Annotated in this window: 411 protein-coding genes, 5 tRNA genes and 1 pseudogene (2 of these 417 running past the window's edge); 267 read left to right on the top strand and 150 right to left on the bottom strand. The window is 41.7% G+C overall.

All coding sequences use genetic code 11. The features are described 5' to 3' along the window. A protein-coding gene (locus C8D94_RS01520) for an SDR family oxidoreductase (protein WP_115122143.1) crosses the window boundary here: on the top strand, nucleotides 1-384 show its 3' portion. Its footprint begins 363 nt before the window's first position; only the last 384 of its 747 coding nucleotides appear in the window; the start codon falls outside the window, past its left edge; it ends in the stop codon at nucleotides 382-384. Between the two features lie 66 nt (nucleotides 385-450). Here C8D94_RS01520 and C8D94_RS01525 read toward each other — a convergent pair whose 3' ends face one another. Next, on the bottom strand, nucleotides 451-1446 hold the full coding sequence (locus tag C8D94_RS01525; RefSeq protein ID WP_115122144.1) for an NADP-dependent oxidoreductase: 996 nt from the start codon (nucleotides 1444-1446) through the stop codon (nucleotides 451-453). 192 nt (nucleotides 1447-1638) lie between these two features. On the opposite strand from C8D94_RS01525, the gene C8D94_RS01530 reads away from it, so the two are divergent. From C8D94_RS01530 to C8D94_RS01545, 4 genes are all read left to right on the top strand, one after another. Continuing rightward, the gene (locus C8D94_RS01530; RefSeq protein ID WP_115122145.1) at nucleotides 1639-1836 is read left to right on the top strand and encodes a hypothetical protein; all 198 of its coding nucleotides are present in this window, start codon (nucleotides 1639-1641) and stop codon (nucleotides 1834-1836) included. A gap of 85 nt (nucleotides 1837-1921) precedes the next feature. After that, nucleotides 1922-2107: a hypothetical protein gene (locus C8D94_RS01535; protein WP_147278475.1), complete on the top strand. Its 186-nt coding sequence runs from the start codon at nucleotides 1922-1924 to the stop codon at nucleotides 2105-2107. Beyond that, nucleotides 2097-2408 (top strand): DUF1499 domain-containing protein, encoded by a 312-nt coding sequence (locus C8D94_RS01540; RefSeq protein WP_115122147.1) that lies wholly within the window; start codon nucleotides 2097-2099, stop codon nucleotides 2406-2408. The genes C8D94_RS01535 and C8D94_RS01540 overlap by 11 nt, the downstream gene beginning before the upstream one ends. Then, complete coding sequence (locus C8D94_RS01545; RefSeq protein WP_115122148.1) at nucleotides 2398-2868, top strand: hypothetical protein; 471 nt, start codon at nucleotides 2398-2400, stop codon at nucleotides 2866-2868. Before C8D94_RS01540 ends, C8D94_RS01545 begins: the two co-directional genes overlap by 11 nt. Nucleotides 2869-2907: 39 nt before the next feature. On the opposite strand, the gene C8D94_RS01550 is transcribed toward C8D94_RS01545, so the two are convergent. The 10 genes from C8D94_RS01550 to pdxA all read right to left on the bottom strand — a co-directional run bounded on the left by C8D94_RS01550 (nucleotide 2908) and on the right by pdxA (nucleotide 10921). Continuing rightward, a complete protein-coding gene (locus C8D94_RS01550) occupies nucleotides 2908-3366 on the bottom strand; it encodes a 3-oxoacyl-ACP synthase (protein WP_115122149.1) in 459 nt (152 codons plus the stop codon). Beyond that, on the bottom strand, nucleotides 3356-4051 hold the full coding sequence (gene mtgA / locus C8D94_RS01555; protein ID WP_115122150.1) for a monofunctional biosynthetic peptidoglycan transglycosylase: 696 nt from the start codon (nucleotides 4049-4051) through the stop codon (nucleotides 3356-3358). The genes C8D94_RS01550 and mtgA overlap by 11 nt, the downstream gene beginning before the upstream one ends. An 8-nt stretch (nucleotides 4052-4059) precedes the next feature. Beyond that, nucleotides 4060-5262, bottom strand: a complete 1203-nt coding sequence (locus tag C8D94_RS01560; protein ID WP_115122151.1) for an NAD(P)/FAD-dependent oxidoreductase — start codon at nucleotides 5260-5262, stop codon at nucleotides 4060-4062. Between the two features lie 90 nt (nucleotides 5263-5352). Next, complete coding sequence (locus C8D94_RS01565; protein ID WP_147278476.1) at nucleotides 5353-5655, bottom strand: hypothetical protein; 303 nt, start codon at nucleotides 5653-5655, stop codon at nucleotides 5353-5355. Between the two features lie 258 nt (nucleotides 5656-5913). Beyond that, nucleotides 5914-7266, bottom strand: a complete 1353-nt coding sequence (gene accC / locus C8D94_RS01570) for an acetyl-CoA carboxylase biotin carboxylase subunit (protein WP_115122153.1) — start codon at nucleotides 7264-7266, stop codon at nucleotides 5914-5916. Nucleotides 7267-7342: 76 nt separating this feature from the next. Next, nucleotides 7343-7834, bottom strand: a complete 492-nt coding sequence (accB, locus tag C8D94_RS01575) for an acetyl-CoA carboxylase biotin carboxyl carrier protein (RefSeq protein ID WP_115122154.1) — start codon at nucleotides 7832-7834, stop codon at nucleotides 7343-7345. Between the two features lie 24 nt (nucleotides 7835-7858). Next, the gene (locus C8D94_RS01580; RefSeq protein WP_115122155.1) at nucleotides 7859-8854 is read right to left on the bottom strand and encodes a beta-ketoacyl-ACP synthase III; all 996 of its coding nucleotides are present in this window, start codon (nucleotides 8852-8854) and stop codon (nucleotides 7859-7861) included. 174 nt (nucleotides 8855-9028) lie between these two features. Beyond that, nucleotides 9029-9226 (bottom strand): 50S ribosomal protein L32, encoded by a 198-nt coding sequence (gene rpmF / locus C8D94_RS01585; protein WP_115122156.1) that lies wholly within the window; start codon nucleotides 9224-9226, stop codon nucleotides 9029-9031. An 8-nt stretch (nucleotides 9227-9234) separates the two neighbouring features. Beyond that, nucleotides 9235-9777 (bottom strand): YceD family protein, encoded by a 543-nt coding sequence (locus C8D94_RS01590; RefSeq protein WP_115122984.1) that lies wholly within the window; start codon nucleotides 9775-9777, stop codon nucleotides 9235-9237. An 82-nt stretch (nucleotides 9778-9859) separates the two neighbouring features. Continuing rightward, entirely contained in the window at nucleotides 9860-10921 is a 1062-nt protein-coding gene (gene pdxA, locus C8D94_RS01595; RefSeq protein ID WP_115122985.1) for a 4-hydroxythreonine-4-phosphate dehydrogenase PdxA, read from the bottom strand. 53 nt (nucleotides 10922-10974) lie between these two features. On the opposite strand from pdxA, the gene C8D94_RS01600 reads away from it, so the two are divergent. Next, entirely contained in the window at nucleotides 10975-11565 is a 591-nt protein-coding gene (locus C8D94_RS01600) for a riboflavin synthase (protein ID WP_115122157.1), read from the top strand. Here the strand turns inward: C8D94_RS01600 and C8D94_RS15160 are convergent. The 3 genes from C8D94_RS15160 to mce all read right to left on the bottom strand — a co-directional run bounded on the left by C8D94_RS15160 (nucleotide 11546) and on the right by mce (nucleotide 12591). Further along, nucleotides 11546-11779, bottom strand: coding sequence for a hypothetical protein (locus C8D94_RS15160; protein WP_147278477.1), 234 nt, complete (start codon nucleotides 11777-11779; stop codon nucleotides 11546-11548). The two genes, C8D94_RS01600 and C8D94_RS15160, sit on opposite strands and share 20 nt — an antisense overlap. A gap of 229 nt (nucleotides 11780-12008) precedes the next feature. Next, a tRNA-Ile gene (locus tag C8D94_RS01605) sits at nucleotides 12009-12082 on the bottom strand. A 104-nt stretch (nucleotides 12083-12186) separates the two neighbouring features. Continuing rightward, nucleotides 12187-12591: a methylmalonyl-CoA epimerase gene (gene mce / locus C8D94_RS01610; RefSeq protein ID WP_115122158.1), complete on the bottom strand. Its 405-nt coding sequence runs from the start codon at nucleotides 12589-12591 to the stop codon at nucleotides 12187-12189. Nucleotides 12592-12649: 58 nt separating this feature from the next. On the opposite strand from mce, the gene rbfA reads away from it, so the two are divergent. Then, a complete protein-coding gene (gene rbfA, locus C8D94_RS01615) occupies nucleotides 12650-13045 on the top strand; it encodes a 30S ribosome-binding factor RbfA (protein ID WP_115122159.1) in 396 nt (131 codons plus the stop codon). Between the two features lies 1 nt (nucleotide 13046). Beyond that, entirely contained in the window at nucleotides 13047-14255 is a 1209-nt protein-coding gene (locus tag C8D94_RS01620; RefSeq protein WP_115122160.1) for an ABC transporter permease, read from the top strand. 1 nt (nucleotide 14256) lies between these two features. On the opposite strand, the gene dusB is transcribed toward C8D94_RS01620, so the two are convergent. Beyond that, a complete protein-coding gene (gene dusB / locus C8D94_RS01625) occupies nucleotides 14257-15252 on the bottom strand; it encodes a tRNA dihydrouridine synthase DusB (protein ID WP_115122986.1) in 996 nt (331 codons plus the stop codon). A gap of 276 nt (nucleotides 15253-15528) precedes the next feature. Between dusB and lepA the strand changes: the two genes are divergently transcribed. Continuing rightward, entirely contained in the window at nucleotides 15529-17325 is a 1797-nt protein-coding gene (lepA, locus tag C8D94_RS01630; RefSeq protein WP_115122161.1) for a translation elongation factor 4, read from the top strand. Nucleotides 17326-17449: 124 nt separating this feature from the next. Here lepA and C8D94_RS15165 read toward each other — a convergent pair whose 3' ends face one another. Together C8D94_RS15165 and C8D94_RS01635 are read right to left on the bottom strand one after the other, a co-directional pair. Further along, the gene (locus tag C8D94_RS15165) at nucleotides 17450-17677 is read right to left on the bottom strand and encodes a hypothetical protein (RefSeq protein ID WP_147278478.1); all 228 of its coding nucleotides are present in this window, start codon (nucleotides 17675-17677) and stop codon (nucleotides 17450-17452) included. A gap of 45 nt (nucleotides 17678-17722) precedes the next feature. Then, the gene (locus C8D94_RS01635) at nucleotides 17723-19675 is read right to left on the bottom strand and encodes a cation:proton antiporter (protein WP_115122162.1); all 1953 of its coding nucleotides are present in this window, start codon (nucleotides 19673-19675) and stop codon (nucleotides 17723-17725) included. 291 nt (nucleotides 19676-19966) lie between these two features. On the opposite strand from C8D94_RS01635, the gene C8D94_RS01640 reads away from it, so the two are divergent. The 9 genes from C8D94_RS01640 to C8D94_RS01680 all read left to right on the top strand — a co-directional run bounded on the left by C8D94_RS01640 (nucleotide 19967) and on the right by C8D94_RS01680 (nucleotide 29071). Next, on the top strand, nucleotides 19967-20827 hold the full coding sequence (locus tag C8D94_RS01640) for an MBL fold metallo-hydrolase (RefSeq protein WP_115122163.1): 861 nt from the start codon (nucleotides 19967-19969) through the stop codon (nucleotides 20825-20827). An 11-nt stretch (nucleotides 20828-20838) separates the two neighbouring features. Beyond that, on the top strand, nucleotides 20839-22506 hold the full coding sequence (locus C8D94_RS01645) for a S8 family peptidase (protein ID WP_115122164.1): 1668 nt from the start codon (nucleotides 20839-20841) through the stop codon (nucleotides 22504-22506). Nucleotides 22507-22563: 57 nt separating this feature from the next. Next, nucleotides 22564-24390: a M1 family metallopeptidase gene (locus C8D94_RS01650; protein ID WP_115122165.1), complete on the top strand. Its 1827-nt coding sequence runs from the start codon at nucleotides 22564-22566 to the stop codon at nucleotides 24388-24390. Between the two features lie 74 nt (nucleotides 24391-24464). Then, nucleotides 24465-24815: a ribonuclease P protein component gene (gene rnpA, locus C8D94_RS01655; protein WP_115122166.1), complete on the top strand. Its 351-nt coding sequence runs from the start codon at nucleotides 24465-24467 to the stop codon at nucleotides 24813-24815. A 1-nt stretch (nucleotide 24816) separates the two neighbouring features. After that, the gene (locus tag C8D94_RS01660) at nucleotides 24817-25290 is read left to right on the top strand and encodes a DinB family protein (RefSeq protein WP_115122167.1); all 474 of its coding nucleotides are present in this window, start codon (nucleotides 24817-24819) and stop codon (nucleotides 25288-25290) included. A gap of 150 nt (nucleotides 25291-25440) precedes the next feature. Beyond that, nucleotides 25441-27066 (top strand): S41 family peptidase, encoded by a 1626-nt coding sequence (locus C8D94_RS01665; RefSeq protein WP_115122987.1) that lies wholly within the window; start codon nucleotides 25441-25443, stop codon nucleotides 27064-27066. 176 nt (nucleotides 27067-27242) lie between these two features. Continuing rightward, nucleotides 27243-28061 carry a sterol desaturase family protein gene (locus tag C8D94_RS01670; RefSeq protein ID WP_115122168.1) on the top strand — a complete coding sequence of 273 codons (819 nt, stop codon included), beginning with the start codon at nucleotides 27243-27245 and terminating at the stop codon, nucleotides 28059-28061. Nucleotides 28062-28067: 6 nt separating this feature from the next. Next, nucleotides 28068-28631 carry a hypothetical protein gene (locus tag C8D94_RS01675; RefSeq protein WP_115122169.1) on the top strand — a complete coding sequence of 188 codons (564 nt, stop codon included), beginning with the start codon at nucleotides 28068-28070 and terminating at the stop codon, nucleotides 28629-28631. A gap of 68 nt (nucleotides 28632-28699) precedes the next feature. Continuing rightward, on the top strand, nucleotides 28700-29071 hold the full coding sequence (locus C8D94_RS01680) for a hypothetical protein (RefSeq protein WP_115122170.1): 372 nt from the start codon (nucleotides 28700-28702) through the stop codon (nucleotides 29069-29071). On the opposite strand, the gene C8D94_RS01685 is transcribed toward C8D94_RS01680, so the two are convergent. The 3 genes from C8D94_RS01685 to rpiB all read right to left on the bottom strand — a co-directional run bounded on the left by C8D94_RS01685 (nucleotide 29061) and on the right by rpiB (nucleotide 31019). Continuing rightward, complete coding sequence (locus C8D94_RS01685) at nucleotides 29061-29501, bottom strand: GNAT family N-acetyltransferase (protein WP_115122988.1); 441 nt, start codon at nucleotides 29499-29501, stop codon at nucleotides 29061-29063. The genes C8D94_RS01680 and C8D94_RS01685 overlap by 11 nt on opposite strands. Before the next feature lie 115 nt (nucleotides 29502-29616). Continuing rightward, nucleotides 29617-30531: a cation diffusion facilitator family transporter gene (locus C8D94_RS01690; RefSeq protein WP_115122171.1), complete on the bottom strand. Its 915-nt coding sequence runs from the start codon at nucleotides 30529-30531 to the stop codon at nucleotides 29617-29619. Between the two features lie 56 nt (nucleotides 30532-30587). Continuing rightward, entirely contained in the window at nucleotides 30588-31019 is a 432-nt protein-coding gene (gene rpiB / locus C8D94_RS01695; RefSeq protein ID WP_115122172.1) for a ribose 5-phosphate isomerase B, read from the bottom strand. A 197-nt stretch (nucleotides 31020-31216) separates the two neighbouring features. On the opposite strand from rpiB, the gene C8D94_RS01700 reads away from it, so the two are divergent. Beyond that, a complete protein-coding gene (locus tag C8D94_RS01700; RefSeq protein WP_115122173.1) occupies nucleotides 31217-32974 on the top strand; it encodes an FG-GAP repeat protein in 1758 nt (585 codons plus the stop codon). Nucleotides 32975-33461: 487 nt separating this feature from the next. Here the strand turns inward: C8D94_RS01700 and C8D94_RS01705 are convergent, their stop codons facing one another. Further along, the gene (locus C8D94_RS01705) at nucleotides 33462-33701 is read right to left on the bottom strand and encodes a putative signal transducing protein (protein ID WP_115122174.1); all 240 of its coding nucleotides are present in this window, start codon (nucleotides 33699-33701) and stop codon (nucleotides 33462-33464) included. 110 nt (nucleotides 33702-33811) lie between these two features. On the opposite strand from C8D94_RS01705, the gene C8D94_RS01710 reads away from it, so the two are divergent. From C8D94_RS01710 to C8D94_RS01720, 3 genes are all read left to right on the top strand, one after another. Further along, complete coding sequence (locus tag C8D94_RS01710) at nucleotides 33812-36046, top strand: ribonuclease R family protein (RefSeq protein WP_115122175.1); 2235 nt, start codon at nucleotides 33812-33814, stop codon at nucleotides 36044-36046. A gap of 78 nt (nucleotides 36047-36124) precedes the next feature. Then, entirely contained in the window at nucleotides 36125-36808 is a 684-nt protein-coding gene (locus C8D94_RS01715; protein WP_115122176.1) for a head GIN domain-containing protein, read from the top strand. 33 nt (nucleotides 36809-36841) lie between these two features. Then, nucleotides 36842-37573, top strand: a complete 732-nt coding sequence (locus C8D94_RS01720; RefSeq protein ID WP_115122177.1) for a LysE family translocator — start codon at nucleotides 36842-36844, stop codon at nucleotides 37571-37573. A 44-nt stretch (nucleotides 37574-37617) separates the two neighbouring features. Here the strand turns inward: C8D94_RS01720 and C8D94_RS01725 are convergent. Next, nucleotides 37618-37688 (bottom strand) — tRNA-Cys (locus C8D94_RS01725). A 45-nt stretch (nucleotides 37689-37733) separates the two neighbouring features. Then, the gene (folB, locus tag C8D94_RS01730) at nucleotides 37734-38090 is read right to left on the bottom strand and encodes a dihydroneopterin aldolase (protein ID WP_115122178.1); all 357 of its coding nucleotides are present in this window, start codon (nucleotides 38088-38090) and stop codon (nucleotides 37734-37736) included. A 203-nt stretch (nucleotides 38091-38293) separates the two neighbouring features. Between folB and C8D94_RS01735 the strand changes: the two genes are divergently transcribed. The 4 genes from C8D94_RS01735 (at nucleotide 38294) to C8D94_RS01750 (ending at nucleotide 41246) form a co-directional block, all read left to right on the top strand. After that, complete coding sequence (locus C8D94_RS01735) at nucleotides 38294-39973, top strand: glutamine--tRNA ligase/YqeY domain fusion protein (RefSeq protein ID WP_115122179.1); 1680 nt, start codon at nucleotides 38294-38296, stop codon at nucleotides 39971-39973. A 231-nt stretch (nucleotides 39974-40204) separates the two neighbouring features. After that, on the top strand, nucleotides 40205-40582 hold the full coding sequence (locus C8D94_RS01740; RefSeq protein WP_115122180.1) for a YtxH domain-containing protein: 378 nt from the start codon (nucleotides 40205-40207) through the stop codon (nucleotides 40580-40582). 2 nt (nucleotides 40583-40584) lie between these two features. After that, nucleotides 40585-41004, top strand: coding sequence for a phage holin family protein (locus C8D94_RS01745; RefSeq protein ID WP_115122181.1), 420 nt, complete (start codon nucleotides 40585-40587; stop codon nucleotides 41002-41004). Further along, nucleotides 41001-41246 carry a DUF6327 family protein gene (locus tag C8D94_RS01750; protein WP_115122182.1) on the top strand — a complete coding sequence of 82 codons (246 nt, stop codon included), beginning with the start codon at nucleotides 41001-41003 and terminating at the stop codon, nucleotides 41244-41246. Before C8D94_RS01745 ends, C8D94_RS01750 begins: the two co-directional genes overlap by 4 nt. A gap of 87 nt (nucleotides 41247-41333) precedes the next feature. On the opposite strand, the gene C8D94_RS01755 is transcribed toward C8D94_RS01750, so the two are convergent. Continuing rightward, entirely contained in the window at nucleotides 41334-42326 is a 993-nt protein-coding gene (locus C8D94_RS01755) for an SPFH domain-containing protein (RefSeq protein ID WP_115122183.1), read from the bottom strand. Nucleotides 42327-42408: 82 nt separating this feature from the next. Between C8D94_RS01755 and C8D94_RS01760 the strand changes: the two genes are divergently transcribed. Beyond that, a complete protein-coding gene (locus C8D94_RS01760) occupies nucleotides 42409-43086 on the top strand; it encodes a porin family protein (RefSeq protein WP_115122184.1) in 678 nt (225 codons plus the stop codon). Nucleotides 43087-43126: 40 nt separating this feature from the next. On the opposite strand, the gene gltX is transcribed toward C8D94_RS01760, so the two are convergent. After that, on the bottom strand, nucleotides 43127-44638 hold the full coding sequence (gene gltX, locus C8D94_RS01765; RefSeq protein WP_115122185.1) for a glutamate--tRNA ligase: 1512 nt from the start codon (nucleotides 44636-44638) through the stop codon (nucleotides 43127-43129). Nucleotides 44639-44727: 89 nt separating this feature from the next. Between gltX and C8D94_RS01770 the strand changes: the two genes are divergently transcribed. Further along, a complete protein-coding gene (locus C8D94_RS01770; RefSeq protein WP_115122186.1) occupies nucleotides 44728-46191 on the top strand; it encodes a T9SS type A sorting domain-containing protein in 1464 nt (487 codons plus the stop codon). A 14-nt stretch (nucleotides 46192-46205) separates the two neighbouring features. On the opposite strand, the gene C8D94_RS01775 is transcribed toward C8D94_RS01770, so the two are convergent. Continuing rightward, nucleotides 46206-47252, bottom strand: a complete 1047-nt coding sequence (locus C8D94_RS01775; RefSeq protein ID WP_115122187.1) for an alkane 1-monooxygenase — start codon at nucleotides 47250-47252, stop codon at nucleotides 46206-46208. A gap of 107 nt (nucleotides 47253-47359) precedes the next feature. Between C8D94_RS01775 and C8D94_RS01780 the strand changes: the two genes are divergently transcribed. The 4 genes from C8D94_RS01780 (at nucleotide 47360) to C8D94_RS01795 (ending at nucleotide 54130) form a co-directional block, all read left to right on the top strand. Further along, complete coding sequence (locus C8D94_RS01780; RefSeq protein WP_115122188.1) at nucleotides 47360-50842, top strand: DUF4175 family protein; 3483 nt, start codon at nucleotides 47360-47362, stop codon at nucleotides 50840-50842. Further along, nucleotides 50835-51251: an rRNA maturation RNase YbeY gene (gene ybeY / locus C8D94_RS01785; protein WP_115122189.1), complete on the top strand. Its 417-nt coding sequence runs from the start codon at nucleotides 50835-50837 to the stop codon at nucleotides 51249-51251. The genes C8D94_RS01780 and ybeY overlap by 8 nt, the downstream gene beginning before the upstream one ends. 111 nt (nucleotides 51252-51362) lie before the next feature. Further along, nucleotides 51363-53234 (top strand): tRNA uridine-5-carboxymethylaminomethyl(34) synthesis enzyme MnmG, encoded by a 1872-nt coding sequence (gene mnmG / locus C8D94_RS01790; protein WP_115122190.1) that lies wholly within the window; start codon nucleotides 51363-51365, stop codon nucleotides 53232-53234. 53 nt (nucleotides 53235-53287) lie between these two features. Further along, nucleotides 53288-54130, top strand: coding sequence for a class I SAM-dependent methyltransferase (locus C8D94_RS01795; protein WP_317047684.1), 843 nt, complete (start codon nucleotides 53288-53290; stop codon nucleotides 54128-54130). A gap of 144 nt (nucleotides 54131-54274) precedes the next feature. Here C8D94_RS01795 and C8D94_RS01800 read toward each other — a convergent pair whose 3' ends face one another. Beyond that, nucleotides 54275-55429 (bottom strand): DNA polymerase III subunit, encoded by a 1155-nt coding sequence (locus C8D94_RS01800; RefSeq protein WP_115122191.1) that lies wholly within the window; start codon nucleotides 55427-55429, stop codon nucleotides 54275-54277. Between the two features lie 83 nt (nucleotides 55430-55512). On the opposite strand from C8D94_RS01800, the gene C8D94_RS01805 reads away from it, so the two are divergent. The 3 genes from C8D94_RS01805 to C8D94_RS01815 all read left to right on the top strand — a co-directional run bounded on the left by C8D94_RS01805 (nucleotide 55513) and on the right by C8D94_RS01815 (nucleotide 59358). Next, entirely contained in the window at nucleotides 55513-56700 is a 1188-nt protein-coding gene (locus C8D94_RS01805; protein WP_115122192.1) for a phosphoglycerate kinase, read from the top strand. A 97-nt stretch (nucleotides 56701-56797) separates the two neighbouring features. Further along, nucleotides 56798-58360 (top strand): LysM peptidoglycan-binding domain-containing protein, encoded by a 1563-nt coding sequence (locus C8D94_RS01810; RefSeq protein ID WP_115122193.1) that lies wholly within the window; start codon nucleotides 56798-56800, stop codon nucleotides 58358-58360. A gap of 23 nt (nucleotides 58361-58383) precedes the next feature. Then, nucleotides 58384-59358: a DUF4837 family protein gene (locus tag C8D94_RS01815; protein ID WP_115122194.1), complete on the top strand. Its 975-nt coding sequence runs from the start codon at nucleotides 58384-58386 to the stop codon at nucleotides 59356-59358. Between the two features lie 121 nt (nucleotides 59359-59479). Here C8D94_RS01815 and tatA read toward each other — a convergent pair whose 3' ends face one another. Then, the gene (gene tatA / locus C8D94_RS01820; RefSeq protein ID WP_115122195.1) at nucleotides 59480-59665 is read right to left on the bottom strand and encodes a twin-arginine translocase TatA/TatE family subunit; all 186 of its coding nucleotides are present in this window, start codon (nucleotides 59663-59665) and stop codon (nucleotides 59480-59482) included. A gap of 110 nt (nucleotides 59666-59775) precedes the next feature. On the opposite strand from tatA, the gene C8D94_RS01825 reads away from it, so the two are divergent. The 32 genes and pseudogenes from C8D94_RS01825 to C8D94_RS01980 all read left to right on the top strand — a co-directional run bounded on the left by C8D94_RS01825 (nucleotide 59776) and on the right by C8D94_RS01980 (nucleotide 96579). Next, complete coding sequence (locus tag C8D94_RS01825) at nucleotides 59776-60642, top strand: M23 family metallopeptidase (protein WP_115122196.1); 867 nt, start codon at nucleotides 59776-59778, stop codon at nucleotides 60640-60642. Nucleotides 60643-60645: 3 nt separating this feature from the next. Then, on the top strand, nucleotides 60646-62127 hold the full coding sequence (locus tag C8D94_RS01830; protein WP_115122197.1) for a GH3 auxin-responsive promoter family protein: 1482 nt from the start codon (nucleotides 60646-60648) through the stop codon (nucleotides 62125-62127). A 327-nt stretch (nucleotides 62128-62454) separates the two neighbouring features. Beyond that, nucleotides 62455-64137 (top strand): DUF6909 family protein, encoded by a 1683-nt coding sequence (locus C8D94_RS01835; RefSeq protein WP_115122198.1) that lies wholly within the window; start codon nucleotides 62455-62457, stop codon nucleotides 64135-64137. 14 nt (nucleotides 64138-64151) lie between these two features. Beyond that, complete coding sequence (rfbB, locus tag C8D94_RS01840) at nucleotides 64152-65177, top strand: dTDP-glucose 4,6-dehydratase (protein WP_115122199.1); 1026 nt, start codon at nucleotides 64152-64154, stop codon at nucleotides 65175-65177. 85 nt (nucleotides 65178-65262) lie between these two features. Further along, nucleotides 65263-66117: a glucose-1-phosphate thymidylyltransferase RfbA gene (gene rfbA / locus C8D94_RS01845; protein ID WP_115122200.1), complete on the top strand. Its 855-nt coding sequence runs from the start codon at nucleotides 65263-65265 to the stop codon at nucleotides 66115-66117. A gap of 5 nt (nucleotides 66118-66122) precedes the next feature. Continuing rightward, a complete protein-coding gene (gene rfbC, locus C8D94_RS01850) occupies nucleotides 66123-66668 on the top strand; it encodes a dTDP-4-dehydrorhamnose 3,5-epimerase (RefSeq protein ID WP_115122201.1) in 546 nt (181 codons plus the stop codon). Next, nucleotides 66665-67525, top strand: a complete 861-nt coding sequence (rfbD, locus tag C8D94_RS01855; RefSeq protein WP_115122202.1) for a dTDP-4-dehydrorhamnose reductase — start codon at nucleotides 66665-66667, stop codon at nucleotides 67523-67525. The genes rfbC and rfbD overlap by 4 nt, the downstream gene beginning before the upstream one ends. 9 nt (nucleotides 67526-67534) lie before the next feature. Then, on the top strand, nucleotides 67535-68506 hold the full coding sequence (locus C8D94_RS01860) for a hypothetical protein (protein WP_115122203.1): 972 nt from the start codon (nucleotides 67535-67537) through the stop codon (nucleotides 68504-68506). A gap of 4 nt (nucleotides 68507-68510) precedes the next feature. Continuing rightward, a complete protein-coding gene (gene wecB, locus C8D94_RS01865; RefSeq protein WP_115122204.1) occupies nucleotides 68511-69641 on the top strand; it encodes a non-hydrolyzing UDP-N-acetylglucosamine 2-epimerase in 1131 nt (376 codons plus the stop codon). A 77-nt stretch (nucleotides 69642-69718) separates the two neighbouring features. Next, the gene (gene wecC, locus C8D94_RS01870) at nucleotides 69719-70927 is read left to right on the top strand and encodes a UDP-N-acetyl-D-mannosamine dehydrogenase (RefSeq protein ID WP_245946163.1); all 1209 of its coding nucleotides are present in this window, start codon (nucleotides 69719-69721) and stop codon (nucleotides 70925-70927) included. A 20-nt stretch (nucleotides 70928-70947) separates the two neighbouring features. Next, nucleotides 70948-71808, top strand: a complete 861-nt coding sequence (locus C8D94_RS01875) for a heparin lyase I family protein (protein WP_115122205.1) — start codon at nucleotides 70948-70950, stop codon at nucleotides 71806-71808. 168 nt (nucleotides 71809-71976) lie between these two features. Next, complete coding sequence (locus tag C8D94_RS01880) at nucleotides 71977-73449, top strand: glycosyltransferase family 39 protein (protein WP_115122206.1); 1473 nt, start codon at nucleotides 71977-71979, stop codon at nucleotides 73447-73449. Continuing rightward, a complete protein-coding gene (locus tag C8D94_RS01885; RefSeq protein WP_115122207.1) occupies nucleotides 73446-74309 on the top strand; it encodes a UbiA prenyltransferase family protein in 864 nt (287 codons plus the stop codon). Before C8D94_RS01880 ends, C8D94_RS01885 begins: the two co-directional genes overlap by 4 nt. 5 nt (nucleotides 74310-74314) lie before the next feature. Beyond that, on the top strand, nucleotides 74315-75625 hold the full coding sequence (locus C8D94_RS01890) for an FAD-binding oxidoreductase (protein ID WP_115122208.1): 1311 nt from the start codon (nucleotides 74315-74317) through the stop codon (nucleotides 75623-75625). Then, on the top strand, nucleotides 75622-76341 hold the full coding sequence (locus C8D94_RS01895; RefSeq protein WP_115122209.1) for an SDR family NAD(P)-dependent oxidoreductase: 720 nt from the start codon (nucleotides 75622-75624) through the stop codon (nucleotides 76339-76341). Before C8D94_RS01890 ends, C8D94_RS01895 begins: the two co-directional genes overlap by 4 nt. Beyond that, complete coding sequence (locus tag C8D94_RS01900; RefSeq protein ID WP_115122210.1) at nucleotides 76338-76928, top strand: HAD-IB family phosphatase; 591 nt, start codon at nucleotides 76338-76340, stop codon at nucleotides 76926-76928. Before C8D94_RS01895 ends, C8D94_RS01900 begins: the two co-directional genes overlap by 4 nt. A gap of 67 nt (nucleotides 76929-76995) precedes the next feature. Further along, on the top strand, nucleotides 76996-78660 hold the full coding sequence (locus C8D94_RS01905) for an N-acetylneuraminate synthase family protein (RefSeq protein WP_115122211.1): 1665 nt from the start codon (nucleotides 76996-76998) through the stop codon (nucleotides 78658-78660). A 1-nt stretch (nucleotide 78661) separates the two neighbouring features. Then, nucleotides 78662-80485 (top strand): right-handed parallel beta-helix repeat-containing protein, encoded by a 1824-nt coding sequence (locus C8D94_RS01910; RefSeq protein WP_115122212.1) that lies wholly within the window; start codon nucleotides 78662-78664, stop codon nucleotides 80483-80485. A gap of 3 nt (nucleotides 80486-80488) precedes the next feature. Continuing rightward, nucleotides 80489-81523, top strand: coding sequence for an N-acetylneuraminate synthase family protein (locus C8D94_RS01915; protein ID WP_115122213.1), 1035 nt, complete (start codon nucleotides 80489-80491; stop codon nucleotides 81521-81523). Next, a complete protein-coding gene (locus C8D94_RS01920) occupies nucleotides 81523-82044 on the top strand; it encodes a KdsC family phosphatase (protein WP_115122214.1) in 522 nt (173 codons plus the stop codon). The genes C8D94_RS01915 and C8D94_RS01920 overlap by 1 nt, the downstream gene beginning before the upstream one ends. A gap of 18 nt (nucleotides 82045-82062) precedes the next feature. After that, the gene (locus C8D94_RS01925; protein ID WP_115122215.1) at nucleotides 82063-83517 is read left to right on the top strand and encodes a lipopolysaccharide biosynthesis protein; all 1455 of its coding nucleotides are present in this window, start codon (nucleotides 82063-82065) and stop codon (nucleotides 83515-83517) included. Beyond that, nucleotides 83507-84844 (top strand): hypothetical protein, encoded by a 1338-nt coding sequence (locus C8D94_RS01930; RefSeq protein ID WP_115122216.1) that lies wholly within the window; start codon nucleotides 83507-83509, stop codon nucleotides 84842-84844. The genes C8D94_RS01925 and C8D94_RS01930 overlap by 11 nt, the downstream gene beginning before the upstream one ends. Further along, nucleotides 84835-86073 carry a hypothetical protein gene (locus C8D94_RS01935; protein WP_115122217.1) on the top strand — a complete coding sequence of 413 codons (1239 nt, stop codon included), beginning with the start codon at nucleotides 84835-84837 and terminating at the stop codon, nucleotides 86071-86073. The genes C8D94_RS01930 and C8D94_RS01935 overlap by 10 nt, the downstream gene beginning before the upstream one ends. A gap of 313 nt (nucleotides 86074-86386) precedes the next feature. Further along, nucleotides 86387-86581, top strand: a pseudogene (locus tag C8D94_RS15545) (DapH/DapD/GlmU-related protein); the annotation flags it as partial. Between the two features lie 8 nt (nucleotides 86582-86589). After that, the gene (locus C8D94_RS01945) at nucleotides 86590-88338 is read left to right on the top strand and encodes an O-antigen ligase family protein (RefSeq protein WP_115122219.1); all 1749 of its coding nucleotides are present in this window, start codon (nucleotides 86590-86592) and stop codon (nucleotides 88336-88338) included. A gap of 13 nt (nucleotides 88339-88351) precedes the next feature. Further along, nucleotides 88352-89506: a hypothetical protein gene (locus C8D94_RS01950; RefSeq protein WP_147278479.1), complete on the top strand. Its 1155-nt coding sequence runs from the start codon at nucleotides 88352-88354 to the stop codon at nucleotides 89504-89506. A 59-nt stretch (nucleotides 89507-89565) separates the two neighbouring features. After that, nucleotides 89566-90699 (top strand): hypothetical protein, encoded by a 1134-nt coding sequence (locus C8D94_RS01955; protein WP_115122221.1) that lies wholly within the window; start codon nucleotides 89566-89568, stop codon nucleotides 90697-90699. Nucleotides 90700-90726: 27 nt separating this feature from the next. Further along, entirely contained in the window at nucleotides 90727-91473 is a 747-nt protein-coding gene (locus C8D94_RS01960) for a WecB/TagA/CpsF family glycosyltransferase (protein WP_245946164.1), read from the top strand. A gap of 156 nt (nucleotides 91474-91629) precedes the next feature. Continuing rightward, entirely contained in the window at nucleotides 91630-92853 is a 1224-nt protein-coding gene (locus C8D94_RS01965; RefSeq protein ID WP_115122222.1) for an O-antigen ligase family protein, read from the top strand. Between the two features lie 62 nt (nucleotides 92854-92915). Then, entirely contained in the window at nucleotides 92916-94226 is a 1311-nt protein-coding gene (locus tag C8D94_RS01970; RefSeq protein ID WP_115122223.1) for a UDP-glucose dehydrogenase family protein, read from the top strand. Between the two features lie 14 nt (nucleotides 94227-94240). Next, the gene (locus C8D94_RS01975) at nucleotides 94241-95227 is read left to right on the top strand and encodes a UDP-glucuronic acid decarboxylase family protein (RefSeq protein ID WP_115122224.1); all 987 of its coding nucleotides are present in this window, start codon (nucleotides 94241-94243) and stop codon (nucleotides 95225-95227) included. Further along, nucleotides 95227-96579: an exopolysaccharide biosynthesis polyprenyl glycosylphosphotransferase gene (locus C8D94_RS01980; protein ID WP_115122225.1), complete on the top strand. Its 1353-nt coding sequence runs from the start codon at nucleotides 95227-95229 to the stop codon at nucleotides 96577-96579. The genes C8D94_RS01975 and C8D94_RS01980 overlap by 1 nt, the downstream gene beginning before the upstream one ends. Here the strand turns inward: C8D94_RS01980 and C8D94_RS01985 are convergent. Then, entirely contained in the window at nucleotides 96576-97742 is a 1167-nt protein-coding gene (locus C8D94_RS01985; protein WP_115122226.1) for a glycosyltransferase family 4 protein, read from the bottom strand. The genes C8D94_RS01980 and C8D94_RS01985 overlap by 4 nt on opposite strands. Then, nucleotides 97742-99049 carry a phenylacetate--CoA ligase family protein gene (locus C8D94_RS01990; RefSeq protein WP_115122227.1) on the bottom strand — a complete coding sequence of 436 codons (1308 nt, stop codon included), beginning with the start codon at nucleotides 99047-99049 and terminating at the stop codon, nucleotides 97742-97744. The genes C8D94_RS01985 and C8D94_RS01990 overlap by 1 nt, the downstream gene beginning before the upstream one ends. A 92-nt stretch (nucleotides 99050-99141) precedes the next feature. Between C8D94_RS01990 and purD the strand changes: the two genes are divergently transcribed. Next, nucleotides 99142-100410 (top strand): phosphoribosylamine--glycine ligase, encoded by a 1269-nt coding sequence (purD, locus tag C8D94_RS01995; protein WP_115122228.1) that lies wholly within the window; start codon nucleotides 99142-99144, stop codon nucleotides 100408-100410. Nucleotides 100411-100420: 10 nt separating this feature from the next. On the opposite strand, the gene C8D94_RS02000 is transcribed toward purD, so the two are convergent. Beyond that, entirely contained in the window at nucleotides 100421-100678 is a 258-nt protein-coding gene (locus C8D94_RS02000; RefSeq protein WP_115122229.1) for a DUF6341 family protein, read from the bottom strand. A 39-nt stretch (nucleotides 100679-100717) separates the two neighbouring features. Between C8D94_RS02000 and C8D94_RS02005 the strand changes: the two genes are divergently transcribed. The 6 genes from C8D94_RS02005 to C8D94_RS02030 all read left to right on the top strand — a co-directional run bounded on the left by C8D94_RS02005 (nucleotide 100718) and on the right by C8D94_RS02030 (nucleotide 105536). Beyond that, nucleotides 100718-101641, top strand: a complete 924-nt coding sequence (locus C8D94_RS02005) for a DUF6427 family protein (RefSeq protein ID WP_115122230.1) — start codon at nucleotides 100718-100720, stop codon at nucleotides 101639-101641. Then, nucleotides 101638-102282, top strand: a complete 645-nt coding sequence (locus C8D94_RS02010; RefSeq protein WP_115122231.1) for a hypothetical protein — start codon at nucleotides 101638-101640, stop codon at nucleotides 102280-102282. The genes C8D94_RS02005 and C8D94_RS02010 overlap by 4 nt, the downstream gene beginning before the upstream one ends. Continuing rightward, complete coding sequence (locus tag C8D94_RS02015) at nucleotides 102279-103274, top strand: DNA adenine methylase (RefSeq protein ID WP_115122232.1); 996 nt, start codon at nucleotides 102279-102281, stop codon at nucleotides 103272-103274. Before C8D94_RS02010 ends, C8D94_RS02015 begins: the two co-directional genes overlap by 4 nt. A gap of 99 nt (nucleotides 103275-103373) precedes the next feature. Next, entirely contained in the window at nucleotides 103374-103790 is a 417-nt protein-coding gene (locus C8D94_RS02020; protein WP_115122233.1) for an endonuclease domain-containing protein, read from the top strand. Between the two features lie 44 nt (nucleotides 103791-103834). Continuing rightward, complete coding sequence (locus C8D94_RS02025) at nucleotides 103835-104440, top strand: DUF4254 domain-containing protein (protein WP_115122992.1); 606 nt, start codon at nucleotides 103835-103837, stop codon at nucleotides 104438-104440. Between the two features lie 67 nt (nucleotides 104441-104507). Then, entirely contained in the window at nucleotides 104508-105536 is a 1029-nt protein-coding gene (locus C8D94_RS02030) for a glycosyltransferase family 9 protein (RefSeq protein ID WP_245946165.1), read from the top strand. A gap of 205 nt (nucleotides 105537-105741) precedes the next feature. On the opposite strand, the gene C8D94_RS02035 is transcribed toward C8D94_RS02030, so the two are convergent. After that, on the bottom strand, nucleotides 105742-106791 hold the full coding sequence (locus C8D94_RS02035; RefSeq protein WP_115122235.1) for a ferredoxin--NADP reductase: 1050 nt from the start codon (nucleotides 106789-106791) through the stop codon (nucleotides 105742-105744). A gap of 195 nt (nucleotides 106792-106986) precedes the next feature. Between C8D94_RS02035 and porW the strand changes: the two genes are divergently transcribed. The 17 genes from porW to C8D94_RS02120 all read left to right on the top strand — a co-directional run bounded on the left by porW (nucleotide 106987) and on the right by C8D94_RS02120 (nucleotide 123195). Beyond that, complete coding sequence (porW, locus tag C8D94_RS02040) at nucleotides 106987-109539, top strand: type IX secretion system periplasmic lipoprotein PorW/SprE (protein ID WP_115122236.1); 2553 nt, start codon at nucleotides 106987-106989, stop codon at nucleotides 109537-109539. Nucleotides 109540-109567: 28 nt separating this feature from the next. After that, nucleotides 109568-110026 carry a bactofilin family protein gene (locus C8D94_RS02045; protein WP_115122237.1) on the top strand — a complete coding sequence of 153 codons (459 nt, stop codon included), beginning with the start codon at nucleotides 109568-109570 and terminating at the stop codon, nucleotides 110024-110026. Next, a complete protein-coding gene (locus C8D94_RS02050; RefSeq protein WP_115122238.1) occupies nucleotides 110026-110250 on the top strand; it encodes an AtpZ/AtpI family protein in 225 nt (74 codons plus the stop codon). The genes C8D94_RS02045 and C8D94_RS02050 overlap by 1 nt, the downstream gene beginning before the upstream one ends. A gap of 94 nt (nucleotides 110251-110344) precedes the next feature. Next, a complete protein-coding gene (locus C8D94_RS02055; protein ID WP_115122239.1) occupies nucleotides 110345-110701 on the top strand; it encodes a hypothetical protein in 357 nt (118 codons plus the stop codon). A gap of 73 nt (nucleotides 110702-110774) precedes the next feature. Continuing rightward, nucleotides 110775-111917: a F0F1 ATP synthase subunit A gene (gene atpB / locus C8D94_RS02060; RefSeq protein ID WP_115122240.1), complete on the top strand. Its 1143-nt coding sequence runs from the start codon at nucleotides 110775-110777 to the stop codon at nucleotides 111915-111917. 122 nt (nucleotides 111918-112039) lie between these two features. After that, entirely contained in the window at nucleotides 112040-112231 is a 192-nt protein-coding gene (gene atpE, locus C8D94_RS02065) for an ATP synthase F0 subunit C (protein WP_109648393.1), read from the top strand. A 109-nt stretch (nucleotides 112232-112340) separates the two neighbouring features. After that, nucleotides 112341-112844: a F0F1 ATP synthase subunit B gene (locus tag C8D94_RS02070; protein WP_115122993.1), complete on the top strand. Its 504-nt coding sequence runs from the start codon at nucleotides 112341-112343 to the stop codon at nucleotides 112842-112844. A 5-nt stretch (nucleotides 112845-112849) separates the two neighbouring features. Then, nucleotides 112850-113389, top strand: coding sequence for an ATP synthase F1 subunit delta (gene atpH, locus C8D94_RS02075; RefSeq protein ID WP_115122241.1), 540 nt, complete (start codon nucleotides 112850-112852; stop codon nucleotides 113387-113389). A 79-nt stretch (nucleotides 113390-113468) separates the two neighbouring features. Beyond that, complete coding sequence (gene atpA / locus C8D94_RS02080) at nucleotides 113469-115049, top strand: F0F1 ATP synthase subunit alpha (protein ID WP_115122242.1); 1581 nt, start codon at nucleotides 113469-113471, stop codon at nucleotides 115047-115049. Between the two features lie 86 nt (nucleotides 115050-115135). Further along, nucleotides 115136-116008: an ATP synthase F1 subunit gamma gene (gene atpG / locus C8D94_RS02085; RefSeq protein WP_115122243.1), complete on the top strand. Its 873-nt coding sequence runs from the start codon at nucleotides 115136-115138 to the stop codon at nucleotides 116006-116008. A 113-nt stretch (nucleotides 116009-116121) separates the two neighbouring features. Next, complete coding sequence (locus tag C8D94_RS02090; protein ID WP_115122244.1) at nucleotides 116122-116637, top strand: hypothetical protein; 516 nt, start codon at nucleotides 116122-116124, stop codon at nucleotides 116635-116637. 31 nt (nucleotides 116638-116668) lie between these two features. Next, nucleotides 116669-118129, top strand: coding sequence for a lipopolysaccharide biosynthesis protein (locus C8D94_RS02095; RefSeq protein ID WP_115122245.1), 1461 nt, complete (start codon nucleotides 116669-116671; stop codon nucleotides 118127-118129). Nucleotides 118130-118258: 129 nt separating this feature from the next. Continuing rightward, nucleotides 118259-118696: a dUTP diphosphatase gene (gene dut, locus C8D94_RS02100; protein ID WP_115122246.1), complete on the top strand. Its 438-nt coding sequence runs from the start codon at nucleotides 118259-118261 to the stop codon at nucleotides 118694-118696. 33 nt (nucleotides 118697-118729) lie between these two features. Beyond that, nucleotides 118730-119746 (top strand): sugar nucleotidyltransferase, encoded by a 1017-nt coding sequence (locus C8D94_RS02105; protein WP_115122247.1) that lies wholly within the window; start codon nucleotides 118730-118732, stop codon nucleotides 119744-119746. A 44-nt stretch (nucleotides 119747-119790) separates the two neighbouring features. After that, nucleotides 119791-121179, top strand: a complete 1389-nt coding sequence (locus tag C8D94_RS02110; protein WP_115122248.1) for a tetratricopeptide repeat protein — start codon at nucleotides 119791-119793, stop codon at nucleotides 121177-121179. Nucleotide 121180: 1 nt separating this feature from the next. Continuing rightward, nucleotides 121181-121945 (top strand): DUF4292 domain-containing protein, encoded by a 765-nt coding sequence (locus C8D94_RS02115; RefSeq protein ID WP_115122249.1) that lies wholly within the window; start codon nucleotides 121181-121183, stop codon nucleotides 121943-121945. Next, nucleotides 121945-123195 carry a murein hydrolase activator EnvC family protein gene (locus tag C8D94_RS02120; protein ID WP_115122250.1) on the top strand — a complete coding sequence of 417 codons (1251 nt, stop codon included), beginning with the start codon at nucleotides 121945-121947 and terminating at the stop codon, nucleotides 123193-123195. The genes C8D94_RS02115 and C8D94_RS02120 overlap by 1 nt, the downstream gene beginning before the upstream one ends. 87 nt (nucleotides 123196-123282) lie before the next feature. On the opposite strand, the gene C8D94_RS02125 is transcribed toward C8D94_RS02120, so the two are convergent. The 3 genes from C8D94_RS02125 to C8D94_RS02135 all read right to left on the bottom strand — a co-directional run bounded on the left by C8D94_RS02125 (nucleotide 123283) and on the right by C8D94_RS02135 (nucleotide 127740). Beyond that, nucleotides 123283-126027, bottom strand: a complete 2745-nt coding sequence (locus tag C8D94_RS02125) for a S8 family serine peptidase (protein ID WP_245946166.1) — start codon at nucleotides 126025-126027, stop codon at nucleotides 123283-123285. 168 nt (nucleotides 126028-126195) lie between these two features. Beyond that, nucleotides 126196-126705, bottom strand: coding sequence for an acyl-CoA thioesterase (locus C8D94_RS02130; protein WP_115122251.1), 510 nt, complete (start codon nucleotides 126703-126705; stop codon nucleotides 126196-126198). Between the two features lie 81 nt (nucleotides 126706-126786). Next, the gene (locus tag C8D94_RS02135; protein ID WP_245946167.1) at nucleotides 126787-127740 is read right to left on the bottom strand and encodes an HU domain-containing protein; all 954 of its coding nucleotides are present in this window, start codon (nucleotides 127738-127740) and stop codon (nucleotides 126787-126789) included. A 96-nt stretch (nucleotides 127741-127836) separates the two neighbouring features. Between C8D94_RS02135 and dprA the strand changes: the two genes are divergently transcribed. Then, entirely contained in the window at nucleotides 127837-128943 is a 1107-nt protein-coding gene (dprA, locus tag C8D94_RS02140; protein WP_115122252.1) for a DNA-processing protein DprA, read from the top strand. Here dprA and trpS read toward each other — a convergent pair. After that, complete coding sequence (gene trpS, locus C8D94_RS02145) at nucleotides 128940-129908, bottom strand: tryptophan--tRNA ligase (RefSeq protein WP_115122253.1); 969 nt, start codon at nucleotides 129906-129908, stop codon at nucleotides 128940-128942. The two genes, dprA and trpS, sit on opposite strands and share 4 nt — an antisense overlap. A gap of 105 nt (nucleotides 129909-130013) precedes the next feature. Here trpS and C8D94_RS02150 point away from each other — a divergent pair, with 105 nt between their 5' ends. After that, nucleotides 130014-130754 (top strand): lysophospholipid acyltransferase family protein, encoded by a 741-nt coding sequence (locus C8D94_RS02150; protein WP_115122254.1) that lies wholly within the window; start codon nucleotides 130014-130016, stop codon nucleotides 130752-130754. A gap of 75 nt (nucleotides 130755-130829) precedes the next feature. Here the strand turns inward: C8D94_RS02150 and C8D94_RS02155 are convergent, their stop codons facing one another. The 5 genes from C8D94_RS02155 to C8D94_RS02175 form a co-directional block, all read right to left on the bottom strand. Beyond that, on the bottom strand, nucleotides 130830-132449 hold the full coding sequence (locus tag C8D94_RS02155; protein ID WP_115122255.1) for an outer membrane beta-barrel protein: 1620 nt from the start codon (nucleotides 132447-132449) through the stop codon (nucleotides 130830-130832). A 180-nt stretch (nucleotides 132450-132629) separates the two neighbouring features. Continuing rightward, nucleotides 132630-133163, bottom strand: coding sequence for an RNA polymerase sigma factor (locus C8D94_RS02160; protein ID WP_115122256.1), 534 nt, complete (start codon nucleotides 133161-133163; stop codon nucleotides 132630-132632). Nucleotides 133164-133274: 111 nt separating this feature from the next. After that, nucleotides 133275-134288, bottom strand: coding sequence for a recombinase RecA (gene recA, locus C8D94_RS02165; RefSeq protein WP_115122257.1), 1014 nt, complete (start codon nucleotides 134286-134288; stop codon nucleotides 133275-133277). 181 nt (nucleotides 134289-134469) lie between these two features. After that, nucleotides 134470-135180: a T9SS type A sorting domain-containing protein gene (locus C8D94_RS02170; protein ID WP_115122258.1), complete on the bottom strand. Its 711-nt coding sequence runs from the start codon at nucleotides 135178-135180 to the stop codon at nucleotides 134470-134472. A gap of 12 nt (nucleotides 135181-135192) precedes the next feature. After that, complete coding sequence (locus C8D94_RS02175) at nucleotides 135193-135906, bottom strand: T9SS type A sorting domain-containing protein (protein WP_115122259.1); 714 nt, start codon at nucleotides 135904-135906, stop codon at nucleotides 135193-135195. Nucleotides 135907-136049: 143 nt separating this feature from the next. On the opposite strand from C8D94_RS02175, the gene trhO reads away from it, so the two are divergent. From trhO to C8D94_RS02205, 6 genes are all read left to right on the top strand, one after another. Continuing rightward, nucleotides 136050-137081: an oxygen-dependent tRNA uridine(34) hydroxylase TrhO gene (trhO, locus tag C8D94_RS02180; RefSeq protein ID WP_115122260.1), complete on the top strand. Its 1032-nt coding sequence runs from the start codon at nucleotides 136050-136052 to the stop codon at nucleotides 137079-137081. Between the two features lie 579 nt (nucleotides 137082-137660). After that, the gene (locus C8D94_RS02185) at nucleotides 137661-138914 is read left to right on the top strand and encodes a PSP1 domain-containing protein (protein WP_115122261.1); all 1254 of its coding nucleotides are present in this window, start codon (nucleotides 137661-137663) and stop codon (nucleotides 138912-138914) included. Then, on the top strand, nucleotides 138907-139395 hold the full coding sequence (locus C8D94_RS02190) for a gliding motility lipoprotein GldH (RefSeq protein WP_115122996.1): 489 nt from the start codon (nucleotides 138907-138909) through the stop codon (nucleotides 139393-139395). Before C8D94_RS02185 ends, C8D94_RS02190 begins: the two co-directional genes overlap by 8 nt. A 3-nt stretch (nucleotides 139396-139398) precedes the next feature. Beyond that, nucleotides 139399-141714 (top strand): penicillin-binding protein 1A, encoded by a 2316-nt coding sequence (locus C8D94_RS02195; RefSeq protein ID WP_115122262.1) that lies wholly within the window; start codon nucleotides 139399-139401, stop codon nucleotides 141712-141714. A 14-nt stretch (nucleotides 141715-141728) separates the two neighbouring features. Next, entirely contained in the window at nucleotides 141729-142427 is a 699-nt protein-coding gene (locus tag C8D94_RS02200) for a CoA transferase subunit A (RefSeq protein ID WP_115122263.1), read from the top strand. A 103-nt stretch (nucleotides 142428-142530) separates the two neighbouring features. Then, a complete protein-coding gene (locus tag C8D94_RS02205; protein ID WP_115122264.1) occupies nucleotides 142531-143187 on the top strand; it encodes a CoA transferase subunit B in 657 nt (218 codons plus the stop codon). A 544-nt stretch (nucleotides 143188-143731) separates the two neighbouring features. On the opposite strand, the gene C8D94_RS02210 is transcribed toward C8D94_RS02205, so the two are convergent. Further along, a complete protein-coding gene (locus C8D94_RS02210; protein ID WP_115122265.1) occupies nucleotides 143732-145420 on the bottom strand; it encodes an ABC transporter ATP-binding protein in 1689 nt (562 codons plus the stop codon). 455 nt (nucleotides 145421-145875) lie between these two features. Between C8D94_RS02210 and C8D94_RS02215 the strand changes: the two genes are divergently transcribed. Next, nucleotides 145876-149598, top strand: a complete 3723-nt coding sequence (locus tag C8D94_RS02215; protein ID WP_115122266.1) for a S8 family serine peptidase — start codon at nucleotides 145876-145878, stop codon at nucleotides 149596-149598. A 69-nt stretch (nucleotides 149599-149667) separates the two neighbouring features. On the opposite strand, the gene C8D94_RS02220 is transcribed toward C8D94_RS02215, so the two are convergent. The 8 genes from C8D94_RS02220 to C8D94_RS02255 all read right to left on the bottom strand — a co-directional run bounded on the left by C8D94_RS02220 (nucleotide 149668) and on the right by C8D94_RS02255 (nucleotide 160584). Next, complete coding sequence (locus tag C8D94_RS02220; RefSeq protein WP_115122267.1) at nucleotides 149668-150381, bottom strand: 3'-5' exonuclease; 714 nt, start codon at nucleotides 150379-150381, stop codon at nucleotides 149668-149670. 92 nt (nucleotides 150382-150473) lie between these two features. Then, on the bottom strand, nucleotides 150474-151217 hold the full coding sequence (locus tag C8D94_RS02225) for a LytR/AlgR family response regulator transcription factor (protein ID WP_115122268.1): 744 nt from the start codon (nucleotides 151215-151217) through the stop codon (nucleotides 150474-150476). After that, nucleotides 151207-154062: a sensor histidine kinase gene (locus tag C8D94_RS02230; protein ID WP_115122269.1), complete on the bottom strand. Its 2856-nt coding sequence runs from the start codon at nucleotides 154060-154062 to the stop codon at nucleotides 151207-151209. Before C8D94_RS02230 ends, C8D94_RS02225 begins: the two co-directional genes overlap by 11 nt. Before the next feature lie 36 nt (nucleotides 154063-154098). After that, on the bottom strand, nucleotides 154099-154602 hold the full coding sequence (locus tag C8D94_RS02235) for a hypothetical protein (protein ID WP_115122270.1): 504 nt from the start codon (nucleotides 154600-154602) through the stop codon (nucleotides 154099-154101). Next, nucleotides 154599-156344, bottom strand: a complete 1746-nt coding sequence (locus C8D94_RS02240; RefSeq protein ID WP_115122271.1) for a T9SS type A sorting domain-containing protein — start codon at nucleotides 156342-156344, stop codon at nucleotides 154599-154601. Before C8D94_RS02240 ends, C8D94_RS02235 begins: the two co-directional genes overlap by 4 nt. 18 nt (nucleotides 156345-156362) lie before the next feature. Then, nucleotides 156363-158765 carry a T9SS type A sorting domain-containing protein gene (locus C8D94_RS02245; RefSeq protein ID WP_170134705.1) on the bottom strand — a complete coding sequence of 801 codons (2403 nt, stop codon included), beginning with the start codon at nucleotides 158763-158765 and terminating at the stop codon, nucleotides 156363-156365. Between the two features lie 187 nt (nucleotides 158766-158952). Beyond that, a complete protein-coding gene (locus tag C8D94_RS02250) occupies nucleotides 158953-160101 on the bottom strand; it encodes a serine hydrolase domain-containing protein (RefSeq protein WP_115122273.1) in 1149 nt (382 codons plus the stop codon). A gap of 9 nt (nucleotides 160102-160110) precedes the next feature. After that, complete coding sequence (locus C8D94_RS02255) at nucleotides 160111-160584, bottom strand: methylated-DNA--[protein]-cysteine S-methyltransferase (RefSeq protein WP_115122274.1); 474 nt, start codon at nucleotides 160582-160584, stop codon at nucleotides 160111-160113. Nucleotides 160585-160700: 116 nt separating this feature from the next. On the opposite strand from C8D94_RS02255, the gene C8D94_RS02260 reads away from it, so the two are divergent. After that, nucleotides 160701-162938: a response regulator gene (locus C8D94_RS02260; RefSeq protein WP_115122275.1), complete on the top strand. Its 2238-nt coding sequence runs from the start codon at nucleotides 160701-160703 to the stop codon at nucleotides 162936-162938. On the opposite strand, the gene C8D94_RS02265 is transcribed toward C8D94_RS02260, so the two are convergent. The 3 genes from C8D94_RS02265 to hemB all read right to left on the bottom strand — a co-directional run bounded on the left by C8D94_RS02265 (nucleotide 162935) and on the right by hemB (nucleotide 165674). Then, a complete protein-coding gene (locus C8D94_RS02265; RefSeq protein ID WP_115122276.1) occupies nucleotides 162935-164032 on the bottom strand; it encodes a CNNM domain-containing protein in 1098 nt (365 codons plus the stop codon). The genes C8D94_RS02260 and C8D94_RS02265 overlap by 4 nt on opposite strands. 98 nt (nucleotides 164033-164130) lie before the next feature. Further along, nucleotides 164131-164643: a DinB family protein gene (locus tag C8D94_RS02270; RefSeq protein ID WP_115122277.1), complete on the bottom strand. Its 513-nt coding sequence runs from the start codon at nucleotides 164641-164643 to the stop codon at nucleotides 164131-164133. 41 nt (nucleotides 164644-164684) lie between these two features. Further along, complete coding sequence (gene hemB, locus C8D94_RS02275; protein ID WP_115122278.1) at nucleotides 164685-165674, bottom strand: porphobilinogen synthase; 990 nt, start codon at nucleotides 165672-165674, stop codon at nucleotides 164685-164687. Nucleotides 165675-165762: 88 nt separating this feature from the next. Here hemB and C8D94_RS02280 point away from each other — a divergent pair, with 88 nt between their 5' ends. After that, complete coding sequence (locus tag C8D94_RS02280) at nucleotides 165763-168420, top strand: DEAD/DEAH box helicase family protein (RefSeq protein ID WP_115122279.1); 2658 nt, start codon at nucleotides 165763-165765, stop codon at nucleotides 168418-168420. A gap of 49 nt (nucleotides 168421-168469) precedes the next feature. On the opposite strand, the gene C8D94_RS02285 is transcribed toward C8D94_RS02280, so the two are convergent. The 9 genes from C8D94_RS02285 to hemA all read right to left on the bottom strand — a co-directional run bounded on the left by C8D94_RS02285 (nucleotide 168470) and on the right by hemA (nucleotide 175440). After that, nucleotides 168470-168850: a hypothetical protein gene (locus C8D94_RS02285; protein ID WP_115122280.1), complete on the bottom strand. Its 381-nt coding sequence runs from the start codon at nucleotides 168848-168850 to the stop codon at nucleotides 168470-168472. Between the two features lie 303 nt (nucleotides 168851-169153). Further along, nucleotides 169154-169225 (bottom strand) — tRNA-Arg (locus C8D94_RS02290). A gap of 35 nt (nucleotides 169226-169260) precedes the next feature. After that, nucleotides 169261-170163: an oxygen-dependent coproporphyrinogen oxidase gene (gene hemF, locus C8D94_RS02295; protein WP_115122997.1), complete on the bottom strand. Its 903-nt coding sequence runs from the start codon at nucleotides 170161-170163 to the stop codon at nucleotides 169261-169263. 1 nt (nucleotide 170164) lies between these two features. After that, the gene (locus C8D94_RS02300; RefSeq protein WP_115122281.1) at nucleotides 170165-170938 is read right to left on the bottom strand and encodes an EI24 domain-containing protein; all 774 of its coding nucleotides are present in this window, start codon (nucleotides 170936-170938) and stop codon (nucleotides 170165-170167) included. Beyond that, complete coding sequence (locus C8D94_RS15550) at nucleotides 170939-171427, bottom strand: DUF6973 domain-containing protein (protein ID WP_115122282.1); 489 nt, start codon at nucleotides 171425-171427, stop codon at nucleotides 170939-170941. Next, entirely contained in the window at nucleotides 171424-172464 is a 1041-nt protein-coding gene (gene hemE / locus C8D94_RS02310) for a uroporphyrinogen decarboxylase (protein ID WP_115122283.1), read from the bottom strand. The genes C8D94_RS15550 and hemE overlap by 4 nt, the downstream gene beginning before the upstream one ends. 92 nt (nucleotides 172465-172556) lie before the next feature. Next, entirely contained in the window at nucleotides 172557-173228 is a 672-nt protein-coding gene (locus C8D94_RS02315) for a uroporphyrinogen-III synthase (protein WP_115122284.1), read from the bottom strand. Next, the gene (hemC, locus tag C8D94_RS02320; protein ID WP_115122285.1) at nucleotides 173225-174172 is read right to left on the bottom strand and encodes a hydroxymethylbilane synthase; all 948 of its coding nucleotides are present in this window, start codon (nucleotides 174170-174172) and stop codon (nucleotides 173225-173227) included. The genes C8D94_RS02315 and hemC overlap by 4 nt, the downstream gene beginning before the upstream one ends. Continuing rightward, nucleotides 174169-175440, bottom strand: coding sequence for a glutamyl-tRNA reductase (gene hemA / locus C8D94_RS02325; protein ID WP_115122286.1), 1272 nt, complete (start codon nucleotides 175438-175440; stop codon nucleotides 174169-174171). Before hemA ends, hemC begins: the two co-directional genes overlap by 4 nt. A 169-nt stretch (nucleotides 175441-175609) precedes the next feature. On the opposite strand from hemA, the gene C8D94_RS02330 reads away from it, so the two are divergent. The 8 genes from C8D94_RS02330 (at nucleotide 175610) to C8D94_RS02365 (ending at nucleotide 186613) form a co-directional block, all read left to right on the top strand. Next, entirely contained in the window at nucleotides 175610-176518 is a 909-nt protein-coding gene (locus C8D94_RS02330) for an AraC family transcriptional regulator (RefSeq protein ID WP_115122287.1), read from the top strand. A gap of 178 nt (nucleotides 176519-176696) precedes the next feature. Then, nucleotides 176697-177743, top strand: coding sequence for a ferrochelatase (gene hemH, locus C8D94_RS02335; RefSeq protein WP_115122288.1), 1047 nt, complete (start codon nucleotides 176697-176699; stop codon nucleotides 177741-177743). A gap of 91 nt (nucleotides 177744-177834) precedes the next feature. Further along, the gene (locus tag C8D94_RS02340) at nucleotides 177835-179208 is read left to right on the top strand and encodes an MATE family efflux transporter (protein WP_115122289.1); all 1374 of its coding nucleotides are present in this window, start codon (nucleotides 177835-177837) and stop codon (nucleotides 179206-179208) included. 59 nt (nucleotides 179209-179267) lie between these two features. Then, nucleotides 179268-182381 (top strand): VPS10 domain-containing protein, encoded by a 3114-nt coding sequence (locus C8D94_RS02345; protein ID WP_115122290.1) that lies wholly within the window; start codon nucleotides 179268-179270, stop codon nucleotides 182379-182381. Nucleotides 182382-182452: 71 nt separating this feature from the next. After that, nucleotides 182453-182986: a CopD family protein gene (locus tag C8D94_RS02350; RefSeq protein WP_115122291.1), complete on the top strand. Its 534-nt coding sequence runs from the start codon at nucleotides 182453-182455 to the stop codon at nucleotides 182984-182986. A gap of 184 nt (nucleotides 182987-183170) precedes the next feature. Beyond that, on the top strand, nucleotides 183171-184586 hold the full coding sequence (locus C8D94_RS02355; protein WP_115122292.1) for a sensor histidine kinase: 1416 nt from the start codon (nucleotides 183171-183173) through the stop codon (nucleotides 184584-184586). 83 nt (nucleotides 184587-184669) lie between these two features. Further along, nucleotides 184670-185452: an enoyl-CoA hydratase/isomerase family protein gene (locus C8D94_RS02360; RefSeq protein WP_115122293.1), complete on the top strand. Its 783-nt coding sequence runs from the start codon at nucleotides 184670-184672 to the stop codon at nucleotides 185450-185452. An 84-nt stretch (nucleotides 185453-185536) separates the two neighbouring features. Then, on the top strand, nucleotides 185537-186613 hold the full coding sequence (locus C8D94_RS02365; protein WP_115122294.1) for a PA0069 family radical SAM protein: 1077 nt from the start codon (nucleotides 185537-185539) through the stop codon (nucleotides 186611-186613). Here the strand turns inward: C8D94_RS02365 and C8D94_RS02370 are convergent. The 3 genes from C8D94_RS02370 to C8D94_RS02380 all read right to left on the bottom strand — a co-directional run bounded on the left by C8D94_RS02370 (nucleotide 186610) and on the right by C8D94_RS02380 (nucleotide 188528). Then, a complete protein-coding gene (locus C8D94_RS02370) occupies nucleotides 186610-187272 on the bottom strand; it encodes an HD domain-containing protein (RefSeq protein ID WP_115122295.1) in 663 nt (220 codons plus the stop codon). The genes C8D94_RS02365 and C8D94_RS02370 overlap by 4 nt on opposite strands. Beyond that, nucleotides 187265-188011 carry a lysophospholipid acyltransferase family protein gene (locus C8D94_RS02375; RefSeq protein WP_115122296.1) on the bottom strand — a complete coding sequence of 249 codons (747 nt, stop codon included), beginning with the start codon at nucleotides 188009-188011 and terminating at the stop codon, nucleotides 187265-187267. Before C8D94_RS02375 ends, C8D94_RS02370 begins: the two co-directional genes overlap by 8 nt. Before the next feature lie 106 nt (nucleotides 188012-188117). Then, on the bottom strand, nucleotides 188118-188528 hold the full coding sequence (locus C8D94_RS02380) for a BrxA/BrxB family bacilliredoxin (RefSeq protein WP_115122297.1): 411 nt from the start codon (nucleotides 188526-188528) through the stop codon (nucleotides 188118-188120). A gap of 161 nt (nucleotides 188529-188689) precedes the next feature. Between C8D94_RS02380 and C8D94_RS02385 the strand changes: the two genes are divergently transcribed. Continuing rightward, nucleotides 188690-189436 (top strand): TerB family tellurite resistance protein, encoded by a 747-nt coding sequence (locus C8D94_RS02385; RefSeq protein WP_115122298.1) that lies wholly within the window; start codon nucleotides 188690-188692, stop codon nucleotides 189434-189436. On the opposite strand, the gene pbpC is transcribed toward C8D94_RS02385, so the two are convergent. From pbpC to C8D94_RS02405, 4 genes are all read right to left on the bottom strand, one after another. Beyond that, on the bottom strand, nucleotides 189433-191790 hold the full coding sequence (gene pbpC, locus C8D94_RS02390; RefSeq protein WP_115122299.1) for a penicillin-binding protein 1C: 2358 nt from the start codon (nucleotides 191788-191790) through the stop codon (nucleotides 189433-189435). The genes C8D94_RS02385 and pbpC overlap by 4 nt on opposite strands. Before the next feature lie 48 nt (nucleotides 191791-191838). Beyond that, complete coding sequence (locus C8D94_RS02395) at nucleotides 191839-197421, bottom strand: alpha-2-macroglobulin family protein (RefSeq protein WP_115122300.1); 5583 nt, start codon at nucleotides 197419-197421, stop codon at nucleotides 191839-191841. A gap of 273 nt (nucleotides 197422-197694) precedes the next feature. Beyond that, nucleotides 197695-198120: a hypothetical protein gene (locus tag C8D94_RS02400; protein WP_147278481.1), complete on the bottom strand. Its 426-nt coding sequence runs from the start codon at nucleotides 198118-198120 to the stop codon at nucleotides 197695-197697. Nucleotides 198121-198138: 18 nt separating this feature from the next. Then, the gene (locus C8D94_RS02405) at nucleotides 198139-199212 is read right to left on the bottom strand and encodes an isoaspartyl peptidase/L-asparaginase family protein (RefSeq protein WP_115122302.1); all 1074 of its coding nucleotides are present in this window, start codon (nucleotides 199210-199212) and stop codon (nucleotides 198139-198141) included. A 206-nt stretch (nucleotides 199213-199418) separates the two neighbouring features. Between C8D94_RS02405 and C8D94_RS02410 the strand changes: the two genes are divergently transcribed. From C8D94_RS02410 to C8D94_RS02435, 6 genes are all read left to right on the top strand, one after another. Beyond that, nucleotides 199419-199922 carry a CAP domain-containing protein gene (locus C8D94_RS02410; protein ID WP_115122303.1) on the top strand — a complete coding sequence of 168 codons (504 nt, stop codon included), beginning with the start codon at nucleotides 199419-199421 and terminating at the stop codon, nucleotides 199920-199922. Nucleotides 199923-199989: 67 nt separating this feature from the next. Then, entirely contained in the window at nucleotides 199990-200526 is a 537-nt protein-coding gene (locus C8D94_RS02415) for a 3-hydroxyanthranilate 3,4-dioxygenase (RefSeq protein WP_115122998.1), read from the top strand. A 3-nt stretch (nucleotides 200527-200529) separates the two neighbouring features. Then, a complete protein-coding gene (locus C8D94_RS02420) occupies nucleotides 200530-200985 on the top strand; it encodes a hypothetical protein (protein ID WP_115122304.1) in 456 nt (151 codons plus the stop codon). Between the two features lie 258 nt (nucleotides 200986-201243). Continuing rightward, complete coding sequence (gene amaB, locus C8D94_RS02425; RefSeq protein ID WP_115122999.1) at nucleotides 201244-202797, top strand: L-piperidine-6-carboxylate dehydrogenase; 1554 nt, start codon at nucleotides 201244-201246, stop codon at nucleotides 202795-202797. A gap of 128 nt (nucleotides 202798-202925) precedes the next feature. Continuing rightward, entirely contained in the window at nucleotides 202926-203303 is a 378-nt protein-coding gene (locus C8D94_RS02430) for a carboxypeptidase-like regulatory domain-containing protein (protein WP_115122305.1), read from the top strand. Between the two features lie 674 nt (nucleotides 203304-203977). Beyond that, nucleotides 203978-205306, top strand: a complete 1329-nt coding sequence (locus C8D94_RS02435; protein WP_115122306.1) for a hypothetical protein — start codon at nucleotides 203978-203980, stop codon at nucleotides 205304-205306. Between the two features lie 78 nt (nucleotides 205307-205384). Here the strand turns inward: C8D94_RS02435 and C8D94_RS02440 are convergent, their stop codons facing one another. The 6 genes from C8D94_RS02440 to C8D94_RS02465 form a co-directional block, all read right to left on the bottom strand. Then, nucleotides 205385-206113 (bottom strand): metallophosphoesterase family protein, encoded by a 729-nt coding sequence (locus tag C8D94_RS02440; RefSeq protein WP_115122307.1) that lies wholly within the window; start codon nucleotides 206111-206113, stop codon nucleotides 205385-205387. Then, a complete protein-coding gene (locus tag C8D94_RS02445) occupies nucleotides 206113-207144 on the bottom strand; it encodes a T9SS type A sorting domain-containing protein (RefSeq protein WP_115122308.1) in 1032 nt (343 codons plus the stop codon). Before C8D94_RS02445 ends, C8D94_RS02440 begins: the two co-directional genes overlap by 1 nt. 40 nt (nucleotides 207145-207184) lie before the next feature. Continuing rightward, on the bottom strand, nucleotides 207185-208279 hold the full coding sequence (locus C8D94_RS02450) for a DNA helicase PriA (protein WP_115122309.1): 1095 nt from the start codon (nucleotides 208277-208279) through the stop codon (nucleotides 207185-207187). Between the two features lie 96 nt (nucleotides 208280-208375). Further along, nucleotides 208376-209515, bottom strand: a complete 1140-nt coding sequence (locus tag C8D94_RS02455; RefSeq protein ID WP_115122310.1) for an SPFH domain-containing protein — start codon at nucleotides 209513-209515, stop codon at nucleotides 208376-208378. 74 nt (nucleotides 209516-209589) lie between these two features. Continuing rightward, complete coding sequence (locus C8D94_RS02460) at nucleotides 209590-210726, bottom strand: ATP-binding protein (RefSeq protein WP_115122311.1); 1137 nt, start codon at nucleotides 210724-210726, stop codon at nucleotides 209590-209592. Nucleotides 210727-210807: 81 nt separating this feature from the next. After that, nucleotides 210808-211569: an SDR family NAD(P)-dependent oxidoreductase gene (locus C8D94_RS02465; RefSeq protein ID WP_115122312.1), complete on the bottom strand. Its 762-nt coding sequence runs from the start codon at nucleotides 211567-211569 to the stop codon at nucleotides 210808-210810. Between the two features lie 146 nt (nucleotides 211570-211715). Here C8D94_RS02465 and C8D94_RS02470 point away from each other — a divergent pair, with 146 nt between their 5' ends. From C8D94_RS02470 to C8D94_RS02540, 15 genes are all read left to right on the top strand, one after another. Next, nucleotides 211716-212507 (top strand): DUF4382 domain-containing protein, encoded by a 792-nt coding sequence (locus C8D94_RS02470; RefSeq protein WP_245946171.1) that lies wholly within the window; start codon nucleotides 211716-211718, stop codon nucleotides 212505-212507. Nucleotides 212508-212672: 165 nt separating this feature from the next. Next, nucleotides 212673-213083, top strand: a complete 411-nt coding sequence (locus C8D94_RS02475; protein WP_147278482.1) for a carboxypeptidase-like regulatory domain-containing protein — start codon at nucleotides 212673-212675, stop codon at nucleotides 213081-213083. Nucleotides 213084-213326: 243 nt separating this feature from the next. After that, complete coding sequence (locus C8D94_RS02480) at nucleotides 213327-214331, top strand: AAA family ATPase (RefSeq protein WP_115122314.1); 1005 nt, start codon at nucleotides 213327-213329, stop codon at nucleotides 214329-214331. Nucleotides 214332-214415: 84 nt separating this feature from the next. Beyond that, a complete protein-coding gene (locus C8D94_RS02485; protein ID WP_115123001.1) occupies nucleotides 214416-215279 on the top strand; it encodes a DUF58 domain-containing protein in 864 nt (287 codons plus the stop codon). A 70-nt stretch (nucleotides 215280-215349) separates the two neighbouring features. Then, on the top strand, nucleotides 215350-217050 hold the full coding sequence (locus tag C8D94_RS02490; protein WP_147278483.1) for a hypothetical protein: 1701 nt from the start codon (nucleotides 215350-215352) through the stop codon (nucleotides 217048-217050). Continuing rightward, nucleotides 217050-218051, top strand: a complete 1002-nt coding sequence (locus tag C8D94_RS02495; protein ID WP_115122316.1) for a vWA domain-containing protein — start codon at nucleotides 217050-217052, stop codon at nucleotides 218049-218051. The genes C8D94_RS02490 and C8D94_RS02495 overlap by 1 nt, the downstream gene beginning before the upstream one ends. Before the next feature lie 150 nt (nucleotides 218052-218201). Beyond that, entirely contained in the window at nucleotides 218202-219239 is a 1038-nt protein-coding gene (locus C8D94_RS02500; RefSeq protein WP_115122317.1) for a vWA domain-containing protein, read from the top strand. Continuing rightward, the gene (locus C8D94_RS02505) at nucleotides 219223-220128 is read left to right on the top strand and encodes a tetratricopeptide repeat protein (RefSeq protein WP_245946172.1); all 906 of its coding nucleotides are present in this window, start codon (nucleotides 219223-219225) and stop codon (nucleotides 220126-220128) included. The genes C8D94_RS02500 and C8D94_RS02505 overlap by 17 nt, the downstream gene beginning before the upstream one ends. A gap of 106 nt (nucleotides 220129-220234) precedes the next feature. Further along, a complete protein-coding gene (locus tag C8D94_RS02510) occupies nucleotides 220235-222004 on the top strand; it encodes a BatD family protein (RefSeq protein ID WP_115122318.1) in 1770 nt (589 codons plus the stop codon). A 1-nt stretch (nucleotide 222005) separates the two neighbouring features. Next, entirely contained in the window at nucleotides 222006-222755 is a 750-nt protein-coding gene (locus tag C8D94_RS02515) for a tetratricopeptide repeat protein (protein ID WP_115122319.1), read from the top strand. A gap of 70 nt (nucleotides 222756-222825) precedes the next feature. Beyond that, a complete protein-coding gene (locus C8D94_RS02520; protein WP_115122320.1) occupies nucleotides 222826-223119 on the top strand; it encodes a hypothetical protein in 294 nt (97 codons plus the stop codon). A gap of 79 nt (nucleotides 223120-223198) precedes the next feature. After that, nucleotides 223199-224791, top strand: coding sequence for a SulP family inorganic anion transporter (locus C8D94_RS02525; RefSeq protein ID WP_115122321.1), 1593 nt, complete (start codon nucleotides 223199-223201; stop codon nucleotides 224789-224791). 11 nt (nucleotides 224792-224802) lie between these two features. Next, nucleotides 224803-225612: a universal stress protein gene (locus C8D94_RS02530; protein WP_115122322.1), complete on the top strand. Its 810-nt coding sequence runs from the start codon at nucleotides 224803-224805 to the stop codon at nucleotides 225610-225612. A gap of 46 nt (nucleotides 225613-225658) precedes the next feature. Further along, nucleotides 225659-226285, top strand: coding sequence for a carbonic anhydrase family protein (locus tag C8D94_RS02535; RefSeq protein ID WP_115122323.1), 627 nt, complete (start codon nucleotides 225659-225661; stop codon nucleotides 226283-226285). Nucleotides 226286-226440: 155 nt separating this feature from the next. Next, nucleotides 226441-228288, top strand: a complete 1848-nt coding sequence (locus C8D94_RS02540) for a SulP family inorganic anion transporter (RefSeq protein WP_115123003.1) — start codon at nucleotides 226441-226443, stop codon at nucleotides 228286-228288. Between the two features lie 144 nt (nucleotides 228289-228432). Here C8D94_RS02540 and C8D94_RS02545 read toward each other — a convergent pair whose 3' ends face one another. Further along, nucleotides 228433-228978 carry a CvpA family protein gene (locus tag C8D94_RS02545; protein WP_115122324.1) on the bottom strand — a complete coding sequence of 182 codons (546 nt, stop codon included), beginning with the start codon at nucleotides 228976-228978 and terminating at the stop codon, nucleotides 228433-228435. A 206-nt stretch (nucleotides 228979-229184) separates the two neighbouring features. On the opposite strand from C8D94_RS02545, the gene C8D94_RS02550 reads away from it, so the two are divergent. The 3 genes from C8D94_RS02550 to C8D94_RS02560 all read left to right on the top strand — a co-directional run bounded on the left by C8D94_RS02550 (nucleotide 229185) and on the right by C8D94_RS02560 (nucleotide 231157). Next, nucleotides 229185-229541: a hypothetical protein gene (locus C8D94_RS02550; protein WP_115122325.1), complete on the top strand. Its 357-nt coding sequence runs from the start codon at nucleotides 229185-229187 to the stop codon at nucleotides 229539-229541. Nucleotides 229542-229649: 108 nt separating this feature from the next. Continuing rightward, the gene (gene pheS, locus C8D94_RS02555) at nucleotides 229650-230669 is read left to right on the top strand and encodes a phenylalanine--tRNA ligase subunit alpha (RefSeq protein WP_115122326.1); all 1020 of its coding nucleotides are present in this window, start codon (nucleotides 229650-229652) and stop codon (nucleotides 230667-230669) included. A 92-nt stretch (nucleotides 230670-230761) separates the two neighbouring features. Continuing rightward, nucleotides 230762-231157 carry a hypothetical protein gene (locus C8D94_RS02560; RefSeq protein ID WP_115122327.1) on the top strand — a complete coding sequence of 132 codons (396 nt, stop codon included), beginning with the start codon at nucleotides 230762-230764 and terminating at the stop codon, nucleotides 231155-231157. 1 nt (nucleotide 231158) lies between these two features. On the opposite strand, the gene C8D94_RS02565 is transcribed toward C8D94_RS02560, so the two are convergent. Next, nucleotides 231159-232163 carry an NAD(P)H-dependent glycerol-3-phosphate dehydrogenase gene (locus C8D94_RS02565; protein WP_115122328.1) on the bottom strand — a complete coding sequence of 335 codons (1005 nt, stop codon included), beginning with the start codon at nucleotides 232161-232163 and terminating at the stop codon, nucleotides 231159-231161. A gap of 211 nt (nucleotides 232164-232374) precedes the next feature. On the opposite strand from C8D94_RS02565, the gene C8D94_RS02570 reads away from it, so the two are divergent. Continuing rightward, complete coding sequence (locus C8D94_RS02570) at nucleotides 232375-233295, top strand: nicotinic acid mononucleotide adenyltransferase (protein WP_115122329.1); 921 nt, start codon at nucleotides 232375-232377, stop codon at nucleotides 233293-233295. 176 nt (nucleotides 233296-233471) lie between these two features. Here C8D94_RS02570 and nadD read toward each other — a convergent pair whose 3' ends face one another. From nadD to C8D94_RS02595, 5 genes are all read right to left on the bottom strand, one after another. Beyond that, nucleotides 233472-234113 (bottom strand): nicotinate (nicotinamide) nucleotide adenylyltransferase, encoded by a 642-nt coding sequence (gene nadD, locus C8D94_RS02575; RefSeq protein WP_115122330.1) that lies wholly within the window; start codon nucleotides 234111-234113, stop codon nucleotides 233472-233474. Next, the gene (gene gmk, locus C8D94_RS02580) at nucleotides 234094-234708 is read right to left on the bottom strand and encodes a guanylate kinase (RefSeq protein WP_115122331.1); all 615 of its coding nucleotides are present in this window, start codon (nucleotides 234706-234708) and stop codon (nucleotides 234094-234096) included. The genes nadD and gmk overlap by 20 nt, the downstream gene beginning before the upstream one ends. 116 nt (nucleotides 234709-234824) lie before the next feature. After that, nucleotides 234825-235682, bottom strand: coding sequence for a YicC/YloC family endoribonuclease (locus C8D94_RS02585; RefSeq protein ID WP_115122332.1), 858 nt, complete (start codon nucleotides 235680-235682; stop codon nucleotides 234825-234827). Nucleotides 235683-235729: 47 nt separating this feature from the next. After that, nucleotides 235730-236083, bottom strand: a complete 354-nt coding sequence (locus C8D94_RS02590) for an SdpI family protein (RefSeq protein ID WP_115122333.1) — start codon at nucleotides 236081-236083, stop codon at nucleotides 235730-235732. Continuing rightward, nucleotides 236073-237032 (bottom strand): YheT family hydrolase, encoded by a 960-nt coding sequence (locus tag C8D94_RS02595; RefSeq protein ID WP_115122334.1) that lies wholly within the window; start codon nucleotides 237030-237032, stop codon nucleotides 236073-236075. Before C8D94_RS02595 ends, C8D94_RS02590 begins: the two co-directional genes overlap by 11 nt. Before the next feature lie 213 nt (nucleotides 237033-237245). On the opposite strand from C8D94_RS02595, the gene C8D94_RS02600 reads away from it, so the two are divergent. The 4 genes from C8D94_RS02600 (at nucleotide 237246) to C8D94_RS02615 (ending at nucleotide 240115) form a co-directional block, all read left to right on the top strand. Further along, the gene (locus tag C8D94_RS02600) at nucleotides 237246-237995 is read left to right on the top strand and encodes an SDR family oxidoreductase (protein WP_115122335.1); all 750 of its coding nucleotides are present in this window, start codon (nucleotides 237246-237248) and stop codon (nucleotides 237993-237995) included. 101 nt (nucleotides 237996-238096) lie between these two features. Then, nucleotides 238097-238687: a TetR/AcrR family transcriptional regulator gene (locus tag C8D94_RS02605; protein ID WP_115122336.1), complete on the top strand. Its 591-nt coding sequence runs from the start codon at nucleotides 238097-238099 to the stop codon at nucleotides 238685-238687. A gap of 45 nt (nucleotides 238688-238732) precedes the next feature. Continuing rightward, nucleotides 238733-239596, top strand: coding sequence for an alpha/beta hydrolase (locus C8D94_RS02610; protein ID WP_115122337.1), 864 nt, complete (start codon nucleotides 238733-238735; stop codon nucleotides 239594-239596). A 42-nt stretch (nucleotides 239597-239638) separates the two neighbouring features. Continuing rightward, nucleotides 239639-240115 carry an acyl-CoA thioesterase gene (locus C8D94_RS02615; protein ID WP_115122338.1) on the top strand — a complete coding sequence of 159 codons (477 nt, stop codon included), beginning with the start codon at nucleotides 239639-239641 and terminating at the stop codon, nucleotides 240113-240115. On the opposite strand, the gene C8D94_RS02620 is transcribed toward C8D94_RS02615, so the two are convergent. The 4 genes from C8D94_RS02620 to C8D94_RS02635 form a co-directional block, all read right to left on the bottom strand. Further along, nucleotides 240116-240481, bottom strand: a complete 366-nt coding sequence (locus C8D94_RS02620) for a nuclear transport factor 2 family protein (RefSeq protein ID WP_115122339.1) — start codon at nucleotides 240479-240481, stop codon at nucleotides 240116-240118. 47 nt (nucleotides 240482-240528) lie between these two features. Continuing rightward, a complete protein-coding gene (locus C8D94_RS02625) occupies nucleotides 240529-241443 on the bottom strand; it encodes a DMT family transporter (protein ID WP_115122340.1) in 915 nt (304 codons plus the stop codon). Nucleotides 241444-241507: 64 nt separating this feature from the next. Continuing rightward, on the bottom strand, nucleotides 241508-241864 hold the full coding sequence (locus tag C8D94_RS02630; protein ID WP_115122341.1) for an arsenate reductase family protein: 357 nt from the start codon (nucleotides 241862-241864) through the stop codon (nucleotides 241508-241510). 123 nt (nucleotides 241865-241987) lie between these two features. Next, nucleotides 241988-242752 (bottom strand): DUF3298 and DUF4163 domain-containing protein, encoded by a 765-nt coding sequence (locus tag C8D94_RS02635; RefSeq protein ID WP_115122342.1) that lies wholly within the window; start codon nucleotides 242750-242752, stop codon nucleotides 241988-241990. 81 nt (nucleotides 242753-242833) lie between these two features. On the opposite strand from C8D94_RS02635, the gene C8D94_RS02640 reads away from it, so the two are divergent. After that, nucleotides 242834-243976, top strand: a complete 1143-nt coding sequence (locus tag C8D94_RS02640) for a cystathionine gamma-synthase (protein ID WP_115122343.1) — start codon at nucleotides 242834-242836, stop codon at nucleotides 243974-243976. An 89-nt stretch (nucleotides 243977-244065) separates the two neighbouring features. On the opposite strand, the gene C8D94_RS02645 is transcribed toward C8D94_RS02640, so the two are convergent. Then, a complete protein-coding gene (locus C8D94_RS02645; protein WP_170134706.1) occupies nucleotides 244066-244878 on the bottom strand; it encodes a THC0290_0291 family protein in 813 nt (270 codons plus the stop codon). Between the two features lie 164 nt (nucleotides 244879-245042). Here C8D94_RS02645 and gdhA point away from each other — a divergent pair, with 164 nt between their 5' ends. The 11 genes from gdhA to C8D94_RS02700 all read left to right on the top strand — a co-directional run bounded on the left by gdhA (nucleotide 245043) and on the right by C8D94_RS02700 (nucleotide 264715). Continuing rightward, the gene (gene gdhA, locus C8D94_RS02650) at nucleotides 245043-246386 is read left to right on the top strand and encodes an NADP-specific glutamate dehydrogenase (protein WP_115122344.1); all 1344 of its coding nucleotides are present in this window, start codon (nucleotides 245043-245045) and stop codon (nucleotides 246384-246386) included. Between the two features lie 119 nt (nucleotides 246387-246505). After that, nucleotides 246506-248827: a type IX secretion system anionic LPS delivery protein PorZ gene (gene porZ, locus C8D94_RS02655; RefSeq protein WP_115122345.1), complete on the top strand. Its 2322-nt coding sequence runs from the start codon at nucleotides 246506-246508 to the stop codon at nucleotides 248825-248827. Beyond that, nucleotides 248827-249546, top strand: a complete 720-nt coding sequence (recO, locus tag C8D94_RS02660; RefSeq protein WP_115122346.1) for a DNA repair protein RecO — start codon at nucleotides 248827-248829, stop codon at nucleotides 249544-249546. The genes porZ and recO overlap by 1 nt, the downstream gene beginning before the upstream one ends. Next, the gene (locus tag C8D94_RS02665; RefSeq protein ID WP_115122347.1) at nucleotides 249543-251942 is read left to right on the top strand and encodes a TonB-dependent receptor; all 2400 of its coding nucleotides are present in this window, start codon (nucleotides 249543-249545) and stop codon (nucleotides 251940-251942) included. The genes recO and C8D94_RS02665 overlap by 4 nt, the downstream gene beginning before the upstream one ends. A 118-nt stretch (nucleotides 251943-252060) precedes the next feature. After that, nucleotides 252061-252134: transfer RNA gene (locus tag C8D94_RS02670), tRNA-Asn, on the top strand. Nucleotides 252135-252553: 419 nt separating this feature from the next. Continuing rightward, nucleotides 252554-255823 carry a hypothetical protein gene (locus C8D94_RS02675; RefSeq protein WP_115122348.1) on the top strand — a complete coding sequence of 1090 codons (3270 nt, stop codon included), beginning with the start codon at nucleotides 252554-252556 and terminating at the stop codon, nucleotides 255821-255823. Then, nucleotides 255820-257748 (top strand): DUF3857 domain-containing protein, encoded by a 1929-nt coding sequence (locus C8D94_RS02680; protein ID WP_115122349.1) that lies wholly within the window; start codon nucleotides 255820-255822, stop codon nucleotides 257746-257748. The genes C8D94_RS02675 and C8D94_RS02680 overlap by 4 nt, the downstream gene beginning before the upstream one ends. Then, a complete protein-coding gene (locus C8D94_RS02685) occupies nucleotides 257745-259709 on the top strand; it encodes a DUF3857 domain-containing protein (protein WP_245946173.1) in 1965 nt (654 codons plus the stop codon). The genes C8D94_RS02680 and C8D94_RS02685 overlap by 4 nt, the downstream gene beginning before the upstream one ends. Nucleotides 259710-259987: 278 nt before the next feature. Next, nucleotides 259988-261859 (top strand): tetratricopeptide repeat protein, encoded by a 1872-nt coding sequence (locus C8D94_RS02690; protein ID WP_170134707.1) that lies wholly within the window; start codon nucleotides 259988-259990, stop codon nucleotides 261857-261859. A 20-nt stretch (nucleotides 261860-261879) separates the two neighbouring features. Next, nucleotides 261880-262641 carry a LytR/AlgR family response regulator transcription factor gene (locus C8D94_RS02695; protein ID WP_115122351.1) on the top strand — a complete coding sequence of 254 codons (762 nt, stop codon included), beginning with the start codon at nucleotides 261880-261882 and terminating at the stop codon, nucleotides 262639-262641. Nucleotides 262642-262726: 85 nt separating this feature from the next. Further along, a complete protein-coding gene (locus C8D94_RS02700; protein WP_115122352.1) occupies nucleotides 262727-264715 on the top strand; it encodes a T9SS type A sorting domain-containing protein in 1989 nt (662 codons plus the stop codon). 72 nt (nucleotides 264716-264787) lie between these two features. Here C8D94_RS02700 and C8D94_RS02705 read toward each other — a convergent pair whose 3' ends face one another. Further along, complete coding sequence (locus C8D94_RS02705; protein WP_115122353.1) at nucleotides 264788-265726, bottom strand: NAD-dependent epimerase/dehydratase family protein; 939 nt, start codon at nucleotides 265724-265726, stop codon at nucleotides 264788-264790. A 133-nt stretch (nucleotides 265727-265859) separates the two neighbouring features. On the opposite strand from C8D94_RS02705, the gene C8D94_RS02710 reads away from it, so the two are divergent. Both C8D94_RS02710 and C8D94_RS02715 read left to right on the top strand, forming a co-directional pair. Then, complete coding sequence (locus C8D94_RS02710; RefSeq protein ID WP_147278484.1) at nucleotides 265860-266453, top strand: hypothetical protein; 594 nt, start codon at nucleotides 265860-265862, stop codon at nucleotides 266451-266453. A 58-nt stretch (nucleotides 266454-266511) separates the two neighbouring features. Then, the gene (locus tag C8D94_RS02715) at nucleotides 266512-268587 is read left to right on the top strand and encodes a M13 family metallopeptidase (RefSeq protein WP_115122355.1); all 2076 of its coding nucleotides are present in this window, start codon (nucleotides 266512-266514) and stop codon (nucleotides 268585-268587) included. Nucleotides 268588-268733: 146 nt separating this feature from the next. On the opposite strand, the gene C8D94_RS02720 is transcribed toward C8D94_RS02715, so the two are convergent. After that, nucleotides 268734-269528 (bottom strand): NAD(P)-binding domain-containing protein, encoded by a 795-nt coding sequence (locus tag C8D94_RS02720; protein ID WP_115122356.1) that lies wholly within the window; start codon nucleotides 269526-269528, stop codon nucleotides 268734-268736. 54 nt (nucleotides 269529-269582) lie between these two features. After that, nucleotides 269583-271952: a M20/M25/M40 family metallo-hydrolase gene (locus C8D94_RS02725; protein ID WP_115122357.1), complete on the bottom strand. Its 2370-nt coding sequence runs from the start codon at nucleotides 271950-271952 to the stop codon at nucleotides 269583-269585. A gap of 116 nt (nucleotides 271953-272068) precedes the next feature. On the opposite strand from C8D94_RS02725, the gene C8D94_RS02730 reads away from it, so the two are divergent. Then, nucleotides 272069-272533 (top strand): CBS domain-containing protein, encoded by a 465-nt coding sequence (locus tag C8D94_RS02730; protein ID WP_115122358.1) that lies wholly within the window; start codon nucleotides 272069-272071, stop codon nucleotides 272531-272533. A 32-nt stretch (nucleotides 272534-272565) separates the two neighbouring features. On the opposite strand, the gene C8D94_RS02735 is transcribed toward C8D94_RS02730, so the two are convergent. Together C8D94_RS02735 and C8D94_RS02740 are read right to left on the bottom strand one after the other, a co-directional pair. Continuing rightward, entirely contained in the window at nucleotides 272566-272922 is a 357-nt protein-coding gene (locus C8D94_RS02735; RefSeq protein WP_115122359.1) for a hypothetical protein, read from the bottom strand. An 89-nt stretch (nucleotides 272923-273011) separates the two neighbouring features. Next, a complete protein-coding gene (locus C8D94_RS02740) occupies nucleotides 273012-273938 on the bottom strand; it encodes a hypothetical protein (protein WP_115122360.1) in 927 nt (308 codons plus the stop codon). A 124-nt stretch (nucleotides 273939-274062) separates the two neighbouring features. On the opposite strand from C8D94_RS02740, the gene C8D94_RS02745 reads away from it, so the two are divergent. The 6 genes from C8D94_RS02745 to ccsA all read left to right on the top strand — a co-directional run bounded on the left by C8D94_RS02745 (nucleotide 274063) and on the right by ccsA (nucleotide 287231). Beyond that, nucleotides 274063-274635, top strand: coding sequence for a hypothetical protein (locus tag C8D94_RS02745; protein WP_115122361.1), 573 nt, complete (start codon nucleotides 274063-274065; stop codon nucleotides 274633-274635). 157 nt (nucleotides 274636-274792) lie between these two features. Then, entirely contained in the window at nucleotides 274793-278230 is a 3438-nt protein-coding gene (gene ileS / locus C8D94_RS02750) for an isoleucine--tRNA ligase (protein ID WP_115122362.1), read from the top strand. Between the two features lie 3 nt (nucleotides 278231-278233). Then, a complete protein-coding gene (locus tag C8D94_RS02755; RefSeq protein WP_115122363.1) occupies nucleotides 278234-278617 on the top strand; it encodes a TraR/DksA family transcriptional regulator in 384 nt (127 codons plus the stop codon). Between the two features lie 368 nt (nucleotides 278618-278985). After that, nucleotides 278986-281382: a DUF7619 domain-containing protein gene (locus C8D94_RS02760; protein ID WP_115122364.1), complete on the top strand. Its 2397-nt coding sequence runs from the start codon at nucleotides 278986-278988 to the stop codon at nucleotides 281380-281382. 33 nt (nucleotides 281383-281415) lie between these two features. Continuing rightward, nucleotides 281416-284016 carry a DUF7619 domain-containing protein gene (locus tag C8D94_RS02765; RefSeq protein WP_115122365.1) on the top strand — a complete coding sequence of 867 codons (2601 nt, stop codon included), beginning with the start codon at nucleotides 281416-281418 and terminating at the stop codon, nucleotides 284014-284016. 119 nt (nucleotides 284017-284135) lie between these two features. Beyond that, a complete protein-coding gene (gene ccsA, locus C8D94_RS02770) occupies nucleotides 284136-287231 on the top strand; it encodes a cytochrome c biogenesis protein (RefSeq protein ID WP_245946174.1) in 3096 nt (1031 codons plus the stop codon). Between the two features lie 6 nt (nucleotides 287232-287237). On the opposite strand, the gene C8D94_RS02775 is transcribed toward ccsA, so the two are convergent. Genes C8D94_RS02775 through C8D94_RS02805 form a run of 6 tightly spaced genes read right to left on the bottom strand, consistent with a single transcriptional unit; the run spans nucleotide 287238 to nucleotide 295095 of the window. Beyond that, nucleotides 287238-288062 (bottom strand): hypothetical protein, encoded by an 825-nt coding sequence (locus C8D94_RS02775; protein WP_115122367.1) that lies wholly within the window; start codon nucleotides 288060-288062, stop codon nucleotides 287238-287240. Continuing rightward, nucleotides 288059-289669, bottom strand: a complete 1611-nt coding sequence (locus tag C8D94_RS02780) for a hypothetical protein (RefSeq protein ID WP_147278485.1) — start codon at nucleotides 289667-289669, stop codon at nucleotides 288059-288061. The genes C8D94_RS02775 and C8D94_RS02780 overlap by 4 nt, the downstream gene beginning before the upstream one ends. 7 nt (nucleotides 289670-289676) lie before the next feature. Further along, nucleotides 289677-291041, bottom strand: a complete 1365-nt coding sequence (locus tag C8D94_RS02785) for a hypothetical protein (RefSeq protein ID WP_115122369.1) — start codon at nucleotides 291039-291041, stop codon at nucleotides 289677-289679. A 56-nt stretch (nucleotides 291042-291097) separates the two neighbouring features. Continuing rightward, nucleotides 291098-292930: a cytochrome c family protein gene (locus C8D94_RS02790; protein ID WP_147278486.1), complete on the bottom strand. Its 1833-nt coding sequence runs from the start codon at nucleotides 292928-292930 to the stop codon at nucleotides 291098-291100. A gap of 2 nt (nucleotides 292931-292932) precedes the next feature. Next, complete coding sequence (locus C8D94_RS02800) at nucleotides 292933-294270, bottom strand: NAD(P)-binding domain-containing protein (RefSeq protein ID WP_115122372.1); 1338 nt, start codon at nucleotides 294268-294270, stop codon at nucleotides 292933-292935. Between the two features lie 3 nt (nucleotides 294271-294273). Beyond that, the gene (locus tag C8D94_RS02805) at nucleotides 294274-295095 is read right to left on the bottom strand and encodes a hypothetical protein (RefSeq protein ID WP_170134708.1); all 822 of its coding nucleotides are present in this window, start codon (nucleotides 295093-295095) and stop codon (nucleotides 294274-294276) included. A 125-nt stretch (nucleotides 295096-295220) separates the two neighbouring features. Between C8D94_RS02805 and C8D94_RS02810 the strand changes: the two genes are divergently transcribed. Both C8D94_RS02810 and C8D94_RS02815 read left to right on the top strand, forming a co-directional pair. After that, nucleotides 295221-295823 (top strand): DUF4097 family beta strand repeat-containing protein, encoded by a 603-nt coding sequence (locus C8D94_RS02810; RefSeq protein ID WP_115122373.1) that lies wholly within the window; start codon nucleotides 295221-295223, stop codon nucleotides 295821-295823. Nucleotides 295824-295857: 34 nt separating this feature from the next. After that, nucleotides 295858-296481 carry a lipoprotein signal peptidase gene (locus C8D94_RS02815; RefSeq protein WP_115122374.1) on the top strand — a complete coding sequence of 208 codons (624 nt, stop codon included), beginning with the start codon at nucleotides 295858-295860 and terminating at the stop codon, nucleotides 296479-296481. Here C8D94_RS02815 and C8D94_RS02820 read toward each other — a convergent pair. The 9 genes from C8D94_RS02820 to C8D94_RS02860 all read right to left on the bottom strand — a co-directional run bounded on the left by C8D94_RS02820 (nucleotide 296478) and on the right by C8D94_RS02860 (nucleotide 302588). Beyond that, on the bottom strand, nucleotides 296478-297614 hold the full coding sequence (locus C8D94_RS02820; RefSeq protein ID WP_115122375.1) for a sensor histidine kinase: 1137 nt from the start codon (nucleotides 297612-297614) through the stop codon (nucleotides 296478-296480). The two genes, C8D94_RS02815 and C8D94_RS02820, sit on opposite strands and share 4 nt — an antisense overlap. A gap of 70 nt (nucleotides 297615-297684) precedes the next feature. Beyond that, nucleotides 297685-298107 (bottom strand): DUF2752 domain-containing protein, encoded by a 423-nt coding sequence (locus C8D94_RS15555; RefSeq protein WP_394340206.1) that lies wholly within the window; start codon nucleotides 298105-298107, stop codon nucleotides 297685-297687. Beyond that, on the bottom strand, nucleotides 298091-298366 hold the full coding sequence (locus tag C8D94_RS02830; protein WP_115123007.1) for a CD225/dispanin family protein: 276 nt from the start codon (nucleotides 298364-298366) through the stop codon (nucleotides 298091-298093). The genes C8D94_RS15555 and C8D94_RS02830 overlap by 17 nt, the downstream gene beginning before the upstream one ends. Before the next feature lie 73 nt (nucleotides 298367-298439). Beyond that, nucleotides 298440-298712 carry a CD225/dispanin family protein gene (locus C8D94_RS02835; protein ID WP_115122377.1) on the bottom strand — a complete coding sequence of 91 codons (273 nt, stop codon included), beginning with the start codon at nucleotides 298710-298712 and terminating at the stop codon, nucleotides 298440-298442. A gap of 46 nt (nucleotides 298713-298758) precedes the next feature. Then, nucleotides 298759-299319, bottom strand: a complete 561-nt coding sequence (locus tag C8D94_RS02840; protein WP_115123008.1) for a 5-formyltetrahydrofolate cyclo-ligase — start codon at nucleotides 299317-299319, stop codon at nucleotides 298759-298761. Nucleotides 299320-299337: 18 nt separating this feature from the next. Next, nucleotides 299338-300339, bottom strand: coding sequence for a succinylglutamate desuccinylase/aspartoacylase family protein (locus tag C8D94_RS02845; RefSeq protein WP_115122378.1), 1002 nt, complete (start codon nucleotides 300337-300339; stop codon nucleotides 299338-299340). Between the two features lie 3 nt (nucleotides 300340-300342). Then, nucleotides 300343-301215 carry a 30S ribosomal protein S6--L-glutamate ligase gene (rimK, locus tag C8D94_RS02850; protein ID WP_115122379.1) on the bottom strand — a complete coding sequence of 291 codons (873 nt, stop codon included), beginning with the start codon at nucleotides 301213-301215 and terminating at the stop codon, nucleotides 300343-300345. Continuing rightward, on the bottom strand, nucleotides 301205-301636 hold the full coding sequence (locus C8D94_RS02855) for an ATP-dependent zinc protease family protein (protein WP_115122380.1): 432 nt from the start codon (nucleotides 301634-301636) through the stop codon (nucleotides 301205-301207). Before C8D94_RS02855 ends, rimK begins: the two co-directional genes overlap by 11 nt. A gap of 79 nt (nucleotides 301637-301715) precedes the next feature. Then, nucleotides 301716-302588 carry an ATP-grasp domain-containing protein gene (locus tag C8D94_RS02860; RefSeq protein ID WP_115122381.1) on the bottom strand — a complete coding sequence of 291 codons (873 nt, stop codon included), beginning with the start codon at nucleotides 302586-302588 and terminating at the stop codon, nucleotides 301716-301718. Nucleotides 302589-302932: 344 nt separating this feature from the next. Between C8D94_RS02860 and C8D94_RS02870 the strand changes: the two genes are divergently transcribed. The 10 genes from C8D94_RS02870 (at nucleotide 302933) to C8D94_RS02915 (ending at nucleotide 319509) form a co-directional block, all read left to right on the top strand. After that, nucleotides 302933-305608 (top strand): T9SS type A sorting domain-containing protein, encoded by a 2676-nt coding sequence (locus C8D94_RS02870; RefSeq protein ID WP_115122383.1) that lies wholly within the window; start codon nucleotides 302933-302935, stop codon nucleotides 305606-305608. Between the two features lie 246 nt (nucleotides 305609-305854). Beyond that, on the top strand, nucleotides 305855-307648 hold the full coding sequence (uvrC, locus tag C8D94_RS02875; protein WP_115122384.1) for an excinuclease ABC subunit UvrC: 1794 nt from the start codon (nucleotides 305855-305857) through the stop codon (nucleotides 307646-307648). Nucleotides 307649-307670: 22 nt separating this feature from the next. Further along, on the top strand, nucleotides 307671-309914 hold the full coding sequence (locus C8D94_RS02880; RefSeq protein WP_115122385.1) for a patatin-like phospholipase family protein: 2244 nt from the start codon (nucleotides 307671-307673) through the stop codon (nucleotides 309912-309914). Nucleotides 309915-309974: 60 nt separating this feature from the next. Further along, on the top strand, nucleotides 309975-311144 hold the full coding sequence (locus tag C8D94_RS02885; RefSeq protein WP_115122386.1) for a homogentisate 1,2-dioxygenase: 1170 nt from the start codon (nucleotides 309975-309977) through the stop codon (nucleotides 311142-311144). A gap of 120 nt (nucleotides 311145-311264) precedes the next feature. Further along, entirely contained in the window at nucleotides 311265-312428 is a 1164-nt protein-coding gene (gene hppD, locus C8D94_RS02890; protein ID WP_115122387.1) for a 4-hydroxyphenylpyruvate dioxygenase, read from the top strand. Between the two features lie 100 nt (nucleotides 312429-312528). Further along, on the top strand, nucleotides 312529-313299 hold the full coding sequence (locus tag C8D94_RS02895) for a DUF3108 domain-containing protein (protein ID WP_115122388.1): 771 nt from the start codon (nucleotides 312529-312531) through the stop codon (nucleotides 313297-313299). Nucleotides 313300-313303: 4 nt separating this feature from the next. Beyond that, nucleotides 313304-314239: a tryptophan 2,3-dioxygenase family protein gene (locus C8D94_RS02900; RefSeq protein WP_115122389.1), complete on the top strand. Its 936-nt coding sequence runs from the start codon at nucleotides 313304-313306 to the stop codon at nucleotides 314237-314239. Nucleotides 314240-314252: 13 nt separating this feature from the next. Then, nucleotides 314253-315497, top strand: a complete 1245-nt coding sequence (locus tag C8D94_RS02905) for a M23 family metallopeptidase (protein ID WP_245946175.1) — start codon at nucleotides 314253-314255, stop codon at nucleotides 315495-315497. Nucleotides 315498-315677: 180 nt separating this feature from the next. After that, nucleotides 315678-318968 (top strand): TonB-dependent receptor, encoded by a 3291-nt coding sequence (locus tag C8D94_RS02910; RefSeq protein ID WP_115122390.1) that lies wholly within the window; start codon nucleotides 315678-315680, stop codon nucleotides 318966-318968. A 94-nt stretch (nucleotides 318969-319062) separates the two neighbouring features. Next, complete coding sequence (locus C8D94_RS02915) at nucleotides 319063-319509, top strand: hypothetical protein (protein ID WP_115122391.1); 447 nt, start codon at nucleotides 319063-319065, stop codon at nucleotides 319507-319509. A 73-nt stretch (nucleotides 319510-319582) separates the two neighbouring features. Here C8D94_RS02915 and C8D94_RS02920 read toward each other — a convergent pair whose 3' ends face one another. Beyond that, the gene (locus C8D94_RS02920) at nucleotides 319583-320635 is read right to left on the bottom strand and encodes an endonuclease/exonuclease/phosphatase family protein (RefSeq protein WP_115122392.1); all 1053 of its coding nucleotides are present in this window, start codon (nucleotides 320633-320635) and stop codon (nucleotides 319583-319585) included. A 129-nt stretch (nucleotides 320636-320764) separates the two neighbouring features. Here C8D94_RS02920 and C8D94_RS02925 point away from each other — a divergent pair, with 129 nt between their 5' ends. Then, nucleotides 320765-323617 (top strand): carboxypeptidase-like regulatory domain-containing protein, encoded by a 2853-nt coding sequence (locus C8D94_RS02925; protein ID WP_115122393.1) that lies wholly within the window; start codon nucleotides 320765-320767, stop codon nucleotides 323615-323617. A 30-nt stretch (nucleotides 323618-323647) separates the two neighbouring features. Next, on the top strand, nucleotides 323648-325825 hold the full coding sequence (locus C8D94_RS02930; RefSeq protein WP_115122394.1) for a DUF5689 domain-containing protein: 2178 nt from the start codon (nucleotides 323648-323650) through the stop codon (nucleotides 325823-325825). Between the two features lie 310 nt (nucleotides 325826-326135). Here C8D94_RS02930 and C8D94_RS02935 read toward each other — a convergent pair whose 3' ends face one another. Next, entirely contained in the window at nucleotides 326136-327152 is a 1017-nt protein-coding gene (locus tag C8D94_RS02935; protein WP_245946176.1) for a N(4)-(beta-N-acetylglucosaminyl)-L-asparaginase, read from the bottom strand. Between the two features lie 273 nt (nucleotides 327153-327425). Between C8D94_RS02935 and C8D94_RS02940 the strand changes: the two genes are divergently transcribed. Beyond that, nucleotides 327426-328646: a metallophosphoesterase gene (locus tag C8D94_RS02940; protein WP_115122395.1), complete on the top strand. Its 1221-nt coding sequence runs from the start codon at nucleotides 327426-327428 to the stop codon at nucleotides 328644-328646. Nucleotides 328647-328700: 54 nt separating this feature from the next. Next, nucleotides 328701-328997, top strand: coding sequence for a thioredoxin family protein (locus tag C8D94_RS02945; protein ID WP_115122396.1), 297 nt, complete (start codon nucleotides 328701-328703; stop codon nucleotides 328995-328997). A gap of 117 nt (nucleotides 328998-329114) precedes the next feature. On the opposite strand, the gene C8D94_RS02950 is transcribed toward C8D94_RS02945, so the two are convergent. Both C8D94_RS02950 and C8D94_RS02955 read right to left on the bottom strand, forming a co-directional pair. Beyond that, nucleotides 329115-329759 (bottom strand): polysaccharide deacetylase family protein, encoded by a 645-nt coding sequence (locus C8D94_RS02950; protein ID WP_115122397.1) that lies wholly within the window; start codon nucleotides 329757-329759, stop codon nucleotides 329115-329117. Beyond that, entirely contained in the window at nucleotides 329759-333085 is a 3327-nt protein-coding gene (locus C8D94_RS02955) for a DUF2723 domain-containing protein (protein WP_115122398.1), read from the bottom strand. The genes C8D94_RS02950 and C8D94_RS02955 overlap by 1 nt, the downstream gene beginning before the upstream one ends. Nucleotides 333086-333323: 238 nt before the next feature. Between C8D94_RS02955 and C8D94_RS02960 the strand changes: the two genes are divergently transcribed. The 3 genes from C8D94_RS02960 (at nucleotide 333324) to C8D94_RS02970 (ending at nucleotide 335139) form a co-directional block, all read left to right on the top strand. Further along, a tRNA-Gln gene (locus tag C8D94_RS02960) sits at nucleotides 333324-333396 on the top strand. 414 nt (nucleotides 333397-333810) lie between these two features. After that, nucleotides 333811-334380 (top strand): hypothetical protein, encoded by a 570-nt coding sequence (locus tag C8D94_RS02965; RefSeq protein WP_147278487.1) that lies wholly within the window; start codon nucleotides 333811-333813, stop codon nucleotides 334378-334380. Between the two features lie 138 nt (nucleotides 334381-334518). Next, nucleotides 334519-335139, top strand: coding sequence for a hypothetical protein (locus tag C8D94_RS02970; RefSeq protein WP_115122400.1), 621 nt, complete (start codon nucleotides 334519-334521; stop codon nucleotides 335137-335139). 62 nt (nucleotides 335140-335201) lie between these two features. Here the strand turns inward: C8D94_RS02970 and C8D94_RS02975 are convergent, their stop codons facing one another. Continuing rightward, nucleotides 335202-336452 (bottom strand): NAD(P)/FAD-dependent oxidoreductase, encoded by a 1251-nt coding sequence (locus C8D94_RS02975; protein ID WP_115122401.1) that lies wholly within the window; start codon nucleotides 336450-336452, stop codon nucleotides 335202-335204. A gap of 121 nt (nucleotides 336453-336573) precedes the next feature. Between C8D94_RS02975 and C8D94_RS02980 the strand changes: the two genes are divergently transcribed. The 32 genes from C8D94_RS02980 (at nucleotide 336574) to C8D94_RS03135 (ending at nucleotide 367458) form a co-directional block, all read left to right on the top strand. Continuing rightward, nucleotides 336574-338100 (top strand): HAL/PAL/TAL family ammonia-lyase, encoded by a 1527-nt coding sequence (locus C8D94_RS02980; RefSeq protein WP_115122402.1) that lies wholly within the window; start codon nucleotides 336574-336576, stop codon nucleotides 338098-338100. Nucleotides 338101-338105: 5 nt separating this feature from the next. Next, nucleotides 338106-339236, top strand: coding sequence for a WG repeat-containing protein (locus tag C8D94_RS02985; RefSeq protein ID WP_115122403.1), 1131 nt, complete (start codon nucleotides 338106-338108; stop codon nucleotides 339234-339236). 39 nt (nucleotides 339237-339275) lie between these two features. Then, nucleotides 339276-340007, top strand: a complete 732-nt coding sequence (gene fabG, locus C8D94_RS02990; RefSeq protein ID WP_115123011.1) for a 3-oxoacyl-ACP reductase FabG — start codon at nucleotides 339276-339278, stop codon at nucleotides 340005-340007. An 18-nt stretch (nucleotides 340008-340025) separates the two neighbouring features. Next, complete coding sequence (locus C8D94_RS02995) at nucleotides 340026-341243, top strand: beta-ketoacyl-[acyl-carrier-protein] synthase family protein (protein ID WP_115122404.1); 1218 nt, start codon at nucleotides 340026-340028, stop codon at nucleotides 341241-341243. A 4-nt stretch (nucleotides 341244-341247) separates the two neighbouring features. Continuing rightward, nucleotides 341248-341502, top strand: a complete 255-nt coding sequence (locus C8D94_RS03000) for an acyl carrier protein (RefSeq protein WP_115122405.1) — start codon at nucleotides 341248-341250, stop codon at nucleotides 341500-341502. Between the two features lie 6 nt (nucleotides 341503-341508). Continuing rightward, nucleotides 341509-342396 (top strand): LpxL/LpxP family acyltransferase, encoded by an 888-nt coding sequence (locus tag C8D94_RS03005; RefSeq protein ID WP_115122406.1) that lies wholly within the window; start codon nucleotides 341509-341511, stop codon nucleotides 342394-342396. Further along, complete coding sequence (locus C8D94_RS03010) at nucleotides 342393-343322, top strand: hypothetical protein (RefSeq protein WP_115122407.1); 930 nt, start codon at nucleotides 342393-342395, stop codon at nucleotides 343320-343322. The genes C8D94_RS03005 and C8D94_RS03010 overlap by 4 nt, the downstream gene beginning before the upstream one ends. After that, nucleotides 343319-344452 (top strand): beta-ketoacyl-ACP synthase III, encoded by a 1134-nt coding sequence (locus C8D94_RS03015; protein WP_115122408.1) that lies wholly within the window; start codon nucleotides 343319-343321, stop codon nucleotides 344450-344452. The genes C8D94_RS03010 and C8D94_RS03015 overlap by 4 nt, the downstream gene beginning before the upstream one ends. Nucleotides 344453-344458: 6 nt before the next feature. After that, complete coding sequence (locus C8D94_RS03020) at nucleotides 344459-344893, top strand: hypothetical protein (RefSeq protein ID WP_115123012.1); 435 nt, start codon at nucleotides 344459-344461, stop codon at nucleotides 344891-344893. Then, the gene (locus tag C8D94_RS03025; RefSeq protein ID WP_245946177.1) at nucleotides 344890-345348 is read left to right on the top strand and encodes an ABC transporter permease; all 459 of its coding nucleotides are present in this window, start codon (nucleotides 344890-344892) and stop codon (nucleotides 345346-345348) included. The genes C8D94_RS03020 and C8D94_RS03025 overlap by 4 nt, the downstream gene beginning before the upstream one ends. Beyond that, nucleotides 345348-345749 carry a hypothetical protein gene (locus C8D94_RS03030; protein ID WP_115122409.1) on the top strand — a complete coding sequence of 134 codons (402 nt, stop codon included), beginning with the start codon at nucleotides 345348-345350 and terminating at the stop codon, nucleotides 345747-345749. Before C8D94_RS03025 ends, C8D94_RS03030 begins: the two co-directional genes overlap by 1 nt. A 3-nt stretch (nucleotides 345750-345752) precedes the next feature. Next, nucleotides 345753-346754 (top strand): BtrH N-terminal domain-containing protein, encoded by a 1002-nt coding sequence (locus tag C8D94_RS03035; RefSeq protein ID WP_115122410.1) that lies wholly within the window; start codon nucleotides 345753-345755, stop codon nucleotides 346752-346754. A gap of 43 nt (nucleotides 346755-346797) precedes the next feature. Then, nucleotides 346798-347541 (top strand): ABC transporter ATP-binding protein, encoded by a 744-nt coding sequence (locus C8D94_RS03040; protein WP_115122411.1) that lies wholly within the window; start codon nucleotides 346798-346800, stop codon nucleotides 347539-347541. Continuing rightward, nucleotides 347534-348799, top strand: coding sequence for an ABC transporter permease (locus C8D94_RS03045; protein ID WP_115122412.1), 1266 nt, complete (start codon nucleotides 347534-347536; stop codon nucleotides 348797-348799). The genes C8D94_RS03040 and C8D94_RS03045 overlap by 8 nt, the downstream gene beginning before the upstream one ends. Continuing rightward, entirely contained in the window at nucleotides 348777-349229 is a 453-nt protein-coding gene (locus C8D94_RS03050; RefSeq protein ID WP_115122413.1) for an acyl-CoA thioesterase, read from the top strand. The genes C8D94_RS03045 and C8D94_RS03050 overlap by 23 nt, the downstream gene beginning before the upstream one ends. Continuing rightward, nucleotides 349222-350379: a beta-ketoacyl-[acyl-carrier-protein] synthase family protein gene (locus C8D94_RS03055; RefSeq protein WP_115122414.1), complete on the top strand. Its 1158-nt coding sequence runs from the start codon at nucleotides 349222-349224 to the stop codon at nucleotides 350377-350379. The genes C8D94_RS03050 and C8D94_RS03055 overlap by 8 nt, the downstream gene beginning before the upstream one ends. A 15-nt stretch (nucleotides 350380-350394) precedes the next feature. Then, nucleotides 350395-351003 (top strand): 3-oxoacyl-ACP synthase, encoded by a 609-nt coding sequence (locus C8D94_RS03060; protein WP_115122415.1) that lies wholly within the window; start codon nucleotides 350395-350397, stop codon nucleotides 351001-351003. Continuing rightward, on the top strand, nucleotides 351000-351257 hold the full coding sequence (locus tag C8D94_RS03065) for a phosphopantetheine-binding protein (RefSeq protein WP_115122416.1): 258 nt from the start codon (nucleotides 351000-351002) through the stop codon (nucleotides 351255-351257). Before C8D94_RS03060 ends, C8D94_RS03065 begins: the two co-directional genes overlap by 4 nt. A 9-nt stretch (nucleotides 351258-351266) precedes the next feature. Continuing rightward, nucleotides 351267-352469 carry a beta-ketoacyl-[acyl-carrier-protein] synthase family protein gene (locus C8D94_RS03070; protein ID WP_115122417.1) on the top strand — a complete coding sequence of 401 codons (1203 nt, stop codon included), beginning with the start codon at nucleotides 351267-351269 and terminating at the stop codon, nucleotides 352467-352469. Continuing rightward, on the top strand, nucleotides 352469-353533 hold the full coding sequence (locus tag C8D94_RS03075) for a beta-ketoacyl synthase N-terminal-like domain-containing protein (RefSeq protein ID WP_115122418.1): 1065 nt from the start codon (nucleotides 352469-352471) through the stop codon (nucleotides 353531-353533). The genes C8D94_RS03070 and C8D94_RS03075 overlap by 1 nt, the downstream gene beginning before the upstream one ends. Continuing rightward, nucleotides 353527-354303, top strand: a complete 777-nt coding sequence (locus tag C8D94_RS03080; protein ID WP_115122419.1) for a polysaccharide deacetylase family protein — start codon at nucleotides 353527-353529, stop codon at nucleotides 354301-354303. Before C8D94_RS03075 ends, C8D94_RS03080 begins: the two co-directional genes overlap by 7 nt. Continuing rightward, a complete protein-coding gene (locus tag C8D94_RS03085; RefSeq protein ID WP_115122420.1) occupies nucleotides 354296-354925 on the top strand; it encodes an outer membrane lipoprotein carrier protein LolA in 630 nt (209 codons plus the stop codon). Before C8D94_RS03080 ends, C8D94_RS03085 begins: the two co-directional genes overlap by 8 nt. Beyond that, nucleotides 354906-355550: a hypothetical protein gene (locus C8D94_RS03090; RefSeq protein WP_147278488.1), complete on the top strand. Its 645-nt coding sequence runs from the start codon at nucleotides 354906-354908 to the stop codon at nucleotides 355548-355550. The genes C8D94_RS03085 and C8D94_RS03090 overlap by 20 nt, the downstream gene beginning before the upstream one ends. Beyond that, nucleotides 355551-355919, top strand: coding sequence for a hotdog family protein (locus C8D94_RS03095; RefSeq protein WP_115122422.1), 369 nt, complete (start codon nucleotides 355551-355553; stop codon nucleotides 355917-355919). It begins immediately after the preceding gene. Next, nucleotides 355920-356411, top strand: a complete 492-nt coding sequence (locus C8D94_RS03100) for a hypothetical protein (protein ID WP_115122423.1) — start codon at nucleotides 355920-355922, stop codon at nucleotides 356409-356411. It begins immediately after the preceding gene. A 137-nt stretch (nucleotides 356412-356548) separates the two neighbouring features. After that, on the top strand, nucleotides 356549-357745 hold the full coding sequence (locus tag C8D94_RS03105) for a DUF2062 domain-containing protein (RefSeq protein WP_115122424.1): 1197 nt from the start codon (nucleotides 356549-356551) through the stop codon (nucleotides 357743-357745). After that, a complete protein-coding gene (locus C8D94_RS03110; RefSeq protein ID WP_115122425.1) occupies nucleotides 357738-361370 on the top strand; it encodes a 1-acyl-sn-glycerol-3-phosphate acyltransferase in 3633 nt (1210 codons plus the stop codon). Before C8D94_RS03105 ends, C8D94_RS03110 begins: the two co-directional genes overlap by 8 nt. A gap of 2 nt (nucleotides 361371-361372) precedes the next feature. Next, on the top strand, nucleotides 361373-362914 hold the full coding sequence (locus C8D94_RS03115) for a phytoene desaturase family protein (RefSeq protein WP_115123014.1): 1542 nt from the start codon (nucleotides 361373-361375) through the stop codon (nucleotides 362912-362914). Nucleotides 362915-362919: 5 nt separating this feature from the next. Beyond that, entirely contained in the window at nucleotides 362920-363786 is an 867-nt protein-coding gene (locus tag C8D94_RS03120; protein ID WP_115122426.1) for a cupin-like domain-containing protein, read from the top strand. 14 nt (nucleotides 363787-363800) lie between these two features. Next, on the top strand, nucleotides 363801-365465 hold the full coding sequence (locus C8D94_RS03125; RefSeq protein ID WP_115122427.1) for a C45 family peptidase: 1665 nt from the start codon (nucleotides 363801-363803) through the stop codon (nucleotides 365463-365465). A gap of 68 nt (nucleotides 365466-365533) precedes the next feature. Next, complete coding sequence (locus C8D94_RS03130; protein WP_115122428.1) at nucleotides 365534-366832, top strand: phenylacetate--CoA ligase family protein; 1299 nt, start codon at nucleotides 365534-365536, stop codon at nucleotides 366830-366832. 113 nt (nucleotides 366833-366945) lie between these two features. Further along, a complete protein-coding gene (locus tag C8D94_RS03135; protein ID WP_115122429.1) occupies nucleotides 366946-367458 on the top strand; it encodes a hypothetical protein in 513 nt (170 codons plus the stop codon). On the opposite strand, the gene C8D94_RS03140 is transcribed toward C8D94_RS03135, so the two are convergent. Further along, nucleotides 367442-368092, bottom strand: coding sequence for a hypothetical protein (locus C8D94_RS03140; protein ID WP_115122430.1), 651 nt, complete (start codon nucleotides 368090-368092; stop codon nucleotides 367442-367444). The two genes, C8D94_RS03135 and C8D94_RS03140, sit on opposite strands and share 17 nt — an antisense overlap. A gap of 7 nt (nucleotides 368093-368099) precedes the next feature. Next, nucleotides 368100-368921: a universal stress protein gene (locus tag C8D94_RS03145; protein ID WP_115122431.1), complete on the bottom strand. Its 822-nt coding sequence runs from the start codon at nucleotides 368919-368921 to the stop codon at nucleotides 368100-368102. Between the two features lie 159 nt (nucleotides 368922-369080). Here C8D94_RS03145 and rimP point away from each other — a divergent pair, with 159 nt between their 5' ends. The 3 genes from rimP to infB all read left to right on the top strand — a co-directional run bounded on the left by rimP (nucleotide 369081) and on the right by infB (nucleotide 373566). Beyond that, on the top strand, nucleotides 369081-369542 hold the full coding sequence (rimP, locus tag C8D94_RS03150; RefSeq protein ID WP_115122432.1) for a ribosome assembly cofactor RimP: 462 nt from the start codon (nucleotides 369081-369083) through the stop codon (nucleotides 369540-369542). 8 nt (nucleotides 369543-369550) lie between these two features. Continuing rightward, a complete protein-coding gene (gene nusA / locus C8D94_RS03155; protein ID WP_115122433.1) occupies nucleotides 369551-370783 on the top strand; it encodes a transcription termination factor NusA in 1233 nt (410 codons plus the stop codon). Between the two features lie 62 nt (nucleotides 370784-370845). Beyond that, entirely contained in the window at nucleotides 370846-373566 is a 2721-nt protein-coding gene (gene infB, locus C8D94_RS03160) for a translation initiation factor IF-2 (RefSeq protein ID WP_115122434.1), read from the top strand. A 197-nt stretch (nucleotides 373567-373763) separates the two neighbouring features. On the opposite strand, the gene C8D94_RS03165 is transcribed toward infB, so the two are convergent. The 8 genes from C8D94_RS03165 to panC all read right to left on the bottom strand — a co-directional run bounded on the left by C8D94_RS03165 (nucleotide 373764) and on the right by panC (nucleotide 381550). Continuing rightward, nucleotides 373764-375128 (bottom strand): acyl-CoA dehydrogenase family protein, encoded by a 1365-nt coding sequence (locus C8D94_RS03165; RefSeq protein ID WP_115122435.1) that lies wholly within the window; start codon nucleotides 375126-375128, stop codon nucleotides 373764-373766. 123 nt (nucleotides 375129-375251) lie between these two features. After that, nucleotides 375252-376388, bottom strand: coding sequence for a M23 family metallopeptidase (locus C8D94_RS03170; protein WP_115122436.1), 1137 nt, complete (start codon nucleotides 376386-376388; stop codon nucleotides 375252-375254). A gap of 31 nt (nucleotides 376389-376419) precedes the next feature. Beyond that, a complete protein-coding gene (gene radA, locus C8D94_RS03175; RefSeq protein ID WP_115122437.1) occupies nucleotides 376420-377793 on the bottom strand; it encodes a DNA repair protein RadA in 1374 nt (457 codons plus the stop codon). 43 nt (nucleotides 377794-377836) lie between these two features. Further along, nucleotides 377837-377995, bottom strand: coding sequence for a lmo0937 family membrane protein (locus C8D94_RS03180; protein ID WP_115122438.1), 159 nt, complete (start codon nucleotides 377993-377995; stop codon nucleotides 377837-377839). Between the two features lie 87 nt (nucleotides 377996-378082). Then, nucleotides 378083-379237, bottom strand: a complete 1155-nt coding sequence (locus C8D94_RS03185; protein ID WP_115122439.1) for an alpha/beta hydrolase — start codon at nucleotides 379235-379237, stop codon at nucleotides 378083-378085. Between the two features lie 82 nt (nucleotides 379238-379319). Beyond that, the gene (locus C8D94_RS03190) at nucleotides 379320-380291 is read right to left on the bottom strand and encodes a lysylphosphatidylglycerol synthase transmembrane domain-containing protein (RefSeq protein WP_115122440.1); all 972 of its coding nucleotides are present in this window, start codon (nucleotides 380289-380291) and stop codon (nucleotides 379320-379322) included. 1 nt (nucleotide 380292) lies between these two features. Next, entirely contained in the window at nucleotides 380293-380643 is a 351-nt protein-coding gene (panD, locus tag C8D94_RS03195) for an aspartate 1-decarboxylase (RefSeq protein ID WP_115122441.1), read from the bottom strand. 61 nt (nucleotides 380644-380704) lie between these two features. Further along, nucleotides 380705-381550, bottom strand: coding sequence for a pantoate--beta-alanine ligase (gene panC / locus C8D94_RS03200; protein ID WP_115122442.1), 846 nt, complete (start codon nucleotides 381548-381550; stop codon nucleotides 380705-380707). 265 nt (nucleotides 381551-381815) lie between these two features. Here panC and C8D94_RS03205 point away from each other — a divergent pair, with 265 nt between their 5' ends. The 10 genes from C8D94_RS03205 to C8D94_RS03255 all read left to right on the top strand — a co-directional run bounded on the left by C8D94_RS03205 (nucleotide 381816) and on the right by C8D94_RS03255 (nucleotide 394022). After that, nucleotides 381816-382625, top strand: a complete 810-nt coding sequence (locus tag C8D94_RS03205) for a glycogen/starch synthase (protein WP_115122443.1) — start codon at nucleotides 381816-381818, stop codon at nucleotides 382623-382625. Between the two features lie 25 nt (nucleotides 382626-382650). After that, a complete protein-coding gene (locus tag C8D94_RS03210; RefSeq protein WP_115122444.1) occupies nucleotides 382651-384222 on the top strand; it encodes a DUF4270 domain-containing protein in 1572 nt (523 codons plus the stop codon). A gap of 12 nt (nucleotides 384223-384234) precedes the next feature. After that, nucleotides 384235-386082 (top strand): glutamine--fructose-6-phosphate transaminase (isomerizing), encoded by a 1848-nt coding sequence (gene glmS / locus C8D94_RS03215; RefSeq protein ID WP_115122445.1) that lies wholly within the window; start codon nucleotides 384235-384237, stop codon nucleotides 386080-386082. A gap of 65 nt (nucleotides 386083-386147) precedes the next feature. Beyond that, a complete protein-coding gene (locus tag C8D94_RS03220) occupies nucleotides 386148-387410 on the top strand; it encodes an APC family permease (RefSeq protein WP_115122446.1) in 1263 nt (420 codons plus the stop codon). Between the two features lie 35 nt (nucleotides 387411-387445). Beyond that, on the top strand, nucleotides 387446-388168 hold the full coding sequence (locus C8D94_RS03225) for a sulfotransferase-like domain-containing protein (protein ID WP_147278489.1): 723 nt from the start codon (nucleotides 387446-387448) through the stop codon (nucleotides 388166-388168). Between the two features lie 32 nt (nucleotides 388169-388200). Further along, nucleotides 388201-389097 (top strand): aminotransferase class IV, encoded by an 897-nt coding sequence (locus C8D94_RS03230; RefSeq protein WP_115122448.1) that lies wholly within the window; start codon nucleotides 388201-388203, stop codon nucleotides 389095-389097. A gap of 34 nt (nucleotides 389098-389131) precedes the next feature. Beyond that, nucleotides 389132-390571 (top strand): choice-of-anchor B family protein, encoded by a 1440-nt coding sequence (locus C8D94_RS03235; protein WP_115122449.1) that lies wholly within the window; start codon nucleotides 389132-389134, stop codon nucleotides 390569-390571. Between the two features lie 326 nt (nucleotides 390572-390897). Next, nucleotides 390898-392403, top strand: a complete 1506-nt coding sequence (gene atpD / locus C8D94_RS03240) for a F0F1 ATP synthase subunit beta (protein ID WP_115122450.1) — start codon at nucleotides 390898-390900, stop codon at nucleotides 392401-392403. Between the two features lie 69 nt (nucleotides 392404-392472). Then, nucleotides 392473-392748 carry a F0F1 ATP synthase subunit epsilon gene (locus tag C8D94_RS03245; protein WP_115122451.1) on the top strand — a complete coding sequence of 92 codons (276 nt, stop codon included), beginning with the start codon at nucleotides 392473-392475 and terminating at the stop codon, nucleotides 392746-392748. Between the two features lie 236 nt (nucleotides 392749-392984). Next, nucleotides 392985-394022: a hypothetical protein gene (locus C8D94_RS03255; RefSeq protein ID WP_115122453.1), complete on the top strand. Its 1038-nt coding sequence runs from the start codon at nucleotides 392985-392987 to the stop codon at nucleotides 394020-394022. A 27-nt stretch (nucleotides 394023-394049) separates the two neighbouring features. Here C8D94_RS03255 and C8D94_RS03260 read toward each other — a convergent pair whose 3' ends face one another. Both C8D94_RS03260 and C8D94_RS03265 read right to left on the bottom strand, forming a co-directional pair. Next, complete coding sequence (locus C8D94_RS03260) at nucleotides 394050-394484, bottom strand: MgtC/SapB family protein (RefSeq protein ID WP_115122454.1); 435 nt, start codon at nucleotides 394482-394484, stop codon at nucleotides 394050-394052. 79 nt (nucleotides 394485-394563) lie between these two features. Continuing rightward, entirely contained in the window at nucleotides 394564-395118 is a 555-nt protein-coding gene (locus C8D94_RS03265; protein WP_115122455.1) for a GNAT family N-acetyltransferase, read from the bottom strand. A 633-nt stretch (nucleotides 395119-395751) separates the two neighbouring features. Here C8D94_RS03265 and C8D94_RS03275 point away from each other — a divergent pair. From C8D94_RS03275 to C8D94_RS03310, 8 genes are all read left to right on the top strand, one after another. Next, a complete protein-coding gene (locus C8D94_RS03275; protein ID WP_115122457.1) occupies nucleotides 395752-396555 on the top strand; it encodes a helix-turn-helix domain-containing protein in 804 nt (267 codons plus the stop codon). Between the two features lie 93 nt (nucleotides 396556-396648). Further along, nucleotides 396649-397200 carry a cupin domain-containing protein gene (locus tag C8D94_RS03280; protein WP_115122458.1) on the top strand — a complete coding sequence of 184 codons (552 nt, stop codon included), beginning with the start codon at nucleotides 396649-396651 and terminating at the stop codon, nucleotides 397198-397200. Between the two features lie 80 nt (nucleotides 397201-397280). Further along, complete coding sequence (locus C8D94_RS03285; RefSeq protein WP_115122459.1) at nucleotides 397281-398477, top strand: aminotransferase class I/II-fold pyridoxal phosphate-dependent enzyme; 1197 nt, start codon at nucleotides 397281-397283, stop codon at nucleotides 398475-398477. 27 nt (nucleotides 398478-398504) lie between these two features. Then, entirely contained in the window at nucleotides 398505-399137 is a 633-nt protein-coding gene (bioD, locus tag C8D94_RS03290) for a dethiobiotin synthase (RefSeq protein WP_115122460.1), read from the top strand. A 130-nt stretch (nucleotides 399138-399267) separates the two neighbouring features. Beyond that, entirely contained in the window at nucleotides 399268-400533 is a 1266-nt protein-coding gene (gene bioA, locus C8D94_RS03295) for an adenosylmethionine--8-amino-7-oxononanoate transaminase (RefSeq protein WP_115123015.1), read from the top strand. A 42-nt stretch (nucleotides 400534-400575) separates the two neighbouring features. Then, nucleotides 400576-401703: a beta-ketoacyl synthase N-terminal-like domain-containing protein gene (locus tag C8D94_RS03300; RefSeq protein ID WP_317047700.1), complete on the top strand. Its 1128-nt coding sequence runs from the start codon at nucleotides 400576-400578 to the stop codon at nucleotides 401701-401703. 141 nt (nucleotides 401704-401844) lie between these two features. After that, a complete protein-coding gene (bioB, locus tag C8D94_RS03305; protein ID WP_115122462.1) occupies nucleotides 401845-402933 on the top strand; it encodes a biotin synthase BioB in 1089 nt (362 codons plus the stop codon). A gap of 98 nt (nucleotides 402934-403031) precedes the next feature. Next, nucleotides 403032-403895 carry a cupin-like domain-containing protein gene (locus C8D94_RS03310; RefSeq protein ID WP_115122463.1) on the top strand — a complete coding sequence of 288 codons (864 nt, stop codon included), beginning with the start codon at nucleotides 403032-403034 and terminating at the stop codon, nucleotides 403893-403895. An 8-nt stretch (nucleotides 403896-403903) separates the two neighbouring features. Here the strand turns inward: C8D94_RS03310 and C8D94_RS03315 are convergent, their stop codons facing one another. From C8D94_RS03315 to C8D94_RS03325, 3 genes are all read right to left on the bottom strand, one after another. Then, nucleotides 403904-404392: a regulatory protein RecX gene (locus tag C8D94_RS03315; protein WP_115122464.1), complete on the bottom strand. Its 489-nt coding sequence runs from the start codon at nucleotides 404390-404392 to the stop codon at nucleotides 403904-403906. 320 nt (nucleotides 404393-404712) lie between these two features. Continuing rightward, nucleotides 404713-406254: an Rne/Rng family ribonuclease gene (locus tag C8D94_RS03320; RefSeq protein WP_115123016.1), complete on the bottom strand. Its 1542-nt coding sequence runs from the start codon at nucleotides 406252-406254 to the stop codon at nucleotides 404713-404715. Between the two features lie 323 nt (nucleotides 406255-406577). After that, a complete protein-coding gene (locus C8D94_RS03325) occupies nucleotides 406578-406874 on the bottom strand; it encodes an HU family DNA-binding protein (RefSeq protein WP_262510539.1) in 297 nt (98 codons plus the stop codon). Nucleotides 406875-406995: 121 nt separating this feature from the next. Here C8D94_RS03325 and mutY point away from each other — a divergent pair, with 121 nt between their 5' ends. From mutY to C8D94_RS03375, 10 genes are all read left to right on the top strand, one after another. Beyond that, nucleotides 406996-408063: an A/G-specific adenine glycosylase gene (gene mutY / locus C8D94_RS03330; protein ID WP_115122466.1), complete on the top strand. Its 1068-nt coding sequence runs from the start codon at nucleotides 406996-406998 to the stop codon at nucleotides 408061-408063. A 109-nt stretch (nucleotides 408064-408172) separates the two neighbouring features. After that, on the top strand, nucleotides 408173-408637 hold the full coding sequence (locus C8D94_RS03335) for a single-stranded DNA-binding protein (RefSeq protein ID WP_115122467.1): 465 nt from the start codon (nucleotides 408173-408175) through the stop codon (nucleotides 408635-408637). Between the two features lie 20 nt (nucleotides 408638-408657). Continuing rightward, on the top strand, nucleotides 408658-409977 hold the full coding sequence (locus tag C8D94_RS03340; RefSeq protein WP_115122468.1) for a gliding motility-associated protein GldE: 1320 nt from the start codon (nucleotides 408658-408660) through the stop codon (nucleotides 409975-409977). A gap of 1 nt (nucleotide 409978) precedes the next feature. Beyond that, nucleotides 409979-410533, top strand: coding sequence for a gliding motility lipoprotein GldD (gene gldD, locus C8D94_RS03345; RefSeq protein ID WP_115122469.1), 555 nt, complete (start codon nucleotides 409979-409981; stop codon nucleotides 410531-410533). Between the two features lie 70 nt (nucleotides 410534-410603). Then, entirely contained in the window at nucleotides 410604-410864 is a 261-nt protein-coding gene (locus C8D94_RS03350; protein ID WP_115122470.1) for a thiamine-binding protein, read from the top strand. After that, on the top strand, nucleotides 410848-411480 hold the full coding sequence (gene pnuC / locus C8D94_RS03355; protein WP_115122471.1) for a nicotinamide riboside transporter PnuC: 633 nt from the start codon (nucleotides 410848-410850) through the stop codon (nucleotides 411478-411480). The genes C8D94_RS03350 and pnuC overlap by 17 nt, the downstream gene beginning before the upstream one ends. Then, nucleotides 411441-411998: an AAA family ATPase gene (locus C8D94_RS03360; RefSeq protein WP_115122472.1), complete on the top strand. Its 558-nt coding sequence runs from the start codon at nucleotides 411441-411443 to the stop codon at nucleotides 411996-411998. The genes pnuC and C8D94_RS03360 overlap by 40 nt, the downstream gene beginning before the upstream one ends. A gap of 8 nt (nucleotides 411999-412006) precedes the next feature. Beyond that, a complete protein-coding gene (locus tag C8D94_RS03365) occupies nucleotides 412007-413536 on the top strand; it encodes a DUF4301 family protein (RefSeq protein ID WP_115122473.1) in 1530 nt (509 codons plus the stop codon). Further along, nucleotides 413536-413937, top strand: coding sequence for an alternative ribosome rescue aminoacyl-tRNA hydrolase ArfB (gene arfB, locus C8D94_RS03370; protein WP_115122474.1), 402 nt, complete (start codon nucleotides 413536-413538; stop codon nucleotides 413935-413937). Before C8D94_RS03365 ends, arfB begins: the two co-directional genes overlap by 1 nt. A 644-nt stretch (nucleotides 413938-414581) precedes the next feature. Next, nucleotides 414582-415931 carry a sigma-54-dependent transcriptional regulator gene (locus C8D94_RS03375; RefSeq protein WP_115122475.1) on the top strand — a complete coding sequence of 450 codons (1350 nt, stop codon included), beginning with the start codon at nucleotides 414582-414584 and terminating at the stop codon, nucleotides 415929-415931. Here C8D94_RS03375 and C8D94_RS03380 read toward each other — a convergent pair. Next, the gene (locus C8D94_RS03380) at nucleotides 415928-418378 is read right to left on the bottom strand and encodes a hybrid sensor histidine kinase/response regulator (protein WP_115122476.1); all 2451 of its coding nucleotides are present in this window, start codon (nucleotides 418376-418378) and stop codon (nucleotides 415928-415930) included. The genes C8D94_RS03375 and C8D94_RS03380 overlap by 4 nt on opposite strands. A gap of 352 nt (nucleotides 418379-418730) precedes the next feature. Between C8D94_RS03380 and C8D94_RS03385 the strand changes: the two genes are divergently transcribed. After that, nucleotides 418731-420944: a TonB-dependent receptor gene (locus C8D94_RS03385; protein ID WP_115122477.1), complete on the top strand. Its 2214-nt coding sequence runs from the start codon at nucleotides 418731-418733 to the stop codon at nucleotides 420942-420944. Nucleotides 420945-421018: 74 nt separating this feature from the next. On the opposite strand, the gene C8D94_RS03390 is transcribed toward C8D94_RS03385, so the two are convergent. Next, the gene (locus C8D94_RS03390; protein ID WP_115122478.1) at nucleotides 421019-421471 is read right to left on the bottom strand and encodes a hypothetical protein; all 453 of its coding nucleotides are present in this window, start codon (nucleotides 421469-421471) and stop codon (nucleotides 421019-421021) included. A 211-nt stretch (nucleotides 421472-421682) separates the two neighbouring features. On the opposite strand from C8D94_RS03390, the gene greA reads away from it, so the two are divergent. Together greA and C8D94_RS03400 are read left to right on the top strand one after the other, a co-directional pair. After that, on the top strand, nucleotides 421683-422159 hold the full coding sequence (greA, locus tag C8D94_RS03395; RefSeq protein WP_115123017.1) for a transcription elongation factor GreA: 477 nt from the start codon (nucleotides 421683-421685) through the stop codon (nucleotides 422157-422159). Between the two features lie 2 nt (nucleotides 422160-422161). Beyond that, a complete protein-coding gene (locus C8D94_RS03400) occupies nucleotides 422162-422551 on the top strand; it encodes an HIT family protein (protein ID WP_115122479.1) in 390 nt (129 codons plus the stop codon). On the opposite strand, the gene C8D94_RS03405 is transcribed toward C8D94_RS03400, so the two are convergent. Next, on the bottom strand, nucleotides 422548-422883 hold the full coding sequence (locus tag C8D94_RS03405) for a hypothetical protein (protein WP_115122480.1): 336 nt from the start codon (nucleotides 422881-422883) through the stop codon (nucleotides 422548-422550). The two genes, C8D94_RS03400 and C8D94_RS03405, sit on opposite strands and share 4 nt — an antisense overlap. 4 nt (nucleotides 422884-422887) lie before the next feature. Continuing rightward, nucleotides 422888-424048, bottom strand: coding sequence for a sensor histidine kinase (locus tag C8D94_RS03410; RefSeq protein WP_115122481.1), 1161 nt, complete (start codon nucleotides 424046-424048; stop codon nucleotides 422888-422890). Nucleotides 424049-424143: 95 nt separating this feature from the next. Here C8D94_RS03410 and C8D94_RS03415 point away from each other — a divergent pair, with 95 nt between their 5' ends. The 6 genes from C8D94_RS03415 to C8D94_RS03440 all read left to right on the top strand — a co-directional run bounded on the left by C8D94_RS03415 (nucleotide 424144) and on the right by C8D94_RS03440 (nucleotide 429853). Next, entirely contained in the window at nucleotides 424144-425022 is an 879-nt protein-coding gene (locus tag C8D94_RS03415) for a flavin reductase family protein (RefSeq protein WP_115122482.1), read from the top strand. 41 nt (nucleotides 425023-425063) lie between these two features. Next, entirely contained in the window at nucleotides 425064-425438 is a 375-nt protein-coding gene (locus C8D94_RS03420; RefSeq protein ID WP_115122483.1) for a DUF3127 domain-containing protein, read from the top strand. 62 nt (nucleotides 425439-425500) lie between these two features. Beyond that, nucleotides 425501-426880, top strand: coding sequence for a short-chain fatty acid transporter (locus C8D94_RS03425; protein WP_115122484.1), 1380 nt, complete (start codon nucleotides 425501-425503; stop codon nucleotides 426878-426880). A 23-nt stretch (nucleotides 426881-426903) separates the two neighbouring features. After that, nucleotides 426904-427548: a leucyl/phenylalanyl-tRNA--protein transferase gene (gene aat, locus C8D94_RS03430; RefSeq protein WP_115122485.1), complete on the top strand. Its 645-nt coding sequence runs from the start codon at nucleotides 426904-426906 to the stop codon at nucleotides 427546-427548. Between the two features lie 61 nt (nucleotides 427549-427609). Beyond that, complete coding sequence (locus tag C8D94_RS03435; protein WP_115122486.1) at nucleotides 427610-429349, top strand: agmatine deiminase family protein; 1740 nt, start codon at nucleotides 427610-427612, stop codon at nucleotides 429347-429349. A 153-nt stretch (nucleotides 429350-429502) separates the two neighbouring features. Then, entirely contained in the window at nucleotides 429503-429853 is a 351-nt protein-coding gene (locus C8D94_RS03440) for a hypothetical protein (protein WP_147278490.1), read from the top strand. Here the strand turns inward: C8D94_RS03440 and C8D94_RS03445 are convergent. The 3 genes from C8D94_RS03445 to C8D94_RS03455 form a co-directional block, all read right to left on the bottom strand. Continuing rightward, nucleotides 429850-430458: a DUF2490 domain-containing protein gene (locus C8D94_RS03445; protein WP_170134709.1), complete on the bottom strand. Its 609-nt coding sequence runs from the start codon at nucleotides 430456-430458 to the stop codon at nucleotides 429850-429852. The genes C8D94_RS03440 and C8D94_RS03445 overlap by 4 nt on opposite strands. 67 nt (nucleotides 430459-430525) lie before the next feature. Further along, nucleotides 430526-431098 (bottom strand): hypothetical protein, encoded by a 573-nt coding sequence (locus C8D94_RS03450; RefSeq protein WP_115122489.1) that lies wholly within the window; start codon nucleotides 431096-431098, stop codon nucleotides 430526-430528. Beyond that, entirely contained in the window at nucleotides 431095-431670 is a 576-nt protein-coding gene (locus C8D94_RS03455) for a DNA-3-methyladenine glycosylase I (protein WP_115122490.1), read from the bottom strand. The genes C8D94_RS03450 and C8D94_RS03455 overlap by 4 nt, the downstream gene beginning before the upstream one ends. Before the next feature lie 58 nt (nucleotides 431671-431728). Between C8D94_RS03455 and C8D94_RS03460 the strand changes: the two genes are divergently transcribed. Then, a complete protein-coding gene (locus tag C8D94_RS03460; RefSeq protein WP_115123018.1) occupies nucleotides 431729-432364 on the top strand; it encodes a thioredoxin family protein in 636 nt (211 codons plus the stop codon). Here C8D94_RS03460 and C8D94_RS03465 read toward each other — a convergent pair. The 6 genes from C8D94_RS03465 to C8D94_RS03490 all read right to left on the bottom strand — a co-directional run bounded on the left by C8D94_RS03465 (nucleotide 432361) and on the right by C8D94_RS03490 (nucleotide 436223). Further along, nucleotides 432361-433020: a hypothetical protein gene (locus C8D94_RS03465; RefSeq protein WP_115122491.1), complete on the bottom strand. Its 660-nt coding sequence runs from the start codon at nucleotides 433018-433020 to the stop codon at nucleotides 432361-432363. The two genes, C8D94_RS03460 and C8D94_RS03465, sit on opposite strands and share 4 nt — an antisense overlap. Before the next feature lie 114 nt (nucleotides 433021-433134). After that, nucleotides 433135-433833: a tRNA pseudouridine(55) synthase TruB gene (gene truB, locus C8D94_RS03470; protein ID WP_115122492.1), complete on the bottom strand. Its 699-nt coding sequence runs from the start codon at nucleotides 433831-433833 to the stop codon at nucleotides 433135-433137. A gap of 1 nt (nucleotide 433834) precedes the next feature. Then, nucleotides 433835-434626 carry an undecaprenyl-diphosphate phosphatase gene (locus C8D94_RS03475; RefSeq protein WP_115122493.1) on the bottom strand — a complete coding sequence of 264 codons (792 nt, stop codon included), beginning with the start codon at nucleotides 434624-434626 and terminating at the stop codon, nucleotides 433835-433837. A gap of 3 nt (nucleotides 434627-434629) precedes the next feature. Then, a complete protein-coding gene (locus C8D94_RS03480; protein ID WP_115122494.1) occupies nucleotides 434630-434893 on the bottom strand; it encodes a DUF3098 domain-containing protein in 264 nt (87 codons plus the stop codon). 10 nt (nucleotides 434894-434903) lie between these two features. Then, the gene (locus C8D94_RS03485; RefSeq protein WP_115122495.1) at nucleotides 434904-435266 is read right to left on the bottom strand and encodes a hypothetical protein; all 363 of its coding nucleotides are present in this window, start codon (nucleotides 435264-435266) and stop codon (nucleotides 434904-434906) included. A 78-nt stretch (nucleotides 435267-435344) separates the two neighbouring features. Continuing rightward, complete coding sequence (locus tag C8D94_RS03490) at nucleotides 435345-436223, bottom strand: cell division protein FtsX (RefSeq protein WP_115122496.1); 879 nt, start codon at nucleotides 436221-436223, stop codon at nucleotides 435345-435347. 172 nt (nucleotides 436224-436395) lie between these two features. Between C8D94_RS03490 and C8D94_RS03495 the strand changes: the two genes are divergently transcribed. Beyond that, entirely contained in the window at nucleotides 436396-439479 is a 3084-nt protein-coding gene (locus C8D94_RS03495) for a leucine--tRNA ligase (RefSeq protein WP_115123019.1), read from the top strand. 205 nt (nucleotides 439480-439684) lie between these two features. Next, complete coding sequence (locus C8D94_RS03500) at nucleotides 439685-440374, top strand: zinc metallopeptidase (RefSeq protein WP_115122497.1); 690 nt, start codon at nucleotides 439685-439687, stop codon at nucleotides 440372-440374. Nucleotides 440375-440450: 76 nt separating this feature from the next. On the opposite strand, the gene C8D94_RS03505 is transcribed toward C8D94_RS03500, so the two are convergent. Further along, on the bottom strand, nucleotides 440451-441821 hold the full coding sequence (locus tag C8D94_RS03505) for a saccharopine dehydrogenase family protein (RefSeq protein WP_115123020.1): 1371 nt from the start codon (nucleotides 441819-441821) through the stop codon (nucleotides 440451-440453). A 69-nt stretch (nucleotides 441822-441890) separates the two neighbouring features. On the opposite strand from C8D94_RS03505, the gene C8D94_RS03510 reads away from it, so the two are divergent. Both C8D94_RS03510 and pckA read left to right on the top strand, forming a co-directional pair. Next, entirely contained in the window at nucleotides 441891-442289 is a 399-nt protein-coding gene (locus C8D94_RS03510; RefSeq protein ID WP_245946178.1) for a DUF423 domain-containing protein, read from the top strand. A gap of 70 nt (nucleotides 442290-442359) precedes the next feature. Continuing rightward, nucleotides 442360-443973: a phosphoenolpyruvate carboxykinase (ATP) gene (pckA, locus tag C8D94_RS03515; RefSeq protein WP_115122498.1), complete on the top strand. Its 1614-nt coding sequence runs from the start codon at nucleotides 442360-442362 to the stop codon at nucleotides 443971-443973. Nucleotides 443974-444048: 75 nt separating this feature from the next. Here the strand turns inward: pckA and C8D94_RS03520 are convergent, their stop codons facing one another. Both C8D94_RS03520 and C8D94_RS03525 read right to left on the bottom strand, forming a co-directional pair. Further along, nucleotides 444049-444795, bottom strand: a complete 747-nt coding sequence (locus C8D94_RS03520) for a uroporphyrinogen-III synthase (protein ID WP_115122499.1) — start codon at nucleotides 444793-444795, stop codon at nucleotides 444049-444051. Nucleotides 444796-444822: 27 nt separating this feature from the next. Then, the gene (locus C8D94_RS03525) at nucleotides 444823-445476 is read right to left on the bottom strand and encodes a DUF4271 domain-containing protein (protein ID WP_115122500.1); all 654 of its coding nucleotides are present in this window, start codon (nucleotides 445474-445476) and stop codon (nucleotides 444823-444825) included. A 103-nt stretch (nucleotides 445477-445579) separates the two neighbouring features. Between C8D94_RS03525 and C8D94_RS03530 the strand changes: the two genes are divergently transcribed. From C8D94_RS03530 to C8D94_RS03540, 3 genes are read left to right on the top strand one after another with little or no spacing between them, the layout of a single operon-like run. Next, nucleotides 445580-446320: a polyprenol monophosphomannose synthase gene (locus C8D94_RS03530; protein ID WP_115122501.1), complete on the top strand. Its 741-nt coding sequence runs from the start codon at nucleotides 445580-445582 to the stop codon at nucleotides 446318-446320. Then, nucleotides 446320-447657, top strand: a complete 1338-nt coding sequence (locus C8D94_RS03535; protein WP_115122502.1) for a dihydroorotase — start codon at nucleotides 446320-446322, stop codon at nucleotides 447655-447657. The genes C8D94_RS03530 and C8D94_RS03535 overlap by 1 nt, the downstream gene beginning before the upstream one ends. Next, on the top strand, nucleotides 447657-448127 hold the full coding sequence (locus tag C8D94_RS03540; RefSeq protein ID WP_115122503.1) for a DUF4296 domain-containing protein: 471 nt from the start codon (nucleotides 447657-447659) through the stop codon (nucleotides 448125-448127). The genes C8D94_RS03535 and C8D94_RS03540 overlap by 1 nt, the downstream gene beginning before the upstream one ends. Here C8D94_RS03540 and C8D94_RS03545 read toward each other — a convergent pair whose 3' ends face one another. Next, nucleotides 448128-449135, bottom strand: coding sequence for an NAD-dependent epimerase/dehydratase family protein (locus C8D94_RS03545; protein WP_115122504.1), 1008 nt, complete (start codon nucleotides 449133-449135; stop codon nucleotides 448128-448130). 76 nt (nucleotides 449136-449211) lie between these two features. On the opposite strand from C8D94_RS03545, the gene tyrS reads away from it, so the two are divergent. Further along, nucleotides 449212-450510: a tyrosine--tRNA ligase gene (tyrS, locus tag C8D94_RS03550; RefSeq protein ID WP_115122505.1), complete on the top strand. Its 1299-nt coding sequence runs from the start codon at nucleotides 449212-449214 to the stop codon at nucleotides 450508-450510. 122 nt (nucleotides 450511-450632) lie between these two features. Here tyrS and C8D94_RS03555 read toward each other — a convergent pair whose 3' ends face one another. The 5 genes from C8D94_RS03555 to C8D94_RS03575 form a co-directional block, all read right to left on the bottom strand. Beyond that, nucleotides 450633-451073: a YHS domain-containing (seleno)protein gene (locus C8D94_RS03555; protein WP_115122506.1), complete on the bottom strand. Its 441-nt coding sequence runs from the start codon at nucleotides 451071-451073 to the stop codon at nucleotides 450633-450635. 44 nt (nucleotides 451074-451117) lie between these two features. Beyond that, nucleotides 451118-451633 (bottom strand): DUF350 domain-containing protein, encoded by a 516-nt coding sequence (locus C8D94_RS03560; RefSeq protein WP_115122507.1) that lies wholly within the window; start codon nucleotides 451631-451633, stop codon nucleotides 451118-451120. Between the two features lie 6 nt (nucleotides 451634-451639). After that, nucleotides 451640-452665: a YrzE family protein gene (locus C8D94_RS03565; protein ID WP_115122508.1), complete on the bottom strand. Its 1026-nt coding sequence runs from the start codon at nucleotides 452663-452665 to the stop codon at nucleotides 451640-451642. Beyond that, nucleotides 452665-453642, bottom strand: a complete 978-nt coding sequence (locus C8D94_RS03570; protein WP_115122509.1) for a LuxE/PaaK family acyltransferase — start codon at nucleotides 453640-453642, stop codon at nucleotides 452665-452667. Before C8D94_RS03570 ends, C8D94_RS03565 begins: the two co-directional genes overlap by 1 nt. A 91-nt stretch (nucleotides 453643-453733) precedes the next feature. After that, nucleotides 453734-455455, bottom strand: a complete 1722-nt coding sequence (locus C8D94_RS03575) for a T9SS type A sorting domain-containing protein (RefSeq protein ID WP_115122510.1) — start codon at nucleotides 455453-455455, stop codon at nucleotides 453734-453736. Between the two features lie 218 nt (nucleotides 455456-455673). Here C8D94_RS03575 and C8D94_RS03580 point away from each other — a divergent pair, with 218 nt between their 5' ends. Both C8D94_RS03580 and C8D94_RS03585 read left to right on the top strand, forming a co-directional pair. Further along, the gene (locus tag C8D94_RS03580) at nucleotides 455674-456357 is read left to right on the top strand and encodes a response regulator transcription factor (protein WP_115122511.1); all 684 of its coding nucleotides are present in this window, start codon (nucleotides 455674-455676) and stop codon (nucleotides 456355-456357) included. Beyond that, nucleotides 456357-457400, top strand: a complete 1044-nt coding sequence (locus C8D94_RS03585; RefSeq protein WP_115122512.1) for a sensor histidine kinase — start codon at nucleotides 456357-456359, stop codon at nucleotides 457398-457400. Before C8D94_RS03580 ends, C8D94_RS03585 begins: the two co-directional genes overlap by 1 nt. On the opposite strand, the gene C8D94_RS03590 is transcribed toward C8D94_RS03585, so the two are convergent. After that, nucleotides 457374-458330 (bottom strand): glycosyltransferase, encoded by a 957-nt coding sequence (locus tag C8D94_RS03590; RefSeq protein WP_317047689.1) that lies wholly within the window; start codon nucleotides 458328-458330, stop codon nucleotides 457374-457376. The genes C8D94_RS03585 and C8D94_RS03590 overlap by 27 nt on opposite strands. 222 nt (nucleotides 458331-458552) lie before the next feature. On the opposite strand from C8D94_RS03590, the gene trmB reads away from it, so the two are divergent. The 4 genes from trmB to C8D94_RS03610 form a co-directional block, all read left to right on the top strand. Continuing rightward, entirely contained in the window at nucleotides 458553-459233 is a 681-nt protein-coding gene (gene trmB, locus C8D94_RS03595) for a tRNA (guanosine(46)-N7)-methyltransferase TrmB (protein WP_115122514.1), read from the top strand. Between the two features lie 30 nt (nucleotides 459234-459263). After that, a complete protein-coding gene (locus tag C8D94_RS03600) occupies nucleotides 459264-459893 on the top strand; it encodes a LysE family transporter (protein ID WP_115123022.1) in 630 nt (209 codons plus the stop codon). A 1-nt stretch (nucleotide 459894) separates the two neighbouring features. Then, nucleotides 459895-460221: an MGMT family protein gene (locus C8D94_RS03605; protein ID WP_115122515.1), complete on the top strand. Its 327-nt coding sequence runs from the start codon at nucleotides 459895-459897 to the stop codon at nucleotides 460219-460221. A gap of 247 nt (nucleotides 460222-460468) precedes the next feature. Beyond that, a protein-coding gene (locus C8D94_RS03610; RefSeq protein WP_115122516.1) for an Mrp/NBP35 family ATP-binding protein crosses the window boundary here: on the top strand, nucleotides 460469-461373 show its 5' portion. It continues 232 nt past the right edge of the window; only the first 905 of its 1137 coding nucleotides appear in the window; it begins with the start codon at nucleotides 460469-460471; the stop codon falls past the right edge of the window.

The raw sequence follows: 461373 nt of genomic DNA on the forward strand, positions 1-461373 counted from the left end.
TCGGCGGTATTACCCACCATGATGGAACAAAAAGAAGGACATATTATTAATATTTCTTCAGTAGCCGCCTATAAATATTTCCCTGGGGGAGCAATCTATTGTGCTACAAAATCGGCTGTAAAAATGTTTTCTGAAGGCTTACGACAAGAATTGGCGCCTACTTATGGAATAAACGTCACTTCCATAGAGCCAGGAGCTGTAGATACCGAATTGACCGAAACCATTACCGATAAAGAATTGATGAAAGATATGCAAGATGTAATGGGCGACGTGGAGCCATTAGCCCCAAACGATATTGCAGATGCTATCTTTTATGCGTTGTCACAACCTGGACGCACCAATGTAAACGATGTGTATATCATGCCAACAACACAAAAGCAATAATAACCGCTTAAAATTATAAACTATCCATCGGAACGAATACCGATGGATTGTTTTAGGACCAAATGATTAAACCTTTACCACCATTTTTCCCTTGTTTTTTCCATCAAACAAGTCTATAAATGCCTGTGGAATATTTTCAAATCTATCTACAATAGTTTCCTCATAGGTTAATTTATCTTTTTGAAGCCAGCTAGCCAGTTGCGGGACGATTTTATTGAAATCATCTTGATAATCCCGCGCTATAAATCCTTGCATTTTTAGGCTCTTTTTTACCAAAGAAGTCTCCAGTCTGGGTCCTGTGGGCTGTTCGGTTTCGTTGTATAACGAAATTGCCCCGCAATTAACTACGCGGCCAAAACGATTCATGTTGGCTATGGCTGCATCCAGAATCTCTCCGCCTACATTATCAAAATAAATGTCTACTCCATTGGGACAAGCTTCTTTTATTGCCTTTTGCATAGTGTTAGTTTTATTATAGTTTATACCTTCGTCAAAACCGAAAGTATCTTGCAACAGGTTTATTTTTTCATCACTTCCTGCAATACCTACAACCTTACAGCCTTTAATCTTGGCAATTTGTCCAACCACGCTTCCCACTGCCCCGGAGGCACCAGAAACCAAGACCGTTTCACCTTCTTTCGGTTCCCCAATTTTAAGCAAGCCAACGTAGGCGGTTATTCCTGTGAGTCCCAAGATTCCCAGATACGCACTCAGTGGCGCTTTACTTTGATCTACTTTTTGAAGTCCCTTCCCGTTATGGGTTTGTATTTTTTTCCAGTCCAGCATCCCGTTTATGTAGTCCCCCGTTTTAAAATCGGGGTTTTCCGATGCTACAACTTCTGCAATAATGCCACTTTGTATGGGTTCATCAAGTTGAAAAGGTTCAATATAGGATTTTTCATCCCGCATTCTGCCTCGTAAATAGGGATCTACAGAAACATATTTTGTTTTTAATAGCACCTGTCCTTCTGAAACTGTTGGTTTGTCTATTTCAGCAAACTCAAAATTATCCAGGGTTGGGGTTCCTTCTGGTCGGCTTTTTAATAATATGGTCTTGTTCATTTTTTTTCTTTTTTATAAAGTTAGGTAGTCGCTGGACAATTTCAAAAGCTATTAAGAGTGCATTACATCAATTTTGAGAAAAGGTTAACGTCTTTTTAAAACAGTAATATATCTACAAAAGTGAGCGCTGCTGAAACCAATTAAATTGAAGTCTATCTTGTATTGCATATTTTATAATACGGAAGAAAAACTATGGCAAATAAATATAGGAAATCGTTCCAGTTAAAGGTTCCTATAAAAGAGGCGAAGGCAAAGGCTCCCGAGGTGTTATTGCTGGACGAGCCCTTTAGCAGTATTTACACCTTCCGTAAAAACAGTTTGCGTCGCAATTTGTTTGCCTATCTAAAAAAGCACGATATAAGTTGTATCACAGCGACCCCACGATGCTAGAACTGCTTCGGTATATGAGAAAGGTTTTTTTGGTGAGGTTCCTGTGATCCGACCAAGTGTTCTTTCAAAAAAAGAACTGGTGTTGTTGCCCCACAAAATAAAAGTTTCAGTAGATAAAACGGCACTTTTTGTTACCGTTGCCCAACACTATTTTAAAGGAAATCATTATCTTGTGGAAGCAGATTTCAGCGAAGATAAAATATTTTTTAACCATCCTGAAATTGTACAAACAAAGCAAGTATATCTAAAACTGAGAAGCTATGGCAAATAGCCATACCGCAAATGTACAGCTTGGAATCCCTAAGGAAAAAGCCAAGGAAAAAACACAAGAAGCCCTAATGAAAGCTGGATTTAGGATGGCGAAATGGGTGGGGGCAAACCAAGCTTTTTATGCTGAAGCTCCCACAACGTTGTGGTCATGGGGTGAAGATATCTTAGTTCGTTTTCAGGAAAATGAGCAGGGTACTTTGGTAACCTTCACTTCCTCCTGCAAGCTCTCTACACAAATTATAGATTGGGGAAAAAACAAAAAGAATGCTAAAAAATTTTTCCAACACCTAGATGCATCCTAAACTACATTACCTAAAACATATTTCCAAAGTAAAGATAGCTTTCTCCATAATCCTTGGACTGCTATCTATATACCTGCTTTATTCTGGAACGTTGTTCGGGCTAATATTACTAGGGGCTGCCTTAAAACTATCGCTTAGAGAAGGCATAGAAATAGCTTTGGAAGGAAAGGCATATAGAAAGATATATTCGGTAATGGGATTAAAGGTTGGTGTTTGGAAGCCTCTTCCAGAAATAGAATATGTCTCTATATTCGAAACCAAGAAAAAGTCCAGAGCTAGGGTTATCGCAGCTCAGGCAGACCTTGCTTTTACTATATTTAGGGTAAATTTATTCTACGAACAAAACAAACACATAACCGCATATGAGAGTGAAGATAAAGTTGAGGGGTTTAAGGTGGCTGAACACTTAGCGATGGTTCTGGATAGCAAAATCCATGATGCCACCAATGCTGCTAGGTGATTTTCTGGGAGTTGGGTGGATTTGACACTTGAAATGAAACTATGAAATACTCTTCACCACAAGATCCCGCCCATTAAAACTGAAACCGTCCCCCTTTACGGCTCCACTTAACAATTGCCCAATGGGAGATTGCAACGCCACACAAAAATAATTGGTTTTTCCAACTGTAACTTGCCCTATAGAAATGCTCATAAAATAGGTGCCGTTGTTAGTATATACCAAGCTTCCCAAGCGCACATAATCTGAAGCTTTTGTTATATCTATCTTCTTCACCAAAGCTTGCAGGTTTTCAATTTCCTGTAATTGTTTTCCTGCGTTTTCACGATCTATCTGTAACATGGCACGACCGGTTTCATGCTTGTCCCCTGCGCTGCTCTTGGATTCTTCCACTAGGGACTCTTCAATACCCGCAATGGTTTGTTTGATTTTCTCAAACCGTTTCATTACTGTATTTTGGCAGTGTTCCAGTAATGCTATCTTCAGTTCTTTATCGGTCATTTCCCTTTGGTTTTTTCAGCGTAAATGTACCATAAAAACGCATCTGTCCAACAATCCACTCTTTTCTTTCTTGAATGTACTTAGAGGGCGGGTTAGCCTTAAAATTTCTTGGATTGGGCAAGATGGCAGCGATGGCGGCGGCCTCATATTTTTGAAGATTTTTTGCCGATTTGTTGAACCAATACCCCGAAGCTGCCTCTGCTCCATAAATGCCCTCTCCCATCTCTATACTGTTAAGATATACTTCCAAGATTCGTTCTTTGTCCCACAACAGTTCAATCAAAAAAGTGAAATAGGCTTCCAGCCCTTTACGCAACCAGCTCCTATCTGGCCACAGAAAAACATTCTTTGCGGTTTGTTGGGAAATGGTACTGGCCCCACGCAGTTTTTTGCCTTTCTTGTTGTTTTTGTATGCTCTTTCGATGTTTTCTACATCAAAACCGTTGTGTTTTATAAATTTTTGGTCTTCGGCACAAATTACGGCCAGTTGTAACTCTGCTGAAATTTCTGAAATAGGGACCCATTTGTGCTTCGTCTCGAAATCGCCTTCAGATTGATAGCTGCGTATAGCCATTAATGGGGTGTAGTAAACAGGAACATATTTATAGAGCAGCACCCAAAGTACCGTAAGCACGATGAACCACAACAATACTTTAAAAAGGAATTTAAAGAGTTTTTTAACCATGGTACTCCCTAGCCCCCCTCAAGGGGAGAATAAATTGTAACTAAATTTGCCAACTGTTGTCCAACGGAGCTCCCAATGGCAACGCCCATTCCGCCAAGCCGCACCCCGCAGTACACATTGGGTTCAATTTGTTTTACAATAGGCTTTTTCTGTGTACCAACCCCCATAATGCCACTCCAACGTTGGTCTATGGTAAACGGTGTATTGGGGAGGATTGTTGTTTGTAACAGCCGTTCCAGTTCCTCTTGTACAAGAGCCGTTAGGCCTAAATCTGATGTTTCTTCTGCTTTAAAATCCAGATTTCTTCCGCCTCCAAAAAGAATTCGGTTATGTATATTTCTGAAATAGTAGTAGCCTTTGTCCAGATGAAAGGTGCCTTTAATATGCAAATTAGGGATGGGATGGGTAATCAAAACTTGTGCGCGAGCAGGCTGTAACGGGAGCTCCAAAAACTGTTTGGCAAAGCCGTTTGTGGCAATGCATAGCTTTTTTGCTGAAAATTTCACTGAATTGTCCATTTCTAGAGAAATTTTATTGTTTTTTGCTGAAAATGAAGTAATTTCTGCGTTATTCAGCACTAAAATTCCTTTTTTTGAACATTTTTGAAGCAGCCCTAATATCATTTTTCCCGCATCAAGCTGTCCTTCAAATTTGTTGAAAACAAGCTTATTCTGAACATTTTTAAAAGAAAATGAATCCTTTTTAACCGAAAACACCTCTTTTTCGCCAAAAAACACATTTTCTAATAGTTTATTGATGTACGAAAGATTTTCAATACAATTTTCAAACAAGTCAGTATCATTTTCAGTGAAAACTTCGTGACCTCCCAATTGTTGATAGTCCAATTGAAGATCGCCAAGATTTCTCCTAAGCAATTGCAAGCCTACTACTCTGTTTTTAATGAGTTGGACAACCTCATCTTCGGAATGTGTTTTTAAATCCTCTAAAATTTCAGAAATACTTCCAAAACAGGCAAACCCGGCATTTTTGGTACTTGCCCCACTGGGCAGCATTCCTTTTTCAAAGACGACTATTTTTTTTTGTGGATATCGTTGGCGTAACGCTAAAGCACAGCTTAGTCCAACAATGCCACTACCAATAATCGCAACATCTATGTTGGAGAGCCATGTATTTTGTTCCCAATAGGACAGGTTATGTTTCTCCCTCGATGGGGGTTGAGAGGTGTTCTCACTGGGATTGTTTCTTCTCATTGTATTTAAAAGTAGGGAAAACGTGGCTAAAACTGACTCGAGAGGTCAAAAAAACGAGACTGTAAGAGTGCCGATTTTATGCTAAGATTCTTACAATACCGGCTTTGTATCGCTTTTATTTTTGCATTTGTGAAGCAGCTTCAAGATATAAATACTATTGACTATGCTACGGTTTTCTTTGAATATTTGCTTGTATGTTTCTTCACTGGGTGGCACCAAATCCAGTTCATCCAAAAGATTGTCTATTAAATTTTCAGCTTGGAGCGTATCAATTTTAAACAGGTTTAAAAGGTCGTCTTCAGGATATAGATCAAAATTTTCGACTTTAATTCGCATTTGTATAGCGTCGTATACTTCATCGGTTATTTTATATGAAAAGTCTTGGGCCTCCATTTTTTTAATATACTCAAACTTATGTAAGCTTGGTCTGTTTTTCGCTATTCTTTTCAGCTTCTGGGAAACGTAATACCTATATAATCCCACGAAAAGAAGTAGGATTGTTCCTGCGACATATAAAATTGCTTTTCCCTCTGACAAAATTCTTATAAATTATAAAAAGCTAAAGTGTAAATATATTTTTCTAAAACAAAAAACCCCAAATTCCAAAGGTGCTCTTTGGGATTTGAGGTTGAGTGCTCAATACTTTAACCACTATTCCTCTTCTGGAGGCGCCATTTTCCAATCGTTCATAAAAGCAGTGGTGTAATTTCCTGCCACATAATCTGGATGGTCCATTAACTGTCTATGGAATGGGATTGTGGTTTTTATACCTTCAATTACAAACTCGTCCAATGCGCGTTTCATTTTATTGATGGCTTCATCTCTTGTCTGCGCAGTCGTGATTAACTTAGCAATCATAGAGTCATAGTTGGGCGGTATCGTGTAGCCTGCATATACGTGTGTGTCCAGTCTAACCCCATGGCCTCCTGGGGCGTGAAGTGTTGTGATTCTTCCTGGTGAAGGCCTAAAATCGTTATAGGGATCTTCAGCATTGATACGACATTCTATGGAGTGCAAGTTTGGCGTATAGTGCTTTCCAGAAATGGGTACTCCCGCCGCAACCAAAATCTGCTCACGTATTAAATCGAAATCTATTACCTGTTCGGTAATGGGGTGTTCTACTTGGATACGGGTGTTCATTTCCATAAAGTAGAAGTTTCTGTGTTTATCAACCAAAAACTCTACCGTTCCGGCACCTTCATATTTTATAAATTCGGCTGCTTTTACAGCTGCCATCCCCATGTCGTTACGCAATTTCTTGGTCATAAAGGGGCTTGGGGTTTCTTCGGTCAACTTCTGGTGGCGGCGCTGTATGGAGCAGTCACGCTCGCTCAAATGGCACGCTTTGCCCGTACTATCGCCTACGACCTGTATTTCAATATGTCGTGGTTCTTCAATGAGCTTTTCCATATACATATCGTCATTTCCGAAAGCAGCTTTACTTTCCTGTCGTGCAGATTCCCATGCTGCTTGTAGGTTTTCTTCTTTCCATACAGCTCGCATCCCTTTTCCTCCACCTCCAGCACTTGCTTTTAGCATCACTGGATAGCCGGTTTCTTTTGCCACTTTTTTACAGGTTTCAAAATCTTCTATCACTCCATCACTTCCCGGTACGCACGGTACGCCTGCAGCTTTCATGGTAGCTTTGGCCATGGCCTTATCTCCCATTTTTTCGATCATTTCTGGAGAAGCCCCAATAAATTTGATATTGTGTTCTTGGCAGATACGTGAAAATTTTGCGTTTTCTGAAAGAAACCCATATCCTGGGTGTATAGCATCGGCATTGGTAATTTCTGCAGCTGCGATAATGTTACTCATCTTTAGGTAACTTTCGCTACTAGGTGCAGGACCAATACAAACGGCTTCGTCGGCAAACTTAACATGTAGGCTTTCTTCATCAGCTTTGGAGTATACCGCAACCGATTTAATGCCCATCTCTCTACAGGTTCTGATTACACGTAATGCAATCTCTCCCCTATTTGCTATTAATATCTTTTTAAACATAATTCTCTGAAATTAACAAATCCCAAATCCCAAATCCCACAAAAGGGATGTGCAATTCAAAACTTTGGTGTTTAAATTACGACGGGTCTACTAAGAAAAGTGGCTGGTCGAACTCTACTGGAGAAGCATCGTCCACTAAAATTTTCACGATTTTTCCAGAAACTTCACTTTCTATCTCATTAAAGAGTTTCATCGCTTCAATAACACATAGAACATCCCCGGTGTTTATGGTAGAGCCTACTTCAACAAACATAGGTTTGTCTGGTGCCGGCTTACGATAGAAAGTTCCGATGATGGGTGACTTTACCGTAATGTATTTTGAATCTTCCGATGCAGCTGGTGTGGCCGGAGCTGCTGGTGCTGCGTCTGCAGGTGCCGCAGCTGGTGCTGGTGCTGCCGCAGGAGCTGCTGCTACAGCAGGTACTTGCTGGATGTATGTGGTTTCACCCTTTCCTCCAGCTTCACCTGTACGTATGGTAATTTTCACATCTTCCATCTCTAGTTTTACTTCGCTGGCTCCAGATTTTGCCACGAACTTAATCAAGCTTTGTATTTCTTTTAACTCCATGTTGGTTAATTTTAATCGTTATTATTAGGAATTATACGCCCAGGTTAAATATATAGATCCCCAGGTAAATCCGCCTCCAAAGGATGCGAACACTAATTTATCTCCTTTTTTAAGTTGTTTTTCGTAGTCCACCAAGCATAATGGCAGTGTTGCCGAAGTGGTGTTTCCATATTTGTGTATGTTTTTCATCACCTTCTCACTGGGAAGGTTCATTCTTTTTGCGGTTGCGTCAATAATTCTCAAATTGGCTTGATGTGGTACCAGCCAGTTTACATCATCATCGGTAAGATTATTACGCTCCATGATTTTGGCACTTACATCTGCCATATTGGAAACAGCAAATTTAAAAACCGTTTTTCCATCTTGGAATACATAGTGTTGCTTGTTTGCCACTGTTTCCGCAGAGGGAGGAAGCAACGATCCACCAGCATCTATCTTTAGGCTTTGTCTCCCTATCCCATCGGTCCGTAAGAATTCGTCTTGCAAGCCATAGCCTTCGGTATTGGGTTCGAATAGCACGGCACCTCCGCCATCACCAAAAATGATGCAGGTAGCCCTATCTTCATAATCAATAATAGAGGACATTTTGTCTGCGCCCAAAAGAAGTATTTTTTTATAGCGGCCAGATTCGATATATTTTGCTGCGGTGGACATCCCAAAAAGAAAGCTGGAACATGCCGCAACAAGGTCAAAAGAAAAAGCGTTTACGGCTCCAATCTGGGTGGCTACGTAAACGCCTGTGGCTGCGACGGGCATATCTGGCGTGGCTGTTGCCATAATGACCATGTCTATATCTTCTGGGTTTGTATTGCTTTTTTTCAGCAAATCTTTTGCGGCTTCAATGGCCAGAAAGGATGTGCCTTTGTCTTTGTCTTTTAAAATTCTACGTTCTTTAATACCTGTCCTGGTGGTGATCCACTCGTCATTGGTATCCACCATGGTTTCCAGGATTTGGTTGGTGAGTACGTAGTCTGGCACATAGCCTCCTACAGCTGTGATTGCTGCTGATATTTTGCTCATAGAGTTATCTTACTTTCACGCAAAAAGACCAATAAGGTCCTTAAAAGTTGTGAAAATTACTAAAAAAACATCAAAATAAGATGGTAAACAGCTTTTTTTGAATAAAAATAACAGGTAACAAAAAAACTCTCACAAGGGGGTGTGAGAGTTAGTGTATGCTATAAATGGTTGTGTTTAAGCCTCTACCTCTTCAGTAGCGTCAATCACAACTTGACCGCGGTAATATAATTTACCTTCGTGCCAGTGTGCTCTGTGGAACAAGTGAGTTTCCCCAGTTGTTGGATCCTGTGCTAATGTTGGCTTTACCGCTTTGTAATGAGTTCTTCTTTTATCTCTTCTGGTTTTTGAGATTTTTCTTTTAGGATGTGCCATTACTTATATTATTTATCCGTTAATAGTTTTTTTAATTCGTCCCATCTTGGGTCTACTTGGTCGCCCTCTTCAACTTTTTCTTTAGGCTGCTTTGGGCTCAATTCTTCAAGTTTATCGAGTATGTCGCTTTCCAATGTTCCATCCTCTACCCCTGGATGTATCAACCTTGTGGGTAGCGAAAGTACAATAGATTCGTAAACGTATTGCTGAATGTTCACCTCGTGGCTTCCGTGCGGGATTATCAAAAGGTCTTCGTTTTCATCGTTGTACTCGTCTCCAAATTTTACGACGAAGTGATAGTTTCCTGAAATTTCCTGGTCGAAAGGTTCGTTGGTGATGTCACATTGGACGTTCACGGTACCTTTAAAATTCAATGTGAACTCTAAAAGTGTTGTTTTTTTGTCCAACAATACGTCAAGTTTAATGTCTGTCCCATTAAACTCTTCATACTCAAAATGCTCAAAGAACGTATTTGTAATCTCAAAATGAAACGGGTGTTTACCTAATTTCAGCCCTATAAAAGGGATGGTAAAATCTTTCAATTCTTTCATATCCACGCCTGTTATCATTCCCCACCTTCGTCAAAAGGCGGGTGCAAAGATAAAAAATTATTTCAATTGCGCCGCCCTTGTACTATTTCTTTTTTGAAAAAGGTTTTCGCTTATTTGTTTGCAGGGGGTTCTCTGAAATCTCCTCATATTCATTGCGTTTCTGAAAGATGTCTATCGCCGTATACACTGCCTGTTTAAAACTTTCGTGATCCGCAACGCCTTTTCCTGCCACGTCGAATGCAGTCCCATGGTCTGGCGAGGTACGAACCTTGGACAATCCTGCGGTAAAATTAACGCCCGTACCAAAGGCGAGTGTTTTAAAAGGGATCAATCCTTGGTCATGGTAGGAGGCAATAATAACATCAAAATTCTTGTAGTTTGAGGAGCCAAAGAAGCTGTCTGCCGCATAGGGACCAAATACCAACTTCCCGTTATTGCGCAAATTGGTAAGGGTTGGTATTAACACCTCATCGTCTTCTTTTCCTATAACCCCATTATCTCCAATGTGGGGGTTTATTCCCAAAACGGCTATTTTTGGTCTTGGGATTCCGAAATCCTGAATAAGTGTTTTATGTATGGTGTTGATTTTCTTTTCAATAAGCTCTCTGGTAATGGTTGCCGAAATATCCTTAACCGCAACATGGTCGGTTAAAAGCCCCACACGCAGATTGTTGGAAACCATGAGCATTAAACTCTCGCCCTCCAACTCCCTCGCAAGATAGTCTGTATGGCCAGGAAAGTTAAAACTTTCGGACTGTACGTTACTTTTATTGATGGGCGCGGTTACCAGAACGTCTATCTGTCCTTCTTTTAAAGCCTGCACCGAAGCCTCCAATGATTTAATAGCATAGGCCCCAATATGTTTTTCCTCTTTCCCAAAGTTAATGTCTACTTGTTCTTTCCACACATTGAATACATTTACTTTTTTGTGTGCGATTTTGTCCAGACTATCAATCCCATACACAGGCACGTCCAGCGAAAATGTCTTTTTGAAGAACGACATCAGTTTTACCGAAGCAAAGATCACTGGGGTGCAAAATTCCAGCATTCGTGCATCCTGAAACGTCTTTAACACAGTTTCACTACCTATACCATTTAGGTCCCCTATAGAAATACCTACTATAATTTTATCGCTTTTGCCCATCTTGAGATTGTAATCGTTGTATTTTTGTGGTACAAATGTAACCAATTGCAACTATGTTTACAGGAATTATAGAAACCCTTGGCAAAATTACCTCCCTACAACCTGAGGAGGATAATCTCCACATCAGCATAGAGGCTGATATTGCAAATGAGCTAAAGATCGATCAAAGTGTAGCACATAACGGGGTGTGCCTAACTGTAGTTGCAATAAATGGTAATACCTACACCGTGACAGCAATAAAGGAAACAATGGAGAAAACTAATCTTGGCCACTGGAGAGTTGGCGATCTTGTTAATTTAGAGCGCGCCATGAAACTTGGCGCTAGGCTTGACGGCCATATAGTTCAGGGGCACGTAGATGAAGTTGGGGAATGTGTTGCTATATCTGAAGCTGGCGGAAGTTGGTACTTTACATTTTCCTATGGGAGGCACAACAAAAATGTTACTATTGAAAAAGGCTCCATCACGATTAACGGCGTGAGTTTGACTGTGGTAGATTCGAAAGAATTTGAATTTAGCGTAGCAATTATCCCCTATACCTACGAGCACACAAATTTTTCAACTTTTGAGATAGGCACAAAAGTAAACCTAGAGTTTGATGTAATTGGAAAATACGTAAAGCGCCTTATTGGGCTTTCTGGATAGCTTTATGTCTTTTGTAAGCTACATAGACACCTAAAATAATCGCTAAGGCCACTAAAATATAGATATTCTCGTCAATAGGTAATTCTGGGCCGGGGGTTCTTTGTGAAGTAGGTGGGGGTGGTTCGTTGATCGTCTGTAGGGACGCTCCGAAAACACTGGTACTAGCAATAAAGCATAGCACGTAGGGGAATATTTTTACGATTTGGGGTCGCATATTTAGGGTCTAAATGTAATGAAATTTTTGAAACAGACAATACTTTTCAACATTATTGAAAAGTTATTAACCGCTTCCTTTTCTTTTTAACTCCTAATTTCAAAAAAAATTGTGGTCCCACCTGGGCTCACTTCAACAGGCTCAGCATAAACTTCTCACCCAAGTTTTAAAGATTAATAATCTTATGTAAACGGTTTTCGGTTTAAAATTTCAGCTTGTCAAAAAAATGTGGTCCCACTTGGGCTCGAACCAAGGACCACCTGATTATGAGTCAGGTGCTCTAACCAACTGAGCTATGGGACCGGTTTTAAAGATTTTAGGGTTGCCTCAACCTTTAAAATAGTTTGCAAAGATAATAACTTTATGAGTTTTGCAAACTTTTTGGCGCAAATATTAGCTGAAATCCTTTATTCAACAATATCTTGACATAGCTCCACCAACACACCGTTGCTGCTTTTGGGATGCAAGAATGCGACCAACTTGTTGTCTGCGCCTCTTTTAGGTTCTTGGTTTAGCAAAACAAAACCCTCTTTTTCAAGTCGTTTCATTTCAGTTTCGATATTATCTACGGAAAAAGCAACGTGATGGATTCCCTCTCCACGTTTTTCAATAAACTTGGCAATGGGGCTATCTGGGTTTGTAGCTTCCAGCAATTCCACCTTGCTCTCCCCACATTTAAAAAATGACGTGTTTACACCCTCACTGGTAACACCTTCGGTTTTATAGGGCTGATATCCCAAGAGTTTAGTATAAATCTCATTGGCGGCTTTAAGGTCTTTTACCGCAATTCCTAAGTGCTCTATCTTGTTCATGGCTTTAATACTAAGTGTATTTCAAAAATAACAAATCTTATTGTGCTATTTTTGTACTATGGAAGAAAGTAACAGACAGAAAAAAATAGCAGGTGTACTGCAAAGCGATATTGCCCAAGTGCTACAGGAACTATTACGTGAAGCGGGACAGACGGGAATTATCGTGGCCGTATCCAAAGTGAGCGTGACTACAGATCTTTCTATCGCAAAGGTGTATGTAAGTATATTCCCTTCAGAAAAAGCCGCATCGCTACTGGAAGAAATAAAAAAGACAACACCTCAGATAAAGCACCAGATTGCACAACGTACCAAAAACCAGTTGCGCAAAATGCCAGACCTCCTCTTTTTCAATGACGACTCGCTGGACTATATCGAAGGTATAGAAAAAGCCGTAAAGGGGACAGATAACCCTATTGAAAACCCAGAACTGCTCGCTAAAAGAAAAAAGAAATAACTTGAAATTCCCGCTCTACATCGCAAAGCGGTATTTGTTTTCAAAAAGCAGCAGCAATGCTATAAACATTATAACCATTATTGCGGCAATAGGCATCGTGGTGGGGGCTATGGCACTCTTTATAGTACTCTCGGGATTTTCCGGACTCAAGGATTTCAGCCTTCAGTTTACAAATGTGTTTGATAGCGACATGCTCGTAATCCCAGAAAAGGGAAAAACCATCACTTTTCCTGAAGCCACCGAAAACCAACTCCAAAAAATTGAAGGAATTGAAGCATTTTCGAAAGTAATCGAGGAGCGTGTCTTTATACGTTTTGAGGGGAAAAATCATATTGCCTATATCAAAGGGGTAGACACAAACTACGGCAAAGTAACCGTTACAGATAGTATTATGTTCATAGGCCGCTGGTTTCAAGAGCGCCAGCAAGAAGCGGTAATTGGATATAATATTGCGCACAAACTATCCTTGGGCACTATGGATTTTAGCAGTCTCCCCGAGGTTTTTGTGCCCAAGCCCGGTACGGGACAAATTTTGAACACAGACCTAGCAAATGCTTTCACCAAGCGTGATTTTATAGCATCAGGAATTTATGATGTAAATGAAGACGTTAACGGAAAATACATTTTTACCGATCTTGGTTTTGCGCGGGATCTCCTCCAACTGGACAGCACCAAAGTAACGGCCATCGCGATAAAACTGAGGCCAGAGGTTTCAGAAAAGGAAGTGCGTACACAACTTGCTGAAATTTTTACTGCCGAAAACGTGGTGATAAAGAACAGGATCCAGCAAAACGACGCCCTCTACAAAATGCTGAATACCGAACAGGTTGCCGTGTACCTTATTTTTACGCTGGTACTTATCATTGCACTTTTTAACGTCATTGGCTCCATTATTATGATGATATTGGACAAACGAAAGAATATTAAGACCCTCTACAATCTAGGGGCTACTATAAAAGAAATACGGCGTATTTTCTTTTTACAGGGAGCCTTGATGACGGTTCTGGGGGGAATATTGGGGATTGTTCTAGGCGTACTTATAGTCTGGGCGCAGTTACAGTTTAAGTTAGTGTACATCACGGCCTCGCTCCCCTATCCCGTTAAATTAAATGTACTGAATGTAGTGGTTGTTTTTGTGACCATAACACTGTTGGGGCTTATCGCTTCGAAGATCGCAGCTAGCAGGGTTCGCAAAAGGTTGCTTAGCTGATTCAATGGCTAAACTCAAAATCGCCAAACTTTTCCAGCACCTCATCAAAAGCGGCAAACACATCCTTACTGTCGTCGCTGGTCACCATCTTCATGCGATACTCCTTAAAATGAGGGATGCCCCTAAAGTAGTTGGTATAATGGCGGCGGGTTTCAAAAACACCCAGTTTTTCGCCTTTCCAGTCAATGGACATTTGTAGGTGACGACGAGCAGCTTCCACCCTTTCTTGCATAGTGGGCGGTGCGCAATGGGTTCCTGTCTTAATGTAGTGTTTTACTTCTTTAAAAAACCAGGGGTAACCTATGCTGGCACGCCCAATCATGGCCCCATCCAAGCCATATTTGTCGCGCATCTCAACCGCACGTTCTGGAGTATTTACATCGCCATTTCCAAAAACCGGGATGTGCATCCTAGGGTTGTTCTTCACTTCGGCAATGGGTTTCCAGTCGGCATCGCCCTTGTACATTTGGGCCCGTGTACGGCCGTGGATGGCAATGGCCTTGCAGCCTACATCCTGCAAACGCTCGGCAACCTCAACAATTTTTATGCTGTCGTGGTCCCAGCCCAAACGGGTCTTTACGGTCACGGGTAATTTGGTATGCTCGACCATGGCCTTGGTCAAAGAAACCATGAGGTCAATATCTTTTAGGATTCCTGCTCCAGCACCTTTGCTCACCACTTTTTTTACGGGACAACCAAAGTTGATATCGATAATGTTGGGGCCACTGGCTTCCACGATTTCAACACTTTTCAGCATTGAGTCAAGGTTTGCGCCAAAAATCTGAATTCCAACAGGGCGTTCCTTTTCGTAAATGTCCAACTTCATCACGCTCTTGGCGGCATCCCGAATCAACCCTTCCGAAGAGATAAATTCGGTATATACCACGTCGGCTCCCTGCTCTTTGCAGAGCGCACGAAAGGGCGGGTCGCTCACATCTTCCATGGGAGCGAGCAACAGCGGAAATTCGCCTACGTCTATGTTTCCTATTTTTGCCACACTTCGGCTCCGCTCAGCAAGCGGAGAGTTTATAATTACATTAATATAAAGTGCAAAAATAATCAATATGTTAGTATTGTAGCTTTCAGGGAGCAAAAACTAGCTTTTTAAAGTATATTTGCGTACTTTTTAAGCAAGCTCTTAAAAAGCTAAGAAACTAATTGGATTGCTGAAATTTCAGCAGAAAATATATAGCACCTAAGATTCTTAGAGTTTATTTTGAATCGTTGGCACTAAAAATATTACCCGCAGCAATATATTGAGCGGAGTCGAAATATGAAGAACATCCGAAACTTTTGCATCATTGCACATATCGACCACGGGAAAAGTACCTTGGCAGACAGATTGTTGAGCGCTACGGGATCTGTTACGGCGCGTGAGGAACAAGCGCAGCTGTTGGACAACATGGATTTGGAGCGTGAACGTGGTATTACCATTAAGAGCCACGCCATACAAATGGAATACACCTATAAAGGTGAAAACTATATCCTGAATTTAATAGACACGCCTGGCCACGTAGATTTTAGCTACGAAGTATCCCGAAGTATAGCCGCCTGTGAAGGGGCGCTACTGGTTGTTGATGCCGCCCAGAGTATCCAGGCACAAACCATTTCAAATTTATATCTAGCATTGGAGAATGATCTGGAAATCATCCCAGTTCTCAATAAGATAGATTTACCTTCTGCAAATCCTGAAGAAGTAACCGACGATATCGTGGATCTCCTGGGCTGTGACGCCGAAGAGATAATCCCTGCCAGTGCCAAAACAGGTCTGGGAATTGACGATATCCTGGCTGCCATTATTGAGAGAGTGCCAGCCCCTAAGGGCAATGCAGACGAAAGTTTACAAGCGTTGATATTCGATTCGGTTTATAACCCTTTCCGTGGTGTTGAAACCTATTTTAGGGTGTTGAACGGCGAAATAAGAAAAGGACAGCACATAAAATTCATGGCAACGGGCAAAACCTATTATGCCGATGAAGTTGGGACACTCAAGTTGAAACAGCTTCCAAAACAAGTTATTAAAACTGGTGATGTGGGGTACCTGATTACCGGGATTAAAGAAGCTGTTGAAGTAAAAGTGGGAGACACCATTACCGATGCCAAAAACCCAACTACCAATATGATTGAAGGGTTCGAGGACGTAAAACCTATGGTTTTTGCAGGAATCTATCCCGTAGATACCGAAGATTACGAAGAGCTTCGAGCCTCGATGGAAAAGCTACAGTTGAACGATGCTTCCCTGGTGTTCCAGCCCGAGAGCTCGGCAGCATTGGGCTTTGGGTTCCGTTGTGGGTTTTTGGGAATGCTACATTTGGAGATTATCCAGGAACGCTTGGAGCGTGAATTTGACATGACGGTGATAACCACCGTGCCCAACGTTTCCTACCACGCCTATACCAACAGGGAGCCGGACGAAGTTATCTTGGTGAACAACCCTAGCGACCTTCCTGAACCTTCTACCCTTAACCGTGTGGAAGAACCTTTTATAAAAGCTACTATTATCACCAAGTCTGACTTTGTAGGTCCCGTGATGTCGCTTTGTATTGAAAAACGAGGCCAGATCACAAACCAGACCTACTTGACCACAGAAAGGGTTGAATTGTCCTTCGACATGCCACTGGCCGAAATAGTCTTCGATTTTTATGACCGGCTAAAAACCGTTTCAAAGGGTTATGCCTCTTTTGACTATGCGCCCATTGGAATGCGCGAGTCCAAATTGGTAAAAGTGGATGTGCTGTTGAATGGAAATACGGTAGATGCGCTCTCGGCATTATTGCACCAAGACAATGCATACGACATTGGGAAGAAAATGTGTGAGAAACTACGCCAGCTCATCCCGCGCCAACAGTTTGATATTCCTATACAGGCAGCCATTGGAGCCAAGATTATTGCCCGTGAGACGGTAAAGGCCCTGCGTAAAGACGTAACCGCCAAATGTTACGGGGGTGATATCTCACGTAAACGTAAACTGCTGGAAAAGCAGAAAAAAGGTAAAAAACGTATGCGCGCTGTGGGTAATGTTGAAATTCCGCAGGAAGCGTTTATGGCGGTGTTGAAATTGAACGACTAGTTTCGGTACAATTTTTAATTTTGAACCATGGCTTTCAAATTAAAAAACCAATCAGCTACCTTGGTTCATGAGCTCCATGTCAATATTAACTAAAAACTAATTTGAAATTTGGAACTTACCCCGCTTATCCTCCACAGGAGGCCCCAGCCTCAACAAGTCCATCTAGGTATATTTCGTAATTAGTACCCGTATCTTCACCGTTTACCGATGCATTACCATTGGGCTCACGGCACAATTGGAACTCTGGGGTCTGGTCGCTACTGCAAAACTGGCATGTGCGCTCATCATCGTCGCCACAAGACAATAAGAGCATTGCACTACATATAAGTAAGGGTATTTGGAATTGTTTCATGGAAAGAAGTTTCAGTAGGTAAACGCTTGCCCTTTCGGTTTTATTTTAAACGTTTTGGTTTTCGGCGGTGGGTAACTTTCCATCTTCGTTGGTGGCAATTACAACATCTTCAAAATCTATAGGTTTTCCAAGATAGGCAATGGCACTTCCTTTTTCTATGTCAAATTCGGTAAGGGTGTCTATAAGCTCTAGGTTGCCGTTGGAGTTCTTTATAAACAATGGGATGGCATCATCGTTGTCCCTAATGGTCTCCAATACTTTCAAGAACCTTGTGTGGTCGTCCACTTCAATTTCTTGTATGGAAGGATAATCGCGAGCTACTTCGGTAAAGCGTATATAATCGTGTGTGTTGCTGAAAACGTCCTCTTTGTTCGATTCATCATTATTGAGCAGCTCTTCCGAGGTCATCAACCTAAAGGTTCCATTTTCGCCAAATTGTTTCCCAAAACGGTTCATGGCCTGACGGTTGATCTCGTCATTGCCCGTCATTGCCAAAAGATAACCCACATCGTTCAGTTCAATATTATCGGTAAGATCGTCACTATATATGTTTGCGTTTATAGCATCTATCCCAAGCTCTTTTGCTTTTTGTACGTTGGTTCGGTTAGAGTCTACCAGTACCACGTGGCGGTCGTTCTTCTGTAAATACGAGGCAATCAATCTTGACACTCTTGAACCCCCTACTATCATAACTCCTTCCGATTTTTTGAGGAATACCCCCAAAAGCGATGCAACCATTCTTGCTGTTGTAGCATTAAGCAGTACGGTTACCAAGACCAGCCCAAACACCAGTGGGGTGATATACTCGGCGCCGGGAACGCCCAGTTCAACCAGCTTGGTCCCAAAAAGTGAGGCAATACCTGCCGCCACGATACCGCGCGGACCCACCCAGCTTATAAAAACCTTTTCGTTTGTTTTTAAATTAGAGCCCAGCGTGCTCAAGAAAACCCCAATAGGCCTTATAATAAAAATCACCACTGCAAAAAGAACGGCCGTCTTCCAGTTGTAAATAAGCATAAGGTCGTCTATGCTAATATTTGCCGCAAGTAGTATGAATAAGATAGAAATTAGCAATACGCTTAGGGACTCCTTAAAATACAATAGCTCTTTTAGGTTGGGTAAATCTGTATTTCCCAGATACATCCCCATAACCACTACGGACAAAAGCCCGCTCTCGTGCGCAAAAAGATCGCTCAATACAAAAATTAGTAGCACCAAGGAGAGAGAGGCTACATTCAATAAATAGTGTGGAATTACTTTTCTCTTCACGGCGTGGTACATCGCAAAACCACCGGCAAGACCAAATGCAAACCCAACCACTACGATTTTTCCAAACTCGATTAAAGCGTGCTTGGTATAACTACCCCCACCAGCTTGGCCCTCATGGCTGTTTGCTGCTGCGGACATACTCTCGGTAGCTACCTCTTCCATTCCTACGGGTATGTTCACGCTTATAAAACCGAATACCAAAACCGCAACAAGCGCACCAATGGGATCTATCAATATTCCTTCCCACTTCAGTACTGCCGAGACATCTTTCTTTAGAGGGATGTTTCGGAGAATAGGCGTAATAACCGTAGGTCCCGTTACAATTACCAGGGCCGCAAAAAGAAACGAAATTTTCCAGCTAAGCCCAAAAGCGTAGTGTGCTGCGGCACCTGCGCCAAAAAATGTTATGGCAGAACCCAAACTAATGAGTTTCCCGATAACGCCCCCCACTTTTTTTATCTCACCCAATTTAAGGGTGAGTCCCCCTTCAAAAAGAATGATTCCTATGGCAAGCGACACGAAGTAAAATAGGCTCTCGCCTGGGAAAAAACCTTTTTCGGTGTTCCAGATGGGTTGTATCCACTGGGTGCCGTCTTCAGAGATTAATGTAGAAATGGGCCCTACAAAAAGTCCTATGAGTATGAGTGGCAAGATGGCTGGGATTTTAAATCGCCAGGCGATCCATTGTGCAAAGATTCCTAAAATTATAATTCCGGCTAGTTCTAACATTGAGGTGTTTTGTTTTCGGCTATGAAAATATAAATATAGCAGAACCTGCCGAAATATTTAATAAAACATTAGTAAGAACTGAAAAAGCCATAGCTTCAAAGCATAAACTTCATTGTTTTCAAAGCTGGGATTATATATAGACCCAAGTTAAAATTTATGTGCTTATATTGAAGTTTCAGATCAAATAGTTACACAACAAAATAGTTTTCATTTATGTAATCCGCTTTCAACTTCTTAATAAAACCTTAACGCCAAGACAGTTTCGGCAACCTTTTTGTATTTTGCGTGCGCATGAAAATTTACCCTATAGAGGCTGGAAATTTCAAGTTGGACGGCGGCGCCATGTTTGGTGTTGTACCCAAATCCCTTTGGACCCGAACCAACCCAGCAGACGGCAACAATATGATAGATATTGCCGCCCGCTGCATGCTCATTGAAGATGGCGACAGGCTCATATTGATAGATACCGGAATGGGCAATAAGCAGTCCGAAAAGTTCTTTGGCTACTATTATCGCTGGGGGGATCACAACTTGGACGATTCGCTTAAAAAGGCTGGTTTCCACCGTGATGATGTAACCGATGTTTTTATGACCCATCTCCACTTTGACCATTGTGGTGGCAGTGTACAATGGAACAAAGACCGAACCGGTTACGAACCCGCTTTTAAGAATGCCAAGTTTTGGAGCAACGAAGACCATTGGCAATGGGCCACACAGCCCAACAGGCGCGAAAAGGCTTCATTTTTAAAAGAGAATATCCTTCCCATGCAGGAGAGCGGGCAATTGCATTTTGTTGAAAAGCCTGCTTCAGACTATGCTAAAACCTCAGCGCTCGATTTCGGCATTTTTTTTGCAGATGGGCATACCGATAAGCAAATGATTCCGCACATTCAATACAAAGGAAAAACCCTCGTCTTTATGGCAGATTTGCTGCCAACGGCAGGCCATTTACCGCTTCCCTTCGTGATGGGGTACGACACAAGACCGTTGTTAACACTTCCCGAGAAAGAAAAATTCCTGAATGCGGCGGCAGACAATAACTATTACCTCTGGCTGGAGCACGATGCCCATAACCAGATAATTACAGTAAAACATACTGAAAAAGGCGTCCGTTTGGACCAAACATATACATTTAACGAACTCTTTAATTAAACGAAAAACAAATGAACATTCTTAAATCTTCACTATTGGCTCTCTCTGGAGCGGCTTTGTTGGCAGGTTGCGGAACCTCCGTAGCACCCGTAATATCTACTCCTATAGAAAATATAGACAGTATACCGCTTAAAACTGCGCCCCTAAATGATGTGCAGTACAAAAACTGGGCGGCGGCAGACCTAGTAGCAGATACCATCCCCGGGATGAGTGTTGACAGGGCTTATGACGAAATTATTAAAAATCAAAAAGGCGAAACCGTAATTGTGGGTGTGATAGACAGTGGGATTGACATTGAACACGAGGACCTTACAAATGTAATCTGGACCAACGAGGATGAAATTCCCAACAACGGAAAAGACGATGATAAAAATGGTTATGTAGATGATGTTCACGGTTGGAATTTCCTTGGCAATATTGTTGCCGAAAACATGGAATACGTTCGTATTATCAAAAAATTGAAGCCCAAGTATGAAGGTAAGACCGAAGCTTCCATTAGTGCTGCAGACCGTGCTGAGTTTGATCTCTATAAAAAAGCACTGGCTGAATACGAAAAAGAAAGGCAACAGGCCATGGCACAAGCCACACAATACACTCAAATTTTGGCACAAGTTAAGCCTGCACATAATGCCATGACCCAAAAATTTGGCAAGGAAGATTATACCAAAGAAGATCTGGCCGGGATCTCAAACCCTACACCGCCCGAGCAACAACAAATCGCAATGCTTACCCAAATGCTAAGCTTTGGCGACAGCGTCCCGGCGGTAATGAAAGAACTAAAAGGCGGTATCGAATATTTTGAAGGAAGATTGGACTCACATTTTAACATGGATAAAAATTTCCGTGCAGAAAATCTGGGTGATGATCCTGATGATAACAGCACCAAATATTACGGTAACAATGATGTTGACGGTCCAGACCCTGACGAAGAAGATGCTAGACACGGAACCCACGTAGCGGGAATCATTGCTGGTGAACGCAACAACGAGATTGGTCTAGACGGAGTTGCAAATAATGTAAAGATAATGGTGTTGCGTGCTGTGCCAGATGGCGACGAGTACGACAAGGATATCGCAAACGCTATTCGATACGCTGCAGATAATGGAGCAAAAGTAATCAACACCAGCTTCGGAAAATACTACTCCACGCATCCTGAATGGGTAATGGATGCCATTAAATATGCCGAAAAGAAAGATGTGCTAATTGTGAACGCAGCAGGTAACGAAGGATTGAACCTTGACGAAACCATGGTATATCCCAATGACCAAAACAAAACAGGCCCAGAATATGCAAACAACGTTTTAACCGTAGGCGCCTTGAATTATGACTATGGCGAAGGATTGGTAGCCAATTTCTCAAACTATGGAAAATCAAACGTAGATGTGTTTGCACCAGGTGTGAAAATCTGGTCCACTGTACAAAAAGATAATTACGAATATTTACAAGGAACCTCTATGGCCGCTCCCGCCGTCGCTGGAGTAGCTGCAGTTATCCGTTCTATGTATCCTAAACTTTCAGCATCGCAGGTAAAGCAAGTGATCATGGATAGCGGCTTGGCTTCAAAAAGTAACGTAATCTTAGGTGGCGATGCCTCCAATACCGACAATTTCCAGAATATTTCAAAATCTGGGAAAATGGTAAACTTGTACAACGCCTTGATTATGGCGAGCAAGATGTAGGTCCCTCCATACCTCCCCCACTGGGGGAGGGTATAATTATCTTAAAATCAAATTTTTATGAAAAAAATATTCTTTAATACCTTTTGGGCAGCTTTGCTTGTAGTTTCGGTAACGGCACAGAACAATACGGACTACTGGCAGCAAAAGGTAGACTACACCATGGATATTGATGTGGATGCCGATAAATTTCAGTACAAAGGAAAACAAACCTTAAAGTACACAAACAACTCACCCGATGTTTTGGATCGTGTGTTCTACCATTTGTATTTCAATGCGTTCCAGCCCGGAAGCGAAATGGATGTACGCTCACGTACCATTGCAGATCCGGACGGAAGGGTGAAGGATAGAATTTCTAAGCTATCCCCCGAAGAGATAGGGTACATAAAGCCTACAATGCTAGCCCAAGACGGGAAAAAACTCAATTACGAGGTAGTGGGGACCATCTTGGAGGTTGAACTGAACCAACCTATACAACCGGGCCAGACCACGACCTTCAACATGGAATGGGACGCCCAAGTACCCCTACAGGTTAGAAGAAGCGGCCGCACCAACAAAGAGGGTGTTGCGTTCTCCATGACCCAGTGGTACCCAAAGATGGCAGAATACGATTTTCAGGGCTGGCATGCCGATCCCTACATAGGCCGTGAGTTCCATAGCCCGTGGGGAGATTTTGACGTGACCATTCATATTGATGAGGATTACATTGTTGGAGGAACTGGATATAGCGCCTCCAATGTAAAAGGTGGCAATTACCCAAAAGTGAAAAAAGGAAAGAAGGGCAAAAAAACATGGCAGTTTATTGCACCACGGGTACACGATTTTACTTGGGCAGCAGATCCCGAATACATCCATGACCAGTACGATGGACCTAACGGTGTCACACTCAATTTTTATTACAAGAACAATCCCGACATCCTTGATAACTGGAAAAAACTGCAACCGCTCACTGCAGATTTGCTGAACTATTTTAACGAGAACATAGGCGAATACCCCTACAAACAATACTCCGTGATACAGGGTGGCGATGGCGGTATGGAATATGCCATGAGCACATTGATTACGGGTGAGCGAAAATTCGGAAGTCTTTTTGGTGTAACGGCACACGAGCTGGCACACACATGGTTCCAGTTTTTGCTGGCTACCAACGAAGGAAAGCACGAGTGGATGGACGAAGGATTTACAGTGTATATTTCCTCTCTGGCTGAAAACGAGGTGATGGACGAGAAAAACCCCAACCCAGTCTCTGGAGCGTATCGTGGTTACCAATTTTTGGCCACCAGCGGTACCGAAGAGCCTGCCACCACACACGCAGACCGTTATAACCTAAACCGCTCCTACTCTATCACCGCTTACAGTAAGGGTGCGGTGTTCTTGGCGCAGTTGGGCTATGTCATTGGGAAAGAAAATCTGGATAAGACCATCAAGCAGTATTTCAAGGACTGGGCATTTAAGCACCCAACTCCAAACGATTTTATCCGTGTAGCCGAAAAAGTCTCTGGGTTCGAGCTGGACTGGTACCTTATGGACTTTATGCAAACCACCAAAACCATAGATTATGGTATTAAGGGAATTGAAGCAAATACAAACGGAGGTACAACCGTTACTTTAGAGCGTATCGGCTTTATGCCAATGCCCATAGATTTAAGTGTGACGTATGAGGACGGAAGCCAAGAAACCTTCCATATTCCTTTGCAAATGGCACGCGCCGAAAAGGAAAACCCTTATAGCGATGTACCCTGGACCGTACTGGACGACTGGGCCTGGGCATACCCCACCTATAGTTTTGAAATCCCTTCCGGTAAAAAAGTGCAAAGCATGGTGATAGACGCCAGTATGCTCATGGCCGATGTAAACCGCGAAAACAATAGCTACGGAATAGAGTAGTTTTAGTAAACAAGTAAACCGAAACTGGCCTATCACATAGTACTATGTGATGGGTCTTTTTATATCTTTACCCCGTGGTAAACGCTTTTCCAAAAAAAGAAAAATTAAAGTCCCGAAAGATCATCGGGCAATTGTTCGATGTGGGAAACACTACTTCAAAATATCCTGTAAAGCTATTTTTTCTGAAAATGGAAACCTTTGAAAACCATCAGGCAGCTTTTGCGGTCCCTAAACGAAACTTTAAGAGTGCCGTGACCCGAAACCGCATCAAGCGCCAACTGCGGGAAGCCTACCGTTTGCAAAAATCACGATTGCCCAAAAAAGAAAAAGACCATTACGCTCTGTTGTTCTTATATATTGGAAAGGAAAAAACCAGCTATGGGCAGTTGGAAAAAGCTATGATTACTTTGCTTAATAAATTATAAGATGACCACCCCACAACATATTTCAAAACTCTACAAAGATCTTATCCACGGTGGAAATTACACTGGGGTAAGCTTCAAAAAGGTGCTGGAAGATATTTCTTTAGAGGAAGCTGTTGCAAAAGTGGGATCCTGCAATACCATCGCTACGTTGGTGTACCACATCCAGTACTATTGCAAAGCTGTAATGGGGGTTTTGGAAGGCGGGCCATTGGAAGCACACGATAGCCTGAGTTTTTACCATCCGCCGGTTACTTCTGAAAAGGATTGGGAACAACTAAAAAACGAAACCTGGAAAGAAGCGGCACGTTTTGGAGAACTGGTTGCAAATCTTTCAGAAGAAAAACTCTACGAAAGTTTCATAAAGGAAGCTTACGGAACCTACTATCGAAATATCCACGGCGTCATAGAGCACACCCACTACCATTTGGGACAGATTTCGTTGCTAAAAAAGCTGCTCCGTGAACAAAACCGCTAACACTTCCATTTCCGAAGAAATTTTATACCTTTAAAACATACGGGAACAGCCGTTTTTTCGTTGTATTGTAGTGTGGTTTAGACCTAAAATAAAAGGGTTTGCCATCTTTTATAAGTTACCCATAACATGTATTCAATCAAAATAAAAACTATGAAAAAGAAGCTCCTATTTTCCGCACTGGCCGGCATTATATTCTTCACCACAGTAAGTTTTAAGAACGATTTTTTCGAGATTGCCAAACAGATCGAGATCTTCACCACCATGTACAAGGAACTGAACATGAACTACGTGGACGAAGTAACCCCCGCGACCCTTATGGACAAAGCCATTAAGGGAATGCTGGAAGATCTGGATCCTTATACGGTGTATTGGAACGAACAAGAAGTGGAGGATGCCCGCATCCGTAATTCAGGAACCTACACAGGTATTGGTGCCTCGGTAAAAACACTTAAGGATAAAATTATCATTATGGAGCCTTTTAAGGGGTATCCCGCAGACGAGGCCGGTCTCAAAGCAGGCGACGAGATAATAAAAGTGGGCAACACCACCCTGGCCGATTTTGACGACGACGCCGGTGAGTTGTTGAAAGGTGCCGCAGGGTCATCCGTATCGCTCACCTACAACCGCCAAGGAAAAACCCAAACTACAACCCTTAACAGACGAAAGGTAGATGTTAAGGCGGTGCCGTATTACAAATTATTGGATGATAATATAGGTTACATAGTATTGCAAAAATTTAACCGAAAAACCACTTTAGAGACCAAAGCTGCACTACTGGATTTAAAAGAGCAGGGAGCCAATAAAATTATTCTCGATCTACGGGGTAATCCGGGCGGATTGCTCAACGAGGCCATAAGCATAGTAAACCTCTTTGTGCCCAAGGGGGAAGTAATTACCACTACAAAATCATCTATCGAAAAATACAATAAGGTGTATAAAACCAAGAATGAACCTGTAGATACCGAGATACCTCTAGTGGTATTGGTAAACGGCCGCAGTGCCTCCGCCAGCGAGATTGTTTCGGGTGGTTTGCAGGACCTGGACCGTGCCGTGGTGGTTGGTGCCCGAAGTTTTGGGAAAGGGCTTGTCCAGCGCCCCAAAAAACTCACGTATGGCACACAGTTAAAAGTGACCATTTCCCGCTATTATACCCCCAGTGGTCGTTGTATCCAAGCACTGGACTACTGGAACCGTGACGAAAACGGGGATCCCGTTCGGGTAGATGCCAAGGAGTACAACAAATACACTACCAAGGGTGGGAGAACCGTGTATGATGGTGGTGGTATCCTCCCGGATATTGAGGTGGAAACAGCTGTTTTTAGTCCTATCACGACTGCATTGCTGAAAGATCAGGCAATTTTTGATTATGCTACTGAATACCATTACAACAATCAAATGGCCGACTGGAAAGGGTTTGAGTTCAAGGATTCCGACTTTAGAAATTTTCTTGATTTTCTGAAGCGAAAGGGATTCAGTTATGAAACCGAAACCGAAAAAGAGTTTGCAGAGGCCCTTAGAAGTGCCGAAGATGAAGACATCGCAAAAGAAATTTCTGGAGATTATGAAGCATTGATGCAATCGATTGATGCAGCAAAGGAGAAGAAATTGGTTGCCAAAAAAGCCGAGATAAAATCGTTGTTGAGCGATGAAATCCTGAAACGCTACTTCTACAAAGAAGGCCTGTACGATTACCAAGTGGTGAACAACCCCGAAATTTTAGCAGGGATTGATGTGCTTACTAATGAAAATAAATATAAAAAGATATTGAAGAAATAGGCTCTCGATAGTATTATTTTCAGCTTTAGGGCTGAAAATAACCACTCAAGCACTTGAGATAATTTGAGCCAACAACCAAGTATTTTAAATTATATGAAGCGATCGTTCTGGATATAAGTTTTGAATAAAGATTAAGGTCCTAATCAAAATCCTCTCGAACTGACGATACACACATCATGGAAAATTTCCTTCTTTTTTTTGAGACCATGCCCACTTGGATGAAAGCACTTTGGGTGTTTTTTACCTTAGGGTTGTTTTGGATCTTGGAGGGATATTACAGCTTGGTCGTACTTAAATACAAAAAGTGGAAGCACGCTAAAGTAAACCTCGTCCTTTTACTTTTTGTAATGATCATTAATGCAATATTTGGTATTGCCACTGTGGGGATTTTTGAATGGTTGGACGCTACACAATTTGGGTTGCTACACTTATTTGAAGCTCCCATTTGGCTAGAGCTGCTTATTGCAATTGCCATATTAGATTTAATTGCACAGTATTTTGTACACTATTGCTTGCACAAAGTGCCTGCGATGTGGCGTTTGCATTTGGTACACCACAGCGACAAAAACGTGGACGTAACGACGGGCACACGCCACCACCCCATAGATTTTATCATTCGTGAAAGCTTTGCTCTTGTAGCGGTGGTGATCACTGGGATGCCCATTGCATTTTATCTTTTCTATAGAATCTTGAGTGTTGCCTTTACATACTTTACCCACGCAAATATTTCGTTACCAAGAGGACTGGACAAGACGTTGAGTTATGTGATCGTTACCCCAAACATGCACAAATTCCATCATCACTTCCAGTTGCCATGGACCGATAGTAACTATGGCAACATGCTTTCTATTTGGGATAGGTTGTTCGGGACGTTTGTATATGGTGATACTTCACAAATCCAGTATGGAGTGGACATTGCAGACCATACCGATGACGAGAGTATTGCCGTGCAATTGGGTATTCCCTTTAACAGAAATGTGAAAAGTAAAACATAAGTAGTTATGGGAAAAAGATATTATATTAGAGAATTTGTATTTCAGATTATTCCCGTGGCTATTGGGGTGTTTTTGGGATTCCTGGTTTCAAATTGGACAGAAAGTAGAAAAGAAAATGAACGTTCCAAAAACCTAAAAGAAAGTTTGATTGCGGAACTGACTGAAAACAAAGCTCTAATAAAGCAAGTTCAAAAATATCATGTAATGTTGCGCGACACGACCAGGTATTTCGCTTCAAACAATAAAGGAATAACAAATCCTTCTTTTTTTAAAGGTGTAAACTTATGGTCCTTGACGGATAGTGCTTATGAAACCAGCATCCAGACAGGTATTATTAATACGTTGCCCCTTCAAGAGATTCAGGAAATAAACAAAGCATACACCCTCCAGGATAGATACAATGAGTTTTCAACGCTGGTTATAACAGGTTTGATGTCCATAGATATTGGAGGTCCCAATAAAGAAGAAAAGTCGAAAGCTGCTCGTTTTCTATCTATAACAATGACAGATGTAGTAATCAAAGAAAGAGAGCTAATTGAACAATACAATAAGCTATTGAGAATGCTATAATTGTGAGAATAGGCACCTTAACAAAACTTTAATTGCTTCGTATATCTATTTTTCGTATACTATGGGTTATGGTACAAGTAGACAAACAGGAAAATACAGAGACGCTCGAGGAGTCCGTAGCGTATTTAGAGAACAAAGGATTTGAAAACATCAAAGCAGATCTTGAGGGTTACGAAACCCCAAAATCGTACAAAAAGGCAGGTAGCGATATTAGCATTACGCCAGATATTGTAGCCGAGCGCGCTGGCATTAAGCACTATTTTGAAGTAAGCCTGAAAAGTGAAAAACCAAGTTTGCTCAAGTCGAAATGGAGGTTTTTGGATGTGTTGACACGTATGAAAAATCACCGTTTTAAGATCATTACCCGTAGAGGGCACTATAAGTTTACCAACGAAATGTTGAAGGATCTTAACTTAGAGAAAAATCTCATCAAGCTGTAACCATGGCAATGTGCGGGATACCGTCTTCTAGGTAGCCCTCGCCGGTAGTTACAAATCCGTGTGATTCGTAAAACTGAATTAAATAGGTCTGCGCCGAAAGTTTTATTTTTTTGGTGCGGAACTTTTTTTCTATGGCCGTAACCGAAGCTTCCATAATTTCATGGCCATAGCCAAATTTCCGTTCTTTTTCGGGAACCACTACCCTTCCTATCGCAGCCTCCTCAAAATAAATCCCAGGTGGGAAACAACGTGTATACGCTACAATGGTATCATTTTTCTTCCCGATTACATGTAATGCGTTGGCATCTTTTCCATCAATGTCTTGGTATACGCAATCTTGCTCCACTACAAACACTTCACTTCGTAACTGAAGGATATCGTAAAGTTCATAAATAGTAAGCTCTTCAAATTTTTTAACCGTGATTTCCATACTTGGTCCTTTCGTTTCTCCTGAGCGTTTCATAGGGCTCAAGAAGCGGAAATTATATCATTTTCAAATGTAGGTTTAATTTCTGTAATTAATGGTGGGTTAATTACTGCCAGAGCTAATCCTGTACAATTACATCCTTGGCATCATCTTTTTTGTACTCGGGCTGGATGTTCACATGGTTTATCCCGAAGTCCTTATACAGTCTTTTTTCAACTTGATCTAATATTGTATCGAACCGTGATAAGGTAATGTCTTCGTGAAAATCAATATGCGCCTCTAGATGGGTTTCGTTTTCGTTGAGCTGCCAGATGTGCATATGGTGTACGTTTTTTATTTCGGGTGCTTCGGAAATGGCTTCGCGAAGTTCCTCCAAACGTATATCGTCTGGGGTGAAGAGCATTAAAATCTTAAAGCTGCTTTTCAGCAAATCGTAGCCCATGAATAACAGGTATATTGCTATAAGGACCGTAAGAACACTATCTACCCAAAACCATCCAAAATATTTCATTAGCAACCCCCCGATCAAAACCGCAACACTGGCAGACATATCGGTTAACAAGTGTAAATATGCAGAACGCATATTCATATTCTCCTTACTGTCCTTTTTCAGTAATAACACACTGAAACCGTTTGCAGCAATCCCTAAAATGGCCAACCAAATTACCAATCCGCTCTCAATCTCCTGCGGATTCATAAACCGAAGCACCGCTTCATAGATTAGATACACCGCAACAATGAGCAAGGTAGCCGCATTGACAAACGCTGCAATAATTTCGGCACGTTTGTAACCAAATGTTTTATCGAAGGAGGCCGCTTTTTTTGAAAATTTATCAGCTATATAGCTCACAATGAGCGAGAGTACATCGCTAAAATTGTGCAAGGCATCACTCAATAAAGAAAGACTCCCAGAAATGAGGCCACCAATAATTTGGGCAACGGTTATAATAATATTCAACCCAATGGAAAGGAGGAGGTTGCGCCCTTTTAGGTCTTGGTGGGAATGCTCGTGATGGGAATGGTTTTGAGCCACTTTTTTTGGAGTAATTAACCCAAAGTTACTCAATAACTTGATAACTCAATACCTTTTTAAGAGCAAGCTATTTTTTCTACACGGCGTAAATGGCGACCACCTTCAAAATCGGTGTTCAGGAACGTTTTTACCATTTCCAGTGCTTGGGGTTCACTTGTAAATCGAGCGGGGATACTCAACACATTCGCGTCGTTATGTTCTCTTGCCAGAGCAGTGATCTCTTTGGTCCAACACAGTGCCGAACGTACTTTCTGATGTTTATTGGCCGTCATGTTCGCCCCATTACCGCTTCCGCAGATTATGATTCCGTAATCAACGTTTCCAGCTTCAACAGCTGCCGCCACGGGATGCACAAAATCTGGATAGTCTACACTCTCATCACTATCGGTGCCGTAATTGGTCACTTTATGACCTTCACTTTCTAGATAGGCAGTAATGGTGTTTTTGTAATCGGTTCCTGCGTGGTCGTTTCCTATGGCTATTTTCATGTGTAAAGTCTGAGATGTCGGGTTAGGTTTTAATTTTATTAATACAAAGATAGTTAAGAATCTGTTATTAAATAGTTTAATTCCTGTGCTATTATATAATAAAATACCCATTAAAGGGTATTTCAGTAAGCTAATAATAGACCTACTTTTGGCATGTCCCAAATTTACCGGTTCTACCTGTTTTTAAATTTAAAATCATGATGAATCGTTTTTACTTTTTTTTGTTGTTTGTAACAACAGCAACAACATTTGCCCAAGTGGGTATTAATACTACGAACCCACAGGGAACATTAGATGTTACCTCTGTTGATAATACTGGTCTCGTACTACCAAGAGTAACTTCTGTAGAAGATGTTACAGATGGCCAGGGTAATACTCCTGTTGAAGGAACCACTGTTTTCGACATATCCAGAAGCAGCACCTGTTTTTACCAGAATGGAGGTTGGGTATGTATTGGGACCGATGGTAGTGGAAATCCTGTGCTCACAGAAGTTGGACCACCCGTTTTTGATGCGAGTAGTACCATTGATTATGTAAAAGCCTCTAATACAGATTCAGATGATTTGTTTGGTTATAGTGTTTCAATATCAGATAATAATGAAACACTTGCTGTGAGTGCAGCAACTGAAAATAGTGGTGCTACAGGTATAAACGGCAATCAAGCTGATAATAGTGCAACAAGTAGTGGGGCGGTATATATTTTTACTCGTAGTGGAAATATATGGTCACAACAAGCATATATTAAAGCATCCAATACTGAGGCAAATGATCTTTTTGGTTTTAACCTTACCCTATCTGGAGATGGAAATACGCTTGCTGTAAGTGCGCTTAATGAAGATAGTAACGCAGTTGGTATTAACGGGGATGAAACTGATAATAGCGCAACAAATAGTGGGGCGGTATATATTTTTACTCGTAGTGGAACTGTATGGGAACAACAAGCATATATTAAAGCGTCCAACACAGATGCAAATGATCAATTTGGAAGAACTGTTTCTATTTCGGGCGATGGAAATACTCTCGCTGTTGGAACATTTGGCGAAGACAGTAGCGCAGTTGGAATTAATGGGGATGAAACCGATAATAGTGCAGGTCAAAGTGGAGCAGTATATATTTATATACGTAGCGGAAATGTATGGGCACAACAGGCTTATATTAAGGCTTCTAATACAGATATAAGCGACTATTTTGGTTATAGAGTCTCTCTTTCAGATAACGGAAATATATTAGGGGTTAGTGCAAGTCTGGAAAATAGTAATGCGGTTGGAATTGATGGAGATCAAAATAATAATAGTGCAACAAATAGTGGGGCGGTATATATTTTTACTCGTAGTGGAACTGTATGGGAACAACAAACTTATATTAAAGCGTCCAATACTGAGGCAAATGATCAATTTGGGAGGTATTTATGTATTTCAGGAGATGGGAATACACTACTGGTGAGTGCACCCTATGAGGATAGTAATAGTACCGGAATTAATGGAAATCAATCGGATAATTCATCAATAGAAAGTGGAGCTGTATATGTGTTTACGTTTAGTGGAGTTGTATGGACACAACAAGCGTATATAAAAGCATCCAACACAGACTCTGATGATTTATTTGGGTGGAATATTTCTTCTTCAGATAATGGAAACAGAATTGCAATAGGTGCCACCAATGAAGACAGTAATGCTACAGGAATAAATGGTAACCAACTAGATAATTCTTCTATTAATTCTGGCTCCATATATGTTTTTTCAAGAAATGAAAATGTATGGACACAACAAGCGTATATAAAAGCATCCAACACAGAACCAAATGAACGTTTAGAGAGTACTACTGTTTCTAGCAATGGAAATTTAATAATATCAGGTGCCGTTTACGAGGACAGCAATGCAACAGGTATAAACGGAGACCAAACCAATAACGCGGCTAGCAATAGTGGTGCGGTATATATTTACACTGCCAATTAATATAATATCCTAGTCTTCAATCATAACCATTTCTTAACCGTAGCTTTATATTTTAGTTAACAAGATTGTTGATATTTGTTTACTGAAAATGCACAAAAACATTTGGTACTTTCACTTGAGAAATCAATATGCACTTTCTTTTCAGTATTCCTAAAAATAACGCTGTAATTTTTTGGCGAGTTATCAGCATCAAACTGTAGTTTTCAAACATAAAATTTCAGAAATCTTATTAAAAATTGATTGTCAACTCACGTTATCAACAACTGTTTATAGTACTTTGTAATTGCTTCATTTTAAAAGGAAATAGTTTCTTAAAAGTATGTTAACAACCTGTATGGAAAAGGTGATAATTTGAAATACAAACAAACCCTCAAAAAGTTATACCCCTTGTTAACACCCTATCATCATCATCATTTTATTTTTAAAATTTAGAAAAAAAGAAAAGATGATTATATAGTTGTTGAAAAGTATGATAACTTGAAAAAAATCAGACGATTTTAAGTTGCGAGGGGTTGTTTAGATCGCTCAGAATTTTTGAAGCCTCTGTGACATCTTCCCGATGTACCAAAAGACGGATGCCACCAAAGGCATTACTGTGGAAAGGAAGCACACTCACCATGGTCTCGTTCTGGAATAAAAAACGCAATCCAGCCTGTTGCAACAAATGTTGCAGTACCGTATATTCACTGGGATAGGTGAAAATTGCTATAACTTGGTAATCTTTCATAACAACATACTGGTTACTGAGCGTAGTAGAAGTGAAGGTACTAAATCTTTCACAATGCAAACGTAAGGTTGTGTTAATAATAGTACTTTTACGAATTATAAGAAAAAACCATGCCGAAACGTAAGAAAAGAAGAAGAAACAATAATAAAATACAGGGACTCACCAATAGCATCCTGACCATACTCCGCAAGAGCAACGGAACTCCCATTAACCATAAACAAATCGCAGCAAAGTTAGGCGTGGACGATCCCAGCAGTCGCAACCAGATCGTAAAAAAACTAAAGGAGTTACAAGTAAAAGGAGATATACAGGAAGTAGATCGCGGTAAGTACATAGTTGCACCCTCTAAGAACTATTATACCGGAACCATGGATATTACAGGTCGCGGTCGCGGTTTTGTGATCGTGGAAGATCTTGAGGACGATATAAAAGTATCCAACAAAAACCTGAACAAAGCCCTTAATGGTGACACCGTTGAAGTGTATGTATTTAAGCGAAAACGCGGTGGAAGAATGGAGGGAGAAGTTACCAACATCATCAAACGTAAACGCACCGAATTTGTGGGTACCATCCAAGTCTCCGATAAATTTGCCTTCGTAGAATGTATGGGCTACAATATGTACACTGATATCTTTGTACCAAAAAGTAAGATAAACAAAGCCGAAGATGGTGATAAAGTGTTAGTAAAAATGGAGGGGTGGGAACAAAATTCTGAATCTCCATTAGGAAGTGTACTTAAAGTGTTGGGTAAACCAGGCGAACACAATACCGAAATACATGCCATCCTGGCACAGTACGGATTGCCGTATGAGTTTCCCTACGAAGTTGAAAAATATGCCAATGAGCTGGATACCCGCATCCATGACGACGAAATAAAAAAACGTCGCGATATGCGAAAAACACTCACATTTACAATAGATCCAAAAGATGCAAAAGATTTTGACGATGCCCTGAGTTTTGAAGTCTTGGATAACGGAAACTACGAAATTGGCATCCACATTGCCGATGTTTCCCATTACGTAAAACCAGGAAGTATATTGGACGACGAAGCTTACGAGCGTGCCACATCAGTTTATCTGGTGGATAGAGTAGTGCCCATGTTGCCAGAGATTCTTTCCAACAACGCATGCTCGCTACGTCCCAATGAGGAAAAATACACCTTCTCTGCAGTGTTTGAAGTCAATAACAAAGCTGAAGTGGTAAAAAAATGGTTTGGAAGAACCGTAACCTATAGTGATGCCCGTTTTGCATACGAAGAGGCCCAACAGATTATTGAGGCTTCAGAATCAAATAACTTTAAGATGGGTGATACTATTTCAGAAAAAATAAGAACTATCCCAGCCAATATTTCCCTTACAGGAAAAGAATATACCGTTGCTCAACCCATTGCTGCAGCCATTGTAGAAATGGACCGCTTGGCTAAAATCCTACGTAAACAACGCATGCACGCCGGGGCGATAAGTTTTGATAAAGTAGAGGTAAAATTTATTTTGGATGAAAACGCCAATCCCGAAGGTGTCTATTTCAAGGAAAGCAAAGATGCCAACAAGCTCATTGAAGAATTTATGCTCTTGGCCAACCGCAGTGTAGCCGAATTTATTGGCAAACAGAACCCAAAGAAAACATTTGTGTACCGTGTACACGACGAACCCGATGACCAAAAGATTGCAGCGTTGCAGAATATCATCAAACAATTTGGGTACAAAATGGATACCCGGGACCGAAAGCGAACTGCAGCTTCTATGAACAAGCTCTTAAAAGATGTACAAGGAAAAAAAGAGCAGAATATGATAGATACCATTGCTATACGCACCATGAGCAAGGCCCAATATACCATCCATAACATTGGGCACTATGGGCTGGCGTTCGATTATTATACACACTTCACCTCACCCATACGTCGCTATCCAGATGTGATGGTGCATCGCTTGTTACAGCGGTATTTAGACAATAAACCAAGTGCCAAGGAAGAGAAATACGAAGACCGCTGCGGCCACAGTACCGAAATGGAAATACTCGCCACCAACGCAGAGCGTGATAGTATAAAATACATGCAGGTAAAATACATGCAAGACCATAAAGATGAAGAATTTGTGGGTGTCATCTCAGGTGTGACAGAGTGGGGAATCTATGTAGAGATCATTGAGAATAAATGCGAAGGCATGGTGCGCCTACAGGACCTGGACGACGATCATTACGATTTGGACAAAGAGAATTTTGCCGTTGTGGGCCAACATAGTAAAAATGCTTATGTTCTTGGCGATACGGTAAAGGTTAAAGTAAAAAATGCCGACCTGGTACAAAAGCATTTGGACTTTACGATGCTAGGGCATGTGGAGCAGTAAAAATTTAGATATAAAGTAGATTTTTTTAAATTCATTAATTGGATTCCAAGATGCCTGCTAAACCATAAAATTCCTGTCATGAAAACCTACCTTTCTATCCTTCTTGTATTGATAAGTGTTTCCCTATTGGCACAAGACTCTGTAGAACAAAACATTGGCGATTTTAGTGAGTTGAAAGTCTATGACTTGATCTATGTAAACCTGATCCCCTCCACAGAAAATAAAGTACTGCTCACTGGCGAGGACAAAGATGAAATTTCATTGGTTAACAAAGATGGTACTTTAAAAATTAGAATGAAAACTACCAAACCGTTTAGTGGTAGTGCCAATGCTGTAGTAGTGTATTATAAAGACCTAGCGGTGATAGATGCCAATGAAGGTGTTACCATTACCAGCGACCAAGTTTTGGAACGTGAGAGCCTGGAACTGCGCGTACAGGAAGGTGGCGAAATAAAACTAACCTTGGCTGTTACGCAATTAATCTCAAAAGCAGTAACGGGAGGAAAGCTCTGGCTACAAGGGACCGCAACATCCCAAGACCTATCCATCAACACAGGCGGTATCTCCAACGGTAAAGACCTAAAAACCGAAACCACTAGTGTTACTATCAAGGCTGGAGGAGAAGCAGATATCAACGCATCGCAGCTAGCCAAAATTGACATTAAAGCCGGTGGTAGCGTCTATGTATATGGCAATCCAAAGGAAATTGATAAAAAGAAATTGTTTGGCGGGCGTATCAAAGTTATTAAAGAAGCCCCATAGCAAACGCCCAAAACTTCGTACTTTTACGATACTATGTTCGACGGTATTGGTTATGCGGCTTTTTATGGTTTCCTACTTGCTTTTGCAGTAGGCCCTGTATTCTTTACCCTTATCGAGACCAGTATTACCAAAGGTTTTCGTGCTGGTGTTGCCTTCGATCTGGGTGCCATTTTTGCCGATATTATCTTTATCATCATTGCCTATTTTAGTACCAGTAAGATATTGGAACGGGTAAAGGACGACCCGGGATTGCTCATTTTTGGAGGGGTTGTATTGATTGCCTATGGCGTGATATCGTATATCCGAACCTCAAGAAATTTAATTAAGATCGTTAGGGAACATTATGCGGTTTCCATCAAAAAAAATCTGGGAGGTCTTTTCTTAAAGGGGTTCCTGCTCAACTTCGTGAACTTTGGGGTGCTTGCTGGTTGGATAGGTACTATTATTATGGCCAATGCACTTACCTCTTCAGAGAGAGGAGTACTGTTGTTTTTAAGTACGGTCCTCATTGTTTTCTTTGCAACAGATTTGCTGAAAATCCTGCTCGCAAAAAAGCTGAAGAGTAAAATGACTCCACGGGTTATCTTCAAGACCAAAAAGTGGATAAGTATCCTCATCACAATTTTTGGACTCTTTTTATTGGTAGAGGGAATCTTTCCGGAACAGGTTCAAAGAGGGCTAGAGAAAATACCACAGCAACAATCCCCTATTGATAAGCCCATCCCACCCGTAGAGGAAGAAGTGATGGAAGTACAGCAGCCTTAAGTAAATAATAAAAAAATCCAGCCGAAAAGGCTGGATTTATGTTGAGGCATCTAGCGGATTCGAACCGCTGTAAAAGGTTTTGCAGACCTCTGCCTAGCCACTCGGCCAAGATGCCGTTATGAATTGGCAAATATAGAAATATAAAACAAATTTCAACACCTTAGCGCTTGCTTTTCATGGTCACTACCACTTCGGCCACATCACCGCCAATAGGTGGGTTCAATTTTGAAATAGAAACCTTCGCTTTTGTCACCAAAGAAATTTCAGCAAAAATTCTATCGATAATGCGTTGGCCCACTTGTTCCAAAAGTTTGCTTCGTTGTGCCATTTCGGTTTTGATGATGTGCTGTAAATGGACGTAATCTACCGTATCGTTCAAGCTATCGGTTTTTGCAGCCTCACTCAAATCTGCTTTGACTTTTAGGTTTACCAAGTAATCACTCCCTATCTTTTCTTCTTCAATCAAACAACCGTGGTTGGTAAAAATGCGCACATTTTTTAAGCGAATGGTACTCATAATTTTTTTTTGTAAAGATATTAATTTCCCCCCTTGCCCGCCCCCAACAAGCTTTTTTTTGGGAGAGGAACGCACTATGGGGTGTGTTTTTCATTAACTTTGTGCTTGTTGTAACGATGTCCGTTCGAGCGCAGTCGAGAACTATTTCTTGTTTAGGGCATACCATTCAACCTCTCGACTGCGCTCGGGAAGACACAAATACCATGACAGAAGAAAAAGAACCACTCAATTTTATAGAGCATATAATAGAAGAAGACCTAAAAGGAAGCTACTCGAAAGAAGACCTCCAATTCCGTTTTCCGCCCGAGCCCAATGGCTATTTGCATATTGGGCACGCATCATCCATCTGTTTGAATTTTGGTCTGGGACTGCGCTACAAGGCTCCCGTAAACCTGCGTTTTGACGACACCAACCCAGCAAAGGAAGAACAGGAATTTGTAGATGCCATAAAAAAAGATGTCTCTTGGTTGGGCTTTGAGTGGGCGAACGAATGTTATGCTTCAGATTATTTCCAACAACTGTACGACTGGGCCGTACAAATGATAAAAGATGGCAAGGCGTATGTAGACTCTCAAGCTTCTGAAGCCATTGCACAACAAAAAGGAACCCCCAGCGAGCCGGGTGTGGAAAGTCCGTATAGAAACCGTCCGGTTTCAGAAAGTTTGGAGCTTTTTGAACAAATGAAAAATGGAGAAGCTCCCGAAGGCTCTCATGTGCTTCGCGCCAAAATAGATATGGCCTCTAGCAATATGCTCATGCGGGATCCTGTAATGTATCGGATTTTGCACAAGAGCCACCACCGTACAGGTACAGATTGGAAGATTTTCCCTATGTACGATTGGACACATGGAGAGAGTGATTATATAGAGCAGGTCTCCCATAGCTTCTGTACACTTGAGTTTTTGCCCCATAGAGAGCTTTACGATTGGTTCTTGGACCAAGTGCACGAAAAGGACAAGTTACGCCCTAAGCAGCGAGAATTTGCCCGTAGAAACTTGAGCCATACCGTTGTAAGTAAGCGTAAATTAGCAAAACTGGTTGAAGAAGGTGTTGTAAACGGTTGGGACGACCCGCGTATGCCCACTATTTCGGGACTGCGCAGAAGGGGATACACCCCAGATTCCATCAAAAACTTTGCTGATAGCATTGGTGTGGGAAAACGTGAAAACTTGATCGATGTATCGCACCTAGAATTTAACGTACGGGAAGACCTCAATAAAAAAGCAGACCGTGTCATGGCCGTTCTGGATCCCTTAAAGGTGGTTATAACCAACTATCCCGAAGGTGAAGAAGAATGGTTGGAAGCCGAAAACAATCCTGGGGACGATACGGCGGGAAGTAGGGAAGTACCCTTTAGCAGAGAAATCTATATTGAACAAAACGATTTTAAGGAAGAAGCCAACCGGAAATTCTTCAGACTCAAATTAGGGGGCGAAGTGCGTTTAAAGAACGCATACATCATAAAGGCCGAAAAAGCCATAAAGGACGATGCCGGAAATATAGTTGAAGTACATTGCTCTTACGATACCGATAGTAAAAGCGGTAGCGGTACCGAAGCGTCGCTAAGAAAGGTGAAGGGAACGCTGCATTGGGTATCCGTAAATCACGCATTGCCAGTTGAGGTACGCTTGTACGATCGCTTGTTTACCGATGCCTCACCAGACACCCACAAGGATAAGGACTTTATGGAATTTATCAACCCGAACTCCCTAGAGGTTATTACGGGCTATGCAGAGCCAAGCCTAGAAAAACTACAACCAGAAGATACGGTGCAGTTCCAGCGACTGGGCTACTTTACGGTAGATAGGGATTCAACCTCGGCTAAAAAGGTGTTTAACAGAACAGTTGCCCTGAGAGACTCCTGGGCAAAATTGAAAGAATAACATTTCAACAACTAGAGATTGTTCAAAAATAATAATCTTGCCAAATAATAATCTTTTAAGATTTAGACACCCATAATTCTGAAATATTTAAGATAAATTGGCAGTAACCCGTTCATTTTAAGAAACCTTTACCATTTGTAATTTCGGTATTAACCGGTTGTTAACACGCCTTGGAGCTATGTTGGAGTATCTTTGTTACAAACAACATTTAATAACATTAAAACAACAAACATGGCATCAAACACAGGACAAACACTACTCGCATTATTAACTGGAGCAGCCATAGGTGCTGGAATAGGGATTTTATATGCACCAGATAAGGGGTCTAAGACCAGAGATAAAATAGGCAAGGAGACCAAGAAAGCGCAAAAGAGGCTTAACAAGCAAATCAAGGAAACCACGAGCAACCTTAATGAGAAAGCTCAAAAAGCACGATTGAGCTTTGAACAAAAATTGGAAGACACGTTATCTTCAGCCAGCTACAAAGCAGATGATATACTACTTGCTATGGAGGACAAACTGGAATCCCTTAGAAAGCAAAACGCAAAGCTTCAAAAAGAAGCAATAGTAGAAAAAACAAAAACTAAAGCCAAAAAAGCAACTGCATAAGAATGGCATTTGAAACCCTATCGCAACACCTGAACGACTCAGGAAAAAAAGTACAGGAATATCTTAAAAATTCGGCGGACTATTACAAGCTCCGCCTTTTTAAGCATGCCATGAAACTATCCACCTCGCTCATCAATATGTTGGCACTGGGTGGTATTTTTATGCTGTTTCTAATGTTCTTTTCTTTTGGGATTGCAATGTGGTTGGGCCGCATTCTGGAAAGCATGTTGTTCGGTTTCTTTATTGTTGGAGGGTTTTACCTTGTTGTGTTTTTGCTTCTCCTTTTCTTCGGAAAAAAACATATTGACAAAGCCATACTTTCAAAATTTTCAGAATTGGTGACAGAAGATATGGAGGAAGAAAAGCATATGTTCGAGGACGATGTTTCCCTAGAAGAGTTTAACGAAACAAAGTTACCATGAAGAAAAAGTACTATACATTTGATGAGTTGGACCAGGATATAAAGCGAGCCAAGCTACAGTCTGAAATAGACAGGGAAGAGCTAAAATTGAGCTTGCACCAAACCAAAGAGAGCGTTACCCCAGGAAAGATAGCAACTGCCATAATAGGGGGTATGGCCACAAGCGCAGTGCTTATTAAACTATTAACACCCGTGGCGTCTTTTGCTATTGGGAGATTGCTACAAAAGTATAAGGAGAACTAGAAAAACGAACCTATTCACTATTTTAACACAAAGCCCGATTTAAAAAAAAATCGGGCTTTGTGTTTTTGGGTTAAAACAGCAACGTATTTAAAACTGCACATCCTCGTCTGCTGGAGGTGGAGGTGGCTTTCTACGTGTTTTCTTATTGGTAATCCCCTTGGCAGCATTGGTCTTTTTCATCTGTTCGCCAATCTGGTTGCTGGCCACAAAACTGGCGATCATATCATTCAGCATATTGCTTCCGGCTTGTGGGGAGTTGGGCAATAAAATAAGGTTGGTGTTGGTTTCTTCACCTATGCTCTGTAATGTGTCATAATGCTGTGTTACCACAATAAGGGCACTGGCCTCTTGGGAGTTTATGCCCACGTTGTTCAGCACATCTACACTTTCTTCCAGTCCGCGCGCGATCTCACGTCGTTGGTCTGCAATACCCTGTCCTTGTAAACGCTTGCTCTCCGCCTCTGCACGGGCCTTTGCCACTATTTTGATACGCTCGGCTTCTGCTTCGTACTCAGCGGCCACTTTTTCACGTTCAGCAGCGTTAATACGGTTCATGGCTGCTTTTACCTGTACGTCCGGGTCAATATCGGTCACCAGGGTTTTTATGATGTCGTACCCGTAATCGCTCATGGCTTCGTTGAGTTCGGCTTTTACAGCAATGGCAATATCGTCCTTACGCTCAAACACATCGTCCAGTTTCATCTTGGGAACCTCGGCACGAACCACGTCGAACACGTAAGAGGTAATCTGGTCGTGTGGGTTCTGAAGTTTATAAAAAGCATCGTACACCTTATCACGTATCACTTGGAACTGTACCGAAATCTTCAACCTTACAAATACGTCATCTTTTGTTTTGGTTTCGACAAGAACATCCAATTGCTGAATTTTTAGGTTAACCCTCCCCGCTATACGTTGTACCACAGGTATTTTAAACTGAAGTCCAGAATTGCGGATGCTGCTAAAGCGCCCAAAATTTTCAATAAGGGCTGCAGTTTGTTGCTTTACCACAAAAAACGAAGAAAGCAACAAGAAGAAAATGATAATTCCAAGAGGAACCAATAAAATAAGGAATGCGCTCATAATGCTGAAATATTAGTTGAATAATTCCGTTGAAGATACGAAAATAAAGCTATTTTTAGCCCCCTTAATCCGTAACCTCACTATGAGTCACAAAAAAGCAGTTTTTGTTACCCTTGCATTGGTAATTTGTACCGGCGTAGTTGCCCAACGAAATTATGACGAATACAACCGTTTGGGTGTCCAGGCAGGAATTTCTTTTTTCGATATTAATACATCCCATTTTGTGACCGAGCAACAAACGGGTTTTGCCGGTGGTTTTACAACGAGGGGCTCTTTTCGAGGGGGTTTCGATTTGATTTACGGACTTACATTTTTTAGCAATAAGGTGGGTATTTTAGGCTCTAATCTAGCTCATTCGCCTTCGGAAAGGCAATTCATAACCTACACCATTCCCAATGTACAGCTCAACTTTTTGGGTAGCTATAATATCGTAAAGCACCATTTCAGCTTAGAGTTTGGCCCCATCCTGAATGTAAACGGAAAAATGAAAGTAGATAGTGAACGTTTAGAAAATTATGTGCTGGATGGCTATACCACACTGCGCGCACAGGACATTGAGGACATTAACCCCATTAACTTTCATGTAATGGGCGGAGCAACGGTGGGACTGGAAAATTTCAGGCTTTCTGCACAATACCAATACGGGGTTACCAACATTTTTGGGAGGCTGAACGATAACGATATTGAAAAACCCAACGGTGGAGAGGACTTTGAGGGCAACAGCTCGACCATTGTATTAATGGCGGTTGTTTATTTTTAGAGTTATTCGCAGTATACATACTGGCCGGGGACAAGTCCCACTATTTCATATACCCAACAGCTGCCTCGATCCTTCTAACAGATTCTTCTTTCCCCAATATCGAAATAATCTCGAACACATCGGGACCTTTCATTTCACCCACAAGTGCAAGGCGCAACGGCATCATCACCTTTCCGAAGCCTATCTCATTGGTGGTAATCCATCCTTTTACATTTTCTGAAATATTTGAAGCTGTAAAGTCTTCGGTTCCGTGTAATAGCCCTACCACCTTGTTGAGGATTTGCGGGGTCTCTTCCTTGAATGCTTTCTTGGCAGCTTTTTCGTCATAACTCTTTGGTGCTTCAAAAAAGAAACTTCCCTGTTCCCACAGGTCTGAAATAAAGGTGGCACGCTCTTTTAGCAAAGGCACCACCACCGAAACATTCACTGTTGGACGCATCCCTTTGTTTTCTAAAAACTTGTTGAATTGGGCAGTTAAAACCCCTTCATCCATTTGTTGTAAATAATGATTCTGGAACCACTTGGTCTTCTCCGGATCGAACTTGGCACCAGCCTTGTTCACGCGCCCCAACTCAAAAGTCTCCACCAACGCTTCCAAACTAAAGATTTCTTGCTCTGTACCTGGATTCCAGCCCAAAAAGGCGAGCATATTTACCACAGCTTCTGGGAGGTAGCCATCTTCTCTATAACCAGAAAAAATATCGCCATCGGCAGTCTTCCATTGTAGCGGGAATACGGGAAAGCCCATTTTATCACCATCGCGCTTGCTCAACTTTCCTTTGCCCACGGGTTTCATTAATAATGGCAAGTGGGCAAATTGCGGGGCCTCCCAGCCAAGGGCACGATACAGCAACACGTGCAACGCTAGAGAGGGCAACCACTCCTCACCACGGATAACGTGGGAGATCTGCATTAAATGGTCGTCCACGATATTGGCCAAGTGGTAAGTTGGCATCCCATCGCTCTTAAAAAGCACCTTATCGTCCAAGACGTTGGTATCAATCTTCATATTGCCTCGAACAATATCGGTCAAGGGTAGGGTCTCATCCTGTGGGCTTTTAAACCGAATTACGTAGTCCTGGCCGGCATCCAACCTTGCTTTTGTTTCAGCTTCGGAAAGAGCAAGTGAATTGTCCAGTTTTAGGCGGTTGTGCCAATTGTAGATAAAGGTTTTTCCGTTCGATTCATGTTCTTTTCGCTGTGCATCCAATGCTTCAGCAGTATCAAATGCGTAGTAGGCATTTCCGCTTTCAATGAGTTGGTCTGCATATTTTCGGTACAAATCTTTACGCTCGCTCTGGCGGTATGGGCCATGCTCACCACCAGCCACTGGACCTTCGTCTGTTGGGATGTTGAGCCAGTTTAGAGCTTCGATTATATATTCTTCGGCACCTTCAACATATCGGGTCTGGTCTGTATCTTCAATTCGCAATATAAAATCGCCATTGTGCTTTTTGGCAAACAGGTAATTGAACAAAGCCGTCCGTACCCCACCAATATGAAGGGGTCCTGTAGGACTGGGAGCAAAACGTACGCGCACTTTTGGAGTCATAGTTCTATCAATTTATGTGAGTGCAAAGGTACAGAATCTATGAGAGGTGTTCAATTATGGTTTAGTATCTTCGCTTAAAATTTATTGTTATGATAAGAGAAATTCTATTGTGTAGCTGTTTGTTGTTTTCAACTGTTTCTTTTAGTCAATGGGAATTTTATGGAAATACTATTACTGAACAAAACATCAATAATTCTATTGGCTATTCTTTAGCGACAAATGACACAGGAGATAAAATAGCGTATTTGCGATTTGCTGAAGGTTTTGAAAAAAAAGTAAGTGTTGTAGGTTATGAAAATGGGGGGTGGACAAATATTGGAGATATAGTGCCTTTTTACGTTGGGAACAATTCTTCTGCTAGCATAGCAATGAACAGTGATGGATCAAGATTTGTTGTTGGTATAGGCCCTACAAATGACCTTGGAATTTTGAAAGTATTTGAATTCCAAAACAATTCTTGGGTACAATTGGGACAGGATATTACAGGGGATACCATTGGAGATGGCTTTGGGGCATCTGTAGCTATGGATGGTAGCGGAAACAATATTATAGCCGGTGCGGGAAAAATTACTAGCGGATACATTAAGGTATTTGAACTTAGTAATGATGTGTGGCTTCAGAAAGGAGAAACAATTGAAGAGGATGTCTCAGGAGAACAGTTTGGTTCATCAGTCGCAATCAACCAAACAGGAAATACGATAGTGGCTTCTGCCCCCTCCAGCGATGAAAGCTTTATTGATGCTGGAAAAATCAAAGTTTATCAATATCAAGCAAATGACTGGCAACAAAAGGGTGGTGCTATAGTAGGAGCTAAAGCCAATGACAAAATTGGCCTGGCAAACAAACCGGGAAATAGCGCTGTAAAATTAAATTTTGATGGAACTGTAGTGGCGTATGGAACTTGGGCCCATTTAAACGATAACTCCCAACAGGTTGGACTTGTAGAAGTACTTGAATATGTGAATAATGATTGGGAAACAAAAGGGAGCCGATTTGAAGGGAGCACAGCGAATAGTTTTCTTGGCGGGTCAATAGATCTAGATAGGTTAGGTGGTATAGTAACCATGACAGATTTTCAGGCCTCGGGCGGATCACAAGTTTTAACCTACAAATTTGAAGATTTCGAGTGGCAACAAATAAATGAAACGATTATTGACCCAGATTTTAGTGACACAAATTTCTTTGGATTTAGTGTTGCAATAAATGCAGAAGGAAACATTTTAGCAATAGGTGACCCAAATGACGGTAACGGAGATGAAAGTAATATATGGGTTTATCAAAATCAATCATCTTTAAGCGCTCCAGATATTGTTTCTTATCAATTTAAATTATATCCAAATCCAAACCGAAGCAAATTTAATATTGAATTTTCTGATAATCAAGCTAGAATTACAGTAAAGATCTTAGATGTTTTGGGCAAGGACATCTTAACTCGTGATTTTTATAATGCAAAAACGGTTGAGATTGAAGAAAACTTAGACCCGGGTGTATATTTGGCAAAAGTTTCTACTGAAAAAATTTCAGAGACCATTAGAATAGTCGTAAAACGATAGTTCCGTTGTTTGATCTAAACAGCGGGCCTCATCTGCTCAGGAATCCTTTTGTTCATAATAGCAAACCATAAAGGAGGTATCAATGAGAGCAACATGGAAGTGGGATAGCCAAAGGGCATTTGCGGACTTATGTCGTGGTAATCAAGTATTTGATATTTCTTGGACGATTTGTAATGGTGGTCACTATGGCGGGTAAGCTCATACAAGATAACCCGCCCCATCACGTGGTTGCTGTTCCAAGAGTGTATTTCGCTCACACGTTCGTAACGACCGCTCTTGGTCTTCTTACGGCTTAAGCCATAATGTTCAATATAGTTAATCGTTTCCAAAAGCACGGCACTGGTAATCCCTATGGCCAGTGCTATCCCGGCAATTGGTATTCCAAGAAAAAAAGCAATAGCACCCAGATATATAAGTTGGGACAGGGAGTAAAAAAGCATATCGTTCTTGAAGCTGAAAAAGGACACGTTTCCACGTTTTAGTAAGTTTAGCTGTATCCTCCAGGCGTTTATATGTTGCCTAACCATGGAGGTAACCCAAAACGAATAGACCGTTTGGTTGTACCGTGCGCTCGCTGGGTCTTCTTTGGTGGCTGCGTGCAAGTGGTGACCATAGTTATGCTCAATATAAAAATGTTGGTAGAGTGCCGGGAGCAGTAAAACTTTTGCCATAGTCTTTTCCCACTGTGTCTTTCGGTGTCCCAGTTCGTGGGCAACATTTATACCGTTACTGCCCACAGCAATCCCAACAGAGATCGTAAGTCCAATACGTTCTGCCGTGCTGTAATCGTGCTGGGTAATGCTCCATAGAAACCAACCCACGATACCAAAGACCAATGGAAGGTTGAGGTATAGCAGAATATCGAACAAAGGGTTCTTCAGTTTTTCTGAAATTTCTTCGGCTTTAAGGTTTTCCGTCTTAACGGGCAACAATAGCTCAAGAATAGGAATGATAACAAAAGCAAAAACAGGCGTAAAAAACACCCAATTCCCTTTAAGGTAAAGTCCAAGAATGGCGGCTAATGGTATGGAATAGGCAGCAAGATATTTTAAGTCTTTCATAATCTTATATTTTGGACTTATTTTTGATAAGTTTACAAAGCATTGCGTTGAATTCCGTTTCAACGAAATAAAATGGTACATTACAAGTTAAAGGTTATACCGAACCTATGAGCACATTCAAGATCATCCAGCAAAAGCTGGAACAATTTATAAAAAAATACTACACCAATGAGTTGATCAAGGGTGCTATCCTATTTTTTTCGATAGGGTTGCTGTATTTCTTGATTACGTTGTTGGTTGAATATTTTTTGTGGCTAAGCCCATTGGGCCGTACCGTGCTGTTTTGGATGTTCGTAACCGTAGAACTGGGGCTCTTTGTACGCTTCATTGCGTTTCCGCTTGCGAAACTCTTTAAGTTACAAAGCGGGATCACACAGGAGGAAGCTGCCAAGATCATTGGAAACCACTTCCCAAACGTGAACGACAAGTTGCTCAACGTTATACAATTGAACCAAAACTACCGCGAAAGCGAACTCCTTGCCGCCAGTATAGACCAAAAGGCAGATGAGCTGCAACCCGTCCCTTTTACCACCGCGGTCAACTTTAAGAAAAACGTTAAGTATCTCAAATATGCTGTTATACCAGTGGTTGTTTTTCTTTTGTTCAATTTTTTTGGGGAGGAGGATACCTTCAGCAGCAGCTATGAGCGTGTTGTAAACTATGAAACGGCTTACGAACCGCCTGCGCCATTTGCTTTTTACATTGTGAACGACGATTTAACAGCAGTTGAGAACAAGCCTTTTACACTTCAGATCAGAACCGAAGGCAAAGCAATTCCAGAAAACGCCAGCATTGAATATAATAACGAAACTTATTACCTAAAACAGAATGCCCCTGGGGTGTTCGAGTACACTTTTGCGCAGCCAGTGGAGCCTATCGATTTTAAGCTGGCAGCCAATAAGGTAACAAGCAAAACATATAATTTAGATGTTCTCAAGACCCCGTCCCTGGTCTCTTTTGAAATGGTGCTGGATTATCCTGCGTATACAGGAAAGCGAGACGAAACCCTTAAAAGTACGGGTAATGCAACCATTCCCGAAGGCACACGCGTAACTTGGAGGGTACATACCAAAAATACAGAACAAGTAAACCTGAAAACAAAAGATAGCGCCTATTCCTTTACAGAAGAAGACCAAAAGTTTACTTACAACAAAGGGGTGTACCGAAAGCTTGATTACGCCATTACCACATCCAATAATTTTTTGAAGGAATACGAAAACCTTTCCTTCACATTGGGTGTTGTGAGAGATGCTTATCCAGAAATTGAGGTGGAGTCCAAGCAGGACAGTACAGATAGCCAACTAACCTACTTTTTGGGCCGTGTGAGCGACGATTACGGCTTGAGCAAACTACGCCTTGTCTATTTCCCTATAGGCGAAGAGAAGGCAAGGAGAACAGAAATACTGCCTGTAAATAAAACAACGGTAGACCAGTTTGTGTACACCTTTCCTGGCGATTTCCCGCTGGAAGAGGGTGTTGCGTACGAGTACTATTTTGAAGTGTTTGATAACGACGCCATCCACAACTATAAATCCAGCAAGTCTGGCGTTTATTCTTTCAGGAAATTAACAAAGGACGAAGAGGAGAAAGAGCAACTTCAAAATCAGGACAAATCCATTAAGGGAATGGACAAGACGCTCCAGGATATGAAAGAGCAGGAAAAAACACTTGAGGAGCTTTCAAAACTTCAGAAAGAGAAAAAGGAACTCAACTGGAACGACAAGAAAAAACTCGAGAACTTCATCAAACGCCAAAAGCAGCAAGAAGAGATGATGAAGAAGTTTTCAGAAGAACTGAAAGAGAACCTCGAGAATTTTCAACCCGAAAAAGAAGAAAAAGACCCTTTTAAGGAACAACTTGAAAAGCGGTTGGAAGAAAATGAAGAGCGCATCCAGGAAAACGAAAAACTGTTGGAAGAACTGGAAAAGCTCCAAGAGAAAATAAACAAAGAGGAACTTACTGAAAAACTGGAAAATCTTTCCAAGCAAAACAAAAACCAAGAAAAGAACCTCGAGCAACTATTAGAGCTTACCAAGCGGTACTACGTAACAAAAAAAGCTGAAAAGCTTGCCGAAGAAATCTATAAGCTGGGTGAAGAGCAAGAAAAAGTTGCCGATGCTCCCGAAGATGAGAACACAAAGGAAAAACAGGAAGAACTCAACAAGAAGTTTGAGGAATACCAAAAGGAAATGGACGAGCTCCAAAAAGAAAACCAAGGTTTAAAAGAACCCATGGAAATCCCCAATGACGAAAAGAAGGAGGAAGAAGTAAAGCAGGAGCAACAAAAAGCAACCGATAACCTTGGGCAACAGAACAAGCAGGATGCTAAGAAAAACCAAAAGAATGCAGGCGAAAAGATGAAACAAATGGGCCAGCAAATGCAGGCACAGATGCAGGCTATGGCAGGTGAAACCATACAAGAAGATGCCGAGATGCTCCGGCAGATACTCGACAATCTAGTAGTATTCTCTTTTGAACAAGAGGATCTCTTGGAACAGTTCAAGATCACTGATTACGGTAACCCTGTCTTCGGAAAAAAACTGAATATCCAGAACGATTTAAAACTTAATTTTCAACACATTGACGACAGTATCTTTGCACTTTCGTTACGCAACCCAATGATAAGCGAAAAAATAAATTCTTCATTAACGGATATTCAGTTCAACCTAGATAAATCCCTGGAACGTCTTGCCGAAAACCAAATGCGGCAAGGCTTGAGTAGCCAACAATATACTGTTACCGGCGCCAATGAACTTGCCATTATGTTGAGTGAGGCACTTAACAATATGCAAAACCAAATGCAGGCTATGGGCCAAGGTAAAGGCCAGGGCCAGGGCCAGGGACAAGGGCAGGGACAGGGACAGGGACAAGGGTTCCAGTTGCCAGACATCATTAAAAAACAAGAAAGTCTCACCCAACAGATGAAAGAGGGGATGGGCAAGCAAAAAGGAAAAAGCGAAGGAGGTAATGAGGGTGAGAGCGGTCAAGGCCAGAGCGGCGAGGGACAATCCGGAGAGTCTAGTGGGTCACAAGGAGAAAACGGTCGTTCCGGACAATCTGGCGATGGAAAGGGACAGGGCCAAGGAGAAGGTGATGGTGAGGGCGGCGACGGCAACAACGGAAAAGGAAACAAAGATGGCGACGGAGAGAATGGTGACGGTGAGGGGTATAACGAGGATTTAAATGGTGAGCTGTACGAAATTTACAAACAACAACAGCAACTACGCCAGCAATTGCAGGATAGGTTGAGCAAAGAAGGCCTAAACGGCAGGGGGGGAGAATTGCTGAAACAAATGGAAGGCGTAGAACAGCAATTGTTGGACAAAGGTTTTAACGAGCGTACCTTGGAGAAAATGCTTAACCTACAATACGAGTTGTTGAAACTGGACAAAGCAGATTTCGAACAAGGCCAAGAGAGCCGTAGGGAATCTACCACAAACCATACTGAATTTCAAAACACACTTCGTACAACCCAAGAAGAGATTAAAAAGTATTTCAACACCACTGAAATTTTAAATCGAGAAGCACTACCGTTAAAGCCAAAATATAAAGAGCGTGTAAAGGAATATTTTAAACAAGACAATGATTGAGTTTTATTCTGAGAACAATTTTAAATTAAACAATACGGCAGAAGTCTCCAATTGGATCTCTTCACAAATTTCCCAACGTGGTTTTGAGGAAGGAGAGCTTGTTTTCATATTTTGTGACGATGACTATCTCCACAAATTAAATGTTCAGTTTTTGGACCACGACACCCTTACCGATATTATTACATTCGATAATTCGCTAGGAAAATTAATCAACGGTGAAATATATATTTCTACCGAACGTGTCTCTGAAAATGCTACTGAATTTGATACTGACTTTACAACCGAACTCCACAGAGTTCTCATCCACGGAATTCTCCACCTTTGTGGATTCAAGGATAAAACTACAGGAGAAAGCAAAGCAATGCGTAATGCAGAAAATGAAGCACTAAACAATAGAAACTTTGTATAGTATGCTGATTGTCAATAAATTATGTTTTTAACTGCTTGGTTTACAGTTATTTACGTATCTTTGCAAACTTAAATTTAACGTGAATGTTTCACGTGGAACAATTTTAAATATATGTTCGAAAAAGAATATGACGTTGTAGTTGTAGGCGGTGGTCATGCGGGCTCTGAAGCTGCTGCTGCTGCTGCTAATATGGGTTCTAAAACTTTGCTTATTACCATGAATTTGCAGAATATTGCGCAAATGTCATGCAATCCTGCTATGGGTGGTATTGCAAAGGGTCAGATAGTACGCGAGATCGATGCGCTTGGAGGTTATAGCGGGATAGTTTCAGATACTTCTGCGATACAGTTCAAGATGCTCAACATGTCCAAGGGCCCTGCCATGTGGAGCCCCAGGGTACAAAGTGATCGTATGCGGTTTGCTGAAGATTGGCGAAACATGCTCGAAAGAACGGAAAACCTAGATTTTTATCAAGAAATGGTTTCGGGCATTGTTACTGAAAAAGGAAAAGTAGTTGGCGTTAAGACTTCCCTAGGTCTTGAGGTACGATCTAAAACCGTAGTGCTTACCAACGGAACCTTTTTAAACGGACTTATTCATATAGGCGAAAAACAATTTGGTGGTGGCCGTGCTGGCGAAAGAGCCGCTACAGGAATCACCAAGGATCTTGTCGAGCTAGGTTTTGAGTCTGGCCGAATGAAAACTGGAACCCCACCGCGCGTAGATGGGAGGTCCCTTGATTTTTCAAAAATGATCCTACAGCCTGGTGACGAAAATCCTCAGAAATTTTCCTTCCTGGATTGTACCAAACCACTCACCAAACAGCGTCCTTGCCATATGTCCTACACTAGCGAACGAGTGCATGATTTGCTCCGTGAAGGTTTTGACAGGTCGCCCATGTTCAACGGTGCCATTAAAAGTGTTGGCCCTAGGTATTGTCCTTCGATTGAGGACAAGATCAATAGATTTGCAGATAAGGACAGGCATCAACTTTTTGTTGAACCAGAAGGATGGAACACGGTTGAGTATTATATAAATGGTTTTTCTACCTCTCTACCAGAGGATGTACAATTTAAAGCCCTTCGTGAATGTGATGGTTTTGAGAATGTAAAATTCTTTCGTCCTGGCTATGCTATAGAATATGACTATTTCCCACCCACTCAATTACTACATACATTAGAGACTAAATTGGTAGATGGCTTGTATTTTGCAGGCCAAATCAATGGGACTACAGGATATGAAGAAGCAGCTTCTCAGGGTCTAATGGCAGGAATCAACGCTAGCTTAAAGGTGCAAGAAAAAGAGCCTTTTATCTTGAACAGAGATGAAGCATACATAGGTGTCTTGATAGATGATTTAATCACGAAGGGAACAGAAGAACCGTATAGGATGTTTACTTCTCGTGCAGAATATAGAACTCTTTTGCGTCAAGATAATGCAGATTTCAGGCTAACTCCTAAGGGGTACAAATTAGGGTTGGCATCTGAAGAACGTCTCAAGAAAATGGAGAAGAAGAAAGAAAACGCGGGAGCGTTTGTCCAATTTTTTAAGAACACAAGCGTTTCGCATACCGAAGCAAATCCTATCCTGGAGTCTAAAAACTCAGCTACAGTGAGCCAAAGCGATAAAATGTTCAAGTTATTTTCACGTCCTGAAATTACCATGGAAGATATGCGAAAGATTGATGCAGTTGAAGACTATGTGCAAGACAAAGATCTCACGTTCGAAGAACTGCAGCAAACCGAAATACAGGTAAAATATGCTGGATATATCGCTAAGGAAAAAAACAATGCCGATAAACTTAATAGGCTAGAGGGAATTAAAATCCCGAAGAATTTCGATTACTCAAAACTTAAGTCACTTTCTTATGAAGCTCGTGAAAAACTAAAGGCAATACAGCCTGCAACAATATCCCAAGCAAGCCGAATTAGCGGAGTTTCTCCAAATGATATTTCTGTGATGTTAGTGTATATGGGGCGCTAGAGAGTTGTTTCACGTGGAACGATGTAAAACCTTATAAATTTCAACTTATTCCTGTGGTTTCAAAATCTGTTTATATTTCTATAAAGGATCACCTGGTTTCTGGTGAAGAATTTAAGCTTTTGTTTGATCCGGAGCTAGAGATGCTCATCACAAGCCCACAACCTTTAGAGGAAACCCTACATTCATATTACGAAAGCGAAAACTATATTTCCCATACTGACGACAAGAAGGGAGTAATTTCATTTCTGTACCAAACTGTAAAAGAATTCGCTCTTAAGAGAAAGGTAAAACTCGTTACAAAACTGAATAATGGAAATGGTAAGTTGTTGGATATTGGAGCAGGAACCGGCGATTTTTTAGTTGTAGCAAAAAATAGGGGTTGGGAGGTTTCTGGAGTAGAAGTTAGCGCAAAAGCTAGAAGTCTAGCTGCAGAAAAAAATCTTGATTTAAAACAAGACATACAAGAAGTTCTTTCCCAAAAGTTCGATGTGATTACCTTATGGCATGTGTTGGAACATATTCCCAACTACAAAGAAATGTTACAAACCTACCATTCACTTTTACATGAAAATGGAATCCTGATAATCGCTGTGCCCAACTTTAAGAGTTACGATGCCAATTATTATAAAAAACATTGGGCTGCTTACGATGTTCCTAGACACCTTTGGCACTTTTCAAGAGTATCTATCCCAAAAATCCTGAAAGATACTTTTAAGCTGGTTACTATGAAGCCTATGCTTTTCGATTCTTACTATGTTAGCTTACTTTCAGAAAAGTATAAAACAGGAAATAATTTTTCAATTAGGGCTTTTTGGGTCGGGTTGGTTTCAAATTTGAAAGCGATGCGCACCAAAGAGTATTCTTCCCTGATTTATTGCTTTAAAAAGCATATATAGGGTATTTTATGGCTTTTAAGCCCCCTTTTAGGCACAGGACAGCACTACTTTGGCACAAAACACAAAATGTGCTTAGAACAGCTAAAAATAAGCTAATTATTGATAGATAAAGTTTATTTAAAAGCGTCTTGCAATAAGGAGGGGTTATGTCAACTCTTTTTTGTGGATGAGTCTGGTTAGTTTAATGCTCAAGTCTGAAAATATAAGTTTCGCATTACCATTTCTCTCAATATGGTAAGAAGCATCTTCGAGCGCCTCACATATTTCAAAAATGTTGTTTTGATGTACAAAAGGAGCAAATTTTGAAATATCAAAAGAACCATCAGAACTCTCAAAAAACAATAGAGAATCTGCTTTGTAATTTTTTAATAAGGCTTGCCGGAATGTTTCTATGCAATAACCCAAAAACTTTTTTTGTGTCTCTCGACCAACACCAGCAAGGTTGTCGCTCCATTTGAGCAATTCGTGTATGGCTTTCTTATTTCCTTTTGCTTTAAAAGCGGTGCGTACCCAGGTTACAAACCATTTGTTGAATATTGAGGCCTCACCATCTTCTTCCAACAATTGTAATGCGCGCTGAAGATCGCCTCCAGCCCTATGGGAAACTTGTAAGGCATTTTTGGCGTCCAAGCCTCGCTTTTCAACAAGATATGTTGCTATATCTTCTTCAGAGAGAAGCGGGAAATGTAATATTTGACACCTGGACCGGATCGTGCCTATGAGCTGTTCTTCCTGCTCTGTAAGTAACAGCAATACCGTTCTTTCGGGGGGTTCTTCCAGCAGTTTTAATATTTTATTTGCGCATTGTGTGTTCATATTATCTGCCATCCACGCAATAACCACCTTGAAACCGCCCTCAAAAGATTTTAGGGATAGCGTTTTCAGCAAATCTGCTGCTTCATCTACATTAATATTACCCTGCTTGTTCTCTATACCCAAGGATTTAAGCCAAGAGAATAGGGAAGCATAGGGAGTTTCTTGTACAAATTGCCGCCATTCTTCCATGAACAGCGAGGAGACGGGATGCTTTCTTACTTTATCATTGGTGTTCACAGGAAAGACAAAATGTAGGTCGGGATGCGATAACTGTGCCACTCTCTTACGGGAAAGTTGTTCCTCATCACTTCCTTTTTTCAGTCCTTCACATAAAATTTCAGAAGCATACGCAAGCGCCATGGGCAACAAGCCAGTGCCCAAAGGCCCTACAAATAGCTGTGCGTGGGGAATTCGCCCATTTTCCAAGCTAGTGGTTAAGTGCGATTTAAGGTGTTTGTGACCTACTACTTCAGAAAAATCCATACGCAAAACTAAGCAATTAACAGCTATTGGCAAGGTGTTTCCTATTGGTCAAAAACAGTATCTTTGTTCGATAAAATTTCAGCATGAAAACAGTAAAAGATATAAATTTCAACAATAAGAAGGTCTTGGTACGGGTAGACTTCAATGTTCCGTTAAATGACGACCTTGAAGTAACCGATACTACACGAATTGAAGCCGCCAAACCCACAATTCACAATATTTTAGAAGATGAAGGGAGCTGTATCCTACTTTCCCACCTGGGAAGGCCAAAAAACAGGGAAGATAAATTTTCATTGCGTCATATTGTAAATACTGCGACCGAAATCTTGGGTGTTCAGGTTAAATTTGTGGAGGACTGTATTGGCCCAGCCGCGCAAGAAGCGGTGGATAATTTAAACCCTGGAGAAATTTTACTGTTGGAAAATGTCCGGTATTACCCAGAAGAAACCCAGGGAGATAGGGGGTTTGCTGAAAAATTGGCTTCTTTAGGGGATTATTATGTGAACGATGCATTTGGTACTGCCCATAGGGAACACGCTTCTACGGCAGTAATAGCAGATTTTTTCCCTAACGATAAATGCTTTGGGCTACTATTGGCTTCTGAAATTGAAAATGTAAAAAAAGTGCTTTCTGATGGTAAATCCCCCGTCACTGCAATTATTGGCGGGGCTAAGGTTTCGTCTAAGATCACTGTTATAGAAAACATATTGGATACCATAGACCATTTGATTATTGGAGGAGGAATGGCCTTCACCTTTATCAAGGCAATGGGCGGAAACATAGGCGGTTCCTTGGTTGAAGAAGACAAGCAGGATACTGCAATGGAAATTATGAGAAAGGCAAAGGAGAAGAGCGTACAGGTGCACTTGCCGGTAGATGTTGTTGCGGGCGATAGCTTTTCGGAATATGCCAATACCACCAATGAACCAGCGGACAATATCCCAGAGGGTTGGTTGGGGCTCGATTCAGGGCCTCGTAGCAACGAACAATTTGCCGAAATCATCGCAAAATCCAACACCATCTTGTGGAACGGCCCTGTTGGTGTTTTTGAAATGGAACAATTTGCTGAGGGCACCAAAAAACTTGGCGACGCCATTGCAAATGCAACAAAAAACGGGGCATTCTCATTAGTGGGCGGAGGAGATTCTGTAGCAGCTGTAAAGCAATTTGGGCTTACCCATAAGGTTAGCTATGTTTCAACAGGTGGCGGCGCAATGCTGGAGATGCTAGAGGGAAAAACCTTGCCGGGTATAAAAGCTATCCTAGAATAGGCGTGGCTCCATATCAAACAATGTTAAAAATTTGTGCAAACCATTCATTTCATTACTTTTAACCATAATTTACCTTAAAAAGTTGCGTTTCCTTTCTATGAAAACAGTTTCCCTTAGCTTACTGACCTTTTTTGCAATTACAACCTTGTTGGCACAAGATGAAAACGCCATAGACTCCCTTCAACGCAAGCAATTGCAAATGGTAGATTCTATAATGGTAACCCCTTTTTCAAGTGAATTACCAAAAACCGTGGTTGCAACCGAAATCAAGGACACACTGGTCTATACTTTGGAAGATATGAAAGAGGCCAGAAAAATAGACAGCCTCTGGCTTAAGGAGCTGTTTGGCACCGGACGTTTTGAAGAAATGTATGGCAGCGTTGTAAATGAAGTTTACGAACCTGTTGAATATGAAGAATTACCTACAGAGGTTTTGAAACAACGATTGGAAGAACTAAACGCCAGAACCCCTTTTAATGTAGAGTATAACCCATCCCTTGAAAGTGTAATAAAAGGCTATTTAAAAAACCGTCGCACCACAATGGCTAGGCTCATGGCGCTTAGCGACTATTATTTTCCCATGTTCGAAGAGCAATTGGACAAGCACGGGCTGCCCTTGGAAATGAAATACTTAGCCATTGTAGAATCTGCATTGGACCCAAGAGCAACTTCTCGTGTAGGCGCACAGGGCCTGTGGCAGTTTATGTTCGCTACGGGGAAGATATTCGGATTGGAAGTTAATAGCTACGTTGATGAACGGTCGGACCCCATTATGGCAACCGAAGCTGCCTGCAAATACCTTAAAAGCCTTGAAAAGAGCCTGGGAGACTGGGATCTGGCGCTTGCAGCATACAATTCGGGTCCTGGTAACGTTTCCAAGGCATTGCGCAGGTCAGGCGGATATAAAAATTACTGGAATATTCGGCAGCATCTTCCACGTGAAACAGCAGGGTATCTCCCCGCATTTCTGGCAACGATGTATATTTTTGAATATGCCGAAGAACATGGCTTTAGGAGTAATGGGCCAAAGTTTCCATTCATCGCTACAGATACTCTGAAGGTCAAAAAAATGATCACCCTACAACAGGTTGCTGAAGTAACAAACCTGGATATTGAAGAGGTGCGGTTTTTAAACCCTTCCTATAAAAAAGATGTTATACCGGTTATAGAGGACGAAAACTATGTACTTAGGCTCCCTATAGATGCTGTGGGCAAATTTGTTGCAAACGAAAATGCAGTATATGCCTTTGCTGAAAAAGAGCTTGCCGAGCGGGAAAAGCCACTCCCACAGTTTTTTGAGCAGAGCGACAAGATTAGATACCGTGTACGTAGTGGCGACTATCTAGGTAAAATAGCCGAAAAATATGGAGTGTCAATTTCCAGTATCAAACGGTGGAACGGTCTTAGGAGCAATAGATTGCGTATAGGACAAAGACTTACAATTTATCCAAGAAAACCTTCAGGAGCTACGGCTAGTGGCCAAAGCAAAAAAGATAGTGACCATAACTCTGCAAGAACATATACTGTGAAAAATGGAGATTCTCTTTGGAGCATTTCAAGAAAATTTCCTGGGGTTACAGTGGACAATCTTAAAAAATGGAACGGTATTGGCGGTACTAAACTTAAACCAGGAATGAAGCTAAAGATTAAAAAGAGCTAGAAATTCCATAGAACACATTTTCCATGAAATCAATATACATAGCATTTCTCTGCTTATTATTTGTTGCAACTTCCTGTAACGATGGCTCCAAGAGCAAAAGTACCTACAGGCCAGATTCAGTAGGTAATATAAATTCCCTTCAAATTGTAACCCCTGAAGAACTGTGGAATGGTGAGGTAGGTGAGACCATAAGAGAATATTTCGCTGCTCCAGCCGATGGGTTACCACAAGACGAACCTTTGTACTCTATGGTGCAAATGAAGCCTAGTAGCTTTACAGATTTTGCACAACGGTACCGCATATTTTTACACGCCACACTTAGCGATTCTACCAATTTCAGCTTAAAGAAAAACAGCTTTGCCAAGCCCCAAACAGGTGCTTTCCTTACGGCACCAACAACAGGTGAGCTTATAGCGTTGATAAAAGAGAACCAAGAGCAAATAAAGGCTGCATTCTATGCTTCCGAAATAAAGGAAAAACAAAAGCGTATCAGGCTCTCCCTACGAAAACTGGATACCCTACAAAAAGAATTTGGAGTCAACCTAAAAGTACCCACCGCATATCGTGTTGCTAAATCTGGGGGCGACTACTACTGGTTGCGAAAAAATATCGAAGCCGGCACTACCAATATTTTTATTTATGAAGCACCCCTAAGCGCCATAAGCAAGGATAGTACCATGGCCGATATCATAAACGTGAGGAATACCATTGGCGCAGCATTATTGCCAGTGGAGGACGGCAGTAAATTTATTACCGAAGCAGCATATTCCCCATTCCTCTTCAATGCCGAATTGGACGGAAAACAAACCTACATCACCAAGGGAACCTGGGAAATTACCGATGCGTATATGGCAGGCCCCTTTGTTAACTACGCGGTTAGGGACGAGGTCAACGACCGCTGGCTCATCATAGAAGGGTTTACCTATGCACCTTCCGAAGAAAAAAGAGATCTTCAGTTTGAGTTGGAGGCTATTATCAAGTCCGCCAAGATTAATTAGCAATCTTGTTCCCTTGAGGAAAGGAGGGGTGTCTTTTCTGGGATTATAAAAAATACCCAAACACAAAAAACCCGCTAGAGAAAGTTCCTAGCGGGTTTTATTGTGTTGCTTACAAGAGAGATTATTTCTTTTCCTCCAGTTTCTCATCTTTATCTTCTTTGGAGGCATCTTTAAATTCCTTAATTCCGCTTCCAAGCCCGCGCATCATTTCGGGGATTTTACGACCACCAAACAATAGCAGGACCACCACAACAATTAAGACAATTTGCGGCCAACCAATAACCATAGGGATAAAAAGTGCTTCCATAGTATTCAAAATTTAATATGGCAAAGGTAACAAGTTTTTATAAGAAACAACGTTTTTGCTCATAAGATAGCTACAAAACCGCTTTCAATTATTTTATATTTGTACACGCTATGGCAAAGAGTGAGAAACGTTCCAAAAAAATAAAGAAAAAGCTACTACACAAGTATCGCTTGGTTGTGCTCAATGAAGACACTTTCGAGGAGCGCTTTTCCTTTAAACTGAATAGGCTTAATGTATTTGTGTTCAGCACCATATTTGCGCTCGTGCTTATTATAGCCACTATCATCCTAATTGCTTTTACCCCATTACGGGAATATATCCCAGGGTATTCCTCCACCAGCTTAAAACAAAAAGCAACCAATCTTGCCTATAAAACAGACTCGCTACAGCAAGAACTCGTCGTGAACGAGCAATACCTTGCCTCGATACGTAAAGTGCTCACAGGGGACGTTAAAACAGTCGACTTCAATAAAGATTCTATCATTGAAGCTGCCAATATCGATGCATCGCAGGTAAATCTGGAACCTTCTAAACAAGATTCACTGTTGCGGGAAAAAGTTGCGCGGGAAGATAAATATAACCCTTTAGCTGAAGCCGGTGATATTAATATGGCGCTATTTGCACCCGTGAAAGGAACCATATCATCTCCATACGATCCAGAAGAGAAGCATTTTGCGGTGGATGTGGTTACTGTTAAAGATGCCCCGGTAAAAGCAGTGGCAGATGGAACCGTAATCTTTGCAGAGTGGACCGCTGAGACAGGCTATGTAATGATTATTGAGCACAGGAACAATATTATCTCAGCTTACAAACACAATGCCTCCCTAAATAAAGAGCAGGGCGAACTGGTAACGGCCGGTGAGGTAATTGCCAAAGTGGGAAACACGGGAGATCTCACCACTGGTCCACACCTCCATTTTGAACTTTGGAGCGATGGTTACCCCATAGACCCCACAAACTTTATAGATTTTGAATAGCCTATGTCTTTAAAATCTTTTGCCGCCAAAATATTTGCCAAGACCACGGTACGAAAAATCAGTCGTTGGTCTTCTAACCCTGTAAAAACCCAGCAAAAGGTTTTTAAAAAACTTATTGAAACAGCCGCAAACACTAGCTTCGGGAAAGACCATGGTTTTTCTGAAATTTCTTCATACCATGATTTTGCAAAGCAGGTGCCCATTAGGGATTACGAAGCATTAAAGCCTTATGTTGAAGAAGTTGTAAAGGGCCAGGAAAATATTCTCTGGCCAGGAAAACCACTCTATTTTGCCAAGACCTCTGGCACTACTTCTGGTGCAAAATATATCCCGTTGACCAAGGACTCCATGCCATCCCATCTACAAGGGGCGCGTAATGCCATGCTATGTTACATTAATGAAACTGGCAATGCAGACTTTGTGGATGGAAAAATGATTTTCTTGCAAGGTAGCCCAGAGATGACCGAAAAAAACGGCATACAGGTAGGCAGATTGTCCGGTATCGTGGCGCATTATGTCCCTAACTACCTTCAAAAAAACAGGCTCCCTAGTTGGGAAACAAATTGTATTGAGGACTGGGAAAAAAAGGTAGATGCCATTGTTGAAGAGACCAGAAACCAAGATATGCGCATGATAAGCGGTATCCCATCGTGGGTACAGATGTATTTTGAAAAACTGAAGGTAAAAACCGGGAAGCCCGTAGGCGAACTATTCCCTAATTTTGAATTGTTCATTTACGGGGGGGTTAACTACGAACCCTATCGTGCAAAGTTTGAAGCGTTGATAGGTCGAAAAGTCCCAAGTATTGAGCTTTTCCCAGCTTCGGAAGGTTTCTTTGCCTTTCAGGATAGCCAGAAAGAAAAAGGCATGTTACTACAATTGAACAGCGGAATGTTCTTCGAGTTTGTGGAAGCAGACCAATTTTTTGAAGAAAACCCTAAGCGTCTTACCATTGGTGACGTACAGCTGGGCGTAAACTATGTACTACTGGTCTCAACCAACGCGGGATTATGGGCATATAATGTGGGAGACACTGTTCAGTTTACTTCGGTGAAACCCTACAGGGTAATTGTTTCGGGGCGTATAAAACACTTTATTTCGGCATTTGGGGAACATGTGATAGGCAAGGAGGTAGAACAAGCTATAAACGAAGCCATGGAGACCTTTGGTTTCAGTATTTCAGAATTTACCGTAGCCCCTCAAACCAGTCCTCCCGAAGGCGAACTTCCCTACCACGAATGGCTCATCGAATTCGAGGACGAGCCCAAGCACCTTGACCAAATAGCCAAAAAGCTGGACGCATCAATGCAAGAACAAAACAGCTACTATTTCGATTTAATTGAAGGCAAAATCCTGCAGCCACTTAAAATCAAGGCATTGCCCAAAGATAGTTTTCAGAAATACATGAAATCGCAAGGGAAGCTGGGCGGCCAGAACAAAGTGCCCAGATTGTCCAACGACAGGAAGATTGCGGATAGGTTGTAGAGGGTAGTATACTAGCTATTTCGCTCGTTCTTTTCAATAAGCGATGAGCGAGGGAGAGTCCTTGCGGGTTTCTTGGGATGGTGCGTTGGCAACCCGAAAGGTCTTAGCTCGGGTGCACTCCAGGACGGTACGAAAACAAAAGTTATTCCCGAAACCCTATCAGACAGACTTAGCTACCTTTGCTATTCTGCTGTTATATTTTCATAGCTCGCCCCAGCCCTAAAGGGTGCTTGTGCTCCCTTTTTTATCATTATTTAACCGCTACCAACAAAAATTTACCAACTCACCAATTCACCAATTCACCAAACCCCTATCTTTGCAACCAATATGAGTTTGATAAACACACACAAAAGAACACGTGCACAGGAAAGTACGGGAGCTATAGAGCGTTTGTACATCACCATGCGTCATTTGTTCAATCGTGGGTTCTATAAGCCCATGGGGGTTTCTGGAGAGACGCTGCGAGAGTCCTTGCTTATCTTGCGTCCAGAGATATACGGCAGCATTGCCGAAGATAAAATAGAACTCCAGGGCTTATTGTATGTGATGGACCGTCTGCCCTTTGGTATTGAGGAATGTACCTACATAAACCTTACCAGTGACGAGGGCTATGCCAATTCACATTTTGAACCCATTATCCCAGCAAAACGACGTCGTAATTGCTATCGCATAGACGAAGAACAGATGAATATTGAGGTTACCCGTGGCCGTTCGGAGATTTATGATGTGTTAACGCACCTTACCTTCTTGTACATAGAGTCCCATAAAATAATGAGGCAAGTGGTGATCAATGAAGAGGGACATGTAATACGCGACTGGAAAAAACTGGAGGCAGCTGTTACAAAAAAAGGAAAACTTACACAGGAAGAGAAAGAAGTAGCCCTTACCCATACCGCTAGTTTCTTGGGCCGCACCTTTGATGAGGTAAAAAGTGTTTTTCCTTTGTTTGCAAGTGATGAAAACCCCAATAGGTTTTTCAACATTATTTATTACCTGGGAAAACTGGCTATTGAAGAGGCGTTAAAGGACCAAAAACGCATTATTACCTTTAGCCCAGTACTCCGTGAGCGATTGGGGCACCACATCCACGGTGAAAAATGGGCCAGGAACATTAAGCAAACACTGGCAGATAAAGGCCTGTTGAAACGTCCCATCCACGTGATAAGCGCTAATATGCACAGCGTGATGAACACGCTGTTCGCCAACACAGCACTGTCCACCGAGGCAAAAAAACTGAAGGGACTACAGCTTTTTGAAGCCCTTAGCAGCAGTAAGAACAAGAAGCTGCGGGACAAGGTTTTCAAAAGAGCTTCAGAAAACGGGATGGTGTATCTAGAAGATTCCAGCGGGACAAATATTAATGTACAAGTGTTCGACACAGCACAATTTCCACAGGAGATTTACAAGCATTCAGAAAAAGAAATAGAGGAAAAACCCGTAATTATTGTCATGGACTATGCTTTTGGTGAACAAGCCTATGAAACCATGGACGAGTTGCTGAAGCCTTTTAGAGACGAAAAAGGAAGCCAACATTTTATGAACGTTGTTTCGGTGAGCATAATGGGAAAAGCTGGTATCTTGGAAGGGGGGAAGGGAGATGTTATGATACCTTCGGCCCATGTGTTTGAGGGCACGGCAGATAATTACCCTTTTAAAAACAAATTGAAAAAGTCTCATTTTGCTGAAGACGACCTTAACGTTTGCACGGGCACGATGATTACCGTTTTGGGAACATCGTTACAGAATAGGGACATCCTGAAATTTTTCCACGAAAGTACCTGGAATGTCATAGGGCTTGAAATGGAAGGTGCACATTACCAAAAGGCCATCCAGGCCGCTGCAAAAATCAGGGGAAGTATTAGTGCCAAGACCAAAGTACGTTATGCGTATTACGCAAGTGATAATCCATTGGAAACAGGTAGCACTTTAGCGAGTGGTGGTTTGGGTACCAGTGGCGTAAAACCCACCTATAAAATCACCGAAAAAATGTTAAATCAAATTTTAGAATAACCTAAATATATATTTTGAAAAACAATAAAGTATTACTCACAGGGGGCGCAGGGTTTATAGGCTCCAATTATGTACAACATGCAATGGAAAACACCCAAGACGAAATTTTTGTCTTGGACAAGCTTACATATGCAGGAAGTTTACAAAATTTAGAGGGCTGTTTGGGAGAGAACGGAGCTTTTTTTATCAAAGGGGATATTTGTGATGATGCCTTTGTAAAATCACTTTTTGAGACGCATCAATTTAATCGCGTGATACATTTTGCAGCCGAAAGCCATGTAGATAATTCCATTACCGGTCCAGCAGCTTTTATTGAGACCAATATTGTGGGCACGTTCAATTTGCTTCAAAATGCCTACAAACTTTGGATGGATGGTCCCAATAGACTTAAAGATGAGTTTAATGACGCCAGATTCCTTCACGTTTCAACAGACGAGGTATATGGAACCCTTGGCGAAACGGGTCTTTTTACCGAGGAGACCCCGTATGCGCCCAACAGTCCGTACAGTGCGTCCAAGGCCTCTTCAGACTTTATAGTACGCAGTTATTTCCACACGTACGGAATGCCGGTTGTTACAACCAACTGCTCCAACAATTATGGCCCTAACCAACATAAAGAAAAATTGATACCAACCATTATCCGTAAAGCAATTTCTGGCGAGGACATCCCTATTTACGGCGATGGAAAGAACATACGTGATTGGTTGTACGTGATGGATCACTGCAAAGGGATACAATTGGCATTGGACAAGGGTAAACTGGGTGAAACCTACAACATTGGTGGTCGTAACGAGCGACAAAACCTTTATATTGCACATACTATTTGCGATTTATTGGATGAAATGCAGCCCAAAGGAGAAACTGAAAGTTACCGTGACCAAATTCGTTTCGTGACCGATAGACCCGGCCATGACTTTAGATATGCTATCGACGCTTCAAAAATTGAAGGCGAATTGGGATGGGAAGCCGAAGAAAATTTTGAGAGCGGCATAAAGAAAACCATTGCGTGGTATTTGAACAACAAAGAGCGACTTTTATGAAATGCCCACTAAAAAATTTTGCAAATCTATCCGGGATGGACAAAGAAGGCGTCCCATCTTCCGGTCTATCAAATATTAAATACATATGAAAGGAATAATTTTAGCCGGAGGATCTGGCACAAGGCTCCACCCACTCACCCTTGCCGTGAGTAAGCAATTGATGCCCGTGTACGATAAGCCTATGATTTATTATCCCCTATCAACACTCATGTATGCTGGGATTAATGAAATATTGATTATTTCTACTCCCCAGGATCTCCCACTGTTCAAAAAGTTATTGGGTGATGGTAAACAGTTGGGCTGTAATTTTCAATACGCAGAACAGGCCCACCCTAATGGTTTGGCAGAAGCTTTTATTATAGGTCGTGATTTTATTGGGAACGATAAAGTTGCTTTAATCTTGGGAGACAACATTTTTTACGGTTCTGGTTTAAAAGAACTGTTGCAGCAAAACAATAATCCGGATGGCGGTATAATCTACGCCTATCACGTACATGACCCAGAGCGATATGGTGTGGTAGATTTTGACGATGAAGGCAAAGCCCTTTCTATAGAAGAAAAACCCAAGAATCCAAAATCTAACTATGCAGTGCCCGGCATCTATTTTTACGACAATACAGTCGTAGCGATTGCACAAAATATACAGCCCAGCGCAAGGGGAGAGCTTGAAATAACCGATGTTAACAACGAATACCTAAAACAAGGAAAACTTAATGTAAGCATCCTGGACAAGGGAATCGCTTGGCTGGATACCGGTACTTTTGCCTCCCTGATGCAAGCCGCCCAATTTGTTGAGGTTATTGAAGAGCGCCAAGGCTTAAAGATTGGTGCTATAGAAGAGGCTGCCTACGAAATGGGCTATATTAACAAAAAACAATTACAAAAACTGGCCGAGCCCTTATTAAAGAGTGGCTACGGAAAACCACTGTTAGACCTATAAATATTTTGGAACTACGACCCACCCCCCTAAAAGACTGTTTTATAGTAATACCCAGGGCCTTTAAGGACCCGCGAGGTACTTTTTGTGAAACCTACAACCAACAAGCCTTTAAAAAAGTTACGGGGTTGGACATACATTTTGTACAGGACAACCAGAGTACCTCAAGGAGAGGGGTGCTGCGGGGGTTACATTTTCAAAAAGGGAATATGGCACAGGCCAAATTGGTCAGGGCCATCCAGGGAAGGGTGCTGGATATTGTGGTAGACATCAGGAATGAATCTGAAACCTTTGGGCAATCCTTCTCCATAGAATTGACTGCCGAGAACCGAAAACAGCTCTTTGTCCCCCGTGGTTTTGCACATGGGTTCATCACGTTATCTGAAACTTCGGTTTTTGGGTATAAATGTGATAATTTTTATGATGCTTCCAGCGAGAGCGGAATTATCTATAACGACGCAACCTTGGCACTGGATTGGCATCTTCCCGATGAAGAATTTATAGTTTCAGAAAAAGACCTTCTACTTCCTAGCTTTAAGGAAGCTATTGTATGAAAAAGATTTTGGTAACAGGCGCAAATGGGCAATTGGGGAGGTGCATACAAGACGCTTCAAAAAACCAAGCGGGGTTGCAGTTTGTGTTTGCCACCAAAGAAGGGCTGGATATCACTGAAGTAGATTCGATTAAAGCCTATTTCAGTAAACAAGGTTTTGATTATTGCATCAACACCGCTGCATACACCAATGTAGATCAAGCTGAAAAGGAAACCGAAGCAGCGTTCCAGATAAATGCTGAAGGGGCTAAAAACCTAGCCGACATTTGTGCTGAGAACGATACAACCCTTATACACATTTCAACAGATTATGTGTTTGATGGTGAAAAAGAAAGTCCTTATGTGGAGACGGACGCCACCAACCCCATAAACGTATATGGGGCCTCAAAACTGAAAGGGGAGCAGTTTATCCGGGGTATATGTAAAAAGTATTACGTACTAAGGACTTCGTGGCTGTATAGCCAATACGGGCACAATTTTTTAAAGACAATACAAAAGCACGCGATAGCTGGAAACCCATTGACCATTACCACGGAACAAACAGGCACGCCAACCAATGCCAACGACCTGGCACGGATAATCCTAAAGATTATCCACAAGGATCCTAAAAAATATGGTGTATATCATGCCAGTAATGGCGGAAGCACTACTTGGTTCGGGTTTGCAAAAGAGATAGTGGCACAGTTGGGCTTAACAGCAAAAACAACCCTTGCAGAAACCGACTATTATCCTACATTTGCAAAACGGCCCAAGAACAGTGTGTTGACCACCAAAAAGGTCACAGAAACATTTAATGTTTTCGTTAAAGACTGGGAAAAGAGTTTGCAATCGGTTATTTCAATACAAGAAACAACATAATATAAAGTTATGGCAAAAGAACATCACGACGAAGTAGATTTGGTGTACGTCATCAAAAAAATCAAAGAAATTATTAAGGGATGGATAGTCCTTTTGTTCAAGGCAATCGATTTTGCCCTGAAATTTTGGTTCATAATTCTCGCTTTGATTTTGATAGGCTTTGGGTTGGGTTGGTATAAGGTTAAAGATCAGAAACCCTCCCGTAAGGCAACAGTAGTTGCCAAACTTAACTATGAGCTGTTCCCTTATGTTGAAAACGCAACCTTATTGTATAACTCTAAAGCAAAGAAATACGACTCATTATTCTTAAAGCCATTGGGAATGAACCACTGGAACCCCCAAGTGAAGGAAGTAATGATTGAGCCCATCGTTGATTTTAAGGACATTACGGATGATTATCAAATAAACGAGCGTAGTCTTGACATGTTGTTGAACAGGATGGAGTTTGACGAAGAAACACCCCTGAATGATATCCTCGCTAAAAAATACGATTATTTCAAATTTGATATCTCTCTTTCTGGATACGCAACACCTGAGGACGTCCAACGCTTTTTTGATTTCTTGAACAACGACCCAGAACTGGCCGAATACAAAAAAGTAGCCCAACAAAGTATGCGAGAGCAAATTGAGCATAATAAAAAGAGCCTCTCATTAATAGATGGTGTTTTTGAAAGTTATCTCAGCACCGAAAATGGAGGAACAGACATAGGCCCAAGAGACAAAGGGTTTGACCTCAACGAACTTATGGATGCAAAGCTGCTGGTTCAAGATAGAAATCAAATCTTAAAAGATGAAATTGTTCTATCACAGGACATCGTGGTTCCACTTCACGAGATCAGGACTCGAGATGCAGATGGCAGATTACTGAACAAAAAACATATAATATACCCTATACTTTTTGTATTTGTATTCTTCCTCTTGGCATACACACGCTATGTATACCTGTACTTAAGAGACGTAGCGAAAGAAAACCAAGGGTAGTTCTATGAAAAAGAAAAACCTAATTGTTTTTGGCACTCGTCCAGAAGCCATAAAAATGGCGCCCTTGGTCAAGGCATTTATCAAAGATGAAAGTTTTGACACCAAAGTGTGTGTAACAGCACAACATCGCGAAATGTTGGATCAGGTACTGGAGTTTTTTGAAATCACCCCAGAGTATGACCTCGACGTGATGAAACCCAACCAGAACCTGTATAGCCTTACCGCTACGATTATAGAGGGGATGAAGCCTGTTTTGGAAGAGGTTGATCCAGACTTTGTATATGTGCATGGAGATACCACAACCTCAATGGCGGTTGGCATTGCTGGGTTTTATGCAGGCGCCAAGGTGTGCCACGTAGAAGCCGGTTTACGTACTTTTAACAGGCAATATCCATTTCCAGAAGAATTCAACAGGCAGCTAACGGGCCGTATTGCCGATTACCACTTTGCACCTACAAAAAGAGCAAAAGAAAACTTGCTGAAAGAGAACACAAAAGACGATTTAATTCTCGTAACAGGGAACACGGTAATCGATGCACTACTTTTTGGAATTGACAAGGTAAACGCTTCAGATTATAACGATGCTGAAATTGAAATGCTTTCCGAAAAGCTAGACATTTCAAAAGAAATTATTCTCGTTACAGGACATCGTAGAGAGAACCATGGGGAAGGTTTGCTGAATATTTGCTCTGCATTGAAGACGATAGCCCAAGAACATCCAGAGACACAAATTATCTATCCTGTTCATTTAAATCCAAACGTAAAAGGCCCTGTACACGAACTATTGGCGGGTATTGACAATATATTCTTGGTAGCACCACTGGCCTATCCCGCATTTATCTGGTTGATGGAAAAAAGCTATTTGATCATTACCGATAGCGGTGGCATCCAGGAAGAAGCGCCAAGTTTAGGGAAGCCTGTCTTGGTTACAAGAACCACGACCGAGCGACCCGAAGCTGTAGAAGAGGGAACAGTACTGCTGGTTGGCACGGATACTCAAGAAATCATCTCAAAAACAAAAAAATTACTGGAAGACAGCTCATATTATGCAACGATGAGCCAGTTACACAACCCTTATGGCGATGGAAAATCTTCATCAAGGATTGTCAATTTTATTAAAAGCTTAGATTATTAATCCCTCCTAGAGGGGGCTAGGGGGTGTTTAGCCAAATGTTAAATATAAAACCCCTCCTATTAAAGTAGTAAATAGTAATGGAACACAAACCAACGGTAGTGATGATGGGGCTAGGCTACATAGGCCTTCCCACTGCGGCATTGATTTCAAGCAGGGGTTTAAAGGTAACCGGCGTGGATATTCGGGAAGAAGTAGTAGATACCATCAACCAAGGGAAAATACACATTGTAGAACCAGATCTCGATGGACTGGTACACCACGTAGTAAACAAAGGGCTTTTACAAGCTAGCACCTCCCCAATTGAGGCTGAGGTCTATCTTATAGCAGTGCCCACACCCTTTAAGGGAGATCACGTGCCAGATATATCCTACGTGCTTTCAGCCGTAGATAAAATTATCCCTACACTTTCCGAAAATGCCCTGATTATCCTGGAATCTACCAGCCCTGTAGGAACAACCGAAAAAATTCAACAACGCATTTTTGAAACACGTCCGGAATTAAAGGACAAGATTTACATTGCCTACTGTCCAGAGCGGGTATTGCCAGGCAATATTTTACATGAGTTGAAACATAACGACCGTGCTATTGGTGGGATTGATGAAACTTCTACACAGAAAGCCATTTCGTTCTACAAACATTTCGTGGTGGGTGAGCTACACCCCACCAATGCCAAGACTGCCGAAATGGTAAAGCTAGTAGAAAATGCTTCCCGTGATAACCAAATAGCTTTTGCCAATGAACTGAGTATGATTTGCGATAAGGCAGGTATCAACGTTTGGGAAATGATCGCCTTGGCCAACAAGCATCCACGAGTTAACATTCTTAGACCCGGGACGGGAGTGGGTGGGCACTGTATCGCTGTGGATCCGTGGTTTATAGTTTCAGAATTTCCAGAAGAAAGCCAAGTAATAAAAAAGGCACGTGAGGTAAACAACTACAAGACCGAGTGGGCTATTGAAAAAGTAAAGAACGCTGCGCTTCAATTTAAGGTAGATAGGGGTAGAGATGCCGTTATTGCCTGTATGGGGTTGGCCTTTAAGCCCGATATCGATGATTTGAGGGAGTCCCCAGCCTTGTATCTCACCGAAAGCTTAGAAACAGCAGACTTTAATGTGCTAGGTGTAGAACCCAATATCGAAAGTGATTCTACTATGACCCTTCACGCCATTTCCGATGCTATTGAGAAGGCAGACATTATTGCCTTTTTGGTAGCGCACAATGAATTTAAAAACATACAAATTCCCGAAAATAAAATTGTGATAGATTTTGTGGGGTTGGAAAATTAATAACTTATAAATAAACAAGTATGAAAATTATTTACGTATTCCTAGTACCCCTAGTATTGTTTAGTTGCAAGCAAAATGAAAATCGAGATATTGTTATAAGCAATCACGGTGAAAAGAGAGAGTACAATGATAAATTTCAAGATTCGTTTAACTCTTTTTGGTATACCCACCAAGTTGCTAGTCCAGATAGATTACAATTTGTAAAAGACCCAAGTGATGATAGTAATGATTTATTAAAGGTTTCTTTAACTAAGACCGACACCGTGGCTAAAGGTTTTAGGAGTGAAATAATAATTAAGCCAAAAGATTCTTTTGGGTATCTAAATAAACATTCCTTTAAATTCAAGTTCCCTAAATCTTTTTTTGAAAAGGAAGAAAAAAAAGGGGTCATTCTATTGAATCAATGGCACAATGTCCCGTATCCTGGATACAATTACCGAAATCAAATTGTTAAGGTGAGGGTTCCATTTGCTATGATGGTAGAGCATACACCTAATGGTGACTTTTATATGAAATTACACTATGGACTAAATGTGGGTACACTGAATGAAATGGAATATGCTATTTGGCCAGGGGAACTAAAACCTGATGTCTGGTACACCTTTGAGAACGAGATATTTTGGAGTTTATACGAGGACGGTTATTCCAAACCAAAAATTGATGGAATTTGTTTTGAAAGTGGCGATGAAGAGGTGTGTTCTTTTGAAGGAGCAAATATGTACCATATTTTGCCTCACGATTATAAAATGGGGCTTTATTGGTCTCCGGGTCATGTTCATGATAGACATATTTACTATGATGACTTTAAAATGACTACAGAACGTGTGGGATATTTTCCACCTGTGATTGAAACAGATAGTATTAGGTTTAAAAAGAAATAACTGAAAATCTATTTTTGAGTTAGTATAGGAAGTTCAAGAGTTTTAGGTGACAATGATTTTTATCCTGCGTTAATTTTATTTGGAGCATTTCCTAAAAAATTTATAGTATTTTTTATGACAAGCTTTTTACTTTGATTCGCCGCCACTAAGAAATTTTAAGTTAATAATATGTTTAAAAATATTAAAGTGACTCATAGTTTTAAGGTTTATTTAGGCCTCATAGTAGCATTCTTTCTCAGGATTTTTAACCTGAATTATGAGGGGCTGTGGAATGATGAGCTCTTTACAGCGTTTTCGGCAAGTAACAGACAATCTCTGGGTTTTACTATTAAGACTGTAGCGGCAGATGTGCACCCACCTTTACATAATATTTTAACAAAACTATGGACAATTAACTTTGGTTTTAATGATACTTCGCTTCGAATGTTTAATGTAATGCTGGGAGTTTTGGGAGTACTCTCCGTATATCATCTGGCAAAACTTCTTTTTAATAAAAAAACAGCAGTTTTTGCTCTATGGTTGGCAGTGTTAAACTCTTTTCTCATTTTATACAGTCAAGAAGTTCGATCCTATATGTTGCTTTTCGTGCTAGCTAATTACTCTTATTATTATTTTGTAAGACTGCTGGACAATCCCAATAAGACTAGCAACTTAGTTTATTATGTCCTTTTTAGTGCAGCAGCACTTTATACACATTATTTTGCTTTATTCATTACCATAAGCCAAGGTGTTACCCTACTAATATTAATGGATTATTCTAAACTCAAAAATAGTTGGAAGAGTTATTTGTTGATGTTTCTAGGTCCAATTTTACTTTTTGTTCCTTGGATGCCTATTTTTCTAAAGCACTTACAATATCCTTTCAGCTATATAAATGAAGCAAAAATGCATATGCTGTATAGGTTTCCTCAAGAATTCTTTAATGATAAACTTATAGGACTTTTAGTACTTGTAATAATATCTTTACTTCTTATTTATTTCGTACTACGTAAATTTTCTAAATCAACACGCTTTACAGCATATTTCACTTCTTCTCATAAATCATTAGCGATACTATTTCTTTGGATTGTTGTTTATTTTTCAATTCCTTTTGTCAAATCGTACTTATCTGATAATAATAGCAATATGAACCATAGGTATTTTATTGCTATTGTTGGTCCCATGGTATTGCTTTTAGCTTTTAGTATAGCTAAGATTAAATCCCAAAAGATTAGAACTGGAATTTTTATTGGTATTATAGTTTACAGCACCATTATATTAGCGACAAGTGAAAAGCCTTATTTTGAAAAAAAAGGTATGTATCGTGAAATTGTTCAGTCAGCAGATGTAGATAATGGAACACCAATACTTTTCTTAACCTCAAAAGCAAGAAATTTTGACTATTACTTGAGACAAAATGGTTATAGGCAGTTACGGGCTAGGCAAAAAGATTTTGACGTATATATGAACGAGAATGACCCTGAAGAATATGTAGTTTTTATAGACTTACACCATAAAATTTATCAATTAGATAAAATATTAAAAGAGAAACAAATAGAATATGAGGGATATAGCTTATTTGAGATGAAAGAAGCTAGAAATATGCATAAGGCAACAACTATGAGAATGTTGCATTACAAGAAGTCTAACGATTCGTTATGATGAAAATCTTCAACTTATTAAGAGTACATCAATGGGTAAAAAACCTCTTTGTATTCTTGCCAGCTTTTTTTTCGGGTAGATTACTTGAGGTTTCCTTTTTTACTGAGTCCCTTATTGCTTTTTTTCTATTTTCCTTTACAGCCAGTATTATTTATATAATTAATGACTATAAAGACATTGAAAAAGATAAGTTACACCCTGTAAAAAAGCATAGACCTTTGGCATCGGGTGCAATTTCAAAACAGCTAGCGCTGTTACTTCTAATTCCTTTTGCAGCATTTGTGGTCATTGGCGCCTTTTATTTTTTAAGCATACAAGCGATATTAGTATTAGTGGCATATTTTTTAATGAATCTTGCCTATACTTTTTACCTGAAAAATATTCCTATAGTAGATGTTACGATTATAGCTTTAGGATTTGTGTTTAGAGTATTGTTCGGGGGTTTTGTAGCTGTAATACTAGTGTCTAAATGGGCGCTGTTACTTACATTTTCACTAGCCTTGATTCTCGCTTTAGGAAAACGAAGAGGAGAGTTGGTTTTAATGCCAACCAATACACGTAAAGCTCTTCAGGGTTATACGGTAGAGTTTTTAAACATTGCGCTCACCATCGCTATTTCTATTACGCTTGTTTCGTATATTATGTATAGCGTGTCTGCCGAAGTAATTAAAAATTTTGGTTCGGACTATTTATATGTCACAACTTTGTTTGTTTTAATGGGTTTACTTCGCTATTTACAGCAAAGCGTGGTCTTTAACAAAACAGAATCTCCTACTAAATTTTTATATAAAGATCATTTTGTACAACTTATGGTTTTTCTTTGGATTGTGTCTTTTTTCGTAATTATCTATTTTAAATAAATAAGATGAAAATTGAAAAAACTATTAGCAATTGGGGTAACTTTCCTAAGTTAAAAGCTTCAGAATATCTTTTTGAAAACCTTCATAAAACGCAGGGCATTTTGGAAGCTGAAGAAAGTGTTTTAGCAAGAGGAAATGGCCGCTGTTATGGAGATGCAGCATTAAACAATGCTGTGGTTTCCACTCTTTCACTAAAGCATTTTTTAAGCTTTGATGAAACTGAAGGCACTCTAACTTGTGAGGCTGGTGTGTTGTTTTCAGATATTTTGAACTTAGTGGTGCCAAAAGGATTTTTCTTGCCCGTAACTCCCGGCACAAAATTTATAACTGTTGGGGGCGCTATTGCAGCCGACGTACATGGAAAGAATCATCATAAAGATGGCTGTTTTTCAGAATTTGTCACGCAATTAAAATTGGTTATTGATACAGGCGAAACAATTATTTGTTCAAGAACCGAAAATACAACGCTCTTTTGGGAGACCATTGGAGGAATGGGTCTTACGGGTATTATTGTTGAAGCGACTTTCCAATTAAAAAGAATAGCCAATTCCTATATTTATGTAGAAAGTATCAAAGCAAAAAACCTTACCGAAATCATGGCCCTCTTTGAGGCCTCTGAAGATTGGACTTACACAGTGGCTTGGATAGATTGTTTACAAAAAGGCAAACACATAGGTCGCTCTATTTTGATGCGTGGTGAACATGCTCGACCCGAACAACTTTCTAATAAGCAACAAAAAGAACCGTTTAAACTTTCGCCTACAAAGGCTATCAAAATTCCTTTTAACTTTCCACGTTTTGTGCTCAATACGCTAAGCGTGAAGGCGTTTAATTGGCTGTATTACAACAAACAAACTCCTAAAACCATTAAAAAAGTAACTCATTTTGAACCATTTTTTTATCCGTTGGACTCCCTATTGGAGTGGAATAGAATTTATGGAAAGTCTGGATTTATTCAATATCAATTTGTGATTCCAAAGGGTGTGGGCAAAGAGGCGCTACAAGATATATTACAAACTATAGCCAAGAGTAATCAAGGGTCTTTTTTGGCTGTGCTAAAGCTCTTCGGAAAAAACAATCCAAAGGCCTACAATTCCTTCCCAATAGAAGGTTACACCTTGGCGCTAGATTTTAAAGTGAATAAAAAATTATACAAATTAGTACCCGAATTAGATGCAATTGTCCTAAAATATAAAGGTAGAATTTATAGGGCAAAAGACAGTCTCTCTAATGCTAGGCTGTTAGATTATGTAAAAGTGCACAACACAAAATTCAACTCAGTTCAAAATCGAAGAATAAACAAAGCAACCCCATGATCATACTAGGCGCCAATTCTGAAATAGCAAGAGAGTTCACAGAGCTTATGCTTCAAAAACAATCTTTTGTAACTGTGTATTTGCTTTCTTCAAATGCTGAGCAACTTGTTACTTTTAAGAAGCACTTAGAAGTAAAATACAAGACTGAGGTCAAAATCATTCCGTTTGATTTGATGGGGCAAATAAAGTTAGATTTTTCTGCGATGGAATATAATTTGGTTTTTAGCGCTGCGGGTTATTTGGGTGACACAGAAGCGGGTGTTATTGCAAAAACAGAAGACATGTCACGCATTATGGCAATTAATTATTCTGGATTGGTTCATTTCCTTAATGCTGTTGCCAATGATTTGTTGGAGAAGGAAAACGGCACCATTATTTGCATAAGCTCGGTAGCTGGTGAACGGGGACGACAGAGCAATTTTATTTATGGCAGTGCAAAGGCTGGAATAACTGCCTATTTAAGCGGGTTGCGAAATTTTCTGTATAAGAAAAACATACACGTAATGACCGTAAAACCAGGATTTATGGATACCAAGATGACCCGTGGAATGGATCTGCCTGGCCCGTTGACTATCAATCCAAAAAAAGCAGCACACCTTATTTATTCAGGCTATAAAAAGAAGAAAAACACCATTTACATCTCGGGAATTTGGAGGCTCATTATGTTTGTGATACGCAACATACCAGAAATTATCTTTAAGAAGCTTTCTTTATGAGCGCACTCTATCTATACGATTTTGATGGCACCCTAACCACAAAAGACTCTTTGTTTGCGTTTTTAAAGTTTGCAACACCTAGAGGAAAATATATTTTGGCTGTGGTTAGCCTTGCTCCGTTACTTGTCTTAGCAAAATTAGGGTTGATTTCCAAAGCTGAAACTAAGCGAAAGTTAATATCAGCCTGCTTAATGGGAAAATCGAAGACTGAACTAAGCTCACTTGCAATCCGTTTTTTTAAAAAAATTAAAGACACCCCCTTTTTTAGGGAAAAAGCGCTCGTCTCTATTGAAAACAATAAAGGTAAAGGGAAAATTTACATCGTTTCAGCATCAGTAGATATATGGATGGAAGCTATTGCAAAGAATTTAGGAGTAGGCCTTATCTGTACTCAAGCCGACTTTAAGAATGATATTTTCAGCGGAAATTTTAAAACCCCCAATTGTAATTATGAAGAAAAACCCAAAAGAGTGCTGGCAGAAATAGATCTTAATAATTTTTCTGAAATCAATTATTTTGGAGATTCCAAAGGGGATATGGCAATGAAGTCCTTAGCAACAGCGTTCTATTTAAACCATTTTAAGTAATCATATTCCTAAAGCACAACCTTTCTAAAATGTGTACATTTGAAGACTAAAATTAAACCTCATACCATTGAAAACAATAGCTGAAAGTGCCTTTAACCACAATGGCGACCTAGAATATACATTAGAGCTTGCCAGAGCAGCCAAAGAGGCGGGAGCCGATTATTTTACCGTACAGGTAATGGATGTCGCCGCGTTTTGTGTTGAAGATTATAGCAAGTACGAGATTTATGAAAACAACACGCTGTCTTTTAAGGAATGGAGCCAAGTGTTTGCATATTGTAAAAAATTAGACCTACCCGTGATCCCCTGTGTGCTGGACATTCCCTCATTCGATTTTTGTTATGGGGAAGGCTATCGGTTTTTAAAACTTCATGCTACAGACATTACCAACAAAACGATGTTGGACAAGATGGCAACTTACAAGGATGTAACGTTCATACTGGAAACCCAATGCGCTACAAATTTGGAGATAAAATTTGCATTGGACATCATTGGCGATCAGGTGGAGTGCCTTATGCACGGTTTCAGTAATTATCCTACCGAGGTGGAAGACCTGAACCTGAATGCGCTGGATTATTTCAAGAATGAATACCCACAATACAGTACAGGATTAGCAGACCATTCCCTGGACACGGCAAATATACCTTTAATGGCGCTGGCAAAAGGCTGTGAATATCTGGAAAAGCACATCACCCTAACCCGAAACAACCGTAAGTTCGATTATCAAGTATCGTTATATCCCCACGAATTTGCTGTAATGGTACAACAACTAAAGCATTATCAACAAGCGTTGGGCGATTACAAAAAACACCCTACAAAAACAGAACTTCCCTACCGGGATGTAATGTATAAAAAAGTACTGGGTGGTGGTGATTTCAAAAGAGCAGATGCTGGGGTAGATTATATCACACACCAATTCAACAATTTTAAAAGGGCAGATGTTGGCATTGCGCTCATAGCCCGCTTAAAGTCTAAAAGATTGCCGTTAAAGGTGCTTAAACCATTTGGCGGGACCAATATTATAGACTTTCTATACAAACGCCTGCAAACAGCAAAGAAGGTCAAAGACGTGTTTCTCTCAACATCGACCCTTGCCGAAGATACGTCCTTGGCAGAGGTGGGACAACAGAACGGGCACAAGGTGTACCGTGGCCACGCCGTTTCGGTACTAGACAGAATGTTGGAGCTTTCTTTGCAGGAACAGTGGGGCGCTGTTTTTAGAGTAACGGGCGACAACCCGTTTACAGATCCGGAGTTGGTGGACGAAATGATAATGCTTATGGTTGAGAACGATCTGGATTATGTACGGGCCAACAATGTTCCCTTTGGTGTCTCTGCTGAACTGTTCAGCACCAAATACCTTTGGAACCTCTATCTACATATGGACAATCCTATGCATTCAGAATACCTCACGCTCTTTATTTTGAACGACAAAGAAGCCCAGAAAGGATGTATCGATATTGTTTCTGAAGTTGAAGACCTTAAATACATCAACCTTTCGGTAGATTACCAAGAAGATTATGATAGAGCCCTGAAACTTGCAACTGCATTGGACGCAACCCAATTAAAAACCTGTACGTTGAAGGACATAACGGGTGTCATAGATTCCTTTAAAAGAGAAGACAAAACCAAGCTCATTAAACTTCCCGAGGGAGAAGATGTGCCATTTTCAGAGTTTTTGGAAAGGCTAGAGGAACAAGACTACATAATCAGAAAAAAAATTACGCTTTAAAATGAAGTATTTCCTAACCGTTTTATTGTGTGTAGTGAGCATAACCAGCCTTTTATCCCAAGAACATATCTGGGATACCAATATGGACTTTACTACTGAAAATATAATGAAGGTTGTTGGGAATACACCTAAAACTATATATATATCACAAACAGTTCTTGTAAGGGACAGTGTTATAGTCCCAAAAAACATTACCCTTCAATTTACAAGAGAAGGCAAATTCCGTATTGCCAATGAGGCGACACGTCTCATTGTAAACGGCCCGATAAAAGCAGGAATACAGCATATTTTTGATGTGGGGGCCCAGGCAGTAACCTCTTACAGGTTTGAGTCGGTATCGAATATTAAAATGTCTCAGACAAACATATTCTATCCAGAATGGTGGGGTATATTTCCCGATATTATTCCTGGTCAAAATGGAGATACAGGATCAAACATAAGACACCACCTATTTATGAAAGAAATGATGCTGGATATTGCCGCATCTGGAGGCGGAACATTGCAATTTTCTGAAGGTGCTTATTATATTAGGGACATTGTTATAGACTCAAACAATATTACCGTACTCGGCAAGGGCAAAAAGACAATACTGCGTCACGATAGAACAAATTTTGGCACTTCTACAAGGCGGGGCGGAATTTTCACGATACAAGGTCCAACATTAGAAAAATACTATAGTAAGGTCTTTCCGGAAGGAGCAGTACTTGCAGGCAATTTTTTATATGATAAAGAACAATATCCCATAAGGAACATAGTAGTTAAAAACTTGGCAATTGAGTGGCACCCTGAATCTTCTAGAGAAGACCCAACAATGAATGGCCTTACTGTAGTGAACTCTATTAACGTAAAAGTAGAAAATGTTCACGTAGATCTTGCTGGGGCAAATAGAGCATTTTATGTAGGGAGTATCTTTGATGGTGATGTAACTGAAAATGTTACTATTAAAAATTCAACAGGGATCAATTGCAGGACAGGTGTGTTTATTGTCCACGGATATGACAATAAAGATTTTATAAGAAATAAGATGTCTTTAGGAAACATTGTAATTGAAAACAATACATTTGATCTGGTTGACCTCCCTGACCTAAATCTTAAAAATGATCATATAGTCCTAAAATATGTAGACACATACAAAACGGGAATCTATTTTATTGGTAATGAATTCACAGAAAGTTTTATGTTAGGAAACAGTTTTATTGAGCGCAACATGGGTCCAGTGAAAATAGTGAACAATACTTTTAATAATGTGGATATGGGCATACGTTCTTGGCTTCCTGGCAAAGACAAAAGAAAAAATTATAACCAAAAAGTTACTATAGACAACAATACGTTCAACAATTTTCGATATTTTGGGATTATAGTGCCATTTTCTGAAGCAGTTATAAAAAATAACATCTTCCGTGTAAATCAAATAACACCAGTACCCCAAGAATTTACCGATGCAAATGAAGAAGCTTTTATCGCTAGTGCTATACATATTGCAAAATCGCCTTGGAGGATATTCAAATCTAGACAAGGACCAATGGATGTTGTAATAGAAAACAATAAAATTGAAGGGTGTTATCTTGGTGTAACGCCAATTGTAGTTCAACCCAATAACGATGGTACTGTGAAATTAATCAACAATGAAATTAGTTATGACGGTAGTTGTTCCACCCCCCAAAATGATATTGTAGTGACAACAAGCCGAAGAAAATTTCGCACAAAAAAAGCCACCATTTTTTTAGAAAATAATACAAGGGACACCAGCAACCAAAATAAAGAGAAGGCATCTATTTTTTTAGATGTCAAAAGAGAAAAGCACATTACACTTATAGAACGATAAAATATGACCTACGTAATAGGAGAAATAGGACAAAACCATAACGGCTCGGTAGATATTGCCAAAGCAATCATTGATGTAGTGGCAAGGCCCGTGTATGACAAACTGTTCGGTAAGGAGCTAAAGCGTATGGACGCTGTAAAGCTTACCAAACGCGATTTAGCACAGGAACTATCGGCCTCACAAATGGCTAGGCCATACGATACACCCAACAGTTTTGGAAAAACATATGGAGCCCATCGGGAATACCTGGAACTGGATGATGTACAACATTACGATTGTTACCAATACGCTAAGGAAAAAGGGCTGGACTTTGTAGAAACGCTCTGCGCCGTAGGTTGCTTGAGCATTCTGAACCATTTTACACCAGACAGACTTAAAGTGGCATCCAGGGACCTAACCAACCTCCCACTATTGGATGCCTTGGCCCAAACCAAGATCCCCATCATTGTTTCTACGGGTATGGCAGGAGAACGGGAACTGAACGAGGCATTAGAGACACTCACGAGACATCACGAAGAGATATCTATATTACACTGTGTCTCGCAGTATCCCACAGAGTACGAGAACGTAAACCTGAATACCATTCCTTACTTACAAGAAAAATACCCGCAATACACCATTGGGTATTCAGACCATACGGTAGGTATAGCCACACCTGTTGCGGCAGTGGCCATGGGCGCAAAAATTCTGGAAAAACACATCACCCTGGACCGTCAGATGAAAGGAACGGACCAAGCAGGATCGTTAGAGATTGATGGTATCTACCGTATGATGCGCGACATAAGAAACCTAGAGCTTTCCTTTGGTACCAAAGAAATTAAAATTGAAGACTCTGTTAAAGCAGCGCGCGAAAAACTAGAGCGGTCTATAGCCACATTACGAGCCTTGCCAGAAGGTCATATCATTACCTTAGATGATATCCATCTATTAAGCCCTGGAGATGGTATAAAATGGATGGATAAAGCTGAGGTGTTAGGAAAGAAATTAAAAAATGCCATGCCCAAGGATGAGATTATTTACAAAAGCAAACTGCACTAATGGCATTACCCAAACTTGTGATAACCGATATTGATGGCGTCTGGACAGACGGCAGTATGTATTACGATGATATCAACCAAGAATTTAAACGCTTTAACACAAGCGACAGTGTTGGAGTGCTGTTTTTAAAATATCTTGAAGTACCCTTGGTTATTATGACGGGGGAAAACACACAAATTGTACAACGAAGAGCAGAAAAATTAAAAATTTCTGAAGTGCATTTAGGTGTAAAAAACAAGTTAAAACTTGCCAAAGAAGTTTGTAGGCAATATAAGATTACCTTAGCTGAAGTAGGTTTTATTGGCGACGACATTAATGATTTAGAATTACTTCAACAAGTAGGGTTTAGTGCAGTGCCCAGCAATGCCCCACAGTACGTAAAAGACAAAGTAGATTTAGTACTACAAACTAAAGGTGGTGATGGTGCTTTCCGGGAATTCGTGGAGCATTTGGTTTTTAAATACAGCAGTATCGAAACAATGCTTCAGCTCTATTATAAAGAAAAAAACTTGAGACAATAAGACCTCTTGTAAAAAACTATGGAAAAAAAGCAAGGCAAACTCGCTAGAAACGCCGCTATTTATAGCATTTTTAGCTTGTTACAACGTGGTCTGGGCTTTTTTTTGCTTCCGGTATATACCACGGTCTTAGCTACCGAACAGTTGGGTATCATAAGTACAGCTACTGCGGTAATCTCTTTTTTGGTATTGTTGTTTGGGCTTTCTTTTAGGGGGTCTACTGCCTATTATTATTACGAGTATAAAGATGAAAACCTGCCATATCTCAAGAAGTTGTACGGTACGAGCGTTGTTTTTGTTATACTGTGTTCCCTCGGGGGAATCGTGCTGTTGCTGCTTACCAAACACTGGGTTTTAAATACCCTGTTTGAAAACATCCCTTTCTATCCCTACGTGCTCTTGGCACTGGCCAGTATTTTTTTACAACCGCTCTATTTTTACTACCAATCTATCTTAAAAGCCAAACAAAAAGCCAAAAGGGCCTCGTTTTTGGATTTTGTGTATTTCGCCGTAATGATTGGTCTTACCTTAGTGCTCATTCTAGGGTTTAATTTTCGGGCAGAGGGTGCCCTATTAGCCAATGCCGTGGCAAGCCTGCTCGTTTTTTGTATAAGTGTAGTAGGGCTATGGGAAGAAATCACACTTTGCTTTGTTCCCGCAATTTTAAAGAAAGTACTCAAATACTCATTGCCACTATTGCCCCACAACCTATCGGGTTGGGCTATGAACATGGTAGACCGTGTTATGTTAAATGCCATAAACTCACTGAGCGTTGTTGCTCTGTTCGATGTAGGTTCGCAAATAGGAAAGGTAGTAAACATGATTTCCCTTGGGGTAAACTCTGCTTATGCCCCTTGGTTTTTTGACCAAGTAAAGAACAATGCCAACAGCAAAAAGAATATTGTTTCTGTAACCGAGAAAATAGTTATCCTCTATACGGTGGTAGCTGTGTGTGTAAGTTGGATCGCTCCAGAATTATTGCAACTCATAAGTAAACCTGCCTATCATGAATCGTGGACAGTTACCCCGCTCATCGCTATGGCATTTGTGATAAATGGCTTTTATTTTACCTTCAGCAGTGTGTTTTTTTTGGAGAAAACCAAATACCTTCCTTTTTTGACCCTAAGCGGCGCAGCGGTAAACATTGCCCTCAATTATTTTTTGATCCAGGAATACGGCTTTATGGGCGCTGCTATCGCAAGCTTATGCACAAAGATTTTCTTTACTGCGCTTACCTATTACTTTAGCCAGAGTATATTTTACATCCCTTATAATCTCAAGGTTATTTTACTGGTTATTGCCACAGGGGGAGCCCTTTCTTCCCTGCCTTATATAATCCAACCCTATATTATTGGATACAATCTATTGCTGGTGACAGGTATAAAGTTGTTAATTCTAGCTATTTTTGGGGGGTATTTTGCATTTAAAAACCTACAAACCATAAAAAGTTATCTAAAACCGAACAATGGTCCTTAAGAATGTCCTGCAAGAAATTGAAAGTGAATATGCGGTTGAGAGCATTATTTTAAGTGACGGTACTCCTGTTTGGCCGTTATTAAGGCAGGCGATTTATTTCAAAATACAGCAAAAGAAGGTTCAGTATAGCAACAAGCTTCGAACACGGAACAAAAAACAGTTGCTCAAGAATTTTTTTTATGGATTTCCCCATGTCTTTCAACTTAAAAAGTTTCAATTTATATTTTTTAACAATACAGATAAGCGCGTTCTTATAAACAATACATATTTTGATATCTTTCAAGATGCTTGGGCAGATAAGGTAGGCCAAAGGAAAAGTTTTTTTATAGAGTGGGCCAAACAAGCACACTTGCCTAAAGACAGAGTGCATTCCGAAAATGTAACATCAGACCTTCCTTTTAAACTGGTGGTGGGGATTGTGAGTAAATTCAAAACAATCTCAATCAAAAACGAACATCTTCTCAAGGAAATTTTAACACAACAAGGAATTTCCTTTGACTATTCAAAAGAACTAAAATCAAAACTGGCCGAGATTTCTGTTTTTTCCAGACTCTTTAAAATAATGGAGCCCAAAGCTATTTTTGTGTTGAGTAGTTTTACCAAAATAGGAGTGGTGAGAGCTGCAAAACAATTGGCTATTCCCGTATTTGAACCTCAGCATGGTTTTATTGGCGATACCCATCCCTTTTACCATGCCCTTAAAAAATTTCCAGATTTCTATCCAGATGTTTTATTAAGCTTTGGTGCTTCTGAAAAGATTATAAATAAGAGAACACTTGTTTTTTCTTCTGAAAATATAATTCCAACAGGCAGTTTACAGCTAGATTTGGTACAAGAAAGAGCACTCCCTGATAAACTGAAAGAGCTTAAGGCAAAATATAGACTATTGTTTTGTGTAACACTTCAGGCAATAAAAGATAAAGAAATACTCTCTTGGGTAGAAGGCCAAGCAAAATCCAATAAGGATTGGCTCTTTATTGTTAAGCCCAAGCAACCAAACTTTACTCTTTCCCTCTATACTTCAACAGCAAATGTTATTACTTTGTCAGAGATCTCCACCTACGATGTGTTGAAAGCGAGTGATTATAATATTACAATCTTCTCAACCACTGTGATTGAAGGAATATTTTTGAAGGCAAAGCCCTTGCTGTATAATGTTGATGATTTACCAAAGAAATATTTTGACTTGTCCACAAGCACTATTGCCCTTATCAACAACGGGGAACCAATAACAGAAAAACACCTAGACAAAAAAGGGAATTTTACAACCCCTTATTTTGTGAGTGGATATTTTAAAAATGTTGAAAGCGCATCGCTATGTTTTTAAGAAACCTCCTCTTTATACTCTTAATTCTTCAGCCTTTTATTGATAAATTGGCTCGCAAGGCCGGGTGGAGCATCAATATCTTTAATGAATTGTTGAGTATTGGGGTGTTCTTGGCCTTTATGGTAGTGCTCATCCACCGGAAAAAACTGAACAGCCTCGCCCTGTTAATGTTTGCTTTTATTGGGTATTGTTGTTTGTTGGTACTGTACAGGGGGGTGTACCCTTTGGGGTTCTTCCAGGTGGTTATCTATAGCCAGTTTTTCTTTTATTTCTTTTATTTCTTAACACTTTCACGAGAAGAAAAAAATAGGACCATACTATCTTTTAAAAAAATCATGGCGGTCTTTGTGTACGTAATTGCTATTATTGCAATTTTTGAGGCCAAGGACCACACCACCTTCAGGAACTGGATGGGTGTGCATAGTGTAAAACGGGGCATCAACTATTTTTACTTGATTTCTTTTTTTGGTTCAGGTCCTAGTTTGGCAATATTTATCACAATATTCGTCGCTTTATGGCATTACTGCCATTATGCCCTGAAACAAACCATTAAGAAAAAACATATTTTCAACTTGGTGCTGGCCATTATTTTGGGAGTACTCAGTTTTTCAAGAAAAGAGGTGTTTTTTATATTTATTTTCTTGGTGTTCTTCCCTTACCCTTCTAGAAACCAGTTGAACAAATGGCTAAAACGGCTTATATTTTTTACCACGTTGTTCACGGGACTTATTGTATATTATCTTGCATTCTTTACTTCGGCCAATACGGTTGCTTTAGACAAGGATTATGTGCGTTACAAGATTGTTGACAAATCAGCCGAGATTTATGCTGACCATTTCCCCTGGGGATCAGGTCCGGGAACTTGGGGCTCTAGAGTATCTCTTTGGACCCAGCATATATATGAACAGTATAATATTGGGCCAGACCTATTAGGTTGGAAACCTGGATCTCAAGGCCCTATTTACGATGCTTTTCTGTTTACATTGTTTACTGAAATAGGAATTGGGATTTTTATTCTATTCCTCTTTACCTACAAAATTTTTGAAGCAAAAACAATCACAAAAGATAGTTACGGAAGATTTACCAAGAACTTTCTGATATTATTTTTGTTGGTTTTGGGAATGTTTGCCCCTATGTTTACCAATAACTTTGGGTTTGTTATCATGGCGTTAACGGCATTAATGATTTCAAACGTATCTTTATTCAAATTCAAAAGATGGTATGCGTAAATTGAAGTTAATATTTTACTACTTAATTATATCCAAATTGCCTCATTCAAGACTGTGGAGCGGGTTCAATGGTTTACGTAGATGGTATGTTGCTTCCGTCCTGAAGATCATGCCAAATGATAAAAATTCCAAATTTGAAAACGGAATCTATATTTCCAACGGCAAAAAAATAAAAATAGGTAGTTACGTGCGAATCAATGAACATGTTTTTCTGCAAGGGGAAATAGATATTGGTAACCACGTGATGATTGCCCCTTATACGGCTATTTATACCAAGGCACACCAGCATTCGCAAGTGGAGGTGCCTATGGTGTTACAAGGTGATTCAAAAACAAAAAAAGTTACGATAGCAAATAACGCCTGGTTGGGGAGAAACGTGGTGGTGTTGCCGGGAATCACCATTGGCGAAGGGGCTATCGTGGGAGCAAACTCTGTGGTGACCAAAGATGTAGCCCCATTCTCGATTGTAGGAGGTGTTCCCGCTAAGTTTATCAGGGAAAGAACATAACCAAACGTATGCTTCAACAAAAATGGTTTCGTGCTATACTTTTATCGATAGGAATATTGCTATTGCTGAACGTACTCCATGCTTTTTTCCTCCATCAAAAAAAATACGATCCTGTAACGGTTCAATTTGATGCTATCTCAAATTTTGACACGTTTGTATGGCTTACACAACAAGATAAATTTTCTGATTCTATTAATAGATTACCGGAAACGCTTTTAAAAAGCAATACTTCTGAAACTATCTCTCAAACCATTTCAGCGACAAACGGAATTAAATTTTTGGGAATATATTGGTCCAATAGCGAGCAGGGTCTTTTAAGGATTAAAAACGCAAGTTTTAGTGTAAACGGTAAAACCATACCTTTAGAGAACCTCCATAAATTTATAGACTATACCAGTGCCAATGTTACTTCAGCAATTGAGGGTGAAACTATAGTGCTTAGTTCTAATAAAGCCGGGAATGGCTGGCTTATGGTAGACCAATCCCAGCTTGAAGACAGAAGCAAGCAAAAACAGTTCTTACCATTTAATTGGTGGGTAAACCTACTACTGTTTCCTATTATGTTTTTTCTGCTTTTTTGGAAGTTCCCTCAACTAAAAAACAAGGCGGAACTGTTAAGGGTTCCGGGCTTTTTACTATATAGGATAAGGATTTGGATATTTTATCTTTGGTTCTTCCTGTTTCCTTTTTGGTTGCAAAGTTCGCACATATTTTTAGCGGTTTCACTGGCCTTGACCATTGCTCGTTTTATAACGAGGAAAGAAGCTTTTAACTTTAAGAAAATAAAACTATTTATCCCGCTTATCATCCTTTTTTTAGCAGTTTGTACAATAGATGTGCTGTTCCATCCAACCGACTTAGGAAACGATTTTGGCGATTACATTTATTTTTTATTGGTGCCTTTTTTGTTCTTGGGTATAAAACGTGAAGATTTGCGCAAAGCCTTTTGGGTATTCCAGGTCTCGGTTTCAGTCTTTGTAGTGCTTTTATCAATAGCATGTGTAGCACGCTATATGGAATTGGACAGCTCCTATATGCTCACGTCATTTATGTTTGAAACAGTAGACCAATATTGGCATACAAGTTATTTGGCTGGATTGGTGCTAATAGCCTTGTTCTTTCAGTTGTTTAATCAAAGACTCACATTTTGGTACTTGCTGGTATCTTTTGCAGCATTCGTGTTTATTTACGGCACCCAGGCAAGACTCCCTCTATTAATTGGGCTTGTTATGATCTTGTTCCTGACGGTTTTACAACTACCAAGAAGATTTCAGAAAGTATATGCAATGGGTGTTTTTATTTTGGTAGTGATTGGGGGTGTTGTGGTGTTTTCTTCCGACAGGGTTCAAAATAAACTTGCAAAGACCTTTTTGGTAAACGACTTCAATAAAGCCGATGCACGTCCACAACTCTGGCAAGCAGGAATCTCAATTTTTAAAGAACACCCTGTTGCGGGTATTGGTCGCAGCAATATACGAGCAGAACTCTCCAATAATCTAGGGGTATCATCAGATATAAAACACAGGCGGTACAATGCACACAACCAGTATATTGAATTTTTGCTGGCCTATGGTATAGTAGTGCCTATATTATTTTTAGTAGTATTGTTTGTGCCAATTGTTGCACAATATAAGACAGCGACTATATTCTTGGCCTATTTTATAATTGCCATGATGGTGGAGTCCTACCTTTCCCGCCAGGCTGGTGTTGTTTTTTTCAGTTTATTTTATAGCTTCTTTATTTATTATGATCGCTAGGTTTACTCACAGTTTGAAAAAGATTGGTGCCAACCCTCTGGCACTCATCTTCTTGTTGTTGGTGCTCAGCGAGTTTATCTATAAAATATGTATTAAGGAACATTGGCACGAGTTTAAAATTTCCGCAGGGTTAAAGACACTGTTACAACTGTTTTTTGTAGTTCAGATTGCTAGGTCGAATTATAAGAAATTAATACCAATTGTCCTTCTGGTCATTATCTTTATGTTGGGACAAGTTGGATGGGTGCCCTTGGGACAATTTATTAAGAATACTTGGTTTCTGGACAAATACTTGTTCGTATTATTGGTGTTGACATACGTTTCCACAATTTCGGGCGTGAAGCAATACTATCCTCTGCTGTTTCAGATCTTTGAGATATTCATGGTGCTGAACTCAATTTTCATAGTTATCGGTTTTGTTTTCGATCTTGATTATTTCAGCACTTATTATGGGCACGGCAAGCGGTTTGGGTTAAATGGTATGATACTAAGGTCTGGGGCATCAACATATATTTATTGGATAGCACTTTTCTATTTTTTTACAGCATGCTTTGTAAAGCGACGAAAGAAATATTGGCAATTGATTATTGTGTTGCTGGCTTCACTACTCATTGGCACGAAAGCCATGTTCATTGCCTATTTTTTTCTGGGGGTATTGCTTCTGCTTCTTTTCAGAAAACATAAAAACAAATGGTGGTTGTTAGCTATAGCCCTGGCCGGAATAGTGGGGGCTTATTTTTTCAAAGATGCCCTGGAGTGGGTCATGTTGCAGTCACCGTCGTTACGGCAAGTGTATAATGAACGCGGTTTGTTTTCTGCCGTAGTTTCGTTGCGCGACCAGCACTTATTTGAAGAGATGCTGCCATTGATAAGAGAAAAATGGACGTGGCGTAACTACCTTTTTGGAGGTGGGTACAATATGCATTATCGTAGCCAGTTTGGAATGCTCGATCTGTTCTATTTCTTCGGGATCGTTGGCACCATGGCGTATCTTTTTATTTTTGGGAAGTTATTTTGTACCTTTAAGAAAAACCTTGTTACAGTAACTTTTATTATAGGCACATTTGTGTTGATGGCCTTTAGCGCTAACTTTTTTTATGAAACTATACTGGCGTTTTATTTGGTGGTGGTGAAGGGGTATTTTGAAAATGAAAAAAATAAAACTTGAGACTAATTGCTTTGTTAATTACAACACTATTATTCGTTGGTTGTTCTAGTTCTGACGATATGAACGAACAAGTACAAAATTCATCCAATTTCTCTGTTATAGATTACAATCCAAAAGAAACATATACAGCGGAAGAAGTAACAATACAAACAGAAGGACTAGACCCTACCGCAACCATTGAAGTTCATTTTTCTGGTGTTAAATCCGACAAAGTTAGTATTAATGGCAATGCTATTGTAGCTAGGGTTCCACGTAACAGTAGTTCTGGGGATCTAACCATCACAATGAATGGTAACGAGAACATAGCAGGAACCATTTCGATAACTGAAGAAACGGATGATTTCTATATTGCCTATGAAGATAGCCCAGACGAGCCTTTTAGCCTTATTTCTTTTAGACCCTATGATATAGGAAACGACATGGTAGGGGACCCATTATTCAATATGACCCAGATTGGTCCTTTCGTATCTAATATAGAAGTATCAAAATCCAAAAATCTATTATACTTTGCCAATTCTGTAGATTGTGGTCAAACTGGTGGTTGCTTCGGCGAAGGGTATCTCTATGACTTATCTAATAATGAAAAGATAGAAACGTTCCCAATTTTCAGTGACGCTGTTTCGTTTAGCAGATCCATTATCTCTACGTTTGAGGATGCTTTCTTTTGGATTTCTAGAAATAATGATCCTATTGATATGTCAAGGACCTTTGTAAAATACAATCTAGATACCGGATTAGTGGAACAAACGATAGACCTTATAGCGCAAGGGGATCCAAAAATGCCATTACAGGTTTTTTTACCTGAGACAAACGAGATAGTAGGCTTTTGGTTTGGTAATAATAAATACGGTAGAACAAGCTTGGATACGTTTCAGTATGTGGAGTACACAAAAGACCATTACATAAAAAACCTAAATATTACATCCGAAGGCAAACTTATAGGTAACTCTTATTTAGATAGTCAGCTTGTTGAAATTGATAAAATCAATGGGGATGTTTTAGACATTATTTATGCTACAGGATATACCATCCAATCTTGGGAATATTCTTCATCTACTGGTCGATACTTTATATTAGAAAAATGTTGTGCGAATGAACCACGATCAAGATTAAATATTTATAATCCAACTAATGGTGTAACCACCTTGCTGTCTGATAATTTGGAAATTTTAGGGATATTTTCAAACAACTAAGCTACCTTTGTCCAAAATTATTCGGGCTTGCAAAACTACCCCAAAATACGCATCCTCAACTCTACCATCCATAATCTTTCTATGAAAGAGACATTGGCATTGGTGTCCCAGGCAATTTCAGAAAAAAACCAACTACACCACGTCGTGGTAAACGCTGGTAAGATCGTCGCCATGCAAAAGGACGAAGCCCTTCGCAAGAGTGTAAACGAGAGTGACATCATCAATGCAGATGGGCAAGCCGTGGTCTGGGCAGCCAAGATCTTGGGAAAACCACTTAAAGAAAGGGTGGCAGGTATCGACCTCTTCGAGAACTTGGTTCACATGGCACATGAGCAGGGCCATTCCATTTTTTTATTGGGCGCTAAGGAAGAGGTGGTCACCAAGGTGGCACAAGAATACCAAGAAAAATACAACCCAAACATTATCGCTGGTTACCGCAACGGCTATTTTACAAGGGAACAAGAGGCCGAGATAGCACAGCAAATAGCACAAAGTGGCGCACAAATGCTCTTTGTGGCAATCACTTCACCTATAAAAGAAAACTTCTTGTACAACCATCGGGAGTTGCTTAAAGACGTTCCCTTTGTCATGGGCGTGGGTGGTAGTTTCGACGTAGTTTCAGGACTCACGAAACGTGCCCCCGTCTGGATGCAAGATGCTGGCCTGGAATGGTTTTACCGCTTCCTGCAAGAACCCAAACGTATGTGGAAACGTTATCTCGTGGGCAACAGCAAATTCATCTGGCTGGTCTTAAAAGAAAAGTTAAAGAAATAAGCAACAAAAAAATGTCCTTTAAAAGGGTGCCGAAGATAAAACCTACTTTGAGCAGGGCCACAGAACTATTCAAAAATCTTCAATCAACAATCGGCAATCGTAAATCGTTTTCACTATCTTTCCACTCCCAAAACAGCAAAGCCGTAATCCACTATAATGAGAATACTCCTTCAGTCCATATATCCCTATATATTCCTGTTGCTGTACTTCACCATACCTTTCGATAATTACGTGCGCGCCCTGCCCAATATTTTGCTCATAACGCTGGCAATAGCATTTCCTTTTGTGGTCCAAAAAAACGATTTTAAAAAACTAAAAAAGCTCCCAACACTTATCTTTATAGGTTTTGTGATTTTTGTATTGGTACAGGCACTGGCCTTGGGAAGGCTGCGAATAGATAGTCCTGTACTGGAAAAAATAAATCTCGCCATTGGCTTGGTTGTACTGTACATCCCCATCCAAGGCTTCAAAAAAATTAAAAAGGCTATTATTTTTTCTTCGGTAGCCGCTATCGTGTTTTCGGTCACTAGTATTATTGTGAGTGTGTATAAAGGGGCAGACTTTCAGTTTATGGACTCTGGAAATATCATTGAAGCCATGCTTGTGGATAGGCTATATCTGGGGCTTTTATGTGTTTTCAGTATCGTAGCTTCCTATAGTCTTCTTAAAAAAACATACCATCCCAATAATGGGTACTACGTAGTGGCCATAATCTTGAATGTACTTTTCATATTACTTATTGTATCCCGCATTGCCATCATAGCACTTATCGTGCTCTTTATTTTAGGGTTTTTCTACAAACGTAGCAAGGGCACCCAGTTGGTATTTGTAGTGGCAACTTTATTTTTGGGACTGGTCCTCGTGTTTATACTGAATAACGATTTCAGAAAAAAAATCTTTTACACCCCAACAAATACTGAAAGTAAGGGCCTTGTGGCAAACACCCTGGAAATGGAACCACGTACCATTATCTGGAATTGCGCACTAACAGTTTCTGAAGTAAATAATGAACTATGGAAAGGGCTGGGCTTTGCAAGCACAAATGAAGAACTTATAAACTGCTACCAGGACAGTATTGAAGATGAAGAAAAAAGAGCGTGGCTGGTATCCAAAAAGTACAATACCCACAACCAATTTTTGGACATTCGCTTGGCAACAGGAATAGTGGGAACACTCTTATTTGTAGGTTTTATACTATTGGTGTTTTTAAGGAACAAAAGGGAGTTTTTCCCAACCGCCCTGTTGCTCACGATAGTATTGTTCTTACTGGTAGAAAACTTATTCCACAGGCAAATAGGGGCGTATTACGTAGGATTTGTACTTATCCTGTTATTGATTAAACAGGACAAACCACAAAATGAAACCATAGAAGCCGCATAAAAGCACAACAAATCGTACTTTTGCCGCTTGAACAGAAATAGTAGTTCTGAAAAATTAGTTAGATGAAAATTACAGTAATAGGAACAGGATACGTAGGCTTGGTTACAGGCACCTGCTTGGCCGAAACCGGTAACGAAGTAGTGTGCGTAGATATTGATGCCGAAAAAGTTGAAAAAATGAAAAATGGTGTCGTTCCCATTTATGAACCCCATTTGGACGTCCTCTTCGAGCGTAACATAGAAGCAGGAAGGCTCACCTTTACCACTTCACTGGATGAAGGCCTAGAGCACGGGCAACTTGTATTTCTCGCCCTTCCTACCCCTGAAGATGAGGATGGCTCTGCAGACCTTAGTTACGTATTGAACGTTTCCGAAGAAATTGGCCAGAAAATAAAAGAATACAAAGTAATCATTGACAAAAGTACCGTACCCGTGGGCACCGCTGAAAAGGTTTACGCCACCATCGCCAAAAATGCCCAGTGCGAGTTCGATGTGGTTTCCAACCCAGAATTCCTTCGGGAGGGTTTTGCCGTGGACGATTTTCTGAAACCAGAGCGTATCGTGGTAGGTTCCAGCAGTGAGCGAGCTACAGCACTTATGCAAAAACTGTACGCTCCTTTCGTGCGCTCCGGTAACCCTATTATCATCATGGACGAAAAAAGTGCAGAGCTCACCAAATATGCAGCAAACTCTTTCCTTGCCGCTAAGATTACCTTTATGAACGAGATTGCCAACTACTGTGAAAAAGTAGGTGCAGATGTAGATAAGGTGCGTGTAGGGATGGGTACCGATAGCCGCATTGGGAAACGTTTTCTGTTCCCAGGGATTGGATATGGAGGATCATGCTTTCCAAAAGATGTTAAGGCATTACAAAAAGCAGGAAGGGACGAGGATTTTGAGTTCAAGATTTTGGATTCAGTGATTGAAGTGAACAAAAGGCAGAAAACCATCTTGCTCCCAAAAATTGAAGGGTATTTTAACAATGACCTCAAAGGGAAAAAAATCGCTATTTGGGGATTGGCCTTTAAACCTGAAACCGACGATATTCGCGAAGCACCCTCTATTGATGTAATGAACGCCCTGTTGGAAAAAGGCGCAACACTCACTGTGTTCGATCCAGAAGCAATGCCCAATATTAAAAAGCAATTTGGCAACAAGCTCAACTATGCCAACGCCATGTATGATGCACTGCAAGGAGCTGATGCCCTTGTAATCTGTACCGAATGGAGCATATTCCGTACCCCGAATTATCAAAAACTAAAGCAACTTTTATCCCAGCCAGTCATCTTTGACGGTAGAAACCTCTACAATGTTGAAGATATGCAGGCTGAAGGATTTACGTACTATTCCATAGGAAGAAAAACAGCAAAATAATAAAACAGCAAATTTTGAAAAGAGTTCTCATTACTGGCGCAGCAGGCTTTTTAGGTTCACACCTTTGCGATAAATTTATGGCAGAAGGGTATCGTGTAGTGGGAATGGACAACCTTATTACGGGCGACCTGAAGAACATAGAGCATCTATTTGAAGAAGAACATTTTGAGTTTTACCACCACGATGTTACCAAGTTTGTACACGTGCCCGGACAGGTGGATTATATCCTTCATTTTGCATCACCCGCAAGCCCAATAGATTATCTAAAGATTCCCATTCAAACCTTAAAAGTAGGTTCGTTGGGAACACACAACCTCTTGGGTTTGGCAAAGGAAAAGGGGGCAAGGATACTTATCGCTTCTACTTCCGAAGTATATGGAGATCCTTTGGTGCATCCACAGAGTGAAGAATACTACGGAAATGTAAATACCATTGGCCCAAGAGGCGTCTATGACGAAGCAAAACGCTTTCAGGAAAGCATTACCATGGCGTATCACAGGTTCCATGGTCTGGAAACCCGTATCGCAAGGATTTTTAATACCTACGGCCCACGGATGCGATTGAACGATGGTAGGGTAATACCTGCATTTATTGGTCAAGCGCTTAGAGGTGAGGATTTAACTGTTTTTGGTGATGGCCAGCAAACACGTTCCTTTTGTTATGTAGACGACCAAGTAAATGGTCTTTACAAATTACTGTTAAGCGATTACGCGTATCCCGTGAATATTGGAAACCCCGATGAGATCACCATTCTAGATTTTGCCGAAGAAATTATTAAACTCACCGGCACACAGCAAAAGGTTATTTTTAAAGAGCTGCCCAAGGACGATCCTTTACAGCGCCAGCCCAACATAGACAAAGCAAGGGAGATTCTGGGTTGGGAACCAAAGGTGTCCAGGAGCGAAGGAATGAGAAAAACCTTCGAATATTTCAAGGGACTCTCCAAGGAAGAACTCTTTAAGAGCGAGCACAAGGACTTCACCAAACACAATAGGGTGTAATGATATTTAGAAGCGGCAGATATTCTGGGTTCTTGAGACCACTTTCCTATGCAATGGATCTCACCATTATCTTTGCATGGGCCTTCTATTTCTTTCAGGATAAGCTTTTATATTTTCAGTATATCGTGTATGTGTTGCTGGGGTGGATCATTCTTTCATTGAAATCCAATTTCTATGAAATCTATAGGTTTACCCACGTTTCAAAAATCATGTCACTCATAGGGAAACAGAGCATTGTGTTTTTCTTGATTGTGTTTTCCTTTTTTGGTTTTTACAACGATCTGCAGATAGGTTACCTGTTGGTGATTAAGTATATCCTTACTGTTTTTGCGTGCATCACCGCTTTAAAATTCACCATCTTTTTTATCCTTAAAAAATACCGCTCCCGTTTTGGGGGGAACTCTAGGAAAGTGGTAATTATAGGTCTCAATAAAAAGACAGACCAGCTCCGTATGTTTTTTAACCAAAATCCAGAATACGGCTACAAGCTCCAAGAAATCTTCGACATTAAAAATCCAGAACAAAATCTGGACAGTTGTTTCGATTATATTAATGAGAACGGCGTGGATGAAATTTACAGCTCCATAGGTCAATTGAGCAACAAGCAACTCACAAAGCTAATAGATTTTGCAGATAACAACCTGAAAGTACTTAAATTTCTACCGGACAATAAAGAGATTTACAGCAAGAAGCTGGATTTTGATTACTATGGCGTTTTGCCTATACTCTCTATGCGCAAGATCCCTATTGATGAGCCCTTCAATCAATTTATCAAACGGTCTTTCGATGTACTATTATCCGTATTCGTTATAGTGGGGATACTTTCTTGGCTCACCCCTATCTTGGCGGTACTAATCAAGTTAGAATCCAAAGGCCCCGTGTTCTTTAAGCAGAAACGCAACGGCTTGGATTATAAAGAATTCAACTGTTATAAATATCGTTCTATGCGCCCTAATCCTATGGCAGATTTGCACCAAATTAGAAAAAACGATCCGCGAGTGACCAAGATTGGGCGTATTATACGCAAGACCAGCATCGACGAGCTGCCACAGTTTATCAACGTGCTAAAAGGCGACATGAGTGTAGTAGGACCGCGTCCACATATGGTGAGTCACACACATATGTATGCCGAACGTATAGATAAGTTTATGGTGCGCCATTTTATCAAGCCGGGCATTACAGGCCTAGCACAAGTAAGTGGCTACAGGGGCGAGGTAGAAGATGATAACCACATAATTAACCGTGTGAAGTACGATATCTTTTATCTTGAAAATTGGTCCCTGTTCTTAGATATAAAGATTGTATTCCAGACCATTTTCAATGCCATTCGTGGCGAAGAAAAAGCGTATTAAAGTCTCTCTATCTCTTTTTTGAAGGCTTTAAACTGAAGTTTGAAATCGAATGCTTCAACAGCATTTTTCTGGATGGTTTTTTTCTGAAACTTTTCAATCTTAGTAACAGATAAGTTATTGAGAAATTGCTGTAAAGCATTGTAGTCACAGGCAGGGATTGTCCAACCCAAGCGATGCTGCTGCACCAAATTACTTCCTTCGCCTCCAGCCATATATAATAATGGGAGCCCCAGCCGGGCATATTCAAACACCTTTGAAGGTACCGAACCGTAAATACGCTGTACCAATGGGATAAATGCTACGTCATAGAGCCGTAGTTCTTTATGAAGCTCCTCTCTCGTGAGCGAACCGTGATAGACCAACTTTAAATTGTCAGGAGATATAAGTGTTTCAGCATCTGGACCGTCTCCGTAAATATGAAATTCCACTTGCTCTGGGATGTTAATATTCTTGAGTATGGTTGAAAGTCCTTGCGCCACACCCAATAAGCCCGCATACACAATCTTTATAGGGGTCGAAGGAGGCTTTGACATAATTTCAGGTGGTGGGAAATCTGGAAAATTTCGGTATAAAAAAAGGTTGGAATCCTGGATTTTATGGTTAATGTGGTGCACTATTTCTTCAGATTGCCCCAAAATCATATCAGACTTTCGGTAACAGAATTGCTCCATTTTCTCGAGGAGCGAGTAGTACCCCCCCTTTTTTAACAAACCCATTTCCAATCCCGCCAAGGGCCAAAGATCAGATACGTTCAAAATAGTTTTCTTGCCGAACAACCAACTCCAAAAAACTCCTGTGAAGCCTACAAATACAGGAGAATATTGTACAAAAACCAATCTCGGGATACGTTTTAGTATAAAAAATAGCGCAAGGCTTTTAGCAAAGGAGAGCATGCTCAACAAGCGTATAAATTTATTGGCACTTTTACTGGGCCATAGCCATAGCCTATGTACTGTAATACTATCCTCTACGGTTTTGTGGTATAACTTCCCTTTAAAAGACGGGAACACCTTGCCCGAGGGATAATTGGGCAACGGGCAAACCACCTGTACTGCATATCCGCTTTGTTGCAATGCACGTGCCAATACCTGTATCCTATTGGGTGCTGCACCTTGCTCCGGAGGATAATAATTGCTAACCAGCAAAATAGATTTTGGCTTCATTATAGGTGCGATATAAATTGTTTTAATTTGCCCCGGTGGCTCCTGTCCAACATCTCCACACGCTTGCAGGAAAGTTTTACACTTACGCCCAAATAGGTGTCCAAAGCTTTTTGTAGCATATCTATTTCTGTGGTATCCAGATCGCGTTCGGCAACATAGGTAAGGCTAAAGTTCTCTAAGGTTTGTTGTTCCATCACAAATTCCTGCACAATACTGTTTTCGCCCATAGCGCTCTTGGCTACGTAGTAAAATGTATGCCCAGGTACAGTGGTTCCGTTGGTAAGTATTGCATTATCATTCGCACGCCCCAATAATTGCTTTAAGATAGGTTTTTTGGGAGTTGAGGTTTTATCCAGCACCCCCAGATCACCTACCTCGTACCTAATAAAAGGATGTGCTTTATTGTACAGCATGGTCACTAAAATGGTTCCGGGAACTCCATAGGGAACGGACTTCCCATCTTCATCTACAATTTCAAAAAAAACAGACTCGCTATTGCATTGAAATTGCCCTTTAGTGTTTGTAAACGCCAATAGATCCAGTTCACTGGCACCATACTCATTTACAACGGAGACCCCTAATTGTTTTTCAAGTAATTTTTTGTCGTCCGGGAACAGCATCTCGCTAGTAACGATGCAGGTTTTTAAGGAGGGACATACTTGGCTCAGGACTAGGTTTTTTCGCTGGAGGAATTTTGCAAAAAGTACAATAGAGCTGGTGTGACCGTTTATGTAATCGAACTTTTTTCTTCTGAAAACCCTAAGGAACGATTCCAGTTTTTCTTCAGAAAGATCGAAAATAGGAAAACGATATCTATTGCTGAAACGATCCTTCAACCGTTCTTTTTGATAGCCTTTAAACTCTAGCGGGATACCATAAAACCGCGCTTGGAAAGACGTGTTGAAATCTATCCCATACCACCCAAACCTATCCATGATGCCCGCCCAGGTGAGCGCATGGCAAAAATGATCCTTTGCATAGTGCAGTGGCGTACCGCTACTTCCCGAGGTTTTACCTGTATATACTTTTTTTAAGCTGAAATCTTTGGATAGCCGATCACTCAAAGGAATTTGAAGGTCTTTTTTCCGAAGTATGGGAATACGCTCCCACGCTGAAACATCGGTACTATCTAAAAATTGTTTGTAGAAAGGAGTATTGGTAAGGTGGTGCTGTACAATTTCGGCTTTGGCATTTTCAATATAATCTGTAAAAGAGGCTTCAGGAATTTGCTGGATTTCTTTCAAACGTTTTCTAGCTTCCGCTATGGGAAACCCTTTGATGCGCAACGTAAAATCGAACAAATTCAAATTGAAAATTTAGGTGTTTTGTCTTACAAATGTAGCGAAACTGTATGGTGAAATCCCTATTTTTACAGTTCAAAAAACCAACATTCAGTACTATGAACATCCTTATCTTAGGCTCCGGTGGCCGCGAACATACATTTGCCTACAAAATTGCACAGAGCGAGCAGTGCAACAAACTATTTGTAGCTCCGGGAAATGCAGGAACAGCGGCTATAGCTACCAATCTCCAGATACAAGTAACCGACTTTGAAGCCATCCAAGCGGCTGTGGTTGCCAACCAGATACAGATGGTGGTAGTAGGGCCCGAAGACCCATTGGTAAATGGTATTGCCAATTATTTTGCTGAAGAGGAAGCCTTGCAGGGGGTTATGCTAATAGGCCCATCAAAGAGAGGGGCTTTATTGGAAGGCAGTAAGGAACGTGCCAAGGAGTTTATGCTACAGCACAATATCCCAACAGCAGCCTATGCAAGCTTTACTTCCGAAAGCGTAGCGGCCGGAAAAGAATTTTTAGAAACCCTACAACCACCTTATGTGTTGAAGGCGGATGGACTCGCGGCTGGAAAAGGAGTGTTGATCATAAACGATTTAGAAGAGGCCAAAACCGAACTGGAAGCTATGTTGAGCGGTAAGTTTGGTGATGCGAGTACAACCGTAGTAATAGAGGAATTTCTTGACGGGATAGAACTGAGCGTTTTTGTGTTGACAGACGGAAAAAATTATAAAATACTACCTACAGCAAAAGATTACAAGCGTATAGGCGAAGGGGATAAAGGATTGAATACAGGAGGGATGGGCGCTATTTCCCCAGTTCCCTTCGCCAATGAAACCTTGATGGAAAAGATCGAAGAGCGAATCGTAAAACCTACGGTAAAAGGGCTTACAGAAGAACAAATAGATTATAAAGGCTTCATTTTTATTGGGTTGATTAAGGTTGGGGACGAGCCTTACGTAATAGAATACAATGTACGCATGGGCGATCCAGAGACCGAAGTGGTCCTACCTAGAATAAAAACAGATTTAGTAAGCTTGCTGGAGGCTACATTTCAGCAAAGATTAGATAGCATTTCGCTGGAACTAGATAAAAGAGCGGCTACAACTGTTATGGCTGTGTCCGGCGGCTATCCAGAAGCGTACGAAAAAGGAAAGGAAATCAAAGGTGTAGAGACTATAAAAGACGCTATTGTTTTTCACGCAGGAACAGCACAAAGAGAAGGTAAATTGGTTACTAACGGCGGAAGGGTAATGGCCATTACTGCCCTTGGGGAAGATTACAAAAAGGCACTAAAAAAATCTTACCAAAACATAGCAAAACTACATTTTGATAAGATCTATTTTAGGACCGATATAGGGTTTGACCTATAATTAAAAATGCTTAATCCCGAGGAGCATTTGGAATGTCGCCCAAATACCCGTGTGAGGTCTGGCTGCGGTCTTCTTCGTTGTTCTCGTTGTATTTTTTTAGTTGTCCCATCCAGTAGATAAAGGCTACAAAGCCAATAACCATCAATAGCCAGTTCACAATATTGCTAAGGGTCCAGCTATCGGTTCCCAATCGTAGGAATTCCAGGGGTGCAAAAAGCACGTTTTCGGTAAATGCTTGTATCCCTTCAAAAACTTCTTTAAAAGTCATAATTGTATATTTATCTTGCAAAAGTAGAAAACAGCAACCATGCTCACAAACTTTTTTGGTAAATCTAGCCCTATCAATTTCATAATTTGTGGTGTTTATCTCTTATTTGCAGTTTTTCCCTCCTTTTTTATAGAAATACCAGATGTTTTAACATTTCAGGAAATACTTACAAAAGGAGGATTTTGGCTAGTGTTGGTGTTTGCTATGTTGCTATTGGATTTCATCATTAGAAAAAACAATCTTACGGGCCACAATACTTTTGGGGTCTTTATCTTTAGTGGTCTTGTTGCTATGTTGCCCGTCGTTTTTACCAGCGCTAATATCATATTTGCCAATGTGTTCCTATTGTTGGCGCTTCGCAGGATGGCTAGCCTAACTTCTGAAAAAAACATAGAGAAAAAGATTTTCGACGCCTCATTTTATATCACCATTGCAATGCTATTCCAGTTTTGGAGCGTTCTTTTTTTTGCACCGTTGTATTGGGTTATCTCGCGAAGTAACGTCGCCAGTTTTAGGATGCTGTTTATTCCATTAGCAGGGGTTTTTGCAGTACTTATATTGTGGGTTACAGCACACTTGTTGATGTTTGACAGTGTCACTTGGTTCTTGGACTGGATACCGCCACTGCAATTTGATTTTGGCACTTACAACAAGGCCAATGTGTTGCTGCCCGTGGCATTTATTGCAACGTTACTGGTCTGGACGATGGTATTAAGGGTGTTAAAATTTTCTTCAATGCCCAAAAAACTCCAGCAAAACTATAGGCTGATTACTTTCGTGGTAATCACCTCAATGGCAATGCTGTTTTTAGGTCCTATAAAAACAGGTGCCGAGTTACTTTTTCTATACGCACCTCTTTCAATAGTAGCCACCAATTATATTGAGAGATTAAAAGATATTTTGTTCAAGGAAATGCTGTTATGGGCGTTTGTGCTCCTACCCATAGCCCTATTGTTTGTATGATGGAATATACCTTGGGCCAAATACAATCCGAATTACAAAAAAGGTTGCCGTACCGCTACAGGTGGGGGCAAAAGCAGAACGATATTTGGGATGCCCACACGGCATTTATCTATGAAATATTGCGTTGGGAAACATTGCTGGAGCGTATGCAACAAGTAATAGTTGCCGAAAATTTAGACAAAGGAAAATTGTTCGATTATGCTGCAAACCGCTGGTTTAACTTTTGGAGTGCTGTGGGGGTAGAACAGATATTCGCCCAAAAGGAAGGAGTTAAGAAAGTAAGTGACAGGAGAGATTCCGAAAAGGATTTTTACATACAGAACATTCCCTTCGACCATAAAACATCGGTCTTTCCAAAAATGTTCCCTCAGGACCTCCAGTATGCCAAGCAACATAAAAAGGAGTTGCTGTACTGGCTTTACAAACACCAGAGTGCACAAAAAAGGTTTCATTTAAAGAACAGGCTCTTTGTAGTGGTGCACGCCAAGGACGGGGCCCATTGGAGATTAAAGGCCAACCTTTTAGGATTCAACAAAGAGATTTCAAAATACATACACAACTTCTCGCAGGCACAATTACAAACCCTTACTTTTGCAAACGATGAGACGGCGTTGAGTGATATTATTTGGGTACACGAATGAACTACATAGGCTCCAAAAACAAACTTTCCAATTTTTTGTTCCAGACCATTACTTCGGTGACGGGGGATTTGGAGTACGTCACCTTTTGCGATCTCTTTGCGGGTACGGGCATCGTGGGCAGGACGTTTAAGCCATATGTGAAAAAAGTAATTGCCAACGATGTAGAATTTTATAGCTACGTACTAAACCGTAATTATATCGAGAACACCCAACATTTTGAGTCCCAAAAATACATTGGCGCACTCAATGACCTGCCTGGAAAAAAAGGGTTTATCTTTCAGAATTATGCACAGGGAGGAAATGCAGGAAGAATGTATTTTTCTGCTGAAAACGGACAAAAGATAGACGCCATCCGTCAACAGATTGCAACTTGGAAAAGCAAAAAGGAAATTTCAGAAAACATCTATTATTTCCTGTTGGCATCGCTACTGGAAAGTGCCGATAAGGTTGCCAACACCGCTTCGGTATATGGTGCGTATCTCAAAAAGATTAAAAAATCTGCAACAAAGCCCCTTATATTAATGCCTGCCATTTTTACTGAAACGGAAACCCATCATGAGGTATTTCAGCAAGATGCCAATAAACTCATACATACTATTGAAGGAGACATACTATATATGGATCCACCCTACAACGCACGTCAATACGGTGCAAATTACCACCTGCTCAATACCATTGCAAAATACGACACCTTTCAGCCCAAGGGAAAAACAGGCCTGCGCGAATACTATAGAAGCGATTACTGTAAAAAAGGAGAAGTGTTAAAGAGCTTTACAGAATTGTTGGAAAATGCTAACTTTAAATACATTTTCTTGAGCTATAATAACGAGGGGCTAATGAGCCAAAAAGAAGTTGAGAAAGCTATGCTAAAGTTTGGCCACTACAGTTTAAAAACAACCAACTACCAGCGTTTTAAAGCGGACAAGACAGAAAACAGAAACCACAAAGCCACAGAAACTACAGAGTTTTTGCATATATTGGAAAAAAGGTAATGAGAGATCTCCCCTCAAGAAAGAGGGGGGCTTTTAGCTTCCCAGAAGTTAAAAGACGGAGTGTGTAAAAACAATTTAAAATGAATAAACGGGTAATCAATGAAAATCTACTACAACCCCAAACTTAAAGAATTGGCCCGACAGCACCGAAACAATTCCACGAAGGCTGAAATAAAAATATGGAAATACTTGAAGAGCAAACGAATGAGGGGTTACGATTTTCATAGACAAAAGCCAATTGATGAATATATTGTGGATTTTTTCTGTAACAAATTGAAACTGGCCATTGAATGCGATGGTTACTCCCACCAAATTGCTGAAACGTGGGAAAAAGACCAGGTAAAAACAAAACGGCGTAAAGACCTGGGAGTTTCAGTATTGAGATTTTCGGATAACCAGATTTGGAACGACATTGATAATGTAATTCGGGTTATTGAGGATTATATTCATAATTTTGAAGAAAAATTTAAAAGCATAAATACACACCCCGAATTTAGAAATACTTCGTATTCCTAAATCCACCCCTCTTTTTAGAGGGGAAGAAAAAATGAAAAACTATGATTTTTAGCCAAAAAGCAAACAAGATATTTTTAGAGGCCATTGTAAAATATCACGAGAAAGACGATGTAAACCAACCGTTTAGCAATCCATATAGTAAAGAAGACGAACTTCTAGAGCACCTACTATATAGAAAGTGCTGGATAGACACAGTGCAATGGCACTACGAAGATATTATCCGTGACCCAAATATAGATCCCGTTGCTGCACTAGCATTGAAAAGAAAAATTGATGCCAGCAACCAGGATAGGACAGATATGGTGGAGTACATAGACAGTTACTTCCTTAAAAAGTACGAAGATGTTGTGCCTAACAACGATGCAACCATCAACACCGAAAGCCCTGCTTGGGGTGTGGATAGGCTTTCCATTTTAGCTTTGAAGATTTACCACATGAACGAGGAAGCCACTCGTGAAGACGCCACTCTGGAACACAGGGAGGCCTGCCAGAAGAAATTAAATGTACTCTTGGAACAACGTACAGATTTGAGTACCGCTATAGACCAACTCTTGGACGATATTGCGCACGGACGCAAGTACATGAAGGTTTATAAACAAATGAAGATGTACAATGACGATGAGCTGAACCCTGTTCTAAGAAAAAAATAACCTAACCTCCCCTCTAGAAAGAGGGGATTGAGGGGTGTGTATTTCCCAATAGTTATAAAATTTCAATTTGAAAACCCCCAGACACATCCTCGTCGTCCGTCTCTCCGCTTTAGGAGATGTGGCGATGACCGTCCCTGTACTTCGCGTTTTTTCACAAACCTATCCAGAAGTTAAGCTCACGGTGGTTTCGAGAGCGTTTTATAAGCCGTTGTTCAGGGATATTAAAAACCTTCAGTTTTTAGAGGCAGATGTGTACGGCACACATAAAGGTTTCGGTTTGTTGAAGTTGGCAAAAGAAGCTAAAACCCTGGGTGTTGATGCTGTGGCCGACCTACATAATGTAATCCGTTCAAAAATACTTACTGGTTATTTTTCCTTGAGAGGGATTAAGACCGAAACTATAGACAAGGGAAGGGCAGAAAAGAAAGCCCTCACCAAAAATCCTGAACAATTAAAAAGGCTAAAAAGCACCCATCAACGGTACGCTGATGTTTTTGAAGCCCTAGGTTTTCCGTTGTATTTAACTACTCACGTGTATCCTCCAAAAAAAGAACTCACCCCACAACTGCACGACCTCATTGGCAAGCACACAAAAAAAATGATAGGGATCGCTCCGTTTGCGGCCTATAAAAGTAAAATGTATCCATTAGAGCTGATGAAGGAAGTGGTGTACAATTTAAACGAAGACAATCTGTATAAAATATTCCTATTTGGCGGTGGAAAAAAAGAAGAACAGTTCTTGGACACGTGGGAAAACCAGTTTGAGAATGTAACCAATGTAGCAGGTAAATTCAATTTTGAAACAGAACTCACGCTTTTATCCAACCTAGACCTAATGCTTTCTATGGACAGTGGTAACGGACATTTAGCGGCATTGTACAACGTGCCTGTGGTTACATTATGGGGCGTGACGCACCCGTATGCTGGATTCACCCCCTTTAATCAGCCCAACGAGCACCAATTGGTTGCCAATAGAGGACAATATCCACTTATCCCAACCTCGGTTTATGGTAATAAATTCCCAGAGGGTTATGAGGACTCCATGCAAAGTATCCCAGTGGAAACGGTGCTTCATAAAATTAAAGAGGTAATTTAAGGTTATTGTGGACAGCTTGTTCTTTAACAAATAAGTACAACCACAGAGCAATAGCAACCATTCAGATCTCACGGGTTGCAGTCGCGCCACCAAAAAAATGCATCAGGTCATTCCACCACTCAAGCCTCAAAGCCAAAAAGGGCGAGCGAAGCAGCCAGTGCACTACCAGCAATTTTAGTCGCACCCTTCCAACTAATTACTAAAATTATACATCATCATAATCTACCGCCAGAGTGGGCGTAGTAGGGTGTGCTTGGCAGGTCAGGACCAGACCTTCGGCAATCTCGCTATCGGTCAATATTTGGTTTTTGCGCATTTCGGCCTTTCCTTCGGTGATTCGTGCTATACAAGTACTGCAAATCCCACCTTGACAGCTGTAGGGCGCATCCAGCCCTTTATCCAGCACAGCCTCTAAAACCGAAGTGTCCTTGGGCATAGCAAAGGATTCGGTTTCATCATCTACCGTAACGGTCAAGGTGGTTTCCCCTTCATGGGGTTCGACCAAGAGGCCTTCTTCGGCAGTGGTAAAAAGTTCAAAATGGATCAATTTTTCGTTGATACCGTTCTCCTTTAATGTTGAGGATACCTCGTCTATCATAGGTTCTGGTCCGCAGATGTAAAAAGCATCAAAAGAGGTAAATTCAAACTTATTCTTTAGGTAATAGTTCACAATGCTTCGGTCTATCCTCCCAAAGCGGGCATTGTCCTCACGGGAGCGACTATAGATAAACTCCAGTTCAAGCCTTTCTGGATAGTTGCGCTTCAGTTCCATCAAACTACTGTGGAACATGGCCTCAAGTTGTGATTTATTTCCGTACACCAATAAAAACTTGCTGTTGGGTTCATCACGCAGGACAGTTTCAATAATGGATAGTACGGGCGTGATACCGCTACCCGCAACAAAGGCCGCATAATAATTTTTGGCCTTTTCATTAGTGTCCAAAACAAATTTTCCTTCTGGCGGCATCACCTCCAGCGTGTCTCCCTCCTTGAGTTGTGTGTTTGCATAGACCGAAAAAGTCCCCCCTTCCACCTTTTTTATCCCCACTTTTAACAGCTCGCTACTGGGGTGGCTGTGTATGGAATAGGCGCGACGTATCTCGTTACCTTCAGTAATGTGTTTTATGGTGATATATTGTCCGGGCTTATGGGCAAAGGAGCTTTTTATATCTGCTGGAATCTCGAAAGCAACCGAAACTGAATTTGGAGTTTCTTTTTCAATTTTTGAAACGCGTAGGGTATGGAATTCGCTCATAGAGGATTATATGATTTCAGCAAAAATAAGGAATAAGAATCGTAAAAAAGATAGAAACAACCATAGGAAAAACCAATTTTGAAAGCCAAAACGGCCTATTTCTAAAAAAGAAGCGTATTTTTACGCTTCCTTTAGTCCGTACATACTAAAATCGAAGTATTTAAGTTAGAATACGTATAAAAAAGAAACTACATTTTGAACGGTATTTATAAAACTACAATAGCACTACTGGCAGTATTGATGCTAGTAGCTTGTTCCCGAAAAAAGAACACCTTTTTGAGCCGAAACTTCCACGCGGTAACGGCCGAATATAACACGCTTTACAACGGTGGTCTGGCCTTTGAAGATGGTAAGGAAGAGCTGGCGTTGACCTATCAGGACAATTATTGGGAAATCCTTCCCGTGGAGCGTGTTACCCTGCAGGACGAAATAGACACCCCGGGAGAGAAAAAAGACCCTAATTTTGAAAGAGCCGAAGAAAAAGCTGTAAAAGCAATACAAAAACATTCTATTTATCTCGATGGGAAGGAATACAACCCACAGATAGACGAAGCATACATGCTCCTGGGGAAGTCTCGTTATTTTGACCAACGTTATATCCCTGCGCAGGATGCTTTCAACTTTATTTTAAATCGTTATCCCACCAGCAACAACATTAACCGCGCAAAGGTGTGGAAAGCAAAGACCAACATACGCTTGAACAACGAAGATGTTGCCCTGGAGAACCTTCAGAAAATGATGGATGAAGCAGAACTGGAAGAAGAAGAACTGGCCGAGGCCTCTGCGATCATGGCGCAAGCCTATATTAATTTAGACTCCCTTCCAGAAGCATTGCCGTACATCAAGCTGGCTTCAGAATACGAAAAAAAGAACGAGCTTAAAGGTCGCTATGCCTATATAAAAGGGCAAGTGTACGACAGGCTGGAGATGAAGGACAGTGCCAATCTAGCCTACGATGAGGTAATCGAGATGAACCGAAAGTCGCCACGGGTGTATATGATAAACGCATACATAGCAAAGGCGAGAAATTTCGATTACGACAAGGAAGACAAGGTAGCTTTCCTCGAATTGTTGACCGATCTGGAAGAGAACCGTGAAAACCGCCCATTTCTTGATAAAATTTATAACCAAATAGGCGAATATTACCGAAACTATGATAGTATTGGCCTTGCCATAGATTATTACAACAAGTCCATACAAGATTTCAAGGGCGACAAGTATTTACAATCTATGAACTACCGCACGCTGGCAGAAATAAATTTTGATGCTGCAAACTATAAAGTGGCAGGCGCCTATTACGACAGTACCATTACCAATTTAGCTATAAATACCCGTGAATGGAGACGCTTTAAGAAGAAGCGTGAAAACTTGGATGATGTTATTAAATATGAGGACATTGCCACCCAAAACGATAGTATTCTTTCGCTGGTCGCAATGAACGAGGGAGAACGCCTGGCCTATTTTACTGAGTACACAAACCAACTAAGAGAAAAAGCGCGACAGGACAGTATTGCACAAGCCAAAGCCGAAGATAGGATTACAAACAAAGAATTTTACAAGAAGAACACCGGTGGCACGAGCAAAGCAGGAGAAGGTAACAGCACCTTTTATTTTTACAACCCTACAACCGTTTCCTACGGAAGACAGGAATTTAAAAACATTTGGGGAAGCCGAAAGCTAGAGGATTATTGGAGACTCTCGAGCAAGCAAACAGTTTCCATCGAAAAAGAAGGCCCCATTGTTGAAACCGTAAAAATTAACGAAAGCGAGCTCTACGACCCGCAGAGTTATATTGTAAATATCCCTTCGGACCAAAAAGTGATAGATAGCATCGCCAAGGACCGAAACTTCGCATACTATCAATTGGGGCTCATCTACAAAGAAAAGTTCAGGGAGTACGGCCTTGCCACTAACAGGTTGGAAAAACTCCTTACACTCAACCCAGAGGAGCGCCTAATACTGCCCACCAAATACAACCTCTACAAAATTTACAACCAAGAGGAAAACATAGCACTGGCAGAAAAGTATAAAAACGATATTATAAACAACCACCCGGATTCCCGCTATGCTGAAATTTTACTCAATCCCAACACCCAGTTGGCAACAGACGAGAGCAGCCCGGAATATAAATACAAGGAACTTTACAAAGAGTTTGAAAAATCTCGCTATGGATATGTAATTGATACCGCCGATGAGTATATAACCCTATACAACGGAAACGATATTGTTCCCAAACTTGAAATGCTCAAGGCAACAGCACTGGCACGCCAAGACGGTTTCGAAGCGTATAAAAAAGCGCTGAATTACATAGCATTGAACTATCCAAACTCCGAAGAAGGAAAAGAAGCTGAAACGCTCTATAAAACCACTGTCCCAAAACTGGCACAAAAAGATTTCAGCACAGACGAGGAGAGTGACAAGTGGAAGCTGGTATACCAATTCCCAGTAACCGAAAGAGAGGCGGCCACTGCCTTACAAGACAAACTGAATGAGGGCATAAAGGAATACAACTATTTCAATATGAGTACCTCGGTAGATTATTACGACCCAAACACTATATTTGTGATAGTCCACGGCCTTAATACCCGAATGGGCGGAAGAGGCTTTGCCGAAGTTCTGAAAGAGAACAAGAAGTATAAGATTAAAAGAGAATCTTTCGAGATATCATCGCCAAACTATAAGATAATCCAGATCCATAAAAACCTAGACAGCTACTTACGAGAAACAACACTAGAGGCAGAAAAATAGAAAACAACAATCCCCAAAAACAAACACTATGTTTTCAGATAAAAATAAACAAACCAAGAGTATGGAACCATCAGCAAGTCAAAACAGGATCAATGAAGGAACCGAGTTAAAGGGAGACATCATCTCCAGCGGTTTTTTCAGGATAGACGGAACAGTAAGTGGAAACATTAGCAAGCCGTCCAAGGTTGTCATAGGTAAAAACGGTAGCGTGAACGGAAAACTTATTTGCGAGGATGCCGATATTGAAGGCAAATTTGAAGGTAATCTAGACGTCTCCGGCACACTCACCTTAAAATCTACTGCCCATATCGAAGGCGAAGTGATTGTAGGTAAACTGGCCGTAGAGCCCGGAGCCACCTTTAACGCTTCGTGCAGTATGCAAGGGGCCAAAAAAGCCAAGCCAGAAAACAGCACGAACACCGAAGAAAAAGCACACCCTTACGACCGTCAACAGCGCTTAAAGAAGCAATCTGAGCCACTCAAATAGTGGCAAACAACACTCCATCGGGTTTAAAACGCTGGCTCGTCCTCACCGCCATTGGGCTGGAAATGGGAGTCGTTATATATCTATTTGTACAGTTGGGCAAATGGTTGGACACCACCTATGGGGCTGTAGATAGCAAGACCTACCTTATTATATGTACCCTGGCGGGAGTGGCCATTTCCTTATTTTTAGTACTGAAACAAACCAATAGGTTGAATAGAGATTAAGCTTACTGAAATGTTCCAAGCCACAAAATTTTTAACGATTCTTCTCTTAATACTGGCTGTAACCTTGGGGTTACATATAGGAGTACTTTATCTAATGGATCTGCCACTTTTTTCAGATAAAATTGTACTCAGTTATGGCGTTAATTTTTTACTGGCGGCATTCATTTATATCATTATTCAACAAATCCTGAAAAATAACGGTACCTACGCAGGCTTTGTTTTTATGGCCGGTAGTGCTCTCAAATTTGTAATTTTCTTTACGGTTTTTTACCCGTCTTACAATCAGGACGATGTGATGCAAAAGACCGAATTTACTGCCTTTTTCATTCCCTACGCCGTCTGTCTCATTCTTGAAGTTACCTACCTTTCCAAACAGCTTAACAATCAGCCCTATTCCCCAAAAAATAGCCAAGATCCAGCAACATCAAATTCAGAAGAAAAAAAGAGTTGAATTTGTTTTTTGTTTTTGTAAAAGTACCCTATTTTTGCACCGATTTTAAGGACACCGAATAATTGGTTCAAAAATGCGAAAAAACACATTGGTTAGAGTATTGAGCGTTCTCATCTTAGCGGTAGGCTTTTCTGCCACTGCAGCACCCCAAAAAGATGATGGTGATTCCCCAAAGGACACCAAAACCGAAATCAAGGAATATATAGCGCATCACCTTCAGGATTCCCACGATTTTAACATAATGGCCTCTACCGATGAAGAGACCGGTGAGGTACACCACTACGGTTTCCCACTTCCAGTGATCTTTTGGGACGATGGAAAACTACACACGTTTATGTCTTCCAAATTCCACCACGGTGAAACTGCGGTTGAATCCCAAGGAAATCATTACAAATTATACCACAGCAAAATATATAGAGTAGATGCCGATGGAAATTTGAACTATGACGAAGCCCATGGCGACCATCCCACAGGAAGGGTTCATTTAGATCTTTCCATTACGAAAAGCGTGGTGATGATGTTGGTAACGGGATTGTTGTTAATATGGTTGTTCCGCAGCTTGGCAAAGAGCTATGGCAAGAACGGAAGCATTCCCAAAGGGATTGGCCGCTTCTTCGAGCCTATCGTACTTTATATCCGTGATGATATTGCTAAAGCGAACATCGGAGAGCATAAATACAAAAGGTATATGCCTTTCTTGTTGACCGTGTTCTTCTTTATATGGTTTTTGAATATGTTCGGTCTCACACCTCTTGGGGTAAACGTAACAGGAAATATTGCAGTAACCGCCGCATTGGCAATCTTGGTGTTCTTGTTAACAAACTTTACTGGGACCAAAGATTACTGGAAGCACATTTTCGATCCGCTAGGCGATGGTATGCCTTGGATTGGTAAAGCAATAATATACATCATCCTAATTCCTATTGAAATTTTAGGACTGTTCATCAAGCCGTTTGCGCTTATGATTCGTTTGTATGCGAACATGACAGCGGGACACGTAGTATTGATGAGCTTGATAGGTTTGATATTTATTTTTAAGAGCTGGGTAGGCGGACCGTTAAGTTTCGGACTGTCCTTCGCCATCTCATTGATAGAATTATTTGTAGCACTCTTGCAGGCGTACATCTTTACGATGTTGGCTGCCTTGTATTTCGGGTTCGCCTCCGAAACACACGAACATGCCGAAGAGCATGATGGAGAAGTGGCTCACCTATAATTTTCGACTCCGCTCAGCTTACTGGTGAGCGTTTCGGAATTATAGTAATAATCGCCCGTATCCTGAGCGTAGTTGAAGGAAAGGGTTTTAAGCAGAATGTTTAATTTTTAATTATATATATTATGGAAATCCCAAGTGTAGTAGGTGCAGGTTTAGCGGTAATCGGTGCAGGTATCGGTATCGGTATGATCGGTGGTAAAGCAATGGAAGCAATTGCTCGCCAGCCAGAAGCTTACGGAAAAATTCAAACAGCGATGTTGATTGCAGCGGCGCTTATTGAAGGAATTGGTTTCGCCGCGATTTTCGCAGGGTAATCAAACAAGATAACATATCGCCGCAACGGTTGGTTGCGGGGATGTGTTTCTATTTTAAATTAGACTTTAGTATAAACCAAAAAGATTCCCGTTTTTTCGGGAAATGAATATGGAAAAATTAATAAACGACTTTTCATTCGGGCTTTTTATCTGGCAGATCATCTTGTTCCTGCTACTGTTGTTTCTATTGCGCAAGTTTGCATGGAAACCTATTCTTAAAGCGGTAGAAGACCGTGAAACAGGAATCAAGGAGGCGTTGGATTCTGCTGAAAAAGCAAAACTGGAAATGGCCAACTTGCAGGCAGACAACGAAAAATTGTTGCAAGAGGCTCGTGCCGAACGCGATACAATGTTAAAAGAGGCGCGTGAGATGAAGGCAAAGATGATTGCAGATGCCAAGGAAGAAGCCCAAGCTGAAGCCAACAAGACTATCGCAAACGCACAAACGGCTATTGAAGGTGAAAAGAAAGCCGCCATTGCCGAGTTGAAAGAAACCGTTGCAAATCTTTCGGTAGAAATTGCCGAGAAGGTAGTGAAGAGCGAGTTGTCCAATAAAGACAAACAACTAGAACTGGTTGACTCCATGTTGAAAGACGCCAACTTAAACAACTAAAACAAATGAGCAGCAGAGCAGCCATACGATACGCAAAAGCAGTCTTGGACCAAGCAAACGATGCCCAATTAGGTAATGTTGTTTTTGGCGATATGAAGTCTGTTGCGGCTACTATCGAGAACAGTAAGGAATTACGAACGGTGTTGAGCAGCCCTGTAATTAAAGGGGAAGACAAAAAGCAAGCCCTACATAAGATATTTGAGGGAAACAGTGATGTGACCAAAGGCTTGATCGATATCTTGACGAACAACAACAGGATCAATTTGTTGGCTGGCGTGGCACAGAGTTACGTAACACTCTACAACGAAGCGCAAGGCGTAAAAGTTGCCGAGGTTACCACAGCAGTACCAATTTCTTCAGAACTGGAGACAAAAGTACTCGCAAAAGTTAAAGAAATGACGGGGAGCGACAGCGTGACCTTGAATAATATCATAGATGAAGCAATCATTGGCGGATTTATCCTCCGTGTGGGCGACCTGCAATACAACGCAAGCATTGCCAACCAATTGGATAGTATAAAAAGAGAATTTACTAAATCATTATAAGTAACTGCACTAGATAGATATCCGGTGTCACCCTGAGCGTAGTCGAAGCACAGTCGAAGGGTACTAAACTTAAAACAAAATGGCAGAAGTTAAACCAGCTGAAGTTTCAGCAATCTTAAAACAACAACTTACGGGCTTTGAAGCAACCGCTTCATTGGACGAAGTAGGAACTGTATTAACCGTAGGAGATGGTATTGCACGTGTATATGGGCTTGCCAATGCAGAATACGGAGAATTGGTAGCGTTCGAGAACGGTATGGAAGGTATCGTTTTGAACCTGGAAGAAGATAATGTAGGGGTTGTATTGTTAGGACCCTCTAGAGGTATTGCCGAAGGAGCAACCGTAAAGCGCACCCAACGTATCGCATCTATCAACGTAGGTGAAGGTATCGTAGGTCGTGTGGTAAACACCTTGGGACAACCTATAGATGGTAAAGGAGCGATAGAAGGTGAGTTATACGAAATGCCATTAGAGCGTAAGGCACCAGGGGTAATTTACCGTCAACCGGTAAACGAGCCGTTACAAACAGGAATTAAGAGTATTGACGCAATGATCCCAGTAGGTCGTGGCCAGCGTGAGTTGGTTATTGGTGACCGTCAAACAGGGAAATCTACCGTATGTATCGATACCATCCTGAACCAAAAAGAATTTTACGATGCTGGTGAGCCAGTATATTGTATCTATGTTGCGATTGGGCAAAAAGCTTCAACAGTAGCAAATATTGCAAAGGTATTGGAAGATGCTGGAGCACTTGCCTATACTACCATTGTAGCCGCAAACGCATCGGACCCCGCACCAATGCAGGTATATGCGCCGTTTGCAGGAGCTGCCATTGGGGAGTACTTTAGAGATACAGGGCGTCCAGCCTTGATCGTGTACGATGATTTGTCAAAACAAGCGGTAGCATACCGTGAGGTGTCCTTGTTGCTTCGTCGTCCACCAGGGCGTGAGGCATATCCTGGAGACGTATTTTACCTTCACTCAAGATTGTTGGAGCGTTCCGCAAAAGTAATTGCCGATGATGCCATTGCTGCTGAAATGAACGACCTTCCAGCTTCGTTAAAGGAGAAAGTAAAAGGAGGCGGATCCTTAACGGCACTTCCTATTATTGAAACACAAGCGGGTGACGTTTCGGCATATATCCCAACCAACGTAATTTCGATTACCGATGGACAGATCTTCCTAGATGGTGACTTGTTCAACTCTGGGGTACGTCCAGCGATTAATGTTGGTATCTCGGTATCTCGTGTGGGAGGTAGTGCACAGATCAAGTCAATGAAGAAAGTATCCGGTACGTTGAAACTGGACCAAGCAGCCTTCCGTGAATTGGAAGCCTTTGCAAAGTTTGGTTCCGATCTGGATGCAGCTACCCTCAACGTTATTGAAAAAGGAAAGCGTAATGTAGAGATCTTGAAGCAACCAGAGAACACTCCTTATACGGTGGAAGACCAGATTGCGATCATCTATGCAGGTTCAAAGAACTTGTTGCGTAATGTTCCTGTTGAAAAAGTAAAGGAATTTGAAAGAGACTATCTAGAATTATTGAACGCAAAGCACAGAGATATTTTAGATACACTGAAAGCAGGTAAATTGACTGACGAGGTAACAGATACCTTAACAGCTGTTGCCGCAGACCTTTCAGCTCGTTACAAGTCTTAAAACAAGTATAGCAATGTCACCCTTAGCGCAGTCGAAGGGTCTTTTATAACGAAACCAGTGCAATTCTGGTTCGATAACACAAAAGAATGGCAAACTTAAAAGAAATAAGAAACAGAATAGCATCGGTTAGTTCAACCATGCAGATAACCAGTGCCATGAAAATGGTATCTGCTGCCAAGTTGAAAAAAGCCCAGGATGCCATCACAGCGATGCGTCCCTATTCTGAAAAATTGACCGAGTTATTGCAAAACCTGAGTGCTACCCTGGATGCCGATAGTGGAAGCACCTTTTCGGAGCAGCGTGAGGTAAATAAAGTGTTGGTCGTGGCAATTACCTCCAACCGTGGTTTGGCCGGTGCCTTTAATACCAACGTTATCAAGGCAACAACCGCTTTGATGAACGAAACCTACGCAGGTAAACAAGTAGATTTTGTGACCCTAGGAAAGAAAGGGAACGATATCCTCAAGAAAAAAGGGAACGTTACTACGTTCAACTCTGAAATTTTTGATGACCTTACCTACGATAATGTTGCCGAAATCGCAGATGCCCTGATGACCAGTTTTGCGGAAGGTACGTACGACAAAATCGTATTGGTATACAACCACTTTAAGAATGCTGCCACTCAAGAAGTAAAGCGAGAACAATTCTTGCCTATTTTGCCACGCAAACAGGAAGAAGGTGTGGAAAATACTTCAATCCCTAATTATATCTTCGAGCCCAGCAAAGAAGAAATTGTAGAAGGATTGATCCCAAAGAGCTTAAAGACACAATTATTCAAGGCTATTAGGGATAGTGTTGCCAGTGAGCATGGAGCCCGTATGACGGCGATGCACAAAGCAACCGACAATGCCGGTGAGCTGAAGGACTCACTCACCTTGGAATACAACAAGGCACGTCAAGCAGCCATTACCGCAGAGATCTTGGAGATTGTTGGTGGTGCTGAGGCATTGGCAGGATAACTTCGATTCAAAATACGAATATAAAACCCCAAAGGTCCCTAGGCTCTTTGGGGTTTTTTAATTCCCTATCTTTATGGCAGGCGTTTTGTAGCGTCTTAAACAAAAACAATAGTATGTTCGGTCGATTTTTAAAAATTTCAAGTTTGGTGGTATTGTTTAGCTTATATAACTGCGGAAACACAAAAAAAACCGTTTCAGAAATAGAGCTAGTCCAAAACCCACCTTTTTCTATTGTGGAGAGTTATTCCCAAGATTGGGTTGCAGGAACGCCAGAAGGAGGCTCTGGTACCAAGGTATATGTTAAACTGGAATCTATCCCAAGCGAGGTTGATTTGTTGGAAGTTTATTTTAAGGACCGCGTTGCCCAACTAAAGATACGGCCCGTAAATTCCAGCCAATACGTTGGCTATTTTATGAACCAAACCATACGTCCGGATATCATAATGGACAGTGACCCCATAAAAGAAGCTGCCAACAACCCGCCTAAAAAGTTGCCCTTTAACCTACAAGAAGGGGAAGCAGTGATACGGTATTTGAACAAGGGTACTATTCAATACTATAAAATTGAAAACCTAGAAAGCAAAGAAATATTGGCATATCCATCCTCCAACCCTAAGGGTGATAATTAATTTCAATACTTTTACGCTTTAAATTTCGGTATTGGGCGTTTTTAAAAAACTCTTTCAGCAAACATTTATCTATGGTCTGGCAACAGTGCTACCACGTGCCTTGGCCATTGTGTTGGTTCCACTTTATACAGCTGTTTTAGCACCTTCGGCCTTTGGTATTTATGCCACATTGATGTCTTATATCATTTTGGGCAATGTATTGCTATCCTATGGGATGGAAACGGCCTTTTTCCGCTTTATCAACAAGCACGCAGCCCAAAAAAAAACGGTTGAGGCAACCGCACTAACATCTCTCACGGCAACGGCAATTAGCTTCTTGATATGTACACTGCTATTTCGGGAACAAATTGCAAATACCATAGCGTTTAAAGTTGAATACGTAACCTATGCACTCCTTATTTTAGTTCTTGATGCGCTGGTAATCTTGCCCTTTGCTTGGTTTAGAGCAAATGAGCGGCCTAGGCGTTACGCCATCATCAAAATCCTAAATGTTTGTATCAATCTAGGCTGTAATCTCTTTTTCTTTTTAGTGTTACCAAGACTCGTTACAAATACTTCAGAAAATTTTTGGAGCACGATCTACACCCAAGAGAACAAAGTGGTATATGTGTTCATTTCGAATGTAATCGCCAGTGGGGCAACCCTGTTAATGCTCCTTCCTCTATATGTTAAAATAGGTTTTGGTTTCAACAAGAAACTATGGAAACAAATGCTTAAATATGCCTTCCCGGTGCTCGTTGCGGGAGTCGCTTTCAGTATCAATGAAGCCTTCGATAAAATCATGCTGAAATACCTTCTCCCCGAAAATGTCGCTGAGGCCGAAGTAGGGGTATACGCTGCCTGCTACAAGTTAGGCGTGTTTATGACGCTTTTTGCTACTGCATTTAGGCTAGGGATTGAACCTTTTTTCTTTAATCATGCGAAAGAGGCCAATGCCAAGACCACCTATGCTACAATCACAAAGTATTTCTCCATTTTTGGGAGTGTGATATTGCTGGTGGTGATTGTGTATATAGATATCTTTAAAAAAATACTCATTTCGGATTCCGAGTATTGGGTGGCGCTCTCCATAGTGCCCATTATTCTATTGGCAAATCTATGTTTGGGGATTTATCACAACCTATCGGTATGGTACAAGGTGACAGATAGAACCAGATTTGGGGCCTATATTTCCATCGTGGGTGCCCTCTTAACGCTAGGGCTCAATTTTACACTTATCCCACTGATGAGTTATATGGGTTCTGCGATCGCTACCTTGGCGGCTTATGGGACTATGATGGTTCTCTCGTATTTCTTCGGAAGAAAATACTATCCCGTTCCTTACGATCTCAAAAAAATTGGCGGGTATTTAGTACTTTCCGTAACGTTTTCCGCTATCGCATTTTATGGTTTTGACGGTAATCTCATCATAGGAACTGCATTATTATTGGTATTTTTGTTACTCGTGTTCCTTTTAGAAAAAAAGGACTTGAAACGAATTATGAATAGGTGACTTCGATACAATTCTTTAAAACCAATTAGATTTTAAAAAATTACTCAGCCACCTTAAATTGTGAAGTATAATTAATTATTCCGCATATTGAGTCCTTCAACAAGCTCAGGATGAACTTAAAGCCGAAGTATGACCAACATTAAAATAATAAACAAGTCCAACCATCCGTTGCCAAGCTATGAAACCATTGCAAGTGCTGGGATGGATTTACGGGCCAATGTTGCTGAGCCGTCAACGTTAAAACCGTTGCAACGCGCCATCGTAAAAACAGGTCTTTTTATTGAATTGCCCATAGGTTTCGAGGCCCAGGTACGTCCACGAAGCGGATTGGCCGCCAAAAAAGGAATTACCGTGCTCAACGCCCCAGGAACGATAGATGCCGATTACAGAGGCGAAATCGGGGTGATCTTGGTGAATCTGAGCAACGAGGAGTTTACCATTGAAAATGGCGAGCGCATCGCACAATTGGTCATTGCAAAGCACGAAAGAGCCGTGTTTGAGGAAGTTGAAGAACTTTCGAAAACAGACCGCGGTGCTGGGGGATTTGGGAGTACCGGAACAAAATAAACGAATTTAAATCTTAAGACATATCATCAAAAAATGAAAATAATAGTCCCCATGGCAGGACGCGGTAGCCGCCTTCGCCCACATACCTTAACCGTTCCAAAACCTCTTATCCCCGTAGCGGGTAAACCTATTGTACACCGTCTGGTGGCCGATATCGCTGGGGTGTTAAATGAAGAAATTGACGAAATTGCTTTTATTCTGGGCGACCCAGCATTCTTTGGAGAGGATGTAGTCGAAAGCTTAAAAGAACTGGCAAAAAGTCTTGGTGCAAAACCCAGTATTTACCGCCAGTTAGATCCCAAGGGAACCGGCCACGCCATTATGTGTGCCGAACCTTCCTTGAGCGGCCCCACTGTGATTGCCTATGCCGATACCTTGATTCGAGCCGATTTTGACCTGGACAAACAGGCAGATGCCGTTATCTGGACCAAAAAAGTAGAAAATCCTGAAGCGTATGGTGTGGTCAATTTGAACGAGAACAATGAAATCATCGAACTGGTTGAAAAACCCGAAACCTTTGTGAGCGACCAAGCCGTCATTGGGATCTATTATTTCAAAGATGTTTCAGCGTTGAAAAAGGAACTCCAGTACGTGCTTGATAACGATATTATAAATGGGGGAGAGTACCAGATTAATGACGGCATTAAAAGAATGATGGCCAACGGAAAAGTCTTCAAGACCGGAACCGTGAGTGAGTGGATGGATTGTGGCAATAAAGAGGTTACCGTTGAGACCAACCAGCGTATGTTGGGCTTTTTGGCCGAAGCAGGCGAAGACCTTATTTCAGAAAACATAAGCAAAGAAAATTCAAAAATCATTGAGCCTTGTTGTATTGCCGAAGGTGTGGTTCTTAAAAATAGCACCGTAGGTCCTTATGTTTCCATAGGGCAAGGCACAATAATTGAGGATAGTACCGTTAAAAATAGTATAATCCAGAGCCATTCAGTAGTTAAAAATGCTACCTTGGACAATGCAATGATAGGCAACCACGCAACGTTCGACGGTAATTTTACCAACGTGAGCATAGGTGATTATTCACAGTTGAGATAAAAAGAAGCCCTTTCAGTAGGCAGAGGGTGTAAAGAAAACAATACATGAGAATAGCGAAAAAAATTTCTCTTACATTCATCGGAACCTTTTTTTCCGCTATTTCCCTCATTGCCCAAGAAAACGAAATAAAGGGTGAGGACAGCGCTACGGTAAACGAAGATCTGGGTACGGTGACCGATGCGTTTCAGGAAAATTTTTTTGAGGCGCTTAAACAAAAAGGAATTGAGAACCACGAGCTGGCACTGGATGCCCTTGTCAAAGCCGAAAGAGCCGCCAATGGCAACAAGGAGAACCTTTCAGTAATAAGTTTTGAAAGAGGGAAGAACCTAGCAGCCCTTAACCGATACGATGAAGCCGAAGCGAGTTTCAATTCTGTATTAGCAGTACAACCCGAAAATATAGATGTACAAGAAGCGTTGTATGACGTTTATTACAAGACACGAAACTACGATAAGGCTATCCCACTGGTTCAAAAACTCATAAAAGAAGATGAAGACTACAAAGAAGATCTAGTAAGCCTTTACAACCGAACTAAACAGTACGATAAAGCGTTGGAACTGCTGGACGAGTTGGACGAGTCTTGGGGCGAGAGCACCTACCGTAATGCCCTTAGAAGGAATATTTACAAGGTTACGGGCAATAGCGAAGGCGCCATAAGCAACCTGCAGGAAAAAATTGACGAAAACCCCAAGAACGAACAGGACTACCTAAACTTGATATTCCTTTATAGCGAGCAGGGCGATACCCAAAAAGCTTTCAGCACGGCTAAGGAATTGTTGAAAAACCAACCAAAGAGCGAGTTGGTGCACTTGGCTTTGTATAAATTTTATCTGGACGAAGGGGAAAAGGAGAAAGCATTTGAGTCTATGAATATCGTGTTCAATTCCTCTAAAATTGAAAAGGAAAGCAAGTATAAGGTTTTGGCAGATTTTATTGGTTTCGTGAACGAAAACCCTTCGTACGAGGAAAATGTTGAAAAGGTGGTGACCTCTTTTAACAATGACGGCTCTGGAGAGGTATATGAAACCCTTGGTAAATATTACACTTCCAAAGGACAACAGGATGTAGCCCTTAGCTTTTACGAAAAAGGAGTGGCACTGGACAACGATAATTACAGTCTGCTAAAAAACACCTTGTTGCTACAAATAGAGCTACAAAAAAACACCGAAGCTGCCATTTTAAGCGAAGAAGCCCTAGCAACATTCCCAGCACAAGCTTTCTTGTATTTGCTCAATGGGGTGGCGAACAACCGTTTGGGTGAGCACGATACCGCTATTGAAAGCCTTGAGACAGGTCTGGATTTTTTACTGGACGATCCACAAGTAGAGCGTGATTTTTATGACCAGCTGCGGGTAGCATTCGATGCCAAGGGCGACGCCAACAAAGCAGCATCCTACAAATTAAAAGCAGCACAAATAAAGCTGGACAATTAATATGAACAAAGCACTAATAGTTGCAACCTTTACATTCCTCCTCTTTTCCTGTAAAGGGACCAAAACCACAACCAGCAACGCCGAAGATCTTGCCTTAAAGAACATAGTCTCATCCCACGATGCTGCTATGCCAGATTTCAATACACTTGCGGCGCGTATGTATGTTGTTTATGAGGACGATAAAAAGCAACAAGGCATTACAGTGAGCTTGCGTATGGAAAAGGATAAAATAATATGGATGAAAGCATCTATATTAGGTATTACCCTTGCAAAAGCTAAAATAACACCAACACGTGTTAGCTACTACGAAACTGTAGGAAATACCTATTTCGATGGAGATTTCAGCTTGTTGAGCGATTGGCTGGGAACCGAGATAGATTTCAAAAAAGCACAAGCCATTTTATTGGGACAAAGTATTTTTCCTATTGAAAACGGGCAATACACTTCAAATGTCCAGGGTGACAAGTACAAACTGCAACCCAAGACACAGCCCTACAACTTTATACACTCCTTATTGATGCTCTCCAATAACTTCAGGATAGCTTCAGAAACACTCTCGCAGCCTTCAGATGAAAGAATTTTGACTATCATGTATGACGATTACCAAACAATAGAAGGGAGTTTGTACCCTACCCAGATTAACGTAATGGCTTCAGAAAAAGATAGTAAGACAACCATAAACCTCACCTATCGCAAGATAGAACCCAATGTTTCCATCAATTTTCCGTTTACCATACCAGACGGCTATTCTGAAATTCAATTGTAATGCAAAAAAAACTGCCCTTTTTATTGGCCCTGGCTTGTTTTCTTCTTTTTACTGCTGAAGGGTTCTCGCAATCTGAGAAACAGAAGGAACTGGAAGCACAACGCCAAGCACTGTTACAGGAAATCAAGCAAATAAACTCGCTCTTATTCAAGACACGTGGCGAGAAAAAGTCGGTCCTCACGCAGGTAGAGGATCTGGATCAGCGCATTGCCACTACAGAAAACCTGATTAAGATTACAAATCGCCAGGCCAATTTGCTCACCCGGGAAATCAATGACAATCTCTCAAAAATAGACAACCTACGTAGCGAACTCACCGCGTTAAAAGAAGATTATGCTGCGATGATAAAAAAATCCTACAAAAGCAAGAGCGAACAGAGCAGGGTAATGTTTTTATTGTCTTCAGAAAGTTTCTTGCAGGCCTATAAGCGGCTCCAGTATATGAAACAGTACACTAAGTTCCGTAAGCAACAAGGCGAATCCATAAAGGAAAAAACGGAATTATTGAAGATACTGAATACCGATCTGTTGTCCCAAAAGGAAAAGAAAAACCAACTCATTGCTGAAAATAAAAAAACAAAGGCACAACTCACAAAAGAGCGTCGTAACCAGCAGCAATTAATCGCTTCACTAAAAAAGGACGAAGGTACATTTGCCAAACAAATTAGAGCCAAACAAAAAGCCGCCGATGCCATAGACAGGAAAATTGAAAAGATTATTGCCGATGCCATAGCAGCTTCCAATAAAGCAGCCGGAAATGAAACAGTAACCGGCAATACTGTAACCAAGCGTAACTCGACATTTGCCATGAATGCAGAGGCTAAGACCCTAGCGGCCAATTTTACCTCAAACAAAGGAAAATTACCTTGGCCCATTAATAAAGGCGGTATTGTTGTAAAGCGTTATGGAAAGCAACAGCATCCACAACTGCCCAACGTAACTACCTTTAACAGTGGTGTAGAGATAGCAACAGAGGACGGGGCAAAGGCGCGTGCGGTTTTCAACGGAACTGTGTTGAGCATTATACAAATTCCTGGAGCCAATAAGGTTGTGATGGTACAGCACGGAAACTATATTTCGGCGTATAAAAACCTTACTGATATCTTGGTACAAAAGGGAGATAAGGTTACCACTAAACAAGAGTTGGGTACTGTGTATAAAAACCCAACACTGGGCAAGACTATTTTAAAGTTCGCCATTTACCAAAACAGTAAACGTCTAAATCCTGCAGATTGGATTTATAGAATGTAAATCTTAAGGAAGCTGTTGTACAATTAAAAAGCCCCGAGCAGAAATGCTGCTCGGGGCTTTTACTTTTCAATTAAAATTGAAGTTCTTTTACTTTACAAGCAACTTCTTGGTTGTTGTTTGTCCATCTGCGGTGATGGTTACAAAGTAAAGTCCAGTTCTATAACTTGAAACGTTGATAGCCGTCTGGTTTGTGGTTTCAACATCTGTTTGGGTAAATATTGTTTGTCCCAAACTGTTGCTCAATTTAATGTCAACATTGTTGAATGCTGAAGTTCCAAAGTCTATGAATACTTGATCGTTAGACGGGTTTGGATAGAGAGAGATAGTACTTGAAAGGAAATCGTCTACACCTAACTCACATTCCAGACCGTCTCCTTCGTACTGAGTTGCAATACGTCTTTGACTAACCCATCCATCTGTATCATTTCTAGCAGCAACTGAATACCAGAAGTCGTAATCTCCATTACCATCCTCTTCAACAGCTACAATAGCTTCAGTAGTCGTTACGTTAGCCACTATTTCCATATACTTTTCTCCTAAGAGGTATACGTCATAAGATTCCGCCTCGGCCACGGCTGGCCAGGATATAGTAGCCTCACCATCACAAACCCTTTCCAAGTTTGTTGTCACTGGGTGGTCTGCAACAGTAAAGTTTGCATCACTTACATCAGAGAATGCTCCACTCGTAACTCTAATAAGAGCTTCTCCAGTGTATAGATTTGCAGGAGGAGCCCAGTCTAAATAATCAGTATCAGAATCAACAGTATCTATAGTGGTCCAGCTTGTACCGTTATCAGTAGAAAACTCTACTACAAAATCGGCAGTTGTATTTACTGCATCCCAGTGGATAGTAGTCTCTAGGTTATCTCGTAGCTTCTCTCCGCCATTAGGAAAAGTAACCGTAAGGTTGTTCTCTATAATTTCATACACCACAAAATATTCCTGTGGTCCTTGAGGTACATTAAATCCAGTAATCTCTACATCGTAGTCTCCAGCATCAGGATTATTAATAAGTACTTGTTCAACATTATTCAATCTATCAATTCCGTTTGTGGCAGGCGTATCAAGTGCCGTTGGGTTTGGAGTTGAATCTAACACCCAAGGTTGAAATGTTGTACTTGATGGGTCTACAACCTCCATATCAAGATCGTTTACCAAGGCTGGCGATGCACCAGGCGCAGCGGCAGGGTCGTTCCAATAAACCATTACTTTAAGCTGGGTTGTTCCAGCAGGCACATTAATAGTGTGCGTATTTGTATTACCTTGACTAACGTTATCAGATAAATGACGTCCATCTTCAATAAGGATACCTGCTCTTAAGCCATTTACGATACCCCAACCAAATTTAAAATCGGGACCAACATTACCTGCATCGTTAGCGGTATTCATTAAGATAGCCTTAATTAGCCCAGAATTTGGCATTGTACCACCATTGGTTTCCATATATGCTTGGTATAATTGTGCTGAAACACCTGCTATACCGGGAGCAGCACCTGAAGTTCCTCCAAAAGGAAAATAAGCATTGTTTGGTCCTGTTGAGATTTGGTTTTGCCCGTTAGCAGCTATGTCTGGCTTAATCCTACCATCATGTGCTGGACCTCTACTACTTGAATTAACAAGCGAGCCATCGTAAAATGTATTTGCTGTTGCAATAACATTTTTCCCTTGCTTGTGTCCTCCAGTAATATTACCCCATTGGTTTCCAGCTCCATATCCACAATCTAGGTTGTTAGAATTTCCAGCAGAGAATACGTGCAATAACTCAGGGGTGTCTATACTTTGTTCGTCAACAGTTACCGTAATAGTTGTATAACCAGCATTACAACCATTACTGTAAGATGAGTTGGTAATTTGAACAGAACCATCATCTATAAGGTCGTTTGTTGCATTGTCCAAAAAGCTAGGGTTGTAATTCACAACGTGTAGGTCTGAACCAGCAGCCATACCTCTATATCTTGGGTCTTTGTTTCCAGCTCCGGCCATAATTCCAGACACACCATCTCCGTGTGTGTTATTATTTCCATTGTTTCCTACTAGTCCAAAAATTCTTCCTTGAAAATCTATATGTCTACCTACGGCTCCATCGTCTCGGCAAAGTACGCCAACTCCAGTTCCATCGTAGTTGCGGCCAGCTGTAGTTTGTGTGTCAAGTCCACTAGCCCTGTGCAAAGCTCTTCCTCTTTGATCGTCTGGCACAGATGGTGCAACAATCAATTCTACCCACTTCACGTACGAAAGATTAGAGAGGTCCTCTAAACAGTTGTTTGGAATAGTAAGGTCAATATTGTTATATCCATCGTAACGCTGTACTACACCAATTTGTTCTTCGGCAAGTTGAGCAACTACAAAGTCTGTAGAAACATTGTCGTGGTGTTGCAATGTTACAAGAATGTTGTTGCCATCTACTGCCCAAGCACCAATGTTTCCATTTTTAAGGTTTTGGGATAGCTTAAACCTCCCTTCAACAGGGACAATAGACCTAACACCATTGTTTCTTAGCAAATCTATAGATGTAGTTGCAGGGAAATGGAATAGATACGTGTGATGTGGTATGTAATCAATTAATTCTAGCCTGTTTGCTTCAAACAAATCTTGAACATTTTGGGTAGGGGTTTCATAAAATTGAACCCATCCCACATAACCATTTGCCAGTTCAGCAGATTCAGGCATGTCTGTCCACTGAAACGTATTAATGTTCTCTGGCATTTCAATGCTCTCGTCCTGGAATGTGATGGTGTAGTTTTGGGCAGTAGTAGTCATAGCCGAGACCAGAAACAACAAACCAAAAGCCACACTCTTAATTCCTGTAGAGCGTAAAATAAAACTTTTCATAGGTATAGTTTTTTAAATTAAAAAAAGATGAAATTGCCTTAACTTTCCATTTATAGAAAGAAAAGGGTTTCAAATATATTCAATACTTGTCAGATTTTTAAGTAAATAGTTATAAAAAGCAGGGGCAAACCAGTAAAAATCCCAGTTTTTTTGCCGAAGAGACAATAATTAAGTAAACAATGCCTTTAGTTCGGTAGCATTTTCTGGTTTCATCTTTCCCGCAAGTACCAAGCTTAGCTGTCTTCTGCGCAGGGCGGCATCATAACGCTCTTTTTCAGTTTTGGTTTCGGGTTTCAAGGGGGGTACTGGCACGGGATTCCCCATTTCGTCCACTGCTACAAAAGTATAGATACCTTCGTTGGCAAGGCTTTTCATCCCATTTTCCCTATCCTCGATCCATACATCCATAAAAACTTCCATAGAACTCTTAAAGGAACGAGATACATTTGCTTCTACAGTGACAACGCTTCCAGAGGGGATCATCTTGTTAAACGCTACGTGGTTAACCGATGCTGTTACAACAACTCTCCTGCTGTGCCTGCGAGCTGCAATACTAGCAGCCCTGTCCATACGTGCCAGCAGTTCCCCACCAAACATATTGCCTATGGGGTTGGTTTCTCCTGGGAGTACCAAATCTGTAATTACAGTACGAGATTCTTTAGGGGTTTTAGGTTCCATTGCAAAGTTTTCAGCAAAGGTAGTAAATAGGCTTTGGGAGGGCTATTTTTATATAATAAAATTATGAGGGAGGTGGATTGATTACTGGTCCAACTTTTTGACCAATAACCAAGCATCTTTGTTTTCAGTATTCTTAATATTTCTCAACGCTCGCAGGGCTTCCAACCTGTCTTCGTGGCTACTGTAAATAACTTGGTGCAGGCCATATTTGTTCACCCCTATTGTTTTTGGGGAGAAACCTCTACTAGTTAATTGGTCAATCTTTTTTTGTGCATTGGCCTCAATACGATAGGCACCAGCAACTATGTGATATTTGCCCTGCTCTTTTGGAATGGTAACATGTACCGTAGGTAACGGGTTGTCTATAATGAAAGTAGCCTCCTGTATTTGTGACTCTACAAGACTCTCGGCTTTTTCCTTTTCGGCAAAGTTATGGTCTTGTACACTATTCTCGTAGAGTTTCATCCCTCCAAAACCAGCCAACGCAATAGCTACCAACCCAATTGCTGCATATTTTAAATAGGCAGGTGCTTTTCTCCTCTCGGGAGTAATATGTATTGGGGTTTTTTTCTCTAGTGCTGTAATGTCCTCTTTATAGGTTTCCCTAGAGATTTGTTGTGCTTCAAAAGGAGCCAGGCCAAACGAGGCGGTGTTAAAATTGTTTTTTTCAGAAGGAGAGAACTGTACAGCTCGCTCATCGCTCAGGTAAAATTCCCCCACACCGGCAATGGTCACTTTTTTCCCCTCACTAAGTTGAAGTGAAAGCGCTCCCGTAAAATTCCTGATTTTTTGTAGCGCAACCGTATAACTGCAATTTTCAACACTTGCAACATAGTTGGCCAATATGCCATCATTGGTCTGCAGCTGCCTGTTGAACATGAGCGCCTTGCCCGGAGGGATAAAGGTGTGGGATGCCTGGTCTATTTGTGCGGACTGGTACTGGGTTAAGAACGCACCAAAGCCAGGAATAATAACACACTCGTAACGGTACAGGAGATCACTTATGTAAGTTGCCAATTGCATAAAAACAAACATAGATTTTTTTTTAATTGAAATCAACACAATGCCCTCTAATTTATCAACAACCTAAAAAATTTGTATTTTTAACGGCTCCCCGGCAAGTAAACTTCTATGCTTTCAGAAACCGAATTGCTATACACCCTAGCTTTACAGCGTGTAAAAAACCTTGGGGATATCTCAGCTAAAAAATTGTTGCGTACCGTGGGTTCTGCCGAAGGAATCTTCAAGGAAAAGAAGCACAGTCTTTTAAAAATTGACGGTATAGGCAGTTTAAAGTTGAAGGGACTCTCTATTGAAGAACAACTACCAGCGGCACAAGCAGAACTACAGTTTATTAAGCAGAATAACATTGTGTACACTTACTTTCTTGACCCCAAGTATCCCGAAAAACTAAAACATTGTTTGGACGGTCCCATTATACTCTTCGAGAACGGAAATATAGATTTAAAAAACCGAAAGATAATAAGCATCGTGGGCACCCGAAAAGTCACCACCTACGGGACTTCTTTCTGCCAAAAACTTATTGAAACCCTAGCGCCATTAAATCCCGTGATCGTATCGGGCTTTGCCTATGGGGTGGATATAACGGCACATAAGGCCGCAATGGATTGCGGTTTGCAAACTGTAGCATGTCTTGCCCACGGGCTTAACCAGATCTATCCCAAGTCCCATAAAAAACATGTAACTAGTGTTGAGGAAAACGGGGGGTTTTTAACCGAATTTTGGAGCGATGACCCTTTCGACAGGAATAATTTTTTAAAGAGAAACCGTATTATCGCTGGCGTGAGCGAGGCAACCATCGTGATAGAATCTGCCGAAAAAGGGGGAAGTCTCGTCACGGCCGATATTGCCAACAGTTACAATCGAGATGTGTTTGCCGTACCAGGTAGAGCTACCGATACACAGAGCCAAGGTTGCAATAACCTTATAAAGTCCAATCAGGCCCATTTGTTGAACAGCGCAGAAGACCTTATCTATATGTTGGGATGGGAGCTAGAGGAACCCCAACCTCTCTCCCAACAAAAACAATTGTTCGTTGAGTTCACGCCCGAAGAGCAAAAAGTATTCGACTACCTGAACACAAAACAAAAAGAATTATTGGACACCATTGCTTTGGAATGTGGCCTCCCAACCTTTAAAGTTGCCACCCTCTTATTGAATCTCGAACTAAAAGGAGTTGTAAGACCGTTACCCGGGAAATTGTTTGAGGTTATTTAATAGCCTACTTTTTTTCGAACACGTTGTAATACTTCATTGGCGACTACAGTTGCTTTTTCGGTACCAATTTTTAGTGCGTTATCAATTTCAGAGAGGTTGCTCATATAGTGGTTATACCGCTCGCGGGGCGTTTCAAATTTTTTCAGTATCAATTCGTACAAAGCCTGTTTCGCGTGGCCATAGCCATAATTACCTCCTGCGTAATTGGCTTCCATTTGTGCTATTGCTTCTTTGGTAGCCATGAGCTTATAAAGGGCAAACACATTACAACCTTCGGTTTCCTTTGGTTCCTCCATGGGGGTACTATCGGTTTTAATTCCCATGATTTGTTTGCGCAGTTTTTTCTCGGGCAAGAAAATATTGATGATGTTGTTCTTGCTCTTGCTCATTTTGGCACCATCGGTTCCTGGGATAAGCTGGGTGTTTTTCTGTACCTTGGCCTCGGGCAATATAAAAGTCTCCCCCAACTGTGCGTGGAATCGAGAAGCTACGTCGCGTGTCATTTCCAAATGTTGTAATTGGTCTTTTCCTACGGGAACAATCTCTGCATCGTACAACAAAATATCTGCCGCCATGAGCATAGGGTAGGTAAAAAGTCCCGAGTTTACATCTTCCAAACGGCCCGCCTTGTCCTTAAAGCTATGTGCCAATGTTAATCGCTGGTATGGGAAGAAACAGCTTAAATACCAAGAAAGTTCGGTTACTTGGGGAATGTCACTCTGGCGGTAAAAAACGGTTTTTTCTATATCCAGCCCAAACGCCAACCAAACTGCTGCGGTGCTATAGGTGTTGTTTTTTAGGGTTTCGGCGTTTTTTATTTGGGTGAGGGAGTGCATATCTGCAATAAATAAGAACGACTCGTTCTTTGGGTCGTTAGCCATTTCTATTGCAGGTAATATGGCTCCTAAAATATTTCCCAAATGGGGCGTGCCGGTACTTTGTATGCCTGTAAGTATTCTTGCCATAATATTGCCCGCAAAGGCGGGTAGCTTTTTGTTATACCATAAATTCCTGCAAAGTTACTTTTTTTAGACTTTTAGTAGTACAGTATTCGCTATTTTTGGGGCTTTATGGGATTCTTGAAAAAAATAGCGCTCACCTTGTACCGTATTTGGTTCTATATACTCTTGGCAGTACCTATTGTGGTACTGTCTCCTTTTTTGATTGTGAGCATCTCCCGCCAACAGTGGTACCCCTTTTTCTTTAGGCTGGCACGAATTTGGGCAAAGATAATTTTGTTCGGGATGGGTTTTTATCCCATCATTAAACGCGAGGAGCTCTACAAAAAAGGGCAGAGCTATATGTTCGTGGCCAACCATACGTCCATGACAGATATTATGTTGATGCTCTACGTTAGCCGAAACCCTTTTGTTTTTGTAGGGAAAGCAGAACTGGCCAAAATTCCCATCTTCGGATTTTTCTATAAACGAACATGTATCCTGGTGGACAGAAAGAACCCTAAGAGTAGAAGGGATGTTTTTATACGGGCACAAAAAAAATTGAATCAAGGCCTTGGCGTGTGTATTTTCCCTGAAGGTGGAGTTCCGGACGATGAAAATGTATTGTTGGATATATTCAAAGACGGCGCCTTTAGGCTTGCCATTGAGCACAAGATTCCCATAGCGCCTATGACGTTCCACGATAACAAGAAACGTTTTTCCTATACGTTTTTTAGCGGTGGTCCCGGTAAGATGCGGGTAAAGGTGCACAAAACAATTCCCACAGGCATCCTGGAACTTGAGGACAAGCGGATGTTGAACAACCAAGTGCGAAATGTAATCTTGAAAGAACTGGAAAGTCCTACCATATAAAAAAACCATCGCTATGGCGGGCGACGGTTTTCTTACTTTAATCTCAGGGTTGTACCTGATTAACTAAAAACTAACCTAAAACTTAAAACTCAACCCACTATACACACCCAAGTAATAGGGTCTAAAGTCTACACTGCTGTCTGTATAGGGGTTGAGTTGATACTTAAACATCGGTTCAATATTAAACCTAAATTTCTTGCTCAGTTGGTAATTAAATCCAAGCCCGATGTTTGAAGTAAAACTAATGCTGTTCAAATTATTTGCTTCCCCGAGCACGGTCCTAAAGGTACCGTCACTTACCACAATCTCGTTATTGCCAAGGAAAAGTGTGCTCAAACCGCCAATAACATTAATACCAATTTTTTTGTTGAGTACCGCATACTTAAGTTCTAAGGGTACTTCGTAGTATTGCAATTGCTGGCTTATCTCTGCGTTGCCTCCGGTAGATTTTGAAACAATATTGTTAAGCCCTCCATTCTCGGGGTTCGGTGGGATGGAACCTTTGTCAAAAACAGTGGTGATTGCACTCCTGTTGGTGCCGTAATCCACATTTTCCAACCCAAACGCGGTTGGAGCTGTGGCCACTTCAACATCACCGGTAGCGTAACTTAAATTCACATTGTTCACCCCGGAGCGTATACTCAGCTTTTCGCTAATATTGTAATCTACCGCCACACCGTAGCTTAGGTTTACGTTTCCGTTTTGGGAGTTGTCCGCAAACATAGGGTCTATGGACGATCCTCCGGAAAGGGAGCTATAATATACAGGACCTACATTGGGGGAAACCGCCCAACGGTTTGCAGGACCTTCTTTTACGGCAACTGCATCTTCCAGTTTTTTGTTTTCTTCAATAGCATCGAAGATAGATTTTTTGTTTTGCGTGTCTTCATCTTGGGATGATTCGCTTACAGCAGTCTTGCTGTCCATCTTTTGGTCAACTACGTTGCCGTTGTTTTTGGTAGTGGTTGCTTTACCTTCAACTTTTTCTTCTTGTATGTTTTTTGCAATAGCCTCATTGCCCGAAACTACCGTCTTGGGATCCCTCACCAAAGGATTTTGGGTAGTTTCAGGGGATTTTTTAGTAGCATTTTTAGGTTTGTTTGAGGTTGCTACGGCTTCAGTAGTCGTGTTATAGGTAGCTGAAGCATTCTTTGGTTGGTTATTGTTCTGGTCGGTTTTTTTGTTGAATGTTGTATTACTTTCAGAAGTGGTGACAGCAGTTCCGGTTGTTTGTGCCGAAGGGTTCAACGTATTGTCCTGGGTTCCGGCAACTGTAGTATTTTCCTTTTCAGTTGAAATGGTTTTTTCAGAATTCTGGACAGTGGTTCCAGTTTTGTTTTCAGAAGCATCCATATTGTCTTCCTCTGAAGCTATCTCGGTACCGTTGGAAATGGTTTTCTTGTTGAAGATTTCGTCCTCGTCCGAAGTATTTTCAGCATCTTGGGTCGTGTTCTCGTTCACGATTTCATTGGAAGGAGCATTGGGCGAATTGAACAAAGAAATACCCACTGTGAGCAACAGCGCAAGCAATGCCGCCACACCTGCCACGCGCCACCAAAGCGGAATGATACGACGCTCTTTTTTCTTCTCCTGCAGCCTGGCCTCGATACGGTCCCAAACGGCAGGGGGGGGAGTAGCCTCAAAATCCTGAAACTGCTCTTTGAAGAGTTGGTCTATGTTCTTTTTTTCTTTCATTGTAAGTCCACTATGGGGGAATGACTTGGTTTTTAGTTAATCGGTTATCGGTTATCGGTTATCGGTTGTCGGTTGTCGGTTGTTGGTTGTTTAGAAAAGGACTTTAGGGTGAAAAAAACCATTTCTTAACTAAATGCAGCTGGGTGATTTGGCGAAATTTTTTTAATTGCGAATCACCAGCTATCGACTTTTTTTATACGCCTCCACCTTCTTCTTTAAAATTCCTCTTGCACGTGCTAGATTACTCTTAGACGTACCATCGCTAATTCCTAACATTTCGGCTATCTCTTTATGTGCATACCCGTCCAGAACGTACATAGAGAATACCAATCGATATCGATCCGGCAATTCCTGTATGATTTGGAGCAGATAGTCCAGTGGCACTTCGCTCTCGATCACAACGTCATCATCATCCGGCTGTTCTATATTGGCTTCTTCCTTAATATTGAAAACTTTTTGCTTTCTATATTTTTGAAGTACCGTATTAACGGTAATGCGCTTCATCCAACCTTCAAAAGAGCCCTTGTCCTTAAACTGCCCAATTTTTTCAAAAATGGTGATAAATGCATCTTGCAGGTTGTCTTCGGCCTCTGTATAGTTAGGCGAATACCGCAAGCAGATGGAAAACAAAACTCCAGAATACTGCTGGAACAAGCTGCCTTGCGCTTTTACATCTTGCTGCTTACATTTTTGTATGAGCTCATCTAATGCCAAATGTAGTTGCTATGGTTAGTGATGGTTTTGATTAGTACACGCAACTGTTTTTAGGCCTCTACATTGCGTAGATACCCAAAAAAAGGGAGGGTTGCGTTAAAAAAAGCTAAATTATTCGTTTAACGCGGCAATGGAATCCTTTATTTTGGTCTCAAGCTCCTCCATAAGCTCTGGGTTGTCCAGTAACAAGGCTTTTACGGCATCCCGTCCCTGCCCAAGCTTGGTGTCGTCGTAACTGAACCACGAACCAGCTTTCTTAACAATCTCAAAGTCAACCCCCAAATCTATGATCTCTCCAACCTTGGAGATACCCTTTCCGTACATAATGTCGAACTCGGCTGTTTTAAAAGGTGGTGCTACTTTGTTCTTGACCACTTTTACCCGTGTCTTATTTCCCTGTACGGCACTGTTGCTATCCTTTATCTGGGTAGAACGACGAATGTCCAAACGAACCGAACAATAGAACTTTAGTGCGTTACCACCCGTAGTGGTTTCAGGATTCCCGAACATAACGCCTATCTTTTCGCGTAACTGGTTAATAAAGATTACGGTACAGTTGGTTTTGCTTATGGAGCCTGTAAGTTTTCTAAGTGCTTGTGACATCAATCGTGCGTGGAGGCCCATTTTACTGTCGCCCATCTCACCCTCTATTTCACTTTTTGGGGTCAATGCAGCTACTGAGTCTACCACGATAATATCTATCGCCCCACTGCGTATTAGGTTATCGGCAATTTCAAGCGCTTGCTCGCCATTGTCGGGTTGGGAAATGATGAGGTTCTCAATGTCCACGCCCAGTTTTTCGGCATAGTAGCGATCAAATGCGTGTTCTGCATCGATAAAGGCGGCAATGCCTCCTTTTTTCTGTGCTTCGGCAATGGCGTGTAAGGTTAAGGTGGTCTTACCCGAAGATTCCGGACCATAAATTTCAATGACCCTTCCGCGGGGATACCCTCCAACGCCCAAGGCAACGTCCAGTCCCAGGGAACCCGTGGGGATTACGTCCACCTCCTGTACGGCACTATCGCCCATTTTCATTACGGTTCCTTTTCCGTAGGTTTTGTCCAGTTTATCTAAGGTAAGCTTTAGTGCCTTTAGTTTTGCGTCTTTTTCTTTATCTGTGCTCATTGTATGTGTTTGTTTATTGGGGAGTCTAAGGAGTAAAAATACTATTTCTTTAGCGGTACGGCAACTGGAAGTTAGGTGTAATTGAAGTTTTTGTTAACATGGCCAGAAATGTGGTAAAAACACCAAAACCCTTCCTGTTTTGGCAAAGGAAGGGTTTGGGCAATTGTTTGGAGCGATATGGTTATTCCTTCACAAATTTTTGGGTAAGCGTATGGCCAGCACCACTCTCAGCTTTTAAAAAATAAATGCCTGATTTTAAAGAGCCAACATCAATTGTTTGGTGTTTTTGCTGAAATTTTACGGTCATTACTTCCTGTCCTTGTATATTAAAAATGGAGATTTCTTTAACCATGGTTTTATTAGCTGAAACTGTCAACACTTCTTGTACAGGGTTCGGAAATACCAAAACCGACGCTGCCATTACGTCCTTGATAGCTAAAACTTCATCACCGTATAAAGCGGTGTCACCGTTTGCGTTGGTGATCAACAATGTTTTTGTAGTTCCCGAAGTTGTTGTTTCATAAGTAAAAGCATTTACAGCATAATCCTCAAAAAAATCGAAATAAGCATTTTCGAAAGGCTTGTTTATAGGATTTTGACAATCTGCGGTTGTACCACCCGGTCCGCTCGAAAAAGAAAACGTGGGGTTAGGGTTGTCAAAAACCACTTCACCGAACAATAGGTTGCAAACAGTAGTCTCAATTAAAAAAACCGACCCAGACTCGCTAAATACCAAAGGAGCATTTTGCGCCTCATCTGTGGAAGGCGGGATTACAGTTTCGCTGTTTATTACCAACTCATCGAGATACCAAGTGTTCTCAAAGAGCTGTGGGTCTTGGGCAAATAATGCTTGTGTTGCAACAAGTAATAGCGCTATTAAATATTTCTTCAAGATATGATGTCTTTATTTCTTAATAAATCTACGTATAATAAATTGTCCAGCATCATTTTCAGCCTTTAAAAAATAGATGCCCGAGGGCAATCCACTAACATCTATCGTATAATGATCTTGATGAAATTGTTGCTCGAGTACTTGATGTCCTTGCAGATTGAAGATTGAAATATGCTTAATCGTGGTAGTTGTGGTGTGCAAATTCAACTTGTCTGTTACTGGGTTGGGATAGATGGGGACAGAAGCTTCTTCAAAATCCTCCATTGCCAATAGCCTATCTCCATACATCGCTTGGTCACCATCTTGGGCGGTAAGGACCAACGTCTTGTTAGTGCCAGCCGTAAGTATCTCGTATGCAAATGGACTGGTCCCATTGTCGAAAAAGAAGTCCTGGAAGTAGAGCATTTCAAAGTTGAAATTTACGGCTAGATCACATTCTATTAGAGTAATTCCCAAGCCATCGGGAAATGAAAGGTTGGCATTCTCATATACTATATTGCTTCCAGAAGCTGTATTGCATATAGAGGTGTTAAATTCCTCACCTTCATTAGGCACATAGAAATTTGCTGGTATTTCAGAAATCTCATTGTTGCTGGGTGCTAGATATGTAATATTATCAACCGTTAATTCCTGGAGATACCAAGTGTTCTCAAAGAGCTGTGGGTCTTGGGCCATTAAAACCTTAGAAAAGAGGGTGATAATTATAATTAGAATAAATTTCTTCATTTATAAGTCGATCAGGTGGTTGGTTGAGTTATAAAGTTAAAGAATTATCTTTTCATACATTTCATAAATTTTCTATTCTATACAGTTGTGGTATCTTTGCCCCTTTCAAAACCAATTCTTGTAACACACAAAATTAGTATAGCATGCAACTGTACAATACCATGAGTGCGAAAGAAAGGGCCGCCATGCTGGAAGAAGCTGGTGAGGAACGCCTTACTCTTTCTTTTTATCAATATGCCAAGATTGGCAATCCGCAATTGTTTAGAAACCACCTTTTTGTAGCTTGGGACGAGCTTGCTGTGTTGGGCCGTATCTATGTGGCCCATGAGGGCATCAATGCGCAGCTTTCGGTGCCTGCAAACAATTTTAAGGCTTTCAAAAACTTTCTTGATGGCATCTATTTTCTTGAAAATGTACGTTTGAATATCGCCATAGAACACGACCTGAAATCTTTCTTAAAGCTGAAAGTAAAGGTGCGTGACAAAATTGTTGCCGATGGATTAAACGACGAAACGTTCGACGTGACCAACAAAGGCGTACACGTAGGTGCGGAGAAATTCAACGAACTTATCGAAGACCCCGACACCGTACTGGTAGATATGCGCAACCATTACGAGAGCGAGATAGGACATTTTAAAAACGCGGTGACTCCAGATGTGGATACTTTTCGCGACAGCCTGGATATTATTGAAGAAGACCTAAAAGACCACAAAGAGGACAAAAAGCTCGTGATGTACTGTACGGGCGGCATCCGTTGCGAAAAAGCCAGCGCCTACTACAAGCACAAAGGCTTTAAAAACGTGTTTCAGCTGGAGGGCGGAATTATTGAATATGCCCGCCAAGTAGAAAACAAAGGACTGGAAAACAAGTTCCGCGGTAAAAATTTCGTGTTCGACCACCGTCGGGGCGAGCGCATTTCAGAAGATATTATCTCCAATTGCCACCAGTGCGGAGAACCTTGCGACACCCATGTAAACTGTGCCAACGAGGCCTGCCACTTGTTGTTCATCCAGTGTAAGAGTTGTGCCGAAAAAATGGAACGATGTTGTAGCAGCGAGTGCCAAGAAATTATCCAGTTACCCTACGAGGAACAAAAAAAACTGCGGCAAGGCAAGCACAATAGCAACAAGATATTTAAAAAAGGACGTAGCGAAAAACTGAAGTTTAAGAAGTAGCCCGTTAGCAGTTAGGTGGTAGCGGGCAGGACGCTTCGCTGGTAGTGTTTTTGGTCTTTAGTCCTTAGAAAAAAATCAAAAAGCCACAATCGTTATTCCAAACCTCAAAAGGTTTCCAGCGCAATACCAATCAGAAACCTTTCAGGTTAGTTTCCGCCTCGTTTCCCCTTGAAATCCGTCAGGTCTTCCAGCCTCCTTGAAGAACCTGTCCCCCGTTCTTTTTAATACTTCTTAAATTTACAATAAGGAATCATCAATCTTTAACCAAATCCGTCGGGTTTCTAGCATTGGGCAAAGCAATTGGCTTTTATCGTACCGCTCCAGGCTTTCTTCAAAATTCGTCCTCCGTTATTCGTCCCTCGTGCTTTTATTTAATATCTTTACCTATTAAATTTTTGTTTAATTTTTCGAGAGGTTTTGTTGAATAAACCGAAGAACGATGTCTGGTTGAGCACTATTTGAAACATTACGAGCAGTAATTTTGAAGATATGCAACGCAGTTGCTGAAACCTTAATGCAACTGCACGCTTACAAATGCTAGAACGGTATTCATCACCTCCATACTATATATAAAAAAATATGGGCTGTACCAGCTGTGCCACGGGCGCCAACGGACAGCCAAAGGGTTGCAAGAACAATGGTACTTGCGGCACCGATGGCTGTAACAAACTCACGGTGTTCGATTGGCTTTCAAATATGTCGCTCCCTGGCAACCAAGAACCCTTTAGTGCGGTAGAGGTTCGCTTTAAGAACGGGCGCAAGCACTTTTACCAAAACCCGGATAAACTCTCTTTATCCATTGGCGATACGGTTGCCACCGAAGCTTCTCCAGGCCATGATATTGGCATGGTCACCCTTACGGGCGAATTGGTGCGCGTGCAGATGAAAAAGAAGAAAGAGCCCATAAACATTGAGGCACTTCCCAAAATTTACCGAAAAGCTACCCAAAAGGATATCGACGTTTGGCAAAAATGCCGCGATAGAGAAGCCGATATCCAAAAAAGATCACGTGAGATAGCCATCCGGCTCGGTTTAAAGATGAAACTTAGCGATATTGAATTTCAAGGGGACGGCTCCAAGGCGATTTTTTACTACACAGCAGACGAGCGGGTAGATTTCCGGCAGCTCATCAAGGAATTTGCGCGTACCTTTAATACGCGTATAGAGATGAAACAAATTGGCCTACGCCAAGAAGCCGCCCGTTTGGGCGGGATTGGTTCCTGTGGGCGTGAATTGTGCTGCTCAACGTGGTTAACAGATTTCAGATCAGTAAATACCTCTGCGGCACGCTACCAACAATTGAGTTTAAATCCGCAGAAGCTGGCCGGACAATGTGGTAAGCTGAAATGCTGTCTCAATTATGAGCTGGACACCTATCTAGAAGCGCTTGAGGAATTTCCAAAAACCGACGTAAAGTTAAAAACCGAAAAAGGAAATGCCTATTGCCAAAAAACCGATATTTTTAAAGGGCTCATGTGGTTTGTGTATGAAAAGGACGGCATGAACTGGCATACACTAAAAGTGGAAAAGGTAAACGAGATCATTGCCCTTAACAAAAAAGGAAAGACCGTAGCAAGTCTCGAAGAGTTCATTGAAGATGTTTCGGTAAGTAATGAAAAATTATTCAGTGATGCGGTAGGGCAGGATAGTCTCACTAGATTTGACAAGCCAAAGCGTAGCAAGAGCAGCCGAAGAAAGAAAAGCAAGAGAAGCCGAAACAAACAAGGAAATAAATCCAACACCAAGAATACAGCAAAAAAAAGTAGTAATTCAAAGGGTGGAAATTCAAACAAGAAAAGAAGACCTAAACAAAAACCAAAGAACAATGCGTAACCTGTTTGCAGCCATATTACTGGTGTTGTTTTTTGTGGCCTGCGATAGTACAACCGTGTGGAGTGATACCCAAAGCCTGCCAGAAGGGTGGGATAAGGATCGTAACGTGGTGTTTACGGTGCCACAGTTGGACTCGTTAAAAACATATGATGTGTTCATTAATGTACGCAATACAAACGAGTATCCCTACAACAATCTTTTTTTGATAGCTGCTATAGAGTTTCCCCATGGGAAGACCATTACAGATACGTTGGAATACCGCATGGCGTATCCCAATGGTGAATGGATGGGCGAGGGACTGGGCAGCGTTAAAGAGAATAAACTGTGGTTTAGAGAAGGTATCCAGTTTTCTGAAAAAGGAAATTATAACATAATTCTAACACAGGCCGTACGCAATAACGGCGAAACACAGGGCGTTAGCCAATTACCAGGCATAACCGATGTAGGTATAAGTATTGAAGAAGCGACACAATCTCCTTAATCCATGGCAAGTACAAAAAGAACCAAAAAGAAAAAAACGCAAGATTCAAATAAAAAGCACGCAAAGACGGTGTGGATGATTTTGGGCGGGGGAGTCCTCTTGGTCGTGCTCATATTTCTATTCGCTTCGTGGGGGCTGTTCGGGAGTCTCCCAGATGAGACCAGCCTTGAAAACCCTGAGAAAGATCTGGCAACCCAAATAGTTTCTACCGATGGCAAAGTGATCGGGAAATTTTTTAAGGACAACCGTACACCGGTTCAATATGAGGACTTACCAGACCATTTGGTAAATGCCTTGATCGCCACTGAAGACGTGCGCTTTTACGACCACGCCGGGATAGACGCCAAGGGGTCAGTACGTGCGCTGGCGTTTTTGGGCACCAAAGGCGGGGCCAGTACCATTACCCAGCAATTGGCAAAGCAGTTTTTTACAGATCAAGTTTCAAAAAATAAATTTCAGCGTGGGATCCAGAAAATAAAGGAATGGGTTATTGCTACCCGTTTAGAACGTCGCTACACCAAGGAGGAAATCATTACCATGTATTTCAACACATACGATTTCCTGAACCTCGCCATTGGTATCGAGAGCGCCGCAAACATCTATTTCGACAAACCCCCTTCAGAATTGACCACAGTAGAGAGCGCTATGCTGGTTGGGATGTTCAAGAACTCTTCTCTATACAACCCGGTGCGAAACCCTGTAGGCGTTAAAAACCGAAGAAACGTGGTACTGGCACAAATGGCGAAATACGATTTTATTACTGAAGAAGTGAAAGATTCTTTACAAGCCCTTCCGTTGAACGTAAAATTCACCCCGCAGGATCACGACGAAGGTATCGCAACCTACTTCCGTGAATATGTTAGAAACTATATGAAAGAATGGGCCAAGGAAAACCCAAAACCCGATGGCTCATTGTATAATATTGATAGTGACGGAATGAAGGTATTTGTGACCATAGATTCAAAAATGCAGGAATATGCCGAGGAGGCCGTGACAGCGCATATGATCAACCTTCAAAAAGAATTCGATGCACAAAATGAAAAGAATAAGATAGCGCCCTTCCGTGATATCACTGAAGAAGAAATAGACGGTATTATGAACTCTGCCATGCGCCGTACAGATCGTTGGAGGGAGATGGAGAAACAAGGTAAGTCTAAAGAAGACATTATAGGAAGTTTCAAGAAAAAAACCAAAATGCGCATCTTTACTTGGGCCAATAAAGATCGCTATATCGATACCATCATGACACCCATGGATTCCTTGCGTTACTACAAAAGTATTTTGCGTGCCGCCCTTATGTCCATGGATCCCACGACGGGTGAGGTAAAAGCCTGGGTAGGCGGAGCAGATTACAAGAATTTTAAGTATGATATGGTAAAGACAGGGCAACGACAAATTGGTTCTACCTTTAAACCATTTGTATATGCCACGGCCATAGACCAAATGCATATGTCCCCTTGCGATACCCTGCCCAACACACCCTACACCATAGAACAAGGGAAATATGGGTTGCTGAAACCCTGGACCCCCAAAAACTCGGGAGGGAAATATGGCGACATGATGAATTTAAAGGAAGCCTTGGCACAATCTGTAAACACTATTACGGCACGTCTTATCGATAGGGTAGGCCCTAAACCTGTAATAGACCTTATTGAAAAAATGGGCGTAGATATTAGCGATGTACCGGAAGCCCCCTCAATTGCCCTGGGAACACCAGACGTAACCCTTTACGAAATGGTAGGAGCGTACAGTACCTTTGCCAACGAGGGAGTATACATTAAACCTACGTTGATTACAAGGATTGAGGACAAAAACGGGACGGTACTGTTTCAAAACGTACCAGAGACACGCGATGTGATTAGTGCCGAAACAGCTTATGTTACCTTAAGCTTGATGGAAGGGGTTACCCAATCTGGTTCTGGCTCGCGTTTACGAGGTACTTGGCGTGGAGGAAAACTGTACAAAGAAATAGTAACAGGCTATCCATACGATTTTAAAAACCCAATAGCAGGAAAAACAGGTACAACACAAAACAATAGTGATGGCTGGTTTATGGGTATTGTTCCCAACCTGGTTACCGGTGTTTGGGTAGGAGGAGAGGATCGTGCCACACACTTTGGGAGTACACGCTATGGACAGGGAGCTACTATGGCTTTGCCTATTTGGGGAAGCTATATGAAAAGCTGTTATAAAAACGAAGAGCTCAATATTTCTACAGATCGGTTCAAAAGGCCAAAAAACCTTTCCATTATCACAGACTGTAGTGAGTATAAGAACAACGGGGATGGCGATGAAATTCCAGATGAATTCGATTATTAAAAAGAAACAAAACTATGATAACCAAAACTGTAAAAAATGTAACCGAAGCCTGTAAAGGTGTAAAGGATGGAATGACTTTCATGTTGGGAGGTTTCGGTTTGAGTGGAATACCCGAAAATGCCATTGCCGAGTTGGTACGGTTGAACGTGAAGGACGTAACCTGTATTTCCAACAATGCAGGGGTAGACGATTTTGGACTGGGTCTTTTGCTTCAAAAAAAGCAGATTAAAAAAATGATATCGTCCTACGTAGGCGAAAATGCCGAATTTGAACGCCAAATGTTAAGTGGGGAACTGGAAGTGGAGCTTATCCCACAAGGAACCTTGGCGCAACGTGCGAGAGCCGCGCAAAGTGGTATCCCTGCATTTTATACCCCAGCAGGGTACGGTACCGAAGTGGCCGAAGGAAAGGAGAGTAGGGAGTTCAATGGTAAGATGCACATTTTGGAACACGCTTTTAAGGCAGATTTCGCTTTCGTAAAAGCTTGGAAAGGTGACACCGCAGGAAATCTTATATTTAAGGGAACCGCCCGAAACTTTAACCCTAATATGTGTGGGGCTGCGAATATTACCGTAGCAGAAGTGGAAGAATTGGTGCCCGCTGGCAGTTTAGACCCCAATCAAATCCACATACCAGGGATACTGGTACAACGAATCTTTGAAGGAGAGAAATACGAAAAACGTATCGAACAACGAACGGTACGTAAACGGTAATTTTTTCTATATTAAAAGCTATCTGCTGTGCCCGGTTGAGCACAGTCGAAACCTCCATAACAATAGAGCATTTCAACCAAATGGATTTTCAATACAGTAATTTATGGCCTTAACAAAAGAACAAATAGCACAACGCATCGCAAAAGAAGTAAAGGATGGCTACTACGTAAACCTTGGGATAGGAATCCCCACCCTGGTAGCAAATTTTGTGCGTGACGACATAGAAGTAGAATTCCAGAGTGAAAACGGAATTTTGGGAATGGGCCCTTTCCCTTTTGAGGGTGAAGAAGACCCAGACCTAATCAATGCGGGAAAACAGACCATTACCGCCTTGCCAGGAGCCTCTTTTTTCGATTCGGCGCTCAGCTTTTCCATGATTCGCGGTCAGCATGTAGATTTAACTATTCTGGGCGCCATGGAAGTAGCGCAGAACGGCGATATCGCCAACTGGAAGATTCCCGGTAAAATGGTAAAGGGAATGGGAGGCGCGATGGACCTGGTAGCCAGTGCCGAAAATATTATTGTGGCTATGATGCACACCAATCGTGCAGGAGCATCAAAATTACTGAAACAATGTTCCTTACCGCTTACAGGCGTAAATTGTGTAAAAAAGATTGTGACCAACCTCGCCGTGCTTGAAATCAAGGAAGACAAGTTCCATTTACTGGAACGCGCCCCAGGAGTTACTGTAGAGGAAATTAAAAAGGCGACCGAGGGTGATCTTATAATTCCTACTGAAGTTCCCGAAATGTCTTTATAAAGTCACCTATTTGCTTTAAGCGACCTCATCATAAGATGAGGTTTTTTTGTTTAAAAATGTAAGAAAACACCTATACTTTATTTGAAATAGTTAAAAAATTATGTATTTCATCGAAAATAACTACATTTAAACGTGATTTAATAATTTTCAGCGCATATTAGCAATCCCAAAAATAATGAACCATAACCTACTTATGTTTTCAATTGTAAAAAGTTTAAAAAGTACATTCCAGTTATTGAAGAGCATGGTGTACTTAGCTAAAAAAGTTTTTTTATTGATGTAGTTTTTCCCCCTACCGTTAGGTAGTCTTAATCTTATTACCCCCGAATCTACTATTAGATTCATATATTAGTCCCGTTCTTTGTGAGGTTAGAACGGGATTTTTTTAGTCCCATTCCGAATTTCAGCAACAAAATTTTATTTTATTGTTTTTACAAGATTAGGCTGAAACCCACCTCCCTCCAAATTGCGGGATATATCTATAAGTTTCTTTAAACATTGGTAACCCCTGGGGAAGAAACCGGATTGTTGATTTTCAACTTCGTTAAATGCCTTTCGGTATCGCATCTATCAATTTCTGGGTGTACTCTTTTGTGGGGTTGGCATAAATTTCATCCGCATCTCCCAGTTCTTCTATCTTTCCTTGGTTCATAACCAATAGCTGGTCTGCCATAAACTTAACAACGGCAAGATCGTGGGAGATGAATATATAGGTAAAGCCGAAATCTTCTTTCAGTTCATTCAGCAAATTGAGCACCTGCGCCTGTACTGAAATATCCAATGCAGAAACAGATTCATCGCAAATCACCAATTTAGGCTCCATGGCAATGGTTCGGGCAATTCCCACACGCTGTCGCTGGCCTCCGGAAAGTTCATGGGGATACCGGTTAAAATAGGTTTTGTCCAAACCTACCCGTATTAAAAGTTCCTGTACCCGCTTCTTCCGCTTTCTAGCAGATGTTTCAATAGAGTGTACCTCCATAGGTTCCATAAGCGCTTCGCCTATGGGCGTTCGCGGATTGAGAGACGAATAGGGATCCTGAAATATAAGTTGGATTTCTTTTCGTAACCGCCTGATTTCAGCTTTTGAGAGCTTCGTTAAGTCCTTTCCACGGTAATAGATGGCTCCCGCAGTTGCTTTTTCCAACTGTAAAATGGTCTTGCCCAAAGTAGATTTCCCGCAGCCAGATTCGCCCACCAGACCCAGAGTCTCCCCTTCAAAAACCGAAAAACTTACATCGTTTACCGCATGTACTGTATGTTTTTTAGTGAACAGTCCCCCTTTGGAGTAATATTCCTTGGAGACGTTCATCACCTTCAATAGTGGTTCTTGGGTGTATATCTTTTTGTGCTGAAAGGCCCGCTGGCTAGGCGTCACCACATTTTTGGTAAAAGTGCCATCGGCCAATGATGCAATCGTGGGCAATTGCTCCAAACGTTCGTCCAAAGTGGGTCGTGAGGCCAACAGGGCTCTGGTATAATCGGCTTTTGGGTGTTTAAAAATTTGTGAGACTGTTCCTTCTTCCACCACTTCGCCTTTGTACATAACGAGCACACGGTCTACAATTTCTGAAACAAGACTCAAGTCGTGCGAAATAAAAATAAGGCTCATCCCCGTTTCTTGTTGCAATTCTTTTAGCAGTTGCAAGATCTCCTTTTGTACCGTCACATCCAGGGCTGTCGTGGGTTCATCGGCAATGAGCAGTTTTGGTTTGCAAGCAATGGCCATTGCTATCATGACCCGTTGCATTTGCCCACCACTAATTTGGTGCGGGTAGCTCTTGTAAATTTCCTTGGGTCGCGGCAACTTCACTTTTTCAAAGAGCTGGAGGGTTTCTTTTTTTGCTTCGGAAGCAGCTAAAGAGGTGTGGTTCCTTAAAATTTCAGCAACCTGAAAACCACAGCTTAAGGAAGGGTTCAGTGCGCTCATGGGCTCTTGGAAGATCATAGATATCTCGTTTCCCCTTATTTTCTGAAATTCTTTCTCCTTGAGTGTAAGGATATTTTTCTCCTGAAAAGTAAGCCTTCCTTCTATAAAGGAAGTTTTTTTGGGCAGCAATCCCATAATGGCCAGGGAGGTGACAGATTTGCCCGAACCCGATTCCCCCACAATCCCTACAATCTCATTTTCTGAAATTTTAAAGGAAATGTCATGGATCACTTCCACCTTTTGTTTCTTGTTTCCGAAGGAAATTGAGAGGTCTTTTACCGTAAGCAGATTTTCTTTGGCCATATCCCAAAGGTACAATTAAAATTAAAGAGGACTTTGCGATTAAAATTTCTGTGTTTTCTTGAAGAGCACTTTTAAAAACTGAAAAAGTGTGTAAGTTTTACACGGTTTCGGGTCCTTTTGTAAGAAATTCTTTGTAGGAAATCTATTGTTAATAAAATCACAATGTATTTAGTCGAATAAAATTTTATAAATCGTAAAATTTTGTTTTATTTGATACGCTTTATTCAAAAATAGACTCATTTTATTGCCAATTAAGCAATAAAATGAGAATACTTTTAAGTGTTTTAATTTTTTTAGAACCAATAAAATAGCAATCAATTAATGAAAATTAAACCCCAAAAAATGATTCAACTTCAGTTTTTCTGACAAATCTAACTTAAGTATTCAAGATCCTTTACCGTTGTTTCTAACACGGAAGACAAACTTTGTTATTACACTAATCCAAAACGAAAAAAATGAAAAAAATTTATTACTTAGCCTTGGCGTTATGCACGAGTGGCGGGTTGTTATTTGCACAAACCCCTCAAGAGCAGCAAACCATAGCGTCCAGTTATAACCTTGGCCAATTGAATAGCTTGGCCACCGATTTTGCGAACACTTACCAACAACAAAAAGATGCAGCCGTACAAAGGGCATTGATAGATAATATTCCGGTACGGGTAACACTCCCCAATGGCGGCTTTGCGGAGTTACAATATTTTGCGGCAGATGGAAGCCCTATTTATTATAGAACACTTAATACCGATGCGGCACGATCTACCCGTACAGATCACCTTAACATAGGAGGAAGTCTTGGTTTGAGTTTGGACGGCCAGAACATGACTGCGTATGTTTGGGATGGTGGTCACGCAAGAGTTACGCACCAGGAATACGATGGTCCTGGAGGCTCCAATAGAGTTTCAGTAGAAGATGCTGCCTCTGAAGGGGGTACACAACTTAATTTCCACGCAGCTCACGTGACGGGAACGATTACCGCTTCCGGAGTTCAGGCAAGCGCAAAAGGAATGGCCCCTCGCTCAAGAGTACGTGGCTATATGTGGAACAACGATAAGTCCGAAGCTACTACCGCTGCAGCAAACGGAATGTTGCTCTCCAACCATAGTTATGGGTTTCGGTCAGATTTGGTGCCAGACTATTATTTTGGTGCCTACATTACCGAATCGCGTGATTGGGACAACATTATGTATAATGCGCCCTACTATTTAATGGTAGTGGCAGCAGGTAATGATGGTAATACAAACTACAACGGCAGCCCTCTTAACGGAAATTCCGCTTACGATAAACTCACGGGGCATTCTACTTCAAAAAATAACATGGTGGTTGCCAATGCGCAGGATGCCAATGTGGCCAACAATGGCGATTTGATAAGCGTAAGCATCAACAGTTCCAGTAGTGAAGGCCCTACAGATGATTTAAGGATTAAGCCTGATATTACAGGTAATGGTACCTCATTGTATTCTACCTACCACAATAGTAATACGGCCTATAATAGTATTACAGGAACCTCTATGGCTTCTCCCAATGTAACAGGTTCTCTATTGTTGCTCCAACAACATTACAACAATGTGAATGGAAGCTTTATGAGAGCAGCTTCACTTAAGGGATTGGCGCTACATACGGCCGATGATGCTGGGCCAAATGGACCCGATGCAGTATATGGCTGGGGCCTTATGAACAGCAAAAGAGCTGCAGAAACGATTACTGAAAATGGAACCAATGCTATTATCGACGAAAGAACACTGTCTTCAGGGCAATCGTACTCTGTAACGGTTCAAGCAGATGGGATAAACGATCTTTTAGCGTCCATTAGTTGGACAGACCTGGCTGGAACAGCAACAACGGCGACAAATTCGCCAAATGCCGTATTGGTAAACGATCTGGATATCCGAATTACCCAAGGCGGTAATACCTTCAGCCCATGGCGTTTGACCGGTGTTACCACTAATGGTAAAGGAGACAATAACAAAGACCCTTACGAGCGTGTAGATGTTGCCAACGCTTCAGGAAGTTACACTATTACGGTAACCCACAAAGGGTCCTTAAGTAGTGGTAGCCAGGCATTTACTTTAATAGTAACAGGGGTTACCACTGGAGGTGGTGGAGACACACAAGCACCCACAGCACCTACCAACCTGGCGGCTAGCAACATAACACAAACCACGGTAGATCTTTCTTGGAATGCTTCAACCGATAATGTGGGCGTAACCGGGTACGATGTATATCAAGGAAACACCCTCCTTAGTTCGGTTGCTGGTACTACAGCAAACGTAACAGGGTTAACTGCAAATACAGCGTATACTTTTAAAGTTGCTGCAAAAGACGCGGCTGGAAATGTATCTGGTTTCAGTAATATTGTTTCGGTCACTACCGCAGGTGGCGGTGGAGGTTCTGGATGTACCAACGGGATTACATCGTATCCCTATTCTGAAAGTTTTGAATCTGGTTTTGGTGCTTGGACGCAAAGTACAGCAGATGATATTAACTGGACGCGAGATTCCAACGGAACACCTAGTAGCAATACAGGTCCTTCCAGCGGAAGCAGTGGGGCATTCTACGTATATGTGGAAGCTTCAGGAAATGGCACGGGATACCCTAACAAACAAGCTATTTTAAATTCGCCATGTTTCGATTTGGGCGCGGCTTCTTCAGCTAGCTTCAATTTCGACTACCATATGTACGGGGCTTCAGATATGGGGACCATCCTTTTGGAGGCCAGTACCAATAATGGAGGATCGTGGACTACTCTATGGAGCCAAACCGGAAACCAAGGCAATTCTTGGCAATCGGTTAGCATCAATATGGCGGCTTATACCGGAAGTTCGGTTCAATTACGTTTCAACAGAACAACAGGAAGCACATGGCAAGCAGACATCGCTTTGGACAATGTTGAAATGACCACTTCTGGCGGCGGTGGAGGAAATAGCTGCGCAGGAGGTGTTTCTCTTCCTTATGCTGAAAGTTTCGAGTCGTCTATAGGTGCTTGGACACAGAGTACCGCAGATGATATCAACTGGACACGTGATTCCAACGGGACCCCAAGTTCCAACACAGGACCGTCAAGCGGTGCAGAAGGAGCTTTTTATATGTATGTGGAAGCTTCGGGCAACGGAACGGGCTACCCCAACAAACGTGCTATATTGAACTCTCCTTGCGTGGACCTTTCTTCGGAAAGTGCTGCAAACTTCAATTTTGCATACCATATGTACGGTGCTTCGGATATGGGTAGTATCGCCCTAGAAGCCAGTGACGATAATGGTGCAACCTGGATATCGCTCTGGAGCCGAACGGGTAACCAAGGAAACGCCTGGTTAACCGAAAGCATAGACCTTTCAGCCTATCTTGGAGGCAGTGTTCAATTGCGCTTTAACAGGGTGACAGGAAGTACTTGGCAAGCAGATATAGCTGTTGATGATATTTCCATTACTTCTGGCGGTGGTACTAATCCACCTCCAACAGGGTATTGCTCTTCTAATGGTAACAATACCAACGACGAGTATATCCAGCGAGTACAGATAGGAAGTATCGACAACCCAAGTGGAGCTTCTACGGGAGGATATGGGGATTATACCAACCTATCTACAAACCTTTCAAGTAGTAACTCTATTACAATTACTCCAGCTTGGACAGGCACTGTATATCCAGAAGCGTATGCAGTTTGGGTAGACTGGAACCGTGATGGTGATTTTGACGATAGTGGCGAACTGGCTTATTCCAGAGCAGCTACCACGGCTACATCGGTAACGGGATCTTTTGGAATCCCAGCTGGTGCCTCGGTGGGAGCAACCCGTATGCGTGTTTCTATGAAGTATAACGCTATTCCTACACAGTGTGAGTCTTTCACCTATGGAGAGGTAGAAGATTATATTGTAGTGATTGGTGCAGGAACCAATGGTACGACCAATGATCCGAACACAGGAACCAATATTCAGGCTCCAGTATTGGGCAATGATGTAACCGTAAGTTTATATCCCAACCCAGTATCCTCTAGAGGGATCCTGAACATAGAGGTACTTGGCACAACCGCTACCCAAATAACCATATTCAATATGTTGGGGCAGGCTGTGCTGCAGAGTAACTTTGTAGAAAGTATAGATGTAAGCAATTTACAGAGTGGCTCCTATCTCGTTGAGATTGAAACTGGTAATGGAGTCATTACAGAGCGATTTATTAGAGAGTAGTTATAAAATTATTCCAAAAGCAAAAGCCCGTTTCAAATTACTGAAACGGGCTTTTTTGTGTATTATCTTTTACACAGAAATCACTTCATCCTCCACCAAAAGCGCTTCATTCCGAAGTTTTAGAACTATTTGCGCCACGGTTACCGTGTCTTTTTCGCAGTAGGTAATAATACGGTCTATGTCGTTTTCTTCATAAAAAACATCCCTAACTTGGCTGCCGTCAATATCGTCCTTGGGCGAAGGGATGCCTAATACGTGCGCCAATAGTTTCAGTGAAGTAAAGGTTTTATAGTCGCCAAACTTCCAGAGCTCCAAAGTATCCAGATGCGGCACTTCCCAGGGTTTTTTCCCCAAAAGGTTCAGTTTAAAGGGAAGTGTGATACCGCGGATGATCATCCGTCGGGCAATGTAAGGAAAATCAAACTCCTTGCCGTTGTGAGCGCAGAGCACATGCTGAGGTCTGTTGAAATGTGACTCGAGCATCCTTTTAAATTCTTTTAAAAGCGAAATCTCTTCTCCGTGAAAGCTTGTGACCCGAAATTTACGGACATCGCCCTGCATCTTGAAGAATCCCACCGAAATACAGATGATCTTCCCGAACTCTGCCCAAATACCCGCACGGTCGTAAAACTCTTCTGCGGTGTATTCGCCTTTGCGCTGGTAATTGGTTTTTTGGTCGTATAGGATTTGTGTAGTCTCCTCCAGTTCATCGAAAGTGGCAAACTCCGGCACGGTCTCAATATCCAAGAACAGGATATGTTCCAAGTTAATTCGCTTCAGCATAATAGGTCGTTAAAATGAAGGGGAGTTGGTTAAAACTACAAAAATTATTTTGAAGTGGGTCAAAAAATCAATTTTCATAGGTTTTCCTAGCACTATAGATTTTTTATCATTTCCAGAAAATCATTTCTTCGGTAGCGGGAAACAGGGATTTGGTGTTCGGCCAGCAGGACATAGCCTTCTTTAAGGTATTTTGTGATATAGTTGAGGTTTATCAAGTGCGATTTATGTACTTGAAAGAAATCCTTGTCCTCTAACATTTTAACAAAATGCCCAATGTTCTGGGAACTCAGGATTGGTTTTTTTCCGTTGCGATAGATCCTTGTGTATCCATCCTCGCCTTCGCAACGTATTATCTGGCTTATTTCTAGAAACTCGAGTCCATCTTGGGTTGGGATAATCACTTTACGGTCCTGGAATCGTTTTACACCCAAATTTTCAATGAGTTGTTGGTTTTTGATAAGCGCATTCTTTTCGGCAATGTTCTCTTTGGCTTTGTTAACGGCCTCAACCAGTTCATCGTTGTCAATGGGCTTTACCAAATAGCCAATGGCGCAATGCTTTATGGCCTCTATGGCATATTCGTCGAAACCCGTGGCAAATACAATCTCGAAATTAGGGTTTTTAAGTTGTTTTAAAATGTCAAAACCGCTCATTTCGGGCATGGCTACATCCAGAAAAACCAAATCGGGCTTTTCTTCTTCTAGGCATTCTAAAGCTTCCTTCGGTTTTTGAAACGTTGCAACTACGCTCACATCTTTACAAAGTCTTTTAAGCTTGTGTTCTAAAATGGCCAATGCCTTGGGCTCGTCGTCAATGAGTATAGTTTTAAGTATCATACGGAGGAGTTAGTTTTAAAGTTACCAGCGTTCCGGTTATGGCTTTGTTGCCTGCTTTATCTTTTATGGAATACTCAATTTTCCAGTCTTTATTTTGTGAAAGCAACTCAAGACGTTCTTTAAGTACAAGGGTACTGTTGGAGCGATAGTTACGGTCGCTATTTTTATAAATCTCCTTTGCTCTTTCAATACCCACACCATCGTCTTCGATTTCGATTTTCAGGGTATGACCATCGACTTTATGAAACCTAAGTTGGATAGTTCCTTTTCCTTCTTTATGAAAAACACCGTGGTTAATGGCGTTTTCTACGATGGGCTGAAGGATCATCGATGGGATTACAACGTTTTCAGTATCGATGGTTTTATCAACTTCAAGGGTATAGTCCAGTTTGTCTTCAAAACGCATTTTTTCTATTTCCAAATAATTGGTGAGCAGATCTATCTCTTCGGAAAGAGGTAGCGTTTGTTTTCGTGAAAACTCAAAGAACTGCCGGATGAGCTTGGAGAATTTAGAAAGGTATTTTTCCGAAAGGGTCACCTCATTCCGCTGTACAAAATACTGGATTGCATTCAAGGAGTTGTGTACAAAATGCGGGTTCATCTGGGAGCGTAGCGCCTGTAATTCCAACCCTGCCAATTTCTTTTCGCGTTCGGTTTTTTGGGACGCTCTTTTTTTTGCGATTCTGTAAAGCATCCAGCCAAGTAGCCCTAAGACCAATAGCCCAATGAGCATGGCGGCTATCTTAAAATAGGTGGTTTGCCACCAGGCAGGTAGCACTTTAATGGTCAGTGATTTTGTGGCACTGTTACGATGCTGGTCCGTGGCGGTTACCTCAAGGGAATAATCCCCAGGGGTCAGGCTGGCAAAGGTAATACTTTGCGAGGTACTAACTTGCCAATCTTTTTGCTCGGGGAGTAAGCGATAGGAGTATTGAATGTTCTCTTGATTAGTATAATCGAGCGTCCCAAACGCAATTGAGATGTTTTTTGCATTTTCAAATGGAAATTGAAGTGTATCGCTCTTGGTATCAAAATATACCACAGGTTTTTGTGAAAATTCCTTGCTCTTTAGGTTGAGGGTGGATAATCCCAAATCTGTTGCTACAAATAAGAGCGAGTCCTGAATGGCAATATCGTTTACATTTTTGTCCAATATCCCATCGGCCGTATAAAACGAATTGATGATTTCTGATTTTTTTAGGACTGGATTTAATTTTAGGACTTGCACTCCTCTTTGGGTGGCCAGCCATAGGAGGCTATCTTTCTGGATGATTCGGTTCACCGAAAGGCCTTTGGTTTCCGGGATTTCGGTAAAGGTGCCATTTTCCAAAACTTGTACGCCGAAGCCATCGGTGCCGAGAAACAACCTGTCTTTTTTAGAAACCGCAATTAGGTAGGAGATAGTTCGGTTGGTATCTTGTGTACCGTATGGTAGCAAGGTGTCTTGTGCCAAAACGTGCAATCCATCGCTACCATAAACCAAAAGAGTGTCTCGATGACTTGCAAATCCATTTTTTCCTTGAACAGACTGTAAAACATCAAAATATTCGTTGCTTCTGCTTTTGGCAATAAGGTTGTGAAACAATACATAGGTGTCATTGCCGTGCAGTGTGATGTCTCTTAATCCAAATAAATTAACATCCTGCTTTAGTGCGTGTACTTCACCTTTGTAAAGCTGCTGCCGTTGTATGGTTTTGTGGTCGCTTTTACTATGGGTAGCAGCAGCAATATATTTTCCAAAAGGTGGTAATTTTTTGATTTTATAGATATTCCCGATAGGATGCAACTTAGTTTTTCTGAACATCCCTTCTTTATAAAATGCTATGGATTGGTTATAAATACCTGCAAATAAAGTATCCTCCAACACTTGCAGTCTTTGAACTTTTTGGTCTATAAAATGGGTTTTTGCGGCCAAGGCTGTTGCTGGAATCATTTTTAGGCCTTTGGAGAGGCTGCACATCCATAGGTTGCCATCGTTATCTACAATGGCGCGTGTATGGTCTTTTAAGTCTGGGTGCTCTATGGTTTTGAGCTTGTTGAAATTATAGTCAAAGATTTGTACTTCGGTTTTGGTCTTCCACTGCAAATTATATTCATTGTTCCATACGAACATTAAATTGTCTTGTTGATTTTCGTCCAAGGAAATTGTCCTTACCTTACCAGTAGTTAAGTTTACTAAGACCAAGCCTTCAGCATAAACCTGCCAAAGGATTTCATTATAGATGCCATAGGGCTCGTTTGCAGAACCATTTAAGCTTAGTTTATAAGGAACAGGGATATATAATTTTATTTCAAAACCAGATGTTCGTTTAGCAAAAATTTTGAAGTTTGAAATATTTCGGGCGATGTTTATACTATCGTTTACTTGGTAATCATTATTGCCGTCTCCATCAATATCTGAAGTATTAAGCCCCAATTTCCATTCGTTGTTTTCAAAAAAATAGCTGTCGTGATAAAAAAAACCAACTTTATTTTTATTCAATGCAAAATATGCAGGGCTAATGGTTTTATTATTTTCAACAGGAAAGCTATACACACTATCGTTAACAATATAGCCTTGGCGGTTGCTTTTGGAAGCATACCAAACCTTGCCGTCTGGCGTTACCTCTAGCTTCCAGGTGTCATTATTGGGCAGGCCGTCCTGTACGGTAAAGGTCTTGAATGTCTTGCCATTGTATTTTACCACGCCCTTGTTGGTAGCAATCCAGATAAATCCTTTCGCGTCCTGCACCACATCGTACACCGTGTTGGAGGGGAGGCCGTTAGCTGTGGTAAATACATACACCTGTTGCCCCCAGAGAACTAGAGGGAACAGTAGCAGGAGTTTGGTTAGTTGCCTAAGCATAGGGGAAGGTAGCTTAAAATATAATGGATTACAATTTTAAGGATTGGTAAAGGGGTCTCTCTCAACATCTATGGCAATCGCTATGCTATGCTGCGCGTTACTGCTATCAAAGTAGGTTCCGTTCACATCTAGCACGACCTGCTGGCCCACATTGCCGTATTGTTGTAGTTGTAGGGTAACCGTATTGGTGGTGTTGGCATAGTCTATATCAACTCCCTCAATGGTAAGAACCGAGTTTATCAGAACGGGATTGGTTATGGTCACCGTATAGGGTGCGGTATAATCGCTCTGGATGGTGCGCGGTAGCTCCAAATGAAAAGCATCTGTCCCGTTGCTGGAGTCTATAACAAAATAGCCCATAAAACCCGATGTGGGCGGAAGCGGGATAAAGCGCGCTTCAATGTTCATTTTATAAGGTTGTGGCGTACCTCCGTCTATGCTTACCTCTATGTTTTCACTGCTTCGGTTGGGGGTGTTATCATCATCGCTATCGCAGGCTATCAATGTTGCTGAAAGTAATAAAAGAAGTAATTTTTTCATTGTTTGATGAATTTAAAGGTCTCGGTTTTGTTGTCTTCTGAAATGAACTTTATAAAATACACACCGTTTTGCAGGCTAGTCAGGTTGATTCCCCTATCTGGAACGCTATCATCTTGCATTATTTGCTTTCCGCTTACATCAAAAATTCTATAACCTAGCTTTATGGTCGTATTCACGTTCAAGACGCTATTTGTTGGATTGGGAAAAAGTTGGGGACGTTTGTTGTGTGGGGTGGTAACGGACAAGACAGTTCCTTGTTCACAATTCGTTTTTTCCAAAGCAATATTTTGACTGCTGTATGAGATGGCTTGAGCCACAATGGTTTTATTGTTTATAGTCGTGGGCACCAATTGGAGGTTTATAAGGTTTTCGGTTGCTGTAAAAGAGGTGGTATCACAAGTGTTTTGGAGGCTGGGAGTGAGTGCTATCATTTCTATGGCTGAACGGTTTGGGCCATAGGATCTATTGGCTACCATAAAAGAACAAGAACCACCTTGTGATACAAAACCCATATCTGGGTGAAATATCAATGGGCTCTGTCCCTCCCAAAAACGGAAATAATCTTGATAGTCTGGGTTATCCTTATAAGGAACAGGATAGCTTTTGGCATAGCTTATCCTTCCGGTGGTTTTATTGACACTTACTGTAAACGGCACGGTGTTGGCGCTCACAGTAGGCCCCGTAGGATCCTGTATAATTGCATCCCGCTCATAGCCAAAGATCACCAAATCGTTCGGAAAACTAGGGTCTGTGTTTTTTGAAATTTTGAAGCCGGTACGGTTTAGCTCGCTTCCATTCACATAACTCCAGGAGTGGTTTAACAGGATGGATCCTGTACTACTGTCTATCGTTGTCAAACCAAAATAATGTGTATCTGAATAGTACACTAATACATATATATAGCCAGTCGCACTTTCAAAGTAAGCGTCCACTCCTACATCTCTGAAATTTCCTCGTACATAGGAATTGGTCCAGAGGGTGTTGCCATCCCCATCAAATTTTGATAATAGTATGCTTTGCCGTGTTCCACTGGGTTCATTCACACTGCCTGTTACAAAGAATCCAACGGAGGTTTCGGTTACACGGTTCATCATATCATAATCTACCAAGCCAGTTGTGGATGATTCTGAACTTCGAGTCCAAAGAGGTGCTAAATTTATGTCTGTTCGCATTAAGAAGCCAGAACCATTGTCATCTACATTTACAGTATAGATGAAATTATAGAAGCCTGCAACGACAAAGCCAGGTTCAGGGGCTCCGTTATAATTTTTTTCAGTGTAGATAATATGCAGGCCTTGGGAATGGAATCCAGGCTCTATCTCGAATGCATTTTCACGTACTATGGTACCGTTTGTAGCATCTACCACAGCAATATAAGCTTCGTTTAAATTCCCATTGTTTGTATAGCCGGTTACCGCTATATACTCTTGTCCATTTTCATCATATCGAACAGCATCGAACCCTCTGGATGCATGGGTTTGGTCAAATTCCTTTTTCCAAACGATGCTTCCATTTGATCCGTTTATCCTGACCAGAAAAAGGGTTTCTTGCGTAAAACTCTCGGTGAATTTTGTACCGACTATCACAAAATCATGGCTGTTGTCTTCTAGCTCAATTGTGTTGAGATCTTTATAGTGAGAACTGGATATGAACTCTACCAAATTATCTTGGTACTGAGGGCACTGGGCCTGTGCCGCCCAGAGGCTCAGCATTAGTATGGTATAAAAGTAGAATATTCTCATATCGCTATATTCGATTAATTACTCTACAATTAGGCGTAGGGTTTGTATGCCTCCAAAAGCATTTACTTTCACAAAGTACATTCCCTGTGATAATCTATCAATTTGCACGGGTTTACCAGTGTAAGTGTGTTGCATTACTTCACGCCCTTGCATATCGTAGATCATAAACCCTGTTATGGTCGCCTCGCTCTCTATCTTGAAATGACTCGATGCTGGATTGGGGTATAGTGCAATTTCTGTTCGAGGGTTTTGCAACTCTTCTGTATCCAGAACAACTACATTGGTTCCAGTACCTTCGCAACCGCAATCTTGATCATAATAAAAGAACTCTTCATCGCACAAATTATAACTTATTGCAATGGGACAGTTTGGGTTTATATAAGGTATGATGCGGGTAATAATCCAATCACAAGCTAGATCTGAGCTAGTTCCAGGGTCATCGTTAAAACCAAACTGATTGATAACTCCAGTAAGGTTTACATCGGGAAGTGTCCCAGTGGTAACAGCACCATTATTTTCGTGAAAGTACATTCTAGCCCCTCCAAATGTTGGGGAGGGAAGTAAGGGGTCGCTAATAAATACATCCAAATCCCCATCGCAGTCTGCATCGTAGATTTCTGGGGTGTGATAGCTACCACTGTTGTCGGGTATAAAAGGATTGTTTATTGTTCCACCAACATACATTTGCGAGCCCGTTAGTCCAAAATATGGAGGTGGCCCGCCACTTACCCCCAAATTTTCAAAATAAGCCGTCCCATTCAATGTTCCAGACTGATTACTTATGAGGATATCGTGGAGCCCATCATTGTTGAGGTCGCCTACGGCAATTAAATCCTGATCGCTAAAACCATATTGGTCTGGGCCGGGAAGTCCGGCATTTATAAAGGGCAGTCCAGAAGCGGGAAACCCTCCGCTTCCGTTGTTTAGGAACAACCAAATTCCTGCGTCGCCAGAAGCGTCTATTCCAGAGACCAAAATGTCGTTAAAGCTATCTCCGTTCCAATCTATAAAACGATAACTGTACGACAGGAAATTTGGGCCAAAGGCACTAGTGCCAGGAACTGAATAAACCGGTGTGACTCCGGGACCCGCTGTATTTTCCAATATAAAGAGCTCATCGCCTGTTTTGGTGTAAAGAATATCCATATCACCATCGTTGTCTACATCGCCGTATTCCTTGTCTTTTCCAAAAAATGGATTGGTGTTCAATTCATCTTTTACAACCGTTGAAAATAGAGTGGGGACGGCATTGGTAAAAGGGTCTAGGTTGAGACAGAAGGGGCTAGAGCTGAACATTCCGGAGGCAAAAGTAGGTAGCCCAAGCCTTGACAGGGTGCCTCCAGCGAGTGTTATCGAATTATTGCTAAAGGTGGCTGGGAAAGATGTGATATTGGTTATTTGAGCCAAGTTATTTGTGTTCATTTGAGCGGCGTAGATGCTCATACCGTCCGGTGCAAGTTGCAATGCACCTCCCCGGGTTCCAATATTTGAGCCTAGTTGCACGGGCGTTGGTATTGAAGTAATATTCGAAATATCATATTGCCAAACACTACGCAGGAAATAATCGGTTGCGAATAAATAATTGTCGTCGGGCGAAAATTCCAAACCATATGCACCACCCGTCGTATCTGTTAGTGCTGTGACAAATGAGGTTACATTTCCCGTAACATTGTCAAATGAATAGACGTCTATTTCTCTACTACAGTATAACTGTGCAACTGCAAGAACATCACCAGAATTATTGAATTTTATTTGGCCAGGGTCATTACCATCGGTATTACATTGCGTTCCGTTTGTGGCAGAAGTATTTGCTTGTGAAGAAACATAGACGTTAGGAGTAAGAGATACTCCCGCACAGGTCACTCCCCAGGTATATATTTCGGCAAAACTGATCGATGAGTTTTCTTTTGTAGATGAAACCCAAATGTCTTGACCGTTGGCGTTAAGCGTTGCGGCAATTTTTTCGGAAGCATCTGCCAACAACAACGTTTCCGACCCTACTACCACATCCCCAAGTCCGCCGTTAAGGCACATGTCAACCTCATAGTAATGTAATCCGGGCATTATGGTTCTGGCACCTGCAGTAAAAATGTAGTATAGATCAGGATTACAGGGGTTGGCCACTACAAGTGAGGAATGGGTGCTACTAGGATCTCCTTTGAGATTGGTGCCATTGGGCATCGTGGTATTTGTGCTATCATATACATTTCTTCCATCTGTATAAAACAATAGATTTCCACTCGCATCGGCCACCGATGAGCAGCCTTCTCCTGTATTAAGGTTTCCCGTAGTAACAGTAGGTGTTGCCGTATTAAAATCTATGTAAGCATTCTGTCCAAAAAACCAATGGTTTTTTTCATTCTGCCCAAATGAAATGGATATGGCCAGTATTAAACTTAAAGTGAGGTAAAAATGTTTCATGATTGAAATTATTTTGGTTATCGTTGCCACAAATATGGACAACATGCTAAAAGACCACAATGGAGAATACAGTAAATCACAGGGTTATGCGATTACTGGCAGTTTTCAATCGAGAAACGGTACAAAAGGGAAAAACCCCTGTTCATAAGGGGCGAAAGCTTGTTAATAGTGCTTTTTGATTGTTGCTCTAATGGCTAAGTTTCAACGTTTTATACACCTCTTCCACATAGGTATAGAAATCTGAAGAAAAAGGAAGATCACTACGTGACCCACGTTGATGGCCCAACCGGACAATGATTAGATCATCCTCGGGGATGGTAATAACGTATTGGCCCAAGATGCCACGCATTACAAAAATCTCTTTGCCCAAATGGTCGCTCAACCAAAACCCATAGCCATATTCGGGACTATCTTCAAAGCGGGGTTGTACACTTTTTGCCACAAAGTTCGAATCCAATAATTGTCTCCCATTCCAGTTTCCGAAGTCTTTGTACAGCTTCCCGAAGCGTGCAAAATCACGTGCATTACTCGCCAAGCAGCAGTAGGCCTTTACCAAGCGGTTTTCATCATCGTCTACCTGCCACAGTGCGGGCTGTTCAAACCCCATGGGCTGCCAGAAGCTTTCATAAAGGTAGGTTTCAAGCTGCTTGCCCGTAGCGTTTTCCAACACCATTGCCAACAATTGGGTGTTTCCGCTAAGATATTTGAACGATTCTCCAGGTGTTTCGGTCACCTCCAAACCTAGAATGGTTTCTGCAAGATCGTCATCATAATAAGAACGTGCTGTCACGCTAAACGGACTGGTATAGCTCTCGTCCCAATTGAGGCCGCTGGACATGGAAGAGAGGTCTCCTACGGTCATATTTGTTCCTTTAAATTTTGGGATAAAATCACCCACGGGTTGCTGCAGGTTTTCAATAAACCCATCTTGGATGGCTTTTCCTAAAAGCGCTGAGGTAACACTCTTGGCCATGGAAAAAGAGTTGGTTTGGGAGGTTTCACCATACCCCTCGTTGTAGTATTCATGCACAATACTATCATTTTTAATGATTATAAAAGCAATGGTGCGAAAGTCTTCGTGGGTTTCCAGCAATGTCTCAGTTGGACTAATGGTATTAAAATCTTTATGCACTGGCCAAGGTTGTGGTTGTGTGCTGGCTGGGATGGTTTCATTTTTAAAATAGCTGTGGTCATCTATAAAGGCAGTGGTGTGCCCGGTAAAATACACAACCCGTACTCCTTTTAAAATGTAGTCGTGATCGGTTATATAAGCCAAGGCTATGAGTAGTAGCGCAATGCCAAGGAACCAGCTTAAAATTTTTTTCAACTTCTTCATTGTATAAAATTAAAACAATTTCCCCTGTTTTATTGGACTCTCGTGTTCCAACAACCATTTTTTGCGGTGCAGTCCACCAGCATACCCAGTTAAGGAACCATCACTACCAATCACCCTGTGACAGGGGACTACAATGGCAATAGGGTTTTTGCCATTGGCGCTCGCTGCGGCGCGAATCACTTTTGGATCGCCCAGTTGGTTTGCCATCTCTTGGTAGGATGTGGTTTTTCCGTAAGGGATATCTTGTAGCTTTTTCCATACTTTTTGCTGAAAAACAGTGCCCTTGGGAGCCAATTGTAAACTGAATTCCCTGCGCTGTTTATTGAAATATTCATTCAATTGTATCACAGCTTGCTGAAGCACAGGCGGAACTTCAATTGTTTCTGAGATTGGGGTATCCACAAAACTAATAGATGAGATACCGTCCCTGGAACCTTCGATAAAAAGAGGGCCAAGAGGGGTATTGATAGAGATGTTTACCATTTGTACCAAGATACGTGTTTACACGTAATTTTAAAACAGAAGCAGACTATTTTCTGTAAATGTTTTGATACTTAGGGGGTTATATGTAGATTAGCAATCCCTAAAATCCATTAAAAATGAAACTACCTACCCCTGCAACTTTCATTTTGCTATGCTTTATTTTGCCGTTCTCGGTCTTCTCGCAGGTTGCTAAAGATAGTCTTGAAGTACTATTAGAAACGGGTAGGGACTACTACCATAAGCACGATTACGCAAAATCTATTGAGTTCAATACTCTTTTAATTGAAGAAGCTGCCAAAATCCAAGACCACTATTATGCATTTAGGGGATATGATGGGTTGGGAAATCTTTATAGCTGGGTGCTCAAGGATACCTTAAAAGGAAATTACAACGGCCATAAAGCATTGGAGTATGCGCTGTTATCGCAAGAAGATAGCTTAATTGCATGGGCATATACTTCCTTGGGCAACAAAATTGGAGAGAGTGGCGTGCATATGGAAAAAGCGATTCCTTATTACGAAAAGGCTATTGACATTCGAAAAAAACAAGAGGGCGGTGATGTAAAGAATATTATCGAATACATGAACATTGGATGGACCTACATAGACCTTGGCCAGACAGACAAAGCCCTGCCCTATCTAGTTAGTACACGGGAACTTACCAAAGTTGAAAAACAAAGCCCGTTACTGGAGCTCAATCTGGATATTTTGTTTGCAAGGCATCATCTCTTAAAAGATAATTATCCAAAATCAAAGGCCATTGAAATTTTACGTAACGTTGTGGCAACTGCAAAGGAAAAAGATTACATAATCCAAGCAGCCGAGGGTAATAAATTCCTGGCACAGGCATATGAAATGACGGGCCAGTACAAACTTGCCAATCAAGCTATAAAGGATGAGCGCAGTTTTACCGACAGGATTTTTGCTTCAGAAAAAGTAGTGGCTATTGAAGAGGCCAGTGCCAATTTCCAATTAAAAGAATACCAGCAGGATGCAGAAATTGCAAAGGCCGAAAAAGAACTTTCGGCAACTTTGGTAAACAGTACCCGTACCATTATGGTAATCTTAGGGGTTTTTGCTATAATTCTATGTGTGGTTTTCTTTGTTATCTATAATCTGGCCAAAGCTCGAAAATCCAATATCACAAAGCTTAAGGAAACCAATCTGGCTTTGGTACAGGCCAAAGATGAGGCCGAAAAGTTGAGCAAGCTAAAGACCCAGTTTTTCTCTACAGTAAGCCACGAGTTGCGCACACCACTCTACGGTGTTATTGGGCTGTCCTCACTTCTCCTTGAAGACAAAAAACTAAGGTCGCACAGAGGAGACTTGGAGTCCCTTAAATTTTCGGCAGACTATCTATTGGCGCTCATAAACGATGTGCTCACCCTCAATAAAATGGATGCCAACGGCCTGGAGCTAGAAAAAACACCATTTCAGCTTACAGCGCTTTTAAACAATATTGTGCGTTCGTTTGCCTTCAGCTTGCAACAACACAATAATAAGCTTCACCTGTCCGTAGATGAAAATTTACCCAACCAATTTTTAGGAGACTCGGTACGGGTATCCCAAATCTTGATGAACTTAGTAGGTAATGCCGTGAAATTTACAGAAAATGGAAACATCTGGCTCACGATCCATCAAGTTGAAATTTTAGAAGACGATACCCATACGGTTCAATTTACAGTGAAAGACGATGGTATTGGCATCCCGAAGGAAAAACAACGGGAAATCTTTGAGGAGTTCACCCAGGTGGAAAACCGGAACTATAACTACCAAGGGACAGGTTTAGGACTTCCCATTGTTATGAAGTTGTTACAGCTGTTTGGAAGCAAGATCAATCTGGAAAGCGATACCGGAAAGGGTGCCACTTTCTCTTTTTCATTAGCGCTAAAGGAAATACAAACCGAAAGCAGGCCAGAAATTAGCAGCATTACCAGTGATGAATTGGTTTTAGAAGATCACTTGTTTGAAAACTTACACATCTTGGTGGTAGACGACAATAAAATAAACCAAAAGATCACACAGAAAATCCTTGAGAGCAAGCACTTTGGTTGTAGTCTGGCCAACGATGGTCTAGAGGCCGTACAAATGGTTAAGGACAACCGTTACGATCTGGTTTTAATGGATATCCATATGCCAAGAATGAACGGTATGGAAGCTACAGAGGCCATTAGAAAGTTTGACCAAACCGTACCCATTATTGCCCTAACAGCAGTTGAGGTAGATGAAATACGAAAAAAGATTTTTGAATGTGGCATGAACGATATCATACTGAAGCCGTACGACGCATCACGATTTATTAATACCATTTTGCGCAACCTGAGTATTTTGCCAGAGAATATAAAAGCAAGCTAATTAGTACTTTCATCGGGACTTTCCTCTTGCAACTGTATCCCCATGCGCTTGGCACGGCGTTCCCAGTTTTTTCGTGCAGCAACTTGCATATCCTCTACCGTGTCACTCTCGTCCATGATCTCTAGACCCAAGAGGGTTTCAATAATATCTTCCATAGTAACTACGCCTATGGTGTTACCAAATTCGTCAACCACAAGGGCAATATGTGTGCGTTGTTTCAAGAAGGTGTCAAAAAGTTCAGGGATAGGCTTTTGGGCATCCACTACCGAAATTTCACGTTTTATATCGCTCAATGTTTTGTTGCCCCGCTCTTCAACAATTTCTTCAAGGACATCGTCTTTCAGTACAAAACCCGTAACATTGTGGCTTTTATCTTTGAACACGGGTATTCTTGAAAAGCGCAGGTTTTTATGGTCGTTGTGAAATTTGGATAAGGTGGTATCCTCGTCTTCCATTTCAACAACGGGAAAAGGTGTCATGACATCTTTGGCCAATACCGATTTGAATACCAATAGGTTTTTTATAACGGCACCTTCGTTTTCCTCAAAAACCCCTTCCTGTTCGGCAGCATCGGTAAGGGCAATAAACTCTTCGCGGCTCATCGTGCTTACGTGGGCACTTTTACCAATGAGTTTTGTGGTGAGGGTTAAGATCCAAAGAATACCCGTGTATTTCAACGGAAACATCATTGCTTTAAGGGATACAGCAGTAAAGGATCCCAATTTTTTCCAGTACGTAGCACCAATGGTCTTGGGGATGATTTCTGAAACAATCAAAATAAGCAAGGTCATGATCGCCGAAACAATACCCACAATGTTAAAGCCCCAGATTTCAACTTTATAAGGAAGCTTTTCTGCCTGGACACCTACCAAGATCGCACCTACTGTGTGGGCAATGGTATTTACGGTGAGTATGGCAATAAGGGGTTGGTCTATGTCCTTTTTTATATTGGCCAGGGTTTTAGCATAACCCTTGCCCTCTGCTGTTTTCATTTTTATGAATGAAGGTGTAAAACTGAGCAATGCGGCCTCTAAAATAGAACACATAAACGAGAAAAAAATGGAAAGTACTGCGTAGAGTATCAATAAGCCCATAAATGGTGGTTTTTTGGCAAGTTAGTGTATTTGCCCTCTTTTAGCTATTAAAGATATTTTAAATTTTTGTTTTTTCGCCATAGATCCACAGGCTTTGGTCACCATCCCGAATACTTGGGAGGTTCTACATTTTTTAGATTTAAGTATACAATCAACTGTCCGCGGTGGTGCGTAACGTGGTCTTGTAAAAGAGTAAGGATTTGCAACTTGCTTTTTTGCCCAGCAAAGAAATTCACAGTATTTGCTAGACTTGCTTCTGGGGCTTTTTCAATAATTTTCAATGCATTGTCAAAAGCTTCGGAAAGTAGCGCAATGGTCTCGGCTTTTGATGAAGGGATTTCGGTTTCGCCTCTTTTGTAGGCTACTTCAGTAAAATAGGTATTGCTCAACCAGTCCATATTTCCTTTTATGTGAATGAGCTGTTCTTTAAAGGTCATCTGTCTTTCTGTAGGTTTAAAATCGAAATAATCCTCGGGCATAGCTTCGGCAATCCCAACAAGGTAATTCTTACTGTTCTCCCACTTTTCCAACCACGCTTTTTTGGGGGTGGTTTGTTGGGCGTAAGTAATTGTTGAAAGTATTAAAATGAAATATAAAACGATCTTTTTCATACTGTTAGTTTTGTTGTTGGAGCGAAATAGGTGTTCCGCAGTTATTGGAGTACTCTCACAACATCCTTTGCGAAATAACTTGCAATGATATTAGCACCGGCACGTTTAATGGCCGTAACCTGTTCTAGCATAACCGTATCGTGGTCCAACCAGCCTTTTTCGGCAGCAGCTTTAAGCATGGCATATTCGCCACTCACTTGATAAACGGCAACCGGCACATGTACAGTATTTTTAATATCACGAACAATATCCAAATAGCACAGCCCGGGTTTTACCATCACGATATCGGCACCCTCTTCAATATCCATAAGGGTTTCCTTGATGGCCTCGTCACGATTGGCAGGGTCCATTTGGTAGGTCTGTTTGTCCTTTGGGACATGTTGTTGGTCCACGGGCGCACTGTCCAGTGCATCACGGAATGGTCCATAAAAAGCACTTGCATATTTAGCACTATAGCTCATGATTCCCGTATCGTGAAAGCCTTCGTCCTCCAACAGGCTGCGGATTTCAAAAATGCGACCGTCCATCATATCGCTGGGTGCTACAAAATCTGCACCTGCGTTGGCATGGCTTAGGGACATCTCGGCCAGGATGGCGTTGGTGTCGTCATTAACTATAATGCCGTCGCTCACAATCCCGTCATGACCATAGCTGGAATAGGGATCCATTGCTACATCGGTCATCACCAGCATTTCTGGGCACACATCTTTCACCGTTTTTATAGCGCGTTGCATCAAACCGTCTTTGTTGAGGGCTTCGGTGCCGTTGTTGTCTTTTAACTTGTCAGGAACTTTTACGAATAGCAGAACACTTTTTAACCCTAACGACCACAATTCCTTAACTTCGGCTTTTAACAAATCCAAGCTATAGCGATAGTAATTGGGCATGGAGGCAATTTCTTCCTTTACACCATTACCCTCTACGACAAACAGTGGTACTAAAAAATCGTTTGGAGAAATAAAGGTTTCCCTAACCAAGCTTCGTATGGCATCGTTTTGGCGTAATCGTCGGTTTCTGCGTAGTGGATACATGCTTTAGTTTTTTAAGAGGAAGGGTCTCGTCCCAATTCCCTATTTTTACCCTGCAAATGTACTAATTATTCATACAGCCCTGCGCCCTTTGAGCTTACTATCACAGCACTTCTCGTTTATCTATCCATGGCGGACGTATCAAAATCGATTCTTGGAAGAATTTGATACCCATTTGGAGGACGACCATTTACACGTAGTGGCACCACCTGGATCTGGAAAAACCGTTTTGGGACTGGAAATGGTGCAGCGGCTGGACAAGAAAACGCTCATTCTTGCCCCCACGCTCACCATACGCAACCAATGGTACGAGCGCATGCTGGAGTGTTTTGTTAAGGACAGGAACTGTATTGAAACTTCCTTCAGCATCAAAAAACCAGCGACGCTCACATTTTCCACCTATCAATCCTTGCACTCGTTATTTAAGAATGATCTTGAATATTCTTCGGAAAAACTATTGAAATTCTTTCAGGAAGCGGAAATTGGCACTTTGGTCTTGGATGAAGCCCACCATTTAAAAAACGAATGGTGGAAGCCGCTTTTCAATTTAAAAAAATTACAGGACTGCACCCTCATTGCGCTTACGGCAACCCCTCCGTACGATAGCGAAAAAAATGAACTGAAGAAATACTTCGACCTTTGCGGTCCCATAGATATGGAAATAGGCGTTCCAGAGCTGGTACGTGAGGGCAATTTGTGTCCGCACCAAGACTATATCCATTTTTCTGAACCCGATGCCGAACAGATACAATACATTATCACCTATCGTGAAAACTTGATGCGATTTGTGGAGACATTAAAAGCCAATAAAGATTTTATAGCGTTTATACAAAAGCACCCTTTTTATGCAGAAACAGAAGCACATCTGGAAGAAATTTATAAAAATCCCGAGCGGTTTTCGGCCCTGCTCATTTATTTAAATGCCGCTGGGGCTACTATTCCCAAAACCAAGGTTGAATTTTTAGGAATAAAGGCAGAGAAAGTCCAGTTCCCATCATTAAGTTACGAGTGGGTTGAAGCGCTGTTAACCCCCTTTTTAATTGAAGAACGGGAGTATTACGAGGCAGACGAAGCTTTGCTTTTACATATTGAAAAACAACTACGTAAGATTGGCGCGTTCGATTTAAAGCGCATCAACCTTACTGGTGAAAAGAGCCTTTACCGAAAGCTCGCCCAAAGCCCCTCAAAACTTAAAAGTATCGTTGAGATCGTAAAGGCGGAAAGCCAAAACTTACAACGTGGCTTGCGAATGGTAGTACTTTCAGATTATATACGGAAGGAGTTTCTCGAGGTACAGCACAACCAATCGGTTTCTGAGATCAACAAACTGGGCGTGGTGCCCATATTCCAGTTTGTGCGAAATGCTATAAAGAACGATGTTGATTTTCCATTGCGACGTGAGAAACTGGGAGTACTAACGGGGTCTTTGATTATCCTGCACAATTCGGTAATAGATGAACTTTCAACATTAATTTCAGCAGAAAACTTTATACAAGAGATACTGTGGGAAACCGAGTTCGTGATCATAAAACCCAATGTACAGGGCAGTAAAAAAATGGTCGCCGCAATGACCCAGCTTTTTGAGACGGGACATATTGAAGTACTTATTGGTACCAAATCGCTTTTGGGAGAGGGGTGGGATGCACCAGCGATAAACACCCTCGTTTTGGCGAGCTTTGTGGGCTCTTTTGTGATGTCCAACCAAATGCGTGGGCGGGCCATACGGGTACATTCTTTACAACCCAGCAAGGTGGCAAATATTTGGCATATTGCCTGTGTGGACCCCACGAGCGAAACAGGCGGTGCAGACCTAGAATTATTATATAGAAGGTTTGGGGCTTTCTGTGGAATTTCACTACAAGGCGAACCCTATATTGAAAACGGTGCTGACAGACTGAAGTTGTTGCCTGAGACAAAGAAAGATGTTCCTCTATTGAACCAAAAAATGATGGCACTGGCAACCAAACGTGGTGAGGTAATGCAACGGTGGAAAAAAGCTATTGGCGATGGCGATGTCTTAGTACGGGAGTTAAAGGTAAACTACGAAAAACCGCAAACCCACGGCCAGCTGAAAAAACTTTATTTTAAAGATGCCCTACGTTTTTTAATATTAGAACTTTCTGCAATTTTTACGGTGCTGTTGCCAGAATTGTTCTTCAAGAATTTAACAACCCTATTGGCAAAGGGGGTATTGTTTTTTATATATGCGCTGGTGCTTGGCTTTGCAATGATTTTATTGCCAAAAACGGTAAAAGTGGTTACACTGTACTTAAAATACGGCCGCCGTGATAAAGAATTGATAAAGATAGCCCATGCCTTAAAGACTGCTATGGTTGCCAAAGGAATGATATTGGAAGCCGAACAAAAAGTTTCTATAAAAGTTGATGCTTTTGAGGATGGGTCCCTGTCGTGCTATTTATTGGGCGCCAGTGCCAAGGAAGGGATTTTATTCGTTACTTATTTGCAGGAAATAATAAACCCTATTGAAAACCCACGTTATATTATTGCACAGAGCAATTGGGTGCGCAAGAAGCTTGGCTTTTCAAATTATTACTCGGTTCCAAAGGTGTTTGGAGAACGCAAGGCAGATGCAATGGTGTTCTACAAAGCTTGGAAGCGTTATAATGGTGTGGCACAATTTATCTTTACCCGAAATACCAAAGGAAGGAAATTACTGTTAAAAGCTCGTTTCCATTCGTATCAAGATACCGAAAAAGTAACCTCGAGAGGAGCACTTATCTGGAAATAAAAAAGGTGCCCAGTTATGGAACACCCTTTTCATCAATTGCGAATTTAACCTATTGTTTCATCTTCGCTTGTGGTGTTTTGAGCCATTTACCTTCTTTAGTGGCAAACACTGTTTTTGTTCCAGCTTTAAGGCCCTTTGCATTGGTTGAAAGAACCAATTTATATTGCTCTTTTTCGTTCACATATGCTTTTTGCACGGTTGCTCCCTTAAAGTCAGTAGCCACTGCTTCTGCTACAGCTGCAGGAAGTTCATCTCTGGTTACTTCTTTAAAATCCTGAGATGTTGCTTCAACTTTTGCGATCATTTTATCCTCTTGTTCCTGAGATACGGTGGCTTCAACCTTGGTTGGGTTTTGATCCTCGGTCTCCTGTGCTTGTATAGCTGTTAAAGTTCCCAAAGCGAATACGGTGGTTAACAATACTTTTTTCATAAGTTTTTTAAATTTAAAATTATTTATTTTACGCTAGTACATTGAAAAATTTGTGCCAGTAAAGGTACGTTAACAAGGCTAATTGTAATGTACTGAAAACTCGTTAGTTATAAATAGTTCAAAAAAAGGAGTTGTAAATTTTACGAGATATTTAAGAAACGGGTGTGTACTAATTACACTATTTGCGTATTGTCTTGTAGCCCCGCCAAGAATCTCTTCGACTGGCTAGGGTGACCTCCCTCCTGTGCTAAGGGTAAACTTCTTCTCTTGGCGGATTGAAGTCTTGTCAAATTCATTAAAAAGTAGCCCCGCCAAGAATCGAACTTGGATCTAAAGTTTAGGAAACTCTTATTCTATCCATTGAACTACGGGGCCTCTTTTTTTCAAAGATAAAAAAGCATTTGTTTGGTTTATGTCCAAGCTTTCGGGTTTTTCAAGACCTCAACAAGTTTTTCCTCTTCGCTACCGGCTTCCGGCTGGTGGTCGTACACCCATTGCACTTTGGGAGGCAGGCTCATTAAAATACTTTCAATACGTCCGTTGGTTTTTAACCCGAACAAAGTGCCTTTATCATGAACCAAATTAAACTCCACATATCGTCCACGACGTATCTCCTGCCAGGCTCTGTTTGTTTCGGAATAAGGTGCATCTTTTCTTTTTTCAACTATGGGAACGTAGGCATTTAGGAAGCTATCGCCAACTTCGGTCACAAAATTATACCAATCTTCCATCGACATTTCTTCTGAAACTTTGCAGTAATCAAAAAAGAGACCGCCAATTCCCCGGCCTTCCCCCCGGTGGGCGTTGTAAAAATATTCGTCACATCGTTTTTTATAGTTGGGGTAAAACGTTGGGTTGTGTTTGTCACAAGCTTTTTTACATACGCGATGGAAGTGTTTTGCATCTTCTTCAAACAAATAATAAGGTGTGAGATCCTGCCCACCGCCAAACCATTGGTCAACAATTTCACCTTGTGCATTGTACATCTCGAAATACCGCCAGTTTGCGTGTACCGTGGGCACCATTGGGTTTTTGGGATGTAGTACGAGGCTTAAACCGCAGGCAAAGAAATTGGCATCTTTCACTCCAAAATACTGTTGCATGGTCTCGGGGAGTTTTCCGTGTACTTTGGAGATATTAACACCTCCTTTTTCAAAAACATCCCCGTTTTCTATCACTCGTGTCCGTCCGCCCCCGCCTTCGGGACGTTTCCAAAGGTCTTGTTGAAAGGTGGCCTTACCGTCAATCTCTTCCAGTTTTGAAGTGATGGTGTCTTGGAGGCTTTGGATATAATTTACAAATTGCTCTTTCATATTATTTTGCATCTGAAGTTTTAGTCCAAAGGTTCAACTTATTATTCTCTTTCAGCAACCGTACGGTTTCAGTGGTAGATGCCGTTACCGAAAGTGGTAACACCAAAATTATCCCTATCACGGGTATAAATAGCATCGCCATAAAAACAATACCGTTACCAATGGCGATTCCGCTATTGTTTCGTACAAATTTGGTGCTTTCGCTATAATCAAAATGGCGTTCCAGTGTGTAATCCATATTCCCGAAACCTGCATAATATGCCTGGATTAAAAAGATGAGTACGGAGGTAATGATATTCACACCCGGAATAAAGCTTAAGATGAGCAGTGGGATGGTGAACATAAGTTCCAGCAACAAATTTCGAACATTAATACGTACACCGCGCCAAAGTTGGGAGGCGTTAGATGTATTGCGATGCTGATGGGTTTCGCCCAAAAGATGTGCTTCAATTTTCTCTGAAACAGGACTCATAAACGGAGCACTCAATGCCAAGATAATGTGTTTGTAGGCAATAAGGCCAAGGGCTATAATAGTAAGTGCTCCCAATACATCGCTAATTTTTCTGAAGGTCTCCGAACCCCATTCCCAAAACCATATTTTCGAGATCAAGCCACCAAAGGAGCCGCTCAAACCCCAAGCCAACAGCCCAATTAATAGGGCCGAAACAACACTTATTAAAATAGGAACACCAAAATATTTCCACAGCCCCAATTGGCGCATGAGTTTAAATGTACCTGTATAAGCCTTTATTCCCTTAAAGATATTTTTAATCATCTATCCTGAAATATAAACCAGTTCTTTCTGAAGTTTTTTCATTTCGTCAATTGTAACTACTTTTTGAGCATTTTCTGCCTTTTTTTGAAGAAAATTGATGGTTTCCTCTTCATTTTTGTCCAAATTGTTCAAAAAACAGATTCTGCCCACTGCATTATTATGCAAATCCATAGCTTCGTCCATAGGTTCGTTTTGGGTCACTTTTTCGTATAAATCGGTCATTTTTTGCGCAAAAAAGACACTTTTCTGTTTGTTTTTTGTCTCTTTGAACACCTTTTGGCAGATTAGCACATTCCAAAGTGCATGACGAAAAGCATTAGCAGGGTTGCTTTTATGGTGCTCATTTCCAAATAACCCATTACAAATCTTAAAAGTTGTATTCGTGGCTTTTAGCGTTGGAAAAATATACAAAGGATGTTTTAAGAATAGAACCGAAAGTTGCCACAATTGGGCAATACTTAATTTTCGTATTCGTGACCAGATTTTCAAGATTCAGCTTTGTATTCTTTTACCGCTTCAATAAAGGCTCCTGCGTTTTCTATTGGGATATTGGGTAAAATACCGTGTCCTAAATTGACAATGTATTTATCTTTTCCGAAGGCGTCGATCATTTTGGTAACCATTTTCTTGATTTCCTTTGGAGGCGAAAACAGTCGTGTTGGGTCAAAATTGCCCTGGAGCGTGATTTGACCACCTGTTAATTTACGAGCGTTTTCTGGCGAGCAGGTCCAATCTACCCCCAAGGCACTCGCTCCACTCTTTGCCATGGTGTCCAGCGCAAACCAACACCCTTTTCCGAAGGCAATTACTGGCGCATCTTCCTTTAGCGCATCAATGATTTGCTGAATGTATTTCCAAGAAAATTCCTGATAATCTGTTGGAGATAACATGCCGCCCCAACTGTCGAATACCTGCACGGCATTTACGCCAGCTTTCACTTTTTCCTTCAGGTAAAGGATAGTGGTATCGGTTATTTTTTGAAGTAATTCATGCGCCGCAACGGGTTGTGTAAAACAAAATTCTTTCGCCTTATCAAAGTTTTTACTTCCCTGCCCTTGCACACAATAGCACAAAATGGTCCAAGGTGATCCTGCGAAACCAATAAGCGGTATTTCGTCGTTCAATTTTTCCTTGGTCATTTTTATAGCGTCCATCACATATCCAAGAGTTTCATGTATGTCGGGCACAATTACACTGTTCAAATCCTTTGGGGAGCGAATAGGATAGGGCAGCCAAGGGCCTAGGCCGGGCTTCATTTCCACCTCGATGTTCATAGCCTGCGGAATCACCAAAATATCACTGAACAAAATCGCGGCATCCATCCCGTAACGACTAATAGGCTGTACAGTGATTTCGCTGGCCAGTTCGGGTGTTTGGCAACGGGTAAAGAAATCGTACTTGGCCTTTATTTCCATAAACTCTGGAAGGTAACGGCCAGCCTGCCGCATCATCCAAACGGGTGGGCGTTCAACGGTTTCGCCTTTTAAGGCTCTAAGGAATAGGTCGTTTTTAATGGTATTGCTCATAAACTATCGTGCTGTCCATTCGAGCGCAGTCGAGAACTTTATTAGGGTTCTGAGATTTAACACCTCTCGACTGCGCTCGAGGGGACATATTTTTACTTCAAAGTTTTTACTGTCTTTGCGATTACGCTTTCAACCGAAGTTGAATTTGCGATTACTACATTTTTAAAATATTTTTTTGCGGCATCTGCGGTAGTGGGACCTATGCAAATTGCTATAGCATTTGAAACTGAGTTTTTAGAAACATAACTTTTCAAACCACTCGGGCTAAAAAACAGGATTCCATCCCATTTTTGATCAAATTTTCGTGGATTTAGAGTTGTTTTGTATGTTTTTGTTTCAAAAAAATTGATTTTCGCCTCTTTTAGTATATTAGGTAATTCATCTCTTCTTTCGCTTCCGCAGAAATAATGAAACGTTTCATTTTGATGGTTTTTAACAATAAACTGAGCTAATTCTGCTGAATTTTTAGCTTTTTTCGTCACTTTTAGGCCATTTTCCTCTAAAAGTGTTTTTGTTTTTTGGCCAACACAGAGCACCTTCATCCCCAACACCTCTTTGTTCAGGGAGAGGGAATCGGTCTTTAAATTCTTCAAAAAACTTTTTACCCCGTTTTGGCTCGTAAAAATTGCGTTTTTTACTTCCGAAGGTATTTTAGAATCTAAAAACCGAATCGATATGGCATCATAATCTACCACACTAAGGCCAGCACCCAGCAGCAGGTCTCGTTGGTTGGGTTTTAGTTTTTTTGTGGAGAGGATTTTCATTGTTTCATTTCCCTTTTTATAATCTCCATCAACTCTTTTCCTCCATTCTCCAACAGTTTGTTGGCAGAATCGTTGCCAAGGTCAATACCCTGTGGTCCATGAGGAACCGACGTTGCAACTTCAAGTTTTTTCTTACCACCTAAAGAAAATAAACACCCCTTAAACTGAATTTTATCGCTTACAACTTCAGCGAGTGCACCAATTGGGGCTGTACAACCACCCTCCAACGTTCTTAAAAAGTCACGTTCTATTTTCGTGCATTTTTCTGTTTCTGTGTGATTAATTTTTGCCAATGCCTCTTGGCAAAAAGTATCTTTTTCCATTGCCACCACAACCATTGCGCCCTGTGCAGGAGCTGGAAGCATCCAGGGAAGTTCCTCCCCAAACCCATTAAAGTCAGGGCTTTTAATCCCACTCTTGTGAAGATATCCTAGTCGTTCCAACCCTGCTTTTGCAAAAATGGCTCCATCCCAATTGTTGTCAAGTAATTTTTGCAATCGTGTTTGTACGTTGCCCCGTAAATCAACTGCGGTATGGTGCGGATACCTGTTGAGCCACTGCGCTTTCCTACGTAGGCTACCCGTAGCGATGGTGCAGGGTTTTGTATAGTCTATATACTGGGCTGAAACAAGCATGTCTTCCGTTTCGGCGCGGGCTAAAACCGCTGCCTGTATAATACCCTTGGGCAATGCGGTAGGGACATCCTTCATACTGTGCACTGCGACATCTACTGTACCCTTGAGCATGGCGATATCGAGTGTCTTTGTAAAAATCCCGGTGATGCCCATTTCGTACAACGGTTTATCGAGTACTAAGTCCCCCGTTGATTTTACGGGAACCAATTGTGTTTTATATCCTAAATTTTTGAGCTGTGATTGTACGGTTTTCGCCTGCCATAGTGCTAGTTCGCTGTCCCGCGTGCCTATACGGATTACCTTATTCATTCTTTTGAACTGTTTAGCTGAAACACCTCACGGATAAGTGCGGCTTTCTCTTGTGCCGAACCATTTGCATCTTTTAGATGGTTGGCAAATTGGGTAGTGATTTTTTGGATAATGCGATTGCTCAGGATTTCGGCATGTTCTTCGTTAAAATCCGGGAGTTTACGACGCTGGTTGTCTATTTCGCCTTCTTTTATTTCAGAAAGTTTGTTCTTAAGGGCTCTAAGGGTTGGAGCAAAGCTTCGGTGTTTTGCCCAGGTGTTGAATTCTGCTGAAATTTCAGCAATTATTTTTTTGGCTCTTGGGATTTGCGATTGTCGATGTGACAGTGTAGCATCGGTCACTTTCGAGAGCTCGTCCAAATGAATAAGCGTTACGTTCTCGTTCTCCTTTACATTTTCTGAAACATTCTTTGGGATGGAAAGGTCCAAGATGAGTAATGGTTTTTTTAAATACAGTAATTCCTTTGAAATAGTAGGCTGTTGGGCTCCCGTTGCGACAATCAAAATGTCGGCTTGGGCAATTTCACTCTGTATATTGGCGTAATCTCTCACCACGAGATTAAACTTTCCTGCAATTTCTTCGGCCTTTACTTTTGTGCGGTTAATGAGCGTGATATGTTCGTTTTTGGTATGTTTTATTAGATTTTCGCACGTATTTCGACCAATTTTTCCAATCCCGAAGAGCAAAATGTTCTTTTCTGAAACATAGGGGACACGAGCCATAATATATTGCACTGCCGCAAAACTAACCGAGGTAGCCCCTGTTGAAATCTCTGTCTCATTCTTTATACGTTTGCTTGCCTGTATCACAGCATTTACGAGACGTTCCATGTACGCATTGAGCAAGCCCATTTTTTTAGACCGCTTAAAGCCAATGCGTAACTGACTTATGATTTCAAAATCACCCAAAATTTGGCTGTCCAATCCTGTTCCAACTTTAAAAAGGTGGGCTACGGCGTCCTCGTTTATGTGGATATATGCTACTTTTTCGAATTCTTCCACCGTTCCGTGGGTGTGCTCGCACAGTAGTTTTATGAGTTGTTGTGGTGATGAGGCAAAACCATACAGTTCGGTACGGTTGCAGGTGGAAAGAACACTTAGGCTTTCCATGTCTTGATCTTTTGCGGCCTTTAAAATTGTTTCTTGGGCAGTTTCTGAAATACTGAAATGCCCACGTATTTCGGCATCGGCCTTTTTGTAGTTAAGACCAATGGCGTAGAAATTACCTTCTTGAGAAGAAAAATGTCGTTTGCCGTTCAATGCTTTCATCAACGTGGCAAAAATAATTAGTTCATATTCCAAAAAATAACGCCCTCCGTATCAATTGTGTCGTTAGCAGTAGAAATTTGTGTTAAATTACTCAATTTTCGTGTTATATCAATAATAACGTATCTTTGCGGAATATTTGATTGTTGTTATTTAAATTAATTCTAAATAAATGAGGCCAATAGAAAATACAATTTCAGAAAAAAATATCGCTGAAGGTATTTACAGGGAAACTAAAATAGAGGAGGGTTTTTTTGTGCTGAAATTTAATAATGAATCTACTGAAAACCAATTGTATAGGCGCGAGGTAAGCAGTGATTACATACAGTTTCATTTTTGTGTAAAAGGGTCCGGCGCATTCAGTTTCAATAATGGAAATTACCGCTTGCCCATTTTGGAGGACACCTCGTTGTTATTGTACAATCCAGAACGCGATTTACCAATTGAAGTTGCTGTTGCACCCAACTCTTGGGTAATTTCGGTATTGCTCCCCATTAAAAAATTCCATACGCTCTTTTCTTCGGAAGCTAATTATATCAGTTTTTTGAGCGATGAAAATAAAGGCCGGAAATATTATAAAGATGCCCGTATTTCACCTTCAATGGCCATAGTGCTCAACCAGTTGATGAACTATAACTTGCATCCCTCCATTAAACAGCTTTATTTTAAAGGAAAAGCGTACGAATTGTTGAGCCTATATTTCAACAGGGAAGAAGATGTAGATGTGGAGCAATGCCCGTTTTTGGTGGATGAGGCTAATGTTTCAAAATTAAAAAAAGCAAAGGAAATTATCATTGCCCGAATGTCCGAACCGCCCACGCTGCAAGAACTGGCAGATGAAATACAGTTGCCACTCAATAAATTAAAGGAAGGATTTAAACAAATTTATGGGGATAGTGTGTTTAGCTTTTTGTTCGATTATAAAATGGAAGTTGCACGACAATTGCTCGCCACGGGTGCGCATAACGTTAATGAAGTAGGATTAAAAGTTGGGTATAGCACTGCAAGTCACTTTATAGCTGCCTTCAAGAAAAAATTTGGTACCACACCTAAAAAGTTTGTGATGGGACTTTCTAAATGATTGTAGATTAACCATTGGAGAATGTTGATTTGAGAATAATATCAATTATTTTTGTGCCTTTATAACCCAATTGAGATGTCCGTTCGAGCGCCCGCCTGCACAACGGGCAGGCAGGCGATAATTTTTTAAAGAATGCTCAAGGAGGCAAACAACTTAGCCGTCTTAGCGAACAATAAACATGAACAAAAAAGGAGTTCTTTTAGTAAACCTAGGGTCACCCGATAGCCCAACACCCAGAGATGTAAAAAAATACCTTGACGAGTTCTTGATGGACCCGCGAGTTATTGATGTACCTCGTTGGGCGCGTATTTTATTGGTGCGTGGCATTATATTAAATACCCGTCCAAAACAAAGCGCCAAGGCGTATGCAAAGATTTGGTGGGAAGAGGGGTCACCGCTTATTGTACTCTCGGAACGACTTCAGAAAAAAGTGCAGGAAAAACTGAATGTTCCCGTTGCGCTCGCTATGCGGTACGGAAGTATGACCCTAAAAAAAGGATTACAGGAATTAGTGGACCAAGGCTGTACCGAAATTAAAACCATCCCGCTCTATCCTCAATTTGCTATGGCCACTACCGAAACTATTGATGTAAAAGTGGACGAATTGGTCGCAGCCCATTTTCCGCAGGTTAAAATTACCCGAACCCCTGCCTTTTACCATCGTGAAGACTATAAGGAAGCCCTCGCAAACAGTATTGCTGAAAGCTTGGCAAATGCAGATTATGAGCACATACTTTTTAGTTACCACGGCGTTCCGGAACGACATATCCGAAAAAGCGATATTACCAACGGAAACTGTAAAATGAACGGTAAATGTTGCTTTAAAATGGGCAGTCCGCAGCACGAATTTTGCTACCGTCACCAGTGTGAAATCACTACCGTGAACATGGCTAAAAAATTAGGCCTCAAAAACGGGACGTATTCCACTACATTCCAGTCAAGATTGGGTTTCGATCCATGGCTACAACCCTATACAGATAGAACCATTGAACGCATGGGCAAAGCGGGTATTAAAAAAATGGCGATCGTTACCCCTGCATTTGTAAGCGATTGCTTAGAGACCTTGGAAGAAATTGCGATGGAAGGTGAAGAAATTTTCCAGGAAGTGGGCGGAGAAGAATTCACCGTAGTTCCTTGCCTGAATGACCGTGATGATTTTGCACAAGTACTCGTAAATATGGTAGAGGAATGGCGCATCGTGAATGTGGATAAAGCAATTGCATAAAACATCCTCACTATATAAGGAGAGGGTGCCAACTCCCCTTTGAAGGGGTTAGGGAGATGTTAAGCCCTTACTTATAAAATGTAAAAAACCTTTGAAACAAAGTAAATCCTCCACTCTTGGCACTGCCTCTATTAGCAGTTTGCTTGTAAAACAAGCCGTACCTGCCTCCATAGGGATTTTGGTGATGTCGCTCAATATGATCGTCGACACCATTTTTGTGGGGCGATGGATTGGGCCGCTGGCCATTTCGGCAATTACGGTGGTGATTCCTGTTACTTTTTTCATCGGGGCGATTGGCTTGGCCGTTGGGATTGGTGGGAGTTCGGTATTGTCCCGTGCCCTGGGGTCGGGAAGTCATGAAAAAGCACTTCGGGTTTTTGGGAATCAGGTTACCCTTACGTTTTTAACCTCCGGAATGCTGGCTATTCTCGGACTTGTTTTTCAAGATAGGTTGATTGAACTGTTTGGTGCCGATGAGAGTTTTAAGGACCTTGCCCTTATCTATTACCGCATCGTGATGTACGGTATCGTAATGCTCGCCATGTGTATGATGGGGAACAATGTGATACGTGCCGAAGGAAAACCAAAATTTGCCATGTATGCCATGATGCTGCCCGCCATTGGCAACATTTTTATGGATTATATCCTTATCAATGTGTTCGATTTTGGAATGTACGGAGCAGCTTGGGCAACATTTATAAGTTATTTTATTTGCTTTGCGTTTATTGTTTGGTTCTTCATTTTTAAAAGTGAATTAAGGCTCAGTCTGGATTCGTTTAAGCTAAAACGAAAAATAGTTTCTGAGATAAGCGCGCTCAGTTCAGTAACACTGGCGCGGCAAGGGGTGATAAGTGTATTTACCGTATTGGTAAACAATGTACTCATCTCCACGGGTGATGCACTAGATGTTGCCAGTTATGGGATTATCTCCCGTGCTTTGATGTTTGCGCTCTTTCCTGTAATTGGCGTAAACCAAGGGTTTTTGCCCATTGCGGGCTATAATTATGGAGCCGAAAAGTTTCAGCGTGTGCGGGAATCTATAAATAAATCCATTTTATACAGTGGCGGATTGGCACTCGTGATATTTGCGGTTATAATGGTTTTTGCCCCAGATTTGGTCTCTATTTTTATCAGCAATAAAGAAGGACAGGATGCCGAGACACTGCGTAACAACGCCGAAATTTTAGCAAGAACACCAAATGCGCTGCGGTGGGTGTTTGCCGCCACACCAGTAATAGCGGTACAGCTTATAGGTTCTTCTTATTTCCAGGCCATTGGCAAGGCCTGGCCAGCGTTATTGCTCAGTTTGACAAAACAAGGCTTCTTTTTGATTCCGTTGATATTGATCTTACCGAAATATTACGGGGTGTTTGGGGTATGGATTGCGTTCCCCATAGCCGATGTGCTCTCTACAATTGTTACGGGTTATTATTTGAATAGCGAGGTGCGTAGAACGTTGAAATAACCCCTTTCATATTTTATTCTGAAAGGTTATCTTTAAACAAACTTTTCAATTCAGCATTTATGAAACACTTTCAACTCCTCCTTTCATTTCTTTTCACAACCATATTCTTCAGCATTTTTACTGAAAATACCCAAGCCCAAACCTATGATGAATCACTTTACGGAGCCTTGGAGTATCGCCTTGTCGGGCCCTTTCGTGGCGGACGAAGTGCAGCCGTAACGGGCGTGCCAGGCAAACCCAATCTCTATTATTTTGGAAGTACCGGCGGGGGTATCTGGGAAACCAAGAATGGAGGGAGAACGTGGGAAAACATTTCCGATGGCTTCTTCGGGGGAAGCATTGGTGCCATTGAGGTGGCCGAAAGTGATCCCAATGTTATCTACGTGGGCGGTGGCGAAAAAACAGTACGTGGAAATGTTTCCTCAGGCTATGGGATTTGGAAAAGTGAGGATGCAGGGAAGACGTGGAAACAGGCCGGACTGGAAAAAAGTCGCCACGTTCCAAGAATTGCCATACACCCAACCGACTATAACACAGTGTATGCCGCCGTGATGGGAAATATCTACAAACCTACCCAGGAACGTGGTGTTTATAAAAGTACCGATGGTGGAAAGACATGGGCCAAAAAATTGTTTGTAAATGAAAACGCGGGTGCGGTCGATTTGATTATGGACCCCAACAACCCTCGTATTCTCTACGCCTCTACGTGGAATGTTCGCCGGACCCCATACAGCCTTAGTAGTGGAGGAGAGGGTTCCGCACTTTGGAAAAGTACCGATAGTGGCGAAACCTGGAAAGAAATATCAACCCAGAAAGGTTTTGCCAAAGGAACGTTAGGCATCATTGGTGTAACCGTTTCACCAGCCAATAGCGAACGTGTATGGGCCATAGTTGAAAATAAAGACGAAGGCGGCGTATACCGTAGCGATGATGGTGGCGAGACTTGGAAACTCATTAATAGCGAACGCAAATTGCGCCAACGTGCCTGGTATTACACCCGTATCTATGCCGATACCAAAGATGAAGATGTGATGTACGTGCTAAACGTGCGCTACCATAAAAGTACCGATGGTGGAAAGACCTACGAAACCTACAATGCCCCCCATGGAGACCATCATGATTTGTGGATCGCTCCGGAAGATCCCAATCGTATGATCATTGGTGACGATGGCGGTGCACAGGTGACTTACGATGGGGGTGAAACGTGGAGTACCTATCACAACCAGCCCACCTCGCAATTTTACAGAGTGACTACAGATACTAGTTTCCCTTATAAAATATATGCCGCACAACAGGACAACAGTACGGTACGTATTCCACATAGAACTGAAGGTTGGAGTATCGATGAGGACGATTGGGAAGCAACAGCGGGTGGCGAAAGCGCCCATATAGCCGTCGATCCTACAAATCCAGATATTGTGTACGGCGGAAGCTACGACGGATTTTTGACCCGTTACAACCATGATAAAAATACGGTACGGAGTATTAGTGTGTGGCCGGACAATCCCATGGGCCATGGTGTGGAGGATATGAAATACAGGTTCCAATGGAATTTCCCTATTTTCTTTTCCCCTCACAATCCAGAAAAATTATATACCGCATCCAACCATTTACACGTAACCACCAACGAAGGCGAAAGCTGGGAAGTAATCAGTCCCGATCTTACCCGTGACGACCCTGAAAAGCAGAAATCATCTGGAGGGCCCATTACGCAGGACAATACCTCGGTGGAATACTATTGTACCATTTTTGCTGCAGCCGAAAGCCCTGTAAAAGAAGGGGTGTTGTGGACGGGAAGCGATGATGGATTGGTACACGTAAGTAAAGACGGAGGAAAGAATTGGGAGGATGTAACCCCAAAGGGAATGCCTGAATGGATGATGGTAAACAGCGTAGAACCTTCGGTTTTTGATGCGGGAACCATGTACTTTGCGGGAACGAAATACAAAACAGGCGATTTTGCACCCTATCTCTATAAAACTTCAGATTACGGAAAAACGTGGAAAAAAATCACCAATGGAATCCCGGCAGAACATTTTACAAGAGTAGTTCGAGAAGATCCAAAAAGAAGGGGCTTGCTCTACGCTGGTACCGAAACAGGTATGTATATTTCGTTTGACGATGGTGCTAACTGGAAACCGTTTCAGCTTAATTTGCCTATTGTTCCTATTACCGATTTAGCATTGAAGGACAACAACCTCATTGTGGCCACACAAGGAAGAAGCCTCTGGATCATAGATGATTTGGGAGTAATCCATCAATTGGCTGATGCCAAAGGGAAAGGAAACTTTTTGTTCAAACCAAAGGACACCTATAGGATGGGGGGAGCCTCAAGAAGTGGCTCTCTTACTGCAGGTACCAATCACCCGAGTGGGGTGATGACCTATTTTAACCTAAAGGATCCTACTGATAAAAAAGTGACCTTGAGTTATTTGGATATGATGAACGATACCATTCAGAAATTCAGCACAAAAAAAGATGCCGAAAAAAATATAAAAGAATTAAAAGTAGAGAAGGGAGCCAACTATCACACGTGGAATATGCGGGGTAAGGGAGCAGAGCGTTTAGACGGGATGATTCTTTGGTGGGCCAGTACCGAAGCACCCCAAGCAGTGCCTGGACAGTACAAGGCAGTACTGGAAATTGAGGGGGAAGCTCCTTTGGTGCAGATTTTCAATATTGTGCCGGATAAAAATGCAGAGGCCGATGTGGCAGGAATGCAAAAACAATACGATTTTATAACCGATGTAAATGAAACAGTGGATAAAGCACACCAGTCCATAAAGAACATCCGGAACATAAATGCACAGCTGGGTGCTTTCAAAAAACAGTACAAAGAGGATGAAAGTGTAAAAGATTTGGTTGAAAAAGCTGATACCTTGAGCAAACAATTTACCGAAATTGAAGAGGCCCTCTACCAGACCAAAAACCGAAGTGGACAGGACCCTTTAAATTTTCCGATACGTTTAACCAACAAATTGGCACATTTGAACAGCTTGGTAAGCATGGACGATTTTCCGCCCACGCAACAAGATATCGCTGTAAAAAACGAATTGACACAACAAGTAAATGCCGAATTGGTAAAGTTTGATACGTTGGTTTCGGAAGAGGTACAAGCATTCAACGATGCTTTTAACCAAAAGAATTTGAATTATCTTATTGTAGAGGAATAATCCCAACCCTGGTAGACCCAAAGGATTTTCAAAAGCCTTTGGGTCTCTGAGGCTTTTCGTAACTTCGCAAAGTGGAATACAACTACATAAAATCCCTCCATCTTATTTTCGTGATCACTTGGTTTGCGGGATTGTTTTACATGGTCCGCCTGTTTGTATATCAAATAGAAGCCCAAGCAAAGGAAGAACCTGCACGGCAGATATTGAGCGACCAATTTAAAATCATGACCAAGCGGTTGTGGTACATCATTACATGGCCTTCCATGCTACTTGCTATTGGTTTTGCCGTGTGGTTGTTGGTGTTGCGTCCCTTCTGGATTACCGATGCTTGGATGCAGGTAAAACTGGGATTTGTGGTAGCGCTGATTATTTACCATATAAAATGTCACCTCATCTTCGAAAATCATCAAAACGGGGTGTACAAATACTCTTCCAATTGGATGCGCATTTTCAACGAGGGTGCTACTATCATACTATTTTCGGTGGTTTTTTTGGTAATCCTGAAAAATGCGGTGGACTGGATCTACGGTACTTTGGGGATTATTGTTTTTGCTATCCTCTTAATGTTAGGCTTCAAGATCTATAAAAGAATTAGAGAGAAATAGACCAAAACTTTAGAGCTTATACTTGAGTCTTTATGTATTATCCTTTTGGTTCGATATTTGCTCTGTGAACCTACAAAATCTTGATAGCGCATTGGGCGTAGCCGAAATGTTGCTATCTTCCCATAAAATTTTATAAAAGTTGGCATTTTACAAACGCTCCTTACGAAACCGTATCTTCTTTTCGATGATCGTGCTTATTTTGTTGGCATCGGTATTAATTGCAGTGGTTACTATATTCCAGTATCGTGAAGAGGCCGAAGATTACCACAGAGAGCGTTTGGAACGGAAAGAGGCCAATATAAGAAAGCATCTGGACTATGTGCTGGAAGAAACCACCTTTGCGCTGGAAACCGACCAGATTCCTCTTATTTACAAAGACAAGATCTATGACATCAAGAAAATTCACGGTCTGGAAATTTTCTTGTATGATCTGGATGGAAACCTGCTCAAATCTTCCCAAGCCCGAATCCTAAAAGACCCTAGCCACCAAAAAATGCCTTTTGGGGTATTGGACAAACTTCGTGCTTCACCAGACAAACAATATGTAGTGGAGTTTGAAGAGAACGGGCAGCAGTACCAATCTTCCTACACCTATTTAACAGACCTATCCTTTAAGCCCTTGGCAATCATAAATCTACCTTATATTGAGGATGACGGGTTCATCAACAAAGAACTAAAAGAGAGCCTGTTTAGGTTGGGAATCGCCTACTTTTTTATGTTGCTCATTGCAATAGCACTTGCTTATTTCCTTTCAAAATACATTACCCGTTCCCTAAATACGGTAAGCCAAAAAATTATTGAGACAAGGTTGGACAAACGCAACAAACGTATTATGATAGAGGGTTCTACCGAGGAAATAGCAAATCTGGTGAATGCTTACAATGGAATGATAGACGAGCTGGAAAATAGTGCTGCCAAGCTGGCCTCTAGCGAGCGGGAAGCGGCCTGGCGCGAAATGGCCAAACAAGTAGCCCATGAGATTAAAAATCCGTTGACGCCCATGCGGTTAACGGTACAAAGTTTCCAACGGAAATTTGACCCAAAAGACCCCAACATTGTAGAAAGAATTGAAGAGTACAGTAATACGCTCATCCAGCAAATTGATATCATGAGCAATATCGCTTCAGCCTTCAGCAGTTATGCAGAAATGCCCGCTCAAAAGGATGAAACCCTTAACGTGGTTAAAATAACCAAATTGGCGCTGGATATTTTTAACGAAAGCTACATCTACTTTTTTGCTGAAGAGGAAGAGATCATTTCAAAATTGGACCGCACCCAATTAATACGTATCGTAACGAACCTGGTAAAGAACAGCATCCACGCCATTTCCCAAAAAGCTCCGGAAACACCTATGGTCGAAGTAAACGTATTTAAAAAAGGAACTTCGGCATGTATCACCGTCAAGGATAACGGTATAGGAATTTCAGAAGAAAATAAGGACAAAGTTTTTGAGCCCAAGTTTACCACCAAGAGCAGCGGGATGGGACTGGGCCTGGCCATGGTAAAGAATATAGTGGAAACCTATAAAGGGGAAATTTCGTTTGTTTCTGCCGAAAATGAAGGAACCACCTTCACCGTCTGTTTTCCTGCTATACAGTAAGTTTATAGTGCTCCACTACAGTTTGTTTCAGGCTATTTTGTAGTTTTGTACCACTAACAAATCTACTTTAAACTACAGATATTATGGCGTACGAAAACATTACTTTCAATACTTCTGGAAACATTACTACCATAACCATTAACAGGCCATCCAAGCTAAATGCGCTCAACAAAGCAACCATTAACGAGCTGCACGATGCCTTCAAAAAAGCCGATGAGGACGCAACAACCAAAGTTATTATCCTCACCGGAAGCGGGGAGAAAGCCTTTGTCGCTGGAGCAGATATTAGCGAGTTTGCCGATTTCTCGGTTGCCCAAGGCGGAAAATTAGCTGCAGAGGGACAAGCAAAGCTGTTCGATTTTGTTGCACACCTCTCTACACCCGTACTAGCAGCCATTAACGGTTTTGCACTGGGCGGAGGACTGGAACTGGCCATGGCGGCTCACATTCGTATTGCGAGCGACAATGCCAAAATGGGACTGCCCGAAGTATCTCTAGGAGTAATCCCTGGATATGGAGGAACACAGCGGCTTCCGCAATTGGTAGGCAAAGGACGTGCTTTTGAAATGATCATGACCGCTGGGATGATAGATGCCAACCAAGCACTACAGTACGGTTTGGTAAATCACGTAACCACCTTGGAAGAATTGCTACCGTTGGCAGAAAATCTTGCCTCAAAAATCCTGAAGAATTCCCCTGTTGCCATTGAAGCTGCCATAACAGCCGTTAACGCTGGGTTTGAAGATGGCGAAAACGGTTATGAGGCCGAAATTACCCAATTCGGAAAATGTTTTGGTACAGCAGATTTCCAAGAGGGCACCCAAGCATTTTTACAGAAACGCAAAGCTAATTTTCCTGGAAAATAACGTATTGGAATAAATCCAATTTATCTAGGAAATATTCCTAAATATAAATAACTTTGAAGAAAATATTCTTTTTAAGGTTATTGTATGTCCAAACTCCCCGAACACAAGAAAGGTCGCGGCGCGCAAAAGCGTGTACACAATCGGTTTTTTGAACTTAGCCACGAACTTCGGGACGATTTCCTGAACTATTGCGAAACCGAAGGCGAGCTGGCAGACAAAAACCAAACAAGGCATATCGAAGTATTTCCCAAAACGTTTGTTAACAAAGTAAACAGTCCGGATGTTGGGATGGGTTTTTCCGCCAATCCCTACCAGGGTTGTGAGCATGGCTGCGTATATTGCTATGCCCGCAACAGCCACGAATACTGGGGTTATGGTGCAGGTCTGGATTTTGAAAGGAATATCCTCTATAAAACTTCAGCACCACAATTGCTTGAAAAACACATTGCCAAAAAGTCTTGGGAAGGACACCCCATTGTATTTTCAGGGAATACAGATTGTTACCAGCCGCTGGAGCGTAAACTTGAAATCACTAGAAAGTGCTTAGAGGTTATGCTGAAATGGAAACACCCCACAGGTATTATCACCAAAAACAGTTTGCTATTGCGGGATCTGGATATTTTGAAAGAATTGGCAAAACTGAACTGCATTTCCGTAAATATTTCCATCACTTCACTTTCTGAAAAAACGAGACGATTACTGGAGCCAAGAACGGCAAGTATCAAACAACGCTTAAAAGTGGTTAAGGTACTTAGTGAACACAACATTCCTGTGCGGGTGATGATGGCTCCTATAATTCCGTCATTGAACAGTCACGAAATACTTCCCTTGGTAAAAAAAGTTTCAGAACTTGGAGCAAAAGATGTAGCCTACACCGTGGTACGATTAAACGGACAGATAGCCGAAATTTTTACTGACTGGATCCATAAAGCATTACCGGACAGAGCCGAGAGAATTTTAAACCAGATAGCACATTGCCACGGCGGTACACTTAACGACAGCCGTTTTGGAACCCGAATGCGGGGCGAGGGAGAATTTGCACTTCAGATAAAGGAAACCATGGCACTGGCGAAGCGAAAATATCTTCCGCAGGAAAAAATGCAACCATTGGATGCATCTCATTTTCTTCAGCTTAAAAATCCGCAGACACGATTGTTTTAAACCTTCCCTTCCCACTCGGCATAAAATTGCTCAAGAAAGGCTACCATAAAAAGGTGCCGTTGTTGGGCAATTTTTTTACCGGTCTCGGTGTGCATCCTGTCCTTCAACAACAATAATTTTTCGTAAAAATGATTGATGGTAGGAGCGGTAGATGCTTTGTATTCCGCAGGTGACATATCTAGTTTTGGTGGTATTTCGGGATCGTAGATCTTTCGGTTTTTATAGCCACCGTAATTAAACGTGCGGGCAATGCCAATGGCACCCAGAGCATCCAACCTATCTGCATCCTGAACCACCTCCAGTTCTTTTGAGTGGAATGTTTTTACACTGTTTCCACCTTTAAACGAAACATTTTCAATGATAGAAACAACGTGTTGTATATCCTTTTCTGGAAGTTGCTGGCTCCTTAAAAATTCGTTGGCTTTTTTTGGCCCTACACTATCATCGCCACCGTGGAACTTACTATCGGCTATATCGTGTAACAATGCTGAAAGTTGCACCACCATTCCATTCACCTGTTCCCCGTTGGCTATAAGCATCGCATTTTTATGGACCCGCTCTATATGGAACCAATCATGGCCACCTTCGGTACCCTCTAGCTCCTTTTTTACAAAGTTGATGGTGTTTTCCAGCAGTCGTCTGTTTTTGGTTTTAGTCATGCACAATGTTCTTTAACACTGTTTGTTCAACCAGGTGTATAAGTGCCTCGGGCTCGTGATCCTTTACTGAAATAGGTAGATGTACCTTCATCTTAAAGTGAACCCCAAGCGGCATAGGGAACATCCCATAGCGTTGCAACTTCCAGGAATTACTGATGCTTACAGGAAGCACAACAGCATCTGGAGCATTCAAGAATAATGTTGTGAGCCCTTTTTTTCGGAAAGGTTTGGGATGCCCGTCACGGCTTCGGGTTCCTTCGGGAAATATCACTACGGCACGATTGTTTTCAGAAATGTAACCGGCTATCTTTTTTATCTGTAACGTAGCTTGGTCTGGGTTTTTTCGGTCTATCAATACCGAGCCACCATGTTTTAGGTTATATGAAATAGCGGGAATTCCTTTTCCCAGTTCAATCTTGGAAATAAACTTAACGTGTAATTTCCGTAAGAACCAAATAAGAGGCGGTATGTCCCACATACTTTGGTGGTTGGAAGCAACTATTACAGGCTTGTTTATGGGTAGTTCTTCGGGAAGCTCAATAATAAAACGGGTGCCTAAAACATGAAGACTCCTTACTATGGTTGCATTAAAAAGATCTACACTGGCTTTATGTATTTGGTATCCAAAAAGATTGAGTGCAATACGCTGCACGATATCATAAAACAATAATCCCAGCCCAAAAAACAGGTAAAAAAGCACCGAAAGCGGATAACTGAAGATTTTGGCAAGCAGTTTCATACATTTCAAAAATAAAAAAACTGTCTCCTTTATAGTAAAGAAAACAGTTTGTTTTTTCAGCCCATTGTTCCTTCCTCTCTTGGGAGGTCAGGTTGGGTATAGGTCACTAACAGTGTTCGTTGTATGCGCCCTTTAAGTTTTCTGAAATCATATCGGCTGGGCGTCCCTCGATATGGTGGCGCTCCAACATGTGTACTAATTCTCCGTCCTTGAACAGTGCCATAGAAGGAGAGCTGGGTGGGAAAGGAACCATTTGTGCTCTTGCAGCATCCACTGCTTCTCGGTCCACACCTGCAAATACGGTTACGAGATGATCTGGCGTTTTTGCATTCTGTAAGCTCATTCTAGCTCCTGGGCGCGCATTTGCGGCTGCACAACCACACACCGAATTCACTACCACTAGTGTAGTTCCTTCCTTTGCTAGGGCTTCGGTTACGTCTTGTTCGGTATATAATTCGGTAAAGCCTATACTGGTTAGGTCTTCACGCATTGGCTTTACTAATTCTGCTGGATACATAATCGTTTCTTTTAAGTCATTAAATTTCAGTGCAAAGATAGTCAATTTGCTTCGGATAAAGGGGCTACATCGGGACTTGTCAATTTGAAACTTTTGTAACAAACGGGCCCCATACTTTACCTATATTTGCATTTCTTGTAATTCAGAAAAGAAAAGAGTAGATGATTCGTTGGTTGTTGGCCGTTTTGGGCTACACATTTTATAGATTTCCGGGAGCCATTATCGGTTTTTTAATAGGTAGTTTATTGGATAATTTTATGGGCTCCAAGTCAAAATCCCGTGGTGGATTCCAACAGGTGTTCCAGCAGCAGCGAAGTGAAGACGTTTCCCCAGCCGATTTTGAGCTCAACCTTCTCTCCCTTGCTTCCTTGGTTATTAAAGCAGACGGTCGTGTAAACCAGGCCGAGTTGGACTACGTACGCCAATATTTTGTGCAGGCCTATGGGAAAGAACGTGCCAATGCCACTTTTAAGGTGTTCAATGAGGTTATCAAGAACAGGGAGATTTCAGCTGCAAAAATCTGTGCATTGCTTCGAAGCCGCACAAGGTACGAGTCCCGATTGCAAATTTTACATTTCCTCTTCAGTATTGCCAATGCAGATGGCCATGTGACCCAGGCGGAGGTAAACGAGATCAACAACATAGCACGATATATGGCCATCCATTCACGCGATTTTGAAAGTATCAAGGCTATGTTCTTCAAAAATCCGGACAGTGCGTATAAAATTCTAGAAATAGACCGCACTGCTACTGACACCGAGATTAAAAAAGCCTATCGTACCATGGCCAAGAAATACCACCCAGACAAGCTACAGCACATGGATGAGGCCTATCAAAAAGGGGCACAGGAAAAATTCCAAAAGGTACAAGAGGCGTACGAACAATTACAGAAGGAGCGGGGGTTTTAGCTCGATGCCCTCTCCACCATAAACCGTTCTTGTATCTCATTCCCGTCTTGGTCAATAGCCGTAAGGGTGTATGCGCCGGGAAGCGGTTGCAACGAAATTTCGTGGAATGTTTCAGTTGTGGTTATAAAGCTTCCATCTAGATACCAATACACAGTGGTGTCCGGGTTTCTGTGGGCAATCTTAAAGATTACGTCTTGGGTCTGCTCCTCAAAATTTTTGGCGAGGAGGATAGTTTCGTTCTTCTTCGGAAATATAAACTCCAGCAATTGTTCTCCTTCTTTCAAACAACCATTTCTAAAAGGCGGGAGTACCTTGTACTCAGGGTGCAATGGCGCATAGTAATATTCCAACATGGGGGGAAGGGAAAACCATGATTTTTGTTTCATTTCGGCCAGCTCATAACAAGAGGAATTAACCCTATACTGTTCACTTTTAGATAAAAATACTTGTTGATGATATGGACAAGGCTCAGTTCGCACACCGTTTTTCGGGATATATTCTGAAACCGTTTTACCACAAAACACCCCAGCCAAATGACCACTTTTTGAACAAACTGAAACTTCAGTAAGTTCATCAAAAGGAGTAGCAAACCATTCACTTTTGGGGAGAACATCCAGCACATCGAACAATACTGGGGCAGCTGCCTGGAGCCCTGTAAGGCCTGGGCGTCCCTCACCATCGGCATTGCCCACCCATACGCCAATAGCGTATTTTTTGGTTACTCCAACGGCCCAAGCATCCTTAAAGCCAAAACTGGTTCCCGTTTTCCAGGCTATGGGTTGCGAATTGCTAAAAAAGCTCCAGTTTTCTTCTCCCAGGGGTCTGTTTATCTGCTGCAACGCTTCAAAGGTTTTGTAAATAGCGCCTGCATCAAAGACTGTTGGGTTTGCCAGTTTTTTTGAAGGTTTTTCTTCCGCAAAAATATAAGTAGGTTGTTTATAATCTGTTGCACGATATTCGCTAGAAGTCTTATTGAAAAAATTGAGCGTGGAGGCCATTCCTGCATACGCATTGGTGACTTCCCATAAAGAGCTCTCCCCACCTCCCAAAATCAACGAAAGCCCATAGTGATTGGGGTCGCGGTTTATACCGTGGAGTTGCAGTTCGTCCAATTTCCTGTGGAAGCGTTCCAGTCCATAGGAGCGTAGCATGCGTACTGCGGGAATGTTCAGCGAACGGGAGAGTGCAATGCTCGCTGGTACCACACCATTGAATTCCTTATTGAAATTTTCGGGTACATAACCGTTTATAACGGTTGGGACATCGGCCACCAAGGTATTGGGTAGTAGTTCGCCACTATCCAAAAGCGCGGTGTATAAAAATGGTTTCAGGATGCTGCCCGTGCTTCGGGGTTTTTCAATAACATCCACAAATTTATTGTTTTCAACTGTGGTGGGAGCATTACCAATATAGGCGAGTATCTCACGGGTTTCCACATCCAGTACAAGCACAGCGAGGTTATGGATTTCGTTTTGCTGCAGCTTAAAATGATGTTCTTTAGCAATGCGGTTCAATGTTCGCTGTAGGTTGAGATCCACTGTAGTTTGTATTCGTTTTCCGAAATGCTCTTTTCTTATCTTCTCCGTTAAATGAAGTGCTGTTTCAGGCAGGGGATAAGGTTTTCCGGGAAGGGCCTCCTCCAAAGCCAATTCATAAGTGGTCTTGTCTATAATATTTTTCTGAAATAGTTTCAGCAATAATCTGTTGCGCTTTGTTTTCAGAATGGCTTCATTTTTTCCTGGGAAAATTAGTGAAGGAGCATTGGGCAATACCGCGAGGGCAGCAGATTGCCCCCAGCTCAACTCACTGGCAGGAATACCAAAATAGCGCCATGCGGCTGTTTCCAACCCTACCACGTTACCCCCAAAGGGAGCGTGGGTAGCATAGAGGTTCAGGATTTCTTTTTTGGAATATCCTACTTCCAATCGGGTGGCTTGGACAAGTTCGATAGCTTTTTCGGCATAATTGCGTTGCTTGTTCTTTCGGGATAACCGGATTACTTGTTGGGTGAGTGTGCTTCCGCCTCGTCGTGTACTGGTCGTGAGGTTTCCCCACAGTGCTTTTGAAATGGATACAGGGTTGAATCCAGGATGCTGGTAGAAATATTCGTCTTCAAAATGAAGGATGGACTGCTCAAATCTGTAAGGAACCGAGTCCAATGCTGGGAATCGCCATTGACCGTCTTCAGCAATGCGGGCGCCCATCAACACACCTTCCCTGCTTTCCACCACGGTTGAGGTAGGGTTTTGAAATAAAGGTTTTGGCAAACAAAACAACCAACATACCACCCCCGCCAAGCACAAACTGAGCTTGATTTTGTGTTTTTTGATGGTATGGATGAATTTTTTGTTCATATGTATTACCGTAGGGTATAAATTTTTTGAATTATGTTCGAGGTCTCCCTACTGCCTCACCTCTACCCACATCCCTTGGTTTCTCGCATAATAATTATTGTCGTACATAGCTTCTACTTGTGTTCCTGGCAAATAGTAGGTACCCAAGTATGAAGCGTTCAATTGTACCGTAAACGTTTTGGTCTTTCCAGCGTTTAGTTCGAAATAAAAATTTACCCTATCGTCACGAATATCCTTATACCTTGCGGCTCCGGAAGTACCGCCGCCCAAATCAGTAAAACTGGTATTCACGATTTCCCAACCACTTGGGAATATTTTGGTGAGTGCTAGATTATCAATATAATCGTTGGATGTGTTGGTGATGGCCACGACGGCATTGATTTCAGTTCCTTGCCGAAGGGTTTTTATATCTAGCGGCTTCCCTTCACCATCCAGATAGGAAGCTTTCACGGCCAAATTTTTACGTTCGGCCAGTTCGTTACCCAACGGTAGTTTCCCTTTTTGGGCAAGGGTTACATATACTACATTTCCCTTTTTGTTGGTTACTGTAACTGTGTTACTGCCCATTTTAACACCTAGTTCTCGTAGTACGATCGCTCTATCGGTTTTTACGGTTTTGGTTGTGCCGTTGTTGGTGTAAGCTACTTCAAGTGCCTTGCCGCCGTTTTTTTCAAGCATTTTTGCCATAGCGAGTAAGGCATAACTGGTTTCCTGTGTGCTGAACCAACGTTGCGAAGACAGTTCCTTGGCCACCGAAACAGCCATCTGTCGTTGTTGTGGATTGCCCGTGGCCACCATGGTCTCCAGTGCCATTGCTTTATTTCTAAAGGGAGAGCCGTAGGTGTAATAGTCGTATCGCTGCGGCACAAAGTTAATGTTGGCTGTTGCGGTTATCTGTTCGGCCACATTTTTCTTCCCTGCCAAGGCATAGGCTGCAGCCAAGCGCCATTTGGCATCGTTACTCAAATGTTGGGATTCCCGTAGGCGATTCATAGCGGCCAATTCTGGTTGTCCTGCGAGCGCCAAGGTGTACAAACGGTAGGCCTGGGTTAAGCTGGAATTGTAGCGAGTATCATTGTTGCGCCATTGTCGTGCTGCATTTTTTTGATAGCGCAGCCAATTACTCATAAATGTGATGGGCAGTGCATAGCCCTTTGCTTTAGCCTCCAACATAAAATGCCCCACATAATTGGTGCTCCAATCGTCTGCTTGTCGCTCTGCCGGCCAGTAGGCCATTCCACCATTGGCAATCTGGTAGCGTCCTAATTTCTTGATGGCAGCATTCACATTGTTCTCTATATTCTTCTTTTTATCGAAAGTGATATCGAACACATCGGCCAAATACAATTGTGGGAACGCCGCAGAGGTAGTTTGCTCCACGCAGCCATGCGGGTAGCGGATGAGGTATTCCATACGTTTGCTGAAATCCATTGGAGGCAAGGAGGAAAACTCCAAGGTAGCATCATTGGTTCCAGACACCCCGAACGTTTTAAAAGTGATATTTTTATTAGCGCTTTCTGAAAGTGTGTACTGCGTGGTTTTTTGGGTTATGGGATTGGGATTTTCTACATCCACTTCCAATTGATAACTCGCCGTTTCCCCATTCCCAGAAGCTGAAACTTCAATAGTTTGAAAGGTATTGGCAGGTAAAACTTCAAATTCAAAATTCACAATTTGTTCTCCAATTTCTGGAAAGGATACGGTTTTGGAGGTTCCGTTTAAGGGTTTTAAAGCATCACTGACTTTCATCTGTATGGAAGCTTTTTTCACCTTTTTTTCCATTGCGAACACGGTTACGGGAATCGTTACTCTCTCGCCGGGACTGAGTACTCGTGGTACCGAAGCCAACACCATCAGCGGTTTGCGAACGGGGGTGGTTTGATCCGTTTTTCCGTAGGCGCTCTTGTCGTTATTACCAGCTACCACCATTGTTCTTACCGAGCCTACATAGTTGGGCATAGTGATTTGGTGTGTCGCGGTTTCTCCTTTCTGTAAGCTGAAAGGGCCCAAATATTTTACCACAGGTTTAAAGCGGTCCGCCTTTCGGTTTTTGGCACCAGCTGCGGCATCACCACCACCTATTTCATAAATGTTGTTCACGCTTCCCGAATAGGCGCCAATTACATAATCGTACATATCGAACGTCTTTACCCCTAAGGCTTCACGGCTGTAAAACGCTTCGTGGATTTTTGGGGTGACGTAACGGGTCAAGTCCAGCAAACCTTCATCTACCACCGCCACGGTATAGGTCATTTCTCGGTTATTTTTTTCTGAAACTTGAATATTGAAAGTCTCTTCAGGTTTCAACACATCGGGCATTTTTAATGTTGGTTCCAGAACCGTGTTGGGGTCTTCCACTACAATAGGGATCACACCGTACAACCTAATGGGAAGGTCGTTCTTAGTGTTTTTATGGGGTTGCAATAGCGAAATATTGGCATATACATTCGGTGCCATTTCCTTGGTGATATTTACTTTCACCTGGGTTTCGCCCTTTTGGGTATCAATCCATTGTGTGGAGAGAACTTCAGTGCCGTTTTCAATACTTACCAAGGCACGTCCTTCACTACCTGAAGGAAAGGTGAGCATGGCTTCTTCGCCCACAGTATAGTTGTCTTTATTAGCTGAAAAAACCAACATTTTTGAACTTTCGGCACCTCCATCGGTAGGGCGTTTCCACCAGTTTCGGTAAAAATATGTGACCCTTCCCGTGCTGTGACCGGACTGCTTATCGATCACGCGTATTAAAAAACGGCCACCTTCATCTTCAGGAATATCAATGCTGAAATTTCCTTTTCCGTTACTTCCCGTGGTTACACTCATTTCCTTGTAGGGGCGATACACACTGGCATCCTCATAACGGGATAGGTTATCATGACCGCGGTTCCACCACCAGCGCCATTCAATTTTAAAGATTTTTATGTCCAATTCTCTATTGCCACTGGCTTTTCCTTGTGCATTTACCGAGACAACATCGAACGTAGTTTTTTGGTCTGTATAATACGAACCATAGCGATGTGGCTCTGGCGACTGTAAGCCCACAAAGTGGGAATAGGGCGCCAATTTTTTACTGAAAACGTCTATGGAAAAATCACCACCCCCTTCATAAATCTTGGTTAAGAATGTGGCTTGTAGCATACCAGGGGCTTTGTTTGAAATATCAAATTTCTTTGAAAAAGAAGTAGTTCCTTCCGCAGAGAGATTTTTGGAAAGCAATGGAATTTCAACTTCATCAAACCGCCGAACAGGATCGTTAAATTGATAGTTTTTAAAATTATTAAAAGCTGTGGATGTACTTCGTAGGGTAGCATCCATTTCAACCTTAAGATTTCTTGCGGGAGCGCCGTGAAGCCACAATCCTTCCACATTTCCCTTCACGGGGTTGCTGGCGTCTAAAATTTCATCCTTAAAATCAAGTTTTATTTTGAGTCGGTTGGGCTTTACAGTGGCGACCTTTAAGGTCTTACTGAATTTTACGCCTCCCACGCTTATATTGGCGTTCCAGTTTCCGGTTGGGGCGGTGGGTTCGGTTTTTATGGGGAAGTAGTAAAAATTGTCCAGACCTATGCCCGACACTCTGCTTACACCCCTTACAACAGGGGAATTGGAACCATTTATAACGGTTCTTTGAACCAGTTTTCCTCTTGCGTCGGTTACTTCTAATTTTACGGGATGGTTTTTGGGCAGGGGGTTTGCTTTGTCGTTGAACACAAAAGTAAGGTGAATGCTGTCGCCAGGGCGGTGTACACCACGTTCGGTATATAGAAATCCCTTAAGCCCCTTTTGTAGTTGTTTTCCAGACACATCAAATTTACTTAGGCTCAGGGCGTTTCCATCGGCCAGCTTGGCGTAGGCGTAGTTTTTTCCTTTTCTCGCTACGGCGAAAGCGATGGTTTTTTCGCTGTCGTAAATTACAAGTCCATTGCTTTCCGTGGTCACGGTTTCAATAAGTTGCTGTTGGTAGTTGAACAGGTCTATTTTCACACCACTTTCGGGTTTGGCGGTCAATAAGTTGGTAGTAGCAAAATGGTAGCTACGGTTATTCCCTTTTTTTACGATGATCCCCAAATCGCTACCCAGTACATTGGTTGTCACGATACGGTCGCCGTGATAATATGCGGGATGGCAAGGATTGTCGCGTTGTTCCCAATTATAGGTATAGTTTCTCCAGCGATAGATCTCGTTATCCCAGTATAGCTCCTCGCGTTCTTCTTCGGCAAGATTTGAGGTTTCTTGATTGTTGCTGTAATATTGGTCGGCTTCGGTAAGTTGTGTGTCTTGCCCGTTGCAATCGTAGGTAATATAGTCTTTGGTGAAACCGAACTCCACTTGGTACAACGAGCCAGGCTGTGCTTCAAAAAAGTCGGAAAGATTTACGGCATACGCTTTCCACATGCCCTCTTCACCCACACCATTTTCCAATGTAATGGTTTTTTTTGCCACCCTGCGCCCCACGGTTTTTATATTGTAACTGTTTGCGTTGTCCAGATTGGATTGCTGTAAAAATTGCAGCATATTGTCCTCAAAAATCTGGATTACACGCACGTCTACTTGGTTTAGGTTTACGGCCTCAAAATAAATGGGGGTGCTCTGGGCATTGGGCAGGATTGCCCCTTTTGACAGTAGGCGAACGGCAGGCTTCAACGCTTCGAACGATACCAGCTCACCGAATTCTTTCTTTAAGCCGAAATTTTCGGTATTTTTAATACCGTTAAAAACGGTGACCCGTACGTCGCCCACGATACGGTTGTTGGGATACACATACAACACGTTTCCATCTACCTCGAACCGAAGGTCTGTAGCATTTTCAATGGTTACCAAGCCCGCAAAATCCTGATTTTCTTTCAGCGGATCTGAAAAGTTGATGGCCAGTGAAGCTTGTGGGGCGTGGCTGGCATCGAGGTCCACCACTGTGAAGTTGTTCTGTCCCGGGATGGCAAAGGTATTGCTACCCTTGCTCTCCGCACCTATGGGTTTGCCGTCCCAAGCGATGTTTATTTCAGAGTCTTCCACCTTTCGAGAAATACTATCTATGGTGAAGTTGAAGTACTTTGCTTGCTCCGTATCGCCAACCCAGGTTATGGTTAGGTCCTTGTTGTCTTGTTGTGCTGAAATCAACTTTTTGGCCTCTTCCAGTTTCAGAATATCTGCTGCTTCCAAGGTTCCATTTACGTATTGCCATTTCTTGCTGTACGATTGCAAATTTTCTAGATTGATACTGAAGTTGGGTGTGATGGTCTTAAAGCTGAATGTGTAGTTTTTATACTCTTTGTCAATATCTTCGTATAATTTGTGAAGCTGCACTGTTACGGTGTATTCGGTTTTTGGCCGTAAGTTTTCTTTGGGCTGAAAGAGGAGTGAGCTGTTGTTTTCAACCAAGAGGGTTCCTTCGGTTTTTGGTGAGATCTTTATATATTCTGAAGGGATTTCCTGTGTGATTTCAAACTGGTCCAAGGGCTTGGTTAGGTTTATGCGAATTGGCGAGCCTATACTTTGGTTCCCATAGGTATGGTTACTGATGTAGTCTTTAAATTTAAAGAGATTGTCGGTTGGTGAAGTTTCGGTTTTGTCGCCACAAGAGGCTAGGGATAGCAGGGCAACACAGGCAAGAAGACGAAGCAATGTGTTCATGGTGATGGTTTTAGAGAGTTAAAATTACAATAAATAGTGGGCGTGCCCGAAGGAAATTTCAGCAGAAATTTTGCACGGCAAGGGTAACTCAATAGTATGGAGGAGGGAGGTATTTGTATGGGTAACGTACAATTTTGGGCGGATAGTACCTCGTGAGTTTGTTTTGTGAATTATTTAACGTGAAAGTGGGTAGCGAATAGGTAAATGAAGGCCTGACGATTTTATAGCATGATATAATTCCCGCCGAGAAGGTTGATGACGATTCGAAATGACCTATGTCCTCTTTTTGAAAAAGATGGAGTGCAACTTCCCCACTACCAAATTCCCAATTGGGAAATAGAGCGCAAAGAATAAAGCCATTCCCAAGGCGAAGTTGCGTGTGCCAAAGGTTTCTTCAATACTGTTATTAGGGTAGGCGTAAGAGGTTTCAAAATAATAACCACCAAATTCCAGCAGCCCCATAGCGATAAGTCCGTAGGCGTACTGTTCCAAAAACGGTCTGTCTTTCAGTAGTACTGAGATGGGTATCATATACAGCCCGTATGTTGTAAAAACCTGCCACCAATTGTTAAATTTGGCAATCTCAGCCCACGTGCCAAAAATGTCCATCCCAAAACCCCAAGGGATATATACCAAGATATACATGAGGTAGAGCGAAAGAGGGGTTTCTCGTAAGGTATTTAGGGCACTTTGTAACATACTTAATTATTTTTTGAGCTAGTCCTTATAGATACCAATTACCAACTCGCCCTCAGCATTCATGTGTGCACGGTACATTCCCGCGGTATTGAACTCCATAGTAACATTACCGTCCTTGTCAATGGCCACGATACCTCCGTTACCCCCTAAATTGGGAACTTTCTCCTGTATCACTTCTTTTGCGGCCTCTTTTAGTGAAACACCTTTATACTCCATCATAGCCGAAATATCGTGTGCTACCATAGCTCGAATAAAATATTCGCCCCAACCCGTAGAGGACACGGCGCAGGTAGCATTGTTTGCATAGGTGCCTGCACCAATGATGGGAGCATCGCCAATTCGGTTCCAGCGTTTATTGGTCATCCCACCCGTTGAGGTCCCAGCGGCGAGATTTCCGTTCTTGTCCAGAGCGGCACAACCAACCGTGCCGAATTTTGAATCTTTTATGTACGGGTCAAATGTACTCGAAGATGAAGATGAAATTGAATTCGATTCTTTTTGTTTAACACGTTGTAGCGATTGAAACCTGTTTTCAGTATAAAAATAGTAGGGATCCACCAATTCGAACCCCTTTTCTTGGGCAAATATCTCGGCACCTTCACCGGCAAGCATCACATGGGGTGAGTTGTTCATTACCTCCAGGGCCAAGTCTATAGGGTTTTTAATACGGGTAACCCCTGTAACCGCTCCTGCATTGAGTGTTGCTCCGTCCATGACAGAAGCATCCAGCTCGTTGGTTTCCTCGTGGGTAAATACGGCGCCTTTTCCAGCATTGAATAAGGGAGAATCCTCCATGATGTTTATGGTTTTGGTCACAGCTTCCATGGCGGTACCTCCGTTTTTCAGAATTTCATGTCCAACACGAATGGCTTCTTCTAGTTTTTGCTTGTACGCATTTTCTAGGGAGTCGCTCATGTTTTTCTTCAGGATAGTTCCCGCCCCACCATGGATTACCAATCCAAATGTAGGTTCTTCCGTATCGGATTTTTCAGTTTTATGCTCTGAAATGGATCCCTCTGAAGTAGTTTTTTTAACATTATCACAGCTAAAAAGAACAAAAAACACGATTAAAAGTGTTAAAATTCGGTTCATGTGTAATTTTTTATATTGAATTTTAAATATACCACAAATTCCGCATATATAAAGGGCTAAGAGTGTTTGAACTTGTAGGAATTTCAGATGATATATGTTAAAAACATCGATGAAATGCACTATAAATTCGTTCAAATGCATTTTTGTAGGAATATTTTTCTATATTTACATCAGCATCATGCCCCAAATTTGATGTCCCCCGTATTATGAAACTTATTAAAACCAGCCTACTGGCTATGGTACTTATGTTGTCCATGGCTTCCTGCTCTAAAGAAGAAGCAGTTGTAACCGAAGAAGTTAACTATTCTATCGATCTTAACCTAGCCAACGAAACCGATTGGGCTATGGCAGACGAAATCCTAAAATTGGTAAATACACACCGAGAGTCTATGGGTCTCAACCGTATCCATCGAGACCAAACGTATGCCTCGGCCTATGCAGTAGACCATACACAATACATGATAGACCAATCTGAAATTAGCCACGATAATTTTGAGGTACGTTCCAGCGCATTGAAGGACCAGGGCGCAGTGGTCGTAGGCGAAAACGTTGCTTATGGCTATGATACCGCTGAAAAAGTGGTAAATGCCTGGTTAAATAGCTCTGGCCACCGCGCTACCATAGAAGGGCATTACACCCATTCAGGATTTGGTATTGTAAAAAATGCACAAGGACAGTATTACTTCACACAGTTGTTCTATAAAAAGTAAACTGCGTTTCCCCTTTCAGTTTTAATGCTTTTGCCGTATTTTTATGCAAACACATAATATTACGGCAATGGCTATTTTAAAACCTTTCAATTTAAATAAATGGGTGGAAGACAATCGAGAACTGCTTAAACCACCCGTGGGCAATAAAAACCTCTATAAAGAATCCGGTGATTACATTGTTATGATCGTGGGGGGTCCCAATGCCCGTAAAGATTACCACTACAACGAGACCGAAGAGTTGTTCTACCAATTGGAGGGTAATATACAAGTACACATACAAGAGGACGGAAAAAAACGCACTATGGAACTGGGTCCCGGTGATATGTACCTACACCCAGCCAAAGTGCCCCATTCTCCCGTTCGCGAGGCAGGCTCCATAGGATTGGTAGTAGAGCGCAAACGCCAGGATTTAGAAGGAAAAGACGGCCTCCTTTGGTTTTGCGATAATTGCAACAACAAGCTCCACGAGGTATATTTTCCATTGAACGATGTGGAAACAGATTTTCTACAACATTTTAAGGATTTCTACGGAAGCAAGGAACTCCGTACCTGCGATAATTGTGGGCACGTTATGGAAGTGGATGAGCGGTTTGTGGGGGATTGATTTATGATTGCGATTTTATTTAGGAAAATTTATTTCAAAGTACCAAAATGGCTCATGGTTCAATTCTTCAAAAGAGAATCGACCAAAGTTTTACAGTTTATCTCTAAGAATGGACACTATAAAAACCGAATACACATTTCTGAAAATATTTCAGAACTCTCTATTCCTGCTCAAATTAAAATTGTCGACATCTTACTAGATGACCCCATTCAAATAATTTCAATGAATGCAATAAAAATAGGTAAGTATCTGCTTCAATCAAAAACCATAAGAGAAAAAGCATTTGATAAGGAAATTTTTTGGGAAACCAGAGATGCAGAGCTATTAATAAAACAAAAAAGAATTGCACATATTTTAAAAGGGTCTACCAACCATAAAAGAAAATTTGGGGATGGTGAGTCTCTAAAAAATGTAAAGCAAATGTTGAAGCGAAACCTTCACGGGGGCAAGTGGTTTTAAAAAGTTTCAAAATGAGATTACAACGTATAACTTTTCTAAATATGATATAAATGAAGGGGTAATATTCTTTTCAGTTTAAAACACATTAATTAGATTCATATTTTGAATCAAAGCATATTAAAAATTTGACTATACTTTTTCCCCACCTCCAAAACCCGTACCTTCGCACCTGAAAAATAAGGAGTTAAAATTCCTCAAGATTTAGTAAAAACACGAATGGATTCCGTCCTTGGCGGAAGTAATAAAAAAACAATAACTATGTCAACAGTAGCCACCGATTACGGAATGGACAAAGCACTACAACAACTAGGATTAAAAGACGTAAACCACGGTACTTCAACGGGAAGTACTTGGTATCCTGGCGGAGAGGAAATCGCTTCCTACTCGCCCGTAGATGGAGCATTAATAGGTAAAGTGACCACTACTACAAAGGAAGAATACGACACCGTTATAAAAACCGCACAAGAAGCTTTCAAAACCTTTAGAGCCATGCCAGCGCCACAGCGCGGGGAAATTGTTCGCCAGTTCGGGAACAAGTTGCGCGAGTTAAAAGAGCCACTTGGGAAATTGGTTTCCTACGAGATGGGAAAATCTTTACAAGAAGGCTACGGCGAGGTTCAGGAAATGATAGATATCTGTGATTTTGCCGTAGGGCTGTCACGCCAATTGAACGGACAGGTAATCCCAAGTGAGCGGCCAGGTCACGTGATGCGTGAGCAGTGGCACTCTTTGGGGATTGTTGGGATAATTTCAGCATTCAACTTCCCCGTGGCCGTTTGGTCTTGGAACACAGCACTGGCTTGGGTTTGTGGTGATGTTTGTGTGTGGAAAGCGAGCGAAAAAGCACCTTTGTGTTCGGTAGCCTGCCAAAATATTATTGCTGAAATTTTAAAAGAAAACGATCTTCCAGAAGGTATTTCGTGCATCATCAATGGCGATTATACAGTAGGCGAGTGGATGACAAAAGACACAAGGATTCCATTGATCTCTGCCACAGGATCTACCCGTATGGGTCGCATTGTAGGAAAGACCGTTGCAGAACGTTTCGGAAAATCCCTATTGGAATTGGGTGGAAACAACGCTATTATCATTACCCCAACTGCCGACCTCAAAGTAGTAGTGCCAGGTGCCGTGTTTGGAGCCGTAGGGACATGTGGGCAGCGCTGTACTTCTACCAGAAGGTTGATTATTCACGAAAGTGTATACGATAAAGTACGCGATGCCATCGTTGGAGCATACGACCAGATCGTGATAGGAAACCCATTGGACGAGAAGAACCACGTAGGACCGTTAATCGACAAAGATGCGGTAGATATGTATTTGAACGCTATTGAAAAAGCTAAAGAAGAAGGAGGAAACGTATTGGTTGAAGGAGGCGTTCTGGAAGGTGAGGGCTACGAAAGTGGATGCTACGTAAAGCCTGCCATCATCGAAGCTGAGAATACCTACGAAATCGTACAGCACGAAACCTTTGCGCCAATTTTATACTTGATGAAATACAGTGGCGATGTAGAAAACGCCATCGAAATCCAAAACGGCGTAGCACAAGGTCTCTCCAGTGCTATTATGACCAACGAGATGAAGGAAGCCGAGAGATTCCTTTCCTTTGCAGGGAGCGATTGTGGAATTGCCAATGTAAATATAGGTACATCCGGTGCCGAGATTGGTGGTGCCTTTGGAGGTGAAAAGGAAACCGGTGGTGGCCGTGAGTCTGGAAGCGATGCCTGGAAAGTATATATGAGAAGACAGACCAATACAGTGAACTATAGCGATGAATTGCCGCTTGCTCAAGGTATTAAGTTTGATTTGTAGATAATACCCATCAGTTAAAAATTAAACCTGTAAGGTTTCCATGGTAGTAACAATGGTAACCTTGCAGGTTTTTCTTTGCTTAAAAAAAATCATACGTACTTTATGGAACTTTTGAGCGTTTCAGTTATATGAAAAAACTTGTTTCGTTACTTTTTGTCATTCTAATTCTGGGCTGTAGCAATGACGACGATAAGGCAACCGAAGAACCCGTAAGCTGTACCGAAGAATTCGTTTATGGTCTTAGCGCTCAGGTTCATGATGCTGCAACGGGAGGAATCATTCCCAATGGCGTTACGGTAGTAGCACAGGACGGGGACTATACCGAAACCTTGGATTTTGTGTTCGATACCCATATTGGAGCGGGAGAGCGCCCCGGCACGTACACGTTGACTGCTTCCAAAGAGGGTTACGAAACCAAAATGGCGGGTCCCATTACTGTTTCCATGGACGAGGATATGTGCCATGTAATTACCCAGAGTGTTACCATTGCACTAGAGGCCAATTGAATTTTCACTGCATTGCTGCCATCTTGCATCCCTTCTCAAATTTCATTTTCAGGACATTACAACGTTATTGTTCAGTATTTCAAGTAGATTCTTTTTCTAAAGCATACCCAATGGCAGGTAGTTTTTGGTAGTGTTTTCTCATAAATTTTCGGATTATTTGTTAAAAGCAAATTTCTTAAGTTTTCAGAATCTTATTTCAAAGTACTGTTTTATAGGTGGTTATGGTATTTTTGTGAGTTGGACATTTTTTAATTGCGTAATGCGCTCTTCAAAAAGGGTTTATCCAGTTCCAAAAGTTTTTATTCTGAAAAACAGATGTTTATGCTCCTTTTTTAAGTTCAGTAACCACTATTGTGTAAGAAATAAGCTATTAACAAAATGTTAAAACCTGTTAATTCTTCGCTCAAAATCAAGGGAGTTGTTAATTCTTCGGTGCAAATAACTGTTTCTCAGAGTACTATTCAATAAGGTTCCCGCAATTGATCGAAAAGTGAAATAGAGCATTAAAATTTTTCAACGACTTATATAATTTTGGCGTGAGTTAGATTGCGATGCAGATGCAATTACTCGACTTTCCCCCACTGTTCTAATGTTTGTTTGGTTGGCATCCTCGAAAACAACGACATTGAGAATTAATTACAATTTTATTTCTAACCCTTAAATTATTTTTCAACATGAAAAAGATGATCTTATGTGCTGCGGCACTAACCTTTGGTGCAACAGTTTTTGCCCAATCAAATGAAAGCGAAGTGATTTCAACCGGAAACAACAACACTTCAACAGTAACGCAAACAGGTTCTATTAACAACTCTGAAGTAGAGCAAAGAGGAGATGACAATACAAGTACAGTTACCTCTCTTGGAAGAAACAACAACTCTAAGGTAGCACAGGTGGACGACCGCAACACTAGTACTGTTTTACAGGACGGTGGGGACAACAACACCTCAAGAGTGAGCCAAGGACAAATAGATAGTAATGGTAACGTGCCACGTACTGGTAGAGACAACATAAGTGAGGTTACCCAGTTCGGTAACGCTAACAAGTCTGTCGTAACACAGTGGGACTCTAACGTGAGCCTAGGGGAATTTAATGAATCTTATGTAGTACAAACAGGAGACGGCAACGAAAGTACGGTTGCTCAAATAGGAGATTTCAACATCTCTAACATGGACCAGGTAGGAGACGATAACCTTTCTGATGTGGACCAAACTGGAAACACGAATATTTCAGATGTTGACCAGGACGGGATGCTGAACGACTCTGATGTTGACCAATTAGGAGACAACAATAGTGCACAAGTGGACCAAAGTGGAGATGCTAACATTGCTGTATCCTATTCTGGAGGAAACGGAAACTTATCTAGAATTAGAGAGAGCGGTAATGACAATAACCAGAATACATACCAGTTAGGAGACGATAACCGTTCCATCGTACGTATCAACGGTGATTTGAATATTGGTGATATAGACCAAGTAGGAGACCGTAACAATGTAGTTATGGAGCTTGGTGGAGATACAAACAACGGTTTGGTAAACCAGCTGGGAGATGACAACAGCGCACTTGTAGACGTATTGGGAGACAACAACGATGTAGATGTTGTGCAAACAGGAAACTCTAACAATGCTGGTGACGACTTCCTTCCTGGAGACGGAGCTAATATTATTGGTGACGATAACCAAATTGAAATCACTCAAACAGGAGACTTTAACGACGGTTTTGCAAGAACTACTGGAAATGATAACGCTTCCTTTACAACGCAAACTGGAGATAGCAATATATCTTTCACTACACAAACGGGAGATGACAACACCTCTATCGTAACCCAACTTGGAGATGACAACACAAGTTTTGTTACTCAGGATGTAAGCTTTAACAGCACGAGTACTGTATTACAAGATGGAAACTTGAACATGAGTACTGTAAACCAGTCTGGAGATTTCCAAACTAGTACGGTAACTCAAACTGGAAACATGAATACATCTACTGTTACACAAGGAAACTAAGATAAAATGCATGTAGCTTTTTAATTAAAGGCTACATGTATTGGTAGTGAGAGCCGCAATCTTCTGGTTGCGGTTTTCTTATGCGTTACGCCCAGCTTCTTCTGGGTACAATTGCCATACAGGATCGCTTTGCCATACTTGCTTGGTGTCTGCATCGATGATGGAAAGTCTGCCCTTAAAAGCCGCTCCCGTATCTACATTCCACACATTGGCGAAGTTGGCCGGTATCTCCTTTCCAATCCGGAAAACAGGCGTATGGCCAATATAGATTTCACGGAACAACTTCAACCGTTTGGGATAGATATCGTCTTCTTCTGAAATGGTTGGGTCTAAACCACAAACCATTTCCCAAAGCGTACGGTCCCAATAGACAACGTTAGGGAAATATTCATACTTTGGCCCTTTCTGGTTGGTAAAACCTGCGTGGAGATAGCATCGGTTCTTAGCGTCTATATGAAAATTTTCAAGGGCTTCAAAAAACTGAATGTGGACCTCAATTTCTGCTTCTGAAAGCTTCGCGTAACTCTTAATACTGGATTTACCGCCGTGGTCCAACCACATAGGAGCACTTTCTTTCCCCTTTAAGTAATTGTACAGCAGTTCGTCGTGGTTGCCACGTAGGAAAATACAATTATACGTTTCAGCAAAATCGATTAAATACTGAACGGTCTCGGCATTCTCGCTCCACCCGTCCACATAATCTCCCAAAAAGACAAAGGTATCGTTTGTGGTGGGGATCACACGTTCCAGCACCTGTTCCAACCCGCGCAGACCGCCGTGTATATCGCCAACTACGAGGGTTCTCATTATTTCTTCAAGAATTTTTTAATTTGACTTATACCTTCATCAGATATAAATTCGATAAAATATATGCCTGTAGGTAAGGATGAAATATTTATTTGAGTAGAATTCGTGCTATTTTTCAATAGAATGCCTTGCAAAGAAATTATGTTTATTTCATAATTTGATATGGCTTCAGTTTCAATATAAAGATACTCTTCAGCAGGATTGGGATATATTCTTAGCGTATTTTCTGTTGCATGTTCAATCCCTAGGATTTCCATTTCTTCAATAGAAATTTTAGTGCAATCCTCTGAAATAGTTACCTCCCAGCCTTTCGATATTGGACAACCAAAAAAGCAATCACCTGTATGAAGAGAAAACAATAGACCATCATTTGTCGATACTATGTTAGAGGCCTGTACCTCTTCACCATCTATCTCATAGGAGATACCATTATAATTATTTGAGTTTACGTAACCAGGCATTACCAATGAAATTCCTTCGATGGAGTCAAAGTCATCCAAAAGTGCAAAGTGATTAAGATATGGGATAGAAGAATTAATAGTAAACAGATAGAATGGAGGAGGCTCTACAATTCCTACGTTAGTAATCGTGAATTGATAGTCTGCCATAAGTTGATCCAATTCCGGCACACCTGAAATCCCTGTGTCTATAAAATCAGATACCCAAGGAATATCCTCGGAAATTTCAAAGTAAATTTCTCCAAACGCGATGTGGTTCTCAAATCCATTGTTGCTGGCAAAAGCTTGATTTGAATGAATATTGAATTTATTAAATAAAGAATCTGCAACTATATTGGTATCTATTAAATTATAAACTGCAGAAAGTTTTTCTAGATATGGAACTATTTTATTGGAATTCAGGATAGGTGTATCGTAATCTGGATGGGTAGGATCATTCGCAAATTCTCTGAAAAAAAGCGTCCAAGCATCGGTTTCATAGTTGTCTTGGATATAAGGATCAATTGTGCATTGAGAAAGTGCCGGAAAAAAACTAAATAAGGATACAAAGAAGGTTAGAATAAAGGTTCTCATAAATGTATGATTGAAGTAACTCAAGGTACAAAATATTTAATCAGTTCCTATTCATAAAATAAATTATAACTCCCAAAACCGCCAAAACACCCATAACAGCGAAGAAAATCTTCCAAAATGAATAGGGTCGTTCTCCAGAGATTTTTCCTGATTCACCATTCACAAAAAAATTGTAGCGTTTGCCCTTAAACCTGTAGGCGCTTATATATACGGGCAGCAAAATATGCTTAAAGGTTTCTTTAGAAAGTTTCATATCTATGGACGAAACTATCTGTGTGTCACCGCCAATGTCTCTACGGGCCCAACGATCGGCAATATTTCGGGCTTCTTTTTTGGCTTCCAAATGCCCGTCTTTTAACGGGATAGTATATTTTTCGGTCACAAAACCTGCCAAAAATTCGCTGCGGAAGGTCTCCAGTTTCCTAAGGTCCCAATGCGCTACTTTTTTTGGGATGACCCCTTTTTTCTGTTTAGAAGCTTTAATGAGCGTATCGTCTATAAATCCTGAAATACTACCGCTAGCGGGATACCAACGGGTGCGGCGCTCCCGTACGGTACGTCTATTTTTACCACTTCCCACGGTTTTGGTAACGTAGTAATATTCGCCTCGCTTGCCTGTGTAGTTAGCATACAATTGCGCATCGAATGTCCAAAACGGGGCATACAATCCTTTGGTATATTGTGGATCCAGTGAGGCTTTTTTCAGTTTGTTGGGAGCCCACCAAAGTCCATCCACCCATTTCTTGAAAATTTGATGAGCCTTTTGTTGATCCAATTGAAAAGGAAGTACCGCTCCTGGCAGGATCCAGTCGTCTTTGTAGGCATCTTCTACCACCAAGGGCATGCTACAATACACACAGTGCAACGACTTGTAATTTTCTTCCACGTGCTGGTTGGCACCACAGTTCTTGCAATGTAACATGGTAATTTGCTCACTATGTGACTGCGCTCCAAGCTGATTCAGGTAATTGCTCAGTTCTAACTCCTGAAAATCATCCAGCGCGGGCGGGATCTCTTGCTTGTAATTGCAGTACTCACATTGTAATTCGGTTGTTCCCGGTGCATACCGAAGCTCTGCCCCGCAATTAATGCAGGCTTTTTTGAGTTCGGATGTTTGTTGGGGGGTTGATTGCATGTAACGTCTGTTCGAGCGCAGTCCAGAACTTCAGGTTTTTTTACGATTAATTTAGGTTTCGACTGCGCTCAACCTGTTACCGTAAATGGAATGTTGTTATTGAGGTAATGGCGGTGGTGTGTTACCTCCAAGGAAGGCTTTTAATTCTTCCACTTGGTTGAGTGCAGTCCAGTTTTGCATGCCTTGTTTCCATATTAGGGTGTCCTTGTTAATGGTCCGGTTGGCGAAAAGTGCTCGTAATTGCTCAAAACCTACAGGACCTGCCTGTTGGCCGTTGGCAGCATAAAAATACTGTACAGCTGCTGGCATAGGAGGTGGCATAGCACCTGTAGCTTGCTGTTGTGGTTGTGCTTGTTGCTGTCCTCCCATTTGGGGGCTCATCATCCCTCCCATTTGTTGTGCGAGTACAAAGCCCATCCCCATGCCCATTCCGGCACCAGCTGTTCCACCTTCGTTGGTAGCAGCCGCTTCAATGGCCTTGGCGGTTTTGAATTTAGTAAGTTTATCCAGGTCCAACTTGTCGATACGGCTGTATTCAAAAATTTCTTTTTTGAGGTCCTCTGGCATCGATACGTTTTCGATATAGAACTTTTCCAAAGAAATTCCAACGCTCTCAAATTCAGGTTCCATAACCGTTTGGCAGGTCTCTGAAAGCTCTGTGGTGTTGGCTGCGTATAGTTCTATGGGGAGATTTGCTTCGCCCACGGTATCGGTAAAGCGGGTGGCGATAAGGCTCTTTAGGTGCTCGTTTATTTCGAAATTGGTGAAGTTATTGTCGGTCCCCACAATGTCGATGATGAATTTTCCGGGGTCGCTAATCTTAAAAGCATAGGTTCCAAAGGCTCTAATTTCAACCAGACCGAAGCGTTCATCGTTCAGTGTAATTGGGTTTTTGGTGCCCCATTTTTCATCGGTGAATAGATGGGTGTTCACAAAATACACTTCAGCTTTAAACGGGCTGTCAAAACCGTACTTCCAACCTTTTAAAGTAGTAAGGATGGGAAGGTTTTTGGTGTTAAGGGTATAGGTGCCAGGGGTAAATACGTCGGCCAATTGACCTTCATTTATAAATACTGCTGTTTGCCCTTCGCGTACAATGAGCTTGGCGTTGTTCTTTATTTCGTTCTGGTAGCGCTCAAAACGATGACAAATCGTATCATCCGTATAATCCAGCCACTCGATGATGTCTATAAATTCGTGGCTCAGTTTTTCTTTAATCTTGTCGAAGATGCCCATAAGGTTAGTTTTAAAAATTAGGATTCTAAAGATAAGTAATTTTTTTGGCGCGTTTGTTACGCTGGGCTTAAGGATTAGTTATACTTCACCTTCCTTAAAATCCGAACACTTTCCTTGAAAGCTTGATAGGTTTTCCCACCTATATTCTTTAAATACGGCTTCGCAGCGTATAATTTTTCTTTTGCTTCGGCAAAATCGTTGAGGTAGCAGATGAGGTAGGTTTCAGCAAGATTCTGAATATCCTTTTCTTCGGAAGGGTGCAAGGGGATTTTTTTCTGGAGCTTTTTCAATAATGCATTGTTCGCATTAAAAATATGGTACAAGGTTTTTTTGTTGAAACGCGGCGGTTCAAAAATAAGCTGGCTCTCCATATTGTAAAAACCGTTCTCCCTAAAATTGATTTTTACCTCCTCCAGCGGATAGTATTGAAATTGGTTATTAAGGCCTAAAAGGACATATTCTGTAATCTTGAAAAAATCTTCGGAATACTCAATACTCACTTCGTCCAAGGCTGAATAAAACAACTTTACCTGTTCGTTGATAAGCTCGATATCCACCCGCGAATAATAGGTCTTGCCCTTTACCTGTTTGGTGTTGCCCGCCCAGCAAAGCACAAAAATTTCTTTAAATACCTTATAGTGTGATTCCAGCTCGCTATGACGGTTGTTTATAAAATCCATCACGCCATCCAGTGTCAATTCAATATTGTTTTTTGCCTTGGTCTCGATGGCCTGGACAATTTCAGAATTCACATCCTTAATCTCAATATCAAAGTCTTTGGGCATGGAAATACTTCCGTCCCGCAAGAAGATAGAGCCTCCCCAATACTTCCAGATGTTCTTCCGTAACGAGGTGATCTCGCCGGTAGGTCTAATGGTTACCAAACCCACTACCTTGTCTTCGGGTAGATGGGGGAACATTACATTCTCGTAACTAATATTGGGGGCATTGGTCAAATACGCATTAATTAGGTTTTGCAGTTTGCTATCGTCAAAAAAATCTACGCCCCGTATCTCGTTGCCCTCATCTTCAACCCCCACAATGATAAAGCTGTTGTTCTTGGGGTTGCTATTGCTAAGGGCACAAATGTGTTTTAAGAATTTTGCCTTTCCTTCTTTGGATCCCAGATCTATCTTTCGTTTTTTATCATAAAAACTGCTCTCATCGTGGTGAGCTAGTAGGTTTTTGATTAAAAGGCGTTTGTTTATCATCGTGTCCGGTCGAGCGCAGTCGAGATCTTATTTAATTTGCAACAATATAAAGCCTCTCGACTTCGCTCGAGGTTACATGGTTCAATTTTTATTCACAATAGTTGAAGAAGCCTGATCCAGGCACATTACTGTAAGGTCTGCAATATTTACGTGCTTGGGTCTGGTCACGGCAAATAAGATAATTTCGGCAACATCCTCGGGTTGTAGTGGGGTATAGTTCTGGTAAACGGTCTCTGCACGTTCGGTGTCACCCTTAAAACGTACTTCACTAAACTCAGTCTCGACCAAGCCAGGGTTTATGGCGCCAACTTTAATGCCCTTTCCGTTTAAATCCAGACGCATACCTTGGTTTATGGCATCTACGGCGTGTTTACTGGCGCAGTACACATTCCCCTTGGGGTACACTTCCTTTCCGGCTGTGGACCCTATGTTGATGATGTGGCCGGATTGGTTTTCTAGCATTACTGGCAATACAGCCTTGCTTACATACAATAACCCCTTAACGTTTATGTCCAGCATTGCGTCCCAATCGTCTGTACTTCCATTTTGTATAGCGTCTAGACCGTGTGCGTTGCCCGCATTATTTATAAGAATATCTATGTTTGAAAAAGTATTAGGTAAAGATTCGAGAGCGTTAAAAACGGAAGTTTTGTCCCGCACGTCAAACTGCAGGATATGGACTTGCGTTTTTTGGGTTAATTCCCTTGCAATGGTTTCCAAGCGTTCTGTTCTTCTTCCACAGAGAATGAGTTTCGCACCCTTTTCAGCAAAAAGATAAGCAGTGGCACGGCCTATCCCACTTGTGGCTCCTGTGATGAGGGCGGTTTTGTCTTGTAGTTTCATAGGTGTTTAAATTCAGTTTAAAAATAGCAAATCCAATACTTTTACAATCGTTAAGTAGCCGTTAATTGTGCTGTTAATTATCCTTAAGTATACACTTTCAATAGAAAAGCGTATTTATAATTGTACCACAAACCTTAAATAAAAAAATGATGAAAAAATTTGTATTAGGAATCGTAAGTATGTTTTTACTTACAATCCTTGGTGCTTGTAGTAGTGATGACGACACTACAACACCCGAAGAGGAAACTGCGAGAATGTCTATTAAACTTACAGATGCACCTGGTGATTATGATGCTGTTTTTATAGATGTACAGGATGTTGTTGTAAAGTATAATGGTGAAGACAATGAGGTAAACATTGGTGAGGTAAACGCTGGGGTTTATGACCTATTGGAACTAACTGGCGGGGTGTCCGTTTTGTTAGTAGACGATGAGCTCCCAGCTGGAGATATAAGCCAAATAAGATTAATCTTGGGTAGCAACAATACCATTGTAGTAAACGGGGAAACATTCCCATTACAAACTCCTAGTTCACAACAGTCGGGTTTAAAAATAAATGTGAATGAGACTCTCGAGGGAGGTGTTTTCTACGAATTTATTCTAGATTTTGACGTAGACAAGTCCATCGTGGAACAAGGTAACGGAGGTTATTTGTTAAAACCGGTTATAAGAGCTTCAACCGAGGCTGAGACAGGAGCCATGACAGGAGCTGTATTGCCGCTTGGAATACAAACATTAGTAACTGCGGAAAACGCCACGACTGAAATCTCGGCTTTTACCAACGAAGCAGGTGTTTTTGTACTTAGTGGTGTTCCAGCTGGAACATATACCGTTACGTATGAAGCAGATGTGGCATTAGGGTTCCCACCAGTAGTTGTGACGAACGTTGGTGTGGAGATAGGTGCCGTTACCGAATTGGATACCGTCGTCTTTGAATAGACCCACGTGATAATTGCATAATGAAAGGATACTCTTTGGGAGTATCCTTTTTTGTTTAACATTTTGTATAGTTAATTAGGGGTTAAACTTCACGTTAATCATTGTTAAGGAGGGCTTTAAAGATACTGTCAGTAAGTATTTTTAAACTATAAAATTAACGATACCATGGAACGCAAGAATTTATTGATACAACGAACGCTACAATCCCTAATTAAATATGGATCATTTTTAGTGATTATCATGACAGTGGTCTTTGCGTGCAGTGACACTACAGAAGCAGAAGAAACCACGATTGACGATCCCGTAGCAAATTTGACCTTTAAAACAGACGGTGCCATTATGGGAAGCGTGATTGCTCCCAATGCCGAAGTTGAGATAATCGCGGCAAATTCTGAAGATATGATTATAGGAACTACCAACGAGAACGGAGAGTTTTTTATCACAGGCTTCGAAGCTGGCACCTATACTATTAAAATCTCAACAGAAAATTCAGAAAAAGAAGAAATCTTTAATGATGTTGAAGTAAACATTGGTGAGGTTACAGCACTTGGAACCGTAGATCTGGCCGCACAATAAGATTTAAGTTTTTTTTAATATTCAGGGATGCAACAGCATCCCTTTTTTTATGTCCTTTTCACAGCCTTGCCTATTTTGAAAAATTTATTCGGTTTTCTATTTTTGAGAACTCCAAAAAATGATGAAATGTTTAGGTTTGGGCTTCGTCTTTTTAACCAATCATTAACAACAATTGCCATAATAAATAGGCAATTTGCGTGGTTAATAGTCACATAGCTTACAACAGAAAAAGAATCTAGTATTATGGAAGAGAACACTACCGCCCTAGACATTGGCGCATTGAACGAAAAAATTGAAAAAGAGAGTGCCTTTGTAGATATTCTTACCTTAGAGATAAACAAAGTGATCGTAGGCCAAAAACACATGGTAGAGCGCTTGCTCATAGGCCTTTTGGGCCAGGGACATATTCTTTTGGAAGGGGTGCCTGGACTGGCAAAGACCCTTGCGATAAACACCCTCTCTAAAGCGGTTCACGGAAGTTTTAGCCGCATCCAGTTCACACCAGATTTACTGCCGGCCGATGTTATAGGTACCCTAATCTATAATATGAAGTTGAACGATTTTAGCATCAAAAAAGGACCCATTTTTGCCAACTTTGTCTTGGCAGACGAGATTAACCGTGCGCCTGCAAAGGTACAATCGGCATTATTGGAGGCCATGCAGGAAAAGCAGGTGACCATTGGCGAGGAAACCTTTATTTTGGATAAGCCCTTTTTGGTAATGGCTACCCAAAACCCTGTGGAGCAGGAAGGAACCTACCCTTTGCCAGAAGCACAAGTAGATCGTTTTATGCTTAAGACCGTAATTAAATATCCATTGCTACAGGATGAGCAACTTATTATGCGCCAAAATCTCAAAGGTGGTTTTGAAGAGGTGAACCCGGTTGTATCGCTGGACCAGATCAAGCGTGCGCAAGCTGCCGTTAGAGAGGTGTACATGGACGAAAAGATTGAAAAATATATCCTCGACATTATTTTTGCTACGAGAACTCCTGAAAAATATGGTCTGGCAGATCTCAACCCACTTATTAGTTTTGGTGCCTCTCCGCGTGGAAGCATCAATTTGGCGATGGCTGCAAAATGCTATGCGTTTATTCGCCGAAGGGGTTATGTGATCCCAGAAGACGTTCGTGCAGTGGTGGAGGATGTACTACGCCACCGTATCGGTATCACGTACGAGGCCGAAGCCGAAAACATCACTTCTGAAGATATCATTCAGAAAATAGTTAACGTAATCGAAGTGCCCTAACCATTTTAGATTTCAGAAGTACGAATTACAAATGTGAACAACACAACGATCGTAATTCTAAAATTGCAAATCGTAAATCAAAAAATGGACACCAAGGAACTCTTAAAAAAAGTACGGAAAATCGAAATCAAGACACGTCGCTTGAGCGATCACGTGTTTGGTGGCGAGTATCACAGTACGTTCAAGGGGCGTGGGATGACCTTTTCTGAAGTGCGCCAGTACCAATTTGGGGACGATGTGCGGAATATAGACTGGAACGTGACAGCACGTTACAACGAGCCTTTTGTAAAGGTATTTGAAGAAGAACGGGAACTTACCTTGATGTTGATGGCAGATATATCGGGTTCGGAATTTTTCGGGACCGATAGTCAATTTAAAAATGAAATCATTACCGAAATCGCTGCAACCCTTGCGTTTTCGGCCATGCAGAACAACGACAAAACGGGCTTGATACTTTTTTCAGATGAAATTGAACTGTTCATTCCACCAAAAAAAGGAAAGAGCCACGTATTGCGCATCATACGGGAGCTGTTGGAATTTCAGCCCAAGAGCAAAGAAACAGATATAAGCCAAGCCCTTAAATATTTCACCAACGTTATGAAGAAGAAAGCTATTGTTTTTGTGCTTTCAGATTTTATTACAGAGGGTTACAAAGACACTTTAAAAATTGTTGCCGGTAAGCACGATGTCACGGGCATACGCGTGTACGATCGTCGTGAGGAAGAAATCCCCAATCTGGGAATGGTACAAATGCAGGACGAGGAAACCGGCGAGCTGCTACTAGTGAACACCAGTTCCAAAGGCGTCCGCACGCAGTACAATACCTATTACCGCGAGCGGGTGGATTATTTCCAAGAAGCCTTTACCAAGAGTGGAGCAGGAGCCATAAGCTGCCGAACGGACGAGAGCTATGTAAAAAAATTGTTAGGATATTTTAAAAGAAGATAATTTGTCTCCGACGAGAGAGGCGCGAACGAGAGGAAGACACAGCGAGTGTTCACCCTTGCTTAAATCTAATATGACAAAGTACGAGTTTCATAAAATAAAGTTGAAGAAACAAGGGGTTTCACCTCGAGTGTTTTTTGACAGCATGCCAAGAAAGGTATCGAGAGGCTTCTTTCTTCTTTTCTTTTTCTTCCTTGCCCTTACATCAACTGCCCAAGTGACCTCCTCTATAGACACTGCTCAAATTCGTATTGGTGAGGAAATCAAGTACAATGTATATGTAGAGGCAGACACAACAGATCTGGTAGTTTTTCCAGAAGGACAAACATTTCTGCCGCTGGAAGTGATTGAGAGCTATAAAGTTGATACAACCTTCGAGGAGCGCAAGATGCGCCTCCTCAAAAAATATGGGTTAACGCAGTTCGATTCGGGTTCCTATACCATCCCGCCACAAAAAATTGTAGTTAATGAACGGGTATTCAACCTGGATTCCATGCGGGTGGAGGTTAGGGACGTTGCCGTGGATACCACCAAACAAAAAATGTTCGAGATAAAACCAGCGATCGAGGTGGAAAAACCGCCTTTCGATTTTTGGAAGTTGTTACCGTGGCTCGTTGGCTTGTTGCTCGTTGCGGGGATTATTGGTTTTATCCTGTTCCGAAGAAAAAAAATACGCGATGCCAAGGAAGAGCAATTGCCTCCCTATGAGGAAGCATTGGTAGCCCTGCAAAGCCTGGATAATTCTACATTTCTGAAAGAAAACAAAAGCAAGGAGTACTATTCACAACTAACGGAAATCGTAAAGCGCTATCTGGATCGTGAAGTGGACGAAACTGCGCTGGAAAGTACAACGGACGAGCTCATCGCAAGAATGAGATTACTGAAAGATGGTGGTAATTTCGATTTTGAAGCCGAGGACATACAACGTTTGGACGCTATCCTAAAAAGGGCAGATTTGGTAAAATTTGCCCGTATGCAACAGGTGGAGCATCAAGCAAAAGAGGATAGGGTGGTCGTGGAAGAAATCATAAACCACACTCACGAAGCCGTACCCGAACCTACTGAGGAAGAGTTGCTGGAAAACGAACGCTACTTGGAAGCACAGCGCAAAAAGAAACAACGCAAAAAATTTATCTATGCGGGTGTCGGTATTCTGGCAGCATCAATAATAACTGGAGCGATTTACGGAAGCATCAATGGGTTCGACACCTTAAAAGACGATGTGTTGGGTAATGAATATCGAGATTTAGCGGAAGGGCGCTGGTATAAAAGTGAATATGGGAGCCCAGAAGTTATTCTGGAAACCCCAGAAATTTTAGTGCGTACCGAAATAGAAATACCCGAGGGGGAGAACATTGCGGCGCAAACCGCAAATGTATTTAGTGCGGGGAGTTTGACTGATCCCTTATACGTCATGGTTACCAGTACACAGACCAAAAATGCCCAGGAGGAGGTTAACCTAGAGCCCTTAATGGATGCGAAGCTTTCAGAATTGGAACGTCGAGGTGCTTTGAACATGATAGTTAAAAGGGAAGAGTTCAATACTGAAAAAGGTATAAAAGGCCTAAAAGCCTATGGGCAGTTTAATGTTTCAGTAGGAAACAATAAAGTGCAGAAAGACCAGAGTTACTATGAACTACTTTTGTTTGCCCAACAAAACGGGGTACAGACTGTGTTGGTGGTATACCAGAATGATGGTCGTTTTTCAGTAGGGATTAAGGATAGAATCATCAATTCGGTAGAACTGGAACTACAAGAAACCAAAGACAACTAATGCAACAATTTGAATTTGTACATCCACAATTGTTCTGGCTGCTGTTACTGCTGCCACTGCTTGTTGTTTGGTATCTCTGGAAACGCAAGCAACAAACCGCCGCGTTGCAAATTTCCAGTATTAAGGGTTTTAAGACCGGAAAGAACTGGTTGGCGAGGGTACGGCCATTGTTATTTGTGCTTAGGTTGTTGGCACTGGCTGCTATTATCGTGGCCATGGCACGCCCCAGGACCGTAGATGAAAGCACACGTATAAAAACTACTAAAGGAATAGATATTGTAATTGCGGTAGATGTTTCGGCAAGTATGCTGGCACGCGATTTAAAACCTAATAGATTGGAGGCCTTAAAATCGGTTGCTGCTCGCTTTATCAACAATCGTCCCAACGACAGGATAGGTGTGGTGGAATATGCAGGTGAGAGTTATACCAAAACACCCTTGACGAGCGACAAAACCATTGTGCTTTCAGCAATGAAGGATATTAATTACAACACCATCATTGAAGGCGGAACAGCCATCGGGATGGGATTGGCAACGGCTGTAAATAGGCTAAAGGAAAGCACCGCGAAGAGCAAAGTGATAATTTTAATGACCGATGGTGAGAACAATAGCGGGTTTATAGACCCGAAGATTGCAAGTGAGCTGGCAGTAGAATTCGGTATTAAAGTTTATACCATTGGCCTGGGAACTAAGGGGAATGCACTTTCGCCCATTGGCATTCGTCCGGACGGTTCCTTCCAATATGGAATGCAGCAAGTAGATATAGACGAAGAACTGCTGAAAGAAATAGCCGAGGTGACCAGCGGCCAATATTTTAGGGCCACGAGCACCACAAAGCTCAATGAGATTTACGAAGAGATAAACAAATTGGAAAAAACCGATATTGAGGAACTAAAGTTTAAGAGTTATGATGAAAAATACCGTCCGCTCATATTTCTGGCCCTTGCCTTGCTGGGGTTAGAATGGTTGTTGCGCTATACGGTATTTAGAAGTTTTGTGTAAACCAGCAACCTCACTCAATGGGCAATGTAGCATTCTCTCCTTAAAGGAAACCTTCCGGCAGGAAGGTTAGGAGCGTAACTAGGATTAACAATGAAATAGACACAAACCAATTATAGATAGTAAAATTTACCCAAGCAAATTAATAGCAATATGCAACTAGAACAACCCATTTACTTTTACCTTCTGCTCGCAATCCCTGTGATTGTGCTGCTGTTTGTGGGTGTTCTTATTTGGAAACGTCAGGCCCAAAAGAAATTTGCAGACGCAGAACTGCTTAAAAGACTGAGCCCAAACCGCTCCATTTTCAAGCCCGTGTTAAAGGTTTTTATTTTTTGTTTGGCTATTGCCTGTTTGGCTATTGGTTTGGTAAACCCAAAAATAGGCACCAAGATTGAAGACGTTAAACGTGAAGGGGTAGATGTTGTCTTTGCTCTGGACGTCTCCAAAAGTATGCTGGCCGAAGACATTGCCCCCAACCGTATCGAAAAATCAAAACAACTCGTCACTCAAATATTGAATAGCCTAGCGGGCGATAGGATTGGGATTATTGGCTATGCGGGGAGTGCATTTCCGCAGGTGCCCATTACGACCGATTTCTCTTCGGCAAAATTATTTCTCAACAATATGAATACCGATATGGTATCCAGCCAAGGAACCGCAATTAACGAGGCGATTGAAATGGCAAAGACTTATTATAATGACGAAGAACAGACCAACAGGGTGCTGTTCATAATTTCAGATGGCGAGGACCACGAGGGTAACATTGAAAGTATTGCTGCAGAAGCGGCTGCACAGGGCATAAAAATATATACCATTGGGGTAGGTACCGAAAAAGGTGGCCCCATCCCAATTAAGCGAAACGGAATTTTACAATATTACAAACGCGACCAAAACAACGAGCAGGTAATCACCCGTTTGGGAGAAGAAACCCTAAAACAGATTGCCGAAGAAGGTAACGGAAGCTACATTCCAGGAAACAACACTAAGGAAGTGGTCTCAACTGTGACAGCTATCCTTAACGGAATGGACAAAAAGACATTCGAGGCCAAGCAATTTACCGATTTTAAGGACCAATTCCAGTGGTTTCTCGCCGGGGCATTGTTTTTGTTGATATTGGATGTGCTATTGCTGGAAAGAAAAACAGCATGGCTCAAAAAACTGAATTTATTTAATGAAGCTGAAAGATAAGATGAGGAATCATAAGAACATATTTTCAATACTTGTAATGGTTACATTGCTGGTATTCTCTTCGGAAATTTCCGCACAAGAGAAAGAGGACAAGACCTTACAAAAAGAGCAGAAACAACTGCTTCGGGAGACCAAACAATTAAATAGTGAAGCAAGTGTAGCATTGGCTGAAGACAAGTTTGTTGAGGGGGAGGCAGATTACCGAAAGGCCATCGCAATTAACCCAAAGAGCGAAACCGCAAAGTATAATTTGGGAAATGCCTATTACAATAAAGCGAAGAACGATGAGGCTATGAGCCGTTTTCAACAAGCTGCAGATGTGGCAACTTCAAAAAATGATAAACACAGTGCCTATCACAATTTGGGAAACACCTATATGAATGCCAAGCAATACCAAGATGCCGTAGACGCCTATAAAAATGCCCTTCGCAACAATCCAAATGACGATGAAACACGATACAATCTAGCTTTGGCAAAGGATTTGTTGGAGAAAAACCCTCCAAAAGGTGGTGAGGGTGACAACAAGGACCAGGATAAAAACCAGGATAAGAACGATCAAAACGAAGACAACCAAGATAAAAAAGACGAAGAAGGAAAGGACAAAGAGGGAAGTGAGGGCGACGAAGAAGAGGATAAGGACAAAGGCGATGAACAGAACGATGAAAAGAAAGGCGAAAATGAAGAGGATAAAGGTAAACCAGACCAACCCAACGAGGGAGAACAGGACAAAGCCGACAAAAAACAACCCCAACCCCAACCTGGCCAAATGTCTCCCCAGCAAATTAAAAACTTGTTAGAGGCCATGAACAACGAAGAACAAAAGGTACAGGAAAAGATAAACGCCAAAAAGCAAAAAGGAGCCAAGGTAAAATCTGAAAAGGATTGGTAAAGCACTACAAAGTTGAAAAAACCATATACACGTTGAAACCTCTGTGTCCTCAGTGCCTCTGTGGTGAGATTACATGTTATGAATAGAGAAAACAATACAAATTAGAATGAAAAAACTTCATTTTTTATTCCTAGTAATTTTTGTGCTGGTAGCAAACATCACCAGCGCACAGGTTACTTTTGAGGCGAAAGTGAGCAAGAAAAAGCTTGGGCTCAACGAGCGCCTTCGGGTAGATTTTGAGATGAACCAAGATGGCGACAACTTTAATCCGCCAAGTTTTGAGGGTTTCCGCGTTGTGGGAGGTCCCAACCAGGCCATCAGTAACTCCTACTTCAACGGAAAACGCAGTTATTCAAAAACATACTCCTATTTCCTTTCACCACTCCGGAAGGGTAGTGCAACCATTGGGCAGGCCACTATCGAAATAGATGGAGAAACCTATAAAACCACGCCTGTCTCGGTTACCATTACCGATGCCGTTAAGCTATCAAAAGACGGTAGCAATGCCGAATATCTAGCAGAGGAAAACGTGCACCTTGTAGCCGAAGTCTCTAAAACCAGCCCGTATTTAAGCGAGGCCATTACGGTTACCTACAAATTGTATGTCTCGCATGATGTAAGCATTACCAGTAATTGGCGAGAAGTAAACACTCCAAAGTATGCCGATTTCTGGAGCCAGAACATCAATACAAGGGGGAACTATAAGATTTACGAGGGTAAATATAATGGCGAGGAATACCGTTATGTAATTCTCCGCTCTACCGTACTCTATCCACAAAAAACAGGTGAGCTGGATATTGAACCATTAACGTTAGACATACCTATTGATGTACGTACCAACAAGCGCGATATTTTTGGCCGCCAGCGCATGGCACGGGTAAACAAAACCGTTTCGGCAGGGAGCCGGACCATAAATGTAAAGCCGTTGCCCGTTGAGGGAAAACCAGATAATTTTACTGGAGCCGTGGGCGATTTTCAGTTTCAGGTACATACCAACAAGAATACGCTGGACGCTAATGAATCGTTGGAACTCACCACAAAAATTTCAGGAAAAGGGAATTTGAAACTTTTTGATCTTCCAAATTTAAAACTGCCCAGCGCCTTGGAAGTGTATACACCCGAACGTGACAACCAAGTAACGGTGAAAAGTGACGGGATGCGTGGGACTATTTCAGAAAAATATACCGTAGTACCGCAGTTTAAGGGGAATTACCCAATTCGCCCTATTACATTCTCCTATTTTAACCCAAAGACCGAACGGTACGAAACGCTTTCCAGCGAGGAGATTGTGATCAATGTTGAAAACGGTCCAGTAGCAAGTGAAAAACCAGCTGAAGACACTGCTATTACTGCTACTGAAGATTTGGACGATGCACAATTTAAATTTATTAAACTGGATGCAAACTTGGAGCCTATTGCTACAGCACCTTTTTTTAAATCTACTTTGTTCTGGTCGTTGTTGGGCGGGCCTATGTTGTTGATTCCGTTGTTCATCGTGGCAGGAAAGAAACGCCGTGAGCGCCTGGCCGATGTGGAGGGAATGAGACTTCGGAAAGCAGACCGATTGGCAAAAAAATATTTGGGGGAAGCCAAGAAAAACATGAACGACCGCGTGGTATTCTATGAGGCCTTGGAGCGAGCCTTCCATAACTACTTGAAAGCAAAGCTGAATATCGAGACGAGTGATTTCAGCAAAGAAAAAATATCGGCACTATTAACTGAAAGACAAGTACAGCCCGAAGTAGTTTCAGAATTCATACAATTGTTGAAGAGCTGCGAATATGCCCGCTACACTCCTACCAGCCAAGTGGCAATGCAACAGGATTACGAAAAAGCGGCACGGGTGATTTCAACCATAGACAAACAAATTCGATAAGATGAAAAAGATATTCTTCATACTGTTGGCATTGGTTTCGAGCGTGGTTTGGTGCCAAAACAACGCCTTGTTCGAGCAAGGGAAGGAGCATTACAAAAACGGAAAGTTTCAAGAAGCCATCAATGCCTGGGAAAAGGTCTTGGACAACGGGAAGCACTCGGCTTCGTTGTATTTCAACCTGGGCAATGCAAACTATAAACTGAACAATATTGGCCCCAGTATTTACTATTACGAAAAGGCATTACAGTTGGCCCCGGCAGATAGCGATATAAAGACCAACCTAAAGTTTGCCGAGAACACCAGAATAGACGCTATTGAACCGCTCCCCAAGACCATTCTTAAACGTTGGTACGAGCAACTGGCAGGAGCTTTAACCTACGATGGGTGGGCCGTCACATCAGTAGTGGGGGCAATACTTTTTGTGCTCTTGTTCTTGAGCTATTGGTTTTCCGCTTCAGAAACTAAGAAGCGATTGTTTTTTATAACTTCGGTGGTATCGATCTTGGTGTTGCTGGTGGGATTGGTAATGGCGTATCAAACGTATGGAGATGTATTGCAGGATACACCTGCTATTGTGTTTTCAGAAAGCACCCAGGTAAAAAGCGAACCAAACATGGGCAGTGAAACAGCTTTTATCCTACATGAAGGTACAAAGGTGCAAATCACGGCGACGGAAGACAAGTGGATACGTGTACTTCTTGCCAACGGAAAAGACGGATGGATTCCCGCTAGCGATGTAAAAAGATTATAGATTTAATAATTGCTTAACAAAAAATTGTAGGACAATTACTATTTTTGTTCCTTCAAAAAATTAACCAACGGTGCAGTTTAAAAGTATATTTTTCTTATTGGCTTTTACGTGGTGTATTCTTACACCTGCTGTAGTCACGCTCTGTGATATCAAGACCGATGTGGCTGCATTGTTTTCTATGAACGAAGAAGAAACTGCAGATGCATTTAAGCTTGGGCCAAAAGAATATAACGCCCCGGACTCTATAACAGATGGATTCCTTTCAGAAGAATTACTGAAAAAAAGAACCTCCATTGCCTATAAAGCTCAGTTTTGGGAAACCGTTTCGCAAGAAACCATCTCTCCCCCTCCCGAACGCAGCTAGATTTTTTTCGGTTTTTTAACAGCGCGATATGCGCTACATTATAATATTCCCGAGACTCTTCGGGTTAAAAATCTATGTTATGTTTTCAAATTTAAAGAACGATCTCCCAGCGAGTATCGTAGTATTTTTTGTTGCCCTTCCACTGTGTTTAGGTATTGCTTTGGCTAGTGGCGCCCCACTTTTTTCAGGTTTAATTGCCGGTATTGTGGGTGGAATTGTTGTAGGAGCCTTAAGTGGTTCGCAAATTGGGGTTAGTGGCCCCGCAGCGGGACTTGCCGCTATTGTATTAACTGCCATTGGCACGCTTGGTGGCTGGGAAAATTTCTTGGTTGCCGTTGTGTTGGGGGGTGCCATTCAAATTTTGTTTGGGATACTCAAGGCCGGAGTCATTGGATATTATTTCCCGTCTTCGGTAATCAAGGGTATGTTAACGGGTATAGGGATCATTATTATCCTAAAGCAAATCCCGTATTTTTTCGGTTTGGACAAAAATCCAGAGGGCGATTTTGCATTCCTTCAAGTAGATGGAGAGAACACCCTTACAGAACTATTAAAGACCATAAATGCTATTATTAGTGGAAACTTAGATATGGGTGCTACCATCATTGCATTTATTGCTATTGCAATCTTAATTTTGTGGAGCAATGTATTGAGCAAGAAAGGGAAATTCTTTCAACTGGTGCAAGGACCTTTAGTTGCTGTAGTGGTAGGGATTGTTTACTTTTTCTTGACAAGGGATTCAAATTTGAACTTGGCTAGCGAACACTTGGTTTCTGTTCCTGTTCCTGAAAGTATTTCAGACTTTAGAGATCAATTTGCGTTTCCTAATTTCAGTGTAATCGGGAATCCAGAAGTCTGGATCACTGCATTTACCATAGCATTGGTAGCTAGTTTGGAAACATTGCTTTGCGTGGAAGCAACAGATAAGTTGGACCCACAAAAAAGAGTAACACCTACCAACAGAGAACTACTTGCTCAAGGTACAGGTAACATGATTTCTGGATTTATAGGGGGGCTGCCTATTACTCAGGTAATCGTTAGGAGTTCTGCGAACATACAATCTGGAGGCCGTACCAAGGCGAGTGCTATTATACACGGATTCTTTTTGTTGATCTCGGTAATGACCATACCTCACATCCTTAACTATATCCCACTTTCGGTACTGGCAGCCATTCTGTTCATTGTAGGATACAAATTGGCCAAGCCTTCAACCTTTAAGGCACTGTACAACGCGGGTTGGAAGCAGTTTGTTCCATTTATAGTTACCGTAGTAGGGATTGTATTTACAGATCTGCTCATAGGTATTGCACTAGGACTTGCAGTAGGAATAATAGTAGTACTACTGAAAAGCTATCAAAACTCTCACTTCTTACATATTGAGGACAAGAGCAACGGACAGCACAAAATAAATATGACCCTTGCCGAGGAGGTAACCTTTTTTAACAAAGGGGCCATATTGAAAGAGCTGGATAGCCTGCCTAGAGATACCTATTTAGAACTTGATGTAAGAAAGACAAGATATCTAGACAATGATATTATTGAAATATTGGACGATTTTGCTTTCAAGGCAAAAGAGCGTAATATAGATATCAAGATAATTTCAGAAAGAGGCGTGGCCGAAAACCCAGAGAGCTTTATTGAATTTTTTAGACTAAGACCTAAATCTGCTTAAAACCAAGAACTATGAAAAATGACAAAACAAAAAAGTTACTGGTATTGGTAGATTTTAGCGATAACAGTGAAAAAGTGATAAAGAGCGCAATAAAAATGGCGCAGGTTGTAAACGGTGAAATTGAATTATTTCACGTACGTAAACCAACCAGTATCGTGAAGAAAGAAAATACACTCTCGGCAGTACGTGTCATAAAGGACCATTACGTACAACTGGAGCAACAAATGAAATCTTTGATCAACAAGGTACAGGAAATAAAACAGGTTAAAACGAGACATTCCTTTGCCTTTGGAAACGTAAAGAACGAAATCAGTAATCATATAGAAGCTACAAAGCCCGATATAGTGGTTTTAGGCAAAAACAGTTCTAGGACACCCGATTTTATGGGAGATAATGTCCTACCTATTGTCCTTAAAAAATACAAGGGGCTTGTAATGATAGCAGATAGTGATGAAGTACTGGACATCCAGTCCAAACTTAATCTGGGACTTTACAACGCAAAATTCTTTGAGGCCAAAAGTTATTGGGATGCATTGCTTTCAAATACCGAAAGCCCGATGTACACGTATGAAATTGGAGCGTCTATTGCTACCTCAAACAGTGTGGAAAGTACCCATAGAGAGGGTGCAATTTCCTATATTTTTGAGAAAAAAGACCAGATGGTAGAGACAATGTCCAGTTATATGGATAAGAATAAAGTAAACCTTTTGTTGGTAAACAGAAAATCTAATCCTGACACCAACAAGACGGAACTGAAAATTTCAGAATTAAAATCATTATCACAAAAATTAAAAGTCCCCATGTTATTGGCAAATAGCTAAACAACAATGGAATTTTTTGTATATTAAAAAACATAAATAAAAAACTATGAAAGCACAAACAAAAGAGACACAAAGCGCATATACCCCACATTCTGCTGTAGAAGCACTAAAAGAGGGGAACCAGAGGTTTTTGAACAAACAACAAGTTACTAGGGATTTATTAGGACAGGTAAAAGACACAACAGGCGGGCAATACCCATTTGCTGTTGTATTGAGCTGTATAGACTCCCGTGTACCTGTTGAGTTGGTTTTTGACCAAGGGATTGGCGATATTTTCAGTGCCCGTGTTGCAGGAAATATTGTAAACGAAGACCTGTTGGGAAGTATAGAATACGGTTGCAAGGTGGCTGGAAGTAAAGCAGTTGTTGTTTTGGGACACACAGGGTGTGGAGCCGTAAAAGGAGCCTGCGACGATGTACAATTGGGTAATATCACGCCACTATTGGCAAAGATAAAACCATCAGTAGAAGCTGTAAAGAGCCCAGAAGAAAGTGATCTAAGAACCAGCTCCAATGCAGCCTTTGTACACGATGTGGTATACAAGAACGTAGAGCTCACTTTGAACAACTTACGTAATGATAGTCCGTTGTTGCGTGACATGGAAAACGATGGTGACATTGCCGTTATAGGAGCTGTATACGATGTAGCCTCTGGTAAAGTAGATTTTCTCTAGTACACTATAAACGAAACAGATTATTTTTTGAAGAAAAGGGTCGTGCCCGCAAGGGTTGACCCTTTTTTTATTATTTTTAAACAATTACATGCAGTGATAAACGTGGTAGCATGACCCAAAACGGCAAAATAAAGCCAACTAAAATTTCAATATTTATGAAAAATATTTTTACTAACCTTCGAGGAAATATTTTTGGAGGAGTTACCGCAGGAATCGTTGCATTACCCTTGGCCTTGGCATTTGGGGTTCAATCTGGACTAGGACCCGATGCAGGCTTATACGGAGCTATATTCATAGGCTTTTTTGCATCGCTCTTTGGAGGGACAAACACCCAGATCTCTGGACCTACTGCGCCTATGACAGCGGTGTCCATGGTAATCATCGCAGGTATTATAGCTGCAAACGATGGAGATGTGGAAAAAGCACTTCCTTATATACTTTTGGTGTTTTTGCTGGCGGGTCTCATGCAAGTGGGGCTTGGGGTATTGGGATTGGGAAAATATATTAAATACATCCCATACCCCGTGGTTTCTGGCTTTATGACAGCAATTGGAGTTATAATATTGATTACCCAGCTGTTGCCTATGATGGGGTATTATGCCAACGCAGATGATGATTTTATTGAACAATTTAAACCCGAAGCGGAAGAAGTCCTGCTGGATAAAATCCTAAAAGAAGAAGCCGCAGAAGATATTTTGGTGCTGGAGGACTTTAGAGAAACCGTACGCCGAGCCGAGCGTATCACGGAAAACGATATCCAGATGGAATCAAAAACCTTGGCAAAATCGGCAAGCTCTGGGGTGTTGGGCTCTATAAAAACACTGCCAAGAGCCATTAAGAACATTAACTGGTTGGAATTTATACTAGCCTCGTTGACCATCTTCATAATCTACGGCTTCAAGAAAATAACAACAGCAGTACCCTCCACCTTGGTAGCTTTGTTAGTGGTCTCGGCAGGCGCTTATTTTTTAAAGTTAGACTACCAGCCTATTGAACAGATCCCAGGAGGTTTCCCTATGCCTAATCTAGATATGTTTGCCAATTTTAGCTTTGGTCAAATTTCACCTTACATCTTTACAGCATTAACCCTTGCGTTCCTGGGTGCCATCGACTCTTTGTTGACCTCGGTGGTGGCAGACAATATGACCAAGACAAAACACAAACCCAATCAAGAATTGATTGGACAAGGTATTGGGAATAGTGTTGCTTCTATTTTTGGGGGAATTCCTGGTGCAGGAGCAACTATTAGAACAGTTGTAAATATCAGTTCTGGAGGAACCACTAAGCTCTCGGGAATGATTGCAGCTCTATTACTATTGGTTATATTATTGGCATTAGGACCTGTTGCTTCACAAATCCCAGCGGCAGTACTGGCAGGAATTTTAATCACCGTAGGTATTGGGGTGATGGACTATAAAGGATTAAAGGCGATCCCTAATATGCCTTTGAGCGAGATAGTAGTGATGATGGTGGTATTGGTACTTTCGGTTTTCTGGAATTTGGTATACGCCGTTGGGATTGGCCTGGTTCTGGCATCATTGATCTTCATGAAAAAAATTGGAGATGCTTCAGCAAAACGATCTAAATTGGTGCCATTGGGCAATGCAGACGAGCTAAAAATGAAATGGAGCGATGAGGTAGGTTTCCCTGAAAATCTCAAAGAAGAGGTTTTTATAAAGCGCCTGGATGGGCCATTGTTCTTCGGTAATACAAGCGATTTCCAAGAATTGGCAAAGGGTATTCCTGCAACAGCCACACACCTTATAATCAGGATGGGAAAAGTACCATATATAGATCAATCTGGGCTATATGCCCTGGAAGATACACTTCTGCGTCTTAGACGTGGTGGAGTAAAAATAATTTTGATCAACCTACAAAAGCAACCTCAAGTCATGATGGAATCTATAGATATAATTCCAGACCTCGTGCCGGAAAAGCGAATCGTAAAATCATTTAGGGAAGCTATGATCTACATTAAGGAGAATGTTGAAGATGTAGTGTAACTATCATAACCTTAAAAGGGAAAGAAGATAACTAAAAGTCTCAAACTCGTTTTGTCAGGTTGAGCGTAGTCGAAACCTTTGTGAAATAGCAACATGTCATAGTCCTTGGCTAAGCCTATACAGAGATCACGAGATACCTTTTGGTTATCTTTTTTTCTCTTCCGAAATCTCCTCTGGTTGGGATGTTTCTTCTTCAGTTTCAAAACCGTCAACTCCCTTCAGTATGTAAGGCACAATCAATGGGGCCAAACTTGCAACGGGGGTATATAAAACCGAATCCTCTCTTTTTTCTTCTGAAAGGATTGAAAAGGAAGGTGATGCATTCACGAACATAAACACTACACTTATGATTAAGGCAAATTTCAGCACATTAAAAACAGCACCCAAGAGCTTGTTCACGATGCCCAGTGCAGCAAAATCGGCTATTTTGGTGAGTGCTTTTCCCGCGAGCGATATTAGCAGTACAACAATTAAAAACGTGGCCGCAAAGGCTGTGAGGTTCACTGTTTGCTCGTTCCAGTCTGTCCATCCAGCAATGTAACCTGCGGCAAAACCAGAAAAATATACGGCACAATAAACACCAAGAATTACCCCTATCAAACTTGCCAGGGCGACAAAAAGTCCTTTTCTAAACCCTACTACAAGAGCAATAAGGAGGATGATACCCAATACAACATCTATGGTGTTCATAAATTTTCAGTTTAAGTGAACTACCTCAGGGCATGCCCACAAGGTATCCGTTGGAAATTAATTATTTTTAGAGACAACCCTAGGAGTATTAAACCCCGATTATCGAGTAAAGATAACAAATGCTTAGAATAGTAGTTTGAAGCGTTTAATTTTCAGCAAGAGGGCGTACCTTTGTAGTATAGAAAAAAACAAGTTAGGCATACACTATGGCAAGGGACCAAATTTTGAAAGAACGCTGGGAGGCACTGGTATCGCAGTTGAGCAACCGCTTTGCCGATGGGGAGCCTCTGGATCTGGATGCCATTATCTACTTGGTTGGGGTACAAGAGCTGGGGCAGTTGCACCGTAAGTTCAAAAAAGATGAAAAAATAAACCTCATGCATATTGCCATTTGCCGCTTACTGGAGCCATTTGGGTATTATGAGTTCGATTTTTATGATGAACAGGGCTGGCCACATTACAAAGTGCTGGAACAATTACCGCCATTAAAAGCTGGAGAACAAGCTGTTTTGATGAAAGAAGCCATTGTTCAGTATTTTATTGAGAATGAAGTGATATCCTAACCCAAGTATATAATTCCCAACACCGCAATGCGGTAAGTTTTGTGGAGTTTCCGTAATTTTGCCCATTCATAAATTAAAACGTTCATAAATTGTGTGCGTAACCGAAATATGATAGAGAAGATTAAAGAACATATTGCCCAAGTTGAAGCGTTCAACACGACCAATCCAGACGAGATAGAGCAGTTTCGTATTAAATATTTGGGGCAAAAAGGATTGCTGAAAGATTTTTTTGCTGAATTCAAGAACGTTCCCAACGAACAAAAAAAGGAATTTGGACAAACTATAAACACGCTTAAAAGTAAAGCCCAGGATAAAGTAAACACCCTAAAGGAAGCCCTAGAGAATACCGAAGAAACCAAAGGGGTTTATGGAGACCTTTCCCGCCCTGGAGAACCTTTCCAGTTAGGGTCCCGCCATCCTATCTCTATTGTGAAGAACAAAATCGTGAACATCTTTTCACGAATAGGTTTTAATGTTTCTGAAGGTCCTGAAATTGAAGATGACTGGCACAATTTTACAGCCCTTAATTTACCCGAATATCACCCAGCACGTGACATGCAGGACACGTTTTTTATACAGACCAACCCTGACGTACTGCTGCGTACGCACACCTCTTCGGTACAGGTGCGTTATATGGAAAACAACAAACCTCCCATACGTACCATTTCCCCGGGGCGCGTGTATAGAAACGAAGCTATCTCTGCTAGGTCGCATTGTTTTTTCCATCAAGTAGAAGGTTTGTACGTGGACAAGGGTGTGAGCTTTGCAGATTTAAAGCAAACCTTACAATATTTTACTACTGAGCTCTTCGGAAAGTCAAAAATTAGATTGCGCCCTTCGTATTTTCCCTTCACCGAACCAAGTGCCGAAGTAGATGTTTACTGGGGACTTGAAACCGAAACCGATTATAAAATGACCAAGGGGACGGGCTGGCTGGAAATCATGGGTTGCGGTATGGTAGATCCCAATGTGCTGGAAAATTGCGGCATTGACAGTAGTGAATATTCAGGTTTTGCCTTCGGAATGGGGATAGACCGTATTGCACTTTTGTTGCACCAAATTCCAGACATTAGGATGTTGAGCGAGAACGATATTCGTTTCTTGGAGCAGTTCAAAAGTGCAGATTAGCCTTGTTTACTTAGGTGCAATTGTAATATAAACCCATACTTTCGTTAAAGATCACTGAGCAACCTTTATGGTTGGATTTTCAAAAAAATAATATGAAGAGGGATATTGAAATACCTGTGGTTAAGGATGTTTACGTAGCAGCGGTTTACGAATTTAATGAAGAATACAATACCCACGACTGGAACATATACCTAATCAATAACGGGAATGCACCTATAGACACCGTTTTGGTGGTGATGCAGGGATATGATGAAAAGGATATGACGGCTCCCATGCGAAAATCCATTGCCGTGGTTCCCGCCAAAGGATTTGCCAAGCTGGAATATATAGATGAGAGTGTTTTTAAACTGGACAACTTTTTTACCATCACCTACTTTTTGGATAACAAAATGTACGACAAACGCTTTGAGTTACCACGGTTTTCAATTACCCGAGACAATGCTGTGGACCTTCCTGTTTTAGGGGAAAAAGGGGTATTGGCTAGGTGATTTAATTTAACTTTTCCGTTAATTTTTCCATCACTTTTTTAGGATCTTTTCCTTCATATAAAATGCTGTAGACTGCATTTATAATAGGAGTTTTGGCTTTCTTTTTCTTTTTGGCCTGGTTTAGCTCGTAGGCACTTTTGGTGGCATAATAGCCTTCGGCCACCATGTTCATTTCCATCTGTGCACTTTTTACGGTATAGCCTTTCCCGATCATGTTTCCGAAGAGACGGTTTCGGCTAAAGGTGGAGTAACCCGTTACCAACAAATCTCCTAAATAAGCAGAACCGTTAATGTCCCGTTTCATTTTATGAACCCTTTTTACATAGCGCTTCATCTCCCGTATGGCATTGCTCATCAACACACTCTGAAAGTTGTCACCGTACCCCAACCCATGGGCAATCCCCGCAGCAAGTGCATAAATGTTCTTGAGCATAGCAGCATATTCGGCACCAATAATGTCGTCGCTAGTGGTACATTTTATGTAATCGCACCGTAGGGCATTTGCCACGATTTCGGCTTTTTCATTATCTGCACAGGCAATGGTGAGATAGGAGAGACGTTCCAGTGCAACTTCTTCTGCATGACAGGGACCGGTGATCACACCAATATTTTTGAAAGGTATCTTGTAATGTGTGTAAAAATGGTCCCCTACGATCAAGCTACTTTCAGGGACTATCCCCTTTATGGCCGAAAAAATAACCTTACCCTCAAGGGATTCGGTCAATTTTCCTAGTTCGGAATGTATAAATGCTGAAGGAATCACGAATACAAGATAATCGGCATAAGCGACCATCTCGTTAATATCGTTGCTCAATTTCAGCTTTTCGGGATGAAACTCTACCGAAGACAGATAGTTGGGATTGTGCTGTTCTTTTTTTATATGCTCCAGTGCATACACACTACGCATGTACCAACCCACTTCTTCAAGGTTTTCACAGAGCATCTTTACAATGGCCGTGGCCCAGCTCCCGCCTCCAATTACAGCAAATTTTGGTTGGTTGGTCATAGTGTATTGTTTTAATTACATTTCAGCAATCATATATTCATTTAAGCCTTACTGCCCATGTGCAGGGCATTAAGGGATGACTAAAATACGGAAAATAAAAGGCTAGGTAAAACGCTGAAATTCAATTTAATAAAACTTTGGCACGTTTTTAGATTTTCTGTAACCATCAATCGCCTTCAGTATTTAGTTCTGAAGCATAAAACGAACGGTTATGAGAGTCTTGAAAATTTTATTTGGTTTTGCCCTTTTGGCAACAGTATTTGTTTCCTGTCACGTAGAAGAGGTGGTGGTAGTGGAAGATCCCTATATAGATCCAGCCCCATCCATTACATTAAACCAGCTGCTCAATACCTACGAGCTATGGTATGTGGACATAAACCGCTCCAATGCTTCTGGACAAATTCCTTTTATGCAAATAGCCTTTACGCTTTCCTTTAGGAATGGCGATGTGTTGGCAAACAACAACTTGGTGGGCATAGGTGACCAAGGGTACGGCTTTGGGATACCGGTAGGATTTTACGATGCGTACGATTTTGTATTGGATATTTCGCACGATATAGACGGATTTGTAACCTTTGATGTTACCCAATTGAACGATACCGAAATAGAACTCTACAACCCAGATCTAGGGCTCCGCTATGTTTTGGTCGGGTACCAAAGAAGCAATTTTGACTACGACCTCTTGTTCTACGAGAACATACATTATTTTGTCCAGGAATATACTGCTTGGGAAAAATTTTCGACCATGGGCGGCGCTCCTAACGAATTTGATTACGAGCATTTCCTTCAGTTCTTGCCCGGTGGAGGTGATGGGAATTTCCAGAGCTCTCAGGATCCTGTGGGAAGCAACGTGTATAACCTATACTGGTATTACACAGGGGTTTATAATGTAGACGATGTGCCCGGAAATGCTTATTTGAAATATTTAACACTCGATTACGATTATCTGGGCAATGAATACTTTGAATTGAACGTTATAAATGACAACACCATAGAATTGTTCCATGAAACATCGGGAACAGTCTACACCTTTAAGGGCAGAGGGTATATTGAATACAAGAGTGGAAGGGGCAAATTAAGAATTCCCAAAGCTACAATAGAAAAGAAAATGAAGAAAATCTCTTCCATATAGACCCACAAGCGGGTTTAGAGAACTATAAAATATTGAAAACTTTTTTGGTTGGTTATGACCGCCCCGAAATTCGATCTTGAATGTAGGGGCGGTTTTTTATTTGGACGTTCCCGAGCGGTCGCTCGGTCGGGCTTTCAGCAGTACACGGTACTTTGCTTCAATCCCTAACGCAAGGACTACCTATAGAAATTCATCTCATCCAGATATTCCCAAACATTCTGTGGGAGCATGGGACGGATGTTCTTGTCTTCTTTGATTGCTTTCCTGATAAATGTAGAAGAAAGCTCCATAATGGGGGCTTTTACCAAACGTATAGTTGGATGTTCAGCAGACACTCCCTTGGCTCCTTCAGGGTGGGATTTACCAGTAGTTTCCCCCTTGAGGGGGGCTAGGGGGGTGTTCACCCTTGGGTACACAAAGATTTCATACCGATCCAGGATAACCTCGTAGTTTTTCCATTTGTGAAGGTTCTTTAAATTGTCCTCACCCATAATGAGGCAGAATTGCTGCCGGGGATACTTTTCATCCAGCACAGCAAGTGTGTTTACGGTATAGTTTGGTTGCGGAAGGTCGAACTCTACTTTACTGGATTTGATTTTGGGATATTCTTCCAGCGCAATATCTACCATAGCAATGCGGTGGTGATTGTCCAACAAGGTACTTTTCTTCTTATGTGGGTTGTGTGGGGTAACCACCATCCACACCTCGTCAAGACCACCAAACTCTACCATATGGTTTGCAATGGTAAGGTGCCCTACATGGATTGGGTTAAAAGTACCAAAATAGAGGCCTATCTTTTTATTCTTCTTCGGTGACATCGTTAAAAATGGGTTTTGCGATGTGCTCTGCCACTAAGTCTTCAGCTTCTTCAAGCGCGTGCTGCAAATCGTCGTTCTCGATTATAAAATCGAAGCGTGGTGCCGTGGCCATCTCTACACTCGCTTTAGCTATGCGTATGTTTATCTTTTCCTCACTTTCGGTAGAGCGTTTTTTTAAGCGTATCTTCAGCTCTTCTACACTAGGGGGTTTTATGAAAACTGCTAGTGTACGTTCGGGATATTTCTTTTTAATGCGAAGGCCCCCCACTACATCAATATCAAAAATAACGTTCTTTCCTTTTGCCCAAATACGTTCTACTTCGCTATAAAGGGTCCCGTAGAAGTTGTCGCGGTACACTTCTTCCCACTCCAGGAATTCATCATTTTTCATCTTTTGCTTAAAATCCTCTATGGATAAGAAATAGTAGTCTTTCCCGTGCTCTTCTTCTCCTCGTGGAGCTCTTGAGGTTGCAGAGACGGAGAATTCCAGATTAAGTTCCTCTACACTCAGCAAATGGCGTACAATGGTAGTTTTGCCACTTCCCGAAGGTGCTGAGAATACTATAAGTTTTCCTCCTTTTTGTGATGTTGTCATATTTTCAATTCTGTAAAATTGAGCGTTCTATTTTTTTAAACATTTATATTAACCAAGAGACTGAGTGTACAAGTAAAGGCACTCAACTCAGTAACCTAAAAACTCAATCAACTTTTTTACAGTACATTGAGTGCCTGTTCTTTTATTTTTTCGAGTTCGTCCTTCATTTGTACCACGAGTTGCTGCATTGGGGCAAAATTGCTCTTGGAGCCTATGGTGTTGATCTCCCGACCTATTTCTTGAGAGATGAAGCCTAATTTCTTTCCGTTACTATCCTTAGAGTTTATGGCTTCCCGAAAATAATTCAAGTGGTTTTGAAGTCTTACTTTTTCTTCGGTGATGTCGTATTTTTCAAGATAATAGATAAGTTCTTGCTCAAAGCGGTTTTCGTCCACTTTTTCTTCCAATTCGCTCACGGCATTGCGCAATCGTTCTTTTACATTTTCTATTCTGGTGGCGTCTATCGCAATCACTTCATTGAGCAACCTTTCAATAGCGTCTATTCGCTCCAAAAAGTCTTTATTCAATACTTCGCCTTCATCAGTTCGGTAAGTATTTATTTCTTTCAGCGCAGTTTGGACTGCTTTTAAAATTTCAGCAAACTCACCTTCGTCAATCTCTTCGCGTTCAGTCTTTAGGGCATCGGGCATGCGTACGGCCATTTTGAGGAGCTCGGTCTCATCGCCATTTACCACTGCTTTTAATTGGTTAATATATTCGTTCACTACGGCTTGGTTCACCTTGGTAGTGGTTTCTTCTCCCGTCATCTCAATATAAAGGTTAAAATCTACCTTTCCTCGTTTTAGGGAGTTTGCCAACAAATTCCGAATCTCTAGCTCCTTTTCACGATATGACGAAGGCACCCGGGCATTTATGTCCAGATTTTTACTGTTGAGCGATTTTATCTCTACTGTTATTTTTTTGGTGGCAAGCTGGATGATATGCTTCCCGTAACCGGTCATGGATTGGATCATACGTCAAGATTTGGTGCAAAGATACGCATTTGTAACCCTTTGCTACTTTACTTAGGGTTTCCCTTTTTGTCGAAATATTTGTTGAGGTACACTTCGGTAGCTGGGATTATGGCAACGATAACTATGGTATGTATAATAATACTTACTAAAAGATTATGCTTCGGGTATAGAAAATACCCAAAGAGAGGAAGCCCCAAGCAATACAGCTGCCAAATGAACATAGTGGATAAGCTATAGTCATTTGCGGCCCGCCATACTTTTTCGTTGGCCATAGATCGTTTTGTGCGGTAGCCATATAACCAATTTATTTTCTTGGGCGGATTTTTCTTGAAAATATAGGCCAGCAGTACCATAAAAGCTATATAGCCAAGGCCAACCCAAAGTTGCGATTCATTGTCCATTTATAAACTCTACTGTTCTTTTTTCTGAATAATATACCCTATTGGTTTCATGAAATCCAACATGTCCCCCATGTTTGGGAGTTTCAAGATAAATATTCTTATGGTTATTTGCAATTCCATAGGGATAGCATTCTTGCGATAAAAAACTGTCATTCTTAGCATTTAAAATAAGCACGGGCACCATTATCTTGGGTAAATACTGTAGGCTACTACTTTGTTCATAATAATCATACGCATCCTTGAAACCATGTGCTTTGGCCGTGTACAGGTTATCAAAATCCAACAAGTTTTGAATCTTGCTCAATTCTCCGGCATTCATCGCATCCGGAAAATTGGGCATTTTCCTTTTGTATTTTTTTCGGAGGTCTTTAATAAAGGTCTTACTATACACTAGGTTTTCAAATTTAATGAGTTGTTCCAAAGCACCTCGCAGGTAAAGGGGAGCAGAAATGGCGACTCCACTTTTTACCTGTGCAGGTAAGTTGTCCCGTTCACCCAGGTATTTTAGCAGCACGTTGCCTCCCAAGCTAAACCCAATTAATGTAATTTCTTTATAATCGTAACATTGCAATATGTGGTCTATAAGTTCGGTGAGATCATCTGTCCTTCCAGAATTATAAGATAGGTACAGTCTGTTATCTTCGCCGCTACAGCCCCGGTGGTTCATTGCTGCAATATCCCAGCCATTCTCTGTCAAAACCTTTGCTTGTCCTTTTATATAGACCCTTTGGGCGTTGCCCTCCAGCCCGTGCAAGAGGATGGCTACTTTATGGCTCTTATCTCTAGAATAGGACCAATCTACATCTATAAAATCACCATCGCTCAATTCTAGCCGTTCCCTTTTTTGCAATACCCTTGGCACAGGCCGTAGCTTGGCCGAATAGATCGTTGCAAAATGGCCATTTTTAAAAAGACCTTTTGCTTTATATGGTGAAAATACATTGGGCATAAATGTGCTGTAAAACAGAACAGCTAAAATACAAGTTTACTATTGTATAGAACAACCCTTTATTAGCTTCAAGATGGCACCTTTTTTAGGACTATTGTAACACATGCTCACAATCTTTTCTAAATTATTTTTTTTGATGCCCTAGTTTCGATATTATCATACATAACAACAAATAGTTGTATTAGGATATAATAACAAACAAAAAAAGAAGCTATGAATAAATTTGAAGGAAAAACAATATTCATCACGGGAGGAACCAGTGGGATAGGTAAGGCCACCGCCAAGGAATTCTTGGACCAAGGTGCAAAGGTGATCTTTACCAGCCGCAAACAAGAAAATGTAGAAAAAACCGAAAAAGAATTGGGCGAAAATGCCAAAGGCTTTGTGAGTGATGCAGGAAAGTGGCAGGATATAGAGAACCTCACCAGTAAGCTTACTAACCACACAGACCAAGTTGATGTATTGTTTGTTAATGCAGGATTTGCTGGATTTAGCCCCGTAACGGAAACTACCCAGGAAGAATGGGATAACCAATTCAATACCTTGGCAAAGGGAGGCTTCTTTACGGCTCAGAAAACGTTGCCATTAATGAAGGAGGGAAGTAATATAATCTTTAATGCAAGTATTGTAACCGATATGGCAATGGACGGTGGAGCCGTATATAGTGCTGCAAAAAGTGCAGTAAAACACATCTCAAAAAGTTACGCCAATGAATTAAAAGGAAATAAAATTCGCGTAAACTCTATAAGCCCAGGCCCAATTGGGACCAATTTTTACAATGAGGCAGGGTTGCCAGACGAACAAAAAGAGAACATGAAGGAGCAAATCAAGCAACAAGTACCTATGAGGCGTTTTGGAGAGGCCAAGGAAATTGCCAAAACCGTAGCATTTTTGGCGAGTGACGATGCCAGTTATATCACGGGACACGATATCCAAGTGGATGGTGGTATGGTTCAATTATAGAATATTGTAATTTTTCACTAAACCTCAAAGGTCTGGAAGATCCTTGAGGTTTTTATATTCAGGATATTTTGATATTTAGATACCAATCGGTATCTTTGCGTATGCGAAATGCAGAAACCACAAAACAATTAATACTGAAGGAGAGTGCCAACCTGTTCAATACCCAAGGATACAAGGCAACTTCCATAAGCGATATCACCAAGGCAACCGGTTTGACCAAAGGGGCTATTTACCGTCATTTTGAAAGTAAAGGCCATCTGGAAAAACAGGCGTTACGCAGTCTGGGAAAATTGATGTTTACCGAACTTGGCGAAAAAATTAAACTAGCTCCTAATTTTCAATCTAAGATGGAAGCTACCTTTGCTTTCTTTGAAGAGTATATGCACACACCTCTCTACAAGGGAGGATGCCCCTTAATGAATGCTGCCGTTGAAGCAGACGATACCAACTCACCCCTGCGCCAGCAAACCTATAATATGCTGGCACAGCTTAAGGCATCGTTACAAAAAATCACCGAAAATGGTATTAAAAACGGGCAGGTGAGACCAGAGACGGATTCAGTATTTTACGCTACCATCTTTATTGCAACTCTTGAAGGAGGCATTATGATGAGCAAACTGGAACGCAATGATGACGCAATCACAAAAACCATTCAGCATTTAAAGAAATTGGTTGAGGAAATTTCAATCTAAAAAAAATTTAACACTATAGATACCGATTGGTATCAAACTATACTTATGAAAAAATTAGCCACAAAAGCCCTGGGCAAGTTTATTAACAGTACAGCAATACTATTCCCAAAATGGAACGCTAAGTTTACCTTTAATCTGCTTTCCAAGGTGCAGCGTGTAGGTATTTCAGAAAATGGTAAAGCATTCTTGGAAACGGCTACCCAGCAATATCTGGAAGTAGGTAACGAGTCAGCAGTGTTACACAAATGGGGCACTGGTCCAGAAAGCATTTTGTTACTGCATGGCTGGATGAGCAATAGCCAGCGTTGGAAACCGTATGTAGATTTATTGGATCTGGACCGTTTTACCGTATATGCATTGGATGCTCCGGGACATGGTTATGCAAAGGGGAACCGTCTCCATATTGAGATGTACCGCAAGGCCGTGGCTGCTGCCCTGCAAGAAATAGGGGCTGTAAACACGCTGGTGTGCCACAGTTTGGGAAGTTTGGCGGTGAGCTACTTGTTTTTGGAGAATCCCAGTGTGTCCATCCGTAAATATGTGATCATGGGAGCACCCTCAGGAATGGATGCTATTTTCGATTATCTCATAAAAATGTTGGGTCTTTCTAAGAGAGCCATGGCAAATTTGGACACTAAGGTTGTTACGGTGCTGAAGGTGCCACACCAAGAGATAACACTGGCAAATTTTTTCAGAAACGTAGATAATCCTGTACTGGTGGTCCATGACAGGACCGATGCTGTTACCCCATTCAAACCTATTGAAGAAGCGCTTTCAAACAATCAAGAAATAGAAACTTTTATTACTGAAGGATTACAGCACGACCTAAAAAGCGAAGCCGTGTACGAGCGTGTGATCTCATTTGTTCAAGACGCCAAAAGTTTCGTACTGCATAGTCATTCAGCTTAAATTTCTAAAATAAAAATTAAACAACCCCACAAACTATAATGTATGTATACAAAAGAATTTGAAGTCCGTTGGAACGATATAGATGCCAACCGTCACTTGGCCAACAGTGCCTATATAAACTATATGAGCCATACCCGTCTCAGCTTTATGTTGGAAAATGGTTTTGGCCAGACTGAAATGGTACAACACAACATTGGCCCCGTGGTTTTTTACGAACATATGTTCTATTTCAAGGAAGTGTTCCCGGGCAAACCCATAAAGGTCTCATTGCAACTGAAGGGGATTAGCGAAGATGGGATGTACTTTTCGTTTCTCCACAATTTTTATGATGAAAGAGGACGAAATGTGGCCCGTTGCGAAATGATGGGTGGTTGGATAGACCTCACCGAGCGAAAACTTAGAGCCTTGCCCGAAGTTTTGCTCAATAACCTGAACACATTGGAAAAGACGGAAGATTTTTATACCATCACAAAAGAAGACACCCGCCGTCATGGGCAGGTGCCCGAAAATCTAGAATAGTTATTCACCAGGATTGTCGTAAAAGAACTCTTCCTGTACAATTTTCCCGTCTTGTACTTGATACACCCCAACCTCGCTCATCGTACTGCGCTGGCCGCTGGGTTTATGGGTGGTGTCCATGGTGTGGCGTACGGCAAACCAGTTATCGGCCACGATGGGATCACTGGTCTCACTGCTGTGTACCTCAAAGTTTTCCTGCCACCATTGGCCTTTTTTCTGTACTTCTTCCATTCCTTTGGCTACGGGGAACTCTCCACCTTGCTCTTTGCTCACGATATTTGGACTGTACAATTGTTCATAGCATTTGCGCTCTTCTCCAGCATTGCACCATTTCACAAGATTATTGGCTATTTCTTCGGTTTTCATGATTGTAAGGTTTTAAAAATTAGAACCTTAAAGGTACGCTTTTAAATTCATTTTTTTGTTGCTGAAATGTTATGGGGAGGTTTCTTTTTTCGTGTCGTGAGAAATACACCCGCAAAAATTAAAATCGCTGCTACCACCCGAATGGGCGAAAGCGAATCTGCCCCCACCACAATAGCAAAGGCAACGGCAATAAGGGGTTGTAAATACATAAAGACCCCTATTACTGAAGGACTCAATTGCTTCAGCGCAAAAATGTTGAAAAGATACGTAAGTACGGTAGTTCCCACTACTACAAAGCCAAGCTTCCAAATAGCCGAAAATTCCAGGGTAGCCCAGCTTACTTCAGAAAATTGTGAAAATCCTATGGGCAGGTTTATAAAAAAGGCGATCAAAAACAGATATTTCATCAAGGTAATGGAGTTGTATTTTGCTACTAACGGCTTTACCAAGATGAGATAAAAAGCATAGGAGGCTGCATTTACAATAAACAGCAAATTACCCATCGGGATGTTTGGGGCATTAGGTTGTGTCTTGGCACCAAACAGAATAAGGGTGAGCGCTCCAGCCAAGCCCAGGGTTATCCCAACGGCCTTGAGCCAAGTAACTCGCTCTTTGAGAATGAAAGCAGAGAGAATGAGCAATAAAACTGGCGAAATTGTAATAACAACACTACTATTTATAGGGGTTGAAAGCTCCAGCCCCTTAAAGAACATATTCATGTTCAGTACCATTCCAAAACCGGCACAAGCTATAAAACGAAGCCAGTCTCGCTTGTCAATTTTTTCAGAAGGATAAAAGAAGCTAAGGACAAGGAACACCAAAGCGGCACCGCTCACCCGTAGCAATATGAAGCCATAAGGGCCAATAACCCCTGGCATTAAACCCTTGGCAATAGTGTGATTAATACCATAAATGGTACTGGCAGCCGTGGCAGCGAGCAATGCGAGTAGTCGTGGGTTCAAATAAAACGGTTTTTAACCTGTCAGGGTTTGGTTGGATAACAGTCAGGCAAGCTGTGTGTTTGTTTTAGCTACCGTGAATCGATTTCTTGGCCGCCTCAACGGTTTTTTTGCTATTACCTATAAAAATTTCGTCGTTATTTACAATTACGGGTCTTTTTAAAAATGTGTAATGTTCCAAGATCAGGTTGAGATAATCCTCATCCAACAATTTTTTGTCCTTTAGTTTTCGCTCTTTGTACAGGCGGGCTCTTTTGTTGAAAAGGGCTTCATAACTATCGGTCATATTGTACAGCTCTTCCACTTCATCTTCGGTAATTCCTTGGGTTTTTATGTCCTGGGTAATAAAGGACTGGGGAATATTTATCTCGTCCATAATGCGCTTACAAGTGTCGCAAGTACTTAAATAATATACTTTTTTCATGATGTGGGCTTTAGGGTTGTTCAGTACAAAATAAATTCATTTTAAATATCTATTCACCTTTTTAAAGTAATATTAACGTAGCTGAAATTTGTAAGCATGGAAATGTCTTCGACACCATGTAGATCATTTAAGTGAAACCTTCAGCAAATCTTCTATTTTGGAGATAGGGATTTCTAGCACGATGGGTCCTGCTGCGTATGGTGCGATCTCGTACTGGTTGTACTGAAGGGTGACGAACTCCTTGGAAATACCAAAGGTTTCAGGAAGGTAAAAAGTGTCATCCTCAAACCAGAACCCTGTAGCATTGATACTGTTTTGCTGCGGAATGTCGTGGTCTTTTCTGAAACGTGTTTCAGCAATCTCACTAAATGTTGAAACATCTTGAAAAACATCCTCATAGCCAAGCAATGCGCCGGATTTCGGGTCAAAATTCTCAAAGACCACCATGCCATACCCATGGGCCCCTCCCGTATACAAGTAGTTTCGGCAACTCACGGAAAGTAATTCTTTATTGTTGAAGGATTCCAGCACGGTAATTTCAGCAAAATATTCGGCAGAGAGGCCCGGGAATTCGGCACTGTGGGTACGGTACAACGCTATAAAATCTTCCATGGCCTTTTCAATCGTAGGGGCTGTGCTTCCGCTCTCGTCCTCGCCAACATATAGCGACTGGATGACAAAATCTTCAATTTCGGTATTGATTTTTTCTGAAGCTTCTGTCTTGCCATTCACTTTGAGGTATTCAATGGTTATTTCTGGACAGCTAACTTCTTGGCAACCGGACAGTTCTTTTTGGGTTATCTCCTTAGCGGTGGTTTCTAAGGGTTTTCGGCAACCGCCCAACAGTAAAAGTAATAGCGTTAGGCCGAGGTATATTTTGTTATTCATTTCACAAAATTACGACAGTTTTTCGAGTACGAAAGTAAACCTTTACTTTTGATACACTTATAAAGAAAAGACAATTTGTATATGAAATTCAATACAAAAACAATCCACGGAGGACAGCACGAGGTAGATCCAGCGTATGGGTCGGTCATGCCGCCCATTTACCAAACATCAACCTATTCGCAATCTACGCCGGGAGGTCACAAAGGTTTTGAATATTCCCGAAGCGGAAACCCCACACGGTCTGCCCTCGAACGCTCATTGGCAAGTTTAGAAAACGGAAAATTTGGTTTGGCATTTGCTAGTGGTCTTGCTGCAATAGATGCAGTTATAAAATTGTTGAAACCAGGAGATGAGGTAGTTTCCACAAGCGATCTTTATGGAGGGAGTTACCGCCTCTTTACCAAGATTTTTGAAGACCTTGGGATCAAGTTCCATTTCATTGGAATGGAAAATGCAGCAACGATCGAAAATTACATAAACGATAAAACCAAACTCATTTGGGTTGAGACACCAACCAACCCCATGATGAATATAATTGACATAAAGGCCACTGCCGCAATCGCCAAGAAACACAATGTGTTGTTGGCAGTAGACAGCACGTTTGCAACACCATATCTGCAGAAACCACTGGATTTAGGGGCAGATATCGTGATGCACAGTGCAACAAAATATTTAGGTGGCCATAGCGATGTGGTAATGGGTGCCTTGGTTGTTAAGGAAGAAAAATTGGCCGAAAAACTTTATTTTATCCAAAATGCAAGTGGAGCTGTTTGTGGCCCACAGGACAGCTTTTTGGTTCTTCGCGGAATTAAGACGCTGCACATTCGTATGCAGCGCCATTGCGAAAATGGAAAAGCTATTGCGAACTTCTTAAAAAACCACCCAAAGATTGAAAAGGTGTATTGGCCAGGGTTTGAAGACCATGCCAATCATGAAATAGCTAAATCACAGATGGAGGATTTTGGAGGAATGATCTCGTTTGTCACAAAGGGAAACGATTACGATCAAGCAATCAAGATTGTTGAAAACCTGAAAGTGTTCACCCTAGCGGAAAGTTTGGGAGGGGTAGAGTCATTGGCTGGGCATCCAGCATCTATGACCCACGCTAGTATTCCTAAGGAAGAACGTGAGAAAACAGGAGTTGTGGATAGCCTTATAAGACTCTCAGTAGGTATTGAAGATATAGACGACCTTATTGCAGACCTGGAACAGGCCATAGGCTAAATACAGTACCGTTAAACATAAAAAAGTGCGAAACCTATGTTCGCACTTTTTTACATTATTTTCTCTGGCAGGTTGAGCGGAGCCGAAACCTAATCTAAGTAATAAATATACCCAATATTCAGCCAATAGGTCCACTCGTTTGCCTTGTTTTCTGGCACAGGCCTAGTTCCGTTGTTGTCTAGGGAAGGATTAAGGCCATCAAGATAGTCTGTAAAATAGTAAGTCCACCTTCCGTCTAACATTAAATCACTAAGGGGTGTAAGCTTATATCGTACCCCTATACTGGTAACAATTGCCCATGTAGAACCTGCTTCTTGCTGAAATGCGTTTCTATATTTTTCAGGCGTTGTGGCTAAGGGCCCTCCTACAATGTTGAGTTCACCAAGATCTGAGGTCACCTCAGGATCGTATGAAACATAGTGTGCCCCCAAGCTAATGAATGGTGCTATTTTATAGGAACCAGCTGCAAAGTCACGGATACTCAACGGGAAATATTCAAGCTGCGAACCAATTTCAAAAACACTGGTCTTGCCTTTCATGGCACGCAATTGGTCTGCAAATTGCCCTTGTTGGTCCGGGTCTACCCAACGACCAAAATGCTCTAGATTTGTTACGTGATAGTCAATCTCGTTACGTAGCTTAAAGTGGTCGTTAAAATACGTATCCCTAGTATAACAGTTACAGTCTGCACGATACGAAAAATTAAGATAGTGAATGAGTCCTACACCAATCCCAATGTTCCCAGAGTTGGTTTCAAAGTCATTACGCTGCCCAAAGTCGGAATACAGGGCTACAGGGCCGGTAATTATCCCTACTTCGTGGGAAAAACCAAATTGGCTATAAACTCCTTGACATAAAGTGGTTAAGAAGAGAAATACCAATGCAAATTTCTTGGCATTCATGTTTTTTAGGTTTAGATTGAGACGTAACAAATATATAAAAACATATCTAACACGAAAATATATAGTGCACATTTGCCTTAAAGCTGAAAAAGTGTAGCAAATTTTACGATATACCTTATATTTGCACCTTATAAACGAAATCACTTTCATTAAAGTATATACAGATGAAACAAAGCATAAAAGATTTCATTTCTGAAGTAGAAAAAAGAAATCCTAACGAACCTGAATTTATTCAAGCAGTGACCGAGGTTGCAGAAACAGTAATCCCGTTTATTGAAAAAAATGAGGCTTACCAGGGCAAGAAGCTCTTGGAGCGCATGGTAGAGCCTGAGCGCACCATTATGTTCAGGGTCCCTTGGACCGACGATGCTGGAGAAGTCCAGGTTAACAGAGGTTATAGGGTAGAGTTCAACTCTGCCATTGGGCCATACAAGGGGGGGCTGCGTTTCCATCCTTCGGTAAACTTGAGTATTCTTAAATTCCTTGGGTTCGAGCAGGTCTTCAAAAATAGCTTGACCACATTGCCTATGGGTGGTGGAAAAGGAGGGAGCGATTTCAACCCGAAAGGGAAAAGCGATGCAGAAGTAATGCGTTTTTGCCAAAGTTTTATGACCGAACTAGCCCGCCACATAGGGCCAGATACCGATGTGCCAGCTGGAGACATAGGTGTGGGAGCCCGTGAGATAGGGTATATGTTTGGACAGTACAAACGATTGCGGAATGAGTTTACCGGTGTCCTTACAGGAAAAGGAAGATCCTACGGTGGTTCCTTGATACGTCCCGAAGCAACAGGGTACGGTAATGTGTACTTTGCAAAGAACATGCTGGCAACACAGGGTGAGAGCTTTAGGGGGAAAACAGTGGTGATTTCAGGTTCTGGAAATGTAGCGCAATATGCTGCAGAAAAAGCACTGGAATTTGGAGGAAAAGTGGTAACACTTTCAGATTCTGGAGGATATATCTATGATGCTGAAGGAATCAGTACCGAAAAGCTTGCCTTTGTAATGGAGCTTAAAAATGTAAAAAGGGGAAGGATAAGTGAGTATGTAGACAAATACCCTTCAGCAAAATACCACGAAGGAAAACGTCCTTGGGGAGAGACTTGCGATATCGCATTACCTTGTGCGACCCAAAACGAATTGAACAAAGAAGAAGCGCAAACTTTGGTAGATAATGGTTGTATGTGTGTGAGCGAAGGTGCAAATATGCCTTCTACCCCAGAGGCCATTGAGGTCTTCCAGAAAGCAAAAATCTTGTTCGCGCCAGGAAAAGCTTCCAATGCTGGAGGTGTGGCCACCTCAGGACTGGAAATGAGCCAAAACTCACTTCGCCTAAACTGGACAGCCCAAGAAGTAGATGAGAAACTCCATAACATCATGAACGATATTCACGCAGCCTGCGTAAAATACGGTAAGGATGGTGATGGTTACGTAGATTATGTAAAAGGAGCAAACGTAGCAGGTTTTGTGAAAGTTGCAGATGCCATGTTGGCTCAAGGTGTAGTATAATCTTGTCTGAAATTTTTTTTAAAAGGCTATCCCTTAAAAGATGGCCTTTTTTTGTAACCCGTTTCTTGCAATAAATACTATTTTAGCGTGTTATTGTTTTGGAACACTTTTCATACTGTATGAAATATCTTTTCACTCTTTTTGCCGTAGTAACGGTATTGCTACATACAAAAGCCCAGAATTTTGAAAACGAATGGACCGGGCATTTCTCTTATGTTTCCATACAGGCAATCTCCCAAGGAAACGATAGAATCTATGTAGCTGCCGAAAACGCCGTGTTTTCCTATGACCTTTCTACACAGGAACTTGAAACCATTTCAACAATAAATGGACTTTCAGGAGAACAAATATCTGCTCTTTATTATAGCGAAAACTTCAACCTTCTGGTAATAGGATACGAGAATGGATTGATGGAGATAGTGCTGGATGGAGAAGAGAATATCCTAACAGTGGTAGATATTTTGAACAAACCTACAATCCCTCCCAACCAAAAACAGATCAACCAATTCAATGAATATGAAGGGAATTTGTATATAGCTGCCGCATTTGGGATTTCCGTGTTCGATCTCGCATTGCTGGAGTTTGGCGATACCTATTTTATTGGCGATGGCGGCGAACAGATAGACATTACAGCTACAGCTGTTTTGCCACCATACATTTATGCGTCTACCACAGATAATGGGATACGTAGAGCCTTGGTGGAAAGTGACAACCTGATAGATTTTGAACAATGGGACCAAATTGCTGGCGGAGGCTATTTAGGGATAGTACGAGCCGGCAACCAAGTGTTTGCGGCAAATTCAAATCAACTCTATTCCGTGGTTGGGGGTCTGCAGGTGGTAGAAACTATCAACGGGACTATCTTGGAAATCAATGGGCAAAACGGTGTTATAAATATTGTTACGGCTGCTGGGGTTAGGGTTTACGATGAAAATATCTCCTTGCTGGCGTCGATATTCAATGTTAATGGTGTTGATGGATTTTTGTTGCAAACAGGTTTTTCGCATAATAACTTCGTGTATCTTGGAACTACAGAGCAAGGTGTATTCCAAGTCCCTTTTGGAACCAATGAAGGAGAACAACTATTGCCTGATGGCCCTCTTTTTAACAGTAGTTTTTCTATAGACGCCTCACCAGGACAATTGTGGTTGAATTTTGGAGATGTTACGGTAAATTTTAACCCATACCCTCTTACAAAGAAAGGAATAAGTAATCTACGGGAAGGTGCCTGGACCAATATTTCCTACGACGAACTCACTGAAACACTGGGGAAGGAAGCGAACGATCTTGTGAGGATAAAGATAAACCCAAACAATCCCAACGAGGTGTTTATGAGCTCTTTTCAAAAAGGGATACTACAGATTGATGACCAGACCCCTATTAAGATGTTCGATGAATCTAATTCATCTCTCGAAATTACAGCTACTGAAACGAATGGCCCCCCAAACCCTAACTTCGGTATCCGCATCTTCGGGTTGGATTACGACAATCAAGGGAATCTCTGGGCGGTACAGGCAAAAGACGAAAACGGCCTCATACGTATTTCACCCCAAGGACAGTTGCAGCAATTGGATATCTCGGATATTTTCAACTTTTCAGACCTGAATTCCTCTCCTCTTGCCCTTACTGAAGTTAAAACTACAAGAGAGAACCACGTGTTCTTTGGATCTGTTAGTGAGGGATTGGTAGGTTATAATTCCAGTACCGGGAGCTTTGTAAAAATTTCTGAAGACCCAGGAAACGGGAACCTTCCCAATAAAACAATACGATCGTTGGCCATAGACAATAACAATAGATTGTGGATAGGAACCTTGGAAGGTTTAAGGGTTCTCTTTAATCCAGGGGGTGTTTTTGGTGAAAATGGCAATATTGAGACGCAACCTATCATCATCCTTGAAGACGGGGTGCCACAAGAGCTTCTTTTTGAGCTTACCATAACCGATATTGAAGTAGATGGCGCAAACAATAAATGGATTTCCACAGCTGCTTCAGGTGTGTTCTATCTCTCTTCGGATGGGCAGGAAACGCTTTTGCAGTTTAATAAAGACAACTCTCCATTGCCCTCAAACAATGTGCAAGATATAGCCATAGACAGTTTTTCAGGAGTTGTGTACTTTGCCACAGTAAATGGGCTCGTAGCCTACAATGGTACCTCTACTGCGCCACGTGATAACTTAGAAGACGTGTATGCCTTTCCAAATCCTGTAAGACCACAATATAAGGGCAATGTTACCATAGATGGGCTTACCGCAAATGCCAACGTTAAAATAACCGATATTACCGGAAACCTGGTTTTCGAAACCACAAGCGAAGGAGGTAGCGTACAATGGGACACCACGGCCTTTGGCGAATATAAGGTGGCCTCTGGGGTATATCTGGTTATCATTACTGCTGCAGATGCCATCGAGAAGAAAGTGACCAAAATTATGGTAGTACGCTAATGGTAGTTGCTACACGGGCCATAGTGCTCTCCTCCCTAAAATATGCCGAAGCAGATCTCATTGCCCATTGCTATACACTAAGTGATGGTAGGAAAAGCTACCTTTTGCGGCGTATCCTCAAATCGAAGAAAGGCGCATTAAAACCATCGTTGTTTCAGCCCTTGACCCAGCTGGAACTAATTGCCAAGCATAAAAACAAAGGCACCCTGGAAACTATAAAAGAGGCCAAAATCTATTATCCTTATAAAACCTTGCATACCGATGTTGTTAAAACCTCGGTTGTTATGTTTTTATCTGAAGTTTTAAGGGACGCCATACAAGAAGAGGAAGCTAACCCAAATTTGTACGGTTATTTGTCCCAATCACTCAATTTTTTGGATGGCGCTGAGGATTTTGCCAACTTTCATATTTATTTTTTACTGAATCTCACACAGTATCTAGGCTTTTTTCCTGATGCTTCCGAAAGTAAAGCGCTTTACTTCAATTTATTGGAGGGTAATTTTCAGCATACAGCTACAAACAACTATTGTGAAGAGGGGGAACATGTTACTGCTCTAAAAAGGTTCTTCGGCATAAATTTTGAGGCATTGTCTCAAATTAAATTGAACAAAAAAACAAGATTGGAGGTCTTGCATTTGTTGATACGCTATTATCAATTACATTTGCAGGGCTTCAAAAAACCGAAATCCTTAGCTGTACTTAACCAACTTTTCCAATGATCGTACGATTATCCTTGAGCATAATTGCTTGCCTCTTTTTTGTATCACTTACCGCACAAACCATAACCGTAAAAGATAAAGCATCTAATTTGCCCGTTGCTGGAGTTGCAGTTTTTAATGATAGCAAATCCAAGAGCGGCGTTACCGATTTTGATGGTAAAGTGGATATTTCGGCCTTTGGAGCATCAGAAAAAATTACCTTCAAGCATATTTCCCATCTGGAATTCACGATTTTAAAAAGCCAGATAGAGGGCAACACTGTGTACTTGGAAGAAGATGCCAGCAAGTTGGACGAGGTGGTTCTGTCCGTTTCAAAATTTGGACAAAAGAAGCGCGAAGTGCCTCAACAGGTTTTGAGTGTTACAAGTGAGGATGTACTGTTTGGTAATCCGCAAACGGCTGCAGACCTGTTGGAGAGTAGTGGGCAGGTGTATGTGCAAAAGAGCCAGTTGGGTGGAGGAAGTCCCTTGATTCGGGGATTCTCTACCAATAGACTGCTCATCGCCGTGGATGGGGTTCGTTTTAATACTGCAATTTTTCGTGGTGGAAATGTACAGAACGTTATCTCCATAGATCCATTTGCGATAGAGCGCACCGAAGTGATCCTAGGACCTGGCTCAGTTCCCTACGGGAGCGATGCCGTGGGAGGAGTAATGAATTTTTATACCAAAAAACCTAAATTTTCTTTTGAGGAAGGGATGGCAATCTCAGGAAACGGAACGGCCCGCTATGCTACCGCAAATAATGAAAAAACGGGGCATTTCGATATTAATCTAGGGATGAAGGAGTGGGCTTTCCTAACAAGTGTTACCTATAGCGACTTTGACGATCTAAGAATGGGGAGCAACGGTCCCGATGATTATTTGCGCAATGGATATGTAGAAACCATAGGGGGTGTGGATACTGTCTTGCAAAATGAAGATCCACTGGTGCAAACACCCACAGGGTACAGCCAGATCAATGCTATGCAAAAGGTGCGGTATATGCCCTCGAACAATTGGGATTTCAATCTCGGGCTTTTTTATACAACTACCAGCGATTATCCAAGGTACGATAGGCTCATTAGAAAAAGCGATGGTCAATTTCGCTCTGCAGAATGGTATTACGGTCCCCAAGAATGGTTGAGCGGAAATCTGCAGATAACCAACAAAGCCAAAGGATTGTACGATGAGAGTAAGCTCACGCTTTCCTATCAAAATTTTAAGGAAAGCCGAAACGATCGTGACTTTGAAGGTGAACTATTGTTTGAGACAGACGAAAGTGTGCACGCTTACACAGCGGGTTGGGACTTTAGCAAAAAAATGGGCAACAACACACTGTTTTATGGCTTGGAATATGTTTTCAATAAAGTGAACAGTGTTGGCCAACAAACCAATATAAACACATCTGAAACTGCCCAGACGGCTTCAAGATATCCAGATGGGAGTACTTGGCAATCCCTTGCGGGATATGCAAGTTTACAGTCCAAGTTAAGCGAATCGCTATCGTTCCAGGGAGGATTGCGCTATAACCATATCTTGGTAGATGCTACGTTTGATGATAGTTTTTTTAATTTCCCTTTTTCCGAAGCGAACATAAGCACGGGTGCGTTAACGGGAAGCGCAGGATTGGCTTGGCAGGCCAGTGAAATTCTGGGGTGGAAACTGAACTTTGGAACCGCCTTTAGGGCTCCCAATATTGACGATGTAGGAAAGATTTTTGATAGTGAACCCGGGAGCGTAGTAGTGCCCAATCCAGATTTAAAACCAGAATATGCTTACAACGGAGAGTTGGGAGCCAACCTTAACTTTAGCGATATCGTAAAAGTTGAAATGGCCACCTTCTACACCATCTTGGAAGATGCACTTGTGCGTCGTGATTTCAACCTGAACGGGCAAACCCAAGTGGAATACCAAGGTGAATTGAGCAACGTACAGGCAATTCAAAACGCTGCAAAAGCCGAAGTTTATGGTTTCGAGGTTGGTCTGGAAGTGAATTTTACAGAAACATTGCAGCTCACCTCACAATACAACATCACCGATGGTTTCGCCGAAGAGGACGATGGTACCAAGGCCCCTAGCCGTCACGTGGCGCCACAGTTTGGTAACAGTCATTTAAAGTATGCATGGAATAAATTTAAACTGGATGCTTTTGTAGAGTACAATGGCCAGTTCGATTTTGAGGATTTGGCGCCCAGCCAGCAAAGCAACGATTTTTTATATGCAAAGGATGCCAACGGAGACCCTTTTTCGCCAAACTGGTACACACTTAATTTTGGAGCGCAATATAAGGTGACCGAGGCCTTGCAGCTAAATGCAGTTTTAGAAAATATTACGGACCAACGTTACAGGCCCTACTCAAGTGGTATTAGCGCCCCAGGGAGAAACTTAATTGTAGCGGCCAGTTATGCGTTTTAAAGCAAGTTTTTTTTGAAATTTTCACAAAAAAACACAAGTTCTATTTTTTCAGAATAATTAAATGATTTATATTTGCGACCGCTAAAAGGGTAATACCTTTTAATTTTCTATAAGAAATTCTCCCTTAGCTCAGTTGGTTAGAGCATCTGACTGTTAATCAGAGGGTCCTTGGTTCGAGCCCAAGAGGGAGAGCAAATTTTTGAAACCCTACTTTCGAGTAGGGTTTTTTTTATGGAATATACCTTGGGGTTTTGACGAGAACCTGCCTGCCGCAGGTAAGGTTTATCCTGAGTAAGCAAGGCGCGAGCTTATCGAAGGGAGCCCCTGAATGAGCATCTCACTCGTACCAAAAAAGCAAACGCTAAGACTTTACTCTCCAGTAAGGTCTTTTTTTATGACCATAGGTACCCCATTAATTTTTTTCAAAGATATTTCGGTTTTGGTGTAGCATTTTTCCGAGGGCTTAAGTTTTTAAAAATCAGATTGATATATAGGCTTTAAAATCTATAACGAAAAGTATTGTAGAGATTTTCCTCTTAGCGGCACGCAGATTAATTTTATTTATAACGTATTTTTATATATACTTGTTTCTTATTCACCTCTTTTATCTTATGCCCAAAATATTTTTGCTAGGAGCTGCATTACTTTTTGCCAGCACCCTATACTCTCAGGAAAAAATTACGTACACACCCTATCAGGATCTTTTAGAAGAAATAAAAACTTCCTTACAAAAAGATGACTTTAAAGGCGTCCTTCTCTCGTTAGATAAAGTTAACAAAAACGATTCAACCTATTGTGGAGCCCTCTCTACAAAATCGTACTATCATCTTCAGTTAAAAAACTATGAAGATGTAATAAAGATCGCCAACCAAGGTATTGAGTTGGGGTGCCACGATGTGCAGGAAATTTTCCATATAAACAAGTTGGCGGCCTTGGTAGATTCCGAGAATTATACAGAAGCCTTGGAAGCAGCAAAGAATTCCCTCGAGATATATCCCATGAATAGTCTGCTGTGGTATAATAAGGCGTATGCGCTCGAGGAACTTGGCCGTAAGAAAGAAGCAGTTTCTGCCTATATGGAAAGTATGGCAAGAAATCCCTTCGATCCTGCTCCACACTTGAGGATAGGGAACCTGTACTACAAGCAGGATAAAAAGGCACAAGCATTAATGGCACTAAATATGTTCTTGATCCTTCAACCTAATTTGCAAGAGACATTCCCAATCCTTAAACAGCTCAATAGCATTGCCGCGACTCCAATTTCTGAAACCGAAGAAGAACAGGTGCTCACAGAAGAAGATTCTAAATTCAAGGAGATAGATTTGATATTGAACCAAAGAGTAGCTCTTTCTAAAGGCTATGACGCGGGCAACCGAATAGATATTGCAGTGATAAAACAGAACCATGCGCTATTCACCAAGTTAAAGGACATGAAGGAAGGCGATGGGTTTTGGAGCACCAAGTACGTGCCACTCTATAAATGGGTCATGGAGAATGATCTTTTTGACGATTTCAGCTACACATTGGCGTACAGTGCAGAAAACGAATCACTCCAAAGAATCGTCTCCAGAAAAAGCGATGAGGTGGAAGCCTTCTTGGGGGCTTTCTCTACGAAGTGGTTAGAGTTGTTGGGAAACAACAACGGAAAATATTACGAATATGAAGGGGAGATTGTAAGGGCAATGGGTGAAGTTGAAGATGAGGCCCCCGTAGGAGAATGGGTGTTTTATGAGGATAACGGGCAACCATTATTAAAAGGTGCCTTCACAAAAAAAGGGGAAAGAAATGGTAAATGGGTATGGAACTATACTAACGGAAAGGTAAAAGAAGAAGCTACTTACAATAAAGATAAAAAAGAAGGTGAGTACAAAATGTATTATCCCAATGGGAAAGTAAGCCTAGAGGCCTTTTATAAAAACGACGAGCTTCACGGCCCCTATAGGAGCTATACCAATAAAGGGGCACTCACACACGAAATACAATACAAAAACGGAAAAATTGATGGTGACTACCGCTCTTATTTTTCGGTTGGAAAACCTGTGATAGAATACAGCACTACCTATAAAAATGGTGAAGTTGCTGGAGATTTGTTGGAATATCATCTTAATGGAGAGGTATATCTAAAAAGTACTTTTTCAAACGGAAAGAGAAACGGTGCCGAAACACAATATTTCAGCAATGGAAATATTGCCGGGGAAGCGCATTATAAGAACAATGAGTTGCACGGGAAATACAGCACCAACTTTAAAAATGGACAAACACAAGATGAGGGGACTTATAAAGAGGGCAAAAGAGATGGCTTGTGGAAAACCTATTATATCGACGGAACCTTAGAGTCAGAGTCTTTGTACGACGACGGCGAAATTGAAGGAATATCGAAATTTTATAATACCAAAGGATCCTTACATATAGAGTATGAGTATAGGCGAGGTAACATTATTGCCTATAAATTTTATGACGATGAAGGAAAACTCATTAAGGAAGATAAAAGAAGAGGAGGAAAATTTAACTATGAATCCTATACACCCTACGGGGTTAAGATTATAGAAGGTCTTTACGATGTAGATGGAGGTAAATCTGGGCTTTGGACCTATTATAACGATTATGGGGTTTTGGCATCCAAAATCACCTACAAACAAAACACCTTGGACGGCCCTTACACAACCTATCACGAAAACGGCCAGATAGAAGTAGAGAGCTCCTATAAAAACGATAAGCTGGATGGATATTATGCAGCTTACTATCCTAGCGGGCAATTACAGGCTCAGGGCTGGTATGTAGATGGTCTGGAACAAGGAGAATGGGGCTACTATTATCCCAACGGTGAGTTGAGCTTACGTCCCTATTACCACAACGGAAAAAACCATGGAGAACAAATAAGCTATGGGGTAGATGGTACAAAGGAGAGTATAACCCATTTCGAGTATGGAGATATTATTGCGGAAGTACTTTTAGATGAAAACGGGAAACCATACCAAGAAGTAGATTATGTAAACAACAAAGACACCTATACAATAACCTATAATTTCCCCAATGGAAAGCCACGTAATGTGTACAACTACAAGAACGGATACAAACACGGTGCGTACGTAGGCAAAAATTTTGACGGAACAACCACTTCCCAAGGAAACTTTTTACAAGGCTTCCAAAATGGAACCTGGAAATTTTATTTCGACGACGGCGCTTTGCAAACCACCAGTAATTACGATACAGATTTATTGGATGGATCCTACAAAAGATTTTTTGAAACGGGAGAGTTAAGCGTCAAGGCCAATTATGTAGCAGGAAAGCTCAATGGGCCCTATGAGTCGTATTACGAAAGTGGGACTTTGGACACAAAGGATTTTGACGTAATGGGCGAAACCCACGGAAGAAAAGAGAGCTACAGTCCAGAGGGCAAGTTACAGATTATACGGTACTACGACCACGGTAGGATAATAGGATATAGCTACCTGGACGAGAATGGAAACGAAAAACCCACAATCCCAATAGAAAATGGAACCGCTAAAGTAATTTCTTATTATGATAATGGAGTAAGATCCAGAGAGTTCGAGTATATAAAAGGAAACTTAGTGGGTAGCTACAAAACTTACCACTACAACGGGAAGCCTGAGTACGATGCCAACTACAAAGATGGTGAATTCCATGGCCAAGAAACGAAATATTTCATGGACGGTACCCAAAAGCAAATCAGGAACTATAAGGACGGTCTCCTACACGGAGTGCAAAAAAGGTTCTTCAAAGACGGAAAAGTAAAAGAAGAGATTACCTACGTGTACGATGTTAGAAATGGTATTGCCAACTATTACAACGAGCAAGGTTCCCTCATAAAAAAGGACACATACCGTAACGGGATCGTAATTAACTCTGAAAAAATATGATTACAAGAATCCTAACAACACTGTGCTTGTGCATTTCCGTAGGCACCTTTGGCCAAGAGTCCCAAGATTTTCTGAAATATAAAAACCTATATCCAGAGGATAGGTACGTAAGGCTCCAGCAGGCACAAAATGTAGAGATTGACCTATCGAGGGATAAAATAACCATTGTCCAGAATTTTATTGAAGAAGATCTTTACCTGGACGATGGCGCCAATCTCAACTCCAAGGAGTCTCTCAATTTTTCTTCCTTTTATGAGTTGGAATCCATAGAGGCCAGCTCTTTTAGTTTCGATGGCGGCAAGTACCGTAAGGAAACAGTAGAGAATTTTACCGAACGGGACGACCAGAGCAGATCTTTTTACGATGATACCAAGACCATAAACTTTGTGTATAAAAACCTCAGGAAAGGCTCCAAAACAAGGCTCGAGTATAAAGAGAACGTTAAGGACCCACGCTTTCTTAGCCCATTCTTTTTCGGAAATTATTACCCTATAGAAAACAGTAGTCTAGAGATTGAAGTCCACAAAGATATAGACATACGGTTCCTCGAATTCAATACCGAAGGGATCGACGTTCAATATGAAAAAGAGGAAAAAAGAAACAAGAACATTTATAGATGGCGAATAAAAAACATAGACAAGTTTGAATATGAACCTAATGCACCAACTTTTAAGAGCGTAGTCCCGCATATTATACCCGTGATAAACTCCTATAAGGTTGATGGAAAAAAGATTTCGGTACTCAACGATGTTTCAGACTTGTACAACTGGTACGCCTCACTGGTAAAAAATGTAAATACCAAGGAAAGCAGTAAAGACCTTAAAAATACAGTAAACACCCTAGTATCGGGCCTGGAAACAGACCTCGAAAAGGTAAGGGCTATTTACTATTGGACACAGGAAAACATAAAGTACATTGCTTTCGAGTATGCCCTAGGTGGGTTTATTCCTAGGGAAGCCAACGATGTTTTCAACAAAAAATATGGCGACTGTAAGGACAATTCCAGCATCTTAAAAGAAATGCTAAAAATAGCAGGTATCCAGGGAAGTTTAACCTGGGTGGGCACTAGGGAAATACCCTATACGTACAAACAAGTTCCCACGCCCTTGGTGGATAACCACATGATTTTGTCCTACACAGAAAATGGGGAGACCTATTACCTAGACGCAACGGGAAGGTATACCCCTTTGGATATGCCAACTTCTTTTATTCAAGGAAAAGAGGCGCTGGTAGAAAATGGCCCCGATGCCTTTTCTATAAAGCAAATTCCTATTGTTCCAGCTTCAAGAAATTCGATAACCGAGAGTACAACCTTGCGCTTGGAAGGGGATAGGTTGGTGGGTGCTTCAAAAGCAAGTTTGACGGGCTACCCGAAAAGTCGGTTTTTCTCCAATCTGGAAAACATGGACAGCAAGTCCCAAATAGATATTTTATATAAAGACTTCTTTGAAAAAGGCAACAACAAATTCCTCATACAAACCTATACCGAAAACAATAAGTATAGCTACGAACTTCCTTTCTTGGTAGATTACGAATTTTCCATCGAAGATTACGCAAGAAAATTGGGCGACGAAATATACATAAACCTCAATTTAAACAAGTTGGCGTCAATGTATAAAACCGAAGAAGATAGAGAGCTCCCTGTTGAATATGACTTTAAGCAAAAATTTTCGCATACCACAACATTCCAAATTCCTGCTGGGTACAAGGTTACCTATTTGCCAGAGAATGTAGTAGCCTCTAACGAGCTTATGGATATTAAGGTAAGCTATCAAGACAAAGGAGACAGTATTGTTTACAACCAAGAAATACTGGTAAAATTCATTATTCTGGATACCGCCCAACAGCAACAACTCAATAAATTAATAGAACAGGCCGAAAAAGCCTACAAAGAAGTTTTAGTCCTAAAAAAATCAGCACCATGATAAAGAATGTTTTTGTTTGTATTGTACTTTTCATTACGGCAACCGCTTTAGCACAAAAGCCAATCTACAAATCCTACAACTGGGAAAAGGAGCCAAGCTTTAAGGTGCCAGAAGCCAAAGACGAAAAAATAGCGACCCTAAAGCACGCTGTAGTTGCCGAATTGTATATGGACAGAAAAGAAGAGCTCACCGAGTACTTCCTTGAGCACGAGGTGCTATGGCTAAACAGTAACGAAAAGATTGAAGAGTACAACAAGATTTACCTTCCCTATTCCAACACATCAAAAATTGTGGTCAACAAAGCAAGGGTAATATCGAAAGATGGGAAAATCACGGAGATAGACCCTTCAAAGATATTCGAGTCCAAGAATGAGGAAACCGGTGCCTTGGTACAGTATTTTGCGCTGGAAGGAATAGAAAAGGGTAGCATTGTAGAACATATTTATGTTTACGAACGTTCGCCCAAGATCAATGGAAATCGCATTAGTCTACAAAACTACATGCCCAAGAACAATGTAACCTTCGACCTATATGCCCCCTCACATTTGGACTACAAATTTAAGAGCTACAATGGTGCACCAGAAGTAACAAAGATGGAAGATATAGAAGACAGGAACCATTGGGGTATCACCGCTACAGACTTTACGGGCGTAGCCGAAGAAGAAGTCTCTGCATATTGGGCATCTACCGCCTTTTTGGTGTACGTGCTGGACGGGAACACTGCGGCGGGCACCGTTGGGATAACGTCCTATAGCACACTTGTAAAAAGGTTGTTTCCATATTATTATCCAGAACACTCAAAACGAACACAACGAAATATTGAAAAGTTTGCAAAAGATGCCATTGGTAATAGCAAGGAAACAGAAGAGAAAATAAGAAGCTTGGATCGCTACATAAAATCCAACGTATACCTTTCTGATTCGGGAAGCGATGATGCAAAGGATATTGATGAAATCCTCAAAAACAAGGTCGCAAACGAAACGGGAGTGCTTAGATTGTACATAACCCTGCTTACCTCTCTTGGTATAGAGCACGAGATGGTCATTACCAGCGATCGTCAACATATAAAATTCGACAAAAATTTTGAGGCCTATAACTTCTTGTCAGATTTTCTAATCTATTTCCCAGAATTCAACACCTACCTTTCTCCTACAGAATATGAAACTAGGTATGGTTTTCCACCACCTTTCCTAACCGATAACTACGGGCTCTTCATTAAAAAAGTTAAACTTGGAGACTATACCTCCGGAGTAGGTGAAATAAAATACATCCAGCCCAACACGGCAGACCAGACGGTGGATAATATGTTAATTGACATTTCTTTTGAAAAGGATAATATTTCAAAAATCATCGTGGATTATACACGTGAAATGGGTGGCTATTACAGTAGTTTTATACAGCCCTTTATCCACTTGGTTAAAAAGGAGGACAAAGACGAGCTCATGGAGAGCTTCATTAAGAATATAAACGAGAACGTAACCATAAACAGTAAAGAGATAGTAAACGGAAAACCAGAACTTTTTGGGATAAAACCATTTACCATTGTGCTTAATTACGATAGTGAAGCTTTTGTGGAAAAAGCAGGTAACAAGTATTTGTTCAAGATAGGCGAACTAATAAGCAAACAAATTGAAATGTACCAAGAAAGCGAGAGGGTCCTGGATGTAGAAGAAAGGCACACACGTACCTATTTGCGTACCATAACCATGGAAATTCCCGAGGGATACGAGATTGCCAATCCAGACGATATCAACATAAAACACGAGTACAGCAGTAACGGTGAGCCCTTCTTTTCGTTCCACTCCCATTACAAAATAGAGGACAACCTACTCACCATAACTGCAGATGAGTACTACCATAAAAATAAGGTAGATGTCTCTTTATACGAAGAATACAGAAAAGTAGTGAATAGCGCAGCAGACTTCAATAAAATTACACTGGTACTGCAACCTGTTCAATAACAGCAATTCTATATCTGTTTACTACCCTTTCGAGCACTGGGGTGCCAGAATATGGGTAATGATTGCATAAAAGCTATAGTTTTCAACCCTTTAAAGATTCTTCAAATTCTAACTCAAACCTCTCAAATTCTAATCCAAACAACATAAAATGGGTCCTTTGTGATATTTTCGTCTTTTAATTTATGTGTATGAGGCTATTTACGTTTCTAGTTGCTTTTTTATTTTGTGTTTCATGGGTGTTTGCTCAGGACACAATAATCGATAGCCTTCAAAACAAAGTGGCTCAAACCTCCAGCCCTCTTGAAAAAGCAAAGGGATACAACGCTATTGCAAACCTCTACAAGTACAGCGATCCCAATAAAATGTTGGAGTTCGGCAAGAAAGCCCTTTCCATTTCAGAAGACAACAACCTAAACATCCAAACGGGAAATGCATACCTAAATTTAGGGACTGCAAATATTATTTTGGGAGATTATAAAACGGCTATGGATCAGTTTGTCTGGGCAAAGTCAATTTTTGAAGAAGTACCAGAGACCACCCAAAACCGTGAAGAAACCAAAATGGGAACCGCAAAAGCTATTGGCTATATGGGAGTTGTTTTTTCAGAGCAGAGCAATTATACCAAGGCATTAGAGTGCTACCTCAAGGCTGCTAAAATGTATGAAGACCTACAGGATATGGGCCAAGCTTCAAAAATATTCAACAATATAGGAGTAGCATACAAATCACAGGGAGCCACAGAAAAGGCATTGGAGTATTTTTTAAAGGCTTTGGAGATACAGGTAGAGCTAGCAGATGTGAACAAGGGAATTACACAAACCAACATTGCCAATATCTATTTTAACCAGGACAGGTTAGAAAAAGCTTTTCAATACTATACCGCAGCCAAAAGCAGTATCGATGAAAACCCTAACCCAAGAGCTCTGGGAGAATGGTACAACAATATAGGACGATATTACAGTGCCCAAAATTATCCTGATAAAACATTGGATAGTTGGGAAAGAGCAATCAAATCCTTTAAAAGCATTGGAGATAAGTTTGGTCTGGCAGATACGTATTTACTCATTGCTGAATTCCAAAAAGAAAATAATAATGCAACACAAGCTGTAGCAACTGCCAATACGGCATTGCAATTAGCCTCCGAGACCAATGTGCTGGAACAGATCGCAGTAGCAGAAAAACTGCTAAGTGATAGTTATGCGCAAATAGGGAATACTTCCAAAGCCTTACAACACTATAAAGCATATAGCACGGCAAGAGATAGCCTCTATAAAAGGAACGATGTAAGAAAAGCGGTAGAAGCAGCCATGAACTATGAGTTTGAAAAGAAGGAACTATTGCGAAAGGAAGAAAACCAAAAGCGGGAGCTTTTGCTTAAAGAAGAAGCCAAGAGTAATACTATGAAACTGCTGTTCGGGGCGTTGATCGCCTTACTGCTATTTGGGATAGGGTTTTTGATCTACAATCGCCAACAGCTTAAGAAAACACTTACGCTCCAAAAAGAACTGGCAGAATACGAGCAAAAAGCATTGCACCTGCAAATGAACCCACACTTTGTCTTTAACTGTTTGGGGTCTATTTCCAGTTTTATTGTGCAGAATGGGACCGATAGCGCTATAAAATACCTCTCAAAATTCTCAAAATTGATGCGATTGACGCTGGAATATTCAAAGGAATCGCTTATTCCTATAGACAAGGAGATAGAAAGCCTTCAGAATTATCTGGAACTGGAGCAGCTACGATTCAACAACAAGTTCAATTTCAGTATAACCAAGGATCCTGCCATAGAGGACGACGTGGCCTTGCCCCCATTGTTGATCCAGCCATTTATTGAAAATTCCATCATTCACGGTGTAGTACCCAAACAGGAAAAAGGGGAAATCTCCATTTCCTTTTCGGTTTCTGAAACTTCCCTACAGTGTATTATAATAGACAATGGAGTGGGGATAGAACAATCCAGAAAAAATAAACAAAACTTGGTACTGGCCCATAAATCGATGGCATTGGGAATTATACAAAAACGACTGGAGATGATTACCGAAGCTACCCAAAAGCAGGCCAATATAAGCATTGAAGAGTTAGCCCAAAATGGGGAGGTGACGGGCACCAAAGTGGTTCTACAACTCCCTTTACAATATGAAAACGGCTAAATTTACCAGAAACACACTTTATGATAAGCGCAGTTTTAGTAGACGACGATAAAAACCTCCGTAACGGGATGAAAAAACTATTGGCTCGTTTTGCACCATCGATTTCAATTGTTGGAGAGGCAGACAGTGTTGCCACTGGAGTTGCTGTGATACAAAGATCACAACCGCAGGTAGTATTCCTGGACATTCAGTTGAACGATGGGACGGGGTTCGATATTTTGGAAAAAGTTGCAGCGGCAAACCAAACGATATCCTCAAACATCGTATTTATAACTGCCCACGAACAATATGCTATCAAGGCGTTCAGGTTCAGTGCGCTGGATTTTTTACTGAAGCCGGTAGATCCCGAGGAGCTTCAGAAGGTAATCGAGAAAATTAAGAGCGTGGTACAAAAAAAGAGTGACTTTTCGCACATAGACCTGTTGCTGGAGAATATAAGAAAGAACGTGGACAACTTTAAGCGCATTGCATTGTCAACCTCGGATGGGATTCATCTTTTTGATATCAGCAATATTATACGCTGTGAGAGTGAAGATAATTATACCAAGTTCTATATAGAGGACCATAAGCCCGTGCTTATTTCAAAAACCCTCAAGGAATATGAGGAATTACTGGGCGAGCATAATTTTGAGCGCATCCACCAGTCGCACTTAATAAATTTGAATTACTTGAAATCTTATATAAAAAAGGATGGTGGCTATGTGGTGATGGCAGATGGGAGCAGGTTGCCCATTTCACAGAGAAAACGAGAACGATTGCAAACTATCTTAAAGACGATGTAGCGAATTCTAAATGAAACCATCTATTTGCTCATTGAGCTGCTGCATACTTAAAGGACATACGTACATTTATTGAAAATTAACTATTATGAAAAAATTACTTCTTCTCCTGCTACTAGTCACGGGTGCTGCCAGTGCTCAAATCGTAAACATTCCGGATCCAGCTTTTAAAGCTGAATTGATCGCCGATGGTGTGGACACCAATATGGATGGTGAAATACAGGTGACAGAAGCAATGGCGACAATAGCGATTGATTTGGAAACGCTGGAGATTACAGATCTTACGGGGATTGAAGCTTTTGTAAACCTGGAAACTTTTCAATCTATACATATATCGCCAACAGTTGTGGACCTCACAAGCAACATAAACTTAACCCAAGTAGAAATAGTTGATTCAGCAATTAGTCCTATAGCTTCTATTGACATTTCATCATGTACCGCACTTGAAGAACTTATCATATCCGGAACTTCAATTACTAGCTTGGATTGTACTACCAACGTAAATTTAACGGCATTATATATAGCTGGAAACTCTTTGCTCGAAACAGTTTTTATAAAGAACGGAAGTGATGAGAGTTCAAATATGGGTCCAGGAAGTTGGTTGGAAAATTGGTTGTTCGGAAACAATCCTAGCTTGCTGTATGTATGCGCAGATGAGTTTCAAGTTCAAGAAATACAGGGCTTCGCAGGGACAAACTATAATGTAAACAGCTACTGCAACTTCCCTCCTGGAGGCGATTATAATACCATTACAGGTGTTTCTAGGTTTGATGAAGAGAATGATGGATGTGACCTTACCGATCTTGCCATTCCCTATCAAAAATATAATGTTGACCTCAATGGAGGTGCCAATTCCACCGTATATGCAGATAGCCTGGGTGTCTACAATTTGTATGTGGCCGAAACTGGAACCTATAATATTACCCCGGACCTGGAGAACCCGAGTTACTTTTCCATAACACCTTCGCCAGCGAGCGTAGTAGTTCCGGCTATAGACAACAGTATTGTGCAACAGGATTTTTGTATAACAGCAAATGGGGTCAATCCAGATCTGGAAGTGGTTTTTGCTCCATTGGTACCTGCGAGTCCGGGCTTTCAAGCCTTTTACTTGCTCAGTTACAAAAACAAAGGAAACCAAGCCATGGACGGTGATGTAACTTTTAATTTTGATGACAACGTTATAGATTTTATTGGAGCCTCTGCACAGCCGGACATAGAAGCGTTTGGAGAACTTACTTTTAATTTTACAGATCTTGAGCCTCTGCAAACTGTGAACATCTATATGTATTTGTATATAAACAGTCCAACGGACACACCGCCAGTTAACATAGATGACGTGCTAGAGTTCACTGCTACCATTAACCCTATTGCTGGGGACGAGTTTCCAAATGATAATATTTTTGATTTTGATCAAATAGTCGTTGGCTCTTACGACCCAAACAATATAATTTGTATAGAGGGGGAAAGCGTAGCTACTACCTACATTGGAGAGTACCTGCACTATATAATCAATTTTGAAAACACGGGCAATGCCCCTGCCCAGAACATAGTGGTTACTATGGAGGTAGACCCAGAAGATTTTGACCAAGAAAGTTTGCGGGTACTTACAGCCTCTGATGACATGTACGTAAATGTGGTGGGCAATTTGGTCGAGTTTAATTTCCCTGAAATTTTCTTGGATACAGGTGGCCACGGTAACATACTCCTTAAAATGAAAACCAAGGAAACGTTAACCACAGCGGACGAAGTAGCACTTCAGGCCAATATTTACTTTGACTATAATTTCCCGGTACTCACAAACGAAGCAGTTACATCTTTTAGAATATTGGGGGTAGATGGGTTTGATGTGTCACATATTTCGGTATTCCCTAATCCTACCAATAATATTGTAAACATCCAATCTCTTTCAACAATCAAAAATATTGAAGTGTACGATGTACAAGGCAGAAAGATACAAGCGGTAGAAGCCACCCAGCAAAACACCCAAGTAGATATTTCAGCTTTAAGAACAGGGGTTTATTTCTTCTCGATCAAAACCGAAAAAGGAAGTACCGTGAAAAAGATAGTGAAACGTTAATTGAGTAGGTGCGTTTATTTTAAACTCCCAATCATGTGAACATGGTTGGGAGTTATATATTTCGGGAGCTTTTCAGTCCAAATTTTTAAGCATTATACTCGTCATCTCATCGAGCTCTACCTCGTGTTCCCATCCCCAGTCTTCCCTAGCGTGGGAGTCGTCTATACTTTCGGGCCAAGAGTCGGCTATGGCTTGTCTAAAGTCGGGTTCGTAAGTTATGGTAAAATCTTGCTTTTGCTTTTTAATGCTCGTTGCAATTTCTTCGGGATTAAAACTCATAGCGGCTAGGTTATAAGAGTTCCTAATCTTTATATTTCCTGAAGGCGCCTCCATAATACCAATGGTAGCCTTAATGGCATCGTCCATATACATCATAGGTAGTGTGGTTTCGGCATTCAGAAAGCAAATATATTGGTTGTGCTTAATTGCCTTGTGGTAAATATCCACGGCATAGTCTGTAGTGCCGCCCCCTGGCATGGTCTTATAGCTTATAAGCCCGGGGTAACGTATGCTTCGTACATCTATTCCGTGTTTTTTATAATAATATTCGCACCAGCGTTCTCCTGTTTGCTTGCTTATCCCGTATACCGTACTTGGTTCCATAACGGTACGTTGTGGGGTATTGATTTTTGGGGTAGTGGGGCCAAAGACCGCAATGCTAGAGGGCCAAAAAATCTTATCGATCTTTCCGTCCTTTGCCAGGTTTAGCACGTTAAAGAGAGAGTTCATGTTCAAATTCCAGGCTCGCATAGGGAATTTCTCTGCAGTGGCAGAGAGCATTGCGGCCATCAAGTATACATCGGTAATTTCATATTTAATAACAATGTCCTGTACCGCCTCATAATCTGTAGCATCCAATATTTCAAAGGGGCCGCTTTTCATCATTTCATCGTCTCCCTCCCGTATGTCACTGGCAATTACTTTGTGGGGAGCGTACATATTTCGTAGCGCCATAGTAAGCTCTGTACCTATTTGCCCGCAAGCACCAATAATGAGGATACGTTTTTTCATAGTTACTTTGTGTAGTTATCAGGGTTAAAATTTTCAATCGTAAAGATACACATTCTACACTGTATCAATTTTACATAGCTTTAACTTTTGGGAGTACTATAACACTTATATTTGCGCCATACAGCCTTTTACGATGAAATGTAAGATCTCTTTACCTATATGGGCTTTCGCAATACTTTATGTGATGGTAGCGTGTGCAAACTCTTCAGAAGAACAACTACCCGTTACCAATACTGAAGAAAAGAACATAGTTTATGGAAGCCATCTGCCTGAATTGCCAAGCCTTTCGGAAGCCGCAAGAACACAGGCCATTGCGTGGTCGGTTTTTGAAGATTTCGAAACAAACACAAAGAGACTCAAGGGGAAGACCAAGCCAGCCATTGGCAATATAGCTGAGCAATTGATCCAGCAAACCGACTCCCTGTTGCTCAACATCCCAGATTCTATAGATACACGTCCCGTCCACGCTCGTTTAATACTCGTTAACACAAGGGCAAAGCTTTTAGGGCAATTGGCAAAGGAGCATAATGCAGATTCGCTAAGGCTGGAGACCAACTTACAGGAAATGAATACCGCGGTGCAAAACCTTTTTATCGAGATGAACCGAAAGTTCAGAAAAGGAAAAATCGACGAACAACTCAAGGAAACCGAAAAAAAGGAACTGGAAAAACAACAGAAATTTCTGGACTCGGTCTACAAAGCCGAATTAGAAGATAATAATAATTAACTGTAACATTTATAGCAGTTTCAATACCTATATCCAAACTATTAAATAAACCAATAAAATGAAAAAAAACATCATAACCTCCTTTGCTGCTGTTGCTGCCTTGGCCCTAGTGGTTACTTCTTGCGACGATAAGGACAAAGGGAAAGACATGGCCCAGGCCGATACCGAGGAAAGAGGTATTATCCTTTCCAATATGGATACCACCGTGAGTCCCAAAAAAGATTTCTACAATTACGTAAACGGAAACTGGATGAAAAACACCGAAATTCCAGACGACCAAGTACGTTGGGGAGGTTTTGGGGTGTTACGTAAATCAACCGATAAGGACGTATTGAAAATATTAAACGATGCTAAGGAAAGTGGAAAGTACGGTCCAGAGACAGACCAAGCCAAAGCCTTGGCCATATTCTCTTCAGAATTGGATACTGTGGCTAGGAACGAAGCGGGAATCAAACCGTTACAACCAGCCTTGGACGCCATTGCCGGCATTGAAACCGTAGAAGATTTCCAAAAGGTAATGACCACCCGTGCAACCGAAATTTCACAACCTTTCTTTGGGATTGCAGCATTTAGCAACCCTAGCAATAGTGCAATGAATTCGGCCTACCTAACTCCAGGTGGTTTAGGGCTTCCAGATCGTGATTACTATACCAATACAGATCCAAAGTCTATCGAGATTCGCGACAAATACGTAGACCATATTACAAGAATGCTACAGTACTTGGGCGATACCGAAGAAGAAGCTCGCAAACAAGCTGAAACTATCTTGGCTTTTGAAACCAAGCTGGCAGAGCCAAGACTGGACAAAGTGGCAAGCCGTGACTTCAGAAACTTTAACAACCCAAGGAGTATGGAGCAGGTGCAAAACATGGTACCCGCCATACAATGGCAAGAAGCATTAAAAGATTTGGGAGTTACCAAGACGGTAGATACGCTTATCGTAATGCAACCCAAGTATATGGAAACGGTTCAAAATACCTTATCCCAGAAAAACATCGATACCTGGAAAACAGTAATGCGCTGGCAAACATTGAACAGTGCCGCAGGAGCCCTTTCTACCGAAATTGAGCGCGCTAACTGGGAGTTCTACAGCCAGTATTTAAGTGGTGCCAAGAAACAGAAACCAGCAGACGAGCGTGCTCTTAGAACAGTTAACGGAAGCGTAGGAGAAGCTGTGGGACAATTGTACGTAGATGAAAAATTTCCTCCAGAAGCAAAGGAAAAAGCTGAAACAATGATTGCTAACGTAATCGAAGCATACCAAGATAGAATCATGAACCTAGATTGGATGAGTGAGGAAACCAAGAACAAAGCAGTAGAAAAACTGAACAAATTTACAGTTAAGATTGGCTATCCGGACAAGTGGGAAGACTACTCATCTATGGATGTAAAGGCAGAAAATTCGTATTACGAAAACATGATGGCCGTAAGCGAATGGCAATTCAAGGACAACTTGGATAAGATAAACGAGCCTGTGGATAGGACGGAGTGGGGTATGTCGCCCCAAACGGTGAACGCATATTTCAATCCTTTCAATAACGAAATTGTATTCCCAGCTGCAATACTACAACCACCTTTCTACGATTACAAAGCAGACGAAGCGGTGAACTACGGTGGAATAGGAGCCGTTATCGGTCACGAAATCTCACACGCTTTTGATGATAGCGGTGCCCGTTTTGACGGTGACGGAAACTTGGTAAACTGGTGGACCGATGAGGACCTTGAAAAATTCACCCAGCGAGGAAATGCCTTGGCTGAGCAGTATGACAAGGTAGAGGTGCTTGACAGTGTGTTCATTAACGGTAAATTTACATTAGGAGAAAACATTGGTGATCTTGGTGGATTGTTAGGTGCTTATGACGGCCTTCAGAAATTTTATGAAGAAAACGGCCGCCCTGGAAAAATCGATGGATTTACTCCAGAGCAGCGCTTCTTTATGAGCTGGGCAACAGTTTGGAGAACCAAGCAACGTGATGAAGCATTGCGCACACAAATTAAAACAGACCCACACTCTCCAGGTATGTACCGTGCCACGGAACCGTTAAAGAATATTGATGCTTTTTACGAAGCTTTTGATATTAAGGAAGGCGATCCTATGTACGTAGCCCCAGAAGACAGGGTGCGTATTTGGTAATACCGAAAAATAAAAAAATAAAAAGGAGTCCATCTTGGGCTCCTTTTTTTATAAGAAATAGTATAATTCCCACCTTGAGTTGGAAGGGGGTTGTAATCCAAGTGCTCATTAAATCTAAGCACATCAAATCATCAACTAATTCGTTTTCAAATATCCTCTAGAAACGTATAATTCAAAATCTTTTCTAAAGTAACCGAACCCACTTGTTTGAAACCCCTGTCCTCATTTTTGGCATATTGTGGGGGGTCCAATCCCAATTCTTTGGCTTTTTTGGTATAGTAGTCCTTTTTCAAGGGGTGGTTGGGATGTACTGCATTAAAGATATGGCCGAAGGCTTGTTGCTTTAATATTTCAACCAAAATGGCAATGCAATCGGTACGGTGTATCAGGTTCACAGGGGCGTTACCTCCACTTAAATCGGTTCTTCCGGCCAAGTAGCGTGCGGGCTGTCTAGAGCCACCTATAAGGCCTCCAAACCTTACTATACTGGTAGCTGGGCTTGCGGTAAAAAATAATTGCTCCACTTGTTTCAGTTGACGGCCTGCTTCATTTTCGGGTTTTGGAACATCGGTCTCGGTTACGGTACCCTGCTCGTCACCATACACAGAGGTACTACTTATAAAGATACACTTGGGAACCTTCGCCATTTCAATTTCAGCCAAAAAACGGGTCATCTTCAGCACATAATCGGCCCCGGTATTTCTACGTAACCCTGGGGGTATCATAATAATGAGCACCTCTAGATTTTCAAGAAAGGCTTGAGGCTCTCCGTTTACGCCAGTTTCAGTAATTTCTAGAGGAAAAGCGTTGTATCCTTTTTGTTGGAGGGACGTAGCTTTTTGTAACGATGTTGCCGTGCCCTTTACGGTATGTCCCAGTGTTTTTAGTTTGGCGGCCAAGGGTTTCCCCAACCAGCCCAATCCGGCTATGCCTATTATCATAAATTGAAATTTTCTAGTTTCAAGCTTGGTTTTTTAAAGAATTGAAGATATACCTTATTCAACCGAAATTGGGGATACCATCGATGAATCTGTAGCTTTTTCAACCTCAAGCATCAAGTCGTCCACCACGAAGCTACGGTGTATCACCACTGCATCGGTATTAACAAAGGGCTTTGGCATAGTATGCTTAGGTCTTTTGTTGATAGAAAACTGAGGGTGCGCAAGCAGGTCGTAAGAATACTCCAACACCTGAAAGTTGAGCGGTATATCTTTTTGAACCGAAAAAGAAACTTCCAGCGAATCTTCATCTGCCACAAAATAACGCAATAGCATATTGCTTTTACGGTTGTGGAAAGCATTATCCGTTGTGTCTTTGGGAACAATCTTTCCATTAAATGAAAGGGTTTCAAATTGTGTTTCAGCGTTTGTATACAGCCCTATTTCGTGGACATCTCTCTTTGGAATAATAGTAAATGTTACCTTCCTTGTATTTTGCAGGGTGGTATCCTGTTCCAGTCTTAGCTCCAAGGGTGCGATGTTCTTGGAAGGTGCCTTGGCTGCAAAACTATAACCTGTATTGTATTTACTTCCTGCGGCACTGGTTACGTATTTACTGGCTTTTTCGGGGTTTTCACCCAAGTATCCTTGGGTCCAGGGGTCTAGAACCTTGTCGTAAGTAAGCCAAAAGCTCTCGTTGGTATCTGTATTTTGATAGTATACCAAGCTATTGGGCTTTTGGCGGGTTTCGGTAAAGTCACTTTTGGCGTGGGCCACAAAGAATAATACGACCGTAAAAAGGAAACTTCCCAAAGCAATCATGTTTTTCCAACGATAAAACCCAAAAACGGGAACCAACAACCCAAACAGCAATACGACAAATACACAACTAATCACCAACATCTTCAAACCTAATCCCACAGGAAAAAACTGAATGAGCGGCGCAAAAAACGAAAGTGCGGGAACAGCCAATAATGTTAAGAAAATCAGACTCGGCTTTTCCTGTTTCAGCAGCACAAAAAGGGATAACAACCCAAAAAATATAGGAATGATCCAATACGCAGCACCCTTTAAGAATATTGCAACGGCTGCGTTCACAATGAGCCACAGGGTTAGCGGTGCCACGTAAAAGCTAGCAACTGCTTTTTTGGAATTAAACTTTCGGTATATTTTAAAAGTGATGGCAGTTGAGAGTAGTACAAAAAATGCTATGTACCAATGGCCATTGTATGTGAAACCGTGCTGTATTTCGGTATATTGGGGATAGATAGCTTTTAATAGCATCCAGCCCAAATAGCCTAGAGCACCGCAAATAACCAGTGATAGTAGCAGTGCTCCAAAACCTCTGCCCACTGCTTTCCCTTGTAGTCTTCTTTTTGAAAACCCATAAAAAAGCAACACTAAAAATAGTGCCACCGCAACCACGAGCATAGGAATGACCCATGAAAAAGAGTAGGTGACCATCTTTACAAAAGGAGCGTTTACGTACACGTGATCTTGTTCGGCCTTTAGGGTGGAAAGATCTGCCTCTGCAAAATAATGAAGCAATGGCAATAGGTAACTTCCTTGGTGCTGTAGTGTTTCTCGGTCTAATCGTTCATAGGTGTCGTTGGCGGTATGGTAGTCGTAATGGTCGTCTATAAACGCGAAGAAAAAACTATCTATATCGCCGTCTTTACGAAATATGGTAGAGTCTGTATCATTGGGCAACATTTTATAGATACTGTACATCAAGGATGAAGCAACGGGGTACTCAGGATTAGCGGCTACAAACGCTTTTATGAGATTGGCATTCCCGCCGTTGGTCTCCAAGATCATATTACTGGGGCCACCACTTCCACGGGCTTCAAAATTAAGCACGAGACCTGCGTTTTTGGCCAGTGGGTGCTCGTTTACGAACAGCTGGGCACCATCTAGCCCAATTTCCTCAGCATCGGTAAAAAGGACTACAATATCGTTTTTGGGCTGTTTGCCAGCGGCTTTGTATGCCCGCAAGCTTTCTAGGATTGTAACAATGCCACTTCCTGCATCGCTGGCACCAAAACTGGGAACTTTGGCACTATCGTAATGCGAAAGTAACACAAGCGATTTTCCGTTTCCTGTTCCTTTCCAAACGCCAATAATATTCTTGGGGCGGTCCAAACCTCGCCAGCCTTTGTTTAGCACAAAGCCTTCCTGTACCTCGGTCTCAAGCCCCAGGGCCTGTAATTCCTTTAATAAAAACGCACGTACTCGAGTATGTTCCTCGCTACCGTGGTAATGTGGCGCTTTGGAAATTTCCTTTAGGGGGGTGAGGGCACGTTGGGTTGAAAATTCGGTTGGTGGAGCGCTGGCATCTACGCCCTCGTTCGGCATTAAACTAAAAAAGCTATACCAAATAAAGAACAGAACGAGTAAAAAAGAGAGGATGCCGGAGAGGAATTTCATAGGGTTGGTTTTGGTGTTTTAAAAGTACAACATTTCAGTAAAAATGAATTCAGTTGAAATTTCCTTAACACAAAGCAATGGTTTTTTTACGTATCTTACCCTAAAGAAATGAAGTTATGGCAATTAAAAGTTATATAGGCAAACGTGCCAAGGCAACAAAAGGTTCTTCTGAAAATATTAAGGTCTCAGACTATATGAGCACCAACTTGACCACCTTTAGGCCCGAACAGACCGTGCTGGAAGTGATGAACACGTTTATAAAGAAAAAGATATCCGGAGGTCCTGTTGTGAACGAAAAAAATGAACTGGTGGGTATTATTTCTGAAGGTGATTGTATGAAACAGATAAGCACCAGTCGCTACCACAATCACCCCATGCAGGATGCAAAAGTAGAGGACCATATGGTGAAAGAGGTAGAGACCATAGATGGTGAAATGAACGTCTTTGATGCCGCTGATAAATTCCTGAATGCCAAACGCCGCCGTTTTCCCATCGTGCGAGAAGGAAAGTTGGTAGGCCTCATTAGCCAAAAAGATGTCTTAAAAGCTGCATTGGAATTGAAAGGCAATACGTGGAAGTAAACCTTGACAGTTGAGCGGTTCAATATCCGTTCTTAAAGGATCACTTCCGTCTTTACCAGCAAGTACCAATCGTTGTCCAAGGGCAAATAGCCTTGGTCATACACATAATTATATACACTGCCGGTTTTGGTAACGTACTGGCTGGTATAGAACTTAAAATTGAAACCGTGCTTTAGCATGGTTTCTTTTTTTACCTTGGTTTTGCCCTTTGTGTTCAACGCTTCCAAGATGCGGTAGTTTTTACGAAGCCTGTTGTTTATGTTCCGCAACAGATTTTTACCGTCTTTGTTCAACGAATTGTTATATGCGTTGCGGCAGGCATCGCTACAAAACCGCTTGTCTGCACGCCCTATCAATTTATCGCCACATTCTACACACTTTCGCTCCATAGTTTAAAGATAAAGAAGTTTTTGAAAATGCAACACCATTACCTTTAGCCTTTGTAGCTTTACTTTGTTGTGCAGGTAGGGGGAGCATTTTATTCATCCCCGTCCAATACAGGTGTGGCAGGCGATTTGTCTGAAATATTAAAACGATAAATAGCTTCAAATTTAAGATAGAGTCCGCCACTAATTTCAGGATTTAGCGGCTCACGATCGTCCCCAAAACTGAATGCCGAAAGCCCCAGATCAATGGTTTCGCCATTGCGGTACAGTTCATAATTGCTACTGGAGTACCCAAACTTAGCCCGTAGCAGCACGCTTTTTTGCAACGCGTTGAATTGTAGGTAGGTAGCAAAGTTCAGTTCGGTCACGTCGGCATACACATTGGCGTCGTTTTCGGTAATTCGGAAACTTCGGCCAATTCCTACATAGTCCATCCCTAATGTTATAATGTCCATAGTGTAGTTTATGTCTACGGCAATGGGGAGCGATACGTCCATTTCAAATTTATTGTTGGGGCTCAAATAGTACCACCCCACGATGGGTGTGGTAAACACACCAAAGGCTTCGGTAGAAGCGTAGAGCCCAAAGCGGTATTTCAAGTGTTCGGTTTTTTGGTATTTCAGCAATCCTACCCCTCCAAAATAGAAATCCTCGCCCGTACTGTTCACATAATCTGATGCTACTTTGGGCAAAAACACCACGGTACTGCTCCAGCGGTCGTTATAGGTAGAGGCCAGCCCCACTTTTATTATTGTGCTGTGAAGGGAAGTGAACGGGCCTTCAGGCTGTAGCTGGAGGTTGCTACGGTTGTAGACTGCTCCCGTGATAACGGCGTGATCGTCGTTCAAGACAATGGGTACAGTAAGGTCGGCATCAAAAGATTTCACAAAAGTACTGTTTGCAGTACCTTCAAAATCGTTGTTAAAGGTTTGCCCGTAGCCTATCCGTAATAGGTCTACATAATCTTGGGCAAATAATGTTGGAGCTACAAGGCAAAACAGCAAATAGATTTTTTTCAAGATAAATGGTATTTGGTAGGTTGCTAAAGATAGAAAAAATAGTGAATTACTTGTTCAAACAATATTTTGGGCTTTTGGAAAGTTTAGTATAAATAAGCATATATTTGCCCAAAATAAATCAATTATGAAAAACTTAAAAACAATTGTAATCGCTTTTATGGCCGTGGCAACTTTAGTGGCCTGTAAAAGTGACGACGATAATAACGAACAAGAGGCTTTTTTATTCAGTAACACGAACCTAGCAGGTAATCACGACCTTACTTTTTTTACTATGAATGCGGAAATTATGGGTGAGGTAGCTGGGTTCCCTACAACTGTTATTATAGATGGTGTAGGGGATACCTTTCAGACAGTGGTGGATTTTACTGAAAATGGCACTATGTTATTGGATGGACAGTTTCGTATAGTAACAGAGGTTACAGTTGCAGGGGCACCCGTTCCTTCAGACCCTGTGATAATTGACTTGGAGAACGAACAGGGAACTTACAGCATAGGCACTAATGCACAAACCATTACATTCGCCAATGTAAACAGTGACATACAGGTGATACAAGAGTTCCCTATAGATATAGTAAATGGTACCTGGGATGTGGCCTTGTTCAACGAAAATGAATTGCGTTTAACAAAGATGGAAACCACTACCACAGCAGATGGTGATGCAGATATTATTGCAGAAATGAGATTTTTGAGACAATAAAACGAGACAATCCTGAAATTTTAAAAAGCCGCTCGTTTTCGAGTGGCTTTTTTTATAAACAAAAAGTAACCTAACCCTAACATAGATAAGGCAATAACCGAATATTATTTACCGAAAAAATTAGTAAATTCGCACCCTTATTAAAACACACCGAAGCATGAGCAACACATTCAAAGAATACAAAGGCTTGGACCTCCCAAAACTGGGCGAGGACATACTCGATTTTTGGAAAAAGGAACAAATTTTCGAAAAGAGTATTGCCATTCGTGAGGGAGCCACACCATTCGTGTTTTTTGAAGGCCCGCCAAGTGCCAACGGCCTTCCGGGGATTCACCATGTCATGGCACGCGCCATAAAAGATATCTTTTGTCGTTACAAGACCCAAAAAGGCTTTAAGGTAGATCGAAAAGCAGGCTGGGACACACACGGGTTGCCCATTGAGTTGGGTGTAGAAAAAGAACTGGGCATCACCAAGGAGGATATCGGCAAGAAAATCTCCGTCGAAGCCTATAACGAAGCCTGCCGAAAGGCCGTAATGCGCTATACCGATGTTTGGAACCAAGTAACCGAAAGCTACGGCTATTGGGTAGATATGGAAGACCCATATATTACCTACAAGCCTAAATATATGGAAACGGTCTGGTGGTTGCTCAAACAGATTTACAATAAAGAGCTGCTCTATAAGGGCTATACCATACAACCCTATTCGCCAAAAGCGGGAACGGGTCTCAGCTCACACGAGCTGAACCAACCGGGAACCTACCAAGACGTAACCGATACTACGGTGGTGGCTCAGTTTAAAAGTCCGCGTACCCCAAAAGAGGGGCATTCTATATGGGACGCCTTTAAGGTTTCCCCTCCCGCCGAAGGCTCGGGGGAGGCATCTTTCCTGGCTTGGACTACTACGCCGTGGACATTGCCAAGTAATACGGCACTCACCGTTGGACCCAAGATAGAATATGTGTTGGTGGAAAGCTATAACCAATATACATTCCGGCCCATTTACGTGGTGCTGGCCAAGAATTTGGTAGGGAAGCAATTTGGCGGAAAGTACGAAGAGACCGATAATGAAGAAGTAGTAAAAGCATACAAACAAGGCGATAAAAAAATCCCTTTTAGGATTGTGGGCGAATGCAAAGGAACAGACTTGGTAGACATTCACTACGAGCAACTGCTAGATTATGCGAAACCACACAACAACCCAGAAAATGCATTTCGTGTCATCGCTGGTGATTTTGTAACTACTGAAGACGGTACAGGTATTGTGCACACGGCCCCAACGTTTGGGCAGGATGATGCGCAGGTAGCTAAGCAGGCTACGCCAGAAGTCCCGCCTATGTTGGTGGAGGATGAAGATGGAAACTTGGTGCCACTGGTAGATCTGCAAGGAAAGTTCCGTCCAGAGTTGGGCGATTTGGGAGGCAAATATGTAAAGAATGAATATTATGCCGATGGGGAAGCCCCCGAAAAAAGTGTGGATGTTGAAATAGCCATTAAGCTGAAAACCGAGAACAAAGCCTTCCACGTTGAAAAGTACGTGCACAGCTACCCAAACTGCTGGCGAACCGATAAACCTATCCTGTACTATCCGCTAGACTCTTGGTTCATCAAGGTGACCGAGTTTAGGGACCGCATGCACGAGCTGAACGAAACCATAAACTGGAAACCCAAAGCTACGGGTGAGGGCCGTTTTGGCAACTGGCTCGCCAATGCTAACGATTGGAACCTGAGCCGCTCCCGCTATTGGGGTATCCCACTTCCTTTGTGGCGTACCGAAGATGGAAAGGAAGAAATAGTCATAGGTTCCATAGAAGAATTAAAGGCTGAAATGGCGAAAGCTGTTGAAGCTGGAGTGATGCCAAAAGCTCTTTTTGAAGACTTTACTGTGGGCGATTATTCCGAAGAAAACTATGACAAGGTAGACCTGCACAAAAACATCGTGGACGATATCGTCTTGGTTTCTAAAAGTGGAAAGCCTATGAAGCGTGAGGCAGATTTGATCGATGTGTGGTTCGATAGCGGCTCTATGCCCTATGCACAATGGCATTATCCTTTTGAAAACAAGGAGAAAGTTGAAGCAACCTGGCGCAAAGCCGATTTTATAGCTGAAGGTGTGGACCAGACCCGTGGTTGGTTTTACACCCTGCACGCCATAGCTACCATGATTTTTGACGATGTAGCCTATAAAAACGTAGTGAGCAACGGTTTGGTGCTGGACAAGAACGGCCATAAAATGTCCAAGCGTTTGGGCAATGCCGTAGACCCTTTCGATGTGTTAAAAACATACGGTCCAGATGCCACACGTTGGTATATGATAAGCAACGCCAATCCATGGGATAACCTAAAGTTCGATATCGATGGGATTGCCGAGGTACGCAACAAATTCTTCGGAACGCTTTACAATACCTATGGTTTCTTCAGTCTATATGCTAATTTAGATAATTTTGAATATGCCGAAGCCGATGTTCCTTCAGAAAAAAGACCCGAGATAGACCGTTGGGTCCTTTCAGAATTGAACACCTTGATACTAGAAGTTGACCAAGCCTATGGCGACTATGAACCTACAAGGGCAGCGCGTGCTATTTCAAAATTTGTACAGGAAAACCTAAGTAACTGGTTTGTGCGCTTGAGCCGAAGACGTTACTGGAAAGGCGATTATGCCGAAGATAAAATTTCAGCATACCAGACACTCTATACGTGTTTGGTTACTGTGGCACAGTTGGGAGCACCCATAGCCCCATTCTTTATGGACAGACTGTATAGGGATTTAACTAGCGGTGTCACGTTGAGCGCTGTAGAAGCGTCTGTTCACCTTAGCGATTTCCCAAAAGCCGATACTTCGTTGATAGACAAGGTGCTGGAACGAAAAATGCAACGTGCCCAAACAATATCTTCCTTGGTATTGTCGTTACGTCAACGTGAGAAGATAAAGGTGAGACAACCTTTGCAAAAGGTGATGGTACCTGTTTTGGATGAAATAACGAAACAAGAGATTGAAGCAGTTTCAGACCTCATAAAGAGCGAGGTAAACGTAAAGGAAGTAGAATTGATAGATGAAGGTTCAGGAATTTTGGTGAAGCAGATCAAGCCAGATTTCAAAAAATTGGGCCCTCGTTTCGGGAAGGAAATGAAAGCGGTAGCCGCTGTAATTCAGCAATTTGGGCAAGATGAAATCGCTAAACTGGAAAAAGAAGGCGAGATCACGGTGACCGTTAATGAAAAAAACACTACCTTAACAGTGGATGATGTGGTAATAAGCTCCCAGGATATTGAGGGCTGGCTCGTTGCCAATGCCGATGGAATTACCGTAGCTTTAGACGTAACCATTTCTCCCGAACTTAAAAATGAAGGGATAGCCCGTGAGTTGGTAAACCGTATCCAGAACCTTAGAAAGGACTCTGGTTTTGAAGTAACCGACAAAATAGGTGTAACGTTACAGGAAGACAGCACACTTATACCGGCAGTAGAACAGAATATTGATTATATAAAACAAGAAACCCTAACCAATGAGTTGCAGTTTGTGCCACAAGTAGATAAAGGCACCGAAATATCGTTTGACGATGTTGTAACCCGATTGGAAATTAAAAAGAACTGAATTATGGCAGAAGATGTAAAAAACAGATATAACGACTCGCAACTTGAAGAGTTTAGAGCGTTGATCAACGAAAAAATAAAGAAGGCACAAGAGCAACTGGAATTGATTGAAAGCGCTTATAAGAACGATTCCAATAACGGTACCGATGATACCTCACCAACTTTTAAAGCCTTTGACGAGGGTAGCGAGGTGATGAGCAAGGAAACCGCTTCACAACTTGCCATTCGCCAAGAGAAGTTTATTCGCGACCTCAAAAACGCGCTTATCCGTATAGAGAACAAAACATACGGAGTATGTCGTGTAACGGGGAAACTTATAAATCCAGAGCGCTTAAAACTGGTGCCACACGCCACCCTGAGCATTGAAGCCAAGAACATGCAGAAGTGAATAAGCTAATATTTTTCTCAAAAATTTAGCCCATTCATCCCGCTGCATAGCGGGATCCCAACACTTGTTTTTCACAGAAAATACGTAAGCGAATCTGGCCGTGCTGGAAGATTTATCTCGCTTTATATAGAGATATCATCATCAAAGCCATGTTACAATAATAGATGTGTAAAGGGTCATTTGTGCTATTTTTTGTATTAAAAAAACACTAAAAATTAATTAAATAGCTGTAAATTAAAGTCTTTCGATTTTCGGAAGGCTTTTTTTATGGAGATTTCTTCGTATTAATCTGAAATCTTTTGCAGCAAGCTTTCAGGAGTTTTCACTGTTGGATTGTTATATTTTTAGAACACATAAAATCACTATTGATGAAACAAATGTACCTCGCAGCTTTTTTAACGGTATTCTTCTTTTCAGCCTTTTCGGCAAGTGGGCAGATCATAAATTTTCCGGATAGTCACTTCAAGAACGCATTGGTAGTGTCCAGTCCTGGCAACGGTATTGCTAAAGACATAGACGGAAATGCCATAGCGATAGATGCTAACGGGGATGGTGAAATCGAGGTTTCTGAAGCATTGACAGTGTATCAATTGGACATAAATACCCAGCTCATTACAAGTGTAGCAGGGATTGAAAATTTTTCGAACCTCACGCTCTTAGATTGTACTTCGAACATTATTAACGACATGGATCTTACTGCGTTGGGTAATCTACAAGTCTTGAAATGTTCCAATAACGAGATGGAAACGATCAATATCACGGGTCTTACAAATTTAGACACTGTTAGGGCCTTTAGTAACGATTTAACCACTGTAGACCTGTCGGGTCTCACTAGTCTTACCGAACTCTCCCTTAGTAGCAACCAGATTACTTCCCTAGATGCCAGCCCTGCTGTAAACTTAGAAAGCCTTATTGTTGCTTATGGACCCCTAAACAGCTTAACCCTTGGCTCGTTGCCCAATCTTACCTATTTGGAATGTGTTACTTCCAACCTTACTTCCCTGGACGTAACGGGGTGTCCCAATCTTGAATCGCTTTTGTGTTTCGACAATGAAATTACAGCATTGGACCTTTCTGGTATGGCAAGTCTTGAGATAGTTAATGCTACAGATAATGCCTTCGATTCTATCACCCTTGCCAATAACACAAATCTGCAAATTTTAAACGTGGCCCAAAGTAATTTAACGACCCTCGATATTTCTGAATGCCCCAACCTTACCCAGCTATCTTGTTACGATAACGCACTGGAAACTTTATTTCTGAAAAACGGTACAGATGAATTTGTAGATATAAGTGGAAATCCAGATCTGGAATATATTTGTTGTGACGAAGAACAGTTTAACAATATCCTTGATTTAATCATGCTCTTCGAGTACGATACAAACCTGAACACATACTGTTCCTTTACTCCAGGAGGAACATTTTATACAGTAGCTGGAAATTCAAATTACGATTTTAATGCAAACGGTTGTGATGCCACAGATCCTCCGGTTTCCTATCTTCAATTTGACATTACCGACGGTACAACCAGCGGTAGTTTTATAGCTAATAATAGTGGAGCCTATTCTATTGAAGTCCCCGAAGGCAGTTATACTATCACCCCACAAGTGGAAGTTCCAGAATATTTTACCATAACACCTTCAAACTTAGTAGTGAACTTCCCCACAGATCCAAGTCCTTTCGCCCAGGATTTCTGTGTGGTCGCGGACGGTGTCCACCCAGACCTTGACGTGACCATCATCCCGCTGGAGCCTGCGAGGCCCGGCTTCGATGCCTCCTACCGCATCTCCTACAGCAACAAGGGGAACCAGGTACAGTCCGGTGACGTCACCATTACCTATCTGGAGCCTTTGATGGCGTACGTGTCCTCCGACCCCGTTTTCGATTCGGAGACCCTGAACAGCTACACCTGGGACTTTGTGGACCTGCTTCCCTTCGAGACCCGTACCATAGATATCGTGTTCACCATAAACGCACCCACTGCCACCCCGCCCGTGGACATAGACGACGTACTGGTGTTCACTGCGGACATTGCGCCCCTTTCCGGCGATGAGACGCCACTGGACAACCAGTTCGTCCTGGACCAGGTGGTCGTGGGCTCTTTCGACCCCAATGATATAAGGTGCCTGCAGGGGGAGTCGATCTCCCCGGAGGCCGTTGGCGGTTATGTGCACTATCTCATCCGCTTTGAGAACACGGGGACCTTCCCCGCGGAGAACATCGTTGTGGTCGATGAGATAGATCCCGAGTTCTTTGATGTGGAGACGATGCGCCCGCTGAATGGGAGCCACGATTTTGTGACGAGGGTGACGGGCCAGAAGGTCGAGTTCATCTTCGAGGGAATAGACCTTCCCTTCAATGATGAAGATAACGACGGGTTCGTGCTCTTCAAGATAGAGACGGTTCCCGGCCTTGGGTTGGGCGACAGTTTCAGCAACAGTGCGGAGATATTCTTCGACTTCAATTTCCCCATCGTTACCAATACCTATACCACTACCATAGAGGAGTCGTTGGGAACAGCTGAAAATAATTTTTCTGAAACTATTTCGGTCTATCCAAACCCTTCAAAAGATATTTTGTACATAGCACATAACAACCAAGTTGAAATTGCTTCCATTGAAATACTGGACCTTGTAGGTAAATCGGTATTTATGGAAACAAAGAACACTTCTGAGCTAGATATTTCCAGTTTGCAGTCTGGAGCTTATTTTCTAAGAGTAGCTTCTGAAAAGGGTGTAGAGGTATTACAGTTTATAAAAGAATAAAAGAATTTTTGCTAACCAGATAATACGCATATTATGAAAAAATATTTAATTGCAGTTTTGTGTCTATGGATGTCTGCTACTTCGATAGCGCAGATCATAAATTTTACAGATGTAGAACTTAAAAACAAACTCTTAACAGCAGATGCCAATAATTTTGTTGCTTCAGACATTAATGGAGATTCTGTGGCCATAGATACCAATGCCGATGGTGAAATAGATGTAGCCGAAGCCCTAGCTATTTATGAATTGGACATCAAATCCAGTAACATTAGCGACCTAACGGGGTTGGAAAATTTCAGCAATCTCACACGTCTGGAAGTAAACCTAAACAATATTACGGTCTTTGACGGGACGGCCTTTACTAATCTAGAATACCTGGATTTTAGCAACAACGATCTCACAACAGTAAATGTTGCAGGCCTTTCAAGTTTAGAGATATTTTGGGCTTTTGGAAACCCTTTTACTACTATAGATGTAAGCACATTAAGCTCTTTACAGTTATTGGATATTAGCTACAGTGATAATTTAACAGGGCTGGATGTAAGTAATTTGACCAGTCTTACGGATCTTTCCTGCACAAGTAACGACGCAATGGCTACACTTACTGTTCAAGGATGTACGGCGCTAGAGGATTTGCACTGTGCACACAGTGCGATTACCAGCTTAGATTTAAGTGGCTTAGCAAATTTGAGCTCTGTTTTTGCAGATAATAATAATATTACTACCGTAGATGTAACAGGAGCGGTAAGTCTTAGCAATTTAAATGTTGAGTTTAACCAGATTACATCGCTCTCTGTCCAGGACTTGCCCTTGTTACAATCTATTAATGCCGAGAGTAATGCAATTAGTAGTTTTAATATGTCCAACTGCCCATTTTTCTTCACGTTGTTATTAAGCAACAATCAATTGCAAACTCTTGATTTATCACAGGTGCCCAATACAACCATTGTGTACGCCCAAAATAATGTGCTGGAAGATTTAATACTCGCTCAAGATAATGAGATAGTAAATATCCACCTTTCCAACAATTTACTTACCGCAATAGATTTGAATGAGTGCATGAACCTTAACTGGGGTACGTTTAACGACAACCCAAACCTGGAATATTTATTTCTTAAGAACGGAAGTATAGAGTCACTTTTCAATATTAACATAGATAACCTGCCCAACTTGCAGTTTGTATGTGCCGATGAAGTTCAACTCACAGATGTGCAAACTTGGCTAGTAAATAACGGCTATAATAATGTAAACGTAAGCAGCTCTTGCCCCGATCTCGGCGGTGATATTTTTGAAATACAAGGAATGTCGCGTTTCGATTTTGATATGGATGGCTGTGCAGGCACAGACCCCGTGGTACCTTTTATGAACTACAGTATTACCAACGGCACAGATACAAGCACGGGCATAGCCAATGGTAGCGGAATGTATTATATTCCCGTTGAAGAAGGCACGTACACCGTAACCCCTTCTTCGGTAGATCCAGCTCTTTTCGATGTTGACCCTGCAAGCTTCACTGTTTCATTTCCAACCGATCCTAGTCCGTTTGAGCAGGATATATGTTTTGTTGCAAATTCGGTAACCAATGATCTTGAAGTACTAATAAGCCCCATAACACCAGCACGCCCTGGATTTGATGCTACCTACCAACTTATCGTAAATAACGTTGGTAACCAGGTTCTTAGCGGTGATGTAACAATTATCTATCTTGAAAACTTAATGACCTTTTTAGAGTCTGATATTCCTTTTGATGCTTCTACAAGCAATAGCTTTACCTGGAATTTTAGTGATTTAATGCCTTTCCAAAGTTTTACGGTAAACCTTACATTTACTATAAACACGCCCACAGACCCCAATTTTCCCGTAAACATTGATGATGTTTTGGTTTTTACAGCAACCGTAAACCCTATAACGGGTGATGCAAACCCTGTGGATAATATATTCACGCTAGACCAAATTGTTGTAGGCTCTTTTGATCCCAATGATATTACCTGTTTGCAGGGTGAGACCATCACTCCCCAAGAAGTAGACAGCTATATGTATTACCTTATACGGTTTGAAAATACAGGAAACTTCCCCGCAGAAGATGTTGTTGTTGTGGATGAAATAGATACAGACTTATTCCAGCTAGAGAGCTTGAAACCGGTTAACGCTAGCCACGATTTTGTAACCCAAATTACAGATAATACAGTAGAGTTTATATTTGAGGATATCAACCTCCCTTTCAACGATGCGGATAATGATGGTTTTGTTCTTTTTAAAATCAAGACAGTTCCCACATTGGAACTTGGCGATTCATTTAGCAATTCAGCCGAAATTTTCTTCGACTTCAATGAGGCTATAGTTACCAATACCTATGTCACGACCATAGAAAAACCTCTTGGAACTGCTGAAAATACTTTTTCTGAAACTATTTCGATCTACCCAAACCCTTCAGAAGATATGTTGTATATAAATGACCCAAAAGAGACTGTTCAGGCATACAAGATATATTCTATTTTAGGACAAACTGTTTTAGAAAGTGGAACTAAAAAGGTACAGTATGATGTAGATATCTCAATATTAAAAGCGGGAAACTATTTTATTGAGTTTGAGACACTTTCTGGTCCTGTGTTTAAGAGATTTTTGAAAAAGTAATAAAACTCTATTAGCCTTTAAAATTATTTGAGCCAAATTGTAGGAGTACTTGTAATGGTTCTGCACTACAATTAGTATCTTACCGTTTTACTTAGTGAAAACATAAAAAGTTTATATTCTTGAAACTTAAAAAAATAATTAGGAAGTTTTTGGGCACCCGTGCGGCCGGACTTTATTTTATTCTTTTCGCAGCAGCCATAGGCGTCGCCACTTTTATTGAGAATGACTTTGGAACCAGCGCTGCTCAAAAAGTGGTATATAGGGCCAGGTGGTTCGAGTTGCTGCTTTTCTTGTTTGGCGCAACGATTATATTCAATATTTATCAATACCGAATGATCCAGCAGAAAAAATGGGCCTTGCTGCTTTTCCACGCATCGATCATCGTTATTTTGATTGGGGCAGGGGTGACACGTTACTTTGGTTTTGAAGGGGTCATGCACATACGGGAAAACAATACGGCCAGCTCTTTCCTTTCGGCGGAGACCTTTCTCAAGTTTGAAGTGCAAAAAGATGGGACAACCTATACATTTGATGAGCCCGTGCTATTCGCTTCTTTGGGAACCAATACTTTTGAGGAATCGTATTTAATTGGGAATGATCTTATTGAGGTTCAACTTAAAGAATTTGTCCCAAACCCTAAGCAAACTTTCACTACGAGTGAAGACGGACAACCAGCCCTTAAGCTGGTTGTCGCTGGAACGCAAGGACGGGAGGAATATTTTGTTGAAAAAGGGCAAACACGTCGTATAGGGAACTTGACCTACAATTTTAAGGAAAGTACAATGCCAGGGGCTATTAACTTGAAATATGAGGACGAAGCTCTTTTCATAAATTCAGAAAGGACCCTCACCCAAACCGTTATGGCTACCCAACAAAAAGACACCATTGGCGGCTCTAGTGGGTATGTACCCCTAAAATTACGTTCGTTGTATTCGGATGGTGCCAATAATTTTGTGTTTTCTGAATTTCAGCCCAATGCTTCAGTAGCCATTACCTCTGAAGATCCCAAAGTTAAAGGAGATAGTATGGTTGCACTGTTTCTTACTATTTCAGTAAACGGAAATACCCAAGAAAATTATGTGTACGGAATGAAAGGGCTGCCAGGAAGAACCACTCCCTTTTCTTTTGAAAGCCTGCAAATGAAGGTCTCGTATGGAGCCAGGGAAGTTACCGTTCCCTTTGCAATACAATTAAAAGATTTTCAGTTGGAGAAATATCCCGGGACCAATAGTGCATCCTCCTATGCCAGCGAAGTAACTGTTTTGGATCCCAATGAAAACGTGAATATGGACTACCGTATTTATATGAACAACATCTTGGATTACGATGGATACAGGTTCTTCCAATCGTCCTTTGATAAAGACGAAAAAGGAACGTATCTGAGTGTGAACAGCGATTGGTGGGGCACAATAATTTCCTATTTGGGCTATGCTTTGCTCACCTTGGGAATGATTTGGACGCTCTTCAGCAAAAGAACCCGTTTTTATGAAGTCCGAAAAAAAATAAAGAAGATAAGAGCCAAGAGCGGAACGTTCGTGTTTATATTGTTCTGTATGCTTTCTGCATCTAGTATGGCACAGGGCAACCACGTAAATTCGGCAGTTTCTGAAGCGCACGCCGAAACCTTTAGTACTGTGGTAGTACAGGATTTTAAAGGGCGAATGAAACCCGTGCACACCCTCTCCCGCGAGTTGCTCCGTAAAATCTCCAGAAAAGAAAGTTGGGATGGCCTCACGGCGGACCAAGTGTTGCTAAGTATGTTTGTGAACAAGCAGGATTGGTATGGGGTCAAGCTTGTGAAATTGGGTAAAAACCAAGAGATCCAAAAATTGTTGAATGTTTCGGGAGATTATGCATCGTACAAAGATTTTTTCGATACCGAAGGACAATACAAACTGCGTGATGAGGTGCGGCGCATCTATGCCATGGAACAGAAGGACCGTGGTACCTATGCCAAGGAACTCATTAAAATAGATGAACGTCTCAATATTTTGAGCATGGTTTTTTCGGGTAGTTTGCTGAAAATTATTCCCAACCCAAACAATCCCAACAATACTTGGGAAGGATATACCAATCATGGCCATGATGATGGCCATAACCACAGTGCTGTGGCCAGTAAGTTTTTTAATGCCTATGGAACCGAACTGAAAAAAGCAACCCAAACCAACAATTATACTCATGTAGGACACCTGTTGGAAGAATTGAAAGCCTATCAAAAAAATAGCGGTGGTGCCGTGATGCCTTCTGAGGCAAAGATCAATACCGAAATAGCCCTGAATAAAATGAACGTGTTCTCACGATTGGCAGGTTGGTATATGCTATTGGCACTTGCTTTATTGTTCTTTCTGTTTGTTTCGGTGTTTAAACCCAATTGGAAACTGAAGAAGATATACTATGTACTCTTTGGATTGGTAGTCCTTGGTTTTGTATTGCATACCATCGGGCTAGGAATGCGCTGGTATGTTTCCGGTAGGGCACCCTGGAGCAATGGTTATGAATCTATGATCTATATCGCTTGGACCTCAACACTTGCCGGAATTTTATTTACCCGTAAATCTTTTGGAGGTCTAGCGGCAACCATGGTATTGGCAGGCACTATTTTATTTGTGTCTATGCTCAGTTTCTTGGATCCGGAAATCACACCACTGGTTCCCGTCTTAAAATCGTATTGGCTTACCATCCACGTGTCTTTGGAAGCCGGAAGCTATGGATTCTTGATGTTGGGTGCTATTATAGGGCTCATCAATTTAATATTGCTGATGTTCATTTCAGAAAAGAACAAGACCCGAGTAAAACGTATTGTACAAGAAATGTCATATATAAGTGAACTTACCTTAATAGGTGGGTTGTTTATGGTAAGTGTAGGTACTTATTTAGGCGGTGTTTGGGCCAATGAGTCCTGGGGTCGTTATTGGGGATGGGATGCCAAGGAAACGTGGGCATTGGTTACTATTTTAGTCTATGCGTTTATCCTACATATGCGCTTGATTCCAAAATTACGCGGATTGTTTGCCTATAACGTAGCGACCATTTTTGGATTGGCTTCAGTAATTATGACGTACTATGGTGTAAACTACTACCTTTCTGGTTTGCACAGCTATGCCACAGGAGATCCGGTGCCTATACCTAACTGGGTGTACGTTGCAGTAGCTGTGATTATTTGTATTTGTATTATAGCATTCATTAGAAAGCGCAAATACCCCATTATATCATAAAAGGATCTATTCAACTAAAACAGCATCCTCTACTATAAGATTGTATTTGTAGCCTGCGCCAAAATCCCTGTTCAAACTTACTTTACCTCGTACGGTAACGGTTTGGCCTTCGGGAATAAATGTGTTGGATGTTGCTACAAGATCAAAGTCGTTTTTGGTGCCATCCTGTAAGTGCAACCAATTACGGTTCATAATGTTTGGGTTCACTTTTACTACTTTTCCGGATAGCTGGACTGTTTTACCCTCGTATTGCTTTGGGTTGGCGACCAATTCGGCAATCTTTATAGAGCCTTTGTGCTCAATCACCTTTTTGGTATGTGTCTCAATAGTTTGTTTTTGGGATGTTTCAGCCGGGGGGGAGCTTGTGTTGTTTTCGGTAAAGTCTGCTTTTATATTTCCTGCACCGTGGTTGTGCGAAACAAGGTTGGATACCAAATAGATAGTATCGAACACACGGTTATGTTCCCTGCTTTCAAAATTGGTTTTCAATAACGGGTCTCGGTAATAATAGGTCTTGCCAACGTCTATGGGCTGCTTTGCAGTAGCGATCCAGAAAGACTTGCCTCCCTCGGTAACATTTATGTAAACATACTTTTTGGTGTCCAGTGTTTTTTGTGCGACAACGCTATGCAAATTATCGGTAAAGGAACCACCTGTGTTGGAATCGGGAATTAAATTAGGAGTTTCGGTAGAGGGTTCTTCAGTAAAAATCCCACTGGTATTTACAGGTGTTTCATTGGAAGAGGCAGTAATAACCTTGGGACCATTGTTGCAGGATGCCATAGTGGCCAGTACTAGACTAGCCCATAAAATGTTCAGCTTTATATTCATCTTTTTTTCTTTTTGCTATAAAATCTTTTTGTGAGCCGCGTGTAAAAGCGGTAGTTTTTTTCATCGTTGGAATCTAGGGTGGAAAGTTCTCCGTTTATTGAAAACTGCCAAGAACGGGATATACTCCAGTTAAGGCCACCTCCAAAATAATTTTGAGTAAAGGTTTCATCACGGTTTTCATACTCATATTTTGCATTTCTAAAATACGCATCTGCTTGTAACTTCCCTTTTACAACATCCCTAGAATAGCGTACCGAGGCAATATTGCTGGAAAGATATCGTGAGGTGTTACTGTTATAAGAAACGTTAAATCTACCTCCAACCCCGGGGATTTTAGAAAGCGTAGCATACCCGTATACGTTATTGGATTCGTTTTGGCTATCGCTCTGTGAACGATTACTGTAACTTGCTCCCAACCATACAATTTTTGCAGGACGCACATTTAAACGTAGCCGAATTCCTTGACGTGCAAGGTCGTCATCCAAAAATCGTTCGAGTTCTGTTTGGAATGTTTGGTAATAAATAATCTGCTTTCGGCTATCGTACGAAATCATCGCATTTACGGCTCTGCTGAAGCGGTACCGTGCAGAAAGATAGAGATTTGTTAATCGGGAACCACCTTCCTCTCCCCCAAAAATATCCAACTCCATAGAGCTGAAAAGATTGAGGTTTGAAGCTATGGTGCTATTATGCTGAAAATAGATATATCGTCTATCGGTCGCCCCGGCATTGGTCTGCTCCATGGCCCCTAGTGTGGTCTGGCTGTAAAAATCTTTGCTATCGGTTTCAATGCCGAAATATCCTCCATATTGTAGCAGATCGGTATTGAATCCGTAGTCGAAAATGTCGGGTCTAAAACCTCCAATGGCTCCTACATAAAACTTTCCGAAGTATTTTTCAACCATTACCCCGTCGTTTGCTCCCAACGAGCTTGCCTTAGGGTTTATTTTTCTTCCGGCAGTAATTGAAAGGTCCGGTAAGGCATCGTAGCGAAGATTAAGATTATAAATGTTGAAAATACTTGTACGGGATGCGTAATTTTCGGGTGGGGAGAGAATGCTGCGATAGGCGATATAACTCTCTACTGAAAATTTTGAATCGCCAATGTGGTTTGCCGTTAACGAAAATCTTCCTTGTAACCTATTCCTGCTTTCTCTAACATTTGAAGAGAGATTATAACTGGCCACCGAAACACGCCCACGGATATTCTCTTTGTACAGCGATTCTTTTTCTGAATATTCTGGCGCTACATCAACAGTCGTCTTTGGGGCTTCCTCAGTTGTGTCTGTCGTTTCAATAGGAACGTCGTCGGTTGTTGTTTCTGTAGTTGAAACGGTTGCTGTAACCGTATCATCTTTGCTTACCTCACAATTGTTAATGCTAGTACAAACTGCTGATGTTGAGGAAAGGCTGGTGATTTTTAAACAATTTGTTCCATTAAATGTAAGGACGTCGCCAACGTTCAAATTTTCAGTACCATCAAACCGTACATACACATTGTTTGAGGTAACAAACGTAACTGCACCCTGTAACGTTTTGCCTGCATCTTGGGCAAATACGCCTAATGCAACACCAAAAATAAGTATGCAGCTAACAAGTTTTTTCATTACATATTTATTCTTCTCCAGTTGGATGGCACTGGAAGCAGGCATTACTCTCGTACACGTATCCATTTACATCTTCATGTTCATCTGCCATTTCACCTGCTGGGTGGCAATTCAAGCAATCGAATATGGAAAAATTATTGGTTACCATGTGACAATCTGTACAAGAAGTCCATACATCATCATGTTTCCCGCTGTAAATGGGGAAATACATATTGTCATGATCAAAAGTGGCGGGCATCCAGCCTGGATTGGTCGTATGGCAGGAAGCACAATCTGTAGGAAAACCTGCCGCTTGATGGTTCGGGTTGGTTGTTCCGGCATAATCGTCCATATGGCACGCAAAGCAATCGGTTGGGGTGTTGTTAAAATTCCCGTTCTCGTGACATGCATTACAATCCTGAATGTCATGGCCAAGTGTAAGAGGGAAAAAATCGTGGTTCAAGACCGCAGGCATCCACCCTGGGTTGGTAGAGTGACAAGAAGCACAATCTGTTGGGAAGCCAGCTGCTTGGTGGTTCGGGTTGGTTGTTCCGGCATAATCGTCCATATGGCATGCAAAACAGTCCGTTGGGGTATTGTTGAAGTTTCCGTTTTGGTGGCAAGCGTTACAATCTTGAATATCGTGGCCAAGTGTTAGGGGGAAAAAATCGTGGTTTATGGTTGCTGGCATCCAGCCTATGTCTGTGGTGTGGCACTGTGCACAGTCCGTAGGGAAATTTCCGCTTTGGTGGTTGGGGTTTTGAGCCATGGCATAGTCCTCCATATGGCAGGCAAAACAATCTGATGATATATTGCCAAAGTTGCTTACGTCATGACAAGCGCTACAATCTTGGATATCATGTCCTTTGGTCAAAGGGAAAAAATCGTGCAGTATGCCTGCACCGTCCCAACCAAATCCAAGTGGATCGTGACATTCAATACAATCTGTTGAAAAGCCAGCGATTGCGTGATTAGGGCTCTGTGTGGCAAAATAATCGTCACGGTGACATTCAATACATTCGTTTCCTAATCTATTGAATATTAAGCTACTTTCAAGGGTGTGGCATTCTACACAACTTAAATTGCTGTGTGCACCAATAAGGGGAAAACCGTTTTGTTCGTGGATTTCTGGAATTTCAAAAACCAACCAATTGTCTGTGGTATGGCAGCGTACACAATCATTTCCAACGCTTTGGGCGTGTACATCGGTATGGCAGGAAAAACAATCGGTAGGAGCTTGGTCGAACACCAAATCTGTATGGCAGGATTTACAGTCAACAAGTTCGTGTGTACCTTCCAATTCAAAATTGGTAGTGCTATGGTCAAATTTTAAAGTTTCAAAATCAATCTCCCAGCCCCCCGGGTTATGGCAAGAGGCACAATCTATCTTCAAATTTGAGCCATGTGGAGACTGTCCCCACAAAAAGCTTGTAAAGCATAGAAATAACGCTATAAATGACAGTCTTTGCAATCTAGTTTTTCTAATTTATATATAACGGTTGTTTCACCAGTTTCAGTACGCACTTCATGGCAGGCCCTACAATCCAGAGAGGCGTGCTTGCCTTGTAGCGGGAAACGTGTATTACTGTGATCAAATTTTTCTGGCAACCAACTTGTTGTGACGTGACAACGGGTACATTGTGTAACCCCGTTTATGGCAAATTCATCTCCGTGGACATTATCATGACAAGAAGCGCAGTTAGTGTCTAAATTACTGAAATTTTGTGAGAATTGGGTGCTGTTTTCTACATTTTCAAAGTGACAAGCACGGCAGGATACATTATTGTGGGCTCCTGTAAGTGGCCATTCAGTTTGTGAATGGTTAAATGTAACTGAAGTCCAAGCATCACTCACGTGGCAGGCGGTACAATCGTTCTCAGGGTAGTATGTTGAAGCAATAAATCCTTCATGGATGTTGTTATGGCAATCTATACAATTTGTACCTAGATTGGCAAACTCCCATTTAGGGTCGTCTTCGCTCACATGGCAGGCAAAACATGGAGTAGCAACATGGGCACCCTCGAGGGGGAAATCAGATGTGTTGTGATCTTCAATGGTGAAGAGGGTAAACTCAAACCCTTTTTCCAAGCTGTGACATTCTCTACAGTCGGGGGTAACGCCATTTTCGGTGAAATCGCCTTCGTGGTAATCTGCATGACAATTCTTACATTCAGAAAAATCTATGGGGGTTGAAAAGCTTTCTTCGTGACATGCCCTACAGTCTACGCCTTGGTGTTTTCCTTCCAATGGATAGTCGGTCACAGAATGGTCAAAGAAGCCCATGTCGTTAAGCGCTAGAAAACTTTCTTCATTGTGACATTTTGCGCAATCCTGTCCAAACTTGTTATCGTGAGGATCGGTGTGGCAAGCAACACAATTGTTTTCTTCCACATTTTTTCTATCCTGAAAAACAGTAGCTGCATTATTTGTATTGGTATGGCAGGTAAAACAATCTATAGCTTTATGGCTCCCATTGAGGTCAAAATTGGTTACCGTATGGTTAAAGTTGCCCTTACCCATAAAGATATCAAACCCATTTTCTACGTGGCATTGTTTACACTGCCCAGGCAAACTGCCGTTGTGAACGTCCTGATGGCAAGCTTTACAATCGTTAAATGCCAAGCCCGTAAACTGCTGAAATTCATTACCATTTTTTGTGGTAGTTTGGTGGCATTCCTTGCAATCTACCACTAGGTGTTGTCCCCGCAATTTATAGTCGGCTGTTTCATGGTTAAACTTGGTAACCGGTGTGAAGCCCTCCATACTATGGCACTGTAGGCAATCTGTAGGTAAGGTGCCTTGGTGAAAATCTTCGTGGCAGGAGAGGCATTTTTGGTTTAGTCCCAACCACGTATCGCTGTCGCTACGTAGTTTAGGGTCCGGAATATTTGTTGGGTTGTGGCAATCTCTACAATCTACTTTTGCGTGGGCACCCTCTAGGGTGTACCCAGTTCGATTATGGTTGAAATTATTGGTATCGAACCGAATCATATCAAAATTGCGCCCGTGGTGTTCGCTATGGCACTCAAAACAGTTTTGCGCCTTTACGCGACTATTGGCATGCAAACCCCTATCTTGATTGAGGAGGGATTGTATTTCGTTATGGCAATCCAAGCATTTGGAGTCAGACACCTTAGCCCCAAGCTCGTGGCACAAGGTACAATTGCCCATGCCTTCCAGCTCACTGTGTGCCTTGGTAAGGTCTCCAGGTGAGATTTGGGCAAAAAGAGAGTGACTTCCCAGAAGGAAGCACAGTACAATATATGTTACACTTACTCGCAAACCTATTTGTGTTTTTTTACGGTATAGCCAAATCGTTTGGTCACCTCAACTCCGGCTCTTTCCAAAAAAGCGGTAGGCAGTAACCCTCCAGCAAATATATATACCAAATCATTAGGTACTTTTTTATCTCCTTCGGTTTCCACATTAAAAATACAATTTTCTTCCGTTATTTCTGTAAGATTGGAATTAAAGACAACGTCCAGTTTTTTTTCATCAATGGCAGTTTTTATCTTCTCCCTGTTCTTGGGCTTCGACCTAGTAAAAGAGTCACTTCTGCACAGCAGGTGCACGTTGTTTTCCTCCATAAGTAGCATGGCGGCTTCCATGGCAGAATCACCCCCACCCACTACAACTATGTTTTTACCTGAAATGAGTTCGGGCTCCAACAACCTGTAGGCTACCTTCTCAGTATCTTCACCAGGAATTCCTAATTTACGTGGGCTACCACGCCTCCCTATGGCAATTATTACATTATTGGCTAAATGTTCTTCTCCACTCGCGGTCACCACTTTAAATGTATTGTCTTTGAGTGGCGTAATGTTTTCCACTTTTGTGTTTTCTTGAATTGAAATGTTGTTTTCGGAAATTACCTTGTTCCATAGATCCAATAACTCCTTTTTGGAAGTGTCGTGAAGTTTCACCTTACCATGCAGGGGAAGGTGCATGGGGGAGGTCATTACTACTTTGGAACGTGGAAAGGTAAATACAGCGCCTCCCAAGGAGTCCTGCTCCAGTGTAATGCTGGAAAGCTCGTGCTTTTTTGCCGCTAGTGTAGCCGAGATACCAGCAGGTCCTGCTCCAATTACAGCGACATCCAGCACGTTTTGGGGGTTGGATTTATTGCTTTTTACAATACTATCCACGGCTTGTTGTCCTTGCTCCACACTATTTTTTATAAGTCCCATTCCTCCAAGTTCTCCTGCAATATAGATACCTGGGATGTTGGTTTCAAAATTTTGATTAACGTGCGGGAGCTCGACACCGCGCTCTTCTGTACCTATTCTAAGGGTTATCGCTTCCACAGGACAGGCGTGAAAACAAGCTCCGTGTCCAACGCAGTTGGAAGCATTAACAGCCTGCGCTTGGCCGTTTACCATCCCCAATATATCTTTTTCGGGACAGGCCTTAATACATGCACCACTACCAATGCAGGCGTTGGGGTCTATATAGGGATGTAAGGAAACCGGCTCGTACAAGCCTTCTTCTTTGGCAATAGCCACCTTTTTGAGGGTTTGTTTGGTGGTTTTGTTTTTCTTCCGTAGATATATAAAGAATATAACAGCACAGAAAAGGAACACCGTCCCATACGTAACTAACTGTTCTAAAAAGACTGAATCCATAACTTAAAATATCCAACGGTATCCAAAGGTGAATGCCACTACTACGTGCACCACTACAATGACCAACATGATGATAGCAAAAGGCATGTGCGCTACATGCCAGTACCTAAAGAGTTTTTTCATTTGTTCCAAACGCTCTATTTTTTTTGAAAGGGAACGCTCCTTTTTCACTATGCTGAAGATGTTGCGCTGTTCGGTTTTAGGAACGCTATGTTCTTCGAGGGTGGTTTTCAAATCGCTTTTGGTGACGGCTTCTCCTTTGTTCTTATCAATAAAATTCAAGAAAAGAATGGCACTCTTTTCATCTAGATTATATTTTTCTGAAAGCACCGTTTGTATATCGGTCTGCGAATTTTTTACTTCCTGTAGGCTCAGTTCCCGTCCTTCGATAGTCCGTGGGATCTGTAGGTATAAAAACCTGCCAATAACACCACTGGCAACCACTGCAACCATACTCCAAAAGGCTACGGAAACGATACCCCCAAACTTGAAAGCTGTATGGTACAGGATGAGTACAGGACCTAGACTGCATAAAAAAATATGGAATTCCAGTAAATACTTTAATCGAACCCACTTTCCCAAAATCGTGTAGCGTTTGTGCAAAATATAGATGAACACCCCAAAAAATATAAGGAAGGTCCCTATTACACCCAAACCTTGCCCGAATAGGCCACTGGGTTTGAACCAGCTGTGCCTTGGATGGTAAAAACGCTCTTCTAGGGGGGTACTGTAGTAGGAGTAGCCAGTATAGCCAAGATACACTGCAACGGCAACTACGATGAGTGCCATGGTCCAAATATAAATAGTGTGTACGGTTTTGTTCACAATTTTAGAGGTTTATGTAATAAACTAATGTACAATTTAATTATTATTGAAATATATCAATAAAACAACTTAAGCCCTTGAAATCCTCAAGAAAATCATACAAAATATATGTCCAAGTATTTTTTTTGCTTTTTTGTATCACCATTGTAAATGCCCAAAAAACACTTTCCAGAAGTTACTCCGCTTCAGGCATTGAAAACATCCTTATAGACGGCAATGGGGTTCATTTACTGAAAGTACGGGCTGCCAAGGTGAAGGCTATCTCGGTACGGGTACGATTGGAAGGCGAAACTTCAGAAGAAATTGGTATAAAGGAACAGCTCAAGGGCGATAGATTGCAATTGGGTTTTGGGTCTTGGCCATTTGCCAAAATGTATAACGATAAACTTTCGGCACATAAAGTTGTGAGTGTGGAAGTGGTTATCACAATTCCAGAAAATATGTTCGTTTCGCTCACTTCAAATACAACCGCCGTGGTAGCACAAGGAAAATTTAGGTTTTTGTACGTAGATATTGAGGATGAAGACTGCTTGCTCAAAAACTTTTTGGGAGGTGCCTCCCTAAAGACCAACAGAGGCCGTATAACCATAAAAACCCAACAACCACAGGTCACAGTAAAGGCAGCTTCAACCTATGGTACAGTTATAAATAGTGTGAAAACGGGAGGGAAATATCGTATTACCGCAAAAAGTGTGCACGGTGATATTACACTACAACAAACCCAATAATATTCTTTATTTTTGCAACTTCAATTTGTAGCGAATGTCCCTAAAAAAAGCCATTGCAATCATCATACTGGTCTTACTTATAGACCAAGTTTCAAAAATATACATTAAGACCACTTTTATTCTTGGGGATGGTTTTGATGTGTTCTCGTGGTTCAAGATCCATTTTGTGGAGAACAAGGGAATGGCTTGGGGAGCTCAAATTCCAGGTGAATACGGAAAATTGATCCTAACACTGTTTAGGCTTGTTGCCATTGTAGGTATTGGGTACTGGTTGTGGGATTCGGTACGTAAAAATGCTTCGCGGGTGCTCATAGTATCCATAGCTCTTATTTTTGCGGGTGCTATGGGAAATATTATAGACTCTGTATTCTACGGCCTTATTTTCAGTGATAGCGCCACACAGGTTGCTACCTTTATGCCTCCTGAAGGGGGTTACGGTACCTTGTTTCACGGTAAAGTGGTAGATATGCTATACTTCCCGTTATGGGAGGGCGTCTTACCAGAGTGGATACCTATCTGGGGTGGGAGTTACTTTACTTTTTTCGATCCAGTATTCAACATTGCAGATTCTGCGATAAGCATAGGCTTGGTGTTGTTGGTAATCTTTAACAAAAAGGCTTTTCCCAAGAAAAAGAAACTAGACGATACAGTGTCCTAAAATACAATTGTAAAGGTAGATCCACGCTCTGGGCTACTATCCAACTGTACACTGCCCCCTAAAGCCTCAATCTTGTTTTTAAGCTGAAAGAGCTCTATGTTTTTACATGTGGTATAGGCAGTATTGGTCTTGGTAATGTCGAAAACCTTTTGCAGATCTTCTTCTCTGGAGTGTCCAATCCCGTTATCCTTAAACAATAGAGAGGAGCCTCTTTCACTTTCAAGACTAAAGATTTGAATGTTCAGGCTCCTTTCAGGATGTTTTCTTTCCATTGCCTGTAGTAGTAGCGTATCGAATATGTACTCCAAAAAGGAAGGGATGTATTGAATGGAAGGTGCTTCAGAGAAATCTGTATAGAGTTGGATTGGCTGCTCCGATATTTTAGATGCAAGACGTTGCTTGGAAGCTATAATTGCATCTTCAAAACTTATTTCGGTCTTTGAAATTTTGGCAGTTTCGGTAACGCTAACTGTTTCACAAAGATCGTTAATGGTCTCGCATAGCTCGTTAGAGATCCCTTTCAATAGGGAAAAAAGTTCTTTTGCTTCGGAAGTGTCTTTCGTATCTCCCAAAAGTTCTAGGGACATATTCAGGTTACTAGCGTGCGATTTAAGGTTGTGGGAGATAAGGTTGGCATATTCAAAAAGTCGAGAATTTTGTGATGCAATGGTCCTCATGGACTCTTGTAGCTGTGTCTCGCGCTCTTTTTCCTTTGTTATATCCTGAAAAACACCGTGTATCCCTACTATGTTACCTTTGTTGTCGTACTTTGGTTTTCCCATGACCCTGGCCCAAAATAGTTCTCCAGTTGTCTTTTTCATTTTCACGATTGTTGTGAAGGGAGTGCCTTGCGAACATTTAGTAAACGTAGCCATAACCCGCTCTTTTTCTTCTTCTGCATAGAATTCCAGCAGCATGTTCGTAGGGTTAAAGTCGCCAGTAATGTTCAGTATTTTCTTTCCCTCTGGGTCTATATAACTGGTCTTGTTTATTGAGTCCACGCCGTAACCACCGGCACCTGTTAAAAGGGCTATTTCCTTGTAGTAAAAATTGTCGAAAGTTCTTGCTTTACTTGTAGTAGGGGAAATATCCTGCTGTAAAATTTTCTTTCTCTTTTGAGCTAAAAAATTCACTTAATTAGTTGATTTTGGAGGGGCTAATATATATAAAATATTTTATTTGTGAGTATTTTCCTATAAAATATTATTCCCCATAAGGAGCCAGATAATGAAATGGAGCAACCGGAATATTGCGCAACACCCAGTAAATTAAGGCAACGGCAAAGTAACCATAGATAAACCAAGGTTTATAGAAAAGTTGGACCCTATGCGATTGTTGAAAGATGTAATTATAGATTTTGGTGCCCAAACCGTACATAACTAATGGTAACGACAACACCATAAAAGGGTTGAGCCTAAACGCTGTATATAAGTTGAGATGAAGCAAATGGTGTATAGCTCTTTGCGAGCCACATCCCGCACAGTGATACCCTGTAAGAGATTTAAAGGGGCAACTCAAAAAAAAAGAATATTGCGTTGGATTAAAAGAAAAATACACCAGCAGCAATAAAAAAAACACAAAGCTGCTTGCTATAACAATGGTGATACGTTTAGAAATTGGCCGCACCCTGAATTCCAAAAATGATTAAGGCAACCAATATATAGAGCACAACCAACACACCGATAGAAACCGCACTGTATATAGACCATTTTTTGGCATCGTCCGCAGCTTTATGGGCCTCGGCGTGAAAGCCTTGATACCATAACTGCTCCACTTTGGAGGCCTTTATTATAGCTACTATGCCTAGAGGCAAGCAACACAGTACAGTGCTTAAAATTGCCCATACCATATTATTGTCTGGTGGGGGTTGTTGGGTTGGGTTCATACAGCAAATATAGGTTTTAATAAAAATACCCCCAAACACGATGCTTGGGGGTTTAATAGTATCCTTAAAGGTTTTAGAATCCTCCCGCAGCAACTCCTGCAAAAATTAGGATGATATATAATACCCAGAAAATAGCTGAGATTGCAATTCCCCAAATAGCCCATTTTTTTGCATCGTCGGCACTTTTTTGGGCGCCAGCGTGGTCACCTTGTAGCCATAACGATTTTACCTTGGTAGACTTAATGATTGAAACTATGCCCAAAGGCCAGCAAAAAATGATACAAATAATGGCCCATACCAAGTTGTTGTCTGGTGGGCTGCCCGCAGGCATGTTTTGATTTTCCATATTGGTTGGTTTTTTAAGATTTGGTTAACAATATACAATGGAATTTTTAGAATGCATAAATTTTATGCGGTGTAACACAGTAATTTAGCGGAAAATCTATGTTTTCATTGAGTATTTTTTCTTCGGCTTCAAAGAATGAGACTCCTATTTTGAGACATTCAGGCTTGCATTGGGCCAAAAACCTATCGTAAAAACCTTTTCCGTAGCCAACCCTGTTCCCATTAATGTCAAAAGCCAAGAGGGGCACAAAAACTACCTCGAATTGTTGAGGTGGAATTGCGATGCCTCTAACAGGTTCGGGGATGTCGTATGCTGAAACCTTAATGGGGGTGTTTTCCTGTAGTAAGATATGCTCCATTTCAAAAGACTTGAAATCTGCTTTGGGGATACCAATGCTTTTGTCCTTGCCCTGGAGTATATGTAATAGAAACTCGGTATTGACTTCTTTTTTTTCTGAAATTGATAAAAAAACGTGATAGTACGTCTTTTCCCAAATGGGCAACTTTAGTGCTTGGTTGGCAATGGCAATGCTCCATTCTTCAACAGCTTCAGGAGAAAGGGTGTTGCGTAGCCGTTTGTATTTTTTCCGAAGTTCTTTTTTGTCCATGGCTTTCAACTAGTGGTATCAATCTTCGTTTTCTTCATCTTCTGAAACTATAGCATCTTCAGTAGAAATATGAAAAATAGCATCTCCCTGGTGTACAATAGGTGCGTGGTTCACATTAATAATGTACCCTGCGTTGGGAGCTTTTACCTTAAAACGCATGGCTCCGTAGGGGTCGGTTATGGTAGCCAAAAACTCATCTTTTTCCACATATTTGCCACAGGGTATCTTAACGTGTAGCAGTCCGCTTCTTTGGGCACGTACCCACCTGCTCTTTTCAATAAGCACACTTTTTTCACCAATTTCAGCAACATTGAATTTACTACCTAACATTTCTAAGTGTGCCAATATCCTCACGGTTCCTTCTACACCGTGTTTTACAATGTGCTTGTCACTCTCCAAACTTTTACCACCCTCAAACAGCAAACTGGGAATGCCCATCTTGGCGCAGGTAGCCCTGTACGATTTTGAGAGGTTTGATGAGTATACCGTAAATGGGGCGTTAAAAATTTCAGCTAATTTCAGAAGATTTTCATTGTCCGGTACTACACGTATTTGTGGTGCATTAAAGCGTTGTGCGCCTCCCGTATGGAAATCCAGACAATAATCTGCCAACGGAACGATCTCTTTCGTAAAATGGTATGCCACCCTACTGGCCAAGGATCCCGTTTTGGTGCCTGGGAACACACGGTTTAGGTCGCGACCATCGGGAAAGCTGCGATCTGCATTCAAAAAGCCAAAAATATTCAGGATAGGGATGCAGATTATAGTTCCTTTTTTTGGTTTGTTTATCCCCTTGGCAATAATTTGCCGTACTACTTCCACGCCATTTATCTCATCTCCGTGTATGCCTCCCGTTAGCAGTACGGTAGGTCCGGGTTCTTGTGCCCTGGAGACAATAACGGGAATCTCCACTTTGGTAGAGGTGTATAGTTTGGCAAAACTAAAATTGATGGTCTTGGTCTCGCCCGGGGCTACATTTTTCCCCAAGATGATAAAATGTGAAGTATCTTGTTCGCTCATGGCCTAGATGCTTCGTTCAATATACTTAATTATTTCACGTGCAATATCTTTTCCAGTGGCTTTTTCAATGCCTTCCAGACCTGGGGAAGAGTTTACTTCCAAGATCAAAGGGCCGCGGGAAGATTGCAACATATCTACCCCTGCAATACCCAGTCCCATGGCTTTGGCCGCTTTTATGGCGGCAGTTTCTTCTTCGTCGGTAAGGTCAATAATTTCGGCACTTCCACCGCGGTGCAGGTTGCTCCTAAATTCGCCTTCCTTTCCTTGCCGTTTCATGGCACCTACCACGCGACCATCTATAACAATTGCACGAATATCTGCTCCGCCTGCCTCTTTTATAAACTCTTGTACAATCACTCGGGCCTGTAGGTTATTAAAAGCTTCAATAACACTTTCTGCAGCTTTTTTTGTTTCAGCAAGGATTACACCTATTCCTTGTGTACCCTCTAAAAGTTTTATGATTACAGGTGCACCACCTACTTGGTCCACAATACCTGCGACGTTTTTGGAGTAGTTGGTAAAAATGGTTTTGGGCAATCCCAAACCAGCCCTGGAAAGTATTTGAAGGCTCCTCAATTTGTCACGGGAGCGTACCAATGCCATAGACTCGGTAGTTGTGAAACAGCGCATCATCTCGAACTGGCGCACAACCGCAGTACCGTAAAAGGTAACCGAAGCACCTATCCTAGGGATAACGGCATCTACGTCCTCAATTTTTTTGCCTTTGTAATATACACAGGGATTTTTCTTTTCAATTACTATATCGCACTTGGTATGGTTTATTATTTCGACCGTGTGCTTTCGTTTTTCAGCAGCCTGTACAATTCGTTGGGTAGAATAGAGATTGGGTGCTGCAGAGAGTATCTTAATGTTCATGTTTCAGTTTTAGTTTGTGGGACAGGTTTGTTTTGGTAATATCTACCACGAAGCGCTTGGTCAAAAATTTTCGTCCCAACAATACGGGATATTTCATCTCTTCTCTATCGCTCAAGGTTAAGAATATGGGATATCGTTTCCCAAATAGTTCAATTTCAGTAAGTATTCTATAGCGTGCTTGGGATTTTCCGTTGCTGCTTTTTACCACACGTACATCATATTTGTCAAACTTGAATTCTTTTTCATGGTACGATGGGTGCTCGGGATCTAAAAAAACGCATTTTAGGTAATTGTCTTCAATAGTCACGTTCTTACAATGGATGCTGGATGTGTATGCTCCCGTATCTATCTTTACCTCAATATCGTGTAAATGTAATAATGGAAAATCTGCTTTGTCTATCCGTCCTATCTTTCGTTTCAAAAAATCTAATTTTTATGATTGTTGAAAGGTACTAAAACCACGAAGAACAGAGGAATATTGGCACTGTTTTAAGCAAGATTTAACGCTTAGTGCGTTCCAGATACCCAATGATGCTTTTGGAAATATTCTTGCCAGTGGTGTTCTCTATACCCTCCAGCCCTGGGGTGCTGTTTATTTCAAGTACCAAAGGCCCTCTGTCCGACTGTAATATATCCACCCCGCACACCCCCAACCGTAATGCCTTTGCAGCCTTTAGCGCAACACGTTCTTCCTCGTAGGAAAGCTGAATGGGCTGTGCACTCCCGCCACGATGTAGATTGGACCTAAAATCGCCCGCCTTGCAGCTGCGTTTCATGGCGGCCACCACTACGCCATCTACCACAATGGCACGTAGGTCCTCTCCTTTAGATTCGGCTATGTATTCCTGTAGGATAAAGCGTACTTTGCTGGTCTGTAGCGTCTCTATGGTTGCCAAGGCGTTCTGTGGACTCTCGGAAAGGATTACCCCATTGCCGTGCGTGCCTTCCAGTATTTTTATAATAACGGGTTTTTCCTTAAAATTTTCCAGCAAAAAAGAAGCGTCGTAATAATCGCCCAGCACGGTATTGGGGATAGGGATATCCGCTTTTGCCAAGATTTGGAAGCAGGTCCATTTGTCCCGGGAATTCAGGATACCCTCGGCAGAAACTGCACAAGTAACACCCGCTCCCTCAAAATGGCGCACGAGCGATGACCCTTGCAATGTGTTGCTCGCCCCTATGCGAGGGATCACGGCATGAAGATCGTCCACTACCTCGTCGTGATAGTATAGGACGGGCTTGCCAGCCTCTACAGTAAGGTTGAAATATAAGGGGTTGAGCACTTCCATCGTATGGTTTCGTGCCTCCCCTGCCTTGAGCAGACTTTTCGTAGAGTATAGGTTTTCGCCCCGCGAAAGGATAGCAATGTTCATGGTTGAAAGATACGGATAGAATTTGAAATCGGGCTTCGATACATTTTGAATGTTGCTCTCGCACATTCAGAACACTCAGCCACCAGTTGAAGACGATACCAAAAACAACAACAAACCCATAATAGAACTTAATTCCCCATTGAGAGCCGGTCCCGAGCTCGCTTCGGGAGGGGTAGGGGGGTGTTTTTTAAAATTTAATCAAAACCCAACTCCTGACCTGGCAGGTCTGAAAGATGATAGAATTTAAAACCTAGAATCAAAAACTCAAAAAAAGCCCCCATTTTCTTGCCCCTATTTCGTTTTTTTTTTTTCTTTAGGCAAATTTTACTGAAACCCTACTACTTATGTGCAAAATACTACTAGTTTGTCTGTCCCTTTTTATAAGCGTAACCACCTATTCACAAATCGTAAACATTCCTGATGCTAATTTTAAAGCGCATCTGGTAAATTATACAAACCCCGTTATTGATACCAACGGCGACGGGGAGATACAAGTGAGCGAGGCGGAGGCTGTAAATAGTCAAATAAATATTACTAATGTAGGTGTAAGTGATTTGACTGGTTTGGAAGCTTTTGTAAATATTACTAGTTTTAATTCATCGGGAAACTTATTTACAGAAATTGATTTTACTGGATTAAATGAACTTGAAGTATTGAGTTTATCAGAAGAGCAATTGGAGTTAATTAATTTTTCAAATATTTCAAATTTAGAAAACGTTTTAATTCAATCTTCATCTTTGTCTGTTTTAGATATTTCGAGTCTTATTAATTTAGAAAACTTCCGCTATAGATTATTAAATTCAACTATACCCGTTTTAAATACGTTAATTTTACCTAATACTCAGACCTTAATAGACTTCGATGTTAGTGATACATTAATTGAAAATATCGATTTTACAAATTTTATTAACCTTCAATCTTTAAGATTTGTTCGAGGAGAAATTAGCACTATAGATACTAGCAATTTAATTAATCTAAACTTTTTATCACTTACAGGAAATAATCTTTCAACAATTGATGTTTCACAGAATATCAATTTAAACTTTCTCTCTATTTCTGATCAAAATATTACTTCTGTAGATATTTCTAACTTACCTCAATTGAAAGAGTTGTGGTTTAACAGAAGTAATGTATCTGAAATTGACTTAAGTAATAATCCTTTGTTAGAACAAATTTTAATTTATGAAACTAATATTGATGAACTAGATTTATCTATTCATAATCAATTAAAATCTTTAGATATTTCTTCTACAATGATTGAAGAAATTGATTTATCAAATACACCTCTTATTGAACTTTTAAAAATAAATTTTTTAGAGTTGGATACTATAGATATTACTCCATTATCATTTTTATCAGGATTAGAAGCGGTTTATACTTCATTAACTGAAATTGATTTTTCATCCAATGTAAATTTACAATCTGCAATTTTATTTGGGAACCAATTTGAAAACTTAGATTTTTCCAATTCAAATAATTTAGGTTTACTAGATACTACAAATTCTCTAGAACTACGCTCCATTAACATTAAAAACATTTCGCTACCAGACTTAATCTTTTTTGCAATTAACAATCCTAACTTAGATTTTATCTGCGTAGACGACATTCCACTTGCCATCGCCCAAAATTATAATGTGCCGCCTTTTACTACATACGTAGACGATTGCGCCCTTGCCGGTGGCGATTTAAATTTTATAGAGGGAACGCTAACCTACGACGTAAACGGTAACAATTGTGGCGCAGGAGCGCAACCACTTAACAATTACCTTATTAATGCGAATAACGGTGCCAGCAACTTTGCCAATACTACAAATATAGACGGGGAATACAGCGTAAAAGTAAGTGAGGGAACGTACACCACACAGGTATTAGGCTTACCGCCTTATTACGATACAACACCAACTACGGCAACTAGTACTTTTGCTGGCTTTAACCAAACAGACACTGCAGATTTTTGCGTACAACCCAACACCACCGCAGACGACCTTACGGTAAGTATCATCCCATTAACAGAAGCAAGACCCGGTTTTGAGGCAGACTATGAAGTTGTTTATGAAAATGTAGGAACCACTTCCCTCACAGGTGAAGTAACCGTTACCTTTAGCGATGTGCAGGTAGATTTTGTAACCTCAACCCCAGCGCCAGACAACCAAACCAATAGTACCCTTACTTTTAATGTGGGAACTATCGAGCCATTAACACAAGGAAGTATAATGGCAACTTTTTTATTGGAGCAACCTCCTACCAACCAGAGCGGTCAATTACTACCCTATACGGTAACAATTTTACCCACTGCCAGTGATGCTACACCAGAGGACAACGAGTTTTATCTTCCACAAATCATCGTAAATTCTTATGACCCTAATGACAAAACCTGTTTACAGGGCACGCAAGTGCTTTTTGAAGATGCAGATAAGTATTTGCACTATATCATAAGGTTTCAAAATTTAGGAACGGCAGATGCTATCAATGTTCGTGTTGTAGATGTACTGGATGAGCTGTTGGATGTTTCAACTTTTAGGGTTCTGGATGCAAGTCACAATATGGAAACCACAATTGTGGATGGACAAGTAGATTTTATTTTCGACGATATTAACCTACCTCCTGAAACCGTGGACCCTGAAGGCAGTAATGGGTATGTGACCTTTAAGATAAAGCCAGTTACTACCGTTGCCTTAAACGACGAAGTAGCGAACAGTGCCGATATCTATTTCGATTTTAATGCGCCCATCGTTACTAACACCACGGTTACAAGGTTTGTAGATGTGTTACATGTTGAAGAAGTTTCAGCAATGGATGTTTCAATTTTTCCAAACCCTGCTAAAGACGTTTTAAACATCTCAACCATTTCAAAAATTGAAAATGTAACCTTTGTGAATACTCTAGGGCAAGAGGTTAAAAACATTTCAGTTTCAGAAAACAATAGCAAAGTGGATGTGTCTACCTTAGTTTCGGGACTTTATTTTGTGAAAGTTACTACTATGGATGGGTCTGTAGTGAAAAGGATTGTAAAGGAGTAAGAAATTAGTAAAACGTTGCTCTTCGACAAGCTCAGGGTGACACCTAATGGTTACAAAAGTGGTCTACTTGTTTATCATGCTGAGCCTTTCGACAAGTTCAGGACAAGACTTTCATACCATAGTTTGAAATTACAGAACCCAAGACCAAATTAAAAATCGAAACCGAAACAGAATTGAAAAACCTTAACAAAAATTTGACCCTCTAAAATTTCAGCAAAAAAGGAAATTGCCACTATCTTTACGGGTATGGCAGAAAAAGCTTCGGTACCCTTACAAATTTCTACACTCCCCAATGCGCCCGGTGTATATCAATACTACGATAAAAACGGGAAGCTGCTGTATGTGGGCAAGGCAAAAAACCTGAAAAAACGGGTAAATTCCTACTTCACCAAACAGCACGACAATGCCCGTACCCGCTTGCTCGTTAAACGGATCAAGGACATAAAGCACATTGTTGTAGCAACCGAGACCGATGCACTGCTCTTGGAGAACAACCTCATAAAAAAGTACCAGCCCAAGTACAACGTAATGCTCAAGGACGATAAGAGCTACCCGTGGATATGTATCAAGAACGAACGCTTCCCCAGGGTGTTCCCCACGAGGCGTTTTATAAAGGATGGCTCCGAATATTTTGGCCCCTATACCAGTATGAAAACGGTACATACGCTATTGGATTTAATCAAAGGACTGTATCCCTTACGCACGTGCAATTACGATCTGGCCGAAGAAAAAATACAAAACGGGAAATACAAAGTATGCCTAGAATACCATCTGGAAAATTGTGCCGGGCCTTGCGAGGGACTGCATTCCGAAAAAAGCTATAACGAAAATATCGAGGCCATACGAAACATCATCAAAGGAAATTTTAAAGACTCTTTGGGCGATTTTAAAACCCAAATGAAACAATTTGCGGAAGATCTTCAATTCGAGGATGCACAACGGGTAAAGGAGAAAATTGATGTGCTACAAAACTACCAGGCCAAGAGCACCGTGGTGAATCCCAAGATAAACAATGTAGATGTTTTCAGTATAATTTCAGACGAAAGTTATGCGTATGTAAATTACCTTCAAATTTCGTTTGGGAGTATCATTCGTTCGCACACGCTGGAAATAAAAAAGAAACTGGAAGAAACCGATAAGGAGTTGTTGGAACTGGCGGTGGTAGAACTTCGGCAGCGTTTCAACTCGCAGTGCAAGGAGCTGTATGTGCCTTTTAAAATTGAAACCGAAGAAGGAGTGAAAATCCATATCCCGAAACTAGGGGATAAGAAGAAAATTCTGGATATGTCTACCAGAAACGCAAAATACTACCGCATGGAGCGTTTCAAACAAGCCAAGATCGTGGATCCGGACCGTCATGAAAAACGTATCATGGCACAAATGAAAAAGGATTTGCGATTAAGCCAAGAACCTCGCCATATTGAGTGTTTTGACAATAGTAACATACAAGGGACCAATCCCGTGGCAGCCTGTGTAGTATTCAAGAACGGAAAACCGAGCAAGAAGGACTATCGTAAGTTCAATATCAAGACGGTGGAAGGCCCGGACGATTTCGCTTCGATGGAAGAAGTGGTGTACCGCCGTTATAAAAGATTGAAGGAAGAAGAGCAACCCTTGCCGCAACTCATCATCATAGATGGGGGGAAGGGCCAGTTGTCCAGCTCGTTAAAAGCATTGGATAAACTGGAGCTAAGAGGAAAAATCGCTATTATAGGTATTGCAAAACGATTGGAGGAATTGTTCTATCCGGACGATCCCGTCCCATTGTATTTGGACAAAAAATCTGAAACTTTAAAGATCATACAACAATTACGCAATGAGGCACACCGTTTTGGTATTACCTTCCATCGTGACAAACGAAGCAAGGAAGCCTTGGAATCTGGACTGGAGAGTATCCCTGGTATAGGTGAAAAAACCATTGTGGAACTATTGAAGAAATTCAAGAGTACCAAACGAATTGAAAAAGCCAGTTTTGAAGATTTGGCAAATGTAGTGGGCGCTAGCAGGGCGAAGAAAATCGTTACCTATTTTCAAAAATGATAAAGAAACTAGAAAAAATTCTTTGAAAAGAATCATTCAAATAATCGTCTGTTTTTTTGCGGTAGTTCAAATTTCCGCACAGGACACCATACCCGATAATCCAAAAGTAGGACTGGTGCTCAGTGGCGGTGGTGCCAAGGGGCTCGCACATATTGGAGTGCTCAAAAAAATTGAGGAAGCAGGTGTGCGCATAGATTATATTGGCGGTACCAGCATGGGTGCTATCATTGGAGGGCTATATGCTTCAGGGTACACGGCCAAGCAATTGGACTCTATGTTCCGTGCGGTAGATTTCGACAAGTTGATACAAGATGATATTCCGCGTAGTGCCAAAACCTTTTACGAGAAAAATGAAACCGATAAGTATGCCATCACCCTACCTTTTGAGGGGTTCCAGGTCAGGTTGCCATCGGGCATTAGCAAAGGGCAAAATGTGTACAACCTCTTCAGTAAGTTAACAAATCATGTGAGCAATGTTAAGGATTTTGGTGAACTTCCCACACCATTTTTATGCGTTGCCACGAATATTGAGAATGGTAAAGCGGTTGTTTTGGAAGAAGGTTATCTGCCCAGGGCTATCTCGGCCAGTGGAGCATTACCCTCGCTGTTCAGCCCTGTGTATATAGATGATGTGCTCATGGTGGATGGCGGTGTGGTGAACAATTATCCCGTAGATGAAATAAGGGCCAAGGGGATGGACATCATCATTGGGGTAGATGTACAGGATAGCCTGAGGGACAGGACAAACCTACGCTCTGGGCTAGAAGTGTTAACACAGATAAATAACTTCCGCACCATAAACGATATGAAAGAAAAACGGAAGAAGACCGATATCTATCTGAACCCAAATATCGTGGATTTTACGGTTATAGCTTTCAACGATGGTGAAAAAATTATAGAGGCCGGCTATGACGAAGCCAGTTTAAAGATGGAAGAACTGCAAGCATTGGCTGCACGGCAAAAACCCAAAGAACAACAAAAAGTTGAATTTAATAAAGAAACCTCACTGTACATCACCAAGGTAGAAGTTGATGGTCTGGAAAATTACACAAGAGCCTACGTATTGGGGAAACTAAAACTAAAAATCCCTGCAAAAGTTACCTATCAAAGTTTTAACGAAGGAATAAACAATCTTTCAGCCACAGGGAATTTTCAGGATATAAACTATAGGCTCATAGAGGATGGCGAAGGCATGTATAAAGTTAGTTTTCAGCTTAGGGAGAGTAACATTAAAACACTTCTCAGGTTAGGCGCACATTATGACGATTTATATAGAACCGGAGCCCTGTTGAACGTAACCCGCAAACGGCTGTTGACCAATAACGATATTGCTTCCCTTGATTTTATCGTGGGCGATAACATACGATATAACTTCAATTATTATATAGATAAGGGCTACTACTGGAGTATAGGGCTGAACTCAAGTTTCGATTTTTTCGATAAGAATGTGCCCGTGTCGTTCATCTTTTCAGAAAACTTAGTGGAAGAGGAAGGAGTGCAAACCTCGCTCAACGAGATAGAACTGGAATACAGTGATATTACCAACCAGATTTATTTTGAAACCCTCTTTAGACGAACTTTTTTATTGGGAATAGGTGCAGAACATAAAAAACTCCGCTACCTATCCAAGACCATTGGGGTAGACCAAGACAACAATGCGCAAACGGTTTTTGAGAACACCAATTACTTTAGCACCTACGGATATTTGGTGTACGATACGTACGACAATACGTTTTTCCCAAAAGAGGGTGTTTTCTTCTCGGGAGATTTTCACCTGTATCTTTTTGGTGAGGGACTTAACGAGGATTTTGAAAGTTTCAGTATTGCAAAAGCAAAAGCAGGGTACGCAAAATCTATCGGGAAATTTACAGCACAACTCACAACCGAGGGGGGCTTTAAAATAGGGAACAACGATACTCGCTCTTTGGACTTTTTTATGGGTGGTTTCGGTTTCAAGGAAATTAATAATATAGTTCCATTTTATGGCTACGAAGCCTTGTCCCTTCGAGGTAATACTTACCTAAAAAGCGGCTTGACCTTCGATTACGAGATCTTCAAAAAGAACCATATCAATCTTGCTGCGAATATTAGTAATATTGGCGATAATCTTTTCGAAAACAGGGGCTGGATAGACGGTGTGGACTATAGCGGTTTTGCCTTGGGGTACGGGTTGGAAACGTTCTTGGGCCCCCTTCAGATAAAATATGCCTATTCTCCAGAGCGTGATGAGAGCGAATGGCACGTGAGCGCAGGGTTTAAGTTTTAATAATCCCTTATCATAAACTGCGGTAAAATTTTCCGATATTTGTAACAAACACAAGTAACTATGCCTTTTTACCATACACTAGGAAAAATACCGCCCAAGCGACATACTCAATTCAGAAAGGAAGATGGCAGTTTGTATGCCGAGCAATTGTTCGGTACCAGTGGTTTCGACGGCATGTACAGCAACTCCTACCATGAGCAACGTCCCACACAGGTAAAGGAAATAAAAAAGCAGTACAATGTAGCTCCAAAAATTGCGAAGAAGAACAATATACAATCGTATCGTTTTAAAGGATTTCAAGTTGCTCCAGAAAAAGATTATCTGGACAGCCGCAAAGCAGTGTTGACGAATAGCGATTGCACCATAATCTTAGCAGCTCCGCAAGAGAGCCAAGAAAAATATTTCTACAAGAATACCGATGCTGACGAACTTATCTTTGTACATAAAGGAAGCGGAAAATTGCGCACCCACCTTGGAAATCTTGATTTTAAATACGGCGACTACCTTGTGATCCCACGAGGCATGATATATAAAATGCAGTTTGATACTGAAGACAATAGGCTATTTATCGTAGAATCCCGCCGTCCCATTTATACACCCAAACGCTACCGAAACTGGTTTGGGCAATTGCTGGAACACTCCCCCTTTTGCGAGCGTGATATCCGCAAACCTTACGAGCTGGAAACCAACAATGAAAATGGCGAATTTTTGATGAAAATTAAAAAAGCCGATGAGATTATTGAAATGGTGTATGCATCCCACCCGTTCGATGTGGTTGGGTACGATGGTTACAACTATCCCTATGCTTTTTCCATTCACGATTTCGAACCCATAACGGGACGTATCCACCAGCCGCCACCGGTTCACCAAACATTTGAGACCGATGCTTTTGTAGTGTGTAGTTTTGTGCCCAGATTGTACGATTATCACCCAAAAAGCATTCCCGCACCATACAACCATAGCAATATAGATAGTGATGAGGTGTTGTATTATGTAGACGGTGATTTTATGAGCCGCAACGATGTGGATGCAGGACACATTTCCCTTCACCCGGCAGGAATCCCCCACGGGCCGCATCCTGGCAGCGTGGAGCGTAGCATTGGTAAAGTAAAGACAGACGAGCTCGCCGTAATGGTAGATACCTTTAAGCCACTCATGGTGACCGAAGAAGCCCTAAAAATTGCAGATGAAACCTATTATCAATCTTGGTTGGATGAAAATCATAAATAAGAGAATATTTTTTACATACCGAAACGAAATGCTACCGCACTTTCGAGCCATGTGGTAACTGCTATCATTATTTTCAATTAATAAACCGGAAGTATAAATAGCAATTAAAACAATACAATCATGCCAAAAGAAATAAAAAACCTAAAAGACCTTCAAAATACCGAATTCGGACTCAAAAAATTGTTCGATGAAGCCGAGGATTTCCTTCCGCTTCTGGGAACAGATTATGTAGAGCTATATGTAGGCAACGCAAAACAAGCCGCCCACTTTTACAAAACAGCATTTGGCTTTCAATCATTAGCCTATGCAGGCTTGGAAACGGGACTAAAAGATCGTGTCTCCTATGTGTTGCAACAAGATAAAATCCGTTTGGTGCTCACTTCGCCACTCAACAAGGGCGGTGAAATAAATCGCCACCTCGAAGAGCACGGCGATGCTGCAAAAGTGATCGCACTTTGGGTGGACGATGCCGCCAAAGCTTTTGAAGAAACCACAAAAAGAGGTGCAAAACCCTATTTTGAACCTAAAAAAGAAGAAGACGAGCACGGCCACGTTATAAAATCTGGTATCTATACCTATGGCGAGACCGTCCATATTTTCGTGGAAAGAAAACATTACAACGGTATCTTCCTCCCAGGATTTGTTGAGTGGGAATCGCATTACAACCCAGAGCCAGTAGGTCTTAAATTTATTGATCATATTGTAGGTAACGTGGGCTGGAACGAAATGAACAAATGGTGTAAGTTTTATGCCGAAGTAATGGGCTTTGCGCAAATTATCTCCTTTGCAGACGACGATATATCTACTGAGTATACAGCTCTTATGAGTAAGGTGATGAGCAACGGCAACGGTCGTATAAAGTTCCCCATAAACGAACCCGCCGAAGCAGAGAAAAAATCACAGATTGAAGAATATCTGGACTTTTACAATGGACCGGGGGTACAACATTTGGCCTTGGCAACAGACGATATTGTTGCAACCGTTTCAGCCATGCGCGACCGGGGTGTCGAGTTCCTATATGTGCCAGATACCTATTACGACGATATTACCGAACGTGTGGGTGAAATTGACGAGGACATTTCCCTACTAAAGGAGCACGGTATCTTGATAGACCGTGACGAAGAAGGTTATTTGTTGCAACTCTTCACAAACAATGTGTTGGACAGGCCCACGATGTTCATAGAGATCATCCAGCGAAAAGGAGCACAGAGCTTTGGCGTAGGTAACTTTAAAGCACTTTTTGAGGCCATTGAGCGTCAACAGGCAAAAAGAGGTACGCTATAATCTACAGGTAACAAAAATAAAACTCCATCGTTTAAAGGTGGGGTTTTATTTTTTTGGAACAATCCTTGTAATTTGAAACACAAAGCCCTAAAAATAAGCTATGAAAAAAATACTCACAATCCTTTTGGTAGTTGCTGTTACAATTGCTTCGGCACAAGATAAAGCCTATGGCGATGGCGAGTGGTTCAAGTTCAGGATTCATTATGGTTTCATAACTGCTGGCTATGCTACCCTACAAGTAGATGATACAGTTTTAAATGGTAAGGAAGTGTACCACATAAAAGGAGTGGGCGAGACCACAGGTGCCTCACGTTTCTTCTTTAAGGTTGAAGATTATTACGACTCGTATGTAGACAAACAAAAGGATATTCCGTATAAATTTATTCGCAAGATAGACGAAGGCGGCCACACCAAGGATATTGAGATAGATTTCGACCATGTCTCAGGCAAGGCGTTGGTACACAATAAAAAACACCAAACCAAGACCTTGATAGATTTCCCAAAAGACGCACAGGATATGGTGTCTGCGTTTTATTACCTTCGGAATAATCTGGATACCGAAAGCATCCAGATAGGCGAAACCATAAACATGGATATGTTTTTTGATGACGAAGCCTATAAATTTAAACTGAAATTTTTGGGTCGTGAAATATTGAAAACCGAATTTGGCAGTGTACCCACCCTAAAATTCAGACCCTACGTACAAGCGGGACGGGTATTCAAGGAAAAAGAAAGTTTAACGGTGTGGGTCACAGACGATGGAAATAAAATGCCAGTCCTCATTAAAGCAGATCTTGCCGTTGGTTCCCTAAAAGCAAGCCTGGTTCAGTTTAAAGGGCTAAGGCATTCTTTCAGAATTGTTGTAGATTAGCACCGTGAAAAACAAAGCCGAAGAAACACAGGAATTACTCAAGCAATTGGAAGAAAAATACCAGTTGCTGGACCAAGATATCAACACCCACCTAGAAGGGCTCTTGCATAGCAAACCCATTAACTATTGGGACTATATCCAGACCGATGCCTTATTGAGCCTTCAGCGACAAGAAACCACCTTTCCGGACGAGATGGTCTTTATTATGTACCATCAAGTAAACGAATTACTGTTCAAGATGATGCTGTGGGAGATACGTCAAATTTCATATAAAGAAGGCTTAACGGCACAGTTCTTTTCCGAAAGACTGGGAAGGATTAGTAGATATTTCGATATGTTGACCTCTTCGTTTCAGATCATGACCCAAGGAATGGAGGTGGAACAGTACCTAAAATTTAGAAATACCCTGGCACCAGCAAGTGGTTTCCAGAGTGCCCAATATAGAAAGATCGAGTTCGCCTGTACAGATTTGTTGCAGCTCATTGATGCACGGTTCAGAAAAACCATAGACCGTAACACCCCATTTTCACACGCCTTTGAACATTTGTACTGGCAAGCTGCAGGGAAAGATTACCACACCGGAAAAAAAAGTTATACCCTTAGCCAGTTCGAGGCAAAATATAGAAAGGAGTTTATACGTTTCATGAAAGAATACAATACTATAAACGTATATGCACGGTTCTTGGCATTGCCCGAAGAAGCCAGAAAAGATGAAAAGCTAGTTAAAGCTATGCGGCATTTAGACAGAACCATAAACATAACTTGGGTGATGGCACATTACAATACTGCTGCAAAGTACCTTAACCACGGCGAACAACCCGAAACAGCCACTGGCGGTAGTGAATGGGCAAAGTACATGCACCCAAAATACCAGAAACGAATTTTTTTCCCCGCAGTCTGGACCCAAGAAGAACTGGACACATGGGGAGAAGACATATAAAATTAATGACAGATTGAGCAAAAATAGTGCAGCCTTGAAATACCTTGTTAGCCTACTCCCCATCCTTCTATTCTTCATCTCTTGTGAAGATACAGATACTGAAATTATTGAATACACACCAGAACCCGTCCCCATTGTTTTGGAAGAATTCGGGTTTAACCTGAACGATTTCAACGTGGTGCGCGACACCATACAGCCGGGGGATACCTTTGGCGATATCTTGGATGCCTACGGGGTGTCCAACCAGGACATCCTGGAGGTTGCCTCAAAATTTAGGGACAGTTTTGATGTTCGTAGAATTGTAGTGGGAAAGCCCTATGTGCTGCTCAATTCCAAGGATTCATTGAACAAGACCGAAGTGTTCATCTACCAAAAGAACAAAGTGGACTATGCGGTGGTAGATTTTAGGGACACACTACAGGTGTTCACGGCCGAACAACCCGTTTCCACCAAAGAAAGGGAAGTTTCGGGTGTTATCACCAACTCGCTCTCCATGACCATGCAGGAAAATAACTTGAGTCCCAATCTCACGGACCGAATGGCCAGTATCTTTGCTTGGACGGTAAACTTCTATGGACTGCAAAAAGGGGATAATTTCAAGCTCATCTATACCGAAAAATATATAAACGATACCATTCCCGCTGGGATAGACGAAATTAAGGCAGCATATTTCGAACACCGTGGAAAGCCTCTTTATGCCTTCCAATATGAAAAAGATAGCATAAACCGTGTGGTCGATTACTATGATGAAAATGGCGACAACCTTCGAAGGGCTTTCCTAAAATCGCCCATTGAGTTCAACTACCGAATCTCCTCCCGTTATAATTTGAAACGCCGTATAAAATATTACGGCTACAAACTGCGCCCTCACAAAGGAACCGATTTTGCAGCGGCTATTGGCACTCCCATTGTTGCTACTGCAGATGGTGTGGTCACAAAATCTGAACGTCGTGGCGGTAACGGTAACTATGTGAAAATAAAGCACAATAGCACCTACGAGACACAATACCTGCATATGAAAAGACGCAAGGTGCGAGTTGGAGAGTACGTGCGCCAAGGCGAGGTAATAGGTTGGGTTGGGATGACTGGAAATACCGGAGGCCCACACGTTTGTTACCGCTTTTGGAAACATGGAAAACAAGTGGACCCCTTTAAGCAGGACCTTCCCATGTCCTCTCCCTTAGAAGAAGAGTATCGCGAGGCATACTTCAACTTTATCCCCTCCCTTAAAGAGCGCTTGGACTGTATTCAGTATTAAATTATATTTTTTCTAGTTGTTGAAAACCTGTTGTTAACTAAAATGCTGCAAATCAATTTGTTGTGTATTTTGTGTTACATTTAGGTATCTAATAATTTGTTAGCGTTTTCTTAACGTTGCCTATGCATTGCCCATAGCTATACGGCGTAATTTTGCGCTAACTTTTAAACTCTAACAACTATGAGAAAACTTTTACTTATTACTTTGTTTTTTGCAGGGTTATTTTCAGGCTTTTCACAGGGTCTCACAACTTCTGCAATAAATGGTCAAGTGACCGACACAAATGGGGAGCCATTAGTTGGCGCAAATATTGTGGCCCTACACGTTCCATCGGGAACAAAGTATGGCGCAATAACCGATTTTGATGGGTACTACCGCGTGCCCAATATGAGACCTGGAGGTCCATATACCGTTACCATAACATATGTGGGATTTGCTGAATATATAAAGAATGAAGTATACCTTCAGCTTGGGGATTCGCAACGAATAAGCCCGCAAATGTCCGAAGAGGCCAACGCTCTTGAGGAAGTGTTGATCACGGCCCAAAGGGATAACGTTTTTGACAGCAATAGAACAGGAACCGAAACTACCGTAACAGAGAGGGACATCCTAACCCTGCCAGCTGCGTCACGTTCCATAGCAGATTTTGTTAGGGTAACACCACAAGCGCAATTAACCGAGGGCGACGACGGGTTCTCTATCTCATTGGCCGGACAGAACAATCGCTACAATGCTATTTATATTGATGGTGCCGTGAATAACGACGTGTTTGGTCTTGCGGGATCTGGAACCAATGGTGGACAAACTGGGGTAAACCCTTTTTCGGTGGACGCTATTGAAAGTTTTCAAGTGAACATTGCGCCTTTTGATGTACGCCAATCTGGATTTTCAGGAGGTTCCATAAGTGCCATTACCCGTTCTGGAACCAACACCTTCAAAGGTTCGGTATATGGGTTTTTAAGAAACGAGAGCTTAGCTGGGAAAACCCCAGTAGATTTGGTCGAAGAGGACGGCGAGCGTGAAAAGCTTGACGAATTTTCAGCAAAAACCTACGGTATGCGACTTGGAGGGCCCATCATTAAGGATAAATTGTTCTTCTTCGTAAATTATGAGAGACAGGACGATGAAACTCCGCAACCCTTTAATTTTGGTAATTATGAAGGCCGTTCAAGCGCAGCAGATATTGACAACCTAAGAAACTTTTTAATAAATACCTACGGATACGATCCTGGAGGGTTCAATGCGAACACAAGAACACTTACCAGTAACAAGTTTACCGCAAAGATAGACTGGAACGTAAACGATAACAACAAGATATCCTTCCGTCACGGTTTGGTAACGGCAGAAAACCTGGAGGCCCGTAGCTCGAACAACAGGAATATAGGATTTATAAATGGTTCAGAGCAGTTCGAATCTACTACAAATTCTTCGGCATTAGAATGGAACTCTAACATTAGCGATAAGGTCTCTAACAAGTTGGTCCTTGGATATACAGCCGTAAGGGACGATCGTGACCCTTCAGGAAGCCCTTTCCCCAGTGTAGATATACAGGATGGGATTGGAACCATTACTTTTGGGGCTGAGCCTTTCTCCACTGCTAATTTGTTGGACCAAGATATTTTTACCGTAAACAATAATCTAGAGATCTACTCGGGCGCACACACCATTACCCTGGGAGCTAATCTGGAGCATAGTAAGTCTAAAAACCTGTTCTTCGCCTTCAACTATGGAGACTATACTTTTGAAGATCAATTTGACGATGACAACAATTTAATATCAAGCGGTTTAAATCAGTTCTTGACCGGGCAAGATGCCGATGTGTACCAACACGGGTATTCACTTGTTGGCGATGGCACTGTTGGTGACGAATCTGCGGGAGCTTCAGAATTCAGCTTAACTCAAGTAGCTTTTTATGCGCAGGACGAGATACAGTTTGGTAACAACTTTAAGTTCACATACGGTATAAGGGCAGATATTCCATATTGGGAAGATGGAAGGGTGAACAACGATTTTAACGAGAGGACCATCCCAATCTTGGAGAGCTTTGGGAAAGATTTACAAGATGCAAAAGTGGGCCAGGCAATAGACCCTAAATTACACCTTTCGCCCAGATTAGGATTTAACTGGGATGTTAAGGACAACAACAAGACACAGGTTCGTGGAGGACTGGGTGTATTTACCTCAAGGGTGCCGTTGGTATGGCCTGGAGGGACATACAACAACAACGGTGTTACGGGAGGATTCAATTTTGAGATTGGACAACCGTTTGAGCCTAACATCAACAATCAGTTTGAAGACCCAGCCCCAACTCCAAACCCAGATAATTCTGTAGGGTCTGAAACTGTAGGAGGTAATGTAGATTTATTTGCTAAAGGTTTTAAGTTGCCACAGGTAATGAAATACAATATTGGTGTAGACCAAAAGCTACCGTTCTGGAATTTGATAGTAAGTGGAGATTTTCTTTACACCGATGTAATTACTGATATTTATTACGAAAACCTGAATATTAAAGGCCCAGTGGGTACCCTTAACGGTTCTGGAGATAACAGACCATTTTATGATAGGGGCGATGCAATTGACGACACTTATGGAAGTATAATCCTGGCAAGCAATACAGGAGAGGGACACGCATACAACGCTACCGTGAGCCTTAGAAAGCCATTCCAGAATGGTTTCCAAGGTCAAGTTTCGTATTCCTATGGTGAGTCTTTCAAGATTTTTGAAGGAACCTCTTCCCAAAACACCTCTCAGTGGAGAAACCAAATTACCGTAAATGGTAAAAACTCTCGCCTGGAGGCTACGGAATCTTCATTCTCACTCGGGCACAGGATTTCGGCCAATGCATCGTATGAGCTAAAGTGGAGTGAAAACGTAAAAACAACAATAGGGTTGTTCTACGAAGGATTGGATGGGCAACCTTTCAGTTTTATCTATAATGAAGGTAGAGATCTTCTTAACGACGATTCTCGTGACAACGCACTTATCTATGTGCCGGAAAATTCTTCTGAAATCACATTTGCAAACCTTACCGATTCTGAAGGAAACGTAATTGCCACGCCCGAACAGCAGTGGGAGCAGTTTAATGCCTTCATCGAAAATGATGAATACCTAAGAACCCGTAGAGGTGGTTATGCCGAAAGAAACGGCTCGCGATTGAACTGGTCGCACATTCTGGACCTAAAATTCTTGCAGGATTTTTCAATCACAACAGGCAACACCAAGCATACATTGCAGGCGTCTTTGGATATCTTCAACTTTACCAACCTTTTGAACAAGGAATGGGGCGTACGTGAATTTGCTCCAAACTTTGGTGAAATTGCACCATTGACCACGGTATCTGGAGGTCCGGACCCCGTGTTCACCTTTGATGCGAGAAATTTTGAAGACGATAGATTGGGAGACATTGACGATAGTGGTATCGCTTCATCTAGATGGCAAATGCAGATTGGACTTCGTTATTTGTTCAACTAATCCTTACTACATACCAATTTACAGAACCGCTCCCCAACAGGAGCGGTTTTTTTGGAAATATAGCTACCTTTACAGAGAAATTAAACCAAAGACTATGTACACAACCATTCAATTTATACATTCTTATTGGGCCTATTTGGTACTTTTTGTGGTGCTTATTGCGACCATTAATGCCATTGCCGGCTTTATGGGCAACAAAGAATACGGTCCAAAGGACTTTAGGCTAGCATTATTCGCACTTATTACAACGCACATTCAATTTTTAATTGGCCTTGTATTGTATTTTGTCTCGCCATTGGGGTTGCAGAACATTACCAATAATGGTATGGGTGAAGTAATGGGGAATAGCTTGTTTAGGCTATATGCAGTCGAGCATCCCATCGTAATGATACTTACAGTAGTCTTTATTACCATTGGGTATTCCAAACATAAAAAGAAGTTGGTGAGCAAGCCCAAGTTTAAGGCTTTGGCTATTTTTTATACCATAGCATTACTATTGATGCTTTCTAGAATCCCTTGGGCACAGTGGCTGGATTTGTAGAAAAACTACCTCAATATAAAAACCCAGAGCAATTTAAAGTACTCTGGGTTTTTTGCTTTAAAAGAGGGTTCTGTTACTGTACTTCCTTGATCAAATAGAGAAATACCGGAAAGTGGTCGCTATAGCCCCCAGTGAAGCTTCCGCTGGTGAAACTTCGGTATGGGTAGCCTTTGTACCTTCCTCTTGGGTTGGCCAAATACGATTTATTGTAAATCCCTGCTTGGTAAAAGCGATAGCTAGAATAATCGTCCTTGAGTAATTCGGTAGAGAGGATCATTTGGTCAAATAGGTTCCAGCCGTCACGCCAAGCCAAAGTACCCAACCCTTTCTTGAACATATCTTCCATAGGGTTGTAAAGTTGTTTTATCTGTAAATCCTCTTTATCTGCCTTGGCTTTTAGATATTCTTTTACGCTGGAGTTGGTAGGGTCATCGTTAAGGTCTCCCATAGTAATAATCTTTGCGTATGGATCATCAGAAAAGAGTGAATCTATAATGCGTCTATTTAGTTTTGCGGCTTTTTCGCGCTTGGAACGGCTTCTGGCTTCTCCACCACTTCGGGATGGCCAGTGGTTTACTATAAAATGCATTTTTTCACCATCCAACATGCCGCTTACCAACAGTTGGTCACGTGTATAGATACGCTTGCTAGTGTCGTTATTATCATAAATTACCAGAGGGTATGCTTTATAATGTGTTGGGGTGAACAATCTTTTTTGGTACAGTAGTGCAACGTCAATTCCACGGCGGTCTGGCGAGTCGAACTGTATAATACCATAATCCTTTTTTAACAGCGGTTCTTGGTTTACTAAGTCTTCAAGTACCCTTCTATTCTCTGTCTCGCACACACCTATAATTGCTGGGGCAGTTCCGGTAACATCAGCACCGATTTCGGCAATTACCTTTGCCATATTCTTAAGCTTGGCGTTGTATATTTCTTCGGTCCAATGGTCTTTCCCATCTGGGGTCCTATCATCATCGAACGTTATGGGGTCGTCCTCATAATCGAAAAGGTTTTCCAGGTTGTAGAATGCAACTGTATTTACTTTGTACTGTTTTTTTTCCTGGGCATTTGTGAGTGTTGTAAACCCAATAAGACCAATTAAGAAACAATGGATCAATTTCATAGAATATATATAATATTAAGTTTGTGTAAAGTGTTAATCAAAACTTGCGCCAAAAGTAAATATTTCATTTTAAAGCAGTAAGTTTGCACCCCTTAAATAACAATTTAATAATAAACAATTTTTAATCGAATGAAAAACTTCTTTACAGCCTTAGCATTGTTTCTTTTGGGGAGTGCCTCACTCTTTGCTCAAGAAGCAGTAGTTAAGGGAAAAGTAATAGATTCAGACGCTACGGAACCCGTTCCGGATACAGAGATTCGTATCCTCTCAAGTATCTTTAACACAGAAACCGATGCACAGGGTATGTTCTCCATCTCTGGGACAGACCTCCCACAAGGGGAGCAAGTTTTAGTAGTTTCCAAGGCTGGGTATGTTACAAAACGTATTCCTATTACCATTCAAAATGGGACAACTATCAATTTAGATCCTATCCTTTTTGAGGTGGATCTTTCAGATATTGAAGCACAAATAGGTATTATAAGCTTAAGTGATAATGAGCTTAACCAAGACGAGGGTACCGCATTCAACATTTCTGGATTATTGCAAGCTTCCAGGGACGTATTCCTGAATGCTGCGGCCTTCGACTTTAGTGCTACCTTTTTTAGACCTCGAGGTCTGGACAACGCCAATGGAAAAGTGCTCATTAATGGTGTCGAGATGAACAAACAGTTTAACGGTAGGCCGCAATGGGGCAACTGGGGTGGACTCAACGATGTACAGCGTAACCGCGATTTCTCTATGGGTCTTACTGCAAACGAGTATACCTTTGGTGATGTTGCCGGAACTACCAATATTATTATGAGGGCTTCACAAGAGCGACAGGGCGGACGTGTATCTTACGCATCGTCTAACCGAAGCTACCGTGGACGTATCATGGGAACCTACAACAGTGGTCTCTTGGCAAGCGGTTGGGCCTATTCTGTTTCGGTTTCAAGAAGATATGGGGAGGAAGGGTACCAAGATGGGACCTTGTACGATGCCAATTCTTTTTATGCTTCCGTAGAGAAAAAATTGAACGATGCACATAGCCTTAACTTTTCAGCTTTTTATACTCCAAACCGAAGAGGACGCTCTACAGCTATAACCCAAGAGGCAAGGGATCTAAAAGGTATACGTTATAACCCTAACTGGGGCTTTCAGGACGGAGAAATTCGTAACAGCCGTGTACGAAATATAGAAGAGCCTGTATTTTTGCTGAACCACTATTGGGACATCAGTGAAAAAACCAGACTCAACACCAATATTGGTTTCCAGACGGGAAGTATTGGAAACACCCGTATTGATAACGGAGGTACCAGATTGGTTACTGTAAACGGACAAGAAGCCTACCTGGGTGGAGCCAGAAACCCTTTTGGGAACTATTACCAAAGGCTACCAAGCTTTTTCCTTCAGGATGAGAACCCAACAGCATTCGACTATCAACAGGCATATCTTGCACAGCAGGAATTTATAAACGATGGTCAGTTGGACTGGAGCGAACTCTATGCAGCAAACACCAACCCCACAAACGTAGCAAATGGGGGGAATTCCATCTACGCTATCCAAGAAGATAGGAACGATGATACTCAAATAACGTTCAACAGTATCTTGAGCAGTCAGATCTCAGAAAACATCACATTGAACGGAAATATAAACTACCGTACCCTAAAGAGCGAAAACTATGCGTTGCTTAAGGACCTTTTGGGCGGTACAGGATATCTCGATGTTGATTTCTTTGCTGAGGACGACGTAAATATTATTGTGGGGGATATTGCACAAAGCGACCTTCGCAACAGAAACCGAATTGTACAAGAAGGAGAACGCTACAAGTATAACTACGAGCTTATGGCAAATGTACTATCCGGATTTGCACAGGCACAATTCAAGTACAACAAAATAGACTTTTATGTGGGTGCTTCTGCAGGAAACACAACGTATCAACGTAACGGTCTCTACGAGAACGGAAACTTCCCGGGAGCACGTTCCTTTGGTGAGAGTGAGGAGTTGAGTTTTACCAACTACGGTATAAAAGGGGGTGCAACCTATAAAGTAACGGGTCGCCATTTAATCGATCTTAACGCGGGTTATTTAACCAAGGCACCAACGCTGCGCAATTCATTCTCCAATGCACGCCAAACTAACGATGTAATTGTAGGACTTGAAGAAGAGAAGATCCAGAACCTGGACCTTAGCTATATTTACCGTTCGCCAATAGTAAAGGCTAGGCTTACTGGGTTTTACATTGGACAGGCAGATGCTACAGACCTAGGTTTTTACTTTACTGAAAACCTTACAGGATTGGGAGGTCCAGAGGAGAGTGCTTTTGTACAAGAAGTACTTACGGGTATAGAAACCCGCAATATGGGAGTGGAAATGGGTATTGAAGCACAAGTAACACCAACAGTGAAACTGAAAGGTGCTGCATCTGTAGGACAATATGTGTACACAAACAATCCCAACCTGTATCTAACCAGTGACGATTTTGATGGCAACCTTACCTTTGGCGATGGTACCACGAAACTGGAAAACTACCACGTAGCTGGTGGTCCGGAGCGCGCTTACCAATTAGGGTTTGAGTACCGTGATCCAGATTTCTGGTGGTTTGGTGCTACAACCAACTATTTCTCAAATGCGTATATAGACGTGAACAATTTGGCAAGAACAACAAACTTTAGCCAGGATTTCGATGGTCAAACGTTTATAGAGTATTCTGAAGATGAAGCCAGAGAGCTATTGACTCAGGAAGAGTTTGACGATTACTTTTTGGTAAACGTAGTAGGAGGAAAGTCTTGGAAAATAGACGATTACTACGTTGGCTTTTTTGCAACAATTAATAACATATTAAACCAAAATTATAAAACAGGTGGTTTTGAACAAGGAAGATTAACTAACTTTAGGGATATTAAAGAAGACGCTTCCAGAGAAAACGGAAGAATCTTTGGCCCACGCTACTTCTTTGGCTACGGAACCACATACTACGTAAACCTTTACGTAAGATTTTAATACTACTGAAAAAAATAAACACCTATAAAAATGAAACATTTCAAGATTTATAACCTATTTATACTATTTGCCCTTACCGTGGCTACAGTATCTTGTGTTAAGGATGACGAGTTTGACACCCCGGACACAACCATTATCGACCCAGAGCTGGGAGGCGAAATTGTGAGCTTGTCCAGTATACGTTCTTCCTATCAGCAAGCTGTTGCAGCAGGAGAATCTACTTTTACGTACGAGGCCACAAATACATTTGCCGAAGGATTTGTAATCTCAAGTGACGAAGGTGGAAACTTTTTCGAAGAAATTATCCTTCAGGACTCAGCCGAAAACCCACAAGCTGGTGTTAAGGTATTGATCGATGTAAACCCACTATTCACCAAATACGAGATGGGCCGTAAGGTGTTCATCAAGTTAGATGGTCTTACCGTAGGTTTGGATAGCGGTGTGTTAACACTTGGAGTGTTGAGTGAAGGACAGATAGAAAAGATACCTTCTCCTAATGAAGCGGATTTCTTGATCCGTTCTTCGGAAACTGCTACCATTATACCAACGGTTAAAACATTGAGCCAAATTACCGAGGATGATGTAAACACCTTGATACAATTACCAAACGCTCAGTTTACCGAAAGCCAAATAGACCTTAGCTTTGCAAACGAACCAGGAGATGAGTTTGACGGAGACCGTATTATTGAGAGCTGTAGTGACGATGGAGGAACTATTCTTTTCCAGACCAGTACGTTTGCAGACTTTAAAGGCTTGAACCTTCCTGATGGTTCAGGAAGCATCACTGCAGTATTGACAAGAGATTTCTTTGGAGAGCAGTTTGTACTCAACGTAAACGAGCCGGGAGATATCAATTTTGACAGTCCTGACAGATGTGAGCCTATGCCATTGGATCCAGGATTGCAAGCAACCACAACCTTTGCGGCGGTTCGTGCAAGATTCCAGCAAGCGGGAGGGTATGAAGAATTTGGTACAGATGAGGATCCTTTGATTATAGAAGGATACGTGATTTCAAGCGACGAGAAAGGAAACTTCTTCGATGAGATTTTTATCCAGAACACCCCTGGAACCGAAGACTTAGGTCCTAACAACCCTCGTTTGGGACTACGTGTTATTATGGACAAGAACGATATTTATCAAACCTTTCCAGTAGGCCGTAAGGTGTACGTGAAGCTGAACGGCTTGGCCATAAACGAAGATTCGGGAATTCTAACAATTGGTCTTCAAAATGTAGCACAAATCGAAAAGATTCCAGATGGTTCTTTAGATCTGTTTGTTGTTGGAGGACAAGAAATAGAAGAGCTTCAGCCACTTAATGTCTCTGTAAACGAACTGAATGCAGACGACTTGAACACCTTGGTACAGTTGGATGACATGCAATTTACCATTCAGCAATTAGGATTAACGTATGCTGGCGAGCCAGGAGATAATTTTGATGGAGAGCGTAACCTTGAGAGCTGTGATGAAACTGGCGATATTCGCTTGTTTACAAGTACATTTGCAGATTTTAAATCTCAAATCCTAGACCCAGATTCTGGGCAAATAACCGCTGTATACTCTAACGATTTCTCTGGAGACGAGCGTATCTTGACCATACGTGATCTTGACGATGTAAACTTTACAGGAGAACGTTGCGACCCACCAGTTGTAGACTGTGGAATTGCAGGTACAACAGGAACCAATATCTTGTTTACAGATTTCTTTGAATCTCAAACCACAGGAACTCCTATTACAGGAAATGGCTGGACCAACTATATTGAAGCAGGTACCGAGACTTGGGAAGCTTTCTTTGATGATGGAACCAATGCTTCTTTGGGTATCTCTGCAAGAATGGGATCCTTTAACTCGGGTGATGCAAGCTCAATTGGCTGGTTGATCACCCCAGAAATAGATTTTAATGCACAGGATGGTGAAACGTTGAATTTCAAAACATCCAACAGTTTCTCAGACGGTAGTGAAATGCAAGTATTGTTCTCAAGCGATTGGGACGGGAACCCTGCTAACATCACCTCGGCTACTTGGAGCAGCTTGAGTTCTGCAAATATAGTGGACGACAGTGCATTCTTCGGCGACTGGATACCTTCTGGTAACGTAGACTTGTCTTGTATAGACGGTGCTGGTTACATTGCCTTTAAATACATTGGTAGTGGAGACGAAGCCTTTGACGGAACCTACGAGTTGGACGAAATTGTCGTAAACTCAAACTAAGCAAAATTTGCTATAATTTAAAAGCCTCCCGTTTTCGGGAGGCTTTTTTTATATACTGAAATTTTAGGAAAATTGTACAATTTTGCTCAGACATAAGAAAAGCCACCACAGATGTGGTGACTTTTCGCCCCAAATTTGATCGACACCCTAGGGTATCAACCTACTTATGTGTAACAAAGCTATAAAAAAAAGGCGTTGCTATTTGTACGAAAGTTCTGATTTTATAAAAATACGTGTTACTACGTAGTTCGTAACAAATTCGTTTTCTGAATTTTAGGAGGAGATCTTAAAGATTTATTGTTAGGTAGGGTCAGGACGGTTTATGATAAAAAGCTACGGGTACTTCTTCATTTTTAGCATTCTCGTATTTCATCATCGTAAACCCCTCGTGAATACAATAGGCTCCAGTTTCGCCAGATTTGTTCATAGCGATATATGCTATCTGAAAATTTTTATAATCGTCATTTTTAGATACTATTCTTTTTACAGCTTCTTCACAAGCGGCTTGCGGGGTCATCCCATTGCGCATCAATTCTACTATTAAAAAACTTCCTACGGTTTTTATCACTTCTTCGCCCATACCCGTTGCTACGGCACCACCCACTTCATTGTCCAAAAACAGCCCACTACCTATTATGGGGCTATCGCCCACACGTCCCTTCATTTTGTAGGAGAGTCCGCTGGTACTGCAGGCTCCTGCAATATCGCCATTTTTGTCCAAGGCCAACATTCCTATGGTGTCGTGGTTTTCAATATTAATAATGGGTTTGTATTCTGGGCTCTCCAGCCATTCTTCCCAAGCTTGTTTTGAACTTTCGGTAAGCAGGTTTTCGGTTTCAAAACCAATTGTTTTGGCAAACTCATCGGCTCCTTCACCTACCAAAATTACATGCGGGGTTTCTTCCATCACTTTACGCGACAGTGCCGCTACATGGCTTGTGTTGGATACCGCCATTACCACACCGCAATCGCCATTGGGTGCCATTACACAGGCATCCAATGTTACATTCCCTTCACGATCGGGCGCACCTCCTTTCCCTACGGTAGTATTTTTTAAATTTTGTTCTTCAACCGAAACACCTTCAATAACAGCATCCAGTGCAGATTTTCCAGCATCGAGAACTTCTCCCGCTCTCTGGTTGGCTTTCGTAAATTTCCATGTACAAATGGCGATAGGAAGGGCGTGGGTTTTTTTGTTCATTGCATTTTTTTCTTCTGAAGATTTTTGGGTAGCATCCTTTTCATTTTCACAGGCGAGCGCACTCAAGGCAAAGGTAGCTCCAGTAGCACCCACGACGGTGTTTTGAATAAATTTTCTTCTTTTCAATTTGCTGATTTTAATTATGAAATTATAAAGGCACCCCTTTAACGTTCTCGATAATCAAGACTTAAAATGCTTAGAGGATTGTCTCTACACTAAAAATTATGTTCCAACTGATGCCTCGCGGGCTTTTGCCGAGGTGCTTTACTGTGCACTTGTAAAAAAAGCTAAAATTAGGTTTTGAAAAGATACAAAAACCGTTAAAATAACGTGAATGATTTTTAGAAGGCGCAATCGCATAGTACCTTAGCTACTTATTAAAATTTTCAAGCTAAACCCATGCGTTGGATTATTTTTATTGCCATTTACATTCTCATAGATATGTATGCTTTTCAGGCCGTGCGTACCGTTACCAATAATAAGTGGTTATATGCCCTGTATGGGTTAAGTTCGCTGCTGGTATTGTTTCTGTTTGTATATGCGCTCAATTCTGGAGAGGCGAGGACCAATCCCGCACTTATGTACAACTTTGGGTTTTTCATTGCTTTTTTTGTCCCCAAACTGCTTATAATCGTTTTTATGTTTGGTGAAGATATTGTGAGACTGTTCGTTGGACTGTTTTCAAAGATAGGGGGGAACGAAAGTGGTTTTTACATACCCTCCCGCAGAAAATTTATCAGCGGGATAGCACTTGGTATTGCTGCTATTCCCTTTGCAGGGTTGCTCTACGGAATGATACAGGGCAAGTACAACTACAAAGTATTGAAGTATGCCTTAGAATTTGACGACCTCCCCGAAGCTTTTGATGGCTACACGGTAACGCAAATTAGCGACGTACACAGCGGCAGTTTTGACAATAAAGAGAAAATTGCCTACGGAATAGATTTAATAAACCAGCAAAAGAGCGATATCATTGTTTTTACAGGAGATTTGGTAAATAATGTTGCCAGCGAGATGCACAAGTGGAAAGAACTGTTTGGGAGCCTTCACGCCAAGGATGGGGTGTATTCGGTATTGGGGAACCATGATTATGGCGATTATGTTTCGTGGAATTCTGAAGCTGAAAAAGCCAAAAACCTTTCAGCATTAAAAAAGCTGCAAAAAGAAATGGGGTGGCGCCTATTGTTGAACGAAAACCAAACGCTAGAAAGAAACGGGCAAACCATTAAACTGCTGGGCGTAGAGAATTGGGGCGCTGGAGGATTTAAAAAAGCTGGCGACCTAAACAAAGCCTGCGAAGGGTGTGAGGTTTCAGATTTTAAGATTTTATTGAGCCATGACCCATCGCATTGGCAAGAGCAGGTAAAGTCGCACGATAAAAATATACACCTAACGCTAAGCGGACATACACACGGGATGCAGTTTGGCATAGAGATACCCGGTTGGATAAAATGGAGCCCCGTAAAATATAGATACGAGAACTGGGCCGGTATCTATGAAGAATTTGGGCGCTACATCAATGTGAATAGGGGTTTTGGCTATTTGGGCTATCCCGGAAGAGTTGGGATTTGGCCAGAGGTTACCGTAATCACACTTAAAAAGAAGCGTATCAATGCGTAATGCTTGCTATTCAGCCATAAATGTTATATTTGTAGAACTAATACTTCAACTATTATGTCCAAATTTGGAGAATTAATTGAAACCCAAGTCCCCGTCCTGTTAGACTTTTATGCCGAGTGGGACGATGCCTGTAAGGGAATGCACGCCGTACTAAGGGACGTAGCTGCAGCCTTAGGTGATAAAGCACGTGTAATAAAGATAGACGTGGATAAAAATAACGAGCTCGCTGAAGCCTTGCGTGTAAAGGGCCTCCCAACCCTAATGATCTACAAAAATGGCGAGATGAAATGGCGGCAAAGTGGGGAGCAAGATGCCAATACCCTTATTGGACTGGTAAAGGAGTACGTCTAAAAAGACGAGATACAGACGCCGAAGCACGAATCTTAAAGGCTAGGTGTCAATTTCAGTATGTTTTGTTGTTATAATAAACAAGTGTACTGAATGGTTTCTTTAATTTGCAAAGCAGGGCTAAGGAAATTGTATCGAAGCACAGTTCCACCCTTTTTTATCAATAAACGCCAACACCTTCGGAAGTACATATCGCAGTTTCCCTTCGGCTTTTAGACTATCGTGAAATACTACAATGCTTCCTGTTTGTATATGCCGAAGTACATTGTTAAGACATTTTTCTTCTGAAATTGAAGCATCAAAATCTGCACTCAATACATCCCACATAATTATTTTATAACCCTTTTCTTGAAGTTTTTTGGCTTGGGCTGAAGTCATTTTTCCGTAGGGTGGACGGAAGAGATTGGAGGATGCTGAATTTGTGACATTTTTAAGAGAAGCTTCAAATAAGGCTACATCCTCAAGATATTTTTGTGTTGTTGTGTTGCTTCCTTTTAAATGATGTTGGGTGTGATTCCCAATGGCATGTCCTTCAGCAAGGAGTTGTCTAAAAATTTTGGGATGCTTCCTTACATTGTCGCCAATACAAAAGAAGGTTGCTTTTGCATTGTGTTTTTTTAGTAGTTCCAAAGCCCAGGGAGTGACTTCTGGGATAGGGCCATCGTCAAACGTAAGATATACATTGGGTTCTTTTGGTGTAAACGCCCAAACCCGCTGTGGAAATAACCACTGTACAAGCTTGGGCGTTTTTACCAAATAGTTCATTAGTTGTTGGGCAGCAATTCAGGTTCAATATTTGTATTGTCCTGCACCACGGTGTCTATGGGTTGGTCTATAGCATTGGTATCGTTATCTAGCTGGTCCTTTTCTATTTTCTTATCGGCATCGATACCTTCTTCTGGCGAATAGAAATGACGGAACAACTTGAGATAGTCGTTAAACTTACTTGCTTCGGTACGGGCAAATTCTTCATTGTCCATCACGATCAAGATATCTACCAAGCCACGATATTTTTCCATATCGCTAATAATTTCGTCAGCAATGGAGAATTGCCTATTCACCTTCATCCCGCTATAGTATAGTAGTTTTTCTTGGTATATTTTGGAAACCTTACTATAAAGATCCCTGGCTTTATCTGTATTTCCAACTTCATAATAACCAAGCATGTAGGGTTCTAATAGGGAGTAATAGCTAAAGTATTCCACGGGCATTTTTTCCATAGCGAGATCCAGCACTTTTTCAGCTTTTTCCATTTCACCCTCATTCATCAGGGTTTCAGCAAGGCGGGCTAAGTTGCTTCGGTAGGTGATACCGTTTCGGCGTGTTTCGGTATCGTGGTATATGTCTGGGCTGCCGCTATTGCCCCAGTCAAAATTCATCACGATGTCGTACATTTTTTCAGCATCTATTCGGCCCATGTCAAAAGGGTTTCCTTTGTCTACAGGCGTTTTTATTGGTACCAGCTTGTAGGTTACCCCTTCGAGTTGCAGGTAGTCTTTCATCCAGATATAGTCATCGTCACCAAAGCTTCCGCCACTAAAATAAATTGGGCGTTCCCAATTGTTATTTGCAATAACGTCCAGCATCATCATCCGGTTTTTATAGATTACGTTTTTGTTTATCGTAATGTCTATATACGGGACGATCTTATCTGCATCTTTTTGGGGTACGATGCCGTTTCGCAAAACAGCTTCCTTATCTACGGGAATACGAATGGTCTTACTTGGGAAGGTATGTGCCCACTGGTTGCTTTCCAGCTCTACTTTTGTTCTTGGATCCTCGCTGGCAACCCAGTTCATCCATTGTTTTATATCTATGGTGTCCTTGGTAGCTTCTTGGAAATACAGGAAATCCCGTGTTCCAAATCTGTATTCTTCATGTGTAAGTTGAGAGGGTATTGGGTCGCTTTCAAAAGCCTTCTTTTTCATGTCGTCTATATACCAATCGGTCGCAAAGAGGCTAGTGTTCACTATACGCACATCTTGGCGATACCCCTCAATATTCTGTGCATACCATAATGCAAACGTATCATTATCTCCAATGGTAAAGAGGATGGCGTTTTCATCGCAGGAGTCCAAGTACATCTTACCCATACTGTTGGCTGTATAACGATTGGAGCGGTCGTGGTCGTCCCAGTTTTGATAGGCTAATAATACTGGAGAGGCCAAGGTAGCCACCGTAAGTACTATGGGGATGGCCAGTTTTGGTTTTAGATAGCTTTTCAGCATTTCAAACAGTGCATATACGCCAAAACCAATCCACATAGCAAACACGTAGAACGAGCCTACTAAGGCATAGTCTCTTTCACGGGGTTCAAAAGGCCGCTCGTTGAGGTATACTTTTAGGGCAAGACCTGTAAAGAGGAACAGGACGAGCAATACCCAAAAGGTTTTCATGTCGTTCTTAAAATGAAACACAACACCCAAAACCCCTAAAATTAAGGGTAGGAGATAATAAGTGTTTCGTGCCTTGTTGTGTTTTACATCACTGGGAAGATTGTCCTGGGAGCCCAAACGGAGTTCGTCCAAAAAGGGGATGCCACTTAGCCAATTGCCATGTAGCATAGTTTTTTGCCCTTGCACATCGTCCTGTCTTCCCGCAAAATTCCACATAAAATAACGCCAGTACATATAGCCGAATTGATACTCAAATGTATAGGCCAAATTTTGCCAAAGCGAGGGTGGTTCAATGTCCAGAAACTGCCCGTAGGCTTCCAAAAACTCGTCGTAATCGTCCTTGTCTACCCTACCGTCCCTAAAGGCTTGCTTAAACCCTGTCACTATCTCTACCAGTCTGGGTTCACTGCGGTATTCAGCTTTTATTGAAAACTCCAAGCCATCGGTAAACTCAAGATAATTCGCATTGTGTTCTGGGCTCCACATTCTAGGTAGGATTACCTTATGCCTATCGTCCAGATTTTGTGCTGCATCCTTATATTGGTTTACAATGATATATTTTCCAGCCTCTTCGTCTTTTTCGTACTTGGGCTTGTCGTCCTTGTAAGGGTTCTCAGGATCCAATCCTGCGTACATTTCAGTAAAAAGAGGACCGTAGAACAGGTGTGTTTCTGGGTACTGTTCCCGGTTGTAATAAGCCAGTAGTTCGCGGGCATTGTTTGGGTTGTTTTCGTTTATTACCGTACCTGCATTGGCACGTATAGGCAACATAAGCCAACTTGAAAAACCTATAAAAATAAAAAGGACACACAGTAAAAGAGTGTTTACTTGGCCCAATTTTTTCTTTCGGGTATAGCGTAAACCGAAATAGAACAATGCAATAAATAACAGTCCGGCGATGATAGTTCCCGAGTTGAAAGGCATCCCCAACGAATTCACGAAAAACAGCTCGAAACCACTAAAGAGTTTCATGGTGTATGGTAACAATAATTTAAAGATAAAGAGCAGGATAGCTACTGTAACAATGTTGGCTATGATGAAATTTTTTAGGGTGATGGTCTTGTAATTCTTGAAATAGTACAAGAATCCCATAGCAGGTATTGCCAATAACCCCATAAAGTGAATCCCGAAAGACAGTCCAATGATAAAAGCAATCAAAATAAGCCAACGGTCTCCACGGGGGGTGTTCATTTCACGTTCCCAGCGCAAGGCGCAATAGAACAATATGGAAAGCACACACGCAGCGCTTGCGTATACTTCTGCCTCTACGGCGTTGTACCAAAAACTATCGGTAAACGCAAAACTCAAAGCACCAACGGCTGCTGCACCTAAAATCGCCGCCTTATTGTTTTTATTGAGTTCTTGGTGCTTCTTCACGACCATCCTGAGTAAAATAGTGAGAGACCAGAACATAAACAATATGGCAAAGGCACTAGCAAAAACAGACATTAGGTTAATGGTAAGTGCAATATTGGTGGGTTCCATCGCAAAAATGGAAAAGAAAGCCCCCATAATTTGGTACAGTGGCGCTCCTGGTGGGTGGCCTACCTCTAGGTTACTTGCCGTGGTGATATATTCTCCTGCGTCCCAAAAACTGGCCGTTGGTTCTACGGTGAGCCAGTAGGTAAGCAGGGCAATGGCAAAGACAAACCAGCCTGTAATTTTATTCAATTTGTCGAAGTTGAAACTAGACATACGTGCAGTGATTTTTTTGATAAAGCGAATTTACTAATAATATGGTTAGTGAAACGTTGAAACCACACCGAACGTACCCAAAAGCATATTTTTTCTGAAATTTAAGGGGTGGAAAATAGGTCTACACCCTTTCAAAGGGGATAGTAGACCTGCTATTTCATTTTTTTTCTTCCTTTTTTGCCTAAAATAATTTGTACAAGTTAAAGATTGTACTAAATTTGCATCCGCATTATGGAATTGGCCCATGGTGTAACTGGCAACACGTCTGGTTTTGGTCCAGAAGAGTCTAGGTTCGAGCCCTAGTGGGCCAACTTAATTTGAAAGTCCTGCATTTGATGTAGGGCTTTTTTTATGGAATTTATCTTCAGCTACGTGGGCGAGAAGCCTGTCCTGAGCGTTGCGACGCAGGAGCAGTAGTCGAAGGGAGCCCCTAGTGGGTCAACCAAATCGCAACCTGATTAAAGGTTGCGAGATTTTGTTTAGGCGTTTGATATGGATGAGTTGAACTGTACCACTCCCGTGCCAGGGGAGGCTATTGTTACACTCGTATTTGCCATATTCCACAAAAGGAAGTAGCAGAATAGAGCTTACAGGTAGCAATAACCTTTATAAACTGTTATAAGTTTATACCGAGTAAATTGATATTAATCCGAGTTAAAATTTAACAAGCCTTTTAAAGCTACTCAACGCTATTTTGTAGAAATTAGCACGAAAATTATATTCCCGTGAAAATCATAACACTACTATATTCATCTATCTTTTTATGTGCTTCTTTTTGTTGTGACCCAGACGATGACGGCCTGTTGTTTTTTGATGCAGATGTCCCAGATTTGGCAAGTGTACAGGACAATGCTACACAATTTAATGTTGGAGACACTCTATGGGTGCAAGTCTCTGTTCCAAAAGTAGTTGAGGTAAATGGCGATAGTAGAGATATTTCTGAAATCGCCGGTAACTCCCAATTGGCCCATACAAACTTTAGGGTATTTCAGGAAAATGGTTTTGACAACCCAGCGCCAATCATATTTTCTGAAAATGAGTTGGTTTCTTCCGTGGGGAGTGTTTCAGTTTCTAATCAATACATACAGGCATCGGCATATTTACAAGGTGATTTTTTCAACAGTACTTTCGGGATCATTTTAAAGGAAGCAGGTGATTATTATATCACAGGCGATGAAGTAAGAAACGGAGTGCTTTTAATTTCAGTAGAGACAAGCACCAACATTGTTGTTACCATTTACTCAAATATTGTAAACGCAAACACTGAAAACAACTATCCGTTTGCTGTGGAGTAGTTTTTGGCTGTGTATGCTGCCCAACTAACAGGGTGATATTTCTGTAAAGCCTTGATTGAACGTATTGGAAAATTACTTTCTATTTTAAAATTTAAAACCAGTATGTTTGCCGTCACGTATTAACTTCAATTATTTTATATGAAAAAACAAATTACACTTATGTTGGCCCTTGTTTGTACAGTTTTTGTGTACGGGCAAAAAATGAAAGTAGTAGACGGAGATTACACTTTCCTAAAAGGTCAGAAAAACATCAACGTAGAATTCGATTACAGCAACCTCAAGCTTTATAATGATGACAGGAGCGAAGAAACCTATGTTACCGAACGCACCAAAGAACTAGAAGAGAAAAATAGAGGAGTAGGTAAAAATTGGGCCAAGAAGTGGGAAGCTTCCAAAGAGCTAATCTACGCCCCTAAATTCCTAGAATTAATGAACCGATATCTTGCAGATGACTATGGATTGTTTTTCGAGGAGGGCCTTACAGATGCCAAATACACACTTATAGTAGATGTTACCTGGATATACCCGGGGTATAATGTTGCGATTATGAGAAAGCCGGCAAAGCTTTCTACCACCTTGCGTTTTGTAGAAACAGCAAACAGAGATAACGTAGTATTGGAAATTAAGGCAAAAAATGCTCCAGGGAATAGATTTGGAGGTACTTTTAGCAATGAGGACAGAATAGGCGAGGGCTTTGCCAAAACAGGAAAAACACTGGCAAAGATGATTGAAAAGAAGCTAAAGAAAATGAGAAGGTAAAAGTCGGCTCAAAAGCTATTTCAAAAATCCGTTGGGTGTTGTTCCAACGGATTTTTTTTGTCCTATTGCATACTTTCCTCTTCTATTTTTATAAAATGCGCCACAGTCTTTACAAGCCTATTATGGTTCTTTACAAACGGGTTGGACTTGTCCCAAACATAGCCAGCAAGCACGGCACATATCTTTTTCTTTATATCTGGGTTTTCAGGTCTGTGGAAGAATATTTTTTGGAGGTTGCCCGTGTACCATTCTTTCACATAGGTCGCAAAAACAGCAACCCCTTCTTTTATGTAGGTGGAATATTCTTTCTCCCAATCTACCGTTTTACCGTTCAATTGTCTCGAGATCAATTTTGCCGAAAGCAATGCAGATTCAGTCGCAAAGGTAACCCCGGAGGAAAATACAGGGTCCAGGAATTCTGCACTGTTGCCCGTGAGTACAAAGCCCTTCCCGTACAGTTTGGAAACAGATTTTGAATAATTCTTTATCTCAATGGGTTCAAACTCGTAGTCTATGCCTTCAAACCTATCGTGATAATGGGTCGAAAGTTGCATCATTTCCTTCATCTTTTCGGTTGTAGTGCCCTCGTATTTTTCCAGAAACTCGGTTGGTCCCACATACCCCAAACTTGTCATCCCGTTAGAAAATGGAATTACCCACAGCCATACTTCGTCCGTAACCACATCAAAAGTAATAAGGGTTCCTTCGGTGCCTTGTGGTCGTTTCAGGTCTTTAACGTGGGTGAATATGGAGGAGTGTTTTGGCATTTCAGAAGGAACATCCAGGCCCAGAAGCCTTGGGAGTACCCTGCCAAATCCACTGGAGTCTACAATAAATTTAGCTTGAATATTTGTGTGGCTCCCATCATCGCTCTTTACAGTTGTGGTGGATGTGCCGTCTTCAGCGAACGTAACGGCGGTCACTTCTTTTTCAAAAGAAATGGCTACGCCCCTTTGTGTGAGTTCTTGTGCCAGGGCATTGTCAAAATGTGCTCTGGGCACTTGCCAGGTCCAGTCCCAACCCTCAGTGTGCTTTTTGCTGAAATCGAAATTACAAACCCCGCCATCTTTTAAAAACCGTGCTCCTTTTTTTACTTCGTAATTTTGTGCTTGGAGGCAGTCCAGAAGGCCTACTTCTTCAAAATGATCCATGCACCTTGGGAGAAGGCTCTCGCCTATGGCAAATCTTGGAAATCTGTTTTTTTCTACCACTTGTACGGTAAATCCTTTTTTGTGTAGGTAAGACGCTGCTACACAGCCAGAAGGACCTGCTCCTATAATTAAAATGTCTACGTTTTTTTTCAGTTCGCTCACAAGTGCTATATTGGGTTGTAAATTTAGTCCTTAGATGCTATAAATTATTAAATTTGCAGTCAAAATAACTGTTTTTATTTAAGGAACTGTATATTATTCATTAAAAGTTTTTACCATATAAATGTTGACAATTAGGGGAGAGTTAGGCGTAAAAGAGTTTTTCGAGGTAATTTTTAAAGGAGAATCTATCGAAGTAGCCAACGAAGTGATAGATACCGTAGAGAAAAGCTTTGAGTTTTTAATGGAATTTTCGGAAAACAAGGTGATTTATGGGGTCAATACGGGGTTTGGGCCTATGGCACAATATAAGATAGCCGATTCCCAGAGAATTCAACTTCAATACAACCTAATACGCAGCCACGCTTCGGGAACAGGCAACCCTATTGAACCAAAATATGTGCGGGCAGCTATGTTAGCGCGCCTAAATACCCTTAGTTTAGGGAATTCTGGGGTGCATCCTTCGGTAATCGGTTTGATGACACAGCTCATCAACAAAAACATAATTCCTCTAATTTATGAACACGGAGGCGTGGGTGCTAGTGGAGATTTGGTACAACTGGCCCATATGGCCTTGGTTCTTATTGGCGAAGGGGAGGTGTTTTATAAAGGCGAACGGAGAGCCACCAAAGAAGTTTTTGAAATAGAAGGTTTACAGCCCATTACCGTAGCATTGCGGGAAGGTCTTGCCATTATGAACGGTACCTCTGTAATGGCAGGGATAGGGATTGTAAATACTATTTACACAAGGCGTTTGTTACACTGGATGGTTGCATGTTCTTCGGCCATAAACGAAATAGTACAGGCGTACGACGATCATCTCTCTGAAGATTTGAACCAGACCAAAAAGCACATTGGCCAGCGAGCTATCGCTAAGACCATGCGGGAGCATTTAAAGGACAGTTCCCTTACCCGCAAACGTGAGCACCACCTTTACAACGGCAATAAGGAAGTAGCCGTTTTTGAAGAAAAAGTGCAGGAATACTATTCCTTGCGCTGTGTACCCCAGATTTTGGGCCCCGTGCTGGATACATTGAACAATGTAGAACGTATCTTGATCGAAGAAGTAAACTCTGCCAACGATAATCCCATCGTTAATGTTGAAAAAAAGCACGTGTACCACGGTGGAAATTTTCATGGAGATTACGTATCTTTAGAGATGGACAAGCTTAAGATTGTCGTTGCTAAAATGAGCATGTTGGCAGAGCGCCAATTAAATTACCTGCTCAACTCAAAACTGAACGATATCTTACCTCCCTTTGTGAATCTTGGGACCTTGGGTCTCAATTTTGGAATGCAGGGAGTGCAGTTTACGGCAACTTCAACCACTGCAGAGAACCAAATGCTCTCTAACCCAATGTATGTGCACAGTATTCCAAACAACAACGACAACCAGGATATCGTGAGTATGGGTACTAACGCAGCACTTATTGCCAAAAAGGTAATTGAAAATGCCTACGAGGTAGTGGCTATAGAGTTAATTACCATTATACAGGCAATAGAATATTTAGAAGTCCAGGATAAGGTGTCTTCAAAAACAAAGAAAATGTTTGATGAAATAAGGGAGATCGTCCCTGCCTTTACCGAAGATATAATTATGTATCCTTATGTGAATCAGGTAAAAGAACATATTATTAATTCTGAAAAATAACCAATATGAAAAAAGTAAGTCTTATCGCATTAGCTCTATTGCTGCAAGTAACAGCAATCCAGGCACAAAAAATGGCCCTAGTTAGGGAAAACGACAAATTTGGCTATATAGACACCTCTGGGAATATGGTCATCGCACCACAGTTTGATAAAGCTGGCGACTTTTCAGAAGGCATGGCTCCCGCTTTGCAAGATGACAAATGGGGTTATATAGATACCAGTGGGAAATGGGTGTTACAACCTACCTACGATAGGGTAAAGGATTTTAACGCTGGGTATGCCCTGGTATTAAAGGACGACCAGTGGAACTATATTGATAAATCTGGAACAGTTTTACAAACCCCGGTACAGGAAAAGTATTACGATTTTAATGAATATGGCGTTGCATTTTATAGAGTAGATAAAAAAATTGGCCTAATTGATACCAACGGAAAAGTAATCCTAGAACCTACTTACGAAGTGATGAAACCCTTTGTAAACGGTCAGGCAAGGGTACGACAAGGAGATCTTTGGGGAATGATCGATACCGCCGGAAAAATAACCATCCCTGTGAGCTATAACGAATTGAGCGACAATAGTGGTAAGGCAGTCTGGGGAGCCAAAGGCGAATCTTTTGGCGTTATAACCAGCAATGGCTTTGAAATTGTAGAAAATGCCGATAAAATCTGGGACTTTACTGACAACTCGAATCTTACCTATGCCCGTAGCGACAAGAAAATAGGTTTTATAAACACAAAGGGCGAATGGGTGATTCCTCCAACCTTCGACAAGGCAAGAGCTTTCAATAGTGGGTTGGCTCCTGTTGCCCAACGTAAGGATTGGGGTTACATTAACGAAAAGGGTGAGGTAGTAGTGCCTATGCAATACAGAGATGCCGAAATATATGGAGACAATGGCTTAGCACCCGTAAAAGAAAAGAAATTATGGGGGTTTATTGATACTACCGGTAAGATGGTAATTTCCGCACAATATGATATTACTGCTGGTGGTTTCTCTATGTTCAGTAAGAACAATGTAAAAGGTTTCCACGATGGAGTGGCAAGAGTAAGGTACAAGAAAGAATGGGGCTACCTAAATGAAAACGGGAAGCCTCTGGGCGGAAAATGGTATCAAAATGCCGAACTCTTTTCAGAATAAAAGCACAGTAAAAAATATATGGAAAAAAGTAATGCCCCAATAAAATACGCACTGGTCACAGGTGGTTCCAGAGGAATTGGTCGTGCCGTTTGTATTCAACTGGCCAAGGATTTAGAGTACCACATTTTAATAAACTACAACAGTAACGCGGCTGCTGCCAAGGAAACTTTGAAAGAAGTGGAAGCAGTGGGCGGACAAGGCGAGGTTATTCAATTTAATGTGGTGGATGCCCAGGCGGTTGCTGCTAAGTTGGATGTTTGGCAGGAAAACAATAAAGATGCTGTGATTGAAGTGGTAGTGAACAATGCGGGTATTACCAAAGATGGACTCTTTATGTGGATGAAGCCCGAAGACTGGCACAACGTGATAAATACCAGCCTAAACGGTTTCTTTAATGTTACCCATCACCTTATCCAAAAAATGTTGGTAAATCGATACGGAAGAATTATCAATATGGTTTCGGTTTCAGGATTGAAAGGAACCCCGGGACAAACTAACTATTCCGCTGCAAAGGGCGCGGTTGTTGCAGCTACCAAAGCACTGGCACAAGAAGTGGCCAAAAGAAAAATAACCGTAAACGCTGTGGCACCAGGGTTCATTAAAAGTGACATGACGGCCGATCTTGACGAAAAAGAACTAAAAAAAATGATTCCGGCAAACAGATTTGGGGAAGCCGAAGAAGTAGCCCACGTTGTTTCCTTTTTGGCTTCAGAAAAATCATCTTATATTACGGGGGAAGTAATAAACATTAATGGCGGTATTTATTCATAATAATAATAAGAAAGGGCGATGAGGAGAGTAGTGATAACAGGTATGGGGATTTATTCCTGTATAGGGAAAAATCTTTCAGAAGTTAAAGAATCCCTTTACAGCGGAACATCAGGAATTGTTTTTGACCAAAAAAGGAAAGACTTTGGTTATCGCTCTCCACTATCAGGGATGGTTGAAGAGCCTAACCTTAAAAAATTCCTTTCCAGAAGGGAACGCATAAGCATGGGCGAAGAGGCTCAATATGCTTATGTTGCCACGCGAGAGGCCCTTGAGAATGCAAGGATAGACCAAGACTTTTTAGACAATAACGAAGTGGGAATCCTTTACGGAAACGATAGCACTGCAAAATCTGTAATTGAATCGGTAGATACCATGCGCCAAAAGGGAGATACCACGTTAGTAGGTTCCGGGGCAATTTTCAAGGCAATGAACTCTACCGTTACCATGAATCTCTCTACAATATTCAGGCTTACGGGAGTTAATTTTACCATTAGTGCAGCTTGTGCCAGTGGTTCCCATGCTATAGGGATGGCATATCAACTTATTAGCAGCGGCTTGCAGGACACCATAATTTGCGGTGGTGCCCAAGAAATAAACGAACTGGCCATGGGCAGTTTCGATGGACTCGGGGTATTTTCAACAAACCAAGATCCCGCAAAGGCTTCCCGCCCCTTCGATAGTGGCAGGGACGGTTTGGTACCAAGTGGAGGCGGTGCAACCCTTATTGTTGAAAGTTATGATTCGGCCATAAAACGCGGTGCTCCTATATTGGGCGAAATTGTGGGGTATGGTTTTTCCTCAAACGGCGAGCATATTTCTACCCCTAATGTCGAGGGCCCTTCCCGTGCTATGCTCAAAGCACTGAAACAAGCAAATTTAAAACCTGAGCAGATAGATTATGTTAATGCGCATGCCACTTCAACTCCTGTGGGAGATGCCAATGAAGCAAAGGCAATCGTTGAGGTCTTTGGCCCCAAAGGGCCTTGCGTAAGCTCAACCAAATCTATGACAGGCCACGAATGCTGGATGGCTGGAGCCAGCGAGGTAATTTACTCTATGCTCATGATGGAGCATTCTTTTGTGGCACCAAACATCAATTTGGAAAATCCAGATGAAGATGCAGCACAATTAAACCTTGTTAAGAAAACGTTAAACAAAAAAATTGATGTATTTTTGTCCAATTCTTTTGGATTTGGTGGAACAAATTCAGCATTAATAATAAAAAAATTGTCGTAAAGTGATGACGAAAGATATAATTGAAGAAAAGATAAACTACTTCTTGGTTGATGAGTTCGAGGTGGAAGAAGAAGAAATAGCCCCAGAAGCAAACCTTAAGGAAACCCTGGAGCTGGACAGTTTGGATTTTGTAGACTTGGTAGTGGCTATCGAGTCTAACTTTGGCGTGAAGCTAGTGGGCGAAGACTTTGTGAATGTTAAGACACTTCAGGATTTTTACGATCTTATCGAGAGCAAACTAAGTCAAAAAACGGTTTAAGACGTCATGTCTAACGAATGGGAAGGTAAATCCAGAGGTACTGTAATAGGGTACAAGATTTTTATTTTCTTTATTCAGAAATTAGGTGTTCGTGCAGCTTATTTCATTCTTTATTTTGTGGCACTGTACTATTGTTTCTTTGCACCAAAAAATTCAAGGGCAATATATTATTATCTTCGTCACAGGCTGAAATATCCTGCTGTAAAGAGTTTCTTCGGTATTTACAGGAGCTACTTCAAGTTTGGCCAGACCATTATCGATAAAGCTGCGATAGCTTCGGGACTTCGCGATAAATTTACGTACGAGTTTGATGGTATTGAAAACATTACCAACCTTTTGGACAAAGGCCAAGGAGGGATACTCATAAGTGCCCACGTTGGAAATTTTGAACTTGCCGAATATTTCTTTGAAGATATTGACACCCGTTCCCAAATAAACCTGGTCACGACCGATGCCGAACACCAGCACATAAAAGAATATCTAGAGAGCGTTACCTCAAAATCTAATATTAAATTTATCCTCGTAAAACAGGATCTGTCGCATATTTTTGAAATCAATACGGCTTTGGGCAATGGTGAACTTGTTTGTTTCACGGGCGATAGGTATTTTGAAGGCTCTAAATTTTTAACTGAAACCTTGTTGGGAGAAGAGGCAAAGTTCCCCGCCGGGCCTTTCTTGCTGGCCTCAAGGTTAAAGGTGCCGGTACTGTTTGTGTATGTTATGAAAGAAACTGCAAAACATTACCACTTATACGCAAGAACAGCCACTGTAACACACAGGGATGCACAGGATTTGCTTAAAAAGTACACCAAAAGTGTTGAAGGCATCCTTAATTTATATCCACTACAATGGTTTAACTATTTCAATTTTTGGAATGTGAACAAAGCAAAATGAAGGAAGTTCTCGTAGCGTACTATTCCCAATCCGGACAGCTGTTCGATATCCTCCAGAACGTGGTTTCAACTATGGAAGGTGGCGAGGTGAATATTACCTACCATAAGATAACTCCCTTAAAGCCCTTCCCTTTTCCTTGGACCAAAGAGAAGTTTTTTGACGCCTTTCCGGAATCGTTTCTTCAAATTCCCTGTGAGCTAAAGCCTGTCCCCGAAGCTGTACTGAAGAAAAAATACGATTTGGTGCTATTGGGGCACCAAGTTTGGTATTTGTCGCCGTCCATCCCTATAAATTCATTCTTAAAGTCTGATGCTGCTAAAAAACTGCTCAAAGACACTCCTGTAATTACCGTTATTGGGGCAAGGAATATGTGGATACAAGCGCAAGAAAAACTTAAGAGGCTGCTTGTGGGATGTCAAGCTATACTAGTGGGCAACATTGCCTTGGTGGATAGGCACGTTAACCACATTAGCGTGATTACCATTGTGCATTGGATGTTCGGCGGGGAAAAAACAAAGAAATTTGGCATCTTCCCTAAACCCGGGGTTTCGGCAAGAGACATACAAGAAGCCTCAAGATTTGGTATTCCTATAAAAGAGGCTTTGCTTAGCAACGATTTTTCAAATCTTCAAAATGAATTGTTGCAATTGGACGCTGTAAAGATCAAACCTTTCCTTTCCCTGGCAGACAAGCGAGCTAATATGATGTTTTCAAAATGGGCGAATTTTATCGTAAAAAAAGGAGGGTCGGGAGATCCAAATAGAAAAAAATGGCTCGTTCTTTTTAATTATTATTTGTTAATTGCTATTTGGATACTAGCTCCAATTGTATTTATTGTATTTTTGCTCACTTATCCGTTGATGAAGAGAAAAATAAACAGGGAAAAAAAGTATTTTTCCTCTGTGTCTACAACCAAGGTTGCATGAAAAACGTTTACATTACCAGAGTTTCAAAATTTTTGCCTAACGATCCCGTAGATAATGACGCTATGGAAGAGCGATTGGGAGCGATTAATGGAAAAACTTCCAAGGCAAGACGTATTGTTCTAAGAAACAACCAAATTAAAACTAGATACTACGCAATAGATAAGGAGGGAACTATTACCCACAATAACGCTCAATTGGCAAAAGAGGCAATCCTAAACCTCTGCGATGAAGATTTTACTCCAAACGATATTGAGCTACTATCCTGTGGGACTTCCAGTGCGGACCAAATCCTGCCCTCCCACGCCGCCATGGTACACGGTTTTTTAAAAAACAATAATGTTGAAATAAACTCACCCACGGGTGCTTGTTGCAGTGGCATGAACGCCCTTAAGTACGGTTACATGTCCATAAAATGTGGCGAAGTTAAAAACGCAGTCTGTACCGGTTCTGAAAGAATATCTTCTTGGATGACAGGCGATATCTATGAAGAAGAAGTAGCACACTTGGAGGCCATGGAAAAGCAGCCCATCATTGCTTTCAACAAAGATTTCCTGCGTTGGATGCTCTCAGATGGTGCTGGGGCATTTTTATTGCAAGACTCCCCAAAAGGGGAACTTCCGCTTAAGATTGAATGGATGGAGGGCTACTCCTACGCACACGAACTGGAGCCCTGCATGTACGCTGGAGGCGATAAGGATGACAGCGGTTTCTTAAAACCGTGGAGCGAATACCCAACCGAAATGTGGAGTAAAAAATCACTTTTTTCCATAAAGCAGGATGTTAAGATTTTGGGCGATAATATCTTGGTGAAAGGAGTGGATAGCTTGAAAAAGACGTTAGAAAAACACGCTGTTTCTCCTGGAGAAGTGGATCACTACCTACCCCACATCTCTTCGTATTATTTTAAGGAAGGCTTGTACAACGAGATGGAAAAGCAGGGCGTGAAAATAGAATGGGACAAGTGGTTTATGAATCTAACCGAAGTAGGGAATGTAGGCTCTGCCTCCATTTATTTAATGCTGGAAGGGCTCATTGCTTCTGGGAAACTTAAAAAGGGAGAAACCATTCTACTCTCTGTACCAGAAAGCTCACGTTTTTCATTTAACTATGCTTATTTAACCGTTTGTTAAGTGAATATGCTCACCAACCACATAACCGATAAAAAGTTTGTCCAAAACTTGATCCCGCAAAAGAAACCTTTTGTAATGGTGGATAAACTATTGTATTTCTCTTCAGAAAAAGTGGTTTCAGGATTTACGGTATCTTCAGAAAATCTATTTTCAGAAAACAAACATTTCACGGCTCCTGGCCTTATTGAGCATATGGCACAAACCGTAGCATTGTATACGGGCTATCAATATTATCTAAAAAATGAACCCGCACCCGTTGGGTACATAGGTTCTATAAAAAAAGTTGAAATTGAACGGTTGCCTAAAATTTCAGAAGAACTTACCACCACCGCTACCATTTTACATGAAATCATGGGCGTTACGTTGGTAAATATCATAACTGAATGTAACGGAAGCACTATTGCAGCCAGCCAAATGAAAACCGTAATCGCTCCTTCGTGAAACCTGTGCAGGAACCACATATTGAATTAAAGAAATTCCTACCGCACCGTGAGCCCATGCTTATGGTAACCAGGCTTTTGGCCATAGATGAAACAACGGTGCATACCGAGTTTGATGTAACCGATGACTGCGTATTTGTAAAAAACAATTTACTTGCCGAAGCTGGCCTTATTGAAAACGCCGCACAGGCCTGTACCGCCATTGTAGGCCGTAGTTTTTTTGAGAAAGATGACCTTACGGGAGAAAGCAATGAGCTTATAGGGTATTTAAGTGCCATAAAAAAAATTGAAATTTTCGACCTACCCAAAACGGGTGCCACTATTACGACAAAGGCAACCTTAAACTCAAGGCTGGACACTGGCACCCTGACCATTTGTAGCATGCAATGTTCCACTTTTAATAATGACCAATTAATTGTAGCTTGTACCCTCAATTTCCTAATCCATGAAGTGTGATGAAAAAGAGCGATGTACCACAGGACGAGAGCAATCTGGAAAAAGCCGATCTTCGTGAACTATGCTATGCCGTAGATGAAAATGGCGAATATGTTACCCAGCATACCACTGGCTGGGACCCCAAGACCATTGCGCTGAACAATGCCATAGACGCTATTAAAGAACGCGTGGAAAACGCCCGGGCCAAAGTACTCGCTAAGGAAACAAGCCCTATAGAATACTACATGGAACTGAATAAAATGGATCTTTCGGTATTGGCAAGTTATGTGGGGATGTGGAAATGGCGTGTGAAAAGACATTTTAAACCCTCTGTCTTCAAAAAGCTTTCTAGACGGACACTTCAAAAATATGCCGATACTTTTGATATTACCATAGACCAACTACAAAACATTGAAAGCTAAAACATGGAAATTAATTTTACCCATCACCAGTCTGCCCATTGTGAGAACGGCGTGGTCTCAAACCTGATGAAGCATCACGGCTTTCAGGTAAGCGAACCTATGGTTTTTGGTATTGGGTCTGGCTTGCTGTTTTGTTACATTCCTTTTTTGAAGGTAAACCATGCGCCAGCAATTACGTATAGGGCAATGCCCGGGAAAATCTTCAATAGATTTGCAAAACGGGTCGGTGTCCAGTTCAAGCGTGAAAAGTTTAAAAATTACAAGGCGGCAAAGGCAAGATTAGATACCAATTTAAAGAAGGACAATCCAGTGGGCTTGCAGGTTGGGGTGTACCATTTAACCTATTTTCCAGACGAGTATCGTTTTCATTTCAATGCCCATAACTTGGTAGTTTACGGAAAACAAGACCATACTTACCTTATTAGCGACCCCGTGATGGAGACGGTAACTACCCTCACCGAAAAAGAATTGGAAAAAGTACGGTTTGCCAAGGGTGCCTTTGCACCAAAGGGCCATATGTATTATCCAATTGCCTTCCCAAAGGAGCTCAAACTTGAAAAAGCCATCGTAAAGGGCATCAAGAAAACGTGTAGCGATATGCTGGCGCCAGTGCCTTTTGTAGGAGTCAGAGGCATCAAGAAAATTGCAGGACTTATACGAAAATGGCCGAAGAAGAAGGGAACCAAGGTCACCAATCATTATCTGGGGCAAATTGTAAGGATGCAAGAGGAAATAGGTACCGGCGGCGGCGGGTTTAGGTATATTTATGCAGCTTTTTTACAAGAAGCAGGAAAATTGTTGGGCAATGAAAAACTCTTGGAACTCTCTGCTGAAATGACAAAAATTGGAGACCTTTGGAGAGATTTTGCCGTGGACGCCTCTAGAATCTATAGAAACCGGACCACCAAAGTAGCCATAGATGTATACGATGATGTTGCAACCCAGCTGGAACACATTGCCGAAAAGGAAAAAGCCTTTTTCAAAAAACTGAAGAAGGCCGTCTAAGAAGCGAAGCCACAATAGGTATCCTGCCGAAGCTCACAAGAGTATGATTGAAATTTGTAATCTTTCTAAAAAATACAAAGGCGCTGAAAATCTTTCGGTTAAAGAACTGAACCTTACCGTTAACAATCAAGAAATATTTGGCTTGCTGGGGCCCAACGGAGCGGGCAAGACAACCCTTATTGCAATGCTAAGTTCACTTATACAGCCTACTTCGGGCTCTTTTAGTATTAATGGACTTACATTTCAGCAACACAAAAACAAATTGAAACAAACCATAGGGATCGTGCCCCAGGAGTATGCCCTGTACCCAACCTTGACCGCCTACGAGAACCTCCATTATTTTGGGAGCATGTACGGACTTCATGGAGAACATTTAAAAAGCCTCATACACACCCATCTGGAACATTTGGGATTGGCAAAATTTGCCAACAAACGAATCAATACCTTCTCTGGGGGGATGAAACGCCGTGTAAACTTAATTGCCAGTATCCTCCACGATCCCAAGGTTCTCTTTCTCGATGAGCCCACTGTTGGAGTAGATGTACAATCCAAAAATGTTATCATAGAACATTTAAAAGAGCTGAACAATGACGGAACCACCATAATTTACACTTCGCACCACTTGAACGAAGCCGAAGCGTTCTGCCACAGGGTCGCTATTATAGACCATGGCAACATTATTGTTAAAGGAGAGCCCAAAGCACTAATAGCCTCACAGGAGGGTGCACACAATCTTGAAGATGTGTTTTTGCAATTAACCGGAAAAGCCCTGCGAGACCATGCGTAAACTCTTGGCCTCTGCATATAAGGAAATAGTGTTGCTGTCCAGGGATCTGGGAGGAATTGCCATACTCTTCATTATGCCGTTGGTATTGGTGGTTACCATTACGCTTATACAGGACAGTAGCTTTAGGACCATTCAGGACAATAAGATTGAAATCCTGTTGGTAGATTTTGATAAAGGAATTGTGGCAAAACATATTTCAGAAGGGTTAACAGCCTCCAATTCCTTTGAAATCATTAGCATCCCTTCAGAAACCGAAGCAAAGGAGGCCGTGCGACAAGGAAAGTATCAATTGGCAATTGTGATCCCTGAGAAACTTTCAGAAAAACTTCAGCAAAAGGTTGCTAATAATGTAGAAAGTGTCTTGGCCCAATTTAGTGTGGAGGAGGAACCTATCCCAATTTCTGAAGAGAAAATAGAAAAAAAGGAAATTAAACTATATTTCGATCCCGCAACACAGATAGCGTTTAAAAATGCCGTGAAGAATGGTATCGATAAATTAATTTCGCACATAGAGATCCAAACCATTTACCAGGCGTTTCAAGAGCAAATGGAAGAAGAGGACACAGCTATTTTCGAAACCGAGAGCTTCATTAGCTATAAAGAGATTGTTCCTACAGGGGGCGACGAGGGAAAAGTACCCAACTCTGCACAGCACAATGTGCCTGCCTGGGCCCTTTTCGCTATATTTTTTATAATTGTTCCGTTGTCCATTAACATCGTTAAAGAAAAATCGCAAGGTACCTTTGTACGTCTCCGCACCCAGCCCGTGAACTATGCCACCGTTTTGGGAGGTAAAACCTTGGTGTATGTTGGCGTGTGCGCCATTCAATTTACGTTGCTGTTGTTGGTGGGGGTATTTGTATTCCCTAGTATTGGCTTGCCACAGCTAGAGGTTGGTGGCCGGTTACCATTGTTGTACACGGTGGCAATTTTTTCGGGACTTGCTGCTGTTGGACTTGGTCTATTGTTGGGTACCGTTGCAAGGACCCAAGAACAATCGGCTCCTTTTGGAGCGACACTTGTGGTAATACTTGCTGCATTGGGTGGGGTTTGGGTGCCTGTGTTTGTAATGCCTCGGTTTATGCAGCTGCTTTCCAATATATCTCCCATGAATTGGGGGTTAAATGGTTTCTATGATGTATTTTTAAGGAATGCAACTTTTACTGAAATCTTACCCGAAATAAGCTTGTTGCTCTTATTTTTTATCGTAACCATTAGTATTTCAATTGTCTATAATGAAAGAAAAAATGCCGTTTAATCCTAAAAAAGAAATTAGCTATACCAATCAGATTCGGGTTAGGTTCGTGGAAACAGATCCCTTGGGCATCGTTTGGCACGGCAACTATATCCAATACTTTGAAGATGGGAGAGAAGCCTTTGGCCGCCACCACGGCATTTCATATCTGGACCAGAAAGATCAAGGTTTTGCAACACCCATTGTAAAATCTACCAGCGAGCACAAGCTGCCTCTGCGCTACGGAGACGTTGCTACAATAAAGACAATTTACGTAGACTCGCCAGCCGCAAAAATGATTTTTAGGTACGAAATTTACAATCCAGAAAACCAATTGGTTTGCACAGGGGAGACCATTCAGGTTTTTGTGGCACTGGATAGTGGGGAGTTGTCACTAACCCTTCCAGAATTTTTTATAGATTGGAAAAAAAAAGAAGGACTGTTGGATGAGTAGCACCTTTGTTTCACATAATAACATTATCTCGTCTTTGGGATGTAACAGCCAAAGTGTTGTGCGCCAGGTAAAGAAGGAAACCACGGGCCTGTCTTTGGTCACAGATGAAAGGATTCACCCAAAGCCTTTTTACACCTCAATAATCCCTTCTGAAAAACTCACAGAATCTTTTAAAGAAATAGGCGTAATTGACCAATACACTAAATTGGAACAAATGCTCATCCTCTCCCTCAAGGACGTGATAGATGCTTCAGCAATTGAATTGGACGATAGGGTAGGGATTATAGTTTCAACCACCAAGGGAAATATTGATGTGTTGGAAAAGAACAGCCCGTTTCCCAAAGAGCGCGCTTACCTATCCAGCTTGGGGGATGCCGTTAAAAACTTTTTTGGACTCAGTACTGAACCTATCGTGCTGTCCAATGCCTGTGTGTCAGGCGTGCTGGCGGTGGCCACTGCAAAACGATTTATAGCACAAGGAAGGTTTGACCATGTATTTATTACCAGTGGCGATTTGGTAACACAGTTTATAGTTTCGGGTTTCAACTCGTTCCAGGCATTGAGCGACCTACCCTGTAAACCGTACTGCAAATATAGAACGGGCATAAACATAGGGGAAGTTGCCGCCAGTGTTTTGGTCACTTCAAAAAAAACAGGCTTAACTCCCGAAGCTGTTGAAATTATAGGAGATGCGTCCTGTAACGATGCCAACCATATTTCGGGTCCCTCGAGGACAGGCGAAGGGCTGGTGCGTGCAGTAGAAAATGCTATTCAGGAAGCAACTATCGAAACCGAAGATATCGATTTTATTTCGGCTCACGGCACAGCTACTCTCTATAACGATGAGATGGAGGCCATTGCCTTTAACAGGCTACGAATGCTGCATACCCCTTTGCATAGTTTAAAGGGTTATTTTGGGCATACCTTGGGGGCATCAGGATTGTTGGAAACCATTGTAGGAATGCATTCGCTGCATCAAAATACATTGTTTGCCTCGCTTGGATATACCGAAAGAGGTGTTTCAAAACCCCTTAACATCATTGAGAAAACCACCCCAAAGCAGCTCAGCACTTTTCTAAAAACGGCATCAGGATTTGGGGGGTGTAATACAGCGGTGATATTCAAAAAAGCGAATAAAAACCATAAATAGGATTAAACTTAAAATTTGAGCAGTAACCACTACATACAGGCGTTTGTACACATTAAAAACGAAACCGTTTCTTTACATGGAAATACCTTGCTTGCTGCACCAAAAACAGATTTTTCTACATTCAGTAAAACAGCCTATAAAGAATTGGGAACTAAATATCCTAAATTCTTTAAAATGGACCGCCTTAGCAAGTTGGCCTTTTTGGCGGCCGATGTACTGCTGAAAAATGATAAGGACCCTCAAGAAAATACTGCCATTGTACTTTCCAACCGGGCATCTAGTCTTGACACCGATATGAAACACCAAAACACCATTGCAGACGCTGCAAATTACTATCCCAGTCCTGCTGTATTTGTGTACACTTTGCCTAATATTTGTATAGGCGAGATAAGTATAAAGCATAAACTGTTTTCTGAGAATAGTTTTTTTATCTTTGACCGCTTCAACGCCAACTATTTATTCGACTATGCCGAAAGTTTATTAAAAACTAAAAAGGCTTCAAAAGTGCTTTGCGGCTGGGTAGAAGTTGACGCAGGTAATTATGAAGCGTTCCTGTATTTGGTTAGCGATACGGGAGCAATAAAGCACACCATTAAAGAGATAACAAGATTATACAAACTATGAGCGATCTAAAGCAAGAATTGAAAGAAAAAATCATTGAGCAACTAAACCTCGAAGATGTTGCTGTAGAAGAAATTGGAGATAACGATGCTTTGTTTGGTGACGGCCTGGGGCTGGACTCGATTGACGCCCTGGAGCTCATCGTGATGCTAGATAAAGACTACGGAATAAAGTTGTCCGATCCTAAGGAAGGTCGAAAGATTTTCGAATCGGTTGAGGTCATGGCAAACTATATCTCCGAACATAGAACCAAATAAAACAAGTTTTTGAGCAAGGGCGTAGCAATTACTGGGATGGGAATCATTTCTGCCATTGGTAACAACGTGGCAGAAAACTACGATGCACTCATCCAGGAAAAGAAGGGCATTTCACGAATCTCCAAGATTGATACCATCCATAAGGACGCTATCATGGTAGGCGAAATTGATACTACCAACGAACAGTTCTTTAAGCAACTGAATCTTCCTGAAGACAATAATTACGGGAGATCTGCCCTGCTAGGGGTTGCTGCTGCAAAAGAAGCCGTGGCACACGCCAATATAAAAGATATTGTAAAATATAGTACAGGCTTGATCTCTGCTACCAGTGTGGGTGGGATGGATATGACCGAGCAGTATTACTACAAATACCTTGAAGACGAAAGCCTTCAAAAATATATCGAAGGTCATCACGCAGGCGATTCTACCCAAAAAATTGCACAAGAACTGGGTATTGAGAAGAGCTTGGTCACTACCATTAGCACTGCATGCTCTTCGGCGGCAAATGCTATTTTAATGGGGGCACGGCTCATAAAATCTGGAAAGTTGGATAGAGTTGTGGTTGGCGGGACAGATTGTCTTTCAAAATTTACCATCAATGGGTTCAAAACCTTGATGATTCTTTCCGACACCTATAACACCCCTTTCGATGAAAACCGAAAAGGGCTTAACCTTGGAGAGGCTGCGGCGTACCTGGTTCTGGAAAGCGATGCTGTTGTAAAAGCCGAAAATAAAAAAGTCTTGGCCTACGTAAAGGGCTACGGAAATGCCAACGATGCCTTTCACCAAACAGCTTCATCTGAAAATGGGGACGGTGCCACCCTGGCGATGGAAAAAGCCCTAAAAGTAGCAGGAATGGAACCAAGGGATATAGATTATGTAAATGCCCACGGGACAGCCACAGGCAATAACGATCTTTCCGAGGGGCGTGCGCTTATACGTGTTTTTGGGGAAGATTTGCCAGAATTTAGCTCTACCAAGGCCTATACGGGACACACCCTTGCGGCTGCGGGTGCTATTGAAGCGGTATATTCGGTATTGGCATTACAGCACAATATAATTTTCCCGAACCTTAACTTTAATTCCCAAATGAAGGAATTTCACATCACTCCCCAAACCCAACTCAAGCAGAAAGAGTTGCATACGGTGCTTTCCAATTCATTGGGGTTTGGTGGTAATTGCTCCACTTTAATCTTTTCAAAAGAGGCGTGATGAAAAAGGTATATATACAAGGGGCTGGCTCCATTTCGTCTCAAAAAACGTTTGACAATAGTGAGTTTTTAGATGAAATTTCAGTTTATAATGATACGGTGATTTCGGTCGTAAACCCAAATTACAAAGAATATATCCCTCCCGCAGCAGCTCGAAGAATGGCAAAGGGTATAAAAATGGGCGTGGTAGCTTCAAGGATTGCTATGCAAGAAGCAAACGTTGAACAGGTTGATGCCATCATCACGGGAACTGGGATGGGCTGTGTGGTAGATTCAGAAAAATTTGTGAGTGCGATCATAGACAATAACGAAGAATTTTTAACCCCAACCTCCTTTATCCAGTCTACGCACAACACCGTAGGAGGCCAGATTGCCCTCGGGATGGGCTGTAAAGGGTACAACTTTACCTACGTCCACGCCAGTAATTCTTTCGAGTCTGCATTGCTCGATGCCAAGATGCAGTTGGAACTGGGTGAAGCTTCCTCAATCTTAGTGGGGGGCGTAGACGAACTGGGAGCGCATACCATTAAAATCCATAGGCTTATAGATCACATAAAGGAAAACGCTGTAACCCCCGCAACGCTACTGGATTCAAAAAGCAGTGGTTCCGTTTTTAGTGAGGGTGCCAACTTTTTCGTTTTGGGGAACGCATTATCTGAACGTTGTTATGCCGAAGTGGTTTCAGTAGAAATGTACAATACCCTCCCGTTGGAGAATCTAGAGGAAACGGTGGAGGCATTTCTGAAAGACAACAACCTCTCAACCGAAGAAATAGATGTTGTTGTTATGGGGAACAATGGTGATGTAGCGTACGATAATTATTACAATCATATAAGCAGTGCTCTTTTTTCTGAAACACAACACGTATATTACAAACATTTGTGTGGGGAGTTTAACACCGCTTCATCCTTCGGGATGTGGTTGGGCGCCAAAATCCTAAAAACCCAGCAAATACCTGAAATAGTAAAGCTAAATGAAACAAAAGCTTCTGCAATAAAGCATATTCTACTATACAACCAGTATAGAGGCGAGAACCATAGCCTTAGCTTACTCAAAAAATGTTGAGATTTAAGACCATAAACACACTCTTTGCAGTGCTTTTGGTAGTGTTGCTTGTGCTCCATTATTTTTATGTGCTTCCGGTAGGGTTTGTTTTTGTGTTAGTCTTAGGTTGGTTGCTCATTACGGTTATGGGTTCTGCTTTTATTAGGTGGAATTACCATTTCAACTCCTTGCACCACAGCAAAGCGACCGAAGAAAACCACATTGCCATTACGTTCGATGATGGTCCACACCCTGTGTACACTCCAAAAGTGCTTCGGCTTTTAACGGAATATAATGCCAAGGCCACATTTTTCTGTATTGGGAAAAATATAGAAGCATACCCAGTGTTGTTCAACCAAATCATTAATCATGGCCACACCGTGGGCAACCATACCTATTCCCACAGTAATGGATTTGGGTTCTTTTCAACAAAAAAAGTTGAGGAAGAACTCAGGCGTACCAATGCCATTGCCGAAAAGGTTTCAGGAAAGCGCCTGAAAATGTACCGTCCCGCTTTTGGGGTGACCAATCCCAATATAAAAAAAGCGTTGCAGGTCCTAAGGTTAACGCCCATAGGCTGGAGTAAACGCTCATTCGATACTACCCAGCTCTCAGAAAAAAAACTAGTAGCACGTGTAACGCATAACCTAAAAAAAGGAGATATTATCCTATTGCACGATACTAGCGATAAAACCATTGCCGTTTTGGAACGCTTATTGCTATTTTTGAAATCGAAAAACATGCAGGCAGTTACGGTGAACCAGTTGCTTTCAATACAGCCCTATGAATAGACTTTTAGCTTTCATTCTTTTACTAGTTACCTCCAACGTTGTGTTGGCACAGGAAGTGGCTATGAACGCTTCAGAAATTGAGGCTTTTAAGCAACAGGTGAATATGCTATCGAAAAACACCAATACCATTACAAGCGATTTTGTACAGTACAAGCATCTAGATTTTTTAGAGAACGATATAGAGACCAAAGGAAAGCTGGCATTTAAAACCCCCGGTCTCGTGCGTTGGGAATATACCGACCCGTATGAATATAGCGTTGTTTTTAAGGAAGATAAATTGTTGATAAACGATGGAGGTACCAAAAGCAATGTGGATATTGGCAATAGTGAAATGTTCAAAAAACTGAACAACCTCATCGTGAACAGTGTAAAGGGAACGCTCTTTAACGGTGACGATTTTTTAATTACCTATACCAAGACTAAAGATTTCAACAAGGCTACCTTTGTTCCAAAGGACAAAAAGATGGCCCAGTATATTGCCTCTTTCGAGTTGCTTTTCAATACAAAGGATGGTACTGTCAAAGAAGTTAAAATGATAGAACCCTCGGCAGATTTTACCCGAATCGTATTTTCCAACAGAGTACTAAACGGCCCAGTGAGCGATGCGGTATTTACTAATTAGTGTACTGTGGATGGTTTGTACCTCTTGTGCCCTACAAACTACAAAAGGGCTCAGGCAAGCACCCGTAAAACAAGCTGAGGTTGTAAACCCGTATTTTTCGGAAACAAGTATAGATTATGTGTATAAGGCCAAAATCGATGTCTACGGAAGGTATTTTGGGGGGATTTTAATTGTCAAAAAATTATCGGGCACATCACACAGGGTGGTTTTTACCACGGAGTTTGGTAGTAAAATATTTGATTTTCTGTACGAAGGTGATACCTTTACCAAGAACTTTATACTGGAGGATCTGGACAAAAAAATAGTAGTGAACACCCTTAATAAAGATTTTAGGTTGTTGATTACTGAAAAGGTACCCGTAGTGGAGCAATATGCTTCGGAAAAACACAATGTTTATAGAACTGAAGCGGAAGGCCGGTACAATTTTTATTTTTTCAGAAAAGGTGAGGAAACCCTTGAAAAGTTGGTGCATACCTCAAAACATAAAGAAAAGGTCACTATTAAATTTGAATCGTTGCAAGCAGCAGCCAAAACTTCAGAAGAAAATAGTATCGCCGAAAAAATTTCAATAGCACACAACAACATCAAGTTGCAGATAGATCTAGCATATTTAATAAAAGATTGAATGTTAATAGAAGGACTATACACAGTAAAGGAATGTAACCAGGAGGACCAAAACATTTTGGCTACCATCATGCTCCATAAGGATCATGATATCTTTAAGGGCCACTTCCCTGGGAACCCTGTAATGCCCGGTGTTTGTATGTTGCAGATCATCAAGGAATTTACAGAGGAGGCCACGGGGAAGCAACTGTTTCTTTCGGTATCTTCAAACATTAAGTTCATGGCCATCATCAACCCCGAAATAAACCCAGAGGTGACACTTGCCATTTCATATACCGAAGAAGGAGACCAAGTGAAGATAAAAAACACTTCCTCCATTGGCGAGACCGTGGCATTAAAACTGAGCGCAACTTTTAAAATTATGGGGTAGATGAAATCGTTATTCGTTGCATTATGTTTTGTGCTGTTTTCCATCGCACCTCCCAAGCTCTCACAGGTTAGGGCAGACTATAGTGTGTCCCACGGCAACGAACAACTGGTTCAAAAACTTTTCAAAGAGCTATCCTCTGTTACCAAGGACGACAACCTAGTGCTGGTTGCTTACAAAGGCGCCGTACTTACCGCAATGGCAGAACATTCCCGGGTTAAAAAAGAAAAGAAGGAATTTTTCAAGGAAGGAGCTGGTCTGCTGGAGTACGCCGTTGCCAAAGCCCCCAACAACATTGAGATACGCACCATACGTTTGAGCGTGCAAGAAAATACCCCAAGGTTTTTAAAATATAACAAACACATGGAAGAGGATAGGACGTTTATCCTTCAAAACTTCAAGGACATTGCTTCTGCTGGCGTTAGCGCTTTTGTAAAGGGATATGTGTTGCAATCTGATGGCTTCACTGCTGCTGAAAAAGACAGCCTACGGTAATCCCAAATCCCGATATTTTTTTAGTATCTTCAAACGTATCAAATTTTTGATACTTCGTTGCCAAATATATATTTTTGCGGGCTGTTGCATCACGAAATAGTACCCCTTGGTGTTGCACAGCTGTATAGATTACCTAAATGAACCTATCGGCACTCAAAACTAAAATAAAAGACCTACAATGTTGTGTGATTATACCTACGTATAACAACCACAAAACATTGCAACGGGTCATGGATGGCGTACTGGAATATACTACTAACGTTATTGTAATAAACGATGGTTCAACAGATACTACGCCGCACATTTTAGAAGGCTATTCCCAAATTAAAACGATTCATCTTCCCAAAAACCAAGGGAAAGGAAATGCGCTTCGGGTTGGCTTTGCCAAGGCCTTGGAACTGGGCTTCGATTATGCGATCACCATAGATAGTGACGGGCAGCATTTTCCAGAGGATATGGAAGTTTTTATTGAAACGCTAACAACTTCAGAAAATAAAAACCTGTTGCTCATTGGGGCAAGGAATATGGAGCAGGAAGACGTGCCCAGGAAAAGCAGTTTTGGGAACAAATTCTCCAATTTTTGGTTTTGGGTAGAGACAGGGACTTGGCTACAGGACACCCAATCTGGCTACAGGTTATACCCACTGAAATATCTTGAAAACATGAACTTCAAGACCAAAAAATTTGAATTTGAAATTGAAGTGATCGTAAGGGCGGCCTGGAAAGGCACCGAAGTGAAAAATGTGCCCGTTCGTGTTCTCTATGACGAAACCGAGCGTGTATCGCACTTTAGGCCGTTTAAGGATTTTTCTAGGATTAGTGTGCTCAATACCGTATTGGTCACCATAGCTTTTCTGTATATAAAACCTAGAGACCTGTATCGAAAATATCGCAAAAAGGGAATTAGGAGATTTGTACTGGAAGATTTGCTGGGAAGCTTGGATTCTCCCAAGAAAAAGGCACTCTCCATTGCACTGGGAGTTTTTATTGGTCTCTCACCCTTTTGGGGTTTTCACACGCTTATCGTACTGTTCCTTGCTATTTTGTTCAACCTTAACAAAACTATTTCGTTTGTTTTTTCGAACGTGAGTTTGCCACCATTTATCCCTTTTGTGCTATATGCGAGTAGCGAGATGGGGCAATTTGTGCTGGGTGTGGAATATGAATATTCCATGGAAGAGATAACCACCAATTTTGAAGTGTTGAAACATCTTCAAACCTATATTGTGGGTAGTTTTACATTAGCTACAGTTTCAGCGATCGTGCTGGGAACCTTGGGGTATTTGGTCTTTTCAGTATTGAACAGAAAACAAATAGCGGTGCAACATGACTAGGCTGTTTTATAGTGCATATCAAGCAATTGCTAAAAATAGGCTGTTAGGCCTCTTCGTCTTCGTTATAATGGTTGCTGGGCTGGTTTTCTTGGCCACAAGGCTTCAGTTTGAAGAGGATATCTCAAAACTTATTCCTGCCAATGAAAAATCTGAAGAGGTTCAACAAGTATTGAAATCGGTAAACTTTACCGACAAGATCATCGTGAACATCCGGAAAAAACCGAATGCTTCCACCAGGGATCTCACCCAATACGCTTCCCGGTTTGTAGACAGTTTAGAAAAAAATAATACAGGATACATACAGAATATCCAGGGCAAGGTAGAGGATGACGTTATTGCGGGAACCTTGGATTTTTTGTATAAAAACGCCCCGCTGTTCTTAAATGAAACCGATTACAAAGCGATCGCTGCAAAACTCAAAAAAGATAGCATCGCCGCCATAACCCAAGCGAATTTCCGTACGATGGTGTCGCCCACCGGAATAGTAGCCAAGAAGCAGATACGAAGGGACCCCTTGGGTATTTCGTTTTTGGCGTTGGAAAAGTTGAATGGCCTGGGGATGAGTGACCAGCTTACCGTAAGAAATGGTTTTTTAGTGAGCAGGGATGAACAAAATCTCTTGCTGTTTATCACACCAAAATATCCTTCCAGCGAAACCGATAAAAACGAAGCGTTTGCCGAAGAGCTCTACAAGCTACAGCACCAATTGAACACAACTTTTGAGAACACGGTAGAGGGCGAATATTTTGGAGCGGTCCTGATTGCCGTGGCCAATGCGCAACAAATTAAAAAAGACATACAGTTTACGGTGGGTATCGCTATGACGGTTCTCATCGTTATTTTCATTGTTTTTTATCGAAAGATCACTATTCCCCTCATCCTTTTTACCCCTACGGTATTCGGCGGACTTTTATCGGTAGCACTGCTGTATCTTATCCGTTCCGAAATTTCTGCGATTTCTTTGGGGATCGGCTCGGTGCTTTTGGGGGTTACGCTAGATTATTCGCTGCACATATTAACGCATCTTCGGAACAGAGAACCTATAGAAAAACTGTATCGGGATATTACAAAGCCTATCCTAATGAGCAGTCTCACCACTGCCATGGCATTTTTGTGCTTGCTATTTTTAGACTCACAGGCACTTCAGGATTTGGGAATTTTTGCTGCAGTGAGCGTTTTGGGGGCTTCGGTTTTTGCTTTGCTCTTTATTCCGCAGGTGTATAAGGGCAAAAATGTGCAAATAAGGAAACCTGGTCTGCTGGATAGGCTTGCCGCGTTTCATTTTCATAAAAGTAAATGGCTCCTTGGGATCATTGCGATTTTCAGTATTGTTAGCCTGTTTACCTACAACAAGGTGGTTTTTAACAAGGATATTTCAAAACTGAATTACGAACCCGAAGCGGCCACCCTTGCAAAACAGCATTTGGATGCACTCACCAATTTGGCCTCAAAATCCATTTATATTGCTGCCTTTGGGGATGACACCCAAAAAGCACTGGAGGTGAATGATACCGTGCATTCAATTTTGAAGGAATTGGACGAGAAAGATGAAATCTTAAGTTATAATTCGGTAGGTGCGTTGGTTTTTTCTGAAGCAGTACAGCAGCAAAAAATAGCGCGGTGGCAATCTTTTTGGGATGAAGCAACAGTATCCCAAACCAAACAGAGCTTGATTGAAAGTGGTGCAGACTTCGGGCTTAAACCTACCACATTTCAGCAATTCTATAGTTTTTTGGAGTCAGATTTTACATCGGTTTCGGTTAGCGATTACAGTGCGATCACATCCTTTTCGGTAGCAGATTTTATTTCAGAAAAAGAAGGAATCACCACCGTAACCAGTTTGGTAAAAGTGGACGAGCCCCATATTGAAAAGGTCCACAACGCCTTTAAAGATGAACCCAACGTGCTGGCCATAGACCGGCAGGAAATGAATGAAACGCTGTTAGGGACGCTTAAGGACGATTTCAATAGCTTGATTGGCTACTCCATGTTGGTGGTACTGGCGTTACTGTTGTTGTTTTTCAGGAGTTTCTCATTGACGTTGGTCACGGCTGTTCCCATATTCCTTACGTGGTTTATTACCATTGGGGTTATGGGCTTGCTGGGCATTGAGTTCAATATTTTCAATATTATTATCTCCACGTTCATCTTTGGGCTGGGGGTAGATTATTGCATCTTCATCACCAACGGGATGCTCACCGAATATCGCACGGGAAACAAGGCGCTCAGTCTCCATAAAACCTCTATCGTACTTTCGGTAATTACTACTATTTTGGGTGTTGGGGTGCTCATATTTGCCAAACATCCTGCGCTGTATTCTATTTCGGTGGTTTCCATTATTGGAATCTTTTCAGCAATGTTGGTTTCCTTCAGCATACAGCCCTTGCTTTTTAGGTTGTTTATTGGTAGCCGGACCAAGAGGCCCATTACCTTTCGGTTGTTGTTGCATTCGGCACTTTCATTCACGTATTATGGGCTAGGAGGGTTGGTCCTTTCTAGTTTCAGCGTGGTTATAATGCCACTTATCCCATGGAGCAAAAAAAGAAAAATGAAAGGATTTCATTGGGTGATCTCAAAATTTATGAAATCGGTTTTGTACACCAACCCTTTTGTGAGGAAAGAGATCGTAAACCAAAGCAATGAAACCTTTGAAAAACCGGGAATCATCATTGCCAACCATACTTCGTTCCTAGACATTTTGGCGGTGGGTATGTTGCATCCCAAAATTATTTTTTTAGTGAACGATTGGGTGTACAACTCCCCAATTTTTGGGAAAGCGGTACAATTGGCAGGTTTTTACCCCGTGTCTGGTGGGATTGACAAAGGAGTGGATCATTTAAAGATAAAAGTTGCACAAGGCTATACTTTAATGGCTTTCCCAGAGGGGACACGGTCTAGCACCAACAAAATACGCAGGTTTCACAAAGGGGCATTTTTCTTGGCAGAACAATTGGATTTAGATATTATCCCTGTGCTTATCCACGGTAATTCTGAAGTATTGCCCAAGGGAAGTTTTGTAATAAGGGATGGTAGCATCACCGTAAAAATTTTGGAGCGTATCTCTGCAGCCAACACTTCCTTTGGAACCACTTACAAGGAACGCACCAAGCAAATTAGCAACTATTTCAAAACCGAATTTGACACCCTGAGAACAAAAATTGAAGACAAAACATATTTTCACGACCTTGTGAGGTTAGAGTATAGATACAAGGGTGATGCGTTATACCGGCAGATTTCAAAAGATTTGAAGAGCCATAAGGCTACCTATAAGGAAATACTTGAGGTATTGGACAAGCGGTGCACGGTTACAAACATTTCCAACGGAAATGGGCAACTCGATTTTTTGTTACTCATGGATAGCGCAGATCGAAAAATAACTACGTACATTCCTGATGCAACGGTGCGTGAAATCGTACAGAACAGTTTTATCACAGCGCACCATAACAAAATCACTTTTGCGAACTCAAAGGAAAAAGCGCTTGCAATTCCTTCAGAATATATTATAATTGAAACAAACGATACTTGGGTTGAGCAGTGGAATAACAAGCGGAATGCAGATTTAAACTTTCAAAAGCTGTTTCGAGACGAGAAACTTAGTATCTTTAAAAAAAGCCGAATTAGTTGAAATTGAAAGAAAAATACGATGTCGTAATTATTGGGAGTGGCCTAGGCGGCCTAGTCTCCGGGATTATCATGGCAAAAGAGGGGAAGAGTGTGTGCGTGCTGGAAAAAAACCAGCAATATGGTGGGAACCTACAAACATTTTCCCGAAACAAAACTATTTTCGATACGGGCGTACATTATATCGGCGGGCTATCCGAAGGGCAAAATCTGTATCAATATTTTAAGTATTTGGACATCATAGATGAAATTGAGCTGAAAAAGCTGGACGAGGACGGTTTCGATATCATTACTTTTGACGATGACGCAACCGAATACAAACATGCCCAGGGGTATGAAAATTTTATCCAAGAGCTCGTTTCACAATTTCCTGAAGAAGAAAAAGCCATTAGGGCCTATTGCGATAAGGTTCAGGAGACCTGCGATAAATTTCCGCTCTACAACTTGAAAGTTGGTAAAAATTACTATCAGGACACTGCGGTTTTTGAACTTCCTGCAAAACAATTTATAGACTCTCTCACCAACAATGAAAGGCTGAAGGCCGTTCTTGCTGGAAACAATTTGCTATACGCTGGAGATGCAGACCGAACACCGTTTTATGTACATGCACTCTCGGTAAACAGTTATATTGAAAGTTCCTATAGATGTGTAAACGGGGGCTCACAAATCACCAAGGCACTATTAAAAAAACTGAAAGAAGCCGGAGGGGAAGCCTACAAACGCCAGGAAGTGGTTGATTTTAATGTTGAAAACGGTACGGTTACTTCCGTTACCACCAGCAATGGAAACGTAGTCCGGGGAGATACCTTTATCTCCAATGTAGACCCTAAGGTAACGCTAAAGATGGTAGGTAAGGAAAACTTCAGAAAAAGTTACGTATCAAGAATTGAGGATATTGAAAGTACCATGGCTGCCTTCTCCCTATATATCGTACTGAAACCGGGCACCTTTAAATATTTGAACCACAATTACTATCATTTCAAGTCGACCGAAGACGTTTGGAGCGCTTTTGAATACACCCAAGAGGAATGGCCCAAGGCTTACATGGTTTCCATGGGCGTAAAAAAGAACGGCGATGCGTATGGCGACAACCTAGCCGCGATGACCTATATGAACTTTGATGAAATGAAACCTTGGGAGGGGACCTTCAACACAGCAGCAAATAAGAACGAGAGAGGGCAAACCTACGAAGAGTTTAAACGCGCCAAAGAGGAAAAATTTATCACAGAGCTCGAGAAAAAGTTCCCAAACATCAGGGAGTGTATTGAAGCGGTGTATTCTTCTACACCATTGTCCTACAGGGACTATATTGGTTCTAACAGAGGTTCAATGTATGGCTATGTAAAGGATGCTAGCAATGCTTTAAAATCCTTTGTTTCGGCAAGGACAAAAATTAAAAACCTGTTCTTTACAGGACAGAGTTTAAATATGCACGGTATTTTGGGCGTTACCATTAGTGGGGTGGTTACTTGCTCTACCATATTGGGAAGGGAATATTTAGTCTCTAAAATACAAGGAGCGAATAACATTGAAGAAGTAAAAAGGTAAAAGAAATGGGGCACATTAAAACCATCCCTATTGAGAGGGTACAGAATATTTCAAAAAAAGAATTTGTAGAGAACTACTACAAACCGCAACGCCCTGTCTTGATCGAAAACTTAACAAAAGACTGGCCAGCATATAAGAAATGGACCATTGAGTATTTTCAAGACCAAGCTGGAGATCAATTAGTGCCCTTGTACAATAGCGAACCCACCAAGGGAAAGCAAAATTCCGCAGCCCCCGTTACCGAAATGAAATTAAGGGATTATCTTGAAATCCTGAAAACCGAACCTACAGATTTACGGGTGTTCTTCTTTAACCTCTTGGACAATGTCCCAAAATTGCTGGACGATATTAGGTACCCAGATATTGGGCTCAAATTTTTTAAGAGATTGCCCGTGATGTTCTTTGGAGGCGGTGGCTCAAGGGTATTGCCACATTTCGACATGGACCTCTCAGACCTGGTGCATTTTCACTTTCATGGCCATAAAAGTGTGACGTTATTCTCACCAGAGCAAACAAAATATTTGTACAAGGTGCCCTTTGCTGTTCATAATCTTGAATCTATAGATATGGACAATCCAGATTTTGGTAAATACCCAGCGCTCAATAAGGTTGAAGGTATCCAGGTAGAGATGAAACATGGTGATGCGCTTTACATGCCCAGCGGTTATTGGCACTATATAAAATATCTGGATGGCGGATTTTCCATCACGCTCAGGGCGTTGCCAAGGCATCCCGCAAGATTGGCAAAAATGTTCAGCAATGTATTCTTTATGCGCCCTTTCGAAAACGGAATGCGGAAAATATGGGGGCAAAAGTGGGTAGATTATAAAGAAACCAAAATCTTGAAAAAAACAAACCAAAAACACGGCTAGATGATTTGGATAGCATGAAAAAAATTCTGTTCTATAACACCCTGCTTTTTTTACTGGTTTCCTGTGGCACGGCAAAATCGTTAAAGGATCGCCCAGATATAAGTGGGTACAACGGGACTGTTGCCCAACGGGTGCAAATTTCAGATACCACATTCCACCTTGGGAACAATTTTTTACATAAAAATAAATACGGCCTGTGGGAACTTTACATAGAGGGCGACCCTTTGGAACGAGGCCTTGCCACTGGAAGCCTTACACAGGAATTGCTGCAAAAACAAGAACGGGTTTTCTTTTCGAAAGTAAAGGAGTTGGTGCCTTCAGAAACTAGACAGTCGCTACTCCGAAAGATACTTCGCTGGTACAATCGCAAAATGTACCTGCACGTCCCCGAGGAATTTAAAACCGAAATTTACGGGCTTTCAAGATACTCGGCCAACACTTATAACGATATTGCGCCACCCTACTTGCGTTCCCTTTACTTGCACAGCGCCCACGATATTGGGCACGCATTGCAGGATTTAATGTTGGTGGGCTGTACCAGCTTTGCCGTGTGGGACAAAAGGAGCGAGGACGGTAACTTGCTCTTGGGAAGGAATTTCGATTTTTATGCTGGCGATGAATTTGCTGAAGAAAAAATCATTGCATTTGTAAATCCAGAGAAGGGCCATAAGTTTATGAGTGTTACCTGGGGCGGATTTGTAGGCGTGGTTTCCGGGATGAACGATCAAGGACTTACGGTGACCATCAACGCTGGGAAATCTAAAATCCCATTGGTAGCAAAAACGCCCATTTCCATCGTGACCCGAGAGATTTTACAACACGCTTCCAATATCGAAGAAGCTATAGCCATTGCCAAAAAAAGAGAAGTGTTTGTTTCTGAGTCTATTATGGTGGGAAGTGCCAAGGATGGAAAAGCAGTTTTAATTGAGGTTTCCCCCAATGACCTTGGCATTTTTGAGGTTGAAAACACTGCAGAATTAATCTGTTCCAACCATTTCCAGAGTGAAGCCTATGCAAAGGATCGAAGAAACCTGAAAACCATTGAAGAGAGCCACACCGCCTATCGTTTTGAACGCATGGACCAGCTACTCGAACAGGCTCAAAAAGTAGATGTAGAGGAAGCCGTTGCGATACTTCGGAATACCAAAGGGCTCGATAATACTGAGATTGGGTATGGAAATGAAAAAGCACTCAACCAACTCTTGGCACACCATGGTATCGTTTTCCAACCGTCAGATTTAAAAGTGTGGGTTTCAGCTAACCCGTATCAATTGGGAGCCTTCGTTTGTTACGATTTGAATGAGGTTTTTATGGAAAGAAAAGGTACCCCTTCGCTGGTTTCCATTTCAGAAGAAAAAAACACACTTCCCGCCTCGCCATTTTTACAGTCCGGAGCCTATAAAAAATATGAAGCCTACAGAGAAATCGAAACCGAGATTGAAACCGAGATTGAAAAAAATCATTTCATGTATATAGCTGGTAAAGCTGAGGAAATCATTCGATTGAATCCTAAGTACTGGAAAGCCTATTATCTTGCTGGACGGTATTATTATGAGGCTGAAAACTATAGAGAAGCTGTTAGGTATTTAAGGATAGCTTCCAAAAAAGAGATACCTTCGCTTGCTGAAACTGAAATGGTCGAGAAATATCTAAAAAAATCCTTACGCAAGTTGGATTGATATTTTTTTGACAGTCAATATGTTACTAGCAAGAATGGACTCCTTGTAGGTCTAAAACAGAAATTAAAATGGAAATACCTAGCATAGAAACCAAATCCCAACAGGAAATTGAAAACTTCCAGTCTGAGAAATTGAAAGAAATGCTTCAGTATGTTTCAGAAAACTCCCCGTATTACCAACGTTTGTTCCGAAAGAAAGGGGTGGATGTATCTACTGTACAATCTGTTTCAGATTTGCAAAAACTCCCTTTTACTACAAAAGACGACTTGCAGCGTCACAACGATGATTTTTTCTGTGTTCCAAAAACCAGTATCATAGATTATGTAACCACTTCGGGTACTTTGGGCGACCCGGTAACCATTGGATTGACCAATGCCGATTTGGACCGTTTGGCCTATAACGAGGCTGTTTCGCTAGCATGTTCGGGCATTACCGGTAATGATACTGTGCAGCTAATGACCACGATAGACCGCAGGTTCATGGCTGGGATGGCGTATTTTACAGGCTTGCGAAAGTTGGGTGCATCTGTAATACGTGTAGGCTCTGGCGTTACCGAGCTACAGTGGGATAGTATCCTCAAATTCAAACCTACGTATTTAATTTGTGTCCCCTCCTTTTTACTGAAGTTGAGCGCCTTTGCCAAGGAACACAACATTGCTATTTCAGAATCTTCGGTAAAGGCCGCCGTTTGTATTGGCGAACCCATTCGCGACGGAAATTTCAAACTGAATGCACTGGGGAGGAAAATTAAAAAGGTTTGGGATATCCAGTTGTTTTCAACCTACGCTTCCACCGAAATGCAGACAGCCTTTAACGAGTGCGAGGCACAACAGGGCGGGCACCTGCACCCCGATCTCATTATTGCTGAAATTTTAGACAAAAACAATACCCCTGTAGCCACAGGGGAAGTTGGAGAACTCGTAATTACCACCTTAGGTATCGAAGGATTACCATTGTTGCGGTTCAAGACGGGAGATATGCTCCAACACCATACTGGCGATTGCTCCTGCGGAAGAACAACAATGCGCTTGGGTCCCGTGGTAGGTAGAAAACAACAAATGATAAAGTACAAGGGAACCACCCTATACCCTCCAGCGATGTACAATGTGTTGCAGGATTTCGATGAGGTACGTTCCTTTATCATCGAGATTTCCCAAAACGAGATTGGCACCGATGAAATCTTACTGAAGGTTGTTTCCGAAGACATCTCTGAAGCCTTTAAGGACAGCTTAAAGGACCACTTCAGGGCAAAACTACGGGTACGCCCCAACGTAGCGTTTACCACCCAGGACCAGATGGAAAAACTACAATTTCCAAAAATGAGCCGAAAACCTGTGTTGTTGGTAGACCGTAGAAAAAAAGGGTAAATACATTCTTACTTTATTGTAAATCAGCGCTATAATTTTATAAATTAGTAGTTGTATCGATCACAGATTTGTTTGTTTTTGATGTTTTACTAACTAACTAAAAGTATAGGATTATGGAGTTTCAATGGTTTCAGATATTTGTACCTCTTGCCGCAGGTGCAATTGGTTTTTTTGGAAATATGATTTTTGAAAATCGAAAACAGCTTAAAAATAAAGCTACGGAAGAGCGTAGGAAAATTTATTCAACCTTTTCGGACATTATGATAGACAGGCTGCGCTCCCAAGAGACAATTACCGAAGAGCAGTTGGAAAAAATTAACGATAGAATGTTTAATTTTTACAAGGACTATCTACTGTATGCTTCTCCAGATGTAATTAATGCAATAGGCGATTTGCAGCAATTTACGTTTACATTGCAACAAAGGTTGTTAAATGGAGAGACCATCGAAGAAATAGATAGAGAAAGCAGCGCTCTTTATTTGAAATACTCTCAAGTGATTTACGAAATGAGAGAGGATTTAGGGTTGTCCATAAAAAATCTAGGGGCTAATGGAGAACATGTCTTAAAGTCTTTTTTGAGTAATTATTATATGTTGTATCCAAAGAAAACTACCAATTTTGAATAGGCACACTTTCCGTTAACAACCGCCAGGTATATCCTTTGGTACTGGTCTCATCCAGGTCGAAAACCGAATAGTATCGTTTCATATTGTTAGGATTGGAGGGATCTACCACAATGGGTTTTAAACTTTCTGGACTGTTGTCACGGTGAATTGAAAACCCATTGACTACGGGTTTCCATTGCCCATTGCGTAGCACGTACAAAAAGTATTTTGTGAATACGGGGTCCTTCAGCTTTGTCTTTACGAGAAGTAGGTCGCGATCAAATTCATCAAATCGAAGCGTCTCCAAAGTGGCTCCATACGTTTCCGGTATGGATATGTTGGGTGCAGCGCTGTTCTCAAAAATAATAGTGGTCCTGCCGTTGCGGGAGGTTTTTTTGTCCACCACTGCATAAAACGGTTTGCGGTCCGTTAGAAAATTTGCGGTTACGGCACCCTTTGGTAATTTGGGTTCAATTACTGGCAAATCGTCTTTTGGGATATTCACCACTGGGGTGTTGGAGTCCTCAACGGGAGGACCAATAACAGTTTTAGATTTTTTTTGGGACGGGGTGCCGCAGGCAATAAGGAGCCAGACACTTACAATTGTGGCAACTTGCATGGAAAACTTGGGTTTGTTGCCTCTTATAACGGTCATATTATAATTAAATTTTAAACGTTATCACAGGCATATTTGCGTGGTTTACCAAATCTTCACTTATACTGCCATTGAAAAAGTGTGAGAGTCCTTGGCGTCCGTGGGTGCTCATACCTATAAGCTGTGCGTTAATTTCTTTGGCAAAGCTAAGAATACCCTTCTCTACACTGGTTTCGCAATAAATGTTCTTGGTGTAATTTTCTGCTCCCATTCCCCTTACAAAGCTATCTATTGTTTTGTTTATATCGGTAGTGGTCTTAAAATCGTTCGGGGTATTTACGTACAACAAGTGCAATTTCGCACCCACTGCCTTTGCAAACTTTTGTGCTTGGTCAAAAGGTTTGCGACATTCTTCGGTAAAGTCGGTCGCAAATACAAAATCTTTTATGTCGAAGGTGGTGTGTTCGTTTTTAACAACAAGTACTGGGATTTCAGATGTTCTCACAACCTTTTCGGCATTACTACCTATAAAAAGTTCTTTAAAACCACTTGTACCGTGGGATCCCATTACGATTAAATCTATATCCTTGTCTTTTACCGTGAGTTGTACGTCGTCATAGATCTCACCGTGGCCAATAGCGGTATGCACTTCCACATCAAAGAGATAATCTCTTTTAAGTACCTCTTCAAATTTTTGTTCCGCCAGTTTTATAAAGTATATAGATTGCGGTTTGGCGCTGGAAGGACCAGAAATAGCAAGGGTGCCCGGCAGGTCCAAGGAGTGTTCCAAGTAGATCTCGGCATCGTTTTTTTCAGCAAGCATAGCGGCCACTTTAAGTGCATTATCTGCTTGTGGCGAAAAATCGGTTGGGACAAGTATACGTTTCATGAGCGATTGTTTTTAGCGGTTACTATTAAGAAAGTTACAAAAATTAATCGGTGTAGCAATCCTTTTTTTGTTCTGAAAAATTGTCGTATATTTGCACCGAATTTGATACGCAACCAACAGAGGGGACACAGAGTCCCCTCTTTTTATAGCCAAAATTCAATGCAAAAAAAAGTAGAGAAATTACTGGACGAAGCCTTGTCGCAAAAACCCGAACTGTTCCTGATAGATCTTTCTATTTCAGAAGCAAACCAGATTCGAGTGATCTTGGATGGGGATAATGGCGTTTCGGTACAGGACTGTATGGATGTGAGCCGTGCCATAGAGCACAATCTGGATAGAGAAGAACAGGATTTTTCGTTGGAAGTGTTGAGCGCTGGGGTTTCGGAACCCTTAAAAATGGTGCGCCAGTACAAGAAAAACATAGGAAGAAAACTTCAGGTAAAGACAGAAGGTGAAACCATTGAAGGAGAGCTTACCGAAGCTACCGAGGATGCAGTGACCCTGCACTGGAAGGCCCGCGAACCCAAACCTGTAGGAAAAGGCAAGGTGACCGTACAGAAAGAGGCCACCGTGTCCTACAACGATATTGTTGAAGCAAAAGTGATGATAAAATTTAATTAAAAGATGCCATGGAAAATATAGCATTAATCGAATCGTTTTCTGAATTTAAGGACGACAAACAAATAGACAGGGTAACGCTCATGGCGATCCTGGAAGAGGTTTTCAGAAATGCTTTAAAAAAGAAATTTGGAAGTGATGATAACTTCGATATCATCGTAAACCCGGACAAAGGAGATTTGGAGATTTGGAGAAACCGTGTAGTAGTGGCCGATGGTGAGGTAGAAGACCCCAATGAGGAAATTTCCCTTAGCGAAGCCCGCAAGATCGAGGATGACTTTGAGGTAGGTGAGGACGTTTCGGAAGAAGTGAAATTAATGGACCTTGGGCGCCGCTCCATCTTGGCATTGCGCCAAAACCTTATCTCTAAGATACACGAACACGATAATACTATAATCTACAAGCAGTTCAAAGATCTTGAAGGCGAGATTTATACTGCTGAAGTACACCACATTCGTCACCGTGCGGTAATCTTGTTGGATGACGAGGGTAACGAGATTATCCTACCAAAGGACAAGCAGATCCCTTCGGACTTTTTCAGAAAAGGAGACAACGTTCGTGGAATCATTGAGAGTGTTGAGCTTAAGGGGAACAAGCCCGCCATCATAATGTCGCGCGCTAACCCGTTGTTCTTGGAAAAACTCTTCGAGCAGGAAATCCCAGAAGTTTTCGATGGTTTGATCACCGTTAAAAAAGTAGTACGTATCCCAGGCGAAAAAGCAAAAGTAGCCGTAGATAGTTACGATGACCGTATAGACCCGGTAGGAGCCTGTGTAGGGATGAAGGGTAGCCGTATTCACGGTATTGTTCGTGAATTGGGCAACGAGAATATAGATGTAATAAACTACACCAACAACATAAACCTGTTCATCACCCGTGCATTGAGCCCCGCTCGTGTAACCTCTATCAAATTGGATGAGGAAACCATGCGCGCAGAGGTAATATTGAAACCAGAAGAAGTTTCCAAGGCAATAGGCCGTGGTGGGCACAACATCCGTCTTGCAGGACAACTCACAGGATACGAAATAGACGTATTGAGAGAAGGAGCCGAAGAAGATGTAGAGCTGAAAGAATTTAGTGACGAAATAGACGGCTGGATCATAGACGAATTCAAGAAAATTGGTCTGGACACAGCCAAGAGTGTTCTCGAACAGGACATTGCAGATTTGGTAAAAAGAACCGATCTGGAAGAAGTAACCATTAAAGAAGTGGTAAGTATATTAAAAGAAGAATTTGAAGAGTAGTTTTAACGTAGCACACATTTTAACTACTTTTACAATACGTTAGAAAATAAGGAAGCATTTTTATGGCTGAAACAAAAAAAATGAGGCTTAGCAAAGTACTGCGGGAATTTAACATCTCGCTAGATCGTGCCGTGGAATTTTTAAGTTCCAAAGGATACGAGGTGGAGGCACGCCCTACTACCAAAATATCCGGTGCAGAGTATGAAGCGCTGTTTGAAGAATTCCAGACAGATAAGAGCAAGAAAGTAGCCTCAAAAGAAGTTGGGGAAGAAAAACGTAAAGAGAAGGAAGAACTCCGTCTTGAGCGTGAACGTGAGCTGGAGGAGAAGGAAGAAAAAGCCGAAGCCAAAATTGTTAAAGCCGAAGCTACCCTTGGTGGCCTGAAGAAAGTAGGGAAAATTGACCTTGAAGCCAAGAAAAAGGCTGCAAAAGAAGAAGAGAGGGCCGAGGAAGTTGAAACTCCTAAAGAGGAGCCAAAAACTGAAAAAGCCGAAGCTAAGGAAGAAGCTCCTAAGGCCAAAAAGGAAAAGCCAACTACCAAGAAACCCGAAACTGCAAAAGAAGAGAAGCCTTCTACCAAAGAAGAGACTAAAACCGAGGAGACCCCAACGGAAACTCCTCAAGAGGAAGAAGCAAAACCAGGTAGCGATGTAGTAAAAACTACCTACAAAAAACTGGACGGTCCTAATTTTACAGGAAAGAAGATAGACCTTACACAGTTCAAAAAACCTGAAAAGAAGAAAAAAGAAAAGACCGACGCCAACAAGGAAAAACGGGGTCGTAGAAGACGTATAAGCAAAGGCCCAGGTACTGGAGGAGGCCAAAGTAACAACCGCGGAAGAGGTAGAGGAAGATCTAACGTTCCAAAAGAAGAACCTACCGAGGAAGAAATCCAAAAACAAGTACGCGAGACCCTAGAGAAACTCCAAGGGAAATCCTCAAAAGGAAAAGGAGCCAAATACCGCCGTGAAAAACGAGATAGCCACCGCCAAAAAACCGAAGAGGATCTTGCACAACAAGAATTGGACAGCAAACTACTTAAGGTAACCGAATTTGTTACCGTAAGCGAAGTTGCTACCATGATGGACGTTCCCGTTACCAAAGTAATCTCAGCCTGTATGTCACTAGGAATGATGGTAACCATGAACCAACGTCTCGATGCCGAAACATTAACCATCGTAGCAGACGAGTTCGGATACGAAGTAGAATTTATTACTGCAGATATTGAGGAGTCTTTTACAGAGGAAGAAGATGCTCCGGAAGATCTGGAACCGCGAGCGCCTATCGTAACCGTAATGGGTCACGTAGACCACGGAAAAACATCCCTATTGGATTACATTCGTGAAGAAAACGTAATCGCAGGTGAGAGTGGTGGAATTACACAGCATATCGGCGCCTACGGAGTACAGTTGGAAAACGGACAAAAAATTGCCTTTCTGGATACACCGGGTCACGAGGCCTTTACCGCGATGCGTGCAAGGGGTGCCCAAGTAACCGATCTTGCCATAATTGTAATTGCAGCAGACGACGACATTATGCCACAAACAAAGGAAGCTATCAGTCACGCACAAGCGGCTGGGGTACCTATTGTTTTTGCCATCAATAAAATAGACAAGCCCACGGCAAACCCAGATAAAATTAAGGAAGGGTTGGCACAAATGAACCTTTTGGTAGAAGATTGGGGCGGAAAGATACAGTCGCATGATATTTCAGCCAAAAAAGGAACCGGAGTAAAAGAATTGCTCGAAAAAGTTTTATTAGAGGCCGAATTGCTAGAATTGAAAGCAAACCCAGACAAACTGGCAAACGGAACTGTGGTCGAAGCCTTCTTGGATAAAGGCCGTGGTTATGTGTCTACCATTTTGGTACAGGGCGGAACCCTAAAGATTGGGGACTATGTATTGGCCGGACAACACAGTGGTAAGGTGAAGGCGATGCAAGATGAACGTGGTAAAAATATCAAGTCTGCAGGACCTTCAACACCTGTTTCCATCTTAGGATTGGACGGAGCGCCACAGGCGGGAGATAAATTCAACGTGTTTGAAGATGAACGTGAAGCTAAGGATATCGCCAACAAGCGTACACAGCTGCAACGTGAGCAATCTGTACGTACACAGCGCCATATCACACTGGACGAAATAGGACGCCGTATCGCACTGGGAGACTTTAAGGAGTTGAACATTATCCTGAAAGGAGATGTGGACGGTTCGGTAGAAGCCTTGACAGACTCGTTCCAGAAATTATCTACGGACGAGATACAAGTAAATATCATCCACAAGGCTGTTGGGCCCATTACCGAAAGTGATGTATTGTTAGCCTCGGCTTCCGATGCGATTATCATTGGGTTTAACGTGCGCCCAATGGGGAATGCACGCCAGATAGCCGATAAGGAAGAAATAGATATCCGCACCTATTCTATTATCTATGCAGCCATCAACGACTTGAAGGATGCGATGGAAGGAATGCTTTCTCCAGAGATGAAAGAAGAGATTACCGGTACTGCAGAGATACGTGAAACATTCAAAATTTCTAAAGTAGGGACCATTGCAGGTTGTATGGTTACCAACGGAAAGATATTGCGCAACAACAGTATTAGATTGATACGTGAAGGTGTTGTGATCCATACAGGTGAACTGGAATCGCTTAAACGCTTCAAGGACGATGTAAAAGAAGTTTCCAAAGGCTACGATTGTGGTATCCAGTTGAAGAACTACAACGACATACAAGTAGACGATATCATTGAAGGCTTCCAAGAAGTAGCCGTGAAGAAGAAGTTGAAGTAGCTTTAATAAGCAATTTTCAGTTGCAATATGCAATAAACAGTATAACGGCTCTCAGGTTTGGGGGTCGTTTTTGTTTTGGGTCGCTTTTAAAAATGTTGATACCATTGCTAGTGCTAGCGACTCACTAGTATTTTGCATAAGCATAAATAGTTCCTAAAACAGTTCTACCGTCTACACGCTGCCAACTACCCACTATTTTAAGAAACAAAAGCACTATACCCCGTAATCGCTCTTCCCACAATTAAAGAGTTAATTTCCTTGGTGCCTTCATAACTATAAATTGCTTCGGCATCGGCTACAAAACGGGCTACGTCGTGTTCAAGCAAAATTCCGTTACCACCCATTACTTCTCTGGCACGGCTTACCACGTCACGGGTGCGCATACTGCAAAACACCTTGGCAAGGGAGGCGTGCTCATCGGTCATAATATCTTGGTCCTGCATTTCGCTCAAGCGGAAGCACAAGGTTTGCATTGCGGTAAGGTTGGCCACCATCTCCACCAAATGATTCTGGATTAATTGAAACCTTGCAATGGGCCTTCCGAACTGTTCTCGCTTTTTTGTGTATTTCAAAGCGCTCTCGTAGGCGCCTCGGGCACAACCCACAGCTTGCCACGCTACAGCGGCACGGGTCATTTTCAATACTTTGGCGGTGTCTTTAAAGTGGTCACATTTCTGTAAACGGTCACTTTCGGGAACACGGCAATCGGTTAAGGTGATTAACGCATTTTGTACGGTGCGCAGCGCCATCTTATCTCTCATTTTTTCAGCTTTGTAGCCAGGGTTTCCTTTGCGTACCAAAAAACCTTTCACGGCGTGGGTTTCTTTCTCACGGGCCCAGATGATGGTGACATCGCTAAAAGTAGCATTGCCAATCCATTTCTTTTGGCCGTTGAGTATCCACTCGTCGCCTTCCTTGTAACAAGTGGTCTCCATTCCGCCGGCAACAGCAGACCCTACATTAGGTTCGGTGAGCCCAAAGGCACCAATAGCTTCCATACGTTGCATCTTGGGGAGCCATTCCTGTTTTTGTTCCTCGCTTCCGCATAGGTAGATGGAACCCATTGCCAGTCCGCTGTGCACTCCAAAAAAGGTAGATATGGAAACATCTATCCGTGCCAGTTCCATCGCCATGATACCTTCCATTAAAAAAGTTTCACCCGGACAGCCATACCCTTGGTAGGCCATACCGCATATATTAAGCTCTGCCATCTTTGGGATAATGTGGTGTGGAAATTCGGCACGGTTCCAAAAGTCGTTGGCAATGGGTTTAATTTCCTTTTCCATGAATTGACGCACTTTCAGCTGAATTTCACGCTGGTGCGGGGTCAATTTTAGACTCAAATCGTAAAAATCACCATCAATGGGAGGGAGCTTGTGCTGTCCCTTGCGGGCTTTGGTTTTCAGCATACGCATCAAGCCTGCCATTTGTCGATCGTCAAGCTCGCCCACGGTTTTCATTACTTCACCTAGATCTATCTTCTGTGATATCTTGGCAATGGCTTTAATGTCTACTTCTTTTAATACTTTAAAGGTTTCTTTGATTCTGGAAAACATGGACATAGTAGAAATTTAATTTGAAATTAAACCTTAAATCCCCCTTGGGGTAGGCAGGGAGGTGTAAGTTCTTCGTTTTAGCTAAAATAAAGATACTAGCCACTGAAATGTAATACCCCCAAAAATTTGTTAATTTGAAAGAAAGGGGTCTATTTGATTGTCTCTTACAAAACCTTTTAGGGAATCCTTTGTAACAATATGAAACCACCTTCCGTACTTTCCCATGATTGAAATAGTATCGTTCTTGTTGGTTTGTCCAATTTCATCCAGTGCCGAAGATGGGCCTTGGTGAATAGTGGTTTTATTTCTTTTTACACTGCCTGAAGTTGCCTTGTTTATAGGTGAAATTTCCGGAATTTCGGTTTGTTTAATAAATGGGTACGGATTAACAGGGCCTGTACTGCCTTTGTATATTCCAAAATGTAAGTGTGGTTCTGTAGTTTTTGCATTCCCGGTGTTACCTACAAAACCCAAGGTGTCTCCCAATTGTACGCGTTGGCCAGTTTTTACCGCTATGCTATCCAGATGTGCGTAATAAATGGTTTTGCCGAACAATCCATCCCGCAGCCACACTTGTTTACCGCCCAAACCACGATTTCCTGTTGAAGAAATACGTCCGTCCGTAATGGCTATGAGTGGTGTGCCTTTGGGAGCAAAAATATCGACTCCCTCGTGGGAACGTTTGCCACCACCACGGGGAGCTCCCCAAAAACTTTGTATATTTTTATTCCCCGCTCCACTTACCGGGAATGTATAGGTGGGTTGGGTATACATTTTAAGCTGAAATGGAAATGCCAATCCCATCTCAGGTTGTACGGTAATTTTATAGACGCCATATTTTTTTACTGTGTGTGTAAGCTGGCTACTATCTCTTTCGGAAGCTTTGAGTAGTTTCAGAGTTTTTGTGGTGTCCTCAGGTTTTTGGAATACTTCAATGAACACCTGCGCAGAATCGGGTTGTTTTTCTACGGAGACTATCAGTTTTTCGCCTTCCTGTAGTTGTACATCGTAGCTATATACATTAAAATTTTCAGCAGAGTATATACCACTCTCAGCATAGGGGAGTGTTACTATGATGCTGTCCTGTAGTGCTCTGCCAAAGGCTTTTTTCCATTTCAGTAAGAGCGAATCATCTTTTTCAAAATTTCTGTCGTATACCTCACGGGCAGTAGGTTGTACAACCACATCGGTTACTTTTTGTACTTGTTCACATCCTGCCAACAGTAACACCAGAATAAAAAATGAGAAAAGATTCGGTTTTTTCATGGACTGTTCTTAGCAGGAATTGTACCAAAGATTACCCAAAGAGATGCTGTACCACATCGTTCACTTTTGCTAATTTAATGATGTTAATGCCATAAGAGGCCTTCGGGAGTTTACAGTATTTTGAAATGATAATACTTTCAAACCCTAGTTTTTCAGCTTCTAGAATACGTTGGTCTACTCGGGTAACGGGTCTTACCTCACCAGCTAAACCAATTTCGGCAGCAAAGCACATGCGTTTGTCTATGGCGATATCTATATTGCTAGAAAGCACGGCAGCCACCACGGCCAGATCTATTGCGGGGTCGTCTACTGTGATGCCGCCTGTAACATTTAAAAATACGTCCTTGGCGCCCAGTTTAAAACCAGCTCTTTTTTCGAGGACCGCCAAAATCATATTCAACCGCTTGGCGTTGTAGCCTGTTGCGCTGCGTTGAGGTGTCCCATACACCGCGGTAGACACTAAGGCCTGAATTTCAATCATCAAGGGTCTCATGCCTTCCAGTGTTGAGGCAATGGCAGTACCACTCAATTCTTCTTCATTTTTAGAGATCAATATTTCCGAAGGATTGCTCACCTCTCTCAATCCGCTGCCTTGCATTTCGTAAATTCCCAACTCGTTGGTGCTTCCAAAACGGTTTTTGTTGGCACGTAAAATTCGGTAGATGTGGTTTCGGTCACCTTCAAACTGCAGGACGGTGTCCACCATATGCTCCAAAATCTTGGGCCCTGCGATGTTCCCATCTTTAGTTATGTGCCCTATCAATATTACGGGGGTGGCCGTTTCCTTGGCAAATTTAATAAGCTCGGTAGTACATTCCCGTATCTGCGAGATGCTGCCGGCACTGCTTTCAATATAGTCGGTATGCAGGGTTTGTATAGAATCTATCACCACGATATCAGGTTGCATTTCGGCAATATTGCGGAAGATATTCTGTGTTTTGGTCTCGGTTAAAATGTAGCAGGTATTCGCTTCGGGATGGATGCGGGCTGCCCGCATCTTAATTTGTTGCGCACTTTCTTCGCCAGAAACATACAGTGTTTTATAAGGTAATTGTAAGGCAACCTGTAACATCAACGTGCTTTTCCCAATCCCGGGTTCGCCACCCAAGAGGGTTAAGCTACCGGGTACGAGGCCACCACCTAGCACACGGTTCAACTCTTCATTTTTTGTGTTCAGGCGAGTTTCTTTTTCTGAGGAAATTTCAGAAATAAGCGTTGGTCTTGCACTTCTGCCACGCTCAGTATGCACAGAAGTTTCATTGGTTTTCCATGAAGTCTTTTCGGCCTTCTGGATTACCTCCTCGGCAATGGTGTTCCATTCCTTACAGGACGTGCATTGCCCTTGCCATTTAGCGAATTGGGCACCACAGTTTTGGCAGAAAAAGGTAGTTTTTGTTTTGGCCATACTAGGAAGTAAAGGTACGTATAATCAAATTCTAGATTACAACTTACCTTCCCCTAATAATACTGTATAAAATAGCAATTACGGCCAGCACCAGTAAAATATGGATTAGGTTGCTGGTGCCAAGTCCTTCAACAAACCCGAAAAAACCTAGAATCCAAACAACGATACAGATTACGGCTATGAGCCAAAGAATACCTCTCATAATTAACTTTTTTGTTGGTTACTATAGGTGAAATTAAAAATTATAATATTTCTTTTTGCCAAATCTTTGTGAAAATTGAGGAGTTTCCTAGTAGCCAAAGTCTTCTTTAATCTTATCGGCTTTCTCCAGCATGAGGTCTATGGTGATAAAATCTACCTCTTCCTTATCAAAAGCTCCTTGATAGGTACGCATGGCCTTTTTTGGTTCACCCAGGCCTTCCAATGCCAGTCCCATGTAATAATCGCCCAGTACCGTATCTGGATATTGCTTTTGTGCCATAGATGCGATCGTGCGGAGCGATTCGTATTGTTTTTTCTTTTCGGCCGCAGTGGCAGTTGCTATATAGTCATTAACACGAATTGGGTTGGTAAGTCCAAAAAGATCCTCAATTACCTTGTACTTTTCGGTTAAATAGTCACTGATGGGGGTGTCCATTTTTAGTAATTTTTCGGTGAACTCCTGCTTGCTTATGGGGCGGTATACCGAGAACATTTTCTCCAATGCAGAAGGAATGGCCCTTGCTACCAATGAATAGTGGGTGGCACCTTCAAAATCATCGAAATAATAATCGAAGGTATCATTCTTTAAAGGTTTAAGGGCAGTATCCAGCTCAAGAGTGATTTGTCTTAGGTCTGGAATGTCGTCGGTTCCCGTGGCCAGATAGTAAAACGTCTTTTTTTCTATGCTGGGGATGCGCTGCGGGATACGCTCTGCCATCATGGGTGCCAGGTCTGGACTCAGGTTTATATATCCATTAAAGAGGGGTGGTTCCTTAAAGAGATAATAATTAATAAAGTTTGCCGTAAAATCGTGCCCCACGGCGATGGTAAATTGTGCCGTACGGTAGGTGCTGTCTATATAAGGCAGTAATTCCAGACCGATAAATTCGAAAAAATCGGCACCTTTTTCCTCGGGCATAAAGTTTACGTCGTCGTAGGCCCCATCGTCATATCTAGAGTCGCCCTGCATAATTCCTACTACAATACTCTCTGGCATATCTTCCCAGTAACTGAAGTAGTCCACATTCCCGGCAACGGGTTCAAAGAGGTAATTTGCATCCAGGACAATGATTATGGGGTACACCTTTTCGGTATTTTCATCGTAATCACGGGGCAGCTGTATTTTTAGCCTTCGGGTTTCGTCCAGTTTTGAAGAGGGAAATTCTTCATATAAAATCTTGGATTGTGCAAGGGCTGGAAGCGATATAAAAAGACAAGTTGCGATGAGTAGTAAGCGTTTCATTTTTTCTGAAATTTTAAGGAACCGAAAGATACTAAAATTTTTCAGCCCTTCATTTTCAAACTTCAGCTAAAAGGTAAAGGCCTCAGGAAGTGGTTTTTTCCTTGTTGTAAAACGGAAGCGCCAAAAAGGAAATTCCCCCAGAGATAATTATGTACGCCATGTGGCTGCTCCAAACTATCCAGCCAAGTGCTGTGCCCACGGTTTCGTCAATCCCGAACAATAGCAAAATGCCCATGATGGCAGCAGGGTAGGTTCCAAAACCACTGTTGGTAAACCCAAAGGTGAAACTGCCCACAACAAATGTGGTGATGATCACCCCTATGGAAATGCTGGTAGTCTCCTCCAGCGCGAGTGTTGCAACATAGAAAGAAGCCAGATAAAGCCCCCAGATTACCAGGCTCCAAAAAATGAAAGCGGTCTTTTTCTTCATGGTGAGTATGCTCAACATACCTGCTTTTAGCCCGTTTATAAGTTTGTTTATCTTAATGCTGAGCTTGTTTTTTGCGTATTTCAGGAAAGCAACAAAAGCCAGGAGCAATACCAATCCAATAACCGAAACTAGTGCCAGCTTTTGTACGGGAACAACTTCTATAAGATATCCATACAGAACATCGTACTGCATAAAGAGTGCTAAGGCTATAAATAGCAACAAGAGTACAAGATCTACAATACGTTCAGAAATAATGGTGCCAAAGCCCTTGTCAAAAGGAACATCCTCATATTTAGCAAGTACTACAGCCCTGGAAACTTCGCCGCTCTTGGGAATAAAAATATTCATGAGATAGGCTACCGAAACGGCCATAAAGTTATTGGCTATTCTAGGATGATATCCCAGCGGTTGTAGTAGAAAATTCCAGCGGTACGCCCTTATGAGGTGGCTCAATACACTAAGTGCTACCGAAATGGCAACGTACCAATAGTTGGCACTCTTAAAGTGGAGTTTCAACTGCGTTAGCTGCTCTGGGGTAAATTCATTGAAGATGTACCAGATCAAAAACACGCCCAGAGCTAGGGGCAGGGCGATACTTAAAAATTTGGAGAGCGATTTGTTCACCTTACCTTAAGAGGTTGTTTTCTTCGTTTGGAAAAACCAAGGCAGGTTTAAACTTCTTGGCAGCATCAACATCCATCATGGCATAGGTGATAAGAATCAAGATGTCCCCAGGAGCCACTTTTCTTGCTGCGGCACCATTTAAGGTAATCTCACCACTGTTTCTGGGTCCCGGTATGGCATAGGTTTCCAATCTTTCGCCGTTATTATTGTTTACAATTTGTATTTTCTCGCCCTCCACGATATTGGCGGCGTCCATAAGGTCTTCGTCTATAGTGATGCTACCAATATAGTTTAGGTCTGCACCTGTTACCTTTACTCTGTGGATCTTGGATTTAACTACGTGAATTTGCATGGGGCAAAGATACAACTTGATTTTTATTTTAAATACTGAAATGTAACCTGAAAACAGCGGCCTAGTTGAGTGCTATGTTGTCGATTAACCTAACCTCTCCGGCATAGGCAGCTACAAAGGCACGGTAGGTAACCTCCTCTTTCTTTTTATTAGCGGTTTTCAGGGTTTTTACATTGGCAATTTCAAAATACTCAAGCTCGAGGTGTTCGTTTTCGGCAAAGGCATTCTTGGCAAATTGGTTAAGTTCCCCAACAGTCTTATTGCTGAAATCTGCAGCGGTTTTCCGTAAGATTTCAGAAATAAAAACTGCATTCCTGCGCTGTTCTTCGGTCAACCTTTTGTTGCGGGAGCTCATGGCCAGCCCATCCTCCTCCCGTAAAATAGGGCAGCCAACTATGGTTACTGGAATGTTTTCCAGGACAACAAGTTTTTTTACTATCTGTAACTGCTGGAAATCTTTTTCGCCAAAGTAAGCTTTGTCTGGCTCTATGATCCTAAATAAGTGGTTGAGTACGGTGGCCACACCATCAAAATGTCCTTTGCGGTGCTTTCCCTCCATTTCTTCTGCCAGTTTGCCAAAGTCATATTTTTTGGATGTGATCTTTTGGCCATAAATTTCGGAAGCCGAGGGCGCAAAAATAAAGATATTCTCACTGGTCTTTGCCAAGAGTTTTGTGTCTTCCTCCAAGGTCCGGGGGTATTTATCAAGATCGCCCTCGTTATCAAACTGTGTAGGGTTTACAAAAATACTCACCACAACAGTGCTATTCTCTTCCAAGGCTTTTTCTACCAGGGAAATATGTCCTTGGTGCAATGCGCCCATGGTTGGGACAAACCCTATAGCGTTTTCAATGGGTGTAACATGCAACGCTTCTTGCAGTCCTTTGGTAGTGTAGAAAACCTTCATGAATGGATTGTTAGGGTGTTAAAAGGAAAATGCCCGTGTAGAATTACATAACTTTTCAATAGGGCTTTCATAATTTTTAGTTAAACACCTGCAAAATTAAGTTATTGCCCTCTAACTGCATAAATTTTCGTAATTTTGCGTGTTTTTAATAGCAACATTAAAATCGCTGCTATCGATAACGGCCCTATCCAGTAAATTACTATGATGAAGATGTAGATTTTTGGGCTTTTCATCTTCTCAAAGAGAAATTAAATATACTATATAAATGAAAGATAAAAGAATCTTGTATGTGTCTTCTGAAGTTGTTCCTTATCTCCCAGAGACCGAGATTTCTTCCATGTCGTTTGAAGCACCTAGAATGGTGAACAGCAAAGGCGGGCAGATTAGAATTTTTATGCCCCGTTACGGGAATATTAACGAACGTAGGCACCAATTGCACGAAGTAATTCGCCTTTCGGGGATGAACCTCGTGATAAACGATATGGATATGCCCCTAATTATAAAAGTGGCCTCTATCCCAAAAGAGCGCATGCAGGTTTATTTTATAGATAACGAAGAATATTTCAAAAGAAAGGCAACCTACGCAGACGAAGAAGGAAAACTGTTCCCCGATAACGATGAGCGTGCCATTTTCTTCGCCAAAGGCGTAATAGAGACCGTGAAAAAACTAAACTGGTCGCCAGATATTATCCACGTACACGGCTGGTTGGCATCTTTCTTGCCACTTTACCTTCGCACCTATTATAGTAACGAGCCTTTGTTCGAAAACAGTAAAATTGTTACCTCGGTATACAATCAAGGCTTCGAAGGGACGTTAAATGAGAAGCTGACCGATAAAATTGGTTTCGATGGTGTAGCAGAAGAAAAAATAGCAGCCCTGAAAAAACCAGACTATGTTAACGTGATGAAGGTAGCTTTGGAGAATAGTGACGCAGCTATTGTAAATTCCGAAGAAATCCCGAAGGCACTTAAAGAACACCTAGATGCCATGGACAAGCCGGTATTGCCTTACCAGAATAACGAAACCATCGAAGAAGCTTATTTAGATTTTTACCAAAACAAAGTACTGGGATAATCCTCAGTATTCCTTAAAGAGCATTATGAAGATAAAGAATCTCTTGCCAAAGTTTATGGCAATATTGATAGTAATCGTGGTTTTTGCTTCCTGTGAAGAAGACTTTAATACCATAGGATCCGATATCGTGGATCAAAATTTCGATACCGAATTATACGACGAAGGAAACGTACTCGCATACAGCAGAAAACTGTTGCCGGTACAAACAAGCGATTTGCCATCCTACCAATTGGGAACCTATACGGACCCGGTGTATGGCAAGTCCACCGTTAATCTACTCAGCCAAGTAACCCTTGCCAATACCGATCCAGATTTTGGGGATTGTACCCAATTGGACAGTGTGGTCCTGTACATCCCTTATTTTACCGAAGAAGAGACAGACAGCGATGGAGTAACAAGCTATACCCTCGATTCGGTGTATGGAAACGAACCAATCTCCATTTCTATCTATGAGTCTGGTTTCTTTTTAAGAGATCTAGATCCAGAGGCGAATTTTGAAGAACTACAAAAGTACTATTCCAATCAAGGGCAAACCTTCGATAATTTTCAGGGGGAACTTATCGCTACAATCGAAGATTTTGTTCCAAGTGGCGAAGCAATAGTCCTTAACGATACAACTTCTTTGGAACCGGGACTGCGAGTACATTTGCCTGTAGATTTCTTCCAAGAAAAAATATTCGATATGGAGGGTAGTGCCGAGCTCATTAATAATAACAACTTTAGGGAGTATTTCAGGGGGCTATATTTTAAGGTTGAGAACGTAACTGGAGATGGGAACCTGTTCTCGTTCGACCTCTCAGATGGTGACAACGACATAACTGATGATGCACGCATAAACATGTACTACACCTTTAAGGCGCTAGTAAATCAAACCTGTGAGGAAAACACCGACGACCCTATAGAAACTACAGCCTTACTTAACTTTAATGGAGTTTCTGTAAATACATTCCAGAACGAATTGAACCCAGATGTTGCCAGTGCCATTGCAAACCCCAATATAAACGAAGGTGAGGAAAACCTATACGTGCGTGGAGGCGATGGAATCATTAGCGTAGTCGAACTCTTTGGCGAAGATCTAGATGGAAACGGAGTAGCAGACCAGTTGGAATTCCTGAGGGATCAAGAGTGGCTCATCAACGAAGCAAACCTTATCTTTTACGTAAACCAAGATATTGTTACGGGTGGCGATGCAGAACCTGATAGAATTATTATTTACGACCTTGGAAACGATGCCTTTTTAGCAGATCTTTCTGTAGATCCCACCTCCAGCAATGAGCCTTTTGAAGCGCTCGTGGACCATTGGGCCCCACTGGAACGAGGAAGTGACGGCAATGGCGAATTTTATAAGCTCAGGATCACCAACCATATCAACAATCTTATAAATAGGGACTCCACAAATGTCCCCTTGGGTGTGGTGGTTTCGCAAAATGTTACTGAATTTGATTTCCAAGATCTTGAAAACTCACAAGCCCCAGGCATAGACAATGTGCCAGCTTCTTCAATACTTTCGCATCGTGGAACCGTACTCTATGGGAACAATACCACAAACGAAGGTAAAAGGTTGAAGCTCCAGATTTTTTATACAGAACCTAACTAAAATACAGAACTCATGTGCGGAATCGTAGGCTATATTGGTAAAAGAGAGGCATACCCTATCATTATCAATGGACTAAAACGTTTAGAATACCGTGGATACGATAGTGCGGGTATTGCACTTTTTGATGGTACCCAGATTCAGTTGAGCAAGACACAGGGAAAAGTTTCAGACCTCGAGAAACGCGTTTCCCAAGAAATTGAAACCAAAGGTAGCCTAGGTATTGGCCACACCCGTTGGGCCACACACGGAGTTCCCAACGATGTGAACTCACACCCACATTATAGCAATAGTGGAGATTTGGTAATAATACACAACGGTATTATTGAGAATTACGCCTCTATTAAAAAGGAGCTCATTAACCGTGGCTACACCTTTAAGAGCGATACCGACACCGAAGTACTGGTAAACCTAATAGAAGAAATAAAAAAGCAAGAAAACGTAAAACTGGGAAAAGCAGTACAAATTGCACTTAACCAGGTGGTAGGAGCGTATGCCATTGCACTTTTTGATAAAAATAAACCCGACGAAATTGTGGTTGCCAAATTGGGTAGCCCTCTCGCCATTGGTATAGGCGATGACGAGTTTTTCGTAGCTAGTGACGCCACTCCCTTTATAGAGTTTACCAACAACGCTATATATCTTGAAGATGAAGAAATGGCCATAGTGCGCCGTGGTAGGGATGTTAAGGTGCGCAAGATAAAAAGTGATAATGTAGTAGATCCCTACGTGCAGGAGCTGCAACTGAATATAGAACAGATTGAAAAAGGAGGGTACGACCATTTTATGCTGAAGGAAATCTACGAGCAGCCTTCCGTAATAAAAGATACCTATCGTGGCCGCTTGTTGGCAGATAAAGGCATCGTGAAATTAGGCGGACTTGAGGATTATATTAAAAAATTCACCAACGCCAACCGTATCATAATCGTTGCCTGCGGTACCTCTTGGCACGCAGGATTGGTGGCCGAATATATCTTTGAAGACTTGGCAAGAATCCCTGTTGAGGTAGAATATGCTTCAGAATTTAGATACCGAAACCCGATCATAACCGAAAAAGATGTGGTAATTGCCATTTCTCAAAGTGGTGAAACGGCAGATACACTTGCAGCCATAAAATTGGCAAAGGAAAAAGGAGCCTTTGTATATGGTGTTTGCAACGTAGTAGGTTCTACGATTTCTAGAGAAACACATTCCGGGACATATACGCACGCCGGTCCAGAGATTGGGGTAGCATCTACCAAGGCATTTACAACGCAGATTACGGTACTTATGATGATTGCGTTGCGCTTGGCAAAAGCAAAAGGAACTATATCCCAGCGGGATTATATGGAACACTTGCAGGAATTGGATACCATTCCAAACAAAGTTGAAGAAGCCCTTAGCGGGGATGAAAAGATTAAAGAAATTGCAGCAAAATATAAAGATGCTGCCAACTTTCTATACCTTGGGAGAGGGTATAATTTCCCGGTTGCATTGGAAGGAGCTCTCAAACTTAAAGAGATTTCTTACATTCACGCTGAAGGTTACCCAGCTGCCGAAATGAAACACGGTCCCATTGCCCTTATCGATGAGCAGATGCCCGTTGTAGTAATTGCGGTAAACAGCAATCACTATGAAAAAGTAGTGAGTAATATCGAGGAAATTAAAGCTCGAAAAGGAAAAATTATCGCAGTGGTAACCGAAGGTGATACCCAGGTAAAGGAACTGGCAGATTATATCATGGAAGTCCCAAAAACTCCAGAGAGCTTGAGTCCGTTAGTGACCACAATCCCATTACAACTACTATCCTACCACATTGCGGTTATGCTGGACAAAAATGTAGACCAGCCTAGAAACCTAGCAAAATCTGTTACTGTAGAGTAATTTTTTATCCTTACATTTAGTTTAGCGCTTTGTTCTCGACAAACAAACAACCTAAACTAACTCTTATGGGTAAAGAAAAATTTGGTCTCAACGCTACTTGGTCCATGGCTGTAGGTGGTATGGTAGGTGGAGGCATCTTCTCTGTTCTTGGGGTAGTTATCATGATGGCCGGTCAATGGGCCTGGTTAAGTTTTATCCTTGCGGGAGGTATTGCCTTAATTTCGGCACACAGTTACAATCAACTTTCCTTAATGTATAAAAAAGGAGGAGGGGCATTTTTGTTTTTGAACGAGATTGGCTATAAAGGAACTGCTGCAAGCCTTTCATGGATTCTTATTCTTGGTTATATCCTTACACTTTCGGTATATGCATTTACATTTGGCGAATATGTAGCCCATATTATAAATTTTGGGGCCTGGTTACCTCGTGTATTGTCTGTGTTGGTGATTGTGGGATTAGCCCTTGTAAACTTGCGAGGTGCAGGAAACGCTGCAAAGATTGAAATTATAACCGTATGGGGAAAAGTGTTGGTGCTTGGTGCCTTGGCCATATTCGGGATTTGTATGTGGCAGCCCGAACAATTAACAGAGGGAATTGAAACAATGTCGTGGCATAGGGCCATTGTGGGTGCCGCTACTATTTTTGTTGCGTATGAAGGGTTTCAACTACTATCGTATGACTATAAAGACATAAAAAAACCATCAAAAACATTGCCTAGGGCTACTATTAGTGCAGTGTTGGCGGTCATGCTAATTTACGTGCTTGTATCCTTGGGCGCCACTATGTTGGTGGGGGCGGAGACATTGGTTCAGAAAAAGGAAATTGCACTCTCTGTGGCAGGAGAAAAAGCCTTTGGAATAGCGGGGTTGATTATTGTAACCATTGCGGCAGCCTTTTCTACGGGTTCGGCAATAAACGCTACCATGTTTTCTACCGCAAGGTTAATAGAATCTGTTGCCAATCAAGATGATTTGCCCAAAAAGCTATCCAAAGAAAATAAAGCAATGGTTCCTGCAAATGCCATCTGGGTAGTTTCGGCTTTTGCCATGCTACTTGCGGTAATCGGTTCCTTGGAGGTGTTGGTAGATGCGGCAAGCTTGATATTTTTAATCACCTTTGGAATCGTAAATGTCCTTGCTTACAAGGAGAGTTGCCGGTTTAAGTGGGTGAGTGTCTTGGGAGCCCTGGGTTGTGGTATTGCTATAGTTCTTTCGGTAATTGAGCAAATAAAACATAACCCAATTCCCTTATTTGTTTTTGTGGGATTGGTAGTGTTGGCATTCGTGTTACGACCTTTCTTGTTAAAACAGATTTGTAAAAACAGGTAGTCCTTCGGAAAGAACTTTTACCTTATTTTTGACAGGTGAAAGTAATCAACCTTATTTCAGGTCCGCGGAATCTTTCCACGGCAGTTATGTACAGTTTTGCACAACGTGACGATAGTATTGTGCTGGACGAGCCTTTTTACGGATATTATCTTTCAGCAGAAAAAAACCGTCCCGGGCATCCTTCAGAAAAAGAAATTATGGGCACGATGCAACTTTCAGAAAAAAAAGTGGTGCAACACATTGAGGCACTCGCAAAGGATAAGCACACTTTTGTAAAGGGAATGGCACACCACTACCTTTCAAAAAGACCAGATTTTATTCTGCAATGGAACAATGTCATCTTGATTCGTCACCCAGAAAAACTCTTGGCCTCCTTTTCAAAAGTCATAGAAAACCCCACCATTGATGATATTGGGATTATAAAAGCTTCGGAAATTTTTACATACCTTAAAACGGAAGGAAAAACACCCCTCGTTATAGACAGCGACGAATTGTTGAAAGATCCTTCAGCCTATTTAAAAAAAATATGCCAAAGAGTACAGCTCCCATTTACCGAAACCATGCTTTCGTGGAACAAAGGTGGTATAGCCCAAGATGGTGTCTGGGCAAAGCACTGGTACAAAAATGTTCACGATTCCACAGGATTTGCCTTGCAAAAAACGAGCAGCCAACCCATGCCCAATAGATTGCGGCCCGTTTTGGAAAAAGCGTTGCCGTTTTATAACATCCTTAAAAACGAAATAGTAACCAATGATTGAGTCGTACGTCGTCTAGTCTTAAGTCACAAAAAATGCTACAAACATCAGACCCCAGAAACAAGAATATTAAAGTATATGTAAACGATGGGTTGTACCCTCGGGATGAAGCGAAAGTTTCTGTTTTCGATAGTTCGGTACAGGGCGGTGATGCCGTTTGGGAAGGCTTGCGCGTATACCCTGAAGGCATTGTATGTTTGGACAAACACTTAACACGTTTACATGAAAGTGCCAAGACCCTAGCATTTACAGATATCCCGAGCAAAGCTGAAATCAAAAAGGCCATACAAATGACATTGGATGCCAATGGAATGGACAACGAGACCCACATTCGCCTTACCCTTACCCGTGGCGAGAAAATAACCAGTGGCATGGACCCACGGTTGAACCAGAGCGGTAGTTGCCTCATAGTCCTGGCCGAGTGGAAACCCTTGGTGTACGATAACAATAGTGGTATAAAGGTGCTGAGCACCAGCCAGCGCCGTAATGCCCCACAATATCTGGACAGCAAGATCCATCACAACAATCTGCTCAATAACATCATTGCCAAGATACAGGCCAATGTGGCCGGGAAAGATGCCGGCCTTATGTTGGACGACCGTAGCTTTGTGGCCGAACTGAACGGCAGCAACCTCTTTATGGTAAAGAACGGAAAAATATATACTCCCTATGCCCACGCCTGTCTTCCTGGCATTACCCGAAGTACGGTGATAGAGTTATGCAAAAAAAGCAATATCGAAATACATGAACAGGACATCACCCTCTCACAACTGTACAATGCCGATGGGGTTTTTGCAACCGGAACTATGGGCGAGCTCACACCGGTTGTGGAGATTGATGGGCGGGAGATTCCTAAAGGCGACTCCTTGCAGCGTAAAATGCTACAGTTGTTCTCTAGAAATATTAGGTCATATTGTGAGACCTTGGCATAAAAAACAGTATTTTTAGCCTTCAATAAAAATTGTTATGAAAAAACTACTACTCGCTCTACTTTTTGTAGGCACATTATCCTTTGCCCAAACCCCTTGCGAAAATGGAATGGCTGGAAGCTTCCCCTGCGAAGATTACGAATTGCTCTCCAACATCCCATTATCTACCTTCGATGCGAATTCCTCAAGCGATTCTTGGGGCTGGACGGACCCACAGGACGGTAAGGAATATGCTATAATAGGGTTGAGGAATGGTTCTGGATATGTAGATATCTCGGACCCGCTAAACCCTATTTATTTAGGAAAATTAGTATCGCCAATGCTGGATGAGTTCTGGGGGAACTGGCACGACGTAAAGGTGTATAACAACCACGCATATATTGTAAGTGAAATAAGTGGTCATGGCATGCAAATATTTGACCTTACCAAATTGAGGGATGTGACAAATCCACCAGTGCAGTTTCAGGACGATGGCGTGTACAATTTCGCAGGAGGTTCTGCCCATAATATTGCTATAAATGAAGAAAGTGGCTATGCGTACCTAGTTGGAGGTAACGATTATAATGGCGGTCCTTATTTTGTGAACATCCAAGATCCTGTAAACCCTATTGATGAGGGAGGTTACAGTGGCGATGGGTATACGCACGATGCGCAAATTGTAAACTATACGGGACCAGATCCCGACCATCAAGGGAAAGAGATCTTTGTAGGTAGCAACGAGGATAGAGTTGTTTTTTTAGATGTCTCAAATAAAGCAAACCCCCAAAATATCTCATCGATATCCTATAGCAATGTGGAGTATACACACCAGGGCTGGTTTACCGAGGACCAAAGATATTTTGTGGTGACCGACGAACTTGATGAGGTTTTTAACGGAAATGATCTGCGTTTAATAATAATAGATGCAACAGACCTTGACAACCCTGTGGAGCACATGCAATATATAGGTGAGACTACTGCGACAGACCATAATGTGTATGTAAAAGGGGACAAAATCTATATTGCAGCATATAGCGGAGGATTGCGTGTTCTGGACATTAGCGACATAGACAACAAAAATATAACCGAAATAGGCTTTTTTGACACTTGGCCAGCTGACGACAATGCAAGTGCATCCATTGGAGACCCGGGCGCGTGGAATGTATATCCGTTTTTTGAAAGTGGAAATTTAATCATCAGCAACTTTTCAGACAATGGGGGATTGTTCGTGGTTCGTGAGAGCGGCACGCTATCAGTTTCAGAAAACGAGCTTCAGGAAATAACGGTATCTCCCAACCCAAGTAATGGTATCGTTACCTTTACGAGCGCGAACAGTGAAATTGAAAGTATTATGCTGTACGACATAACGGGAAAAGAGCTACAAGGTTTTGAAGAATTGAGCGGCCTCACTACACAAATAGATATATCCACCTTGGCGAGTGGGATGTACGTGGCGCGAATCAATGGAACTACATCGGTACGATTGCTGAAGAAATAGTCTTTCCGAAAAAAATATATTGAGACCTGTCTTGCCGTTAAAGCTTGGCAGGTCTTTCTGTTTTTTTCAACACAAATTTTCGGCAACCAAGACCATTGCCCAAAACTTGAAAACCCCTCCTTTAAAAAGCCTGTCCCGAATTTATTTCGGGAGGGTTAGGAGGATGTGTGTTGGATGGATTTCCCCCAAATTTATTAATTTCAATCCTTCGGTTAATTTTTAATAAAAATCCATTGTAATATTAAGTAAGAAAAAACTATCTTTGCACCGTTAAAAACAAGGGTGCTTTGTACACCCGTAGATAACTAAAATAGATACAGTTAACAATGGCACAAGTTACAGGAAAAGTTGCACAGATTATTGGCCCAGTAGTAGACGTTGAGTTTGCGAACGGTGCTGAACTCCCAAAGATTTACGACAGTCTTGAAGTAGATAACAACGGAAATAAATTGATTCTTGAAGTACAATCTCACGTAGGTGAAAATACGGTACGTACCATCTCTATGGACTCTACCGATGGTTTGAGCCGTGGTGTAGATGCTGTAGCAACAGGATCTCCTATACAAATGCCCATTGGTGACGATGTGTATGGACGTCTCTTTAATGTAATTGGAGATGCTATTGACGGTATCGGGGATCTTCCCAAAGAGGGAGAGAACGGATTGCCAATTCACCGTGAGGCTCCAAAATTTGAGGACCTTTCCACTTCGTCTGAAGTACTGTTTACAGGTATTAAGGTAATCGACCTTATTGAGCCGTATGCAAAAGGTGGTAAGATTGGTCTTTTTGGTGGTGCCGGTGTAGGTAAAACGGTATTGATCCAGGAATTGATCAACAACATTGCAAAGGGACACGGTGGTCTTTCGGTATTCGCAGGAGTAGGTGAGAGAACACGTGAAGGAAACGACCTTTTGAGAGAGATGCTTGAGTCTGGTATTATTAAATATGGAGACGACTTTATGCACTCTATGGAAGAAGGCGGATGGGACCTATCCAAAGTAGATAAGGTGAAAATGAGAGAGTCCAAAGCAACCTTCGTGTTTGGACAAATGAACGAGCCACCTGGAGCACGTGCACGTGTGGCCTTGTCCGGTTTGACCATTGCAGAGTATTTCCGTGATGGAGCAGGAGATGGACAGGGGAAAGATGTACTTTTCTTTGTAGACAATATCTTCCGTTTTACACAAGCAGGTTCTGAGGTATCGGCACTATTGGGTCGTATGCCATCGGCGGTAGGATACCAACCTACACTGGCTACAGAGATGGGTGCGATGCAGGAACGTATTACCTCTACCAAAAAAGGATCTATTACATCGGTACAAGCGGTTTACGTACCTGCCGATGACCTTACCGATCCAGCACCAGCAACAACCTTTGCCCACTTGGATGCAACAACGGTACTTTCAAGAAAGATTGCCGAGTTGGGTATTTACCCAGCGGTAGATCCATTGGATTCTACCTCTAGGATCTTAACGGCTTCTATCTTGGGAGACGAGCACTACAACTGTGCGCAGCGTGTAAAAGAGTTGTTACAGCGTTATAAAGAACTACAAGATATTATTGCCATCTTGGGTATGGAAGAATTATCTGAGGAAGATAAAATGGCCGTAAACCGTGCACGTCGTGTACAGCGTTTCTTGAGCCAGCCGTTCCACGTGGCAGAGCAGTTTACAGGTATCCCAGGAGTATTGGTAGACATTAAGGAAACCATCAAAGGATTCAACATGATCATGGATGGTGAGTTGGATCACCTTCCAGAAGCAGCCTTCAACTTGAAAGGTTCTATCGAAGAAGCGATAGAGGCTGGTGAGAAAATGTTGGCAGAAGCCTAAAATTAGTATACAGTAGCAGTGGCAGTTGAGAGTAACTGCCTACTGCAACTGCAACTGCAAACTAAAATTATGTATTTAGAAATAGTAACCCCAGAAGCTTCCTTGGTAAGTGGAGAAGTAGAAAGTGTGACCGTACCGGGAATGGACGGCGAGTTCCAGATGCTGAACAACCACGCTGCTATTGTATCTTTGTTAGTGGAAGGTGAAGTACGTTTTAAAGGAAACCCTACCATTGCCGAAGGCTTTGAGAAGAAGTTTACCCAAAAAGAAGGTAAATGGACCATGCACATTAACGGTGGTACCGTAGAGTGTAGCGATAATAAAGTGATCGTACTGGCAGACTAGCTTCAATACGATTTGATCAATGCTTGCCGCATTTCTTAAATCATTAAGCTATCCCGGTTTCAAAATAAAAAATTAAGCACCTCATTTTTGGGGTGCTTTTTTATTTGCCGTTTTTTATCTTTTTTTACAGGCAGACCCGCAGGGCATTGGGGATGGAACTTGGGGTGTTTCTTTTCTAAAATGTTTAAACCCCTAATATGATTTAGAAACAATAGTATTAATTTGTAAACTTGCCTATGCAAGAAAAGGATACCCACACACAAGTAGTAAAAGGTGAAAAAGCATGGTACGCCTTATTGTTTCCTTTTATTTGTTTCTGTATTGCCTTGGGCATTTTGTACAATGTGTATGAGGATTTAACACTTATAAAGGATGATGGGTATATTGATGTGATAGTCGGGGGCTCCTTTCCAGCATTTATGTTTATTGTTCTTGGCAGTGTTTTTGGGATGGTTCGAGATTATCATTTCGATTTTGAACAGAAACGCTACAAAATAGTCAAACGGGTTGGTATCATTGGCTTTGGGAGTTGGAAACCCTTCAAAAGTTTGGAGTATGTGTCCGTATTCCAGAATCTTGACCATAAGTTTGAAATAAACCTTTGGTACAATGCCAACAAGCATTTTTTTATAGATTCCTATTTCTTCAAAAAACCCGCCATTGAACACGCTGTGGCACTGGCAAAACAGCTCAACATAGAATACCACAACGGACTTACAAACCAGCAATATACTGTCGAGGATGACTATGTGGAACCCATCCCTAAAGATAAAAGGAAGATAGATGCATACTTTTCGCAGGGAAATAGGCCTTTGTGGCAAACTACTATTGCCGCCTTATGTTTTACCTTGGCATTGGTAGCCTTATACCTTTTTATCACCGGGATTGATGTGGAGCGCAAAACACTTAAACTGCCCATACGCACCATTGAGATCCCTATAATCCTATTTTCCTGTGGGATAGGTTTTTCAACCGTAAACGATTATCTATTCGATCTGGAGAACAATCAGTTCAAGATTATACATAATATCGGGCCTATAAAATGGGGTAGATGGAAATTGCTGTCTTCACTGGATTATATTTCGGTATACCAAAAAAGAAAAGGCGTTTTTCTTATAAACCTCTGGTACAATACCAACAAGCATATAAACCTCTCTGGTAGCACAGAGTATAATAAGGCTATGGAGGTGGGTGGCCAACTTGCTGCAAAACTGGATATAGACCTATTGGACGCCAGCGACCCACATAATACGAAGTGGGTGGAAGTAGAATAAGCGCCAGGGATTTAAGTTGGGCTTTTCTTAATCTCCCTCATTGGATGTCCCCCTTCCAATTTTACTGTCAATAATACCAAAGACTAAGTTTATAAGCACTACGGTGGCGGTTATTATAAGTAGCTCCCAAAACATTCCAAATGCAGCCAGACAACCAGCACCTGCACTACACCATATAGTAGCGGCGGTGGTAAGGCCCTTTATGTTCTTTCCGTATTGTATAATGGTACCGCCCCCAATAAAACCTATACCAATCACTATTTGGCTCAATACCCTGGTGATATCTACATAATCGTCCCCAAAAAAGCGCAAGGAGATAAGCGCAAACACAGCAGCACCAAGCGCTACCAACATATTGGTCTTTAGTCCTGCGTGTTTGTTTTTGTATTCACGTTCAAAACCAATTAGTAATCCAGCCGCAACAGCGCAACCTATCCGTATGGCAAAATCTGCTACCTCCATATTCTTTATCCTTATTTAAAAGTACAAAACGTTGTTCATTGTGTGTGTTAAACACTTCTTATAAAAATGAACAGGGGTTTTAGTTTACATACAGCAATACCCAATCTTGCCCATGAGCGCGATACTGCTTCAGCTCCTTAAAACCTACGGCATAATGCGCTTGTAGCGACCGTTCGTTATTGGTGTCCACTTCGGTAATGATGGCAGAGAATGGTGGGATATAGTGCGCCCTCATAGTGTTGTATAACTTCCTGAAGATCCCTTTTTTCCTATAATCCTTATCGATGCATATTTGCCCCATCACTATAAAATTATGGGTTATGGACCTCATAGCTTCTGGAGCGTTAGCGTGGTGGGTACTGATTTGTTTGAACATAGGCTTTAACACCTCGATACTAGTGCCAAATTTCGCGTGCATACTCAGCGCGTAGCCCACCACCTTGGCACCCTCCTTAGCAAGGATGTGGGGGCATAGATCGTGCATAGATTTAAGGATTTCAAGATTGTGGTGTACGGTTACAAAACCTTCCAATGTTGCCTCCATAGCTGAAAGTGATTGTGGCAGGTTGCATTGCTGTAATAAAAGGATTTGCCTTAGTTCCTCCTCTGTGCTTGAAAGGGTATAGCGTATCATTATAAATATATAGTACACAAATTACATAAATCTCCACAATTATAGGGGTTTATATTGTCGCCGCTGGTAGTTAATAAAGCAGCTGGGGAGATTGTCCTATTTTGCCATACGCGTAAATATGCTACCTTTAGGGGTGATTATGGCGAATTTTCATGGGTGTCCTGATAAATTCCCGGATAACCATGATAAATGGTACTATATAACAAGTTGGCAATAATTTTGAGCCACATTAAAATTTAACATTTAAATGACAAAAACACAAAAAATTGTTCTGAGTATTCCCTCAATATTGATACTCTTTATTATCCCATATAATTTTTTCGCAGATTTAGAGGGCGAAAATTACAATATGATTTTTAACGGAATACTAGTTTTGCAGATATTATATCTAATTGGATTGATATATTCTTCTCAAACTCTGGAAGGATGACAAAAAAACAAAAAACACAAAATGGACTTGGACACTACTAATGATTTTCTGTATGCAACCGATTACAACTCTGGTTTATCTTTGAGCGATTGAATCTGAGGGAAGAAAAAAACAACCTGCTGAATAAAAACTATTGCCAACACCACAAACCTATAAAAATCACTACCACAGTCCTTCAAAATTAAATTCCCTAACTTTATAAAGTGGAACAGGAATCTATAAAGATATCACGTATCGTTGCCAAAACAACAGCTAAGCAAAACGAGGATTGCTATGCGGTATGTTGGATTAAAAATGGGGCAGAGGCAATTGAGATAAATAAAAAACAATACAAGGACGTCTCAAACGCAGTTTATTTCTTAAGTCCCGATCTGGATTGGAAAATAGTCAAGGAGGACGCTACAGCTTCGTCTGGATATGTACTGTATATCCCAAAGAATATTTTAAACCACCCCATTTTTAAGAACCTTCATATAACCCAGGTCCGTCTGTTCAGTGTCGATGAGATACCAAAGATAAACTTATCCCCAGGCATCGAAACCCGTGTGCAGGCTATCCTCGAGATGATCGACGAGTTGCTCAGTACCAATCTAAAGCATCGGGAAGACGCCATCCTCTCCTTATTGAATACCTTTTTTGTGTACTGTGACGGAAAGTGCAACATCAAATCTGTTATTACAGACAAAAATGCAAAGTCCACATTGGTGTATAAATTTAAAAAGAACGTAGACCAGTTTGTTACCCAAAACCACGATGTAGGCTTTTATGCCAATAGCCTAAATGTTTCGGACAAATACCTAAACCAACGTATCAAGGAAGTGTTGGGGGTAAACGCCAAGGGGCTAATTAACGAGCAGCTCATTATGCGTTCCCGGAATAGCCTGAAATTTACAGACAAGACCATCAAGGAAATAGGGTACGAACTTGGTTTTTCCTCTCCCGATTATTTTAGCTACTTCATCAAAAAAAATACAGGCCACACCCCTTCACAAATACGGATGAGTTGATTCCTCTTAAAAATCGAAGGGATTACTGTGTTTTTCGCAACCATCCCAACCTCCTCCTGTGCTACCTTTATCCAAACATAAAACAACTACGTTATGGACAGAAAAAAATTCATCCAGACATCGGGATTGGGGCTAGGCATTGCATTGCTCCCTGGGGTAGCAACCGGCAAGCAGCTTTATAAGGATACCGAACCCGCAAACAACCTCAATCCAAAAATCATCAAGGACGAAGAGGGTGAAGTCTTAAACGTCCTTGGCGACATACAAACCCACAAGCTGCTGGGCAGTGAGACCGATAACCAAATTGTAGAATGGGTTGATAATGTAGGGCCAGGCGTTGGAATCCCTCCCCATGTCCATACCAAGGAGGATGAGATATTCAGGGTTATCAAAGGTAAAGTTGAAATAACCGTTGGCGGCACAACTACCATCCTGGAAGCAGGAGATACAGCATTTGCCCCCAAAAACATCCCACATTCTTGGACAGTTGTTGGCACAGAAAAAGCTAAAATGATTACAAGTGCCTTTCCTGCGGGCATTGAGATTATGTTCAGAAAACTTGCAGCCTTGCCTCCCGGCCCACCTGATTTTGAAAACGTTGCCAAAATATGCCAAGCCCAGGGCATTTCATTCTTAAAGGAATAAATGGTCATAGCTTTCTACAGGATTCATTTTTGATCCTTACCGTAAACAAATAATATTAGTGCCTTCCGTATCTTTGCGGTGTGTTACCCAAAAAACTCCAAAAAAGAATTGAGGATCGCAAGGAAAAAAATTCGTTCCGGCGGTTGGGAGTCCCATCCACTTTGGTAGACTTTTCCTCAAACGATTATCTGGGGTTCAGTAAAAGCAATACTATTTTCACCCGTACCGCTGAAGTTTTAAAAGCTGAAAACCTTGAAACCAATGGAGCAACGGGCTCGCGTTTACTCTCGGGAAATCACCCCCTGTACGAAATAGCCGAAGACAAAGTTGCCCAATTCCACACTATTGAAAGTGCATTGCTCTTTAATAGCGGTTTTGATGCCAATCTAGGCTTTTTTGGTGCTGTGCCGCAACGTGGCGATATTATTTTGTATGATGAGCTATGCCACGCCTCTATCCGGGATGGTATAAAAATGAGCAATGCGAAAGCGTATAAATTCCGACATAATGATTTAAATGCCTTGATAGCTTTAACAAAAAAGAAGCTACCCTCTACCCTTCGGGGAGATGCCTCAAGACAGAGAGGGTATGGAGCCGAGGTATACATCGTAACCGAATCTGTATTCTCCATGGATGGGGACTCACCAGATTTAGTATCACTCACCCAGTTTTGTACAAGTAACGGATATCATCTCGTAGTGGACGAAGCCCACGCCTTGGGGATTTTTGGTAACAAGGGAGAGGGATTGGTCCAGCAGTTAGGACTCGAAAAACAGGTGTTTGCCCGTTTGGTCACCTTTGGGAAGGCCTTGGGCTGCCATGGGGCGGCTATTTTAGGAAGCCAAGACTTAAAAGAATATCTCATCAATTTCGCCCGAAGCCTTATTTACACCACAGCTTTATCTCCCCACAGTGTGGCCACCATTTGCGCAGCGTATGAAATGCTAGAAAATACGTCGGCACAAAAGCAATTAAAAAGTAATATTGCAATATTACGAAATAAGATTTCGGAATATTTGTTGAACGACTTTTTTATCGAAAGCCAATCGGCCATACACAGCTGTATCATTCCTGGGAACGATAGGGTGAAAACAATCTCTAACCTACTCAAACAAGAGGGCTTTAACGTAAAACCTATCCTATCGCCCAGCGTCCCAGCAGGTAAAGAACGATTGCGAGTTTGTGTTCACAGTTTCAACACAGCAGCTGAGATAGGTGATTTAATGTCCGCCATTTCTTCGTGCACCACAAACAATTCCCCCCTCGAGGGGGGCTAGGGGGGTGTTATTTCTTAATTTTGAAGTATGAACCAAACCTATTTCATAACCGGTATCTCCACGGAAGTTGGCAAAACAGTAGTTGCAGCAATCATAACCGAAGCGCTGCAAGCAGATTACTGGAAACCCATTCAAGCAGGCGAACTGGACAACAGCGACACCCATAAGGTACAACGCTTGGTTTCCAACCCAGAGAGCAAATTCCACCCTTCTGCCCACGACTTGGTAACGCCTATGAGCCCGCACGGGGCAGCGAAAATAGACGGAGTGGCCATTTCGGCAAAAAAAATAAAACGTCCCAAGACGGGGAACAACCTTGTGATTGAAGGCGCCGGTGGGTTGCTGGTCCCCTTGAACGATACCGAAACCATTGCCGATCTTATTCAAAAAGAAGATAGGGTAATCGTAGTATCCCGTCATTATCTAGGGAGTATCAACCATACATTGCTCACTGTGGAAGCACTGAAATCCCGTAAGTTGAAAACCTTCGGAATACTGTTCAGTGGTGCCGAAAACCCTTCCACAGAAAGTATCATTGCAAAAATGACCAATGTCCCCATCTTGGGCAGGATAGAGGAGGAACCCTATTTTGATACCAATGTGGTAAAGGAGTATGCTAATAATCTTTTTCCTGTTCTTTCTCCAAAAGACGAAAAGTAAACAAACCATTAAAAGTCTCCCTTTTTGAAGGGAGATTTAGAGGTATGTTTAGTTAATTTTGTAACTAAGATTTAAAAATAATTACGGGGTCTTTACACCCCTAAAGTCCCCTCACGGGAACACTACAATGATGGAACTTTCAGAAAGAGACAAAAACCACCTCTGGCACCCACTCACGCAGCACCAAACTGCAAAGCCGCCCATAGGTGTTGTAAAGGCCAAAGGTGCCTTGCTGTGGGACGAGGATGGCAACGAATACATAGATGGGATCGCCTCTTGGTATACAACCATGTATGGCCACGCCAACGAGCATATTATTGCAGCAGTTTCTGAACAAATGAGGCAGTTGGATTTTGTGATGTTCAGCGGATTTACACACGAACCAGCCGTGAAACTTTCGGAAAGGCTGATGGAAATCCTTCCCGCAAACCAGCAAAAAATATTCTTTAACGACAATGGCTCCACCGCTGTCGAGGCTGCCCTAAAAATGGCTTTTCAATACCATCACAATGCAGGTGACAAAAGGGACACGCTCATTGCTTTTAAGGAGGGGTTTCACGGAGATACCTTTGGTGCTATGAGCGCTTCTGGTATTGCCAGCTATAATGCCCCGTTCGAGGATTTTTTATTGAAGGTTATCCGTATCCCAACCCCACAAAAGGACAATCTTGAGGCAGTAATACTTCAACTGGAAAACATCATTGCTGAGAATAATGTGGCGGCCTTTATTTTTGAACCCTTGGTACAGGGCGCTGCAGGAATGAAATTCCATACTGCTGAAGGATTGGCCGCAATTATAAAAAAATGTCAAGAAAATGGCATTTTGTGCATTGCAGACGAAATCATGACAGGTTTTGGAAAAACTGGTGCCAACTTCGCCTGTGACCAATTGGAGCAGAAGCCGGACATTATGTGTTTGAGCAAGGCACTCACTGCAGGAATGTTCCCACTTAGCATTACAAGCTGTACACAAGCGATTTTTGATAGGTTTTTGAGTGAAGATGTACACAAAGGGTTTTTTCACGCCCACACCTTTAGCGCACATCCCTTAGGGTGTGCAGCAGCCATTGCTGGGATAGAATTATTACAATCTGCTGAAATTTCAGAACAACAAAAGAATATCGAGAAAAGCCACGCAGCGTTCGCCCAAAAAATCAGGAATCATTCAAAAGTAGCCGAAGTTCGTCACAAGGGGGTGATTTTGGCAATAGACTTCAATGTGAAAATGGAACGCTATGGAACCCTGCGCGACCAATTGTATCAATTCTTTATGGAGCGGGGAGTTGCACTCCGCCCTTTGGGAAATACTGTATACATTTTGCCCCCCTACGTAATTTCTGAAGAACAGCTGCAGAAAGTTTATGATTCTATTGAAGGAGCGTTGGCAATAGTTTAATTTTGCCAAAATATCATTTCAATCCTGAACAATTCCATCTCCATATCGGCCATTGCCTCAGTTTCTGCGTTGGGTGCTTCCAGTGTTAAAATCTGGCAACACTATATGGAGGGTACTCCATTGTTCTCAGATTTTGAAGCTTCTAGAGTTTCAAAGATTTCTACCGAAATAGAAACCGAGTTACAACAACTCCAACAGCATAACGATAGGTATAAAAATTTGGATCGTTCGGTGCTTTTGGCCATCCTTGCCGCACAAAGATGTGTGGGAAGAACCACCTTTCAACCAGAACAGTTTGGCGTTAATATAGGCTCCTCCCGGGGTGCCACATCACTTTTTGAACAATACCATTCCTATTTTCAGCAGTACGGGAAAGTTTCGCCGTTTACCTCACCTACCACTACCCTGGGTAATATCTCCTCGTGGGTAGCACAGGATTTAGGGGCGGAAGGCATACAGATAGACCATTCGGTTACGTGTTCTACGGCTATGCACGCAATGCTCAACGGTATCGCTTGGTTGCAGGCCGGGATGGCAAATACGTTTTTGGCAGGAGGGAGTGAGGCGGCAATCACACCCTTTACGCTTGCACAGATGAAGGCGTTGAAGCTCTACACAACTTCCAGCAACAAATTTGCGTGCGAGAGCATGCGTTTCCAAAAAGGCAAGAATACAATGGTCTTGGGTGAAGGTGCAGCAGTGGTATTGCTGGAAAAAGGAATTTCGGAAAGAACACAGGCGGTCATCGCTGGCTACGGATTTGCCTCAGAAACATTGGAGCACAACAGTTCCATTTCAGAAAATGCGGTGTGTTTCCAAAAATCCATGCGGCGAGCATTGGCAAATGCAAAGGTACAAACTGTTGACGCCGTTGTGATGCATGCCCCTGGAACCGTAAAGGGCGATGTGGCCGAAAAAAAGGCAATTGATATTGTGTTTGGAAAACAACTTCCATTATTAACCTCCAATAAATGGTTGGTGGGGCACACCTTTGCCACTTCGGGGATGTTGAGTGTGGAGATGGCAATATTAATGCTTCAGAAAAATAAGTTTATTGAAAATCCATTCTATGCCAATGCACGGCACCTACCTGAGGAATTAAAAACAGTACTGGTAAACGCCGTAGGCTTTGGGGGTAATGCGGTAAGTATTATTCTGCGGAAACCCTAAAAATTGTATTCAATTTTCATATTTTTGATTTTTTCCAAGGATGTCTGGTTGAGCGTAACCTGCGGAACGGGCAGGCAGTCGAGACCTTCATTAACCGAACCAATTTGAAATTTCTTAAAACATTCATTTGAAGAACTACCTATGACCGAAATAAAACACAACTGGACCAAAGAAGAAATCCTCGAAATTTATAACAAGCCCATGATGGAACTGCTCTATGAAGCAGCGACCATACATCGCGAGCACCACAACCCTAACCAGGTACAGGTTTCAACCTTACTTTCCATAAAAACTGGAGGATGTCCGGAAGATTGTGGATATTGCCCACAAGCAGCGCGTTACCACACCGATATTGAAGGGAATGACCTTATGACCGTTTCCCAAGTAAAGGCTCAAGCCCTTCGCGCCAAGGCAGGCGGTAGTTCACGGGTATGCATGGGAGCCGCGTGGCGAAATGTAAAGGATGGCGAGGAATTTGACCAAGTGTTGGAGATGGTCCGTACCATAAACAAACTGGATATGGAAGTGTGCTGTACCCTTGGGATGATTACCGAAAACCAAGCAAAACGCTTGGCAGAAGCTGGTTTGTATGCCTACAATCACAACTTGGATACCAGTGAAGATTATTACAAGGACGTAATTTCAACAAGAGCGTACCAAGATAGGCTGGATACCATTGGCAATGTGCGCAAGACCAACGTGACCGTTTGCAGTGGTGGAATTATAGGAATGGGCGAAGCTGTAGAGGATCGTGCTGGAATGTTGGTAGCGTTGGCGAGTTTGAGTCCGCAACCAGAGAGTGTGCCCATTAATGCACTTGTACCAGTAGAGGGAACCCCTATGGGTGAAATTGAAAAAGTGAGTATTTGGGAAATGATACGTATGGTGGCAACTACCAGGATTGTAATGCCACAAACGCAGGTACGCCTATCTGCCGGACGTACTGAAATGAGCCGTGAAGGCCAGGCTATGTGCTTTTTTGCAGGGGCCAACAGTATCTTTGCTGGGGATAAATTGTTGACCACCCCCAATCCAGATGTAAACGAGGACATGAAAATGTTCGAGATGTTGGGGCTCCAACCCATGAAACCTTTTGTGAAAAAATCACAACCCGAAACAGTAGAGGCACAATATTCACAATACCAAGCGCAAGGTGAAAAGCCCAAATGGAGCCGTCCTGGGCATACCATAGAGCGTAATGAGGAGGCGAAGCAAAAAGCAAAACTTTAAAAACATAGTTACAGACTATGCAAGCCGAAGCAAAATGTTTCGGCTTTTTTACACCCCAATGTTACCATAAAGTTTTGTAATTTCGTCTATTCAAGATTATGCAGCTACAGGAAATAGACAGAGTACAAAATATTTCGAAAGAAGACTTTCGTAAAAACTATTTAAAGCCCCAAAAACCCGTAATCATAGAACATTTTGTTGATGATTGGCCTGCCGTACAAAAGTGGGACTTGGACTATATGGCAAAAGTGGCTGGGGATATCACTGTGCCCTTGTACGACGACCGTCCAGTACGCCATGACGAGGGTTTTAACCAGGCCCATGCCAAAATGAAGATGCGGGACTATATAGACCTGTTGAAAAAGGAACCCACCCGCTACCGTATATTCTTGTGGAATATCCTCAAGGAAGTCCCTGAGCTGCAAAAAGACTACACCTATCCAGATTTTGGTATCAGTTTAATGAAGGGTTTACCCATGCTTTTCTTTGGTGGAGAGGATAGTTACACCTTTATGCATTACGATATAGATCTTGCCAACATCTTCCATTTTCATTTCCACGGTAAAAAGGAGGTGGTTCTCTTTGACCAATCGCAGAATGACTATCTGTACAAGATCCCGCATAGCTTGATCGTTAGAGAGGACATAGATTTTAATGGTCCAGATTACGAAAAATGGCCCGCCTTAAAAAAGGCAAAAGGATGGCGAGGTAATTTGGAACACGGTCAAGTACTTTACATGCCTGAAGGCTATTGGCACTATATGCGCTATATCACCCCAGGGTTTTCTATGAGCCTACGAGCCATTGCCCGCAACCCAAAAAATCTGGCAAAAGCAGTCTATAACATTGCTATTATGCGTCATTATGATAATTTAATGCGCCGCCTACAAGGCCAGGATTGGATTGATAAGAAGAATAAAAAAGCGATTGAGAGAACGCATAGGAAGCTGGGGATTGATTGATATTTACCTCACAGCTCACCACTCACAACCTCCCGCACCTTCTCCCAAACCATACTAGATTCCCAGCCACGGTACAAAAGATAGTCTGCCAGTTTTTTCTTCTTTTTTTGGACATTGGTTTCGTTCTCCAACTGTCGTAGTCGTTTTTCGGCCAATTCATGGAAGGTCTCTAGGTAGTCACTTTCTGGAATTTCCTGTAAGGCAATCTTGATATTGTATTGCGAGATATCCCGAAATTTAAGTTCTCGTACAATACGTTGCCGCCCCCACTTTTTTGTTCGGAATTTTCCTCTGGCAAAGGCCTGTGCAAATCGGGTTTCGTTGAGGTAATTGTGTTGTAATAAATGGTGGATAATAAGGTCGATAGCCTCAGGGATCATACGCATCTCCCGTAGTTTTTTTTGCACATCTCTATGGCAACGTTCTTGGTAGGCGCAGTAGCTCTCGAGCTTGGCCTTAGCCTCGTCTACCGTATATGTTTTGTGGGTCTGGCGCATTGGGTAAAGGTAGTTAATTTAAGGATTAAGGGTTAGGTGGTTCTTTTGTGTGTGCTTCCCTTGAGTCTTGCCTAGTGGAGCTTTTATTTTCAATTTTATCTTAGGTTTTAATTTCGAATAGGAATTGGGCTATTATTCCCCCTTGAGGGGGGTGAAGGGGGTGTACTCCTAAGCTGAATTCACATTTATTAATCCATTGAGATTTAAAAAAACCTTTAAGGTAAAATAGCTGGCTAGTTTTTCTCACCCTTCGGGGGAGAGGGCCTTACCGGAGGGGAACAAAAAAACCCCTAACGAATGAACGAAAGGGGTTTTGGGTATTATTTTATCTCTTCACCATTTTTATCATAAAAATGGTATTCAAGATACGTGTAAGCATCTCTTGGTTGGACTTTTATCCATTTTTTGTGCTCCATGAACCATTTGGTTCGCACAGATGGAAAGCCTTTAACGAGAAAGGCCGCTATAAAAGGATGTGTGTTTAGGGTTATCTTTTTATAGTCTTTTTTGAGGAGCTTTTTAAGGTCCTCGGTAATTCTGTTCACCACGGTGATGGGTGCTTCAATCTCTCCGCTTTCGGTTCCGGGCGCTTCTTCGCGCGTCTTAATGTTCATTTCCGGTCGTACGCGTTGGCGGGTGATCTGTATCAACCCAAATTTACTGGGTGGTAGGATCTTGTGTTTTGCTCTATCTTCCTTCATTTCGTCGCGAAGGTGGTTGTAGAGTTTTTTCCGGTTTTCGGCTCTACCCATATCAATAAAGTCTATCACAATAATCCCGCCCATATCCCGTAGGCGTAATTGTCTTGCTACCTCGGTAGCTGCAATCATGTTTACTTCCAGTGCGGTGGCTTCCTGATTTGTGCTTTTATTACTCCTATTGCCACTGTTCACGTCTATTACGTGCATGGCTTCGGTATGTTCTATCACTAGGTAGGTACCTTTGCTACTGGAAACGGTTTTTCCGAAAGAGGTCTTTATCTGTCTTTCTATACCGAACTTCTCGTACATGGGTACTTTGGAGTCGTATAGTTTTACTATGTTTTCCTTTTCGGGTGCAATTTCTTGCACATAATCTTTAATCTGCAAATAGAGGGTTTCGTCATCAATACAAATATTGGTGAAGTTGTCGTTAAATACATCTCTTATTATGGATGCGCCTCTATTCAATTCGCTTAGCACCTTACTGGGGAGGTGCGCCCCTTGTAGCTTCTTGCACATCGCCGTCCAGCGATCTACCAGATTTTGTAAATCTTTATCCAGTTCTGCTACTTTTTTGCCCTCTGCTACGGTGCGTATAATTACTCCAAATCCTTTGGGGCGTATGCTCTGTATCAAGCGTTTTAGCCTTTCCTTTTCTTCACGGCTCTCAATCTTTTGTGAAACTGAGATTCGGTCTGAAAATGGAACCAGCACGATGTAACGGCCAGCTATGGATAGCTCGCTGCTCAAACGGGGTCCCTTGGTGGATATGGGTTCTTTTACAACCTGTACCAGGGTGGATTGATTGTTTTTGAGGGCATTGTTTATGCCTCCATTTTTATCAATCTCTTTTTCAAATGGGAAATCCTTTAAAGTATAATCTTTAAGTTTACCTGTGCTTACACGTTTTACGAATTTTAGTAAGGAGAGTACTTTGGGACCTAGGTCGTGGTAATGCAAAAAGCCATCTTTTTCATAGCCTACATTTACAAATGCTGCATTGAGTCCAGGAACGGTTTTCCGAATCTTGGCGATAAACACGTCGCCAACAGAAAACTTGTTGTTTTCCTCTTCCTTGTGTAACTCGATTAGTTTTCCATCTTTTAAAAGGGCAAAATCTACTTCTTGTGAACTGGATCTAATAAATAATTCGTAGCTCACGATTTTTGATTTTTGTCCCGAATTTACTTCGGGATGGATTAAACAATATTTTATCACAGGATTTAATACCCCAAACAAATGGGGTTACCCGTCGAAACATACTTTACACCTAGGAAATGGTGATTTTATGTTTCATTTTCAAAGAACTTTTCTTTTGTTTCCTAAACGAAAAAAGTAGTTGCAACAACTACTTTTTCTTGTGGCGATTCGCGCGTCTTCTTTTTTTACGCTTGTGCGTCGCTACCTTGTGTCTTTTTCTTTTTTTACCACTTGGCATAAATTTATGTGTTTTATTTATCCTCCCAGGAGGGAGGATTGGGTTATTATTTTACTTCAACATTGGTTTTAACACCTTCTACAAAAACCTTAGCGGGCTTAAATGCAGGTATGTTGTGTGCTGGTATTTTAATTGTTGTGTTTTTTGAGATATTTCTTCCTGTTTTTTCGGCTCTAGTCTTGATGATAAAGCTTCCAAAACCACGTAAATATACATTGTCCCCACCTTCAAGTGAGTTTTTTACTTCGCTCATGAAACTCTCAACAGTAGCTTGTACATCTCCTTTTTCCATTCCTAGTTTTTCTGAAATTTTTGCTACTAAATCTGCTTTCGTCATTGTAATATAAGTTTTAAATTGGGTACTTAAGGTTTATTTTTCGAGGTGGCAAATATACATAATTTAATTTGTAAAACTAACCTCATAAACTATTAAAATTTAAAGAGATAAGGAGTACTTTCGTGAAATGGCAAAACAGAATGGCTTTTTTTCTACAAGGCTCATAGCGTGGTACTTAAAAAACAAACGAGATTTACCCTGGCGTAAAACAAAAGAACCCTATAAAATTTGGCTTTCTGAGATTATATTGCAGCAAACCAGGGTGTTACAGGGAATGCCCTACTATATTTCCTTTACAAGTAAATATCCCACGGTACACCAGCTGGCAGCAGCGAAAGAAGAGGAGGTTTTAAAACTTTGGCAAGGTTTGGGCTATTACTCCCGGGCAAGAAATTTACATTTTACGTCAAAAATTGTGGCAAATGAGTTAAACGGTGTGTTCCCGCAAACCTATGCCGAACTGAAAAAATTGAAGGGTGTTGGAGACTACACCGCTAGCGCCATCGCCTCAATATGCTTTGACAAGCCTACCGCTGTGGTGGATGGCAATGTATACCGTGTGCTCTCGCGGGTGTTCAATGTGGCTTTGCCTATTAATACTGGTAAGGGTATTACATATTTCAAGGGACTGGCCCAAGAGCTTATAGACCACGGACAGCCCGGTACCTACAACCAGGCCGTCATGGAGTTTGGCGCTAGATATTGTGTGCCGCAAAATCCAGATTGTGCCCATTGTATCTTTAACGACAAGTGTGAAGCATTTAAGAAAAATAAGGTGTCGCAGCTTCCCGTGAAGTTGAAAACATTGAAAACCAAAAAACGATATTTTAATTATTTGGTCGTGGTTTCAGAAGATGGGAAAACACTCTTGGAGCAACGCAAAGGGAAGGGAATATGGCAGAACTTATACCAATTCCCGCTCGTGGAGGCTTCAAAGGATATTTCAGAAAAACAACTTATAGGTACTGATGGGTTTAAGGGGTTTGCTGAAACGGTTTCAGTAAAAGTCATTACCAAACACAACGATACTCCTATTGTCCATAAACTTTCTCACCAACACCTCCACACCACTTTTTGGATTGTTGAAACCACTGCGCTTGGGGAAATGGGTGTGCCGGTTTCAACTGTAGGGACATACCCCGTCCCTGTGCTGGTTTCGAAATTCTTGGATGGTTTTAGGCTTAAAATTGAATAGCTAAAAGTTTTTCCAACATTCTTCAGTTTGAAGGAAACAACTGTTTTTAAAACCTTAAATTTGATTATATTTAAATTTCAAAATATACCTTTGTAGATTAATCATAATTATGAGCGGAACATTGAACAAGGTCATGCTAATTGGCCACACAGGAGACGAAGTAAAAATGCACTATTTTGATGGCGGGGGAAGCATTGGGCGATTTCCGTTGGCGACCAACGAGACCTATACCAACAGGACCACGGGCGAGCGTGTTACCAATACCGAGTGGCACAATATAGTGGTGCGCAACAAGGGTGCCGAGATTTGTGAGAAGTACCTCAAGAAAGGTGATAAAGTGTATGTAGAAGGAAGGTTGAAAACCCGTAAGTGGCAAGACGATAAAGGACAGGACCGTTACAGTACAGAGATACAGTGTACAGATTTCACATTTCTTACTCCAAAGAACGAAAGCGGCGCACCCTCCGGTACCAGTGGTTCCTCGCAACAAAACCAACAAGCAGGACAAACCCCAGCACAGCAACAACACGTACAGCAACCAGATATAGAGGATAACGACGATCTTCCGTTTTAAGTTTAATTAATACCAACGTATTGGACCCTGAGCCCCCCAGTTTATTTATTTCACTTTTAGCCTATACCGAAATATCCAGTTTGGTTTTTTTAGTGGTGCTGCTCCTATGCTCTGCACTCATCTCTGGGGCCGAAGTGGCTTTTTTCTCGCTCACCCCAACCGATTTTGAAACTGGAGACGATGCTAAAAACCCTAATAAAAAACTGGCTATTGTACAGCGTTTGTTGGCGCGCCCCAAAAAACTGCTAGCTACGATCCTTGTTTCGAATAACCTTATAAATATTGCCATTGTACTGTTGTTTGCTTCGTTGAGCGACACATTCTTTGGTAGTGTAGAGACGGTTTTCTATGGGTTAAGTGTTCGGTTTATCTTAGAAGTTGTTGTTGTTACCTTTCTTATCTTGTTGTTTGGTGAGATACTCCCAAAAATTTATGCAAGCCGAAACAAATTATCCTTCTCAACATTAATGGCGTATCCGTTACATGTTCTGGATAAATTTTTCTCCCCTATCAGTCTGCCCATGCGTGCCGCAACACTTTACATCGAGGATAAATTTGGCAAACAGAAATCTAACCTTAGTGTAGACCAGCTGTCCCAAGCTTTAGAGTTAACGGACGATAGGGACACCACCAAAGAAGAACAAAAGATATTGCAGGGTATCGTAACCTTTGGGAATACCGATACCAAACAGGTGATGAAACCCCGGATGGATATCTTCGCCCTTAACGAGGAAACCCCTTATAAGGATATAATGCCCGAGATTATTGCCAATGGCTATTCGCGTATACCTGTTTATAAGGATAGTATAGATACCATTACGGGTATTTTGTACGTAAAGGACCTAATGCCCTATATTGAAAGAAAAATACTCGATTGGCCTACCCTGGTAAGGGATGCCTATTTTGTGCCAGAGAACAAAAAACTAGATGACCTCTTGAACGAATTCAAGGAAATGAAAATGCACCTGGCCATTGTGGTTGACGAATATGGAGGCACCAGCGGCCTCATTTCTTTAGAGGATATTATTGAAGAGATAGTAGGAGAGATAAGTGACGAGTTTGACGATGAGGATTTAATATTTTCCAAGCTGGACGACAATACCTTTGTTTTTGAAGGCAAAACACCTATGAAGGATTTTTACAAGGTGATAAAACTGGAAGATCCTGAAATTTTTGAAGCTGCCAAGGGAGATGCCGAGACCCTAGCTGGGTTCTTGTTGGAAGTGTCCAAAGGGTTCCCAAAACAAAACGAGGTACTAAACTTCCACCAATATGCGTTTACCATTGAGGCATTCGATAATAAGAGGATCAAACAGATCAAACTTTCAATCACACCTTAATATGAGAGCGTTTTTAATACTTGTGCTAGTCGTGTTTTTTGCTTCCTGTAATGACGAAGTTACGGTTAAACCTTCGGCGATGTTACGGTTGGAGTATCCCGAACCTGTCTACACAAATGCAACAACGGGTTGCCCTTATACTTTCGATAAAAATGCTATTAGCAACGTTTCAGTAAAACAAAACTGTGCCGTGAATTTGGAGTATCCAAGTATAAACGCCACTCTTTATCTCACCTATCAGCCTGTAAGGGGAAACAATCTGGACTCCCTTTTGTACGATGCGCAAAAACTCACTTATGAGCATAATATTAAAGCACAGGCTATTTTTGAACAGCCAAGGGTAGATAGTATAAACAATGTATACGGAATGTTTTACGCCATAGATGGGAATGCCGCTACACAGTCGCAATTTTATGTTACCGATAGCGTGAACCACTTTGTTCAAGGCTCATTATACTTCAATGTAAAGCCCAATTACGATTCTATTTACCCTGCAGTAATGTATTTGCGTAACGATATTAGGCGTGTCATGGAAACCATTTCTTGGAAAGAGTGATGTTTTTTCTGAAAATAGCATACCGTAAAGCAAACCATTAATGCCCTTTTAAACTGAAAAATAGAATAGTATGAACATTTCCGTAGAGCTCACCCTAACACCGCTCCAAGATAATTTTGAGCCAGCCATTATAAACTTTATCAAAAAACTTCGTGCCTCTGGGCTAACTGTGCTGGAAAACCCCTTGAGTACACAGGTTTTTGGTGAGTACGACACGGTGATGGAAATCCTGAACAAAGAAATGAAAACCGCCCTTGAAGCCATTGATAAAGGCCTTTTGTACGTTAAAATTGTGAAGTCTGACCGTAGCGACTATGAGCCCCATTTTTGAATTCCTGTTCGGCCAATATGAAGGTTACGAAACCTACCAAATAACCCTAGAAGCTGTTGCGGTACTGTTTGGACTGGCATCTGCCTTGTTTTCTTGGCGAAATAGTATCTGGGTGTACCCTACGGGGATCATAAGCACCATGATCTTCGTGTACTTGCTCTGGCAATGGGAACTGCTGGGCGATATGATTATACAGGGGTATTACTTTGTTATGAGTGTGTACGGTTGGTACATCTGGACCCGAAAGGTCTCTCCCACAAAACATACTCCCATTACAAAAGCCACTAAAAAAGAGCACGCTATTGCTGCTGCCATAGGGTTTGCCTCGCTTATTGGTGTTTTTTGTGTGTATACCATTTTTGAAAAATGGACCAGCTGGACAGCCTATGTAGACACATTGACCACCGCAATTTTCTTTGGAGGGATGTGGATGCTGGCAAAACGAAAAGTAGAAAACTGGTTGTACTTGTTGGTGGGTAACATAATTAGTGTACCCTTGTATTTTGTTAAGGGATATACTTTGAGCAGTATGCTATATGTTATCTTTATAGCCATTTCAATCTTGGGATATATAGCATGGAAAAAACACTTGTACAGCGACAAGGTGATTGCATAAGGATAGTATTGTTCGGTCCAGAATCTACTGGAAAGACCACCTTGGCAAGACATCTTGCAACACGTTTCAATACCTTGTGGGTTCCAGAATATATGCGCGTATACCTTCAGGAAAAGTGGGATATAGCTGCTGAAAAAATTTCAAAAGAAGATCTCTTGCCCATTGCAAGAGGACAGATTGCCCAAGAAAATACCCGTGTAGATAATGCTAACAAATTTCTTTTTTGTGATACCAATCTGCTCGAGATCCAGGTATATTGTGAATATTACTATGATGGTTGGTGTCCAGAGGAAATAAAAGAAGCCGCGAGCGACCATACTTACAACTTTTATTTCTTGACCGATATTGATGTCCCGTGGCAGCCCGACGATTTAAGGGACAGACCCAACGATAGGTCTACCATATTTAGTAATTTTGAAATTGCACTTGTGGAAAGGAATCTCCCGTATGCGATACTTACAGGATCCCTAGAGCAACGAATAAATACTGCAACACAAACATTGCGACAGCTATTTTAGACCCAACTATGCTAACAAAAACCGATCTTCAACAAATTGAAAATGAAGGCCTTAGTGTCCAACAGGTGGTCTCACAGCTTGAGACCTTCGCAAAAGGGATCCCTCCTGCAACCATCGTTACGCCCGCATCTATAGGAAATGGTATTGAACAGTTTGATGAATCTTCCAAAAAAAAACTCGTTGCCCTTTATGAGGATTCAAAGTCTAAAAAGACCATCGTAAAATTTGTACCAGCCTCTGGAGCCGCGACAAGAATGTTCAAGTTTTTGTTCGAGTTCTTGGATGCCTTCAATCCGGATGAGGAAACCTTCAACCGGTTTGTCAAAAAAGGAAACCACAAGCAATTGGAGGTATTCGCAAAGTCACTCAAGTACTTTCCTTTTGTGAATGAGGTAAGAAAAAAAATAAGGGAAAATTATCCCGAATACAAACAGAGCCGAAAGGGTGCTAGAATACAAAATTTTGTAAAGAGCATGCTGGAAGAGGAAGGACTCAATTTTGGTAACATGCCCAAAGGACTCATCCCTTTCCACAAGTATAAAAAATATGCAACCACAGCTTTCGAGGAGCAATTGTACGAAAGTGCCCTATATGCCACTAGCAAAAGCGATGCTTATTTGCACTTCACGTTTGCTGAAAAACATGTAGGTCTGTTCAAGGAGGAGTTTGAGGCCGTGAAAAACCGTCTTTCCAAAAAAACCAAGACCGAATTCCATATTTCCTATTCCTTTCAAAAACCTGAAACAAATACTATTGCCGTAACCCTGGACAACAAGCCTTTTAGGGACCAAAGCGGCGCGCTTGTATTTAGGCCATCGGGTCACGGAGCTTTGCTGGAGAATCTCAATCAAGTGAAAGCCGATATTGTTTTTATTAAGAATATCGACAATGTGACCGCGGAGGAGTATGCCCAGGACATAGCTGAATATAAAAAAATGCTTGCAGGGAAGTTGCTCTTGGTGCAGGAAAAGACGTTTCGGTTTTTAAAGCTGTTAAAAAAAGATACTGTTCCAGATGAGGATATTTCAGAAATAAAATCCTTTCTATGGAATGAGCTGAACATAAAGGATATTCCTTCATCAAAAGAAGGGCTGTTCTTGGCTCTTAACAAACCCATTAGGGTGTGTGGGGTGGTAAAAAACACAGGGGCGCCAGGGGGTGGGCCTTTTTGGGTGAAGCAGGCTAACGGCACTACCAGTCTTCAAATAGTGGAAATGGCACAGATAGATACAGCCGATCCACACCAGGTGAACCTCGTAAAAGAAGCAACGCATTTTAATCCGGTGGATTTGGTGTGTGGAGTAAAGGATTTTGAAGGAAATAAATTTGACCTTACAGAATATCGCGATCCAGATACAGGGTTTATTTCGAAAAAATCACAATTTGGCAGGCCTCTCAAGGCATTGGAGCTCCCTGGTCTTTGGAATGGAGCCATGGCATACTGGAACACGATTTTGGTCGAAGTACCCTTGAGCACCTTTAACCCAGTAAAGACCGTTAACGATCTTCTCCAAAAAGAACATCGCCCAAATCTCTAATGGATACGTCCCAAATAGTAAAGGAATTACAGTACAAGGCCATACGCAGTAGTGGTGCTGGCGGACAACACGTAAATAAAACCGCCACCAAGGTAGAGGTCACCTTTTCTATTGCCAACTCGCAAGGGCTAACAGAAACCGAAAAAGAACTGCTCAATCAAAGACTTTCCTCTAGGATAACTTTAGAAAACACCTTGGTGCTTCAATGTGGCACAACCAGGAGCCAAAGCCGAAATAAAACTTTGGTCACAAAAAGACTATTAGAGCTCTTGGAACAAAACAGCAAGCCAAAAAAGAAACGGAAGAAGACAAAACCTTCAAAATCTGCCATAGAGAAACGACTGCGCGAAAAAAAGAAAAAGGCCCTTAAAAAGTCCAATCGCAGACCTCCTGAAATATAAACACCCCAATAACTGTATAAATTTTATACAGGTGTATACTACATTTTACACATTTCAAAAAGGAGATTTTAACACAAAGTTTTATTTTATTGCTGAAAATCAATCCTTTAAGGCGTCAAGGTGCTGAATTTATATTTTGGCGCAATTGTTTCTATAAGCTATACATCATTACGAATTAGTACGCTTTTAACAAACCTACTGAAGACTATGAAAAAGATGCATTTTTAGCAAAAAAGAGTTATTAATGCTGAATACGACCATCGAAAAGCTGAAACAATCCCCACTTTGAAAAAAGTGTTTCAGTAAAAGTTGAATATTGAATTTGGAATTCCCCAGCCTGAATAATGCTGTAGTGAATATGAGGGTGCTACCATTATAAAGCTTGTAAAAATTCTGAAAAAGGTGAATTAAAGACTAGTAATATCTATCACATAGGCTCTTGCCTTAACTTGTAAGCCAACAACAAGTTGCCGATAGGTTTCAAAAGCAGTAAGCTGCAGGTATTTTTAGATTCAATACTTCGCAAGGGCGCCCAATAGGGCGCCTTTTTTTATCCCCAAAAACCAACTCTTTTATATCCTATTTAGATAACATTAACCTTTTACACCAAGGATATTGCTTACTTTTGCATTTTGTCCAAATCTATGTCTGAACAAATATTATTAATAGAGGACGACGTGGCTTTTGCAGCTATGCTAACTTCTTTTTTGGAAAGGAACCAGTATGTGGTTACTGTTGCCCATACCGGCGAAGACGGCCGTAAGCATTTGTCTAAATCTGCTTTTGCAATTGTAATAACAGACCTTAAATTACCAGATACTACCGGGATTGAACTATTAGAGTTTTGCAAAGAAACTGCACCGGGAACCAAAGTACTTATCATGACGGGCTATGCAGATGTAACAACAGCAGTGGACGCCATTAAAAAAGGAGCTATAGACTATATCTCCAAGCCCTTTAGGCCAGAGGAACTTTTAATGGTCCTAAAAACCGCCACCCCAAAAGTTGAGGAAGCCAGCGAGCAAGTATTGACCCAAGAAGGCAAGCCAGCCCAACAGAGAAAATTGGGAGCACCCTATGTAAATGGAATAAGCGAAGTTTCAAAAAAATTTAATGAGTACCTCCAATTGGTGGGGCCAACCAATATGTGTGTACTCATACAGGGTGAAAGCGGTACTGGAAAGGAAGTAGCCGCAAAGACCATACACGATATGAGCCAGCGAAGCGACAAACCGTTTGTTGCCGTAGATTGTGGTGCTATCCCAAAAGAGATTGCTGCGAGTGAGTTTTTTGGACATATTAAAGGAAGTTTTACTGGTGCTGTAAATAATAAAATTGGCCATTTCCAAGCAGCAGACGGAGGCACGTTGTTCCTGGATGAGGTAGGGAACCTGTCTTATGAAAACCAGATACAATTGTTAAGGGCACTTCAGGAAAGAAGGATAAAGCCCGTGGGGAGTAACAACGAGATTGAGGTGGATCTACGTATAATTTCTGCAACCAACGAGGATCTCACAAAAGCTGTTGCCGAAGGAACTTTTCGAGAAGACCTCTATCATCGTTTAAATGAATTTTCCATACACATCCCAGCACTCAAGGAGCGAAAGGAAGACTTGTTCCTGTTTACCGAATTTTTCTTGGACCAAGCCAATACCGCCCTTGGTAAGAACATTAAAGGGTTGGATAAACATGTGGAAACAGCCTTTAAGAAGTACTCTTGGCCGGGTAATTTGCGCGAGCTTAAAAATGTACTGAAACGCGCCGTATTATTGACCAATACACCAAAAATTTCAATAGATGTGATCCCTAGGGAAGTAATTATAGAAGCTGAAACAGCCCCTAAAAAAGATTTTAGCAGGGAAACTAACGAGAAGCAGCTAATACTTAACGCCCTCAAAGAAGCCGACTATAACAAGGCAAAAGCCGCAAGACTTTTGAATATCACCCGAAAAACACTGTATAATAAATTGAATCTTTACGATATCGAGCTTTAGGAAATTTCATTTTCCAGTGCTTTGGCTATCTTTTCCATTGCTACATCAAAATTTTTAAAGAGCTTTTCAAGCTCCCCGCTATTATCTTCAATAGTTTCTAAAGCTTCTAAGAGAGTAACAATTTCATGAGCTTTTATTTGCCGTGCCATAGTGAGCTTTCGGTGGGAGAGAGCACGTATGGTATCCAGATCATTTTCTTCCACAGCTTTGCGTAAAACCTGCATGTCCACTTTGGTCTGTTTTAAAAATACCGAAAGTATTTCCTTGAGTCCCTTTTCGTCCCTTACAAAAGACCTAAGAAGACTTAAATCATAGGGAGCGTTGGTTTGGTTTGGTTCTTCGGTTACAGTTGTATATTCCTCTCCGGTACCAAATAAGCTATGAATTACATTGAGCAACTCTATTTTATGGAAGGGTTTGTGCAATAACTCGCTAAAGCCCTGCTCGAAATAATAATCTGTTTTATGTTGCTGATTACCCGTCATTGCTACAATAGGCTGTTTTTTATAATGTAAGAACGTACCATTTTTCAATTTCTTTAAAACTTCAAAACCATCGGTTTCGGGCATTTGTATGTCGGTAAGCACGAAGTCGTAATCCACAGCTCCCGAAATAGCTTCAAAATCTGAAAATTTTTCAAAGGCATTACAGGAAATACCTTCTTGCTCCAATACTTCGGTAAGCAAAGAGCGCATTGCGGGGTCATCATCAAAAACAATAGCTTTTAGCATCTTGGCTTTCAGTTTTGTATTTTCTGAAGGGTCTGGGGCCACTTTTGCAACAGGTATTTCTATTCCCGAAACTTTTTCCAAAGGAATTTCTACTGAAAAGTTACTTCCTTCCCCAAGCTCGCTCACCACCGAGATGCTACCACCCAATAGCCCAGCCAGTTTTTTTGAAATGGCAAGCCCAAGCCCGGTTCCGCCAAATTTTCTGGAGGTGTCTTCTTCGGCCTGCGTAAACTCTTTAAAAATGAGTTCTTGTTTTTCAGCCGAAATACCTATTCCAGTGTCCTTTACTGTAATCTTAACTGTAGTTTTTTGGTCTGTCTCTGCGATAATTTCGGCAATAATAGAGACGCTTCCCTCATCGGTAAACTTGAAGGCGTTGCTCACTAGGTTCAAAACAATTTGCCGTATGCGCAACGGGTCGCTCTTGTAATAGCGGGACGTAAGTTTCTCGTCTATTTTAAAATGAAGTTTAACGGGCTTGTCCGGATACCTGTCCTTAACGGCGTTTCCAGATTCCAAGAGGATATTCTCTAGATCAAAGGCTACGTGGTCTATCTTCAGTTTTCCTGCTTCTAGTTTCGAGAAGTCCAACAAGTCGTTTACGAGCTGTGTAATGAACAGTGAGCCACTTGCAATTTGGCTACTGTAATATTTTTGCTTTTCGGTAAGGGCTGTATTCTTGAACAACTCGGTGTATCCAGAAATGGTGTGTAGTGGTGTCTTTAGGTCATGGCTCACGGTTGCGATGAGTTGTTCACGGCTTTTTAGCACGTCTTCGGTGGTTTCCTTTGCCACCCTTAGTTTTCTACGGAGTTTTTCGGCCCTAAAGAAATCTGAAATTATGATGTAAGAAAACAATAGTATTACCGCCAATCCCACAATCCCCGAAATTTTTAGGACACTACTTGCCTTTTCTATGGAACGTTGCTGTACGGTCTTTTCACGCAGATAATTGCGGGAAATTTGTTGGTCGAAAACGCTTATGAGCTCCTGTAGTTCTTTGGAAATAACCAAGTCGTTCATAATAAGTTCTGCCTCTCTGGACTTTAGCTCTTCCCTATTTTTGTTTTTTATATACTTAGCTTCAGCAACAATATAGCGTGTGGCTGCAAGTGTAGAGTCTACGACCTTTGCGGGAACTTTCATAGTATCTATGCCCTTGTTGTAATTAAGCATGGTAATTATGTTTTCCCATGTTTTTCGTTCTTTTCTACTTCTCCATTTTGGGTTTAGGGTGTTCTGCATGGTGAGTTTACCCATGTTGTCCTCTAGGTTTGATATCTCGCGCAGGATCTCATCCAAGGAATTGTCTTCCTGCATTTCCATGGAGAGCTTCCTTAGGGCTATAATGTTCTTGTTTTTGGAAATTATGAGCCTTTTAATACTGTCCAATTGCTGTCTTTGTGATTCCTTGGTAGTAGATTTTCTGAAATCTGCTATACGTTGGTATAATGAGTCCACCCTGTCTTGAAAGCGTTCAAAATCTTCTTCATTTTCAGATAACAGCGCCAGACGGGAATAACTATCAGTCTCGTATACTAGATTTATGAGCGATCCTGTTTCTACCGCTTTTTTGCTGTCCAAGTCGTTTGCGGCGTTTAGATACGTACGCATTTCTGAAAAGAGGAACACTACCACGATGACCGCCAAAGTCGCAAGGACCAGGTAGCTCGCAATAATCTTAAGGGGAAAACGAGTTTTTAAAGGCTTCCGCATGTATAGTAAAGATACATAAAAACGTTTCTTTTATTTTGTTGAAAAATAAAAACGCTTTAGTACTTTTGCGCCACATCTCAAAGGGGTGCTAAACGAATTACGATTGTAGAATTACGAATTACGAATTTTTTGTTCGTACCTCATGTTCTGTCCCTCGTACTTCCAGAGGCTGAGATTATACCCATAGAACCTAGAACAGGTAATGCTGTTTAGGAATGTAACTGTCACACCGGGCACAGTCGAGATGTCTTTGGTCGAGCCATCCACATCTCGACTGCGCTCGAACAGACAATAAATTTTTAATTAACAATAGAATAACGCCCCTTTTATTCGTAAACTAAATTTTTTACGAATGAAAACGTTACAAACAATTGCCATTGCACTAGTTGCAACAACTACTGTGCTGGCACAAGAAAAACAACAAGACAGTACCAGTGTAGAGACCTTGGAAGAGGTTTTGGTACAAAGCGTACGGGTAGATGCAGACTCGCCCATTACACACTCCAACCTTACGGCCGAGGAAATTGAAAAACGAAATCTAGGCCAGGACATCCCAATATTGCTTAATTACCTGCCTTCGGTTGTCACTACTAGCGACGCTGGAGCAGGAGTGGGGTATACCTATATTCGAGTACGGGGAAGTGATGCTTCAAGAATTAACGTAACCCTTAACGGTATTCCCTTTAACGATGCAGAAAGTCAAGGAACATTTTTTGTGAACCTTCCAGATTTTGCTTCTTCGGTACAGAGTTTACAATTGCAGCGAGGTGTGGGAACAAGTACCAACGGTTCCGGAGCATTTGGTGCCAGCCTTAATTTATTGACCGATGCCGTTTCCACGGAAGCGTATGGGGAAATTGCAAATAGTTTTGGCTCTTTCAATACCAGAAAGCACAATGTAAAGTTCAGTACAGGGTTGCTCAACGAGCATTTTGAGATTGCCGGCCGTCTCTCCACCATACAGAGCGATGGCTATATAGACCGTGCGTCTAGCGACCTGAAATCGTATTTCCTCCAAGCTGCCTTTAAGGACGACAATACGCTAGTAAAAGCCATTGCCTTTGGAGGTCGCGAGGAAACCTACCAAGCCTATTACGGGATAGATGCCGCAACCTTGGAAACCGATAGGACCTTTAATACCGTGGGGCAACAATTTGATGCCAACGGAAATTTTGAAGGGTTTTACGATAACGAAGTAGATAATTATGCACAAGACCATTACCAGGTACTGTGGAACCAGCGTTTCAATAATAATTGGAGCACCAATGTAGCACTCAATTATACGCTGGGGAGAGGTTATTTTGAACAATATGTGGACGACTTTTATTATACCAACATTTTATTTAGTGGCGATTCGCAATTTGAATTCCTGGGAGCAGAGCCCATAGCGTTGAACGGGGAGACCATTTCGTCTACCGATTATATTCGCCGTCGCTGGTTGGACAACCGTTTTTATGCAACCAATGCCAATGTAAACTATAAGGACAGCAGCTGGGATATTTCTGGCGGTGCGTTCTTCAGTTTCTATGATGGCGACCACTATGGCGAAATCCTGTGGAGTGAATTCCCCATTGGGTACGATTACAAAGAACGTTACTACGAGGGAACGGGCGATAAGGACGAATTCACGGTATTTGCAAAAGCCACCTATCGAATCAATAATAAATGGAGCGTCTTTGGCGATTTGCAGGGAAGATTCGTTAACCACAAAACCAGCGGTATTGAAAGTGACGGACAACCGTTGAATGTAGATGTGTCCTACGATTTTTTCAATCCTAAAGCAGGTGCCTCGTTTCAGTTGAATGAAAAAAACCAATTTTACGCTTCCTACGGAAGAGCGAACAGAGAGCCACGCCGAAGCGATTTTGAGGAGGATCTCTTCACGGCCGAAACCTTGGACGATTTTGAACTGGGATGGCGTTATGCTTCCCAAAAAGTTGCCGTAAACAGTAACCTGTTCTATATGGATTACAAGAACCAGTTGGTACTAACAGGCGCCTTGAACGATGTGGGAGCTCCCATACGTACCACCAGCGGAAGCAGTTACAGACTGGGATTGGAGATAGATGCACAGATTTCGGTATTGGATAATCTTTCAGTATTGCCCAATATTGCGTTGAGCACCAATAAGAACAGGGATTTCTTTTTCTCCCGTGATGGACAATTGGTAAATCTGGGTAACACAAATATCTCGTATTCGCCTGAAATTGTTGCGGGCAATGCTATTTTGTACCGTCCAGTAACCAATCTTGAAATAGGGTTTTTATCCAAGTTTGTAGGAGAACAGTTTATGGGGAATATTGATAGTGAAGCCTCAAAATTGGACAGTTATTTTGTAAACGACCTGAGCATAAACTTTTCACTGAAAAAAGTTCCGTTTGTAAGGGAGATTGTGTTTCAGGGATTGGTGAACAATTTGTTCAATGTAGCATATGTAAGCAATGGTTATTTCTTTACGTTCGATGATGATTTCAGCAACCCGGGGACTATTACAACTGTAGAGGGTGCCGGGTTTTTCCCGCAGGCAACCATCAACTTTTTGGTAGGGGCAACAGTCAAATTTTAGACGCTGAAGAAAAGGGAATAAAGCTCTAAGGATAATAAGTACAGTCTAAGTATAGTTGCTGCAATACTTATACTTTAATTGCTCACGGTAATCACATCTCCTGTTCGTACGGCACGGTAGCGCAGCATGGGGTATAGGTTGTTTTGGTTGCTGGTATGCTCACCGGTCACGATGTTGTATTCGTTCTCGTCGTTCGTGCAGGGGCAGGTGGCAATAATGCCGTCTATGGTCATTCTGGAGCAGGAACTAGGGGTGTGGTTGGGGTCGCTCAACTCGAAAGCTGCATATTGGGATTCGTTTACGCAATATATAACCACACCTTTAATGCCTTGTGGGGGGTTCAACAATACTTTTCCTCCAGGAAAGCGCAAGGCATTGTACTCTGGCAAACTTAGGTTCAGGGTTATGTTCACCAAGGGGTCTATGAGGTAGGGATTGTTCTCGTTTATATCGTCATCTTTCTTGCATGAAAAGAGAGACAGGCCCAAAAGTGCTAGGCTGAATACTATTTTTGTTGTTTTACCCACTGGAGTTAAAAATTTAAAGTTTTATTTTGTTGAAACTATGCACGTTTTAGTAAAGGACAAAAGTACGATAAAATGGCAACAAGTTATTTTTTAGTATATTTGTATAACCAAATCCCGTCCACGTATGGGATTTTTTGTGTTTACTACTGAGGGGGATTAATTTTCCCTTCAGAGTGATCAAATTATGTTACAAGAATACAACGAAGGAATTATGGGCAAAGTATCTTATTATACTGCAGAAGGATTAAAAAAATTGCGGGACGAACTCAATCAATTGAAAGATGTAGAGCGTCCAAAGGCGTCACAGGCCATTGCCGAAGCACGTGATAAAGGGGATTTGAGCGAGAACGCCGAATATGATGCCGCAAAGGAGGCACAGGGAATGTTGGAGATGCGTATCTCGAAACTGGAAGAGACCCTTGCGGGGGCCAGATTGATAGACGAGAGCCAGCTGGACACTACCAAGGCTTTGATTCACTCCACCGTAAAGATAAAGAACCAGACCAACGGTGCAGAGATGACCTATAAATTGGTAGCCCAGAGTGAGGCAGACCTTAAAACAGGAAAAATATCTGTAGATTCACCTATAGGTAAAGGATTGCTGGGAAAAAAAGTAGGCGAGGTTGCCGAAATACAAGTGCCCAACGGTACCATGAAGTTTGATATTGTTGAAATAACCCGAGAATAACCATGGCGTCTATATTTACAAAAATAATTGAGGGCGAAATACCCAGCCACAAGATTGCCGAAGACCATAAATTCATTGCGTTTTTGGATATTAACCCAAATGCCAAGGGGCACACCTTATGTGTTCCCAAGGAAGAAGTGGACAAGGTTTTTGATCTTGGCGAACAGGATTACCTTCAATTAATGCAATTTTCAAGAAATGTGGCCAAGGCACTTGAAAAAACTATAGATTGCAAGCGCATTGGGATGTCTGTAATTGGGCTGGAAGTACCGCACGTACACGTACACTTGATTCCTATAAGCGAGATGAAGGATATGACATTCCAACACAAAGTAGAAATGTCCCAAGAAGAGCTTGCCTCTCTGGCAGAGGATATTGCCAAAAACTTTTAGGTAAAATAATATATCAATGCTGCCAGCAGCAGTGCATCTACAAGAATAATTATATAGAACAACGGTTTTAACTTTACAGCACCACTCATAGGTTCAGCCAGCTTTAAGTTATAGTTGTATACCCTCTCAATATCGTTGGTCCAGTTCACTGGGAAAATGGTTTGATTACAGGTGTGGCAGTACATGGTAGATTTTATTTCCTTTTCAGCCTTTTCAAAAAATTTGTTTTCTTTTTTATCCTGTGTAAACGTTAGCTCCAGCCCATTCGTGGCAAAGCAAGTTGGGCAATTGTTGTTTAAGCGGGCGGTATGTAGTGTGTGGGTGGATTTCATTTTCCTAGTGGGTTTGTCGTAACATAATACTCATTGTGGTGCCGGTTTTGGGACTGCTCTTCAACACTCGTATTTTACCGTTATGATACTCTTCAATAATTCTTTTTACCAAGGATAGACCAAGACCCCATCCTCGTTTTTTTGTGGTAAAACCTGGTGAGAACACCCTTTTGAAATCTCGTTTGGGGATCCCTTTCCCCGTATCCGTAACTTCAATAAAAACTTTATCGTTCTTATTGGCAATAGAAATATAGATCTTTCCTTTTCCCTTCATTGCATCGATAGAATTTTTCACCAAATTCTCTATGGTCCAGCCATATAATTGCGGGTTCAGATGTACAAAAATGGGTTCGGAAGGTACTTCAATTTCAAAGTCGATAAGTTTGGAGCTTCTGGACTTCAAATACTCATAAGCCTTAACGGTTTCTTGCACTATGTCAGATTTTTCCAGTGTCGGTATCGAGCCTATCTTGGAAAAACGTTCGGTAATGGTTTGTAGCCGGTCTACATCTTTTTCAATTTCGGCAATATATTCAGGGTTTACATTTTCGGTTTTTAAAATTTCGGTCCAACCCACTAAAGACGATAGGGGTGTGCCAATTTGATGCGCGGTTTCTTTGGCCATACCGGCCCAAAGCTTGTTTTGGTCCGAGCTTTTTGCTGTTTGAAGAAAAAAGTAAACGGTCACGAACATCAAGACAATAATGATGATAAGCAATGCGGGATAGTATTTAATCTTGTTTATAATGGGGGAATTGCCGTAATATATAGTTGTGAGCAGTTTGTCCTTATAGGTAACCTCCAATGGTTTGTACTCCTGTGCATATTCTTTGGATAGTGCTATAAGTTTGTTCCTGAGTTGTGTAGAGTCTAGTTTTTCAAGTTTGATGTTACGGTAGTCGTAAATATCTTCGGCCATTTTGTGAACTACCATAGGTGTAGTAGTGTTACTTTCAATAACCTTGAGCACCACAGGGCTCATAACCATGCTTTCACTTAATTGAAATTCCTCTAGGTCCTGTTGGGCCGAGGCCCAGATTTTCATTTTTTCCCGTTCATTTTCCTTCAGTCTGTTCAGAAAAGAATAGGTGTTATAAGCCACTAGACTTATGATCATTATCGAGGCCACAACAAATATCCAGCGCAGGGCAATTCTTTTGTTCATACAAAACTATTTTCGGTTTAAATATAAAGGAATTATGTTGATATTATTGTGCACCCAAGCTTTCAATTAACAGCTTCTTTGGGTACATTTGCGCTATGATAAGTATAGACCCAAAAGCAATTCCGGTTCCCAAACTCCACGGATATTTATTGGGAGCAGTTTCGCCAAGACCCATTTGTTTTGCGAGCACCATAGATGCTGAAGGCAACGTAAACCTGTCTCCATACAGTTTTTTTAATGTGTTTAGCGCAAATCCGCCTATCATGGTTTTTTCCCCAGCAAGAAGGGTGAGGGACAATACTACAAAGCATACGTTTGAGAATGTATTGGAAATCAAGCAAGTGGTCATAAACATAGTGAGCCACGCCATGGTCCAGCAAATGAGTCTTTCCTCTACCGAATATGCCAAAGGGGTGAACGAATTTACAAAAGCAGGCTTTACCGAGATGCCCTCTACCCTAGTGAAACCACCCCGAGTGAAGGAAGCACCCGTACAATTTGAGTGCAAAGTGAACGAGGTTATAGGTTTGGGTAGTGAAGGCGGGGCAGGGAATCTCGTAATCTGTGAAGTGGTCAAGGTGCATATCCATGAAGAAATCTTAGATGCCGAAGGCAAAATAGATCCTTTTAAAATTGACACCGTTGCCCGTATGGGCGGTAATTGGTACTCTCGCGCCAAAGAAGGCATTTTTGAAGTTGAAAAACCATTACGCACCCTGGGGATAGGAGTGGACAACCTGCCCGTGGGCATTAAATTGAGCAAAACACTCACGGGAAACGATTTGGGCAAACTGGGTAATGTTGAAAAGCTGCCGGAGTCTTCAGAAATTGATACCTTTGTAGCCGAAGCTAGCGAGCCTTACCAATATTTGATCACCTCAGGTACCGAAGCCGAAATCCACGAAGAGGCACAGGCACTTTTAGAACAAGGAAAAGTAACCGAAGCCTGGTGCCTCTTGCTCAGCAAAAAATAAAATGTTTAATTAATAAGAGTATCGTTTTACGAAAGAATACTATGGAAGTACAAGGAAAAATTAAATTGATAGACGAGACAAAGACCTACGGGAACAATGGTTTTAGAAAAAGAGAAATGGTAGTAACTACCGAAGAACAATACCCGCAGCACATTATGATAGAGTTTGTGCAGGACAAGACCGACCTGCTGAACAACTACCAAGTAGGGCAGAATGTGAAAGTTAGCATAAACCTAAGGGGAAGAGAGTGGGTGAACCCACAGGGAGAGACCAAGTATTTCAACTCCATTCAAGGGTGGCGTATAGAGAATGTAGACCAAGCAGTATCCCAGGACATGCCGCCAATGCCGCCAGCCGATACGTTTGAGCCTGCTACCGATCTTAACGAAGACGACCACGACGATCTTCCGTTTTAATTCCAAAAGCATAAAACTGTATAAAAATCCTGCCTTGTGGTGGGATTTTTTATTTTTACCCTATGAAGTTTACCAAGGCTATCGAAACCATTTTCAATAAGTACCTTCCCTCACCCTTTAGTATTGCTGTGCTGTTAACGGTACTTACTATGTTGCTGGCATTCTTCTTTACTGAAGCTCCTCCCGAAGAAAATCACATACTCGCTATACTGTCCTACTGGGAAAACGGAATTTGGAATGAAGGGTTGCTGGTCTTTGCGTACCAAATGATGCTTATCCTTGTGTTGGGGCATATCTTGGTGTTGAGCAAGCCGGTAAATGCACTTATCGTAAAGTTGACCAACTTGGTGAGCAACACCTCCAATGCAGTACTTTTGGTTAGTGTGGCAACTATGCTGGTTTCTTTCTTCAACTGGGGTTTAGGACTTATTTTTGGAGCCATAATGGCAAGAAAAGTTGCCGAGGCGTCCCAAGCACGCGGCTTTTCCATAAATTATCCCTTAGTGGGTGCCGCTGGTTACATAGGCCTTATGGTGTGGCATGGTGGGATGAGTGGCTCTGCTCCCTTAAAAGTAGGGGAGTCTGGACATTTGGCCAGCTTGATGGCAGGAGTTGGCGATGCCGGACTTGCCCAGCAATTGCCAAGCCTTATAGGTTTTGATGAAACTATTTTCAGTACTTCAAATCTTGTTGTTTTTGGCGTACTACTGTTGGTGCTCCCCACATTTCTGTATTTTTTGGGAAAACGCACAGCAACAACAATCGTTAACCTGCCTATCTATAAAAATGAAGCCTCTCTGCAAGAAACACCAAGCGGAGCAGATAAAATAGACCATTCCAAGTTATTTGGAATTGCTTTTGGAACTATAGTAATCATTGCCTTTTGTTACCAATATTTTGAAAATATAAAACAACTGGTAGTCACTCCAAACATGCTCAATTTTTTTATGTTGGGGCTGGCACTTTGGTTCCACGGAAGTTTTTCAAATTTCTTGAATGCGTTACAGGAAGCCATCTCAGGAGCTTCAGGGATATTGGTTCAGTTTCCATTGTATTTTGGCATTATGGGTATTATGCGCGATAGTGGGATGGTAGTGTCAATTTCAGATTTTTTTGTTTCTATAGCTACCCAGACCACCTTGCCCATTTTTACATTTTTTAGCGCTGGTCTGGTAAATATCTTCGTGCCCAGTGGTGGAGGGCAATGGGCGGTACAAGGCCCCATTATAGTAGAGTCTGCTTTAAAACTGGGTGTTCCCTTGCCCAAGGCCATAATGGCGTTGGCGTATGGAGACCAGATTACAAATATGTTACAGCCCTTTTGGGCATTGCCTCTCTTGGGCATTACTAAATTGAAGGCGAGGGAAATTTTACCGTATACCGTACTTTTAATGCTAGTGGGCAGTGTAATCTTCTTATCAAGTTTGTTATTGCTGTTCTAATCTGAAATTTTCAAAAATCAATAATGGTTCAACCTCTTTCGGCATCATTACAGTTCCCTCCCGTTTCTGAAGCAACTGAAGACGGGCTATTGGCTTACGGCGGCGATCTTTCTGCCGAACGATTGCTCTTGGCATACCAATCGGGCATCTTTCCTTGGTACGAAGATGGGCAGCCTATCTTGTGGTGGAGCCCCGACCCAAGGATGGTACTATTTGTTAACGATTTTAAAGTATCGAAATCACTTCAGAAAACGATAAGGAGAGCGCATTTCAGCGTTACCTTCAACCAAAACTTTAGTGAAGTTATACGGCAGTGTGCAACAATCCAGCGACCTGAACAGCAGGGTACTTGGATTACCTCCCAAATGCAGGACGCCTACATAAAGCTTCATCAGCAAGGACATGCTGTTTCGTTCGAGGTATGGCAGGATGAAGAACTGGTAGGGGGTGGTTACGGAATTGATTTGCCTGAAAGAGGGATCTATTGCGGGGAAAGTATGTTCAGTTTAAAGAGCGATGCTTCTAAGGCGGGATTGTATTATTTGGTTCAGCGTTATAAGAAATTAGGGTATAAATTCTTGGACTGCCAAATATATACATCGCATTTGGCGAGTTTGGGAGCTTGTGAAATTCCTAGAAAAGAATTCATAAAACTCTTAAACCTTTAACAAACAGTGCTTTAATGAAATAAATTTTATAGCTATATTCGCTTTAAAATTATACGTACTTATGAAAAAGTTTTTACCAGTTTTGGTGTTCGCAATTCTCTTTGTGGCTCCCTTACAAGCGCAGGAACCCGTATTGCCAAACTATCTCACCGAAAATGAAAAATCAATCTTGCCCAACTATACCTTTGGCCAAGACTCTAGGACACCAGCTCCCACAGGTCCCGTGCGTACCATGGCAGAGTGGGAAGAGGTAGAATATCTTGTGGTTACATGGCAGCCAAGTTTCCCAAATATCTTGCGCCAGATTGTTGAGGCAGCCGTGGAAGAATGTAAAGTGATCATTACCACCCAAAACGAGACATCGGTGGCAAATTATTTAAGCTCTAATGGAGTAGACCTTACCAATATTACATTTATGGACGTAGATTGGGACAGTATCTGGATTAGGGATTACGCAGGAAACACTATTTATAGCGACGATGTGGGGGAACGCGCCCTTGTTGACTGGATTTACAACCGTCCACGCCCTAATGACGATGTTATGCCCTCTTCTCACGCTACAACCACGGGATTGCCCATTTATATTACTGACAGCGGCACAAACGATTTGGTGAATACCGGTGGTAATTTTATGAGCGATGGTATGGGGAATGCATTTGCTTCAGAGTTGATCCTGGAAGAGAACGAACCGGGGAACCCTTATGGAGTGACCCCAAAGACCGAAGCAGAGATAGACCAGATCATGGAAGACTATATGGGAATTTCTACTTATATAAAAATGACTGCGCTTCCCTACGATGTTATCCACCACATAGACATGCACATGAAGCTGTTGGACGAAGAAACCCTTCTGGTGAGTAAATATCCCGAAGGCGTTGCAGATGGTCCACAGATTGAAGCAAATATAGATTATGTATTGAGTAATTTCCAGTCCACTTTTGGAACCCCTTACGATGTTAAGTGGATTGATGCCCCTCCAAGCTCGTCAGGTTTATATCCGGACAATGGAGGATATTATAGGACCTTTACCAACGCAACCTTTGTAAATAAAACCATTTTGGTGCCTATATACCGTCCAGAAGTAGACGGTCCAGCTTTGGCACAATGGGAAGAAATGATGCCTGGGTATACCATTGTAGGAATAGACGTGGATAATCAAGGTGAAAATTTAATCTCGCAAGTAGGTGCTATCCATTGTATAACGCATACCATTGGTGTGGCAGACCCTCTTTGGATAGTACACCAAAAGATAGACGAAGCCGAAGCGAACACAACTGTACCTGTTGAAGCACAGATAAAGCATATCTCAGGAATTGCCAGTGCCTCGGTATTTTGGAAGGAAGAAACTGCAGCAAATTGGACCGAAACAGCTATGACAGCAGCAGGTACCGATATGTGGACAGCAGATATTACGATCCCCAATACAGAAGAAAATATTCAATACTACATTAGCGCCGAAGCCAATTCCGGGAAAACACAAGTGCGTCCCATCGTGGCTCCAGAAGGATATTGGACCATGAACCTTGGAGGCGTTTTAAATACAAACTCTTTTGAAAATGCAATTGTTGCAGGCCCGTTCCCCAACCCTGCAAATAATACTGTATCCTTTGGTTTCGATAGCGATATTGCAAATGTGCAAGTAGTTGTACACAATGTTTTGGGACAGGAACTTATGAATTCTGAATATACCTTGTACAACGGCTCACTAACGGTAAGCCTTCCCGCAAACTGGTCCGGAACACTTTTCTTTAGCCTTACCACCCAAAAAGGAACAACCGTTAAAAAAGTACTGAAACAATAAACTATACAATAATAAAATTACAAATGCCGTTACTTTATGTAGCGGCATTTTTTAGTTGAATTTTATCGAAAACGTGCCGTTCGTCGGATTTATTTGTTTTTCCAACAGATAATCAGCATATTGCTATTGTTTTATTTCAAAAGCCCCAAACTTATGAAAGAGCAACGCCCCAAGCTACTTGCCCTTACCATTTTATTAGTATGTTCTATTGCAGGGTTTTCCCAGCAAAAGATAAACGTGAACAAAGACATAGATGTCGTAAAGGTTTACGAGCAAACCGTTAAGGATGGTTATCCAACTCTAGAGATCTATCAAAAACTGGCAACTGCCCATTATTTTCGCAGCAACTATGAAGATGCCAAAAAATGGTTCGAAAAGTGGTTTGAAATGGAACTGCCTAAAGACCCTACCGCTAAATACCGCTACAGGCAGACCTTGAAAGCACTTAAAGTTTCAGCAAAAAATAATAAATATCTCGCCGTTATCGACCACGGTTCTTCTTAAAGTTTATAATATAGCTGTGTTACCACAAAGAGGCTTTGAGTGTTCGAACTAAAAAAATCTTCTACACGGTATTGCACATCTATCTGTAGCTTTACCTTTTCAAAAATTTGATTTCCAATACCAAGCGTAAATCGTTGGTCCCACGCTGGTTTATTTAGCCTTGATATGTTGAGCAAGGTTTCTAGCGAAGCCACTCCATAGTACTCCCCCCTGTCCACACTTAAACCGTTTAGGGGTGCGTCTGCAGATAATCTATAGCGCATTCTATGTGTAGTTTCGGAAACTTTTATGCGTTGGTCTAATTTTAGCCTGTGCCCCAGTCGTAATGCGTTGTAAGGTTTGGCATAGGTGTATTGTTGTGTGATGCGTGTTTCGTTCTCGTTTCCTTTGTCTTCAAGAGTGTTGAAACGGTACATTATTCCGGTCCCTAGTTTTGCATAGAAACCAACCTCATAAGCTACGGTTCCCGAAAATTGAAGATGCCGTGAGTTGAACTGCAAAGAAGCATCTCCTATATCTTCGGCTGGCGTATTACGGTATTCCGTGCCAAGTTGTGTGCTCCAACGCGGTGAGATATTGTACTGTAACGTAGCGACTTTTTCCAACGTAAACTCTGTTTGTGAGCGTACCCAACATGTAGCACCTAAAAGCAAAAGCAGCAGAACAGTATTTTTAGAACAATAGGAAATCATAGGAGCGTCTATGTACTTTACGTTGTTGCACAAAATTCCCTTTGCTGTCAAAAAGCATTTCAAACTTTGTGAGCTTGCCTTCGCTTTTTGTAGCCACGATCAATTCAAGATTATTTGTGGGAAGCTCTTTTAGAGTGTAGGCATCTTCCAAGGTTTTTTCTGCTTGATCCAAAACACGGTATTGTTGCTGTATTTTTTCAATTTTCCATCGCTCGTAAGTAGCATCGAGATAGGTTTCAATTTTTTTTCTTGTATTCGTTCTTAGCTCTTTTTTGTCTTGATCCACTTCCACATCCTCCAGAATACCTTGTGCGGTAAATTCAGCGCTGTATTGCTTTTTATTCCATTTAAACTTGGCTTCAAAACTTTTGTGTGTTCCGTCAAACTCAACATAAAACCGAAGCCGTCTTACTTTATCAAATTTAGGTTGCAACAAAGTGAGTGCTGCTAAAGGGAATTCTTCTTGAGATATACGTTGTTCGTATTCGCTCTTGGTCTGTGCAATACAGATTGTAGTGAGCAGTAAAATGATACTAGTGACTAAAATTTTCATAACATATCTTTAATTTCTTGATACCTGAAACAATGTGTAAGGTGGTCGTTAACCATTCCGGTAGCCTGCATATGCGCATATACTACGGTTGAACCCACAAACTTGAACCCACGCTTTTTCAAATCCTTGCTTATAGTGTCGCTCAACGCTGTATTTGCAGGTACTTCTTCTTTGTTCTTTAGGGTATTCTGAATAGGTTTACCATCTACAAACCCCCAAATATAGTCGCTGAAACTACCAAATTCTTCCTGCACCTCCATAAAGGCCCGTGCGTTGGAAATAGTGGCTCTAACTTTTAGTTTGTTTCGGATAATCCCATTGTTTTGTAGCAATTCCTGCACCTTTTCTTCGGAATAGGCTGCTATTTTGTTATAGTTGAAATGATCAAAAGCTTTTCTGAAATTTTCACGCTTTCGGAGTACGGTAATCCAACTCAAACCTGCCTGAAAGGTTTCCAATGTCAAAAACTCAAAAAGTTTTGCATCATCTTTAACGGGTACGCCCCATTCGGTATCGTGATATGCCACGTACAGCGGATCATCTCCACACCACCAGCATCGTTGTTTTTCCATATTTTTGTATTCTTTTTAAAAGTAGTAAGAATTTTATAATAGATACGTCTTAATGGGTATGGAAATTTCAAACTCGACTGCCGGAGAGGTAGTAAAAATAAAGGAAACGTTAGTTATGCAGGCATTAGAGAATGCCTTGTCCTATTCGGCGTATAGAGATTTGGTAGCAACCCACGCACTGGACAATACCAGCACGGGACATGAGCAAACCGAAGCCTTGAGCGAATATACACAACTCAACAATGCGCGTATGCGTCGCTTGGACAAAACATTGAAATCAGCCGAGGCAATCACAGAACGGTTCAAAAATTTCAGCAAAAGACAAACTTGGCTCGTTCTTACCGAAAGCTGGTGTGGCGATGCAGCACAAAGCCTGCCCGCAATTCAAAAAGTAGCGGGACTCGCTCCTAACATAGATTTTAAGATAGTCCTACGCGACGAGCATCCTAAGCTCATGGATGCTTTCTTGACCAATGGCAGCCGTTCCATCCCAAAACTGATACTGTTTGATGAGGAGCAGCAAAAAATTAGTGCAGATTGGGGGCCTAGACCCAGCAAGGCAACACAAATGGTTCAAAACTACAAAGCTGAACATGGTAGTTTAACTCCCGAATTTAAAAAGGATTTACAAGTATGGTACACCAAGGATAAGGGCCAAAATATCTTCGACGATCTAGCAGCGTTGATTGCCTAATCCTGCCCTGGAAAATTATAGGTAATCGTCCCCAGTTGTCCATCTTCTCCAGCAAGTGTTGTAAAACGGGCTTGGTTTGCGTATTCCAGCGCACTGTCTATCAAGCAGCCGTTTGTGGTTGTGGAAAGCCCTTTGTTGTACGTTGCTTTGGTGAGTTGTCCCAAGGCGTTTACCTCTATGGAAATTACAATTTTACCACTTCCTTCACAGGTGTAGACAGGGTTTGGTAACATGAGGGCTTTACGGTCCTTTAGGCTGTAGCTTATGGTGGTCCTGCGGTTGCTCCCTTTTTTTGAGCTGCTTTTTCCCAATTCTTCTTTTAAGGAACTTTCAAAAGTTTCCTTCATTTTTTCTTTGGCAGCTTTTATTTCGGTTTCAGATTTGTTGGTGAGCCCTTCGGTGATGGCGGCATCCATCTGTGCGAGCTTTTCCTCAAAGCTTTGTATTTCTTCGGCATTGTTGCCTTTTTCTAGAAATTTTTCAGCTTCGTTGTAAGCACGGTTGGTCTCAATTTTTGTTTTTGCTGCATCAGAGAGTGCCAACGCTTCGGCTTCATTGTTTTCTTCAGCAATAGGATCGATCTCTGTATATTCAATATCATATTTTGGGTCGAAGGGTTCTTGGCCCTTGCCCAATTTCCAACTATACAATGCCAAAAAGAAGATACCGAAAAGTAAGCAAGTGATTAAAAACGAACGATATGAATAGTTAAGGTTCACAATTGCAAGTACCGAAAAATTTACGAAAACTCCTTGAAGATTAACGGGTTGTTAAGAGGAAGATTTCTTTAAATCGCTTTCAAACTCCTCGATAGACACTGCATCGTCTACACTAAACTCCCCAATCTTGGTTCTTCGTAATGCTGAAAGATGCGCTCCGTTTTCCAATGCCTTCCCAAAATCGTGTGCCAAGGAGCGGATATAGGTACCCTTGCTGCACGCTACCCGAAAGTGTACGTTGGCGCCTTCGATCTTCGTGATTTCAAAAGCTGAAATATGGATGGCCCGGGAGGCGATTTTTACTTCTTCGCCAGCACGGGCATATTCGTACAACCGTTTCCCTTCTTTTTTTAACGCTGAAAATACAGGCGGTCGTTGTTGTATCTCGCCTATAAATTGTTGGGTTGCCTCGTGAATCTGTGCTTCGGTAATGGATGAAATATCAAAAGTTTGGTCAATCTCGGTCTCTAGGTCGTAACTGGGGGTAGTAGCACCTAGGGTGATGGTACCAGTGTATTCCTTTTCTTGCGCCTGGTAGGTTTCAATCTTTTTGGTGAATTTACCCACACACAAAATAAGCAGTCCCGTAGCGAGGGGGTCCAGCGTCCCTGCGTGCCCCACCTTTATTTTTTTAATGTTGAATTGCTTCCTAATGAGCCACCGTACCTTGTTCACCACTTGGAAGGAGGTCCATTCCAGCGGTTTGTCTATGAGGAGGAGTTGGCCGTTTTGGTAGTCTTCTGCAGTCATATTACACAAAGCTAATTAGTATGGCTATCACACCCACGATAAGGCAATAGATGGAGAACCAGCTCAATTTACTTTTCTTTACCAAGGAAATCATCCATGTACAGGCAAACAGCCCAGCGATAAATGCTGCTGCAAACCCAAGTCCTAGAGTTGTAAAGTTTGAAGTTTCAGCAGAAAGATCACCACTAAGGATATCCTTGGCAATCTTCCCAAAAATTAGGGGCACTACCATTAAAAACGAAAAACGTGCCGCCTTGCCCTTATCGTTCCCCAATAAAACCGAAGTTGAAATTGTGGCACCGCTTCGTGAAATACCAGGCAACATGGCAATGGCCTGTGCAATCCCGATGATAAAGGCATTCATAAAAGATACTTTTTTTCCGGTTTCCTTGGCACGGTCTGCTAGCCAGAGCAGGATAGCCGTTACAATGAGCATAGCGCCCACAAAGGCTACGCTTCCTCCAAAAAACGACTCTAATTGCTCTTCAAAAAGGATTCCTATAATAGCCGCGGGTAGCATAGAAACGCCAATTTTTACAACAAACTGTGTTTCTTCGTTCCAAGAAAATTTCAGCAAACCGCCTAGGATTTCCCACATATCTTTTCGAAATACCACTAACGTGCTCAGTGCTGTGGCAAAGTGTAATATTACGGTAAAGAGTAGGCTATCCTCGGGCACGGTAGTGTCGCCCAAGATGGCTTTCCCCAGCTCCAAGTGGCCACTGGAAGATACTGGTAAAAACTCGGTCAAGCCTTGAATAACGCCAAGTAAAATGGCTTCCCAAGCTTCCATAGGTTATTTTTTCTTGTGGGGGTTCAAGAGAATAGCGTATACTTCAATGCCAAACCCTATCAAGATAAGTGCGGGTGCCAGGCGTATGCGTCTCCAGCTATAAATTTCTGGATTGAACACGTTGGGGTCGTCACTACCGCCACCTGTCATCAAGATAAAACCTAGGGCAATAAAGGCTACCCCTAGGAGCATAAACTGGTAGTTCTTCTTTTCAAAGATAAAATTTGTAGTATTTGCTGCTTCCTGTTTTCTTTTTTGTTCTCCCAAAACGAATATTTTAATGGTTCAAATTTACGGTCAATCCATCGCCGAATTCAGTATAGATAACGTTGCCGTCCACTTCTAATTGTGCTATGTGCTTGCTATCTTTTCCTTGCCAAGATTCTGCAATGTGCAAGGTAGCTATTTTATTTAAAATGGCTTCGGTCGCATTTTCCATGGTAAAACCATTTTCCAGACCTCTATTGATATAGAAAAAATTGCCTTCAGCATCGTGCAATACCAAATCTTTCACACCGCCTTCTGAAATTTTAACCACTTCAATTTCCTTGACAAAACAATCCTCTTTTTCCGGGTTATGGATACAGCTCTGCAGTACGACCACAGAAATCAATGCAATGAAGATCTTTAACGGTTTCATAGTATTCAATTTTAAATCATCTTTACAGTCAAGCCTGGCTGAGTGACCCCGATTTTTCATCAAGATTGTATCTAAGCCTTAATAATACAGCTCATCTGTCCTCAAATTCAAGAAGCGCTGTGTCGCGAAAAAGGTGCTCAACCAAGAGATAAACACCCCAATTAAAAATACGCCTACAAATAGGGCGACCAATAGGATTTTATCTTCCAGCAGTTGCAGTTCCGGGAAACTCAGGTTGAGATAATATAGCACAACGCCCATCCCAATAAGTGCCAATACGGCTCCAATCATCCCCAATCTAACGCTCTTCCATATAAAAGGACGCCTAATAAAACTTTTGGTTGCGCCCACCATTTGCATGGTTTTAATGGTAAACCTTTTAGCATATACCGAAAGCCGGATGGAGCTGTTTATGAGCAATACCGCAATAAAAAGAAAGACACCGCTTATAATGAGCACCCAGAGGCTTACTTTTTTCACGTTATCGTTCAAGAGGGCAATTAAGGGCTTATCGTACACCACTTCGTCCACGAAGTCTTTTGTCATGATTTCATTGGTGATTTCCTCCAGTTTTGTAGGCGATACATAATCGGCCAACATATATACATCAATACTGTTCTGTAGTGGGTTATAGCCCAAAAAGTCCATAAAGTTCTCTCCAATGGTCGCTGCGTGTTCCTCGGCGGCTTGCTCTTTGGAAACAAAAGTGGCAGTCTTGGTGTATTCGGCCAGGGCGAGGCTTTGTTTCAATTCGGTTATTTCGACTTCTTTGGCGCTATCTTTCAAATAGACCGTCAAGGCGATTTTTTCTTTAAAATGGTCTGCTACTTTTTTTGTGTTCAATACCAATAAACCCAGTAATCCCAATAGAAACAATACAAGTCCAATACTTATCACTACGGAGAAGTAAGAGGAGATTAACCGTCTTTTTTGATATTTTTCAAATTTTGAAGCCATAAAAGTGTACAAATTTGTAGTGTAAAAGTACAATCATTTCTATAAACGGAATGATAGCATATCATAGTATTTGGGAGAAAATATAAAAATTTTCGATTTCGGTTTCGATTTCGATTTCGATTTCTTGGCATTAACCGTAAATTTGTGCTTTACTTTTACCGAAACACAAGCGATGAGCAAGTACCACTTCAACGAGATTGAAAAAAAATGGCAGCAGTATTGGGCCGAGAATGAAACCTTCAAGGCTTATAATGATTCTGAAAAACCAAAATATTACGTGCTGGATATGTTCCCGTATCCCTCTGGAGCCGGCTTGCACGTGGGCCACCCGCTTGGATATATTGCCAGTGATGTGTATGCGCGTTACAAACGCCACAAGGGTTTTAATGTGTTGCACCCTATGGGCTACGATAGTTTTGGGTTGCCTGCAGAGCAGTATGCCATCCAGACCGGGCAACATCCAGCGCAGACCACAAAGGTGAACATCGAGGGCGGAACCGACAAACAGGGTACTGAAATCGCAGGCTATCGAAAGCAATTGGACCAGATTGGTTTCAGTTTCGACTGGAGCCGTGAGGTGCGCACCAGCGACCCGAATTACTATAAGTGGACACAATGGATTTTTATCCAGCTATTCGAGAGTTGGTACGATACCAAGGCAGATAAAGCGCGTCCCATTTCAGAACTGGTTGCCATTTTTTCTACTGAAGGAAACAAAACGCTAGATGCTGCTTGCGATGAGGGTGCCGAAACTTTTTCAGCTACAGATTGGAACAACTTTTCTTCAAAAGAGCAACAAGAAATCCTGCTGAAATATAGATTGACCTATCTCGCCGAAACCGAAGTGAACTGGTGCCCTGAACTGGGGACCGTATTGGCAAACGATGAGGTAGTGAACGGCGTTTCCGAACGCGGCGGGCATCCTGTGGTACGTAAAAAAATGAAGCAATGGAGCATGCGTATCACCGCATACGCACAGCGTCTTTTGGACGGTTTGCAAAAAATAGACTGGCCCCAACCATTAAAAGACTCGCAAACCAACTGGATTGGTAGAAGTGAAGGGGCTACGGTATCATTTAAAGTCCTCCCTAATGTTACCTTGGGCTCAGTCGAAGGGTCTCATAATATTGAAGTGTTTACAACAAGGCCCGATACCATTTTTGGCGTGAGTTTTATGACTCTCGCACCAGAGCATGAGCTTGTTTCCCAAATCACGACCGATGCACAAAAGGCCAAAGTAGAAGCCTATGTAGAGGCCACGGCAAAACGCAGCGAGCGCGAGCGTATGGCCGATGTTAAAAATATAAGTGGTGTGTTTACGGGAGCCTATGCAGAACATCCGTTTACCAAGGAGCCTATCCCAATTTGGATTGGCGACTACGTGTTGGCGGGCTACGGGACTGGAGCTGTCATGGCTGTTCCCTGTGGCGACCAGCGAGATTACGATTTTGCAAAACATTTCAACATCCCCATCCCGAATATCTTTGAAGGGGTGGATATAAGCGAAGAAGCCAATTCAGACAAAGAGAACACCAAGATTGCCAATAGCGATTTCTTGAACGGACTCAGCTATAAAAAAGCTACAAAGACCGCTATTTATGAGTTGGAAAAAATAGGCGCGGGTACACGAAAAATTAATTACCGCTTGCGTGATGCCGTGTTCAGTCGCCAGCGCTATTGGGGAGAGCCATTCCCTGTATATTACAAAGATGGAATGCCACAGATGATTGACGAAAAACACCTGCCGCTCACCCTCCCCGAAATTGACGAATACCTCCCCACCGAGGACGGCCAGCCTCCATTGGGCCGCGCTGTAAATTGGGCATGGGATACCCATAAGAACGAAGTGGTAAGTAATAACAATGTCGCCCAGAGCGCAGTTGAAGGGTCAAAGGGAGATAACGGTATCTACCCCCTAGAGCTCAACACCATGCCAGGCTGGGCGGGAAGTAGTTGCTATATGTTCCGTTATATGGACCCCAGCAACGATAACGCCCTTGCGAGCCAAGAAGCTATGCAGTACTGGGAAAATGTAGATCTATATTTAGGTGGAAGCGAACACGCTACGGGTCACTTGCTCTACAGCCGTTTTTGGGTGAAAGCACTGTACGATTTAGGGCATTTGCAAGTGGACGAACCTTTTAAAAAACTGATCAACCAAGGGATGATCTTAGGGGAGAGTGCATTTGTTAATAGAGCTGAATATTTTATTGGCGGTTACGATCAAGTACTACCACAGACAATTCCGTCTTCTTCCACAGAAGATTTACCTAATTTTTATTTTTCTTCAGGAATTCTAAAAGAATTTGAAGAAAATCACACAAACTCTTCATTGTGGCGGATAATTGAGAACAATCCGATGGTTTCTGATTATTGTGAGAAGGTTTTCGATCCGAAAGATGGAGGGTTATTTTCAATTATTCCTAACCGAATTCACGCAGATGTTTCGTTAGTTAATGCCTCCAACGAATTAGATATTGAAGCCTTTAAAAACTGGCGACCCGAATTTAAAGACGCTGAGTTTATCACAGAAGAAAATGGAAGTTTTAAGGTTTCCCGCGAAGTCGAAAAAATGTCCAAGAGTAAATACAACGTCGTAAACCCAGACGATATCTGCTCGCAATATGGTGCCGATACCTTACGGATGTACGAGATGTTCCTTGGGCCTTTGGAACAAGCAAAACCGTGGAATACCGCTGGGATCACGGGCGTTCACAGTTTCCTTAAAAAATTGTGGAAATTGTACCATACGGGTGCCGAGGGTGCTTTTTCTGTTTCGGATGAGCCAGCTTCAAAAGACAGCTTAAAAACACTCCACAAAACCATTAAAAAAGTCGAGGACGATATCGAGAATTTTAGTTTTAACACCTCGGTCTCTACCTTTATGATCGCCGTGAACGAACTTACGGCCCAAAAATGTACCGCTCGGGAAGTGTTGGAGCCACTGTTAATTTTAGTTTCACCCTATGCGCCCCACATCTCCGAGGAATTGTGGAGTAAATTAGGTCACCCAAACAGTATTAGTGAGGCGCCGTTCCCAGTCTTTGAGGAAAAGCACGTGAAGGAAACCAATAAAACCTATCCCATATCCTTTAACGGGAAGATGCGCTTTACCTTGGACCTACCCTTGGACATGAGCAAGGAGGAGATAGAATCTGCCGTAATGGCACATGAGCAAACAGCACATTATTTACAGGGCAGGATACCCAAGAAAGTGATCGTAGTGCCTGGGAAAATCGTGAATATCGTTGGGTAAGTTATTGATTTTGTGCGCGCTTAAGCCACTCTGAGTTTTCCGAAAGGTTGGTTGGAATTCAGTAATTTATAGAATGCTTCGAGAGGTTGGGCATGACACATTTAGTTGCCACAACAAATAGCACAGTATTTGCTATCTTTATGCTAGAAATTAAATATGTCTGGTCGAGCGCAGTCGAGACCTACTTATAAAAAATATAAAAGCTATGATGGGATATTATATACTTGCGGGTGTCATCTTTTTGGTGAGCATGTACGTGAGCAACAAGCTGAAAAGCAAATTCAAGAAATACTCAAAGATCCATTTACAGAATGGAATGAGCGGTAAGGAAATCGCCGAAAAAATGCTAGCAGATAACGGCATTACCGATGTTGAGGTGATCTCGGTACAAGGACAATTAACGGACCATTACAATCCGCAAAAGAAAACGGTAAACTTAAGTGAACCCGTGTATATGCAACGCAACGCAGCGGCTGCGGCCGTAGCGGCACACGAGGTTGGGCACGCGGTACAGCACGCTACGGCGTATAGCTGGTTACAAATGCGATCGGCCATTGTGCCTGCGGTTGGGGTTTCCAGTAAACTGTCAAATTTTGTGATTATGGCAGGAATTATTCTAACTGCCTCAGGATTGGCTTTTGGGAATTGGATATTTTTAATAGGGATCGGGCTGTTTGCTATGACCACCGTGTTTTCTTTCATCACACTGCCTGTAGAATACGATGCCAGTAACCGTGCACTTGCGTGGTTAAAAGATAATAACATGGTCACTCCCGAAGAGTTGGCAAGCTCCAAGGATGCCTTAAAATGGGCGGCGAGAACCTATTTGGTAGCAGCTTTGGGTTCCTTGGCTACACTATTGTATTTTATCTCTATCTTTTTGGGAAGACGGTAATTTCTGAAATTGGAACTACAATCAAAAAGCCAAAACTTAGCATCTAAGTTTTGGCTTTTACTTTTATAAGCTTGGGTTATCCAACTACTGCATCAGGATTATATCCTAAATAGGGTACTTCCTTTTCGATGAAATTTACACCGTAGTCTTCCAGTTCTTTCAGGATGGGTTCGTACACTTCTTTTTTGATAGGGAGCTGTACGCCGGGATTGGTTATTTCCTCGTTTAAAATCTTGAGGGTTGCAATAGCAACGGGTAAACCTACGGTTTTTGCCATAGCTGTGTAGGTCTGGTCATCACCTTTTATAACCATGCTGCTGTCTATCTGGTGTTTTTCACCGTCCAGCTCATAGCCAAACTTATGGTACATTACGATCATATCCTTGTCCTCCGGTTGTAGCGTCCACTTGTCCTCCAAAATCTTCTGAAGTGCTTTGGCAGGTGTCGCATCTGGGATGCCTATCTTTTTTTCGGTATTAAAAATATCCAGTTCTACCAGTTTGCCCCACATAAGGTCGTCTTGGTCTATTTTTAGGTTGTGGCGCAGTTTCAGCTCTACAGAATCGGTTGGGGAATACGGTAAAAATAGATTTACAAAATCGCGGTAGCTCATATTTTCAGAATCTGAAATAGTGTAGCTATCGTCTGTCATCCCTAGTTGTACGAACATATTCCAAGCTTTACTAAAACCAACGCGGCGAATGGTGCCACGATATAATGTGAGTACATCTTCCAGCCCATAAATGCTTCGGTATTTTAGGGAGTTTCGGTTTGCATATCCTTCAAAACGGCCGTGGCCCTCAATGTCCAAAAATTCAGTTCTTCGGAACAACCTGTGATAAGGGATATATTTATAAGTGCCTTCTTGGATAAATTCGGCAGCACCGCCTTGGCCGGCAACCACCACATTTCTTGGGTTCCAGGTGAATTTGTAATGCCATAGGTTATCGTCACTTTCGGGAGCAACCAATCCACCCGTAAAGCTCTCGAACAGCAACATTTTCCCACCTTTGTTGCGAATACGGTCTATCACTTGCATAGCGCTCATGTGGTCTATCCCTGGGTCCAGGCCAATTTCGTTCATAAACACGAGCCCTTTTGCCTTTACTTTTGGGTCCAGTAGTTGCATTTGGTCACTTACATAGGAAGCAGTCACCATGTTTTTCCCGAATTCCAAACAGTCTTTTGCCACCTCAATATGATAGCGAGCAGGAAGCATAGAGATTACGATATCGGCATTTTCAACAGCTTCACGACGTTGTGCTGCGTTAAAAACGTCCAATAAAATCCCACGGCCATTAGGATGTCCGCTGGTAAATTTTTGGGCATTTTGGATATTTAGGTCGCCAATGGTGATAAAAAGTTCCTCAGCTTCGGATTTATCCAGCAAATACTTGATTAAACTTGTGGCAGAGCGTCCTGCTCCTATAATTAATATGTTACGCATTCGTAGTGTTTTGGTTATCTTTGAAGTAGATTTTATTGCAAGCGAATTTACTAATTGCACGACACATTTATGGATAAATTGAGTAAAAATATGATGGTTACGGCATCTATCTTGGCAGCTGTAACCATTGCTATTGGTGCCTTTGGGGCACACGGTTTAAAACAATTGGTTTCTTCAGAATCGCTTACCACTTTTGAGACGGGGGTGCGCTACCAAATGTACCACGTACTGGCACTGCTGGTAATTGGTCTTGGAGGAATGATTCCGCAGGCTGCAAAAAAATGGGTCTTTCGCTTCTTTGTCTTTGGGATTCTTTTCTTTTCAGGTTCCATATATCTATTGGCACTACAGGAGCAACTTCCTTTTTCGGTTTCGTTCCTAGGGCCTATAACGCCTATTGGTGGACTGTTGTTTATTTTGGGTTGGTTGCGTTTGGGGTATGGGTTATTAACATTTAAAAGGGGATAATTACCATTTTTTAAAGAGAGTTTGTGTTGCATATTTGTTATTTTTGCACACACAACAATTAAAACAAGTTATGGTAGAAAATAACCAAACTACTAAAACGATTTCGGTAGAAAAATACGGAATCAAAAACGCTCAGGTAAACTATCAACTCTCCTCTAAGGCCCTTCACAACGAAACTCTTGAAAAAGGGATGGGAAAAGAAGCCAGCTCTGGAGCATTGGCCATAAACACTGGCGAGTTTACAGGAAGATCCCCAAAAGACAGATTTATTGTTAAGGACGAAATCACACAGGACAAAGTGTGGTGGGGAAACATCAATATCCCCTTTTCGCCGGATAAGTTTGATGCACTCTACGATAAGGTGGTAAACTATCTTTCAGAAAAAGAAATTTATGTGCGTGATAGCTATGCCTGCGCAGACCAAAATTATAGATTGAACATTCGTGTAATTAACGAATACCCTTGGAGCAATATGTTTGCCTATAACATGTTTCTGCGTCCAAACGAAGATGAACTAGAAGGGTTCGACCCCGAGTGGCTCATCGTAAATGCGCCAGGATTTATGGCAGACCCTGAAGTGGATGGCACGCGCCAGCACAATTTTGCCATCTTGAATTTCAGCAAAAAAATAGCTTTGATAGGTGGAACGGGTTATACGGGAGAAATCAAGAAAGGAATTTTCTCGGCGCTCAATTTTATTCTACCCGTATTTAAAAACACGATGCCTATGCACTGTTCTGCCAATGTTGGCGAAGATGGTGAGACGGCTATTTTCTTTGGATTGTCCGGTACGGGTAAAACAACCCTCTCTGCAGATCCTAAAAGAAAATTGATTGGGGACGACGAACACGGCTGGACTGCCGAGAATACTGTTTTCAATTTTGAGGGAGGTTGTTATGCAAAAGTAATCAACCTTTCTGCTGAAAATGAGCCTGATATCTATAACGCTATAAAGCCGGGCGCTATACTCGAAAACGTAGAGATGGACGCCGAGGGCAACGTAGATTTTGAAAATACCTCAATCACACAGAACACCCGTGTAAGCTACCCAATTTACCATATAGATAATATCCAGCAACCCTCAATTGGGAAGAACCCCAAGAATATTTTCTTCCTAACTGCAGATGCTTTTGGTGTACTGCCTCCTATCTCAAAGCTTACACCTGGACAGGCTGCATATCACTTTATTAGTGGCTATACTGCAAAAGTAGCAGGAACCGAAGCTGGTATAGACGAGCCAGTTCCTAGTTTTTCAGCGTGCTTTGGAGCACCGTTTATGCCGCTCCACCCAACAAAATATGCCGAAATGCTAAGCGCCAAGATGCAAGAAGCTGGTGTAAATGTATGGTTGGTAAACACAGGTTGGACCGGTGGTCCTTACGGTGTTGGAAAGCGTATGGCACTAAAATATACCCGCGCCATGATTACGGCGGCAATGGACGGCTCTCTCGAAGAGGCCAATAAGGACAATTACCATATACATTCGGTATTTGGTTTGCAACAGCCGCGAACTTGCCCTAACGTTCCTGACGGTGTGTTAAGCCCTAGAAAAACGTGGAACAACGATGAGGGTTATTATAAAACAGCCCATAAACTAGCTTCCTCTTTTAAGCAAAATTTCAAGCAATTTGAAGAATTTGCAAATGAAGAGATTATGGCTGGACAGCCATTGGGAGGCGAATAACAAACACTCTTAAAAACTAATAAGCGCCAGTTTCAAATTTGAAACTGGCGCTTTTTTATAGGGTATCGTAAACAGTTATTTTTTGTTTGCCTCTTTGATGTATTTCTCCAGCGCCATGGTCATAGATGGCGTCTCGGGGGTTGGTGCTTGTATGTCCACCCTTAAACCATTCTCTGCAGCCGCCTTTACGGTAGTGTTCCCAAAAACAGCAATACGGGTATCGTTTTGTTTGAAATTAGGAAAGTTTTCGAGTAATGAAACAATCCCACTTGGGCTAAAGAACACCAAAATGTCGTAAAACACATTTTCAAGGTCAGAAAGGTCGCTCACTACGGTCTTATAAAAAGTAGCTTGTTTCCAGTTTACCTTTAAATCGTTCAACACATTGGGAACCTCTGGCTTCAGTTTATCTGAAGAGGGTAACAAAAATTTCTCGTTCTTATATTTTTTGATGAGTGGAGAAAGCTCGGTAAATGTTCTCTTCCCCACATAAATTTTGCGCTTTCGATACACAACATATTTTTGCAGGTAATAGGCAACAGCCTCGCTCTGGCAAAAATATTTCATGGTATCCGGCACCTTGAAACGCATCTCATCAGCAATTCTGAAGTAATGATCTACTGCATTCCGGCTGGTCAAGATAACAGCGCTGAAATTTCCAAGATCGATTTTTTGGGAGCGAACTTCCTTGCCAGAAACGCCCTCTACATGTATAAAGGGCCTAAAATCTATTTTTACCTTTTGTCTGTCAATCAAATCAAAGTAAGGTGAGTTTTCAACCTTTGGCTCCGGTTGTGAAACTAGAATAGTTTTTACTTTCATAAGCTGCTTTTTTTTGGTTCTTGAGGCTTATACAATTACTTTATATAGAATTATATAGGGTGAAATTTCAAGAGCGCAAAGATACAAAATAAAATAGAACAAATGGTTAAAAATTAAAGCGCTGTTTGTCTTGTAGCTATAAAACAGTGTTATGCCGTTTAACAACACGATTATCACAATAAAGATGAGCATAGTGGCCAGCGTAGGGGTGAACGTATAATAAAACAACAGATTTCCAATGAAAAAAACCACAGCAAGGAGGTTTCTGTAGCTCAATTTCTGGTACAAATACTTATTGCTCAAACCTTCAAAATTAAAAATAGTACCCACTAATTTTTCAACCATGAATTTAGAGAGTACAAACACTGCATACCCAGTACAAATCTGTACAAACACTAACAATGGATCCTCAAAATTAGTTCCTTGTGAGGTTTCCATATATAGATATACAAAAAGTGAAACCAAAAGAACTTGTGGCACAAACAGTAACATGTTGAATGGGTGCTGTACCTCATCACCTTTACCCAGTACCAAAAAATATTTGTTGGTAACTGGCAGCATCGTAAATTCTTGAAAACGCTTTGGGTACAGGTACTTTGCGACAGTGTAGCATAGCAAACAACCAACTAACACCAGCGTGACCCAATCTAAGCTTTGCCAAGTACGTACAACATATTCCATTGGCGTAAAATTAGCAGAAATATACCGCGAAATGCTTTTTCTATTCAATATTTTACCAACAATATGTGGTCAAAAAAAAGTACATTTGCTTTAAAATTATTGCATGTCCAACGCCCTCGTGGTCATACCTACCTATAACGAAATTGAAAATATAGAGCGTTTGTTGCGCAATGTGTTTTCATTGCAGCGGGAATACAATGTGCTGGTCGTAGACGATAGTTCGCCAGACGGTACCGCCCAAAGTGTGAAGCAACTCATGAAGGAATTTCCCGAGAGATTGTTCCTTGAGGTGCGTAAGGGAAAGATGGGATTGGGTACTGCGTATATCCACGGATTTAAATGGGCACTCCAAAGAGAATATGAATATATTTTTGAGATGGATGCCGATTTTTCCCACAATCCCAACGATCTTATCCGCCTACACAACGCTTGTACAAAAGGAGGATACGATATGGCTATAGGGTCGCGTTATGTAAAAGGTGTAAATGTGGTAAACTGGCCTATGAGCCGTGTTTTGCTGTCTTGGTTGGCATCAAAGTACGTTCGGTTTGTCACCCGGATGAAAATTTACGACACCACTGCGGGATTTGTATGTTACCACCATACGGTACTGCGGAAGATTAACCTGGATAAAATCCAGTTTGTAGGGTACGCTTTCCAGATAGAGATGAAGTTTAAGGCGTATCTTGCAAAATTCAGTATTGTGGAGGTCCCCGTAATCTTTACGGACAGGACAAGAGGAGAATCAAAAATGAGCGGCGGGATAATTTCCGAAGCTATCTTTGGAGTCCTTAAAATGAAATTTAAAAGCCTTTTTGGCAGCAACAACTTTAACGAAATTTAATGCATCCAACCTTAATAAAAAACGCTCGAATTGTAAACGAAGGCACCATCACCCAAGGGGATGTGCTTATTAATAACGGTATAATCGTAGAAATAGGCAGTATAAGCGCAAAAACGGGCGATACCAAGATCATTGATGCAGACGACCATTATCTTATCCCCGGGATGATAGACGACCAAGTGCATTTCCGTGAACCGGGTCTTACCCATAAGGCCACTATCGAGACCGAATCTCGTGCTGCAGTAGCTGGAGGTATCACTACCTTTATTGAAATGCCAAACACCGTCCCACAAGCAACTACAATTGAGTTGCTGGAGGAAAAGTTTGCGCGCGCCAAGGAAACCTCTTGGGCAAACTACTCCTTTATGTTTGGTGGGACCAACGATAACTTAGCTGAAATCTTAAAAGTAGACCCCAAAAAAGTAGCGGGATTAAAATTGTTCTTAGGTTCCTCAACAGGAAATATGTTGGTGGACGACCCCCAAACCATTGAAGAAATTTTCAGTAAGACCAATTTGTTGATTTCGGTACATTGCGAGGACGAGGAAACCATTAGAAAAAATATGAAGGCCGCTTTGGACAAGTACGGAGAGGATATCCCCATTGCCGAGCACCCCAACATTAGAAGTGCCGAGGCCTGCTACCTTTCGTCCAGCAAAGCTATTGAACTTGCGAAGAAAACAGGGGCAAGACTGCATGTGTTCCATCTTTCTACTGAAAAGGAAACGCATCTATTCAGTAATAAAATCCCACTTTCAGAAAAAAAGATAACGGCCGAGGTGTGCATCCACCACCTTTGGTTTACCGACGCAGATTATGCTGAAAAAGGCACAAGGATTAAGTGGAACCCAGCGGTAAAGACCCAAAAGGACAAAGATGGGCTCTGGAAAGCTCTTTTGGACGATAGGATAGACGTTATAGCCACAGACCATGCCCCGCATACCAACGACGAAAAGAACAATGTGTACACAAAAGCACCCTCTGGTGGCCCTTTGGTGCAGCACGCTCTGGAAGCCTTGTTCGAGATGCACCATAAGGGGAAAATTTCAGTAGAAAAGATAGTCCAGAAAACCGCGCACAACCCTGCTGTATTGTTTCAAATTGAAAAAAGGGGCTACATTAAAGAAGGTTACAAAGCAGATTTGGTGTTGATAGACCCCAATGCGCCCTGGACCGTGACCAAAGAAAACATAGATTATAAATGTGGTTGGTCTCCCTTTGAGGGAACAACATTTAAGTCTCGCATTACGCACACCTTTATAAATGGTGTCTTGGCTTATGAGAACGGAAAATTTCCCAATAGAACCCGCGGGGAGCGAATAACCTTTAATAGATAATGAAGTTTCTCTGCTACATATCAATGGGGTTGCTGTTATTGGGTTGCCAAGATGTGAAGAAGCCCGAAAAGCCCGAGAACCTTATTCCAGAAGATACAATGGTGCAGCTTTTGGCCGATATATATATGGGCAACGCCGCACGAAGTATAGACAATAAAACCATTCGAAAAAAAGGGGTAAAGATAGACTCTTTCCTGTTTGCCAAATACAAAGTGGATAGCCTACAGTTTGCCAAGAGCAACGCATATTATGCAACCGACCTGAATACATACACTAGGATTTTTCAAAAAATTGAGCAGCAATTAGAAACGCTGAAAGAACAGGAAAACGAGAGAAAACTAGAACTTAACGCTGAAAGGAAAAAAGCTAGGGACTCCGCTAATGCTACTGTCCAAGAAGAAGTAGAAAAAGAAATAGATACAAGTGAAACCGAAGGGGTCTTGATAGAGCCGGCTACTTCACAACAGTGATCAATGTTCTTTCTTAAAGGCTTGTGTTACTCTTTCAATCGTTCTTTTTAAAGGGGTATAAGTGAATTTGGTAGCAGTTTCAATCTTACTACCATCATACTGCTGAAAGCTAAAGAGCGACTCCACATGGGTACGCAATAATTTTCTTTTGGTGCCAAAAACATGGGAGACAAACCAATCTATTTTTGAGAACAGTACCAACTTCCATTTGGCGATTTGGGCGGTAGGTTTCATTCCTCCCAATGTTTCGGCCAGACTTCCCAAAAAGGTTTGGTAGGATACATTTTCAGTAACCAAGATAAAGCGCTTGTTTTTTATGTCGCTTTCCATGAGTAGCTTCATTACTTTAGTCACATCTCGAACATCTACCAAGCCTATGCCTCCGGGGGTGTAGTATTTCATCCCTTTTGCCATTCGTTTTACGAGACTGCCACTGCCCTTGTGCCATAGTCCCTCTCCCAATATAACCCCAGGATTCACGATTACAGCATCCAGTCCCTCTTGGGTGCCACGCCAAACTTCCATCTCGGCACCGTATTTTGTAATGGCATACACGCTGTTTTTGGCTTCGGGATTCCAATAGGTGTCTTCGGTAATCGTTTCACCATTAATGGCATCGCCCAAGGTGGCTATGGAACTTACGTGACATAGTTTTTTTACCGAATGCGACAAACATAAGTTCACCACGTTTGCGGTGCCTTCGATATTTGCTTTTTTTAGCTTGTGGTAATTCTTTGGATTGAAATCTACATAGGCAGCGGCATGGTATACCTGGGTAATGTCCTTAAAAGCAGCTTCCAGTCTAGGAATATCTGTGATGTTAGCTTCAAACCATTCCAAATTTTCAAATAGGGGTGTGGGGTCTTCGGTGTAATAAGAACATACTTTTTTCAATAGCGAAAGATCGCTTCCATTCCTGTGGATGGCACGTACGCGCTGTCCGTCTTTCAGTAAAAGATAGAGGAGGTGGCTGCCCACCAATCCTGTGCCGCCGGTGACTAGAACCATAATGCGAAAATACTATTTTTTATGAGATGCTTTCCAGTTTGTGCACATCGGTTTATCTTTGCCCAAAATCAATACAATGAGCTTACAGAATTTTGTTGAAGAACTGAAATGGCGGGGGATGGTACACGACGTGATGCCCGAGACGGAGGAACACCTTATGGAGCAAATGCGTTCTGCCTACGTAGGTTTTGACCCTACGGCAGATAGCCTGCACATTGGCAACTTGGTCCCCATTATGTTGTTGGCGTTCTTTCAACGTGCCGGACATAGGCCCGTAGCATTGGTGGGAGGTGCAACCGGTATGATTGGTGACCCTTCGGGCAAGAGCAGTGAGCGAAATTTGTTGGACGAAAAAACACTGCGCCACAACCAAGAATGCGTACGTAAGCAACTGTCACATTTTCTGGATTTTTCCTCGGGTGCCGAAAATGAAGCTGTGATGGTAAACAATTACGATTGGATGAAGGAATTTAGTTTTCTTGGGTTTATCCGTGATGTGGGGAAGCATATTACCATTAATTATATGATGGCGAAAGACTCGGTTAAAAACCGAATCACGGGAGACGGGACCGAAGGAATGAGCTTTACCGAGTTTACCTACCAACTCGTGCAGGGCTACGATTTCCTGCATCTTTATAATAACAACGATTGTACCCTACAAATGGGCGGTAGCGACCAGTGGGGCAATATTACCACGGGAACGGAGCTTATTCGCCGTATAGGCGGTGGAAAAGGATATGCACTTACCTGTCCTTTGATTACAAAAAGTGATGGTAGTAAATTTGGAAAGAGTGAGGGTGGCAACGTATGGTTGGATGCAAAACGAACCTCTCCCTATAAATTTTACCAATATTGGTTGAACTCTAGTGACGAAGATGCCGAAAAGTATATAAAAATCTTTACCTTTTTAGATAAAAATACTATTGAGGCGCTGGTTAAGGAACATGCCGAAGCCCCACATAGGCGTGTGCTGCAAAAGCGATTGGCCGAAGAAGTGACCAAAACCGTCCACGGGGTGCAACAATTGGAAAATGCTGTAAAGGCGTCTTCGATTTTGTTCGGGAAATCTACTTCGGCCGATATAAAATCGTTGGACGAACAAACCTTCCTCGATATTTTTGAAGGAGTCCCTCAAGCTGAAATCACAAAAGATATGCTTCAAGATGGTCTCGATATCATTGGTGCCCTTGCCGAAAAGACAGGCTTTTTAAAAAGTAACGGTGAAGCAAGACGTGCTTTGAAGGAAAATTCAATTTCGGTAAATAAAGAAAAAGTGAAAGAAGGGTATAGCATTACTTCCGAAGATTTAATTAATGAAACCTTTGTGCTATTGCAGCGAGGGAAAAAGAATTACTTTGTTTTAAAGGTGCAGTAATCGATTAGGTTAGTTATAAGGATAGCAAGAAAAAAAAGCCCCCAACAGTAAATGAACACTGCAGGGGGTACTTAACTAACTAATAAACCAATCAATTATAAAAATCCTTAATTTTTTTCTAGCTACATTTCTTGCATTTGTTCCCAGTTTTTATCGGCTTTTTTCTGCATCATTTCGGGGCCTTCTTTGTTCCATTTCTTTAAAGTGTCAGCAAAGAGCGAATCATAGAACAAATAGAGTTTTCCATCCTTTATCTGGAAAGATTCGGGGTCTATCTGTACCCGCTTTCCACTGTTGGCCACGGCATAGGCACAGTAACCACCGTACTGTGGTGTGTATTTTTCAGGGTTTGCCATAAACGTTTTTAAGTTTTCCTGTGAGGTAAACTTATATTTTACCCCTCCGTGAGTTGTAGTGTGCATTTTATTACCTTCAAGTGCTTGGTCGCTAAAATAGGCCACTACATCGTAGCCTTCGGCCGCATAGCCATTTTTGGTGTGTATGTCTTGTGCAAATAAGGCAGGTGCAACCACCAAAGCCAGTATTAATAGAATCTTTTTCATAACAAGCAATAGGTCGGGATGCTGGGAGCTTGCTTACAAACAAATCATAAAAAATTTGAAACTTCTGGGTAGGGCACTAAAGCACTAATAAGCAACTCTATACTATCCTTGGCAATAAGTGTGATACTTATTAAAATAGAGACTACCAAGATGGCTACGGAAAGATTATTGGTTTTAATGGCCTTAAATTCATTTACTCCTCTGGTAAGTATAGAAAAGAGAAAGAATACCGCGGCATTTATAAATACCGCCATTACAAAACCTATAAACAAATAGAGACTGGAATACGAAACCACAGTGCTTAGGCTAATGGTTTCTTCTTGTGTAGTTGCAATCCTTATCACGTTGGTGATGGACGGTACAATTTCGCTCAAGATCAATCCAATGGAAAAAATGATTCCCGAAGTAAAGACCGTAAAAGCCATATTGTTGCCCTGTACATCTTCGGTCTTGAAAAAGAGTCGTTTCAGTATGATGTAAGAAGTAAAAATAATAAGTACTGAAACAACTAGTGACAGAATAATTTCTATAAGCGCAATGATGAAAAGTTGTGAGTTCATAAGACATTATTTACTGGTTAAAACAACGTTCCAATGCGAAACATTATTAAAGGTTGAAGGTACATCGCCCGCCTTGAAATATTTATTTGTGGTTTCCCAAAGCAGGTAGCGTTTGCCGTAATAGGTTTTATAGGTTCCCGCTCCTGGAAGGTTTATGCCCAATATGGAGTGGCGGTAATAATCGCTATTCAAAATGGCAATATCATACCCAAAATATTTTAGGATAGCATATATCAAAACCGTGCGTGTGTCGCAATCACCCTTTAAGCTTTGTAAAAAAGTCACTGGGTTCTGTATTCCAAATTTTACGCCTCCCACGCAACATTCTGGGCATTGTTTCAGTATTCGCTCTATTTCTGGTTCGTAATTTTCAGGAGCTAGGCATGCACCTTCAAAAACTAGGGAATAGGGGATGTCCTGGATGCAGGTTACTACCATTTCGGCAAATTCCATTTGGTCCAGGTTTTCTTTTTTTTGAATTTCAGCAAATGCCCGTAGTACCAAATCCAGCTTTGGGGTGTCCTTTTGGTCCAAATAGTCGTATAGGTCTCCCCAAAAGTTTACTGAAGCGGTCCCTCTGTATTCCTCCAAGTGTTTATAAAGTAATTTATAATCTGCTTCCCTTACGGTGAGGGTTGTTGTGTAAGCATTTCCAAAATTATCCTTCCAAAACCTGTTGCTACTGTACACGTATATAGTGTCCCTGTCTTCTACCATTTTTGTTCTGGCTACTGCTTCGGTTTTGTTGAAGGTAGGAGCTTTGTTTTCTTTCATAATATCCTTGATCATACCAACCGCAAAACGAAGTACCATCACAACAGCAAAATAAAAAAAGGCACTGCCCCATAAAAAACCTTTTTGGGGTTTCCCCATAAGCTTATTGGCAATAACAATGGCTAGGCCCAGCCCCATTATGGCGGCGAATAAAGCCGAAATTCCAAATAAGCTAAAGAGGCCAAAAGCCAAAAGGGAAAATGCGAACACCACCACGGTCCAGAGACATCCTTGGTTATTTGCTTTACCGTCCTGCATTATAGTACCATTAAATTACAGCCACGTATATCGCTGGTGTCAAACCGGCCCATTACCTCAAAGGTGTTATTGGGGTATAATCTGCCCAAATCCTGTGTGGCTATAAAGGAGCAAGAGTAGGTGTTTGCCAAGTCTATTATGTTGAGTCCACCAGTCTTTTTGTGTATATAGGTAAAGGGGTCTTCGGTATCGCGGGTGATCACCTTCATCCATGGAGGACATTGGTATATGCCGTCTCCTGTGGAATAGGCTTGGGAGAGCAGCTCTGTCATCCCGTATTCACTGTGTATTTTTTCCACGCCAAAACCTTGTTTTAGGTTGTTGTGTAATTGGGTCTTGGTGAGCTCTTTTCTTCGGCCCTTCATCCCGCCAGTTTCCATAACAATGGTATGCTGTAGGTTGAAAGTTTCCATTTCAATTACATCCAGCAAGGCGTAGGATACCCCCAGCAGTATTGTTTTTTGTCCATTGGTTTCAAGTTGTTTTACTTTTTCAATCAATGCATCAAGATTATTCAGGTAAAAGCCGCTGTGTGGACTGTTGCTTTTGGCAATGAGCCTATCTGCCATATACACCAGCGAAGAGCCACCCCGTTCCAGATATGAAGGTAACAACGCCAAGAACACATATTCTTGGGGACTTCCATAAAATTGTTGAAAGCCTTTGAGAAAACTTTCTTCGTATGTTGAAATTTTTGCAACGTAGTGCTTGCTAGTAACACTTCCAGTGGTTCCACTGCTGCTAAAAGTTTTATCGGCCACGACATCTTGGGCAATTATTTTTTCAGACTTAAAGAACTGGATGGGCAAGAAGGGAATTTTTTCTATCCCTGAAATAGTAGAGGGGTCCACCTTCAGTAACTCGCAAAACCTTCGGTACACCGCTACATTTGCGTATTGAAACTGAAAGGTTTCCAGTGCAATCTTGTTGAAATCGCTTTCAGAAGAAATAGTGCTGAAATGTGAAGGGATTCTCAATAGTGGGTTATTTGTACAATTTCAAAAATAGGGAATAAAAAAAGCTTCTGCCAAGGGACAGAAGCTTTAAAAAATTTTGTTTCAAATACGCTTAGCGTACGATCAATTTTTGGGTTGCAGTTACACCGTCTTGTGTAATTTTCACTAGGTAAATCCCGCTGTTAAGTGCAGTAATATCTACTGAACTGTTTGTCACGGTATTTACAACGATTTTTCCAGTTACATCATAAATGGCAACGTTCATCTCTGCATTGTTTGCAGATGCGATGGTGATGTAGTTTCCGTTTGTTGGGTTAGGGTATACCGCAAAGTTGTTTTGGTCAAACTCATTGGTTCCTAAGGTTACATCTCCATTTACGTCGTCTTGGTTACGAGAAGTGATAAAGTAGCTTCCGTTATCTCTTTCGGTAATGATACCAGCAAGGTCAACAGTTTCAACAGGGATAGGAAGCCCAATGTAGTCTGCATCAAAGAAAGAAGTCCTGAAGTTGAACGTTCCGTCTGGGTTGGTCAATGGGTATTCAGTTCCTGTTTGCCAGTTTGGGTCTCCACCAATAACGATATCTACACCCTGAACAATCTGTACGTACTCAGCTTCGTACTCTTCTGGATTGGTCAATAATTCTGCAATGCTCACAGCTTGTGGTACAACTGGGTTTCCTGTTGAGGATGCAGGTGGCGTGTCTGCTTCTGGAACAAATTGTAGCATCCCACCGAACTCGGTTACTTCTCCTGTAATGGTAGTGATACCATCACCAATCATATATTCCGTAGTGATAACACCGTTGTCATCATCAATCAAGATAGCGGCAGTGTCGTCTTCAATAAATTTTTGATTCCTAAAATCCTGTTGGAAAGTTAGGATGGCTTCTCCTACAAGAGTAACGGTTGCGCCAACTCCAGCAGCTCTCAAGTCTGCAATGGTTGCTGCATTAAGTGCAGGTTCACAAGCTGGTGCAGTAATATCAAAATCCTCGTCACAAGATGTGCTTGAAACATTTACGGTAATCATGGTTTCTTCGTCCACATCGGTAATCTCAATGGTACCAGTTGCATTGGAAGTGGGATCGTCCCCTCCAACGGTACCAGAGCCTGCTGTTATGGTAATGGTGTATGTTTCGGTTCCTCCACCTACAAAATCCATAGAAATAGTAACGGTATCTACATTGGCAGTGCTAGTGTCACACTCAATTGTAGTGTTAGAGATGGCAAATGTGCAAGACGGGCATACGTTATCTGCATCCAGCGTTGGAGCTGCAATACAGTAGGTGCCGTCAGGTCTTTGTTGTATGGATTCGTTAATTCCATTCCCGTTGAGGTTCTCATCGTATTGAACGGTTTCACCCAAAGCGGCCAAAAGATCGGTATCATCAGGGTCGCTTGTGCCATAGACAAGTGCGTCTACTAAGTTTGTAGTTGTGGCAGGGGTGTCTGTTGGAAAGTCAGTGTCGTCTCCTACATAGATTGCCACGGCATCTGCACCGTTTTGAACCACGTTATTGGCTCCTAGGTCGATATCTACACCAGGGACAGCTGTTCCTCCAAGGATGAAGTATCCGTTAGCATCGGTAGTAAATCCGTCAAGATCTATTGCATTGTAGCTTGCATCGTCAGATCCGTTGAACAGTACAACTACATATCCGTCTAAGGCTGTGTTTGGAGTAGAGGTTTTAATTTCAATAAATTCCATGGCATCAGTGCCATCTTGGTCTGCGTCAATTTCGTTAATGGTAATATCTACACCACTGGCCCTGTTTTGGCCAAAAGAAACGGCAGTAATAAGTACTAATAATAAAAGGGTAATTTTTTTCATCTTATAAATTGTTATTAATTTTTACAAATATAAACAATGAGCTAGGCTTTTAAAATTATAGAACCCCCTATCCACAAGGTTTAACGTAACTATAACATAAAATAATGTGAATGGGTAATTTTTAATTGGGGTGTTACCTTATTGTTAAGGATGTTGCTTATTTTTACGTTGGTTTACGTTTTGTAGTATCTTTAACGTTTTGATAATATAGTACTAAAATGAAGAAGAAAAACACCAAGATTTTATTAGTGGACGACGAGCCTGATATCCTAGAAATAGTAGGCTACAACTTAACCTCAGAAGGCTATCAGGTGCTAACAGCAGAAAACGGGATTGAGGCCATTGCAGTGGCAAAAAAGGAGCAGCCCCACTTGATAATTTTGGACGTGATGATGCCTGAGATGGATGGGATAGAGGCCTGTGAAAAACTTCGTGGTATCCCAGAACTTTCTGAAACCGTGATCACCTTCTTTACTGCCAGGGGTGAGGACTATTCCCAAGTAGCAGGTTTTGATGCTGGCGCAGACGATTATATAACAAAACCGGTTAAGCCAAAGGTGCTCATTAGCAAAGTAAAGGCGTTGCTTAGACGATTTAAAGAAGATGCTAAAGAAGATGCTAAGGTAAAATTTGGTAACTTAGTAATCAATAAAGAAGAATATAAAGTTATTCTGGACAAAAAGGAGATTGCACTACCTAGAAAAGAATTTGAACTCCTGTCGCTCCTAGCATCAAAGCCAGGAAAAGTATTTAAAAGAGAGGATATATTAGATAGGGTATGGGGAAATGAGGTTGTTGTAGGAGGAAGAACTATAGATGTCCATATCAGAAAATTACGAGAGAAACTAGGAGATAAAAGGTTCAAGACCGTAAAGGGAGTTGGATATAAATTTGTTGTATAGTGCCAAAACCGTTTAAGAAAACATATAAATTCGCAGCGTATACATCTACGTATATCACACTTTTCTTAACACTCGTAATGGGTGTTTTTTTTTATGTACAGGGTACAAGTAGCTATTGGTTTTTATTTGGTTTTGTTGTTGTTTGTTACCTATTTTCATTTTTTATCATTCAGTTTAGGGTTCAAAAGTTCATTTATAAGCGGGTGGTGAAAATTTATGAGGATGTAAGATTGCTGGATGCAGCAACCTTTTCTCCAAAACGGGTCACTACCGATATGGAAACCCTCACCAAGGAAGTAGAACGTTTTGCAGAGAACAAAAAGCTAGAAATAGAAAGCCTTAAAGTGAGGGAAAACTACCGTAGGGAATTTCTAGGTAATATATCGCATGAGCTCAAGACACCTTTGTTTACTGTGCAGGGCTATATTTTAACGTTGCTGGAGGGCGCTATGAAGGACAAGTCGGTTAGAAAAAAATACCTGCAGCGGGCAAACAAGGGAGTGGAACGGCTCATATATATTATCAAGGACTTGGACATGATCACAAAGTTGGAGGTGGGAGACCTTAACCTGAACGAAGAAGACTTCAATATCATAGAATTGGTGCAAAATGTTTTTGACCTCTTGGAAATGAAGGCTGCCAAAAAAAGGATCACCTTGACTTTCGACGTGGATTATGAGGATAGCATTTTTGTATATGCAGATAGGGAGCGTATCCAACAAGTGCTTACTAACCTTATTGTAAACTCTATAAAATACGGAGTTAAAGACGGCACCACCGAAGTGAGCATTGAGGAATTTGTCCAGAACAAAGTACTTATACGCATTACGGACAATGGAGAAGGAATAGAAAAAGAAAACATTACCCGCCTTTTTGAGCGCTTTTTTAGGGTAGATAAAAGCGGTTCCAGAAAAGAAGGCGGCAGCGGTCTGGGACTCGCAATCGTGAAACATATCGTAGAGGCCCATAAAGAAAAGATTTATGTAGAGAGCCAATTGGAAGTAGGCTCGGAGTTTTCATTTACCCTCGAAAAGGCTAAATAAGTACCCGTAGTCCTCCCTGGCCGTAAACCCTCCCAAACCTTTGTACAATGAAATCTTGTCCAGTTTTTTTTCGCTAAACTTCTCTTGTTTGCAGCTGGGCACTATACCTTGTAGTTTCAGTTTTTTTGCCAGGTACTTTTGTTCGTATTGTCCCGGGGTGGGGATAAAAAAAGCGGGTTTGTTCATAGTGGCCAGATCCATGATAGTTGTATAGCCAGAACGTGAGATAATTACTTCGCTTTGGTTTATAAGCGTTTCAAGGCTTTCGGTCTCCAAATAATTGTAAACCGTAATTCCGTTTACAACCGTGCTGTTCCTTTTTTCGCTCAGCTTGCCCTTTACCAATGCTACTTTTTTTTCAGAAACACTAAAGATATCCATTAATTTCTCCTCCAGCAGTGTGCGTTGCGGTTCGGGGCCGGACAGTAGGCATAGGACATCAAATTTTTTCGGGATGTCCCTGTGTTTCATACGACTTAAAGGACCAATATAAGTGATGGGTAAATTTGTTTTAGGATTATGTCCCAGCTTTCCACTCAGGTTTATGGGGCCAGCTACATCCGGGACCCAGCAAGCGTCAAACTTTTTTATGACCTTTTGGTGCATTTTGCTACTTAAAAGGGAGGTGTTCCCAGAAAGAACGTTGAGTTGGTGCGTCATAAAAACCGATGGTATTTTCTTGTTGAACACGCCCAAGCGGTTGTCACTTATAATGCCCTGTATAACGCCGTTTGAGACAAGTTTTTTTATCACCTTTTTTTCGGCATCCATCGTTCTTTTAATATGTGGTAGTTTCAGCAATAGTTTCCACTTGAGCAAACCGCCCTTTTTAGTATAGGTGACGTTGTAAGGAGGGAGTTCTATGGTTTCGAGTTGGGGGAACTCTTTTTTCAGCAATGATAGTGCTTCGCCGTCACTTCCCAAAAGCACATTGTAACCGTTTTTTAAGAGCGAGCGTATTATGGGAATACAGCGGGTGGCGTGTCCCAGTCCCCAATGGAGTGGTGCTACGAGTATGGTTTTTTTAGATTTCAGCTGAAATAGTTGTGTTGTTGAATTTGTGTCAAGGTATAAAAAAACAAAAGTAAGTAGAATCCTCCCGCCGTATATTTCCTTAATTTTACCGAAATATTAAACAATAGCACCAAAACCGTGGGAAGTAAAAACAAATTAAAACGATTTAAGGAAAACGAAACCTTCGAAAATGTAGTGCAGCCCAGCCGAGACGAGGTGACGGGAGGTGATTTTGCCTTACAAGGAAAATGGAAAAAGGATTTCTTTAAAAACGAAAACCCTCTGGTGCTCGAACTTGGGTGCGGTAAAGGGGAGTATTCTGTTAACTTGGCTCGCAAATACCCAAACAAGAACTTTTTGGGAATAGACATAAAAGGAGCGCGGTTCTGGAGAGGTGCAAAAACCGCCTTGGAAGAAGACTTGGGCAATGTGGGGTTTTTGAGAACACAGATCGAATTGGTGACCTTCCTGTTTGCTGAAAATGAAGTAGATGAAATCTGGATCACTTTTCCAGACCCCCAGATTAAGTACAAGCGTACCAAGCACCGTTTGACCAACCAAGAATTTCTGGAAAAATATAAGCATATCCTCAAACCTGGGGGTGTAGTGCATCTAAAGACCGATAGTGAATTTATGCACGGCTATACATTGGGGCTCCTACACGGTCTGGATGAAGAGATTGAATACGCCCACCACGATGTGTATGGCAATCCCCATTCTCCACAGGAAGTGACTTCTATCCAAACATTTTACGAGAGCCAATATTTGGAAAAGGACAAAAAAATTACCTACGTACGTTTTACGTTTCGAGGCAATTAATTGTATATTCACAGTGCAAACCAACCCTGGATGTCTTTACTTATCAATTTTACCATTGGTTTTTTAGCTGCGTTTATTGGAGTGATACCTCCCGGTTTGCTCAATATGTATGCCGCCAAGATAAGTATGAAGGAGGGGCGAAAAAAAGGGTTGATGTTCTCTCTTGGGGTTTGCATTACGGTAATGGTGCAAACGTATATTGCCCTGATCTTCGCAAGATTCCTGGATATGCACCCAGAATATGTAGATATCCTCCAAAAGGTTGGATTGGGAATTTTTATTTGCCTAACCATCTATTTCTTTTTTATAGCTAAGGACAACAGCCGCCAAATGCCCGAAAGTGTAGAGCCCCACTCCAAGACCAACCGTTTTTTTTCAGGTATGCTGCTGGCGCTACTCAACCTATTGCCATTACCTTATTGGTTGTATATAAGTATCACGTTTGCGGGTTTTGGATGGTTCAGTTTTGGGCAGCTGGAAATCTTTTCGGCAGTTTTGGCATCTGGAATGGGAACTTTTTTAATGTTGGCACTGTATGTTTGGTTTTTCAGAAAGAAAGACAAACCCCAACAAAAAATGGTAAATATGAATTACATTATTGGAGGGATTACAGCAGTTATTTCTGTAATTACTTTCTTTAAGATTTTTAATGGCTATTAGGATGGGGGGCAAAAACTTTTTTGAAAAAGTATATAAGGTGGCTGTTAAAATTCCTTATGGCCGGGTTACAAGTTATGGTGCCATTGCAAAATACCTTGGTGCTGCTGGAAGTGCCAGAATGGTAGGCTGGGCGATGAATGCTACCGGAAAGCACCCCAATGTCCCTGCCCACCGTGTTGTGAACCGTAAAGGATTGCTCACGGGCAAACATCATTTCAAGGGTACAAATTTAATGCAACAACTGTTGGAAAGCGAAGGAGTGGTAGTGGTAGATAACCAAGTCCAGGATTTTGAATCGCTCTTTTGGGATCCTATGCTGGAACTATAATTATTTCCCAATTTTTTTAAAATTTACAAATAGTAGGACATCCTAATGCTGTTTTTCCGATTTAAAACCTCGTCCCTCTCTTTCCCTTCGGCTGGCTTCAACATTTTAGTGCATTTTTATTCCTAGGGTGCCGGAGTGATTTTATGTCGCACGAATAAAATTATATCGAAGGCAAATCATTTCAATCTATCTCTTTTCTATTCTGAACCTTGCGCCGTATATTTGCAGCTTAGAATCAATCTTAATAATGAAATTCAACAAACAAGACATTTTAAAGGCGTTGGAAGCTATCTCGCTGGCTGGAGAAGGAAAGAATATGGTAGAGAGTGGTGCGGTTCTTAACGTAATTACTTTCGCCAATGAGGTGATCGTGGACATAAAAATGACCACTCCCGCCATGCACATAAAAAAACGTGCAGAGCAGGATATAATAAACACCATTAAGGAAAAAGTGTCCAAGGACGCAGAGGTAAAGGTGAACATAAAGGTTGAAGCTCCCGCAAAGGGCGATGCCAATTTAATAAAGGGGAAACCTGTTCCGGGCATCAAGAATATTGTAGCGGTAGCTTCAGGAAAAGGGGGTGTGGGAAAATCTACCGTTACCGCAAACCTTGCTGTTACCCTAGCCAAAATGGGCTTTAAGGTAGGTGTGTTGGATGCCGATATATACGGGCCTTCTATCCCTTTGATGTTCGATGTATTTAATGAACGCCCCCTTTCCGTAAACGTAGATGGAAAGAGCAAGATGAAACCTATAGAAAACTATGGTGTAAAAGTACTCTCCATAGGATTCTTTACAAAACCCAACCAGGCCGTGATATGGCGAGGCCCCATGGCTTCTAAGGCACTAAACCAGTTGATTTTTGATGCCGCCTGGGGCGAATTAGACTTTATGCTGTTGGATCTTCCTCCAGGAACGGGAGATATCCACTTGAGCATTATGCAATCCCTTCCCATTACGGGAGCGGTAGTGGTTAGTACCCCACAAACCGTAGCGCTTGCTGATGCGAGAAAAGGAGTGGCCATGTTCCAGCAGGAAAACATCCAGGTGCCCGTGTTGGGAATTGTTGAAAATATGTCCTATTTCACCCCGGCCGAGTTGCCAGAAAATAAATATTATATTTTTGGGGACGGAGGCGCAAAAAATCTCGC

Origin of the sequence: Marinirhabdus gelatinilytica (assembly GCF_003353425.1) — a bacterium.
In the GTDB taxonomy this organism is placed as follows: Bacteria; Bacteroidota; Bacteroidia; order Flavobacteriales; family Flavobacteriaceae; genus Marinirhabdus; species Marinirhabdus gelatinilytica.

Bases quoted from the DNA above. Each gene is read 5' to 3' on its own strand.
- C8D94_RS01750 (WP_115122182.1), top strand. From the start codon at position 41,001: ATGAAGAAAAAGTACTATACATTTGATGAGTTGGACCAGGATATAAAG.
- C8D94_RS01780 (WP_115122188.1), top strand. From the start codon at position 47,360: ATGAGCACATTCAAGATCATCCAGCAAAAGCTGGAACAATTTATAAAA.
- C8D94_RS01760 (WP_115122184.1), top strand. From the start codon at position 42,409: ATGAGTCACAAAAAAGCAGTTTTTGTTACCCTTGCATTGGTAATTTGT.
- C8D94_RS01930 (WP_115122216.1), top strand. From the start codon at position 83,507: ATGGTCCTTAAGAATGTCCTGCAAGAAATTGAAAGTGAATATGCGGTT.
- C8D94_RS03030 (WP_115122409.1), top strand. From the start codon at position 345,348: ATGAAAAAGAGCGATGTACCACAGGACGAGAGCAATCTGGAAAAAGCC.
- C8D94_RS02460 (WP_115122311.1), bottom strand. From the start codon at position 210,726: ATGATAAACAAACGCCTTTTAATCAAAAACCTACTAGCTCACCACGAT.
- C8D94_RS02270 (WP_115122277.1), bottom strand. From the start codon at position 164,643: ATGAAAAAGATCGTTTTATATTTCATTTTAATACTTTCAACAATTACT.
- C8D94_RS01965 (WP_115122222.1), top strand. From the start codon at position 91,630: ATGAGAATACTCCTTCAGTCCATATATCCCTATATATTCCTGTTGCTG.
- C8D94_RS02895 (WP_115122388.1), top strand. From the start codon at position 312,529: ATGAAAAAAATACTCACAATCCTTTTGGTAGTTGCTGTTACAATTGCT.
- gldD (WP_115122469.1), top strand. From the start codon at position 409,979: ATGAGAGCGTTTTTAATACTTGTGCTAGTCGTGTTTTTTGCTTCCTGT.
- C8D94_RS03605 (WP_115122515.1), top strand. From the start codon at position 459,895: ATGGGGGGCAAAAACTTTTTTGAAAAAGTATATAAGGTGGCTGTTAAA.
- C8D94_RS03130 (WP_115122428.1), top strand. From the start codon at position 365,534: ATGGAAATACCTAGCATAGAAACCAAATCCCAACAGGAAATTGAAAAC.
- C8D94_RS01540 (WP_115122147.1), top strand. From the start codon at position 2,097: ATGGCAAATAGCCATACCGCAAATGTACAGCTTGGAATCCCTAAGGAA.
- C8D94_RS02240 (WP_115122271.1), bottom strand. From the start codon at position 156,344: ATGAGAATATTCTACTTTTATACCATACTAATGCTGAGCCTCTGGGCG.
- C8D94_RS03110 (WP_115122425.1), top strand. From the start codon at position 357,738: ATGACTAGGCTGTTTTATAGTGCATATCAAGCAATTGCTAAAAATAGG.
- C8D94_RS02665 (WP_115122347.1), top strand. From the start codon at position 249,543: ATGATCGTACGATTATCCTTGAGCATAATTGCTTGCCTCTTTTTTGTA.
- panC (WP_115122442.1), bottom strand. From the start codon at position 381,550: ATGAAGGTTTTCTACACTACCAAAGGACTGCAAGAAGCGTTGCATGTT.
- C8D94_RS02610 (WP_115122337.1), top strand. From the start codon at position 238,733: ATGAAAAAATTAGCCACAAAAGCCCTGGGCAAGTTTATTAACAGTACA.
- C8D94_RS01650 (WP_115122165.1), top strand. From the start codon at position 22,564: ATGAAAAAAATATTCTTTAATACCTTTTGGGCAGCTTTGCTTGTAGTT.
- C8D94_RS02005 (WP_115122230.1), top strand. From the start codon at position 100,718: ATGCTCACAAACTTTTTTGGTAAATCTAGCCCTATCAATTTCATAATT.
- C8D94_RS02930 (WP_115122394.1), top strand. From the start codon at position 323,648: ATGAAACATTTCAAGATTTATAACCTATTTATACTATTTGCCCTTACC.
- C8D94_RS03460 (WP_115123018.1), top strand. From the start codon at position 431,729: ATGGAAATTTCAAACTCGACTGCCGGAGAGGTAGTAAAAATAAAGGAA.
- ileS (WP_115122362.1), top strand. From the start codon at position 274,793: ATGAGCAACACATTCAAAGAATACAAAGGCTTGGACCTCCCAAAACTG.
- C8D94_RS03385 (WP_115122477.1), top strand. From the start codon at position 418,731: ATGAAAACGTTACAAACAATTGCCATTGCACTAGTTGCAACAACTACT.
- radA (WP_115122437.1), bottom strand. From the start codon at position 377,793: ATGGCCAAAACAAAAACTACCTTTTTCTGCCAAAACTGTGGTGCCCAA.
- arfB (WP_115122474.1), top strand. From the start codon at position 413,536: ATGGATACGTCCCAAATAGTAAAGGAATTACAGTACAAGGCCATACGC.
- C8D94_RS03535 (WP_115122502.1), top strand. From the start codon at position 446,320: ATGCATCCAACCTTAATAAAAAACGCTCGAATTGTAAACGAAGGCACC.
- C8D94_RS03350 (WP_115122470.1), top strand. From the start codon at position 410,604: ATGAACATTTCCGTAGAGCTCACCCTAACACCGCTCCAAGATAATTTT.
- mnmG (WP_115122190.1), top strand. From the start codon at position 51,363: ATGTTCGAAAAAGAATATGACGTTGTAGTTGTAGGCGGTGGTCATGCG.
- C8D94_RS02985 (WP_115122403.1), top strand. From the start codon at position 338,106: ATGAAAAAAGTAAGTCTTATCGCATTAGCTCTATTGCTGCAAGTAACA.
- C8D94_RS02920 (WP_115122392.1), bottom strand. From the start codon at position 320,635: ATGAAATTGATCCATTGTTTCTTAATTGGTCTTATTGGGTTTACAACA.
- C8D94_RS02705 (WP_115122353.1), bottom strand. From the start codon at position 265,726: ATGAAAAAACGTATCCTCATTATTGGTGCTTGCGGGCAAATAGGTACA.
- gltX (WP_115122185.1), bottom strand. From the start codon at position 44,638: ATGACTCCAAAAGTGCGCGTACGTTTTGCTCCCAGTCCTACAGGACCC.
- rfbA (WP_115122200.1), top strand. From the start codon at position 65,263: ATGAAAGGAATAATTTTAGCCGGAGGATCTGGCACAAGGCTCCACCCA.
- C8D94_RS02355 (WP_115122292.1), top strand. From the start codon at position 183,171: ATGATCGTGCTTATTTTGTTGGCATCGGTATTAATTGCAGTGGTTACT.
- C8D94_RS02210 (WP_115122265.1), bottom strand. From the start codon at position 145,420: ATGGCCAAAGAAAATCTGCTTACGGTAAAAGACCTCTCAATTTCCTTC.
- recA (WP_115122257.1), bottom strand. From the start codon at position 134,288: ATGAGCACAGATAAAGAAAAAGACGCAAAACTAAAGGCACTAAAGCTT.
- C8D94_RS02055 (WP_115122239.1), top strand. From the start codon at position 110,345: ATGGATCTGCCACTTTTTTCAGATAAAATTGTACTCAGTTATGGCGTT.
- C8D94_RS02590 (WP_115122333.1), bottom strand. From the start codon at position 236,083: ATGGACAATGAATCGCAACTTTGGGTTGGCCTTGGCTATATAGCTTTT.
- C8D94_RS02695 (WP_115122351.1), top strand. From the start codon at position 261,880: ATGATAAGCGCAGTTTTAGTAGACGACGATAAAAACCTCCGTAACGGG.
- accB (WP_115122154.1), bottom strand. From the start codon at position 7,834: ATGGAGTTAAAAGAAATACAAAGCTTGATTAAGTTCGTGGCAAAATCT.
- atpG (WP_115122243.1), top strand. From the start codon at position 115,136: ATGGCAAACTTAAAAGAAATAAGAAACAGAATAGCATCGGTTAGTTCA.
- C8D94_RS02675 (WP_115122348.1), top strand. From the start codon at position 252,554: ATGCCCAAAATATTTTTGCTAGGAGCTGCATTACTTTTTGCCAGCACC.
- C8D94_RS03245 (WP_115122451.1), top strand. From the start codon at position 392,473: ATGTATTTAGAAATAGTAACCCCAGAAGCTTCCTTGGTAAGTGGAGAA.
- aat (WP_115122485.1), top strand. From the start codon at position 426,904: ATGGTTCAACCTCTTTCGGCATCATTACAGTTCCCTCCCGTTTCTGAA.
- C8D94_RS02680 (WP_115122349.1), top strand. From the start codon at position 255,820: ATGATTACAAGAATCCTAACAACACTGTGCTTGTGCATTTCCGTAGGC.
- pheS (WP_115122326.1), top strand. From the start codon at position 229,650: ATGATAGAGAAGATTAAAGAACATATTGCCCAAGTTGAAGCGTTCAAC.
- C8D94_RS02530 (WP_115122322.1), top strand. From the start codon at position 224,803: ATGAAAAATGACAAAACAAAAAAGTTACTGGTATTGGTAGATTTTAGC.
- nadD (WP_115122330.1), bottom strand. From the start codon at position 234,113: ATGTCACCGAAGAAGAATAAAAAGATAGGCCTCTATTTTGGTACTTTT.
- C8D94_RS01925 (WP_115122215.1), top strand. From the start codon at position 82,063: ATGGAAAAAAAGCAAGGCAAACTCGCTAGAAACGCCGCTATTTATAGC.
- C8D94_RS02925 (WP_115122393.1), top strand. From the start codon at position 320,765: ATGAAAAACTTCTTTACAGCCTTAGCATTGTTTCTTTTGGGGAGTGCC.
- C8D94_RS01945 (WP_115122219.1), top strand. From the start codon at position 86,590: ATGCTTCAACAAAAATGGTTTCGTGCTATACTTTTATCGATAGGAATA.
- C8D94_RS02635 (WP_115122342.1), bottom strand. From the start codon at position 242,752: ATGAATAACAAAATATACCTCGGCCTAACGCTATTACTTTTACTGTTG.
- C8D94_RS02090 (WP_115122244.1), top strand. From the start codon at position 116,122: ATGTTCGGTCGATTTTTAAAAATTTCAAGTTTGGTGGTATTGTTTAGC.
- C8D94_RS02470 (WP_245946171.1), top strand. From the start codon at position 211,716: ATGATGAAAAAATTTGTATTAGGAATCGTAAGTATGTTTTTACTTACA.
- C8D94_RS01715 (WP_115122176.1), top strand. From the start codon at position 36,125: ATGAAAACCTACCTTTCTATCCTTCTTGTATTGATAAGTGTTTCCCTA.
- C8D94_RS01675 (WP_115122169.1), top strand. From the start codon at position 28,068: ATGGGAAAAAGATATTATATTAGAGAATTTGTATTTCAGATTATTCCC.
- C8D94_RS02120 (WP_115122250.1), top strand. From the start codon at position 121,945: ATGCAAAAAAAACTGCCCTTTTTATTGGCCCTGGCTTGTTTTCTTCTT.
- hemH (WP_115122288.1), top strand. From the start codon at position 176,697: ATGAACAAAAAAGGAGTTCTTTTAGTAAACCTAGGGTCACCCGATAGC.
- C8D94_RS02175 (WP_115122259.1), bottom strand. From the start codon at position 135,906: ATGAAGAAATTTATTCTAATTATAATTATCACCCTCTTTTCTAAGGTT.
- C8D94_RS02015 (WP_115122232.1), top strand. From the start codon at position 102,279: ATGAACTACATAGGCTCCAAAAACAAACTTTCCAATTTTTTGTTCCAG.
- C8D94_RS02565 (WP_115122328.1), bottom strand. From the start codon at position 232,163: ATGACCAACCAACCAAAATTTGCTGTAATTGGAGGCGGGAGCTGGGCC.
- C8D94_RS01800 (WP_115122191.1), bottom strand. From the start codon at position 55,429: ATGGATTTTTCTGAAGTAGTAGGTCACAAACACCTTAAATCGCACTTA.
- C8D94_RS01590 (WP_115122984.1), bottom strand. From the start codon at position 9,777: ATGAAAGAATTGAAAGATTTTACCATCCCTTTTATAGGGCTGAAATTA.
- C8D94_RS02485 (WP_115123001.1), top strand. From the start codon at position 214,416: ATGGACACCAAGGAACTCTTAAAAAAAGTACGGAAAATCGAAATCAAG.
- C8D94_RS02715 (WP_115122355.1), top strand. From the start codon at position 266,512: ATGAAAAAAAACATCATAACCTCCTTTGCTGCTGTTGCTGCCTTGGCC.
- C8D94_RS02255 (WP_115122274.1), bottom strand. From the start codon at position 160,584: ATGGTAAACATCTCTATCAATACCCCTCTTGGCCCTCTTTTTATCGAA.
- C8D94_RS01665 (WP_115122987.1), top strand. From the start codon at position 25,441: ATGAAAAAGAAGCTCCTATTTTCCGCACTGGCCGGCATTATATTCTTC.
- C8D94_RS01775 (WP_115122187.1), bottom strand. From the start codon at position 47,252: ATGAAAGACTTAAAATATCTTGCTGCCTATTCCATACCATTAGCCGCC.
- C8D94_RS01525 (WP_115122144.1), bottom strand. From the start codon at position 1,446: ATGAACAAGACCATATTATTAAAAAGCCGACCAGAAGGAACCCCAACC.
- C8D94_RS02550 (WP_115122325.1), top strand. From the start codon at position 229,185: ATGGCAAGGGACCAAATTTTGAAAGAACGCTGGGAGGCACTGGTATCG.
- C8D94_RS03600 (WP_115123022.1), top strand. From the start codon at position 459,264: ATGTCTTTACTTATCAATTTTACCATTGGTTTTTTAGCTGCGTTTATT.
- C8D94_RS03260 (WP_115122454.1), bottom strand. From the start codon at position 394,484: ATGGAGGTAGCAGATTTTGCCATACGGATAGGTTGCGCTGTTGCGGCT.
- C8D94_RS02300 (WP_115122281.1), bottom strand. From the start codon at position 170,938: ATGATTAAAAATATCTTTAAGGGAATAAAGGCTTATACAGGTACATTT.
- C8D94_RS03205 (WP_115122443.1), top strand. From the start codon at position 381,816: ATGAAAGATAAAAGAATCTTGTATGTGTCTTCTGAAGTTGTTCCTTAT.
- C8D94_RS02380 (WP_115122297.1), bottom strand. From the start codon at position 188,528: ATGTATCCAGCAGAATTAGTAAAGCCAATGCGTGAAGACCTAACCAGT.
- hemA (WP_115122286.1), bottom strand. From the start codon at position 175,440: ATGAAAGCATTGAACGGCAAACGACATTTTTCTTCTCAAGAAGGTAAT.
- C8D94_RS03010 (WP_115122407.1), top strand. From the start codon at position 342,393: ATGAAGGAAGTTCTCGTAGCGTACTATTCCCAATCCGGACAGCTGTTC.
- pdxA (WP_115122985.1), bottom strand. From the start codon at position 10,921: ATGGGCAAAAGCGATAAAATTATAGTAGGTATTTCTATAGGGGACCTA.
- C8D94_RS02370 (WP_115122295.1), bottom strand. From the start codon at position 187,272: ATGACTAAAACCAAAAACAGACGACTGCTGGAAAACACCATCAACTTT.
- pckA (WP_115122498.1), top strand. From the start codon at position 442,360: ATGGTAGAAAATAACCAAACTACTAAAACGATTTCGGTAGAAAAATAC.
- C8D94_RS02955 (WP_115122398.1), bottom strand. From the start codon at position 333,085: ATGTCTAGTTTCAACTTCGACAAATTGAATAAAATTACAGGCTGGTTT.
- C8D94_RS02235 (WP_115122270.1), bottom strand. From the start codon at position 154,602: ATGAAAAAATTACTTCTTTTATTACTTTCAGCAACATTGATAGCCTGC.
- C8D94_RS03530 (WP_115122501.1), top strand. From the start codon at position 445,580: ATGTCCAACGCCCTCGTGGTCATACCTACCTATAACGAAATTGAAAAT.
- C8D94_RS03315 (WP_115122464.1), bottom strand. From the start codon at position 404,392: ATGCGCCAGACCCACAAAACATATACGGTAGACGAGGCTAAGGCCAAG.
- C8D94_RS01805 (WP_115122192.1), top strand. From the start codon at position 55,513: ATGAAAACAGTAAAAGATATAAATTTCAACAATAAGAAGGTCTTGGTA.
- C8D94_RS01890 (WP_115122208.1), top strand. From the start codon at position 74,315: ATGAAAATTGAAAAAACTATTAGCAATTGGGGTAACTTTCCTAAGTTA.
- C8D94_RS02835 (WP_115122377.1), bottom strand. From the start codon at position 298,712: ATGGAAAATCAAAACATGCCTGCGGGCAGCCCACCAGACAACAACTTG.
- hppD (WP_115122387.1), top strand. From the start codon at position 311,265: ATGCCAAAAGAAATAAAAAACCTAAAAGACCTTCAAAATACCGAATTC.
- C8D94_RS02315 (WP_115122284.1), bottom strand. From the start codon at position 173,228: ATGAAAATCCTCTCCACAAAAAAACTAAAACCCAACCAACGAGACCTG.
- C8D94_RS01835 (WP_115122198.1), top strand. From the start codon at position 62,455: ATGAGTTTGATAAACACACACAAAAGAACACGTGCACAGGAAAGTACG.
- C8D94_RS03125 (WP_115122427.1), top strand. From the start codon at position 363,801: ATGAAAAAAATTCTGTTCTATAACACCCTGCTTTTTTTACTGGTTTCC.
- C8D94_RS02505 (WP_245946172.1), top strand. From the start codon at position 219,223: ATGAAGCTGAAAGATAAGATGAGGAATCATAAGAACATATTTTCAATA.
- C8D94_RS01580 (WP_115122155.1), bottom strand. From the start codon at position 8,854: ATGAGCAAAATATCAGCAGCAATCACAGCTGTAGGAGGCTATGTGCCA.
- hemF (WP_115122997.1), bottom strand. From the start codon at position 170,163: ATGAAAGAGCAATTTGTAAATTATATCCAAAGCCTCCAAGACACCATC.
- C8D94_RS01685 (WP_115122988.1), bottom strand. From the start codon at position 29,501: ATGGAAATCACGGTTAAAAAATTTGAAGAGCTTACTATTTATGAACTT.
- C8D94_RS01560 (WP_115122151.1), bottom strand. From the start codon at position 5,262: ATGAGAAGAAACAATCCCAGTGAGAACACCTCTCAACCCCCATCGAGG.
- C8D94_RS03210 (WP_115122444.1), top strand. From the start codon at position 382,651: ATGAAGATAAAGAATCTCTTGCCAAAGTTTATGGCAATATTGATAGTA.
- accC (WP_115122153.1), bottom strand. From the start codon at position 7,266: ATGTTTAAAAAGATATTAATAGCAAATAGGGGAGAGATTGCATTACGT.
- C8D94_RS03425 (WP_115122484.1), top strand. From the start codon at position 425,501: ATGAAGTTTACCAAGGCTATCGAAACCATTTTCAATAAGTACCTTCCC.
- C8D94_RS03145 (WP_115122431.1), bottom strand. From the start codon at position 368,921: ATGAAACGTATACTTGTCCCAACCGATTTTTCGCCACAAGCAGATAAT.
- uvrC (WP_115122384.1), top strand. From the start codon at position 305,855: ATGGCAGAAAAAGCTTCGGTACCCTTACAAATTTCTACACTCCCCAAT.
- C8D94_RS02395 (WP_115122300.1), bottom strand. From the start codon at position 197,421: ATGAACACATTGCTTCGTCTTCTTGCCTGTGTTGCCCTGCTATCCCTA.
- C8D94_RS03560 (WP_115122507.1), bottom strand. From the start codon at position 451,633: ATGAACTCACAACTTTTCATCATTGCGCTTATAGAAATTATTCTGTCA.
- C8D94_RS01985 (WP_115122226.1), bottom strand. From the start codon at position 97,742: ATGAAGCCAAAATCTATTTTGCTGGTTAGCAATTATTATCCTCCGGAG.
- C8D94_RS02250 (WP_115122273.1), bottom strand. From the start codon at position 160,101: ATGAAGAAGTTGAAAAAAATTTTAAGCTGGTTCCTTGGCATTGCGCTA.
- C8D94_RS02545 (WP_115122324.1), bottom strand. From the start codon at position 228,978: ATGAACACCATAGATGTTGTATTGGGTATCATCCTCCTTATTGCTCTT.
- C8D94_RS02110 (WP_115122248.1), top strand. From the start codon at position 119,791: ATGAGAATAGCGAAAAAAATTTCTCTTACATTCATCGGAACCTTTTTT.
- C8D94_RS02845 (WP_115122378.1), bottom strand. From the start codon at position 300,339: ATGAGCGAACAAGATACTTCACATTTTATCATCTTGGGGAAAAATGTA.
- C8D94_RS01815 (WP_115122194.1), top strand. From the start codon at position 58,384: ATGAAATCAATATACATAGCATTTCTCTGCTTATTATTTGTTGCAACT.
- C8D94_RS02710 (WP_147278484.1), top strand. From the start codon at position 265,860: ATGAAATGTAAGATCTCTTTACCTATATGGGCTTTCGCAATACTTTAT.
- C8D94_RS02150 (WP_115122254.1), top strand. From the start codon at position 130,014: ATGGGATTCTTGAAAAAAATAGCGCTCACCTTGTACCGTATTTGGTTC.
- C8D94_RS03005 (WP_115122406.1), top strand. From the start codon at position 341,509: ATGTCTAACGAATGGGAAGGTAAATCCAGAGGTACTGTAATAGGGTAC.
- C8D94_RS02560 (WP_115122327.1), top strand. From the start codon at position 230,762: ATGAAGAGGGATATTGAAATACCTGTGGTTAAGGATGTTTACGTAGCA.
- C8D94_RS02980 (WP_115122402.1), top strand. From the start codon at position 336,574: ATGTTGACAATTAGGGGAGAGTTAGGCGTAAAAGAGTTTTTCGAGGTA.
- C8D94_RS01825 (WP_115122196.1), top strand. From the start codon at position 59,776: ATGGCAAAGAGTGAGAAACGTTCCAAAAAAATAAAGAAAAAGCTACTA.
- hemC (WP_115122285.1), bottom strand. From the start codon at position 174,172: ATGAATAAGGTAATCCGTATAGGCACGCGGGACAGCGAACTAGCACTA.
- C8D94_RS03540 (WP_115122503.1), top strand. From the start codon at position 447,657: ATGAAGTTTCTCTGCTACATATCAATGGGGTTGCTGTTATTGGGTTGC.
- C8D94_RS02700 (WP_115122352.1), top strand. From the start codon at position 262,727: ATGAAAAAATTACTTCTTCTCCTGCTACTAGTCACGGGTGCTGCCAGT.
- C8D94_RS02570 (WP_115122329.1), top strand. From the start codon at position 232,375: ATGAGAGTCTTGAAAATTTTATTTGGTTTTGCCCTTTTGGCAACAGTA.
- trhO (WP_115122260.1), top strand. From the start codon at position 136,050: ATGCAACTGTACAATACCATGAGTGCGAAAGAAAGGGCCGCCATGCTG.
- lepA (WP_115122161.1), top strand. From the start codon at position 15,529: ATGAAGAACATCCGAAACTTTTGCATCATTGCACATATCGACCACGGG.
- C8D94_RS01530 (WP_115122145.1), top strand. From the start codon at position 1,639: ATGGCAAATAAATATAGGAAATCGTTCCAGTTAAAGGTTCCTATAAAA.
- wecC (WP_245946163.1), top strand. From the start codon at position 69,719: ATGGAACACAAACCAACGGTAGTGATGATGGGGCTAGGCTACATAGGC.
- C8D94_RS01860 (WP_115122203.1), top strand. From the start codon at position 67,535: ATGGCAAAAGAACATCACGACGAAGTAGATTTGGTGTACGTCATCAAA.
- amaB (WP_115122999.1), top strand. From the start codon at position 201,244: ATGTCAACAGTAGCCACCGATTACGGAATGGACAAAGCACTACAACAA.
- C8D94_RS02640 (WP_115122343.1), top strand. From the start codon at position 242,834: ATGAAATTCAATACAAAAACAATCCACGGAGGACAGCACGAGGTAGAT.
- C8D94_RS02365 (WP_115122294.1), top strand. From the start codon at position 185,537: ATGTCCAAACTCCCCGAACACAAGAAAGGTCGCGGCGCGCAAAAGCGT.
- C8D94_RS03165 (WP_115122435.1), bottom strand. From the start codon at position 375,128: ATGTCCATGTTTTCCAGAATCAAAGAAACCTTTAAAGTATTAAAAGAA.
- hemE (WP_115122283.1), bottom strand. From the start codon at position 172,464: ATGAGCAATACCATTAAAAACGACCTATTCCTTAGAGCCTTAAAAGGC.
- C8D94_RS02630 (WP_115122341.1), bottom strand. From the start codon at position 241,864: ATGAAAAAAGTATATTATTTAAGTACTTGCGACACTTGTAAGCGCATT.
- C8D94_RS03015 (WP_115122408.1), top strand. From the start codon at position 343,319: ATGAAAAACGTTTACATTACCAGAGTTTCAAAATTTTTGCCTAACGAT.
- C8D94_RS02720 (WP_115122356.1), bottom strand. From the start codon at position 269,528: ATGATAATAGGCATAGCCGGATTGGGCTGGTTGGGGAAACCCTTGGCC.
- C8D94_RS01550 (WP_115122149.1), bottom strand. From the start codon at position 3,366: ATGACCGATAAAGAACTGAAGATAGCATTACTGGAACACTGCCAAAAT.
- C8D94_RS02225 (WP_115122268.1), bottom strand. From the start codon at position 151,217: ATGATACTTAAAACTATACTCATTGACGACGAGCCCAAGGCATTGGCC.
- C8D94_RS01660 (WP_115122167.1), top strand. From the start codon at position 24,817: ATGACCACCCCACAACATATTTCAAAACTCTACAAAGATCTTATCCAC.
- C8D94_RS02775 (WP_115122367.1), bottom strand. From the start codon at position 288,062: ATGAATATAAAGCTGAACATTTTATGGGCTAGTCTAGTACTGGCCACT.
- C8D94_RS02435 (WP_115122306.1), top strand. From the start codon at position 203,978: ATGAAAAAGATGATCTTATGTGCTGCGGCACTAACCTTTGGTGCAACA.
- C8D94_RS02220 (WP_115122267.1), bottom strand. From the start codon at position 150,381: ATGCTGAAGCGAATTAACTTGGAACATATCCTGTTCTTGGATATTGAG.
- C8D94_RS03140 (WP_115122430.1), bottom strand. From the start codon at position 368,092: ATGACCGTTATAAGAGGCAACAAACCCAAGTTTTCCATGCAAGTTGCC.
- glmS (WP_115122445.1), top strand. From the start codon at position 384,235: ATGTGCGGAATCGTAGGCTATATTGGTAAAAGAGAGGCATACCCTATC.
- truB (WP_115122492.1), bottom strand. From the start codon at position 433,833: ATGACTGCAGAAGACTACCAAAACGGCCAACTCCTCCTCATAGACAAA.
- dut (WP_115122246.1), top strand. From the start codon at position 118,259: ATGACCAACATTAAAATAATAAACAAGTCCAACCATCCGTTGCCAAGC.
- C8D94_RS03185 (WP_115122439.1), bottom strand. From the start codon at position 379,237: ATGAAACGCTTACTACTCATCGCAACTTGTCTTTTTATATCGCTTCCA.
- C8D94_RS02645 (WP_170134706.1), bottom strand. From the start codon at position 244,878: ATGAATGCCAAGAAATTTGCATTGGTATTTCTCTTCTTAACCACTTTA.
- C8D94_RS01705 (WP_115122174.1), bottom strand. From the start codon at position 33,701: ATGAAAGATTACCAAGTTATAGCAATTTTCACCTATCCCAGTGAATAT.
- C8D94_RS03375 (WP_115122475.1), top strand. From the start codon at position 414,582: ATGTCTGAACAAATATTATTAATAGAGGACGACGTGGCTTTTGCAGCT.
- C8D94_RS02765 (WP_115122365.1), top strand. From the start codon at position 281,416: ATGAAAAAATATTTAATTGCAGTTTTGTGTCTATGGATGTCTGCTACT.
- dprA (WP_115122252.1), top strand. From the start codon at position 127,837: ATGCTTTCAGAAACCGAATTGCTATACACCCTAGCTTTACAGCGTGTA.
- C8D94_RS03090 (WP_147278488.1), top strand. From the start codon at position 354,906: ATGCGGTATTTACTAATTAGTGTACTGTGGATGGTTTGTACCTCTTGT.
- C8D94_RS02245 (WP_170134705.1), bottom strand. From the start codon at position 158,765: ATGAAACATTTTTACCTCACTTTAAGTTTAATACTGGCCATATCCATT.
- porZ (WP_115122345.1), top strand. From the start codon at position 246,506: ATGAAATATCTTTTCACTCTTTTTGCCGTAGTAACGGTATTGCTACAT.
- C8D94_RS02540 (WP_115123003.1), top strand. From the start codon at position 226,441: ATGAAAAATATTTTTACTAACCTTCGAGGAAATATTTTTGGAGGAGTT.
- C8D94_RS02410 (WP_115122303.1), top strand. From the start codon at position 199,419: ATGAAACTTATTAAAACCAGCCTACTGGCTATGGTACTTATGTTGTCC.
- C8D94_RS02535 (WP_115122323.1), top strand. From the start codon at position 225,659: ATGAAAGCACAAACAAAAGAGACACAAAGCGCATATACCCCACATTCT.
- C8D94_RS02215 (WP_115122266.1), top strand. From the start codon at position 145,876: ATGAAAAAAATTTATTACTTAGCCTTGGCGTTATGCACGAGTGGCGGG.
- C8D94_RS01935 (WP_115122217.1), top strand. From the start codon at position 84,835: ATGTTTTTAAGAAACCTCCTCTTTATACTCTTAATTCTTCAGCCTTTT.
- C8D94_RS02515 (WP_115122319.1), top strand. From the start codon at position 222,006: ATGAAAAAGATATTCTTCATACTGTTGGCATTGGTTTCGAGCGTGGTT.
- C8D94_RS03440 (WP_147278490.1), top strand. From the start codon at position 429,503: ATGAAAGAGCAACGCCCCAAGCTACTTGCCCTTACCATTTTATTAGTA.
- C8D94_RS02465 (WP_115122312.1), bottom strand. From the start codon at position 211,569: ATGAAACTACAAGACAAAACCGCCCTCATCACAGGAGCCACAAGTGGG.
- C8D94_RS02745 (WP_115122361.1), top strand. From the start codon at position 274,063: ATGAAAAACTTAAAAACAATTGTAATCGCTTTTATGGCCGTGGCAACT.
- C8D94_RS02735 (WP_115122359.1), bottom strand. From the start codon at position 272,922: ATGGAGCGAAAGTGTGTAGAATGTGGCGATAAATTGATAGGGCGTGCA.
- C8D94_RS01830 (WP_115122197.1), top strand. From the start codon at position 60,646: ATGTCTTTAAAATCTTTTGCCGCCAAAATATTTGCCAAGACCACGGTA.
- C8D94_RS01700 (WP_115122173.1), top strand. From the start codon at position 31,217: ATGATGAATCGTTTTTACTTTTTTTTGTTGTTTGTAACAACAGCAACA.
- C8D94_RS02455 (WP_115122310.1), bottom strand. From the start codon at position 209,515: ATGGGCATCTTCGACAAGATTAAAGAAAAACTGAGCCACGAATTTATA.
- C8D94_RS03580 (WP_115122511.1), top strand. From the start codon at position 455,674: ATGAAGAAGAAAAACACCAAGATTTTATTAGTGGACGACGAGCCTGAT.
- C8D94_RS03230 (WP_115122448.1), top strand. From the start codon at position 388,201: ATGCTACAAACATCAGACCCCAGAAACAAGAATATTAAAGTATATGTA.
- C8D94_RS02190 (WP_115122996.1), top strand. From the start codon at position 138,907: ATGCGTAACCTGTTTGCAGCCATATTACTGGTGTTGTTTTTTGTGGCC.
- C8D94_RS03485 (WP_115122495.1), bottom strand. From the start codon at position 435,266: ATGAAACCGTTAAAGATCTTCATTGCATTGATTTCTGTGGTCGTACTG.
- C8D94_RS02115 (WP_115122249.1), top strand. From the start codon at position 121,181: ATGAACAAAGCACTAATAGTTGCAACCTTTACATTCCTCCTCTTTTCC.
- C8D94_RS02360 (WP_115122293.1), top strand. From the start codon at position 184,670: ATGGCGTACGAAAACATTACTTTCAATACTTCTGGAAACATTACTACC.
- C8D94_RS02940 (WP_115122395.1), top strand. From the start codon at position 327,426: ATGCGTTGGATTATTTTTATTGCCATTTACATTCTCATAGATATGTAT.
- C8D94_RS02495 (WP_115122316.1), top strand. From the start codon at position 217,050: ATGCAACAATTTGAATTTGTACATCCACAATTGTTCTGGCTGCTGTTA.
- C8D94_RS01915 (WP_115122213.1), top strand. From the start codon at position 80,489: ATGACCTACGTAATAGGAGAAATAGGACAAAACCATAACGGCTCGGTA.
- C8D94_RS02760 (WP_115122364.1), top strand. From the start codon at position 278,986: ATGAAACAAATGTACCTCGCAGCTTTTTTAACGGTATTCTTCTTTTCA.
- C8D94_RS03455 (WP_115122490.1), bottom strand. From the start codon at position 431,670: ATGGAAAAACAACGATGCTGGTGGTGTGGAGATGATCCGCTGTACGTG.
- C8D94_RS02730 (WP_115122358.1), top strand. From the start codon at position 272,069: ATGGCAATTAAAAGTTATATAGGCAAACGTGCCAAGGCAACAAAAGGT.
- C8D94_RS03075 (WP_115122418.1), top strand. From the start codon at position 352,469: ATGAAAAAGGTATATATACAAGGGGCTGGCTCCATTTCGTCTCAAAAA.
- rimP (WP_115122432.1), top strand. From the start codon at position 369,081: ATGCAAAAAAAAGTAGAGAAATTACTGGACGAAGCCTTGTCGCAAAAA.
- bioA (WP_115123015.1), top strand. From the start codon at position 399,268: ATGGAACTTTCAGAAAGAGACAAAAACCACCTCTGGCACCCACTCACG.
- C8D94_RS03000 (WP_115122405.1), top strand. From the start codon at position 341,248: ATGACGAAAGATATAATTGAAGAAAAGATAAACTACTTCTTGGTTGAT.
- C8D94_RS02685 (WP_245946173.1), top strand. From the start codon at position 257,745: ATGATAAAGAATGTTTTTGTTTGTATTGTACTTTTCATTACGGCAACC.
- C8D94_RS02000 (WP_115122229.1), bottom strand. From the start codon at position 100,678: ATGACTTTTAAAGAAGTTTTTGAAGGGATACAAGCATTTACCGAAAAC.
- mutY (WP_115122466.1), top strand. From the start codon at position 406,996: ATGGCAAAACAGAATGGCTTTTTTTCTACAAGGCTCATAGCGTGGTAC.
- C8D94_RS02780 (WP_147278485.1), bottom strand. From the start codon at position 289,669: ATGAAAAAACTTGTTAGCTGCATACTTATTTTTGGTGTTGCATTAGGC.
- C8D94_RS02155 (WP_115122255.1), bottom strand. From the start codon at position 132,449: ATGAAAGAAAAAAAGAACATAGACCAACTCTTCAAAGAGCAGTTTCAG.
- C8D94_RS03575 (WP_115122510.1), bottom strand. From the start codon at position 455,455: ATGAAAAAAATTACCCTTTTATTATTAGTACTTATTACTGCCGTTTCT.
- C8D94_RS02620 (WP_115122339.1), bottom strand. From the start codon at position 240,481: ATGAAAACCGAAGAAATAGCCAATAATCTTGTGAAATGGTGCAATGCT.
- C8D94_RS03525 (WP_115122500.1), bottom strand. From the start codon at position 445,476: ATGGAATATGTTGTACGTACTTGGCAAAGCTTAGATTGGGTCACGCTG.
- pnuC (WP_115122471.1), top strand. From the start codon at position 410,848: ATGAGCCCCATTTTTGAATTCCTGTTCGGCCAATATGAAGGTTACGAA.
- C8D94_RS03055 (WP_115122414.1), top strand. From the start codon at position 349,222: ATGAGTAGCACCTTTGTTTCACATAATAACATTATCTCGTCTTTGGGA.
- greA (WP_115123017.1), top strand. From the start codon at position 421,683: ATGGGCAAAGTATCTTATTATACTGCAGAAGGATTAAAAAAATTGCGG.
- C8D94_RS03220 (WP_115122446.1), top strand. From the start codon at position 386,148: ATGGGTAAAGAAAAATTTGGTCTCAACGCTACTTGGTCCATGGCTGTA.
- C8D94_RS01920 (WP_115122214.1), top strand. From the start codon at position 81,523: ATGGCATTACCCAAACTTGTGATAACCGATATTGATGGCGTCTGGACA.
- C8D94_RS01740 (WP_115122180.1), top strand. From the start codon at position 40,205: ATGGCATCAAACACAGGACAAACACTACTCGCATTATTAACTGGAGCA.
- C8D94_RS03180 (WP_115122438.1), bottom strand. From the start codon at position 377,995: ATGAGAGGTATTCTTTGGCTCATAGCCGTAATCTGTATCGTTGTTTGG.
- C8D94_RS02400 (WP_147278481.1), bottom strand. From the start codon at position 198,120: ATGTTACAAAGTGCCCTAAATACCTTACGAGAAACCCCTCTTTCGCTC.
- C8D94_RS03490 (WP_115122496.1), bottom strand. From the start codon at position 436,223: ATGGCTTCAAAATTTGAAAAATATCAAAAAAGACGGTTAATCTCCTCT.
- C8D94_RS02725 (WP_115122357.1), bottom strand. From the start codon at position 271,952: ATGAAATTCCTCTCCGGCATCCTCTCTTTTTTACTCGTTCTGTTCTTT.
- C8D94_RS03380 (WP_115122476.1), bottom strand. From the start codon at position 418,378: ATGCGGAAGCCTTTAAAAACTCGTTTTCCCCTTAAGATTATTGCGAGC.
- C8D94_RS02265 (WP_115122276.1), bottom strand. From the start codon at position 164,032: ATGGGCTTATTGATACTCTACGCAGTACTTTCCATTTTTTTCTCGTTT.
- rbfA (WP_115122159.1), top strand. From the start codon at position 12,650: ATGGAAGAAAGTAACAGACAGAAAAAAATAGCAGGTGTACTGCAAAGC.
- C8D94_RS01895 (WP_115122209.1), top strand. From the start codon at position 75,622: ATGATCATACTAGGCGCCAATTCTGAAATAGCAAGAGAGTTCACAGAG.
- atpD (WP_115122450.1), top strand. From the start codon at position 390,898: ATGGCACAAGTTACAGGAAAAGTTGCACAGATTATTGGCCCAGTAGTA.
- C8D94_RS02385 (WP_115122298.1), top strand. From the start codon at position 188,690: ATGATTCGTTGGTTGTTGGCCGTTTTGGGCTACACATTTTATAGATTT.
- C8D94_RS02105 (WP_115122247.1), top strand. From the start codon at position 118,730: ATGAAAATAATAGTCCCCATGGCAGGACGCGGTAGCCGCCTTCGCCCA.
- C8D94_RS02480 (WP_115122314.1), top strand. From the start codon at position 213,327: ATGGAAGAGAACACTACCGCCCTAGACATTGGCGCATTGAACGAAAAA.
- mce (WP_115122158.1), bottom strand. From the start codon at position 12,591: ATGAACAAGATAGAGCACTTAGGAATTGCGGTAAAAGACCTTAAAGCC.
- C8D94_RS03505 (WP_115123020.1), bottom strand. From the start codon at position 441,821: ATGCGTAACATATTAATTATAGGAGCAGGACGCTCTGCCACAAGTTTA.
- ybeY (WP_115122189.1), top strand. From the start codon at position 50,835: ATGATTGAGTTTTATTCTGAGAACAATTTTAAATTAAACAATACGGCA.
- C8D94_RS02950 (WP_115122397.1), bottom strand. From the start codon at position 329,759: ATGAACTATTTGGTAAAAACGCCCAAGCTTGTACAGTGGTTATTTCCA.
- C8D94_RS03405 (WP_115122480.1), bottom strand. From the start codon at position 422,883: ATGAAATCCACCCACACACTACATACCGCCCGCTTAAACAACAATTGC.
- atpB (WP_115122240.1), top strand. From the start codon at position 110,775: ATGCGAAAAAACACATTGGTTAGAGTATTGAGCGTTCTCATCTTAGCG.
- C8D94_RS01955 (WP_115122221.1), top strand. From the start codon at position 89,566: ATGAACGAACAAGTACAAAATTCATCCAATTTCTCTGTTATAGATTAC.
- panD (WP_115122441.1), bottom strand. From the start codon at position 380,643: ATGCAAATTCACGTAGTTAAATCCAAGATCCACAGAGTAAAGGTAACA.
- C8D94_RS02970 (WP_115122400.1), top strand. From the start codon at position 334,519: ATGAAAAAACAAATTACACTTATGTTGGCCCTTGTTTGTACAGTTTTT.
- C8D94_RS02815 (WP_115122374.1), top strand. From the start codon at position 295,858: ATGTCCCTAAAAAAAGCCATTGCAATCATCATACTGGTCTTACTTATA.
- atpH (WP_115122241.1), top strand. From the start codon at position 112,850: ATGAGCAGCAGAGCAGCCATACGATACGCAAAAGCAGTCTTGGACCAA.
- C8D94_RS01910 (WP_115122212.1), top strand. From the start codon at position 78,662: ATGAAGTATTTCCTAACCGTTTTATTGTGTGTAGTGAGCATAACCAGC.
- folB (WP_115122178.1), bottom strand. From the start codon at position 38,090: ATGAGTACCATTCGCTTAAAAAATGTGCGCATTTTTACCAACCACGGT.
- C8D94_RS03420 (WP_115122483.1), top strand. From the start codon at position 425,064: ATGGAAGTACAAGGAAAAATTAAATTGATAGACGAGACAAAGACCTAC.
- mtgA (WP_115122150.1), bottom strand. From the start codon at position 4,051: ATGGTTAAAAAACTCTTTAAATTCCTTTTTAAAGTATTGTTGTGGTTC.
- C8D94_RS03095 (WP_115122422.1), top strand. From the start codon at position 355,551: ATGTTAATAGAAGGACTATACACAGTAAAGGAATGTAACCAGGAGGAC.
- rfbD (WP_115122202.1), top strand. From the start codon at position 66,665: ATGAAAAAGATTTTGGTAACAGGCGCAAATGGGCAATTGGGGAGGTGC.
- C8D94_RS03135 (WP_115122429.1), top strand. From the start codon at position 366,946: ATGGAGTTTCAATGGTTTCAGATATTTGTACCTCTTGCCGCAGGTGCA.
- C8D94_RS03545 (WP_115122504.1), bottom strand. From the start codon at position 449,135: ATGGTTCTAGTCACCGGCGGCACAGGATTGGTGGGCAGCCACCTCCTC.
- C8D94_RS02840 (WP_115123008.1), bottom strand. From the start codon at position 299,319: ATGGACAAAAAAGAACTTCGGAAAAAATACAAACGGCTACGCAACACC.
- C8D94_RS02405 (WP_115122302.1), bottom strand. From the start codon at position 199,212: ATGAACCGAATTTTAACACTTTTAATCGTGTTTTTTGTTCTTTTTAGC.
- C8D94_RS03565 (WP_115122508.1), bottom strand. From the start codon at position 452,665: ATGCAGGACGGTAAAGCAAATAACCAAGGATGTCTCTGGACCGTGGTG.
- nusA (WP_115122433.1), top strand. From the start codon at position 369,551: ATGGAAAATATAGCATTAATCGAATCGTTTTCTGAATTTAAGGACGAC.
- C8D94_RS01875 (WP_115122205.1), top strand. From the start codon at position 70,948: ATGAAAATTATTTACGTATTCCTAGTACCCCTAGTATTGTTTAGTTGC.
- tyrS (WP_115122505.1), top strand. From the start codon at position 449,212: ATGAGCTTACAGAATTTTGTTGAAGAACTGAAATGGCGGGGGATGGTA.
- C8D94_RS03435 (WP_115122486.1), top strand. From the start codon at position 427,610: ATGAAAAAGTTTTTACCAGTTTTGGTGTTCGCAATTCTCTTTGTGGCT.
- trpS (WP_115122253.1), bottom strand. From the start codon at position 129,908: ATGGCAAGAATACTTACAGGCATACAAAGTACCGGCACGCCCCATTTG.
- C8D94_RS01645 (WP_115122164.1), top strand. From the start codon at position 20,839: ATGAACATTCTTAAATCTTCACTATTGGCTCTCTCTGGAGCGGCTTTG.
- C8D94_RS02605 (WP_115122336.1), top strand. From the start codon at position 238,097: ATGCGAAATGCAGAAACCACAAAACAATTAATACTGAAGGAGAGTGCC.
- C8D94_RS03365 (WP_115122473.1), top strand. From the start codon at position 412,007: ATGCTAACAAAAACCGATCTTCAACAAATTGAAAATGAAGGCCTTAGT.
- C8D94_RS03450 (WP_115122489.1), bottom strand. From the start codon at position 431,098: ATGAAAATTTTAGTCACTAGTATCATTTTACTGCTCACTACAATCTGT.
- wecB (WP_115122204.1), top strand. From the start codon at position 68,511: ATGAAAAAGAAAAACCTAATTGTTTTTGGCACTCGTCCAGAAGCCATA.
- C8D94_RS01900 (WP_115122210.1), top strand. From the start codon at position 76,338: ATGAGCGCACTCTATCTATACGATTTTGATGGCACCCTAACCACAAAA.
- C8D94_RS01980 (WP_115122225.1), top strand. From the start codon at position 95,227: ATGATATTTAGAAGCGGCAGATATTCTGGGTTCTTGAGACCACTTTCC.
- C8D94_RS02870 (WP_115122383.1), top strand. From the start codon at position 302,933: ATGTGCAAAATACTACTAGTTTGTCTGTCCCTTTTTATAAGCGTAACC.
- C8D94_RS01635 (WP_115122162.1), bottom strand. From the start codon at position 19,675: ATGTTAGAACTAGCCGGAATTATAATTTTAGGAATCTTTGCACAATGG.
- C8D94_RS03020 (WP_115123012.1), top strand. From the start codon at position 344,459: ATGCTCACCAACCACATAACCGATAAAAAGTTTGTCCAAAACTTGATC.
- C8D94_RS02600 (WP_115122335.1), top strand. From the start codon at position 237,246: ATGAATAAATTTGAAGGAAAAACAATATTCATCACGGGAGGAACCAGT.
- tatA (WP_115122195.1), bottom strand. From the start codon at position 59,665: ATGGAAGCACTTTTTATCCCTATGGTTATTGGTTGGCCGCAAATTGTC.
- C8D94_RS02830 (WP_115123007.1), bottom strand. From the start codon at position 298,366: ATGAACCCAACCCAACAACCCCCACCAGACAATAATATGGTATGGGCA.
- C8D94_RS02885 (WP_115122386.1), top strand. From the start codon at position 309,975: ATGCCTTTTTACCATACACTAGGAAAAATACCGCCCAAGCGACATACT.
- C8D94_RS02420 (WP_115122304.1), top strand. From the start codon at position 200,530: ATGATTGCGATTTTATTTAGGAAAATTTATTTCAAAGTACCAAAATGG.
- C8D94_RS03415 (WP_115122482.1), top strand. From the start codon at position 424,144: ATGATAAGTATAGACCCAAAAGCAATTCCGGTTCCCAAACTCCACGGA.
- infB (WP_115122434.1), top strand. From the start codon at position 370,846: ATGGCTGAAACAAAAAAAATGAGGCTTAGCAAAGTACTGCGGGAATTT.
- C8D94_RS03065 (WP_115122416.1), top strand. From the start codon at position 351,000: ATGAGCGATCTAAAGCAAGAATTGAAAGAAAAAATCATTGAGCAACTA.
- C8D94_RS02230 (WP_115122269.1), bottom strand. From the start codon at position 154,062: ATGCTTAGGCAACTAACCAAACTCCTGCTACTGTTCCCTCTAGTTCTC.
- C8D94_RS01755 (WP_115122183.1), bottom strand. From the start codon at position 42,326: ATGAGCGCATTCCTTATTTTATTGGTTCCTCTTGGAATTATCATTTTC.
- C8D94_RS02330 (WP_115122287.1), top strand. From the start codon at position 175,610: ATGAGGCCAATAGAAAATACAATTTCAGAAAAAAATATCGCTGAAGGT.
- C8D94_RS03120 (WP_115122426.1), top strand. From the start codon at position 362,920: ATGGGGCACATTAAAACCATCCCTATTGAGAGGGTACAGAATATTTCA.
- C8D94_RS01970 (WP_115122223.1), top strand. From the start codon at position 92,916: ATGAAAATTACAGTAATAGGAACAGGATACGTAGGCTTGGTTACAGGC.
- C8D94_RS02500 (WP_115122317.1), top strand. From the start codon at position 218,202: ATGCAACTAGAACAACCCATTTACTTTTACCTTCTGCTCGCAATCCCT.
- rpiB (WP_115122172.1), bottom strand. From the start codon at position 31,019: ATGAAAATAGCCATAGGAAACGACCACGCAGGAACCGATTACAAAAAC.
- atpE (WP_109648393.1), top strand. From the start codon at position 112,040: ATGGAAATCCCAAGTGTAGTAGGTGCAGGTTTAGCGGTAATCGGTGCA.
- C8D94_RS03035 (WP_115122410.1), top strand. From the start codon at position 345,753: ATGGAAATTAATTTTACCCATCACCAGTCTGCCCATTGTGAGAACGGC.
- C8D94_RS02490 (WP_147278483.1), top strand. From the start codon at position 215,350: ATGACAAAGTACGAGTTTCATAAAATAAAGTTGAAGAAACAAGGGGTT.
- C8D94_RS01600 (WP_115122157.1), top strand. From the start codon at position 10,975: ATGTTTACAGGAATTATAGAAACCCTTGGCAAAATTACCTCCCTACAA.
- rpmF (WP_115122156.1), bottom strand. From the start codon at position 9,226: ATGGCACATCCTAAAAGAAAAATCTCAAAAACCAGAAGAGATAAAAGA.
- C8D94_RS02445 (WP_115122308.1), bottom strand. From the start codon at position 207,144: ATGAGAACCTTTATTCTAACCTTCTTTGTATCCTTATTTAGTTTTTTT.
- C8D94_RS02205 (WP_115122264.1), top strand. From the start codon at position 142,531: ATGGCCTTAACAAAAGAACAAATAGCACAACGCATCGCAAAAGAAGTA.
- C8D94_RS02260 (WP_115122275.1), top strand. From the start codon at position 160,701: ATGAAACTACCTACCCCTGCAACTTTCATTTTGCTATGCTTTATTTTG.
- C8D94_RS02345 (WP_115122290.1), top strand. From the start codon at position 179,268: ATGAAACACTTTCAACTCCTCCTTTCATTTCTTTTCACAACCATATTC.
- C8D94_RS01735 (WP_115122179.1), top strand. From the start codon at position 38,294: ATGACAGAAGAAAAAGAACCACTCAATTTTATAGAGCATATAATAGAA.
- C8D94_RS02185 (WP_115122261.1), top strand. From the start codon at position 137,661: ATGGGCTGTACCAGCTGTGCCACGGGCGCCAACGGACAGCCAAAGGGT.
- C8D94_RS03310 (WP_115122463.1), top strand. From the start codon at position 403,032: ATGCAGCTACAGGAAATAGACAGAGTACAAAATATTTCGAAAGAAGAC.
- C8D94_RS02995 (WP_115122404.1), top strand. From the start codon at position 340,026: ATGAGGAGAGTAGTGATAACAGGTATGGGGATTTATTCCTGTATAGGG.
- C8D94_RS02430 (WP_115122305.1), top strand. From the start codon at position 202,926: ATGAAAAAACTTGTTTCGTTACTTTTTGTCATTCTAATTCTGGGCTGT.
- C8D94_RS03495 (WP_115123019.1), top strand. From the start codon at position 436,396: ATGAGCAAGTACCACTTCAACGAGATTGAAAAAAAATGGCAGCAGTAT.
- C8D94_RS03050 (WP_115122413.1), top strand. From the start codon at position 348,777: ATGAAAGAAAAAATGCCGTTTAATCCTAAAAAAGAAATTAGCTATACC.
- recO (WP_115122346.1), top strand. From the start codon at position 248,827: ATGGTAGTTGCTACACGGGCCATAGTGCTCTCCTCCCTAAAATATGCC.
- C8D94_RS03170 (WP_115122436.1), bottom strand. From the start codon at position 376,388: ATGAAAAAACCGAATCTTTTCTCATTTTTTATTCTGGTGTTACTGTTG.
- C8D94_RS02035 (WP_115122235.1), bottom strand. From the start codon at position 106,791: ATGAGCGAATTCCATACCCTACGCGTTTCAAAAATTGAAAAAGAAACT.
- C8D94_RS02010 (WP_115122231.1), top strand. From the start codon at position 101,638: ATGATGGAATATACCTTGGGCCAAATACAATCCGAATTACAAAAAAGG.
- C8D94_RS02525 (WP_115122321.1), top strand. From the start codon at position 223,199: ATGTTTTCAAATTTAAAGAACGATCTCCCAGCGAGTATCGTAGTATTT.
- C8D94_RS03255 (WP_115122453.1), top strand. From the start codon at position 392,985: ATGCAAGAAAAGGATACCCACACACAAGTAGTAAAAGGTGAAAAAGCA.
- C8D94_RS02755 (WP_115122363.1), top strand. From the start codon at position 278,234: ATGGCAGAAGATGTAAAAAACAGATATAACGACTCGCAACTTGAAGAG.
- C8D94_RS02045 (WP_115122237.1), top strand. From the start codon at position 109,568: ATGTTTTCAGATAAAAATAAACAAACCAAGAGTATGGAACCATCAGCA.
- C8D94_RS03280 (WP_115122458.1), top strand. From the start codon at position 396,649: ATGGACAGAAAAAAATTCATCCAGACATCGGGATTGGGGCTAGGCATT.
- C8D94_RS01770 (WP_115122186.1), top strand. From the start codon at position 44,728: ATGATAAGAGAAATTCTATTGTGTAGCTGTTTGTTGTTTTCAACTGTT.
- gmk (WP_115122331.1), bottom strand. From the start codon at position 234,708: ATGACAACATCACAAAAAGGAGGAAAACTTATAGTATTCTCAGCACCT.
- C8D94_RS02200 (WP_115122263.1), top strand. From the start codon at position 141,729: ATGATAACCAAAACTGTAAAAAATGTAACCGAAGCCTGTAAAGGTGTA.
- C8D94_RS02070 (WP_115122993.1), top strand. From the start codon at position 112,341: ATGGAAAAATTAATAAACGACTTTTCATTCGGGCTTTTTATCTGGCAG.
- C8D94_RS03360 (WP_115122472.1), top strand. From the start codon at position 411,441: ATGGAAAAAACACTTGTACAGCGACAAGGTGATTGCATAAGGATAGTA.
- bioB (WP_115122462.1), top strand. From the start codon at position 401,845: ATGACCGAAATAAAACACAACTGGACCAAAGAAGAAATCCTCGAAATT.
- C8D94_RS03510 (WP_245946178.1), top strand. From the start codon at position 441,891: ATGGATAAATTGAGTAAAAATATGATGGTTACGGCATCTATCTTGGCA.
- purD (WP_115122228.1), top strand. From the start codon at position 99,142: ATGAACATCCTTATCTTAGGCTCCGGTGGCCGCGAACATACATTTGCC.
- bioD (WP_115122460.1), top strand. From the start codon at position 398,505: ATGAACCAAACCTATTTCATAACCGGTATCTCCACGGAAGTTGGCAAA.
- C8D94_RS03080 (WP_115122419.1), top strand. From the start codon at position 353,527: ATGTTGAGATTTAAGACCATAAACACACTCTTTGCAGTGCTTTTGGTA.
- C8D94_RS02910 (WP_115122390.1), top strand. From the start codon at position 315,678: ATGAGAAAACTTTTACTTATTACTTTGTTTTTTGCAGGGTTATTTTCA.
- C8D94_RS02130 (WP_115122251.1), bottom strand. From the start codon at position 126,705: ATGGAACCTAAAACCCCTAAAGAATCTCGTACTGTAATTACAGATTTG.
- C8D94_RS02195 (WP_115122262.1), top strand. From the start codon at position 139,399: ATGGCAAGTACAAAAAGAACCAAAAAGAAAAAAACGCAAGATTCAAAT.
- C8D94_RS02375 (WP_115122296.1), bottom strand. From the start codon at position 188,011: ATGAAACTGCTTGCCAAAATCTTCAGTTATCCGCTTTCGGTGCTTTTT.
- C8D94_RS01880 (WP_115122206.1), top strand. From the start codon at position 71,977: ATGTTTAAAAATATTAAAGTGACTCATAGTTTTAAGGTTTATTTAGGC.
- C8D94_RS03500 (WP_115122497.1), top strand. From the start codon at position 439,685: ATGATGGGATATTATATACTTGCGGGTGTCATCTTTTTGGTGAGCATG.
- C8D94_RS03475 (WP_115122493.1), bottom strand. From the start codon at position 434,626: ATGGAAGCTTGGGAAGCCATTTTACTTGGCGTTATTCAAGGCTTGACC.
- C8D94_RS02440 (WP_115122307.1), bottom strand. From the start codon at position 206,113: ATGAGAACCCTCGTAGTTGGCGATATACACGGCGGTCTGCGCGGGTTG.
- C8D94_RS02020 (WP_115122233.1), top strand. From the start codon at position 103,374: ATGAAAATCTACTACAACCCCAAACTTAAAGAATTGGCCCGACAGCAC.
- C8D94_RS01745 (WP_115122181.1), top strand. From the start codon at position 40,585: ATGGCATTTGAAACCCTATCGCAACACCTGAACGACTCAGGAAAAAAA.
- C8D94_RS02450 (WP_115122309.1), bottom strand. From the start codon at position 208,279: ATGCAATCAACCCCCCAACAAACATCCGAACTCAAAAAAGCCTGCATT.
- pbpC (WP_115122299.1), bottom strand. From the start codon at position 191,790: ATGAACAAAAAATTCATCCATACCATCAAAAAACACAAAATCAAGCTC.
- C8D94_RS02285 (WP_115122280.1), bottom strand. From the start codon at position 168,850: ATGAAAAAAGTATTGTTAACCACCGTATTCGCTTTGGGAACTTTAACA.
- C8D94_RS03040 (WP_115122411.1), top strand. From the start codon at position 346,798: ATGATTGAAATTTGTAATCTTTCTAAAAAATACAAAGGCGCTGAAAAT.
- C8D94_RS03265 (WP_115122455.1), bottom strand. From the start codon at position 395,118: ATGATACGCTATACCCTTTCAAGCACAGAGGAGGAACTAAGGCAAATC.
- C8D94_RS02615 (WP_115122338.1), top strand. From the start codon at position 239,639: ATGTATACAAAAGAATTTGAAGTCCGTTGGAACGATATAGATGCCAAC.
- C8D94_RS15165 (WP_147278478.1), bottom strand. From the start codon at position 17,677: ATGAAACAATTCCAAATACCCTTACTTATATGTAGTGCAATGCTCTTA.
- C8D94_RS02800 (WP_115122372.1), bottom strand. From the start codon at position 294,270: ATGGATTCAGTCTTTTTAGAACAGTTAGTTACGTATGGGACGGTGTTC.
- C8D94_RS03085 (WP_115122420.1), top strand. From the start codon at position 354,296: ATGAATAGACTTTTAGCTTTCATTCTTTTACTAGTTACCTCCAACGTT.
- C8D94_RS01720 (WP_115122177.1), top strand. From the start codon at position 36,842: ATGTTCGACGGTATTGGTTATGCGGCTTTTTATGGTTTCCTACTTGCT.
- C8D94_RS02125 (WP_245946166.1), bottom strand. From the start codon at position 126,027: ATGAAAAGTTTTATTTTACGCTCTACAGGAATTAAGAGTGTGGCTTTT.
- C8D94_RS01545 (WP_115122148.1), top strand. From the start codon at position 2,398: ATGCATCCTAAACTACATTACCTAAAACATATTTCCAAAGTAAAGATA.
- C8D94_RS03045 (WP_115122412.1), top strand. From the start codon at position 347,534: ATGCGTAAACTCTTGGCCTCTGCATATAAGGAAATAGTGTTGCTGTCC.
- gdhA (WP_115122344.1), top strand. From the start codon at position 245,043: ATGAAACAAAGCATAAAAGATTTCATTTCTGAAGTAGAAAAAAGAAAT.
- C8D94_RS01680 (WP_115122170.1), top strand. From the start codon at position 28,700: ATGGTACAAGTAGACAAACAGGAAAATACAGAGACGCTCGAGGAGTCC.
- C8D94_RS03100 (WP_115122423.1), top strand. From the start codon at position 355,920: ATGAAATCGTTATTCGTTGCATTATGTTTTGTGCTGTTTTCCATCGCA.
- C8D94_RS02415 (WP_115122998.1), top strand. From the start codon at position 199,990: ATGGCTATTTTAAAACCTTTCAATTTAAATAAATGGGTGGAAGACAAT.
- hemB (WP_115122278.1), bottom strand. From the start codon at position 165,674: ATGTATCCACTACGCAGAAACCGACGATTACGCCAAAACGATGCCATA.
- C8D94_RS03235 (WP_115122449.1), top strand. From the start codon at position 389,132: ATGAAAAAACTACTACTCGCTCTACTTTTTGTAGGCACATTATCCTTT.
- C8D94_RS02945 (WP_115122396.1), top strand. From the start codon at position 328,701: ATGTCCAAATTTGGAGAATTAATTGAAACCCAAGTCCCCGTCCTGTTA.
- C8D94_RS03555 (WP_115122506.1), bottom strand. From the start codon at position 451,073: ATGAAAAAGATTCTATTAATACTGGCTTTGGTGGTTGCACCTGCCTTA.
- C8D94_RS02510 (WP_115122318.1), top strand. From the start codon at position 220,235: ATGAAAAAACTTCATTTTTTATTCCTAGTAATTTTTGTGCTGGTAGCA.
- C8D94_RS02915 (WP_115122391.1), top strand. From the start codon at position 319,063: ATGTACACAACCATTCAATTTATACATTCTTATTGGGCCTATTTGGTA.
- C8D94_RS03410 (WP_115122481.1), bottom strand. From the start codon at position 424,048: ATGAACAAAAGAATTGCCCTGCGCTGGATATTTGTTGTGGCCTCGATA.
- C8D94_RS02860 (WP_115122381.1), bottom strand. From the start codon at position 302,588: ATGAACATTGCTATCCTTTCGCGGGGCGAAAACCTATACTCTACGAAA.
- C8D94_RS01810 (WP_115122193.1), top strand. From the start codon at position 56,798: ATGAAAACAGTTTCCCTTAGCTTACTGACCTTTTTTGCAATTACAACC.
- C8D94_RS03520 (WP_115122499.1), bottom strand. From the start codon at position 444,795: ATGAAAGTAAAAACTATTCTAGTTTCACAACCGGAGCCAAAGGTTGAA.
- C8D94_RS01565 (WP_147278476.1), bottom strand. From the start codon at position 5,655: ATGGAGGCCCAAGACTTTTCATATAAAATAACCGATGAAGTATACGAC.
- C8D94_RS15160 (WP_147278477.1), bottom strand. From the start codon at position 11,779: ATGCGACCCCAAATCGTAAAAATATTCCCCTACGTGCTATGCTTTATT.
- C8D94_RS03400 (WP_115122479.1), top strand. From the start codon at position 422,162: ATGGCGTCTATATTTACAAAAATAATTGAGGGCGAAATACCCAGCCAC.
- C8D94_RS01640 (WP_115122163.1), top strand. From the start codon at position 19,967: ATGAAAATTTACCCTATAGAGGCTGGAAATTTCAAGTTGGACGGCGGC.
- rimK (WP_115122379.1), bottom strand. From the start codon at position 301,215: ATGAACATTAAGATACTCTCTGCAGCACCCAATCTCTATTCTACCCAA.
- C8D94_RS02475 (WP_147278482.1), top strand. From the start codon at position 212,673: ATGGAACGCAAGAATTTATTGATACAACGAACGCTACAATCCCTAATT.
- C8D94_RS03105 (WP_115122424.1), top strand. From the start codon at position 356,549: ATGAACCTATCGGCACTCAAAACTAAAATAAAAGACCTACAATGTTGT.
- C8D94_RS02585 (WP_115122332.1), bottom strand. From the start codon at position 235,682: ATGATCCAATCCATGACCGGTTACGGGAAGCATATCATCCAGCTTGCC.
- C8D94_RS01710 (WP_115122175.1), top strand. From the start codon at position 33,812: ATGCCGAAACGTAAGAAAAGAAGAAGAAACAATAATAAAATACAGGGA.
- C8D94_RS01885 (WP_115122207.1), top strand. From the start codon at position 73,446: ATGATGAAAATCTTCAACTTATTAAGAGTACATCAATGGGTAAAAAAC.
- atpA (WP_115122242.1), top strand. From the start codon at position 113,469: ATGGCAGAAGTTAAACCAGCTGAAGTTTCAGCAATCTTAAAACAACAA.
- C8D94_RS03335 (WP_115122467.1), top strand. From the start codon at position 408,173: ATGAGCGGAACATTGAACAAGGTCATGCTAATTGGCCACACAGGAGAC.
- C8D94_RS02135 (WP_245946167.1), bottom strand. From the start codon at position 127,740: ATGTTTGTTTTTATGCAATTGGCAACTTACATAAGTGATCTCCTGTAC.
- C8D94_RS01670 (WP_115122168.1), top strand. From the start codon at position 27,243: ATGGAAAATTTCCTTCTTTTTTTTGAGACCATGCCCACTTGGATGAAA.
- C8D94_RS02595 (WP_115122334.1), bottom strand. From the start codon at position 237,032: ATGCCCAATGTATTTTCACCATATAAAGCAAAAGGTCTTTTTAAAAAT.